Genomic DNA, 461373 nt, shown 5'->3' with positions numbered 1-461373 from the left:
TGAAGCCATAACCAGCATCGGCGATGGCCAGTACACGAACATTTCGGTAAGGATTTCGGGCTAAATCGAAACGTAGTCCGGCCCCAACGGGCATAACCAGCGCGGCTTTATACCAGTCAATACCCACCAGGCCACCAACAGCTAACCGTCGGCTTACCTGAACACCATTGAAGGTCTGCGCTGTAAAGCTCAGTTTGTTTTCGACAAGCTGGGCCGCCGATGACCCGGAAGCTACCCGACCGAACAGCCCGCCCACTTCCGTATAGTTGACGTACGTGAGCGGATGAGAACCGGATTGAGCCCGGACGTTCCCGAAAACGAACAGGCTTACAAGCAACAAATAAAGTGGCTTCATACTGATGCTTAGTAATAGGATGGACGACTGATCGGGATATGACTCAACGGGCGCAGCTGACGCGGGTTACTGGCGTCGAACTGATAGAAACCATCTTTACCAATTAGGAGTAACGATTTTTCCAGTGGAATGACGTCATACGCATTTAAATTCTCGATGTGCTGCAATTCGTTGACATTCATAGCATCGGCCACGTCGAGCGATTTAAGGCCGTAGACACCCTCGCAAATGAACAAGTTGGGGTATGAAACGCCCAGCCCGTGCGGGTTGCGCATTGGGTAACTCTTGAGCAGGCGTGGATTCGTCAGGTCGGAGACATCAACGACATCAAGTTGGTTAGTAAATCCACCGCACTGATTACCTGAACGTAGCGTTACGTAGGCCAGGTTCTCATGCACCACAACTGGGTCGCATACACGCGCATGCTGAAACACCGATAAACGCTGGGGTTTTTCCGGGTTGGCGTTGTCGTAAATGAACATACCCGTCTGCGAACCAATGAATAGCTTGTCTTTGTACGGAAAAATCGTCTCAATGCCCCAGCCCATTTGTATGGCGTTACCAACTTTTGGCTGAGCCGGGTTTTTAATGTCAAACAGTTGCATCGTCGACTGATTGACCGTGTAGAGGTAATCGCTGTAGAGCGCAAAGCGGGCCATTGACCCCGCCACTCCATTTGTCGTTGAGCTTCCGGATGCTTTGTCGGACCCCGCTGAACTTGCCTGCGCGTTGAAGAATGTATTCGTTACCCAGCCTCCCCTGTTTGGATTAACGCCTTCTTCACAATTGGTATCAGTTGTTTCGGTTACGTAGCTGACTTTCTGGTCGTAGACCATCTGATTTGCGTTGTCAAAACTCCACCAGCCGCCCTCAAATGAGCCGTTTGGAAATACGTTCTGCACCCGGTTGATGGCCTGTATAGAGGATGGATTACTGATGTCAAATGTCACCAGGTCCATGTAGCTATCGGCATATAAGATATTATTGCGGATAGCCATATCCCCATTGCCCGGAATGCGAACAAAAGCAACGGGTGTCGGGGCCGACGGATTACGATTATCAATAATGTGAATTCCTTCTTTCAACTCATTGATGAACAGGTACTGGTCTTTGGTGTAAATCTTACCTGGATTTACCAAGGCCTGGGGCGGCACAACTTGAATGCCCTGCCTGAGTTGACTGGCCGTAAAGGAAACCGGAGAGTATCGCCGGTAGGTTCGGATTTCCTGGCAGTTGTCGGTGCAACCCGCCAGCGATAAAAACGGGAGCGTGAAGAAAAGTAGTAGACGGTTCGATTTCATAGACACGATGTGATAGGGTTTGTGATTAAGAGTCTGTACACCGTGAAAGCGTTGTAAATCAGTACAAAAAATTGCCCGGCTGTCCTGATTACGGCCGGGCAATGTTGATCTTACACAAAAAGTTAGCAATTATTACCGTTGGTGCGAATCTCCGGAAGCGGTGAACCACCGTTCGGAATCCTACACATTCAATTTATTCGTTTGTATTCCATCACGTGCGGTTGCGCTCCGGCATGGTACACGCGCAGATGATCGTCTTTTGTCACGTCATACCGCACCGCTGCCTTCAGATTTGTCAGGTAAGCCTGTTCAAACGCCATGGCTTCTGGTGGTCCTGACACATACGTGCTGGCCAGGTTATCGGCGACCAGTACGCCATCCAGGGTGGCAAATAACCGCAACGTGTAGGTGTTTACCGCTGCCTTACCGTTCGCCAGAAAGGGCGTAATGTCGTGCGGTGGGTTTGCGGAATCATACGCAAACGTCAGGGTCACGGCATACGAGGAGTTCGCATCGATGAGTTGCCAGGTGCCAATCAGGGTTGCTATTTTCGGCGCTACTATGGCTTCTTTCTGGCTACACTGACTGGCCAGGAACAGAATCAGCAAGAAAACAATCGGTCTATTTTTCACGAACTGGTTTGAGTTGGATCCGCAATTTTACCGATAAATAACACGGTTCCTGTGCTCTTTTCATGAATCACAAAAACAAAGGGTCGATCGCAGAGCGTTGGCAGTGGTACCGATGTGGTTGAAATACCCCCCGTTGTGACCGCGGCCGCTTCGGTTCCTTGCTCATCTACAGCCACAAACGTGTTTTGTTTCACAAAGCTCAGCGTTAGGCCTCCTTTGCTATTGATCTTCGTAAAATCGGCTCGATCCGTAAAAGCCGTCGGCATTCCCATTGTTGTGAGTGCCTTGTTCAGGTTAATTTCGTAATTGAGCGTGAACTTGGGCAAACCAATATCGAACAGGCCCGGCGTCATTTCTTTTTGCAGCTGAGCCCACTCGGAACTGGTCATGTTATTAATAACGGCATCAGCCGTTGTGCTTTGGGCAGGAAGTAACACCGTCATCACGTAAGCGGGCCCATCGGTACGAGCAGCGCCATAGGGTAGCTCAAAGGCTGTATAAGTAGATCGAAAAGCGCGATTCAGCTGGCTATTAAGCCGCATCATGCGAACATTAGTCGTGGCATCAGACACCAGCTTAAAGGGAGAGTCAATGGTTTTGGTTGCGTCGAACCGGGTTTGCCAATCTCCTTTGACATATAAGGCATTCATCAAAAACATGACATTGTCGGGCTGTATCTGATCGATCACCTTCGAAATTTTTCCGTTCGTTTTCTGACTTGCCCAGTTGTTGATGGTGTTCACGGTGGCCGGGTTGGTAAAATCCTGCGCCGATAGTTCAGCGTAGAACGTCTGTTTTAGCAAATCCTGGAAGGCGTTCTCAACCGAAAATGTGTTTCGGTACCAAACTGAGTTTGCCAGTGTAAGCGTAACCTTGGGGTCAGCTTTAGGCAGATTTGTCATCAGGTTGTTATACGTCGCATTGGCTTCGGCCAGTGTTTGTGTATCCAGGTGCAGCGTTTTCTGAATTTCCTGCGCCGTTTGGCCATTGGCTCCATTAAGAATCATGCCCAGGGCAACATGAAGGCTCAGGGGCGATATGACTATATTTTTGGCCTGACCTTCTTCGGTATTTACCTGTTTTGCCAGATCAAAAGCGAACTGGTTTGTTTGATCGGCAAAGGGAGCCGATACCCGCAACTCACTGGGTGTATTTATTCCCGGCGTAAGATCGACCGGTGCCGTATTACAACTGATCGCCATTAGCATTGTGCCAAGGGCAGCCGCCGTCAATGTGGAAAAAAGAGTCCGTTTCATAGGGATAGTTCGTTGAGTTGTCTACGCCTTATGGGCATTCGTCAAAGGCTTTGCGTTGGCTACGCAGCGCACTGACCAGCGATTCGAAACCGGGAATCGTTTGACCATACTCAAACGTTACCCGATGTTTCTGGTCACCGCGTTGTAGCTCAATGTATTCAGCACCGCCGTCGGCGCAGTCGGGGCAACCCAGCCTTTCGGGTTGTTTACTGAATGCTTCCAGATCGGCCAGCGTATTCAATGAATCCCGGCTGGCCTGGTCAATTGTTCTCTGGCAGCTTTTGGGCGACGTCTGCGCTTTATCGCGGCTAAACATGGTCAGATCGACCGTTGCTCCGTTGATGACGTACTCTTTAACGCAGTAGCCAGCGCACATGCCAAACGAAGTGCCGGTACGAATAGTCAATGGATCGCCCGATGTATGCTCGCCCGACGAGACGCGGGTTGGATTGCAGCGGCCCATGATCATCAGGAACAGGAAGATAATACTCGTCAGTTTCATGGTTGTCAACGGCTAAAAATGATAATCGACCCCAACGCTCATTCCCGTAGCGGTAGGATGGCCCTGTACCTGAGCATCGGCTTTCGTGCTCGATTCCAGCGAAGGCTGATACATACCCGCCAGCGAAGCCGACCATTGGCGCGATGGCCGATACCGCAAGCGGGCCCCCATGGTGGCGGCTAAGGAAACCGGGCGATAAACACCATCGTTGTTCGTCACAACCAGCGCGTCACCAACGGTATTCTTAACGAAGATGTTGGTCAACAAGCCCCCAATTACGGCCATGCTCAATTTCTTGCGCGGCCGTAACTGATAACCCACCTGAACGGGCACCTGAACGTACTGGTAGTCATTATTGATCGTTTGCAGATTCTGATTCGATACGGGCGCGTACGAGGCTACACTGTTGTAGTTGACCTGAGGGGCGTTGCTGGCTGACTTACTGTTTTGCGAACTGTTGCGAAGGGCATCGACGTAGGCATTACCGCTCGTTGAGTTCCGATTGGCTACTATATCCATCTGACCCATTGCCAACGGTTGTCCCGGCGTCTCGACAGTGGCGTGTCCTGATAAATAACCGATACCCGACTCAACCGACCAGCGTTCTGTTAGCTGCACACCCGCCCCCGCCTGATAAGCTACCGAATAATTCGCCCGGCTATTGACCGCTGGCTGGGTAGCTACATTCGCCTGAGCCAGCGCTGTATTTGAAAAAGACGATTGTACGGACCGGACCGATACCATTGGGTTAAACGAGCCCGGCATCATGCTCACCGATGCCCACAATTCTCTTGGCTGCCGCTTCGATTTACTGATCTCGGGTTCGTTCATGGCGTCTACCGGTCTGACCCAGACAATCCGCTGAATGGAACCAGGCCTACGCATGCGTAATGGCTTACCATTCAGCTTATCGAAAAGGACAATAGCCGCGACGGCGTTCTGACTTACTGTGCTGTTAGTCGTGGATGAGCGACTAGCCGGTGCATAAGATGCCGTTGTCATTGATGAGAAACTCGCTTTCGGATTCTCTGCCTTGTGCATGGCTACTGAGGCATCTACCATCGCTTGTAAGGCGTCTGCCGAATTAAATCTACGATCAGATCTCGATTCTGCCTGAGCAACGAGTGCCTGTGCGTCGTTGGTCGTTGCCTGGCGATTGCTCAGACCACCAATCGGGTGAACATACTTCGTTAGCGACCGGGTTTTTACCGCAGCAACTGCTTCGTTCTGAACGCGGTGAACATTGTTTTTCGATAAGGCCGCACTTGCTGCTGACGGCTGGCGACGAGCATCCGCTACCTCATTGGTCCGGTTCAGGGAGTGCACCTGGGCCAGCGGTCGTGTCGCCGACGGGGTATTCAGGGCCCACCAGCCAACAAGAAGTAACGCTACTGCAGCCGCAATACCTGACCCCCATAGTAACGGCCGCGACGAGGCCAGTCCTGTTCCCCAGAGCGGCAAAACCTTCGGCCCGCCAGACTCATCCAGATGCTGCTCAATGCTGGACCAGACGCGTGGTGGCGGCATTTCGGACGCTTCTTCGAAGGTCTTCCGCCAAAATTCGTCGGGTAAGTTTTTCTCTAATTCATCCATTTCAGTATTGTCGTTCAACGTGGGCGGCCCTGGGCGGACTGCCCATCGGCCAACCGTTTGTCAGCTTGTATTTTTTGTTGTAAAAGACCCCTTGCTCTGGAATACTGCGATTTGGAGGTTCCCTCAGCTATATCGAGCATCTCGGCAATTTCTGGATGATTGTATCCCTCGATCGCGTACAGATTAAAAACGGCCCGACAACCGGGGGGCAGTTCCTGAATCAGTTGCAACAGGTATTGGTAGTTCAGGGCGGGCAAACTTTCGTCAGCTTGCGGTAACATAGGGGCCAGTTCCTGTACATCGGCGGTGTTTTCCCACGGCTTCTGTTTACGTATGGCTTTTAGAGCTGTATTTATAACGATCCGTTTTAACCAGGCTTCCAGGGGGCACTCGAACCGAAATGAGTCGATGTGCCGGTAAATCTTTACAAAGGCATCCTGCAAAATGTCTTCCGCTTCGTCGGGGTCACGGATGTATCGTTTGCAAACAACAAAGAGCTTCCCGGCAAACCGCTCATAGAGCTGTCGCTGCACAATTCGGTCCTGCCGTCGGCACCCTTCAACTAATTCGTATTCATCCTGCATAGCAACGTTGACTTCTCCATGACCTCATCTATCGTTAAACCGTTGCAAGTCTTCTGAAAAAAATTTCGTAACGCTCTATGGCTACCTCGTCAGCGACTGTATCGTTCACTCAGTATTAACGCATCTGCCACTTCCATCGACATGGAAAAGGGTAGCAGGAGTTTTTATGTCATTAATGTTGGATACTTTGCAGATATGTATCTTTGAGAGCCTAATAAGTTGTTCTTATAACCCGTTGGAAAACGGCTGTTACTCATTCACAGAGAGTTCGTCCAACAGATCGAGTCGTGGTCATGGGCTGTCTGCATTGGAAAGTTATATGAATAATAATAAGACCATCCGTCGTTTGTTTGGTTAGTTAGTCAGTGGACCCGCTCTGGATCATAGGGTACAAATGAATGTTTGATAAAAATCATGAAGTCAATTTTTTCGCTGAATCCTTTTCCAATTGCCTTAACAACACTTGGTTTTTTATACATAGCGGGTACCACGTTTGGGCCAGACGACCAGTTTGTGGGATCTTCTCCCAATTATGAACCGACCCGGCAGCAACGCATCGTTGTCGATACCGATTCGAACAAGCTTTATCTGCCCAACGACCTCGAAGCAACGCTCTGGGCAGAATCGCCCATGGTGTACAACCCGACCAGTATGGACGTAGATGCCAGAGGGCGGGTGTGGGTTACGGAGGCCGTTCATTACCGAAAATTTAACAATAAGGCCGCACTTAACTCGCCAGACCGGGATCAACCCGATGGAGAACGCATTGTTATTCTGGAAGACACCAACGGAGACGGGAAAGCGGATGAGAGCAAGGTGTTCGTGACCGATCCGGAGTTGGTGTCGCCCCTGGGTATTGCCGTAATTGGCAACAAAGTTATCGTATCCTGTTCGCCCAATCTGATCGTTTATACGGACGAAAACGGCGACGACAAGTCCGATAAGAAAGAGATTATGCTGGCCGGATTCGGGGGACTGGATCACGATCACTCGCTTCATGCGGCCGTTGCTGGTCCCGACGGTAAATACTACTTCAACGTTGGAAACGCCGGTCCACACACGGTAACGGACAAGGATGGCTGGACACTGCGCTCAGGGAGCCTGTTCGTGGGCGGAAGCCCTTACAATAAACGGAACCACGGCAACCAAGTAAGCGACGATGGGCGTGTCTGGACGGGTGGTCTGGCTTTGCGCATCGATGCCGACGGGTCAAACCTGAAAGTAATGGCCCATAACTTTCGTAACAGCTACGAAACCGCGCTCGATTCGTATGGTACTATGTGGCAGAACGACAACGACGACCAGGTAATGGCCTGCCGCACCAGCTTTCTGATGGAAGGAGCCAACGCCGGGTATTTCAGCAGCGACGGTACCCGCTACTGGCAGGGCGATCAACGGCCGGGTCAATCGGTTCCTGTGGCTCACTGGCATCAGGAAGATCCTGGTGTTATGCCTGCTGGCGATATTACGGGAGCCGGTTCGCCTACAGGACTAGTTATGTACGAAGGCGATGAACTGGGACCGCAATACCGGGGTATGCTGCTAAGCGCCGAAGCGGGGCGGAATGTTATTTTTAGCTACAAGCCCGAACCCGTGGGTGCAGGCTTTCGACTGGCCCGCACTGATTTCATCAGCACGTTGCCTGAAGTAGACGCCAATTATACATGGAATATGGTCGCGAACGATCCGCGCAAGTGGTTCCGCCCCAGCGATATAACCGTGGGTACCGATGGGGCTATCTACATAGCTGACTGGTATGATCCGGTGGTAGGCGGGCATCAAATGAAGGATACCAAAGGCTATGGTCGTATTTACTGCATCACGCCGAAAGGTAAAAAACTGAAAACACCCAAAATAGATCTACGAACAACGCAGGGGCAAATTGCCGCCCTCCTAAACCCCGCCGTAAACGTCCGGATGCTTGGCTTCGAGGCCCTTGCCGAACAGGGCGAAAAAGCGGTGGAGCCCGTTATGGCGTTGCTGGCCTCGCCAAATCCGTACCATCGCTCGCGGGCTATCTTTTTGCTGGCCCAACTGGGTGCCGAGGGGCAGTTCGAAGTCGAACGATTGCTGAAGGCTGTCGATGCATCCGTCCGGGTTACGGCTTTGCGGGCTCTACGGAGCATCACCCCCGAAAACGCCAAATCCATTCCGGCCCTGACCGCTTCCCAACGGGCGCTGTTACCGCTGATGGGAAACCTAAGTGTCGATCGGAGTGCCGCTGTTCGTCGTGAGGTAGCTATTGCCCTGCGTGATGTGCCGTTCGATGAGTGCAAATACATGCTCATAAATCTGGTGAAGGGCTATGATGGGCAGGATCGGTGGTATTTGGATGCGCTCGGTGAAGCGGCCGACGGAAAAGAAGAGGCCTTGTTCTCGGAACTTCGCCAGACCCTGCCCGAAGACCCAACGAAATGGGATCAGAAAACCGCCGACATTATCTGGGAACTGCATCCGCCATCGGCCGTAGCCTTGCTGAAAAAGCGTGCCGAAAGTCCGTCGCTTACGGCCAACGCCCGCAAACAGGCTATTGTGACACTTGGTTTCATTAAGAGTAAACCTGCTGCGCTGGCCATGATCGACTTATCCAAGTCGGCTGACAAAGACGTCGCCGATCAGGCAACCTACTGGATGGGTTTTCGGAGGAATAACGACTGGGCCAAGTTGCTGAACTGGGAAGAACTAATGCCGACAAAGATGTCTGCAAGCGAACAGAAAACGCTGGCTAACCGGCAGATTCTGCTGGATGAGTCCAAATCCGATGCTGAAAAGCGGAAGGTCGCCCTGGAAATGGCCCGCAGTTCAGAGGGTGGTCGGGTTCTGGTTGGCTTAGCTGCTGACAAAAAGCTGTCGGATAAACTGATAAAATCCATCGCGCCAGCCATGTTGAAAAACCCGGATCAGAACGTCCGGGTCATGGCGAAAGACTATTTTTCACCAAAACAGGATGTTCAACTGGTTGCCGAAACAACAGCCGTCGTTTCAAAACCGGTTCAGCTAGTTGCTGTTCAACCCGTTGCGGCTGACCCCGCTCCTACTAAACCCGTTGCAATTACTCCCAGCGCCACGACCAGTTCTGACCCACTCGTTACGCAGATTGCCATGCTATCGGGTAGTGAAAAAGCGGGCCGGACAGTGTTTAGCGCCAACTGCGCAACCTGTCACCGCTACGGTCAGCAGGGTAGCGATGTTGGTCCGGAGTTAACGAAAATTCACCAGAAGTTCGATAAAAATGGCTTGCTGGATGCGATTATTCACCCGAGTGCGGCTATCGCTTTTGGGTATGAACCCTGGCTGATTACAACCAAGAAAGGCCAGACATTTTACGGCTTTCTGGTTAGTGATGGTGAGCAGGCGGTCGTTGTAAAAGGAATAAAAGGCCAGAAGCACGCCATTCCAACCAACGATATTTCGTCTCGTCGCCAGTACAAGAGCAGCCTCATGCCCGACCCTGCTTCGATGGGGCTAAATAATCAGCAACTTGCTGATTTGGCGGCTTTTCTGTTGAAACAGTAAGGCCACTTAGTATTCTGGTGGGGGCAGACGGTCGCCCGCTGGCGTTCTCAAACCTGCCCCCACCAGCTCAAACTACTCCTTAACCGTGTACCCTTGTTTTTTGAGCTCGGCCGCTGTTAGGTTAATGATATTTACGTCGAGCTTAATCGGAGACAGGGGTGTATCGGTAGAGTCGGTTTTAACGGCAACGATGGCGTCGATTACATCCATGCCCTTGAAAACCTGACCAAACACCGTGTATTTGTCATCCAGACGGGCGAGTCCCTTCCGATTCTGAACGATGTAAAACTGACAACCTGCCGAGAGCATCTGCGGATTATCATCACGCCCGGCCCCAACGGCTCCATACACGTGTCTGATCGTTGGAACGAACTCGGGTTTCAGCAGGTAAGGTGAACCAGCAAATCCGGCTGGTGTATCAGGACAGCCACCCTGCGCCACGAAATTATTGATGACCCGGTTGAACGTCAGGGTGTCCCAGTATCCCTTGTCGGCCAGCTTCATAAAACTGGCTTTGTGATTGGGCGTTTCGTTGTATAGCCAGAAAAGAACCTCTCCCTTGTTTGTTTTGATCTGCCCGACTGGGTAGGTCTTCGGTGGTGTGGGTGGGGCCGAGAATGTAACAAGGTACATTAGAGCCAGTAGAATGTTCGCCATAGTGATAGAGATAAACGGGAATGATACGCTTAAATATAGGCAAGGAACCGTAACCCAGGGCAAAATGTCCGGCACGTCGATTAAACCCTTCCTCGTCATTCAGAGTCATAGTAACCAGTGTTGTGGAAAAATAGAAACATAGTCATCTACCACAACGAACCACCTGTGCTACACACAATGAACGCTTATTTTTCTCTTTTCCTGATGCTGATGGCCATGGCTGCATCGGCCCAGAACCAACCCCAGCCGACGTATACCTCCGATTGGAAACGGACCGACTCGCTGGCTTCCAAAGGGTTGCCTAAATCGTCGCTGCAGATCGCCAACCGGATTTATAAGGAAGCCAGAGCCGCCCATAACTACCCGCAGGTGGCGAAGGCAGCTATGGCACGCATGATTTTTCGGACTTACTCGGACGAAGATGCTTACGTAGAACTGATCAACTCGCTGCAACGGGATATTACAGAAACGCCCGAACCGGCTAAATCCGTTCTGCAATCGGTACAGGCAGATATTTATTGGCGCTATTTTCAGCAAAACCGCCAAAAATTTTACAACAGAACCACCGTAGGGCAGGCTGTAAAAGGTACCGGTGGAGGTGGAAAAGCTAAGCCTGGCGCTACCGCTACTGAGTCAAAGAAAGCAGCCGATACAACCGCCGATTTCAGAACCTGGGACGCTCCTCACCTTGTGGAAGCGATAACCCGCGCCTATCTGGAATCATTGAAAGCTCGCGAACTGTTGCAGAAAACGCCCATTGCCGCTTATGACGTTCTGCTCGAAAAAGGCGATGCCGATGCTCGCCCGCTTCGCCCCACCCTTTACGACTTACTGGCGCACCGAGCCATTGATTTCTTTCAAAATACAGAGCCTGATCTGCTGAAACCGGTTTTCAACTTTGATCTGGATCAGGCCAACTACCTGGCTGTCCCGGATGTGTTTGCCAAATTGACCATTCAGAGCCGGGATTCGCTATCGGGACGTTTTCAGGCGCTGAAGCTGTATCAGCAGTTACTGACATTTCATCTGTCGGATGCAGCACCCAACGCGCTGGCCGATGTCGATGTACTCCGGTTGCAGTTTGTGTACCGAAATAGTGTCGTTCCGACAAAGGATTCGCTCTATCGGCAAACGCTTGATAAACAAATTGGCCGGTATAAAAACCAACCTGCCGAAGCGGTCTACGGGTTTCAGCTAGCGTCGTTCCTGGCAAACGTGGGTAACGACGTTCGGCCACTCGATGACGATGCGCTTGACTCAGATCGGCCGAATCCGCTGCGTTGGAACAATAAGCAAGCCGCCGATATCTGTCAGGATTTGATTCGTCGCTTTCCCGCAACGCTGGCCGCTAAACAGGCTGATCAGTTGCTGAGCCGATTAATCAAACCGTCTTATTCGCTGGAGGCAGAGCACATAAATGCCCCTGACCAACCTTTCCGGGTACTGGTGAATTACCAGAATATTGGTAAAATACGGTATCGGATCATCAAGATTAACGTGTCCGAATTACAGACGTACTGGAACCGAGTTAATAATGGAAACCAGCCTAATCCGTTTTTTAAGACAATGGTCAAACGCTCTCCTGTACGAGAGGAATCGGTCGCACTACCCAACGATGGTGATCTGAACAGGCATTCTGTAGAAATACCCCTGTCGGGTTTATCCTCCGGGCAATATCTGTTGCTGGCTACCAACGAGGAAAAATTTCGGCTGGAATTGGAGTTGGTACAACACACCGTTTTTACGGTATCTGCTCTGGGTTACATTGCCTCGTCTGGCAACAACGCTGATGAATTGCTTTACGTAACCAATCGGCTTACCGGTGAGCCTGTGAATAAGGCGTCGGTGTCATTGGTGACTGCCCAAACGCTCAACGCCCTCAGCCGTCTTACCACCGCTCAGACGGACGCTAATGGACGACTGAAAATACCCGCCAGTGCTATGCCTGTACAGGCTACGTTTCAGTACCTGATTACGTCAGGACAGGATACGTTGCTTTCGGGAACACAGGGTTATTACCGGAACAACAATCAGGAAGAGAGCGAAAAACCACAGACGTACGTCAAGCTGTTCACTGATCGGTCCATCTATCGGCCCGGCCAACTGATCTACGCGAAAGGTCTGTTGTATGAGGGCAAAACGAACCAGTTCGACGTTGTCGCCAACGAAGCCGTTGATGTCGAACTGCTTGACCAAAACGGAGAACGTATCGCTAAACAGACGCTCAAGACCAACGAATTCGGTACGTTCGCGGCCACCTTTACCGCTCCCGCGGGTAGGCTTACAGGCATGATGACCATTCAAACCAGTCATGGCGGTACCAGCATTCGGGTGGAAGAGTACAAGCGACCTACATTCGAGGTAAAGACCAATCCAATAAAACAGTCGTTTAAGCTGGGCGATACGATAACTGTTGCCGCACTGGCCAAAACGTTTTCGGGGGCGGTTGTCGACGGAGCTGCTGTTCGTTATCGGGTAACGCGTAGGGTTCGGCAACGGTGGTATGAGTGGTCTACGGCTCGGATCGGAGGAGGCTTCCGGAATACCAGCCAGCGTGAGATTGCGAGCGGAACTACCGCGACGGATGCACAGGGGGCGCTCCGAATCACTTTTGCGGCCACGCCTGACCTTGAAAAATCACGTCAGGATAACCCCGTTTTTGAATTCGATATAGCCATCGACGTGACGGACAAGGCGGGCGAAACGCGCAGTACGACCCAGACGCTTGCCATTGGGTATTCGGCCTTGCAGGTCAGCCTGGCTATTCCGGAGCAGATAGAGAAAACCAAACCGGTTTCTTTTCCTATAAAAATCACCAATCAATCGGGCGAAAAAGTGGCGGCCAAAGGGCAGCTTACCGTGTATCGGTTGCAACCACCCAGCCGACCGTTACGAAACCGACTCTGGAATCGTCCTGACCGGCAATTGCTGAGTCGGGCGGAATTTGAGAAGCTATTTCCGAACGATGTGTATGCCAATGAACTGGACCCAAGAACCTGGCCCAAAGGAGACATCATTCAGCAGCAGGTCATCAACGCACCGGCTGATTCACTGATCAAGCCAGATATTAGCCGATACACGCCCGGAGAATATGTTGCCGAGGTAACGGTTGTCGATTCTTCGGGAAAGACGATCAAGGAGCGGGCTTTCTTCACCGTCGTAGACGATAACCAGCCAGTGGCTTCGGCTCGGGCCGATCGCTGGGTACAGGTTCGCAAAGCTACCATCGAACCCGGTGAAGAGGCCATCTTTTGGGTAGGTACTGGTCAACCGGGCTGGGTGTTGATGACCGTTGAGGAAAACCATAAGGTTGTGCGGCAGGAATGGGTAAAGACCGAGGGAAAGCCCCGGCGGGTAACTTTCCCCATTACCGAAAAACAACGGGGTGGCCTGGCTATTCATTTTGCCGTGATCCAGAACGGACGCCTGTATCAGGAATCGCAGGTCGTTGTGGTACCCTTCACCAACAAGCAACTAACCATCGAGACAAAAACCTTCCGGAATAAGCTCAAGCCCGGCGAACGTGAAGAGTGGACGTTAGCCATTCGTGGGCTGGACAAGAAACCTGCCGAACTGGTGGCTACGCTTTACGATGCGTCGCTGGATGCGTTTGCCCGACTCGACTGGCCCACCGCCTTCTACGAGCCGTATCAAACGAATTTCTACGGATGGCAAACCAACAGTTTCAATGCACAGGGAAGTAGTGCGCTTTTTTACCACTATCAGCCTGAGCCACCTGTTCCAGAGCGCCGATATGACAAATTAGGGTGGTTAGGCTATCGATTCTCCCCGTACGGAAATCGTCCATTTTCGCACATCCCCATCGGCTCATTTGGCGTGTCGGGTGATGCTATACAGATAACTGTCCGACGGATGGGTAATGTCATTAGCGGGACGGCGAAACTTAAAAACGGCTCAACCGTACCCGGTGTTAACGTGTCAATAAAAGGTTCCGCGACAGGCACATCATCAAACGAAAAAGGGCAGTTCTCCTTGACGAATCAATCAGGCGCTAAAGAGGTTACCTTGATCTTTTCGACAGTCGGTTACGTTAGCAGTGAAGGGGTTCTCAAGCAAAAAACGGCGTCATTTCAGCTAATGCCCGATGCGTTGGCCCTTAGCGAAGTAGCTGTGGTTGGATATGGTACAGAAATGCGCCGTAGTGTGAGCGGAGCCGTTGCAAAAATGGCTGCGCCCATGCAGAGTGATGCGAACGAATCGAACCGGTATGCCGTAGAGACGCACTCCCTTGCGTCTCAAACCCCATCCCCCATCATCAACCTTCGCCGTAATGTTAACGAAACCGCTTTTTTCATTCCACAGGCCCAAACGGACAAAGAGGGGCGGGTTGTCCTGAAATTTACCATGCCGGAAGCGCTTACCCGTTGGCGGTTGCTGACATTCGCGCATACGAAAGACCTGAAAACCGGTACGCTGGAACGGGAGATCATTACCCAGAAAGAACTGATGATCACGGCCAATTCACCCCGTTTCCTGCGCGAAGGCGACACCATCCGGCTAACGGCCCGCATGAATAACCTAAGCGAAAAACCCCTTTCTGCGCTGGCAAGCCTTTCTTTGCTGGATGCTCTGACCGGTGAGCCCATCAATCAGAAACTGACGAACGCCAGCCTGCAATCGACCGTCAGCATTGATCCCGGTGCGGGGCAGGTTGTTGGCTGGACGCTGGTTGTGCCAACGGGTCTCGATGCTGTTACCTGTCGCCTGACGGCGCAATCGGGATTATTTACCGATGGGGAAGAGTTTACGATTCCCGTATTGCCCAACCGAATGCTGGTGACCGATACTAAACCATTCTGGATTAATGGATCGGGGACCGGAGCAACGAAAACAAAAGAATTCACCTTAAAGGAACTGACTACTCTCTCGCCCGAACTACCGGTGCAGCACGAGCGATTGACCGTAGAGGTAACCAGCAACCCCAGCTGGTATGCGCTACAGTCGTTGCCCTATTTGATGGACTATCAGTATGAATGTGCCGAGCAGTTATTCAGCCGATTGTACGCCAATAGCCTTGCCGCACACATCGTCAACAGCAAACCTGCGTTCCGACAGGTGATTGCTGAATGGCAAAAAACGCCCCCAACGAGTCCTCTTCAGTCGAACGAAGCGTTGAAAGCCGTCATGCTGGAGAATTCGCCCTGGCTGGCCGATGCTCGTTCAGAAGCCGATCGGCAGGCGAAACTGGGCCAGTTGCTGGATGCCAGCCGGATGGAAAGCGAGCAGATTCGGGCGTTTGAAAAATTGAAGCAGTTGCAAATAGCCGGGGGCACTCCAGCCCAGGGTGGTTTCCGTTGGTTTGGGGGCATGGAGCCAAATCTGACCATGACCCTGCATATCCTGAGCGGGTTCGGCCATTTGCAGACATTAGGCGTTGCGTTTCCGGCGGAGATACGGGCCGATCTGGATGAGATGAAAACTCAGGCTATCCAGTTTGCCGATGCGGAAATCAGGCAGTGGGTCAACGAGCAGAAAAAAAATGATGAGCAGAAGAAAGGGAAAAAGGTGCCTTCCTGGTACTTCTCGGCTACCCAATACCTGTATGCCCGTAGCTTCTACCCGAACGTACCCGTCGACAAAACCGTACTGGCCTATCTGAAACAGCGGGTGGCCAGCGATTGGTTGAGCCAGAGTCTGCAAGGACAGGCGTTGTCAGCTATGGCACTCAATCGTTTCGGTGATACCAAAACGGCGGATGGTATTCTGCGTTCGCTGCGCGAGCGGGCGCGGGAGTCAGACGAGTTGGGTATGTATTGGCCGGAAAACCAAAGCGGGCTGTATTGGTACCAGACACCCATCGAAACCCAGGCCTATCTGATCGAAGCCTTCGGCGAAATAAGGCAGGACGGGCCCTCAGTCGATGCGATGAAACGCTGGTTACTGCGGCAGAAACAAACGCAATCGTGGTCATCGACCAAGGCTACGACGGAAGCTATTTATGCGCTTCTGCTACGGGGAAATGACTGGCTCAGTACGGGCGTAAACACACACGTAGGTCTGGGTGGGCAGTCGATAGACAGTCGCGTAACAAAATCGGATGTAATTACGGGATATCAGAACGTAACGTATGCCGCCAGTGAGATCAAACCGGAGATGGGTACGATTCAGATCACCAAAACCGGCGAAGGACCGGCCTGGGGCGCTTTATACTGGCAACATCTTGAACCCCTCGACCGGGTAATGCCGGGTAGCGCGGGTCTGTCCGTTCAGAAAACGCTTTATGTGCAGCACGACTCGCCGGGCGGTCCGGTCATTACGCCCGTAGCGTCAGAAACGACCATCAAACCAGGCGATCTGATCAAGGTACGGCTGGTGCTCAAAACCGACCGGGTTATGGAATATGTTCATCTCAAAGATGGTCGGGCGTCGGGCTTTGAGCCGGTAGCGGCTTTATCGGGCTACAAATACCAGAACGGCCTGGGTTATTACGAGGCTCCCCGCGATGCCAGCACGGATTTCTTTATGAGTTATTTACCCGTTGGTACGCACGTGTTCGAATACGATCTGCGGGTGGCCCAAACGGGCGATTTCTCGGCGGGAGTGGCTACCGTTCAGTGCTTTTATGCTCCCGAATTTTCGGCGCACTCCGCCGGAGAACGGGTGAAGGTGAAGTAGTATAAACGACTTATGTTACACGATCGCGATGGCTTCCAGTTCAATGCCGAAGCCATAGTGCAACGTGGAGCAGGGCACGACCGAACGGGCGGGCCGGTGGTCGCCAAAGAACCGGGCATAGATTTGATTAACCGTACTCCAGGCCGCTATGTCGGAGATGAAAACGGTTACTTTCAGGACGTTGGCACGTTGGCTACCGGCTGCCTGTAAAATAGCCTCCAGATTGGCTAGTATCTGTTCCGTCTGTTCGGCAATGGTGGCGTCACTCAGCTTTTCGCCGGCTGGCGTAATGGGCAAAATACCCGACAGATAAATCTGGCCATTGTGGACGACGGCCTGCGAGTAATGACCGCCCGGTACGGGGGCATTCGGCGTATTGATGAATGTCATAAACGTTGATGTAGAATAAGCTTAAAATGACAAACGCCATATCTCGACGATATGGCGTTTGATGATTTATATACCCGTGTCTTAACTAGACAATAGCATCAATCAGGGCCGTCACAACCGAAACGACAATACTAAAGAGCAAAGCCGCAATAAAGCCGGTGACGTGAAAGTTGGGAATCAGATAGGCCGTCAAGTAAACCATCAATACGTTCAGTACCAGCAAAAACAGACCCAGCGTAATAATAGTAATTGGAATGGTTAAGACCGTCAGGATCGGCTTGATGAAGGCGTTCAGAAAGCCCAGCACGATGGCGATGATCAGGTAAGTGCCGGCACCACCCGACACAGAAACACCCGGAACAAAGTATGCAGCTACCCAAACGGCTACTGCGCTAATAAGAATACGGATAATGAGTCCCATAAATGATAGGTTTAAATGGTCAATGATGAATGCTGCCTGTAACAGAATGGCCTGCATTTGACAGGGAGCACGGAATCTTGAACATGAAACCGGATTCTATTGTTTGACGTGACGCGTCTGCAACACAGCAACAATATCATCTAAATCCATATTTTTCTGTTCCAGCAGGACCAGAAAATGGAACAGCAAATCGGCCGCTTCCCCTTTGAACAGGTCGTCGTTATCGTCTTTGGCTTCAATGACCAGCTCGACGGCTTCTTCGCCAACTTTCTGCGCAATCTTGTTTACCCCCCGCCCGAACAGGCTCGTCGTATACGATTTGTCAGAGGGGTTTACCTTCCGATCGTGAATGATGTTTTGCAGATAGTTTAAAAACTGTCCCCGTCCCTGATTCACCTCATCGAAGCAGGTGTCGGCGCCAGTATGGCAGGTTGGCCCATCGGGAGTCGATTTAATTAACAGCGTGTCGCCGTCGCAGTCAACCAGGATTTCCCGAACGTGCAGAAAATTACTGGAGGTTTCGCCCTTGGTCCAGAGCCGTTGCTTGCTTCGGCTAAAAAACGTGACGATGTTTTCGGCAACGGTTTTGTCGTAAGCCTCGCGATTCATATATCCCAGCATCAGGACTTTACCGGTTTCGGCATCCTGAATGACGGCCGGAATGAGACCGTCGGGGGACTTGTCAAAGTTAATCTCGGAATTCATGCCGCAAAGGTAGTCGTTACGCCCGAATCGTTTCTACAAACGCCCGGATGCTCTCGGCCGATGTTCCATTTTCGCCCAGATGCCGGATAAAAGCACTGCCAACGATGGCCCCGTTCGCGTACTGGCTGGCCGTATTGAAGGTGTCGTGGTTGTTGATGCCGAAACCAATCAGGCGGGGGTTCCGCAGGTTCATGCTCTGAATCCGGTCAAAATAGGCCTTCATGGTATCACTGACGCCTTTCACCGAACCGGTGATACTGGCGGAGGAAACCATGTAAATAAATCCGTCTGATTCAGCATCGATAAGCCGAATACGCGCTTCGGTCGTTTGGGGCGTAATCAGATTGACATTAACAAGGCCATACTGCCGGAAAGTCGATGCGTATTCATCTAGAAATAAATCCAGTGGCAGGTCAGGTAAAATAACCCCGTCGACGCCTACTTCCTGGCATTTCCGGCAAAAGTTTTCGATACCGAACTGAAGTACCGGATTGATATAGCCCATCAGCAGAATAGGTACTGTAATAGGGTTGGTCGCATCGGTCCGGCACCCGGCTAACTGAGCAAAAAGCGTTTTAAGCGACATTCCGTTGTTGAGGGCCTGCTCATTGCTTTGCTGAATCGTTTCGCCATCGGCAACGGGGTCGGAGTAGGGCATACCAATTTCAACCAGATCGACGCCCGCTTCCTGTAAACCACGCAGAATGGTTGTCGTGTCAAGTAGATTCGGGTATCCGGCCGTAAAATAGACATTCAGCAATCGCTCGCTCTTCTGCGCGAACAGGCTGGCAATCCGGTTGGCCGCAGCGTCGACCGTTTCAGGGTAGGTTAGGTGTTCGTTCATCGTTCATGTAAAACGGAGTACCACCGCGCAGGTAGCCTTATCCGTTTTATAATTTACAAATGCTTTGAGTAAGTACTTAAATCTTTATCGCCACGGCCCGACAGGCACACGACGACGACGTCGTCGGGGTTGAGATTCATTTTCTCAAGGGCAGCCAGGGCGTGCGCTGTTTCCAGAGCCGGAATAATGCCTTCGAGTTTGCTCAGTTGAAAACCGGCCTGTAAAGCCTCATCATCCGTAACGGCGTAGAAATCGCCCCGTCCCGATTCGAACAGGTGGGCGTGTAACGGACCGATGCCCGGATAGTCCAGACCCGCCGAAATAGAGTACGGTTCCGTTACCTGACCATCTTCGGTCTGCATCAAAATGGTACGGCTTCCGTGCAGTACGCCTGGCTTGCCAAGTGCCGTTGTTGCGGCAGAATGCCCCGAGGTAATCCCCTGACCGGCGGCTTCGACCGCGACCAGCCGAACGGATGGTTCATTCAGGTAATGATAAAAAGCACCGGCGGCATTACTGCCTCCACCCACGCAGGCTACAACGTAATCGGGATTTTCGGTTCCGGTTTTGGCTGCCAATTGCTTCTTTATCTCCTGAGAAATAACGGATTGGAACCGCGCTACCATATCCGGATAAGGGTGTGGACCCACCACCGAGCCAATGATGTAATGCGTATCGACCGGGTTATTGATCCAGTGGCGCATGGCTTCGTTGGTGGCATCTTTGAGGGTTTGGCTTCCCGATGTGGCCGGAACAACCGTCGCGCCCAGCATCCGCATCCGGTCGACATTTGGCTTCTGACGTTCCATGTCGATGCTGCCCATGTAAACGATGCACTCCAGTCCCATCAGCGCGCAGACCGTTGCAGTAGCCACGCCATGCTGACCGGCACCCGTTTCGGCCACGATGCGCTTTTTGCCTAATCGTTGCGCCACCAGAATCTGACCAATGGTGTTATTGATTTTGTGCGCGCCAGTATGGCAAAGATCCTCACGTTTCAGGTAAATCGTAGCCCCGATGTGAGCCGACAGGCGTTTAGCCAGAAACAACGGCGTTGGCCGACCAACATACTCTTCGAGCAACTGCCAGAACTCAGCCTGAAAGGCCGGATCGGCAATGATGTTCAGGTAGTTCTGCCGTAACTCGTCAACATTTGGGTAAAGCATTTCAGGAATGAATGCTCCGCCGAAGTGGCCATAAAAGCCTTTATCTGATACCTCGAAAGAGGTCTGTGGTTCAAGAGTTGTTGTTTGCATGATACTAATGCTTTACTAATCGTAATTCTAACGCTGGGAGATGGTCAAAATCATTATCGTTGATGTGTAGTTCCATATCTAGATATAGTGCCGTGGCCGCAACCGCGACGGCGGACCGCCAAATATCATTTTTGCCCATATTCCGGGCGGAGGATTTGAGTGGAGCCGTTCTAAGTTTACCTTGACTGAATGCATCCAACTCCGCATAGTATCGTACTAAGGCCCGTGTGATATCGACACTAGGATAGCGGGCTATCATGTCAAGCATGAACTCCACTTTCTGAATACCCCAGTCGGATTTTAACGAAAAGAATTCCAGAACAGGATAACTCGCCAGATCATCACACGGCTTCCTCTTCTTCAACGGGCCGAAGCCGGGTAATGAGTTCTTTTACTTTGTTTACGTCTTTCACACCGGGTGACAGTTCAACCTGGCTGTTTACATCGACACCGTACAACTTCATGCCTTTCAAATCCGCCAACTGGTCGAGGTTGTCGAGTCCGATACCACCACTGATGAAAAATGGTTTTTCGTTATCGTACCGACTCAGAATGCTCCAGTCGAAGGTGTGGCCGTTACCGCCGGGTTGATCGCCCTTAGCATCGAACAGGAAAAAGTCGCACTGGGCTTTGAAGTTGTTCAGCATCGAAAAATTGAACGACTCGTCGACCCGAAACGCTTTGATGATATTGATGCCCCGATTGCGCAGGCTCCGGCAATAGTCCGGCGTTTCGTTGCCGTGCAACTGCACATACTGAAAATCGTATTTCTTAACCGATCGCAGAATCAAATCGGGGCTGGCGTTGACAAATACCCCCACTTTTCGAATGGAGCGGGGCAACCCTTTTACGACATCTGCATCCAACTCTTCGCCAACAAAGCGGGGTGACTGATCGTAGAAAATGAATCCAACAAAGTCAGGACCAAGGGCGGCAATCTCTTTCAGGTTGTCGGCATCACGCAGACCGCACACTTTGATTTTCATGGCTTACAAGTTAAATTGACAGGGTAGAATTGTATTGGTTTACCAAACTGGCTAGTGCCTTTGCTGGATCGGTTGTTTTCATAAAGGCTTCACCAATCAGGAAACCATCGAAGCCAGCCCGGAACAGCGCTAGCATGGTATCGGCATTGTCCAGGCCACTCTCGGTGATTTTGGCGAAGGAATCGGGTATCCGCTCCACCAATCGCAGTGACGTGTCGATTGAGGTGGTGAAGGTTTTAAGATCCCGGTTATTGACCCCCACCAGATCGATGTTGTATGTCAACGAGCGGTCAAGTTCCTCTTCGTCATGTACTTCGAGCAACACCTGCATGCTCAGGTCGTGGGCCTGTAGGCTGAGCTCGGCTATTTCCTCGGCGGTCAGGCAGGCCGCAATGAGCAGCACCAGATCGGCACCCCAGGCTTTGGCTTCGATCAATTGATACCGGTCAACCACAAAGTCTTTTCGGAGAATTGGTGTTCCGGGATTTGCTTGCCGAGCGGCCTGCAAATCGGCCGGCGTTCCGCCAAAAAAGGACTCATCGGTCAGAATCGACAGCACGGCAGCGCCAGCTTTCACGTAACCCTGGGTCGTCGTGACAAGGTCGGCCTGGTCGTTGATGATTCCTTTGGAGGGAGATTTGCGCTTGAACTCGGCAATGATGCCCGTCGAGTGTAGATCCTGTACGGCATCCCGTGAGGAGAGACAGATCCGTTTAAAGTCGGGGAGTTGTTCCAGTACCGACACGGGTGTTTCAGCTTTACGCTGTTCTACTTCAATGCGCTTTTGGGCGATTATTTTGTCGAGAATTGTCATGCTATCAACTTCTTAAAACACGCTAACGCCCGTTTGCTTTCCAACGACTCGCGCGCCATGGCAACGGCTTCTTCGCGGGTTTCGGCCTTGCCGGCCGCCAGCAGGGCCATTGCTGAATTGGCTAACACGGCCTGCTTCTGGGCCGACGTGGCTTCGTTATTCAACACGTTCAAAAATATCTGCGCCGATTCATCCAGCGTGTGGCCACCCGCCAGCGACTCGGGAGTCAGTACATCCAGCCCTAATTGCTCAGGCTCAAGGACTTGCTCACTGGTATTGCTGATAACCTTGAAAGCGCCCGTCAGTGAAATTTCATCGTACCCATCCAGGGCGTGCAGAATCATAAACCGCTTGTCGGTTTGCTGATAAAGGTACGCATATAATCGCGCCAATTCAAGATTAAACACGCCAACAAGCTGTTTGGCAGGCTTTGCCGGATTGATCATGGGGCCGAGTACGTTGAAAAAGGTTTTCACCCCCAGATCGCGCCGGATGGGAGCAACGTTTTTCATGGCCGGATGAAACAGGGGTGCGTGGAGGAAGCAGATGCCTGCGGTATCCATTTTGCGCTGTAACTCACTAACATCATTGGTGAACCGATACCCAAGTTTTTCCATCACAGTCGATGAACCCACCAGCGACGATACGCCATGATTACCGTGTTTAGCAACGCACTGACCGGCACCTGCCACCACAAAAGACGACAACGTTGAGATGTTAAAGGTATCTTTCCCGTCGCCCCCCGTGCCGCAAAGGTCCATGGGGTCATACGCGTCAAGATCAACGGGTAAACACAGTTCGAGCATCGCATCCCGGAAGCCTTCGAGCTCTTCCAGACGCAAACTCCGCATCATGTAAACCGTTAAAAATGAGGCAATCTGCGCCGGATTATATTCGCCCCGCCCAATACCCAGCAAGACTTCCCGCGACTGGTCTTTGGTGAGGTGTTTGTATTCGAAAAGGTGATTGAGAATGGCTTTCATGTGTGTTTATATGTGTAGGGACGCGACCCTTCGCGTCTCCTGTGCGTCAGCAATATCAGCCGGTGACTGAGAGACGCGAAGGGTCGCGTCTCTACACGTGATATCAAATGGTTAACCAGTTCTCCAGCATCTTGACGCCGTTCTCGGTCAAAACCGATTCAGGATGAAATTGAAGGCCTTTTACGTCGAAACGGGTGTGCGATAGGGCCATGATGCGACCTTGCTCGTCTAGGGCCGTTGCGCGTAAATCAGCGGGCATCGAATCGGGAACGACTGTCCAGGAATGGTACCGGCCAACGGTCAGTTCTTCGGGAATACTGGCGAAAATTGGCTCCGAACGATCCACAATGGCGGCCTTATGCGCGACGCCGTGGAGCACATCGCCCAGATTTTCGAGGGTGGCGCCGTACACTTCGCCAATGCCCTGATGACCCAGGCAAATACCCAGTATGCTTTTGGTTGGGCCGTACTCCCGGACCAGATCCTGCATGATGCCCGCTTCGGAAGGAATGCCCGGCCCCGGCGAAAGCAGGATTTTGTCGTATTGCTCGACTGAATCGAGAGTAATCTTGTCATTCCGGATCACGTCAGGCCGATGACCTAACTCCCGCAGAATGTAGACGAGGTTGTAGGTGAAAGAATCGTAGTTGTCTAAGACGAGTAGTTTCATGAGTAACGCGGACGGGAAGTCCGCCATTAGTAATGGATATCAATGCAGACAGGATCGGGGTTGCCCGTACGGTCCGCGTTACAGCGTTTTGGCTTGCTCAATCGCTGTCCGCAGCGCAGCCAGCTTGTTGTGAACTTCCTGCAATTCACTTTCAACGACCGATTTAGCGACGACACCGGCCCCCGCCTGGTAGTAGAGCGTGTTGTCTTTGCTCATAAACGTGCGGATCATAATGCAGTGGTTGAACTCACCGTCGAAACCCATGTAGCCGATACTGCCGGCGTAGAAACTACGGCTTATGTTCTCGTACCGGTCAATCAGCTGCATGGCGTTGTGTTTGGGCGCACCGGATAATGTTCCGGCCGGAAAAGTTTCGGCTACGATCTGAAGCGGATCAGCCGTTTCGGTCAGATCGCCGACAACTTTCGAAACGAGGTGAATGACGTGCGAATAGTACTGTACTTCTTTAAAGGTCTCGACCTTCACGACATCGCAGTTGCGGCTCAGGTCATTGCGGGCAAGATCAACCAGCATGACGTGTTCAGCCGATTCTTTAGGGTCGTCATAGAGTTTCTGCGCCAGTTCAGCGTCGCGGATATCGTCGCCCGTACGCCGGAAAGTGCCGGCAATCGGGTAGATGGTAGCCTGACGGTTCTTGACGACGATCTGCGATTCGGGCGAAGAGCCGAACAGCTTGTAGTTGCCGTAATCGAAGTAGAACAGGTAAGGAGAAGGGTTCAGCGAGCGCAACGACCGATACACGTTGAATTCATCGCCAACGAAAGGGGTGGAGAACCGGCGTGATAAAACGATCTGGAAAACATCGCCCCGCTGGCAGTGGTCCTTTCCTTTCTGAATGACCCCCCGAAACTCATCGTCCGTGAAATTCGATTGTTCCGGACCTGCCGGACTGAACGAATAAGTCGGGTAATTACGGCCCGTAATCAGATCGCTGATGTAGTCTAATGTGCTGTCGGGCTGAGTCTCGCCATCGCGCAGGTAGCTGTGCTCAAACAGGTACAGTTCATCTTTGAAATGGTTAATGGCCAGAACGTATCGATAAACGGTAAAGACTGCCGCCGGCATCTGGTTTTCGGGTGGTACGGGTGCGTGCAGCGAAATATCCTCGAAACTCTGCACAGCCTGATAGCCGAAGTAACCGAACAAGCCATTGGAGATGAATGGGAAGGGGGCTTTCTCGTGCTCAAAACTATCTTTAAACTGCTGAAGAGCACCCAGTACATCCTGTTCGGCCAATGCCCTTGTTTGCTCGTTGTCACCCGGCATTCGGACGGTCAGCAGCTTGGATTCGTAGGAGAAACTGGCAACGGGATCGAACGCGATATACGAAAAACTGTTGTCGTTGCCGTGGTAGTCAGAACTTTCCAGGAGAATGCTGTTCAGAAAACGATCGCGGATACGCAGGTAAATGCTAACCGGAGTAATGATGTCGGCCAGCATCCGTTTGTGACGGCTGACAACGCGGTAAGTGGTTGGGGCTGTTAGGGTTGGCATAGCTTTTTTTAGTACGATGATAGAAAAGGCAAAAAAATAAGGCCCACCGGGATGCGGTGAGCCTTTGTATATCTGTTGGTAAACAACAATAACGGCAACCTCATCCCTGTTGAGAAGAGTGCCACCACCAAATCATGTTGTTAACCGAATTATTCATGTCTTTTTGCAACCGTGACAAGGCCGTATTAAACACAGCCCCGCCTTACGGCTACAAAGATAAAGCGTTTGTTTTGTCTTGAACAAGCGTATCCAGTTTTTTCTGAATAAATGTTGTCAGCTTGCCCGGAACTTCCCATGGCAGCAAATGCCCTGCCTGGTCTACTACCTCAACGGTAGCGCTTGGCAGATAAGGCACGACCAGCCGCGCTTGCACATCGGGCGGTAAGGCGCGGTCTTCAGAACCGACCGCGATATGGACCGGAACCAGTATGGAAGTCATCTGATCCGAGATGTCCTCTTTACTGCCTTCCAGCAGCCAGGCCTCCCAGGCTGGTTTGGCCGTGCGTAGATCGTCGGCAATGATTTGCTCCCGAACCGCTTCCGAAACCGGCGCTTCCGTAATGTTTTTGAGCGTTTTTTCGGCGGCCGAGCGCTGGCCATGCCCCTCTAAAAGCTTCTGCCGTTCATCATCCGGAATGGGTTCCGGAACCGGGGGCGATGGCGATACAAGGATCAAGGATTGAAGACCAGCGGGCTGGCGTGCGGCCAGGGCCAGGGCTACTTTCCCACTCATCGAATGACCTACCAGCGCAAAATCCTGAACGCCCAGCGAGCTGATCAATCCGGCAATATCGTCGGCCATGGTCGCGACGGAATAACCGGTTGCCGGTGCCTCCGAATCGCCGTGACCGCGCAAATCAATGGCAATGCATCGGTAGTTGTCGGCCAGCGAGTCCATAACCGATTGCCACTCCAGAGCCGAGCCACCAAAATAGTGCAGGAAAATAAGTGCCGTAGTTCCTTGCCCTGTCTCCAGTACGTTCAGGTTAACACCATTGACTTCATGTTTCATTATACCTGGACTTTTAAGCGAGCTGGGCGATCCGTTAATTCGAGTACTTCGCCATGAGGAACAATGGTAATCTGGCCAAATTCCTTCAGCAGACTTTTGTAGGCTTCGGCAACAGGGCGTGGTTTACGATCCATGTCATACAGACCGCACTCATTCACATTGTTATTCAGTTCGCCCAGTTGCGTATCCCAGTCAACCTGATCAATCAGACTATACCAGGTAAATCCCAAAACGGGGACGCCATCCCGACGCATTTTCATGATGCCAACCCATTGTTTGTGCAGCCATATGGGTGCCTGATCGGCTTCAAAAACGTTGGTTTCTGTGTGCATGACCGGCATCCGATAGCGCTCATAATATTCCTTCGTGATTTCGTACCAGCCCAGCACATCCACCGAGGTTTGTATCGTACCATCGGCCAGTCGAATGCGCTCATTCCGGCCGTAGTAATCGTTACCCATAATCTGGTAGCCCGGTGGCTTTCCGTTCATGAACCAGTCGTACTCTTTCCGGGTCATGCCGTTATCCATCAGGTACATACCAACCGTAGCCGACGGCGGATTTGCATACAGAAGGTCCAGCGATAAGAAGCGTAGCTCGTTTTCCAGGGCTATGTCAGGCGAAGGTTTGGCATAGACCTCGTGCGTAAATTCGGCACTTTCGCTCTGGACAATGACGCAATCGGGTCGGCGCTTGGCAATCTGGTGGTTAGCCATGATGCTGGCGGCTGCGCAGTGCTTCATGGCGGTAACAAATCCTTTGTCGGTTTTGAGTTGCTCGTTCCAGACGCCGTCTTTAGCACTGATTCGGGCTGTCACATAAATCTCGTTGACGGGGGTGTAGAAGCGAACCCACGGATACCGCTCCGCAACGGCCGCAGCGTAATCGGCGAAGTGAATAGGCAACTCCGGATTCTGAAAGTTCTCGAGCCAGTCCGGAACGCCAAAGTGAAGCAGGTCAAGAATTGGCGTAATACCCAGCCGTTTGATTTCGCCCATAACGTCATCGGCAAAACTCCAGTCGTACTTGCCGGGTGCCTTATGAATGCTGTAGTAAGGAAGACCGTAACGCAGGAATTTCAGGCCCATTTCTTTCACCAAACCCAGGTCTTCTTTCCAGCGGTCGTAGTGGCCGCATTCGCGTAATAAATCTCGACGAATTTTACCTTTCTGGATAGTAGGGTACGAACACTCGATTCCGGTGGCGAACATAAAATTCGACTTTTCGTTCTCCGGAAGGCCGCTGCCGTCGTGGCCACCGGCTCCACCAAACTGATCGCCGTCGTAGTTACCGTCGCCGTATTTTTTTTTAATCTTATCTAAAAAACTCATACTAGTTAAAAAGCAATAAGGTGGAGTTGGGGTAAATCACTACGCGGCTGTAGACCGCATTTTTGCTCCTCTGTGCGCCAAGAACCGGTCGGCTGTTCGAAGCGCTACCGCCATGATTGTCAGGGCTGGATTAACGCTTAGTGCACTAGGAAATGTTGAATTGTCACTGATGTATAGATTCGGAATATCGAACGACTGCCCATCGGCGTTGACAACGGCCGTCTCAGAATTGTTGCCCATACGGCAGGTGCCGATAACGTGCGCATTACGCTGGAAAGCCCAGATGTTTTTAGCTCCGGCGGCTACCCAGATCTCGCGCATAAGTTTGTCGGCGTGAGCGGTCATGCGTTTTTCGTTTTCGCCGTTGGTGAAGTAGACGCGGGGTTTCAGAATACCCCGGGTATCTTTCTCGTCCGACAACTCCATATAGTTGTGCTCGTGGGGCAGGCAGTCACCTAGAATATTGATGCCCGCCATGTGGTTATAAGCCAGCGCAGCCTGTTTCAGCGCGTTTCCCCACAATCCACGGCCCCGTGCCAGTTGAGTCAGGTACGTAACTGGCATGGCCCCGATTGACTGAAGCAGGTACCCGCCTGCGAAATCGACGGGTCCGCCGTTGCGGTCTTTCGGACGGTGAGTTTCCTCAGAAATCAACGCACCGGGAATGCCTTTGTACGGGCGGACGTCTTCGTCAAACTCCCCCCAGATCTGTAGTCCCGGATGCGCCATGACATTCCGGCCAACCTGCCCGCTGCTGTTAGCGAGGCCGTTGAGGAGCAGAAGCCGGGCTGTTTCCACCGTGCCAGCGCAGAGAAATACGTATCGGCAACGCTGGCGTTCTTCCTGACCATTGCGGATGTACACCACCTCGCTCAAGTTGCCAGCCGCGTTTTTAGGTAACTGTGTCACAAAACATTCCGGGCGTACCTCGGCCCCATACTGGATAGCCAGCGGAATATAGGTTACATCCATACTGGCTTTGGCACCGATATTACAGCCCGCCTGGCAAAAACCACGGTTGGTGCAGGCCGGGCGCATGCCTACACCTTCCTGGTAATAAGGCGCGGACAGGGCCGCATTGGCTGCCGGAGATGTCTTGATGCCGAGTTCTTTACAGCCCCGTTCCATCAGTTGGCCAGCGCCGTTGATGGGGAGTGGTCCCAGTGCATAGGACTGTTTCCGGGACGGCCCCCACGGGTAAGAAGACGGTCCCGATACACCCAGAAACTGTTCTACCTCATCGTAATACGGTTCGATCTGGTCGAACCCAATCGGCCAGTCATGTCCTACCCCGAAATCAGTATGAATCTGAAAATCATCGGGTTGGGCACGGGGGGTATAAGCCGTATAATGGAGCGTGGAGCCGCCAACACCCGTACCGGAATTGTTACTTCCGAATGGTATGGGGTCATTGCCCGCGCTCAGTCGTTCATCGTTCCAGAAGAGTTTCTCCTGATCTTTTTCGTCGGTGGCGAAATCACGGGCCGGGTTCCAGTGGGTGCCTGCTTCAAGGGCAACAACGCGCAGGCCAGCTTTGGCCAGTCGGGCTAACAGGGGTGCACCACCCGCTCCTGTGCCGATAACGATCGCGTCAACGGTTTCTGTAGTTGAGTACGTTTGCATAATGGTTAGGTCAAAGGACACAGAGCGGGGTAGTGTCAATACATACAACGGTTTTTATGAACCGCCACCCCAGGCCCTTTACCCAATGCGTTTTGGTTCTCGGTCTTCCAGGTTGTTCAGACCAATGCGATTCCAGGCTGGCACATCGGCCATACCGACGTAACCAATTTCTTCCTGCGCTAGTGGATGGCTGTAGTAATTTTCGGTGGCTTCGGTCAGCAATTCTTCGAAGAATCGATCGGCAGGGAGCTTTTTCCAGGTGTCGCCCGGCGCTTCCATTTGCTGAACGGCTTTCAGGATAAAGTCCTGTTGTTCAGCAGAAATGTTTTGAAAATTCTGGTGAAATGTCAGTTGAGCGCTTTCGTCGATGCCCTGCAAGCCAAGGCGGTAAGCGTCCTGATCGGCTGGCATCGTATCATAGCGCCAGCCGTCGCCTTTTTGGTCGCTCAACCGCTTGTCGATGCTGCTCGCCATATCGATCCGGCCAGCAGGGTTATCCTGTGGAACCAGACGATCACACACAGCTTGCAGAAGCGAAAATTCACTTGCCGAAAAGAACACAGGCTGATGAGGAGACGATTGCAGGCGCTCCGTAAGTGCCCGTCGTGTGGCATCGGTTACGTGCTCGGTACGGAGCAACTCACGAACCGTGTTGGGTGGGTATTGGGGATGCATGAATACGTGTTAGGGGACTTAATGGGTAGTAGGTTATGTATGATGTATGCTGTAAGGTGTGTAGTGCATGTTTGTCGTACAGCCTATAGCATACGTCATGCGTAGTTCCTTATCCCAGTTTACCGCCGGTTACTTCAACGATGCTGCCGGTCATGAAACTACCTTCACTGGAAGCCAGGAGTACGTAAGCAGGGGCTAACTCTTCGGGCTGACCAGGTCGGGCGAGCGCAACCTCGTGACCAAAGTTCTTGACTTCGTCTTCGGGCATCGTCGCCGGAATGTTGGGTGTCCAGACGGGTCCCGGCGCAACGCAGTTTACCCGAATGTTTCGTTTGCCCAACTGAATGGCCAGCGATTTGGTGAATGAATGAATGGCACCCTTGGTCGCCGTGTAGTCAACCAGAATTGGGTTGCCCACGATACCAACTATACTGCCCGTATTCACAATCGCGTCGCCTTCGTGCAGATGTGGCAGAGCAGCCTGCGCCATAAAGAAATAGGCGAGAATATTGGTGTCAAAAGTACGGCGAAGCTGCTCTTCGGTGATGTCTTCCAGTTTTTCCTGCGCCATCTGAAAAGCCGCATTGTTAACCAGAATATTCAGTTTGCCATAATGATCGACCGTTTGCTGAACGACATCCTTACAGGCGGCCGAACTCCGAACATCGGCCTGAATGACCAGACAAGAGCGTCCTTTGCTTTCGACTAGTCGTTTTGTATATTTAGCATCGTCGGTATTTTCGTTGTAGACAATGGCTACATCGGCACCTTCCATGGCAAACGCAATGGCTACTGCCCGCCCGATTCCAGAATCGGCACCCGTAACGATGGCGATCTTGTCGGTTAGTTTACCGGCTGGTTTGTAATTGGATAAGTCGCTGTCGGGGGCCGGGTCCATGTCTGACTGCCGGGCTGGATAGGGGAGTTGCTGACCGGAGATCTCCTCCGATTTTGGGCGAAATTCAGTTGTTTCCATGTCGTCGTTAAGTAAATACCCATTCAGTCAGCTTACTAGCTTGGTTGGGTATGTAGACAAAAACAGCTGTTTACCCCTTTTGTTATAGCCTGGAAAAATAAGTCACTTCAGCCATGGGAGCGACGGGGATTCTTCCGGGGTTCGTGTCTTTACAAACCTTTTATCCAGATGGCGTTGCTTACGCGGGTACGGTCGGTGAGGACACGAACCCCGGAGAAAGAGACGCAGAGCGTAACTTATTTCAGCGTCAGGTTGCCGCTTTTGTTGTATTGGATTTCTTCTTCGGCTAGCATTTGCTTGAGGGTTTGGGCCAGCGTATCCGAGTCGGTTTGAGCGAAATGGTAGGAGAGTTGTTTGGGCGACACGCCGGGGCCGTTAGCCAGGGCAACATAGTCGCGTACCTGCTCCCGAACGACCGAGGAGGCCGCTTCGGCTTTCTTTTTCTTCTTAATACAGTTATCACAAATCCCGCAGGCGCGGTCTGTCGACAGACCGTCGACGCCCGGTTTTTCGCCGAAGTAGGCTTGCAAAAGTCGGGTGCGGCATTGGGTCGGGTGTTCGGTGTAAAGAATAGCTGCCTGCACTTTTCGCATGGCTAACTCTTTCCGGCGGTTCAACTCCTGCACGTTGACAGGAAGCGAGGGCGCATCGAGTCGGGGTGTCAGAAACGTAAGCTGGGGTTTGTCTTTCTGCTTTTCGTAGATAACCACATTGCGCTGATGCAGCTGTTCCAGCAGTTCCTCAATTTCAGGTTGATTCAGCAGAAAGGCGCGCGCCAGCGTCGATTCCGAAATGGTGATAAAGTCCGTGAACAACTCGCCCCCATACAGCCGCAAAAGCAATTTGAGAAATGAATCGAAACGCGGATTCAGCACCTGAAACTCGTACAACTGGCGATTGTCCAGCACAAAGGCCAGCCGGGAGGGATGGTAATAATTCTCGTTAAGCTGAATAAATCCTTCTAACTGAAGCTGCTTGAGCGCGTAATGCGTTTCCTGAGGGGGCAGGTTAAAGGTATTGGTAAAGGCGCTCAGGTCAAAATCGTAACTGGTAAATTCGCCACCGCCAACGGGCACTGCTGTGTAATTGGCAATGGCCTGGTACACCCGGCGAAGCATCTCGACCGGTTGGTAAAGCTGCTCCGTTCGAAACCGCAGATTCTCCAGATCATTGTTGGTGTAGAGCATAACGGCATACGCCTTCTGCCCGTCACGCCCGGCGCGACCTGCTTCCTGATAATACGCTTCGAGCGAATCGGGTACGTCCATATGCACCACTACCCGGACATCGGGTTTGTCGATGCCCATGCCAAACGCATTCGTCGCTACCATTACCCGCGTTCTGTTCTGGATCCAGGCATCCTGTTTTTCGGCCCGTTGCAGGGTTGGTAGCCCCGCATGATAAAAGTCGGCCGAGATGCCCTGCCGCCCGAGCCACTGCGCGATGTGCTGGGTCTGCTTCCGGCTCCGAACGTACACAATAGCGCAACCCGGCACATTCTGGAGAACACGAAGCAATCGGGCGTCTTTATTTTCCTCGAGAACCGCCGAGTAAGACAAATTTGCCCGCGCAAACGATTGCCGGAAGATCTGGGGTGCTCGAAGGGCTAGTTTTTCAACAATGTCCGCCTGCACATCGGGCGTTGCCGAAGCCGTCAGCGCAATAATGGGCGTGTCGGGAATAAGCTCGCGAAACTCGGCAATTTGCAGATAAGGTGGCCGGAAATCGTACCCCCAGGCCGAGATACAGTGCGCTTCGTCAACGGCCAGCAGGCAGACCACCATCTGTTTTACCCGTTCGATGACGATTTCAGTACGAAGCCGCTCGGGCGAGACATACAGAAATTTGGTGTTTCCGTAAATGCAGTTGTCGAGGGTGGTATCAATCTCGCGGTAGTGCATCCCCGAATAAATGGCTGCTGCCGGAATACCCCGCCGGCGCAACTGCTCCACCTGGTCTTTCATGAGGGCAATCAAGGGAGTAACGACAATACAAACTCCCTTCATGGCCAGCGTCGGTACTTGAAAACAAACGGACTTCCCGCCCCCGGTTGGCATCAAAACAAGGGCATCCTGCCGGTCCAGCACCGTATTGACCACGTCTTCCTGCATGGGCCGGAAGGTGGAGTAACCCCAAAATTGCTGTAAGATTTGCCGGGTGGTCAATGCGCTTGTGGTTTACGGTTTACGGATTTGGGCAATCCACGGTTACGGTGGCTGATGCCTGCTTCATTCATAAACCGAATTGAGTGCAAATTTACGGTCTTAGAAGACAAATTAGCAGACTCGTGTGTTTATGTTAATACGGTTCTACCGGAATTGATTAGCGAACCCGGCTATCTAGCAAAACAAAGTGACGCCAGTTGGTTCCCACAAACAACAAACGCTAAAACGACAAGCTATTTATGAGTCAGAAAGTAAGTAAAACAGACGAAGAGTGGCGGCAGCAACTGACGCCGGAACAATACCGGGTAGCGCGCGGTAAAGGCACTGAACGGGCATTTACCGGTGAGTACTGCGAAGCGCACGATCCCGGCCTGTATGCCTGTGTCTGCTGTGGTACCGAGTTGTTCGAATCGACAACAAAATTTGAGTCCGGTACGGGCTGGCCAAGTTTTACCGAACCCGTTGAGCCAGACCGGATTCGGCTGGAGAAAGATACTAGTTATGGCATGTCTCGGGTTGAGGTGTTGTGCAACGTTTGCGATGCACACCTTGGGCACGTCTTCAACGATGGCCCTCCTCCCGGCGGTCTCCGCTATTGTCTGAACTCGGTATCGCTGGTGTTAAAGCGGACTGCCGACTCCGTATAAAATTCAGTCTCGCTTCGCGAAAGTCGTCGTATAAGCCTTCATTAGATACTGTACAGGGCCGCTTAGAAATAAACGGCCTTTTGTATATTGTCTGTTATCGATTAGTATGGAGCTTTGTTGACGTAGCTTATATGAAAGCTACTTGGCCCAAACGCGACACGTTTATATGAATTATGGGTATGTGTTCCGATTAATCATTGTTATCGGACTACTGGGTACGACGAGTGTATTGGCGCAGAAAAACACGGAATCAACGTCAGATGGCTTGCTGCAAAAGCCCGTCAGCCTGTCGCTGGCAGGGACCAAATGTAATTACTACTCAACGGGTTACGATGCTGTGTCGCGCATACCGGCACCCACTGGTTTTCTGAACCGGGTGAGTCCCAACGGCCGCCCAATGGCCCCAACGGCTCAATTCATTGTTACTTATACCAACTTTACGGCGGATGCCAAACGAGCCTTTCAGTACGCCGTTGATATCTGGTCGACGCTGATTGTGTCGCCGGTACCGATCCGGATACAGGCGAACTGGGTATCGCAGGAGCCAAATCTGCTCGGGTCAGCGGGGCCCGCTTCGTACCGTTACAACTTCGACGGGGGGCAGAAAGCCAGCGCTTTTTACCCAATTGCCCTGGCCGAGAAAATTGCCCGTCGCGAGTTGAACAGCCCGGCCGAAGCCGACATTGTTGCTGACTTTAATCGGAACAATGACTGGTACTTCGGTACGGACGGAAAAACGCCCAGCGGTCAGACCGACCTGGTTACGGCAGTTTTACACGAACTGGCGCACGGACTGGGTTTCATTGGCTTCCTGAATGTCGAAAGCGGTAAGGGCGATCAGGGTAATGGGTATTATTTGGCTGGTTTGCCGTCTATTTATGATCACTTCATTGAAAACGGCCAACGGAAGCGGCTGGTAACGTCACAAGCCGAATACCCGAACAACTCGATCTTACTGAATCGTCAGCTGACCGGCAACGATCTATTTCTGAATGGCGCTATGCTGAAGCAGACATCCCTGCAAAAGCTGCGGTTGCAGGCCAAAGCAACATTTAACCGGTCGTCCAGTATTTACCATCTGGACGACGATGTTTATCCGAAAGGAGATCTCAATTCTTTGATGAGCGCCTATTTGGGCCAGGCCGAATCCATTCATTCACCGGGCTATATGGTGCTGGCGTTCTTTTCGGATATGGAGTGGAAAACGACGTCGGTTCTCCACGAGCCCGTGTTGAATTCGGAAGACATAAACGACGTTGCGTTCAGTGTTCGGGTTATCAGCGACACTAATCTGGTTACCAATTCGATTCGGTTGTTTTACCGGAAAACGGCCCCTACCGCTACCGATTCGGTGTCGACGGCTGTATCGCCTGCGCGGGTCGGTACAACAGATACGTATCAGTACACCTTGCCAGCCGCACAGGCTCAGGGCGACATCTGGTATTACTTTCAGGCACAGGATGCCACGGGGCGTCTATTTTCGAACCCCGGTAAGCTCTCGAACGGAGCACAAACCTGGCACCACATCCGCGTTGGCCCCGACAACACCCCTCCGATTATTCAATACAGTCCGGCAAAGAACACGATCTTCTCGACATCAGTCGCGGATAGTTTGCCTATTTACGCCCGCATCGCCGATGATCGGAGTCGTATCAGCGCGGCTTATGTCGAGTACCAGATCAATGGGGTTACTCAGCCTGCTCTTCCGTTGCGCTATACCCGTCAAACCATCGCCAACAGTACCTACGATAGCCTCTACACAAGCCGGATCAACTTTCCGGCCAACTCACTGAAGTCGGGTGACAGGATCACTTACCGCATCGTGGCCCGCGATTCGGCAAGAACGAAAAATCAGACCCTTAACCCCGCCACCGGGTTTTACGAACTTCGCGTGGTAGCTCCGCTGGCGGTCCGGGATCGGTACATCAATACCTTCGACGATGCCGCAACGGCGACCGACTTCGTGGGGAACGGGTTTAGCCTGACTACCCCGGCCGGGTTTGGGAGTCCGGCTATTCATTCCGAGCACCCGTATCGCAACGGCGCTGATTTTCAGGGCCAAAGCAGTTTTGACTATGTACTGCTGGCGCCTATTCGAATTAACCCGAACCCAGATAGCGCCGTTATTCGGTTTGATGAAGTGGTGCTTGTGGAGCCGGGGGGCGTAGGAAGCCGTTTGGGCGATAAGAATTTCTTTGATTACGTTGTCGTAGAGGGTTCCCGAGATAACGGATCGACCTGGAAGCCGCTGCTGGATGCCTATAGCTCGGCCGATAATCCCGATTGGCTGAAGGCTTATGCGAGTGGTTCGGTAATAACTACGGGAGGTGAACAAAATTCAACGACGGCAGGGGTTCCGGCCCTGTACCGACACCGCGACATACCCCTCCTGAACCAGCAAAGTCTGTTTGGGGCGGGCGATCAAATTCTGATTCGTTTCCGGCTGCTGGCCGATCAACTGTCGCACGGCTGGGGTTGGGCGATCGATAACCTTCGTATTCAGGCAGCCCCTGCGCCACTCGTTCTGGCCGACGAACCAACTACGATAGGCACCTTTCAGCTTTATCCAAACCCGGTCACTGGCGGGATAGTCCAATTGAAGGCTGATCTGGCCATGGCTGTTTCCAGCGTTCAACTGCGTATTGCCGGGTCCGGAGGGCAGTTACTGCGGCAGCAGACCGTGCCGGTAAAAAACAAGACAATAAGTCAGCAACTTGACCTCAGCCATCTCCCGTCCGGAGTCTACTTCCTTCATCTTTCTGTTGGCGACTCCATACTGACCAGAAAAATTATCGTTACGAAGTGAGCAAAGTACCACACTCTAACTTTGCTCATCCAGTCAAAATGTAAAAAATACGGGATAGGCATACGGGGAATGGAGTAAGAGTTTAGTACAATTATCTTTTGGTTTTGTTCTAAACGTACGCTCATGAAAAATAAGCTCTGGTTACCAGGCTTGCTTTCGTTCTCGATGCTGGTCGTTACCTGTAAGGTCGTGCAGCAAACCCCGCCGGGTAGCGCCACAAATACGGCGGCCGCAGATACCGTTCCGGCCTTCATTGCCAATCCATCACCCGCTCAGCTCACTCCGGAGCAAAGCCTCAAGGCGTTCCGGGTGCCCAAAGGCTATCATATGGAGCTGGTTGCCAGCGATCCGATGATTCGGGAGCCAGTGGCTATTGCCTGGGACGGCAACGCCAGAATGTACGTAGCCGAAATGGATACCTACATGCAGGACGCTGATGGCTCCGGTGAGCACGATCCGATTAGTCGGGTTATGCTTCTCGAAGACACGAATAACGACGGCAAAATGGACAAGAGCTCCGTTTTCATCGATAAGCTTCTGCTGCCCCGCATGCTTCTGTGCGTAGACCATGAACTGCTGGTCAACGAGACGGATACCTACGACATGTACAGTTATAAAGACACAAACGGCGATGGGGTAGCCGACCAGAAAAAGGCCGTTTACCAGATTGGTAAAAAAGCGCCCGGTAATCTGGAACACCAGCGCAGTGGCTTGGACTGGAACCTGGACAACTGGATTTACGTAACGGTTGATCCCGTCCGGTTTCGCTACACTAAAAATGGCCTTAAAGCAGACTCGCTTCCCAGCGGCTCGAATGGGCAGTGGGGCCTTACCCACGATAACTATGGCCGGTTGTTTTTCTCGCGGGCGGGTGGCGAAATTCCCGCATCGGGCTTTCAGATCAACCCCATTTATGGCGGTCTGGAATTTCCGGATCAGTACAGCGAAGAGTTTAACGCCGTTTGGCCCGTTATGTCCACGCCTGATATTCAGGGTGGGCTAAATCGACTTCGTCTGACAGACAGTACATTAAATCACTTCACTGCCAGCAACGGACAGTCTATTTTTCGGGGCGATAAGCTCCCCGCTGACCTAGTGGGTGATTACCTGATCGGCGAGCCCGTTGCCCGGATCATCCGCCGTGCCAAAGTGATCAACACAAATGGAAAGCTGAGTCTGGAAAATGCCTATAAGCAACGGGAGTTTATTGCATCGACCGATATGAATTTCCGGCCGGTAAACACCTATACCGGACCCGATGGCTGCCTGTACATTGTAGACATGAACCGGGGTATCATTCAGGAGTCGCAGTGGACACCGAAAGGCAGTTACCTACGGCCCCAGATCGAGCGGTTGGGGCTGGACAAAAACATACAGCATGGCCGTATTTTCCGGCTGGTACACGATGGTATGAAACCGGGGCCAAAACCGCATATGCTCGATGAGTCCAGCGCTACACTTGTTACTTACCTCGATCATTCGAATGGCTGGTGGCGCGATAATGCCCAGAAACAACTCGTTATTTTGGGCGATAAGTCGGTGGTACCTGCGCTGAAGCAAATGGCCGTGGGTCAGTCTGGTTCGTCGGTTAAACAGCCATCGGCGCTCGGTCGTTTGCATGCCTTGTGGACGCTGGAAGGTCTGGAAGCTATCGATAAAGACCTTGTATTCACGGCACTGAAAGACACGGATCCGCAGGTTCGTCGGGCGGCTGTCCTGATCAGCGAACGATACATCAAGCAGGATGATGATCAGGTTGTTGAAGCTTTACGGTCGCTTAAAACGGATCCCAGCTACGACGTCAGAACGCAGTTAGTCTTATCCCTGCACGCTGGTAAATCGGCAAAAGCCAACGAACTCGCGAGCGAAATTATTGAGCAGAGCGCCAACAATGAGATGCTGGTAAGTGCCCAAAAAAGCCTGCTGAAAAACGATGCGGTCAAAACTTACGGGTCGCGTCTGGGTCGGCTCGAACCCGAAGACCGGAAGATGGTTCTGGCGGGTGCCAATACCTTCAAAACCCTTTGTGCCAGTTGTCACGGACCCGATGGAAAGGGGCTGGCCGTTGGCGGTAGCAGCATGGTAGCGCCCCCGCTGTTTGCGTCGAAACGAGTAGTGGGCGATAAAGATGTGCTGATTAAAATCCTGCTCAATGGCTTATCCGGCCCGGTCGACGAGAAAACCTACCCTGACGTTATGCCCTCCATGGCGGCTAACGACGATGAGTGGATTGCTTCCGTACTAAGCTATATTCGCTATGAGTTTGGCTACACGGGCAATTTCCCGCCTTATACACCCCCGCCCGGTCCCCGACCCGCGGGTGGCGGTACACCCCCAGAAATTCAGAAGCGACGGAGTTTTAAGCCCCTTGTAAAAGCGGAGGATGTGAAGCGCATTCGCGAACAAACCACTGGCCGGAATAAAGCCTGGACACTGGCTGATCTGGAAAAAGTGGGAGACTAGACGGGGCAAAAGCACATCGAGTAACTTGATCCCTACGACTAAAGGCTTGACAAAGGAACCATGACTGTACGACTTGCCATTCTTTATTGTCTCCTGACCACCACAGGCGTTGTCGCGCAACCGAATCCGGCGCGGCCTGATTTATGCCAGGGGGCTTACTTCACGGAAGCAGAAGGAGCGGCCGCCTTGCAGACGTTTGCCCGGACGTATCATGACCGTGCCAGTTGGGAAACGCGGGCCAACCTGATTCGACAGGGGCTACGCGATGGCATGCAACTGCCCGATAAACCGAAATTTGCTCCTCTTCAACCCATCCGGCACAGTTTGAAGAAACTGAATGGCTATACGGTCGAGAATGTAGCGTTTGAAAGTATACCAGGCTTTTTTGTGACGGGAAATCTCTACAAACCCCTGAACGTAAGCGGGAAAGTGCCTGCGGTTCTTTGTCCGCACGGGCACACCGCCAATGCCGATGCCCGTTTCGTGGAGCAGACACAGCAGCGGTGCGCCACCATGGCCCGCCTGGGAGCCGTGGTGTTCGTTTATGACATGATTGGCTATGGCGATTCAAAACAAACGTCGCACAAGATTCCTGAAGCATTAAAGCTGCAAACCCTGAACGGTATACGATCCCTCGATTTTCTGCTGAGTTTACCCGAAGTAGACAAAAACCGGGTGGCCATGTCGGGGGAGTCGGGTGGGGGAACGCAAACGTTTCTGCTCACGGCGCTGGATCAACGGATCAAGGTGTCGGTGCCCGTCGTTATGGTGTCGGCTCACTTTTTTGGCGGGTGCGTGTGCGAGAGTGGTATGCCCATTCATAAGCGCCCCACGCACCAGACCAGTAATGTGGAGTTAGCCGCTTTGGCCGCTCCCCGACCCATGCTGCTGGTGTCCGATGGCAAAGACTGGACAAAGAATACGCCCGATGTTGAATTTCCGTATATCCAAACCGTTTATGGCTATTACGGCGCGAAAGATCGGGTGGAAAACGTGCATTTACCCGCCGAAGGCCATGATTACGGCCCTAGTAAACGAATAGCTGCCTATCGGTTTCTGGCTAAAGAACTAAAGCTTGATCTGAACCGGATTCTCAAAAATGGCGACATCGACGAAAGTCCCAACACATTGCTGGAACCAGCCGCTTTGATGGCTTTCGATGCGGCTCATCCGCGTCCTGCCCGTGCCGTTGTGGGCGATGCCGCTGTGCTTACGTTGTTAAAGTAAGTGTTGCTCAACAAGAATAGATCAAGAGGTAGTTGCCTGATCGAGTTTGTATCAGGTCAGTGCAAAGCATACAAGATCATACCCCTAAACCCGGCTTTTTCGGCCAAAATTGTCAACTCGAATGGATATGTTCAGTATTAACCGTCGTCGTTTCATTCAGGGCACTACTGCCTCACTCGCTCTTTCGGCCTTCGGGGCGAGGGGTATGGACCTTATTCATCCGCCCAAAGCCTACCGGGTTGGCCTGATCGGTACGGGCTGGTATGGCAAAAGTGATTTGTTTCGTCTCATTCAGGTGGCTCCTGTCGAAGTTGTTGCCCTGTGTGATGTCGATAAAAATATGCTGGCCGGAGCTGCAAAACTGGTGAGTCAGCGACAAAAGTCGGGTAAGACGCCCAAGCTCTACGGCGACTACAAAAAAATGCTGGCCGAGAACCAGATGGACATTGTGCTCATCGGCACCCCCGACCATTGGCACGCTCTGCAAATGATCGATTGCGTAAAAGCGGGTTCTCACGTGTACGTACAGAAGCCTATCAGCGTCGATGTGATGGAAGGCGAGGCCATGGTGGCGGCCGCGCGGAAATACAACAAAGTAGTTCAGGTTGGTACGCAGCGCAAAAGTACCCCCCACCTGATCGAAGCCAAGAAACGAATTGTTGATGCCGGGTTACTGGGCAAAATATCGCACGTAGAAATGTCCTGCGATCTGCACATGCGTAACAACGGGAATCCGCCGGTACAGGCTGTTCCCGACTTTCTGGATTATGAGATGTGGACCGGGCCCGCTCCACTCCGGCCCTACGACGGGTTGCCGCACGTGCGCTGGTGGCGGACATTTATGGAATACGGAAACGGCATCACGGGCGATATGTGCGTACACATGTTCGATACCGTTCGCTGGATGATGAACCTCGGCTGGCCCAAGCGGATTAGCTCGCACGGCGGAATCTACGTTCAGAAAGAGGGAAAATCGAATATATCGGATACGCAGTCGGCCCTGTTCGAATACGATGATCTGAACTGTGTCTGGCACCACAAAACGTGGGGAACGGCCAACAACCCGGATTATCCCTGGTCATTCACGCTCTACGGCGAAAAAGGAACGCTCTGGGGCAGTACCATGCAGTGCGACTTCATTCCGGACGGCAAAGGCGAAAAAATACACCTCGATGTTGTCTATGAAAAAGAGAAGTATCCCGAAGATGTTACGGAAGATACAAACCCGAAGATCGAACTGAATGCGGCACCGGCAACGCGCTTGCACATGCTCAATTTTCTGGACGCCATCGATAAAAACAGCCGTCCCATCGCCGACATCGAACAAGGCCATATCTCAACTGCGAGCTGTATTCTGGCCAATATGGCGATGAAAACCGGCCGGCCGATGGTTTATGACCCCGTGAAGCGCGAGGTGGTGGGCGATAAGGAAGCAACCAGAATGCTGGCTAGAGATTACCGGTCGCCGTACACACACCCAGACCCGAAAAAGGTGTAATAATCTATTTCTTGGGATTGTATGCGCTGTCGGTAGCGTGGTGTCGGTTACTTAATAACCGACACCACGCTACCCCAAACTTACCAGCTCTTTCAATTCATCGTCGTTCAGATCGCCGAGCCAGGTTTCGCCGGTTTTCACGCTGAGATCGGCCAGTTCACGTTTGGAGCGGATCATCGCGTCGATTTTCTCTTCCAGCGTTCCCTGATTCATGAGCCGGTACACCCACACGTTTTTGGTTTGCCCGATACGGAATGCCCGGTCGGTGGCTTGCGATTCGACGGCCGGGTTCCACCACAAATCATAATGAATGACGTGGTTCGCCTGGGTCAGGTTCAGTCCCGTCCCCCCCGCTTTGAGCGACAGAATAAACGTATGGTCGCTGCGGTTTCGTTGAAATTGCTCGACCATTTCGTCACGCTCAGACCGGGAAGTGCCGCCGTGTAAAAACAACGGTTGTTTGCCGAAAGCCTGCTCGATAAACTGGGCCAGTAATTCGCCCATTTCCTTGTACTGCGTGAAAATCAGGACTTTCTCGTGGTTGGCATAAATGGTTTCGAGCAGATTGAGCAGCAACACGGCCTTACCCGATAAAGCCGGAAGGTCCGACCCGCGCTTGAGGTACTGCCGGGGGTGATTGCCAATCTGCTTGAGAGCCGTCATGAGCTTCAGCACCAGACCCCGACGGGCAATACCGTCTTTCTCCTCGATCGCCCGCAGGCTCTCCTGCACCACGCTCTGATACAGGGCCGCCTGCTCGGGCGTGAGCGTACAAAACTGGTTGTTCTCGATTTTATCGGGCAGGTCGGTAATGATACTACGATCGGTTTTGATCCGACGAAGCAGAAAGGGGCTCGTTATGCGCCGGAATTGATCCAGTTTCTGGCGGTCGCGCTCCTGCTGAATCGGTTTGCCAAACTCTTCGTTGAACTTGGTCAATCCGCCCAAGTACCCCTTATTCACGAAATCCATAATGCTCCAGAACTCGGATAACCTGTTTTCGACGGGTGTGCCGCTCAGGGCAATCCGAATAGGGGACTTTAAGGATTTTACTGCTTTTGTCTGGTCGGTATCGGCGTTTTTGATGTTCTGCGCTTCGTCGATAACCACCACGGCCCAGGTCGTTTTCCTGAACTTTTCGAGGTCGCTCCGAATAACGCCATAGGTAGTCAGCAACAGGTCGTAATCGCCAGCGCGCTCGTCGGGTAGCTTCCGATTCGAACCGTGGTAGATACGGGCCTGTAGGTCGGGGGCAAAACGGGCTATCTCTTTCTGCCAGTTCGTTAGGAGCGTAGTGGGCAGAACAACCAGCCCTTTCTGTTTCTTGAAACGACCTTCCTGCCGGAATTTGAGGAGTAAGGCAATGACCTGCAGCGTTTTACCCAGTCCCATGTCATCCGCTAACAAACTTCCCATGCCGAGACTTGTATTTTTAATGAGCCAATCGTACCCCCGTTGCTGGTAGGGCCGAAGGGTAGCGTCCAGCGATTCAGGTAAGGGCTGAGCGGCACTTTCGGTAAACTGCCTGACCAACTCCCGCACTTCGGCCGATAAGCCCAGTCGGTTACCTCTGAACTCTTCGGCCAAGGCGGCTCGCAGTAATTCTGTACCGGTCAGTTCTGGCGGACTCTCGAGTTGTTTATACAGCTTGGTCAGATCGTTTGGATCAACCAGCACGTACTGGTCTTTAATTTTGACCAGGCCCGTGGTGCGGCCCACTAATTTCTGGAATTCCCGCACGCTCACCATTTCGTCGCCGAGCGCTACCTGCCAGTCGAAGGTCAGCATTTCATCCAGCCGCATAAAGGCGTTTCCGGCCGTCACTTTCGCTTTGAGCCGCCCACCCGCCTGCGGCCGTACCCAGTGCCGAAGCGATTTCGGCAACCAAAGCGCAATCCCAAGTAGTTGCATGCGGGGCAGCGTATCGAGCAGAATCTTCACAAACTGCTCGGGCGAATACGTGAGGTAAGCTGGTCCGCCGGTTTTTGTCAGTTTAGCCAGATCAGGAAAGTGCCGCGCCAGAATCAGCAGGTCCTGGAGAACATCCATCCGGATACGCTCGTACAGGTCGAAGCCGCGCGTTTTCTTATCTAGTAAATCGGGTAATGGAATGGGAGCGGTTGGTGTACCGTTCACCAGAGGACTTTCCCGGTCGCGAATCAGCAGACTTAATCGGAATTCGTCACCTAGCGAATCCACGCCGGACTCACTATCTTCCACGGCCAGAATAGGAACAAATCGCTTATGGGTCAAAAAGAAATCATTGACCCAGAGCTGCATGGCCAGCGGCATTTCCTTCCGGCCAAAGCCCTCGAACCGGATTGTTTCGACCCCAAAAAACAGCCGATCGGCGTCTTCGAGGGGCCATCGTTCCCAAAGTTCGATGGTAGCGGGCTTGATAACACGGCGCAGAAACAGCGAGCATAATGTTAAAACCTGTTGTTCGTCCGGCAGGGCCAGCCATTCCTTTTGCCAGCGAACCGTGAGCAACGTGGGCGGAAGCTGGGTGGCGAGCTGATCGGTCAGGCGTTTGACGCTCTCGTTGAGCGTGGCCGGAAGCCAGCGTACCCGGTATTGCTCTTCGGTAGGCCCAACGCGCAGCAGTTGCGGTACGACCGCGCCCCGGCGAAGCAGTGCCGCCGAGAATTGCTGGGTCAGGTAGAGCGCCCGCACGGAATCGCTCATTTCGGCCCAGTCGGCTTCCGTTAGCGTATCGAGCCAGTTGATCAGATCGCTCATGTCGAACCCGCTGATGGACCGGGGTTCGCCATGTTCGCTGAACATACTTATTTTCTTGACCGCCATCAGCTCATCGAGTTGCAACTCAATGCTGTCGCTGAAAGCAGGCGTATTGTTGGGCTGGGTTTTGTTAGTAACTAACTCCTTGTCAATGGGTTTGCTGAATAATTTGTACGCTCTGCTCAACGATTTATGAAAATCGCCTTTGGTAAACGTAACGTCGGTAGACAGCAGCCCTAAAAGCTGGTCGGCCAGCGAAGGAATGGTAGCGAAGTCCAGACTGGCCCGAACGGTTTCATCCGGCCGCCAGTTTTCGTCTTCGTCGGGCAGCTCATCCGTACCAATGTCTCTGAACGACAAGACGGTGTCCAGCGTACTGGCGATACCATCGGCCTGGCCTTTCTGGATTTCGGCCAGTATATCCAGCCCTTTCAGTTGAAAGACCAGAAACGGATTCCGGTCAATTTCATTCGAAATCGTGTAAATGACGGCCGCCAGATGCTTACAGGGAATCGCTTCGTCGGGGCAGGAGCAGCCCATTGTCAAATCCCGGAAAGACCGGGGAAAAAGCTGAATGCCGCTTTTTTCGGCAAACTCCATTAACTCAGGGGGTAACTGCCGGTTAAGGAGCTGGGCCAACGTTGCCGGATTTTCGTTTATTTCGGTGAGTAGCGCCGTCTTTTCGTTATCCGTCAATAAAGGCACCGATAACTTGGACTTGTAGGGGCGCGGAGCCGTTCCTTTAATCGAAGCACTAATCTGATTTTGGGCAATAGACAACCCCTGCACGGCTCCTTTATTCGCGTAGGTTTTCCCGCGCGGCAATCGATTGGCCATGTCAATGCTTGTTAACGCGTTGAGCCACTGTTGTCCCCACCATGTCTTGCCATAGGTGATTCGTTCCGCCATACTACCCAGTTGATATTTCCGCCGTAAAACTAAGTGATTAACCAGTCAGCCGGGGATATGGGTTCCGTTGGTAGACCTACTGGCATCCCGGCATCAGGCGCATTCTGTTACTAATTGAACGAACGTAAGCGGATTGTCCACAAAAAAAGAAAGTCGGCTAACCCGCTTTTGTCGCCCGTAAGAACCAGTCAGGCAAATCGGCTCAGTAAAGGTTAGCAAAACATTAGGCGCTATTAGCAGGGCGGCATTGAGTTGGCTGGACTGCCTGACGGGCTTTTCATGGATAAGCACAGCACTGGCCACCGCCGAACGGGGAATCACAGCCCGCCAGCGAACTCCCAAACGTAGGTGCAAATGACTATCGGTCAGATACGAAGGTCGTTTTACGGTTGCTACACCATCTGCAACGAAAAACAACAGACCGTAGGCGCTAACCAGCGTTACCCAGAAGGCTACTGATGGATTCCAGCGCACCAGGAGCAGGTGGAAGCCTATTCCTTCAACCAGCCCAACGATCAATACGCTAATGAGCAGGGCTACGTAGCCAGATTGCCGGTGAGTAGTTAGGGGGACTGTACCCGCCGGAACATCAGATTGACGTCTCCAGCCTAACAGTGCATAATACAGCGTGATACCTTCACTATGGATGATTTCGGCTACTGTTTCGCCAAATACAGTGGCCAGGCTACCTCTCCAGGCTGTTTCTGCGTCTGTCAGCGGGCGTATGTATCTGTAGGCCCGGATGAGGGAACGGATGCGCCAGCCAGCAATAAGCAGGCATGTTGCTTCAGCGGAAGCCAACAAGATCGGCAAAATCTGGTTCTGAAAAGGAAAGGATGTGGGTAGAATAAACAACGACACCCGTAGCATAAGTAATGCGCAAAACAAGGTTCGGCTGCGGGCCAACCCGAGCGGTTGAGCGATAAGCCAATAGAACAAGCCCGCTGTTATGAACACTAAATCGAACAGAATACCCACCGACACAACCGACGAATGCTGGCTAAACTGTGTGGTTTGCGTAATGGCCACTTCAACACAAATGAGAAGGGCCGTCAGAAAAATGAATGAAAGCGTTTTTGTGGTGAGAAAAAGTCGGAAAGAAGCCATAGGGTAGATTCGTCAAGAAAACGGGTACAACCATCGACTGGTTTGTCAAAAATAGGGTTTCCAGCCCTAATCAGCGTAGTGAGTTGTCTTTGTAGACGAGAAAAAAGAGTTGGTTCGTCGCGCGTGTAGGCACGATAGCTTTCTGGTTGAGCCTATTTCGGTGGTTCATGAGGGCACAAACCACCGAAATAGATACAGGCAGGAATTGGACAACAGCGTTACTGAAAGAGATTATACTTGCAAATGAGTCATCTGGCTGCATAGCCTATTGATTTCGGATGATTTAACGGTAAAAAAGTCGGTCTTTTTTACGTACTTTACCTACTCCCTATTTATCAGTTAAACCAGTTATACTTATGGTTCTGGACGTACCTGCTACCAGTACCGCGCTTGGCCGCGGTATCAAACACATTGGTATCGGTAAGTATGGCAGTAAGCCGCTTACCCCCGAACTGCTGGCTGAGTGCCGGACTGCCCTGGCCGATCCGAATGCTCATCCGCTGCAACGAGGGGCTTTTTTGGGGGCGCTGCTGGCCAAAGGCCCCACTCCCGAAGAGCGTACGCTGGAAGACGTGATTGGCAAAGAAGCTTTTTCGCACCCGGCCTTTCTGGTTAACAAAATCTGTCCTGATTTACCCGAAGGGTTACTGCATATTGGAATCAAGCTGGTGCGGGGCGCTAACTTACAGGTGGCCGAAGCGGAGCAACTGGGCGATTATCTCTTTAGCGATGGTACCTGCGAAACATTTCGGGGGATGGCGGCCAGCATTATGCGGGTTCGGCACGAAACGAACGAGGAATACCAAGGCTTGATGCGAGCCGCCGAACGGACATTCTCGCCTGGTTTTGGGCCGATGAGCTGCGCTGACCGGCCCTTGATACAAATCGCTGAACCGTTTGACGGTGTTGAGCACAGTTACCTGATTACGCCCCTGCTGGCGCAGTTTTTCCAGAAGCGAGGCTACGGCGCTATCTCTATGGTTGGGCGTTCGGGCGGGCCTAAATTTACGCTCAATGCCCTCGATCTGTACATGAATCTGGGCTGCCGTTTTCTTCAGAGTAACCACGAGTTCGACACCCCTTTGGACTCCTATGGCTGGGTGCTCGATCAGAAAGCGCTCTCCCCAGCCCTTAATCGGTGGATAGAACGGCGCCACGCGATGATAAAACGGCCGTTTCTGGCGACGCTCGAAAAGGTTCTTAACCCCTGCCACGCCCGGATTCTGGTCACCTCGGTATTTCACATTACCTATCAGATGAAAATGGCTGAGCTGGCGGTGCTGGCCGGATACGATGCCGTGATTGTACTGAAACGTGGTCTGGAAGGTACGCTGGCCCCATCGACAAGCCGGGCGACCGGTATTCTATGCGCCGTTCGTACCCCACAAGGGCATTTGTTTTTTCAGCACTTTGAGGGCGATGCGCCTGCTTTTGCCCCCTTCCGTACGGAAACGGAGCCGGAGTATGAGCAACCCCAGGCGCTCGATAATGCCCGTCTTGTTCGGCAGTTCATGACCGAAGGCCAGACTCCGAATGCTGACTTCGACAATCGTGTTCGCTTTGCCCACGCGCTCTACGGCAGGGGTTTAGACTGGATTGAAGCGCAACTGCGATAATGGCTGATTAGCGCGAAAGCCGTACCTTTGTGGTTCACCGATCCGACCGCAAACGGGCCACCGATTCGGGATTGTCGAAAGCAGTTTCTGCCATTGGCCCATTGGCAGTCGAATACATTTATGACAGACGTAGTAATCATTGGTGGAGGAATCGTAGGGTTAGCCACCGCGCTCCAGTTAAAACAGCAACGCCCCGCTCTGAAGGTTATTCTGATCGAAAAAGAGGCTACCGTAGCGCGTCATCAAACGGGTCACAATAGCGGGGTCATTCACTCGGGGCTGTATTATAAACCCGGTAGTCTGAAAGCGACAAACTGCATACGGGGCTATCACATGCTCATCGATTTCTGCAACGCGGAAGGCATTTCCTATGACCTTTGCGGAAAAATTGTTGTAGCGACCAAACCGGAAGAGCTTCCGCAACTGGATACACTTTACGAACGGGGTCAGCTCAATGGCCTTGGCGGATTGAAGAAACTTACGCTGGCGGAGATGCGCGAGATTGAGCCACACGTAACGGGCGTGGCGGGCATGTTTGTGCCGCAGACAGGAATCGTCGATTATAAAGAAGTCTCCGATAAATACGCTCAGAAGTTTCTGGCCATCGGGGGCGAAATACGGCTCAGTGAACGCGTTGAACAGGTTACGCCGGGAACGAGCCTGAGTATCGTCGTAACCAACAAAGACCGTTACGAAGCCAAGCTGGTTGTCAATTGCGCGGGTTTGTATTCCGATAAAATTGCCCAGCTAACCCAGCGCGAAGCGGTTGATGTTCGAATTGTGCCGTTCCGGGGTGAATATTTTAAAATTAAAGCGGAGAAGCAATACCTCGTCAAAAACCTGGTATACCCGGTACCCGATCCAAATTTTCCGTTTCTGGGGGTTCACTTTACCCGTATGATTCACGGGGGCGTAGAGGCCGGACCAAACGCCGTGCTGGCATTTCAGCGGGAGGGATATACGAAGTCGGATATCAATCTGAAGGAAATGTACGAAACACTCTCGTGGCCGGGGTTTCAGAAAGTGGCGGCCAAGTACTGGCAAACGGGTCTGGGCGAAATGTACCGGTCCTTCTCGAAAGCGGCTTTTACAAAAGCGCTGCAGGCACTCATTCCCGAGGTTCAGGAGTCTGATCTGGAGCCAGGGGGCGCAGGGGTGCGGGCGCAGGCGTGCGACCGAACGGGCGGTTTGCTGGATGACTTCGCTATTCTGGAGACGGATAAAGCGATTAATGTGGTCAACGCTCCATCGCCGGCGGCCACATCGTCGCTGTCAATCGGCCAAACAGTTTCCGAGAAAGTTCTTGCCCGATTTTAAGCTGTATTTAACAAACAATATAGCTGCAACAAGGGTTTTTTCAGTGTATAAGCTCTCTGGCTTACTAACTGATTACCCTTATGAAAGCTACGAATCAAATCGACGTATTGGATACTCCTTCCGATCTCAAGGAGAAAGGTATACAACAGGTTGCCGAGGCTGTTAATGGTCTGGTTGCTGATGCCTTTGCGCTGTATATCAAGACGAAAAATTATCACTGGCACATGTCGGGTCGCCATTTCCGCGACTACCATTTGCTGTTGGATGAACAAGCAGACCAGATTTTTGCTACCATTGATCCCCTTGCCGAACGGGTTCGTAAACTAGGCGAAAACACGATCCGGTCAGTCGCTCACATCGCCCAGTTACAACGCGTGAAGGATAATGATGAAGATTTCGTTGCGCCAAAAGATATGCTGGTCGATTTGATGAACGAAAACAAAAAGATGGCGAAAAACATGCGCGATGCGCACAAGATAGCCGATGATGCCGAAGACGTAGCGACGGCTAGCCTGATCGAAGTGTACATCGACGAAACCGAACGGCGTACCTGGTTCCTGTTCGAAACCACACGGGAGTTGAACTAAAACTCAGATAGACAATACTAAAAATGGGTGCCACGGTTTTTTCACTGTGGCACCCATTTTTAGTATTGTAAGATATAGATTAATCGATCATGTCAAAGCCGCAGTAAGGAACCAGTACTTTTGGAATTCTGATCCCTTCCGGCGTCTGGTTGTTTTCCAGAATCGAAGCCAGAATACGCGGCAGCGCCAGGGCCGATCCATTCAACGTATGGAGAAGCTGCATTTTTCCCTCAAGCTTCGATCGTAGTTTAAGTCGATTTGCCTGATACGTTTCGAAATTAGATACCGAGCTGACCTCCAACCAGCGCTCCTGAGCCGCTGACCAGACTTCCATATCGTAGGTAAGCGCCGACGTAAAGCCCATATCGCCCCCGCAAAGCCGCAGAACCCGGTAAGGAAGTTCCAGCTTTTGCAACAGCGACTGCACGTGCAGGCTCATTTCTTCCAGAGCTGCGTATGAGTTTTCTGGTTTCTCGATGCGAACCAGTTCCACCTTGTCGAACTGGTGTAATCGATTTAACCCCCGAACGTGCGCCCCCCACGACCCGGCTTCCCGCCGGAAACAGGGCGTATAGCCCGCATTCTTCACCGGTAGCTGATTCTCGGGCAGAATCACATCGCGGTACATATTCGTGATGGGTACTTCCGCCGTTGGGATCAGGTATAGCTTATCGTCGGTGGCAAAATACATCTGCCCTTCTTTATCAGGCAATTGTCCCGTAGCAAAACCCGAATCTTCGTTGACCACAATGGGCGGCTGTACTTCAAAATAGCCAGCATTGATCGCTTCGTCGAGGAAAAAGTTGATTAGTGCCCGCTGGATTCTGGCCCCTTTGCCTTTGTAGACTGGAAAGCCCGCTCCTGCAATTTTTACACCCAACTCGAAGTCAATGATGTCATACTTTTTGATCAACTCCCAATGGGGTTGAGCAGCCCCATGGAGTGTAGGTTTTTCACCATGCTCCAGCACTACTTCGTTTTCGTCGGCACTGCGGCCAGCTGGAACGCTGCTATGGGGGAGGTTGGGAATGGTAACCAGAACAGCCTGCAAATCAGCTTCTACCTGGCGAAGTGCGTCACCAAGGTCTTTCGAGCGAGCTTTTAAATCCGCTGTTTCTGTTTTGGCCGCTTCGGCCGCGGTTTTGTCTCCGGCTTTCATCAGCGCCCCGATCTGGCCTGCTTTCGCATTGGATTGCGCCAGCACATCGTCAAGCTCCCGTTGGGTATCGCGCCGTTTCTGGTCGAGCGTCAGCACATCATCGACCACCGTTTCGGCATTGGCAAAATTTCGTTTACGAAGGCCTGCCAGTGTGGTCTCTTTGTTTTCCCGGATAAAATTAAGTTGTAACATTACGCTATGTCGATTAGGCGTTTAATAACGCCAATGAATTCTTCAGTTTGCGGTAGTAAGGGGAGAACGTCTTCTGCCGTGAAAATGGCAAAGTCTTCATAATCACTATCATTGCGTTCATTAAACAGCTGGGCATAAAACCTCCCCATTCTACAGACAGCAAACTCGTTTTAACAAAATGCAACTCTAACATCGCTTTTGCACCAGAATACGCCTTTACTTTTATATCATTCTTGAATAACAGAGCAGATACCGCATGAAAAGCAGCGTAATACAAACGATTTATAGCAACTTCCCAATCCTGAGCTGAAATCAATGTTTTGGCAACTCAAAAGTCTTTATCAGCTTTCTCTAGTCGAAAAGCAACAATTTCATCTTTCGTTATGCTCATAATGCACGGCCATCCTGTCTGATATTTTTGTAGAGGGGCGTTACTTCCAAATTTTTCCAGTCTGCCTTATTCTGGATAACGGTTCCTATGACACGCTCACTATCCAATTCAAGATAAAACAGACTATCGCGCATCCGCCGTTTGAAGGCTCGATCAACGATGGCATCTGTCAAGACTAAAAAATCCTAGTCCGAGTTCTTACGAGCATCCTTACGAGCTTGCGAACCGAATAACCATACTTCCGCCTTCGGTTCTATGTCATGGACGTACCGTTTGACCTCCCGTAAAAATTGCTCGTCAGTCATGGTTATTTTTAATTAAAGGATTTTTAAAACCATTTAGGGCCCAGGCTATAATACTAGACAGCAAACAACCCCTCGTTTAGGGCATTCAGCGCTTCGGCTTTATAACGGCCGTGAACCAGCAGCGACAGATTGCTCTCCGTACCACCATACGAAATCATCCGAATCGGGATGTTTTTCATGGCATTAAACACCCGAACGGCAACCCCTTCGTTATCGGCGCTGAAGTTGCCAACAATGCAGATAATCGTTTGATCGTGGTCTGGTTCTTCGAGCGTACAGAACGTATTTAACTCGTCTGTAATCTCCTGAAGCCGCTCGGTATTATCAATCGTAACGGATACCGACACTTCAGACGTGGCCAGCATGTCGACCGGCGTTTTGTATTTCTCGAAGATCTCGAAAATACGGCGCAGGAACCCATACGCATTCAGCATACGGGTCGAGTGAATGTACAACGCCGTAATGCCGTCTTTGGCCGCAATTGCCTTGAATACCTCGCTGGATGTACGGTCGGCAATAAGCGTACCCGGCGCAACGGGGTCCATCGTGTTTTTCAGCCGTACCGGTACACCAAACATCCGAGCGGGTGTGATGGTCGACGGATGCAGAATTTTTGCCCCGAAATAAGCCAGTTCAGCGGCTTCATCGAACGTCAGCTCGCGAACGGGAAACGTATTTTTAACGATACGCGGGTCGTTGTTGTGCATCCCGTCGATGTCGGTCCATATTTGGATCTCCTCCGCCCGAATGGCACCGCCAATCAGAGACGCCGTGTAATCTGAACCACCCCGTTTGAGGTTATCGACCTCGCCCCGTGGATTCCGGCATATGAAACCCTGCGTAACGATAATTTGCTTGTCGTTGTGGGGGGGCAGCAGTTCACCCAGTTTTTGTTCCGTATACTGAATTTCAGGTTCGTTATCGGCATCAATCCGCATGAACTCCAGCGCCGGCAACAGCGCCGAACGAACACCTTCCTCGTCCAGATACGCCTGAAAAATCTGTGTACTCAGCAATTCACCTTCTGCCACCAGTTCCTTCTCCTGCTTGAGCGTAAATGGCTTGATACCCGTTAACGACCGGATAAACGAAAACTCGCTGTCAACCAGTTGCTGACCGGCGGATTTTCCTTCGTTCGTTTTATACAGTTCACCCAAAAACTCGTCGTAATGCGCTTTCAGGGCGTCGATTTTCGTGTTGGCTTCGGCGTCATTATTGGCCTTCAGTGATTCGCCAATAGCCAACAGGGCGTTGGTCGTACCAGACAAAGCCGACAGAACGACGATTTTACGGGTATCGTCACTGGTAATCAGAGTACGGATGGAGTGCATACGCTCGGGCTTCCCGACCGATGTGCCACCAAATTTCCAGACGTGCATGTTTAAGGAGTGAAAGAGTGAATGAGTGCCAGAGCGATGGAGTGTCTGGAAAGCTTTCGCTCCTTCACTCGTTCGCTCGTTCACTCATTAGAATTTACTATAAACTTGTTGTTGTAAGCCGAGCATTTTGATCGCAGTTATGGCCGCTTCGTCACCCTTGTTGCCGTGTTTCCCGCCTGCCCGATCGAGAGCCTGTTGTTGGTCGTTCGGGGTTAGTACACCAAAAATGACGGGCTTGCTTGTCTTCAGACTAACGTTGGTTAGTCCCTGCGCCACCGCATGGTTGATGTAGTCATTGTGTTTGGTTTCGCCCTGAATGACGCAGCCAAGGGCAATAATAGCGTCAATATCGTCACGCTGTGCAAACCACAGCGAGGCCAGACTCAATTCGTAACTACCCGGCACATTACCGCGAATAATGTTTTCGGGCTTTGCGCCATGCTCAAGCAGTGTTTTATAGGCTCCTTCAAAGAGGGCTTCGGTTACCTCCGTGTTCCATTCGGACACTAAGATGCCAAACCGCCGATCGGTTATATCGGGTAATTCGTCTGTCGAAAAGACGCTGAGGTTTTTTAAGTCTGATGCCATGTTGTTCTTTCCTAGTCTACTGAAACGCCAGCGGGACAAAAGTTAAAAAAAAAGGACAAAACCGGGTCGGCTTTGTCCTTTGCTGTACTGATTTAGTCAAATACGCTTATGACTCGCCAACCGTTGCTTCAAGTACGGATTTGTACTTCTTCGCGTTGCCCAATTCGGCGGATTGACTGTATTTCTCAATAATTTCGTTGTAAGCTTCGATGGCCTTATCGTTCTGTTTGGCCTGCTCATAGGCAACGGCTAGCTTCATGAGGTAGCCAGGCGTAAAAAATTTGTTTGGTTTGTAATCAGCCGCTTTCCGGTAATAATCAGCCGCTTCACCGAAGCTTTTCTTCTCCATGTAAGCATCGCCGATGAGTGCGTAGGCACGACCCTGAACTAGCAAATCCGATGAGCTGAAACCTTTCAGGTGATCAATGGCTTCATCGTACTTCCCCTCTTTTATCAAGCCGACACCGGCGTAAAACTCGGCCAAATTGCCACTTGGTGTGGAGCCATAATTGTCCGCAACAGCCAGTAAGCCAGGGTTTTTGCCATCGCCATTGAGGGCTTTTTTCAATGAATCAGCTTCCAGTTGATAAACCGACGGAAACAGTTCTACCTGTGCTGCTTCATCCTGGGTGCTTATGTAGTACCGATAGCCGAAGAAACCAACAACCAGCAGGACGATCCCGCCAAGAATGCCTAGAACAATATTTTTGTTCTGCTGGAAATAATCACCAACGTCTTCTAATTTTCCTTCTAATGCGTCCGGGTCTTCTAAAAAGTCCAGGCCTGGATTCTTCTTGCTCATGATTTTGCAATTTGGAGTGCAAAATTAGGAATATTTACAATCACGGAAAAGGGTATGCCTCAAAAGTTTACGATTCATTTTGCTCCTGCAAGGTCATGTCACGCACAGCCAGCACTTCCGACGACCGTACGGGCCTGATTTGATGGGCTAATAATGTTTCAATAGCTATGGCTTCGCCGGTCAGCGTGACAAATTCAACTTCAAATGCCTGGCCATCATTGTACACGGTTAAAATCGTACCAACGTCACCCATTTTCAAGCGTCCACCGGCTATATCTTCCTGTAATACAACTAAATCAAACTCATTCATACGTCAATAGACTAGTTCGAAAATAAAAACGACCAAGCGCAAAATCTTGTTTTGTTAAAATTGAGTTAACTTTGCGTCGCTAATCTTATTAAGGGGTGCCCAAACCTAACGGGCTGAGATTATACCCATTGAACCTGCGCGGGTAATGCTGCGAAGGGAAATGAATTCGCAGATCGTGTCTGTGAGTGTTTGCAAAAATCATACCTAATCAAAGGTAGGTTTGGCCCCTTGCCTACCGTCAGCAGTTTTTCGTAATGAAAAAAACGACGGTCTATATTCCCTTTTGTGTAACCCTGTTGTGGTTAGCGACCCTGCCTGCCTGGGCACAGCTTACCCTTTCCGGTAAAGTCAGTGATGCTGATGGCGGCCCGCTGCCGGGAGCCGCTGTTGTTGTTGAAGGCACCTATAAAGGTACGTTTACCGATGCTACCGGCGCTTTTCAACTGACCAATCTGAAGTCCACGGCTATAGCTCTGCAGATATCTATGCTGGGATACGAGACGCAGCGCCAGGCGATTGATCTTTCTCAAAACGACGTATTATCGATAAAATTATCGAAAACGGCCGTTGCCGTCGACGAAGTGGTGGTAAGTGCTACCCGGGCCAACCAGAAATCGGCCATCGCCTACACGGACGTAACGCGCCGGGAGTTGAACAAACTAAACCTGGGTCAGGATATTCCGCAACTGCTGAATTTCACCCCCTCAATCGTTACTACGTCCGATGCCGGAGCGGGTGTAGGTTATACTGGTATTCGGATTCGCGGGTCCGATGCAACGCGGGTCAACGTTACCCTCAATGGTATTCCGTACAATGATGCCGAATCGCAGGGAACGTTTTTTGTTAACATGCCTGATTTTGCTTCGTCTGTCAGTTCCATTCAGATTCAGCGGGGTGTGGGTACATCAACCAATGGAGCCGGGGCGTTTGGCGCATCGGTCAATATTCAAACCAACAAGCTGGAAGAAAAGCCTTATGCCGAGGTAAATCTGTCGGGTGGTTCGTTCGGAACGCGCAAGGTAAACGTCCTGGCCGGAACGGGTTTGCTCAACAATCATTTTGTGCTGGACGCGCGCTTATCCAAGATCTATTCTGATGGTTACATTGATCGGGCATTCTCCGATCTGAAGTCGCTTTACCTTTCCGGTGGCTACTACACGAAAAAGAGTTTTTTCCGGCTCAATGTGTTCTCGGGTCAGGAAAAAACCTACCAGGCCTGGAACGGTGTGCCGGAGGAGTTTTTGACAACCAACCGAACCTACAATTCTTTTACCTACGATAATCAGACGGATAACTACCAGCAGGACAATTACCAACTGATCAGCTCGCATGAACTCAGCAAAAACTGGCGGGCCAATCTGTCCTTCTTTTATACTAAAGGCAAAGGATATTACGAGGAATTTAAAACGGCAGCCAAATTCAGTAGTTATGGCCTGCCCAACGTTAGTATTGGCGATTCAACCATCCGTCAGACGGATCTGATTCGGCGACTTTGGCTCGATAATGACTTCTACGGGGGTGTTTTCTCTTTCGATTATAACAGCTTCGGCAAATTAACGGCCAATATTGGTGGTGGCTGGAATCAGTACAAGGGCATTCATTACGGCGAAATTATCTGGTCGCGGGTAGCTGGCAATACGAATATTCGTGACCGGTATTACCAGGACGACGCAACCAAACGTGATTTCAACGTATACGCGAAAGCCTTTTATCAGTTCACGCCAAAACTTAACGCTTTTGTCGATGCCCAGATTCGTACTATCAACTACTCATTTCTGGGGTTCAACAGTCAGTTACAAAATGTTCAGCAGGATGCCAAACTGACGTTCTTCAATCCGAAGGCAGGTTTTACCTACACTATCAACGATCGTAGTACCGTCTATGCGTCGGTAGGAGTGGGCCAGCGTGAGCCCAACCGAAACGACTATACACAGTCGACCCCCGAAAGCCGACCGAAGTCCGAGAAGTTGATCGACTACGAAGCGGGGTATAAAGTTCAGAACGAGAAGCTGGCCTTTACGGCCAATGCTTACTTTATGAACTACACCAATCAACTGGTTTTGTCGGGTCAGTTAAACGATGTGGGGGCTTACAACCGAGTGAATATTCCATCGAGTTACCGGGCTGGTATCGAACTGGAAGCCGGGGCTCGGTTGGCCCGACAGCTGCGCTGGAACGTTAACGCAACGTTCAGCCGGAACCGGGTGAAAAACTTTACGGAGTACCTGGATAATTTTGATAACGGACAGCAGGAAAGTCGTCAGTATGGCCAGACGGATATTTCGTTCTCACCAAACGTAATTGCCGGATCGCAGCTGCTGTTTACGCCGGCGAAAGGGCTGGAGCTGGGGCTTTTGTCGAAGTATGTCGGCAAGCAATACATGGACAATACCGCCAACGAAAACCGCAAGCTGAACTCGTATTTTACAAACGACATTCGCCTGATTTACACCGTAAGGCCCAAATTCGCACAAGAAATTGCGTTCACTGTGTTGTTCAACAACGTGCTGAACGAACTTTACGAATCGAACGGCTATACGTATGCCTACATTTCGGAAGGAAAAGTAGCCGCCGACAATGGATACTATCCGCAGGCTGGCCGGAATTTTCTGGCGGGCGTGCGCATTCGTTTCTAGGTTAGCTTATGGAATGCCCACGCGATGGCGCAAGGCTCTAGCCTTGCGCCATCAGAACTCTAAATCACATAAATCCCGGTTCTAACCAATAGCCTGTTCCAGGTCCTGAATTAGATCTTCTACATCCTCAATGCCGACGCTGAGCCGGATGAGGGTGTCTTTGAGGCCATTCCTGATCCGTTCCTCCTTCGGGATGCTGGCGTGCGTCATGCTGGCCGGGTGTGTACAAAGCGACTCAACGCCCCCCAACGATTCGCCAAGTGAAAACACCTCAAAACTCTCCATGACCCGAACCGCTTCGGGCATCGAATCGCCCTTCAATTCGAAGGAAAGCATACCCCCGAAGCCGCGCATCTGCTGTTTAGCCAGTTCATGACCGGCATGCGACTCCAGGCCGGGGTAATGCACCTGACTTACTTTGGGGTGCTGCTGCAGATACTCCGCCACTTTCTGGGCATTCTCGCAGTGTCGCTGCATTCGGATGTGCAGGGTCTTGATGCCGCGCAACACCAGAAAACAATCCTGTGGGCCGGGTACCGCTCCGCACGCATTCTGAATGAAAGCCAGGCGCTGGGCGGTTTCATCATCGTTCAGAACAATGGCACCCATAACCGTATCGGAGTGGCCACCGAGGTATTTGGTGACGGAATGCATGACCATATCGGCCCCTAAATCGAGCGGGTTTTGCAGGTAAGGCGAAGCAAACGTATTATCGACCACCAACTGAATCTGATGCTGCTTGGTGAGGGCAGCCACCGCCGAAATGTCGACCAGACGCAGCAACGGATTCGTGGGTGTTTCGATCCAGACCATTTTCGTGGCCGGGGTGATCAAGGCTTCCAGATTAGCCGCGTCTGACAGGTCGACGAACGTGAATTTAAGCCCGAACTCCTGGTAGACCCGTACCATGATCCGGTACGTGCCGCCGTAAAGATCGTTGCTGGCAATGATCTCATCACCGGGTTTGAATAGCTTCAAAATAGCATCTGTTGCGCCCAGACCCGACGAATAGCAGATGCCATGCTTGCCGTTTTCGAGAGCAGCGAGGTTGTTTTGCAGCACCGTTCGGGTGGGGTTCTGGGTGCGAGCGTATTCGTACCCTTTGTGCTTACCCGGCGACTCCTGAACGTAGGTCGATGTCTGGTAGATGGGCGTCATAATAGCGCCCGTTGTGGGGTCCGGTTCAATACCGGCATGGATGGCTTTGGTTCCGAATTTCATACTCAAATGTAACGAAGATTGTCGTGTGGAATGGTACGTTTTGCGACAACTCAAACCACAAGTGCCATTTGCCCGTTTGATAGAATGTGAAACTCGCCATTCCTAAATCGCTTACTGGTCCGGCCCTGGCGGGTCTGGCGTTATCGGTAACACCTATCGTTTTTACGTCCCTGCTGACCTACTATGCCGTAGTTCACGAGGCTACTATTGCCAGCTTTACGGCCTGGCAGTGGGCAACCATAACAGTTATTTGTGCTGTCACCTCCGCCGGACTTACCCCGCCCACAATGCTGGCGCTGATTTTTGGTTACTTTCTGGGCTGGAATGCGGTGCTACCCCTGTTTGTGATCAATTTCGGCGGTATTCTGTTCATTAACCTACTGGTACGCTGGCTCGACCACGATCGGTTTCTGGCTTTCCTGAACCGAAATCCCAAAGCGCAGTCAGTGCTGGACCGTATCCTGAATAACGAACTGGAGGTTATCTTCTTCGCCAAATTATCGCCCATTCTCCCGTTTGGCTTAACCAATCTGCTGTTTGCATTATCGGGCGCGAAGTTGAGAAACATTCTCCTGGGGGGCTTTCTGGGCATGACACCCCGCACCCTGATCGCGATCTGGTCTGGTCACGAAGCCCGCGAAATCAAAGCATTACTCGAAAATCCGAACCAGAGTTCCTGGACGCAAATCGTTATCATTGGCCTGATTGTCGTTTCCATTGCCGGACTATGGCAGGTCATTCAGCGGTCGCTCAAGTAGCATTTGTCGGTTCTGTCGGCTGCCACTCAGAGATGTTCGGCCACCAGGTCAATCAATCGGTTATGACCCGTTTTGAACACGGTTAACTCATAGTGATGGAGTTGCCGGGTAAAGGGCAGTATGTACGAACCGGGAATAATCCGGTCGAAGGCTCCGGTAAAAAAGCGAACCTGGGTCGATTGGTTATTCAGCCGTTCCGCGACTGTGCTCATGTCTGAATGAATTTGGCGGAATTGGGTCCAACTGTTGTAGACTTGTGTGCGCTGGTCAATCGTACCCAACGAAATTTCGGCGAAGCGCATCACTGTCCGGTTGAGTAAACCTAGCGTCGTGAGGGCATGCCCCAATGTAGTCAACATCGATAAATGCCGCAATGTGTACCGAAAGAGCCAGCGGCCCGGTTGGGAGGCTGTTGCCAGCCAATACCAGCGATTGAGGGTAATGCCATCGGGCGCAATCAGCAGGAGTTGGTCGAGCCGATCCGCGAAGGCTTCGGCGGTTGCCAGCGCAAACCGGCCCCCCAGGCTGAATCCCACTATGGAAAATCGGTCGATAGACTGAGTAGCTAAGAAGCAGTCGATCAGGTAGCTCCACCTGCTTTTGGTCAGCAGACTCGATCCTGTGTACTGGCTATTACCGTGAAAAAATAGATCAACGGCGTATAAGGTGAATCGGCCATCCAGGGCTTTTTCGAGTGGGCCAAACGCCTTGTGATCCTGCCCAAAGCCATGAAACGCCAGTAATACCGCCAACCCATTACCGTATTTCCGGTACGTGATGCGACTATCGTCGATTAAAAATTCTTGTGCACCATCGGCTGCGAGCATAGGGGAATACGTCGGTTCAGGCATTTATCTTTTCTTCGTCAAACCACCCGCGATCATAAGCATCATTAATTTAGCGTATGCTACGCGTAGTAAATAACGCAAATGGTATGCAAGCATACTAATTGCCTATTTTTTCTTATTTTTACCCTAGTCAATGAATATAGAGTTTAATGTTTACGAAAGTTCGTTCATTTCTCTGGTCTGACTCACTTCTCAAGAAACGATTAATGGTAATTAAACGCAATTCAGATGGCAACAGCAACGCTGGACTTACAGGGATTGAATTTTAATTTGTCGGAGGAGCATCTTGCTGTGCAGGAGGCCGCCCGCGACTTTGCCCAACATGAATTATTACCCGGCATTATTGAGCGCGATAACGAAGCCCGTTTTCCGGCTCAGCAAGTCAAACGCATGGGCGAACTTGGCTTTTTGGGCATGATGGTGTCACCCGACTACGGTGGGGGTGGTATGGACACTGTTTCGTACGTGCTGGCCATGGAAGAAATTTCCAAAATTGATGCTTCGGCTTCCGTTATTATGTCGGTCAACAATTCGCTGGTGTGCTTTGGGCTGGAAGCGTACGGCACCGAAGCGCAAAAACAACACTACCTAACCCGGCTGGCTTCCGGTGAAACGCTGGGAGCGTTTTGTTTGTCGGAACCCGAAGCCGGGTCCGATGCTACCTCGCAAGCGACTACTGCCGACGATAAAGGGGACTACTATTTAGTGAACGGGACAAAAAACTGGATTACAAACGGTGGGTCATCCGGTATTTGCTTGGTTATTGCGCAAACGGACCGGGAGAAGAAACACCGCGGAATCAATTGCCTGATCGTGGAGAAAGGAACGCCCGGCTTTGTTGTGGGCAAGAAAGAAGATAAAATGGGCATTCGGGCATCGGATACCCACTCGCTTCTGTTCACAGACGTTCACGTACCGAAGGAGAACCGCATCGGCGATGACGGATTTGGCTTCAAGTTCGCCATGTCGACCCTCAATGGTGGGCGTATTGGTATTGCGGCTCAGGCGCTGGGCATTGCAGCCGGCGCGTATGAGCTGGCCTTGAAGTACAGCCAGGAACGGAAAGCCTTTGGCAAACAAATATTTGATCATCAGGCTATTCAGTTCAAACTGGCCGAGATGGTAACCAAAATTGAAGCGGCTCGCCTGCTTGTGTACAAAGCTGCCCGCCTGAAAGATGAGCACAAAGATTACGTTCAGGCAGCGGCAATGGCCAAATTATTTGCGTCAGATGTAGCTATGTGGGCCACAACCGAAGCTGTACAGATTCACGGGGGCTATGGATACGTAAAAGAATTCCACGTAGAACGGTTAATGCGGGATGCAAAAATTACTCAGATTTATGAAGGTACATCTGAAATACAAAAATTAGTAATAGCCCGGGAGCTGATACGCTGAGTAATTTCTTGGTAAAATAGAATTTTTCTAAAGGTGTAGTGCGTGTTCAATGCGAATACGCACTATTTTTTTTATTATTTGGAAACTTTTATACTTGTATTAGTTTTGTACAAATTATTAGTTTTGTGCAACTTTGTGCACAAACACAATCTGGGGAGACACACCTTCGGCTATGGAAGACTATAATAAAATAATCGAATCGCTGGGCGTGAAGTTTATTAAGGCCCGCAACATTCGGATTTTACAACCGATCACCATCAAAAATTTCTATGATGTTGAAAACACACTACTCATTTTATTCAATGGCGACGTATCCATTGGCGATGAAAAGATAAAGGTAGATGTGGGTGATATGTTGTTTATTCCGGGTGGCAAACACGTTACGGTTACCTACGGCGACCCGACAAACCCTAAAATCGTCTCGAATGAAGAATTCATGACGCACCGGGAGTCGTATTGGGAAGGTAACCATGATCCAAAGCTGATCGGCCACCTGCCGAACTCGTTTGGGTATGTATCGTTTGAAGCCAAGGTCTTTGACTCAGTCAACTTCTTCAACTCACTCGATGTTCCTCCGTTTATCATCAAGCGGGAAGAGCATCTGGCAACGACTATTGATCAGATTCTGGCGGAAGAAATGACCGATCTGGCCGGTAAAGGACGAATTATCAAGATCAAGACGGAAGAGATCGTTATTGAGGTGGTTCGGTACATTCTGAAAAACCACCTGTTCGTCGAGCAGCTCGTTACCAACAGTACGTATTTCAAGGATCCACGTCTGATCGACATCTTTGCTTACATCAAAGAAAACCTCGGGGGCGATCTGTCGAACAAGGTGCTTGCCAACGTAGCCAACGTTTCGGAGGATTACGTGGGCCAGTATTTCAAGATGCTGACCGGAATCAACCCGCAGGACTACATCGAATACCAGCGCATGGAAGCAGCCGTTGGGTTATTACGCACAAGCAAAAAGAGCATTCGGGCCATCGGTGCCGAAGTTGGGTATAAAGACACGGCTTACTTCTGCCGTCGGTTCAAGATGATGTTTGGCATCCCCGCCGGGAAAATGCGCCGTCGGGAATCACTGATGAATGTATAAGTAAGGAGCATCGTAATAAACGAGAGAGCGTCACAAGCGGCCAGGAGGCAGGAGTAATCCAGCGTCGGCCGTTTGTGACGTTCTCTCGTTTGTGGTTTGATCGTAAATCAGCGCAGGCTTATTTCGATAGGAAGGGTGTAGAACACGGATACGTGTTTACCGCCAACTTCGCCGGGTACCCAGCGCGGCATCTTCTCGATTGACGAAATGATGTTTGTCATGAAGCCCTCCAGATTTTTCAGCGTTTTCTTATCGAGCGGCTTCATCGTGATTCGGATATCATGTACGTAGCCTAACTCATCGATGATAAAACGCGCTGATATCGGGCCTGTATCGTAACTTTTCTTGGCCACCGAGTTGGGAACACGAATGGTTTCGGCCAGATACGTACTTAATGCAGCTTTTCCGCCCGGAAATTCAGGCTGGCGCTCAGGAATGGTATACACTTTGCCATTTTGCGCCTGGGCAGCAACGTTGGTACCAAAAAAGATGGGTGAGAGGGCGATAGCTGCCAGCAGCAGCCAGGTTGAGACAGAACGCTTCATAGATTAAGCTCTTACAGCTGACTGATTAAACTCCCGAACGACTGTTGACAGTTGCGGTAACAAATCCGGATCCTGCTCGATACCGTTGCCAACAACGATTAAATCGGCGCCCGCTTTCATGGCCTGATACGCTTTTTCGCCCGAATTGATACCACCCCCAACAATGATGGGAACATCAACCACGCTACGAACGGCTGCGATCATCTCCGGTGATACCGGTTTACGAGCGCCACTGCCTGCATCCAAATACATGAGCTGTAAGCCAAGCATTTCGCCGGCCATGGCCGTACAGGCCGCTACGCCGGGCTTATCGTGAGGAAGCGGCATCGTACCGCTGATGTAGGAAACTGTCGTCTGCGTGCCACTATCGACCACCATATAGCCCGTTGGCAGGATTTCCAGCCTGCTCTTCTTGAGCAATGGGGCCGCAATGACGTGCTGACCGATCAAAAAATCCGGATTGCGGCCTGAAATGAGGGACAACAGAAAGATGGCATCCGCCGAAGATTCGATGTGCAGTGGATTGCCGGGAAACAAAATGATAGGCGTTGCTGACTGACGGCGAATGGCCGCAATGACTTCTTTATGCGAATAGTCCGTCACCAGACTACCCCCAACCAGAAAAAAATCAACGGGATAAACTGCCGTGCGGACAAGTAATTCGGAAAATGCGTTCTGCTCGATCTTATCAGGATCGAGCAGAACGGCAAATGCTTTGCGGCCAGATAATTTATATTCCCGTAGTGTAGTTAACAGGCTCTGTGGGGGCCTGTTTATGGTACTGGGTTGGCTCGGCGGTTGGATTGATGGCATTATTAGTACGTATGCGGGCTAAAAATCCGGTTAGCTGCTCGCGAGCGATATTGGTTAATACTGATGTAATCAGTCCACCAATCAGTCCGCTTGCGGCTGCTGACTTTTGCGCTTTATCTGCCTTCTGTTTTATTGACTTCTGACCATACAGGCGCGGATGGTGTTCGCCGTCTGCGTCGCTTTCGTCATAATCAAAATCCTCGTCGTCTGGTTCGCCGTACTTTTCGGCATAACGATACTCGTCAGACTTGGGCAGAATAGCATTAACAACCAAATATACGGCTAAAGCAGCACCCGCTACAAACGCTGTTGTTTTACCCACTTCCGTCGCGTCGCCTTTTATCGCTTCGACATTGTCAGAAATTGAACTTTTGAAGCGTTCGGTAGCGGCCATCAACTGGGCCCGGCGAGCCGTTGTATCGGCAAAAGGTACTTTAGGATCTTCCATTGTCGTTCGTCCTTGACTCGTAAAAAATGAATCGATTTGTTTGGGATTGGCTACTTGTTTGTCAGAAAAATTGAGTTTGGTTATCGCACCGAACCGGTGTTGTTTGTGGAGGAACGTGTTTGCGCCATCAATTCTTCAACCGCTTCTGATTTTTCTTCCACTTTTTTCTCTTGATTTTTCTTCAAAGCACTATAAGCAAGTACCCGGATTTTTGATTTGACAAAGTCTTTAGCGGTCAACCAAATAATTGTCAAAAGCAGAAAAAACCCGGCTACGATTAAAAAGCCGAGGTATTTACTATTCGTTACTTCGTTGAGGTAAGCAGCTAATAAACTAAATACGAAAATAAGGGTCATTGTTGATAGCAAGGCCAACACAACACTGTGAACCGCCACAACAACACCCTCTTCAATTTTTCCCCGGCTTTCCAGTGTAAATAGCTCGATGCGGGCTTCCAGATAACGGAATATGTTTTCCCGAATTTCTTCCAGGCGTTCGAACATGGTTTCAGATAATTAAATGTCTTTATGCCGTAATTACCAGAAAACGCTCATTTTGTTTTAAGAATGTGAGGAAAATAAAATGGCTCCGATGCATACTGCATCGGAGCCATTTTGAGAAGAGCCTATTATGAACACCAAATTAGCTATGCCTAACAGTCAGAATGTCAGGTTGTTATTTGGACTGTCGTAGCTTGGCTTCGATTGTTTGCTGGGTATGTGGAACAGCCCGGAGCCGCTCCTTAGGAATCAGCTTACCTGTATCCTTGCAGACACCGTATGTTCCGTTTTTGATGCGTACCATAGCCGCATCCAACTGCTGAATAAACTTTTGAAGACGGGCAGCCAATTGACTTAAATTTTCGCGTTCGCTGGTATCAGCACCGTCTTCCAATAATTTTGAATTGCCTGACGTGTTATCGGTGCCGCTATCGTTGCGTTTACTTAGCGATTCTTTTATGTAGTTCAACTCACTACGCGTATCATCGAGCTTCTGACCAATCAGCTTTTCGAATTCCTTCAGATCATCTTCTGAATAACGCTTTTTTTCTTCCTGAAGCATATCAAGTGCTACATTAGATGGTGTGTACCTTATTTGGGTACAAAATTAACGCTTTGTCATCATTAATTCAATGAACAATTGATCAGAAGTCTGTTTTTTTTGAAAATCTACTAAATTGATGTTTGCTAATTCCGCGAATTAATCTACGGTTTGAGTTACAGTAATGGGCAAAGTATATCGTAATAAAAACAAATTATGAATGATTATATGGTTTCTTAATATTACATTAATCTTAGAAAAAATAGGCATTTCACAACATCAGTTTTCATTTGTTAAGTTTGTAAGACACTTCACAATCAAATTCGTTTTAAGAAAGAAGTAAAAGTAAAGACATGGGATATATTGAACCAGCTCCGATAAAAGACAAAGAGAATCCACTCGAATCGATGATGTCGCGTTTCGATGCTGCGGCCAAACTGGTGGGAATTTCGGACGAAATGTACGACATTCTGAAAGTGCCGGCCCGGCAGGTTATCGTTGGGTTACCCGTTACAATGGACAGTGGAGCCATCAAAGTGTTTGAAGGCTACCGCGTGATTCATTCCAATATTCTGGGGCCTGCCAAAGGCGGTATCCGGCTCGATCCGGCGGTACATCTTGATGAAGTTCGGGCGCTAGCCGCCTGGATGACCTGGAAATGCGCCGTAGTCGATATTCCATACGGGGGGGCCAAAGGAGGCATCGCCTGTAACCCGCGGGAGATGTCGGCTGGCGAGATCGAACGACTTATCCGGCAGTATACCGTAGCCATGCTCGACGTTATTGGGCCCGATCGTGACATACCCGCGCCCGACATGGGGACCGGACCACGGGAAATGGCCTGGATCGTTGACGAATACTCAAAGGCCAAAGGCATGACGGTTAACAGTGTGGTAACGGGTAAGCCGCTGGTATTGGGGGGGTCGCTCGGCCGCACGGAAGCTACCGGACGGGGCGTTACAGTGGCCGCGCTGGCCGCAATGGATAAATTACGGATGAATCCCTACCGAACAACGGCGGCTATTCAGGGTTTTGGTAATGTCGGCTCGTTTGCGGCTGAGCTACTCCACGAGCGTGGCGTGACCGTAGTGGCCGTGAGCGATATTTCGGGAGGATACTACAACCAGCACGGTATTGATATTACGGCTGCGGTTGCTTACCGAAATGCAAACAAAGGCACATTGGAAGGATTTACGGGAGCCGAAAAAATCTCGAATGAAGAACTGCTCTCGTTGGCCGTTGATGTGCTGGTGCCTGCTGCGAAGGAAGATGTCATCACTGAAGACAACGCAGCCTCGATTCAGGCTAAAATGATCGTGGAGGGCGCTAACGGCCCAACCTCGGCCAGTGCCGATGAGATCATTAATAGTAAAGGGATTCTGGTCGTTCCAGATATTCTGGCCAATGCCGGTGGTGTTACGGTATCGTACTTCGAATGGGTACAGAACCGCATTGGCTACAAATGGACGCTTGATCGCGTAAACCGTCGGGCCGACCGGGTCATGAAGGACGCCTTCGATCGTGTGTTCGATACATCGCAGCGGTACAAAGTGCCTATGCGTTTGGCCGCCTATATTGTTGCCATTGATAAAGTAGCCAGCACGTATAAATACCGTGGCGGTTACTGATTTGCATAAAGTGTATGATGTGTACGGTATGATGGTTAATTTTGCTCATACTTGATGCATTAAAAACACATCGTTTACTGTATACCATATAACTTATTTATGCGCTTACACCGCGAAGGATTCACCATTATGCTAACAACAGGGCTGGTTTTGCTGGCTATAAATCTGTTAGCGTACTATTATTTATTTTCCGATAATTCGACCGCAATTATCTTATCGGCTATAATAAGTCTGATTCTTTTTGTGCTGATCGTACAGTTCTTTCGTATTCCGAACCGACTGCTCACTACCGGCGAAAAGCAGGTAATAGCCCCCGCCGATGGGAAAGTCGTCGTCATTGAAGAAACCATCGAAGGCGAGTACTTCAAGGACAACCGTCGGCAGGTGTCTATTTTCATGTCACCGCTCAACGTACACGTTAACCGGAACCCCATTTCGGGCACGGTGCGCTACTTTAAGTACTTTCCAGGTAAGTATCTGGTAGCTTGGCATCCTAAGTCGAGTACCGAAAACGAACGCACAACGGTAGTCGTTGAGGCCGCTAACGGAACGATGGTCCTGTTTCGGCAAATTGCCGGCGCTGTAGCCCGACGCATTATCTGGTACGTAAAAGAAGGTCAGCCCGTTAAGCAGGGAGAAGAGTTCGGATTTATAAAATTTGGCTCGCGGATAGACGTATTTCTGCCGCTGGACGCTGAAATTAAGGTCAGCATTGGCGACGTCACTAAAGGGGGCGTAACCGTTATTGCCGAGTTACCGAGTTAAAGAGGTTTCGTAAACGTACTGAACGCCGATGAGTTGATCGTAATGGATAGGTAGAGACCTATTTTCGTTACGATCAACTCATCGGCGTTTACAGCTTGCTGGAACGCCGTTAAAAGGTGGCCAGCTGATAAATATTACGCTCCACTACTTCAATAACAACGACAGTAGGCCGCTCTGCTTTCACGAGAGCAGGGTCCAGCTTGCTGCCGCGCATAAAATACGATTCGTGGAAGTAGCCGGGTAAGTAGTTCATCATGCCGTGACTGAATGAATCACCGATAAAGAGCAGTCGCCCTGGGCCCGGCCCACTGAACCGGGTCGACGGGTAGCCGATGGCTTCGTTGGGAATAAGCGCCAATTGGTGGGCGCTACGCTCAGGAGCTGGCTTGATATAATAATAAACGGGGTCCTTCTGCTCGTTTTGCAGGGTAAGCATGGTGGCCAGATCGCCCGCTCCTCCTTTTTGCTGCTCAATATGGTAATCGGCCAGACGAACCGGCGGTAGGGCGGGCTGGTCTTCCCGAATGCGGTTCAGCAGCGTGGCGCAACCAATGAGGGTGCCGTACTCATTCCAGTGCGTATCGGTCTGGTAATAAACGACATGGTCGCGTTTAGCAGCTCGAAGCGTATCCCGGCTATCGACGAAGCGCAGGTTCGTCTGAGCAATGGCCTGCTTAAGTACATCCAGCCGGGAGGAGTCCCTGCTTTGTTGCAGGTGGTCGGGCAGAAATTCGGGGTAGATCGAGTGCGAATCGGGTGCTATAAAAACATACAGCGCAGCCCCCTGTTCCGCCAGTTCCTGCTGCCGCTGAATCAGATGACTCGCGATACGCCGTGCCGAGTCGGCCGAGAGCGGCTGCAAACCCCGGTGCTGATCAACGACTTTATTGTAGCTGTTGCCCAGATACAGCCAGCCATTTTTGCCCACAACAACCTTTTCGGGTAAGGGGGATTCTTTCAGAACATTGAATTTCCAGCGGCTGTAGACATAAAACAGGGCGTTTCGCCAGCCGAAATTTTCTTTGTAGTATCGATCAAACTGTTTGACAAAACTGCGGACATGCGGGAAATTCAGCGGAGGCATGCCTTTCAACTGCCGGTTTTCGGTGCTGCTGAATCGCGACGAAAGCCCCAATACCTGATCCAGGGTTGGCAAGAGGAGGACAAGGGCAAAAACGACAGCAACTATACGAGTGCGGCTACTATTCATGTTGTTTTTAAGGCCTATAACTGGCCTAGAAAACCAATGTTTCGCTCAACAATCTCAAAAACGACAATGTCAGGATGCTCTTTTTTAACCAGCTTCATATCGCACGTATGATCGCGAACCAGATACGACTCCCGAAAATAACCCGGCAGCGACTGATTCATTGAGAAGCTAAAGGAGTCGCCAATGAGCAACAACTTCGGCAACTGGCTTGAGGAAGTAACAAATCGTTGAGATGGCAACCCATTCTTAAGGTTGTCAATTAGTTCAGTATTTTGAGCAAGCAGAAACCTGGCTGGTTTAATTTTATAAGCTATTGAGTCAACAAGTTCACGGTTCAGCGCCAGCATCGTCACCAGATCACCGCCAACTCCTTTTACCGGAGAAATAGTATAATCTGTTAGACGGGCTACGGGTAACTGAGGAAAATCATTCCGCAGTCGATTCACCGTTGTCAATGAGGCAATCAGCGAACCGTATTCATTCCAGTGGGTATCAGTCTGGCAGTAAGTGACCCGGTCTGCTTTAGCCGCGATCAATGCCTGGCGAACATCTATTATCGGAACGGTCGTATGTTGACTCATGTAGGTTTTGAACCGGTCAAAATTAGACACGCCTGCGTTGATCGGCAAGTAATTGGGTAAGTTCTCGGGATAAATCGAGTACGAGTCGGGGGCAACCAGTACATACAACCTGGCTCCCTGTGCGCTAAACTGGCGCTGGAAGTGAGTCAGGTGACGCGCCATGGACGCCAGCGTATCCGGATGTAACGCGTACAGATTCCGATGCTGGTCAGCCACATGGCCCATACTATTGCCCGGATAGAACCAGTTATTTTTCCCCATCACGACCTTATCGGGTAGGGGGGATGTTTTCAGAACTTTGTATTTCCACTGGCTGTACTGATAGAACAGGGCATTCCGCCAGCCAAAATTTTCTTTATAGTAAGTGTTGAACTGCGCAATGAAGGTGAGCACATGCGGAAACCGGGCCTCCGGAAAGGTAGACAGAATCCGTTTCTCCGGGCTCTTGAACGTTGCTGATAAACCCAGCCATTGATCTAGGGTTGGCAAAATTAGCAAGAACGCAAAGCCAATACTCAGCAAAGTAGATTTAAAGGGCAGTGGTTTGGTGGGGGGCGTCCAGAGATGGAACGGCTGACGTGTAGTCCGAACGGGCGATGACTGTACCATTAGGCTGTGGATGAATGGGCTTGTCTCTAGAACCGGAAGTAGATAAACGGATTGTAGGTATCGGCCGCCAGATACATGACCGCTAATACAAACAAACTAAACAGACCAACAACGTACACCGAATTGAGAACCGGGCGCATGAGTACCAGACGAGCCAGCCAGCGTTCCCAACCCCGCTGGAAAGAGGGGTAAACCGGGGTAGCCAGTATGAACCCCAGCAAGAGCGACACAACCAGTTCGCCGGTCAGAAAATAGGCGGGTGGATACGCCACAATGGACAACGGCTGCGCCCCCAGGCCAAGCATTTTCTGAAGAAAATGAATCGCTTCGGGAAGGGTTTCAATGCGGAAGAAGACCCAGCCAATCAGAACAACGAGTATCGTGTAGGCGTGCGCAACAGGTGGCCAGATCCGCTCCAGACGTCTGCCTAACCCAGCCCGTTCGATGAGCAGAAACACACCGTGATAAAGGCCCCAGATAATAAAATTCCAGCTGGCCCCGTGCCACAAGCCCGTGACGAAAAAGACGATCAGCAGGTTTCGGTACGTTCGTAATTTACTGCCTCTGTTTCCGCCCAGTGGTATATATACGTAATCGCGGAACCAGCTGGACAGCGAGATATGCCACCGGCGCCAGAAGTCCTGAATGGAGCGGGCTACGTAGGGATAGTTGAAGTTTTCTTTAAAGTCGAACCCAACCATTTTGCCCAGTCCGATGGCCATATCCGAATAGCCCGAAAAGTCGAAATAAATCTGTAAGGAATAAGCCACAATGCCCAGCCAGGCCGTTGCCGTTGGGTACGAATCGATCGGGGCGTTGAAGATGGTATCCGCTAAACTGGCGAAGGTATTGGCCAGAAGCACCTTCTTGGCTAACCCTAAAATGAACCGCTCGGCCCCAACGCCAAATTTTTCAATAGTCGTTGTGCGTTCCGCTAGTTCGGGAGCAATGTCGGCGTATCGGACAATAGGACCTGCTATCTGGTGCGGAAACATGGCCACGTAGGTGCCGTAATCCAGAAAACTGCGGTTGGCCCGAATGCGACCCCAGTAAATATCCAGTGTGTAGGAAATGCCCTGAAACGTATAAAAGCTGATGCCAATGGGTAACGCAATGTGGGATAATGCCAGACTATCCGGTACCGGAAGCGCAAAAGAACTGGCTAGGCTACGGACAGAGTCGACAAAAAAGTTGGCATATTTGTAATAGAAAAGCAGGGATAAACTACCCGCCAGCGAAAGCCACAGACCTGCCCGTCGCCGTCCCTGTTCGATTAGACGCCCAGCCATGTAGTTAATCAGCGCCGACAGGAGCAGGACGACTACGACCAGCCCTTCGCCCCACGCGTAGAAACACAGGCTGGCGGCAAACAGAAAAGCGTTATGCCAGCGTTTGGGCAGTACATAGTATACGAGTAGAAAAAAAGGTAAAAACAGGAATAGAAAAATTGCTGAACTGAACAGCATAATTATTCACTTTAGTGGGATGGATACAAAAGTAAGCGTTTCATTTTATATAAATCGACTCAAAACATCCATTAACGTAAACTTGGAAACCACATCATCAGTAGAGGAGTTAACAAAGTAATGTGCTGTTTTTGACTGCTTTAGTCAATTTTAGGTCACTTATGGGGCCAGATTAGCGCAAAAATATACTTTGTGGGGCGAAAGTAATTATTTTGCCTTGCCTCATAAATGGTATGAATATAATCAGATGATTCCATGTGTAGCCTGGACGAATTTTTGTACCAATGCCGATCCGGCATAACAGGGGCATTCGCTTTCGCGCTGGCTGCTTTGTTGACTTGTAGTCGTTGCACACAGGATTACCCGGCTGCAGTGGGTAATAAAGCTACTCCTGAACCAACAGGTACGGCATCGACCACCGCTTGTTCCTGTACCACATCGGCCGGGTCGAGTACAACGGTAACGTCGCCTGTTGCCTCAACAACCAGTACACCAGCACCCACTCCCCAGATTGATACCCTGAAAGTACCCGCCCCCCTTATTTCGCCAGATGGCGGTACGTTTCACATTCGTACACAGGTGAGCTTAACGGCTGATACGCTGCCCACGGGAGCGGTTATTGAATACTCGCTGGACAATGGCCTTAGTTGGACGGCGGGCAAGCAGTTCACTCTAGTCACGGGAGGTAACGTGCTGAGTCGAATTCGTTCGGGCAGTAAAGTCTCGCTTAGCCGGTCGTCGGCCCCGTTTACCCTTTACTTTAAGCGGATGCTGGTGATCGGGAACAGCATCATGAGCCACGCACCATCGCCCGATCTGGGCTGGTTTAACAACAATGGAATGGCGGCTTCGGCCCCCGAAAAAGATTTCGTTCATTTATTGACGGGTCGGCTGCGGGCGATTTATCCCGATATGACCATTACGCTTCAATCGGGGGGTAATTTTGAGCGACAGTTCGGAACGACAGGCTACAGCACTGACGAATTCAGCCAATCCCTGCAGCAGGTTCAACCCGATTTGATTGTTGTGCGGCTGGGCGAGAATATTGATGATTCGCAAGTACTGAAACGAGGGTTTGAGTTCCAGCTACGCCAGTTGCTGAATGGGTTGGCTACGTACGGCCAGCCGGTAAGGGTTGTCTGCACAACCGGCCTCTGGCAGCAGCCACTGGCCGACGCGGTCATTCGAAAGGTAACGATCGAGCAAGGGCACGCCCTGGTTGATCTTTCCTGCATGGTTGGGCAGAGTCAGTATTTTGCCACTCAGTATGCAAATCCTGGTGTGGCCGCTCACCCGAATGATGCGGGTATGCAGCGGATTGCGGATATGATCTGGGCTAAGGTTCAATGAGCCGGCCATCAAAACAAAAAAGGCGTTTCCCGTCGGGAAACGCCTTTTTTGTTTTGATTGATGATTAAAAGAACGATAACCGAAGGACAAATGGACTACCGTAAATGACGCGGGCCAGTCCCGAATTATCATTGTAGTTCAGGTTGTATAAAGCCGTTAGATTGACCCCAAAACGCCGGGAAATGGGCTGTGAATAAGTTACGCCTAACAGCGGAGACGTCAGGCTGGCGCTCGATGTCTGCCCTGTCTGGTCGTACTTGACAGCAATCGTACTGTTTTCAATCTCGCCGTGCAGGTACAGATTCGGCAAAATAGACGGAATGAATTCGTACATCACAAAGCCCCGGCCACCGTATTGATTGTACGTTTGAACGGGCACCGTGGATCCCGTATTGGTATAGCCCTTGTAGCGGGTATACGTGTAGGTACCGCCAATACCGATGAGCATACGTTCGGTAGCCTGGTAAGCAATAACTGGCGAAACACCCAGGCTAAAGGGATTACCAAACCGGAAGCCGTTGATGCCGCCACCAAACCGGAGCCGCTGGCCGAAAGGCAACGGTCGGCCTTCCGGCGTTTGCGTACGAAGGGGGTCCTTTCCCTGATCTTTCCGGTCGTCAGGGTCTTCGGTGAGTTGCCCGAAAGCGATGCTACTACTTAATAAAAGGGTGATAAACAGTAATTTCTGGAGATAATTCATGGTGTTCTATTCAGAGAAATAACGCTAATACAGTAACGAAATCAAAAGGTGAATTCTTTTACCTCGGGGTCCCTCAGCAGGCGCATAATGCATTTTTCGTGGTTTTCTTCGGCTCCGCTGACCCGCCAGTAACCGATAATTTCGGTGCCGATCCGTTGCTGCTGATTGCGGGTTGATTTCAGGTCAAATTCGTTGAAAAGCTCTTCGTACTGTTTCAACGTCTTGTTATGAAATGCTGTTACAATCTTATAGTCACGGGTTTGGTTCAGTTTATGGATTCGGCCTGCCAGATTGACCAGCAAAAGTAACGATCCCAGAATAAAGACGAACCCAACCAGGGCAATATCGTAATGACCGGCCCCAACGCACATGCCCAGCGCCGATACGGCCCATACGGTAGCCGCGGTTGTCAGGCCCTTTACCCGATTGTTCTCGCGAAAGATGATACCCGCCCCCAAGAAACCGATGCCGTTTACAATGTTAGCCGCAATCCGGTCGCCGGAACCACCAATTCGGCCCGATATCATGGTAAACAGAGCCGACCCGACACAGATCATAATCATGGTTCGCAGACCGGCCGACTTGCCATGATACTCGCGTTCGACCCCGATCAGTCCACCGATGACCAGCGAAATACTCAGTCGAATAAGGTCTTCCTCCGCAAAATTCATCTCGTGTAGTAGCTAGTACGGGTATTTGCCCGGTCCCGTTGCAAAACCTCGTCGGTTTCAAAAACCAATAAGGGTCAAGAGAAACCATATCCGGAAATAAACCGTTAAAATCTAGATAGAGTTTACCCTCATTAACTTAGAATGACTCAGACCACGGAGACCGAACGCCGGACCGCCGGACCACAGCGTTCCGTTGATCACCTCGACCCCAAACAGTTTATTATCATTAAAGGGGCGAAAGTACACAATCTAAAAGGAATTGACGTTGCCATACCCCGTAACAAGTTAGTGGTGCTGACCGGCCTGTCGGGTTCGGGCAAGTCGTCGCTGGCCTTTGATACCTTGTTTGCGGAGGGCCAGCGCATGTATGTCGAAAGCCTGAGCAGCTACGCCCGCCAGTTTTTAGGGCGTATGGAAAAGCCTGAGGTTGAGTACATTAAAGGTGTGTCGCCCGCTATTGCTATTGAGCAAAAAGTATCAACCCGCAACCCCCGCTCAACGGTTGGCACCTCCACCGAAATTTACGACTACCTGAAGCTGCTCTTTGGCCGGGCCGGTATCACGTATTCCCCGATTTCGGGCCGCGAAGTCCGGAAGGACACGGTAACGGATGTCGTTAATTTTATGTACGAGTTTGATGCCGGGCAGCGTGTGATGGTGATGGCACCCCTGCGCGTTCGCGACGACAGAACCCTGGCGTACGAACTGAATATTCTGCTTCAGAAAGGCTATACCCGTATCGTGACCGATGGCGGTCCGGCGGGTCAGCAGGTTCTGCAGATCGAAGACGTATTGATCGGCGAGGAAGCAAATGTACCTGAACCTTACACATCGCTGGAAATTCTGGTAGACCGGGGCACGGTGCTGTACGACGACAACGGCAACCCCGACGAAGATAACCAGTACCGTTTTTCTGACTCGGTGCAAACGGCCTTTAGCGAGGGCGACGGTACCTGCCGGGTCGATGTAGTCGGTAAAGAGTCCCGAATCTTTTCCGACAAGTTTGAGCTGGATGGTATCGTGTTCGAGGAGCCGAGCGTCAATCTGTTCACGTTCAATAACCCTTACGGAGCCTGCCGTCGCTGCGATGGATTTGGCAAAGTGCTGGGTATAGATCCTGATCTGGTTATTCCCGACAAAAACCTGTCGGTATTCGAGGGGGCCATTGCGCCCTGGCGCAGTGAGAAGATGAGCGAGGAGTTTCTGAAGCCACTACTCAAAAACGGTATCCGGTTCGACTTTCCGATTCATCGGCCCTACAAAGACCTGACCTCCGCCGAGCAGGAGTTGCTCTGGACGGGTAATAAATACTTTGAGGGTATACAGGCTTTCTTCAACTTCGTGGAAAGTCAGACCTTCAAGGTTCAGTACCGCGTCATGCTGTCCCGGTATCGGGGTAAAACGACCTGTCCCGAATGCCGGGGCTCCCGGCTGCGCAAGGATGCCGGTTATGTGAAGATTGCGGGCAAATCCATCACCGACCTCGTCTTGCTGCCCCTTACCCACGTGACAACGTTCTTCCGCGAAATAGACCTTCCCGAACACCAGCAGAAGGTCGCTAACCGAATTCTGATCGAAATCCGTAACCGTCTGGACTATATGGAGCGGGTGGGGCTAGGCTATCTGACGCTCAATCGCCTGACTAATACCTTATCGGGTGGAGAGTATCAGCGCATCAAACTGGCGACGTCGCTGGGGTCAGCTCTGGTGGGGTCGATGTACATTCTGGATGAGCCAAGCATTGGCCTGCATCCGCGCGACACCCAGCGTCTGGTGAGTGTTCTCGAATCGTTGCGCGATATGGGTAACACCGTCATTGTGGTTGAACACGAGGAAGAAGTGATGCGGGCCGCCGACCAACTTATTGACATTGGCCCCGATGCGGGTTCGCTGGGTGGGCATCTGGTGTTTCAGGGTACGTGGGATGATGTCATGTCAGGCGTACAAAACCACGATGGGGCCGGAGAACAGGTCGAAATGGAAAATGGCTCCGGTCAATTGCCAACCGTATCGCGTACATCCCACACCATCGACTTCCTGACGGGCCGCGAAACCGTTCCGGTGCCTTCATTCCGGCGAAAAGCAACTAATTTCATTGAGTTGAAAGGAGCCCGTGAAAACAACCTGAAAGGCGTGGATGCGCGGTTTCCGCTTAACACGCTCACGGTGGTAACAGGCGTATCGGGCTCGGGCAAAAGTACCCTGATCCGAAAAGTACTGTATCCGGCGCTCATGCGACAACGGGGCGAAGGCACGGAAGAAGCCGGTAAATTCGATGGGTTGAGTGGCTCCCTGGACCGGATCTCGTCGGTTGAGATGATCGACCAGAATCCAATCGGTAAATCGAGTCGTTCCAACCCGGTCACCTACATCAAAGCGTACGATTATCTCCGGCAGGTAATGGCCGACCAGGCCGTGTCCAAATCACGGGGGTACAAGCCGAGTCATTTTTCGTTCAACGTGGATGGCGGCCGTTGTGAGGTATGCCAGGGTGAAGGTGAAGTGAAGATCGAGATGCAGTTTATGGCCGACATCTACCTAAAATGCGAGGGTTGTGGTGGTAAACGCTTCAAACAGGAAGTGCTGGAGGTAACGCTGCACGACAAGAACGTATCCGATATTCTGGACATGACGGTCGATGAAGCTATTGGTTTCTTTCGGAAAGTAGACAACAAAATGGCCGATAAACTACAGCCCCTGCAGGATGTAGGACTGGGCTATATCGGTCTGGGGCAATCGGCGAATACGCTGTCGGGGGGAGAAGCTCAACGCGTGAAGCTGGCGTCGTTTCTGGGAAAGGGCAACCCAAACAAGGGAAGCACGTTGTTCATTTTTGATGAACCGACTACCGGCCTGCATTTTCACGACATCCGCAAGCTGCTCTCGGCCATCAACGCATTGGTCGATCAGGGGGATTCGGTCATTATTATCGAGCACAACATGGAAGTCATTAAAAACGCCGACCACATCATCGACCTGGGTCCCGAAGGGGGCGAAACGGGGGGGTATATCACCTTCACCGGCACACCCGAGGAGATGGTAAATCTGACGGATGGTAATTTTACCGCGCAGTATTTGAAAGGTAAAGTCTGATAAACTGGTTCATGCGTACGAAAAAGGTGGGTGGCAACATCCACCTTTTTTAGGTTTTGAGAAATCTCGCGCGGCAGATCCTTAGATCTGCCAGCACGAAGAGGTACGAAACGTAGCTGTTTTGTTGAAAAAGAATCGCTTTTAGTATATAAAAAAGCCTCTCTTGCCGCTTGCCAGACAAGGGTAACCAACTTTCCTGTATTTTCGCGGAGTTAATCTCTTCGCCGTTCATGTTCAGGGTTGTTACGTGGTTTTTTCTAGTTCTTTTCGGGCCGGTTTCTGCTTTTGCACAACTTCAGATTTCTCATCCGATGGCACGCCTGGTGGTACAGCGCGGGCTCGATGGAAATGGACGGCTTTATCTGTCAGGGCGCTTCACGGGCTCGGTCGATCGGGTAGAAGCTCAGTTAACGCCCGCTGTGGCTGGTCAGGGGGTGGCTACCGGCTGGCAAACAGTCCAGACAAATCCCGTTAATAATCTTTTTCTGGGATACGTTACGGGTGCCGGTGGCTGGTATGTCCTTACTGTACGCACCATGGTGGGCAGCGCCGTACAGGAGCAGGTGAGCGTTCAACCCGTTGGTATCGGCGAGGTATTCGTTACCGCGGGCCAATCGAACTCGCGCGGGCTTGGCATCGGCGACAACGATCTTGGTACCAATACAGACCGTGTCAACGCCATAGATTCCATCAACCACTATTATCCACAACCACCGGCGGCACCAGCGCTGCTATCTTCCGGTGATCCGTCGCCAGTTGCCCGATTCAAGGCGTTAACCGCAGCCCGACGCATATTCCCGATGGCTGAAAGCTCATGGGGGTGGGGTGAACTGGGCGACTATATCGTAAACCGGTACAACGTGCCGGTGGCTTTTTTCGTAGCGGGCTGGGATGGGTCAACCATCGATAACTGGCAGAAAACAGCAAACGGCACGCCAACCTGTAATGCCTACTACTGCACGGGGGGAAACTGGGAAAATCTGCAGCCCTACACAAACCTGAAGAACGTGCTGCGGTATTATGGTTCGGTGTCCGGTGTGCGGGCTATTCTGTGGCATCAGGGCGAAGCAGAAGCTGATGTGGCCAGCAGCGATATTCCAACATACGCCGACCGGCTTCGGGATGTTATCCAAAAGACGCGCCAGGATTTCGGGGGGCAGAATGTGCCCTGGATGGTCGCTCGGGCGTCATTTAACGGCACAAAGGCAACCCCCGCCGTAGTTGCCCAGCAGGAGAACGTGATTGCTACGTCTGGGTTCAATGTGTTTCAGGGGCCGTACAATGACACCATTCAGAACCGAAACGCCGGGAACGTCGATGTTCACTTTCGCAATATCTCGCGGCCATCGCCCCACCCTCAGTATTACCTGAATAATCAGCCTATTCCAACGAACATGGGCCTGTCCAGGTTTGCCCGTAACTGGAATAATAGCCTCAACAATGCGTTTTTTCAGAATGCTCAACCCATCACACCAACTCAGTTTGCCGTAACAGGTAACCTGGCCGCGTATGTATCACCGGGTGCCACGCTGTCCGTAACATTCAGTACGTTGGGTACGTTTAACGCTGGAAATCAATGGCAGGTACAACTGCTGGATTCACTGGGCCAGTATAAGGGCGTTTTGGGCAGCGGGTCGAGCAGTCCCATCCAGGTGACACTTCCCAGCGATCTCAAAAGCGGTCGTTTCCAGATTCGGGTCGTGTCTACCTCACCAGCCGGACCGGCTGTACCGTCCAATCTGTTTCAGATTTCCAATCAGGCCGACGTGAGTTTATCCATGAGCAGCAGCCAGCGAACGCCTGATGTCAATACGCCCGTCACGATCAGCCTATATGTTCAGAATGCCGGACCGGGACCGGCAAAGGGCATCGTTGTTCGGGATCGCTTACCCGATAATCTGGCCTTTGTGTCCTCCTCCGATTTAGCGATCTCGGGAACGGTACTGACCAGTGCCGCCCTCGACATCACTGCGGGTTCAACTCAAAAACTCACGTTTATCGCAACCCCAACCCAGTCGGGCACCTACCGTAACGCAGCCGAAGTTTCTCAGGCTGCCACGTCTGATCCCGACAGCCAGCCAAACTCCGGCACTGGCGACGGCCAGGATGATGCCGTTCAACTGGATTTTCGGACGCGCCAGAACAGTGCCGACGTGTTTACCTCGCCCAACCCGAACCAGGTACCGCTGCCAAGCGTCAGTAGTAGCCAGCCCACTCCCGATCCAGCCAAGGCCGACGTGAGCCTGGGTCTGTCCGTGAGCAACCGAGCCCCTGGTATCGGCGATGTGCTTACCTATACCTTAACGATGACCAATCTGGGTGGTTTGTCGGCAACGGGTTTGAGCGTGGCCGCTTATCTGCCCGCTGGTCAGGTTTTCGTGCCGGGCGATGATTTTAGTGCCTCCGGCGGATCGTTGGTAAGCGGAGTGAGCAGTTTAGCCGCCGGAAGCAGTATTTCTCTACGCTTCCGGGCCAGGACCACCGCCAGCGGTCAGGGTATTGCTACGGCTCAGGTTGTGTCCTCCAATGTAGCCGACCCTGATTCTACGCCCAATAATGGCGTAACAAATGGGGAAGACGATACCGCCCAGGTAGACATTCGGGTCAGGTAAACGGATCATTCGTAATAAATCCATCTGAATGAGGTAAATGTGATTCGGTAAACGCTCTTTCAGAAAGTTTGAACAGACTCAGTACAAAAACCAGCATATATGCTTTTGGTAGCAGTGAATCGCTGTGTGTCTGTGCTTTATGAAAATCAGATGGATTCTTTTGGGGTCAATGAGCTTGGGAATGGCCCTCGTGCTCTCGTCGTTTCTCGGCTTCTTCGAGAAACGGGTGGATTATAATACCCAGATCAAACCCCTGCTGAACAAAAACTGCATCGCCTGCCACGGTGGTGTCAAGAAAGCCGCTGGATTTTCCCTGCTTTTCAAACACGAAGCGCTCGCCCCCGCTAAATCGGGCAAGCTGGCGATCATTCCCGGAGATGCGGATAACAGCGAACTGATCCGGCGGTTAACGCTGACCGATCCTGATGAGCGAATGCCGCTCGATCATCCGCCCCTGAAACCCGACGAGATAGATCTCCTTCGCCAATGGATTGACCAGGGGGCCGAGTGGGGTGATCATTGGGCGTACCAAACCGTTCAGCGCCCCGATGTGCCCAAAATAGGTACGTTCTGGAGCCGGTTGGGGCTGGTCGACAACGACGAAACTACCTGGGCCCGAAATGAGATTGACCATTTCATTCTGGACAAACTCAGGCAGGAAGAACTCAAACCTTCGCCCGAGGCCGACCGGGCTACGCTGATCCGGCGGGTATCGCTCGATTTAACGGGTCTGCCACCAGCCGAGAAAGACGTTGCGGCTTTTGTCGCGGATCAATCGCCGGGAGCCTATGAAAAAGTGGTTGATCGACTACTTCAATCACCCGCATACGGCGAACGATGGACGGGTATGTGGCTCGATCTGGCCCGGTATGCCGATACTAAAGGGTATGAGCGCGACCCTGGTCGGAAAATCTGGCGCTACCGCGACTGGCTGATCAGGGCCTTCAATGCGGATAAACCATTCGATCAATTCGCAGTAGAGCAGCTGGCGGGTGACTTGTTGCCCGGTCCCACTGATGATCAACTTGTTGCGACGGGCTTTCATCGGAACACTATGACGAATGATGAAGGCGGCACCCAGGACGAAGAGTTTAGAACGGCGGCTGTGATCGACCGGGTCAATACTACCTGGGATGTGTTTCAGGGCACTACTTTTTCCTGTATCCAGTGCCATAGCCACCCGTACGACCCTTTCACCCACGATGAATATTATAAATATCTCGCTTTTTTCAACAACACACGCGATGAGGATGTAACGAGCGATACCCCGACCCTTCGCTTCTACAAACCCGCCGATTCGCTTAAGATGCTTGCCCTGCAGCAGTACATTGCCCACGCAGCCGCCAATCCGAAACTGGCGCAGAATACCATTCGCCAGGTTACGCACTTGCTTCGTACGGTTGAACCCAAAATAAACTCACACGATTTTGACCAACACGTCAATGCATCTCTGCTCGATGCTAAATATTTCGGGTTTCAGGACAAAGGGTCCTGCCGTATCAAAGACGTAACCCTGACGGGTCGGTCGCGTTTGTTGATCCGGTGGGGTACCCAGGCGACAAAGGCAACGGTCACGCTGCGCCAGGATAAACCTGATGGCGTCATTTTAGCGCAGATTCCAACCCCAGCGCCCGGAAAAGATACTATCCAGATAATTCCGTTGCCGTCCATTCAGGGACGACACAGCCTGTATTTATCGTTGAACAGCCCGGAGAAACCGAAAGAATGGGTACAGATAAAATGGGTGTCGTTTGTTCCAGTTCTGCCGGGCCAGCCGCTCGATTTTCCCGGTGAGCAGGACAAACAGCTGCTCGACCTGCTCAATGCCGACGTTGACCAGACGCCGATTATGCTTGATGGGTCCGGCGATCTAGCCAGAGAGACGCATATTTTTGAACGGGGTAACTGGATGGTGAAAGGAAAAAAGGTAAGCCCCGATGTGCCCAAATCATTTCCGGCCATGGACCCTGAACTGCCCAAGAACCGTCTGGGTCTGGCCAGGTGGATGGTTAACCGGAAGCACCCGTTAACGGCTCGTGTGGCCGTGAATCGTTTCTGGGAGCAATTGTTCGGCGCGGGGATTGTCGAAACCGTAGAGGATATGGGTACGCAGGGTATTCCGCCAACGCATCGGGAACTGCTGGATTATCTGGCCGTCGAGTTTATGGAAGGTGATCAGTGGCATATTAAGAAACTACTGAAACGAATGGTGATGTCGGCCACTTATCGGCAACAATCAAAGGCCACCCCGGCGCTTCTGGCCAGTGATCCGTTCAACAAATTATTGGCCAGAGGACCGCGCGTCCGGTTGTCGGCCGAAGCCGTTCATGATCAGGCACTGGCCGTGAGTGGGGTGCTGAGCCATAAGCTGTACGGGCCAAGTGTGATGCCGGTTCAGCCGGATGGCATCTGGCAGTCGCCCTACGATGGGGATTCGTGGCAGCAGAGCACGGGCGAAGATCTGCATCGGCGGGCTTTGTACACCTACTGGAAACGAACGGCTCCCTACCCGTCGATGGTCACGTTTGACAGTCCAAGCCGGGAGTTTTGCCAGCTACGACGACTTCGGACTAACACGCCGTTGCAGGCGCTGGTAACGCTGAACGATCCTGTCTATGTAGAAGCTGCTCAACACCTGGCCAGTTACATGCTGGCGCACGGAAAATCGCCCGATAACCAGATACAGGCCGGTTATCGGCAACTTATGCTGCGGGATCTGTCGCCGAAAAAGCTGCTTGTCCTGACCCAGCTTTACCGTAATACGGAGCAGTATTACCGCCAGAAACCAGACGAGGCCAGAAAGCTATTGGATTGTATGAATGTTACACCCCAACGGGCAGCCCTGACCGTAACGGCCAACACCATGCTGAATCTGGACGAGGTGATCACGAAAGAGTAGGCCTGAGCTTTAGGCATGGAACATGATGAAAAAACTCCTTAACGAACTCCAACAGGCAGCAGCCGAGCGCGAAACCCGGCGTCATTTTCTGCATACCTGCTCAACGGGCCTGGGGGCTATGGCCCTGAGTTCGGTGCTGGGAAGCTGTGGATTTTTCGGCAAACAAGATCCGCAGAATACCGTTGTTGGCTCTGCCCCGTCAATGGATGGATCCGCTACGGCACCCCATCCGGCGCACTACGTGCCAAAGGCCAAACGGATCATTTACATTCACATGGCCGGGTCACCAAGTCAGTTGGAACTGTTTGATTACAAGCCCGAACTGGCGAAATACAACGGAAAAGACTGCCCACAGGCGTTGCTCGAAGGAAAGAAGTTTGCCTTTATCCGGGGTGTTCCGAAAATGCTCGGTCCACAGGGGAAGTTTGCCCAATACGGCCAGTCAGGTGCATGGGTATCTGACTACTTACCCCACTTACAGGGCGTTGTCGATGATATTTCGTTTCTGAAAGCCATGCATACCGATCAGTTCAACCACGCGCCCGCGCAGTTGCTCATGCACACGGGCAGCGCCAGGCTGGGTCGGCCGAGTATGGGATCCTGGGTGACGTATGGTTTGGGAACGGAAAATGATAATCTGCCCGGCTATATCGTGCTGGCCTCGGGTGGAAAGCAACCCGACGCAGGCAAATCCGTTTGGGGGAGTGGGTTTCTGCCAACGGTGTACCAGGGCGTTCAGTGCCGTACGGATGGCGACCCGGTGTTGTATGCTTCTGACCCGGCCGGTATAAGCCGGGATGTGCGCAAACAAACGATCGACGCCATTAGCCAGATCAACCAGCAGCAGTACGACGATGTCAAGGATCCCGAAATTCTGACCCGTATCGCCCAGTACGAACTGGCCTTTCGAATGCAGATGTCGGTGCCCGATGCCATGGACATTAAAAGCGAACCGCAATACATTCTCGACAGCTATGGGGTAGACCTGAACAAGGGTTCTTTTTCGCGCAACTGCCTGCTCGCCCGTCGGCTGGTTGAGCGGGGTGTTCGATTCGTTCAACTGTTCGATTGGGGATGGGACACGCACGGTACCAGTGCCGATGGTGCCATTGAAATTGGCCTCAAAAACAAGTGTAAGGAGTCTGATCAGGCCGTAGCGGCCCTGCTGAAGGATTTGAAACAACGGGGTTTACTGGATGATACCCTCGTGGTCTGGGGTGGAGAGTTTGGTCGGACGCCGATGCAGGAAAACCGCGATGGGCAGGTACTTCCCTTCATGGGGCGCGACCATCACCTCGAAGCATTTACGGTCTGGATGGCGGGAGGTGGCGTTAAGCGAGGGTTTTCGTTCGGCGAAACCGACGATATTGGCTACTATGGCGTGAAAGACAAAGTGCATATTCACGACCTTCAGGCAACGATTCTTCACCTGCTCGGATTTGACCACACCCGGTTAACCTACCAGTTTCAGGGGCGTCCCTTCCGGCTGACGGATGTGGCCGGTAAGCTTATTAAACCCATACTGGCCTGAGAAATGGCAACAATTTCTTAATCGCGTTCCTGGTCATATACCTTGCCTGGCGCGGTTACGGCGCGTTCCTTTGCGGGTATGTTAATCACTGGTTGATGCCATGACAACTCAGACCGCGCTTTCCTGGATTTACCTGATTGGAGCAGCCGCCTGCGAGATGGCCTGGATGTATTCACTCAAATACCTGCGGTGGGATGCCCTGAAAGCCCTTCGCTGGGATACGTTTTACCGCGCCGATGTGGGTTGGCCAGTCCTGTTGCCCTGGATTGCCTATGTGCTCTTCGGTATTGTCAATACCATTCTGCTGGCCATCGCCATGCGTACCATACCAACCACAACGGCTTTTGCGGTCTGGATGGCGCTAACGCTGGTATTCCTGAAAGCCGCCGATGTTTTCTGGCTCAAGCTAAGCTGGTCGTGGAGCGAATTACTGTTCATTCTCCTGATTACGGTCGGTATTATCGGGCTGAAGTTCGTTAGCCCGACGGAGTGAGAACGAGAATGTAAGCTAGCTGTTGGAGTTCATGCTACTTCTCATGTCTGTCTGTGGAGTCTATTTTAAGAATCGCACCGGCGACCCGGCTGACACCACAATCACATTAATCAAATGAGCGCAACACCCTAGCTTTCAGTCTATTCCAGCACCTTGGGTACTTCGAAAAACTGGTCGTCGTGCTGGGGCGCGTTGGCGAGAGCCTGTTCACGGGCGAGGTGATTGGCTACGGCATCATTACGCAGCACGTTCGTTTCGGCCGACATGTGCGTGAGCGGTTCAACGCCGGTTGTATCGACCTCATTTAACTGCTCCATCCAGGTCAGTACGCCGTTTAGGCTCGTCAATAAGGCTGCCTCTTCATCTGGCTTCACCTCCAGCCGGGATAGATGGGCAATTTTATGCAGTGTTTCCTGATCTACTTTCATGCGCAATGAGTGAATGAACGAGTGAGTGAAAGAGTGAAGGGCCCGGTTAAGAATCAGGAGGCCAGTGCGTTCTTGCTGCTCAGTAGTTCCGTGTTTATGATTCGATACGTTTCTTCTTTTAAGCGAGGTACGTCTTCCTGCGTCATCCCCTTCGTTTCGATGGGTGGGTGAACGACCGCCCGCAGTGGATGCCAGTGAAATCGAACCGGGCTCTTATCCGGTAAGATCTGGTAGTTATTCAAAAGCGTAACCGGCACAACGGGCACCTGCTGTTGAATGGCCATCGTAAAGGCCCCATCTTTAAACGGAACCATCTGTGGAGGCTCTGGCGCCCGAATACCCCCTTCCGGAAAAATCATGATGCTTCGTCCAGAGGCCAGCGTTCTGATGGATTTAGCCAGTGAATACGCGCGGCTGTTCGGCTGATCCCGATCGACCTGTACGTGCAGTTTCGCGAACATATAGCCCAGCAATGGAATGGCTTTTACGTCGCTTTTTCCGACAAAGGCATAATAGTTTTTTACGATGACGCCCATGACCGCAATATCCAGATACGAGAAGTGATTCGCGCAGAAAACGTACACGACCTTCGGCTCCGGGGTGAATCGGTAATCAACCCGAACGGGAACACCGATGCCGGCAAAAAAAAGAGTACCCCAGAGGTAGTTGACCTTGTGAGCCAGTGGCTTCCAGGCGTCACGCTGCAAAAATACAAACTGGATCGGGAACAGAAATAGGTATAAAACTACCAGGTAAGTCGCGCACCAGATTGTATACAGTAATCGCATAGAACAGGTTTCGGGCTGGCTGGCCAGCCAGCCCGAAAATATTAGTGTTTAAAATGACGAACGCCCGTCGTAACCATAGCCAGACCGTGTTGATTGCAATAATCAATCGAGTCCTGATCACGAATGGAACCACCCGGTTGCACGACGGCCGTAATGCCTGCCTGACCCGCTATTTCAACGCAGTCGGGGAAGGGGAAAAACGCGTCCGAAGCCATTACCGACCCCGTCAGGTCGAAACCGAAGGAGCGAGCCTTCTCAATGGCCTGGCGCAGCGCATCAACACGCGATGTTTGCCCGACGCCACTGGCCAGTAACTGGCCGTACATGGGACCAGCTTCTTTCGCCAGTACAATCGTGTTCGACTTGGTGTGTTTACAAACCTTCAGGGCAAATTCCAGGGCGCGGTTTTCGCTCTCGGTAGGCGCTTTCTCCGTAACAACCTTAAACTGAGCCGTTACTTCAGTCTGGTTATCTTTATCCTGCTCCAGCACGCCGTTCAGAACCGTTTTGAACATAACGGTGGGCAGGCTGATGGCGTTACGCTTCAGCAGAATCCGGTTCTTCTTCGACTTCAGCAGAGTCAATGCGTCCGGCGCATAATCGGGCGCAATCAGAATCTCCATGAAGAGTTTATTCAACTCCTCCGCCGTTTCCAGATCGATGGATTTGTTGGTGATGACTACGCCACCGAAGGCCGATACCGGATCGCAGGCGAGTGCGTTCAGATACGCTTCTTTGGCCGAGGGAGCCGTGGCAATACCGCAGGCATTGGTGTGTTTAATGATGGCAAAAGCACTAACGTCGGCGTCCGCAAACTCATCGATCAGGCTTACACAAGCATCAACGTCGACCAGGTTATTGTACGACAATTCTTTGCCGTGCAGTTTGTCGAACATGGCTTCCAGGTCTCCATAGAACGTAGCCTGCTGGTGCGGGTTCTCCCCGTACCGAAGGTGGTTGGCGGGTAGGGCTTTGAAGTCGTAGATTGGTCCGGTTACTTCCGATGGTTGGGCACTCCCGGCAAAATAAGCCTGAATGGCGGTGTCGTATTGCGACGTCACGGAAAAGGCCTTACCGGCATATTGCCGACGGTCGTCCAGGTCGGTCGAACCATTTTTCTGGCTCAACAGCGTTACAACATCGGTGTACTGGCTCCGCGAGGAAACGATCAGAACATCGTTATAATTTTTGGCAGCCGCCCGGATCAGCGAAATACCGCCAATGTCAATCTTTTCGATAATGTCATCGTCCGACGCACCCGATGCAACCGTTTCTTCAAACGGGTATAAATCAACGATAACCAGGTCGATCGGTGGAATCTGGTGCCGCCCGGCCTGAGCCAGATCTTCGGGTACATCCCGACGGTACAAAATACCGCCCATAACGGCTGGGTGCAGGGTTTTTACCCGCCCGCCAAAAATAGAGGGATAGCCGGTAAGGTCTTCAACAGCCGTTACGGGAATGCCGAGTTGCTCGATAAAGGTTTGGGTGCCACCCGTCGAGTATAATTTGACGTTCTGTTCGTTCAACAGCCGGACTAAGGGTTCGAGACCGTCTTTGTAAAAAACGGAAATCAGCGCGGAGGAGATTTTGAGGGACATGAGGTCGATTGGAACAGCGTTGCGGCTGTTGACTATTGGGTTGTCCAATTATGCAAAACAGTAACGCAACTGCGTCGATTGGACGTGCAAAGATAACCAAAGGTCTTAACTTTGTCAGCCCGGCGCACAAAAGCCAAACCAGGCGGGTAAGTATTTCTTTTCTACATGAGTACGTTTAAAAAATTAGCGAGCGACACCGCCCTGTATGGCATCAGTACGATTCTGGCCCGCTTACTCAACTACGCGCTGGTTCCCATTCAGACGTACGCTTTTCAGAAACCGTCGGCTATGGCTTCGAATGTGGAGCTCTATGGCTGGATCGGCGTGCTGCTCGTTGTGTATACATTAGGGCTGGAAACGGCTTTTTTTCGATTTATGGCGCGTTCCAAAGATCAGCCCGTTGCCGAGAAAAACCGTATTTTCAACCAGTCGCTGAGCATTGTGGTTCTGATCAGCGTAACGTCCTCCATTGCCCTATACAGTCTAGCTACACCTATAACGAACTGGCTTAATTACCCCGGTCAGGAGCGGTTTGTGCAGTGGTCGGCCCTGTTAGTCGCCATCGACGCCATCGTGGCCATTCCGTTTGCCCGGCTGCGGGTTGAGAACCGGGTTCGCGAATTTGTGACGGCCAGAATGACGAATATTATCATCGTGGTAGCGTTGAATGTATTCTTTCTGATTATTGCGAAGGACGTTTACGAAGGCAAATACTTAACGGCTTTGCAGCCGGTCGCTGATTTTATCTACGACCCGAAAATTGGGCCAGGGTACACGTTTCTGGCCAATTTACTGGGAAATGCCCTGTACTTCATCATCATTCGGAGTGCTTTTGCCGGCTTCCGGTTTGAACTCGATGGGCCACAAAGTCGGGCGCTGATCGCCTATGCTTTCCCCATTATGCTGACCAACCTGGCCAGCGTGCTGAACCTGCTGACTGATCGGTTATTTTTGCGCCATTTGCTGCCGCCGGGCTTTTACCCAGGCCTATCGTCCGAAGCCGTACTGGGTATTTATGGCAATTGCCTGAAGCTGTCGGTGTTTATGGCGCTGGCTATTCAGTCGTTTAAGTTTGCCGCCGACCCGTTCTTTTTCTCCCAGGCCGAGGATAAAAATGCGCCAACCCTGCTGGCCAACGTGACCAAGTGGTTCATCATCGTTTGTGTGCTCATATGGGTAGCTGTTAGCCTGAACCTCGACGTGCTGGGCCAGGTATTTCTCCGGTCGAAAGCGTATCGGGTGGGGCTAGATGTCGTACCGCTGTTGTTGCTGGGAAACTTACTGCTGGGCGTTTATTACAACATTTCATTCTGGTTCAAATTAAGCGACAAAACGGCGTATGGCACCCTGATTACGGTTATTGGAACGGCAGTAACCATTGGACTCAACCTGCTGCTCATTCCTGTAATTGGCTACATGGGCTGTGCGGTTGCCTTTTCGGTATCCAGCCTGATTATGATGGTCATGTGCTATGTACTGGGCGAAAAATATTACCCCGTTCCGTACCATGTACGATCGGCGGTGGGCTACCTGCTTAGTGCGGGACTACTGATCTACGCATCCTGGCAGTTCCCGATTGCTAATTTATGGGTAGCCGTGCCCGTTCACCTGGCGCTGTTCGGGTTGTTCGCAGGCGTTATGTTGTTTGTTGAGCGCGATACGTTCCAGCCAGCCCTGGCCCGGCTGCGTAACAGAAATAACAAACCGGTCAACCTCGGCCAGTAATTTAGTAGCAGGCCTTTCGCTCAGACCCGTGCCACGGCTACTTCTCGCACCATTGTAAATTTGAATTGTAACACGGATCGGAGCGAAAGGTCTGAGTAGATGGATCTGTTGTTTCACGGGTAAACAGACAAAAAATGCACGGAGCTATCTTTACAGGTAGTTTTTGTGGGTAAATTGCAAGATAATCTGCTAATTCTGCCACCGTAAAAGGCATGTTTACTTTCATGAAACGATCTCATCGAAACGGCGCCTGGTTATTGCCCGTCGCGTTTTTGTTCTTACTCTCCTCCTGTCGCGAAAAGCCGCTCTTTGAACGGCTCAACTCGTCGGAAACGGGAATCACATTTGCCAATACCATTACCGATAGTGATACACTCAACATTCTCAACTACCAGTACATCTACAATGGCGGGGGTGTGGGCGTGGGCGATTTCAACGGGGATCAGAAACCCGACGTATTTTTTGCTGGAAACCAGGTAAGCAATCGGCTATACGTCAACGAAACGGAAACGGGTGGCGGCAGCCTGCATTTCAAAGATGTTACCCAAAAGGCGGGTGTCGAGGGCGGTGGCCGCTGGTGTTCGGGCGTATCGGTGGTCGACGTTAACGCGGACGGGAAACTGGACGTATATATATCCACAACACTCCATAAAAAAGCGGCTCAGCGGACCAACCTGCTGTATGTTAACCAGGGGAACGATACGGATGGCGCACCAAAATTTCGGGAGATGGCGGCCGATTATGGCATTGCCGATACCACCTTCTCGACCCACTCGGCCTTTTTCGATTATGATAACGATGGCGATTTAGACCTGTTTGTGCTGGTTGATCAGATCGCCGACCCACGAAGCCCGACCAACTTACGCGCTCGGGTCAACGATGGTACCTCGCCCAACACCGATCGACTCTATCGGAATGATTTCGATCCAAAACGGGGGCACGCCTTTTTTACGGACGTAACGAAGCAGGCCGGTACCATGGCAGAAGGCTTTGGCCTGGGCGTGAACATCTGCGACATCAACCGCGATGGCTGGAAAGATATTTACGTAACCAACGATTTTGCCACCAACGATGTGCTGTACATCAATAATCACGACGGCACATTTACGAACCGCGCGCACGAAGCCTTCAAGCATACCAGTTCATCGGCTATGGGGAATGATGTAGCCGACATTAACGGCGACGGTCTGGCTGACATCATTGTGATGGACATGCTGCCCGAAGACAACCTTCGCAAAAAGAGTCTGATGGGCCCAAGCAGCTATTTTGCCTACCAGGAGTGGGATCGTATGGGCTATGAACACCAGTACGCCCGCAACACGCTGCAACTCAACCAGGGGATACGGCCTACCGGGGTACGGCCTTCCGATACGTCGCAGGCTAACGTGCCTATTTTCAGCGAGATCAGTATGCTGGCCGGTGTCGCCGAAACCGAGTGGAGCTGGTCGCCTTTGCTGGCTGATTTCGACCATGATGGTTATCGGGACCTGCTGGTTACCAACGGGTTCCCGCGCGACGTTACCGACCGGGACTTCACAAACTATTACAGTTCGGTCAATACCTACCTGAGTGATGAACTTCGGAAAGGCCTGACGGAAAAAATGCCGCGGGTGAAGGTAAGCGATTACGCCTACCGCAATCGGGGGAGCGCCCAATCGGGTGGTCCGGCCTTCGAGAACGTAACGGACCTCTGGGGCATGAGTGAGCCAAACTTTGCGAACGGAGCCGCTTACGCCGACTTCGATGGTGACGGTGATCTCGATTACATCGTCAACAATATCGATGACGAAGCCTTTGTGTACCGCAATACCCTGGTCGATAAAAAACCGGACAAAGCCCATTACCTGCGAGTTCAGTTTCAGGGTGATGGAGCCAATCGGATGGGACTCGGTGCCACCATCGAGTATGAGTTACCCAATGGCCGTAAGGAGTTTTATGAACATACGCCTTACCGGGGTTTTCTGTCCAGCGTTGAGCCGGTGGCCCATTTCGGCCTGGGCGCGACAACAACGATCAAAAACCTGAAAGTGACCTGGCCGGGCGGGCGGGTCCAAGTCGTTCCGAGCGTAAACGCCGACCAGCTTCTTACGCTCAAAGCCGCCGATGCCCGGCAGGAATCGGTCGTACAAAGCGGCCCGGTTGTCCAATCGTTACTGAAGGATGTAACGGCTGAGCTGGGGGTTACCTATCGACACGAAGAAACCGACATTATTGATTTCAACGGCCAGAAAACGCTGTTGCACAAACTTACCGAATATGGCCCGGCGCTGGCCGTTGGAGATGTAAACGGCGATGGCCTGGCTGACCTGGTAGTGGGCGGAAGTTCCAAGTATTCGACGGAACTGCTTCTGCAGCAAAAAAACGGACAGTTCATCCTGAAGTCTTTACCAACGAAACTGGCCGAAGATACCGGATTGCTGCTTTTCGATGCCGATGCCGATGGAGACCTCGATCTGTATGCCGCCAGTGGCAGTCCCGAATTTTCGCCCGAGCAAATGGCCGAAGCCATGCGTCATCGCCTGTACGTAAACGATGGTGCCGGTAACTTCACCCTGGACCCCGACGCGCTGCCCGATTTCCGGGTGAATGGCTCCTGCGTGAAAGCCGCTGATTTCGACAACGATGGTGACCTCGATCTGTTCGTTGGGGGGCGGGTTGAACCGTATAAGTATCCGCTGGGCGTACCTAGTTATTTGCTTCGCAACGACCATGTTGTCAAAGCGGGTGAAAAAGGCAAGCCACACTTTACCGATGTAACGGCGCAAGTGGCCCCGGCCTTGACCAAGGTGGGGCTGACCTGCGATGCGCTCTGGACGGATTACGATAACGACGGCTCCGTTGATCTGATGCTGGCCAGTGAATGGGCTCCTATAACGCTGCTCAAAAACGTAAAAGGTCATTTACAACCGCTCGACAACAGTGGCTTGGCCGATAAAGTGGGTTTCTGGAACTCGCTGACTCCCGGCGATTTTGACAATGATGGCGACATCGATTATCTGGCGGGAAACCTGGGACAGAATACATTGCTCCGGGCCAGCACCGAACATCCCGTTCGCATGTACGCGGGCGACTTCGATAACAACGGTTTCTACGATGCGTTCCCGTCGGTCTATTTTAAGAACGCCAAAGGCCAGTACGAAGAATACCCGTATTTCGGCTGGGATGATATGGTGAAACAGATGATCGGTATCAAACGCCGATTCCTTAAATATGCCCCATTTGGCGAAGCAACCATGAACCAGATACTCACCGACGAAGAACGGGGTCAGGCGCTGAAACTGTCGGCTAACTATTTGGTAAGCAGCTACATCGAAAACAAAGGAAATGGGAAGTTCGACGTTCGTCCGCTGCCCCTCATGGCACAGACCGCTCCAGTGTTTGGTATGCTGGCGCAGGATGTAGATGGCGACGGAAACCTCGACGCGCTGCTGGTTGGCAATGATCACGGCAGCGACCTGGTAGCCGGGCGTATGGATGCCCTGAACGGACTGGTTATGAAGGGCGATGGGAAAGGTGGCTTTTTGCCCTTAACAATCGGCCAGTCGGGCTTCTTTGTACCCGGCAATGCCAAAGCCATGGTGAGCTTTCCCAATCCGCAGGGTCGTTGTGAGCTGGCTGTAACCGAAAACCGGGGCCCTCTGCGTCTGTTTGCCGTTCAGCAACCGCAAACGTTTAGTCCCGTGGATGTACGGACAACAGTTGTCACCGTGCGCCTGAAAAACGGACGGACACGACGGCAGGAAATTCCCTTCGGGACTAGTTTCTACGGGCAATCGGCACGGGGGGTGTGGCTGCTACCGGGCGAGCAACTGGTTAAAAATAAGTGATTGGGTTCCCGCTAGAACGGCTCTTCGTAACAGTTTGGCTTAAGCAAGTATGAAAGCAGTCGTCCCGTTTCTCTTTGCACTCCTTATTGTCGGCTGTTCGCCAGCGCGTCGCCTGGCGCGTGAACTAGGTACAAAAACTATTTACACCGATCACTTCACGGGCGTTGCGCTATATGATCCTGTACAACAGCGGGCACTAATTCAGCACAATGCCGATAAGCCGTTTACGCCCGCATCGAATACAAAATTGTTTAGCTTTTATGCCGGACTGCTGTCGCTGCGCGACTCGTTGCCGGTACTGCGTTACGCTGTTCGAAACGACTCCCTGATTTTCTGGGGAACGGGGAATCCCTTGCTGCTACATCCTGACTTGCCCGATACGACGGCACTGGCTTTCCTGCGAAACCGACCCGAACGGCTGTTTTATTCACCCGTTAATTATGAGGGACCCCGATTGGGGGCTGGCTGGGCCTGGGATGATTATAATGACGACTACTCGCCGGAGTTGGCTCCCCTGCCCATCTATGGCAATGTGGTTCGCTTTACGGAAGGAATAGCCCGGCCGCGCCGGTTTACTGATAGTATCCAGGTCTCATTGACCGGTGCGAACGGTGTACGACGGGCTGAATTTAATAACCGGTTTGTTCGCTCCGTAACGGGTAAACGTACCCGACAGGATGTGCCGTTCCGGTGGTCGGCAGCCCTGGCGGCTCAACTGCTGGCCGATACCCTTCATCGACCGGTGGGCGTTGTCACAGTACCCGTTACCGCCGATGCCCGGCTCATACGGGGTTCGTCTGCCGACTCGCTGTACAAGCGGATGCTTCACGTGAGTGACAACCAGTTTGCTGAACAGGTCTTGTTTATGGCTTCGGCCGAACAGCACACGGCGCAGCTCAACCCTACGGCTGAACGGCGCCGAATTGCCGATAGTCTCCACTATTCTACTGCAACAGGCGGTTCGGTCAGGTGGGTCGACGGGTCCGGTTTATCCAGATATAACCTGTTTACACCCAACGCATTGATCGACCTGCTTGGTCGTATTTATGCCAAAGTACCTCAGCGACGACTATTTGCGTTAGTGCCCGTTGTGGGGAAGCCCTACATTTTCGCTAAGTCCGGCTCCATGACAGGCGTCTACAACCTGAGTGGCTACCTGCTGACGAAGCGAAACAAGCTCCTTTATTTCAGCATTATGCACAATAATTTCACCCAGCCCGTCAGCGAAATGCGCCGACGGACGGCGGAGTTATTAACGAAGATTCACGAACGGATGTGATGTCTGTTTACTTGGTCTTTATCAGCAGATAAACCGGATAGCTCACCGCGATGAAACCCAGCGCGTACAAGCTGCTCGAAAAGTCGCCGATAACGACACCCAGCAGAAAAGCCAGTGAAGCGATGAGCAACGTCCAGGTTGAAAACGGGTAACCCCAGGCCCAAACGGGTCGCTCAAGATCGGGTTCCGTTTGCCGAAGCCGAATCAGGGCGGCAAAGCACGACGCGTAGCAGAGGACGAAAAAAAATGTAGCAATGTCGGACAGCTTTCCGTACGTATTGGTCAGAATCATCAGAATGGAGGCCAATGCGGTCAGAATCGTTGCATTGATTGGCGTACCTCCCGCATTGACGTGCGTGACAAATCGGAAAAATAAACCGTCGCGGCCCATGGCGAAGATGACGCGCGGGTTAAACATAATCTGGGCGTTGATAATCCCCATAATCGAGATCATCAATAGAAACGTAACGACCTTGGCGCTCCCCGGCCCGAACAAAAGCTGAACCGCGTCGGCAGCCGGTAATTTCGATCCGGCGAGGGTCGACATGGGCAGTACGTACAGCAAAGCCAGGTTCACCAACACGTAAATACCAATTATCAGCAGTACGCCCCGAATCATGGAGCGAGGCAGGTTCCGGCTGGGGTCAACGTCCTCTTCGGTGAAATAAGCGGCTGTGTGCCATCCATCGTACGTATAAAAAACAGCCTGAAGAGCCGCCAGAATACCCAGCCATAAACCACCTTCGGCCAGCGGGCGGACAGTGGTGGCGGCTATGGGTTCATCGGGGGTGATCACAAAGCAGATAACTACGAAGGCCAGTAAACCCACCGCTTTCAAAACGCTCATCACTTCCTGCGCCCGGCTGGCCAGTTGCACCCCCAGCGAGTGAAAGGCAACAAACGCAACCAGGATACCAATGGCCATGCTTTGCTGATAGGCCACCAATGGGGGCGACAGCAAGCCAATGTATTCACTCATAACAGCCGCGCCAAACGCCATTGCCGACACGCTGCCCAGCCAACTACTGATTCCGATAATGAAGCCGGCGTAATTACCGAAGGCCCGCCGGGCATACACGTACCAGCCCCCCGCTTTGGGGAGCATGGTGCCCAGTTCCATAACGGACAGCGACCCCGCCAGCGCGTAAAGGCCCACGGCCAGCCAGACGCCAATGATCAGGATCGGGTTTCCAATGTCCTGCGCAATGGGACCGGGCTTTCGAAGAATACCAGTGCCCACGGTGCCGCCAATCGTAACGGCCACGCCAAAGCCGACGCCTAGTAATTTTTTGAGTTGATTTTGGGCCATAACAGGCGGGAGAAAGGGAGATATCAGACCGGGCTATTTTACAATGATAGCGAAAAAATGGCCTATTGATGATTCTGATGAGGGGTCTGCCTGCCGGCATTCCGGTTTTTCGTAAGTTTGTTACCATGAGAGCCTTACTGATGCACCCCTACATGCTGGTTTTTTTGGGTGGTGGTCTGGGAAGTGTACTTCGTTACGCTCTGGGTCGGCTGATACCCGCCACGCTTATGAATGCACCGTTTCCGACGGCGATCCTGTGCGTGAACCTGGTGGCCAGTTTCGTGCTGGGCGTCATCGTTGGCTGGGCAACTGGCCGGTCGGCGGGCGAAGAAGCCCGACTGCTTATCGGTGTCGGCTTCTGCGGAGGGCTCAGTACCTTTTCCAGCTTTAGCAACGACACCATTGTGCTTATCCAGCATGGTCGTTTCGGGGCAGCCTTACTCAATATTGGCCTCAATGTGATCTTATGCCTGGTAGCTTCTGCCGGGGGACTCTGGCTTGGACAAAAACTATGAGGAAGTTGTTCGGCCTAACGCTTTATTTCTGATGATTTCGACCCATTTGCCCGCTCAGGAAACCGCCCGTCAACTACATGACGCTCACGAGACGTACCAACAAAACAGACTTACCCACCGGCGTTTCAAACATGCCGATATCGTGCCGTTATTACAGACGGTAGCCTGGCCCCTGTTGGTGAGTCAGGTAGGGGAGTCGTTGGAAAAACGGGCTATTTATCAGGTTAAAGCCGGAACAGGCCCTACCAGCGTATTGCTCTGGAGCCAGATGCACGGCGATGAAGCCACCGCTACCATGACCCTGTTCGATATTTTTAACTTTCTGAGCGCTCACGATGATGGCTTTGATGCGTTTCGGCAGACAATTCTGTCGAAGACGACGCTCTATTTTATCCCGATGCTCAATCCGGACGGCGCGGAGCGATGGCAACGCTGGACCGCAACGGATATCGACATGAACCGGGATGCCCTTCGTTTGCAAACGCCGGAGGGGGCTTTGCTCAAACACATGCAGCAAACGCTGCAACCGCTGGTTGGCTTTAACCTTCACGACCAGAATCCTCGTTACAGTGTTGGGAAAACGGGCAGGCAGGCTATTATGTCGTTTCTGGCAACAGCCTACGACGAGGATCGGAACATAAACGATGTCCGGCAGCGGTCCATGCAGCTCATTGCGGGCATGAACCGTGTGTTGCAGGCATTCATTCCTGGCCAGATTGGCCGGTTTGACGATGAGTTCGAACCGCGTGCATTTGGGGATAACATCCAAAAGTGGGGAACTACCCTGGTGCTGATCGAATCGGGAGGGTACAAAGGCGATCCCGAAAAGATGGCGATCCGGCGGCTGAATTTTGTTGCGATTCTATCAGCCCTGAAAGCAATTGCCGATGGCTCGTACAGGCAGGAAGCCAGCGCGGATTATCTGGCTATTCCGGAAAATGGCCGGCTTTTGTTCGACGTATTGATTCGCAACGCAACGGTTGAGTACGAAGGAAAGCCAGTCATGGTCGATGTAGGGATTAACCGCTACGAGATCAACGATAAAGCCAATACGCAGTTTCAGTACAGGAGCCGTATTGAAGACATTGGTGATTTATCTACCTTTCACGGCATCGACGAAATCGACGCCACGGGACTGACGCTGGTTGCTGCTCGTATGTACGCCGATACCCTGGAATCGCCCGCCGATCTGGACAAGCTTGACTTACCTGCTCTCCAACGCGATGGGGTCGTGGTCTTTAAGGTCCGGCAGGCCGACGAAGAGGTATTTCCCAATCAGGCTGCGCACCTGCTTCTTGGCGGAGATCTACCGGCCCACCCGCTTCAACTGGAGCAAATTCCGACTTTCCTGCTAATGAAAGGGGAACAGATCAAATACACGTTTGTCAATGGGTTTTGGCAAGACAGTGCGGGTCTCCTGCGTAATGGGATACTGGATTGAGTTGCCTGGTTAAAGGTAACCTGTCCGTAATACTGTCATAACGTTTGCATAATAGCTGGTCGGTACCTTTGTTATACAGTTTGTCCCAGCACACAAACTATCCGTTATAATCATATTGGTGTCGTTCGAAAGGCCAGCGCATTGCGCTGGCTTTTTTCTTTTGTGAAAAGATGGATAATCGGGTTATGGCTCAACCTGTTCGAGTAGACGGCTGAGTACTATCCACTCAACCAGCCGGAGCCCGTTGGGGCCTCATTAACGAAAAATGCCCGGCTACATTAGCCGGGCATTCGCGTAGAAAAGTAAGTGGAGGAATTAGAAGGTGTACCGGGCACCAATCTGCATCTGCCAGCGCGAACCCAGTGGATCAATTGAATACGGGGCGGATGGAGACGTCCAGGTAAACGTTGGATCACCGGATGTTGGGTTGGTTGCCCGTGCCAGACCGATCGATGCCGTCGAGTTGAAGGTATTGGCTGCGAAGTACGAATACCCGAGGTTTTTGTCCAGCAGGTTCAGGAAGTTGATGATGTCGTAGCTGATCTGAACCGACTGACGACCTTTCAATTTAAACTCGTGCAGAAAACGCAGGTCCATTGTGTTGTTCCAGGGGGTACGGCCCGCATTACGCTCCGTGAATGTGCCTTTCCGTGTTTTCAGGTACGAATCCGACTCAACGAAAGCCATGAAGTCAGACGCCTGGGTGCCGGTCGGCAACAGTTTCTGCGCTTCGGTCAGGTTACGTGGAATGTACGCCAGACTATTGGCCTGTCCCGTTCCGTCAATGGTCGAGTTAACATAACCCCAGGAGAACGGCGCACCCGACTGAAGCGAGTAGAACAGCGTAACCGTGGTTGCATTGCGTGGATTCCAGATCTGGCGATAGTTCACCGTACCGACAATCCGGTGGCGAATATCGAAATTCGAGTAGCCCAGCTGCGGGTTGTTTGGCGTTAACGACTGGTTAAGCTGCCAGTTCGATTCCATCGAGTTCCGAATACCGTTCGTGATGTCGAACGATTTCCCGTAGGTATAGGCCGTTGAGAACCCGAAGTTGAATGGGAAATTCCGTTGAATCTGTCCGGTCAGGCTGTAGCGATATCCCTGATTCGTGTTCGACAGCATGTAGGCGTTTGCGAAGTTATTGTCAATCCGTTGCGCTCCGGCAGAGCCATTGGCCGCTACATAAATAGGCTGTTGCTGCTGTGTATCGTAGCTGTAATACCGAACAACATCTTTCGTGTTGACCTGCTGGAATTTCAGGTCATGGATCACCTTTGTATACAACCCCTCAACCGTAAGCTTATAGCCGCCTATCGTATAATCGACAGCCAGGTTATTACGGAACATTTGCGGCATCTTAAAATTGTTGTCGATCAGGTCAACCTGCGTACGGGTTACGCCACCGTTTGCCGTGTTGTTGTTGATCAACAGGCCACCGTTCGGGATCAGCGGATCACCAACCAGTTTGTTTGTTGCAGTAGCGTTGTTGTTGAAGTCATACGCGCCGTAGCCTACGCCGTTGTTGTAGAAAGCATAACCCAGCCAGGCAAAGGGAACCCGACCCGTGAACAGACCCGTACCACCACGGATAACCAGGCTCTTGTCGCCATTGGCATCGAAGGTGAAGCCTAAGCGGGGCGAAATCTGAACGTTGTTCAGGAAGTTATTTGTAATCTGATTCAGGGGCGTAAAGCTGTAGGTGTTACCCATGTTGGTCGGGTCACCCGCCGAACCCGTTACCAACGGGCTAAGCGCTGGTTTCGTCGGCAGTCCTGAGTAGTCGAAGCGAACACCCGGAGAAATTTTCAACTTGTCGCTCAACTGAATATCATCCTGTAAGTAAGCACTGAGCAGGTTAACGTTGAAGTGTGCGTATGGATTGTTGAATTGATTATCCAAGTTATTGGTCGCATCAGAGAATGGATACGAGCCACGTACCCGGTTGGGCAGTTTCGCCAGAAATTCAGCCGGGTTACGGTACGAAATCCGCCCGTTCGGTGCATTAACAAATCCGTAATCGATGGTGTAGAACTCGTTGTGCGTACCCAGTGTAAACGTGTTTTTACCCAGGTAGAAGGTAAAGTTATCCGTCAGCTCAAACGTCTTCTGACGCATGTTGAACACCGAGGCTTCCCGGTCATTACCCAGGAAAATCGTTCCGCCGTTGTACCCGATCTCCACTTGTGGAAAGGTGCGGACATTAGACAGCGTACTGCGGTAATCGTGCACACTCGAATAACCAACGATCAGGCTGTTGGATGCCCGGCCGCCGAACTGGCTTTTTAACTCGGCTACCGTGCTGCTCTGGTTGTTGCTCTGTTTGTAGTCGATGCCGCCAAACCGGAAGTTCTGGGCGTCGCGCTCCAGGTTTGTCGCTTCGGAGAATACCGTGTTGTTCCGAATCGTGAACTGGTTCTTCGCATTGATGTTCCAGTCGATCCGGTTGAAGAATTTCGTGCTGTTGGAATAAATGGCGTAGTCGCCGGCTGAGCCTGCATCGAGGCCGTAGTTGGTTTTTACGAAATCGCTAAGTTGCTGCGCCAGGGCTGCATCCTTAATAAGCGAACTGGGCGAACCCGCCTGAAACTGCACTGGATCCTGCCGACGGGTAATTTCTTCGTTCGTGAAGAAGAACAGTTTATTCTTGATCAGCGGTAGGCCAACCCGAACACCCGTCTGGTATTCGTGAAACGTGCTTGGTAGTTTTTCTTTGGCATTCGACGCGCCGTTCCAGGCACCGGTCAGGGCAGCATTCCGACCAAATCCGTAGACCGAACCTGTTACTTCGTTCGTACCGCTGCGGGTTACGGCATTGACCGATCCACCCAGGAAGTTACCCAGCCGAACGTCGAACGGCGCTACGGCTACCTGAATGTCCTGAATGGCATCAAGGCTGACCGGGTTGGTGCGGGTACTCGAACCGGGTTGCCCCGATGTGCCGGTAGAGCCACCCAACGAAGGGCTGAATCCAATAGCGTCGTTGTTAATGGCTCCGTCGATGGTTACGTTGTTGTACCGGAAGTTTGTACCGGCAAACGAGTTCTGGTTGTTGACCTGTGGCGATAGCCGGGTCATGTCGGTCAGGCTGCGGGAGATGGTGGGCAAACGGCGAATGGTTTCGCTGTTCACGCTGATGCCCGCCCCTTGTTTTTCTCCCTCGCGGTTGCCTTTCACTACAACCTCGGACAATTGTGTACTGGCATCCTGAAGCGTAATGGTCAGGTTGGTCGTTTCGCCCAGTTGTAAGATAACGCCAGACTGGGTTTCTGTTTTGTAGCTTACGTACGTAACAACGATCTCGTAAGGACCGCCCGCATTCATGTTGTTAATCCGGAAGCGCCCTTCCACGTCGGTCACGGCAGCATACTTCGTGCCGGTTGGTGTATAGGTAGCCTGTACGGTTGCTCCCACTAACGCTTCTTTCTTCGTGTCGATGATCCGACCGCTAAGACCGCTGGTGGTGACCTGCGCCCAAGCCGCTGAAAAAGCGGTAACTAGAAATAGTACAAGTAATGAAGTAGAACGAAAAAATTTCATCTGTTAGAAGATTGGTGATTTCCGGTACAAAATTCACGCTAATCCAGATGAGGGCTGTTACGCCAATATTACGATATGCAATGCCGGGATTAAAATACCATTAAAACCTATATAATGAGATAAGTGTCTATATATTAATGAGTTAGTAAATTTGTGTATTTGCTGTATGTAGGTTGTAGAGTAAGCGTTTAATCGCCTATGATGATGAAATTACACTTTTTCAATTCAACAAATGAGCCAAATTTTATTTGGTAGCCGGACGTATTTTATGGGAAAATACGCCATCGAAAGGAATCGGGCTGCTTTAACGGATACAAATAAAGTATACAATACAAAATTGAGTGTCAGGGTTTTGCATTATTAAAACCGGATTAAAAGTTAACATTTGTGTAACATTGACGTAACATTGGACGGATAGTTTTGCAGCGCTACAAGCGATACCAAAACTAAAATAAATGAACCGTTACATTTTACTTGTCCTTTTTTCGCTACTGTCAACGGCCTTGTGGGCACAGACCGGCACCGTTCGGGGCACCGTCAAAGACGGCAAAACAAAAGAGTCATTAATTGGCTGCACTGTGCGTATAGAAGGTACGCAATTAGGCAGCACGACCGACATTGAGGGGAACTTTACGCTGGCCAATGTACCCGCCGGTACACAGAAGGTTGTCATCTCGTACGTCTCCTACAAAACGAAAGAAATCCCCAATGTTCGGGTCGAATCAGGCAACACAACAGCCATAGACACCGAACTGGACGAAGAAGGAACCGCTCTTCAGGAAGTGGTGGTGCGAGCCAACAAGGCAACCAACACCGAAATCGCCGTTATTACTGAAATCAAGCAAATGAAGCCAATCGCCGTTGGTATTTCGGCGATGCAGATTCAGAAATCGCAGGACCGCGACGCGGCTGCCGCCATTCGCCGGGTGCCGGGTGTTAGCCTTGTCGACAACCGGTTTGTGCTGATTCGGGGTTTGGGCACCCGGTACAATAACGTACTGATCAATGATGTCATCGCCCCCTCGACCGAAGTAGAATCCCGCTCCTTTTCATTCGACATCGTACCCAGCAACATCCTGGATCGGATGATTGTCTACAAATCCGGTTCAGCGGAGTTGCCCGGCGATTTTGCCGGAGGGGTCATTAAAATTTATACGAAGCGCCGTCCGGAGCAAAACTTTACCGATGTGGGTGTTACCGTAGGGTACCGGGCCAACACAACCTTTCAAAATGTACAGTCGCATAACCGGGGTGGCCTCAATTTACTGGGACTGTGGGATTCAAAACAGCAGATCCCAACGAGTTTTCCTCAGAAGGCGGGCGAATTCAATAGCCTAAGCTCCATTCGGCGGGCTACCTATGCCCGGCTGTTGCCCAACAACTGGGGGCTAACCAATGTGAATGTGGCACCCGACGTGCGGGTTGCGTTCAATACCGGACGCCGGTTTGACCTGGGAAACGTACGGGTGAGCAACCTGACCAGCATCAACTATGCCCTGACCAATCAATTTACGGACGTTAACCTCAAGCTGTACGAAAACACGACAGCCAATGACGTTCAGCAAGAGTATAATGATGCCACGTATGCCCGGTCTACCCGGCTAGGTGTTTTACATAACTGGACGTTTCGTTTTTCGCCCACATTTACGCTGGAATGGAAAACGCTCTTTAATCAGTTAGGATCGACCGAAACGGTTGTCCGGAACGGGAGTTTTGTGATCGATGGTGTTGACGTGCAAAGCTACTCGGAGCGTTTTGAGAACCGGAGTATCCTAAACTCGCAGGTATCGGGTGAGCATTCGCTGAGCCAGCTATCAAAAGTGAACTGGATTGCCAGTTACGGGTATTCCGGACGGTGGGAGCCCGACTGGAAACGCGCACAGTATACACGTCCGCAGGGAGCTTTGGGGGCTGATGGGCAGCCGGAGCCGTTCCGGCTCAACGTGCCGGTACAGCCCAATCCGCTCAACGTTGGTCGTTTTTACTCCAAGCTGAATGAGCAGGTCGTATCGCTGATTGGTAATTACGAACACACGTTCGGCAATCCAACCGACCGGGAGCCGAATCGGATTCGGGCCGGGGTGTATGGCGAAGGTCGTAACCGCGATTTTGCTGCCCGTTTCTATGGCTACGAGCGCGTTGGACTGATCAACAACATCAGCGGCCTGGGCGTTGGTCAGGCGTTTGCACCCGAAAACGTGACGGGTCGGGAAGGTAGCTTCAGCCTTCAGGATGGTACGGTCGATAACGATTCGTATAATGGAAAGACAAGCTATGCCGCGGGTTATGTATCGGGCGACATCAATTTTGGGTCGCGGGCCAATCTAACGCTTGGTTTCCGGGGCGAGTTCTACAACCAGACCCTCCGGCTGGCCAGTGCGCCTACCGGAAAACCGCTGGTAAACAATAACATCTTCAGCCCACTGCCTTCGGTCAATTTCACCTATAAACTTACCGAACAGCAAAATCTCCGACTGGCGTACTCATCAACGGTGAACCGGCCTGAGCTACGCGAACTGGCACCCTTCCGGTATTATGATTTTGCCCGGCAGATTGAAGTGCAGGGAAATACCGGGCTGAAAACGGCTACCATTCAGAACTTCGACTTGAAGTATGAGTTTTACCCGACGCCCAATGAATTGATTTCGATAACCGGGTTTTACAAAGGTTTTACCAATCCCATCGAATCGTTCCTGATCCCTATTCCGGGAGCCTTCACGTTTACGTTTACGAATGCCATCTCGGCTCGTAACTACGGTCTGGAACTGGAGTTCCGGAAAGGGTTCAGTAACTCCAGCAGTACCTTTCTGCAAAACCTCCAGGTTGTTGGTAACGCGTCCTACATAAACAGCCGGGTAACGACAGGCGATGTCATTGAAGCGCCGGGACCCAGCGGTATCATCGAGCGATTTGGTAACAGTACCGACCGGAACCGGGCTCTGGCCAACCAGTCACCCTACCTGATCAATCTGGGCCTGTACTACGCTAACCCTACTTCGGGCTGGCAGTACAATGCCTTGTATAATGTAGCGGGGCCGCGCATCTTTCTGGTGGGTAATATCGAAGATCCAACCACCTATGAAATGCCGCGCCATGTGGTGGATGTCAACATCAGTAAATCATTCAACAAGCAGTTTGAGCTGCGCCTGGGTATTCAGGACATCTTTAATGCGCCCTTCCGGTTCTCACAGGATTTTAATGGAGATCGCAAAATTGGTAAGGATGTTACCTCGCGCAGCGCCAATGCCGACCAGGATTATTTAAAATACCGCCGTGGTCAGTATGTAACGCTAACCGGCGTATACACGCTGGGTCGACGAATTGTCGTGCCTTAATAACCAGATAGATACTCAATTATTAGCTTACTAATTTAACCAAATCCGTTTTATGCAATTTATCAAGCGTTATCAGTCTCTGCTGCTGCTTGCCGTTGGTCTGACCGTAACTATGTCGGCCTGTAAAAACGACGATGAACCAACCATTGACCCGCTTTCCATTACGAGCATCAACCCAACGCAGGCTCCGGTAGGTTCGTCAATCGTTATTACCGGAACCAGTTTTAATGCTACACCCGCCAGTAACACGGTTGTATTCAGTGGCAACGCAGCGGCACAGGTTACAGCCGCCACCACAACATCGTTGACGGTAGTTGTACCCGCAACGGCGCAGAACGGACCGATTTCGATTACGTCAGGTGGTATAACGGTTCAAAGCCCTTCGACGGCCAGCTTTACACTGGCCAATCGGCCTGTCGAGACGCTGCCTAGTTCGATTACGGCCAGCCGGACACTCTCGGCCAATACCATTTACGCACTGAAGGGCTATGTGTATGTGACCAACAACGCGGTGCTTACCATAGAACCAGGCACCATCATCCGCGGGTACGGAGCCAGCCAGGACCCGGAAGCACAGAACCACTCGGGAACGCTGATCATCGACCGGGGTTCGCGGATAGAGGCTAAAGGAACGGCTACTCAGCCAATTATATTTACATCGTCTCAGCCTGCCGGTTCACGGAAATATGGCGATTGGGGTGGCGTTGTACTGATTGGTCGGGCACCGTCCAACCAGGGGACATCGCGGGCCTTCGAAGGGGGAATCCGGGGAACATTTGATGCAACGCTGAACGTGTCGAACGACAATTCAGGTACGATGCAATATGTTCGGATTGAGTTTCCGGGTGTTGCGCTGTCATCAACTCCCAATAGTGAAATCAATGGATTAACGCTGTATCAGGTGGGTTCGGGTACAACCCTCGATCATATTCAGGTTTCCTACAGTGGAGACGATGCGTTCGAATGGTTTGGTGGTACGGCTAACGCGAAATACCTGGTGGCGCTCCGCACATTCGACGATGACTTCGACACCGACTATGGCTATAGTGGCAAGGTTCAGTTTGGTGTTGCCCTGCGCGACCCTAACGTGGCCGATCAGTCGGGTTCCGAAGCCTTTGAATCGGACAATTTCGATCCGGGTGTACCCGTTACGGCTGGTCTGCCCATAACGTCTCCCATCTTCGCGAACATGAGTGCCTTTGCCTTTAACGGCGGTGTTCCCAGCAACGCCAACACGTCGGGCGGTTCAGGCGCTTACCGAGCGGCCATGCACCTACGCCGGAACACAAAAATCAGCATCTATAACTCGGTGCTAACCGGCTTTCCGGAAGGCTTGCGTCTGGAAGGAACAACCGCTGGTACACTGGCTAATATAAACGACGGTAGCCTGGAATTACAGGGAATCGTATTTGGCAACTCCGAAGTGCCTAATTCAACCACGGTTGTTCGTGGCGTTGGCGACATAACGACAGCCGCTGCTCAAACTTACTTTACACTGGCCGACCGCAAGAACCAGATTGTTGGAACAGACATTACCTCGTTACTGCTTAATGCGCAGAACTTCAATCTGACGGCTCCCAGCTTCCTGCCACAGGCGGGTTCCCCTCTGTTAGTTGCCGGCAACGCAGTAACGGGTGGTAAGCTGGCCGATTCGTTCTTCACGGCGGCCCCTTACCGGGGAGCTTTCAATACAGACAACTGGATAGCTGGCTGGACAAACTTCGATCCTCAGAACGCTAACTACGATAAATAAATTAATTTATAGGTTTTGTATTGGTGTCGCAAGAAAAGGCCGGGGCTTTGCTCCGGCTTTTTTTGTTGTCATCTGAACGGCTATGTATACTTTTAGGAAGTGTAATAAATTTAAATTAAACTTATCATAAAATACCAATACAGAGTTCAGCAGGCTAGCGTAGTGTGCCCGTTCCGGCTTGGTTGTTACCTAAAGCTTACTATAGAGTCTAGTACTCAACTAAGTCCATGAACTTTTAGGTGGGTTACAAGCGTTTGGCAGTATATTTGTTAAATAAGCAGAACGGGCATTGACTATACGTTGTCCATTTTTTCTGTAGAAGGCGGCAACTTTTTGGCTGGTACTTAGGCGCTTGTTAATTTGCCCGTCAATTACATGCCTATTATGTTCAGGAAATAGGCTGACATTTCACCATTTCACCTCTAGTTACCGTAACGAATGATCTCTAAGAAAGCTAAGTATGCCATCAAAGCCCTGAAGGTTTTGACTGAAGAGTACGGAAAAGGACCCGTATTGATCTCCTATATCTCAGCGAAAGAGAATATACCGAAGAAATTTCTGGAGGCAATTCTGCTGGAACTGCGTAATCATGGTATTCTGCAGAGCCAGAAAGGGAAGGGCGGGGGCTATCTGCTGCGCGTCGATCCGGCTCGGGTCAATCTGGCACAGGTACTGCGGGTGATTGATGGTCCTATCGCGCCAACGCCCTGCGTATCATTTAACTTCTACGTCAAATGCGACGATTGTAACGACGAAGTAACCTGCATGCTGCGGCCAATCATGGAACGCGTTCGGGATGCGAACTTAGGCGTTTACGAAAATACAACCCTGCTGACGTTCCAGAACCTGGGATCGCTTGAAACAAAAGAAGTAGCCATCGGTACGAATGGGTCAGATGTACACGATACGTCATCGACCCGGATGACTGCTTAATAAACGGAATAAGTGGCTGACGTACAGACTATCTGCGCGCCAGCCACTCATCATCTATTGGCGTTTTGCCAACTGGTTTATTCCGGCTGGTGCTCCTTCCGCAGTAGATCGTTTACCGTCTTCACCGGGTTGAACGTAATAAGCGGCACTTCAACAAAAATTGTGTTCCAATCGGCCATTGCGCCGTTCCACAGACCCGGCAGCTCCTGTGCCTTGAGGTCTTTTCCATCTTTCGATTTAGCGGTAATGAACCCGGTTAGCGGATCGCGGTAGGCAGGTAAATCATATTTGCGGCCACGGTGATCTTTCAGACCGCATACCAGGTCAACGGGATTAAAGTGCGTCGCTTCATCGAAAATGGCTTTCTGGGCTGGATCAGTCAGCTCAATTTGAGCGGATTCCACAACCTGCAAGGATACGGAGCCATCCTGATTTCTGGCCCAGAACGGTCCACCTCCCGGTTCACCAACGTTTTTAACCATGCCACACACACGTACGGGCCGGTCTAGTTTACGACGGAGATAGTCCAGTTTTTCGACTTTGGACAACTGATCGAAGCCCGCTGGCGGTAACGTATAGAGCGTCCGTCGGAGAAGATCATCTGCTTCGGCCAGGTAGCCGTCACTGACATCATTCGATTCACCGGATTGTCCTTCCAGAAGACCCTGCAACCGGGCAATCTGCTGCTGCGCGTCGAGTAGTACAGCTGCCAGAACCTTCTTGTACGTTATAGTAGGCTCCTTAATCTGGTCAGGAACGACGTTGTCGATGTTTTTGATGAAGACGATGTCGGCCTGAATGTCGTTGAGATTTTCGATCAGGGCACCGTGACCCGCCGGACGGAACAGTAACGCGCCTGATTCACCACTGCGGAAAGGCGAATTGTCCAGGTTCACCGAAATCGTATCGGTCGATTTTTTCTGTTCGGAGAACGTTATCTCGAACGTCACGCCAAGCCACGCTTCGTAGTCGGCCTGCTGCTCCTGAATCAGCTGCTCAAAACGGCTACGGTGTTCGGGTGAGACGGTAAAATGAATTTTGACCAACCCGTCGGAATTGGCGTACGCAGCGCCTTCTACCAGATGCTCCTCTACCGGTGTGCGAGGGCCATCCGGGTATTGGTGAAACTTCAGTAATCCTTTCGGCAGGCTACCATAATCAAGACCTGCTTCGGTCAATAAAAATGTCAGAACCGTTTTCCGGTCGTTTTCGGCAACGGCTTTATCCAGATCATGGCCGTCGGCTGCCATAGCAGCTTTCAGATCGTCGTAAAAAGCAAAGTCGGTCAGCCGGGCAAATACTTCATCCACTGATTTATCAAATTTGCCATCCAGCGCCGAAAACAACGACTTGAACATGCGGGTAGCCGCTCCCGATGCCGGAACGAATTTCACCAGGTCGCGTTCGTGAGCAGCCTCGTCGAACCGGTGAATGTAAGTAGGCAACTGATCTTCAGCGATTCGAATGATGCCATCGCCAATGGTAGCGGCTTTAATGACATTCAGGTACGGGAAGCCATCAACAAAGTGTTTTATCTGCTGGTCAATCTGGTCGAGTGAAACGCCCTGTAACAGAATCTGGTCCTGATCTTGTTCTGTGAATTGCATAGGGTTAACGGAAATAATGACAGTAGGAACGGGGGGCAAATTGCGGATTTCAGCAATGGTACGCAAATCAAATCAGGACAAAAAAGTGACAATAGAATAAGATTATGGTTACCTGTGTACCTTTATTGTTGTCAACCATCTTGTAATTCCGCTCATGAAATTGATTGCGTTTGATGCCGACGATACCTTGTGGGCGAACGAACCAAACTACATTAATGTAAAGCAGAAGCTCTGCGATTTGTTATCACGCTACGTCGATCAGGAAACACTCGCGCAGCAATTTTACGATTCCCAGATTCGAAACCTGGCCGTTTTTGGCTACGGAGCAAAGAGTTTTATGCTCTCTATGATCGAAACAGCTATCGAGCTAACCAACGGAGCCATTACCGGCAACGAGATTCAACAAATTATTGATGTAGGTCGGAAATTGCTGGACTTTCCTATCGAAGTGCTCGACGGGGTACATGATGTACTGGATACACTCTCGAAACGGTTCGAACTGATGGTACTGACCAAAGGTGACCTCTTCGACCAGGAGAGCAAAATTGCCCGGTCGGGGTTAGGGCACTATTTTGCCCACGTCGAAATTGTGAGCGAAAAGAACGAGCAAACGTATCAACGTATTCTGCAAAAATACCAGATTCAGCCCGCTGATTTTTTGATGATCGGTAACTCGCTGAAGTCTGACGTGTTGCCGGTAGTTCATATCGGCGGCCGGGCTATACATATACCGTACGAAACGACCTGGGCCCACGAAATGGTGACGGATGAGCAATTGACCGGAAAGCTATTCACGACGCTGGGCAGCATACGGGAACTGTCGGCCTTGCTCGAAAACGTTGGAGAACGGGTGTAAATGAGATGGGCTGTTCCCTGGGTGCGTGTCCTCACCAGGGAAGAGAAGTTACATTACAGCGTTAATGTAAACGAATCGGCGTCCAGATTGGCGGGGAATTTTGCGCGAAACGTTCTTAGTTCATCGAGCGACAACGTATGCTGATGCACCAGTTCAACATCGGATTGCCGGAACAGTATGTCGCCCTTGAAATCGATGACGGCCGAATCGCCGGAGTAGGGATGGTGGTTGCCGTCTTCGCCAACGCGGTTGACGCCCACCACGTAACTCAGATTTTCGATGGCGCGGGCCTGTAACAATACATTCCAGGCATTGCGTCGGGCGGAGGGCCAGTTAGCCACATAGAGCAGAAGATCGTAGTCAAACGCTGGCGAGTCGCCCGGCGACGCATTGCGGCTCCAGACCGGAAACCGGAGATCGTAGCAAACCAGCGGACAAATGCGCCAGCCCTTCCAGGCTTTCACCATCCGGCGGGTTCCGGCTGTATACGTGGCGTCTTCACCGGCCATACGGAACAAATGGCGTTTGTCGTACGTATCGAACTGCCCATCCGGCTGCATCCACACCAGCCGATTGAAGAATTGTCCATTTTCCTTCACCACGTAGCTGCCAGTAACTGCGGCTCCCGTTTGGGCCGCCATTTGTTTCATCCAGCGAAAGGTGGTCAGGTTCATGGGTTCCGCAACGGCCTGGGCCTCCATCGTGAAGCCCGTTGTGAACATCTCGGGCAATACGATCAGATCCGTTGGTTCGGCCAGGGTAAAAATCTGCTCCTCCAGCATGGCCATGTTAGCCACCGGATTGTGCCAGTAGAGGGCTGCCTGGAGGAGGGTTACGTTCATCTGTATCTACTTCGAAAACTTCATTTTGTACTCAGCATCCGTTTTTCCCTTCGAAATGTCGGATAGTTTTTTCTTGATCAGTGTTCGGCGGAGGGAGGGCAGGTAATCGGTAAAGAGCTTGCCATCGAGGTGGTCGTATTCGTGCTGGATAATTCGGGCAGCCATGCCTTCGTATTCCTCTTCGTGCTCATTCCAGTCCGTATCGAAATAGCGAATCACAATAATTTCGGGCCGGAACACTTCCCCCCGAATCCCCGGAATACTCAGGCAACCTTCTTCAAACCCCCAGTCGTCGCCTGCTTCTTCGATGATTTCAGGATTGACAAACACCTTTTTAAAGCCAATCAGACTCTGGTCAACGTCTTCTTCCGGCTCATCTTCGTTCAATGGTTCGCCATCGACCACAAACATACGGATGCTCTGCCCGATCTGTGGCGCAGCCAAACCAACGCCGGATGCCGCGTACATCGTCTCGAACATGTTTTCACTCAGCGTTTTAACATCGAGACTACCCGGTTCAATATCTTTAGCCCGCTTCCGTAAAACGGGATCACCGTAAGCAATAATTGGGAGAATCATTCTTTTCTGCTTTCCATGTATGACTGAAGAATAATAGCCGCACTGATTTTATCGATGTTACCCTTTACCCGACGGTCTTTTTTCGTACTGCCATTGGCGATCATGGCCTGAAGAGCCATAACAGACGTAAATCGTTCGTCATGCCAGTGAATGGGAATATCGGGTAATGCAGTCTGCAAATGCGTTACGAACGTCCTGACTCTGGGGGTGTTATCCGTATCTGCACCATCCAGCCCTTTCGGTAATCCGACCACAAAAGCGTCGACTGGCTCTCGTAGGGTGTAGGCTTTCAGGAATTTCAGCACTTCATGTGAGGGCACCGTTTCCAGCGCCGACGCAATAAGCTGTAAAGGGTCCGTTACGGCAATGCCGGTGCGTTTCATACCATAATCGATTGCCAGGAGTCGTGCCATTTCGGGGCAAAGGTACGAAGGGAGGGGGCAAGGAGTGTACGGAACGGCGCAAAATAACCGACTTATGCATGGGTTAAGCGCTTTATTTCTCAGCGTCTACGGTTTACGCCAGGCATCTACATCCTGCCAGGTGTCAAGATCGATGGCTGCCTGCGGGAATAAAACTTCACTACAGTCATTGGCGTACTGCTGAATGAGTTTACGGGCCCCTGTGTCGCCGGACAACTGCCTGAACTCCGACTGGTAACGAATATCGAACAGGGCCGGAACGCCCAGATGCCCCATTGGCCCATACCGGCAGGCAACAATGCCCCGACCCGTATGGTGCTGGGTCGTAATCAGTCGCTGTAGCAGTTGCGCCGTAACGTAAGGCTGGTCGGTCAGAACGACCAGAAACGATTCGACGGGTTCGTCGCTCAACTGGTTCAGGCCAGTCTGTATGGAAGAGGCCAGACCTTGTTGCCAGTTGGCATTAACGGGCGTGCTGATCGGCAAGTCAGTCAATTCAGCCCGGATTCGGTCCTCGTTTCCGCCCAGTACGACAATTACAGGGCCAGCTTCCAGTGATAGAGCAGCCTCCGTAATCTGCCGGACAAGCGTTTTGCCATGTTGGGTGAGCAACTGTTTAGGCTCACCGCCCAGCCGAGTTGAACCACCAGCCGCCAGGATAATTGTCGCAACCATCATACTCAAACGGCGCTTGCGCTAACCGCATCATAGCCTGCGCCTAAATCAACTGAGTCGGCTTGCCGACGGTGATCTGCCGAATTACCGGAGAGTCGCTCGTGAATGGGTCCTGGTTTATCTTTCAGAAACCCACCGGCCCCCTTCGTGAAAAACGCTTTGATCTCGGCCATGATCGACAAGGCAATTTCGTCCGGCGTTTCAGCGCCTACATCCAGGCCAATGGGCGCATGCACCCGTTCCAGTGAAGCTGTGCTGAAGAGCAGGCCGTCTTTTCGGAACTCATCCTGCATCTTATCGAACCGTTTGCGGGGCCCCAGCATACCAATGTAGGGAACATCTGTAGCGAGTAATTTTTCCAGTACGGCGCGGTCGTAATTAAAGTTGTGCGACATCAGTACAGCCGCTGTCCGGTTGGTAATGGTCAGTTTATCGATGACCGCTTCCCGGTCGGAATACAGCACGCAGGTGGCCACGGGAAACCGTTTGGGGGACAAATGCGCAATGCAATCGTCGGTGACGGTTACCTGCCAGCCAAGTTCACGAGCCATCTTCGCAACGGGGACAACGTCGTAGCCCGCCCCAAAAATAACCAGTTCGATACCGGGGTCGATCCGCTCAATAAATACCTCCGCACTTCCTGATGATACGGCATACGTACGAGTCAGCGGTTTACCCGTACTGAATACGTCATGAATGTCATCCGCCAGCCAGTCGGGTACCGATCCGTCGGGTTGTTCGGTCAGAAGAAACCGGTTGCCGGGCGTTAGTCCACTCAACTCGTCACTTTTCAGGACTGTTGCCAGGGCGCGTACATCCCGTTTACTCGTAAATTCTTTCAAGAGGGCAACCGGGTTCTGATCGCTGTCGGGTGCAATGGGCTCAATCAATACGTCGATGATGCCGTTACACCCCAGCCCTACCCCAAAGCTGTTGGCTCCGTCGTCCATTGTATCGTACGTAACCACAATCGGTTGACCGTCGAGCATGACCTGACGGGCTTTCCGAAGCGCATCGCCTTCCAGACAGCCACCACTAATGGCGCCTTCCCAGCGACCGTCGTCGGTGATGAGCATTCGCGCACCGGGCCGGCGGTACGAGGAGCCTTCAACCCACACCACGGTTGCCAGGGCCGCTTTGCGTTCCGAGAAATCGATTTGTTCGAAGACCTCAACAATGCGAGTAATTTCTTTCATACTACTATAAACCAAAAACCGGGCATTATATCTTTTCTAAATCGAAAGGTAACCGCCGGATGCGCTTGCCGGTGGCCGCAAAAACGGCATTTGCCAGCGCAGGGGCCAGTGGTGGCAGGCCCGGTTCGCCAACACCTTTAATGGTTGGACCACCTTCGGCCAGAATGTGAACTTCAATGGACGGCATCTCGTTGATCCGCAGCATCCGGTTAGCGTCGAAATTTGCCTGAACGGCCTGCCCATTTTCGAAGGTGATGCCGTCTTTGGTCGCGGCTGTCAGAGCCATCGCAATGGCGCCTTCAACCTGAGCCTTCACCGTATCGGGATTGACCACCGTGCCGAGGTCGATGACGCAGTAAACCTTATCGACTTTTACGCCCCCGTTGTTGTCTTTCGATACTTCGACCACCTGGCCAGCCAGCCCGGCAAAAAACTCCCACTGCGCAATGCCGCGTCCTTTGCCTGCCGGTAGCGGTTTATCCCAACCCGAAACATCCTTCAGCTTGAGCAACACCCGCTTAGCATCAGTCTCTTTGGTGAGCATCGCCAGCCGGAAAGCAAGCGGGTCCTGCCCGGCTTTATGAGCCATTTCGTCGATAAAACATTCGTGCGAGAACGCCAGCGTCGAACTGGTTACTGACCGCCAGTAGGTAAGGGGAATATGAATGTCGGCATGAACGTACCGCGTGTTGAGGTTCGGGATTTCGTACTTCTGCTCGTTGGTGGCTTCGAGCATAGTCCCGTCGGGTTTGGTTTTGTCATACGTTGCGTTCATCGTCGCGTCAATAGATGGCGAGATGACTTTATGCTGAAGCGCAATGGCTTTCCCATCGGCAGATAAGGCTCCCCGCATAGCCGAGAAGGTCATAGGCCGGAATGGGCCAAGTCGGGTATCATCTTCGCGCGTCCAGATGACCTTGACGGGTTTGCCAATTGCTTTGGACAGCGATACCGCTTCAGTCGCAAAATCCTGGGTCAATCGTCGGCCAAAACCGCCCCCGTTGAACAGTACATGAACCGTTACATTATCGGCAGGAATGCTGAAGACTTTAGCGACTTCGTCCCTGACCAGGTCGCCCCCCTGCGAAGAAACCCAAAGTTCAACTTTAGCGGATTCGCCGGGCTGGTAGTGCGCCAGGGCGTTCATAGGCTCCATGGTTGAATGGCTCACGATCGGCGTCTCGTAGAGTGCTTCCAGTTTGTTCGGCGCATCGGCAAAGGCGGTGGTAAAATCACCGGCATTATGACCCTCTACACCGTCCGTTTTTGCCAACTCGCGGAGTTGTTTCTCGAAGTCGACGGAGTTAAATGTGTCGTGCCCGTCGTGATCCCAGGTTACCTTGAGGGCTTTGCGACCCTGGAGGGCGGCCCAGTAGTTATCGGCAATAACGGCGACACCTTCGTAGTGGTTTTTGCCAACGATCCGCTCTACTTTTATCGCCTTCTGCACGCCTTTCACCTTCAGGGATTGGGTGGCATCGAAGCGGACCAACTTACTGCCGAAGACCGGGCACCGTTCAACCGAGGCATAAACCATACCCGGCACTTTCGCATCGATCCCAAATTGTGCTTTCCCGGCAACCTTGAGCGGAACATCGGGCCGGGGCATCGATTTGCCGAGCATCGTAAATTGCTTCGGATCTTTCAGGGTCGGCTCTTTCGGAACCGGAAGTTTAGCCGCTGCGTCGGCCAGTTGGCCGTAGGTCAGTTTTTTGCCGGTGGGTTTATGAACGATGGTCGCGTTTTCGGCCATACACTCCATTACAGGTACATTCCACTGCTGGCTGGCGGCCTGCCGAAGCATCTCGCGGGCTGATGCTCCCACTTTCCGCATCTGCGTATAGCCACCCCGAATGGAGCCGCTGCCGCCCACTGCCTGCGACCACATACCACCGTATTTGCTTTCGCCCCCGGTCTGCTGAATCGTGACGTTGTCCAGCGAGACACCCAGTTCCTCGGCAATGAGCGCCGGAACGGATTGGTACGTTCCCTGCCCAATTTCGGGGCGGGGGTTCATGATCGTAATACGCCCCGATTTGTCAATAAGCACATAGGGCGTTAACTCAACCGAATCAGGTAGGGCGCTGAGGTTCAGGATGGGGCTGGCCAGAACATTGGCCGAAGGTAAGCCCAAGGCAAAAGCGGCTCCGGTTAGCCCCGCGGCTTTCAGAAAATTCCGGCGGCTCGTGCCGTTGTCAGTTCCGGTGGGAGTATGGCTCATCGTTTACCAATTTTAGGCGTTGACTTGGGCATTTTAGGGTTAGCTGCCATATCGGCTGAGGCCGAATGAATGGCTTTGCGGATACGTTCGTACGTGCCGCAGCGACAGATATTTCCCTGCATAGCCGTGTCGATCTCCGCGTCGGTGGGTTTTGGGGTTTGCTTTAGTAAAGCTGCTGCCGACATGATCTGTCCCGACTGGCAGTAACCGCACTGCGGCACCTGGTGCTCGATCCAGGCTTTTTGAACCGGATGGTCCGCGTTTTTCGAGAGCCCTTCAATGGTGGTAATTTTATGCCCCGCAGCGGCCGAAGCCGGGTAGCTGCACGAACGAATGGGGGCACCATCGAGGTGAACGGTGCAGGCCCCACACTGGGCAATACCACAACCGAACTTTGTGCCGGTCAACCCAATCCTGTCGCGTATGGCCCACAACAAGGGCATATCCGGGTCTACATCGACCGTATGGAGTTGGTTGTTAATGGTTAATTTCACTAGAGCCATAGCTAAGGATGGGTAAGGGACAAGCAGGTGTACAGGTGAACTAAATGTTTCACTAAAATTAAGGTTTTTACGTAACAATCAGAAACCATTGGTTGGCGAATCATACCTAGATCAACCTGGCTGATAGCCGTTTCTGGGCGAAGTGCACAAAAAAAGGTGGCCCGTTTCCAGGCCACCCTTCTTCGTGGAATACTAATGTTACGATTACGCGATCAGGTCGAAGCGGCCAAGGTTCATCACCTTGGTCCAGGCGGCAACGAAATCCCGCACAAATTTTTCCTGCGAGTCGCCACAGCCGTATACTTCGGCAATAGCCCGTAGTTCGGAGTTTGAACCGAAGATGAGATCGACACGGGTGCCGGTCCATTTAACTTCGCCGGTTGCCCGGTTGCTGCCGGTAAATATGCTTTGCGCATCCGACGTGGCCCGCCAGGTCGTGCTCATATCAAGCAGGTTCACGAAATAATCGTTGGTGAGTGCTTCCGGACGATTCGTGAACACCCCGTGCTTCGAATGGTCGAAGTTTGTGTTCAGTACCCGCATACCGCCGACCAGCACCGTCAATTGGGGAACTGTCAGCGTCAGCAATTGTGCTTTGTCGATCAGCATGTCTTCCGCTGGTGACTTATGTCTGGCGTTCAGGTAGTTACGGAATCCGTCAGCACCTGGTTCCAGCGCATCGAATGACGGTATATCCGTTTGCTCCTGCGTTGCATCGCCACGGCCGGGCGTAAAGGGCACGGTAATCTCGTGACCGGCATTTTTTGCAGCCTGCTCGATACCGACAGAACCTCCCAATACGATCAGATCAGCGATTGAAACCCGGGTATCGCCCGATTGGATGCTGTTGAATTCTTCCTGAATACTGGTTAGCGTGCTCAGTACACTGGCCAATTGTGCCGGATCGTTCGCTTCCCAATCCTTCTGGGGAGCCAGACGAACCCGGCCACCGTTGGTTCCACCGCGCTTGTCGGAGTTACGGTAGGTAGATGCCGAGGCCCAGGCGGTTGATACCAATTGGGGAATCGTCAGGCCAGAAGCCAGGATGTTCGCTTTCAGGGCTGCAATGTCCTGGTCGTTGATCAATGAATGCGTAGCGGCCGGAATCGGATCCTGCCAGATCAGCTCTTCGGTTGGTACTTCCGGACCGAGATAGCGCTCGATCGGACCCATATCGCGGTGCGTTAGCTTGAACCACGCCCGGGCAAATGCGTCGGCAAATTCATCCGGATTTTCGTAGAAACGTCTCGAAATCTTTTCGTAGGCAGGATCGGCCCGCAACGCCAGATCGCTCGTCAGCATCATGGGAGCATGGCGCTTCGACGGATCGTGGGCATCGGGTACAGTGCCGGCTCCGGCTCCGTTTTTCGGTTGCCACTGGTGCGCTCCACCTGGGCTTTTGGTCAGCTCCCAGTCGTAATTGAACAGGTGGTCAAAATAATCGTTGCTCCACTGGGTCGGGGTCTTGGTCCACGTAACTTCCAGACCACTGGTGATGGTATCTGGACCATGACCGCTACCAAATGAGTTTTTCCAGCCAAGACTCTGCTCTTCGATGGTTGCACCAGCGGGTTCAGAACCAACGTATTTGCTTGGATCGGCTGCACCGTGGGTTTTACCGAACGTATGACCGCCTGCAATCAGTGCCACCGTTTCCTCGTCGTTCATGGCCATACGACCGAACGTTTCCCGAATGTCATGCGCAGAGGCAATCGGATCAGGATTACCCGCCGGGCCTTCCGGGTTCACGTAGATAAGGCCCAGGTTAGCGGCACCCAGGGGTTGTTCGAGCGTACGCTCATGTGGGTTAGCGTACCGCACATTGTCGCCCAGCCATTCGGTTTCGGAGCCCCAGTAAACCGCTTCTTCCGGTTCCCAGACATCTTCCCGTCCGCCACCAAAGCCGAACGTTTTGAAACCCATCGACTCCAGAGCACAGTTGCCGGTTAGCACCAGCAAATCGGCCCAGGAAAGTTTCCGGCCATATTTCTGTTTAACCGGCCATAGAAGCAGGCGGGCTTTATCGAGGTTGGCGTTATCGGGCCAGCTGTTGAGGGGAGCAAAGCGCTGATCGCCGGAGCTGGCGCCACCACGACCATCGCCAATGCGGTAGGTACCCGCGCTGTGCCACGCCATCCGGATAAAGAATGGTCCATAATGACCGTAATCGGCTGGCCACCAATCCTGAGAAGTGGTCATCAGGTCATAGATGTCCTGTTTTACAGCCGCCAGATCAAGCGATTTGAATTCTTCGGCATAATCAAATTTCTCGCCCATCGGATCGGATAGTGACGAGTGCTGACGAAGAATATTCAGTTTTAACTGATTCGGCCACCAGTCGCGGTTTGTCGTTCCACCACCGGCACTTTTGTTCAATTCCCCGTTCAAAAAGGGGCACTGGCCAACGGTGTTGACTTTGCTGTCATCGTTGACGTCCCATACGGATGGGTCTTGCGTATCTTGCTTTTCGATATTTTCCATCTCTGGTGGAGTTTCGTTAATTGACGATTCAAAAATACGTCAGGTTGAAGTATAATTTTTATTAATTGTTTTTATCTAATCATAGATAATATCTATAAGGTCAATAACGGTTTGCCAACTGGGTATCACTCTGGATAAGTATTCTTATCAGGCTCGGAGTCCACGATCAACCCAGTAACTTCAGCGGATTCATTATTGATTATTAAATCGTTGGCGCGTTATAGGGCTTTCGACAGAAGGTAGAATACCGGACAATCGAGTAAGTAGTTTATGCAGTTGATAAGAAACACGACGGCCTGCGATTGACAAAGCCGAAAAATACCAGTAATTATACACGATTTCCTTTATTATGTTATAGTAGTGTAAAGAATACTACGCTCCGCATGACACACACCGAACACCTGATTGCTTATTACCAAAGAATAGCGACCGAATGCCTGCCGGGCATATCGCTCGATTGCGTTATTTTCGGGTTTCACGATACAAAGCTTAACGTACTGTTGCTGCGCTGGAAAGACACCGACGAGTGGAGCTTACCGGGCGGGTTTGTTTATAGAGCAGAGTCAGTAGATACGGCCGCCGAACGGGTACTGCACGAGCGGACGGGCTTGAATCAATTGTTTTTGCAGCAATTCCATCTGTTCGGTGATGCTGTTCGGTACGACCAGCCGGATACCTTACAGCGGCAGAAAATGCCCGCCGTTTTGTTTGGCATCTGCCCCGACCGTACGCTTACCATGGGTTATTATGCGTTGGTCGATTATACGAAAGTGACACCTACCGCCGATTTCATGTCGGACGAATGTACCTGGTGTGATGTGTCGAACCTGCCGTCGCTGCTGTACGACCACCAGCAGATCGTTGCTGTCGCTTTGCAAACCCTTCGGCTGCAACTAAACTGGCAACCCATTGGCCTGAACCTGATGCCCGAAAAATTTACCATTCCTGAACTGCAACGGCTGTACGAAACCGTACTCGGGAGAGCCCTGGATGCCCGGAACTTTCATAAGAAAATAACGGGCCTGAGCATTCTGACCCGGTTAAACGAACGGCGGACGGGTGGCGCTCATAAATCGCCTTACCTGTACCAGTTCGACAAAGGGAATTATCAGAAGGCGCTCACCAACGGAAATCTGATTTTTGTCTAGACCCGATCGTCTGCTGAGCTCAGACGGCAGAGCGGCTGGCAAGTCTTTATGCCTTCTGCGCTTACTAATTCTGGCTGACCGGTTATCTTTGACCATCAATTTCTGACTAGAAAAGCCCATTTATGACTGCTTTCGACACTGTTTCAACGTATTACGCGGCCTTCAACCGCAAAGATTGGGCAACCATGCTCAGTTTGCTCCATCCCGATGTTCGCCACGATAGCAACCAGGGAGCTACGCGTACCGGCAAAGAGGTATTCAGCCAGTTTCTGCAACACATGGATGATTGCTACGACGAAACCCTAACCGACATCGTTGTGATGACCGAGTCGACGGGGAGCCGGGTGGCCTGCGAGTTTGTGGTGAATGGCGTGTACAAAAAAACGGATGGTGATCTGCCAGCCGCTACCGGACAAACGTATGTGTTGCCTGCGGGTTCGTTTCTGGACGTGGCGAACGGGTTAATTACCCGCGTCACCACGTATTACAATCTGCCATTGTGGGAGTCCTTGGTGCTGGGTAATCAATAGCACCTTGTCAGATACTTCATCCCTTACGTTCCTTCGGCTGACGGGGTCAGCGTTTCGAACGGTCTTCGATGATCTGGCTGCTTTGCGCATTGCCGTTTTTCACGACTTTCCGTATCTCTATGAGGGATCTGTCGCGTATGAAAAAGGCTATCTCGAAACCTACGCCCGCGCCGAGCGCTCACTATTGTTTGCCGTATACGATGGCGAACGACTAGTAGGCGCCACAACCGCTTTGCCCCTGCGCGACGAAACGGCCGAGGTGCAGGCTCCTTTCCTGGCGGCAGGCTACGAACTGGACACAATCGTTTACTTTGGCGAAAGTATTTTGTTGCCTGCCTACCGGGGTCTGGGATTGGGAAACCGGTTCTTCGATGAGCGTGAAGCCCACGCCCGCCAGTTCAGCCAGTACACGATGGCCTGTTTCTGTGCCGTACAGCGCCCGGTCGACCATCCACTTCGTCCGGATGACTACAAACCGCTTGACGGATTCTGGACGAAGCGGGGCTACCAACGTGATGATACCCTGCAAAGTACATTTAGCTGGCCCGATCGAAACGAGACCGTTGACACTGCCAAGCCTATGATTTACTGGACGAAACAGCTTGATTGACATTTCGCCCAATCGGACTCGGGGATGACTTTCTCCTAACATAAAGCCGCTCATACGGTTGTCTCTATCGGATACAACACGCAAGAGTATGGACACAAACGCGACAACCGAACGCGAAATCGGAATTGGAGTTATCGGTATGGGCGGCTTTGGCCTGTTCGCCGTACAGCAGTTTTTACAGGTCGGCTCGCCCGGTCAGCCTAAAGCCAGGCTCGTGGCCATTGCCGGATCGAAGCGGGAGGAAGCCATTCGAACCGCCAAACGGTTCGGCGCGGAGCAACTGGGAAGCCTCGAAGAACTGGTTAGCCATCCCGACGTGGATGTTATTTACATTGCTACCCCGCCCTTTTTGCATTACGAACAGGCGATGCTGGCGCTTCATGCGGGCAAGCACGTCATCTGCGAAAAGCCGCTGGCTATGGATCCCGAACAGGGCCGTGAAATGCTGGCGTTGGCCAAGGAAAAAGGACTTCTGATGGTGACGAACCTGATGCAGCGCTACAATCCTATGTTCGCCCGCGTTAAACACCTGATTGACAAGAAACTCCTCGGCGACTTTTTACATGGATATTTCGAGAATTACGCCGGAGATGAAGGTCTTGCGCCCGAACACTGGTTCTGGGATCGAACCAAAAGTGGCGGAATTTTTATCGAGCATGGCGTTCACTTTTTCGACATGTTTGCGGGCTGGCTGGGCGAAGGAACGGTGAAATCTGCCCAGATAGTCAAGCGTCCTGATAGTAACGATGTTGAAGATCAGGTTCAGGCCACCGTCGAATATGGCGATGACGAAACGGGTCGGAAGCTGGTCAATTTCTACCACGGATTTACCCAGACCGGGCGTATGGATCGGCAGGAAATGCGGCTGGTCTTTGAACGTGGAGACATTACCCTGTTCGAATGGGTGCCTACCCGAATGATCCTGCGCGGTGTCGTTGATGAAGAAACGACCCGGGCGCTTATGGGCTTGTTTCCCGGTGCACAGCTTAACGTAACGGCCAACATCGGCGGGAAAGACCTGCCCTTGCGCGGTCGGCATAAAGAATTCGACGCCTATCAGCAAATTGAGCTTCGTTTCGGTTTTGGTGATGAAAAGCAACACTTGTATGGTGAATTGCTTCGCCTGATGTTCCGGGATCAGGTTAATGGCATCCACTATCCGGGTACGCACCGGATCATTACGGAGCAGAATGGCCTGGATTCATTAGAGACAGCCATGATTGCGGATAAGATGGCCCGGCAAAAAAGTGAGTAATAAGTCTGTCTGCATTAATAAAAAATTTTATTAATATTGGCTTACTTGCGAAAATTAGCTGAAAACTACCTGAATTTTTTCGACCTTTGTGCTGTCTCATCTTTTCTCCGCATAGCGCATCATGATTACGGAGTCTCCATTACTCGATAACTCGGACGGTCAAACGCCGGGTGCAGCACTCACCGGTGGCCCCATCCAGTCGGCCATCACGTATGAAAAAATTCCCACCCACATATACGCTGATGCCAAGGACGCATCGCGGGCCGTGGCGCAGGAAATCGCTGATCTGATCCGTCAGAAACAAAGCGAGGGCAAGCCCTGCATACTGGGCCTGGCAACGGGCTCGTCGCCCAAAACGGTTTATGCCGAACTGATTCGGATGCACCGGGAAGAGGGCCTGAGCTTCCGCAACGTTGTTTCGTTCAATCTGGACGAATACTACCCAATGGAGCCTGATTCCCTGCAAAGCTACTGGCGTTTCATGCGGGAACAGTTATTTGACCATGTCGATATTCCGGCGGGGAACTACCACGTTCCCGATGGTACCCTGCGGACGGATAAAGTAGGCGAATTTGCCAAGCAGTACGAGGCTGCCATCGAAGCCGCTGGTGGTCTGGATTTTCAGCTATTGGGCATTGGTGGTAATGGGCACATTGGCTTCAACGAGCCCGGTTCGCTGATCAATTCGCACACACGCCTGATGATGCTCGACAACTCGACACGGGCTGCGGCATCGGTCGACTTTGGCGGTTTGCCCAAAACTCCCCGCAAAGCCATTACGATGGGTGTCTCCAGTATTCTGGGGGCTCGTCGCGTAGTGTTGCTGGCCTGGGGCGAGCGGAAGGCACCCGTTATTCGGGGTGCGGTTGAAGGGCTGGTGACTGAATTGAACCCGGCTTCGTACTTGCAGACGCATCCGAACGCCCTGTTCGTTATTGACGAAGCGGCTGCCTCGGAACTGACCCGCATGAAAACACCCTGGCTGGTGGATTCTGTGGAGTGGGATAACAAGATGAAGAAGAAAGCCGTCACGTACTTGTCATCGTCGCTGGGTAAGCCCATTCTTAAGCTAACCGACCGCGATTACAATGACAACGGGATGAGCGATTTACTGGCCCAATACGGTCAGGCCTACGATATCAATATCGACGTTTTCAATCAGCTTCAACATACGATTACGGGCTGGCCGGGTGGTAAACCCAATGCCGACGACACGAATCGTCCGGAACGGGCCTTGCCGGTTCAGAAGCGGTGTCTGATTTTCAGCCCCCACCCCGATGACGATATCATCTCGATGGGGGGTACTTTCCAGCGTCTGCGGGATCAGGGTCACGAGGTACACGTTGGTTATCAGACGTCGGGTAATATTGCCGTTGCCGATGATGAAGCGCTGCGATTTGCGGATTACGTGGTTGACTTTAATGCCAAATTCGGCATCAAAAGCCCGGAAGCTACCCGCATATTCCAGGATGCGGCTGACTCATTGCGGGAGAAGAAAGATTCCGAAATGGACACCGCCGAAGTGCGCTACGTGAAAGGGTTGATTCGGATGGGTGAGGCAAAGGCGACCTGCCGGTTCGTGGGTATTCCTGTCGAGAATGCGCACTTTATGAACATGCCGTTCTACGAAACCGGTACTGTCGCTAAAAAGCCCCTGAGCGAAGACGATATTAAAATTACGATGGCGCTGATCGAAGAAATCAAGCCTCATCAGATTTACGCGGCTGGTGATCTGGCCGATCCGCACGGAACGCACAAAGTATGTCTGGATGCCATTCTTGAGTCGGTTCGTCGGTTGAAACACAAAAACTTCATGAAAGACTGCTGGGTATGGCTCTATCGGGGCGCCTGGGCCGAGTGGGATATTCACGAAATTGAAATGGCCGTTCCGATGTCGCCTGATCAGCTGATGAAGAAGCGTCTGGGTATTTTCAAGCACCAGTCTCAGAAAGATGGTGTAGTGTACCAGGGTACCGATTCGCGCGAATTCTGGCAACGGGCCGAAGAGCGAAACCGGACTACGGCTGGTATGTATAACCGGCTTGGTCTGGCCGAATACGAAGCCATGGAAGCGTTTGTCCGCTGGCGGTTCTAGACTGCAACAGGACGTCAAACAAATGAAGAGCCGTGCCACGATTCGGAACGTGGCACGGCTCTTCATTTGTTTGACGAAAGGGCTACGCGATATTAATTACAAAAAATCCCTGCATGACACGAAAGTGTATGCAGGGATTTTTTGTGGAATTTGCTTCCTCCCCGATGCGTGTCCTCACGCATCGGGGAGGAAAACCTATCAATAATTTACGATGATCAATGCATCATCCGTAAAATGTTAAATACTTGTTTATTATACTATAGATTTTAGATATAATTGCATCGGTATATAATAGTTATATTATAATAAGTTGATTTCAACGGTATGACAAGACAGAACAAGCAACGAACGCTCCGGCTTTTTGCGCTGCACGAGTTTATTCAGGATCACTTCACCAAGTCGGACTGGATTAAAGTGGCGTACCTGACCGATAGCCTTGAATTGATCGAAGATCACCCCAGGTTACTCCGTAGCCTGGACTTTAGAGATGATGACTATGAGGGGAATAGCTTACAGGTTCTGTCGAAGTTGATCAGCGAAAGTAGCGCTAATTTATACGAGATCGAGCACTTTGTAGAAGCCAAAAAAGCAACGATAAATCGCCCCGTTCGAGAGGTGCCGGATTTTATTTCGACGGTGCAAACCGTTGTGCCGGAACGAGTCATCACGTTTGCTCCCGATGTGTTCCGGATTCCGGCAAAACCCGTCGAGACAAATAGTCTGTCGGTGATGATGCCGTTCGAGAGTAAGTTTTCGGGAACCTACACTGCCATTCGGAATGTGTGCGCCCGACTCGGTATTAATTGCAAGCGGGCCGATGATATCTGGGATAACAGCATTCTGATCCAGGACGTATTCGATCTTATTTTTTCATCAAGAGCCGTCATTACCGACTTCACCGATCGGAATCCGAATGTATTTTATGAAACCGGCGTCGCGCATACGCTGGGCAAGCTCGTTATTCCCATTACGCAATCCGTTGGGGATATTCCGTTCGATTTACGCCACCACCGGGCGCTGACCTATCTGGCGAATACGGAGGGATTGCAGGCACTGGAGAAAGATCTGGAAAAGAAACTGGCGAGGGTTTTCAGCTGAAGAATCCGTCTGGTTACTTAGTTTCTGTTCTTTTCTTCCAGAGCCATCCGAATCAGATCGACCGTGGTTTTGACGCCTGCTTTGCGGATGATACTTGCGCGCTGGTTGGCAACGGTATTTGGGCTGATGCCAAAACGTTCGGCGATGGCCGGGCTGCTCATGCCGTCGATCAGGCAGGTTAAAATCTGGGCTTCCCGCGATGTTATTCGGCTCCAGATCGAGGTGACTGTTTTTGAGCCGGGGGTGGGTGCTTCGGTTCGATTGATGGTGCCTGGTAAGACCAACGATCGAATAATGACCGAAGAGGCATTGGGCGGATAGTACAAGTCGCCCTTAACCACAGTACGAACAGCCCGCAGCATTTCTTCGAGACCCGTATCTTTCAGTAAATAACCCGCAGCTCCATGCTGTACGGCTTTGAGAATGTAATCCGGGTTGCTATGCATGCTGAACATCAGCGTCCGAACGGACGGGTATTGCTGTGAAATTACCTTCAGCGCATCCAGGCCCGACAGGCGGGGCATGGTAATGTCCAGTAGCAAAACGTCCGTGTCAATGCTGGCGAGCAGGTCGATGGCTTCGTCACCATCGGAGGCTTCACCGACGATTTGTATATCGGTTTCATCTTCCAGGAGCATTCGAATCCCTTTTCGCACCACAGAATGATCATCGGCAATCAGAATTCGTATCGACATGGCTAGTTGAGGTTACCGGATAGATCGACGCTTACGCGGACTTTCGTTCCTTTTTTGGGTTTCGACGTAATCGTCAGTACGCCATCCAGCAAACGGGTGCGCGTACGCATGTTGTTTAGACCGTTGACTACGCGTAACGAGTTTTCGTCGGTTGAGACCGTTTTCATCACGAACCCTTTGCCATCGTCGTCAATGGTCAGTACCAGCTTATTTACTTGCTGTTGTAAGATAATTTTAATTAGGTGCGGATCGGCATACTTCACGGCATTGTGCAACGCTTCCTGAGCAATCCTATATAAGCCGATCTCCGTGGCCGGATTTAACCGACTGGCATCCGTAGGGCCACTGAACACAACACTGATCCCCGTCGATCGGGTGGTTTGCTCGGCCAATAGCTGCAACGTCGATCCCAGCCCGAAATCACTGAGCGTCGATGGCATCAGGTTGTACGAAATCTGCCGCGTTGTTTGAATCGTGTCGGCAATGAGGTCGCATAATTCAGCAAATCGAAGCCGCTGTTTTTCGTCCGCAAACGCCATTGACTTCAGTTTTTCCGCGTGTAGTTTCAGCCCGGTCAGCATCTGGCCGATGCCATCATGAAGTTCGCGGGCAAAGCGCCGTCGTTCCTCTTCCTGGCCTTCCAGCAAAGCGGCCGACCGAACCGTGTCTTCAGCCAGTTGCAACTGGTATTTCTCCTGAGTGGTGCGAACCAGCTCCTGTTGCGTATCCATCAGCTTTTTGTTCGAGGCTATCAGGTTCTGATTGGTTGCTTCCAGCTCATGGTTGGTAATCTCCATGTGATTATTTGCCAGCTGAAGGGCTTTTTCAGACCGCGCCAACCGCCGAATAACATGCCGGGTGTGGTTTACTACGGGCCTGAAAATAAGCAAGCCTTCAATTAATAGCGTCAATAGGGTAGCAATCGTCAGCAGCCATTCGATTCGTTCAAGTTGACGGACCCGGTCGAAACTTTCTGTATCGAACTGAAAGACAATGTCGTTCATCTGTTGCAGAAAAGGGAACTCATGTTGCAGGATTACCTGAAGAGCGGCCTGTTTCTCCGCGGTTGCTGTTTTAGGGTCGTTAATGCGACGAAAGCTCTGGTAGATCGACTGGAACAGGGGCTCGATCCGGGTAAACATCCGATCGAGCCGGGGGCTTTTCCGAACGGTGTACTGCTTCTCCATCGACAGGATGCCGTTTCGTAACTGAATATGGCTCTGGCTCCAGGAGTGGAGTAAAGAGTCGGTCGAAACCGTATCGGCCGTAGAAAGCCCCTGTATCCGGAGAATAGCCAGTTTAGTTAACCGCTGGCTCAGCATCCGCTGGCGTCCCGCTACGTTTACGACCCGGCTATCATCATAATGTGTGCTGATCGTTCGCTTGATAAACAGCAGACCAGTCAATGACAGTACAGCAATGACAGCGAGCGCTATCATGTAAAACCGGGTCAATCGACTGGCTACCTGTTGATCGAGTTGAGTCATGAAACGTCGGTTTACAGTTTGCGGTATCTGGGAAGCGAACGGAACGCTATTTTTCTGTGAAGATTCCCGTGGGGTCAGGCCCCTGTGGAGTCAGATTCTCAAATTTGCTCCACAGGGGTTTCCGGAACGCCAGCCCGGTCAAAACCGAATGGTTCATATAGTTCGGTTTTGACCGGGCTGGCGTTCCGGAAACCTCCCTTCACTAAATAAACCGCAGACCAAATCTTACAGTCCAATATACACAATACCATCGACCGCCTTGATCGGGAACGTGTTTATTTCGTACCCTTCGTCGTTGAGGCAAGTGCCCGTTTTAAGCGAGAACGTCTTCTTGTGGAAGGGGCAGGCCACCTTGGGTTCCTCACCCTGACTACCGATCATGCCCCGCGACAGGGCCATTTGCTGGCGATGCGGGCATTCGTTATCGGTAGCATACCACTCCCCCCGGCGGGTGAAGTTAAACACGGCAATTTGTCGGCCATTAAGCAGCACACAGGCACCGCCATCTTCAGGAATGTGGTTCGTTTCGCAAGCCTCGTACCACGTAATTTTATTGGTATCTACTGTGAGAGTTTCCATGATTGTATAAGTGTTGGTTGCGTAGCTGCTTTCCGGCATGAGCAAGGCAGCTACGCAACATGATAAATTAAGCCCATTCTTTAGCCCGCTTCTGATCGCGTAATGACTCGAACACAACGGTTGGGTCTTTCTGCTCGGGTACATTAACGAAGTGCGTGAACCGCGCGCGCAGGGCCGGGTTGTCGATCACTTCCTTCCATTCGCATTTGAACGTATCGACCAGCAACTGCATTTCGCGCTCCAGATCATCGGCAATACCCAGTACATCATCGACGATAACGGCCCGCAGATACGTCATGCCGCCTTCCATCTTGTTCATCCAGGTGGCGGTGCGGGTGAGTGGGTCGGCGGTTTTGATGTAGAACATCAGAAACCGGTCGATGTAGCGAATGCAGGTTTCTTTATCGATGTCGGATGCGAGTAACTGGGCGTGCTGGGGTTTGGAACCTCCGTTACCACCGATGTACAGGTTCCACCCTTTTTCGGTAGCAATGATGCCGAAGTCCTTGCTCTGTGCTTCGGCGCACTCCCGGACACAACCCGAAACCCCCGATTTGATCTTGTGCGGAGACCGAATGCCTTTGTACCGCTCTTCGACCTCAATGGCAAACGAAACCGAGTCCTGTACGCCATACCGGCACCAGGTACTACCCACGCAGCTTTTTACGGTACGCAACGACTTGCCGTAAGCGTGGCCGCTTTCAAAACCGGCGGCTATGAGCTCTTCCCAGATAACGGGCAGATCGCCGACGTGAGCCCCGAACATGTCAATGCGCTGACCCCCGGTAATTTTGGTATACAGGCCATATTTCTTGGCAACCTGACCAATTACGATCAACTTGTCCGGGGTGATTTCGCCACCCGCAATGCGGGGCACGACCGAATAGGTGCCGCCTTTCTGGATGTTGGCCAGAAAACGGTCGTTCGAGTCCTGAATCGTGGCCCGGCCTTTCTCCAGAATATTCTCATTCCAGAGACCAGCCAGAATAGACGCAACGGCGGGTTTACATACCTCGCATCCATCGCCTTTTCCAATGTGATTCAGAACGGCGTCGAACGTTTTGAGGCTGTTTATTTTGACCAGATCCAGCAGTTCCTGGCGGGTGAAATCGAAGTGTTCGCAGAGAACATTCCGGATATATACGCCCTTCTGTTTCAGTACACCCTGAATAATGTCTTTCACCATCGGCGTACAGCCTCCGCAACCCGTACAGGCCTTGGTCGCTTTCTTGAGCGAATCGACGGTGTCATGGCCATTTTCGCCAATTTCGTGGCAAAGCATCGCTTTGGTTATCGCTTCGCAGGAGCAGATCAGGGCATCGTCGGGTAACCCCATAACTCCAGCCCCCCCGGCTTCTTCGCCCCCGCGAGAACCCAGAATCAGGTCTTCCGGATCGGGGGGGAGAATAGTTTTGTTCTTGCAGGTCTGGAGCAGCATATTATACTGTTCAGCATCGCCAACCAGAATACCACCCAGTAATTCCTTGCCATCCGACGATATATTGACCCGCTTGTAAACGCCCTTCGCCTTGTTTTCGTAAACGATTGTCCGACAGTTGGGCGTGCGGCTATCCGACTCTGTGGCAAATGGATCACCAAAAGAAGCCACGTCTGTGCCAATCAGCTTGAGCTTCGTTGACATATCGTAGGGCTTGAACTCTTTTTCGACCCCCGTCAGGCGGGAGGCTACTACCTCGGCCATTTCGTAGCCGGGGGCCACCAGCCCGTAAATCATGTGGTGCGCCACGGCACATTCGCCAATGGCAAAAATAGATGGGTCGGATGTTTGCAGGGCGTTATCGACCAGAATACCCCCGCGCGGGTGGGTTTCAATCCCCGACGCTTTGGCCAGTTCATCGCGGGGACGAATACCGGCGGATATCACCAGCATGTCGACATCAATGTGTGATCCATCGGCAAACTGCATACCGGTGATGGCCTCATCGCCGGTAATTTCCTGCGTGACTTTAGACAGGTGAATGTTTAACCCCAGCGATTCCAGTTGCCGCTGCAGGACACCCGATCCGGCGTCATCAATCTGGCGGGGCATCAGCCGGGGCGCAAACTCAACGACGTGGGCTTCGTCCAGGCCCAGATCGAGCAAGGCTTTGGCGGCTTCAAGGCCCAACAGACCGCCACCCAATACGGCCCCACGTCTAGCTTTGCGCGCGTAAGACTGAATAAGGTCGAGGTCTTCGATGGTACGATACACAAACACGCCATCTTTTTCGACACCGGTTACCGACGGCACAAACGCCCCCGATCCCGTGGCCAGTACCAGATAGTCATAAGGTACTACGAGACCGTGGTGCGAACGAATCTGTTTCCGCTCGCGGTCAATATCAACGACCGGATCGGTGAGGTAGAGCGTAATGTCATTTTCGGCATACCAACTTTGGGGCGCAAGGGTCAGGTCATCGGCGGTTTTGCCGTCGAAGTAAGCACTCAAATGAACCCGGTCGTACGCTACGCGCGGCTCTTCCCCAAAAACCGTTACCGTGAATTGTTGTCCATTTTTTTCTTTGGCTACCAGCTTCTCGCAGAACTTATAGCCTACCATGCCATTGCCGATGACGACGACACGCGTGTTTTTGTTTGTGTTCATAGTTAATTGTAACTATATCATTATGAAAACCCCGTTTTATTATTGCACTTTACTGGTAAATATGCCTTTTTCCTCCCAAAATAGGCAAGTCAAAAGTAAGAGGTGTTTTTTGTAAATCCTAGCTTATTATTCGGCTATAGGCTTGATATTAAACATATTTTTTTGAGAAAGAGTTGTTTTTAAGAATTTCATTTCTACTTTTGAACTGAAAATAGGGCATAGTTCAATTCGCCTGTCAATAGTATAATAGTACTATTCCGCTATAAACGATAACCTCAAATGATGCCAAAGCTAACACTCGTGGGGGCGGGTCCGGGCGACGGAGAACTGATCACACTAAAAGGAATCAGGGCGCTTCGGCAGGCAGATGTTGTTTTATACGACGATCTGGCTAACCACACATTACTGGAGTTTGCGCCTGAGCAGGCTCTGAAAATTTACGTGGGTAAACGGGCGGGTCAGGCGTCGTATACGCAGGAAGGCATTAACGAGTTGATTGTCCGGTGCGCGCAGGAGCACGGTCATGTGGTTCGGCTCAAAGGGGGCGATCCCTACGTATTCGGGCGGGGCTTTGAAGAGTATGAGTATGTACGGCAGTATGGCATTCAGTGCGAAGTCGTGCCGGGCGTATCGAGCAGTATTGCGGTGCCGGCTTCGCAGGGGATTCCTGTAACGAGCCGTGGGGTGAGCGAAAGTTTCTGGGTCATTACCGGCACCACCCGGAATGGTGAACTTTCGGAAGATCTGTATCTGGCCGCTCAATCGAAAGCAACCGTTGTTGTGCTGATGGGCATGCGTAAGGTAAACGAGATATGCGCTATTTTCTGCGCGGCCGGCCGTGGACACTTGCCTATGGCCATTGTGCAGAACGGAACGCGGGCCGAAGAACAGTGTGTAATTGGTCAGGTCTGGAATATGCCTCAGTTGGCGGCAGAGCAGGGCGTGGGGGCGCCCGCTGTGCTGGTCATCGGAGAAGTCGTTTCGTTGCATCCGTCGTATCTGGCGGAGTCGATGCGCAACTTTTCTATGGCTTACTAACCAGTTTGTGGTTCTCTGTCGGTAACGACAAACCACAAAAAAAGCCGATCCGGTGTGGGGGCACCTTTGGATCGGCCAAAACAGGGTTGTCTATGCGAAAAACACAAACACTTCAAAGAAAATGAAAAAAAGCAGCTAAAGCAAACGGCGTATTCCAATCACTGACCGCGCAGTAGCCCGTCAGTTCGCTCTGCATCGCCTTCAGAACCACCCGCCTGGTCTGTTACACACGTCCTTACCCAGTTTCGGGTAGGTCTACTCTCTAGCGTCTTCGCTGTTCATTTTCTTCTTAATCTGATTGCCTATTCTCATGAAGTATACAATCAACCGATTGGCCGTTGCCTGTATTATGCTGCTGGCGACCCGGTCGACTCTATTCGCGCAGTTCTCGTTACTCGGGCAGCTTCGTACGCGGACTGAACTCCGCAATGGGCTTGGTAACCTGGCGCCCAAGGACTCACCCGCTGCCTTTTTTACCTCCCAGCGTACCCGCCTGACATTCGGATACAAATGGGAGCGCATTCAGTTTCAGACGTCCATTCAGGACATTCGGGTGTGGGGTCAGGATGCCGCTACGATCAATAATGCCGATGGTAACCGCCTGATGGTTCACGAAGCCTGGGCCGAGGTGTCGCTCATTAACAGCGCTGACACGACCATCAAATTCAGACCCATTGACAATCTTTCGCTTAAAATTGGCCGTCAGGAGCTGGTATACGACGACGTACGGCTATTGGGCAACCTCGACTGGCTCCAGCAGGGACGTCGATTTGATGCGGCTTTGTTGAAAGCGCAGCACAAAGGCTGGGCACTCGACCTCGGGGTTGGGTTTAATCAGAACACCGATGCGTTTGGGGTCGTGGGCGATAATTATACACCGGGTAACGTCCCCGTATCGGCTCTGTCGAGCAAGAATGTAACGCTGACCATTCCGGTGGGTTTCATTCCGACGGCCGGTAAGGGCGGGGCTCCGGTTCTGGCGACGCCCCTGAGCACGAACGGCCAGAATCAGCAATTCAAGTCGTTTCAGATGGCGTACCTGACCCGCCGGTTTGGCGCGGCTGGCCAGACAAAATTCTCGGCACTGCTTTTTAAAGATGATTTTCAGAAATACCGCTCCGATTCGTTGGGTAACGCGACGACGGGTTACGTATATGGTAGACGTTATGACGTTGCGGGTGTCAATTCACGGGTAACGTACGGGGCCATGCTGGTCGGCCAGCTTGGTGATGGCTCCTCCAAACTGGGCAAAGTACTGTGGCAGGCGTTTGCGTATGGACAGAACGGTAAAGACCGCGATGGTCTCAGTCTCAAAAAAGCGTATCACTACGGGGGGAGCGTCATGTTCCAGAAAGGGCAGTTAAGTGTTGGCCCCGGTTATGAAGTGCTTTCGGGCAACGATGCCACGACTCTTCAATCGGGCGAAACCAGCCGTTTTGACCCACTTTACGGTACGCCACACCGCCACTGGGGATACATGGATTACTTCTACGTAGGAACGGGATCACCAGCGGGTGGTTTGCAGGACGCCTTTCTGAAAGTCAAGTACGCCGGTTCCCGCCTGACCACCACGTTCGACGTGCATTACTTCGCCCTGGCGGCACCGACCTACAACAGAATGCCCGATGCGCCCGTTGGCGCGCTGTTGTCCAGCAAATTGGGTATGGAATATGACTTCGTGGCAAACTACGCGCTCAGTAAGTTCACCAGCCTTGAATTTGGTTACTCGATTATGCAGGGTACCAATAGCCTCGAATACGCCAAGCAGGGCACCATGGATGAGAAAAATAAACTGGGTACCTGGTCTTACCTGATGATTAACATCCGTCCTGATTTTCTGGCTGCCAAACGGTAGCAACACATAACCAATCTATTCATCTCCTTTCGTACAAACGTATAAATAGTATCGTCATGAACCTATCGGCCAATAAACCACTGGAGTCTTTAAACATCTTTCGTTTTAGCGGTGTGCAGATGCGGACCTTCCACATTACGTGGCTTACTTTCTTTGTCTGTTTCTTCGGCTGGTTTGGACTGGCCCCGCTGATGCCCGCCATCCGGGCTGACTTGGGGCTGACAAAACCGCAGGTGGGTAACACCATCATCGCGGCTGTATCCGCTACAATCCTGGCCCGCCTGGTAATCGGTCGGTTGTGCGATACCTGGGGACCCCGGAAAACATATACGGCATTGCTCGTATTGGGTTCGTTGCCGGTTATGTTTGTCGGGTTGGCGCACGACTATACGACCTTCCTGTTATTTCGCTTGGCCATTGGCGTCATTGGAGCGTCGTTTGTGATCACGCAGTTTCACACGTCGATCATGTTTGCGCCAAAAATTAAGGGAACGGCCAATGCCGTGGCCGGTGGCTGGGGCAACCTGGGCGGTGGCATCACGCAGTTAGCCATGCCGCTGATCATGGCCGCCATTGTTGGATTTGGCTATACCAAACCCGAAGCGTGGCGCTTGGCGATGATCGTGCCGGGCGTGATGATGCTCCTTATGGCGTTCATTTATTACCGGTTTACCAAAGATACCCCCACGGGCAATTACGATGAGATCGAGCGCTCGGTTGCAACCGGTGAGAAAGTAAGCTTCTGGGCAGCCTGTGCCGATATTCGTGTGTGGGCGCTGGCGCTGGCCTACGCTTGCTGCTTCGGAATGGAAATCACGTTCGATGGAGTAGCGGCTCTTTATTTCTTTGATAACTTCAAGCTGGAAGAAACACAGGCTGGCTTCTGGGCCATGCTGTTCGGGGGCATGAACATTTTCGCCCGGGCGCTTGGCGGTATTGTTGCCGATAAAGTTGGGAACAAATACGGTATGCGTGGTAAGGGCATTCTACTGGCGGGCATGCTGGTGCTGGAAGGAGCCGGTATCATGTTGTTCGCGCAGGCGGGAAGCTTGCCAATGGCGATTCTGTCCATGATCACCTTTGCCCTGTTCCTTAAAATGTCGAACGGGAGTACCTACGCCATTGTCCCCTTCGTGAATCCCAAAGCCGTTGGTGTTATATCCGGAGTAGTGGGGGCTGGCGGTAACCTGGGCGGTATGCTAATGGCCTTCCTGTTTAAGTCGCAATCAATCAGTTACGGGCAGGCATTCATGTACATTGGCTGTGCCGTGGCGGCCGTAGGGTTGCTTTTGTTTCTGGTAAACTTCAGTAAATCAGTTGTTGTTGAACCGGCCGAAAGCGAATTGCAAACAGCTTGATCTCCATGGAACACTGATTTTTAAGATCAGGATGATTTTCACAGATCAATAAAATCTTCCTGATCTTAAAAATCAGTGTTTCAATCAATTGCAAAAACATGACTCATCAAACGACCTGTTGCTATTGTGGTGTTGGCTGTGGAATTGTAGTCAAACAGGAACCGAACGGACGACTGACCGTTGAGGGCGACAAACAGCACCCATCCAATCGGGGCATGCTGTGCTCGAAGGGCATGAATCTGCATTATACCGTTATGGATCAGTCAGATCGGCTGCTTTATCCGCAGATGCGTCTGAATCGCAACAGGCCTATGCAACGGGTAAGCTGGGACGAGGCTCTGGAGCGAACAGCCGCTGTATTCAGCACGTTTATTCAGAAATACGGCCCGGACTCGGTTGCGTTTTATGTGTCGGGACAATGCCTGACGGAAGAATATTACCTGGTCAATAAACTCATCAAAGGCTTTATTGGCTCCAACAACATCGACACGAATTCGCGGCTGTGCATGAGTTCGGCGGTGGTCGGCTACAAGTTGTCGCTGGGCGAAGATTCGGTGCCGGTTTGTTACGACGATATTGAGGAAGCCGACGTTTTTCTGGTGCAGGGTGCGAACCCTGCCTGGTGCCACCCCATTCTCTGGCGTCGGATCGAGGCTCACAAAGCCGCCAATCCGCACGTCAAAATCATTTGTGTTGATCCGCGCCGAACCGATACGGCTCGTTCGTCGGATCTTCATTTGCCCATTCGTCCGGGAACCGATATCGTACTGAACAACGCTATCGGACGGTTACTGATCGAGAATGGCGACATCGACGCTGACTTCATTGCCAACCACGCCGATGGATTTACCGCCTACCAGGAGCAGGTAATGCAGCGCTCGGTAGAGGAAGCCGCCGACATTTGTGGTATCTCACCCGAAGCCATTCAAACAGTCGCTGACTGGATTGGCCGGTCAAAAGGGTTTCTGTCCCTCTGGACAATGGGGCTGAATCAGTCGGTCGTTGGGGTGAACAAAAATCTGTCGCTCATTAATCTACACCTGATTACGGGTCGTATCGGTAAACCCGGCAATGGCCCATTTTCTCTGACGGGCCAGCCCAATGCCATGGGTGGTCGTGAAACGGGAGGTCTGGCCAACAGTTTACCCGCTCACCGCGATGTCGTGAATGCCGCACACCGCGCCGAGGTGGAAGCGTTCTGGAACAGCCCGGTTAATATTGCGGCCAAGCCCGGCCTGACGGCTACCGAAATGGTTGATGCGCTGGCCGACGACCGGTTGAAAGCCATCTGGATTATTAACACTAACCCTTTGGTTAGTATGCCCGATGTCAACGCTACGGAGACGGCGCTGAAAAACGCACGTTTCGTGGTCGTACAGGATATATCGAACCGGGCGGATACGGTGCAGTTTGCCGATGTGGTTCTACCCGCTGCGGCCTGGCTCGAAAAGGAAGGAACGATGACCAATGCCGAACGCCGGATTGCATACTTGCCTAAAGTGCTAGACGCGCCCGGCGAAGCCCTGCCCGATTCGGAAATTATCTGGCGATTTGCGCAGAAAATGGGCTACGGCGATGCTTTTGCCTACACCAATACCTCGGCCGTGTACGATGAGTACGCCCGGCTTACCGAAGGCACGAACGTCGATATTACGGGTGTAACGTATGAGTTGCTCAAGCAAAAACGTACCGTCCAGTGGCCTTATTCAAAAGCTGAAAAGGAAAGCCGGATACCGAAAATTCCGGCGGGGAGCCTTGACAATCAAGTTGGTACGAAACGGCTCTTTACCAATAACCGATTCTACACGCCCAATGGCCGGGCGCAAATCCATGCGGTGCCCGACGAAAATACCTCCGAGCCAATCGATAAGGATTTTCCGCTCGTCTTAACCACGGGTCGTATTCGCGACCAGTGGCACACCATGACCAAGACCGGACGCGTGGCCAAGCTGAACCAGCACATCCCGCAGCCTTTCCTGCAAATTCATCCCGGCGATGCAAAAGCGCGCGGTATTGAAGAGGGACAGCTGGTTGAGGTGCGGGGCCGCCGGGGTGAGGTTCGGGTGAAAGCGCAACTAACGGAAGATGTTCGTCCGGGTCTGTGCTTTCTGCCCATGCACTGGGGAAAAGTAATGGCCGGATCGTCGGTGGGGAGCAACCTGAACCGGGCCAATAATTTGACAAACGCGCTTGTTGATTCGCGCTCCAAAGAGCCTGATTTCAAGTTCTCCGCGGTGGAAGTCAGTCCGTATAGCAAGCCCGTCGAGAAAATCATCATTATTGGTGCTGGTTCGGCTGGTTTGGGCTTCATTAATGCGTACCGAGCCTTGAAATCAGGCCGGATCGAAAGCCCGGCGACACCAGTTAACGACGAACTTCATGTTTTCTCCAAAGAAATTTACCCGTTCTATAACCGTGTTTTGCTGCCCGATTACATCAGTGGTGCGCAATCGTGGGATCAGTTGGTCAAACTACGGGAAGATCAGTTTGCCGAAGCGCGGATCATTGTTCATAAAGGTGTAGGCATTGCGCATATCGACCGGAATGCGAAGGTTGTGGTTGATACCAACGGGGTGGAGCATACCTATGACAAGATCATACTGGGTACCGGTAGCCAGGCATTTATGCCCAAAGGGATTCCCCGTTTGCCGGGAATCTTCAACATGCGTTCGCGGCTCGATGCGGATTCGCTCATGCCATTCCTGAATCAGAGCGACCCTCATGCCGTTATTATAGGTGGTGGATTACTGGGGCTCGAACTGGCGGCTTCGTTGCGTCAGATACAGGTGCGGGTAACGGTTATTCAGCGGGCGGGCCGGTTTATGGAACGTCAGCTCGACTCGCTGGCCAGTGAACTACTCTACCTGGAACTCCTTGACCGGGGTATTGAGGTCTATTTCAACGAAGAAGTGCAGACATTTATGGGCACCGATACCGTTGAAGGCATTCAATTGAAGTCGGGCAAAAAGTTGAACTGTCAGGTGGTGGTCATGGCCATTGGCACGGTTGCCAACATCGAACTTGCCCGCGAAGCTGGCCTCACCTGCAACCGGGGCGTGGTGGTGAACGATTACCTGCAAACCTCTGATCCCGACATTTTTGCCGCTGGCGAGGTGGCGCAGTGGAACGGCCAGATGTGGGGCATTACCCTGGCCGCGGAGCAACAGGCAGAAACGGCGGCCCGCTTCATTGCCGGTGATATTTCGCAGCCTTACCGAGGAAGCCTCTCCATCAGTATTCTGAAAATGGAAGGCTTGCACCTGTGCAGCATGGGCCTGACCGAAGTACCCGTTAATGCCGGGCGCGATTACGAAGAGATCGTCTTTATCGATAAATCGAAGCGGTATTATAAGAAGTGCATCGTGCACGGCGACAAACTGGTTGGGGCTATTCTGGTGGGCGACAAAAACGAGTTTGCCGAATTTCGGGAGTTGATTGCCAATGGTACCGAACTATCCGAAAAACGACTCCAGCTCCTGCGGGCCAGCAAAAAAGTGGATCCGCTGGAGGGCAAGCTGGTTTGCTCCTGCAACACCGTTGGTCAGGGTAATCTGGAGCGGGCTATTCAGGCCGGATGTACTGATTTTCAGCAGTTATGCCGGAAAACGGGAGCTGGAACAGGTTGTGGCTCGTGTCGACCCGAAGTGCGTAGTATTTTAGAAACAATGAAAGAATGCGCGACTATTACAACGTAAAAATCAACCTGCCTGCCGGCATTGCTTCGCCGGGCACGTTACAAACGATTCTGTCGCTGGCCTATGACGCGAAGGTTCGGCGGGTGCGTTTTGGCTCCCGACAGCAGTTGCTGATGACGGTGCATTACGAAGACATGCGGTTTCTGGAAAAAGATCTGAAGCAGCACCAGATTGCGTATGAGCTAAATTCGGAGCAGTACCCGAATATAATCAGCTCCTATTGCGGGGAAAACGTATTTCGGACGGGGGCCTGGCTTCGGGAAAGCGAGTATCATACGGTACTGGATCAGTTTGACTACCAGCCCCAGCTTAAAGTAAACCTGTCTGATTCGAACCAGAGCTTTACGCCCTTCTTTACCGGAAATCTCAACTTCATTGCGTCGCCCGAGCCTCATTTCTGGTACCTCTACATTCGTCCGAAACAACACAACAGCTTGTTCCGATGGCCGGCGCTGGTATACACCAACGACATCGGTCGGCTGGCTAAAGCGGTCGAAGAGACCATGCTACAACAAGAGTACGCGGGCAACGAAGCGTTATACAAACTCGTTACGACCGGTCAGAATTTTATTACTCAACCCGCCAATGAGGAAGTCGAACTACCTGATTTTTCGCTGCCGTATTACGAAGGCTTTAACCGATACGGGGAGCGTTCGTGGTTAGGGCTTTACCGCCGGGATGAGCAGTTTTCGATTGCTTTTTTATTGGATGTCTGCGCATTGTGTCTCAAAACCCGCATCGGCGAGTTGTGCGTTACCCCCTGGAAGTCGCTCATCATAAAAGGAATAGAAGAAAAAGATCGGGCTACCTGGTCGTACATCCTCGGCAAGCACAACATCAACGTGCGCCACGCGGCCAACGAGTTAGCCTGGCAAACGGAAGACCACACGGATGCCGGTACGGAACTGAAAAATTACGTGATCCGGAACTTTGAGAAAAACGATACACGAACGTTCGGCCTGTGTTTCGGTATCCAGACGCGCGCCAAGTCAGAAGTGTTCGGCTCTGTCTTGATTCGGCAGCGCCCCTTACTTCAAATAGGCCAGCTGGCCCTGTTCAGCGTGTACGATTTGTACTACACGGAGAATTTTAACCCCAACAGCCGCGTCTATCACCTGGCCGAAAAAGGGTTGTTGAAGATGCACGTACCCAATCAGTTAAACCGGTTGTGCCGAAAGTTCAATGCGCGCCGGTCGCAGGAGCGGGTAGAAACAGTTCGAGTGGAGAAAGAACGATCTGAACCTACTGTGCCCGTTGATATTGTGGTTGTCCATCAATGTAGCCACTGCTTCACGGTGTATGACGAACAGTATGGCGATAGCCGGTGCGGTATTCCGGCTGGTACACCGTTTAGTCAGCTACCTCCCGACTACGTGTGTTCAACCTGCGATGCGCCGAAACAGGATATGCACGCCGTAGAGGTGGTGCCAGCTTCTCAACATTAAAGCGAGCGGACGGTTGCGCGCTCCGACGTACTTCTCCGTGGGTTGTGTTTTTACAGCCTAAATGAGCGTCAGCAACCAGGTCATCATCCGGATAAGTGGGCGGTGAGAACACAGCCCACTGCCACAGTTTCGTAAAACTGCACATACCAGCTTTACGGATCACCCCAGCTGACGTCACATTAATTTTTACGGGAGGCTAGCCTTAACGATGAATTCGGGACGATTCATGCGCTGATGCAGGTCATTTTGCTTTGCTGGTTGTCTCTGATTGCGTCAATTCTGGTCGCTGTATTTCTGGCATGGAAACACTAAACGATTCCCCGCTTCAGCGCGTTATTGTTCCATAGTTCCTAGTCAAGACCACAATCCAATTCAAGCGACCGAATGGTACGTTTCCCCTTATGCCTGAGCCTGCTGTTCAGTGCAACCCTGGTGCTGGCTCAATCCACACCCAACGCTAAGTCCGTAGCGAAAAAAAACATGTCCCGGTCAGTTGTCTCAACGACCACAACGCCCAATCTCAGTAGCCCGATTCCACTCGATCCCGACGTTAAGGTGGGGAAGCTGCCCAATGGCTTAACCTATTACATTCGCAAAAATGCAGAGCCGAAAAACCGGGCCGAACTGCGGCTGGTCATTCGGGCGGGATCGGTGCTGGAAAATGATAACCAGCAGGGGCTGGCCCACTTCATGGAGCATATGGAGTTCAATGGCACGAAAAACTTTCCTAAAAATGAGTTGGTTAACTTCCTGCAGTCGGCAGGGGTGCGTTTCGGAGCCGATCTGAATGCGTATACCGGCTTCGATGAAACGGTTTACCAACTGCCCGTTCCGACGGATTCCGCCCGTGTTTTCAACCAGGCATTTCAGATTCTCGAAGACTGGGCGCATAACGCGACCATAGACCCCGCCGAAGTTGATAAAGAGCGCGGTGTTATTCTGGAAGAACGGCGGCTTGGGCGCGGTGCGGGTCAGCGGATGCGTGATAACTATTTTCCGGTTCTTCTGAACAACTCGCAGTATGCCAAGCGCCTGCCTATCGGTACCGAGCAGGTGTTAACGACGTTCAAACCTGAAGTGCTGCGGCAATTTTACAAAGACTGGTATCGTCCTGACCTGATGGCCGTGATTGCCGTTGGGGACTTCGACATGAAGCAGGTTGAAGGAATTATCCGCGAAAAATTTGGTCGAATTCCCGCCGTTAAAACACCGAAGCCGCGCACCGAATACGACATTCCAGTGCATAAAGACACGAAAGTAGTCATCGTGACGGATCCCGAACAGCCCAATACGGTGGTGCAGGTCATTTACAAACGACCCGAAATCAAGGAAAAAACGCTGAATGATCTACGGGAGAGCATTAAGCGGGGGCTTTTCAACACCATGCTTGGCAACCGGATTCAGGAGCTGACGCAACGTGCCGACCCGCCATTTTTGGGCGGCTACAGCAACTATAGCGATTTTCTGGGCAATCTGGATGCGTTCACGTCCATTGCGGTGGCCAAGGAAGGAAACGTTGAGCGGGCCATCCGGGCAGTGCTCGATGAAAATGCCCGCGTAAAGCAGTTTGGCTTTACGCCAACGGAATTGGCTCGTGCCAAACAGGAGTTTATGACCAATGTGGAACAGGCCTACAGCGAACGCGACAAAACCCGTTCGGTTAATTACGTGAATGAGTATGTACAAAACTTCACGGATAAAGCACCTTATACCAGCATCGAGTTTTATTACGCCTTCCTGAAAAAAGAGCAGGACGGGATTAAACTCGCCGAGGTCAACGCGCTCGTCGATCAGTTTATTCACAACGATAACCGGGCCGTTATTGTCATGGCTCCTGAGCGAGAGAAAGCCAAACTCCCAACGGTCGAACAGATTATTAGCTATGTCGATGACGCGGGGAAAGGGCTAACGGCTTACGAAGACAAAACGCTGGATAGTCCACTACTGGCAACGCAACCCACTGCTTCGCCCATTGTGAGCGAAAAGCAGATCAAAGACATTGGCGTGACCGAATGGACATTGAAGAATGGAGTACGGGTGGTGGTGAAGCCCACCAATTTTAAGAATGACCAGATTCTGTTTTCAGCGAGTAGTTTCGGTGGCACGTCATTGTATAACCTGAATGATTTTCAATCGGCGCGGTTCTCGTCTACGCTGGCGGCCATGGGTGGCACGGGTGCGTATAATCAAATTCAGCTGGGTAAATTCCTGTCGGGCAAGCAGGTAAGCGTATTTCCTTACGTGGGCGAACTAAGCGAAGGCATCAATGGCAGCGCGGCCCCGAAAGATCTGGAAACTGCCTTACAACTGCTCTATAGCTATTTTACGCAACCCCGGAAAGATCCTGATGTAGTGAAAGGGTTCTTGTCGAATCAGCGGAGTGCTTTGCAAAACCGAATCAACACACCAACACCCCAAGGCGTATTTCAGGATACCGTAACCGTTACCTTGGGCAATAACAACCCACGGCGGCAACCGCTCAAACCCGAAGACCTTGATAAAATTGATCTCGACCGGGCGTTGACTATTTACCAGGAACGATTCGCCAATGCGGGTGATTTTACCTTCTACTTTGTCGGCAACGTTAAAGAAGATCAGCTGAAACCACTGGTTGAAAAATACCTGGGTGGACTTCCGTCAACGGACAAAGCAGAAAAATTTACAGACCTCGGCATTCGGGCACCCAAAGGGCAGATCAGCAAGACCGTGTACAGGGGCGTTGATCCGAAGGCTGCTGTGCAACTGATTTACACCGGCGACGTAGCCTGGTCGCCAGAGACCGCTACACAACTGGATGCGCTGGCCGAAGTGCTGGAAATCAAGCTGATCGAAAAACTTCGGGAAGAAGAAAGTGGCGTATACGGTGTAGGCGCTAATGCTGCGTATGCCAAGTATCCGGTGCCGCGCTACACCTTTCGTATTAACTTTGGCTGTGCCCCCGAAAACGTCGACAAACTCATTGCCAAAACGCAGGAGTTGATTAATGACCTCAAGCAAAAGGGAGCGTTACCTGCCGACATTGCCAAATTCAAGGCCGAAACCCGTCGTGAAACCGAAGTACAGCTGAAAGACAATCAGTTCTGGCTGGGGTATCTTCAGAATCAGTATTATAATGGCGATGCGCCAGACGAGGTTCTGCACGAGAGTGAGCAGTTGGATAAGGTGACCGTAGAGAGTACAAAAGCGGCCGCCAATCAGTATTTCGGCCCAAACCTGATCCGGTTGGTGCTCATGCCGGAGAAGAAGTAGTAAAATAGAATAGCCAGTTGCCGAAGGCGTTTATGACTGCTGGCAACTGGCTATTTATGGTTAATGGGGCAACCGATCCCGAATGGCTCCGTATACCCAGGTGCCGCCAATAGCACTTAGCAAGGTGGTAAGCACAACCGGGTAACCCGCCCCGATCTGGGCAAAAAGTGGCCCCGGACATGCGCCGGTAATAGCCCAGCCAAAGCCAAACAAAAGACCTCCGTATACCTGACCCTTGTTAAACTGCTTTGGCTGTATGGAAATAGGGTCGCCCTGTACCGTTTTGATGGCTAGTCGTTTGATGAGCTGGACGGACAACATGCCGACCGCGACCGCAGTGCCGATGACGCCGTACATATGGAAGGAGTCCAGGCGAAACATCTCCTGAATGCGAAACCAGGAAATCACTTCGGCCTTTACAAACACGATCCCGAAGAAGATACCTACCAGGCCCAATCGCCAATTAGCTGGTTGGGGAGGTTTTGGTGTAGTCTCTATATCCTCTTTTTGATTTATAGACATCATTGCTTTTCGGGGTATTGGTAGTTGGGTGATTCAAACAGGCTCTGGCTGGTTGGGCCATAATGGGATTCAAAACCCAACCCAATGCATCAGGTAAGGCAGAAACAGATGCGTCATGGCAAAACCACCAGCCATAAAACTAAGGGTTGCCACGAGCGATGGCCATTGTAGATTCGACAGGCCCATAATGGCGTGGCCCGACGTGCAACCGCCTGCGTAGCGTGTGCCAAAGCCAACCAGAAAACCCCCAACGACGAAGAACAGCAGCCCCTTAGCCGTAAACAGGTTCTGCCAGGTAAAGATGTCCGTCGGCATCAGGCCGCTGGTGAAATCGTGGATGCCCAGATCCCGCAAATCGTGTAGGGTGTTTGGCGAAATAGCCATAGCTGCCGGGTTTTTCAGCAGCGTACCGCCGATCAATCCACCGATCAGAATACCCCCGACAAACCAAAGGTTCCAGGCTTCTTTACGCCAGTCGTAGTTGAAAAAACTAATGTTGGCGGGTATGCAAGCCGCACAAATGTGCCGCAACGAGGAGGAAATGCCGAATGCTTTATTGCCCAGAATGAGCAGGGTCGGTACGGTCAGACCGATCAGCGTTCCGGCGACATACCAGGGCCAGGGTTGGGTAATAAAATCGAGCATGATGCGCAGAATCAGTGGTTAGCAGGTAGTTCCGTAACAACCGGTATATCGACTTGACGAATGGCTGCCAGGCCACCAGCTACATTAACGACATTATCGAACCCGCGGGCTTTCAGGATCGAATTGGCTACCATGGAGCGATAACCACCCGCGCAGTGAACGTAAACGGGTTCGGTACGGCTGATCTCGGTCATATGGTCGTTGAGGTCGTCGAGGGATAAGTTCTCGGCTCCTTTAATGTGTTCATTCGCAAACTCAGTTGGTTTACGCACATCAACAACCGGAATGTCCGGGTTCTGCTGCCAGCGCTTCGCAAACTCCTCCGCCGAAATAGACTCGATGGTATCGAACTCTTTACCCGCCTGCCGCCAGGCCGAAAAGCCGCCGTCTAAAAAACCAATACAATGATCGTATCCAACGCGGGCCAGTCGTAGAACCGTTTCGCTCTCCTGACCGGCGGGTGCAACCAGCGCAATAGGTTGGGTCAACTCCGGAATCAGGGCACCGACCCAGGGAGCGAACTGCCCGTTCAAACCAATATTGATCGCGTTGGGAATAAACCCGTTGGCGAAATCAGCCGCATCACGCACGTCCAGAATCAACGCGCTGACTTCATTAACGGCCGCTTCGAACGCATCGGGCGAAAGCGCCTGACTACCCCGTTTCATGACACGGTCAATGGGCTCGTACCCTTCTTTGTTGAGCCGGGCATTTTCCGCAAAATAGGCGGGTGCCGCTGTCAGGCCGTCAAGCACTTTCCCGATAAACTCTTCTCTGGAGGTAGCCCGGAGGGCGTAATTGAACCGCTTCTGGTTGCCAAGCGTATCGGTTGTTTCCTTGCTCATGTTTTTCCCACAGGCCGACCCGGCGCCGTGGGCCGGGTAAACAAGTACGTCGTCGGGCAACGGCATAATTTTGCTCTGGAGACTATCGTAGAGCATACCGGCCAGATCGCGTTCGGTCAGTTCCCCTTTGATTGCCAGGTCCGGCCGACCGACATCGCCAATGAAAAGCGTATCGCCCGTGAAGATTGCCCGTTCCCTGCCTGTCTCGTCGATGAGCAGGTACGTTGTCGATTCGGGTGTATGACCGGGCGTGTGTAAAACCTTTATCGTTACATCGCCCAAGGCAAACGTTTCGCCATCGGCCGCGTGGTAGGCCTCATAACTGGTTTTGGCATGGGGACCATACACAATGGTCGCGCCCGTTTTTTTCGCTAAGTCGATATGCCCTGACACAAAATCGGCGTGGAAATGCGTCTCAAAAACATACTTGATTTTCGCTCCGGCCTTCTCGGTTTTTCGGGTATAGGGCGATGTTTCGCGCAGTGGATCAATGATGGCGGCTTCGCCGTTGCTTTCGATATAATAAGCCCCCTGAGCCAGGCAACCTGTATACAGTTGTTCGATGATCATACATAATGCGGACATCTTATCCGCTCTTTTGGGTTATATTGGTGCGGACATCTTGTCCGTGTTACAGCAATTCCCGGCTAAGCATATAGGCGGCTACGACCAGCACAAACCAGCCGAACCCTTTTTTAAGCTTGTCGGGGGCAACAAATTGAGCCAAATACATGCCGGCAAAAATGCCGATGATGGATAAACCCGTAAAAGGCAACAGAAAATTCCAGTTCAGATCGGTGTGTTGAATATCACCCAAAAAGCCGACGATTGAATTGACCGCAATAATGAGTACAGATGTGGCCACCGCCCGCTGAACGGGTAAGCCGGCCAGCAGCACCAGCATGGGCACAATCAGAAAACCACCCCCCGCGCCAATGGTGCCCGTAAGCAAACCGACGGCCAGACCATCCAGTCCCAGACTGCTATACCGCGGACGCCCATCAGCCGCTTCGCCCTGTTCGGGTCGATCACTGCGAATCATAGCCCGGGCCGCAATGATCATCACTATGGCAAAGAAATAAAGAATGGCCTGGCTCTTCGACAACGTAAAGCGTTCGAACTGAAACAGCGGGTCGGGTAGGGCCGGAACCAGAAATCGGCGACTCAGATAGACCGAAATAAACGACGGAAGGGCAAACGCTGCCGTTACCCGCAAATCGACCCGCTTGTTCCATGTGTGGTTTATTGACCCGATGGTTGAGGTGGCTCCCACAACAAACAGCGAATAGGTAGTCGCCAGAACAGCCGGGATATGAAAGACGTAGACGAAAATGGGTACCGTCAAAATCGAGCCGCCCCCTCCGGCCAGGCCAATAACCAACCCCACAATGACCGCTGATGTATACCCAAATAGTTCTGTTGATGTCATGGAATAACGTAACCCGTTCGTTGGGTAGTTGTGCCGTCCGGCCAGGTTACTGCTTTGTCAAAATCGGATGAAGGCTCCTGCCAATCGGCAAATATAGCGGCCATGAGCCAGTCGGGGCACCAAGTGCAGAACGAGGTCCGTGCATTTTAAAGGAACACGGGGGTGTCATTCGCTTGTTTTAATACCTGACGCAACAAAGGTACCACGCCCGAACGACTCGTTGTGTGACTGTTATCACACAGTGGGCTGCTGAAGAGACGGGCTAGTCAAACTGATTTTATTGCGGGCTATACTCACCCATCCTCGCCGTTCCAGCTGTTTTAATAGCCGGGATATAACCTCGCGGGATGTGTGCAGATCGCGGGCAATGGTCTCGTGGGTAACGTAGAGATGGCGCCCGCTAACGAGGGCAGCTTTCTGATGGAGGTATGCCAGAAGACGCTCATCCAATTGCCGGAAGGCGACCCAATCGAGCGTTTGAAGAAGATTATCGAACCGTTTCTGGTAGGTTTGAAAAACAAACTTTCGCCAGCTTGCGTACTGGCCCATCCAACGCTCCGCTTGCTCAACGGGAATCATCAGAATCTGCGCTTTCTCCTCCACAACGGCCATAATGGGGCTTGCTTCTCCTGACAACAAACTACCCATCGACAACGCGCATGAATCCGCTGGATTCAGGTAGTACAGGAGCAATTCGCCCGAGTTTTCATCGGGACGAATGATTTTGATACGCCCTGCTAGAACAATCGGGACGTACCGCATGAGTTGACCCGGTTCGATAAGCACTGTTCCCGGATCGACGGTTCGGGCCTGAACCACCAGATCAAGTTCAGTCAGCAGATCCGGCTCAAACGGGTATACGGAGCGCATGATCAGTGAAGCGTCAGACATGGTGGAACGAGTAGGTTGTTTCGTAAACGTAAGATGGCCCCCAACAAGTTGCCGGGGGCCATCTCTAGACTTATATAAAGTAATTTCCTGGCGCGTCATGCCGAACCGCTCGGGCCGCCCCGTAGTTTCGGCATGGCGGGCTATCTGGTAAAATCACGCCTGAATAGAGCGTTTGAAAACAGCTTTTATAACTACAGCAGATCAAATCTATTCTTCAGGATTGTTCAAATGGCTGTGTTTCCGGCTGTACAGGAAGTAGACGACAAGGCCAAGCGAACACCAGATCAGGAACGAGATTTTGGTATCGGTACGCAGGTTGTACATCAGATACAGGTTCGCCAAGATGCCCAGCGTTGCCACGACAGGCAGGGCGGGTGTTTTGTAAGGGCGTTCCAGATTTGGCTCCCGAACGCGTAACAACCAAACGGCTCCGCAGATCATGGCAAACGCCAGCAGCGTTCCCGACGAACACAGTTCAGATACCTTATCGATGGGAGTCAGTGCCGCTACAACCGAGACAATACCACCAACCAGAATCGTGCTCTTCCAGGGTGTTTTAAACGTTGGGTGAATCGATGCGAACAGGTTTTTAGGGAGAAGACCATCCTTCGCCATACCCAGAAAAATACGGGTCTGGCCGAGCATCATCACCAGCATTACCGATGTCAGACCGGCAATGGCCGCAATCGTAATTAGGTATACCGCCCAGGTCAAGCCCTGATCGGCAAACGCCTGTGCTACCGGCGCTTTCAAATCCAGCGCGTCGTATTTTACCATACCCGTCAGCACCAGCGAAACCAGAATGTACAGAACGGTACAAATAATAAGTGAGGCAATGATAGCGAATGGAACGTCTTTCTTGGGGTTGATGGCTTCCCCGGCCTGGGTTGAAACAGCATCGAAACCGATGTAGGCGAAAAACACGATGCCAGCTGCGGTAACAATGCCGTTGAAACCGTAATGTTGCTGACCACCGGCATCAATCACTGGCTCTGGAATGAAAGGCGTCCAGTTAGACGCATCGACGTAAAAGGCTCCGGCAACAATGACAAAAATAACCGTTGCCACTTTCAGAATAACGATGGCATTGTTGGTGCTGGCAGCTTCTTTAATGCCTTTCACCAGAACGTACGTTACGCACCATACGATCAGAAACGCAGGCAGGTTTACGGCAAACGAAAAGTCAGGAATAGACTCGCCGGCAGCCCGCAATTTTTCTGCTTTTTCCTGCGCCGTAACGGGGTCATTCATCAGCCAGATAGGCGGGTGAATATTGAGCAGATGAAGTAGTTTTTCGAAATATCCCGACCAGCTAACGGCTACCGTTGTGGCCCCCATCATGTATTCAAGAATCAGGTTCCAGCCAATAAGCCAGGCGAAAATTTCACCGACCGTACCGTACGAATAGGCGTATGCGGACCCTTCTACGGGGAGAATTGAGGCAAACTCAGCGTAGCACAACGCGGCAAACGCACAGGCAACCCCCGCCATAACAAACGCCAGCGCCAACGCAGGACCGGCCCATTCGTTGGCGGCTATGCCCGTAAGCACGAATACGCCACCACCGATAACAGCTCCGATACCCAGCGAGGTCAACGACCAGCGGGTTAGTACACGTTTAAGTTCACTCTTTTTCATGTCGGCTTCGTAAGCCGCCAGGGGCTTCTTACGCCAGACACTTGTATCAACAGGTTTCAATTTGGTTTCCATGCAGGAGGAATTAGAGTTTGGTGAAAGTGCCGACTAGGGAAATATTCATGAGGATTTACCCGAAATATACGAAATTAAATGAGCGAAAGAATGAAAGAGCGAAAGAGCAAAAACCAGTCAACCGTTTTTCGCGTTCTTTCACTCTTTCATTCTTTCGCTCATTTAACCTACGATTGCGAAGGCCGGATCAGTGGTTTTTTGTCTTTCTTTTCCTTCTTCGTTGTAAATTCTTCGGGTGTAGTGGGTTCTGCCGTTGTAAAGTCGGCCGGAATGGCATCGAAGCCGGTTTTCTTATCCGCAGCAAGCACGGTTGGCGTGATGGTTTCGTTTTCCTGATCGCGGCTCAACGAGTCAACGACAATTGGCGTAGCCACGAACAACGACGAATACGTACCCACGATAACGCCGATCAGCATGGCGAATGAGAAGCCACGAATCGTTTCGCCACCGAAAATGAACAGAACCAGCAGAACCAGGATCGTTGAGAAACCCGTTACGGCCGTGCGGCTCAGCGTACTGTTCAGGGCATTGTTGATAATCGTTGCAATGGATTCTTTCTTGCCTTTGTTTTCAGCCAGGTATTCACGAACCCGGTCAAATACAACCACGGTATCATTCATGGAGTAACCCATGATGGTGAGCAAGGCACCCACAAATGCCTGGTCTACGTCCAGCGAGAACGGCAGGATGCCATTGAAGATCGAAAAGATAGCCAGAATGATCAGAACATCGTGGAACATGGCCACAACGGCTCCGTAACCAAACGCCAGCTTCTTGAAACGAATGAGGATATAGACAAACACAACCGCGACGGCCAGCAGAATAGACCACAAGGCCGATGTCAGTAAGTCGTTGGCAATGGTTGGCCCTACTTTCTGCGAGCTTTCAATTTTAGCCGGGTTGCCTTTAATGCTGCTCAAGCCCTGGTAAACAGTAGCTTCGGCTTTTTTGTCGGCTCCCTGCGAATTGTCATCGACCAGATAGGGCGTCGTTACCTTCACCTGGTTGGATCCGATACCCGTACCACCGTACGTTTTTACTTCAGGCGAGCCACCTAACACGGGCTCCAGAGCGTCCCGAACTTCATCGGTGCTAACCGCCTTTTCAAAACGAACGACGTATGAACGCCCTCCTTTGAAGTCGACACCCAGACCGAAGCCTCTGAAAATAGCGGAGATGATACCCAGACCAATGATAACCGACGAAACGGTGTAGTACAGTTTCCGGCGCGATACGAAATCGAAATCAGAATCCTTGAAGAGGTTCTTTGCCCACGAAGACGTAAAGGTCAGCGTTTTGCCATTCCGGATGTAATACTCCAGCATCAGGCGGGTAATGAAGATAGCCGCAAACAGCGATGTCAGAATACCGATGATCAGGGTTGTGGCAAAGCCCAGAATCAGGCCTGTTCCGAAAATAAACAACACAACACCCGTCAGGAAAGTCGTTACGTTCGAGTCGATAATCGACGAAAGGGCGTTCTTAAAACCATCCGCAACGGCCTGCTTAAAGCCTTTGCCCAAAGCCATCTCTTCTTTGATCCGTTCAAAAATCAAGACGTTCGCATCCACGGCCATACCGATCGACAACACGATACCAGCGATACCGGGCATGGTCAATACCGCGCCCAGCGAGGCCATAACACCCATCAGGAAGAACAGATTGACAATCAGAGCAATATCGGCAATAAAGCCCGCCCGGTTGTAGTAGAATACCACAAAGGCCAGCACCAGCAAAATACCGATGATCGACGACAGGACACCGGCGTTAACCGCTTCCGAACCCAGGGTGGCTCCGACAACGTTTTCTTCAACGATGTTCGTGGGGGCTGGTAGCTTACCCGCTTTCAGAACGTTGGCCATGTCTTTGGTTTCTTCTACTGTGAAGTTACCCGAAATGCTCGACCGACCGTTGGGAATCTCATTTTGTACGTTTGGTGCTGTGTAAACCAGGTTATCCAGCAGAATAGCTACCGGCCGACCAACGTTGGCGGCCGTCAGGTTTTTCCACTTACGAGCCCCTTCAGGGTTCATGTTCATGGTCACTTCAGGACGGCCCCGATCATCATAATCATTGGACGCTTCGGTAATGACATCGCCTTCGAGCGGAGCGCGGCCACCTGGCTTTTTCAGGAAATAGATCGACAGGATTTCGCGGCCGTCAGTTGCTTTGAACGTCTTACGATCCCAGGCAAAAAATGCATCGGCGGGGAACAGGCTTTTTACTTCCGGAGCGTTCAGTACGGCGTTTGCCCGGGCGGTATCTTTCAGGTAAACACCCAGTTGATCCTGGCCAACGGGCAGAAATAATTGCGTCAGCGCGGTGCCCTGTGCCGAAGCGGCACTCGTGTCATTTTTAGCCGTTGAATCTTTCTTGCTGCCCTGAGCCAGTTGAGATTCCAGGCTCGATGTTCCTTTGGCGGCTGTTCCGGCCGTAGGCGCGGTTGTTTTTAACGCGGCTTTTCGGGCGGCTTCCTGGCTGAGCAGATAAGCACCCATGCCTTCGAGCGCTGGAGCCAGTTCGTTCAACCGATAAACTTCCGTAAACTCAAGCTTGGCAGCCCCCGTCAGCAGGCGACGGATACGCTCCGGGTTATCAACGCCCGGTAATTCGATCTGGATACGGCCCGAACCCGGTAACCGCTGGATGTTTGGGTTAGCGACACCAAATTTGTCGACACGCGCCTGAATGATCTGAAACGCCCGCGTGGTCGCGCCATTTACTTCCTCGTTCAGTAACTTCCGAACCTCGGTATCCGTCGACTGGTAGTTAATTTTCCCCCGGTTTGCGCTGGTTGCGAAGACCGTAGCCAGCTTGGTGTCTGGCGCAATCTTGCTGAATGCGCTGGCGAATAGATCAACAAAGCTGGTTGTGCTTGTTTTCTGATCTTCGACGGCCTGCTTCAGTGCCTGGTTAAATTTCGGATCACGGTTGTTACCCGAGAGACTGCGCAGAATGTCAGCGGGCGATATTTCCAGCACCACGTGCATACCGCCTTGCAGGTCAAGACCAAGACCAAGTTCGCGCTCGGTAACTTCCTGGAGGGTACTGCCTAAATAGACGGGCTCTTTCCAGAGCGAATCGAGGTAATGCTGTTTCTTCGAGCGATCAACAACGCCCTGTTTGTTGGTAGCGTAAGCCTCGGCGTCGGATTTGATGCTGTTCGAGACGAAAGTAAATGACAGAAAGTAGATGCAGATGGCTGCAATAACGCCTGTCAGAATAAGAATTCCGGTTTTGTTTTGCATTGGGATACACAGGCAGTTGCCCGTGAGTTGGCGATAAAAATACTGAAGTGGTTACGTACGGAGTCAGCTCTGGGTGGGCAATGACTCGGGGAAAGAAATGATTGAGGCCCGCGTAGCGAACGCTGGTACTGGCCAAACAGGGATGTTAGGGCGCATTGGTGGCAATATGATGCCCGAATACGTGCCTGAAGTAAGAAAAATAGAAATGCGGTAATGTAAAGAAGCGCAACAGGGGAACGCTCAGCAGTAACAGAATTAGCAACGTCGGTGCTGGAAGCAGAAAGGCACTCTGTCCTGAATCGCCCAGCTGAACGGCCGGAGCAACAACAGCTTCGAATTGAGCCGTCGTTAACTTAGCGGATGCCGGGGCACTCGTTTCTTTACCTGACTTTGCCTGCTCGGTAACGGCTTTGTGCGTTATAGCTGATTTTACCTGTGTTACATTACCATACCCCCAGGCCGCCGTAAACAGCAGCAGGGTGGCCAGTGCAAGACTGGAAAGGCGATGTATGACACGGGTTTGCTTCATCTATTTCTTTAGCGGATGACAAATCTCGTTCCAATTCTGGAAGAATGCAAGAGGGTGCAACAGGTTTTCGATGCTGTTGTTCAGAAATTACTGACTTTTTGCCAACTCAGTCATAGGCCAAATAAAATTTGGCTCTTTTATTGCTTTTAACTTATCAACGTCCAGATTTTTGGTCTACTATGCTGGATGTTAAATATTTACGTAAACAATATAGTATATATATTTTGTATATATATTGCGCATAAAAATAACTTATATGATGAAAACGCTACTTACTTCCTTGTGTCTATTGGTCACCTTATTGAGTAAGGGGCAAAGCGGATCGACTCCCGTCCGGCTTCCAATTGCGTCCATCACCGCCAGCGAAAATACAGGCCAGGATTATTCTCCCTGGCTGAACGACGATCTTAGTAAACAGGTACAAAGTGCTTGGGGCGCTAACGCCAAATGGGTGCAGGTAACCCTTAAGCTGGAGAAGAAAAGCCTGCTCTCAAGCTTGTCTTTGTATGATGCAGAAGGGTCGTTTACCGATAAACCCGCTTTGCTTTATGCCCTGAGCGGTAACCAGCGTGTTCTGATTGGCTCCTTCGATGGCTCGTCCTATGCCAGTTGGGTCACGCTCACGCCTTTTCAACCGCTCGTTGCCGATGCCATCATGATTTACAAGTACGGCAATAACATACCGCAAAAAATCAAAGCCTTCGGGCAACCGCTTACCGCAACGACGACTGTACCGCGTCCGCTCGATTTGCTGACCCTGGCATCCGCGAAAGACAATCCGGTAACGGGCGAAAATTATTCGGCTTACCTGAATGACAACATCAACAGTCTTGTCGCATCGTATTGGGAGCCCGCCAATTTTCAGTGGACCGACGTCACCGTTAAGTTCAGCAAGAAAAGTCTGTTAACAAAATTGGACTTGTACGATTTCGAAGGCACGTTTGAATCGGCTCCGGCTCAGATCTACGCGCTAAACGGGAAAGAGAAAACGCTGATCGGTACGTTCAACGGCGACAGCTATATGGTATTCAAGCCGTACACGCTGACCGAGCCACTGGTTGCCGACGGTATCGTCATTCACAAGTACTGCAACAACATACCGGTTAAAATACGGGCCTACGGAAAGGTGTTGCCTACCGATCCACTCGACGCCATTATGGCCACTCAGGAACGGGTAAAGGTGACGAGTGTCGTATCGAGTGTGCCTACGGCGCAGAGCTATGCTCCCTATCTGAATGACGATATGAATAGCCTGGTGCAGACAAACTGGAACAGCGCCGATTGCGTGTGGATGGATCTTACCCTAAAGCTGGAAGCAAAAAGCACACTAACCAAACTGGAGCTGTACGATGGGGAGAATGAGTTCTCGGGCACACCAGCTACGATATATGCCCTCAACGGCACGCAAAAAACATTGCTTGGTACCTTTACCGGGCCTTCGTTCGCAGTTTGGCAGGAGTTATCATTTCCGTCGGTGGTGGCCGATGCCATTGTCATGCACAAATACTGCAATGCAGTACCACTAAAAATCAAGGTATATGGCCGTCCGCTGGATAGTGTCGTGACTACTACGCCGAGCAGCACTACCACCACGCCACCCACTACCACTACATCGCCAGCGACGTCAACGACGGTGGCCGTTTCGTTAGGGAGCAAGATTCCGATTGATGCCAGCCGGTGGTACCAGCTCAATAACGTGAGCAGTGGGCTGGGGCCTCTGTTCGACGGGAAAGTTACGGATGATATACAAACGGGATGGGGTAAAATTCTGAGCAACTACGATGCCTATTATCCATTGCAAACCGGCGAGTCGATGGCTATTAAAGCCATAAAGTTCTATGATGGCAACGGAAGCAATACTTCATCGCCCATGCGGTTGTCTATCATTACCCGTGACTGGAAACGTATTGAACTGGCTCAATTTAAGGGACTTGAGTACAATGCCTGGGTGGGGCCGTACCCAAGCCGGTCAACATCGGGTGATTCGAAGTTTCTGTTAGATAGCGTTGTGACCGGTGCGCGTTATCTGGTTATCAACACGACCGATTTCTGGCCCCGTGAGATTGAGCTTTACGGGACGTATCAGGCCGGTAGCACCACGGCCGGGGCCGCGCCCAAAAAGAGTCCGACGTTTAAGAATCTGCTCGGAATCAACGGGTTCGAGTGGGATTTTTACCAGGCGGGTGTGCCGGGTATTTCAGCGCCTAAAATGAAGGCTATCCAATCGTTCGGGGTTCTCCGGCACTATATGGACTGGGAGAAGCTGGAACTGACCGAAGGGAAGTACACATTTAATCCAACCCACTCCGGTGGCTGGAATTACGACCTGATGTACGAACGCTGCAAGGCAGATGGTATTGAAGTAATGGCTTGCCTCAAAGACCTGGCCCCCTGGATGAAAGCGACCTACCCCGCCGACCAGCAGGAAAATGATAACGTGCCTGTGCGTTATGGAAAAGATTTCTCCAGCCCGGCCTCTTATATTGAACAGGCAAAGGTGGCGTTTCAGTATGCTGCCCGCTATGGTAAAAACACCGCTGTTAATCCGGCCCTGGTTAAGGTAAATTCAGCTATTCGCTGGACGGCCGACCCCGCAAACGTCGTCAAAATTGGCCTTGGCCTGATCAATTACATTGAGTGCGACAACGAGCGTGATAAGTGGTGGCGCGGCCGGAAAGCGTACCAGACGGGCCGGGAGTATGCGGCCAATATGTCGGCGTTTTACGATGGGCACAAAAATACCATGGGGGCGGGCGTTGGTGTGAAAAATGCCGATCCGAGCATGGTTGTGGTCATGGGCGGCTTGTGTTCCATTGCCAACGGTACCGATTACATCCGGGGTATGATCGACTGGTGCAAGGAGTTTCGGGGGTACAAATCGGATGGGCGCGTTAATCTTTGCTGGGACGTCATTAATTATCACCTCTACCCCGACAATTCCGGCTCCATGCAGAACGGGAGCGGTGCGTCAGCACGGGGATCCGCGCCCGAACTATCGCTGGCTACCCAGGTGGTCAGGAATGTGTTGAAACTGGCACACGAAGCCTGTTATGACATGCCGGTCTACATCTCCGAAACGGGCTACGACCTGCACCAGGGCAGCCCGCTTCGCGCCATTCCCATTGGGTCAAAATCGGTCCTGCGTACCCAGGCCGACTGGAATCTGCGGACGGCCCTCCTGTATGGCCGGGAAGGGGTAGACCGGATCGACTTTTACCAGACGTACGATCTGAACCTGGATTGCGCCGTTCAGTTCTGTTCGATGGGCTTTATGAATGCCGATTTCACCCGTAAACCCACCGCCGACTATTTCTACCAGGCCAAAAAACTCATTGGCGATTATGTGTTCAAAGAGTCAATCAGCACGAACCCGAACGTGGATCGGTACGAACGCAATGGTCAGTCGGCTTACGCGCTCTGGATTCCCGACGAAGTTGGCCGGACGGGTCAATACTCACTGAACCTGGGTGCTGGTTCAGTGGCGCGAATCTACACGCCCCAGGCTGGTCGCGATACGATGGCGTTGCAGGTACGCCCAACGGTGAACAGCCAGATTGCATTAACCCTGACAGAAACACCCCAATTTGTTATCGCAGCTTCGGGTGCGGCCCGGTTACCGGCCGAATCGCCGGAGAGTAATGAGGAATCGATGCGCGTATACCCGAATCCGTCGGTCGAGCGCGTGGAACTTCAACTCAACAATGGGTATCTGGGCGCGGTTGATGTCAGTGTAATTGACGCGAATCTGGGCATTACACGGCATCAGACCACATGGCAGAAAAACACCCGCTCCTTTTCGGGTAGCATTGATCTGACAACGCTACCGTACGGCATTTACCTGCTCGATGTGAAGCAGGGCAACGAACGAACCATACGGCGAATCATGAAAGTGCGTTAATCACTTTCCGCCATTCCGCCAATCGATGACGGTCTGTTGAAAAGAATAATCTGCTACCTTGCGGCCATGAATTTACATGAGTTTATACAGCTGGCTCTGACCGAAGATGTCGGTGACGGCGATCATACATCCTTATCGACCATTCCGGCTGATGCCCAGAAGCGGGCCCGGCTATTGGTTAAAGAAACAGGTATTCTGGCTGGTGTGGAGGTCGCACAGGCAATCTTTGCCGAGGTCGATCCGACGTTTGTTGTCGATGTTCTGATTCCTGATGGAGCCTCGATCAAACCCGGAGATGTCGTATTGACCGTTAGCGGAAATGCCCGGAATATCCTGACCGCTGAACGACTGGTGTTGAACTGCATGCAACGGATGAGCGGTATTGCCACGCACACCCGAGAACTGGTTAATCTTCTGGAGGGAACACGGGCCAAATTGCTGGATACGCGCAAAACGACGCCAAACTTTCGTATCTGTGAGAAAATGGCCACTAAAATTGGGGGAGCTGTCAACCATCGGTTCGGGCTGTACGACATGATCCTGATCAAAGACAACCACGTCGATTATGCCGGGAGCATCGAAGCGGCCATTACCCAGGCGGTTGCTTACCTGAACGAAACCGGTCGCCAGTTGCGCATCGAAGTAGAAACCCGCAACCGGGCCGAGGTAGACGAAGTACTTCGGGTGGGGCAAGTGGACGTTATTCTGCTGGATAACTTCGCGCCCGAAGGTATCCGCGACATGGTGCGTTTGATTAATGGCCGGTTTGTAACCGAAGCATCGGGTGGTATCGACGAAACGAACCTGCGCGCTTATGCCGAAACGGGTGTCGATTACATCTCCTCCGGCGCGTTGACGCACCAGATAAAGAGCCTGGATCTGAGTTTGAAAGCGTATTGATTGGCGTTCTGCCTATTGCCCCTGAATAGGCATCAATTCGAATTAGACGTCTGTGTCAGCCCACCGCTTATTGATTTGACTTGATTAGTCGCCGGATTGAGCTGTCTGAACAAAACGCCCTAAATTCAGCCGTATCAACAGTTTGTTGGAAACGGAAACCGTTGATACGGCTGGAGGCTATGTACTGTAATACGCATCTATTCGCATTCACTTCTCCGGATTTTCATCTATGCCCAAACGGGGCAGCGCTGGGTTCAGCACACGTGGTACGACTTTAATTCGAAATACCCGTGCACCGGCTACATTGAAATCGCAGCTATAAAACGCCCGTTGCTTCACTCCCCGATATACCGCTGTATAGTTAACCCTGGGTGGCCAGTTGTTTAGTGCCAGCTCAGCCGTTATCGCATCCACTGCTTTGCGAAGATTCGAAAAGAAAATAACGGTTGGTTCGCGCTGACGCAGCGCTGTTAATCCGCCCACATACTGAATTGTGACTTCGTAAATGATACGGCCACTTGCCCTGAAAACAGGCTGTTTGGGCGGGTTAGTGGATAAATCGTTCATACATACCAATAATCCGAAAAATTATTTGACTATTTTTCATTACCTAAACTTTTTACAACCGATAAAGGTTTACCTTATAATTGAATCTAATAGACTCAAATACACCGCCCGGTTATTGAAAAATAATCGGGTTTTTTTTGTTCAGAAAAAAAGCGTCGACCGGTTGGATCGACGCTTTTTTGGTCATGGAATACCTTATTCTTGAGGTGAAACACCTGCTATTTCTTGTACATCACCGCTTCGACCGCTTGTAACGTGCGTTTCACGTTTGGCAAAATAACCTCGATGAGCGTAGGGGCGTAAGGCAAGGGTAAATCCATGCTGTTGACCCGAACAACGGGAGCATCCAGATAGTCGAATGCATTCCGTTGAATGTTGTACGTCAACTCCGACGAGATAGCAGCTAATGGCCAGGCTTCCTCAACGATAACACACCGGTTGGTTTTCTTGACCGAGTTAATAATCGTTGCATAGTCAATCGGGCGCACGGAACGCAAATCGATCACCTCCGCCGAAATACCGTTTTTCGCCAGTTCGTCGGCGGCAGCCAGCGCTACTTTCATGATCTTGCCAAACGACACAATCGTTACGTCATTTCCTTCCCGAACAACATTAGCGAGGCCAATTGGAATCAGGTATTCTTCTTCAGGAACCTGACCTTTGTCGCCATACATCAACTCCGACTCCATGAAAATAACGGGGTCATTGTCGCGGATACACGACTTCAGTAGTCCTTTCGCATCATAGGGGTTCGAGGGAACGACCACTTTCAGCCCCGAGGTATTGGCAAACCAGTTTTCGAAGTTCTGCGAGTGTTGCGAAGACAGCATGCCGGCATTGCCGGTTGGCCCGCGGAACACGATAGGGCAGGAGTACTGACCACCCGACATAGACATGATTTTGGCGGCCGAGTTGATAACCTGATCAATCGCAACAAGCGAGAAGTTAAAGGTCATGAACTCAATAATTGGCCGAAGTCCGTTAATGGCCGAACCCACACCGATACCGGCGAAACCAAGCTCGGCGATGGGGGTGTCAATGACCCGCTCCGGACCAAATTCGTCCAGCATTCCCTGACTAACTTTATAAGCGCCATTGTATTCGGCAACTTCTTCGCCCATCAGATAAACTTTCGGATCCCGGCGCATTTCTTCCGTCATGGCCTCCCGCAGGGCTTCACGGAATTGTATTTCTCTCATAATGAGTGCGTTGATTGCGTTTGGTTGCTCACTCGGTTCATGTTGGTATTCGAATGAGATGGCAGAAAACCTGTCAAAATTAGGCAAAATGCCCTGATTCGTCAAATAGCGGGTAAAGGCTTATTTTAATACAACCACCAGGAGGCTGTTTCGTCTGTTGATCGATTACCTATTTAGGGAAGATTGTGCCCGACGAGCGTTACCTAACGCACCACTGCCAGTTTGCCGACCAGCCCTTCTGAGCCATCGACGTTAACTACTACGATCAGGTAAATGCCCGTTTGAGCCATGCGGCCCAGATAATCCCGTAGAGGCCAGGTTGCCGTTCCGCCCTGCGACCGGGTTTCGTAAACCAGTTGTCCACCCGCGTTAAGAATTTTCACCGTCGCATTATCCGTCAGGCCGTTAATGCCAACCGTGCCGGTAAAATCCGGCCGGACGGGGTTCGGGAAAATGGTAAGCTGGCCAAGGGATAAGGCTGGCTCGGTTGCTGCACTCTGGTAAGAAACGATCCCGTTAGACTGATCGGCTGTGCTGGTTTCGACAAACACGTTACCGGAGGTCGGCTCGATAGCCAATGACTGCACGGTATTGCTTGGCAACGGGCTGTTGTCGGCCGTGAACGTCTCGAGCAATTGCGATCCATCGGGTGCAACATGGTACAGGCCGCTGCGGGTACCAAGCCATTTTCGGTTACCCCCATCAACCGCTATGGATGTAATAAGCTCATTGGCCAGCAACCGGCGGCCGTTAAGGACGGGCGATTGGGCCGTTACGACTGGGTCAAAAGCGCCGTAGGGGTTATCAAATACCATTGGACCAAGGTCTGTGCCGACCCAGATGACCCCGTTGCGATCTTTCACCAAAGCCCGGACGCTGTTGGTTAGCAACCCACCCTGATTGGTAATTGTACTTAGTGCCCGGCTGCGGTTCGTTTGGGGATCGAAAACCAGCAAGCCTCCGCTAACATCAGGCCGTAACCACAGAAACCCGTTGTCGTCGGGCACAACCTGTACAATGTTCGTCTGGCTGACGGCCGGGAACGATTGGTATTGCCCGTCGGCTCGGCGCACGTGTAAGGTAGCCTGTTGCGCGTTACCCCGGCCCGTTGTGATCCAAAGATTTCCGTCGAGGTCGGTAGACAGACTGGTTATAAAAGGACTGATCGTGGCGGGTAATGAGACCGGGGTGGCTGGCTGACCTTCTGTCTGGCTCCATAATCCTGCGCCAAAGTTGCCCAGATAAAGTTTTTGTTCTGCCGTTGCGTAAGCGGCTGCGTTGAAACCACGCGTTACCCCAGTTGGCAGACTACTGATCCAGCGCCCGGCGGGTACGGACAGTAGCTCAACGGATGGCTGGTTCTGCGCCAACGACGTGGTTTCCTGGGGGCCGACGGGCAGAGCGACCAGCGTTTGTGGATAGGCATATAATTGAGCGAACTGATCACGCGTTGGCCCTTCGGGAGCAATACGCTGGAATGTACTGGCCGTGGTGGTCAGCAGGCCGTTTCTGGCGTCGGCAATCCAGAGCGTACGTCCATCGGCCTGTACCTCGCGTGGATCGGCCAGCCATGAGCCTGTGAACGAACCTACCCCCGCCAAGGTTACGGCCTGATTAGTGGCCAGAATGAGGCCGGTTGTACTGGAAAATTGCCGGATAACAGCATTGGTGAGCGACTGTGTTAGCGTCCAGCGGCCGAGTTGGCGCTCAAACGTACCCTGTCCATTGACCGTGGCGGTTAATCGCCCTTGGTTGGTGTTGATCGACTCCGTTTGTTGTCCGGGAGAGTCTACCGCCCGCCAGTTTGCCGGGTCAACAATATTAACATTGGCCGAAAAGCGAATCGCCCGAATCTGTCGTTGGGTAGCCATTGTGGTTGCTGGAGCCGTCAGGACATACAGGCTATCGCTCGTAGCGGCTGACTGGAAAATGGGAAGGGCAGAACCATCGGCCCGCTGACTGAAGTACGTATCCCGAATCTCATTTCTAGCTAAATCCAGCACGACAAGACCAAAATCGGTGCTCAGATAAGCGTTGTTGCCAATGCGATTGAGGTGATTGATACCTCGGGCAGTAGGCAAAGACGATGCGGTAACGATGGTGTTAACGTTCGAAACAGTACCCGGTTCGCCCGTATCCGTTAAGGTCATAAAATCCAGATTACCGTCCCGATAGGCAATGAGTAACCGGTTTTGATCGGCCAGATAGAGCAATCGACTGATTCCTGCTGCGCTCAGGCCATCCTGCTTACTGATCGTTCGGGCTTCCTGTGTAGTCTTGTCGAAGTAAAAAAATCCGTTCCGGGTGGCAGCATAAACGACGTTGCCCACAACGGCTACGGATTGCCCCGACTGGTAACTGGCGTGCGTTTGCCAGGTACCAATCTGCGAAAAGGCTGAATGAGCCAGAAGGAAAAGAAGACTGAATGAGCCCCGGAATTTATGGGCTAAAGACCGGATACGCTTTTTCGATAAAAAATAGCTTAGCTCATCAGTCATCGTTCGCCACGTTCTCATAAGCCCACTCTTTACGGCCAGCGTCGCTGCCGAGGTTAAAGCAACGTCGGCAACGGGCTTCGTAGCTATCGGTCTCGCCCAGCAGTACACGGTCCTGCGAAGGGACGAGCCGATAAGAATAATGGGCGATATCGCCACAAACCACACAAATTGCGTGAACCTTCGTTACGTATTCGGCCGTGCTCATGAGCTGGGGCATGCAACCGAAAGGCTGCCCGGAAAAGTCCATATCCAGCCCGGCAATGATAACGCGTTTTCCCTGGTTAGCCAGCAACGTGCAGACATCCAGTATTTCTTTATCGAAAAACTGGGCCTCATCAATGCCCACGACGTCGCAGTTGCCGGCCAGAGGTGGAATTTGGCCCGCCGTTTGCACCGGATTCGAATGGATGGCCAGTGCTGAATGCGAAACAATGTTTTCGTCGTGGTAGCGGGTATCCAGCGCCGGTTTGAAAATCTCAACGTTCAGCTTGGCAATACGAGCCCGGGTGAGCCGTCGAATCAGCTCCTCCGTTTTTCCGGAGAACATCGATCCACAGATTACTTCGATCCAGCCAGTGCGGAGATGAGGTGGTTCACGACGTCGGGATGGTTCGATAAACATGGGGAATTGGTTGATGAAACGCGGGAAACAGGTCAGAAGGGCAGAAACGGCAAACGCAGGAATGACAAATTAGCCCGAAATTCGGTTCATCTACCCACCGGGTCAGTCCATTTTCGGGTTAAACTGCCGTGTGAAGCCCGTTGCATTTGATTTCTACATTGACAACAGATGGTTTGTATCCGAAAGTCATATATTTACAAAACAAAGGATTTTCCTAATGTCGAACAAGTTTAACGCCAACGTCCTCACAGAATATAGTAAGTCTTACGCTCGCCGAACCGCGTCCGATTTCTACCAGCACCACGCTACCATTAGTGGTCAGCAAATTCTGTCGCTAACGCCCATTAATCAGATTAATCTGTTCGTTATTAGCAGCTTATCTGACAAGTGGCAGGCCGATGCCGCTAAGTTTCGCAGCCCTTACTTCGATTTTACCGATGCTGACGTAGAGGAAGCCCTGCGCAACTTTATGAACGTAGTGTCGCAGCACATCTCGGTTCGGCGCGAACACCTGGAACCATTGCTGGCGGACGCTACCCGCCGAACGATAACCATGATTTTTGACCCTCGGGCTTACTTTGATGACGTGCTCCGCAGCCAGCCCGAGTTTACGGTAACGGCCGATACGCTGAAGCAAATGGTGCGCTACACGAAGATCAACCAGTTCATTCCGGCTTATATCCTGCAACGCATGAATGGCAAGCCGTTCGTGTATGTTAATCAGGCACTGGGTTTTCTGGATGAGGTTTTTAGCCAGCGGGCGCATGAACTCGAGCATCACGATAAGTTTGTTGCGCTTTTTTCGGAGAAATTGCCAATGGATGTGGCGGCTCTGCTGCGCAGTCATGTCCCCGATAGTATTCCGGGGGCTCCCATGCGGTCCTTCTTCGACACGGCTACTGAATCAACCGTGCCACCAGCTCCATTAGTCGCTGAAGCGCCTGTACCGATCCAAACGGAGGAGTTGGCCAATAGCCCAGGCAATGATACCCCGGCGATACCCCCGCAGGAACTACCGTCAACGCCAGTTACCGCTCCCGTGGCAGACGAGTCGACGGCGACGGGTGGCGCCCTGTTTCTGGATAGAACGAGTGGGCCAGATCCGGTTTCGCCCATCAGTCAGCCATCTCAGCTGACAGATACCGAAATCAGTCAATCGGTCGTGCTTGACCGTTCGCAGGCCGAAACGGCTGCCGACGCTAAGCCTACCCTGAACGATGCATTGCGGGAGAGCACTCCTGCCGAACCCATTGCGGTGGCCCCCACTACGGTGGCCGAAACGTTTAATCGGGCACCCATTGAGAGTGTTGCCCGCAGTATTTCATTGAATCAGAAGTTCCGGTTCATCAATCAATTGTTCAACGGAAATTCGAGTGCGTACAATCAGGCGGTAGAGGAAATAGACACCCTGAACAATTACGGTCAGGCACTCGATTTGATTTCGTACCGTTATGCCTCGCAGTACCTGTGGGACATGAGTAGTGACGAAGTGAGTGAGCTGGTTGAGATTCTGAAACGCCGGTTTGCCTAAGTAGACAACGATTGACCCAGCGATACGGAGATGCTTTTGCCCCTGGCTAATAGCGTCTCCGTACCGCTGGGTTTGTTGTAGCCACTCCATTCTATTTCGGAATTTCTCCCGACGGGTGTAACTTCTTTGCCGCGTTTCCGTCATAGGCCCTATCTACTTGGATATAACGGGCCTTGCGAACTATTTATCTGCTTATAATAGCCGGATGGCTGATCGTTCACTCGGCTTTCTGCCAGATTGGCGAATCAATCAATCGGGGCGCTGATCGGCGAGACAGTGTACTGACTCAGCGTCTGCAGGATCTATTTCCGGTTCAGATGGAGGGCGTCGATTACCAGTCGGTGTACGATGCGTTGACGCAACTCTATGCCAATCCGCTCGATTTAAATAACGCCACGCGGGATGAATTAGAGGCAACGTACCTGCTTACCCAACGTCAGTTAAGTAGTTTGGCTACTTACCGGGCTGCCTATGGTGATCTCCTGTCCGTTTATGAACTACAGGCTGTACCCGAGTTCGACCTACCTACTATTCGGCGGTTACGACCCTTCGTAATGGTAACGGGTAGTCAGGGCCTGTTCGGCGCGTATGCGACCCCAACCGATAATTACCTTATTGTTCGCTACGAACGGCTGCTCGAGCCACAAAAAGGATTTTCGGAAGCAATCCCCGATAAGAAAGGAAACCTCCCGACCCGCTATTTGGGTAGTCCCGGCCAATGGTACGCCCGCTATCGGTACAGCCGTCCCCGTGCGTTCAGTATGGGGCTGACTCTGGAGCAGGACCCCGGCGAACAAGTCGTCTGGCAACCTTCGGCCCGCCGGTACGGTATCGATTATGTGTCTTTTCACGCACAGGTACAGAACCGGGGTAACTGGCGGAATGTATTGATTGGCGACTATCAATTGCAAATCGGGCAGGGCCTGGTCTTGTCGGCGGGCTTTGTACTGGGCAAGAGCGCTGAAACCGTGCAAACCGTTCGTCGCCCAACGCTGGGTGCCCGGCCTTTCACGTCACTTACGGAGTATGGCTACTTTCGGGGGGGAACAGCTACCTACGCTTTGCGTCCTTTTCTGGATATAACCTTTATGGTGGCTCGAAACCGACGCGATGCCAATATCAGTACGGAAGGTGCGGACATGGTGGCCACCTCCCTGCAAACGTCTGGCTTACACCGTACATTGTCGGAGCGTGACGATCAGGGAAGTCTGCTGGAAACAAACGTTGGGGCTCATGTACTCTATCACAATCGACAGCAGGTTCAAGTTGGGCTCACGGTGCTGCGTACTACCTTCGACACGTTTTTTCGGAGACGTGATCTGCCCTATAACCAGTACGAATTTACGGGTAAGCAGAACGTAGTGGCTGGTCTTCACGGTGGGTATATCTGGCGAAACTGGAATCTGTTCGGCGAACTAGCGCGCAGCAGCGGTTCGGCCACGCATTCGGGTGGGATTGGGGCCGTTGCAGGAACGTTAGTTAGTCTGACGAAAAAGGTCGACATGGCCATTGTCGTTCGGCATTATGACCGCAACTTTCATAGTTTCTACAGCAATGGATTCAGCGAAGGAAGTCGAACAATCAATGAATCCGGGGCTTACGTAGGAGTGAAATACACCGTCTACCGCAGGCTGACGGTGGGCGGATTCGTGGATTATTTTAGTTTCCCGTGGCTGAGGTATCTGGTCGATAAGCCATCCCGTGGATTTGACTATCTGCTCCAGGCGCGCTACTCACCCAACCGACAAACGGCCTTTTACGCCCTCTACCACGAAGAGCATAAAGCGAAAAACCTGGTAACTGGTACTAGTAAAGCCGTTGATGAGACCATCCGCCGGAGTTACGTGCTCAACGCCGATTGTAAACTCCGGCGTGGGCTGTCGCTGCGTTCGCGGGTACAGTGGGGTGGGTTTCGGTATGCGGGACAGCCTCCCTCGAAGGGGTTTGTGGTGGTCCAGGATGCTACGCTGGAGTTACGCAGATTGAGTCTGAGCGCTCGGGTGGCCTTGTTTGGTACCGACGATTACGACAGCCGACAATACGTTTACGAGCGTGATGTCCTCTATTCGTTCTCGTTTCCGGCCTATTTCAATCAGGGTATCCGGCATTACTTGTTAGCCCAGTATAGCCTGAACCGCCATCTGGACGTTTGGGTGCGCTGGGCCAGAACAGACCTTACTAATCAGGATACCGTGGGCTCCGACCTCGACCAAGTCGATGCATCGCACAAGTCAGAAGTGAAAGTGCAGGCCCGCTGGCGATTTTGAGGGTGCTGATATTTACTTCTCCATTTCCCGAATGAGCTTGTTGGCATTTATAAACTCGTTCAATTCCTTCACGTTGGACTGAGTAAGTGTAGCGCTATTGCCCTGCCAAAGCTTGTGCCCCTCGTATAGAAACATGATCTGCTCGCCGATTTCCATCATTGAATTCATGTCGTGGGTGATCACAACCGTTGTAATCTGAAACTCATCTGTAATCTCAGAAATGAGCTGATCAATTTTGATGGATGTCAGCGGATCAAGGCCGGAATTCGGTTCATCGCAGAACAGGTACTTGGGGTTCAGAACAATCGCGCGGGCAATACCAACCCGTTTTTTCATCCCCCCACTAATTTCGGACGGCATCCGGTCGCCCGCCTTTTCCAGTCCAACGCGTTGCAGGCACTCCTGCGCCCGATCTACCTTTTCACTTTCCGACTGGTCGGTGAGCATATCGAGCGGGAAGCGAACATTTTCCAGAACGGTCTTGGAATCAAACAGGGCTGAGCCCTGAAACAGAACGCCCATTTCGCGTCGAATGGCCTTCTGCTCGTTCAGGTCGCTGGTCAGAAAGTCGCGTCCGTCGTAAAGAACCTGACCGGTGTCGGGCTTAACCAGACCAATCATGCACTTCAGCAATACGCTCTTGCCCGTACCACTACCGCCAATGATCAGACTGGTATCGCCTGGTTTAAAGCTACCATCGATACCCGCCAGCACTTGCCGATCACCAAAGGATTTTGTAATGTTTTTTATGTCGATCATTTTAACGAGCGAAATCGGACCGCCGAAGCGGAGTGAATGAGCGAACGAGCGAATGAGCGAGAATTGACGCGTCAGCCACTCTTTCGCTCGTTTACTAGGTGAGTAATAGCTGCGTTAGAACAAAGTCGGCAGCTACGATAGCAATACAACTGTTAGTAACCGCAGATGTTGACGCGGCCCCCACCTCGAGCGCACCCCCACTGACATTATATCCCTGGTAAGCCGAAATCGTCGAGATCAGGAAAGCAAATACGGTCGTTTTGATGAGGGCAAAGACAATCCCAAACGGCTTGTAATCGAACCGTAAACCGGTAATATATTCTTCCGCAGAGATGACGTTCGCCAGCGTACCGGCGATATAACCGCCCAGAATGGCCAGAAAACCAGCCATAATCACGAGGAGCGGAAACATCAGCACCGACGCAACCACCTTCGGCAGAATCAGATAGGAACTGGAGTTGATACCCATCACTTCCAGCGCATCGACCTGTTCGGTAATTCGCATCGTTCCTATTTCGCTGGCAATGTTCGACCCCACTTTACCGGCCAGAACAATACACGACAGGGTAGGTGCCAACTCCAGAATAGAACTATCGCGGACAATGAGGGCAATAATATACTTCGGAACGAACGGATTGGTGAGGTTATAGGCGGTTTGAACGCAGGTAACGGCACCGATGAATATGTTGACCAGGGCAACGATAAAGATGGAGCCAACACCAATGGACATGCATTCATTCAGAATAAGGCCCACGTAAACGCGGAGTTTCTCCCGATTGCGGAAAAGGGTACCCAAAAAGATAAAATAACTACCTAAGCGTGACATATAAGCATGTAGAAAACAGGTGAACCTCGTGGCGTTCTGAATTGGTATCCACTCGGGAGAACCCTCGTAAAGAGAGAATGGTTTCTGACGTAACTTGCGGCTCCGCTTATCTGGATGGATGGTGGTTTTGGGACGAAGCAGGTTTTGCTGCGTAAGTTGATCTAGATTATCATTTTTATGAACCCATTGATTGTGGTAACCGGGGGCTCTAAGGGCATTGGCCGCGCAATTGCCAATCGATTTGTCGCCGAAGGCTTCGATGCCCTCGTCTGTGCCCGCTCGGTTGAGAGCATCCAGGAGCCCGGTTTATTGCCGTTTGCCGCCGATCTGTCGACGCGGGATGGCGTGAATGCGCTGCTCGATTATATTCATTCGCTCAATCGGCCAGTCGACGTGCTTGTTAACAACGCTGGCATGTTTCTGCCGGGTCAGATTCAGAACGAAGCCGAAGGCACCTTTGAACAACTGATGCAAACCAACGTTGCCAGTGCGTACCACCTGACTCGCGGGGTGGTGAGTGATATGGTAACCCGTCGGAAAGGGCATATTTTTATGATGTGCTCAACGGCCAGCATCACGGCTTACACGAATGGCGGCTCTTACTGCATCTCTAAATTTGCGTTACTGGGCATGAGTCGGGTGCTGCGCGAGGAGTTAAAACCGCACGATGTGAAGGTAACGGCCATCTTGCCGGGCGCCACGCTTACCGACAGCTGGGCGGGAACAGATTTGCCCGAAGACCGTTTTTTAAAGCCAGACGATGTGGCTGATAGCGCCTGGGCTGCGTACTCGCTCTCGAAAAGCGCCGTCATTGAAGAAATGCTTATTCGTCCTCAATTAGGTGACATCTAAGCAGAATAAAGGCGTCGATTAGCCAGGACTTAAGCAATCGGTTACTACCGAATGCCCAAGGACTACCTACTTTTTGTATCTTGCGCCCGGTTTCTCTGTTCCTGACCAGCTAATTGTTCACCATAAACTGACCAATATTAAGAATGGCTTCCGTTGAGTATTTGGGTATCGACGTCGGCGGTACGAACGTCAAAATGGGTATTGTCGATGCCAATACCGGTAAAATTTCTAATTTCTATAGCCACGACACCATTAGCTGGCGGGAATCAGGACACTTTGTTGATCGCTTCGGTGACGCCGTTGCGTTGCAGTTATTTTCCAATAAAGAAGTAAAAAAAGTTGGTATCGGTTTGCCGGGGATGATTAACAGTGCGCGCACGATCCCCCTCGAAATTACGGCTATTCCAGAAATTGACGGCATTCCGATGGTGGATTTGCTGAGCAAACGTTTTCCGGGTGTTCAGTTTTTTCTGGCGAATGATGCCAATGCAGCCGCTTTGGGTGAGTATTATTTCGCCGAAGAGAAAATCACGGAAAATTACATTTTCATTACGCTTGGCACAGGTGTTGGCGGGGCGGCCATCATCAATAAGAAAATATTTACCGGTGGCGATGGGAATGCCATGGAACCAGGCCATATTCCTTCCCGGAATGGTCGGGTGCTGGAGCGGAATATCGGTAAAAAAGAATTGCTCGATCTAGCGAATGAGCGTCGGAAAGAATACAAAGGCGAAACTCACCTGGCCGACGACGGCTCGATTTCGACAACCGGTTTAGTAGCCGCTGCGGCTGAAGGCGATGAGCTGGCACTCCAGATCTGGACTGAAGTAGGCGAAATGCTGGGCGAAGGGCTAGCTTCGCTTATCAAAATACTGGACATCAAGCAGGTATTGATTGGGGGAGGGCTGTCGGCTTCTTTCGATTACATTCTGCCCGCGGTCAACAAAACGCTCGACCATTGGCTCAATCCGTATTACAAGAATGGCTTAAGCATCAAGCGGGCCACCCTTGGTAATGACGCGGGGTTACTCGGAGCGGCTTCCCTCTGTTTCGACTAAACGACTGAATGTATAAAACCAGACCAGACGGGCCAAAAGAGACGGTGTAAAAACTCTCTTTTGGCCCGTCTGGCTAGTGGTTAAATGACGTTTACTTCTGGCGAGATAGTAATGCCGAATTTTTCTAATACAGATTGCTGGACTTTTTTGGCGAGCGCCATGATTTCGTCGCCGGTAGCTTTGTCGTAGTTAACCAGTACCAGAGCCTGTTTGGCATGAACGCCCGCATCACCGGAGCGGTACCCTTTCCAGCCCGCCTGCTCGATCAGCCAGCCCGCCGGAACCTTAACTACATCGTCGCCAATCGGATAGCCCGGTAAAGTCGGGTAAACGGCTTTTAATTTATCGAACTGGTCCTTAGGAATTTCAGGATTTTTAAAGAAGCTTCCTGCATTGCCGATCTGGGCGGGATCAGGAAGTTTACTGCGCCGAATACGAATAACCGCGTCGCTGATTGCTTTAATGGACAGAGTTTCATCCGTCACCCCCATTTCGGTTAATGTTTCCTGAATGGCACCGTAGCGCGTATGAAAAATCGGGCGTTTAACTAACTGAAACGTAACGCTGGTGATGATGTACTGCCCCTTTAACGCCCGTTTGAAAACGCTCTCCCGATAACCGAAAGCGCAATCTGCGTGGGTAAAGGTCTTCCTCTCACTAGTGGTGATATGGACTGCGGTAAGGGATTCGAATACCTGTTCCAGCTCAACGCCGTACGCGCCAATGTTCTGCATGGGTGCTGCGCCTACCGTGCCGGGTATAAGCGCCAGATTCTCCATACCTGCGTAACCGCGCCCAACGCAAAAGAGAACCAGCGCATGCCAGTTCACGCCCGCGCCAGCCGTTACATAAACATGATCGTCGTCTTCACGGGTGACGTCGATACCCTGAATATTTATTTTTACAACCAGCCCGTCGAAGTCGTGGCACAGGAGCACATTGCTGCCACCCCCTAAAATTAATTTCGGCTGGTTACTATAATCACTCAGCTGGAGTACCGTCTGAAGGTCTTCCTCACTATTGACCTCAACCCAATACCGTGCGTTGGCATGAATCCCAAACGTATTGTATGGTTTGAGCGATACGTGGCTTTGTATGTTCAGCATGTACTAAGCGTAATAAAACGGTCAAAATTAACCAAATTATAGGTCGGGTTTATACAGATACTCGCTGGTTTGAGTTATTCAGGCCGCAAATGATTAGTTTTACTCATTAATTGGATAGATGATTATGCGCTGCCGGTTTGCGGAAAGTATGGTGTTGAGTTTATTGATCATGACGGGCTGCGCGACAAGTCGCTCGGTGACAACGGCTGTTGACTACAATAGTTACAACGAAGATTTATCGTCGGTACGTCCTGTCTACAACCCGGTAACTGCAGCTGTGCCGACCACCACACCACCGCCACCACCCGCTACTACGACGCCTGCCCCCCGCCGGGCCGATGTTCGTAAGCCTGCCGCACCAGTAGAGGCTCTGCACATTAACCGTCGACTCGATATGGTGCTCGATACCATTGCGGTGCAAAACCGGTCGATTCGCTATGCCCCCGGCTTTCGGATTCAGGTTTATGTGGGTACACAACGAAAAGAAGTTGATGCGGCCCGTCTGCTCATCTCGCAGGAATTCCCGGAATTAAGCCCGTATCTGAGTTACAATCAACCAACGTACAAACTTAAAGTAGGCGATTTTATGCGCCGGATGGATGCCGAACGATACTATGCCTCGATACGACGCCTTATCGAATCGGCTCAGCTACAAGCCGACAAAGTAGACATTCATCGGAGCCTGTTAATAAAATAAGTTGTAAAATATGGCTACCGGACGCTACCTTTGATTCATTTGGTACACCTAGTAGGCGTTGGTCTTGACCAGTTTATACTGATATGAAAAAAGCATTAGTTACCGGAATTACCGGACAAGATGGGGCCTATCTGGCCGAGTTACTGTTAGAAAAAGGATACGAAGTACATGGTATTAAACGCCGTAGCTCCCTATTCAATACACAACGGATTGACCATTTGTACGAAGATCCGCACGAAAGAAATATTCATTTTAAACTTCATTACGGCGATCTTTCCGATTCAACCAACATCATTCGGATTATTCAGGAGGTTCAGCCCGATGAAATTTATAACCTGGGCGCTATGTCGCACGTGCGGGTTAGCTTCGACGAGCCAGAATACACGGCTCAGGTAGATGGCATCGGTACGTTGCGTATACTGGAAGCAGTTCGTCTGCTTGGCCTGACCGAAAAGACCCGTATCTATCAGGCGTCTACGTCTGAACTCTACGGTGGCGTTCAGGGACATGCGCAGTCAGAAACAACTCCGTTTTACCCGCGCTCGCCCTATGCTGTTGCCAAACTGTACGGTTACTGGATTACGGTGAACTACCGCGAAGCGTATAACATGTACGCTTGTAACGGTATTCTGTTCAACCACGAATCACCGCTACGGGGCGAAACGTTCGTTACGCGTAAAATTACCCGGGCTGTAGCTCGTATCGGTCTTGGTTTACAGGATAAAGTATATCTGGGTAATCTTGATTCACTGCGCGATTGGGGTCATGCCAAGGATTATGTTGAGGCCATGTACCTGATTCTGCAACAGGAAAAACCCGAAGATTTCGTAATTGCCACGGGTGTAACAACCAGCGTACGGGACTTCGTCCGGATGTCGTTCTCGGAAATCGGCGTTGAACTGGAATTTAAAGGCGAAGGCGTCGATGAGGTTGGAACGGTTGTAAGCTCAACAAATCCTGATTTCCCGGTTGAAGTTGGCCAGGCCGTTGTTTGTGTCGATCCCCGCTATTTCCGCCCAACGGAAGTGGATCTGTTACTCGGTGATCCGGCAAAAGCCATGTCGAAACTGAACTGGAAACCAAAATACGATCTTCCTGCGCTTGTTAAAGACATGATGACGTCTGACATAAACCTGTTCCGTCGTGACCAACTACTGGCTAGCGGTGGCCATCAGGTCCTGAATTACTTCGAATAGTTGTTATCTCGGCTACGAACTGGCTTTTCTTCCTGTGCGGTCGGATTTTCAAATCCGACCGCTTTTTTTATGAAAAAAAAACGTCGGGTTCGAAAACCCGACGCCACGTATCGATTGAGAACGTACTGCTTACACAGGCACTGCGTAGTAATACATCCGAGAACTGTTAGGATACATGCCAATAAGCATCAATCCTTCACCTTCTTTTACCGAGGCCATAATAGCCTGAAGGTCTTTGGTGGTTTTGACGTTTTTACCATTCGCTTTCACGATGATAAAGCCTTCTTCCACGTCCGTTTCGGCTAATTTACCATCCACAATTTTCTTCACCCGAACACCACCGCTAACACCCAGCTGTTTGGCATCCTGTGCCGATAGATCTTCGAAACTGGCCCCCAACGTACTCAGTGAAGTACTGGAAGCTGCTACATCTGCTTTCTTGATCACATCACGGCCACCATTGCGGTTACGCAGTTCAACTTTGAAATCGCGTTCGGTACCATCACGGTTAACGGTCACATTAACAATATCACCTGGGCGACGACGGCCGATGATTTCACGCATCTGCGCATCCGAATCAAGCGGCTGACCTTCCATCTTCACGATAACGTCGCCTTTTTTCAAACCGGCAGCTTCCGCAGCGCCTTTTTCAACAACGTTTTCGACATAGATGCCACGACCAATTTTTGCGCCTTTCTCTTTAGCTACTGTGCTGTTTAATTCAATAGGCAGGATGCCAATGTAGCCACGTTGTACATTACCGTATTTAAGCAAGTCAGCCGATACTTTTTTAACCAGCGATACAGGAACCGCGAAACCATAGCCGCTATAATAACCCGTAGCCGAAGCGATGGCGGAGTTGATTCCTACCAGTTCACCGCGCAGGTTGACCAGCGCACCACCCGAATTGCCGGGGTTAATGGCCGCATCCGTCTGAATGAACGCTTCTACCGGAGAATCAGGCTTAGCATCTGTTTTGCTGATATTCTGATCCAAAATACCAATCCGACGGCCTTTTGCACTAACGATACCGGCTGTAACAGTCGATTCCAGATCTAATGGATAACCAACAGCCAGTACCCACTCGCCTAATTTCAGCGCATCCGAATCGCCCAGCGTAATGGCTGGCAGATTGTTTGCATCCACTTTAATAACGGCCAGGTCGGTTAGTGGGTCAGTACCAATAACTTTCGCTTTGAAGCTCCGTTTGTCAGTCATGATAACCTCTACTTCATCAGCATCCTGAACAACGTGGTTGTTAGTAACGATGTACCCGTCTTTGCTGATGATGACGCCAGAACCAGACGCCTGTCCCTGCTGACGACGTGGCTGCCGCTGGCCACCCCCGAACTCGTCGCCAAAAAACTCCCGGAAGATATCCGGAACCTGTTGCTGTTGACGTACGGTGCGCGTCATGGTAGTCCGAATGTGAACAACCATTGGCGTTACGGCTTCGGCCGCCGTCGAAAAATCGCCGGGAGTACCACTTGGGTTACTTCCTGGCATTGAGGCTAATCGCCCAGTAATCGCCTGTATCGGCGACGATTCGTTTAAAATTACATCCCGGTTGTTGAAGCCCAACAGGTTGTAAGCAGCCAACGTTATAACACTCGACAGGAGTGCCATCAACGCCAATAATTTCCAGTTGCTTTTCATGATAAATTGGGAAAATCTAATTGCTTTCTTTTTGTGTTAAAGGCAGTAATTGCCTGTCTGATACTATAACGGAAAGTAGCGGTTGAAAAATCCGGCTGCTATGCGTCCTTAACAAAATTTAACAGGGCTTTGTTACGGAAGAGTTGGGTGACGAAAAGCCTATGAGCATGACGCTAATCAGGCTTTTTTCTTGATGAAAACCGGTATGTTTAGCTACCGATTTCAAGTTGCCGCAATGGCTTCATCTTTGCTTCTTTGTATGCGCCAGCGTACTCATGATTGCGTGGTTTTAGATTTTAGAATAGCTTGACTAAGTCAAACAGCTAATCGTCAAACCTTGTACCAGTTCGTTCAGCAACTGAATCTCAGAAATTTTGACAGGTATAAAAGCAGAGTAAACACAGTAAATCTGTCAGGATGGCGCGTAAGTACGCTATTTGGCACCAATCGTCTGAACACTTGACATTGAATCAATGGAGACTATATACTGCGTGTGAGGAGACTACACGAGTTACTTGAGGTCCAGTAGCTCGAAGGCTTTTTCGGCAGCCGCCTGTTCAGCTTTTTTCTTGCTGTAACCGCTGCCCGTCGAGAAGGGCTCATCGTTGACCAACACCTGGGATATAAACTCGCGGAAATGGCTGTTTCCCTTCTCCGATACAATTTCGAAGCGGATCTCTTTCCCTTCCCGTTGCGCCCATTCAATCAGGCGGCTTTTGTAGTTACCGTTGTTCTGCACAACGGATTCAATGTCGTAATGAGCCAGTAAATCCTTTAGAATAAACCGGCGGGAAAACCGAAAACCTTTATCCAGATACACAGCACCAACCAGCGCTTCGAGTGCGTCGCCGTACATAGAAGTGCGGGCCGGTAGGCTGCGGGTCCGACTTCCGTCGTATTCGATAAGCTGATCGAGGCCAATTTTTCGGGCAATGCCGTTTAAGGTCTCCCGATTGACAATGCGTGAGCGGATCTCGGTCAGAAAACCTTCGTCCTTATAGGGGTACTTTTTGAAAAGGAACTCGGCAATCACCATGCCCAACACAGCATCACCCAAGTACTCTAACCGCTCGTTCGATTCCCGAAATCCTTCAATAGCCGTTGCTTTAGACGCCGATGTATGGCGTAGAGCAAGTTGGTAAAGTCCGAGGTTAGACGGACGTGCCCCAATGATATGGGCAATTGACCGGCGTAAGTTCTTACGAGGATCAGCGCTGCCAGACCGGAACCAGTCGAGAGGATTGAATAAACTGCGTGGCAGAGCGATTTGCACGACTCAGCTAAGTTTACGGAAAATAACGATAGCGTTGTGACCTCCAAATCCAAAAGCATTACTCATCACCGTGGTGATAGGACGTGCCTGGGCCGTGTTGACTGTCAAATTGAAACGAGGATCAATCTCCTCATCACTGGTAACGTGGTTGATCGTCGGTGGAACAAGCTGGTGTTCCAGTGCCTTAATACCGGCAATGGCTTCGACGGCACCCGCAGCGCCCAGCAAGTGACCCGTCATCGACTTCGTTGAACTGATATTCAACTTGAACGAATGCTCACCGAATAGCTTGTAAATGGCTTTCAGCTCCTGTGGATCGCCGATAGGCGTTGATGTACCGTGCGTATTGATGTAATCGATCTCGTCGGGGGCAATGTTGGCATCCCGGAGGGCATCTTCCATCGCCAGGAACGCACCCAATCCTTCCGGGTGAGGGGCCGTAATGTGGTAGGCATCCGACGACATACCACCACCAATCAGTTCAGCGTAGATTTTAGCCCCGCGCGATTGAGCATGTTCGTATTCTTCCAGAATAAGTGCGCCTGCTCCTTCGCCCAAGACAAAGCCATCCCGGTCCTTATCGTAAGGCCGCGAAGCTGTTTCGGGTGAGTCGTTGCGTTCAGAGAGTGCTCGGTTAGCGTTAAAACCACCGATACCTGCTCTGGTAACAGCGGCTTCGGATCCACCCACCACACACATATTCAGCCGACCTAGCCGAATGTAGTTAAACGCATCAATGATGGCGTTGTTTGTAGAGGCACAGGCGGAAACGGTGACGTAGTTCGTTCCCCGAAAGCCGTAACGCATCGAAATCTGACCCGATGCGCTATCGGCAATCATGCGGACAATAAAGAACGGGTTAATACGGGGAGTACCGTCGCCTTTGGCGTAATCGATCATCTCGTCCTCAAACGATTTGAGACCACCAATGCCGGACCCCCAGATGACACCAACCTTGTTTTTGTCGATAGCATCGAGATTCAGACCCGAATCTTTCACCGCTTCGTCGGTCGCGATCAGCGCATAGTGCGTAAACGCATCCATTTTGCGCGCTTCCTGACGAGGAATGTACTGCGTAACGTCTACACCTTTTAGTTCGCAAGCAAAGCGCGTGCGAAACTTGCTGGCGTCAAACTTCGTAATGGGACCGGCCCCGCTTACACCGGCGGCTAAGCTGTTCCAGTAAGAGGCTACATCATTGCCGATTGGTGTCAACGCACCGAGGCCGGTCACTACTACTCGCTTGATTGTCATACGGGTTTACTACGTAATGGAAAAAGGAAAACAACGCCGATACCGTATTTGTTGGCGTTGGCTTCGTGGCTCAGTACCCGTTCCAATCAGGAATTGGAGAGGTACCGAGTTAATTCGTTATGACGTCTGCTAAATCTCGTTGAGACTTATTTGCCGATGTTTTTCTCCAGGTATTCGATGGCCAAGCCAACCGTAGAGATTTTCTCAGCCTCGTCGTCGGGGATAGGCAGATTGAATTCTTTTTCAAATTCCATGATCAACTCAACAGTGTCGAGTGAATCGGCCCCTAAATCGTTGGTGAAACTTGCCTCAGGCGTTACTTCTGATTCTTCAACACCTAATTTTTCAACAATGATATTCTTTACTTTCTGTGCAATGTCCGACATTTTAGTAGTCTGTTCGAGTTAAAAAACTGCGCAAAGAAACGTATTTACCTTTGTATTATCAAACAATTTTTTAATCCTGAAATCGTTCGTTTATACCCTATCGAATGGCTTAACGTTCTTACTGCTAATGATTTATGCTGAAAATTGATCTTGAATCAGCGAATTACAACTGACTTGCAAACGTAGGTAGGAATGATGCCGGTACTCCGAATCAGAACTTCCGCGTCCTGCGGTTGCGTATTTCCTGTGAGCACAAGGGCTGTATCCAGCCCAAACTTGTTGCCACCCAGAATATCGGTTCGAAGGGTGTCACCTACCATCAGCACGTCACGTTTGCTTATGTGCGTTAGGTTTTCCAGCCGCTCGTAAGCGAACATAAAGAGTTGGGCATCGGGTTTACCAAACTGAATAAACTGCTTGCCCACGATGCTTTCGATCATTCGGGCCACCGCTCCAATGGCAATGGCGATCCGGGTTTTTGATACCGGATACGTTGAGTCGGTATTCGCCACAATAACCGGTATGTTCCGCTTACGGAGAAGATTGACCGTTTTAGTTATATCGGTATTCCAGTCGAACCCTTCGTCGTCCAGCAGAACCAGCGCATTAATATCCGATACGTCTTTCAGGTCCACCTGGCTAATGGGCAGCGTTTTCAGGCCGGTGGTTTCGAGATAATGGGCTGATTTTTCCGTTCCAAGGTAGGCGACTGTACCACTCGATACTTTAAGGTCGAGGTACTCCCTTGCCAGCATACCCGACGAAATGATACGCTCCGGCGTGATGGCGTAAAGGTTTTTGTTGTAATAGGACTCGGCTAATTCCTGCGGGCTGCGAGAGGCATCGTTGGTTAGTACGTAAAAATCTTTGCCATTTTCTTTGAGCCAGTCGAAGGTGTGTTCAATACCCGGCAAAAGGCCCTCCGAATTTTTCAGGACACCAAAAGCATCGAAGAAAATCACTTTGTAATTGGCCGCTACAGTTTTGAAATCAGTGAGTTGCATGGAACACGCGTAAAAGATGAATAGCCAACAGCAAACTTTATTCGACTTGAAAATGCCTGATAACGAGATTTTCAGAAGAATATTGGTAAAAATACGGTAAAGGCCAATTCGTTAATCAGCCTTTTTTCAATGAACACGGAATGATACCATCGGGCAGCCTTCTTATAGGCCCAACGCCTTCAATATTTTGTCGACATCGAATGACTCGATCGATGGAAAATAAATGTCATAGGCCTCACGCTGTAGTTTGATAGCGTATGTACGGTGGAAAAAATAACGGCCGTATTTTATTACGTAGTTGAGGATGAAGAAACGATACGCTTCCGGTAAAAAGCGTATTTCGCTCTCCGTTAATGGAAACACCCGATGATACTCCTGAAGGAACAGTAAAAACCGATCTTCCATCAATGGCCCAATAACATAACTGAACACTGTTCGGTCGCCAGCATTGGAAACGACCCGGCTGAAGAAGTAAAAGTCCATGACCCGGTAGCTGATCCTGAACCAGTCGTAATCCCAGCGGGAGTACAGCTCAAGATTGTCGGTAACAGAAAAATTGCCGATGTTCCAGTCCACAAAAACGGGCATAGTTTCTACAGACTTGGCCACCAGCTTCTGACGGTTTTCCAGAAACAGTTCACACTGTCGTTTCAATTCATCGGTGTGCATCCGGTGCTCGAACTGGCCGGTTTCGGTTTCGAGCAGGTCGAGTAAATCCCAGATGTCGGAGCGGAGCGTTTTACTGGACTTAGGCAAAACCGGACTAACTCGTGAGCAGGCTTTGTGAAATCGGGCTACCTCCCGCCCAAGCATTCGAATGTGGTGATCTTCCAGCCGACGGGGCAGTTTCAACTGAATCCTAATGGGGTTGTAAAATACAACCCAGGCATCCAGAAAGCCATCTTTATGTCGGTACGTATAAACCTGACCGTCCCGTACCAGCGATTTGGCCAGTACATTCTCGAACGGATAGAGCAGGTTGTTGGCTAGGGCGTGGATGATCCGGTGATCTTCCAGAAACTGTTCATAAGTACCAAAGTAGGAAAGCTTGGCAATGATGTGATCCCCGTCCTCAAACGTAACCCTAAACACGTGATTGGTCGAAACCTTGGCACTAATGTCTTCAATGGTCTGTACCTGAACCGATCCATCAAATTCTGCCCAGGCCTTCTTTATAATAGATGAGTAATCAACGAGACGCATTGTAAAAGTCGTATTGTAGAGACGCAATCCCTTGCATCTCCTATACCGGATGGTTTTGGCTGACGCATAGGAGACACAAGGGATTGCGTCTCTACTTAAATAATTTCAAAATATCGTTTCAATTCCCAGTCGCTCACCTGACGAATGTACTGTCGCCATTCCCAGTCGCGGGTACGGGTAAAGTGGTCAACAAACGCTGTACCAAACAGTTCAGCTGCTACGGACGAATCGGCCATCATGCGCGTCGCTTCAGCCAGATTTCTGGGTAAGGTACCGTTGCTGATGTCGGCGTATACGTTCCCAACTGATGCCGGAATGTCGAGCGAGAGTTTATGGCGAATACCGTATAAGCCGGATGCCAGAGATGCCGAAATCGCTAGATATGGATTTGTGTCCGCTCCCGATACCCGGTGTTCAACGCGCGTGTACGCTTCTTTATGATTGAGAATCCGGAGTGCCGCGGTGCGGTTATCGATTGACCAGGTAACCGTAGTGGGTGCCCAGGCTCCCTCTACCAGCCGCTTATAACTGTTAATCGTTGGGGCAAACATGGGCGTAATGTGCGGCAGGCAGTATAACTGTCCGGCTATGAACTGCCGCATTAATTCGCTCATATGGTCAGGAGCGGCTGGGTCATGAAACAGATTTTTCGTCTGTTCCGGATTCCACAGGCTCTGGTGAATATGGCCGCTGCAACCCGGTAAATCGGCATTCCATTTAGCCATAAATGTAGCAACAAGGCCATGCCGATACGCAATTTCTTTGACGGCTGTTTTAAAAAGAGCGGCTTTGTCGGCGGCTCGAACAACCTCATCGTGCATAATGGCCGCTTCGTACACGCCCGGTCCGGTTTCTGTATGCAAGCCTTCCAGTGGCACATCGAACTGCGCCAGCAAGTCAAACAGGTCGTGGTAGAAAGCACTTTCGAGTGAAGGCCGCAAAATGGAGTACCCAAACATACCGGGCGTGAGGGGCTCCAGTTGCTGAAAGTTTTTTTCCTGCAGGCTCCCGGGCGTTTCCCGGAAGTTGAACCACTCAAATTCCTGTGCATACTCCGCGTGAAAGCCCATTTCCTGACACTGACTGGCTATACGCTTCAGCAGACTACGCGGACAGGCAGCCAGCGCATAATGATTGGGTACGCCGGTTGGGCCAGGGCTGAAATCAGCGACGAAAAATGGAATATTGCCCTCCCACGGAATCTGGCGAAAGGTGGTCAGATCAAGGCGAACGGGAGCATCAGGATAGCCGGAGTGCCAGCCCGTAGTTTTCCCATTGTCGTAGGGTGCATCGGCCGAGTCCCATCCCCAGACCACATCACAAAAGCCAAAACCATCGGTTAGGCCATCCAGAAATTTCTGTCGGTGAATGATTTTGCCCCGCAGCACACCGTCGATATCAGTAAAGGCATACTTGATTTTCGGACTGTCGCTTTGATTGATGAAGTCGATGACGTCTTGCTGATTCATGAATTTACGGATTCGGGCCTTAACTTACATTATCCAGATTAAAGTGAAGTCCGCTGTTTTCGCGACGTGCCATAGCCATCTTAATGACCAGATAGGCAACTTCAATCATGTTTCGGAGTTCGCACACGGGTACCGATACTTTCGATTGCCGGTAAAGTTCTTCGTGTTCCAGGTAAATAAGTTCAAGCCGATCCATGGCCCGTTTCAGGCGCCGGTTGGTTCGCACAATGCCCACGTAGTTGGACATGATCGATTCCAGTTCCTTCTTCATTTCGGTAACCAGCACCAGTTCTTCGGGGTGAGTCGTACCGGCATCATTCCAGGCCGGAATATTATCGGGCAGAATGGCCTTGTCGAGTAATTCAACGGTTTTTTCGTAGGCCCGGTGTCCAAAAACAACCGCTTCGAGCAACGAGTTCGACGCCAGCCGATTGGCCCCGTGCAAGCCTGTACAGGAACATTCGCCCACCGCGTACAGAAACTGGATGTTCGTTTGCCCCCATTCATTGACGCGAATACCCCCACAGAGGTAATGCTGAGCGGGAACGACCGGGATAAAATCTTTCCGTAAGTCGAGCCCCAGGTGGTCGTGGCAGTAGGCCGTGATGTTCGGGAAATGCTCAATAAACTTCTCGTAGTCGCAGTGGGTTACGTCCAGATAAACGTGCGGGTCCCCGGCCTTTTTCATCTCTGAGTCGATGGCGCGAGCCACAATATCGCGCGGAGCCAGCGAAAGACGCGGGTCATAATTTTCCATGAAGGTTTCACCCTTACGCGTACGAAGGATGCCCCCAAATCCGCGTACAGCCTCAGAAATCAGGAAGTTGGGCTTTTTGCCCGGTTCATACAAGGCCGTCGGGTGAAACTGGATAAACTCCATATCCTTGCCAATGCCCTTGGCACGGTACGCCATCGCAATACCGTCGCCGGTCGCAATGCTGGGGTTGGTCGTATTCTGGTAGATATTGCCGATACCACCCGTTGCGAGGAGCGTTGTTTTAGCCAGAAACAGCTCTACGTTACCAGTCTGTGTATTGAGCACATAAGCGCCAAAACACTTGTTGTCGGTGTCGTACCGATGAACCGTCTCGCCAAGCTGGTGGCGGGTAATCAATTCGACGGCGTAGAAATGGGTAAATATCTCGATTGATTTCAGCGAGTTCGCCTTTTCGAGCAAAGCCCGCTCAATTTCAGCCCCGGTGATGTCTTTGAAGTGAAGAATCCGAAAGTCGGAGTGCCCGCCTTCCTTTGCCAGATCATACTCATCGCCGTCATGGTCTTTGTCGAAACGCGTACCGTAGCTGATCAACTCCTGAATCCGGCCGGGCCCTTCATTGACCACGATCTCAACAATATGCCGGTCGCTCAGAAAATCACCGGCCACCATGGTGTCTTCGATGTGCTTCTCGAATGAATCATCTTCCGACCAAACCGCAGCGATACCGCCCTGCGCGTATTTGGTGTTTGTTTCATCGGCCTGCACCTTGGTGATGACTCCGATGCGGATGTCCTGTTGCAGCTTCTCAAAATGCATCGCCAGTTTAGTGGCGTAAGTCAGGCCCGCAATACCGGAGCCAATAACCAGAAAATCGAATTGATGGGGCATTGGTGTTTTATTTGGCGGGTCTGATGCGCAATTGTTCGTTATTGAGGACAGAAAAGCTATTAACAAGCTCATTGCCCTGATTCATTAGTACGTCCATAACCCTTCTGGATTTTTCTGCACTATCCATTTTCAGGAGTCTGACAAGTAAACTATCACAATGATTCGTGCGAAGCCGGTGGACAAGTTCACCAAAATCTTTATCTTCGGTAAGCAGGATAGCTCGTCTGTCGAATGCTATTTGTAATACTTGTGTATCGGGTATGCTGGAGAAAGATTCTGCTATTGCAATGACTGGGAAGCCGTTGTCTCGCAATTGTCTGACTACTGCAAAGTCAAAATTCTCATCGGCTACGAACGAATGATCATCCTGCTTGAGCATAGACAACTTCGTTTTTTACGGTTTCTGAAGCAAACAGAAAACAGGCAAATACTGCCTCCTCTGTAACACGAGGGTATGAGTCTACCAACTGATGTACTGTTTCGCCGTTCCCCAATTTCTCCATAACTAAATCAGCGGGAATACGCGTCCCTTTAATGACAGGCTTACCAAACATAATTGTTGGATCTGATACAATGTAATCTCGCCAGTTCATAGTCCTGTTGGTTTATTAAATCTACACTGACTCCTTACTTGCTCAATTCCAGCATTCGCGCTACCGATTCATATGCCTTTAACCGCACCGCTTCCGGTACTATGATTTCGGGTTGTTCGTACAGCATGGCGTTATACACCTTCTCCATTGTGTTCATTTTCATATACGGACACTCCGAGCAGGCACAGGTATTGTTCTGACTGGCTGGTGCGGGAATGATCTTTTTGTGCGGTACAGCCTCTTTCATCTTGTGCAGGATTCCCGCTTCCGTGCCTACAATGAAGGTTTGCTCGGGACTATCGACAACGTATTTCAGCAAGGCAGTGGTCGAACCAACAAAATCGGCTTCACTCAGAATATGTTCCTGGCACTCAGGGTGGGCAATGAACTTTGCTTCCGGATAATCGGCCTGGAGTTTGTGCAGTTTCTCCAGTGAAATGTCGATGTGAACAATGCAGGCACCATCCCAAAGCACCATGTCTCGGCCCGTTTTCTTCGATACGAAACGGCCAAGATTAGCGTCAGGGGCAAAAATGATTTTTTGATCGTTGGGCAGACTCTCGACAATTTTCAGCGCGTTCGACGAGGTAACAATGATGTCGGATAACGCTTTTATTTCGGCCGAGCAGTTGATGTACGACAACACAATATGGTCGGGGTACTGCGCTTTAAACTCAGCAAACTTGTCGGCGGGGGCTGAATCGGCGAGTGAACAGCCCGCATTAAGATCGGGAATGACTACTTTCTTTTCCGGCGACAGGATTTTAGCCGTTTCACCCATGAAGTGCACGCCACAGAATACAATCATATCGGCGGGCGTCGCAGCCGCCTGCTGCGACAGACCAAGGCTGTCGCCGATGTAATCAGCTATATCCTGTATGGCTCCGTCTACGTAATAATGGGCCAGAATAACGGCATTTTTTTCTTTTTTCAGCCGATTGATTTCAGCCACTAAGTCTATGTCTTCAGCAACGGGCTTGTTAACGTAGCCGACGCGTTGAACTTCTTCGAGGAGTGCTTCCATTGCGGGAATATGCTTCAGTTAATTAGGTTGTAGCTTATTGTCTGCCGTTACCCAAAAGGGCCACACAGACAGGGCCAGTTAGTCTGCGATCATTCAGACACAAGCGCCTGACGCGAACAACAGCTGTTATCAGGATAAACAACGAATAACGGTAAAATGTCACGGTAGTTGCTATACTACTCAGTCGTCGAAGTAATTTATAGGATGAACGACAGGATAGTATACCGGGCGTATCCGTGTGGGGCCTATCCATACCAGACACATCAATGCCGGACAAATTACACGAAATCGGTTGGGCTTTCAAACAAAGGGGAATATTTGGCTAGTTTTGGCCCAAAGCCCCCCGCTTATGACCGACGATCTCCTTCAACTCCGGATTATTCGTATTCAAACGGAAACATCGGAGGCAAAAAGCTACTTTCTTGAGCCGGTAGATGGTCGGCTGGTTCGGCACCGGGCTGGCCAGTTCCTGACGATCCTTCTGAACCACAACGGTCATGAAGTACGCCGGTCTTACTCACTTAGTTCGACAGAAAACGAACCACTACGCCTGACGATCAAGCGGATTCAGAATGGGGAGATTTCGCGCTATTTGCTCGATACACTGCACGTAGGCGATGTGTTAACGAGTCTGTATCCGGCGGGACGGTTTGTGCTGGATGAGCAACTGCCCGGTGATCTGGTCATGTTGGGGGCCGGAAGCGGTATAACACCCTTATTCGCCATGATCAAGCAGGCTTTGCGAGCTGAATCGCACCGGCGGATAACGCTGCTGGACAGTAATTCCAGCGAACGAAGCATTATTTTTCGGGATGAACTGAATGAACTTCAACGGCAATATCCCAATCGGTTCCGGTTACTGTACCTACTGAGTACGCCTTCCGACGATTGGACGGGCCTCCGTGGGCGGCTAAACAACGTAATGCTGGAGCGGTTGCTACCCGATTTAGTCGCTACGTCAGACCGACAAACGCTCGGCTTCTACATATGCGGTCCGGCCGATTATATGCGGATGATTCAGTTTACCCTTGTCTTTGGCGGGTTTCACCCCGATCAGATTCGTCGGGAGCAGTTTATCGTTGAGCCAGTTGTCCGAATACCACCGCCCCTTATGGCCCAGGATCGAACAGTAAGGCTACGCATCCGTCGACGGGACTCCCAAATCCACGAGGTTGAGATTCAGGTGCCAGCCTATACCTCTATTTTACAGGCAGCCCTGGACGAAGGTATTGCTTTACCTTATAGTTGCCGGGGTGGCCGTTGCTCGACCTGCGTAGCCCGTTGCCAGTCGGGGAGCGTCCACATGACCATCAACGACGTACTGACAGCGCGTGATCTAGCTGACGGCTGGGTACTTACCTGCACCGGCTATCCGGAGAGCGATGGGGTTGTGATTGAGATTTGAAGAACGCGCTACACTTTCGTCTTCAAAAACTGAATAACCACGTCCAATCCTTTCTGGTAATGGTTATTATTGGGGATTACAATGTCGGCCTCGGCGCGGTAAGGTTTGATGAATTGCCGGTAGGTAGGTTTGACATGGTATTTCCAGCGGTACATGACGTCATCGAGGTCGTAGCCCCGTTCCTCGGCGTCTCGTTTTACGCGCCGTTCAAGTTTAATGCTGTTCTTGGCATCGATGAATATTTTCAAATCCATCTGATCCGCCAGTTCCCGAAAATGAAAGACGAAGATGCCTTCGACAATAATAATCGGTGCGGGCTGAAACGTTAGCATCCGCGGAACAATGTTCGGATTATTAAACGTGTACTCTTTCTGAATTACAGTTTCCCCCTGACGTAGTTGACTGATGTGCTGTGCATAAAGGTGATGGTTGATCGTTTCGGGCAGATCAAAATTGTGTATACCCTGATCGTCTACCGGAATGACATCGCGGCTGAGATAATAATTGTCCTGCGAAATGAGGCAGATCTGATCACTGTTGAAGGCATTGAGAACGCCTTTTAAAAAGGACGTTTTCCCTGAAGCACTGCCGCCGGTAATGCCGACAATAAACGGTTTAGTGGTCATTTTTTCGTCAAGACTGACTAACAAAAATAGCTGGAAGATGAAATGTCAATAAAAAAAGCGGTCCACCTGGATCAAGTGAATCGCTTTTAAGCTAACTAAGAAATTGATTAAAGTACAATCGCTTCGGCAAGCACAAGTACTTTGTTCTGAAGTACTTCGACAACACCTCCATCGATTGTGAAGGTTTGCTGGCCCGAAGCAGTTTGCACTACAATTTGTCCTTTATCAAGCGTACCAACCAGCGGTGCGTGGTTGTTCAGCACCTGAAACTGACCTTGGGTACCCGGAAATGTAACGGCGTTGGCCTCTCCGGAAAAGACTTTACGGTCGGGAGTAATAATGTCTACTGTCATACGGAAAAGATGTATGATGTATGGTATAGGACGTATGGTATATGATGTTGTCGAACAGGCCCGTCATATATCAAACATCCTATACCATATATCTTTTTATAAAGCTCCTTTTACAAGATTAAGTACGCTGCTGATTTGGCTTTTGGCAGCCGGTTCGGCGGCTTTGGCCATCATGCCACCCTGATCCAGTTTACCCACTGTTGCCAAGGCGGTTGATAGTAATGATTGACCGGCAGACGAACTACCGCCCAAACCTGACAGCGCGCTGCCAATACCGGACAGACCACTGGTTAACTGGCTACCTTTTCCTAGCAAAGAACCAGCCGCTAAAATACCTTCGAGTTTGTTACCACCCGAAGCAAGCTTAGCCAAACTGACGGCTTTGCCTAATACACCAGAACCCAATGCACCCGTTGGTATCAGAGGAAGCAGGGCTTTCAGCTTGCTGGCCTGCGCGAGTAACTTGTCTTTAAACGATGTAGGCTTGGCCTGTGCTTCGGCCTCCAGGCCACTGATTCCCGCCTGAAGCTCCTGCGTTGTGGTCGCCTTGTCTCCCTTGTCCAAAGCAGCAACGGCTTTGTCTAAATGAGCCGTCGAGCCATCCGCATCGGCCTGTACCGTCGTTGTGGCGGCTGAGCCGGGCGTAAAGGCTGTATCCTTAATAGCGCCACCTACCGTTGGTGATGTCGGGGCTGTTGGCATGGCTGGCGTGGTGACTTGAGCCATGGCCGCGGTTGTCAGGCTACCTGCCAAGAGGGCTGTCCCAACTCTCAATCGAATCGTTTTCATAAAACAGGTCTGTTTGACTACTAGACTAATTTGAGTTGAGAAAGTAACGGTGGGCATTTATCTGGTCGGCAAGCAAATCCTTACCGGCCAGATAGAGCGCAGTAACTTACTGACCGGACTCTTTCAGAAGCCGTTCGCCTTTGGCAACAGCATCTTCAATGGTACCAACCAGGTTGAACGCGGCTTCGGGCAAGTGGTCATACTTACCATCAATGATTTGGTTGAAGCCCTTGATCGTATCTTCGATGGGAACCAGAACACCTTTCAAGCCCGTGAACTGCTCCGCCACGAAGAACGGCTGCGACAGGAAGCGTTGTACCCGACGGGCGCGGCTTACGATCAGTTTGTCTTCTTCCGACAATTCTTCCAGACCCAGAATGGCAATAATATCCTGCAATTCTTTGTAACGCTGCAGAATTTCTTTTACGCGCTGGGCGGTGTTGTAATGTTCGTCGCCCAGAATTTCGGCCGACAAAATCCGCGATGTAGAATCAAGTGGGTCAACCGCAGGGTAGATGCCCAGCTCAGAGATTTTACGGCTCAATACAGTCGTAGCATCTAAGTGAGCAAAGGTCGTAGCCGGAGCCGGGTCAGTCAAGTCATCGGCAGGTACGTAAACGGCCTGTACCGATGTGATCGAACCCCGTTTGGTCGACGTGATACGCTCCTGCATGACCCCCATTTCGGTAGCCAGCGTAGGTTGGTACCCTACCGCCGATGGCATACGACCCAATAGCGCCGATACCTCAGAACCCGCCTGCGTAAAGCGGAAAATGTTGTCAACGAAGAACAGAATGTCACGGCCTTCGCCTTCACCGTCACCATCACGGAAGTGTTCGGCAATGGTCAGCCCTGACAGGGCTACCCGGGCACGGGCTCCTGGTGGCTCGTTCATTTGTCCGAATACAAACGTTGCCTGGCTGTTGGTCATCTCGGCCAGATCGACCTTCGACAGATCCCATCCGCCTTCTTCCATCGAATGTTTAAAGGCATCACCGTACCGGATAATACCCGCTTCGATCATTTCACGCAGCAGGTCATTTCCCTCACGGGTACGCTCGCCCACCCCCGCAAATACAGACAGACCTGCGTAGGCTTTAGCGATATTGTTGATCAATTCCTGAATCAATACTGTTTTACCAACACCGGCACCACCGAAGAGACCGATTTTACCACCTTTGGCATAAGGCTCCAGCAAGTCGATAACTTTAATACCCGTAAACAGAACTTCGGTCGAGGTAGCCAGGTCTTCAAACTTAGGGGCAGCCCGGTGAATGGGCAGACCAACGCCGGTTGTGGTTGGCTGCGGAATACCGTCAATGGCTTCACCAACGACGTTGAAAAGCCGACCCCGGATACCTGCACCGGTTGGCATTGTGATCTGGTGGCCCAAGTCAATAACATCTATACCACGGTATAGACCATCTGTCGAGTCCATCGCGATTGTCCGAACACGGTCTTCGCCTAGGTGTTGCTGAACTTCCAGAATGACCTGTTGTCCATTGGCTTTAGTTACTTTGAGGGCGTCCAGGATGGCGGGAATTCGCGAGCCTTCGCCCTCGAAACTCACGTCCACGACCGGCCCGATTATTTGCGTAATCTTACCCTTGTTGACTGCCGTTGCCGTAATCATTTGTATAGGATATTCTTTTAATTATATGTTGCCCATTGTTTGGGACTGCAAAAGTAGGAGAAAAACAGCGTAAGGTCAAGGATCAATGTAGTCATTTTCTAGCTGATTAGTGCCGGAATAGGTTTGACAATAAGGTTTTTACGATAAAAAGTAAACAAAAGAGGCTTCGGGCGGATTTGTACAAAAACAAGTCTGCGGTCAACCGATGTTCAGATATGACCAGTCGTTTACAACTATCGGTTGGCCAATTACGCAAATTAATGGACTGTATAACTGGGCTTTGGCCCGTGTATAAATTGGATAGAAATACGGGTTAAAGCCCGTCTGTACAGTTCATGGCTATCGACTCACAACTTTTCTTTTCATGCTGCAACAACGTTCGAGTGGTTTATTGCTCCACATTACATCTCTGCCTTCGGCTCATGGCGTAGGCGATCTAGGTCCTGAAGCCTACCGTTTCGCTGATTTTCTGGCCGAAGCCGGCCAAACCTACTGGCAGATTCTGCCCTTAACCCCCGTTGATCCGGGCGCTGGTTTTTCGCCCTACAGCAGCCCATCAGCTTTTGCCGGTAATACGTTGATGATCAGCCTCGAAAAATTGGCTGATGAGGGATTGCTGGACCCCGACGAACTGGCGGTCTTTAATGAACAGCCCGTTCGTGACGTAATTATAACAGAAGCGCCCGAAACGCTGGAGGATGAAACCACAGTTGTGCTGGCTAGCCCGCTTGCCACGGCTCCATCTGTATTACATGCGGCCTGGATCAAAAAGCGTCCATTGCTGGAACGGGCCGCCCAAACGTTTTTGCGGGAATCGACCCCTGCGCAACGCAGCGATTATGACCGGTTTTGTGGCTGGCAGGCCGATTGGCTCGACGATTATGCGCTGTTCTCCGCTTTGCAGGAGGCAACGGGTGAGCCATTCTGGATACGCTGGCCTGCGGCTATTGTGCGACGTGAACCCGCTGAACTGGCGAAGCAACGGGCGTTATTAAGCGACCGGATTGAGGTAATAAAGGTTCTTCAGTATTTTTTCATGCGGCAGTGGAATGAATTAATCGCCTACTGCTATGGCCTGAAAGTTCACCTCATGGGCGATATTCCCATCTATGTCCAGCTGAATAGTGCCGATGTTTGGGCCAACCCAACCCTGTTTAAGCTGGATGAAGATTTTCAGCCGCTGTTTGTTGCCGGTGCTCCTCCCGACTATTTCAGCGAAGACGGGCAGCGCTGGGGTAACCCCATTTACGATTGGGCCGAGCATGAGCGTACCGGGTTTGCCTGGTGGATGCGCCGGTTGCGGCACCAGATGTCCTTGTACAGCTTGACCCGCCTGGACCATTTTCTGGGGTTTGCGGTTTACTGGGAAATTCCAGCCAGCGAACCAACCGCAAAAGTCGGCGAATGGGTGAAAGCACCGATCGAGGCATTCATGCACGCCATGCACCGGCAGTTTGTGCAATTGCCCGTCATTGGTGAAGATCTGGGTGCCAAAGCCGCTGAAATTCAGGCGTACCTGCGCCATTACGGGATTCCGGGTATGCGGGTTGTTCAGTTTGGGTTTGGCGAGGACATGCCGACGTCTACTTATGCCGTACATAACCACTCCGAAAATTTTGTCGTCTATTCGGGCACGCACGATAATAATACGACCCTGGGCTGGTTCCGGGAATCCGATGACGAACTTCGCCAGCGCATGAATGAGTACATCGGTATCGAGATAACCGAAGCGAATGTAGTCGATCAGATCTGTCGCCTGACCATGCAATCGGTCGCTCGGTTGGCGATCATACCCATTCAGGACATTCTCAATCTCGATGAAACGAGCCGCATGAACACGCCCGGCGCGGGTGGCCGGAGCTGGCAGTGGCGTTTGCAGGCCGATCAACTGACCAGTGAGGTTGCCGAGAAGTTGCTAAAACTGACCAAGATGACGGGGAGAGGATAGCTTTCAAAAAACCTGTGTAGTATAACGACACTAACCGGGGGCCAATGGCGTTTCTTTTTCATGTCATCTTTCTTTTTCTGGAAAAACTGGAGCCGAGCGCATCAGCTTGCCTATCTGTTTAGTTTTATTGCCTTCATTATCAGCCTTGTTTTGCTGGCTGTCGGCTGGGCGAATGGGCTTGGCAATGTGGTTCATTGGGACGTCCTGAGCGAGCTCAATGAGTTGCCCATTACATTTCATCGCTTCTCCGATGGCTTGCTCGACTATGCTGTCGATGGAAAAGCCTATGCGGTTTCGGAGCAATTTGTCGCTTCGGGTATGCAGGTACGGCCGGGTGTCGCTACGGGTTTGTTAGCTGGCATTGGCCTGTCGTTTGTGCTTTTGATGAGCGCCATTACTCGTTTTAGCCGGATACGATACCTGATCAGCATGGCTGTGCTGATACTCGGGCTGGCTTTCTTCCGGTGGGAGATGCTCGACATACCAGGGTTGGGCAGTAACTATCTGTTTCTGCTACTAACGTTCGTTTTTGGATCGGTCAGCTACTATTTCCATGCATTCCGGCCAGATTTTACTGTTACCGTCCGGCTTGGTAGTTTCGCTCTGCTTACGGCTCTTATCGCCGGGAGCCTGGGCGTCCTATCACCCGTCAAGTTTCCGGCGCTGGTTATTGTAAGCTACGGAATGCCGGTGTTGCTGGTCTTTAGTATCGGGTTTATTTTCTTCATTGCCACCGAAATTATTGCCGGATTGGTTTGGCTGACATCGGCCGGACGTTCAGAAACACCTGACGGGCTTCCCGGTCAACGGCGGGTGTTGGGGATGAACAACTTTCTGTTTATCAGCTTTCTGTACCTGATCAACTTAGTCCTTATCTGGTTAAAAAATACCAAATCCATTGACTGGGATGTCCTGGCCATTAGCCCGTTTGTGCTCTACTTTATTTCGGTCACGCTGGGTGTATGGGGATTTCGGCGGATGATTGAGCAGCAGGAAGTGTTCTCATTTCGCGACGCTGGGGCGTATCTCTACATGGGTTTGGCGTTGCTCACAACACTCACCATTGGTTACGCCTTTGCCACTGCCAACGACCCACTGGTGGAGATGTTCGAAGATGTCATCGTGTACACGCACCTGGCCATGGGCGTAGTGTTTGTGGCGTATATTCTACTAAATTTCTGGCCGATCTTCCAGCAAAATCTGCCTGTTTACCGGATTCTTTATAAACCGAAACGACTCGAATTAAGTCTGTTTCGGGTGGTGGGCGTATTTGGTGTGGTTGTGTTAATCGCGTCGGGCGGAGCCATTGCGTTCCGGCAAAGCATGGCGGGGTATTTCAATGGTCTGGGTGACTTATACACGGCTACCAACGAGCCCAGATCAGCCAATGCTTTCTATCAACTAGCACTGGAACAGGAATTTCAGAACCATAAGTCAAACTATGCGATGGCGTCTCTGGCCTTGTCGCAGAACAACCAGACGGCGGCCGCTTTCTTTTTCCAGCAGGCACTCCTGAAGCAGCCTAACCCGCAGGATTATGCTGGGCTAAGTCAGACTTATCTGCAAACGAACCTGTTTTTTGAAGCCGTTAAAACGTTGCAGCGGGGTATTCGGGCATTTCCGAAAAGTGGTGAACTGCGGAATAATCTTGGTTTTCTGTACGCTCGCACGAGCGTGGCCGACTCGGCCTATTATTATCTGAAATCGGCCACGGCCCAGGCTGACCAAGACGAGGTTCCTGAGTCGAATCTGTTGGCTTTCTATGCCCGTAATCCCAACGTGTTGTCGGCCGATTCGAGTCTGCTTTCGACCAAAAAAGACCTGACTTATGAGTCGTATCAGGCGAATGCACTGGCGCTGGAGCTGATCGCGCCAACAGCAACCCGCCAATCGAACAAACCCACCTGGTTAATAACCGAACCAGCTAAACAGGGATTAAGCGTTGGGCGTTTCGCTAGTTTGTACAACTACACCCTCGCTGAGCAAAATCCTGACAGCTCAGTAGCGGGTTCGCTCCGCCGACTTTCCGAAGATCCTGTCAACCAGGATTTTACGGACGATTTGCTGTTGTCGCGGGCGGTTGCCGAATACAAGCGGCATAATCAGCCAGTTGCCTTTAGCTTATTGAGTCAGTTGGCGGAGAATGATCAGCGCAACGGACCGGCATACCGATCCATAACGGGTTTATGGTTACTGGAGCAGGGTCTATATCGTCAGGCTGCCGAAACGTTTGGGGCAAATTCAGATACTACGTCAATCTATTACAGGGCTATAGCCTACACCAAAGCCTATGAGCCCGCCCTGGCGCAGTCATCCTGGGAGGTGTCAGCCAAAAACGATTCGGCTGTTTCAGCGTTAAAACAAGTGCTCTATCAGGAACGTAAACCACAAACGGATCTGGAAAAAGCCTTTTATGCCATCTACCGGATAGATGATCTGAACCGGGGGGCCTATTGGGAAACGATGGCAGACCCCAGCCTGAAAACAGTAGCGGGTGTTGCCCTGATCAATGATTACCTCGATCAGATGCAGTGGCGAAATGCGCAGTTAGTCCTCTCGGGCCTGCCCAACACCAAACAGGTTGGCCCTGTGGCGACCTCCCTGCGCAATGTAGCAGCTATTCGTTTGTCGGCTTTTCGGCGCAGTGTCGGTTCGGCGGAGACGATGGCAAAGGAATTCATTCTGCCGCAGCATCGGGCCGAGCGGGATTACTGGATGGGCCAAACCTACGAACGAACCCGACGCATTGATCTGGCGCAAAAAATGTACCGGCAGGCTCTTCAGCTCGCGCCCCTGAATGCCCGGATCGCTACGGCTGCTGCCCAACTCGCCCAACAGAAAAACCAAACAAAATCGGCGTATGATATGGTGCTAACGGCTTTACCCTTTAATGAAGACAATCCCGATCTGCTCAAAACGTACGTTACATTATGTTTGTCGCTGAGCTTGCCCGATTATGCAGAAAGCGGGCTGGCTAAACTCCAGGCAGCCACAACCCCCGCCGATTATCAGGCATTTAAGACGACTTATCAGGAAAAATTAGCGTCAATCGAAAAGAGTAGAGAGAAGTTTCTACAATGAGGTAGATTTGTCTGTTCAGCCTTTCCGAATTATGAATATTATCGAAACCCGCAGTGTTGCCAAGCGTTACGTAATGGGTACCGAAGTTGTTGACGCGCTCAAATCCATCACCATTAGTATTCAGAAAGGCGAGTACGTTGCGTTCATGGGGCCATCGGGTTCAGGTAAGTCTACGCTGATGAATATAGTTGGCTGTCTGGATTCGCCGACCTCCGGTCAGTATATTCTGAACAACCAGGATGTGAGTAGCATGGGAGAGAACGAACTGGCTGAAGTGCGAAACAAAGAAATTGGCTTCGTTTTTCAGACGTTTAATCTGCTGCCCCGCCAGACCTCGCTGGAAAACGTAGCCTTGCCGCTTATCTATGCCGGCTATAGTAAAGCCGACCGAACCGAAAAGGCGATGATGGCCCTGAAAAACGTGGGCCTGGAGAACCGGGCTGGTCACCGGCCAAATGAACTGTCGGGTGGTCAGCGGCAGCGGGTAGCCGTTGCACGGGCTCTGGTCAATGATCCAAGTATTCTACTGGCCGATGAACCGACGGGTAACCTTGATACCAAGACGTCCTACGAAATCATGGACCTGTTCGATCAGATTCATAGCAAGGGCAACACGGTCATTATGGTTACCCACGAAGAAGATATTGCCGAGTACGCTCACCGCATCATTCGGCTCCGCGATGGCCTGATCGAAACCGATCGACAAAATACGAATATTCGTAAAGCACAGGTGCTGATGCAGTCGCTGCAATAATCGTTTTCGGGTTACTAAGCTTGCCCGTTTTTCATTCGACCTGGTCGTTACCTTTTGATTCGGAAATCGCGAGTTAACGACCAGGCCGAATCGGTTTATGCTTTCAAATTAATCTTTCTGCCTGTTTCGGCGGCCTGATAGATGGCCTGTAGCAACTTAACGTCGCGCAGACCTTCGGCACCCGTAACATGGTCGGGCAATTGTTTACCGGCCAGCAGGTCTTTACAAACGCCATCCATGTGAGCGGCCTGATGGTTAACAACAGGTTGCTCAATGGGCCCTTTGCTGGTCATGCCTTTCAGCGGACCGTAGCCGAAAGCGGGTGACAGCTCGAACCAGCCATTTTCGCAGGAAGCCCGTAGCCGCTCAATACCCGCTGTGTAGCTTGTGGTTGAGTTAGAAACGGCTCCGCTCGGAAACTGGAACTGCCAGAACATCGTCTCTTCAACATCTTTGAATTTGTCCGGCTCCGTTTTTGGCGAAAACTGGGCGGTTACCGAAATAGGCTCTTCACCTGTTACGTACCGGGCGCCCTGAACCGCGTAAATACCAACGTCCATGAGGGGCCCGCCACCCGCCATCGACTTTTTCATCCGCCACTGGGTTGGATCGCCGATGCGGAACCCATCGCTGCTCTCCACGAATTTAATCGCCCCGAACACTTTCTCCTGTCCCAAGCGCATAACTTCTCTGGTGAATGGTTCGTAGTGTAACCGGTACCCGACGGCCAGCTGTTTGTTTGCTTTTTTGCAGGCGTCGATCATATTCTGACACGCCTTTGGCATAATTGCCATTGGTTTTTCGCAGATAACGTGTTTCCCCGCCTGAGCCGCCCGGATAACAAACTCCTCGTGCATGGAATTGGGCAGCACCACGTATACAACGTCGATGTCCTTGTTATCGGCAATTCGGTCGAAGGTTTTGTAGTCGTAGACGTTTTCCTTCGGGATGTTGTATTTCTTCATCCACTCGTCGGCTTTGGCCGGTGTACCCGTCACGATGCCGGCCAGACGACAGTTCTGTGTTAGTTGCAGCGCCGGAGCCAACTGGTTTTTGCTGTAACTGCCGAGGCCCACCAGCGCGATACCCAATTTGCGGCCCGGCTGCGACAGACCTGCCGAATCGAGGTTATTGGTTAGTGAGTAAAGGCCACTGCGCTCATGCTGGAACGGTACGGGTTCGCCATAGCCGAGAAGCGGTAAGGATAACGCCGATGCGCCTGCGCCGAGGTTACGCAAAAAGGTGCGCCGGGAATTAAAGTCCTGATCTTTCATGAGTATCCGTTTTAGGAAGACTCCCTGATGCCCTGTTGGTTAAATAGGCTTCTGAGTCCGTAAAAAAAGCACCAGAACTGACTTTTCTACCAGCTCCGGTGCCAAGTTATTCCAGTTCCCTGGACGTTATGCCCGTTTAATTTGATTCTCAGTTACGCCTGGACCAAATAACAAAAACAAACGAGCCCATCCCAAAAGAACTGGCTCGCTGTTTGTTTAATGCATACGCTTTCTAGAAAATATATTTATTCTCGGCAATCATTGCGTCGGCTACCTGACGACGGGCCTCTTTAAGATTCATCGGTTCAATTTTCGTGAACCGTTTCAGCCCCATCAACATACCCCGTAGTTCATCACCTTCGGCAAATGACGTGATGGCTGCCCGGCCCGCGTTGTTAACTTTCTCTACGGCTTCGTGCAGGTAAATCAGCGCCATTTGCTTTTGCAGGGCAACGGCTCCTTCACCTTTAATGTCAATGAGTTTCTCGACCCGGAGTAGCACGGATTCGGCCACGTAGATTTCAATAGCCATATCGGCTACGTTCATCAAGATTTCCTGCTCGTTCGAGAGGGTCATCATGAATTTCTGCACGGCAGCACCCGCTACCATTAAGGCGGCTTTTTTCAGATTCCGGACAACCTTTTTCTCGGCGATAAATAAGCCTTCCTCTTCTTCCGAGTTGAAATCGGGGATAGACATGATCTCTTTAGAAACAGCCATAGCCGGACCCATTAAATCGAGTTCGCCCTTCATGGCCCGCTTCAGAAGCATATCCACCACCAGCATCCGATTAATCTCGTTTGTGCCTTCAAAAATCCGGTTGATACGCGCATCGCGGTAAGCCCGGTCCATCGGTGCATCGGCTGAGTAGCCCATACCGCCGTACACCTGAACGCCTTCGTCAACAACGTAATCCAGCGCTTCGGAGCCGTGCACTTTCATGATGGCGCACTCGATCGAGAACTGCTCCAGCGCCTTCAGCTTAGCCGAAGCGTCGTCCAGTCCCTGACTTTTGAGGTCTTCGATCAGGTCGTCGATGTTCTGCCCGGCTCTGTAAGAAGCCGTTTCGGAGGCATACACTTTCAGGGCCATCTCGGCCAGCTTGTGCTTGATTGCGCCGAACTGAGAAATCGCCGTTTTGAATTGTTTCCGCTCACTAGAATACCGAATGGCGTTGTTAATCACTTCTTTCGAGCCACCGACAGCGGCAATCCCCAACTTAATCCGCCCAATGTTGAGAATGTTGACGGCGATTTTAAAGCCATTACCACGCTCAGATAGCAAGTTTTCAACGGGTACTTTGCAGTCGTTAAAGAAAATCTGGCGCGTATCGGAGCCTTTGATTCCCATCTTATGCTCCGGCTCGTTCATGGTGATGCCTTCATAGCCACGCTCAACAATAAAGGCCGAGAGGTTTTTATCTGGTTGGCCGTTGCCATCGTCAATTTTGGCAAAAACAATGTAAACGTCGGCAAAACCACCGTTGGTAATCCACATTTTCTGCCCGTTCAGTATGTAGTGCGAGCCGTCTTGGGTCAGTTTTGCTTTGGTCTTACCTGAGTTGGCGTCTGACCCAGAATCGGGTTCGGTCAGGCAATAGGCAGCTTTCCACTCACCCGATGCTAGTTTGGGAAGGTATTTCGACTTCTGGTCTTCGTTACCGTAGTATACGATAGGCAACGTGCCAATGCCGGTATGGGCCGATAACGCTACCGAAAATGAGTGACCGGCACCGGTCACCTCGGCCACCAGCATGGAGGTGTTGAAATTTGTACCGAACCCACCGTATTGCTCAGGAACTGAGGTACCCAGAATACCCAACTCGCCCGCTTTATCCATTAAGGACGAAATCAGTTCCGGTGATTTAGCATTGTCAATCTCATTCAGACGTGGCCAGATCTCACGTTCCAGAAACTCGCGGCAGGTAGCCGCAATCATCTGCTGCTCTTCGGTAAATTCTTCAGGTATAAAAACCTGTGATGCCTGCGTTTCTTTGATCAGAAACTCGCCACCCTTCAGGGAGGCTTTTGGTTCTGCCGCGATCATATCAAAAAGAGTTTATTATGCTTGCATACTAATTCGTTAACAAATAAAATCATTTCAAAAGTAGTATGCAAGCATACTAATAATATTTTTGGCTCAAGGCAGGCTGAGAAAATGAATCAGATTTTAGGGACTGCTGCAACGTCAAAAGCTGACTACTGAAACTTATGAAGTAAGTTCAATAGTCAGCTTTTGATGTTGACAGTCAACGAGATTTATTAATCACGGAAGCAAAGATGGTACAGAGGTTTTCAAGTTGATTACGCTGTGCGCTGTGCGTCTCTGCGATTAGTATGCCAGTTTGTTGGTTAATTAAATCGCTCAAAAATTCCGGCAACGCCCTGCCCACCACCTACGCAGGCGGAGACCATCCCATATTTCTGATCCCGACGGCGCATTTCATTTAGTAATTGCACTGATAATCGCGCACCCGTTGAACCGAGCGCGTGGCCCAGCGCAATGGCACCGCCATTGGGATTTATCTTGCCAGGGTCAAGCCCAAGCTCCTGAATGACGGCTAAAGATTGGGCTGCGAACGCTTCGTTTAACTCGATAAGATCAATATCGTCTTGTTTTAGGCCACCTTTTTTGAGAGCAATGGGAATAGCCGCAACGGGACCGATCCCCATAATCTTAGGTTCAACACCAGCTGTTGCATACGATACCATACGAGCAATGGGCTGTAGATTCAATTCATTGACTAACCGCTCCGACATAACTACCACAAAAGCAGCTCCGTCAGAGGTTTGCGATGAATTGCCGGCCGTGACCGAGCCACCGGCCGCAAAAACGGGTTTTAACTTAGCTAAACCTTCGGCGCTGGTATCTTTACGGGGACCTTCATCCTGCGAGACCGTCCATTCACGGGTCTTCTTTTTATTAGTGTCCGCATCAAAATACGTTTCGCTTACCTTGATGGGGACAATCTCATCGGTAAATTTCCCATCTTTCTGAGCAGCTAATGCTTTCTGGTGTGAAGCGTAGGCGAACTCATCCTGTGCATCGCGGCTGATGTTGAATTGCTGGGCAACCTGTTCGGCGGTCAGGCCCATGCCAATGTAGTAATCGGGGTGAGACTTAGCGATCTCGTAGTTGAGCGCCGTCTTCCAGCCCATCACCGGTACCATCGACATCGACTCCGTTCCACCGGCAATGATGCAATCGGCCAGGCCCGCGTGAATTTTGGCGGAGGCAATGGCAATTGCTTCCAGCCCAGATCCGCAATACCGATTGATGGTCATACCCGGAACACTGTTGGGCAACGACAACAAGGCAATGTATCGGGCAATTTGCATACCCTGTTCAGCCTCGGGCACAGCGTTACCAACGATAAGGTCTTCGACACGGGCCGGATCGAGTGAAGGAATCTGACTTAGTAAATGCTTAATAACTTCAGCCGCCATATCATCAGGGCGGGTAAAACGGAGGCCTCCGCGTGGCGCTTTACCCACGGCGGTACGGTATCCGGCTACAATGTATGCGTCCATAAAAATGCGATGTTGTTTTACTGATTAAGCAGGCACCTCAAGGCAGTAACTTATTTTTTAAGCGAAAAATTACACTAGAGTCGCTGATTATTATGCAAGCATACTATTTTCTTTCGATAAGTGCAACTCATCGATAAAGGGCGTAAAAAACAAAAAGCCGCTCTCATGAGCGGCTTTTGCCTAAAGGTTATCAACGAAATTGAAGGGGTAAGATCAGAAGTGGCGATCACCCGCTTCGCGCTTACCAAGCATAACTGCGCCCACCATTGCTACCAGAAACAGCACCGAAGCTAGTTCGAACGGTAGGATATAATCGCTGTACAGGAGTTGACCAAGGTTTTCGACAAGCCCTGTTTTATTGCTAAACGTTGCGGGGCTAACGGTCGGTACCTGAGCACTTTTAGCCCGGAAGATGGTAATCAGCATAATCATCAATATACCACCCACAACAACCGATGCCATTTTGGTCAGATTTGTCTTCGATTCTTCGTCTTCTTTCCGCAGATTCAGAAACATGATCGTAAACAGAAATAAGACCATGATAGCGCCGGCATAAACAATGATGTTCACCGCTGCCAGAAACTGGGCGTTCAGCAAAATGTAGTGACCCGACAGACAGAAAAAGGTAGCGATAAGGGCCAGAACGCTGTAGATAGGGTTGCGCGCGGTTACAACACCAATAGCGCTAAACAATGTAAGCACCGTTAAACCCAGAAACAGATAGCCGGTTGGGGTTAACGTCTTGAAAAAAGTTATAAATTCAGTCATAGCTCAATCAAATAGAGAACAGAAGAAGAGACAACAGGCGGTTAGGTAGCCGCCCGTGTTAAGCTTGGTTCGGTTGGCGTGGTTTGCACTTCAGCGTTGGCAATCCGGATATACCGATCATCCATCTTCTCAACCAATTTATCTTTGCCGTAAATGACGTCTTCGCGTTCCATGAATACCGGAACCATGCGGTCGTGGCGCAGATAAACGGCCTGCTTTGGGCAAGCTTCTTCGCACAGGCCACAGAAGATACAACGCAGCATATTTATCTCGTAAACGGCCGCGTATTTTTCCTCCCGGTATAAGCCAGCTTCCTCTTTTGTACGTTCGGCCGCCACCATCGATATGGCTTCGGCCGGGCAGGCAACGGCGCATAGACCACAGGCTGTACAACGCTCCCGTCCCTGTTCGTCACGTTTCAGCACGTGGTGCCCACGGTAAATCGGGCCAAGGTATTTTTTTACCTCGGGATACTGAATAGTGGGCTTTTTGCGGAAAAAGTGGCTGATTGTAATGGCTAACCCGCCTACAATGGCAGGTAGGTACATCTTCTCTGCCAGCGTCATTTCCTTATTGCTGACTTGTTTTGAGCGATTCGTTAACTGCATGATAGTTTGTTTTTCGATACAGGTCGCTGGTTAAGCTCCCTGCGGTATAGCTTCCCGTTTCGGGGCCTTTGCTGACGATACCATTACCATGACCACCATCACCACGACGATCAACCAGGTCGCGTATTTGAAATTGAACAGCAGGCCCGCCCCGGTCAAGATAACATTCAGAATTGACAGCGGAATGAGTGTTTTCCATCCCAAGTTCATCAGCTGGTCGTAGCGGAAACGCGGTAGCGTCCAGCGAACCCACATGAAGAAGAAGATGAAAAAGAAGATTTTTCCGAAGAAGACCGCAAAGCCAATGGCCGTTGCGATGTTATGCCCGGTGATTGGGCCCATCGACGTTTCGAGTGCGTTCCCAACTTCGTTTATGAATGGATAATGGAATCCACCGAAATACAACGAGGAGATAAACGCCGACGAAACAAACATGTTGATGTATTCGGCGAACAGGTAAAAGCCCAGTTTCATGGAGCTATACTCTGTGTGATAACCGCCAACCAGTTCCGTTTCGCACTCGGGCAAATCGAAAGGAGTGCGGTTACACTCGGCAAATGAGCAGGTCAGGAAGATAATGAACCCCACTGGCTGCGTAAAGATGTTCCAGTCGAAGAAACCCGCCTGCTGATCGACGATGGCCCGCACCGATAACGAACCCGTCATCATCAGGATGGCGATCATGGATAGGCCCAGTGCAATCTCATAGCTAATGTTCTGGGAGGCAGCACGGATAGCACCCAGGAGCGAAAACTTGTTGTTCGACGCCCAGCCACCAACCATAACTCCATAGACACCAAGCGATACAACACCGAAGATGTATAGGACGCCGATATTGATTTCGATGCCCTGAACAGGAATCGAATAATTCCCGAACCGAATGCTATCACCAAAGGGAATAACCGCGCTCGACATCAGGGCGGTCAGCATGGCCAGACAGGGGCCTAAAATGAATAACCATTTACTGGCCTGCGACGGGATAAAATCTTCCTTAAAAAACATTTTACCGGCGTCGGCAATGGGTTGCAACAACCCCCACGGGCCCGCCCGGTTTGGGCCAAGGCGATCTTGCAGGAAGGCAGCCACTTTACGCTCGGCGTACGTTGAATAAGTCGCAATCAGGAGCGTTATCCCGAATATGACCAGGATAATGATGCCTTTTACGAGCAATATGGTTAAGTCCATTTTTAAACGTTTTTGGTTCTTCGTTTTTCCTTGGTTTCCAGACAATCGCTTGTTTGTCAACCAACTGGAAACTGTTAGCTAAAGGCCAATTAATATCAAGGTTCTGGTTCCAAGGCGGATGGCAGTACCTTCGCAAAACGTTCGGCGGGCAACTGCTGAATCGTTAATTGCGACGTATCGCGCTCATCGTGAATCGGCTTGTAATCGGCGGCTGCCAGACGTTCACCAAAGCTTGGTTTGATTGCGTCAGCGCGGTATTTGTTTGCCGAAATAACCGAACTCCGGGATACCTTGGTTGGGCCTTCGATGGTCCAGTCGCCTGTTTTCTTCGTTTCGAAACGGCAGGTATTGCAGATAAACTCGGTTACCTCATTCCACTCATTTTTGCGGGCCGTTACCCGAATCACGTCTTCGCCCCGGTACCACAAGGTTACTTTCCCCGAACAGGTTGGGCAATCGCGGTGGGCATCGGCGGGTTTCGTAAACCAAACCCGGTTTTTGAAGCGGTAGGTTTTATCGGTCAGCGCACCAACCGGACATACATCAATAACATTACCGGAGAAATCGTTGTCAACAGCCTTTTCAATATAGGTACTGATTTCTGACGCATCGCCCCGGTTCATGACGCCATGTACCCGTTTGTTCGTAATTTGGTCGGCTGTGTATACGCAACGGTAGCACAGAATACACCGTGTCATGTGCAACTGGATGTAAGGACCAATGTCCCGCTTCTCGAATGTCCGGCGATCTTCTTCGTAACGGGTCGTCGCTTTACCATGATCGAAAGCAAAGTTCTGCAAATCACACTCACCGGCCTGATCACAAACCGGGCAGTCGAGTGGGTGGTTGATCAGCAGAAACTCAACAATACCATTGCGGGCGTCGATGACCTGCGGACTGGTTTCATTTTCGACGATCATGCCATCCTGAACCGCCGTTAAGCACGACGCGACCAATTTTGGCATCGGCCGCGGATCTTTCGCCGATCCGGCGGCCACCCGAACCAAACAAGCCCGGCACTTGCCGCCACTGCCTTTCAGGGGCTGGTAATAACACATGGCCGGAGGAGCTACCGCCGGACCTATTTTGCGAGCGGCCTGTAAAATGGTCGTTCCCGGCTCCACTTCAACTTCAATTCCGTCAATAGTGACTTTTAACAGTTGCGGCTTTACGTCTTCCATATAGTATACTGCGGTCGTGAAGCCGCAAATCATTCAGTTCTAAAACGGCGTTTTAGCCGCAGTGTCATTAGACCAGAGCCATATCACCCCGATAAACCGCGCCCGGTTGGGTTGCTTCGGTCGGGTGGTCAATGTGCCATTGAAATTCATCCCGGAAATGCCGGATAGCGCTGGCAACCGGCCAGGCAGCTGCATCGCCCAATGGGCAAATGGTGTTTCCCTCAATCTTCTTCGCCACATCGACCAGCAAATCAATGTCCTGCTGATGGCCGTGTCCGTATTCGATTCGGTGAAGGACTTTTTCCATCCAGCCCGTTCCTTCGCGGCAGGGGCTACATTGCCCACAGGATTCGTGGTGGTAAAAACGTGAGAAATTCCAGGTGTTGCGAACAATGCAGGACGTTTCATCGAAAACGATAAACCCACCCGACCCCAACATGGTGCCGGTTGCAAAACCGCCATCGGAAAGGGATTCATAAGACATGAGTCGCTTTTCGCCATTCGCCAGTGTCAGGGCCAGATTGGCGGGTAAAATGGGAACGGATGATCCACCGGCAACGAGCGCCTTGAACTTATGACCTGGCCGAATACCACCACACCACTCGTCGGCGTAAATGAAATCTTCGACCGGAACGCCGAGATCAATCTCATACACACCGGGTTTGTTAATATGGCCCGATGCCGAAATCAGTTTAGTGCCGGTGCTGCGACCGATGCCAATAGCTGCGTAGGCATCACCACCATTATTGACGATCCATGACGTTGTGGCAATGGATTCAACGTTATTAACAACCGTCGGGCTCTGGTACAGTCCTTTTACCGCCGGGAAGGGGGGCTTGTTTCTGGGGTTGCCGCGTTTTCCTTCCAGCGATTCAAGCAGCGCTGTTTCTTCACCGCAGATATAGGCACCACCGCCGGGTTGAACAACTAACTCAAGATCGTAGCCGCTGCCCAGAATATTTTTACCTAAAAAACCTTTCGCTTTCGCTTCGGCAATGGCTTTTTCGAGGATGTTGATAACGTACATCAACTCACCCCGTACGTAAATGAACGACTTGTTGGCACCCAGCGCAAACGACGAGATAATCATCCCTTCGATAAGCAAGTGAGGCAGGTTCTTCATCAGGTAGTGATCCTTGAATGTACCCGGTTCCGATTCATCAGCATTACAGACCAGGTAACGGGGTACACCTTCGGGCTTGGCCAGGAAGCTCCACTTCATACCCATCGGAAATCCGGCGCCACCCCGGCCCCGCACCCCCGCTTTCTTTACCTCTTCAACAATGGCTTCGGGAGTCATTGTTTTGATCGCCTTTTCTACGGCCGTATAGCCGCCCTGTTTCCGGTACACATCGAAGGTCTCAATGCCGGGAACGTTGATGTGTTCGGTTAGTATCTTGGTAGCCATACTGGGTTATTTCGACAATTCGTCAATGATCTCATCCACCCGTTCGTTGGTGAGGTGCATATAATACTTCTCCCGAACCTGAAATACCGGACCCATGCCGCAAGCCGCCAGACACTCCACTTCTTTGAGTGTAAACTGACCGTCTACGGTTGTCTGACCGGTATCAATGCCAAGCCGTTGCTTTAGGTGAGCATATACTTCTTCTCCCCCCATCAGACAGCATGGACCAGTTCGGCAGTACTCGATAACGTGTTTACCAACCGGGTTAAGGTGGTACATGGTATAAAACGACGCCACCTCGTACACCTCAATCGGCTGAATATCGAGCATCCGGGCTACGTAATCCATCCCTTCAGGGCTGGTCCAGCCTTCCTGCTCCTGCAATAAGTGCAACAACGGCAGCAGAGCCGATTTTTGCTTGCCTTCCGGATATCGGGCAATAATTTCCTGCGCTTTAGCAACCCGCTCGGGCGTAAATGTTACAGCGGGATTATTTGTCTCAGTCGTCATTATTTACAGCAGGTATTCAGCATCAAAAACTTCACTCCAAGTTAAGTCAGCTGGTTCAAATGTATCTTTTCTGGAAAGATTCATTTCAGCTTTGGCATCAGCAATCGCATCCTCAAATGTTTCAGCCCAAATATTTTCTATGTATTCCCTTGTAAACGAAGGCATGTACTTTCGTAAATCACGGATTTCCCGACGAGCACTTATTATTGTTCGTACCCAACTGGTAGATCGCTTATCAACTTGATAACGCCATTTCAGTATGTGCGCCATTAACCGGATAAGTTGGCTATTTAAAACTCTTCGTTCTGAGTTAGCCATTGCATTTTGCAGCTCGTCTAATGCCTCCTGAGCTTCTTCGTACTCTTTTTGCTCAAGTAGCTTACGCACTGCAACTACAGTGTCTAAATGAGACGTAGCCACCATTTCTTGCCAGTCTATCGTCTTCATATTAGTTTTTATCTTAGTAACTACGCGTCCAGCTCACCGGCAATGACGTTCATGCTACTCATGATCACAATAGCGTCTGACAACGTCAGCCCTTTGCACATTTCAGGGTAGGCCTGGTAGTAGATAAAGCATGGCCGACGGAAGTGTAAACGATAAGGAGCCCGTCCGCCATCGCTGATCAGGTAGAAGCCCAACTCACCATTGCCACCCTCAACCGCGTGGTACACTTCGCCAACGGGTGCGTCGATCTCACCCATCACAATTTTGAAGTGATAAATGAGGGCTTCCATATTTTTGTAAACTTCCTGTTTTGGCGGGAGGTAGTACTGCGGAGCATCTGCAAAGTAAGAACCCTCGGGCAGGTTGTCAATTGCCTGCTGGATAATGCGCAGACTCTGCTTCATTTCCTCATTGCGAACCATGAAGCGGTCGTACGTATCGCCACTCTGACCAACCGGAATGTCAAACTCAAAGTCTTCGTACGACGAGTAGGGGTTCATAACCCGTACATCGTAATCGACCCCGGCAGCGCGGAGGTTTGGTCCCGTGAAGCCGTAACTCAGCGCCCGTTCTGCCGAAATAGCCCCTACGTTAACGACACGGTCCATGAAGATCCGGTTTCTGTTAAACAGGTTTTCGAATTCGGCCAGTACTTTTGGAAAGCGAACGAGCAGTTCTTTGATTTTGCGAATGGCCGTAGGAGAGAGGTCCCGCTCCATGCCGCCAATCCGGCCCATGTTGGTCGTCAGACGGGCTCCGCAAACTTCTTCGTAAATTTCGTAGATGTTTTCCCGCTCCTGATAAATGTACAGGAAGCCAGTGAACGCGCCCGTATCCACACCCAGAATACCGTTGCAAATAAGATGGTCGGCCAGACGAGCCAGTTCCATCATAATGACGCGAATGTATTGCGCCCGCTTAGGTACGTCAACGCCCAGCAGTTTTTCTACTGTCATGTGCCACCCCATGTTGTTAATGGGCGACGAACAGTAGTTCATGCGGTCGGTTAGGGTCGTGATCTGATAAAAAGGCCGACGCTCGGCAATCTTTTCAAAGGCCCGGTGGATGTAACCGATTGTCTGCTCTCCCGACACGATTTTTTCGCCATCCATTTGCAGAATGTTCTGAAAGATACCGTGTGTGGCGGGGTGCGTTGGGCCAAGGTTAAGCGTAGTCAGTTCATTGACATACTGAACTGGACCCTGCCCGGCAGGCAAGTTTTTATTCGCTATATCGAGTTCTTCGGAAACCATAGTTAAAAAGCGAAAGAGCGAAAGAGTGAAAGAGTGACAAGCAGCTGATTAGAATCGCTCTTTCCTTCTTTCGCTCTTTCACTGTTATTTATCGTCCAAACAGGGCATCAATTTTATCTTCCCGGGTTGCATCTTCGAGTGGGTACTCTTTGCGCATTGGGTGGTAATCCATTTCTTCCATGTTCAGGATTCGGCGTAAGTCAGGATGACCATCGAAAAGAATACCGAACAAGTCGAAGGTTTCACGTTCCATCCAGTTTGCGCTGGCATAGAGGGAAACCATCGTCGGAATATGAATATCGTCTTTTTCCAGATAAACTTTGATTCGTATCCGAAAGTTGTTTGGCAGACTGTGTAAGTGATAGACTACACAAAATTCCTTTCCTGTCGAATCTGGATAATGGATCGCTGTAATATCCGTCAGGAAGCCAATTTTCAGCGTCGAATGTTCTTTCAGGTACGTAACGAGCGGGATCAGCTGATCCCGGCTGGTCGAGCATGTCAGCAAGTTAAACGGATCATCAAAGTCCGTAACGCTTTCGCCAAACTGGTTTAGTAGTATCTGCGCAACTTCTTCGTTGGTCAGCATTATCAGGGAGTGAATGAGTGACTAAGCGGCTGGTCGATGCAACTGGTTAAACCAGTTGCATCGACCAGCTACCGTTTATTGAATGCTGTATGAATTCAGCAGCTTGGTATATTCTTCGGTATTGCGTCGGCGGAGTGACTCGTTTTTGGCCAGCTCCTGCAACTGCATTACCCCATCCAGAATCTGTTCGGGACGTGGTGGGCAGCCCGGTACATATACATCCACCGGAATAATACGGTCAATACCCTGCAAAACGCTGTACGTATCAAAAATGCCACCACTCGACGCGCAGGCGCCAATGGCAATTACCCAACGGGGTTCGGCCATCTGTAAATAGACCTGCTTGAGAATGGGTCCCATCTTTTTGGCAATCGTTCCCGCCACGAGCAGCATATCGGCCTGTCGGGGAGAAAAGCTGGGACGCTCTGACCCGAATCGGGCCAGGTCGTAATGAGAGGCCATGGTTGACATGAACTCAATACCGCAGCACGATGTCGCAAAGGGTAATGGCCAGAGCGAATTCGCCCGAGCCAGTCCAATAATTTTATCAAACGACGTAGCCGAGAATCCCGGGCCATCATAACTCGCGGGGGCCTCAGCCAGCTTTATATCAGTTGCCATAAAAAACACGGTCCGCCGTTGCGGTTATAGTTGCTTACTGTAACAACGAATAAATATGCTCTAAAATTCATTTAAATCTTTATTCCCAATTCAGAACTCCCTTGCGGATCACGTAGTAGAAACCTGCCAGAAGGAGTCCCATAAACAGCACCATTTCAATAAATCCGGTAACACCTAATCCTTTGAAATTAACCGCCCAGGGGTAAAGAAAGATAACTTCAACGTCGAACAGAACAAACAGAATGGCAATCAGGAAATACTTGATCGAAATAGGCGTACGGGCATCACCCTGCACCGGAACACCACACTCGAATGGGTCATCTTTTTTCTGACTGTTGCGCTTTGGTCCGATCGAGTGGGTCACAATCATCGTTGTTACGATGAAGCCAAGCGCCAGGCCCAGTTGAATAAGTACCGGTAAGTAATCGGCCGGAAGATAGGTTGCGTTCATACGTGTAGTTGACAGGAACGGCGCAAAGGTAGCGATAAAACCAATAAGGCCATTTAGGTACGCACTGGCGTTCGTTCCACTATCTTTCAAAGATAAGCCACAGGAATTAGTTTATCAACTCCGAACAAGCAGATGAAAGGAGCTAAAAAACAGAGGCCACTCGTTATGGAGTGGCCTCTGTTGGCAAAATTTGTAAATGACGCTATCGGTTAATGATAATGCGCCGGGATATGTCAAAATCAGCTGAATGGACGCGGATAAGATAAACTCCCTGAGCCAGTCCCGATACGTCGATGGCTTTGCGTTCATTAAGCGAAGGTACCTGCGTCGAAAAAAGCTCCTGGCCGCTTAAGGAGAAGATACTGACATCCGCGTTGTTAAGGTCTTCGATGGTTTCAATCGTGACCGAGCCACCGGTAGCCGGATTGGGGTATATGCTCAAACCACCATTCGACCGGTCGAATGCGAACGGCTTGGGCGTACTAAAGCTAGAGTAACAGGTCAGTGCCGAATTGTTCGACAGCGTGTAGGTTGTTTGCGTACGAGCTGAATAATTCGCCGAAACAACGACTTTCACAACGGCACTTCTCTGGGGAATCACCTCGCCCCCCCGGCGCCAATCGAACAGGTCTGGCTGACCACCCGTTGGGGTTGGCAGCACAGCCTGCAAACTATACGCTCCAATCTGTTCGATAGTGGGCACGGGTACTTTCGGACGGACGCTTAGGGTGATCGTGGTCGGTTGCGCCGATCTGCAGCCATACACGTTCACCGCCTGCAAGGAATACGTGCCCGACTGGCTCAAGTTAATGGTCTTGCTAACGGTTGTCGTTGTGCTTACACTCCACACACCTGTGCTGTTGGCCGATGTGTTAGCGATGAGTGACAGGCTGGAATCGGCACATACCTGTAGTTGATTAGCTACAACAGTACCTGGCTGGCTGCTGAGCGATACGGTTGGCGTTGTCGGTTGAATGGGGCTCTGTACGTCGAGCGCGGGCGACAGGTACGTGTTCCCTACTCTGTCTTTTAGAACGGCCCGGTAAACCCCCGGCTGATTGACCGAGATTGTTTGTGTTTTCTGCCCCGAACTCCAGGTATAAGAGTTATACAGGCTGGGTAAGGTAAGCGTAATGCTGTTGTTGGACGTTGCGCAGGCCACATTGACCATGGGCTGAGGCAGGGGTGGGAGCGGGCGTGAGCTGGAAAAGAAAACCGCATTCATGCTCGCAAACCAGGCTTGTCCCAAATCATTAAGGCCCTTATCGCCTGGGTTATTGGTTGTCCGGTTGCCGAAGTGAACGTCGTCGAAACGCGGAATCTGAATGTTATCTGTAAAGGGCCCGGCAAATACGTTGTTGTTATACGTATTGATTACGTCGTTTTGTGCCTGAATAATGTCCTGACTGACCTGCCCATTGTTGTAAGAGGAACGGGCAAGCACCCAGGCAGGATATCGGTCGGTATCGACGCGTGTCTTATTCACCAGATACTGCATGTTATCGGCATAATCTTTCCGGGTGGAGTGGAGCGGAAAGTTGTCGAACTCACCCTGTTGCCACAAAACAGCCCTTAATCCCTGAAGCGAGCAGTAGTAGCGTAACGCGATAACCAGGTTAGCATAAGGCATACCCGTCGGGAAGTTCTCATTCGGTGTACCTAAAGCAAATAGGTTCTTTGTGACCTTGCCATCGGCACTTTCTCGCCAGTTCTGGATGGTGGTCCCCTGCCAGGCAGTGTTGATAAACAGAACGGGAACATTGTACTGCTTTACCAGTAGGTCGCCCAGGTAACCCCAGCACCACGCACTTTGTCCACGAGGACCAATGAGGGAGGTAGCGGTTAGCTGCTGGAACGTTGGTGCCGGAGGGTCGCTTAGTGAGTTCGCTGTGCTGTTATCATAACTGACACAGTTGACTCGGTCGTCGCCAGCGCCCACGGCACCGTAATTCTGGAAACCCTGCGCATTCGACTGGCCCGTTATAATGAATACCTCGCCAATCCCTACTTTGCGAACTACGCTGGTACCGGTTACGACACCACCGGCAAAGGACTGTACTTCCAGACGATACCAGCCGCCTTTTGCCCGTAAAGAACCCTGAAAAATCCCGCCCTGCGAACCTCGCTGGATAGTGACCCAGTTTGTATTCGTACCCTGATTAGTTTCTTCGGCCTGAACGCGCGCCTGTACACTGTCAACTGGCTGGTACAAACTTCCTGATAGGTAAATAGTACTGGTGTTATCGTTTTCGCGCTGGAAAATAGCCCGGCTTTCAGGATATGTAATTTTTATCACCTGGCTGGCAGTCTGAGCGGATACCCGCCTATTAACGACGATCAAACTGACTGCCAGCAGAAGAATTAGACAATAACGGTTTCTCATTTGTGTTTTTCAATAACTTTTTATGATGAGCTTCTATCTACCCGGTAAGTAAATAAGGGTATAGGCCAAAACAAACCGCTGTTTAGTACAGAATAGGGTACTAGACAGGGGTTTGTTTTCCCAATAAAGTGCAAAATTAAAGTTAATTTCTATGAATAAACGGTTACCGTACAATTAATATTACAATCCGACCAGAATTCGTTTAGAAACGTCAAAACCAGACGCTTGTACCCGTAAAATATAAGAACCCGAGGGGAGACCGGTTAAAATAAGCTGCTTACGTTCGTCAAATACAGGAACGACTGCTGTCAGCGTTACCTGGCCGGTTAAGGTATAAACGGTAATGGTCGCATTGGTCAGGTTAGCCTGCGTTTCCAGAGTCAGAATTTTGTCTGGATTTGGGTTTGGATAAATACTCAGCCCCCTGTTATTGGCATCAATGGTAAAGGTGATTGGCGACGATAGAGCCGAAAAACAAGTCAGCGTCTGTGAATAAACAGTAGAAGCGCGCGCAGTGTAAAGGCCGGACTGATTTGCTTTAATGATGGCTGTCTGGGCAGCTAACGAGTCGTTACCCACGCGCCAGCGAAACTGCGTTCCGTTCGTGGAGCTTACTGCTTCCAGGGTATACGTACCAATGATATTGATGGTTGGAGCGGGAGGCAGTGGCCTCGTCTCGACCGTAATAGAGCCTGCCTGCAGGGATCGGCATCCATTTACATCGCGAACACTGGCCGAATACGTACCCGGCGTGCCCGTCGTGATGCGCTGTGTGGAGTCGCCAGTGCTCCAGAAGACGGTGTACGATCCATCGACCCGCAAAGTAGCGCGGTCTCCCTCGCATATAATTGGCGATGGGTTGGCTAAAATAACTGGCGTAGCTGGTAGTGGATTAACTTTTACGGCCAGTACAGATGAGTACGGAGACAGGCAACCGTTTTGGTCACGCGCCTGAGCCGCATAATTTCCTGATGTAGCAACCACAATGGTTTTGTCTGTTTGACCACTCGACCAAACGATGTCTATTGGACTGCTTGCGGTTAAGGTAACCCGGTTGCCTTCACAAAAGGTCGTTGCTCCCGCAGCCGAGACAGAAGGAGTAGACGGCAGCGGGTTTACCTTGATGGCTACAATGTCCGACTGTACGGAACTGCATCCGTACTCGTTGGTCGTACGTACCCCAAAATTGCCCGACTGACTAAGGGTAATGCTCTGGCTGGTCTGGCCGCTTGTCCACTGGTAAGCTACATTTTGCGGAGCCGTCAGCGTAATGGTACGATCGGCACAGAACGTTGTCGGACCGCTTGCCGCGATCACGGGCTTAACAGGAACCGGATTTGCTGTCACGACAATCGTGTTGGATTGTGCTGACGTACAGCCGTTTTGGTCGGTTACTGTCAGGAAATAATTGCCCGAGTTTCCAACACTAACGACTTTATTGGTCTGACCATCACTCCAATTGTATTTAACATTATCTGCACTGGCTCGTAGTGTTGTGTTGTCGCCCTGGCAGAACGTCGTCGATTTCTCATTGGAAATAGTAGGCGTCGCGGGTAGCGGATTTACGGTAACATTCAACGTATTTGACGTAAAATCGCAACCGCTTATGTCCCGATAACGAACGTAGTATACGCCTGCCGAAACGGTGCTAAAGGAGCGCGATGTGGCAACGGTCTGATTTGTCTGCTGATTGATCCAGCTTACGTTATCGTAGTTTGTTGTCAGGGCCAAGCTACTGCCAATGCATACTGAAGGTGGGCCATTGTTGCTGGTGGCGGCTACGGGGGCATCCGATACTCTGACGTATCCGGTCAAAAGAGTGTTGCCCTGGGCATCTTTCACCTTAGCCCGGTAAGTACCCGCGCCTTTCGTGATGGTATTGCCTGATTCACCCGATTCCCAGAGCACGCTTGCGTAACTTCCATTTACTGAAAGCGTCAGGTTATTATTGCTGGCGCAGGCAACCGAAAGTGCAGGAGCTAATTTTGGACTGATAGGGGTGGCACTCTGAAAAAATCCATCCGTTAAACTGCCGTTCCAGGCATTGGCTACTTCAATAAGGCCATTGTAGTCGAAATGAAAGCCCTCAGCATCATTGAGCGGTGGTCGATTCCGGGGTACCTGGATCGCATCAGTGGAGGGACCGGCGAAGACATTAGTGGTTGTGGCAATAACCTGATTTTGTCCTGCAATGACGTTTGCATCGACACCAAAATTATCGCCGTACGATGATCGCGCCACTACCCAGGGAACGGCCTGTCCGAAGTCAGTGCGGCTCCGGGCGATTACGGCCTGAAGCTGGTTAACATACTGACTGGTTGATACATTTAATAAATTATCGGTTTCGCCCTGCTCCCACAGAACAGCCCGAACTCCGAGCGAGTTGGCATAAAACTGGAGGGCAATTTTAAGATTGATGTAAGGCTGACGAGGTAAGTAAGCTCCACCCGGACCATAGGCCGTACCTCCTTCGGGAGCACTATCAATCCAGTTCTGTGATGATGTACCGGTATAAGCCGCATTAAAAAACATGACCGGTACGTTCAACCGTTTTACCAGAAGGTCGCCTAGCTGGCCCCAGCACCAGCTACCCATACCTCGGGGGGCAATGGTAAAACCGGCAGAATTATCGAGCATTGTATAAACTGGAGTCGGCGGGTCGCCGGGGAATCCATTATCGGGGTAGCGATAATTTACGCAGTTTACCCGGTCGTTTTGCGGATTTGGCGCATTTTGATGGATTCCCTGCGCATTTGACTGACCAGCTATGACAAATACCTCGCCAACGCCAACACGTTCAATGGTTGTTGTGCTGCCTACCTGCTGATCGCCGTTCATACCCCGTACGTCGAGGTTATACCAGCCACCCGATCCGGTTATGTTGCCCGCAAATACACCGCCCGCCGGATTGCCCTGTATGGTTTGCCAATCTACCGAACTTCCCTGCCCATCCCGCGCCTGCAATCTGGCCTCAACTCTGGTTATGGCTGTCGTATAATAACCTGTAATACGGATAGTGGCCTGGTTGGCATTGTTACGTTGAAGAACCGCGCGATTTGTAGGAAAAGAAACCTGAATCTGGGCTATTGCTAAAAATGGGAGCAATAAAATAAAGGCCGTACCTAACGTTACGGAAACATTTTTCATAGTAATTTAAGGCACAACCTGCCTGCCAGGCAGTTGTTGATAAACAGATACGGGTATAATCAGACTGGCTCGATACTTGTCAGATTTTGCCAGATAATATCCTTTAATTCGTCCAGGCCTCGTTGGCTCACGGCAGAGATATAAGCAACCGGTACTTTTTTAGGTAAATCACTCGCCAATTTCTGGCGGGCTTCCTCGTCAATGAGGTCTATTTTTGTAATAGCCAGTAAACGCGTTTTATCCATTAGTTCCGGATTGAACTCGCGCAACTCATTTAATAACGTATTATATTCCTGTCGAATATTTTCTGAGGTGGCTGAAATCAAAAAAAGTAGTATTGAGTTTCGTTCGATATGGCGCAGAAAGCGTAATCCCAAACCTTTCCCCTGCGAAGCGCCTTCGATAATTCCCGGAATATCAGCCATTACAAACGATTTGTAATCTCTGTACGCTACGACCCCTAAATTGGGAACAAGGGTTGTAAAAGGGTAGTCGGCAATTTCGGGTCGGGCAGCTGACAAGACAGATAGTAAGGTAGATTTTCCTGCGTTCGGAAAGCCAACCAAGCCAACATCAGCCAATAATTTCAGTTCCAGTACAACCCATTCTTCACGACCGGGCTCGCCGGGCTGTGCATAATCAGGCGCTTGCTGCGTAGGTGTTTTGAAATGGTCATTTCCCATGCCGCCCCTGCCACCGGGAAAAAGAATGATCTCCTGACCTTCTTCTGTGATCTCAGCCAGCTTTTCGCTTGTTTCCGGATCGCGGGCAATGGTGCCAAGCGGCACTTCCAGAATGACGTCCTCTCCCTGGGCACCGCTCCGCCGGCCGCCTTCACCGGCCACGCCATGACCCGCCTTTACGTGCTTACGGTATTTTAAGTGCAAAAGCGTCCAGAGTTGCGAATTTCCCCGCAGAATGATATGACCACCCCGACCACCATCTCCACCGTCGGGTCCACCTTTTGGAGTATGCTTTTCTCGGCGAAAGTGAACGGAACCTGCACCGCCCGCGCCCGAGCGACAATTTATTTTTACGTAATCAATGAAATTTGATGAAGCCATAATTGCTGTTTACTGTGCAACTGACCCATCGATTTGATGACATATTTCGTTGAAAATACCGTCGATCTCACCGATGCCGTCAATGGCCGCGAATTTCTCCTGCTGATTATAGTAATCAGCTACCGGAGCCGTCTTGTCATTATATTCTCTTATCCGACGACGAATCAGTTCTTCGTCCTGATCGTCTGGCCGGCCGGAGGTTTGTCCCCGGAGTAAAAGCCGCCGTGTCAGTTCTTCACTATCTACGACAAGCGCAATCATTTTGGTTATTCTGGTATTGTGCTGATCCAACAACTCATCAAGCGCTTTAGCCTGTGGTACCGTTCTGGGAAACCCATCAAAAATGAACCCCCCGGCAGATTGGTCCGTCGATGCGGATGTGGTCACTGATTTATTTTCCCGTAGCTTGCTCTCGATCATGCCGATGACCACTTCATCGGGCACCAATAAACCCTGATCCATCAATTGTTTGGCCTGTAATCCCAGCTCAGTACCAGCGGCAATTTGCGATCGTAACAAATCACCCGTCGATAGGTGAATTAAGTTATACTTTTTTATTAGATACTCGCTTTGGGTTCCTTTCCCGGCACCCGGGGGGCCAAACAGTACAAGATTAAGCATACGGTTCTTATGGTAGTGTCGATCTGTCAAAAAATGCGCTCGCAAAGTTACGATAGCCTTTGATAAAATCGCTGTATTCCCTGATAGCCACACGCTTTATTCCACTATAACAAAAAAAGCGCGGGTAGTATACCCACGCTTTTTTATGTATCGGTCAAAAAATTAGCCTACTTGGTAGCTGTTTTTTTCTTGACAGGTGCTTTTGGAGCCGTTCTGTTTGTTGGTGTCGGTGCTGCTTTCGGACCTTCCAATGCCCGCTTAACACTCTCATCATTCGGATCGATTGCCAGAACTTTTTCGAAATATTCTTTCGCTTTGGCATCATCTTTTTTCAGAAGGGCAAAACCAGCCAGTGCTTTATAAGATGTTATCAAATAGCGTTTGTAATCCGTTTTGTCCGTCGAATCGGGCGATAATGCCTGTTCAATGAATTTTTCATACAACGGACCTGCTGTGCTAGCCGCTTTCTCCTGATCTTTCGGATAGGCGTAGTAGTTAGCCCCCGCACGATAATAGTAGGCTAGGGGGTACTTCTTCCCATCAGATTCAATTTTCTGCGCCATTAAAGCAAAAGCTGAATCAGCCCGCAGGTAATACTGCTGTTTTACCTGGCGAATCTGTGCGGTATCCATTGGGGCCGCCAAGCTATCCCGACCAACTCGTGGAGCATACTGGTAATTGGCAAGACCCAACCACAGATAGTCGTTATTCTGCGGTTTTTTGTCGTTCTGAATCGTTTTTACGTAGTAACTGGCGGCCTTGTCGTAACGCTTGGTATCGTAGTATTTCTTACCAATTTCACGGTACAGATTCTCCGTCGTATCCATAGGAGCGGCTTTCTCCAGATTGACGATACTCATCGAATCGCCCTGCGGTGTGCCTAACTGCGCTTGCGCCCGGCCCAGGTATTTGTAATCGTCAGCCATCACTTTCTGTGGCGCTGTCGAGATAAACCGGTTGAGTGACTCAACTGATTCAGCGTTTTTACCCAAAGCACTGTAAGCCCAGCCATACATCCGGTCAATAATCGGGTTGTTGATTTTCCCTTTCAACTGATCCAAGTAAGCAATGGCTCCCTGATAATCCTGAGCCAGGAACTTATAACGAGCTACGTCGAGCAATTGCTCTGGATCGGTCGTACCACTCTTCTGTACATACAGTTCGTAGTTTTGGGCAGCTGCCTTGTACGCACGGGAGTTTGCCAGCGCATCGGCGTAGGCACGATAGGTAGGAGCAAACTCGGGATCATTTTGAATCGCCAGTTTAAAAAACTCCTGTGCTTTAGCGTAGTTTTTACCACGCAGATACAGACGACCAATCTTGTAATTGGCTTCGGCCAGGCTAGGGCTGATCGCCAAGGCGTTTTCGTATTTCGTGATGGCATTACCACCATCGTTTTTCAGGAAGTACGCATCGCCCATCAACATCTCGATTTCGGCGTTTTCGTTCTTCTTGTCTTTTTCGTCAGCAACGGTCAACAAGTTTAGAGCAGCAGCCGGATCATTTTGTTTTGGCTGGTCCGATAGTGTGTACATTTCAGCACCACGGATCAAAACATCCTGATTCTTGCTCTTCGTCTGGGCAACAGCGTTATCAATAAGCGATTTAGCGGTAGCGCCGTCGCCTTTAGCCAAAGCCACACCAGCCAGACCAATGTTGTTTAATTGGTTCTTCGCATCGGCAGCTGCTCCTTTTTCAAAGGTTGCTTTCGCCTTATCCAACTGACCGCTTCTCAGGTAATAATAACCCAGATAAAATTGATTGTCAGCCGTCGGCGCACTGGTGGCTAACTGCGTCAGCGTTTGCCCCGCCTTAGTATATCGCTCAGCCTCTACGTCTTTCAGGGCTGTCTGAACGTCCTGCGCCATTAAAGGGGCCGTCATAGTTGCCCCAACGAACAGGATGGTCATCAGCGATTGCTTCTGGTTGTTCATCATGTAATTCAAGTTGGAAATTAGGGGATTTTGTTAGTACCTATTAAACGAATTAGCAAATCTAAAAAATTGCAGGCAAACCTAAAAAACTTACTTATTTAGTAATGTTTATTACGCGATCGTAAGGGATTCTGGGCCATAAGCCCAATTTGCCAATGATTAGTGAACCAGCATCTCTAACGACGTAGTTGATCAGCCCCCCACCCAATCCAGGGTGTGTTTCTCTGCTTATGATGTAGACTGGTCTGCGTAACGGATAGCGTTGCATGCCCAGGTCTTCCTGAAACGGTTGAAAATAATCATCTCGTTTCGTTGGGTTCTCTTTGCCCGACACCCCCATGACCCGCAAGTCTTTGGCCAGTTCTACGGACAGTGGTTCATCGCTGTCGCTAATCCAATTCACGCCAATGAAACCCAGTGCCGATGGGTTCTTGCGTACGAAGTTTATGACTTCCCGATTCGAACGTGTCGTAAAGATTCGTATGTTATTAACATTTTTAATCTTAAACGTGTTCAAAACGAATTCCAAATTGCTGGAATTGTTGTTGTCGAACACCAGCGTAATCGGGCTGCTTTGGTTACCATTCTTCAACTGATTCCAGGTTTTCACCTGTCCCTCAAAAACGCGTTGTAACTCCGCCATTGTTATCAGGCTGTCTGTATTTGCCTTATTAACAAGGAGGGCTACGCCATCAGTCGCAATTTTCTCAGTCAAGCCTTTGATCTTGTTTTTATCAAATACGGCCCGTTCATTAGGTCTAAGCGGGCGAGTCGTGAACACAAGCCGGGCGCTATCGTGAAGCATCATATTGATGGCTTCCTGCTCAGGTTTGAAGACTACATCGAAATGAACGTTTGGATAAATCCCGGCATAAGCTGAAGTCAACTGGGTGACCAGCGGTTGAAAGGATTCGTCGGCTGCAATAACAATGTTTCCGCGCGAGGGATTGTCCAGCGGTGGTTTTCCGTCGCTACAGCTCATCAAACCAGCCAGTAGTGTGATACCCAGAAGTTGCTTAATCATCTTCCTGAAAACGTAGATAAGCCCGGTACGCTCGAAAAGCGCCGTACACAAACAGTAAAATTCCCATGCTGTACCGAAATAGGCCGGGTTCTGGGAGCACCCCAAAAGACTGAGAGGAGGCAATCAGTCCGATGCCTCCTCCCAAGTATGCCAGTGAGGCCAATACTGAAATATACAGCGTTAGCCGCGCTGGACCTCGATTTTGTCCGCGCATAGGGTTTATTCCAGCGTGAAGTTGATCGGTAAGTTGTATTTCACCCGAACCGGCCGACCTGACTGTTTGCCAGGACGCCATTTCGGCATGCCTTTTACTACGCGCTGTGCCTCTTCATCTGTGCCAAAGCCCAGACCTTTCAGCACCTGTACATCCTGAATACTACCATCCGTGTTCACCACGAAGCTTACAAATACCCGCCCGGCCACGTTAGCCCGTTGAGCCGCTGCTGGATAGCGCAGGTTTTTGCTTAGATACTGACCAAGAGCAGCCATACCACCGCTAAACTCAGGTTGCTGTTCAACCACCGTAAAGATTTCTTCTTCTTTCGGGGCGGCTTCTACGGCAACTTCCACTTTTGTTGGAGCCGCCGATGCTTCGGGTGCTGCAATAATGTTTTCGGCATTTGGGTCACCTTCCTGCGTTTTTTCAGCAGCAACGGCTTCTTTCAATTCCTCAACAGCCGGTGGTGGCGTTTCTTCGGGTACTTCCTCATCCGGTTTTACTTCCGGCGGGAGGAATTTCACCGTGTTTACTTTCGGTAATTCTACCGGCGGTGGTGGCGGTGGTGGTGGTTCGTTCGGGTCAATTGGTGGCGGTGGCAATTTCATCAAGTCCACCTCTACCATTGCCTGTTCTTCTTTCTCCGGAGTTAGAGCGGTAATGATCGTTGGAGTTAATACACCTAGCGTAAACAGAATACCGCCGATAATCAGCGCCCGTGTTACGGTTTTAGGGTACGTCTTCCGAAGATCATAAGCACCATATGCTTTGTTCCGGTTAGCAAACACGATATCATCGAGCGTTGCCTGGGATTCTAGTTCTGCCATGGTGTTATGCGTCTAATTGTACTTTGTCTTTGAGAAGTTTCTTCTCGTCCGGAGTGAGTACATCCACGAGGGCGTACCGCTTAAGTTTCGTAATCGCCATCTCGTCCAGAACATCAACCATGTTTTTGTAGGTTGATTGCTTTGTTGGCTTGATAACGACGACGAACTTCTCGCCACCTACTTTCTTTGCGTTCTCCTGAAGTGCCTGGCGGAATTCGTAGCCATACCCAACGGTTTTTACTTCAGGATCTTCGTTAGCGGCTTTCCCGAAAATGTAATGCGCCTTGTTGTCTTTCCCCAGAAAGATCGTCATTACGTTGGACGCCTTAATCGGCTCCGTTTCCTCTGTTTTTGTTTTATCCGGCACGTTGAGCGTCATCGAAGATGGTTTGCTCAGGGTGGTGGCCAAGATGAAGAAGGTAATCAGGAGAAATCCCAGGTCAACCATGGGTGTCATATCCACACGGGTTGACGCTTTCTTTGACCGTACCTTACCACCTTCATGTTTACCACCACCACCGCCGGTATTAATTTCTGCCATGTTTTCTTAACAGATTCGCGTGGTGAAAATCGACTATAGTTGCAGTCGCTAGGCACTTAATCAGCTTTCCAACCAGCCGGGGGCGCTTCTGTGCCCGTAATCAGGTTGAACTTGTTGATGTTCTGTGCTTGTAGCGTAGCTAATACGTTCTTGAACTCGGGGAATTTAGCGAGGTTGTCGCCTTTCAACGCAATTCGAAGATTGTTGTTAGCCTTACGGGCATTGTAAACCCATTCTTTTAATTCATTCGTTGGCGCTGCGCCGGTCGAATCTGTTGGAATACCAGGCTGTTTGATCTTACCCTGCTGTTCCTTGGGCAGGTTCAGGAAAGACTTCAACTGATTGATTGGTAATCCAAAGTTAGACATTAGAGAGAACTCCTTTTTCTCATTATCGGTGAAAGAAAGTCCTTTCGCGGCAGCAATGTTATCCAGCATGGCAATGCGGTTTTGCGCATTGTCGATACCGAAATAGACTTTGCCATCTCTACCAAGACCAATGGTCATGATATCGTTATCGGGGACTTTGATCCCGGAGATAGACGAAGGTGTTTCGATGGCGGCAGCATCCTGCGACCGGAACTGGGCCGTAAGGATGAAGAACGTCAGGAGGAGAAACGCCACGTCTGTCATCGCGGTCATGTCCACTGAAGAACTGGCGCGTTTTACTTTAACTGCTGGCATAAGTTATTCTGAAATTTTAGTAATGAGCGGCAAAGTTCTGCTGAATGCTCAGGCCGATTTCATCGATGTTGTAGGTTAACACGTCAATACGGCTGGTGAAGTAGCTATACATGATCGTGGCAATAGCAGCTGTACCGATGCCAAGAGCCGTGTTTACAAGAGCCTCAGAGATACCCGTCGAAAGCGCACCTGTGTCAGGCTGTCCCGTAGCACCCATGGCTGCGAAAGCGCGAATCATACCAAGTACGGTACCAAGCAGGGCGATCAGTGTCGAAACCGAAGCAAGCGTAGCGATGATAGTCAGGTTTTTTTCCAGCATCGGCAATTCCAGCGTCGTAGCTTCTTCTACTTCTTTCTGCAGGGCAGCCAGTTTCTGTTCTTTGTCCAACTGCGTGTCGGTAGCTAACTGCTGGTACTTAACAAGGGCAGATTTTACAACGTTACCGATCGAACCTTTCTGACGGTCGCACTCCTGGATAGCAGCGGCAACTTCGTTACGGTCGAGGAGGCTTTTGATTTTCCGAACAAAATCGTCGATCGAACCAGATCCGTTTGCGCGGCCAATGGTGATGAAACGCTCAATTGAGAATACCAGTACCGTTAGAAAACAGGTAAACAGAATTGGTACGATAAAGCCTCCCTTGTAAACTGTACCGAAATAGTCGCCGGGAAGTGGTTCTTTCGTATTGTCGCCCTCCTGGAAGTGGCTGCCATCACCGAAGACGAACATGTACGTCAGGATACCGATCAACAACAATACCGGAATTACTAACGCGGGGTTAAGACCACCTGACTTCTTTTTTGGTGCCGCTGCTTTGGCGGGTGCTGGAGAAGGAGTTTGTGTTTTCATTGGAACTGGACTGTAGGGTTAAATATTAAAAGTTGGTTTACCCGGTAAAAAAAGTGAAAAATTTAGACTCTTTCGGTTTGTGCATCTAAATTTTTAAAGGAAATGCCTTCAAACCTCCACAAAAATATGTGTTTTCTGCCAATAACAACACAATTCTTAAAGTCTATTGTTTCTACTTTATTGTAGTCCAGCAACATATAGTTGGATAGAAATCACTTCCTGGTCGAACAACTACCTCCTGTAAAGGTCGCATAACGCCTTGTTTCTCAACCGACACACCAGAAAAAACTCGTTTGGAGTCCTTATTCATAACGGGTTAGGGCGGAGCGTGACTCATAAAATAATTGTTAAGATTATTAAAAGGTGTCTTTTGTAATAGCTATTCGAACTCTTTCAGGATAGATGCCGTGACCTCCTGAATTCCATAAAAAGATTCAAAAATTATTTGTGAACAGGGGAAAGTGGCCTCGCAATGGCCGCTTAACAAGTCTGTCGCGGGGAGGAAAACCTTTTTAAAGGCATAAAAAAAGAGAGATGCCTTGATTGCATCTCTCTTGAACTGTTGTCGGGAAGGCGGGATTCGAACCCACGACCTCTTGCACCCCATGCAAGCACGCTACCGGACTGCGCTACATCCCGAATTGGTTGGCAAAGGTAATGAAGAGTGTAGAATGAACAATGAAGAATGACGAAAATTTGTCTACTCCCTTGTTCATTCTACACGCTCCCTTAGTTTTTGCCGCTACCCTGGGCGGCTGGTGGCTGGGCGGCTCGCTTTTGCTGCTGCATTGGGTTCTGGCCTTGCGCACCGCCCCGTTGCTGCTGCCTGAACAACTGAAAACGGGTGGGTTGGGCCATTCTCGGGAAGGCGTTGTTTTCCGTGTCTATATCAGCAATTTCCTGATAAGGGTCGAGAATCCATTGCGTTACCTTTTTGGGAGTGGCAATCACTTTTTTGATGGCCACGTCGTTGAAACGCCAGATTTCGGCCGGGAAGCGGGCTACCGAATCGGTGCCGTCTTCGAACTGCATGCGGATGATAACGGGCATCGGCAGGCCCCCTTTATTTTTCAGCGACAAGGTGTAAAAGTTGGTCGCTGCGTTTGCTTCTAGGGTCTTCCGGTCGTCGGCACTTAAGCTGGCGAGGTAGTCCTGGTATTTTTTCTTATCCGTGTCCGTTACCGTGTAGGGATCGTAGCTGTTGTAAAAATCATTCATGGTAGAATCTTTCGCCACAACCGATTCCCCTTGCGTAGCGGCATCCCGCTGCTTGCTGATGGTACCCGCCCGACGTCTGGCTTCGGCACGAGCTGCGGCTTTCGTCACTTCCGGATTACCCGAGTCGACCTGGAACCAGTCTACTTCGACCAGGTCCTGATCAACGGGCTCAACGCCGTAAAACCAGCCTTTCCAGAACCAATCCAGATCGACACCCGACGCATCTTCCAGCGTGCGGAAGAAATCAGCCGGTTCAGGCGATTTGAAGGCCCACCGACGCGCGTATTCTTTAAAGGCATAGTCGAATAGTTCGCGGCCCATAACCGTTTCACGCAGAATATTCAGCGCTGTGGCGGGTTTGGCGTAAGCGTTTGGTCCAAGACCAATGACGTTATCGGACGATGTCATAATTGGTGATAATACCGACTTATCCGACTTCATGTAATCGACAATGTACTGAGGCTCGCCCCGACGACTGGGGAAATTATAATCCCATTCTTTTTCGGCCAGATACTGGCAAAAGGTATTCAGGCCTTCGTCCATCCAGGTCCACTGCCGTTCATCGGAGTTCACGATCATGGGGAAGAAGTTGTGACCCACTTCGTGGATAATAACCCCGATCATACCTGCCTTGGTCTGCTCAGAATAGGTGCCATCAGCTTCCGGACGCCCGCCATTGAACGAAATCATCGGATATTCCATACCGCCCCCCGCCGTAGCATGGCAGGAAATAGCAACGGGATACGGATATTTGATGGTCCGGTTGCCGTACGATTTAAGCGTGTGCTCAACAACGCGGGTTGAATACTGCCCCCAAAGTGGGTTGCCTTCTTTAGCGTAGTAAGACATAGACCAGATCTTACGGCCATCACCGTAGACGTCGGTCTGCATAGCATCCCAGATAAACCGGCGGCTGCTCGTGAAGGCAAAATCACGCACATTTTTCGCGTCAAATAACCATGTCTTTTTACTTACTTTATCGCTGGGCTTGGTTTTCAACGCTGCTTCCGCTTCCTCCTGCGACACAATAATAACTGGCGTTTTCGAGGTAGCGGCCTGTGCCATCCGCTTTTGTTGAGCAGCAGAAAGCACCTGTTTATAGTTCTGGCATTCGCCGGTTGCACCAACGATGTGATCCGCAGGGGCTGTAATGGCTACTTTGTAGTTGCCAAAAATAAGGGTGAACTCACCCTGACCCAAAAATTGCTTGTTCTGCCAGCCATTTACGTCATTGTAAGCGCACAGGCGTGGAAACCAATGGGCAATGAAATAATTGTAGTTACCATCTTTGGCGAAGAATTCCATGCCGCTCCGACCGTAATAGTCCGTGACAAAATAATTCCAGTCAACCTTGAATGAGTAGCTACCGCCCGGCTTAATAGCTGCTGGCAGGTCAACCCGCATCATGGTCTGGTTAATGGTGTATTTCAGCGCAGCATTCGACTTGGCGTCTTTTACGGAAACAATTTTGTACCCGTACTTGTCGGAAGCCTGCTGACTACTGCGCTCCCGAACCGATGTCAGGTTCTGCAACTGCGCGAAACTCATGCCGCTTTCGGTGACACCCCCTGTCCGGGTTACGCTACCTATCGAGCCTTTCGCGAACAGATTCTGGTCGAGTTGGAGCCAGATAAAGGGTAACTCGTCCGTCGAATTGTTATGATAGGTGACGGTTTCCGAACCGATGATTTTCTGATTGGCGTCGTCAAGTTCGACTTTGATATCGTAGTCGGCTCGGTTCTGGAAATAATCTTTGCCGGGAGCACCGGAGGCTGTTCGATAGGTATTTGGCGTAGGCAAGATTGGGCCAAGCTGCTCAAAACGCGCGTTTGCGTTTTGAGTAGGAGCCGCCGGTGCCTGTGCCATCAGCGCGGCTGACCAAAGGGCCAGACCAGCCATCAACACTAGTTTTCTCATAGTTTATTGGAAGTTAAGATTAGTTAGTTTCGACCCGTGCCCTGTTTTGCCGGCGATTGCTGCCGTTGCTGCTGCATGGGGTTTGGCGCTGCCGTGTTGCCACCCCGCTGTTTAAATAACTGAAAACGAGTTGGCTGCGAAACGGGTGGGAACGTGTTATCCTCTGCGTTTATATCCGCAATCTCGTAGAATGGGTCGAGTGTCCACTGTTTCACTTTCTTGTTCGTCGCGATCACTTTCTTGATCGACACGTCATTAAACCGCCAGATCTCGGCCGGGAAGCGGGCTACAGAGTCGGTGCCATCCTCAAATTCCATGCGCACGATAACGGGCATTGGAATGCCGCCTTTATTCTTCAGCGACAGCGTATAAAAATTGGTGCCCGCTTCGGCCATCGCCCGTTCCTCTGCCGAAAGGCTAGCCAAATAGTCCTGGTATTTTTTGCGATCCTCATCGGTAACCGCATACGGATCATAGCGATTGTAAAAGTCCTTCATCGTGCTGTCCTGAGCCACAACGGTTTCATCTTTGCTCAGCGCATCCCGCTGTTTGCTGATCGTATTCGCTCGCTTCTGGGCGGCAGCGCGGGCTTCAGCTTTCGTAATTTCCGGGTTTTGTGAATTAGGCTGGAACCAGTCCACTTTCACCAGCGACTGATCCACGGGTTGTACGCCATAAAACCAGCCTTTCCAAAAGAAGTCCAGATCAACGCCTGACGCATCTTCCATGGTACGGAAGAAATCCGCTGGTTCAGGCGATTTAAAGGCCCACCGACGCGCGTATTCTTTAAAGGCATAATCGAACAGCTCGCGGCCCATCACCGTTTCACGCAGAATGTTCAGCGCTGTAGCGGGTTTGCTGTAGGCGTTTGGTCCGAACGTCCCCGGCAGAATGTTATCTGAGCTGCTCATGATGGGCATTTGCTTGGTCGAATCGAGCTGCATGTAGGGTACAATAGACTGAGGTTCGATACCCCGAGCCGGGAAATTTGCGTCCCATTCCAGGCAGGCCAGTCCTTCGAGAAAACTGTTCAACCCCTCATCCATCCACGACCATTGCCGCTCGTCGGAGTTGACAATCATTGGGAAGAAATTGTGCCCTACTTCGTGAATAACCACCAGAATCAGGAAGTTCTTCGTGCCCTGCGAATAGGTGCCGTCTTCTTCAGGACGGGCCCCGTTAAAGCACATCATCGGGTATTCCATACCGCCAACGGGACCATGAACCGAATAAGCCACGGGATAAGGATAACCGATTGTCCGGCGCGAATAAGAGCGAAGCGTGTGCGCAACCAGCCGGGTTGAGTATTGCCCCCAGAGTGGGTTGGCTTCTTTTGGGTAGAGCGACATGGCCCAGACCTTCTTGCCTTCAATTGTTGGATTCAGGGCATCCCAGATAAATTTGCGGCTGCTGGAGAACGCAAAGTCACGAACATTATCGGCCTTGTAAATCCAGGTTTTTGTGCCGGTTGGTTTACCCTTTTCGGCGGCTTCGGCTTCGGCCTGTGTCACAATGAGCGTTGGGTTTTCGCCTGCTTTGTCGCCTTTGCCTTTTGCTTCATTCCAGCGTTTCTGCTGGGTTGCGGTTAGTACCTGAGCTGGGTTTTGCAACTCGCCGGTTGCCCCGACCACGTGGTCATTGGGAACCGTTAGCGCTACCTTGTAATTCCCAAAAATAAGCGTGAACTCACCCTGACCCAGGAACTGCTTGTTTTGCCAGCCCGTCACATCGTTGTACGAGCAAAGGCGCGGAAACCACTGCGCAATCTCATACACGTAGTTGCCATCTTTCGGAAAAAACTCATAGCCAGACCGGCCACCAACATTTTTGGCGTCAATGATCTTAAAATTCCAGTCAACGGAAAACGTTACGGTCTTGCCCGGCGCTACGGCCTGGGGCAGATCGACCCGCATCATGGTCTGATTAATCGTGAATTTGAGCGCTTTGCCTGCCTGATCACGAACGGAGGTGATTTTATAGCCGTAATCTTTGCCTTCCAGAGCCGCGGCAGCGTCTATCTGCCGGAGCGAGGACCCTTGTTCGGGATTAATGCTGCTGGTTTTAGCGACGTTGCCGGTAGCGTCGGGCCGAAACAGGTTCTGATCCAGTTGCAGCCACAAAAAAGGAAGCGCATCGCCCGAATTATTGTGGTAGATTATGGTTTCTGAACCCGTAATTCGTTGCTTGGTGTCGTCGAGCGTAGCTTTAATGTCATAGTCGGCTCGGTTCTGAAAGTAATCTTTGCCGGGGGCACCGGAGGCTGTTCGGTAGGTATTTGGCGTAGGCAATAGAGGACCAAGTTGCTCGAAACGCGTATTAGCGCGGGGTGATGGGGCCTGCGCCTGCACCAGTCCCAGCGGAATGGCCAAACTTGCCACCAGCAAAACTATCTTTTGCATAAATCAGCTTGTAGTTGTTGATAAGAGAGGTAAAAGTACGAAAAAAAGAGATTATGCGGGTTTCAATGTGATGAACGGAGATGCGATCATACAGCGATTTTACTTCATCAATTCACTTAAATACTCATTATTGATAATCAGTGATAAGGCCATTCCGGCCACGATACCCGATACAACAAGGGTCCAGCGTAAGCGGCTGCGTTGCAGCAGGTCGATCATGACGAAGGCCAGCCCAAGAACGAGGCTGACGATAACCAGTTGACCAAGTTCGAGACCTATGTTGAACGCAAGCAGTGGTTTGACAATATCAGCCTCGCGGCCGAGCAGGCTACGCAGGTAATTCGAGAAGCCCATGCCGTGGATCAGACCGAACAGCAGAGCAAGAACGTAGCGCCCGGAACGGTAGGCCGACGAGGCAGAGAAGGTGCGTGAGGCCGGCTCCCGGAAGGAAAAGTTGACAACGGCGGTAATCAGAATGGTGATCGGGATAAGTAATTCAATGAAAGCCGTTTTATAATGAATGAGTTGTAGCGTTGCCAGAGCCAGCGTAACTGAATGGCCAATCGTGAAAGCGGTGACCAGAATAAGCACCTGGCGCCACTGGCGAATCGTATATACGGCGCAAAGCGCTATAACGAACAGGATATGGTCGTAACCACTGGGATCGGTAATGTGGTCGAAACCCAGGCGGAGATAAATGAGAAAATCGTCCATGCGCTATTCCTTGAACCAATCTGCATACATGACGTAGTTGTTGGCTGTCCGGCTGAAAATTTCGGCCTGTTCGGGCGATACGGCTTTCAGGAACCGGGCCGGATTACCCGCGTAAATGGAGCCGGGCGGAACAACGGTGTTTTGGGTAACAATGGCCCCCGCGGCAATAATGCTGCCCGTGCCGATAACGGCACCATCCATAACGATGGCCCCCATGCCCACCAGAACATTGTCTTCAAGCGTACAACCGTGAACGACGGCATTGTGGGCAATGGATACACTATTGCCGATAACGGTTTTGTGCCGCTGGTACGTGCAGTGAATGACTGCTCCATCTTGGATGTTGGTTCGGTCGCCAATGGTAATGCTGTTGACATCGCCCCGAATAACAGCGTTGAACCAGACCGTACAGTCACGACCCATCGTTACATCGCCAACAATGGTTACGTTGTCTGCGTACCAGCAGTTTTCGCCGAATTGGGGATGGTTTCCCCGAACAGATTTGATAAGTGCCATACCGCAAAGATAGGGTAGTGGTCTATACTTTGTCGTTTTGTTGGCTCACGAAAAAAGGGCTGATTCACAGAACCAGCCCTTTTGTACGACATTAATTAATCACTTATTTTTTCTCAAGTTTCTCGGCGGCTTTGTCAAGATCTTTGCCCATGTCGTCGATTACTTTAGACGTCTCTTTTTTCACTTTGTCAAAGTCATCTGAACTCGACCGTTGAACTTTATAGTACGAATCGGTTAGTTGACGACGCTTATCTTCGAGATCCTTCACGCGGTCTTCACGTTTCCGACGATCCCGTTTACTCTCGTTTTTCACTTCGGCTTTCGCATCGTCAAGTTGCTTATCAACTTTGTCCATCTGCTCCGAAATACGGTCGGTTAGATCACGCTTGTCCCGATCCGAATTTTGATTATTCGATTGATCGTTGTTTCTGTTGTTGTCCCGATCATTCATCCGGTTATCCCGGTTATCGCCATTGTTACGGTTGTCGCGGTTGTCGGAATTCCGGCGGCTGTCGCGGTCGTCGTTCGAATTGCGATCATCAGAGCGGTTGTTGTCCTGGCGGCTGTTCCGATTGTCGTTCTGGTAGTTCCGATCATCATTCTGGCGATCGTTCCGGTTGTCGTTCCGACGGTCGTCATTCATATTCCGGTTGTCCCGGTCATTGTCGCGATCGCGGTTGTCACTGTTCCGACGGTCGTCATTCCGATCACGGTCAGCATTCCGATCATCGTTCCGGCGGTTATCATACCGGTCGTTGTACGAGTTTCGGTCATCGTTTTGCCGGCCGTCGTTGCGGTCACTATCCGAACGGCTGTTGTATGAATCGCGTGAGTTCCGGCGGTCATCATACAGGTTGCGACTATTATTCGACCGGTCATCATACCGGTCATTATATGAACTGCGGCTGTTATACGACCGATCATCGTCGCGATCACTGTATGAATCGCGCCGGTTGTTCGACCGATCATCGTAATCGCGATCACGGTAAGAGTCCTGACGATCGTTTGAGCGGTTGCTGTAAGGGTTGTTGTATGAGTCTCCGCCCGACATCCGGTTTGGACGGTCGGAATTTTCGCTGCGATAGCCCATCCGATCATCCGACTGATATGGATTCCGATATGAACTATTCTCTGAACCACGCGAGTCGTTCCGGCTCATCCGATCGTCATCCCGATCTCTGTTCCGGCGGCTGAAAATACCACCTTCGTCATTGTCGTAACTTCGGCGTCCTCTCGAATTCTGGTTACTTCTCGAATCCCGCTGAACGATGTCCTCCCGACTATTTTCGTTGTTTCCGTAGATCAGCCGCTCTGTCGACGCACAGGAAGACAAACCTGCCATTGCCAGCAATAAAGCGCCTACTACCCATGTTTTGCGTTTCATAACGTTCGTATCATTGTGTTGAGTAAATTCCATCAAATTAGCCAAACGGTGTATTGAGGCTATTTTGATGGATATAACTACCGACACTGCGCAAATGTTAAGAATTAGGATCGCTTAATGCTTCAGCGGATAACGATCGTACCCGCTCCGTTATAACTACGATACTCCGCATTATACATTGCGTCGGCCGAAACGGGGCCCACTACGAAGCGCCCTTTCGATACGGCACGCGTCAGGTAATAGAACGTCCGTTCGGTGCCGGTAGCTGTTGTATAAAAATTGATTCGATCGTCGCGCAGATCGAAATGGTTGGGACGATTCAGGGTTGCTGGCTTGCCAATCCAGGCCATATCTCCCGCTTCACGGCCCGGTGAACCCGTTAAACGTGGGTTTTCCACCTCCAGCCCGGCGGGTAAAAGATCCGTCACGACCACATTCTCAATAGTCAGCCCGCTCTTACTGATCAGCGTGATCTTCACGACAACCAGGTCATTCTGGCGGATGGCACTTATGGGTTTGCCATCGCGGCTGAGGTATTGTCGGCGTACTTGTAGACCATTATCCTCTGCGCGAATCCTGCCGCTTGCCGGTACGCCTTCACTCTGCGCAAAATAATAGACACTACCTGTGCCCCTGACACTCAGGTTAAGGGGCACGCTGGTTGGAATCCGTTTCACGCTCAGTAATGCAGTAGTCATGGTGCCAAGGAGTTTTCCATCGGCTGTTAGCGTAGCGGTAGCCGTGCTGCCAGCCGTTTGTTTAGCCAGTTTGCCGAGTGCCAAGAATGAAAACGCGGCTTCCTGCGTATTGAGGTACGTACTCTGTTTCAGGGCCGCGGTTAACTGTCGGGCCAGAACTGGGATTTGACTATTGTCCCGATCCGTATCTACAAGCGCATCAAGGGTAAGGGCCAGATTCCGCAAAGGCGATGCGTAACTACCGCCCGTTTGCCGACCAGTGGTGTTGTCCGAGAATTGTTTGGGTAAAAGAGCTGCGTAGCTTCGGGTATCGCCAATACGGAAGAAAGAAGACGCCAGCAGGTAACGGCTATCCGTTGTCAATGAAGCCAGGTTTTGTTTATAGTAGTTCATGGCCGACCGATTGGGCTTGCCCGCAACGGCGAGTGCGTAAAGAGCGTAAATGCCCGTACGACTGGCGACTTGCTTCACCGTTCGGCTGTTGAATTGTCCTTCATTGACCGTAACCGAATTTTCGGTAGCGGGACTGTTGGTGATGGTAGTCAGATAATCGATGGCCGAACTCAGTACCGACGAGCGGACTTCATAACCGGCTTCCTGCGCTTCGGCCAGAAAATGAACGGCATAGGCCGTTGCCCAGGGGTCGACCGTTGAGGCACCTGTCTGGGAGCCGTCCGCAATCATGCCGGGCCACATACTGAACCCTCCGTTCTGGATTTGCAGGCTCTCAACTTGTTGAATGGCTTGCCGAACCGTGGAGGCTGGGTTCAAGTCGCTATCGCCCGCCCGAACGAAGTATGTACTGGCTGAAAGCTGTTTGGACAGGTCGGCGAAGTATAGCTGCGGAAAAGCTTTGGAAATCGTTTGCTCCAGACAACCGTGTGGGTAGCCCAGCAGGTATGATAACTCGCGGCCGTATTGCATGACCGGTGACCGGCTCAGGGTTACGCTGGCCTGTGCAGTTCCGGGCAGAAAGCCGCTGGCCAGTTGCAGAGACTGTGTCGATCCGGTCGCAACGACTCCCGACAACGTGGTCTTTTGCAACGAGGCCGCCGGACGAATGGTTATTTCGGTCTTCTCCGTGAAGGTTTTGTTTAGGCCGTTAACGGTTATGGTAATCGCTCCGGCACCAATCGCCTGTTTGGCGGCAACACGAAACAGGGCGCGGCTTTCCCGTCCGGGCTGAATCGTTAGTTTCTGCGTGCTTACACTGTCGGTAGCCAGTGGACCTGTCAGACTTAACCGGGCTGTAACGGTGGCTGACTGTTTGGTGGTGTTGCTGAGATTGACCGGCAGTTCCAGATTGTCGCCGGGTGCCAGGAAACGGGGAACGCCCGTGCTGATAACAATGGGATCTACCACCTTCATATTGGTGTTGGCCGACCCAAAGGCATTGTCTTTGTAGGCGACAGCCATCACGCGCAAATCGCCCGAGAACTGCGGGATGTCTACCGAAAAGTCAGCTTTCCCATCAGAGCCGGTTTCCAGAATACCGCTCCATAACGCCACCAGACGCACCCGGCCATTGCTAAGCGGATTGACCCGTCGTTCCAGATCATACCCATCACCGCCAACGCTCGACCTCGACGTTAGCGAAAGTTCAGGATAGAGCAGGGCATATAGATCATGGCTATCCACCTCCAGTGCCCGCTTCTGGTAAAAAAAGCCGTATGGATCCGGCGTTTTAAAGTTCTTCACCTGCAAAATCCCCTCATCAACAACGGCTACGGTCACCTGGGCATTGGCCGCCGTTTTAATTCGAATGGTCTGCTTCGTTTTCGAGCGGGACTGCCCAACGGCGGTGATGGTTACGGGTAGCTTTGTGCCCGGATCCTGAACGGAAACCGGTGCAAACCCGTGGGCTACCGTGAGCGGGAGATTTGTTCCGTCAATGGCCCGGATAAGCGTAGCCGTAATGTACACATTGGGCAAATGATCCGTGCCGACGGCAAAGCTCCACTCGGTCGATTTGTTGTTGGTGGTAAGCCAGCGTTGTTCAATTACGCGGTTACGCTCCACGGTCACCAGTAACTTACCATCGAAGGGTGCCTTGAACAGCACTTTTGCTTTGTCACCGGTTTTGTAGATGGGTTTGTCGAGCGTCATGAGCACCTGGCCTTCCTGACTTACATCAAACGAGGATGCCGACGTATTGCCGAAACCGTAGGCGTAAAAGCGGGTGGCGGTATGCGCCGATGCGCCGGGCCGACGAACGCGGATTTCGTATTCGCCGGAAAGTGTCGGTACGTAACGGAAAGCGGCTTTCCCGGATTTGAACAACAGCGTATTGCTGTACACCTGTTTCTCCCGTCGTTTGGTCGTGTATTTGATGCGGGCCTGACTACCATCCCCCTCTTTTTCGATTACGGTCTGGTAATCGTATCGAACAACCTCAACCAGGGCCGACACCGATGGACGTACCTGACCTACCGGATCAAGGGCAATCAGTTCGGCAGCCAGGGGTGTGTTGGTAGCTACATAGTTATTGGGTAACCGCAAGCCAAAAAATGTGTCCTGCGTCAAAACGTCCAAGCGACGGAGTCGATTAACCGGGCGTCCATTCTCATCGAAAACGGTTACGAAGAGTTTACCTTCCAGTAAGCCAATGTCCTGATAGAGCGCCGAAATAGGGAATTTCTCACTGGCCTGGCCATTGGCATTCGTCCGGCCCTGGCGTAACTCTTTCGGAAATACATCGGTTTTTACGGCATCGCCCGTTGGTGACTGGCCGTTGGCAATACGAAAGTCATAGTCGCCGAATCCTTTTGGCGCAAACGCTTTTCGCTTCAATTGCAGCTCTACTTCATAACTTCGATCGGATGCGGGTGGCCCGAATAGATTCATCGCCGTCAGCGAAAGCGTGACCGTTTGCCCCGCCTTGTAGATCGCGGGTAGGGTTGGGTCCGTTTGTTTATCCGTCACCACATCGACCTTGATTCGATCGGGAACAAACTCTTCAACGCTGATTGGTTCCGAAGTCAGCAGAACATTGTTGGCATTTAATACCTCAACGGTGTAGGTACCCGTTACGGCTGCCGGATCGAGCAGGACATCCGTTACTACAGCTCCCTGGACGTTGGTCGTTTTGCGAAATACCCGAACCTCCCGGCCATTGGGTGCCAGAAGGCGGACCAGCACGGGTATCTCGCCCACACTTTGCCAGCTCTGCGACCGGATAATCGTGTTGATGTGTATAGTTTCGCCGGGCCGGTAAATGTTGCGGTCGCCGTACACGAAAGCGTCAAACCCGGATTCGTTGTCCCGTTTCCCGTCTACCTCGAATCGGGAGGTTTCGATTTGTGTATCGGGCAGGAACAGAAAGTTAAAATCGTCCTGATCCGACAACCTGATGGCTGCCGTATTGGTGATGCTGGCCGTGATAAGCGCTATGGTAAAACCGGGAGCCTTCTCGCTTACTTTTTCGAATTTAACGAAGCCCGTACCATCTGTTTTCAGTGTGTAGACAGACTGGTTATTGCTGCTGATCAGGGTTATTTCGACACTTTGCAGGGGCTCGCCGGTTCGGATTGAGTTGGCCCAAACCAGAACTTCGTCGTTCGTATGACGAGCCATTAACCCAATGTCCGATACGGATACTAATTGGCTGGCCTGTAAAAAAGCTTCATCTTTAGAGGTCACCGACACCAGGTAGACGCCCTTCAATGGGCGATCCCGGAGTGGAGGCTCCCGGAAGGCCGTATTCTGATCGGGAAGGGCCAGGTTCAACGCCGATACACCCCTTACTTTAGGCAGATCGGCCGTTTCAACTGTTTTGCTGACCAGCACATCGCTCAAGTCGCCCGCTTCATCGTCGCTGTACGTAAACGAGCCGGACGGTCCCCATTCGCCGTTGGCCTTTTCTTTGTACTCTTCGTAGCGATTGGCGCGCAGGTAATGCAGGATGTTGTTTTCGTACACCTTCGCAATCTTCACCTGTATTTTGGGGACATTAACAATGTTGAGACCAATATTCTGAGCTCCTTTCGACGACAGGTAGAGTGCTTTTTTGGTTGCAAACTGAATACTGGCGGGCATTTTTCCGAAAAACAGATCGCGGGTTGTTGGTTCCTCCAGCTTTGTTCCCAGCACCCCCCGAATCTGATCGGTCATCGTCAGAACGTAGGTGTCCGTTTCGGTGAAGTTTCCGCGAATGATGAAGCCGTTCTCCGTCAGTTCAGCCGTTGTCTCGACTTTCGGCTGGATAGTGTAATATTGACTGAGTTCTCCGGCCTGCAATTCCTGCGTCGTGATGACCTTGACGACCCCCGTATTGTTGTCGAAACTTGTCTGTACATCGGCAATTTCGACCTTGTAGCGCGAGGGTAACGTACTCGTTTCTTCGATGGTCTCTTTCGTGACAAAGGCCGTGTTTGGCACGTTTATTCCTTTGCCCAGTTTTATGGACAGAGATTGCTCGTTTTTCAGGCCCGGTGCATTTGTAAGTGTCAACGCAATTGAATTCTGGGCATCATTGGGCGCGCTTACCACCGTGAGTGGCTTCTCCTCCGAAGAGAGGGCTATTTTTTCGACTACGTTTGCCGCTGAAACCGGATAGTTGAAATTAAGGCGGGTTTTGGCAACGGGCTGCCCCGTTTCTCCGGCGCGTGACCACCAGTTTTCGACGCCCGTCAGCTGTAGGTAGGGGGTGTGAAAGGCAATGGCTTCACCCGAAATTTTCAGGTCTTTTTTGTCCGCATGCTTCAGTAAGTCGCCGGTCAATTCGGCCCGGTAGTCTGTAGCCGGATCGAAAGCCAGGGATGGCGAGAAAACCAGTTCATTAGGGGCTGTCCATTTAAATTTTCCGCGAACGGCCGGTATAAAGCGCACATACTGGGTAGAGTCCCAATTGCCGAACTGGCTGGCTGGACCGACATTTTTGTTGAACGTAAAGATCAGGTTCTGGGTCTGTTGAACCTCATCGCCGAAGTTTCGCCCGATAACTGCTACATCGTTGAAGGGTAAGCGCGAACACTGGGCAAGAACGAGCGATAGTGCGCTAATTAAGAAGAGGTTACGGATACAGGAAAGTGCTTGCATGAGTGGTGGTGGTAAGGTGTCGACGATAGCGAGAAACGCTACTCAGCGCTGATGAGTGGATCGCCTGACAGAATGTCATTTGTTGTTTCTACCGTGTGGGCGTAAACTGCACATTAACGATCTTCCAGATGCCCGCCTGTTTAGCGCTCACGATCGAAAACGTAACGGTGTCGTCGTAGGCTTGCCCCTGGATAGTGCCCTTCGCCTGCCAGCTGCCCGTCATAACCGCTGAGTCGTCGTTGTACAGGCGCGTCACTTCATCCGAAACGAGACTTGTTGTAATGGAAAATGTCCCATTACCCAGTCCCTCCATTAGTGCCTCACCCTCAATGGACTGCCCGTCGAAACTGATCACATCCAGATCGCTGGAGATCAAGCGTTCCAGCGCTTTACCATCCTCATCGAGCAGGGCTTTGAAAAACGCATTTCCCAGGGCAGTAGGGTCCTGTGGTGGTGTCGTTGCCGGTTGAGCAAAACCGGTTGCTGTAAAGAAAAGGGTAATGAGCAAAGCGAAAGTGTGCCGCATGGGTTGGTTAATTTTTCTGGGGAAAAGTGAAAAGAAATCAGGGTAAAGCCAAATCAATACAGGACTTTCGAGAAATCAGCTACTAGCCGTACTCCGGTTTCTATGTGGCGCTCAACTAAACCATGAAACGGCTAGTAGCTGATTTCTCGAAAGTTTTGTCAACACATGATCACTCATTTCTGATAATTACGCGAATATCACGGCTTTGGCCCTTGTCGTCAGCGCAGGAAACCTTCAATAGTCCCGGTCGTGGTTTGAAAAATACGGCTTCCGTTGGCTTAGCCCGGCGGTAGAGTTTATCGTTCAGGTACCAAAATACGGTTTGCACATCGGCAGGCGTCTGACAGGCCAGTTCTAACTCCGTCTGTTGTTTCGACTTGATGAAGTACTCGCTTTTATCGTTCAAACTGGTAATAAGCGGCCCCGCCCGGTTAGTCTCCTGGCTGCCAAATACGCGCTCGCAGGCCGGATTGTGGGGCGGAATAGCATCAATGGGAATACTATGGCTTTGGTAAAACGCCCTGATCTCGGGCGATACGTTCGGGTAATCCCGACGAACCGCGCCGGAGTCGGGCCTGCAATGCGCGCAGTAGGAAATAGTCCTGGCTTCGTTGGTGAAAACGGCTTTCCGGTGCTGGCATCGCCGGTATCGGGAAATGCCCATGATGCAATAATCGATTACCGGATTAGCACAAAATTCACCCGGAACGTCGCCCGATTCGGGGCAGATAAGTCGGTTGCTGAGTTTCGTGGCCGTTTTAGGAACCTTGAACCAGCCCGTCGGTGAATTGTAATCCAGCACGTTGAACAGCTGAAACAACAGGGGCGTTGCTGTGTTGGCCCCGCTCAATTCGGCCACCCCCACGCCCGAAAAATTGCCAACCCAGACCCCAATGGTATACCGTTGATTGTACCCGATGCTCCACGCGTCACGCCGACCGTATGAGGTTCCGGTTTTCCAGGCAATACGTGGTAGGTGATAGCTATTATCAAAATTGTTGGGCAGATCCGGCCGGGTAATCTGGGTAAGCGTATGCGTGACAAGGTAGGCAGCCTCGGGCGTGAGCAGATGAGCCGGGTCGGTCGGGTGTTTCGATAAGGTGAGCGCCAGCGGACTCATGCGCCCTCCGTTGGCCAGGCCCGTGTACAATCGGGTCATCTCTTCCAGCGTAACCCCGCACCCACCCAGAATCATGGATAGACCCAGTGTCTTGGCCTGTTTCCGGATGGCCGAGAAACCCGCTTTTCGAAGCGTTGAAACGAGCGTCGGGGTACCTAGTTCGTTCAGTAACGCAACTGCCGGAATGTTGAGGGAATTGGCCAGCGCAAATTCTGCCGTGACGGGACCATTGAAATGCCGGTCGTAATTGTCCGGTTCGTAGCCGCCGAAGTTGGTGGGCACATCAGCTAGTTTAGTCTTTGGTGTGACAATCCCGGCATCGAACGCCAGTCCGTATAACAGGGGTTTAAGTGCACTTCCCGGCGACCGGACTGCCCGGACCCCATCGACCTGCCCACCGTCGACAGTGTTGCTGAAATCGGCCGAGCCAACGTAAGCAACAACCTCGCTGGACTGATTATCCACAACCAGCACGGCCGAATTGTAGATAGCATAAGCACGAATCCGGTTGGCATATTGCTGCACCAGCCGATCTGCCGTTGACTGTATCGCTGGTGCCAGGGACGACTGAATGATGGGAGCGTCGGGGTTAGCGAGCCGGAGCCGACGCGACAGGTGCGGGGCCAGTTGGGGCGCTTCCCGCCGGTAGGCCACGAGTGGTTCGTTCAGCGCATCGTTGATGGTAGTCTCGTTGAACAGGTGGCTCTTCCGGAATCGGGCAAGCCAGCGGTTGCGCTCCTGCACAACGAGCGCATTGTGTGTACCCAGCCGCAAACTCGAGGGCCGGTTTGGAATAATGGTCAGCGTTGTCAGTTCGGCCAGGCTTAATAAGGTCGGCGATTTACCAAAATACAGGAGCGAAGCGGACTTGAGCCCTTCGATATTACCGCCGTAGGGAATCAGATTCAGGTACAGCTGCAAAATCTCTTCTTTCGAGAAATGAAGTTCGAGTTGCAGGGCCCGAAACAGTTCGATGAGCTTGCTGGAATAGGTTCGTTCGCGTGGTTCGAGCAAGCGAACGGTTTGCATGGTGATGGTCGATGCGCCCGACGTTCGTCGTCCGGTTAACAGGTTCCGGGCAGCCGCGCGAACCATCGCGACGGGATTAAAACCTGGATGGTACCAGAAATATTTGTCTTCCTTGAACAGAATGGCGTCGCGGAGAGCGGTTGTAATCTCGTTTAGCTCGGCATACATCCGCCACTTGTCGTCTCGGCTCAGAAAGGCGTGCAGAATAGACCCATCCCGGGCGGTAACCAGGGTTGAATAAGGAACACGACTGCGAAGAGGAAAGAAAAAATCCAGGCCGAAAAAAATCAATAGAGCCACAAGAAGGGTTTTCACCAGACGGTATTGCCAAAACCGCTTGATGATACCGCCTATAGTTCTCAATATTGACCTGAACATCGTGATAAAGGGTATCGCTTCTCGTTATCCGTTGGTTTCAGAGAAGAATGCCTGCACTCCTTGACCAACGAAACCTTACGTAACATGACCATTCAATTTTTTGGTGCCGCCCGAACGGTAACGGGTAGCAAGCACCTGATTACCACCCCCAGCGGTATACAAATTCTGCTCGATTGCGGGCTGTTCCAGGGTATTGATACCGACGAGCTTAACCAGCAGTTCGGCTTTGATCCGGCGCAGGTCGACTACATGGTGCTTTCGCACGCGCACATCGACCATACCGGACTGATTCCCCGGCTGGTCCGGCAGGGGTTTCAGGGGCCAATTTACACGACTTCGTCCACAATTGATCTGTGCGAGGTAATGCTCATGGACAGTGCCCGGATTCAGGAGCGCGATCTGGAACGGGTCAACCAGCGACGTACCCGCCGGGGCCAGGCCGACATTGAGCCCCTCTATGATGAAAAAGATGTCCAGCAGGCCCTCGACCAAATGCAGGCCGTTGCCTATGGCCAGCCTTTTGTCATTTGCGATGGTGTGACGGCCTTATTGACCGATGCGGGCCACCTGCTCGGGAGTGCGTCGGTAAGTCTGACAATTCGGGAAGGGGAGGTCGAAAAAAAACTATTTTTTAGTGGCGATATTGGTCGTCCTGACGACAAAATTCTGAGATCACCCCAACCGTTTCCCCAGGCCGACTACATCATCTGCGAATCGACCTACGGCGACCGGCTCCACGAAGCTGAACCCGATATGAAAGCGCATTTATTGCGTATTGTCCAGCAAACCTGCGTTGACGGGCGGGGCAAACTCATTATTCCGGCTTTCGCCGTTGACCGGACTCAGGAGTTGATTTACGCACTCGATCAACTATCGAGCGAAGGGCGTTTGCCACGACTGCCTGTTTATATCGACAGCCCGATGTCGGTAAAGGCTACGGACGTCATGCGCGATCATGAGGAGGATTTCAACCCCGATATTCTGGCTTACATCAAGAAAGACGGTGATGCTTTTCAGTTTCCCAACCTGCACTACGTCACCGACGTGGAAGAATCGAAGGCCATCAATGACCTAAAGGAACCCTGCATCATCATTGCCCCGTCGGGTATGGCCGAAGCGGGCCGGATCAAGCACCATATCAAAAATAATATCAGCAAAGCCAACACAACTATTTTGCTCGTTGGGTATGCTTCTCCTAACAGCTTGGGCGGTGCCCTGAAACGGGGCGACAAAGAGGTAACTATATTCGGTGAGCGGTACGCGGTTGTAGCCCAGGTTGCCGTTATGGACTCTTTTTCGGCCCACGCTGACTACCGGGAGATGCTTCATTTCCTGAGTTGTCAGGATGCGGCCCACGTTAAGTCCCTATTTCTTGTGCATGGTGAGTATGAGAAGCAATTGATCTGGAAACAGCATTTGCAGGCGGCTGGATTTGAACACATCGAGATCCCGGAAATGGGCCACAAAGTGACACTATAGTCTGTAGCCGTGAGCGGCACGAAACGGATAAATCTTGCTAAAACACAAAACCCCCGGCTTATAAGCCGGGGGTTTTGTGTCAGCGAAAACGGCTACCACCGTCAGGTGAACCTTACCCGGGCGAAGCGACGATTTAAGACCGCGCGGTACATTTTACCAAACTGGACATAACACCAGCGTTTAAGTTGCTTTACCTCTTTAGGAATGAGCATTTTAATGGCTTTAGCCAGCTCTTTGTCGAAAAGATTTTTATCAAAACTTACCTTCTGAAGGATTGTCTTGATATACTCAAGCATGGAAAGCATAGGGCAACATATTTTCGGTTGAAGAAGCTAGGATATGTGAGAGAGGTTGGACAGTTCGTTCTTATCTTTGGTACCTTTATCCGTAACGGCTGATTTCATACATTGTTGCTTAAAATTAGTAATGTTTCTTGTAATATTCCGAAAAGTTGTTGTATTATTTTTTTGTTTCCTTTTCTCGGGATATGGGCAAACTATTGATAATCTGTCCTCTATCGAATTAGGGGCAACAACTTTTCCGATTGAACGGCCCTTCACCATTTCGCTCATCATTCCAAACAGCGAAACTCGTGCCACAGTTGCTTTTCCGGACATTAATGGTTTCGTTAAACGAGGTACCTCAACCAGTGTCACACCGATCGAAGTAGGTGGCAAAACGCTTACCAGTCAGATTATTACGCAGAATTACCAGGCTAAAGCACCCGGTCGCTTTCGGCTCGCGCCCTTTGTAATTGTGATAAACGGCGAAACCGTGCGTTCGGAAGGGGCGGCCCTTGTTGTTCAGCCGTCAGCAAGTTTGTCAGTACCGGGTAGCGCAACCCTCAGTACGGTTGAGTTGGTACCCGAAGGAGCGGCATTTTTGTCACTTCGGGCGTCCCGACAAACCATTTACACCGGCGAAGAAGTGGGGTTGACTTTATCGTTTTTTGTGGCCGATAATTATCCGTATGAACTTAGTTTTCAGTCGCTCGATAAACAGCTGCAGGCAATCGTTAAAAAAATTCGTCCAGCCAATTCCTGGGAGGAAAACGTTCCCATTAATGACCTGACACCGATCCCGGTCAGTATCCGCAAAAAGAAGTTCAGGGAGTATCGGATTTTTCAATCCGTTTTCTTTCCATTGTCCAATCAGTCGATACGCCTTCCAGCCGTATCGCTTCAGGTAAATCGCCGGCCAGTTATCGGACCACCGGCCTCCCAGCCCGAAACGGCCGTGTTCACCAGTCGACCGTTGGCAATTGGCGTCAAAGCGCTGCCCATTCACCCATTGCGGGGTCGCGTACCGGTCGGAACATTTCGACTGGAGGAAGCTCTGGAGCGCCAGTACGTTGTTGCCGGCAAGAGCGTGCGATACACGTTTTCTATTTCCGGGAAGGGTAATATTGCTACATTGCCAGCGCCCGGATTACTCGCCGGACAATCCGAAATAGATGTCTTTCCCCCCGAAGCCAGGCATACGATTACGCACGGTGGCAATGAGGTAACCGGTCGAAAAACGTTTACGTATTACATTGTTCCGCACCAAAATGGACTGGTTTCGTTGGCGAATTACGTGCAATGGGTTTACTTCGATCCGCAAAGGGCTCTCTACGACACGCTTCGGCCACAGCTCCAGCTTCAGGTTGGCGGAAACGGGGCGGGCGTTCTCACCAACACGAACATAGCCAGCAGTTCGGTTGTCACAAACGGTGAAACGGTACCTGGTGCACCGGTAGTCAATTCAATTTACGCCGGTGTCGAAGGCATGGACAGTACTCGCCAGCCGGTCAGTATTCCGGTGCTTATCCGGTCCATGGCCAATGTGCTGATTCTGGTTATGTTGCTGGGGATGGTTTTTGTCCTCGTTCGAAAATAGCATTAAGAAATAAATTCAGCGGAAAGGCGCATTGTCTTTTGGCGACTAATCGGGGATGATGCCCCAAAACAGGTAGCATGAGTAGTACATACGGAACGGTATTTAAGATTTCTACATTCGGCGAATCGCACGGGTCCGCCATTGGTGTTGTCATTGATGGGTGCCCGGCGGGGCTGGCGTTTGACACTGATTTTATTCAGCATGAATTAGACCGGCGGAAACCTGGTCAGTCGCGGATTACGACCCAACGGCGCGAAGCCGACGAGTTCGAAGTGCTATCCGGCGTTTTCGAGGGCCATACGCAGGGAACTCCCATTGCGCTAGTTATTCGGAATACCGATCAGCGGAGTAAAGATTATGGGCATATATCGGAGCAGTTCCGGCCTTCTCACGCTGATTATACCTATCAAACCAAATACGGATCACGGGATTATAGAGGGGGCGGCCGTTCGTCGGCGCGTGAAACCGCGGCCCGCGTGGCAGCGGGTGCAATTGCCAAATTATTGCTCGGCCAGGTAGGTATCCAGATTACTGCGTACGTTTCGCAGGTGGGCAAGCTGAAACTTGACAAGGCTTATTCGGAACTCAACCTGGCGCTGGCCGAAGAAAATGCCGTGCGCTGCCCCGATCCCGAAACGGCCGAGCAGATGTTTCAGTACATTGATGGTATCCGTAAACAGGGCGACTCCGTTGGCGGCATTGTCGATTGTGTCGTTACGGGCCTGCCCGCCGGGCTGGGCGAACCCGTGTTTGATAAACTCCATGCTGAACTCGGCAAAGCGATGCTTAGTATCAACGCGGTAAAAGGCTTCGAATATGGAAGCGGGTTCGCTGGCGTGGAGCAGCTTGGATCCGAACACAACGACGAGTTTTATACCGACGACAATGGTCGGGTTCGCACAAAAACAAATCAGTCGGGGGGTATTCAGGGGGGCATCAGTAACGGCGAGGATGTTTATTTTCGAACGGCTTTCAAACCCGTTGCCACGATTATGCAGGATCAGGACAGCGTCGATGTAAACGGACAGCCTGTCACGGTGTCGGGTAAAGGTCGGCATGATCCCTGCGTAGTTCCTCGTGCCGTTCCTATCGTCGAAGCGATGGCTGCTTTAGTGCTGATCGACATGTATTTGCGGAACAAAGCGGCTAAATTGTAAACGACCTTATCTAGTCAAAATTGGTATCTTTGATTAACCAGTGATGCTCGACATGGAAACAACAGCAACGCCTTCCCGTAGAAAACGTCCATTAGCTCCGCAAACAGTTGCCGAGTTTGAGAAGCGGCTTGCGCGAAAAAAAACCGACGCGAACTACGAGTTTGTCCGGGGGCGTATTATCAAAAAGTCCCCCACGAAACAGGAAGAGTTATTTATTGCTCGATTTTTGATGCGGGCATTTGCTAAAACGCAGTTGTACAAGAATGGAGCGGAAATGTTGTCGGAAGGCGATGCTTATGTAGATACATTTCGAAAACGTATTCCTGATCTGGCGATTTTTACAGACGAACAAATTCGGGAGGCTAAAACAGGTAAACGGTTTATGCCACCGTTCAACTGGTCTGGTATATAGCGCCGAAGCAACAGAAGATATACGCCTACACCTCGCCCGACGATATTAAGGTTTATAAGGGCCAGGATGTATGTTCGGCCTCACCCGTTGTGCCGGACTTTCAGTTTGTTATTCAGGATCTATTTCAATCCTAGCCATTTTATAGAACGCTGATTTTTATGATTAGTAAGAGTCGTTATGATCTCCAGGCCTTAAATCATAATTACTCTTACTAATCATAAAAATCAGCGTTCTATTTCTTCTTGAAAACAGCCTGCATGATAGCGAACCCCAGAAACGCGAAGCCGATAGCCTGAGCGGAAATGCCAACCGTCAATAGCGTACCGGTTGCCGCCCACTGATGGCTTTTGCCGTAAGCGCCCGCCAGTGTCAGGGCAAGGCCTGAAAGCCAGAAACCGGCGGCCAGCAGGATAAATTTATTTTTAATCGTAACCATTGGTTGGTCAATTCTGGATGGTTGCCCACTACCTTATGTTGAGTGCCCGTTTGCCTTTTTGCTATCTGATCGCCTTACTTTTTGCGGTCAGCCTACTGCCGGGACTAGTCACTGCACAACCCGATATGGCTCGTTTTTCGTTCCGCCGGGGGCTGATGGGTACGCAGTTCAATGTCATTTTTTACGCGTCCGATAGCCTGATCGCTCAGCGGGCCAATGCGGCTGTGAATGTTCGCATGGATTCGCTCAACCAGATTATGAGCGATTACCTGGACGGTTCCGAAATAAACGAGCTGTCCAAAACGGCGGGCTCGGGAAAGTGGGTGCCTGTGTCGGCCGATTTGTTTGCTGTTCTACAGAAAGCAAAAACGATTGCCAGTCGCTCAAACGGCCGTTTCGATCCAACCCTTGGCCCATTGACTCTACTGTGGCGTCGGGCCGTTCGGCGAAAGGAGTTTCCAACGGATCGTGAACGACAACGGGCCCGGCGAGCCGTTGGCTATCAATTCATGGACCTTGACCGTACCACTCGTTCCGTCCGGTTACGCCGAACGGGTATGCGGCTGGATGTGGGGGGCATCGGGCAGGGCTATGCGATAGACGAAGCCCGGAAGCGATTCGCTGAATTTGGGATCAACGCTGCTCTGATTGATATCGGGGGCGATATTCTAGTCAGCGATGCGCCCCCGGGCAAGCAGGGATGGCGGGTGAGTATTCATTTCGGTGGCGCAACCGATGCCGATACCACGACGATTCTCCTGAAAAATGCGGCTATTACAACCTCCGGCGATACCTATCGTTATCTGGAATACAAAGGTCGACGGTACTCGCATATCATGAACCCGCGCTCGGGGCTGGGACTTCGGCATTTTGTACAGGCCACGGTGCTGGCACCCGACGGTTACCGGGCGGATGCCCTGACGAAAGTATTCAGCGTAGCAGGCCTTCGCAAAAGCCGCCGACTGGTAAAGCGTTTTCCGGGTGTCCGGCTGTTGATTCTGGAAAATAGACGAGGCCGATTGCACAAATGGCAATCGGCCCCGTTTTACTGATTTTCATCATCTGATCTTTCGCGAAGGCGGATTATACCGTTACCGTTTTTCCTGGTACGGCAATCGGGTATAACCCATTGGCGTCGGGCAGGCTTTTGGGCATAGCGTCCCAGGCAAGCTTGTCGGGGAAGAGGTCAATCTGCGAATTCAAGGCTTCATCCCACTTGACAACTTTACCGGAATACGTAGCCATACGGCCCATAATGGCAGTCATTGTACTCTTGGCTACCCGCTCGGCGTCGGCAAACTTATACTGACCTTTTGCAATGGCGTCGAACAGCTCGTCGTGCTCAATTTGGTACGGGTTACCGTCGTTTTTGGCGTTGTGGCTGTAGATAGGCTGACCGTTGTAACCCAGCAGCGCACTGGTTCTTTTCTCCATGCCCTCTACTTTACCTTTAGTGCCCAGGAACATTTCATCTACCCGGCTATACGTGCCTTCGTAGTGGCGGCATTGGCTGTTTATGGTCGTACCATCGGCGTATACGAAGTCAACGATGTGATGATCGAAAATCTCGCCGTAATCTTTGCCCGTCCGTACCTGCCGCCCACCCGTTCCCTGACAGGAAACCGGATAGCTATTTTTTACCCAGTTGGCCACATCGATATTGTGAACGTGCTGCTCATTGATGTGGTCACCGCAGAGCCAGTTAAAGTAGTACCAGTTTCGCATCTGGTAATCCATCTCGCTTTGGTTGGGTTTGCGCGGTTTTTGCCAAACGCCACCGCTGATCCAGTACACCTGACCACCAACAATATCGCCCAGTGCACCGTCGTGAATACGCTTGATCATTTCGCGGTAGCTTGGCTGGTAGCGCCGTTGCAGCCCAACGACTACATTCAGTTTTTTCTTTTTGGCTTCTTCCGCAGCCGCCAAAACCCGCCGAACGCCCGGTGCATCGGTGGCTACGGGCTTCTCCATAAACACCTGTTTATTCTGGCGGACGGCCTCTTCGAAATGACTGGGGCGGAAGCCCGGCGGAGTCGCCAGAATAACAACGTCGGCCAGAGCAATTGCCTGCTTATAGGCATCGAACCCGACGAACTTATGATCTTCCGGTATATCCACTTTCGGCGAACCATCGGCTGCTTTCAGTCCCCGTTCCGTTAAGGCCTTGTACGCATCGTCCAGCCGATCACGAAAGGCATCTGCCAGCGCCACTATTTTAACATTCTGCTTCGTATTCAAGGCCTGTTGAGCGGCTCCCGTACCACGACCACCGCACCCGATCAGGGCTACTTTTATCGTGTCGTTTACCGAGAAATGATAACCCGGGTTACCAGCCGCTTTAGTCTGAAAAGGCAGGCCACCCAACAAGGCACTTCCCGTTAAGAGGCCAGATGCCTTGAGGAAGTCCCGGCGTGCCTGGTTCGATTCATGTGTCATATGCAGAATAAATTTCGGTTGAGAGAGTTGTTTACTACTAAAGCTAAGGCGGTTAGAAATTTACTAGCCATCGGGCTGTATGAAACACACAGGCTACGAAAGAAGATTTTGGAATTTATTAATTGCAAGAAAAGTTTGCACGAAATGGAGACTTATCCGTATGTTAGCGTCTACGACAAATTCGTAAACAACCTTCTATTTTTTACTTTACGCTTATGGGAAGAACTACTACTTATTTGCTATTGCTTCTTGGTTTGCTTGGCATATCCAGCATCAATGCCATGGCCCAAACCAGAATTGCCGGAAAAGTAACGGATGATGCGAAAAAAGAAGAACTAGCCGGTATTAGTATTGCGGTCAAAGGCAAAGTTATCGGCACCATCACGGATCAGAAAGGTAATTTTTCGCTGACGACAACGACCCCAACGCCTTTCACCATTGCCATTTCGGCCGTCGGTTTCCAGCCACAGGAGTTTGTTATTACCGGTAACCGAACCGATCTGAACGTAAGTTTAACAGAGCAGGTAACTATTGGGCAGGAGGTTGTCGTTTCGGCATCGCGGGTGGAAGAGAGCGTCCTAAAATCGCCGGTGTCCGTTGAGCGGTTGGATATCCGCACGTTTCAGTCTACGCCAGCCGCAACTTTTTACGACGCGTTGCAAAACATCAAAGGCGTGGACATGAGCACGCAAAGCCTTACGTTCAAGTCGGTCAACGTTCGCGGGTTTGGCTCGAACGGGAATACTCGGGTGGTGCAGTTGCTCGATGGCATGGATAACCAGGCTCCCGGGCTCAACTTTTCGGTGGGTAACATTGCCGGGGTGTCGGAGCTGGATCTGGAAAGTGTCGAACTTCTGCCGGGGGCGGCTTCCGCACTTTATGGCCCGAATGCCATTAACGGCCTGTTGTTGATGAACTCGAAAAGCCCGTTTCTGTATCAGGGGTTGAGTGCCTACGTGAAGGGGGGCGTTATGAATGCCAGCAATCGGTCGACGGCAACGACGCCCTTCTACGATGCCGCTTTCCGCTATGCCAAGGCTTTCAATAACAAACTGGCCATTAAAGTCGGCGTTTCATACCTGACGGCAAAAGACTGGCAGGCAACCGATTATCGGGATCAGAGTTTCTCGAACGGCTACAACCTTGACAGCGGTACACGCACCAACAACCCCGGCTATGATGGGGTAAATATTTACGGTGATGCCAGCGCTAACCTCTACTCTAATTTATTTGGTAACGGCCAGCCGGGTACCGGAGCCAGTGGAACGTCTGCTTTCCTGGGGGCTATTGCCACTACCCAGATTCCGCAGGCGGGTAACCGAACACTCCCCCAGTTAACGGGTCTGACACCGCAGCAAATTTTCAATGCCATCATTCCGAACCTGAACATCTCACGGACGGGTTATCAAGAGAGCGATCTGGTCAATTATAACGCCACGAACCTCAAACTGAACGGCGCCTTGCATTATCGGCTGAACGACAATGTGGAGGCCATTATTCAGGCTAACTGGGGCACGGGTACAACCGTGTATACGGGTGCCGATCGCTATTACATCAAGGGCTTTAAGCTGGGTCAGTACAAGCTCGAATTACGGGGGTCCAACTTCTTTGTTCGGGCGTATACCACGCAGGAGCGTTCGGGCGATGCCTACGCCACGGCCATTCTAGGGCAGGGTATTAATGAATACTGGAGCGGTAGTGCGGCTACCTGGTTTCCCGCCTATTTTAGAAACTATGCTCAATCGGCTCTGGGAAGTTACGCGGGTGCATACCTAACCGCGCTCGGGTCGGGCCAGTCTCAAACTGCTGCTTTGTCGGCTGCGCAGACCTATGTAAACAGTCAGCAAACGACACTGTTAAATCAGGCTCGTGGCGTTGCCGATCAGGGACGGTTATTACCGGGCACGGCTGGTTTTCAGGAGGCTTTTGATGCGGTAACGGGCAAGCCGATTCCCGGCGATGCAAGGGGCGTTGGGGCTCGATTCCTGGATAAAACCAATCTGTATCACGGCGAGGTGATGTATAACTTCACGAAGCTGATTGACCCCAAAACGGTTGAATTAATCGTGGGTGGAAATGTTCGTCGGTATGCGCTGAATTCGGAAGGGACTTTGTTCGCCCGTGACGAAAATGGGAAAGAGTTCACCATCGATGAATTTGGGGCCTATGCGCAGGCGTCCAAAACGCTGGCCGATGTACTGAAATTAACCGGTTCGATTCGTTACGACAAAAACCAAAACTTCAAAGCACAGATAAGTCCCCGTTTTTCGGCCGTTCTGACGCTTGCTAAAATCCATAATTTCCGGGCGTCGTTTCAGCGGGGTTTCCGGATTCCAACCACCCAGGACCAGTATATCGATCTGAATACGCCCACCGCCCGGTTAATTGGTGGGCTACCGTTCCTGAAGGATAAGTATAATCTCAATACCAATCCGACGTATACCCTTCAGTCCGTGCAGGCGTTTGGTGCGGCTTTGCAACAGGGCGGAACAGCGGCTTTACCACAAGCCGTTTCCCTATTACAAAGAACGCCTAACCTGGGTTACGATCCGGAGCGCGTCGAAACGTATGAAGTTGGTTATAAGGGGCTGATCGGTAAAAAACTGTTCATTGATGCCTATTACTACTACAACCGTTTCCTGAATTTCCTGGGTAGCCAGATTGTTGTACAGGGGGCAACACCTGTCTCTGTAACGGACCTTACTTCGACGCTGCAGTTGATCAGCGGATCGACCCGTTCAGTGTATTCGTACCCGACCAATTCGCCAACCCAGCTGAAAAACGCGGGCTGGGCCGTTGGTGCCGAGTATGTGCTGCCCGGCAATTACACGGTTGGGGCTAATGTATCGTCGAACTACCTGATCGATCAGGATAAGATTCCGACGGGCTTCGTTACGTTCTTCAACACACCGAAGTATCGGTATAATCTGTCGTTCGGCAACCGGAACGTACGCGGTACGGGGTTCGGTTTCAATGTCGTGTACCGGCAGCAGGATTCGTTTCTGTGGGAGGGGAGTTTTGGCAATACCGAAGCAACGGCTCGCCAGCAGACAATTATTCCGTCGTACAGCACACTCGATGCGCAGGTCAGCAAAAAACTCACCAGCTTCAAGTCTATCCTCAAAGTGGGTGGTACCAACCTGACGGGCAAGCTGTATACCCAGGCCTGGGGAAATCCGAGCGTTGGTTCGATGTACTACATAAGCCTGACATTCGATCAGTTAATGAACTAGGCCGCATGCCAATCATTTTTCAGTGCCCCGCCTTCGATGAGAGCGGGGCACTTTTTGTTTGAGTCAACCAATTGCTATTCGAACTTTTAGCCTGCTTCTGGCCTTTTCCAACCAAGTCAGACTCCTTCCACAATTCAGGCCAGTACGCTATTGAGTAACGCTACCTCTCCAGATCAACCGTCCGATACTGCATCGGCTGCTTTGCCCCGCAATTTGACGCTCCTGCAAGGCACCGCGTTGAACATGATCGACATGGTCGGCATCGGCCCCTTTGTGGTGTTGCCGCTGGTCATTAAAACCCTGGGCGGTCCGCTTTTTATGTGGGCCTGGGTGCTGGGTGCATTTGTTTCGATGATCGATGCGTTTGTCTGGGCGGAACTGGGAGCCGCGTTTCCCCAGGCTGGCGGCAGCTACAACTTTCTGAAAATTTCTTACGGCGAACGGCGCTGGGGACGACTGTTATCTTTCCTGTATGTCTGGCAAACGCTCATTCAGGCTCCTCTGGTGATGGCATCCGGAGCCATTGGCTTTGCGCAGTACGCGTCTTATCTAATGCCCCTGGATGAGTGGCAGCGCAAAGGCGTTTCGGGAGCGGCCGTGCTGATTATCATTGCTTTACTATATAGGAAGATCGACTCCATTGGCAAAATAGGTCTGGTTATGTGGGGTGCTGTCCTTCTGACGCTTGGCTGGATCATCATCGGTGGATTGAGTAATGCCCGGATACCCCTGGCCGACACGTTTCAGTCAATCGGATCGGTGAGCGGTGGCGTACTGGCGGTCGGACTGGGGCAGGCGTCTGTAAAAACGATCTATTGCTACCTAGGCTATTACAATGTTTGTCACCTGGGCAGCGAGATTCAAAAGCCCACCCGGAATATTCCGGCCAGTATGTTTATTTCGATTGCCGGTATTGCGGCCCTGTATCTGCTCATGAACCTGAGCGTCGTGAGCGTGGTACCCTGGCAGATCGCCCAGAATAGCAACTTCATTGTCAGCACTTTCGTCGAGACGCTTTACGGTCCCGACGCGGCCAAACTCGCCACCGTTCTGGTCCTGCTCGTGGCTTTTTCCTCGCTTTTTGCCGTTCTGCTCGGCTACTCGCGCGTACCGTATGCGGCTGCGGTCGATGGGCAGTTTTTTAAAGTATTCGCCAAACTTCACCCAACCCGGCAGTTCCCGTACGTGTCGCTGCTTTTCCTGGGCGGACTGGGCTTCGTGTTCAGTCTGTTGTTCCGGCTGGGCGATGTTATAACGGCTATTCTGGCTATGCGGATTGTTATTCAGTTCGTTGGTCAGGCAGTTGGTTTAATGTTGCTCCACCGCCGACGAGCCGCTTCTGAGTTTCCCTTCCGAATGCCGCTTTACCCGCTCCCTGTGCTGCTGGTTATTGGCATCTGGTTGTTTATTTTCTTCTCGACTGGTCCCAAGTTCATGCTGTCGGGGATAACCGTGATCGGTCTGGGCATTGTGGCTTTTCTTATCTCGGCGGGTGTTCGGAAGCAATGGCCGTTCGAGAAATAATGGTTGCTTTTCAGCGTTGCTGCAATAGATCCTGGTCAGGGTAACCCCACGCGCAGATCTATCCAGGACACATCGTCTTCGCCATTGAGGTTATTGGCCGCTGGCGTTAGGGAGCCCGGTCGCGAATCTGGGTCAGCAACGTCCGATGACCAGATCTGAGCCAGATTGGTCGTGTATCCGGCAGACGTTGCCATAGCTGTAAAGACGAGTTGCGTACTGGCATTGGCCGCCAGCGAGGCAATTTTTCCTTCAACAATAACGTAGTTTCCGCCTGTACCTACCACATCGAAGCCTGGCGATGATCCGGTGGGAGTCAGTCCGCGCAGCGTATCACGAACAACAATATTGGTCGCGGTTAAACCACCTGCATTACGAATTGTGATGGTAAAAACTATCGGCTGGCCTCGGGCAGGTGTACGCTGATTGACGGTCATGGTCAGGGATAAATCCGCTTTGGCCGGATCGGGCGCGGGCTGACTGGATGAAACGGTGGGCAGAGGCACCTGATTCGGATTTGGTGAACTGTACACACTGCTGGCACTGGCTGAAGTACGACTATCGATAGATGCTGCGTCGTCCTGACCGTCGCCCGTACCTGATCCTGGCTGGCTATTCGGATCGGGCAAATTGCTGGTCATAATCTGAGCCGCATTCACGAAGGTACCCTCCTGCGTTGGTTGAAGCTGGTAAGCGAACGTAGCGGACTGGCCGTTTGCCAATGACAAATTACTGCTGCTGATGGCCGTGCCGGAGTCTACCACACTGGCATCGCCCCCGGTAAATTTCATATAAGCTGGTAGCTGATTTTGCCAGCTAATGCCCGTCGCGTCGTCAGGCCCGGCATTGTGTATGGTTAGTGAGTAACTAACCGGCTGATTGTTGACCAGTATTCGACTGTTGCTTTGCAGCGATAGGCTCAAGTCGGCCGAAGGAGAGACCGGACTAACCACATTCAAGGTGTAATCTTCAGCTTCGCCATAATAATATGTTCCGCAGGAGTTATCGGGCACAGAATTGTAAACAGTTACAGCCCGGATGGATAACGCACCCGCCGATAAGCTGGCTGGCAAAGAGATATCACCCGTAAATTGTCCAACAACGGTGTTGTTCGCTGATTGAAACAGCCGCTCTCCCTGACTGTCGTTGAAAAAACCATCTCGGTTCAGATCAGCCCAAATGGCTACGCCCTGGTTATAATTGTCATATAGGAAGTTGCCCGATACGGAAACTGACGTTCCGGCCAGAACGGTGGTCGATGTTGTGAAAGTCCCGTAGCCATCGAGTGAGCATCCGGAGTCCTGGCTTAATGGAGCGTTGTTTACCGACACCCTGGAAAAGCCTACTGGATAATCACAGGCATAGACAAACACCGGACGGCATACTGGCGCTTTGATACTTATTGTTTTGCTTATTCCCGTTGTTGAGTTCGACGGTTTGACCCGGTAATAGTAAGTTGCTGCCGTGATCATTTTGGTGTCAGCGAACGCAGTCACGTCGGGCCCGACGCCCCCAATCGGTAAGAAACCCGACGTGGGAGAGCTGGAACGTTCAATAAAATAACCCATCTCATTCGTGCCGTTATCTTCCCAGGTCAATACAATGCTGTTGTTATGGACGGAAGCCGCCAGATTGGTTGGTGCCGGTACCGTAGTTGACGGACAGTTCAGCGAATAAGCCGTGTGGGTTTGGCGTAAGGCCAGCGCTGCCTGCATCCGGTCATGTTGCCCTGCGGTGAAGTCATGTACGCAGGGGAAATAATAGGACATGATGTTCGATATAGATGGGCTGTAAGCCTGCCCGTTGGCATCGCGGGCCGTACTGTTTGGGTCGTATTGTGGACAGCCGTTGGCATACGTGAGATTGGCTCCTGAAATATTGTAAGGGTCGGCGGGTGTATCGCATACATAATCGCCTTCTGTGGTGCAGTTAGCCCCGGCGTCACGGGTCACCAGTTCGAGCGTGGTTCCTGAACCCAGTGTACCCGTTTCGGTACGCTGCCCGAACGTGTGAACAAGGTTGAAATTATGACCCAACTCATGCGGTATGAGCCGATTGCCCATGTCCTCTTCATTTCCAACCTCGTTCATGATGAATGAACGTGTTGAGAAAAGGTCGTTAGCCGGATAATAGGCGTAACCACCCGCACCCGATGCAAACGAGTTCACATAATACTGGTTCATGGCATTGGTCGCGTCGTGCCCCTGGGTCACGAGCGTTTCGTTGCTGAAACTATCGTATTCGGTGTCGTTGTCGACATAATCAGGCGTGGTTCCGCAGAAATAAAACTGTATTCCAAACCCATTCAGCAGGTAATAGCTGTTGGTAACCGCCATAACCTGGTTAAGGGTTGTCAGCGACATACCACCCGTACCGTCGCTTCGCCGGAGAATGTGCGGGCGAATAGGTACGTAAGTAATACGGGTAAACGCGGCATTGGATGATCTTTTGGCAGCCAGTGCCTTTGCGGCTTGCGCATTGATTTCTTTTCGTTGCTTTTCGGTTAAGTCAGAAATGGCGCAGCGTGGAAGATCGGGGTGAGGAATGCTCTGTGCAGAAAGAACGGTTGATAAAAATAGCCATATAGTTAATAGGTGTAGATATTTTCCCATAGAAACCTTTTAGTGGGAAAATATCTACAAAAATTGTGCCTTAGTAAGCTCTTTTAGTGTGCCTGCACGCCTGCTCAGAAAACAGCTATTAGTCTGGTTATATGCACAGGTAACATTCACTGAAGGCAATGAAACACAGGGATAGTCTGTATGAGCTCCATGCCTCGAACAACCAGGTTATGACTTACAAAAGCGCATCGAATAAAATCTCAGCAGGGTGCTGTGATTTTCGACTCGTACCGTCTTTTATCTGGTGGCGGCAGGATGTGCCGGGAGCCGCAATAATCACCTCATTCGGTAGTTGACGAACGGCTGGAAACAAAACCAGTTCCCCAACTTTCATCGAGATGTCGTAATGCTCGGCTTCGTATCCGAATGAACCGGCCATGCCGCAGCAGCCCGACGGAATCAACTGAACAGTATAGTTTTTCGGCAGAGACAAGGCCTTCTTGCCCGGAACCAGCGAGGATACCGCTTTTTGCTGGCAGTGACCATGTAGTTTAATAAGCCTCGTTTCGGTAGTAAACTGTTCCGGTTTGATATGACCCGCATCCAGCTCACGGGCGATAAACTCTTCAAACGTCAGAGCATGCTCGGCGATGCGTTTGGCATCCGCCATTAACGACTCATCGACCAGGTCAGGATACTCATCGCGGAAGGTCAGAATCGCTGATGGCTCTAAGCCGACCAGCGGGGTCTCGGCCGATACGACATCTTTCAGCAAGCGGATGTTCTTCTCCGCCAGTGTTTTGGCGTACGTAAGCATACCCTTCGACAAGGCGGCCCGACCACTTTCGCCATGCTGGGGAATGGTGACGGTGTAGCCCAGACGCTCCATCAACTGAACGGCTTTTTGCCCGACTTCAACATCATTGAAGTTGGTGAATTCGTCGCAAAAGAGCAGGAAGGAACGTCCCGAGGGCTGTTTACTCCTGGATACTTGCTGGTTGTTCCGATCTGTAAACCATTTTTTCAGGGTTGTTTTGCCCATCATCGGCATCGTTCTGTCGGGGTGGAAACCGACCATTCGATTGGCCACGCGCCGGAGCGATGGCGTACCCAAAACACCGTTCCAGGCCCAGGGCGCCATAGATGCCAGACTGGACAAACGGGCAAAATTAGCGATCAGCCGCGACCGGATCGGAATGCCGTTTGCTTCGTAATAGTGTTGTAAAAACTCCGCTTTCAGCTTGGCCACATCTACGTTGGATGGGCATTCGCTCTTGCAGCCTTTGCACGACAGGCAGAGGTCATACGTGGCTTTAATTTCCTCGTGGTCAAAGCGATTTTCCTTGGTTGAGCGAGTCAGCATTTCCCGCAGGATGTTGGCCCGCGCCCGCGTTGTATCTTTTTCGTCGCGGGTGACCATGTAGCTTGGGCACATAGTGCCGCCCGACGCCTGGGTCTTACGACAGTCGCCCGAGCCGTTGCACTGCTCTGCATGTTGCAATACGTCCTGATCTTTATACCGGAAGTACGTTTTGAACGCAGGCGTTTGCTGGCCGGCTTCGTACCGTAGAAACGTGTCCATTGGGGGCGTTTCTACGATTTTGCCGGGATTGAAAATACCCGCCGGATCCCAGGTATGCTTGATTTGCCGCATCAACTCGTAGTTGTGTGGACCCACCATCTGCGGGATAAACTCGCCCCGAAGCCGTCCGTCGCCGTGCTCACCTGATAACGAACCATCGTATTTCTTAACCAGTGTGGCAATTTCTTCTGCGATCATCCGGTATTGCCGGTGCCCTTCTTCCGTTTTGAGGTTAATGATGGGCCGCAAATGTAACTCACCCGAACCCGCGTGGGCGTAATGCACGGCGTGCATGTGATGCCTAGCCAGAATCTCGTTAAAATCACGGATGTAATCGGGTAAATCGTTGACATCAACGGCCGTATCTTCAATAACCGCCACAGCTTTTTCATCGCCGGGCAGGTTGCCCAACAAGCCAAGTCCCGCCTTGCGGAGCGTCCATATTTTCTTACTATCCTCGCCGAACAGCAGCGGGTAATGATAGCCCATATTGGCAGCATGCATGTCGGCAATCATGGTTGCCGAAAGTGCCTCGATTTCAGCCCGTGTTTCGCGGGACAGGTCAACGACCAGAATAATCGGGAAGTGGTCGGTGGGCGTCTTCTGGACGAAGAAGCTGTTTTTGCGCTGCTCCGGGTTCGAATCGGCCCGCTCCAGAATAATATCGTCAATCAGTTCAACCGCGTACGGTTTGTATTTGAGCGCGGTTATGGTAGCTCGCAACGCTTCGTCGATGGAGTGACAGTGCACACACACCAGCCCGTTTTCTTTAGGCGGTAAAGGAACAATATTCAGCTTGATTTCGGTCAGGAAACACAGCGTGCCTTCCGAACCGGCAATCAATTTCGCCATGTTAAACGATTCACCTTCCGGCGTAAACGGCTGCATATCGAGCAGGACATCCAACGCATACCCTGTATTGCGTCGTTCAATGGTTTTTTTTGGGAAATTTCGTCGTATTTCTGCCTGGTTATCGGCATCCGACAAAATGGCATTTGCCTTTAACAGAATTTTGTCGGCCAGCGTTGCCGAGCCATTCTTACGACTGGCTTCACTGACCTGTTTGGTAAAATCCCAGCCGCTGACCGGACCGAATTCAGCCTCCGATCCATCGGCCAGCAACACGTTTACGGACCGCGTATGTTCCCGGGTATCCCGATACACGACCGAGTTCGAGCCGCACGAGTTATTACCGACCATACCACCAATCATGGCCCGGTTCGCCGTCGACGTTTCGGGACCAAAATACAGACCGTAAGGCTTAAGAAACTGGTTCAACTCATCACGAATAACGCCCGGTTGTACGCGTACCCACCGTTCTTCGGTATTGATTTCCAGTATTTTAGTAAAATGCTTCGACACATCGACAACAATGCCGCTGCCTACTACCTGACCCGCCAGCGATGTGCCTGCCGTACGAGGAATCAGGGCTGTTTTATGCTCATTCGCAAAAGCAATCAGTGTTTTAAGGTCATCGACTGTTTTAGGTATGGCCACCGCGGCTGGCATCTCCCGATAGGCCGAGGCATCGGTCGCGTAAAGGGTACGATACGTGGTATCATCGAAGAGATCGCCAGTTAACTGGCTGGCAAGATTTTTAAGGAGGTCAGCACTCATAGAAGCACACAAACAGCGTATTGACAGTCAGGCAACGAAATAGTTAGACAAAAGTAGGCGTAAATACTACATTTTTTTGAGTTCGTAGAGTAAAAAATAGGTGGGGGGTGTTTACAAATAAAATTATAGTTTAGCTTCTTTGGTTTATATCGTAACGTATTGACAGATAGGTTTTAATAAAATACAATGTACTATTATAAATTAGAATAATATAAAAATGCTGTTTTATTTTAACATTTATTTTGATACAATTTTGGCAAGAATTACTTAAATTTTAACCACATTTCATTTGTATTTTCGTCTTATCCTGGTGTAATTCGCCAAATGGTTCAGGTTTTATTCAATAATTTCTCGCCAAGTTGATAGAACACAGTGCCCGAATGCACCCTTTTGGGCCCGGTCGAATAAGCTGGAGACGAGGTAGAAGTAACTGGTAAAGCTTAACTAAACGAAGAATAAATATCTATTCATTTTTACTGTAAACCTATGATGGACAAATCCTACAAATTGAGTCACTTCGGTGGTAACGTAGGTCAGGTTGGCAAACGCCAGCCTCAGGTATCCAACCAAAAGGCTTTCTTTGGCTTTCTGGCGATGCTCGTAATGGTGCTGCTGTTAGGAAATACCGCAGCGTGGGCACAGGGACGTACTGTGACGGGGAAAGTAACGGACCCAACTGGTTTCGGCTTACCGGGAGTGAGCGTTCAGATTAAGGGAACGACACGGGGAACAAACACAAATGCAGATGGTGTGTATACCCTGACGGATGTGGCTGATAATGCCACGATCATCCTTAGCTTCATTGGCTACACAACGCAGGAAGTTAGTGTTGGTACCAAATCTACTGTGGATGTCAAACTCGTCGACGATACCAAAGCGCTGCAGGAAGTAGTTGTTGTTGGTTATGGTACGCAAAAAGCGAAAGACGTTACCGGTTCGGTAGCTACGTTAGGGCCGAAAGACTTCAACAAAGGGGTTATTGCGTCGCCCGAACAGTTGCTGCAGGGTCGTGTAGCGGGTGTACAAATCACGCCAGCCAGTGGTGAGCCAGGCGCTGCCAACAACATCCAGATTCGGGGTGCTGTATCGCTACGCGGTGGTAATACACCGTTGTACGTAATTGACGGAGTTCCTCTCGATGGGGGTGACTTCAGCAGCGGGACACCGGATTTTGGTACAGGCTCGACAACGGCTCGTAACCCCCTGTCTTTTCTTAACCCAAGCGATATCGAAAACATCTCGGTATTGAAAGATGCGTCGGCTGCCGCCATTTATGGAGCACGGGGTGCCAATGGCGTTGTTCTGATCACAACCCGGAAAGGAAAAGCGGGTGCACCGCAATTCAATTTCTCGGCTTCTGCCGCTGTATCGACATCGTTGAAGAAGTACAATCTGCTCTCAGCTACCGATTTCCTGGCTGGTGTAAAAGCAGCGGGTGGCGATCCAACATTATCGACCGTTAATGCTGGTGCGTCTACGAACTGGCAGGATCAGATACTTCGTACGGGTGTATCTCAGATTTACAATGCCAGTTTCGGTGGTGGTACCAACGATACACGCTACCTGTTCTCCCTAGGTTACCAGGATCAGCAGGGGCTTGTAAAAGGAACGGGTCAGCAACGGATTACGGGTCGTATCAACGCATCACAAGATCTGTTCAACAAGAAAGTAACGGTAGCCGTTAATGCAACCACCTCGTCGGTAGTAGACCAATATGCCCTGACCGGTAACCAGGCTGGTGCCTTAGGAAACCTGTTTGGAGCTATGATTAAGGCCAATCCTACTTATCCGGTCTTTTCAAACAGTAGTGACACGGCTTATTATCAATTAGCGGGTGGTGCATATCGTAACCCACGGGCGATGCTAGATTATTACCACGATAGAGGGGTTACGAACCGGACACTGGCTAATTTGAGTGCTACCTGGACTATTCTGGATGGCTTATCAGTTAAAGCAAACTTCGGTATCGACAACTCTACTTCAACCCGGACAACCACGATCGACTCGCGTTTGAATGGTCAGTTTACGGTTCCTCTGGGCTCTGTAACAAACCAGGTATATGCACCTGCTGGTTCGCCGGGTGGAGCGGCTTACATCAATAACCTGAGCCGCCTGTCTAAACTGGTCGAGTATACGGTTAACTACAACAAAAACGTTGGTCCTGGTGCGCTCGAAGCGGTAGCCGGTTTTGCTTACCAGACGTTCGGGACCAGGACGAGTTACATAGCGGCCAGTCGTTTCCCCTTCAATGAGTCGGTCATTGATTATGCCGATAATATCGGATCGGCTAATACCCTGACAGGAACAGCCATTGGTGGTGGTTCGAGCCGGAACCAGAACGACCTGCAGTCGTACTTTGGCCGGGCTAACTATAACCTCAAAGAGAAATACCTCTTAACGGCAACGGTTCGGGTAGATGGTTCGTCGCGTTTCGGTATCAACAACAAATACGGAACATTCCCGTCCGTGGCGGCTGCCTGGCGTCTGTCGCAGGAGGAGTTCATCCCAAAGAATATCTTTGACGATCTGAAACTCCGCGCTAACTACGGAATCGTGGGTAACCAGGACTTTACGGGTGGTGCATCGAAAATCATCTATACCTACAACAACACGGGTTCTCAAATTCAGCAGAATAACCCGAATCCGGATCTGAAGTGGGAACAGAATACGACGACGGGTGTCGGTGTTGACTTTAGTGTGCTGAAGGGCAGACTGGCTGGTTCGATTGACTACTACCACCGGGCTGGTTCGAACACACTGTTACAGGTGTTCTATGCACAACCTGCTCCGGTTAACTACAAATGGATCAACCTGCCAGGTGAAATTATCAGCAAAGGGATAGAGCTGAACTTAACCTACCAGGTTTTCCAGAAACAGCAGTTTGGCTGGGAGGCATTGTTTAACCTGACCACAGTTGATGTGAAGGCACAGAACATCGGTACGGATCAGGCCGTGGGGGGCATTAGTGGACAAGGGCTATCGGGTGCTTATGCCGAACGCATTACAAGCGGTTACCCACCATTTGCCTTCTTCATTCCAACCTTCACAGGCTATGATGCCAATGGATACGCAACCTACGCCGATAATGGCCGTGCTAACTACCAGGGAAGTCCGTTTGCTAAACTACGCCTTGGTCTGACCAACAACTTTACATTTGGTCAGTGGACGGCCAGTTTGTTCGTGAATGGTCAGTTTGGCGGGAAAATCTATAACAACACGGCTAACGCATTATTCGCTAAAGGTGCCCTCAAAAACGCTGGTAACGTAACGTATGATGTAGCCAACAGCTCAGAGAACGGATTGAATCCAGCCTCGGTATCGACCCGTTTCCTGGAGAAAAGCGACTACGTGCGGATTACGAACCTGACCATTTCGCGTCGGTTTGATTTACCCCAGGGTGGCTTTGCCAAGTCGCTTTCGTTATCGCTCACTGGCCAGAACCTGTTCATCTTTACTGGCTATACCGGGTTGAATCCAGATGTTAACACGGTTACGTTTAACAGCAATGGTAATGGTATTCCATCGCTGGGTATCGACTACACGCCGTACCCAACGCCCCGTACAGTAACACTGGGATTAAATCTTGGATTTTAAGCAAGCTTGAAGGCCTTCGGGCCGTACGTATTAACCATATTGGTTGACGCACGAATAGAAGGCCACAACACACTAATTTTTTATACAACATGAACGTATCTAAATACCAGACCATTGGAATCCTGACGACTACCCTGCTGGTTGGCTCGTTTGGTATCAATGGCTGTACCAACCTGGACGATAAAGTGTTTGGCTCGCTTTCATCGACTGATGCAACCCCCGGCGCTATTACGCTGGATCCGGCTGCTACATTACAGGGCGCTTATACGGCTTTGTACCCGATTGCCAACAGCCAGGGCCGGGCCTATGCACTGGAGGAGCACCCATCGGATGAAATGATGGGGCCAACACGCGGTACGGACTGGGACGACTTTGGTGTATGGCGCAAATTGCACCAACACACCTGGGACTCCCAGCACGTAGAGGTGTTGAACGCCTGGAACGATTTGAACACGGGCGCATTCCGGGCTACGCAGGCCGTTTATGCTGCCGGATCGAATCAGTCGTTAGTGGCTCAGGCTAAATTTCTGCGTGGTTTTTTCACGTCTTACATTGTTGATTTGTTTGGCCGAACACCGGTTCGTCAAGTAACGGATGCTGCCGATGCCAATCCAGCCGTACTAAGCCGTCAGGCTGCGTCTAACTTCGCTATTGCTGATTTGCGTGCGGCTTTCAATGCGCTGCCTACGTATACGACGGCAACAGCAAACACCGCAACCAAAGAAGCGGCCGCGACTATGCTGGCTAAAATGTACCTGAACCGGGCCGTTTACAACAACTCGCCATCCAGTCCGGCAGGTCCTTATACCTTCGCGAAGACAGACATGGATTCGGCGGTTTATTTCGCCAATCAGGTGATCTCGTCAGCTAAGTTTGCGTTGACATCGAAAGGCAAGTACTTCGATAGCTTCCACTGGGAAAATGACTCCCGCTCGCAGGAATTGATCTTAACGATTCAGAATACCTCAACGGCTCAGCCAGGTAGCGTACAGAACCGTTATTTCATGACGGAGCACTACAACCAGTACATTGGTGCCTGGAATGGTTTTACGACGCTGGCCGATTTCTACAACAGCTTCGAAGCTGCTGACGAACGCCGGGGGGCATCACCATCCGATCTGACGCCCCAGACAGGTATGACGGCTGGCTTTCAGGTTGGTCAGCAGTATGGCGCTCCTGCATCGGGAAGCACCGCGCTGGTTCCGCTGAAAGACCGCAGCGGTAATCCGCTGGTCTTTACGCCATCGGTCAATATTGCTCTGGCCAACGAAGTTGCCGGTATCCGGGTCATCAAATACCTGCCAAATCCGCTTAGCTACAACAACCCAACGAATGATTATGTCCTGCTGCGTTATGCCGACGTTCTGCTGATGAAAGCGGAAGCAATTGCGCGGGGCGGTACCGATCCGCAGGGGCAGACGGCTGCTACTATTGTGAACAACCTGCGTACAACGCGGGGTGCATCTTCCTTGACAACGGTTGATCTGACGGCTATTCTGGCCGAACGTGGTCGTGAGTTGTACTGGGAAGGCTGGCGCCGGAGCGACCAGATTCGCTTTGGTGTATTCACGAACCCAGTTGATCAGCGCCCAACCAAATCGCCTGATACGGCTGTGTTGTTCCCATTCCCACAACAGGCTATCGACAGTAACCCTAATCTGCAACCGCAGAATGCCGGGTACTAAGCTAGTCTGATTTGATTGACAGAACAGCAGCCCAGTATCGGGCTGCTGTTTTGTTTTCACCCCCATCGCAATACGCCTTATTCGATAGCGTTTATTGGCCAATGAAAGTTGTTATCTTCGTTCTTAGTCTTCTTGCCTGCGTCGCCTGTCGTGATAATAAACCCCGATTTGTCGTTACTGATCCGGCAGAAACAGGTGTTGGGTTTACAAATCAGTTGACTGAAACAGAACAGGAAAATGTACTGACATTTGAATATTTCTATAATGGAGCGGGAGTGGCTGCCGGCGATCTTAATAATGATGGCAAATTAGATCTGTATTATACGGGGAATCAGGTCGCCAATAAACTATTCATTAACAAAGGCGGATTTGCTTTCGATGACATAACCATAAAAGCGGGGGTAGCCGGCCGCGTGGGTGGCTGGAAAACGGGCGTTACGCTAGCCGATGTGAACGCGGATGGCTGGCTGGATATTTATGTTTGCTATGGAGGGTTACGACCCGATTCGCTCCGCAAAAATCAACTGTTCATCAACAACCATAACCTAACCTTTACCGACCGGGCCGCTGAGTACGGATTAGCTGATTCGGGCTACTCGGTGCAGGCTAATTTTTTCGACTATGACCTGGATGGCGATCTGGATTGCTTTCTTATCAATCATAATTTAAAGAATTTTCAACGTAAGGAAGCCGCGGTTGTGCGAGCCCAACGGGATTATAATGCGGGGGATAAACTATTCAGAAATGATAGTAAAGATGGGTTAGTCACGTCCGTTCACTTTACGGATGTATCCGAACAGGCGGGCATTAAAGGGAATCCGTTAGGCTTCGGACTCGGCGTTTCGGTGTCGGATATTAACCGCGATGGATACCCCGACGTGTACGTTACAAACGACTTTGTTGAGGATGACTATTGCTACATAAATCAGGGAGATGGTACGTTTCGGGACGAGTTGCGGAGCCGGATCGATCATACGTCTTATTCGGCTATGGGTGCCGATATTGCTGACCTGAACAACGATGCCCGTCCCGACATCATGACACTGGACATGCTGCCAGAGAGCAACGCTCGTCAGAAGTTATTGCCCTGGCCAGACAACTGGAATGTGTACCAGGCCCAGCTGAAAAATGGTTTCTGGCATCAGAACATGCGAAATATGCTCCAGATTCAGCAGCCTAATGGCGAGTTCGCTGAAATCGGTCAGTTAGCGGGTGTGTCGGGTACCGATTGGAGCTGGGGCGTTGTACTGGCCGATTTTGACCTCGATGGCTACAAAGATATTTTTGTCAGCAATGGTACGCTACGCGATTTTACCAATGCTGATTTTGTCAAATTTTCCGATGATAACGCGGCTCGTCAGGCGGGTGGATCTGTGCTCGACCAGATCAAGCAAATGCCATCGACCCAAACGAAAAACTATATTTTTCGAAATAACCATGACCTGACGTTCACGAATGAACAGGTTGCCTGGGGATTCGATGGCCCCACGATCTCCAATGGCTGCGCTTACGCCGATTTAGACGGCGATGGCGATCTGGACCTCATTACAAACAACCTGAACGAACCCGCCCGAATTTATCGGAACAATACCCAGGAAGCCGCCCCGACAAATTACCTGACTATCCGACTGAAAGGCCCGTCCCGAAATCCATTTGGTATTGGCACTACGGTAACTGTCGGGGTCGATAAACAGCAACAGGTGCAGGAGTACTTCCCGACGCGGGGATTTGAGTCCTGTAGTCATGGCGATCTGCTGTTTGGAACCGGTCCAGAGACTAAAGGAATGCAGATTACCGTGCGCTGGCCGGATGGCAAAGCGCAGGTACTCTCCAATGTAACTCCTAATCAAACGATGACGCTCGATTACCGCCAGGCACGAACCGGCGGACTGCCCGCGCCGACTCGCCCAGGCAATCAACTTTTTTCAGCGGTTAATGCTATTGAGTTTACGCACAAACTCGATTCGACAAACAACTTCGATCAGCAGATTCTATTGCCTATTCAGTATGCTGCTACTGGCGTCCGCATGGCCACCGGCGACGTGAACAACGATGGACTGATGGACTTATTTGTGGGGGGTAACAGGTTGCAACAAGGGCAACTGTTTTACCAGGATGCTACCGGTTCATTCAAAGCGACCCCCTTGCCGGATATGCTGGGCGGAACCAATACGGATGCGGTGCTGATTGATGTAAACGGTGATAAACAACTCGATCTGTACGTGGTCAACGGCGGTTACAGCGTTCGAGAGGCCGAAAAGCGGCAGGACCAACTCTGGCTCAATAACAAAGGTACCTTTGTGGCTAAAGACTTACCCGCCGAAACTGAAAACGGGAGTTGCGTCAACGTGATTGATATTGACCGCGATGGCGATTCGGATTTATTCGTGGGTGGGTCGGTTCGTCCGTTTAAATTTCCGGCAGCCGATGAGAGCTTTCTATTGATCAATGACGGGAAAGGAAACTTCAAAAAGCAGTCGCTTGGTCAGTTGGGCATTGTGTCGGATGCAGCCGTGCTGGATGTTGATAAAAACGGCTGGCCTGATCTGGTAATCGTTGGGGAGTGGATGCCCGTTACGGTTCTGTTGAACCAGCGGGGAAACTTGTCAACCAAAAACCAGAAGACTTACGATAATCTGGCTGGTTGGTGGAACCGAATTGAAAAGGCCGATCTGGATGGCGACGGGGACGATGATTTGATTGTTGGCAACCTGGGTCTGAACACGCAGATAAAGGCCAGTGAAGACCAACCGGCTATGTTGACCTACGACGATTTCGACCAGAATGGTACGCTCGATTTTTTTATGAGTTACACCGTTCAGGGGAAGGCGTACCCGGCCTACTCGCGCGATGAGATTTGTGAGCAGGTACCATCGTTACGGAAGCGTTTCACCACTTACCAGGCGTATGCCGATGCTACCCTTAGCGACTGCTTCGACGAAAATCAGCTCCGTCAGGCCAAAACCAGGCAGATAAATGAATTGAGAACGATCATTCTGGAAAACAACGATGGGGAGTTCATCGCTCATCCTCTTCCGGCAGTAGCTCAGTACGCTCCTGTTTACAGTATTCTGGTGGATGATATTGATCACGATAAAAAACCGGATTTGCTGCTGATGGGCAACAATTCCCGCATGCGATTGCGTATCGGCAAAGTAGATGCCAATCATGGACTGTTGTTGCACAACGATGGGAACTGGCAGTTTAGCGAACGCTCATCGCAGGAAACCGGCCTTTCGGTACGGGGCGACGTGCGCGACGCAAAAAAAGTAGACGACTATATTATTGTTGGTGTCAATGGAGAAAAGATCCTGACCTTCAGGCAGAAACCTCGGTAGAAGAGGAGTGCCTACCCAATGCGCTGGTCGTCTCGATTGAACACGTAGCTTGATAAATTAACCAAACAGATGAATAAGAAATTAGGCTTGCTGGCCATCTGCCTGGGTGGACTGCTGGCATGTCATACAGACCCCAAACCACTTTTCGAGAGTTTACCCGCTTCCGAAACGGGTGTGGATTTTGTGAACCGGAGTCTGGACAAAAAAAACTTCAATATCTTCAACTACCGTAATTTCTACAATGGGGGGGGCGTCGCGATTGGCGACGTGAACAACGATGGTCTGCCCGACCTGTTCCTGACGTCTAACTTCGAAGCTAATAAACTGTACGTCAACAAAGGCGGGATGAAGTTCGAGGATGTTACCGCGAAGGCAGGAATTATCGGGAAGAAATTTTGGTCGACGGGCGTTACGTTTGCGGATGTCAATGGTGATGGGCTACTGGATATTTATGTCTGCAATTCGGGTAGTCGGGATGAGCGGGGTAATCAACTATACATCAACCAGGGCATCAAAAACGGGGTACCCACCTTTGTCGAAAAAGCCAAAGAGTATGGATTGTTCGATGGGGGCTTCTCGACGCATGCCGCCTTCTTCGATTATGACCGCGATGGCGACCTGGACATGTACCTGCTCAATAACAGCTTTACCCCTATGGATCGGCTGGGGTTCGCCAACATGCGCGATACCCGCGACCGGCTGGGCGGGGACAAACTATTTCGCAATGACGGGCCGGGTAAGCCGTTCAAAGACGTAAGCGCCGAAGCGGGCATTTATGGCAGCCTGATCGGTTTTGGACTAGGCATTACGATCGGTGACGTGAATAACGACAACTGGCCGGATATTTATATCTCGAACGATTTCTACGAGCGCGATTACCTTTACATAAACCAGAAGAACGGTACCTTCAGGGAAGACATTGAGAATGAAATGGGGCATATCAGCCTGGCATCGATGGGTGCCGACATTGCCGATGTCAATAACGATGGTAATCTGGACATCTTCGTCACGGATATGCTGCCAGACGACGATTACCGGCTCAAAACAACGACGGCCTTTGATAGCTATGAGCTGAACGAGCTCAAGGAAACCCGCGATTTTCACCACCAGGATTCCCGAAATATGCTTCACCTCAACAATGGCGACGGCACCTTTTCGGAAATCGGTCGCATGGCAGGAACCAGCGCCACCGATTGGAGCTGGGGAGCTTTGCTGTTCGACATGGACATGGACGGCAAAAAAGATGTATTCGTGGCCAACGGTATTCTAAAGGATTTGACCGACCAGGATTACATCGCTTATCTGGCCGATAATCCTGACCTGCAATCCATGATTCAGGGCACCAGAAAGTTCGATTACAAAAACTACGTCGACAAGATGAGTTCCAGCCCCCTGCCGAACTACGCCTTTCGGAATACCGGCAACGGGATGCAATACGAAAACAAAGCCGCCGACTGGGGGCTGGGTGAGCCTAATTTCTCGAATGGCTCGGCTTATGGTGATCTGGATAACGACGGTGATTTGGATCTGGTGGTTAATAACAACAATTCGCCCGTGTCGATCTACAAAAACACCTCGGTAGAAAACGATAAGAAGGCGTTTCTGCGCGTACAGCTCAAGGGAGGTGGCCAAAACCTGAACGCCATTGGCGCCAGAGTGTACGTTTACCAGGGACAGGAAATGCAGTACCTTCAACAGATGCCCAATCGGGGGTTTCAATCGTCGGTAGACCTGACTATGGTGTTTGGTTTAGGCAGCAGTGTAGCAGGCAAGCCGCCGGTTATTGACTCACTCGTTGTCATCTGGCCTGATCGTTTCAACGGCGTCGATAAGAAACAGGTCATTCGCAAACCTGGGATCAATACAACGTTACAACTCGCCTACAAAAATGCGGATCAACTGGTGCTGCCGGCTGCTAAGCCAAACCCGGCTACACGCCTGTTTGCCGATGTAACGCAGGCCGTCAAGCTTGATTATGTGCACAAGGAAAATGACTTTGTGGACTATAACCGGGATGGCTTGCTGAAACAACTGCTCTCCCGCGAAGGCCCTGCTCTGGCGGTAGGGGATATTAATGGAGATGGCCTGGAGGATGTTTTTCTGGGTGGGGCGGCCAACATGCCCCGGTCTTTGTACGTCCAACAGCCGGGGGGCACATTTGCTCTTCAAAAACAGCCGTTTCTGCTGGATGCTATCTATTCCGAAGATGTAGCTGCTACCTTTTTTGACGCTGATGGTGACAAAGACCTGGATTTGTACGTGGCAACGGGCGGCAATGAATTTGACGATATTACCTACCTGGCTGACCGGTTTTACCGGAACGATGGCAAAGGAAATCTCACCTGGGACCGAACCATGCCCCGCAGTTTGAACAACAATTCCTGCGTTGCGGCTGCCGATTTCGATCTGGATGGCGATCTGGATCTGTTCGTGGGTAGCCGGATGGTTTCGGGGCAGTACGGCCAGAATCCTGATCAGTTGTTCATGGTGAATGACGGGAAAGGAAATTTCAGGAAAGCAACGCCGGAGTTCATGTCATTTGCCAAAGAGATTGGTATGGTGAAAGACGCCGTCTGGGCCGATATTGACCATGACAAATACCCTGATCTGATACTGGTAGGCGACTGGATGCCCATAACCATTCTGAAGAACAAACAGGGAAAAGGATTTGAACGTATTGAGAACAATGTGCTGGCCAGTACGGGCGGCTGGTGGAACACGGTTCATGCCGCCGATCTCGACGGCGACGGGGACACGGATTTTGTGCTCGGCAACCTGGGTCTCAACAGCCGATTAATGGCGTCGGATGCGCAGCCCGCTCATTTGTACGGTAATGATTTTGACCGGAACGGCTCTTACGAACAGATCATTACCTGCTACCGGCCCGGCCCGGACGGCAAAGCCCATGAGTGCGTGGTGGTTCAGAAACCTGATTTACAAAAGCGGATTCCATCCATCAAGACCAAGTACATCAAGCATACCGATTATGCGAAAGCCACGTTTGAGGATATCTTTTCGGCGCAGCAGCGTGAGGGAATGACCGTGCGGACCGCCCAGATGGGAGAAACATCCATTCTGATCAATGACGGCAAAGGAAATTTTACAATCGAAGCCCTGCCAATTCAGGCGCAGACGTCACCCATTCAGGCCATCCTGACCGGCGATTACAACCACGATGGAAAGACTGACATCCTCTTAACGGGTAACTTCTTCGATGTACTGACTGAAGTCGGCCGGTATGATGCCAATTACGGTTTATTGCTGCTCGGAAACGGTAAATCGGGTGATGGTAAACTGAGATTCACCGGCACAAAGCCCGAGCAAACCGGCTTCTTCGTCCGCGGGCAAATTCGGCGTATGCTACCCATCCGTAGCGCCAACGGAAGTCAGTTCATCGTATTGGCCAAAAACAATGATCGTGCCCAGGTATTCTCGATCTCGAAAGGCGGCAAACCATGATACGGTATCTAGGTAGTTTCGTCGCTTTCGCTCTGGCCCTTGCCGGTTGTTCGTCGAATCCAACGGCGCCTGAAAAGCCGCTTTTTCAGGCACTGGATTCGACGAAAACGGGGGTTGGCTTCCGCAATGCACTACACAACACCGACAGCCTATCTATTCTGGATTATCTGTATTTCTACAACGGTGGGGGGGTGGCTGCCGGTGATCTGAATAACGATGGCCTGAACGACCTCTACTTCGTTTCTAATCAGGGGTCCAACAAGCTTTACCTGAACAAGGGGAAGTTTGCCTTTACCGATGTAACGACCCAAAGCAGCACCGCAGGCCGGGCCGACTGGCAAACGGGCGTAACCATGGCCGATATTAATGGCGATGGGTGGCTCGATATATACGTGTGTGCCGTCAATCAGTTTAAAGGGTTGAAAGGGGTTAATGAACTCTACATCAACAATGGGCCGGGTAAGGATGGTATCCCAACATTCACAGAACGAGCTGCCGAATACGGGCTGGCGTTTGCCGGTTTCTCTACCCAGGCGGCTTTCTTTGATTACGATCATGATGGAGATCTGGACTGCTTTCTGCTGAATCATGCGGTCCACACATCCCGCAGTTTCGACAACGTGTCAACGCGTACTAACCGGAATCGCGAATCGGGCGATTACTTATTTCGTAACGACGGGATTAAAGCTGGTCAGGCACATTTTACGGACGTGAGTGATCAGGCGGGTATTTTTGGCGCTGCCATGGGCTATGGTCTGGGGATATCCGTTGCCGATCTCAACAACGATGGCTGGGAAGACCTGTATGTGTGCAACGACTTTCACGAGGATGATTACTACTACGTCAATAACCACAAAGGGGGCTTTGTGGAGTCCGTTCGTCAGGCGTTTGCGCATACAAGTCGGTTCTCGATGGGAAACGATATCGCCGATGTAAATAATGATGGTTTTCCGGATGTCATGACCCTCGATATGTATCCGGCTGACGAGGCTGTCGAGAAGTCATCGCAGGGCGAAGATCCTCTGGACACATATCGATACAAGCTTTCGTATGGCTACATGAACCAGTATAGCCGTAACTGCCTGCAACTTAGTTTATCCGGCAAGAAATTCGTGGATATTGGCGTGATGGCCGGGGTAGCCGCCACCGACTGGAGCTGGTCTCCCTTGCTGGCTGATTACGACAATGACGGCATTAAAGATCTGTTCGTTGCCAACGGCATTGCGCGCCGACCGAATAATCTCGACTACATCAAATACGTTTCCAGTGAATCATTACAAAAGGCGTTGAGTGTGTCGTCGAAACTGGACGAAAAAGCAATTCAACTGATGCCCGAGGGAAAAGTACATAATTACCTCTATCGCGGAACCTCCAGCCTTCAGTTCGATGATAAGTCGGTAGTCTGGGGTTTCGAAATGCCGACGCTTTCCTGCGGGGCTGCTTACGCTGATCTGGACAACGATGGCGATCTGGACCTCATTACAAATAACATAAACGATCCCGCCGGGCTATACCGAAACGAGGCAACGACATTGTTTCCGGCTAACACCCATCTGACGATCAAGCTTACCGGTAATTCCCTGAATACGTTCGGCATAGGGGCCAAAGTTATCCTGAAGTATGGTGATTCATTGCAGTTTCAGCAATTGATGCCCACCCGGGGGTTCGAATCGTCGGTGGCACCTGAATTGCTGTTTGGGCTGGGCAAGCGGTCGTCCATCGATTCGCTGATTGTGATCTGGCCAACCGGTCGAATGGAGGTTCAGACGAATGTCAGGACCAACCAGGTCATAACCCTTCGGCAAGAAAACGCGCAGTTGGACGGCACCCTGTACCGCTACACCGATGATACGGGCAAGCCTATGTTTGCAGAGGTGACAAAAGCGGATTCAATACCTTATCGCCATCGGGAAAATGGTGATTACCTGGACTTCGTTCGTGAGTCGCTGATGCCGTTCAAGGTATCTACCGAAGGGCCGCACCTTGCCGTGGGTGACGTAAATGGCGACGGTCTGGACGACATATATGCCGGTGGCGCTCGCTGGCAGGCGGGTAGCTTACTGATTCAGCAACCAAATGGCAAATTTGGCTTGTCGACACAACCCGACATCCAAAAAGACTCAGTATATGAAGACGTGGATGCTGTTTTCTTCGATGCCGATGGCGACAAGGATCTGGATTTATACGTCGTATCGGGTGGTAATGAGTTCTACAATAAAATGCCGGAGCAGTTCGATCGGCTTTACGTGAACGATGGTCGGGGTAAGTTTAGTCGGGTAATGGATGCGCTTCCGCCCATGTACGACAACAAAAGCTGCGTTCGGCCGGTAGACATTGACAACGATGGTGATCTTGACTTATTTGTGGGGGGGCGTGTGGTGGGTATGGCTTACGGAAAGTCGCCCAATTCCTATTTACTGATTAATGATGGCAAGAGGGGTAGTCAGCCACACTTTTCAGACCAGACTGATAAACGGGCTCCTGACCTGCGTAAAGCCGGTATGGTGACAGACGCCGTCTGGGCGGACTATGACGGCGATAAGGATGTCGACCTGATCGTGGCGGGGGACTGGATGCCGATTCAGGTTTTTGCCAACGATAACGGAACACTTTCTGCCGTAAAATCCATTGCTGATACGCCCCTGAGCGGCTTCTTCCAGCGAATTATTGCGGCTGATTTTGACCGCGATGGCGACATTGATCTGGTAGCGGGTAACCTGGGAACCAATACCAAACTTCGGAAGGCCCCCGATTCGCAACTGCGGATGTGGATAAAAGACGTTGATAACAACCAGAGTACGGAGCAGATTATTGCCTATAAGCGGGAAGACGCGTGGTTCCCGCTGGCGTTTAAGGATGAATTGGGTAAACAAATGCCCAGCATTATCAATAAACGATTTACGGACTATGTATCCTTCGCTGGCAAGCCGCTCGATGCTGTTCTTACGGATGATGATCTGAAAGGAGCCGGGGAGTTTACAGTTAATCAGTTTGCTTCCGTTTATCTGGAAAATGCAAACGGTAAATTTGTTGTTCATGAGCTCCCTATGCTGGCCCAGGTATCGAAACTATTTGCGCTACAGGCCATTGATATTGATCATGACGGTGATCTGGACGTATTGGGGGGCGGCAATTTCTACGGTGTAAGTACCTACCAGGGGCGTTACGACGCCAGTTGCGGGCTGGTTCTGCGCAATGACGGCAAGGGGAAATTCGTCACGCTCTCACCGGTCAACTCGGCTTTTCTGCTCAATGGAGAGATTCGCGATATCCGGCCGGTACGCACGGCGCAGGGCGTTTTGATTGTGGTGGCCCGCAATGATGCTGGTTTGCAACTGTTCAGGCTACTGAAATAGGTATTTCCCAAAACAGCATTGCGGTGTAGGTGAATGGCCTCAGACGTGTCTACTTTTCAGCAGATTCGTGACTTGTCAGCACAATTGATCTTCGTTTTGTCTGGTATTTTCCGTTAATTTTGTACGACTGAATCAAGCCTATGGGGATTGATTTTCACGTTAACTTGTTACGCTAATATGAACTATACGCTTCGCTTTGGCTATCTGCTGGCTATCTGCCTGATCGGATTGACCGGTTGCCAGAAGCCCGCATCTCCCGCCGAATACAATGCAAAGGCTGCTAATCCCGAATACTACAATTCAGCCCTGAACAAACTAACGGAAGTCGTTATCCACGATATTTTCTCGCCCCCCGTTGCCAGTCGGATTTATTCGTACGCAAATCTGGCCGGTTATGAGGCACTTGTGCCGTTTGACGCTCAATATGAATCGCTGGGCGGTAAGTTGAAACGTTTTCAGAGCGGTCCTAAGCCCGAGGCCGGGAAAGAGTACTGCTTTCCGTTAGCGAGTACCCGGGCATTCTTGACCGTTGCCAGAGCGCTGACGTTTTCAGTTGACTTTTATGACCAGTTCGAGAAGCCGTTCTACGAACAATACAAAAAAGATGGTGTTCCCGATGAGGTATACGACCGCTCAATGGCCTATGGCGAAGCCGTCGCGAAACATATTCTGGACTATGGCGCAAAAGATAACTACAAACAGACGCGGGGATTTAAACATACGGTTACGAACGAAGAGGGGTCCTGGGTGCCGACACCGCCCGCTTACATGGATGCCGCTGAACCTCAGTGGAATAAGCTTCGCTGCTGGGCCATGGATACCTGCAATCAGTTTATGCCACCACGGCCTTTTCCCTTTAGTCTGGCCAAAGGAAGCCCCTACGAAAAAGAACTGGATGAAGTATACCAGATCGGAAAAAACCTCGATAAACAAAAGCAGGATATCGCCTATTTCTGGGATGACAACGCGTTTGTGATGAACGTGGCAGGTCATGTTATGTATGCCAGCAAAAAAATGACGCCGGGTGGCCATTGGCTGGCCATCGCGCAGACAGTTAGCCGGAAACAAAAATTAACGATGATGCAAACGGTCGAAGCGTACGCACTTACGTCGTTTGCCTTAAGTGATGGATTCATTTCGTGCTGGGATGAGAAATACCGCAGCAAAACAGTCCGACCAGAGACGGTTATCAACAAAACGTTCGATCCCAGATGGACGCCTTTCTTACAAACGCCCCCTTTCCCCGAGTACCCCAGCGGACATAGTGTCATCTCAACAGCAGCCGCCACGGTGCTGACCAATCTGATGGGCGACAATATCGCCTTTACTGATTCTACCGAATTTCCGTACGGGCACGGTGTCCGGTCATTTACGTCCATTCGGAATGCGGCCGACGAAGCGTCAATTAGCCGGTTGTATGGGGGTATTCACTACCGGTCAGCCTTGGCGAACGGGCAGGTTGAAGGGGAAAAAGTTGGAAAATGGGTGATTGAGAAGATTCGCACTCGTAAATCCGGCGTGGCTCAACGCTAGCACGTGTTCTATTTCATTCCGTAAAGTCTCTACTGATCATATCTTTAGAGACTTTTTTTGTGACGATCTGACCACACAAACCTCTCAATAGGATTACTTCATTTTCCTGGAAATGGCATTATTTTTAGTCTTTTTTTAATCTAACTTCTATGAGCGTAAGATTTTTGTTAGCTAGTCTGTGGTTCGCTTTTAGCCTGACACCGGTAAGTGCACAGACGCCATCCAATAACGCCGACTGGCAAATTGTCGGTCAGAACATTAACCCGGCAAATTATTATGGAATTACCGTAGCCAATGGGATGATTGGACTGGTGTCGTCGCCGGAGCCCATGAAAGTGAAAGATGTGGTACTCAATGGCGCGTTTGACACCTACGGGCGGGGGCGGGTTTCGAACATTCTTAAAGTATTCAACTTTGCCAACATGAACCTTGAGGTGGATGGCCTACGGTTGGGGTCGAAAGACATAACCAATTACCGCCAGACGCTCGATATGCAGAAAGCAGCCCTGACCACCACGTTCGATCATACGGACAAAGTGAGTGTTCGGCAAACGATGATGGCCCTGCGTCATCTGCCCTTTTCGGAGTTGACCATGGTTGAGATTACCGCGAAGAAGGATTGCGAAATCAGCCCCATGAGCGTCATCGAAACACCGGAAAACCTGAAAGAAGTCAAGAATTTCTATTCCGAAATTGACCGCTCTCACGTAACGATCCGCCTGTTGACGTCTGTCGCCAAGAGCCCATCCGGCCGGCATACGGTAGCCGCTTCTACGAGCTTCATTTTCGAAGAGCCCCATGGTCAGGAGCCCGATGTTATTCACGAAGACTGGGATTACAACATGCACTTGGCTAAATTTAAAAAGCGGCTAAAGGCTGGTGAAACCTACAAATTCAGCGTCGTTGGCTCGGTATCCTCCACTGCGCACACCGCCGATCCGCACAACGAAGCGGAACGGCTGACGCTGTTTGCTGCGCTCGAACGCACAGAGCGGCTTTTGCTACGCCACAATGCCGAGTGGGTTAAACTCTGGCAAAGTGACATTGTGATTGACGGTGATCCAGATACGCAGAAAGCGGTCCGATCGGCTCTGTATCATCTGTACTCGTTTGTCCGGGAAGGAACGGGTTATAGCTTGTCGCCGATGGGTTTATCCGGATTAGGTTACAATGGGCACGTTTTCTGGGATACCGAACTTTGGATGTATCCGCCCATTTTAATGCTGAAGCCTGAAATTGCCCGATCTATGCTCGAATATCGCTTTGAGCGCATGAAAATGGCGAAGCAAAATGCCTTTAGTCACGGGTACGCGGGCGTCATGTTCCCCTGGGAGTCGGACGCCGATGGGCAGGAAGCTACGCCCGTCTGGGCATTGACCGGGCCGTTTCAGCACCACATAACGGGCTGCGTCGGCTGGTCATTCTGGAAATACTACCAAGTTACGAAAGACAAAGAGTGGCTCAAAACGCGCGGTTACCCTATGTTGAAAGAAGTAGCCGATTTCTGGGCTAGTCGCGTAGAACGTGAGGTCGGACCAGGGGGACAGCCCGGTAAATTTCACATCAACAACGTAATTGGCGCCAATGAATGGCAGGAAAATATAGATGACAACGCGTTTACGAATGGCATGGCCAAAACGTCGTTGCAATATGCCATACAGGCCGCTCAGGAAGTAGGCATAGCGCCTAATCCGGACTGGAAAGTAGTGGCTGACAATATCCCGATTCTCAAGTTTCCGGACGGAACAACGAAGGAGAACCGGACTTACGATGGTGTTATGATTAAACAGGCCGATGTGAATCTGCTGGCTTACCCGCTCACGATTGTCAACGGCGAATCGGCTATAAAAAAAGATTTGGCTTACTACGAACCACGTTATTCGCCGGAAGGGCCTGCCATGGGTTGGTCGGTATTGTCAACCCTCCACGCTCGCCTTGGCGATTCGGACAAAGCGTATGACTGGCTCTTAAAAAGTTACGCACCTAATCAGGTACCCCCCTTTGGCGTACTGGCCGAGACGGCTGGGGGAACAAACCCTTATTTTGCGACGGGAGCCGGTGGCATGTTGCAGGCGGTGCTCAGCGGGTTTGGTGGCCTGGACATTACCGATAATGGCATTGTTCAGCTCAGAACAAAGCTACCCAGAAAATGGAAGTCGCTGACAATTAAAGGGGTTGGTACGCAAATGAAAACGATTCAGGTAAAATAGAAACGGGCAGTTTACAGACAGGATGTACTACTAAGTGCAGCCTGCTGTAAACTGCTTCTTAATTTTTACCATTGTACAACGGGTAAACGAGTAGACTGAAGTTCGAGCTGGATATCGGTTGTACTAGTCGCCATTTTGTTGAGCGAGATGTAAACGGTTTTGATCGCATTTTCGATTCGTTGCCAGCCTTCCTCGCTGCGCAGGTCAATGCCGATCATCGTCCGGTCATTCTGGGCCATAATGGTCAGGTACGTCATAGCCCCCAGAACTACCGCCGAAATAGCCTGTACGTCAGCACCTTTTACGAAGGATAGTTGGCTAACGAGTCGTGTCATTTCTTCGTCCTGAGCCCTCGCTGTTGTTTCGGCAATCGAATCATTTTCGATGACAGTTGCTTTAAGTACCTCGCGCGCAGCTTTGAACGTACGGAAATACCGGTAGGTTTGAATAACTTGGCGATACCAGATTCTGGCAACATCGGAACCGTGCAGCGGACGGATCTGGTCGAGAATGGCAGGTGTAAAAACCGGAAACAGCTTCCCCATTTTCACGTAGTATTCAAGAAGCCCTTCCATGCCGCCAAAGTATCTATAAATTAACACTTTGCTGACATTGGCCTTCTCGGCAATGCGATTTACCCCAACTCCCTCTAATCCTCTCTCTGAAATAACTTCTTCCAGTGCTTCAACTATTCGTTGTGTCGTCTTGGCGCGGTTCCGTCTAGTCTTTTCGTCTGTCTCAACCATACTCGTATCCATAATAAGTAGAAAATGTCACCCCTTTGACTTGAGCAAGTAGTGAAAGTCACTTTAATGAGCTTTTATTTACCCGTTAATTGCCAATTGATGTTTTTTCGATGGAACAACTAACTTTACATTGAATTTTATTGTCTATGCAACAGGCCTGGTCGTATACATACGGTCTATTTAGGTATACTGATAGGCCCACCAGATTAAGAGGCCCTGCAAGGGTAACCGCCCCCACCGAATCCAGGCGGGAAGCTTCCTGAACCGGCTCGCCGTAGCCATGTAAATATTAGCCGGAAACACCGCAATCAGCAGGAGAACAAGGCCCCAGGCTGATATTGACCGGGTAGCTGGGAATAGAAGCCCGATGCCCAGAACGATTTCGGCAATACCACTCAACGTAACCATCAGGTTGTGCGCCGGAATATAAGGCGGCATAATTGCCAGATAAGTTTTGGGGCTAATGAAGTGGTTAACGCCGGCAGCTACGTAAACGAATGCTTGAATATATAGACCTAGATTCGCCATAAGTACAGTACGTGTGGTTGTGTATGAACAGGTTCTTTATTGGCAGTGAACGTACGAAAATAACAAATGAACGGGCTATCGAAGCCCGTTCATAAGGTGTTCGCAATCTGTAGTATAGCTATTCAACAACGTGCCCAACGAAGCCAGCTGTATTATCCAGAATCAGACCGCCTTTCCGAAAGCCCAGTCCGCAGGCCTCGCCCGCAAAAAAGACCCCTGCTTGGTAAGCGTTACCCGCCGAATCGTTCGGAAACTCGACATACGCCTGGTAAATTTTGGCATAGTCACCGTATTCACCGTCGGTAGTTTGGCGTTCGCTGCCATCGGGGTTGAGAATGCGTGTGTTGGCTCCTTCCCGCCCGAACAGGACTTTCTCCACGCAGGGCTTTCCGGCCAATGGCTGGGTATCCGTTTCCAGCAGGAGCGGATGATTTGGATAAAGCTCCCACAGAATTTTTAGCATATATTTTGATTGAAAAAGCAACGTATAAGCCGGATTCAAGACAACGGCCAGGCGCTTACGGACAATTTCAGTCAGGATCTTGAGTAATTCGGGTTCTTCTTCCGCGATGGATTCCCAGGGTACCAACTTGAACCAGAAATCCAGCTTTTCGAACTCGCCGTTTTTTGGGTTTTGCCAGAAAATCCCTTCTTCCGCCGAAAAATCGATGTTATCGACAAAATCGAGTTCAATATCAAACCCGGCTTCACGAGCGGCTTCGCCAAGCAGCGCCACATTCGCATCATCTTCCGGAACATCCCGGATTGCTGAGAGCAAGAGGGTGGGTTGTAAGTCCGGATTCAGGGCCAGCAACTCTTCGAACTGGCTCGTTAATGTCTCGAACAGGGTATTGAATTGGTGGCTCTCATCGAGGCCATTGGCCAATAGGTGAGCATGTTGCACAACGGCCGTTTCGGGCAGGCACGTAGCCGTGTCGGCGTTGAACTCGATAAGCTTTATACCAGCATCGTGCCCAACACCCCCTGCCAGGTCGAATCGGCCATACAAATGAAGGTGCCGATCATCATTCCAGGTCAGGGTAATTAGCTCAACCAGATTTGCCGGAATACCCAGTTCTGCAAACCGGTTTTCATCGATCACATGCTGCCCGGCCGCTACAAACATATCGAACAGTTCATTGGCGGCTTCGTAATAGGCATCGGCTTCGGCAGCGGTTACAAGAACAACTTCGTTGGATAGATAGGGTAACGTATCCTGACCGAGCATCCAGTCCCAGCCGAGGTTGCGTAATTGGGCATCGGGCTGTGTCGTTAGTTTTTTGAGAGAAACCATGGTCGTCAATAATTTAGAGAAATCGGATTACGATTACTGAAAAAACAAACCGTAATTCGTGTTGGAGCGGTCGGTTTCACTTAATTATATCCCGGTCGCTTACAACTAGTCCGTAAATCTCGCTTAACCAAATGATTCGAACGTATTTATTTTCAGTTGATGTGCTGCTCAGCCTGATTGCTGGTCTGGTACACGGACAACCGGTCCAAACGGCTGTTCTGGTTGGGGTAAATGGTTATGAGCCCTACTCCACCGCTAAATCGGGTCGGTTAACAATGAACCCGGATGGGTCAAACGGCTGGGATGGGTTGGGGAAAGGTCACCAGTATCTGGTCGTAAAAATGCTTGTTTCGCAAGTTGAAGCGCTGGTTAACCGTCTCATGTAGCATCAACCCGTGAAATAAGCTGTACGCAGAATGTCTATGGCCGTTCGGGTTGGACTGAGTGATTTTGGGCTTATTTGTGTTATTAATTGGTATGACAGATTCAATAAAGGACGCGCTTCGCAAGGCGGCCATGTTTTGCGCTTATCAGGAACGAACCCAGCAGGAGGTTCGGGATCGGTTAAAGGAATGGGGCGTTTCAGGCGATGATGCGGAGGAGGTGATCGCCGAGTTGATTCAGCAGAATTACCTGAACGAGGAGCGGTTCGCTAAATCATTTGCCGGGGGGAAGTTTCGGGTAAAAGGCTGGGGACGGCGCAAAATCAGGCAGCATTTGCAACAGCGGGGCATTTCGGGCTATAATCTCGATCAGGCCATGAACGAAATTGCGCCAGATGACTATCGCGAAACGCTTGCTGATTTGCTAGCCAAAAAACGCCAGAGTCTTCGAGACGACAGTCCATTGGTCGTGAAACAGAAACTTGTACGTTACGCGCTTAGCAAAGGATACGAATCGGAGTTAATATTTAGTGTACTGACCGATGAATAGGGGGGCTGAACAGTGACCGTCTCGGGCAGACAATCCACAGGGTGTTGTGCTGCGATTAACAATCCATATCCGTTGCGGGCAGAGACCCGTGTTACCCCATGAATCTTCATAAAATTTCGATCATACTCCTCAATTACAACTCCCATCAGTTTACTTACGACTGTGTTGATTCGATTGTTGATAAGACGGCAACAGTTGCAAATGGAGGTGCTGCGTACGAAATTATTATCGTTGACAATAATTCCACCGCCAGCGATTACGAAGCGTTAGTACCTATTATGGAACCGGATCGTTACCCCAACCTGTCTATAAAGTTAATGCGTAGCCGAATTAATCTAGGCTTTTCAGGTGGGAATATGCTTGGTGTTCAACTGGCTGACCCTCAAACAACATACTACTATTTTTTGAATAACGATTGTGTGCTCAGAACAGATGTGTGCAATCAGCTGGCCAGCTTTATGGAGTCTAAGCCTGATGCGGGCCTGTGTGGGGCACAAATGTTTGCTGGTGATGGATCCCGTCAGATTACATTTGGCTATCTGCCCACCTTAGGTAGCAAAATACTCGGTCATAGCTTCGTTCGGATGCTTAACCCAACATTCTACCCAAGTGTCAGCAAAGTGTATTCTGAGCCTGTTCGGGTGCCATTCGTAATGGGTAGTACGTTGTTTGTACGGGCATCGGTGTTCAACCAGATTGGCGGTTTCGACGTGGCACATTTTCTGTATGTGGAAGAAGAGGATCTGGCAAAACGATTGCTAATGAACGGGTTCAACTCTTACCTGGTGCCGCATGCGGAGTATGTGCATTTTACGGGACAAAGCACGATTCGCAACTATGACATTGAAAAAGAGTACTATATCTCATTGTTTCACTATTTTAGAAAGTACCACACATGGCCTGAGCGAGTATTACTGCGGGCCTACTACTTCATTAAGAACGGTCGAAAATTTGGTAAGAACAAGATTTATGCACGTCTCGCCTGGTTTATTGGGCGGGGTAGCCCTATGCGCGAGAGCTTACGATACCGGCAGACCGTTGCCGTGAGGTAGATGAGTTGCATAGGCGGCCCATGCCTGATTTCTTTATAAAAAAACAGGTTTATAGAAAAGTCCCGCTTCAGGTTGTGCCAAAGCGGGACTTTTCTATAAACCTGTTTTTCGGGTGCCTAAAAATCAGCGTCGAACGTAATGCCTTTTGGCTCTTCGATCACAGCAACAGGTACGGGGTTTTCGGCACCCTGTGGTTGCGAAGCAGCCGCTTTCATCGCTTTGAACTTGGACATAACCTCACCCCGCTGGTATTCGCCAACGCGCTTCTCGAAGAAGTTGGTTTTACCCTGTAGTGAAATCATGTCCATGAAATCGAATGGATTCGATACGTTATACATTTTCCGCAGGCCAAGCGTGGTTAACAGGTGATCGGCCACAAAAGCGATGTACTGTTTCATCAGTTCGGCATTCATACCGATCAGCGATACCGGAAGGGCGTCCGACACAAATTCCTGCTCAATCTCGACCGCATTACGGATAATGTCATATATCTCCGATTCGGGCAGTTTGTTCTGAATGTGGTCCGTATAAAGCATACACGCGAAGTCGCGGTGCAAGCCTTCATCACGAGAGATAAGCTCGTTCGAGAACGTCAGGCCGGGCATCATACCTCGTTTCTTGAGCCAGTATATGGAGCAGAACGAGCCCGAGAAAAATATACCTTCAACTACGGCAAAAGCAATGAGCCGCTCCGCAAACGAGCCATTGTCGATCCAGCGCAATGCCCATTCGGCCTTTTTCTGCACACACGGAATCGTGTCAATTGCGTTCAGGAGACGGTCTTTTTCAGTGGCGTCTTTAATGTACGTGTCAATGAGCAGCGAGTAGGTCTCCGAATGGATATTCTCCATCATGATCTGGAAACCATAAAAACATTTGGCCTCGGCGTACTGCACTTCCGACAGGAAATTGACCGCGAGATTTTCGTTCACGATCCCGTCTGAAGCCGCAAAAAAGGCCAGTACGTGCGAGATAAAATGGCGTTCGCCATCATTCAAGCTGTTCCAGTCTTTCATGTCCTGACCAAGGTCAATTTCTTCGGCTGTCCAGAATGAGGCTTCGTGGGTCTTGTAATACTCCCAGATGTCCCAATGTTTGATCGGAAACAGCACAAAACGGCCTTTGTCTTCTTCTAGGATCGGTTCGATCACATCATTCTGTACCATAGTAGTTGGAATACGATTAATATGGAGGTTGCCCTTTAACGAATGGGCTAATGAGCTAACTAGCTAGTAAAATAGGATTAACAAAATTAAGCGTTTTGCCCGCTTCTGCAAGCTAATCTAAGAGGATAAGTGGTATATATATATAATGATTATAGACAAGCGTCAGTTTATCCGCGCATTGTAGAGATGCAATCCTTTGCGTCTCTACAATGCGCCAGCTTTTGTTTCCGCGTCTGCTGATGCGCCAGCTTTTTGTCTAATTAAAACCATTCAGTGTTTAAGTTTGGGAGACGCGAAGGGTCGCGTCTCTACATATATAAACCCTCCTTGTTCGCTGAATGCTGTGCCCACTTGGCGGGGTTGTCGACTATATACTGGCGGATTCGGTTCAGTTCATTTTCGTTACGAATAACCCGGTCGTAATAGCGGGCTTGCCAACAAAAGGGAATTTGATTGATCGTGGCATACGCCTTTACGCCTGATTTGAAACCTCGCAGAACAGAGGCCAGGTTTTGACTCTGTGGGCCGAAGACATTCGGTTGCCAACCATCATAGGCAGGCTTATTGATAAAGAGAATACCATGAAAGTGGTTCGGCATAAGCTGGAATGCATCCAACTGAACGAATGGCGAGAAACCAGGTATGAATAACCAACCGTCAAGGGTGCGTTGCCCAATAGCAGTAGGCTGAATTACAGGTGTGTCATCGACAATCACGATATCGCCAAAGAAATGCTCCTTATCCTTCGTGCAGATAGTGATAAAGTAAGCTCCATTTGATCCGTAATCATAGCTTGTTAACCGAGCTGCATCGATTCGATATTTAGTTTGAAATTTAGGTTCGTCCATAGTTTTCCGTAGAGACGCGATTCCTCGCGTCTGCTGTGCGTCAGCAATTTTTAGCATTAGCCAATAAGACGAGGAAAATCAATTTGGTCATGAGACGCAAAGGGTTGCGTCTCTCCATTTCCCGGAAACTACCCCCGACCGTTTTACGTTGTTCTTTAGAATAAGCCACCGCAACGGCGGACCGTACCAACGTGACAGAAGAAAAAGCAATTGGGCATGGGCCCGGACTTACTGATATTGAGCTGACGGGTTACGACCAGATTGAAGTGCTGGGCGCCCGTGAACATAACCTCAAAAACATCGACGTCACCATTCCCCGCAACAAGCTGGTCGTCGTAACGGGCATCAGCGGAAGCGGTAAGTCGTCTCTCGCTTTCGATACAATCTACGCCGAAGGCCAACGGCGCTACATGGAAAGCTTTTCCGCTTACGCCCGTTCGTTTATCGGTGATATGGAACGGCCCGACGTCGATAAGATTAACGGACTCAGCCCGGTAATCTCCATTGAACAGAAAACAACGTCCAAGAACCCCCGCTCAACGGTTGGAACAACAACCGAGATTTATGACTTTCTGCGTTTGCTCTATGCTCGGGCGGGTGAAGCGTTCTCGTATGTAACAGGGCGAAAAATGGAGCGCCAGTCGCAGGATCAAATCATTGATACGATTCTGGAGCAGTATGCCGGGCAAAAACTGACGCTGCTGGCCCCAATTATCAAAAGTCGTAAGGGGCACTACCGCGAGTTATTTGTGCAGGTGGCCAAAACGGGATACACAAAGGTTCGGGTAGACGGTGTGGTGCAGGACATTGTGCCGAAGATGCAACTGGATCGCTACAAGATTCACGACATCGAAATCGTCATTGACCGGCTCGTTCCCAAAGCGGAAGACCGGTATCGGCTCAGTCAGTCGATACAAACGTCGCTCAAGCAGGGTAAAGGCGCGATGCAGATGCTGGACGGGAATGGTCAACTGGTCTACTTCTCACAAAACCTGATGGACCCGGAGTCGGGTATCAGCTACGACGAGCCATCGCCTAATTCTTTCTCGTTCAACTCGCCGTATGGGGCCTGTCCGGTCTGTAACGGATTGGGTATTGTCGAAGAAATTACGGAGGAGTCTGTTATTCCCGATAAGTCCCTAAGCATCAGCCGAGGAGCCATCGCTCCACTGGGCGAGTACCGGGAGTTGTGGATCTTTAAGGAGATTGAAACGATCCTGAAAAAATACAAGCTCAACCTGACAACACCAGTCGCCAAGTTTCCGGAACCGCTGTTACATGCCTTGATGCACGGCACGGAAGAGGAAGCCACGGAGCCTGCGAAGAAGGCTGCCAGCCGTGCCGAAGGATCGGAAGAGTATACGTTCAAGTTTGAAGGGATTGTAAACTTCCTGAAACGGCAACAGGAAAACAGTACTGACAAAATTCAGGAATGGCTCAGAGATTTCATGGTCATTAAATCCTGTCCTGAATGCGCGGGCGCCCGACTCAAAAAAGAATCTTTGTACTTCAAGATCGACCAGAAGAACATTTCCGAACTGGCCCGCATGGACGTTTCCGAACTGACGGAATGGTTTAACGGGCTGGAAGATCGATTAACGGATCGACAGAATATTATTGGCAAAGAGATTCTGAAAGAAATCCGGAAACGCATTGGTTTTCTACTCGACATTGGTCTCGATTACCTGACCCTCGATCGGCCGTTACGCACCTTATCGGGTGGCGAAGCGCAGCGTATTCGGCTGGCTACGCAGATCGGCACGCAGTTGGTCGGCGTGCTCTACATCATGGATGAACCGAGTATTGGGCTGCACCAGCGCGATAACGTGAAACTGATTGACTCGCTGAAAAACCTGCGCGATTTAGGCAATACAGTTCTGGTTGTTGAACACGACAAAGACATGATGCTTGAATCGGACTTCATTCTCGACATTGGCCCCGGTGCCGGCCGTCACGGCGGGCAAGTGGTTAACCAGGGAACGCCCGCTGAATTTCTGAAAAATCAGTACGTTGGCGTAGCGGGTAGCAGCACAACCGCTGATTACCTGAGCGGCCGACGAGCCATTAAGGTGCCCACCGAACGCCGGAAAGGCAACGGCAAGTTTCTGATCATTAAAAACGCAAGCGGCAACAATCTTAAAAACGTAACTCTGAAGCTGCCCCTTGGCCGAATGGTGACCATTACGGGAGTGTCGGGTAGCGGTAAATCATCGCTTATTCACGAGACGCTGTTTCCGGTGCTGAATCGCCATTTCTACCGCTCAAAACGGGAACCGCTGCCGTTCAAGTCGGTAGACGGACTGGAGCATCTGGACAAAGTAATCGAAGTCGATCAGTCTCCTATTGGCCGGACTCCCCGCTCGAATCCGGCGACCTATACCGGTATGTTCTCGGAAATCAGGACCCTGTTCGCGGAGTTGCCCGAAGCCAAAATTCGGGGCTACAAACCGGGGCGATTCTCGTTCAACGTGAAGGGTGGTCGCTGTGAAGATTGCGAAGGCGCAGGCATGAAAAAAATTGAGATGGAGTTTTTGCCCGATGTGCATGTCATGTGCGAAACCTGCAAAGGCAAACGCTTCAACCGGGAAACCCTCGAAGTACGCTTTAAAGGAAAATCCATCGCTGATGTGCTCGATATGACGGTTGAACAGGCCCTGGATTTCTTCGCCAGTCAGCCTAAAATACTTCGTAAAGTATCCACTCTAAACGACGTTGGTCTGGGCTATATCACGCTCGGCCAACACGCTACGACCCTATCGGGTGGGGAGGCTCAGCGGGTAAAACTCGCCGAAGAATTGTCCAAGAAAGATACCGGTAAAACCTTGTACATTCTTGACGAACCGACCACTGGCCTGCACTTTCAGGACATCGCGCACCTGCTCGACGTGCTGAACAAACTCGCCGACAAAGGAAACACGGTCCTGATCATTGAGCACAATCTAGATGTCATTAAAGTATCCGACCACCTGATTGACCTCGGTCCGGAAGGGGGTAATAAAGGAGGGCTCATCATTGCCGAAGGCACACCCGAAAAGGTGGCTGAGGTGAAAGGAAGCTATACCGGCAAGTTTCTGAAGATGGAATTAGAGGGGTAAGGAGCCGCAAAATCCAGTATCTTAGCGGGTATAAAAACAACCTGCGGAAACTGATTTATGCGTAATTCCTCTTTTTACATTGTGCTATTGGTACTGGTCGTTCTGGACGCCTGGTTACTGGCGCACCCCAACCTGATCGGTCAGGCTGGGGTGTTCTTTTTTGATTATTCGTACCTCGAAACATTTCCCAAGGCATTGGGTACCGTGGCGGGGGTTACAGGACTATCATTATTAATTGTCTGGGCTATCGGGAGATTAAGTAAACCTGTGTCCATTGGCATCACTGTTGCATTACTAGCCGCATCGGCCTACTATTTATTTCAGAGTTTTACGCAGTATAACTCAGGTATCTATAAACTTACGGGTGCTGGTTTCCGGGCTGGTGCCATTCTGTTGCCCGGCCTGATCGTTCTCATCTTTGGCGAAGGCTTGCTCAGGCGGTTGCGGTGAGTATCCGGGCCAAGCCAGAACGGTGCGCCGTTGCAACCTGGCCCAGACAACACATGCCTACCGATCTGTACCGGTCTATAAAACCTGATTGCAATGACTTTATTTAATGGTTGGGTCAAGCTCTGGCTCGGCCTGTGCTTAACCGTATTGCTTTTCCACAGGCCAGGCCAGAGCTTGGCCCAGACCTACCTACTCCGCCCCGACCACGTTTTCGATGGTGAAACCAGCCACGAAGGCTGGGCCGTACGCGTGAAAGGGGATAAAATTGACGCCGTCGGGCCCGCGAATACAATGACCGTATCAGGTGCTGAAATCATAGACCTGAAAGGCCAGACACTGATGCCCGGCTTAATTGAAGGGCACTCGCATTTATTGCTGCACCCTTATAACGAAACGCCCTGGGACGATCAGGTACTGAAAGAAGCCCGGTCGTTGCGGGTTGCCCGCGCCACAGTTCATGCCCAAAAAACACTGTTGGCGGGTTTTACGACCGTGCGAGATTTAGGCACCGAAGGCGCGGAATACGACGATGTTGGACTGAAACAGGCCATTAATCAGGGTATTATCGTTGGTCCACGGATGATTGTTGTTACCAAAGCACTGATTGCTACAGGGAGTTATGGCCCCAAGGGGTTTGGCCCCGACGTTACCGTACCGCAGGGAGCCGAAGAGGCCGACGGGCACGATGCGTTGATCCAGGCAGTCCGGCGTCAGATCGGGAAAGGAGCGGATGCCATAAAAATCTACGCCGATTACCGCTGGGGGCTGATGGCCGAAGCACGTCCGACCTTCACGCTCGATGAACTGAAGCTGATTGTAGAGGTAGCCCGGAGCAGTGGTCGGGGAGTCGTAGCCCATGCCGGAACGGCTGAGGGTATGCGCCGGGCCATCTTGGCGGGTTGCGAAACCGTTGAGCATGGCGACGCCGGAACGCCCGAAATTTTCGCCCTGATGAAGCAGCATGGCACGGCCCTCTGCCCTACACTGGCCGCTGGAGACGCCATTAGCCAATACCGCGGCTGGAAAAAAGGGCAGGAGCCGGAACCCGAGCGCATGAAACAAAAACGGGCGACGTTTAAACAAGCGCTGGATGCGGGTGTAACCATCTGTGCCGGGGGCGACGTCGGTGTATTCAGCCACGGCGATAACGCCCGCGAACTCGTGTTAATGGTCGATTATGGCATGAAACCGCTGGATGTAATGCGCTCCGTTACATCCATTAATGCCGATGTATTCCATCTGGCCGACCGGGGCCGGGTGCGGGCTGGTCTGCTGGCTGATCTGGTGGCTGTAGAGGGCGATCCAACCAAAACGATTACCGATGTACAGCGAATCCGGATGGTTATGAAAGGGGGAAATTTCTTTAAACGGTGATGAGAAAACTTATTGTAAAAACTTAGGGTTACACGTTAATGCAAACGTAATACGGCTTTTTTTGTACAATTTCATCTGTCGTTTATGTTTTTGGACTAATTTCGCCCGACCAGTTCGCTGGCTTTACCATAGTGTTCTGGCGACCATAAATGCCCTTACCATGAGGTTCTTTCCTGTATATATACCCTGATCGTTACGAACTACCCAATTTAATATTTCTGATTACTCTACCCTGATTTTTTATATGGCAAACTCCGCTGAATTAACCGTCGATGGTAAAACGTATTCTTTTCCAACATTAGAGGGAACCGAACACGAAAAAGCCTTCGACATCTCGAACCTTCGTGATCAGACTGGCTATGTTACGTTAGACCGCGGCTATAAAAACACCGGTGCCACCAAAAGTGCCATTACCTTTCTGGATGGCGAATTGGGCATTCTGCAATATCGGGGGTATTCTATTGAAGATCTGGCTGCCAAAGCATCGTTTCTGGAAGTTGCCTATCTGCTGATTTACGGTGAACTGCCTACTCAGGAAGAGTTCACCAAATTTGAAACGGCCATTCGTCGGCATACGCTGGTGAATGAAGACATGCGGAAAATCTTTGATGGTTTTCCGGTTAAAGCCCACCCAATGGGTGTGCTGGCCTCGTTGGTAAGTGCCATGAGTGCGTTCTATCCCGACCTGGAAAGTGGCAAAGACGACGATGTTGACCGGCATATCATCCGATTGCTGGCCAAACTGCCAACCATCGCAACCTGGTCGTACAAACGGGCGCTGGGCCATCCGGCCAACTACCCCAAAAATACGCTCGACTATATTCCGAATTTCCTGAACATGATGTTCTCGCTGCCCGTAGAGGACTATAAGGTCGATCCGGTTGTGGCCGAAGCGCTGAATGTGCTGCTTATTCTTCACGCCGATCACGAGCAAAACTGCTCGACATCGACGGTGCGTTTGGTAGGATCGTCCCAGGCGAATCTCTATTCGTCGATTTCGGCGGGTATCAGCGCATTATGGGGTCCATTACACGGTGGTGCCAACCAGGAAGTGATCGAAATGCTCGAAGACATTAAAGCCGACGGCGGAGACGTTTCCAAGTACATAGACATGGCCAAAAATGCAAAAACAACGGGCTTCCGGCTGTTTGGGTTTGGTCACCGGGTATACAAAAACTTTGATCCACGGGCCAAAATCATCAAGAAAGCGGCCGACGATGTACTGGCCAAACTTGGCGTGAACGACCCGATTCTGGAGATCGCAAAAGGTCTGGAAGAAGCCGCTCTCAACGATGAGTATTTCGTATCCCGCAAACTCTACCCGAACGTCGATTTCTATTCGGGTATCATTTATCGGGCCTTAGGCATCCCAACCAATATGTTCACGGTGATGTTTGCCATCGGTCGTTTACCGGGCTGGATTGCTCAGTGGAAAGAAATGCGCGAAACAAAAGAACCAATTGGTCGTCCACGTCAGATTTACACGGGTTCGACGTTGCGTGAGTTTGTACCGATCGAAAATCGATAAATAATCGGGTAACTCATTTGATACAATGAAAAGCGTCGGCTAAATGGTCGGCGCTTTTTGTGTTTGTGAATAGCCACTTTATAGTTGATAGGTCTGGATCAGTACCGGGTAATGCTTGTGTGCAATGTTGGTTGAGCGACCCTGTTTCTTTGTACTCTACTAATTTGGTCCACTTACTTGGTTTATCTAAACCAACCTTGTCATTACGTGTTACAACAGTTAATCAAGACTCAACTCTGTTACCCCTTAACTATGAAAGCTGCAGTATTCCATAAACCCGGCGATATTCGGTACGAACAATTCGACGATCCAACAATTGAAGACAGTCGTGATGCCATTATCCGCGTCACCTCTACTGCCATCTGCGGTTCTGACCTTCACATCTACGACGGCTTTTTGCCCCAGCTTCGGCCGGAAGTACTCGGGCATGAGTTTATGGGTATTGTCGAGGAAGTTGGTGCCGGAGTGACCCATCTTAAAAAAGGCGACCGTGTCGTGGTGCCGTTCACGATTGCGTGTGGCAAATGCTTCTTCTGCCAGCACCATCAGGAGATGCATTGCGAAAATTCTAATAAAGAAGACTACGGTCCGGACGGTGGTTTGCTGACAGAAAAGGGGGGAGGTTTGTTCGGTTATTCCGATCTCTACGGCGGCTATAATGGCGGACAGGCCGAAGCGGTACGCGTACCCTACGCCGATTACAGCCTGCGCCACGTGCCGGAAGGATTGAAAGACGAAGAGGTCCTTTTTCTCACGGATATTTTCCCTACTGGCTGGAGTTCCATTGAGTGGGGTGAACTTAAAGGTGGCGAAACGGTCGCCATTTTTGGATCAGGTCCGGTTGGATTAATGGCGCAGAAATCGGCCTGGTTGCAGGGCGCTGGTCGTGTAATTGCTATTGATCCGGTCGATTATCGACTAGAGCGGGCCAGACGCGTCAATAACGTCGAGACGCTCAATCCTAAAAATGTGGATGTAGTCGAAGCGCTGCGTAGCATGACAGAAGGTCGTGGTCCAGACCTGTGTGTGGACGCTGTGGGTATGGAAGCCAGCCGGTCTGTGCTGGACAAGGCCAAAGCCGTTTTCAATCTGGAAAAAGGCACCGACAGCGTACTGGAAACATGCTTTCGGGCCGTGCGCCGGGGTGGTATCGTGACTATCGTCGGTGTTTACGGCACCCCATTCGATAATTTTCCGCTAGGCCGAATGTTCGATAAAGGTGTAACCATCAGACAGGGACAGTCGCAGGTTCACAAAAATATTGATCACCTGCTCGATCTCGTTGTACAGGGTAAAGTTGTGCTGGACGATATCGTTTCGCACGTGTTACCGCTCACCGAAATTTCACGGGGGTACGACATCTTCAAGAACAAAGAAGATGATTGTACGAAAGTAATCTTGAAACCTTAATTCAACGGGAGCGTCGGCTCTCACTCATTACTCAACGATGGAAACACAGAACAATGGTAAAACAGCCCTGATCACGGGCGCATCGAGCGGCATTGGCCGCGAACTAACGCGGTTATTTGCCAAAGATGGCTACAAGCTGGTGCTGGTTGACATCAATCAGGAAGGTATGGAGCAACTGGCCAGTAGCTTCTACAACCAGTACGGAACACAAACAACACTAATCAACAAAGACCTGGCAAGCCCTACGGCACCCGACGAGATTTACGCTGAAACAGCCGGAAAAGGAGTCGTTATTGATGTACTGGTAAACAACGCCGGCTTCGGTGAATATGGCAAGTTTGCCACGGAAACGGATTTGCAACGGGAACTATCCATTGTACAGGTCAATGCTGTGGCGCTTATGCACCTGACCAAGTTATACGTGAAAGATATGGTTAGCCGTAATGATGGCAAGATTTTGATGCTGGGATCAGAGGTGTCCGTGGCGCCAAATCCGCTGATGGCCGTTTATGGGGCTACCAAAGCATTTATCAAGTCGTTTTCGGAAGCCATTCGCAACGAATTGAAAGACACCAATATTACCGTGACGGTATTGATGCCGGGCGCGACAAATACCAATTTCTTTAAAACGGCCGGAGCTGTTGACGTAAAAGGGGCTGATCCCAATAAGACGGCCGATCCGGCTGCCGTGGCTAAAGAAGGCTACGAAGCTCTCATGAGCGGTAAGGACCATGTTGTGGCTGGCTGGATGAACAAAGCAAAAGTAGCTATGTCCCATATTCTGCCCGATCCGATCGTTGCCGCCAGCGTACGCAGCGAAATGACACCGAAAGAACAAGCTGAACAGGAACAAAAGATGACGGTATTAGCCCTGACGGTAGGAGCGGTTGTGCTGGGAGCCGTTTGGTTCTTGACGCGCAACAACGCATCGGTTGTGCCGGTTAGCTCATACGATAAAATCAAATACCGGTACAAAGCGCGTAAGGCAGAACACAAAGCCAATGATGCGCTGGCCTCTGTTAGCGACACCGTTAAGGGAGCTTACCATCATGCCAAAGCAGCCGTAGAGGAAGCCGTGGCTTAGCTAATTTGTTGTTCGCGGCTGTCCTGAACTAGGTACGAACAACAAATCACAAACATTAAACCCCGATACACAAACTCAATTTTATGGAATCAATTAAAACAAAAGCTTACGGAGCAAAAGCATCGCTTATTGATAGTTTAAGTACGTTGTCCCGCATGGATATTGAGCGGAACGCGCCCGAATCGGATCAAGTGTTGATCGATGTACTGTACTGTGGCGTTTGTCACTCCGATTTGCACCAGGTCAAAAACGACTGGGCAAACACTGTCTATCCCTGTATTCCTGGCCACGAGGTTGTTGGGCGCATTACGCAGGTAGGTAGCGATGTTACCAAATTCAGTGTGGGCGACGTGGTAGGCGTCGGTTGTATGATCGACTCCTGTGGCCATTGTCATTCCTGCAACGGGGGTGAAGAACAATACTGCGAAGGACCCGTTAGCTGGACCGCAACGTACAATGGCTACATGAAGCCCGATGGTAGTGGATTCAACACGTTTGGCGGTTACTCGACTTCCCTGGTCGTAAAAGAGTCGTTCGTATTAAAAATTCCGGATGCGCTTGATGTTAAAGCAGTGGCTCCGATTCTTTGCGCAGGCGTAACAACTTACTCACCGCTTCGGCACTGGAACGTTCAGGCAGGCAGCAAGGTTGGCATTGTTGGTTTAGGTGGACTCGGCCATATGGCTGTTCAACTGGCCAAAGCAATGGGCGCTGAGGTCGCTGTAATCACACATACGGAAGAGAAACGGGCTGCTGCTCAAGCACTCGGTGCCCATGAGGTCATTGTTTCGACGGATAAAAAAGCGATGAAGGCTCACGAACTGTCGTTTGATCTGATTCTGATCACCATTCCTGATCCATTCGATGTTAATGCTTACGTTACTGTTGTTAAGCGTGATGGCGCCCTCGTAACGGTGGGTCTGTTGGGTCCATACAAAAGTCCGATCAACAACATGGAAGTAGCTATGCATCGGCGTACCGTGTCGGGTTCGTTGATTGGCAGTATCAAAGAAACACAGGACGTACTGGACTTCTGTGCCGAACACTCGATTCTTCCCGAAGTAGAGATGATTGAGATACAGGATATTAACAAGGCATTTGATCGGATGCAGGATGAAGACGTTCGTTTCCGCTTTGTCATCGATATGCAATCACTCAAAAACGAAGATTAACCGGACTTTTCCTTACTTGACGAACTCATGATTCAATCTTATTTGCGCGCCTTCCAGATCGGCGTTATTGCCGGAATGCGGGCTGCCCTAGCACCGGCCTTACTTAGTCACAAGCTGGTTCGAACGATTCCGACCAAGCAACCTCAGAAACCAATTCATTATTTAGCGCAACCACCCGTATCGATTGGATTGAACGTACTGGCCGCCGGCGAGCTGTTGGGCGATAAATTGCCCAGCGCACCAGAACGTACTGTTCCTGCCCAATTCATTACGCGGATAGCTTCGGGGGCAACCTGTGGGGCATTTCTGAGCGAGGTAGAAGGTAATGAAGCTCCTTACGGGGCCATAGCGGGCGGTTTGGGCGCCGTTGCCGGAACGTTGCTCTTCTTCAACCTGCGCCGGTGGCTCGATCACGAAGCAGGCGTGCCGGATGCCGCTATTGGGCTTGCTGAAGATGCCTTGGCTATTGGTTTAGGCTGGCAGGTTGTCAATAGCATCGAGCCAGTGGCAAAATCTGTTTAGAAAAGAAAATAAACTCAATTTGCCGCTACTGCGATACAAAAAAGCGTCCCGGTCAATGGTGAACTAGGTTCACACTGACCGGGACGCTTGCTATCAAACAAATCAATTCATTAATCGTCGATTTCGCCTTCGTCGTCTTCTGCCGTGGCAGCAAGAACAGGATCCACAAGCGCTTCGTCATCCGTAGCAATTTTTGCCCGGATTTTGCCTTCAATCTCACCCATTAGTTCAGGGTTATCAAGAAGCAGCTCTTTAACGGCATCGCGACCCTGAGCCAACCGGCTGGTGCCGTACGAGAACCAGGAACCGGCTTTCTTAACGATTTCCATTTCTACCGCCAGGTCCAGGATCTCACCAACTTTGGAAATGCCCTGACCGTACATGATATCGAACTCAACAACTTTGAAGGGAGCGGCCAGTTTATTCTTAACGACTTTAACCTTGGTACGGTTACCCACTACGTTATCGGCACCTTCTTTGATCTGACCAATACGCCGGATGTCCAAGCGAACCGAAGCATAGAATTTCAGGGCGTTACCACCGGTTGTTGTTTCGGGGTTACCAAACATAACACCAATCTTCTCGCGAAGCTGGTTGATAAAAATACAGCAGCAACCCGTTTTGTTGATCGTACCCGTTAGTTTCCGCAGCGCCTGCGACATCAGACGAGCTTGCAGACCCATCTTGCTTTCGCCCATTTCGCCTTCAATCTCGGCCTTCGGTACAAGAGCAGCAACGGAGTCAATAACAATAATGTCAATAGCACCTGAACTGATGAGGTGTTCGGCGATTTCGAGCGCCTGTTCGCCGTTATCAGGCTGTGAGATGAGCAGGTTTTTTGTATCGATACCCAGCTTTTCTGCGTATACCCGGTCAAACGCGTGTTCAGCATCGATAAAAGCAGCAAGGCCACCCGCTTTCTGGGCTTCGGCGATGCAGTGCATGGTCAGCGTAGTTTTACCCGATGATTCGGGACCATAGATTTCGACAACACGACCGCGTGGCATACCACCGATACCGAGGGCTAGATCTAATCCCAGCGAACCCGTTGAGATAACTGGAATGTCCACGACTTTGCTTTCGCTCAGGCGCATTACGGTGCCTTTACCGAAAGCTTTATCCAGCTTTTCGATGGTTGTTTGAAGGGCTTTTAATTTACTGTCATTAGCAGATGCTGTGGCTTGCGCCGTATCTGATTTTGCCATGTTAGGATGGTTGTTTAAACAGATAAAATTACCCAAAAAGGGGCAGATTACCAAATGGATTCAGGAAATAGTTAAGGCCTTCTGACTGTCGTTCGACGAAATGGTAGGGCACAAAAAAATAGCCCATCAACTAACTGATTTTCAGTAAATTTACTAGACTGTTTTAACTCAATTTATTTACAGTGTCGAGTCAGCTGTAACGGGCTGCTGGGCAGGTGTTGGTTGCTGAATCTGGGGTTGTCCTTGTTGCGGCTGAACCTGTTGTGACTGCCCCTGCTGATTACCCGGATAAGCCGATCCATCGCCGTATGGGCGAGCCGGTGAACCAATTATTTCTACGGCCGTGATGTAGTACTTCGTTTCGCCACTCCAGGGGAATTTGATGATTTTTTCTTCGTAGTGGAGCGTCACGCGCTGACCGGTTTTGACGGCCTGAGTAACCTGGGCGGCTATCGCGTCATCTTTAACGGAGAAGTCGAAATACTGGGGAGTCAACGAACCCGTTTCGCCCGAGAAGCCACCCACATTCAGCACACCTTCGTATGTTTTGAAGAGGAAACCCCGCCGACTGAATTTGGAAACGGTTCCGGCACGTTCACCGTCGCTGTAGCTCCAGCCTGTGAGCGCATAGAGTACGCCGAAAACAACTAACAGGAATAGTAGAAAATACAAAAGTCCTCGCATAGATACAGATTGTTTAGTGGCCGTTCTTAAGCACACAAATAGACAACATTTTCTGGCAAATTCTGTTTCGAGACCCTATTGACCATGAATTATTCGTTAAGTCACGAACCAATGCTGTTCCTTTTCTAAAGTTTTGCCCCGTATTTCGTTACTTTGCGGTTGGTTAGCTGATGAGCCTAACGGCTTGGTAGTCAAACCCGATAAACCGGTACGCCGGAACGATAGATTTTTTCGTTGTTAACCTCTCTTATTTTTTTGCAATGAGTACCATCCAAAGCATTCATGCCCGGCAGATTCTGGATTCACGCGGTAACCCAACGGTTGAAGTAGATGTCCGCACCGAAAATGGCTATCTGGGGCGGGCCGCTGTGCCATCGGGCGCATCAACCGGCACCCACGAAGCCGTCGAACTTCGGGATAATGACCCTAAAGTATATGTTGGTAAAGGCGTTCTGAAAGCCGTTTCGAACGTAAACGAGTTGATCTTTCCAGAACTGGTTGGCATTTCGGTCTTTGAGCAAAGCGTGATTGATAAGGTCATGCTTGAACTGGACGGTACGCCAAACAAAGGCCGTTTGGGTGCCAACGCCATCCTTGGCGTATCGCTGGCAGCCGCTAAAGCAGCCGCCCAGGAAGCTGGCTTACCACTCTACCGGTACATTGGTGGTGTTAATGCGAATACGCTGCCTGTTCCGATGATGAACATCCTGAACGGTGGTTCGCATGCCGATAACTCGATTGATTTCCAGGAGTTCATGGTTATGCCTGCTAATGCCGCGAATTTCTCGGAAGCATTGCGCATGGGTACCGAAATCTTCCACACGCTCAAGGGTGTATTGAAAAAGATGGGTCTGGCTACCAACGTGGGTGACGAAGGCGGTTTTGCGCCGAACATCAAATCGAACGAGGAAGCAATTCAAACAATCATTCAGGCTATCGAAAAAGCAGGCTATCGCCCAGGCGAAGATGTCTGGATTGCTATGGATGCGGCTTCATCTGAATTCTATGATGCAGAAGCAGGCGTTTACCACTTCAAAAAATCGACCGGCGACAAGCTGACCTCTTCGGAGATGGCGGGCTTCTGGAAAGACTGGGCGACCAAATACCCAATTCTGTCGATTGAAGATGGTATGGCCGAAGACGATTGGGCTGGCTGGAAAGCGCACACCGACGAACTGAAAGGTACAAACGTACAATTAGTGGGTGATGACCTGTTCGTTACCAACGTTACGCGCCTTCAGGAAGGTATCGATCAGGGTATTGCCAACGCCATCCTGGTTAAGGTAAACCAGATTGGTTCGTTGACTGAAACGATTGACACGGTTAATCTGGCCAAGCGCAATTCGTACAAAAACATTATGTCGCACCGTTCGGGTGAAACCGAAGATGCTACTATTGCTGACCTTGCTGTAGCGCTTAACACGGGCCAGATCAAAACAGGTTCGGCGTCGCGTTCCGACCGGATGGCGAAATACAACCAGTTGCTCCGTATCGAAGAAGAACTGGGCGAAACGGCGTATTTCCCCGGCCTTAAGTTTTAACTATAGTTGATTCGTTGGTTATGATTTGTGGTTGGCTGACGCAAGTAATACAGGCGTCAGCCAACCACAAATCATAACCAACGAACTGTATACCCAATTTCCCATGTTGAATCGTCTTCTTCGCTACGGCCGCAATTTCTACGTGGCTACCGGCTTAGTGCTGGTGGGGTGGATGACGTTTTTCGATGCCAACGACCTGCCGACCCAGATTCGAAACTGGTGGGAACTGCGCAGATTGGATGGGGAAGCTAAATTCTACCAGGCAAAAATTAAAGAGGTACAGACCGAACGTCAGGAAGTACTCGGCAATGATCGCCTGCGGGAGAAGTTTGCCCGCGAAAAATACCTGATGAAAAAGCCCGGCGAGGACGTGTTTGTCATTGTCGATGAACATAACGAACCGCTGGAAAAGTGATGATAAACGTTCTTTTCGTTTGTTATGGCAACATTTGTCGGTCGCCCGTTGCGGAGGGAGTGTTTCAAATGCTGGTTAACGAGGCCGGACTTACTGACCAGATTCAGGCCGACTCGGCCGGAACGGCATCCTTTCACATTGGTCAGCTGGCTGATCGTCGCACCCGCGAAAACGCCCTTGAACATGGTCTGACACTTACGCACCGGGCCCGTCGTCTGATTGGTGAAGACCTGGCTCAGTTTAGCTATTTCGTGGCGATGGATGAAACCAATCTCGAAGCCATCGAAAAACTGAATTACCGGAGTACGGGGCTTTACACAAACGATACTATCTTTCTGCTTCGCGAATTTGATCCGGACGTAAGCGACCAGCCTAACGTGCCAGACCCCTACTACGAAGGGCCAGAAGTGTTCGAAGAAGTTTATCAGATTTGCTTACGATGCTGTCGGCAACTGCTCACGTATCTAGTTCAACAACACAATCTTAAAGAGCGAAAGAATGAAAGAGTGAAAGAGTGAACGCCATTCGGCCAGCTCTCTCGCCCTTCCACTCTTTCGCTCTTTCATTCTTTCGCTCTTTAATTATGGACAAAAAAGTCATTCTCATCATTCTCGATGGCTGGGGCATTCCGCTCAAGCCTGACGTATCGGCGATTGAAGCGGCTCACACGCCGTTCATGAACTCGCTGTATTCTCAGTATCCCCATAGTAAACTGGAAGCGTCCGGTCTGGCCGTTGGTTTGCCCGCGGGCCAGATGGGTAATTCCGAAGTAGGCCACATGAACCTGGGTGCCGGGCGGGTGGTTTACCAGGACCTGGTGAAAGTGAACAAAGCCGTTGATGAACACACGCTCGATAAGGAGCCGGTGCTGGTCGATGCGCTGACCTATGCCAAGGCAAACGGGAAAAAGGTGCATTTTATCGGTTTGGTATCCGATGGTGGTGTTCACGCGCACATCGACCATGTCAAGGGTCTATTGTCCATCGCCCACGCTCACCAGTTGACTGATGTATTCGTGCATGCATTTACGGATGGTCGGGATACTGATCCCAAAGGCGGAGTTGGTTACCTGACCGATTTGCAGGAACACATGGCGGCCACTACGGGGCAGATTGCCACCGTTATCGGACGCTATTACGCCATGGACCGCGATAATCGCTGGGAACGGGTCAAAATAGCCTACGACGCGATGGTAAAAGGTGAAGGAGAAAAGATCACCGCTGCCAGTGTAACGAGCGCTTTACAGGCATCGTACGACGCCGGTGTTACGGATGAATTCATCAAGCCATTGATCGTGACAGACACGAATGGTTCACCCGTGGCGGTCATTGAAGATGGTGATGTCGTGCTATGTTTCAACTTCCGTACTGATCGAGGACGCGAAATCACGCAGGCGCTGACGCAGAAAGAATTTCCGGAGCAGGAAATGAAGCCGTTGTCGTTGAATTACATCACCATGACCAATTACGACAGCGAGTTTGCTAACGTAAAGGTCATTTTCGATAAAGACAATCTGCAAAATACAATCGGCGAGGTAATTGCCGGCGCAGAACGCAAGCAAATCCGCATTGCCGAAACGGAAAAATACCCGCACGTTACATTCTTCTTCTCGGGTGGCCGCGAAGAACCTTTCACAGGCGAACAACGCCTATTATGCCCGTCGCCGAAAGAAATGGTCATTCTTGATGAGCAGGGCGTCGAGGTAACGATACCTGTGAAGACATACGATCAAATTCCTGAGATGGCAGCTTACGGTATTCGCGACTCGATCATTCCTGAATTGGAAAAAGAGGAAGTCGACTTCGTTTGCCTGAACTTCGCCAACACGGATATGGTAGGTCATACCGGGGTTTTCGACGCTGTTGTCAAAGCGGCCGAAACCGCAGATGCCTGCGCCAAAGCCGTTACGGAAACGGCCCTGGCGCACGGCTACACAACGATCATCATTGCTGACCATGGCAACGCTGAGTTCATGGAGAATGAAGATGGTTCACCCAATACGGCCCATACAACGAACCTGGTACCTTGCATCCTGATTGACAAGGACTACCATCCGACCATGAAAGATGGCAAACTGGCCGATATTGCTCCAACGATTCTGCAACTGATGGGTATTCCGCAACCCGCCGAAATGGGTGGTGTGAGCCTGATTGTTGCGTAAACGTTTTTTCATGCGGACCAGCTGTCTGCGCTATAATAAAAAGGCCGCTCTAATACGTCAGAGCGGCCTTTTTAATGATCGTTTTGTCAACTACATGTCGAAAAGAATCCGGGTAGGATCTTCCAGAATCTGTTTGACACGAACCAGGAAGCTAACCGATTCCTTGCCGTCAATGATCCGGTGATCGTACGACAGGGCTACGTACATAATGGGCCGAATGACAATCTCACCGTTCACTACTACGGCGCGCTCAACAATGTTGTGCATGCCCAAAATAGCGGATTGCGGTGCATTGATGATCGGTGTCGACAGCATCGATCCAAACGTACCGCCATTGGTAATGGTGAACGTACCGCCGGTCATTTGCTCGATCGTCAGCTTATTTTCGCGGGCGAGACCAGCCAACCGAACAACTTCTTTTTCGATTTGGGCAAAACTCAATTGTTCGGCGTTCCGAATAACGGGCACAACAAGTCCCCGATCTGACGAAACAGCAATGGAAATATCGCAGAAATCGTTGAAAACCATCTGATCGCCATCAATCTGGGCGTTTACCGCCGGGAAATCTTTCAGGGCGATACAAACCGCTTTCGTGAAGAAAGACATAAAGCCGAGCCCTACGCCGTTCTTTTCCTTAAACTTATCTTTAAACTTATTCCGCAGATCCATGATCGGCTTCATATCGACCTCGTTGAAGGTAGTCAACATGGCCGTTTCATTTTTAACCGCCACCAGTCGACGGGCAATAGTCCGGCGGAGAGACGTCATTTTTTCGCGACGCTGATTCCGACTACCGGGTGCTGCCGGGGTCGCTGCTGCGGGAGCCGGAGCCGAAGGTTTAGCTGGAGCCTGGGGGGCTGGTGCCGGCGCAGGAGACGCTTTCATGGCATCTTCCTTTGTCACGCGTCCGCCAACGCCAGTGCCCTGAACCTGTTGGGCCTTAACGCCTTTTTCGTCAAGAATTTTAGCGGCAGCCGGTGATGGATAATGAGCAGCGTACCCGTTTGCATTCTGACCATTGGCCGGGGTCTCGGGTGCTGGTGCACTCGTTGCTGGCTGAGCAGCGGGAGCTGGCGCATTGGCTGGTGTAGCGGTAGATGCGCCGACTTCGATCTTGGCAATCAGGGCACCGATTGGCAGTGTTTCACCTTCCTGGGCAACGATGCGGAGTGTTCCGGCCGCTTCGGCGGGCAGCTCGAACGTCGCTTTATCCGATTCAAGCTCACACAGCACTTCATCGAGAGCAACTTGATCACCGTCTTTCTTGCTCCAAGTGGCAATCGTTACTTCCGTTACCGACTCGCCAACGGCGGGGACTTTCATTTCAATAACACTCGACGCTGATTTAGCAACCGGAGCGGGCGCTGGTGTTTCTTCAGCCTGGGGGGCAGGAGCCGCCGGTGGAGCCGGTGCTTCGGCTTTGGCGGGCTCGGCCTGGGGAGCAGGGCTTGGGGCACTACCTCCACCGTCAATCGTACAGATACTGGCTCCGATCGGTAAAACGTCACCTTCCTGAGCCAGAATATGCAGCGTACCATCGGCTTCGGCCGTTAATTCGAACGTAGCCTTATCGGAGTCGAGTCCGCAAAGTACATCGTCCATTTTTACGTGGTCACCTTCTTTTTTGTACCAGGTGCCAACGGTTACTTCGGTGATGGATTCCCCCACGGGAGGGATTTTCATGTCAACGGCCATTTTTTTGTAGTTTGTGGTTCGTCATTTGTCGCTCGTGGTATGCTTTTGGCAGAACTACGAACCACAAACGACGAACTTCTTTTTATTCAAATGCTCTCCGAACGATGTCGGCTTGTTCCTGAGTATGGATTTTGGGGTAGCCCGTGGCCGGTGAAGCCGCAGCCTTTCGCGAAATGATGGGCAAATTTAAGCCAAGACGCAGCAGGTAAGTCCAGTACCCCATATTTTCAGGCTCTTCCTGTACCCATATCCGTTCTGCTTTCTCGTACTGGGCCAGCACGGCATCCAACTGATTTTTAGACAGTGGAGCAAGCTGTTCCAGCCGGACAATGGCTACGTCGTCGCGTTGGTCAGCCTGTTGTTTTTCGAGCAGGTCGTAATACACTTTACCCGTACAAAGCAACACCCGTTTTACCTTCTTCACGTCGGCATAGCTATCGCCGATGATCTCTTGGAATGAACCTTGTGTCAGGTCTTCCAGCGGAGAGATGCACTTCGGATGGCGTAGCAACGACTTTGGCGACATGATAACCAGCGGCTTGCGGAAGTCCCAGGCTAACTGACGGCGCATGATATGGAACAGGTTGGCTGGCGTAGTCACGTTGGCCACCACCATATTATAGTCCGCGTACAACTGCAAGTATCGTTCCGGACGCGCGTTGGAGTGTTCTGGCCCCTGGCCTTCGTAGCCGTGAGGAAGCAGCATCGTGACACCGTTCTGGATGCCCCATTTTGACTCACCAGCTGCAATGAACTGGTCGATAATTAATTGGGCACCATTGGAGAAGTCGCCAAACTGGGCTTCCCAGATAACCAGTGCGTGTGGATTGGCCATGGCATAACCATACTCAAAACCCAGTACACCGTATTCCGAAAGCAACGAGTTATATATCTGGAACTTCTGCTGGCCGTCCTCAATGAAGTCGAGTGACGAGTAAGACAAGTTTGTTTCGGCATCGTGCAGAACGGCATGGCGGTGCGAGAACGTACCCCGCTGAACATCCTGACCACTCAGCCGAACTGGTTTGCCGTCAAGCAGCAACGACCCGTAAGCCAGCAGCTCGGCCGTACCCCAGTTCACCAGTTTGGTGTCGGTGAGCATGGTTTGCCGGTCTTTCAGCAGCTTGTCGATCTGCTTCAATGGCTTGAACCCTTCAGGCGTTTTTACCAGGGCTTTCCCAATGGTTTGCAGCACCTCGGCGGGCACGCCTGTTTCGGGAGACTTTTCAAAGTCTTGAGGCTCGCTAAACCGAAGCTCAGCCCAGTCGAGATCCAGCCGAAGCGGTTTGTATGGAATTTCGGCTTTCTGCTTAACGCGGTCGAGCCGATCCTGCAATTGCTTCTTGAACTCGGTATCCATCCGCGTTGCCAGTTCGGCATCGACATCGCCCCGCTCAATGAGCAGTTCTTTGTAGATCTCGCGTGGATTCTGATGCTTTTCGATGATGTTGTACATCGTTGGCTGCGTAAACTTGGGCTCATCGGCCTCGTTATGGCCGTAGCGACGGTAGCAAACCATATCGATAAACACATCCCGATTAAATTTCTCGCGAAATTCAACAGCCAGTTTGGCGCAGAAGATAACGGCTTCCGGATCGTCGCCGTTCACGTGGAAAATGGGAGCGTCAATGATTTTCGCGACGTCTGAACAGTAAATAGACGAGCGGGCATCTTCGAAATCGGTTGTGAAACCGATCTGGTTATTAATGACAAAATGGACCGTACCGCCGGTTGTATAACCCGCTAGTTTGGCCATCTGCGTTACTTCATAAACAATACCCTGTCCGGCCACGGCGGCATCACCGTGAATCAGGATAGGCATTATCTTTTTGAAGTCGCCGTTGTATTCTTCGTCAGCCTGCGCCCGGACAAAGCCTTCAACCACGGGGTTTACCGCTTCGAGGTGTGATGGGTTTGGAGCCAGTTTTACGCTGATCTGCTTACCTGACTTTGTTTCGGTCAAGCTGGAATAACCGAGGTGGTATTTTACGTCGCCGTCGCCATGTACCTGTTCTGGTACGTTCCCCTCAAAACCATCGAAGATCGACTCATAGGACTTACCCAGAATATTGGCCAGTACATTGAGCCGTCCGCGGTGCGCCATCCCGATCATCACTTCTTCCACGCCCATGTCGGCGGCCTGACTGATGATTGTGTCCAGCGCCGGAATCGTCACTTCGCCACCTTCCAGCGAGAAACGTTTCTGGCCGAGGTATTTGGTGGCAAGGAAGTTTTCGAAGACGGTCGCTTCGTTCAACTTTTCGAGAATGCGCTTTTTCTCATCCAGTGTCGGCATGAAAACGAGCGCTTCTTTTTCAATTTTGTTCCGCAGCCAGTTTTTTACATCCAGCTCGCGGATATACATGTATTCGAATCCAATATCACCCGCGTAAATTTTACGCAGCGAGTCCATGATGACACGGAGCGTAGCGGGCCCGATACCAAGTAATTTACCTGATTCAAAAACGGTATCCAGATCGGATTCTGACAACGCGTAATCTGGCAGGTCGACACGAGGCTGACGATCTTTCCGTTCTTTGAGCGGATTTGTTTTCGCCAGCAAGTGACCCCGCGACCGGTATGCCTTAATTAAACTGGCAACCGATACTTCTTTCTCGGCGTGGCTGGCGTCAGTTGGTTTGGCTGATGTCGTTTGGCCGTTTGCCGAAACACCATTCGATTTTGTCGATTCAACTGGTTCACCATTGTGGGTTCCGTTGGCCTTTTCGCCGTAGGTGAGTGAAAACTCAAACCCTTTGAAAAATTGTTGCCAGCTTTCGTCAACTGTCTGAGGGTCTTGTTTGTAAGACTGATAGAGTTGATCTACGTAAGCCGCGTCGGAATTAGCGATATATGAGTACTGGTCCATGACGGGGGCGCGTCGTTGTTATGAGCCGCAAAGGTAGTATTTCGGCCAAACACTTGATCGCAAAAATTTTGTTTTTATTCTCCTGATTGTTAGCAACAACCCATTCGTAAATACAACAACTGAAAATCGAAATTTATTGCTAAAATAGATTTCGACCGGGATATTCTAGCCAGGTCATTAAATTAATACCCATACCATAGTCCATTTTTAACGTGGTAATAGTCTATTGGTTTGAAAAAAGTACAACCGGCGGAGTTACTTATTCCTAACGGGTCTGACCGCTTCTCAGGCGCTGTTGCGTATATTTGACCGTAAAATCGTGTTGTAAATCCTGCTTATGCTTGTTGGTGTAGACGCTACTTCTCAACCTACTTCCTCGCCACGATGGCAGCGACTGCTGGGTATTCGGCCGGAGGAAAGCCGAACGGTAGGGTTATTTTTTATCCATAATTTTTTGCTTGGCATTGGCACTATTCTCATTTACGTAGCAGCTAATGCCATTTTACTGGAAAATAATCCCGAAACCAGCCTGCCCATTGCCTACATCGCGTCGGCTGTAGCGATGATTGGCGTTGGCCGGGTGTACGCTTATTTCGAACACCATCTGGCGTTACGCAACCTCGCCGTTCGTGTGTTGCTGGCCGCCGTTGTTATGACGGTAGTCGTCGGTGTTCTGGTTGTCGTTGGCCACTCCGTGGCGGCTGCCGTGGCCATTATGGCCGGTTATCGACTTATTTACTTGCTCACCAACCTTGAATTTTGGGGCGTTTCGGCTGTGGTGTTCGATACGCGACAGAGCAAACGGTTGTTTGGGGTAATCAGCTCGGGCGATATGCCAGCCAAAGCGCTGGGGGCCATTCTGGCCGCGCTGGTCCATGCCCATGCCGATGTGCTTCGGTTGCTGCTGGTGGCATTCGGTGCTTTTCTGGCGGCCCTGTATGTACTCCAGTTAACCATTCAGTCGCATGACGTACACGCACCCCACGGGGCCGACCGATCTACCCGTCGGGAGCCATCAAGGCTGATTGGCAAGCGGTTTGGGGGGAGCGAACTGATTTTCTACATGTGCCTGAGCCTGGCCGTTCTGGCCGCCGTAGCCACCGAAATAGAGTACAATTTCTTTATCAACGTGAAGCATCGGTTTCACGACCAGACCGATGTGATTCGGTACGTGAGCTATGTTCTGGCGCTGACATACGGCGTGGCCATGCTGGCTAAACTGCTCCTGTCCAGACAGGTGCTGGATCAGTTTGGGGTACAGCGTTCGTTACTGACATTGCCCTGGGTCGCGCTGGCCGGTCTGGCTGGCTTGGTTGTGTTGCGCTATTTTGTCGCCAGTGAAACCGTAATGCTCATTTATTTCTGCGGTATTTACTTGGTTTTCGAGGTCGTTCGGCGGGCCTTGTTCGATCCGGTCTTCCTGGTATTATTTCAGCCGCTATTGCCTCCGCAACGCCTGAAAGGCCATACGTTGGCGAAGGGGTTGTATGAACCGATTGGTCTGGGACTGGCCGGATCGCTGATTTATGTGCTGCATGCAACACTGGAGGCTGGGGGAGCGCTCGTCTGGATTGCCCTTCTTGCCGGAGCCGTGTGGCTCCTGCATCATACCTACCAACGGTATCTCCACGAACTCAACGATGCTATTGGGCGCCGGTTTCTGGAACGAGACCAGCTGGCCATGCCCACGGTGGCGAAAACCAGTTTGGTAAGCCAATTGCAAAGTAACCGGCCCGACGACGTATTAACGGCCATTAGCTGGCTCGATGCCCATAATCCTGCCGAACTGACCCAACAGGTACCAACCCTGCTTGAGCATGCCAACGCTGGTGTTCGTCGGCGTACGCTGAGCGCTGTCGGGCATATGAATCAAAAAGTGCCGGTTCGCCAGTTGATGCACATTGCTCTAACCGACAATGAACCTTCGTTGCGCCAGGAGGCCGCTTATTTGCTGGGCAGGCGCATCAGCGCAGAAGCCGCCGAACTGGCTCCGCTTATTCACCATACCGATCTCTCCATTCGGCAGGGCGCTGTAAAGGGTATACTCGAATTGAATCCGCATGATGCTGCCGCGCAGGCAGTATTGGTTCAGCTAGCGCAGGATGCCGATCCCTCACACCAGCAAATAGCCCTGCATTTGATTACTGCACTACGCCTGAACGATCAGGCATCTCTGGTACGTGAGCGGCTTTCTAGTTCGAACCCGGATGTCAAAAAAGCGGCCGTTGCGGCTGCGGGTCAACTGGCTGATGCGAAACTGACGGCGTATCTGATCCAGCACCTGACCGATAGTGGTATTGGCCGGGCGGTTACGCAGGCTTTGAAAGGACGGGGAAACGAAACGATTGTGGCCTTATGTACTGTACAGAAGGCCGCCACAGACCGCTTGACACTGGAGCGGATAGCTGCCGTTTGCGGAGCTATTTACACGCCGGAGAGCCGACAGTTGTTGAATGGGTTAGCTCAGCAGCCCGACCTGGTTGTCAGGCGGGCGGCTTTACGGGTGCTGCGTCGCTTCCCAAACGAACCGGCCGACGATGCCCTGTTCCGCACGCTCATGCACGAAGAAATACAATTGGCTCAGCGGCTGTTGCACGGCAGTCTGACGGACGCTGATCTGACTGATACGCTTGACTACGAGCTCTCGGTATTGATGCAACGGCTATTCGATATACTGGCTCAACTGTACGACACAGAAACCATTACCGGAGCGCGTTTGGGCGTTGGGCACCCCGCCCGCGAGCGTCGGGCCAATGCACTGGAGATGCTCGATAATCTGATACCGAGGGCTACGTACCAAACATTACAGGTGCTGGTCGATGATCTGCCCCGGTACGAAAAAAACCGTATTCTCGACATTGAGCTTGGGCCATTTACGGACACGGAGCCCATCCGGGCGTTTATCCTGCGAAAGGGCGAACGGATTTTTTCGGCGTGGACCGTTCATGTTGTGTTGCGTAGCCTGCCACCAGCCGATGCGTTAGTGGCTCAGCAGGCGCTGGCATCCCGATCTGTTTCTTTATCCCCTCTTCTTATGGCGCACGCTGCCCACTCAACCGATCAGATTTCAGCTTATGACCGGGTTTTGCTGCTGGCTCAAACCAGTTTGTTCTCTCAAACGCCCGAAAACGTACTGGCTAGCATTACGCCTATCATGAAGGAGGAAGCGTACTCGGTGGGCGAACCGATTTTCCATAAAGGCGATCTGGGTACAGGCATGTATGTGATTTACACGGGCGAGGTGGCTATTGTTGATGGAGAAACGGAACTGGCTCGCTTCGGGCGGGGCGATTTTTTTGGTGAACTGGCCCTGCTGGATACCGAATCCCGATCGGCAACGGCCGAGGCTATTACCGATGTACGGCTGTTGCGCATTGATCAGGACGATTTCTACGACTTGATGGAAGAACGAAGCGAGGTTCTTCGCAGCATTGTCCGGGGTTTATCCGGGCGTATTCGTCGGCAGAACGAATTGCTGGCCAATCGCCCCCCCTCTCCGCAGTCATGAGGCAGGTTCGCCGGCGACCGTAGTGCGGATAGCTAACAAGGCATCGGGCGATTGATGTTTTTACGATCAGTTTTGGTAAACTTGCTGTTTGCACGATTCCTTTTCCTTCACTCGTACTATGAATGTCTCGTCACCCGAGGGTATTGGCACCGTTTTGCTGTCGGTTGGTGCATTTCAATTTACCCGCCGTTTTCTGGACATACCAACCCGTTTGCCCGCCTGGGAGCCCTTTTTTCAGAAAATATGGGTTATTTTCGGCGTACTGGTTGGCTTATCTGCTGTTTTTTCCGTCGACCTGTCCAGTGGCTGGGTCGCACTTGGGGTGAGCCTGTTGTTTGTGTACATGCTGATGCAACTGTATTACTACCAACCCGCCCGCATGGTGCTGCTGGCGGTAGCTCCCTTTTTGCTGTTTTGGGTGATCGGTAGTTTCATTGAACATTACGCGCCTGCCTATTATAAGCATAACGACGATTTCATTGATAACTCGATTGGCTTTTCGACCATCTGGCTGGGTACATTTCTGGTTATTGCCAGTCGGCAGAAGAAAACCTTGCTCAAAGCTGATCAGGAGCGAGCCCGCGAAGCCGAAGAACGCCGGATTATTGAAGCGAAAAAGCAGGAACTGGAATACCTGGTGGCCGAACGAACCGCTGAAATTACGCAGCAAAAAGAAGAGCTTGAGCACGCCCTTATTGAACTGAAGTCGACTCAGAACCAACTGATTCAGAGCGAGAAAATGGCCAGCCTGGGCGAGCTGACCGCCGGAATCGCGCATGAAATTCAGAACCCGCTCAACTTCGTCAATAATTTCTCCGAAGTCAGTATTGAGCTAATTGACGAGTTGGCCGAGGAACAGGCCAAACCCAACCGCGATCTCGAACTGGAAGCCGAACTACTGACTGATTTAAAACAGAATCTTCAGAAAATTACCCACCACGGCGGGCGGGCATCTTCCATCGTAAAAGGCATGCTTCAACATTCCCGGGCCAACACGGGGCAACGTGAAGCGATTGATCTTAATGCGTTATGCGATGAATACCTGCGTCTGGCCTATCACGGCCTACGGGCAAAAGACAAGTCGTTCAATGCCCTGTTCAACACGGATCTCGATGCCTCACTGGGCGCGGTCAGCGTTATTCCGCAGGACATAAGCCGGGTGTTGCTCAATCTGTTCACCAATGCCTTTTATGCGGTTCAGCAACGGCAGAAGAAAGGTGAAACACCGGGCTATCAGCCAACCGTAACGGTCAGTACCCGCTGCGCTAGCGACGAAGCCGTCATTACCGTAAGCGATAATGGTACGGGCATTGCCGAAGACCTTAAACAAAAGATTTTTCAGCCCTTTTTTACGACGAAACCCACCGGAGAAGGCACCGGACTGGGCCTGTCACTCGCTTATGACATTGTTACGAAGGGGCACAAGGGCACACTGGATGTAGCGAGTAGGGAAGGTGAAGGAACGACGTTCACCATAAAGTTGCCTGCCTGAAAATTTCCCTGCCGTTACCCGTTCGAAAAACCACTGCCACACGCACCGTTATGCTCGTTCGCTTCGTATTTATTCTGTTATTACTTCCGGGCCAGCCGGGCCTTCGGGCGCAGGATTCGGCGCGAACGGCGCTGCAGACCCGGCTGGCCCGGCATCCACAGCCAGACACACTGCGGGTAAACCAACTCAATGAGCTGGCCTTTGCGGTGCAGGGCGATCAGCCGGAACGAACCAGACAACTAGCGCAGGAAGCCCTGACGTTATCAAGAAAACTACACTATCCGCGGGGTGAAGCAATGGCCCTGTATGGTATGGCAGTTGGGTACGGATACGATACCTATGCAGCTCACGCACAGGTCCTGTCTTATCTGGAACAAGCTCGGAAGTTATTCTCGCAGTTGAACGACCGGATTGGTTTAGCCAAAGTGACCAGTCAGATTGGCTGGTACTATACCCAACGTGGCGACTATGTTCCGGCTCTTACCTATAGTCTGCAGGCGCAGCAACTGGCCGACAAAACGGGTAATCTGGAGTTGCAGGCCCGTACAAAAGCGCGGCTGGGTGGTTTGTACACGATGCTGGGTGATTTTCAGCAGGGGCTGGCGGCCCAATCGGCAACCATTCAATTGTATGAGCGCATCAACAACCAGGAGGGCATTTGCCGGGTGCTGAACGGGCTTGGCGAACTTCACCGTCTGGAAGGAGATTTCGAGCGTGCCAGCCGGTACTACACCAAGTCGATTCGGCTGGCGCAGGAGCTGAACAACCCCCGGCTGGCGGCTCGGGCAGAAAGTAACCTGGCCGCGGTGTACGTTGCTCAAGGCGATTACGATGAGGCTCTTAACATGGCATACAAAGCCCTGACGGTGTTGGTCAATACGCATGATACTGAAGTGGTAGCCTGGACGCAGACGGTGCTGGCCCGTGCTTATCTGAAGCAAAATCGAATTGATGACGCACTGACCTATGGAATGCGCGCCCGGATGCTCAGTCGTAAAATTGGTTATCGGGAGGTGGCCCGGGATGCAAACAGAATTCTGGCCGAAGCCTACGTGGCGCAACGGAATTTTGCCAATGCGTATGCCTATCAGCAGCAGTACCTAACCTATATGGATACCCTGACGGGCCGAAATACGCAGCGGCAACTGGCGCTTCTCCAATACAACTACGGCCTGGCCGAAAAGCAGACGCAAATCGCTTTGCTTAAAAAAGACAAGGCGTTGCAAACGGAAGCCACTCAGCGGCAGCGCCAATTATTGGTGGGCGCGCTGATTGTCATGGTCCTGATAATAGGATTGCTCTTTTTGCTGTATCGGAATAACCGTCAGAAGCAGAAGGCCAACACGATACTCCAACAACAAAAAGCCGAGCTACAGGCCCAGCGTGACCAGACAAATCAGGCGTTGTCGGAATTGAAACTAACGCAGAACCAGTTGGTTCAAAGCGAAAAAATGGCCAGCCTGGGCGAACTGACCGCCGGGATCGCGCACGAAATTCAGAACCCGCTCAACTTTGTCAACAACTTCTCCGATGTCTCGGTTGAACTGGTGCAGGAACTGAACGAAGAACGGGAAAAAGGCCCTGATAGAGATGACGCGCTGGAGGCCGAGCTAATGGCTGATCTATCCCAGAATCTGCACAAAATTATTCATCATGGCAATCGGGCGTCGAGCATCGTTCGGGGTATGCTGGAACATTCCCGCACCAGCAACGGTCAGAAACAACCGACCAATCTGAACGCCCTGAGCAACGAATACCTGGGGCTGGCCTACCACGGCTTGCGCGCTAAAGACAAGTCATTCAACGCTGAACTGGAAAAAGAGTTAGACCCGGATGTGGGGCTGGTCAGTGTTAATCCGCAGGATATTGGCCGGGTACTGCTGAACTTGTTTACCAATGCCTTTTACGCGGTTCAGCAGCGCCAGAAAGAGGCCGGGGCAGGCTACCAACCTCGCGTTACCCTGCGTACTGAGCGCAGCCGTGCGGAGGTAATTATTAAGGTGATGGATAATGGTCAGGGTATCCCGGAAGAGCTTCAGCAGAAGATTTTCCAGCCCTTTTTTACCACAAAACCGTCGGGGCAGGGTACTGGTCTGGGTTTATCCCTGGCTTACGACATTGTTACTAAGGGCCACGGTGGTACCTTAAGCGTTGAAAGCAGGCCGGGAGAGGGTACAACCTTTGTTATTCGCCTGCCCTTCTCGCCTTAACGAATACAACCACTCATCAAACAATGCGTAATCTGTACATCATTCTGCTCATTCTAGTCCGCTGGGCAGCCTCTGGCCAGAACACATCGCCGGGCCAGGCAACGGTGGCCGGTTCCCCCCCCGATCTCAACGAACGGGTTCGTCTGCTCGAAGAAAACCTTCGGTTTGCTAACCAGGCACTGGCCAAAACGGTAGATGATCTGCTCTGGTATCAGAAACTGGGCGATGTGGCTACGATTGACAAAGTCCGCTATGGGAGCAAACCGCCCCACGTCGTCAAAAATCCAACGGGGCAGGGGGCCACCAATCCCGTCGTTATTCCGGCCTATACTTTTCTGCCGAAGAAGTTTGCATCGGCCAAAAAGTTGCCTCTCCTCATATTTGTTCATGACGGCATTCACGGCGATTTCAGCACGCTCTATGCCCATGTAGTCCGTGAGTTATTGGACCAGGGTTATCTGATCATGGCACCCGAATACCGTGGCACAGCGGGTTACGGAGGGGAGTTTTACCGGCAGATCGACTACGGCGACTACGAGAATGACGACGTATTGGCTGGCAAACGCTGGGCTGTTGAAAACATGCCGCAGGTTGATCCGGATCGGGTGGGTATCATTGGCTGGAGTCACGGCGGTATGATTTCGCTGATGAATGTTTTTGATCATCCCGAAGACTATAAGGTGGCTTATGCCGGTGTGCCCGTTACCGACATCATTGCCCGCCTGGGGTACAAGCCCCAGAGTTACCGGGCTATATTTTCGGAAGCGACCCACATTGGCAAAGATCCATCCGATAACGTAGCTGAGTACCGCCGTCGGTCGCCGGTCTGGAATGCACAGAAGCTGAAAACGCCGTTGCTGATTCATACCAACACGAATGATGAAGATGTGAACGTACTGGAAGTTGAATCGCTGATTAATGCCCTGAAAGCGCACGACAAAAAGTTTGAGTACAAGATTTATCAGGATGCGCCGGGTGGGCATAGCTTTAACCGGCTCGATACCAAACTGGCCCGCGATTCGCGTGAGGAGGTTTACAAGTTTCTGGCCCGGTATCTGACTCCGCCGGGTGCCGCCCGCTAGGCCAGAAGCACACCCATTCTGTGCCGCTATAGGGTAAATGTTTTATCTTTGATGTAGATCCTTCCTGTTTATGATGAAAGTTTTGGTGGTTGACGACGAAACAGACGTAAAAGACTTGTTTCTCCAGCGGTTCCGTCGGGAAATCCGTAACGCTGAATTTCAGTTGGCTTTCGCCAATTCGGGCGAAGAAGCCCTTACTTACTTAGCCAGTCATAACTCAGAGGTTATCTTGATTCTGTCCGACATTAACATGCCGGGTATGAGCGGGTTCGAACTTCTGCGTCATATTCGTCAGGACTTCAAAGCGCCCCCGGCTCCGGTTGTGATGATGATTACCGCCTACGGAGACCCCGAATCGCAGGCGCAGGCGGTTACGCTGGGAGCCAACGATTTCCTGACGAAGCCCCTCGATTTTACACTTCTCAAACAAAAACTTCACGATTTAGCATGAAGGCCAAAATATTGGTGGTTGACGACGAGACGGACCTTGAGTTACTCATCAAGCAGAAATTTCGACGGCAGATACGGGAAAAGCAATACGAATTCGTTTTTGCGCATGATGGGGTCGATGCCCTGAATATGCTGTCCCAGCAGCCCGACGTCGATATGGTACTGACCGACATCAATATGCCCGGCATGGATGGGCTGACGTTACTGGTTAAGCTGCACGAAAGCAATCCCATGCTGAAAGCCGTTATTGTATCAGCGTATGGCGACATGGATAACATTCGCACGGCGATGAACCGGGGTGCTTTTGATTTCGTGACGAAGCCCGTCAATTTTGAAGATCTGGAGTTGACTATGAAGAAAACGATGGAGTATGTTCTGCAACTCCGCCAGACGCTCCAGGCCGTAAAAGAGAACAACATTCTGCGGATGTACGTGGACGAATCGGTGCTGACGTTCATGAATCAGTCGGAGTTCGAAAAGTCCTTATCGGCCAGTGAAACGGTCATGGCAACCGTTCTCTTTATTGACATTTGCGGGTTTACTGCCATTGCCGAGCGCGAATCGGCGGATACGGTTGTTCGGCTGCTGAACCGGTATTTCGATGTCATCGTCAAGGAAATTATTGCGCAGGAGGGCAACGTCGATAAGTTCATGGGTGATGCCGTAATGGCCGTTTTTCGGGGAGATTACCATTTTGATCGGGCCGTCGAAGCGGCTCTGGCTGCCCGGGCGCAGGTCGCTAAGCTCGAAGATAATTTGCCAAACCACGCCAATTACCACCCCCAGATTTCAATCGGCATCAATACCGGCGAAATGGTGTCAGGAAACATCGGGTCGGCTACGCTTCGCCGGCTGGACTATACGGTTATTGGAGACGCCGTTAATATGGCCCAACGGTTACAGTCGGTCGCGCAACCAGGTCAGATCGTTATTGTAGAATCGGCTCAGCAGAAAATCGCGGAGTCGTTTACCTGTGAGCGCATTGGCGAAGTAACGCTCAAAAATAAATCGGCTCCCGTCGTGATCTACAATGTGGTAGGGTGAGGGAGGGATATATCATACACCATACATCTTTTTTACTCTTCCGCCAGCGTTCGCGAGATGTTCATTCGATACACGCCTATGGCGGGGAGGGCGGCAGCCAGCAAACCAATGAGGATAGCAACGCCCAGCAAAATCCACTCTTCAGGCAGAATGGTAAAAGCCGCCAGATTATAGTGGTATTCGGACGAGACACTGTTTGAAAACAGCCATAAGCCAACCCGGCTAAACACAACGCCCAGCACAAAACCGATGAGCGCCAGCACCAGACCTTCGAGCAGCAGCATGCCGAACAGTTGGGCCCGGGTAGCGCCCATGGATAGCATCAGGGCCATTTCGTAGCGTCGCTCTTTCAGTGAGTTATAGAGCGACACAAATACGCTGATACCCGAAATCAGCATGATGACGGCCGCCAGTCCCCGGAGCGTTTCAACGCCAACGCCGAGCAGGGAGAACAACCGGTTGATCTCGATATTGGGCAGGGCGGCCTGAAGCTTGGAGTTACTGTTAATGCCCCGCGCCAGCATCATGCCCATCGGATTCCGAAACTTGATGAGCATGCTGGTTATTTCGCGCGGAGCTTCCTCGTGCGCTTCTTCCTCATGCGCTTCACCCGCTTCACGGTGCTCCTCATGGTGTTCGTGAATAGCCCAAACGCTCGATAAAGGGGTTAAAATAAGCTGGTCGGCTACGGTGTTCGTAGGACTTAAAATGCCCACCACCTTGTACTTCGTATCGGCATGCACATCGCCATCCTTGTCCAGCCCGTGCGATCCTGCGAACGTATCGCCAATTTTTAAACCCGTTACAGCCGCTACCCGTGGGCCAATGACCGTTTCCAGATCCTGCTGAAACAGTTTCCCCTGGGCAATGGTAGCCCCGAAGTGATCAATGTATTTTTTGTTGGTTCCCACAATCCGAAACGACTGGTAATTGTCGCCCATGGAGAGGGGGATAGCCGTTTTGATCATCGGGTTGCGCGTCAGGCGCTCGGCTTCTTCGAGCGGGATGTTTCCCGTTGGCGAATCGATCTGGTAAATACTGGACAGAATTAACTGAAGTGGACTTCCCTTGGCGCCCAGTACCATGTCTATGCCTTTGATATTCTTCCGAAACTGGTCATCCAGCTGTTTGTTGAGCAGGAGCAACAGCGAGATAATGGTGATCCCAAACGTCATGAGAAGCCCACTCAGAAAGCTGCTCAGGGGTTTGTCTTCAAGGTTACTCCAGCTAATTCGGAACAGGTTCATAAGTGTAGGTTGAAACAGGAATGTAGAAACGGCTAAAGCAAACTACAGCAGGTCCAGTTTAAAATGGTGACTGGTTATGTTAAATCCTTTGTTCAGATACAAGCGATGGGCGTCGTAGCGAGCCGGGTTCTGCCCCGAATCGAGCGACACGCACTGGCAACCGGTCTGGCGGGCCTGTTCCACCACAAAATCGACCAGAGCGCTGGCGTACCCTTTTCCCCGCGCATCGGGCAGCGTCGATAAATCGTCAATGTAGATCGTTTTGCCGCTATACAGAAAGTTCAGCGTTCGGTAGCCCATTACAGCGGGCGCTGGTGCCGATGGTTCATCTCCGGCAATGAAGGCCAGTACGAAACCTTCCTGGGCCTGCTGATAGCGAATCTGTTCGAAAGCTTGCTCAGGCGTCAGGTGCGGACGCAAGGCCAGCATGGCAGGCAAACAGCGACGAATGTCTTCGTCGGATCGGGCAATTACTGGTGTCATAGCTGTGCACGAATGGTTTGTAACAACAGGTCGCCACCACGGGCAAGAATGGCTTCGGCCAGTGCGTGTCCAATCAATGGCGATTCGTCCGGCGCGCCCGTAAACGTTTCCCGCATCAGTTCACTACCGTCCAGGCTCACCAATCCACCCGTCAGGCTAATGGTTTTTCCATCCATCCATTGCGCCAGGGCGAATGACGGGATACTACAGCCCCCTTCAAGCCGGGCCAAAAAGGCTCGTTCGGCGCGCAGGCAGGCTTCTGTTGAATCGTGGTTAACAAGCCGGGTTATGGCTTCACGGACGGCATCGCTCAACGACGTCGCCACTTCAATGGCGATGCTTCCTTGGGCAACGGCGGGCGTAAATTCATCAAGCGGTAATCGTTCGACAATCAGGTCGTCGTACCCCATCCGGTGAACTCCCGCATAGGCCAGCAGAAGAGCGTCGCACTGCCCTTCGTCGAGTTTACGAATCCGCGTTTGCAGGTTACCCCGCATATCGACTGTGGTTATGTGCGGGCAAAAGTGCTTGAGCATGGCTACCCGCCGGGTAGAGGACGTGCCAATTCGAAACGATTCTCCGTTGGTGAGCGAAAGTGTTTTGTTGCGACTAACCAGTACATCGTTGGCGGGTTCGCGTTCAGTAAACGCGATGATATGTAAGTCGGATGGTAAGCTTGAGGGTAAGTCTTTCGCGCTGTGAACCGCAATATCGATGGTGCCCATCCGAAGCTGGTCTTCCAGCTCCTGGGTGAAAACACCTTTACTACCAATCTTCGCCAGCGACCGATCCAGTACCAGATCGCCTTTTGTTTCGATAAGAACCAACTCGGAGGTTAGTCCTCCGGCCTGCAGCAATGACTGTATATGTTCTGCTTGCCAAACCGCCAGGCGGCTACTTCGAGTCCCAATTCTAATGTGCATGATTTTGCAAAGGTACGGCACGAAAACCGGCTTTTCGTCATTCAAACGCATTGTGGTAATGTGTAGAAAGACAACCACATACAGACCACAAATGGCAACACTATTCGTCGGCTATGAACGGTTCGCAAAAAATGGCAAAATAGAGGGTAACTGTGTCAAAACGGCATTAACGAATCAAAATAAGCGCTGATTTGCTGCCAAGCTGGCCGGAAATTACAGGACCAATCGGTTAGGCACGAGGTTTGCCTACTTAACAGTATTAGAACAGTAAACAACATCCACTATGAAAGCGATAGAAAATGTGTTTCAGGGAACAGGCGGTCAGATTGACTTGCTGAATACGCTCTACGGTGGTTCGACACAAACGACCATGAATGTTGAGCGGGAGGATGACCGTCTGGTGATTACCCTGTCTGCTCCCGGCGTAAAAGCCAATTCCTTTAATGTACTGGTCGAGGGCAACAAACTCGTTCTCTATACCTTGCTGGTCAGCACATCTAACCAGTCCGTGAAAGACAGTGTCAACCAGCGTTTGGCGGTACCTATGTTTCTGCGGGTTCTGGACATTCCCTCTTTTGTGGACATTGATCAAATCGACGCTGTTCACGAACATGGCCGGGTAATGGTGATGTTACCTTTTAGTGACAAAGAATACATGCACCGTCAGATCGACATAAAGAACCTTTTCTAGTTCTGTCCTCTGTATTATCTCCCGGGGCCTCAATCTTGGTCCTGTTGCCTATAGATGAGTCCGAAGCCGCTTTTACGAAAGCGGCTTTCTATTTTTCCCTGTACACAAAAAGCCCGCTGGTTTGAACCAGCGGGCTTTTTGTGTACAGGATTTTCGTCGAGAGAACCCTACCGCAGTTTATTTAAGTCGTTTTTATTGACTATGACCTCGATGAAGAATTTGACGGGATACTAACGACGTGTTTACTGAGTCGTACCGATGTTGTACCTTGCTGTTATGAAAAATCTCATGAATCGCCCGCTTCTGTTGCTTTTTGTCTGTGCAACATTTGGTTGCGGTACGAAGCCGTTAGACAAAAAATACCACAGCCAAACCATGTGGTACGACGTAAAGGTAGGGTCGAACGCTAAAAATGACTCGATCAACCATGAACTCTGCCGTCTGGCTGTGGCGGATAACACCAAGCAAGGCGTGAAAAATGAGGAGCTGACCTATCAGGAATTAATTGATCATGGGTATGAACTATTGAGTAAAACCCATTCGGAGGCCTATGCCGACAGCTTACGGGAAGTTTACAGTAAGCGGTAGCAAGACTTGGCCTGTCTTACGAATCAGCCTTCAGAATACGTTCAATTTCCAGCGCTCTTTCCTGCAATCGGCTTAGATTCGAACTCCGCTCCTCAAGCGAGCCTGATTCATCCCACTCAGTAGGGGCGAAATAAATCAGTTCCGCGTCGCTTTCGCCGTGGGCCAGATTGTACGCGTTTACTTCGGCCTGGGTCTGTGCCTTTGGGTAAACCGGTAGTTCATCGGCAAAAACTTTGATGGACGTAAATAAGGTCGATATTGTTTCGTTGTCAGCGGCTGGTGTCAATTCGAGAAATTCTTTGACTGCCTGATACAGGTCCTGCTTAACTGTTTCGTTGTCCATGCGTTTGGTCGGGCTTTAACGATAGCCGTTTACAGATAACATGAAATACGGATTGATGGTTGGGTAATCTTGCTGGCAGACGCTATTTGGTTTTAGAAAAACAATACCTTCCTTCACGGATAATCCTAGTAAGCAACGGCTTCATAAAGTTGCCGAACCTTATCCCGCGACCGTTTCAGGCGCATCTTTACCGCACTCTCCTTAATGTTGAGGTGAAGGGCAATCTGCTGAATATTCATCCCCTGCTGGTACTTCAGACGAAGCAAGTCGGCATCTTGTGGAGACAGAATATCCATAGCCTTGGCCAGATGGCGTATCTGTTCTTCCTGCGGTTCGTACTCGTCCGTGTCGATGTATTGACCTGTCAAGGTATCGTCCAGGGAAGTTGTATTTAACCGATTTGACAATTTGATTTGATCTAGGCAGTAGTTAAACGAAATGGAGTACAACCAGGTCGAGAACGTTGACCGTTCCTGAAAACGATCTAGGCGAGCAAATGTGCGAATGAAAATATCATGGGTAAAATCCTCTGCCTTTTCAGCGTCTTTTGTCATCGACAAACACCGGTTATAGACCTTGTTAACATAACGGTTGTACAGGGTCTCGAAACAAGCAGTGGGGTTGGTTGGCAAATACTGTCTGATCAGTTCTTCGTCATTAATTTGATTTTTCATTTTTCTCGTGTTTTATGGGGGATCTGGTTGACTAACTTGGTTAGTAGTCTGTTTCGTGATACAAATTTGTCTGTTCGCCATCTCTTTATAAACTTAATTCGATGAAGTGCATGTTTTGCCCGTTTTTTGGTAACGGAATACAGATTTGAATAACTAAGTGACTTATTTATAGCGACAGTAGCCGGAGTCGGTGGCGGTGAGAAGGCCAGTTCTTAGAGTAAAATTGGTAGGGGCCTTACCAAAAACAGGCCACCCTAAACCAGGGTGGCCCACGAAAACAAACCCCAGATTGGGCAGCTTCAGTACATAGCTAATAGGGGAGCACAGCAGTTGGTTTTACCGTCAGCGAAGCGTTTTTATCGATTGTAATTGCTGCCAGGATTAAACGACCGCCCGCCAATCGATGAGCCAATTTTTTGTTTTCCTAATTATTAGATAATACGGTAAAGCTGCTTTCATGGTGTACACCAGAGCTCAAACTAATGCAACACCTTTCCCCCCTCCTGCATACGAGTAAAGGGACTGCTCTACTCAGATGGGCAGTATGCCTGTTTGTACTAGTTACCTTTCACTCCTGTAAAGATGGCCAAACGCCTGCCGTGACGCCTGATCCGGCCGTGCCGCCGGCTGCCGCGCAGTACCGCCTGAAAAAAGCCATCAGGACTAGTTCAACGAATACAACTACCTACACGTATGTGTACGATCAGGCGGGGAAACTGGCGAGTTACACAATTCGGGCTGGTGCTGCCGATGGTGATCCGGCTCAGACTACTGTGTTCAGCTATGGTCAGCAAGGGCGGCTAATCAGCGCTGAACGGAGGCCAGCCTCTTCGTTTACAACGGCCCGCCTTACCTATGGGTACGATGACAACGGCAATCTCTCCCTGATCACGGTACATGAAGATGTCAACAAGGATGGGCAGTTCAAGTTAACCCAAACGATAACGCTGGAATACGGAGCAGATAAGTTGCCCGTGAAGACAACTGTTGCTTCGGGGAGTCGAACGGAAACGACACGTTACACCTATGATCATGGTAATGCTATTAAAACGGAGCATACGATAAACGCCGGGTCCAGCCAGGTTCAAACCGTTCAGTATCGGCATGATGACAAACCCAACCCAACGGCTGGCCTATTGATTGGAACGCCCAATGCAGAGATGTTCAACAAAAACAACATTGTGTACGAGGGAAGTGAACTAACGTACAGCAACGGTTTGCTCACGCTTATTCACACCAATGTGAAAGAATCGGCTAACGTTCAGTCGTATATCCGATATGAATATGAAGCTTATTGACCTCGATTACAGTGGTTTGTTAACGCGAGCGCAACGTTTGTAACGGCTCCGTTTCGTCAAGCCGATGCATCGAACAAACGGGGTATACACCCAACAACAAAAAGCGCTTAACTATAGGCTAGTTAAGCGCTTTATTGTAGTCCGAGAAGGATTCGAACCTCCACAAACAGAACCAAAATCTGTCGTACTACCCTTATACTATCGGACTGTTTTGTAATTGCGAGTGCAAAGATAACCAACGTGTGCAATCAAAAACAAATACTGAGGCAAAAAAAAACATCATTTTTACGTCAAAATCTGCGTTCATATTGATTATCAGCTACTATCAATTTACTGAATACCCACGATAGGCGTGGCCGGACTGATCTTTTTGACCAAGCCCTGCAACACTTTGCCCGGGCCACACTCATAGAATTCAGTAGCACCATCGGCTACCATGCGCTCAACGGACTGAGTCCAGCGAACGGGCGATGTTAGTTGAGCAATCAGGTTGGCTTTAATTTGTTGTGGGTCGGTTACCGCGCTGGCATTCACATTCTGGTAAACGGGGCAATGGGGGGCGCTGAATGGCATATTTCGAACGGCTTCGGCAAATTCAGTCTGCGCAGGCTCCATAAATGGGGAGTGAAAAGCACCACTCACGGCCAGAGGAACGACCCGCTTCGCACCCGCTGCTTTCAGGCGCTCTTCGGCTAGCTGTATACCGGCTACACTTCCCGAAATAACCACCTGGCCGGGGCAGTTATAATTAGCGGGAACGACGATTTCCTCGGTGATTTCCCCACATACCCGCTCAATTACATCATCGGCCAGCCCCAGTACAGCGGCCATCGTCGATGGCGTTAGATCGCAGGCCCGCTGCATGGCTGTTGCGCGAACAGATGCCAGCCGTAGACCATCGTCAAACGAAAGAACACCGGCTGCAGTGAGGGCTGAGAGTTCACCCAACGAATGACCCGCCACCATCGAAACGTTGAACCGATCGGACGAGAATGATTCGTTGGTCAACGCCAATACGACGCCATGCAGGAAAACCGCGGGTTGGGTATAAATCGTTTGTTTCAGATCGTCATCGGTGCCATCAAACATGATGTTGGTCAGGTTATAGCCTAACACCTCATTGGCTTGCTCGAATAACAGACGGGCCGTATCAGATTGCTGATAGAGATCATGTCCCATACCTCGAAACTGAGACCCCTGACCCGGAAATACGTATGCTTTCATATAAAGAGATAAATCGGTCGAAGGATGCAAAATAGATGGATAATTATGGTTGTTCAAAAAATAGCTGCTAGATTGTCTGTCATTGGGTTGATAGTGAATGAGTTAATGCTTTTTCATTTGTCGGTCAAGCAACTTGTACAGATTACACATAGGGTGCTGAATTAAAAACAGGACGAAACGAACAATCAACTGAAACAGTCTGTTCTCAAAATAGGCCTTTTCCGTAATTTATATAGGCTGTAAATAAGTTGTAAAATGGCTTATAATAGTCCTTAAAGTTGTTTCCATCGGGTTTGTGCTTTAGCTTTGAAGCGCCGTTTGAACCGGCTTTTTTTCAATCGTTTACACTATAATTTCGTGTCGTTCACCGTATGGCTTGGGTAACACAAACTCTGTCCAGCTCCCTCGGCCGCAAGGTCATAATGTCGCTGACGGGACTATTTTTAAGTTCTTTTCTGATTATACACATGGCTGGTAATCTCCAGCTGTTCAAGGGCGACGGCGGTAGGGCCTTCAATGAGTATACGTACTTCATGACGCACAACCCGGTCATCATGACTGTTTCGTACCTGCTTTACACCTCCATTCTGGTGCACGCACTGATGGCGTTCATTCTGACACGCCACAACCAGTCGTCGCGGCCCGTAAAGTATGCCTACAGCAAGCCGGAAGCCAACAGCGACTGGTCTTCGCGTAACATGGGTATTTTGGGCACCGTTCTGTTGCTGTTCATCATCATTCACATGCGTACCTTCTGGTACGAAATGCACTTTGGCTCAGTGCCAATGGCCGAGTATGACGGCAAACAGTACAAAGATCTGTACGCCGTTGTGAAGGTAGCTTTTGGCGAGTTATGGTACGTGGTTCTGTATGTTATCTGCATGGTGGCTGTTGGCTATCACTTGGCCCATGGTTTCCAGAGCGGGTTCCAAACGCTTGGTGTGCGGCACAAAAAATACACGCCACTCATCGAAATGCTAGGCAAATACTTCTTTGCGATTATTATTCCGGCGGCTTTTGCGGCTATGCCGATTTACGTGTATTTACAGGTTCACCATATTATTTAAAGGCGAAAGAGCGGAAGAGTGAAAACGCGGAAATGAACACAATTCATCGCTCTGGCGGCCTGGTCTTTCGCTCCTTCACTCTTTCGTTCTTTCGCTCTTTCGCTCTTTAAATATGCCACTGGAATCCAAACTCCCTGCAGGTCCTTTAGCCGAAAAATGGGCCCGGCAAAAATTTTCCCTGAAACTGGTCAATCCAGCAAACAAGCGGAAATACGATATAATTGTGGTCGGTACAGGTCTTGCCGGTGCATCGGCAGCCGCGTCGCTGGCCGAATTGGGCTATAACGTAAAAGCATTTTGCTTTCAGGACAGTCCCCGCCGGGCGCACTCCATTGCGGCCCAGGGCGGAATCAACGCAGCTAAAAACTACCAGAATGATGGCGACAGCGTGTTCCGGTTGTTTTATGATACAATCAAAGGGGGCGACTATCGGGCCCGCGAAGCCAACGTTCACCGGCTTGCCGAAGTAAGTGTTAACATCATTGATCAATGCGTAGCGCAGGGTGTTCCCTTTGCGCGTGAGTACGGTGGTACGCTGGCTAACCGCTCATTTGGGGGTGCCCAGGTATCGCGTACGTTCTATGCACGGGGTCAGACGGGGCAGCAGCTGTTGTTAGGTGCCTACTCGGCGTTGAGCCGTCAGGTAGCCAACGGTAAAGTGAAGCTGTACCCACGGACCGAAATGCTCGATCTGGTGATGGAAGGTGGAAAAGCACGTGGTATTGTGACCAGGAACCTGATTACGGGTAAGATCGAGTCGCATTCGGGCCATGCGGTATTACTTTGTACGGGTGGTTATGGTAACGTGTTCTACTTATCGACAAACGCGATGGGTAGCAACGTTACGGCCGCCTGGCGTGCCCACAAGAAAGGTGCCTACTTTGCTAACCCTTGCTTTACCCAAATTCACCCTACTTGTATCCCCGTATCAGGCCATTATCAGTCGAAACTGACGCTTATGTCGGAATCGTTACGGAATGATGGTCGTGTGTGGGCACCAAAATCGAAAGAAGACGCCCAGCGGATTCAAAAAGGTGAGTTGAAACCAACTGATCTGGCTGAAGACGCTCGCGACTACTTCCTGGAGCGTCGTTACCCGGCTTTTGGTAACCTTGTCCCTCGTGACGTAGCGTCCAGGAATGCGAAAAACATGTGCGACGAAGGTCGTGGTGTGAGTAAGACAGGGCTGGCTGTGTATCTGGATTTTGCCGATGCGATCAAGCGCGACGGTCAGAAAACGATCGAAGCCAAATATGGTAACCTCTTTGAGATGTATGAAAAAATCACCGGTGAAAATCCATACGAAACACCGATGATGATTTACCCTGCTGTCCACTATACAATGGGCGGTTTATGGGTAGATTACAACTTGATGACATCTATTCCGGGTCTGTACGCACTTGGCGAAGCAAACTTCTCCGATCACGGAGCTAACCGCCTGGGTGCTTCAGCGCTGATGCAGGGGCTGGCCGATGGTTATTTCGTGATTCCGTACACCGTTGGTGATTACCTGGCGACGATTGGCCCCGCCGATAAAATTCCCGTTGATGCCCCGGCGTTCAAAGAGGCCGAAAAGAAAATTCATGACCAGGTCAACAAATTGCTGTCCATCAAAGGCGAACGGCCTGTTGATGATTTGCACAAAGAACTGGGTCATATCATGTGGGAGTACTGCGGTATGTCGCGGAATGCAGAAGGGCTGAAAATTGCCAAGCAGAAAATTCAGGCACTGAAAAAAGAGTTCTGGACGAATGTGAAAGTACTGGGCGATTCAGAAGAGATGAACCAGGCGCTGGAGCAAGCCGGACGTGTTGCTGATTTCATTGAACTTGGCGAACTGATGGTAGACGACGCCCTGAATCGCAATGAATCCTGCGGTGGTCACTTCCGGGAAGAATTCCAAACGCCCGACGGGGAAGCACTTCGCGATGATGAGAACTACACCTACGTAGCGGCCTGGGAATACCAGGGTGAGGGACAACCTGAATTGCTCAACAAGGAACCTCTTGAGTTTGAGAATGTGAAACTGACACAGCGTAGCTATAAATAAAGTGATGGGTTTATGGTATTTGGTTTATGGCGATCCGTCGTATACCCAGTACCGTAAACCGTAAACCCGTCAAAAATGAAAATTAATCTAAAAGTCTGGAGACAGAAAAATAGTAATACAACTGGTAAGTTAGTGGAATACCACCTGGACGAAGTATCAGAAGATATGTCGTTCCTGGAAATGTTCGACGTACTGAACGATTCGCTGACCCGTAAAGGCGAGGATCCTGTAACCTTCGACCACGATTGCCGCGAGGGTATTTGTGGCATGTGTTCCATGTACATAAACGGTCGTGCGCACGGTCCCCAGACGGGTGCTACAACCTGCCAGTTGCATATGCGTTCGTTCAGCGACGGCGACACCATCGTGGTTGAACCCTGGCGTGCACGGGCTTTTCCGGTCGTTAAAGACCTAATGGTCGATCGGGCGGCTTTTGACCGGGTCATTCAGGCTGGTGGCTATGTTTCGGTGAACACGGGTTCGGCACCGGACGCGAATGAAATTCTTATTCCCCGTACCATTGCCGATGAGGCTATGGATGCCGCTGCCTGTATTGGTTGTGGTGCCTGCGTGGCTGCCTGCAAAAATGCGTCGGCTATGCTTTTTGTTTCGGCAAAAGTATCCCAGCTGGCCATTCTGCCACAGGGCCATTCGGAGCATAAAGAGCGGGCCGAACGGATGGTCGCTCAAATGGATGCCGAAGGCTTCGGTGCCTGCTCGTTTACGGGTGCCTGCTCGGTTGAATGTCCTAAATCAATTTCGCTCGATCACATTGCCCGGTTGAATCGCGAGTACCTCGGCGCAAAATTGTCGTCAGAGAACGTACAGGGATAAGTAATAAAGAAGCATTTATATCAAGTAAGTCCAGCCTCCTTGCAGAGGCTGGACTTTTGTTTTTTGATGTACGTACTAAATTCCTGTAGAGTTACATACCGATTAATGGGAAATGCCCTTTAGCTTTGCCCCCTTATTAGTGAATCATGGAAGGTGGGCTTTTTAATCGCAGGGATATCCTTGCGTACTTTATTGTTGCTGCGATCGGGGCTACGGTGCAGCTTTTAGCGGGTAGCTTGTTTCAGGACTGGTTTCAGTTAAGCTATCAACAGGCATTATTGGCCGGTTATGTAATTGCGTTTGTTGCGGGTTTTTTCCTGACAAAACTCTTTGCGTTCAACGCGAAAAATTCGGCAAAAACGCAGCGAGAAGCGATCAAATTCACGCTTGTGTCCATCATTTCCTGCTTGATCACTGTGTATGGCGCTTCCTTTCTCTACGATTTCTCTGTGCAGGAGTTTCAGATTGCCACTGTCATCATTCCGTTTTCTGTGAAAGCGGTGAACCTGAATAAGCTCGTAGCGCACACAACGGGTATGGGGTTAAGCTTTATCAGCAATTACATACTGCATAAATCATTTACCTTCCGTAACACCGGATTCTATGAACGCCTGAAAAAGTTGTTGAATTTGTAAGGTTATTCATCTTCCAGGGTTCGTGAGGACACGGACCACGGGCATGCAAGCCATGAAAGTAGAAAAACGGCGGTTCTTATATCCTTCTAAATATAAGAACCGCCGTTTTTATGTTGACGCGTAATACAAATTAAGCCGTCGCCCCTTCTTTCAACCGTTCAGCGTTTTCGGCGATGCGAAGCTGTTCGATAAATTCGCCAATGCCACCATCCATGACGGCGGGAAGGTTATAGACCGTCAGGCCGATGCGGTGATCGGTAACGCGGCTCTGTGGGTAATTGTACGTTCTGATTTTGTCAGATCGGTCGCCACTACCAACCATTGTTTTGCGCTGCGATGCAATAGCGTCGTTGTGCTTCTGCAATTCAATCTCATAAAGCCGTGACCGAAGTACCGTAAGGGCTTTATCGAAGTTCTTTAACTGTGAGCGTTCGTCCTGGCATTGCACCACCAGACCCGTAGGGATGTGCGTTAGACGCACCGCCGAATATGTGGTGTTTACCGACTGACCACCCGCCCCCGACGAACAAAAGGTATCTTTACGAATGTCGTTCATATTGATCTCAACGTCTACTTCTTCGGCTTCGGGTAGTACTGCCACGCTGGCTGCCGAAGTATGAATCCGGCCTTGTGTTTCCGTGGCTGGTACCCGTTGTACCCGGTGAACACCCGATTCGAACTTCAGCTTGCCGTATACATCTTCGCCTTCTATCTCGGTAACAATTTCTTTGTATCCACCGGATGTTCCCTCTGTAAAGTCGACAAGCGACATTTTCCAGCCCATTTTCTCGCAGAATCGCTGGTACATCCGGAAAATATCGCCGGCAAAAATAGCCGCTTCATCGCCACCAGTGCCTCCACGAATCTCCAGAATGACGTTTTTACTGTCGTTGGGATCCTTCGGCATTAACATCTCTTTAAGTGTTTCCTCCAGATCTTCACGGCGTGGCAACAGTTCATCTAATTCACCCTTTGCCATCTCCCGAAAATCTTCATCTTTTTCAGTGGCGATCACCTTTCGGGCATTCTCAATTTCTTCGAGCAGTTGCTGATACGCCTGGTACTGCACAACAATTTTTTCTAAATCTTTGTATTCTTTACTCAACTTCATAAATCGCTTCTGGTCCGAAACGGCTTCGGGCTGCACAATTTGTTGAGCTACTTCGTTGAAGCGTTCACGAATGGCTTCTAACTGATCAAGCATACGTTTATATTTTTTTTGCCGCTCTTCTGGAGGAGCAAGAGAGATTACTGATATAAAAAGCAAATTTACGAAAATCCTGTAGTCCGGCATCCCGGCAGGTATACTTTGTCTTTGCTAATTGCAACCAAGCGGCTGGTGGAATCGTTTTTCTGGTAAGTTACGAAACCCAATCTTATTAAGTTCCTGTTTATGACACGCTTCCTGATCCTGTATTGTCTATTAATCAGCTTGCTAACGGCTTGCAATCCTGAGCGGGTACGCTACACAAGCGAGCTGAAGCAGGAAATGGCCGATTCGAAGCTCAAGCGTATTACCAACGCCGATCTGGTAGAAACGGTAGACAATCTGGGAGGAAAGGTGAGTGCCGTGCTTGAAAAAGAATTGACGGAACAGCTTCAAAAAACGAAGAATCCGGCCGAACGCGCTAAACTGTGCCAGCTGAAAAACCTGCCCAGAGCCAAAGCCATTGCCGAGCGCTACGCGCTGGACATCCGGTTGTTGGGGGAGGTCGATATACAAAATCAAGCCTTGAATGCGAAGGAACGGGAAATTCTGGATGCGTATCTCTACAGCGCTAAACAGAACGCGTCGGCCATTTCGAACATTCAGAAGATTAACGACACACTCTTCGTTTATAATTCACCGGTTCCGGCCAAAAGCCTCATTTGTGAAGCTTGTTTCGGAAAACAGGAAACACGGTTCGCCGTCTGGCATCTGGGGTTTAACAAGCGGGAGGTTATTCGCCGAATGAGCGAGACAAAGAAAAAGAAGCGTTAGTTAGCGCTGTACCGATTTCGCCCACTCGACTAGTTGCTGAGCCGTTCGTGAAGGATTATCTTCCGTTGTGCCAATCAGAGAAATGGTGGTTGCGTCCCGTTGCGAAAGGCCGTGTAAATAGGCTTTGTCGTAATAGTCGAGGGTTAGGTCAGCGACGGTTGCGTAGTCGTGTCGATCCAGTGCGTCGAGGGCATCTTTGGTTACTTTACCGCCCAGTCGTTTTCTAATTCGTTCGGTTGCTTCAACAAGCAGGCCGTGGTCAATATCGGCGTACTCCGAAACCAGCCGATGCACACGTTTGTCTTTCGGTATATCGACGAGGGCTACCGGTGCAACTCGCATTTGTAACCATAGCGCCATTGGGATGAAACAGGAACCAATGCTCCGGCTTTCGTCTTCAATCCATATCCGGCGAGTCGTGTCTATTGTTAGTAGGGTATGAAATAGCTTGTTTTCGAACTGTTCCGTAGCTGGTTGAGCCAGTTGACCAATGGCACCATACGACGACCCTTTGTGGTGCGCCAATCCTTCGAGATCAATAATCTGCTCACCCTGCCGGGCTAGTTCTTTCAGGATGTCGGTTTTGCCACTGCCTGTTTTACCCCCAATAATGACGAGATTCAGCGGTTCGGCAAAACGGGCCAGTACGGCATTTCGGTACGCTTTGTAACCGCCAATTAAGGTGGAGGCCGTAAGGCCGGCTGTATCCAGTAACCACGCGAAAGAGCCGCTGCGCATACCGCCCCGCCAGCAATGGACCAGTACTTCCTTTTCTTTTGCGTTGAGTTTCTTCGATTGTTTGACAAAATCTGCCAGTTTGGGGCCTACAATGTTCAGGCCCAGCAGAACGGCCGCATCTTTACCCGCATTTTTGTATTTGGTGCCGACCAGCGCCCGTTCGTCGTTGTCGAAAAGGGGAATGCTCACCGCCCCTGGTATGTGGGCATGGCCATACTCGCCCGGCGATCGAACATCAATGATGGGCAGCGTGCGGGCTTTCGTTAAAAACTCGTCAACGGATAGTTGATGAACCATTCTCTGGGTCGGTACTAATTGAGTTGTAATCTATTGAAGACAGAATAAGGCTATCCTACTGCTCTTTCGGAGTTATCCAGGCAGCGCAAGTACATCTGAATGGTATTCTCCAGACCGTAGTAAAGGGCATCGGAGATAAGCGCGTGACCAATCGAAACTTCTTCTAATCCGGGTACCTGCTCGTTAAAAAAACGCAGGTTTTCCAGACTCAGATCGTGCCCCGCGTTCAAGCCCAATCCTAGCTTGATGGCGCGTTTGGCAGCCCGAACAAACGGTTCAACGGCCGCTTCCGGATTGGCTTCGTAGTGAGCGGCATACGGTTCGGTATACAATTCGATGCGGTCCGTACCAACGGCTTTTGCGCCTTCGACCATGCGCTCATCGGCATCAACGAAAATGGATACACGAATCCCATCCGCCTGAAACGTTTCGACCAGATACCGAAGATGATCGGCATGGCGAATGGTATCCCAGCCCGCATTGGACGTAATGGCATCGACTGCATCCGGAACAAGGGTTACCTGCGCCGGTTTTACCCGCTTAACCAATTCGATAAAGTGTTCGTCCGGGTTGCCTTCAATATTGAATTCGGTTGTTACGACATCGCGTAAATCCAGCACATCCTGGTACCGGATATGCCGTTCATCGGGGCGTGGATGAACCGTGATCCCTTGGGCACCGAAGCGTTCGCAGTCGAGAGCGACGTTGACAAGGTTGGGATTATTACCGCCCCGCGCATTACGAATGGTGGCGATCTTGTTGATGTTAACGCTTAAACGGGTCATGCTTCTTAATGAGCGAAAGAGTGAATGAGCGAAAGTGTGAAGCTATACGCCTGGGTAAAGTGAATAACGTTGTCTGACTTCGTAACTTTGCCTAAACAGTGAAGGTTCATTGATTTTTTGTCGCTCATTCACTCTTTTACTCTTTTACTCATTAAACCATGTCGCTAAAACAACAAATAGACGCCGATATTAAGCAGGCCATGCTGGCAAAAAATCAGGATAAACTGCGTGCGTTACGGGCTGTAAAGTCCATGATTCTGCTCGAAGAAACTAAAGAAGGCCAGTCCGGCGAGTTGAAGCCCGAAGAAGAGACCAAGATTCTAACCAAAGCGGTGAAGCAGCGCAAAGACTCCGCTGATATTTATCGGCAGCAAAACCGGTCTGACCTGCTGGCCGTAGAGGAAGCTGAAATTGCGATCATCGAACAATATCTGCCCAAGCAGTTGTCAGAAGACGAACTGAAGACGAAACTACAGGCTATCATGACCCGCCTTGGTGCTTCGGTTCCCTCCGATTTAGGAAAAGTGATGGGCGTAGCGTCCAAAGAATTGGCGGGCCAGGCCGATGGAAAAGCCATTTCGGCTATGGTGAAACAGCTTTTACAATAAGTGAAAGAGTGAAAGAGCAAAAGAGCGATTAAGCTTTTCACTCTTTTGCTCTTTCACTCTTTCGCTCTTTACTCGTTGAACACCCTCGATTTATTAATGCTCGTTCCCCTTGCCTGGGGCGCTTACAACGGCTACCGAAAAGGTCTGCTGGTAGAGATCGTGGCGGTCATTGCCTTTGTGGTAGCCATGATTGTGGGGTTTAAATTTCTGGCGTTTGGAATCGACTTGCTTAGTCCATACATCAGCCGGGAGATTGCCCGTAAAATTCTGCCCTGGATGGGCTTCTCTGTCATATTTTTTCCGACAGTGGTCATGATAAACCAGATGGGTTTTGCCATTCGTCGATCGCTTAAGTACTCTGTATTAGGTACATTCGACAGCGTGGCGGGTGCCGCAGTTGGTCTTTTTACATGGGTTTTTGGAATTAGTGTTATCCTTTGGTTGTTCAGCTATATGGGCGTCAAAATGCCTGCCCGCCAAACCGAAACCGCCCTTATTTATCCCTATATCAGGCCAATAGCGCCGAAAGTAATGGACAAAGCTGCGATCTGGGTGCCAAAGGGACTGGATGCAGGAAAGAAGTGGCGAGCTGACATTAATGAGTGAATGATAGAATGATTGATTTATAGAATATCATCCGGTACTATTCAGTCATTCTATCACTCACTCATTCACTCATTGAACAAATGAAACAAGATATTCGTAAACTGACCGCTGTTCAGTTAAAAGATTGGTTTACCGCTAATAACCAGCAGGGATTTCGAGCCAAACAGGTGCACGAATGGCTCTGGAAAAAATCGGCAACTTCGTTTGAGCAGATGACTAATTTATCGCTGCCCACGAGAGAGTTGTTAAACGAGCATTTTGACATTCGGCCGCTAACCGTCGATCAACAGCAGCGGAGCAACGACGGAACGATTAAGTCGTCGTTTCGTCTGTTCGATGGTAACCTGGTTGAAGGCGTTTTGATACCGGCCCTGCGTACCGATGACCTAGACCGAATGACTGCCTGCGTATCGAGCCAAGTAGGTTGCTCGCTTACCTGTAAGTTCTGCGCAACGGGTTATATGGATCGGAAGCGCAACCTCGATGCTGCCGAAATTTATGACCAGGTTGTGGCCATTGACCGGCAGGCCAAAGAAAACTACGATGCACCCCTGACAAATATCGTGTACATGGGCATGGGCGAACCGTTGCTCAACTATAAAAATGTGCTGGAGTCGGTTGATCGCATTACGTCACCCGACGGCCTGGGAATGTCACCCCGGCGAATTACCGTGTCAACGGCGGGGATTGCCAAGATGATCCGGCAACTCGGCGATGATGAGGTGAAATTCAACCTGGCCTTGTCGCTCCACGCAGCAAACGACCTGAAGCGCGATCAGATCATGCCTATTAACGAAAGCAATACGCTGGAAGTTTTAGGCGATGCACTCACCTATTTCTACAAAAAGACAGGTACCCGGATTACGTTTGAGTACATACTCTTCTACAATTTCAATGATACGCTGCAGGACGCTCAGGAACTTTGGAAGTTTACGAAGCGGGTGCCAGCCAAGATAAATATCATCGAATATAACCCCATTGCGGAGGCCAGTTTCAAGAATACTGACCCACAAACGCTGGATAAATTTGCCGGTTTTCTGGAAAATAAAGGCGTAACGGTGAATGTCCGCCGGAGCCGTGGCAAAGATATTGATGCTGCCTGTGGACAACTGGCTGGTAAAAAGTAGAGACGCAGGCTTGCGTCTTATTTCTTTTGAATGACGGTCTTTCCGGTCAAATTAGGACCTATTCGAATTTGGCTTGAGTGGCGTCGTGTTACCGCGTTGCTTAACAATTTGGTAATACGGCTCTGGGCAGTTTCATGTACTTTTGTAGCATTCATCAGCTTACGGACCCACCGTTTGCTTTCTTACAGAAGATACTCCGCTTATGTTTGGATTAGAAACGGATGTTTTTATCCTCCTTTTTATCAGCCTCTTCGCTGCCTGTGCCTTCGAGTTTGTTAATGGTTTCCACGATACGGCCAATGCCGTTGCCACCGTCATCTACACCAATTCGCTAAAGCCGACCTATGCTGTTGTATGGTCGGGAATTTGCAACTTCACGGGTGTTCTATTGGGTGGAATTGGGGTTGCCATGGGTATTGTAAACCTGCTTCCAGTGGAACTGCTGGTCGATCAGAACGTGTACCATAGTGTGGCTATGGTGCTGGCTCTTCTGCTAAGTGCTATCATCTGGAATCTCGGAACCTGGTATTTTGGCTTGCCTAGCTCAAGTTCACATACCTTAATCGGATCTATTCTTGGCGTCGGGCTGGCATTTGCTACTATGCCCGAAAACAAAACGGGGGCTGCCGTAAACTGGGAGAAAGCCATTGAAACGGGCTATGCCCTGCTGCTGTCGCCTTTGCTTGGGTTTAGCCTGGCCATTGTGCTGATGTTTATCCTGCGTCGGTCCGTGCCGGAAGAAGCGAAAGATCAGCTTTTTAAAGAACCGAAGAAAAACACGGAGCCACCTACCTGGATTCGGTCAGTACTGATTGCCACCTGTTCACTGGTGAGCTTTTTCCATGGCAGTAATGACGGGCAGAAAGGAGTTGGCCTGATTATGTTAATTCTGATCGGTATTGTGCCTTACCATTTCGCCGTCAAATCAGACCTGGATCCGCGTTTGATGCAGACAAACATCGCAACCATTCAACGAACGATGGGTGCTGTTGACTCAACGCATCTGTCGTCGGCTAACCGTGTTCGTCTGGGGCAGACAAATGCTGAACTGGCTGAGTTAAGCAGCTTGGTGAATGGGCCACTCGTTGATAACAAAATTCCAAAAGAGAAGCGGCTGGAAGTACGCAGTGACCTGTTGCTAATCAACAGCAACGTAAAAAAGATTATCGAAGACGAAGGGTCGAACCTAAGTGCTGCCCAGTTAACGCAACTGAAGGCAAACCTGGGTGAAGAAACGGGTTTGCGCCGGTTTACAGATTACGCACCACTTTGGGTAATTTTGATGATTGCCCTCTCGCTGGGTCTTGGTACCATGATTGGCTGGCGCCGGATTGTGGTAACGGTAGGGGAGAAGATTGGTAAACAACACCTGACCTATGCACAGGGAGCCTCGGCTGAGCTGGTTGCTGCCCTGATGATCGGTCTGGCTTCCGGCCTGAAATTGCCTGTTAGCACTACGCACGTTCTTTCGTCCGGTATTGCTGGTAGTATGGTGGCCAACAAAGGAGTTAAAAACCTGCAAGCCGGCACCATCAGAAACATTGCACTGGCCTGGGTACTCACGCTACCTGTGTCGGTACTGCTGTCGTTCACCCTCTATATTTTCTTTCGCTGGATTCTGTAAGCAATACACGGTTTATGCTACTAAGTTTGTGGCTGGCTGACGCGCCCATGTACCTGCGAAAGCAGCACTCGTGCGTCCGCCAGCCTCAAACCGTAAATCATTGCACCCACTCTGGCGCGTCCTGCTCAATGGCATGGCGAACTTTAGCGACGATATCGTCTACTGTATCATCGGGTCCAAACTGGAGGGGAGCTTTAAACTGAACCGTAAGAAGCGTATTGCGCTTTTTAAATCGTAATCCTTTCTTATCGAAGGCCCGCCGGAACCCGTTAATGACGACTGGTACCACAATAGGTTCGTTATTCTTGATCAGGTGACCGGTTCCTTTCCGGACGGGGGCAAAGGGTGTTGTCGTTCCCTGCGGAAAGCTGACCACCCACCCATGCGCCAGCGCCCGGGCAATCTTCTCATTCGCCGTGTTATCGACGGCCCGCTGTACCTCACGTCCTTCTGCCCGCCAGGAGCGTTCAATGGTGAGGGCTCCTCCGGCCGCAAAAACCCGCGGCACAATACCTTTGTTCATCGTTTCCGAAGCGGCTACATAATACTGCCGTGCTCTGGGGCCAAGCAAATAGACCGGCGGCAGCATCGTGTTCTGAAACCCCCATTTCACCGCACAGAAAATGTGAAAGAAGGCGATAACATCGGCAAAATAAGTCTGGTGATTCGACAGGAACAAGACGTTGTTGATGGGCAGGTTCTCCAGATTTTCCGTTCCCTGTATTTGAATCCGGTTTACCACCGTGTACCGGGCGTAGGTTAGCCAGCCTACCAGCGCAATGATCAGTCGCCTAATTACCAGTGAGTTGCCAAACGGATCGCATTCGAATAAGCCGAAGATATCCAGAGGCATCAGGAACGTTGGTAAGTAGCTAAATTTAGTAGGCTTTATGTACTTCATTAGTAAGGTAGGAGTCGCGCGTACATGGGTAAAGTTACAAGCCATCTACAATGTTTTCAACTAAAAATACAATTGGCTCAGTCACAGCGAAAAAGAACGGGTTAAGCTGGTCTGCCACCCTCCTTCCCAAAAATTATTTGAAAAAAAGCAGAACGGCATTAATCCTTTGAATAGCTACCCCCTCTAACCATCAAATTCGTCGTTAAAACCAACTGCCTATAGCCGACAGTATACACAATCAAGTTCAGGTTTACCTTTTTCCAATCAGCTTTTCTATACAACCATGAAACGAATTGTGCTTGCCGGTATCATCGCCCTGCTTGGCGTATTTGCAACTCAAACTTCTTTTGCTCAGGTTCAGATCGGTATCCGGGGTGGTGCCAACTGGGGCTTTGCTTCTAAACCCGACTACCTGGGTAGCCTGGCCCCCGCTTTTCATTCATCCGTAGGCCCGACTGGTGCGCTGTTTCTGGACATTCCCTTGAGTGACCGGGTGTCGTTTCGTCCTGAAGTGGCTTATGTGCAAAAAGGCATAGCCATAAAAGAAGGATTTGATCTCAATCTGGGTGGTTTTTCCCTGCCACTTGGGGCAACCATCGCCTACCAGTCACAGCATATTGAAGTCCCCTTGCTGTTTAAAGTTAATTTGACCGACGGCGCTGTGCAGCCCTATCTAATCGCTGGGCCAGCCGTAAGTTATGCGGTTGATGGCCGCATCCGTACCCGAGCGTCGGCGCTCTTCACAACCCGCCCTTACGATGTAGACGTCAATTACGGCGGTATGATGAATCGTTGGGATGTTGGTGCCGTTGGGGGGCTGGGTTTGTCGATGGATGCCGGTACTGGCAAGTTCTTCATCGAAGGGCGATACACCCAAGGCTTCACCCGGCAGGTGCAGGTACCCGTTATTAACGTCAACGTTCGTAACCGGGGTGTGGCTTTGTCGCTGGGTTACTCGTTCCCAATCGGTTATTAATAAGTTACCCCTACCATTCACAACGTATTATTCATTGAATCAACCTGAATCAGTAAAGGCGGAGTCTGTTGACTTCGCCTTTCTTGTTTGGCATGAGAATGCCGTTAAAATAAGGGAATTTTGGCCGCATGAGTAGGTATTCGATAGGGAATTGTGTTAATTTTACTTCTCGTTATTTACCGAATCTGTATTGGCGACACTCAATTTATGACAATGCAAACTGATTTTGTTCGTTCGACCGCTTCCGAGCCGCACCGCATTCGTACCCGACAAATCCTGAAATCACATCCCGAAATCAAAAAACTGATTGGGCAAAAGAACCCGACTACGTTTTGGGTTACCTTGGGCTGTGTTGTTCTGATGACGGGTCTGGCTTATCTGGTGCGTGATCAATCGTGGTGGATTGTCGTCGCAACGGCCTGGTTTATTGGGGCTTTCCCGGCGCATACCCTATTTGTGTGCATTCACGAAGCAGCCCATAACCTGATTTTCCGCAAGCCGGAAGCCAACATGTGGACGGGAATTTTTGCTAACCTGCCGACTGTATTTCCTACGGCGCTGACGTTCAAAAACTTTCACATCAAGCACCATGCTTTTCAGGGTGTTCACGAACTGGATGCCGACTTGCCCGATTGGTATGAAGCTAAATTGATCAAGAACTACGCCATTGGTAAAGCTATCTGGTTGCTGCTGTTTCCCATTTTTCAGGGTATTCGCACCCTCCGCATGAAAGAACTGGCTACGTTCGATAAGTGGGTCATGATCAACTTTGCCGTTCAGCTTACCTTCGACGTTTTAATCGTGGTCTTATTTGGCTGGAAGGCGCTGGCCTTTATGGTTCTTTGCCTGTTCTTCTCGGTTGGTTTCCACCCGCTGGGTGCCCGTTGGATTCAGGAACACTTTCTGACACTTGATCCTGAACAGGAAACGTACAGTTACTACGGCCCGCTTAATGGCCCTAACCTGAATGTAGGTTTTCACAATGAGCACCACGATTTCCCATCCATCCCCTGGAATAAACTGCCCGAAATCAAGAAAAGCGCGCCAGAATATTATGATACTCTAAAGTATCACACATCGTTCGTAAAGCTGTTCTTTCGTTTTCTGTTCGATCAGGAGATTTCGCTTTTCTCGCGCATCGTTCGTAAGGAGCGTGGTCGCGTAGCTGTAACGGATCAATCGAAGCCAGATATGGAATTGGTACAGGCTCAGGCAGTGCGCGTTGAGACGGCTGCTTAACACCCTATTACTTTATTGATTACCAAAAGACCCGCTAGTATCTGGCGGGTCTTTTCGTTGCGGAATGTTTTTCGTCCGTCTGTTTTCCCTATTAACGTTTGAATAGAGAATTATCGTTGATCGAGTGATGTCAATTCCTTAAAACTGACACGAACGGTTTATAAGAATCGCGTCAGCCAATAGGTTTAGAGAATCACCTTTCTCTGTATCTTCAGGGCCCATATACCCGTCAGGCAAATCCGGCTGACGCACAAACGGCCCGTGAAGACACGGGCCGTGGGAAATAGTGGTAGAAAATAGACTGAGTTGTTTTTTGTCATGCAACCGTTTTCTGCGTCGACACGACAAAAAGCCAATTCAGAGTACGTCAGGCTATTCACATTTACCTACTTGACGTACTTAAAATTTTGCCTTTCCGGAGTCCAGAAACGTTACGAAATGGGCTACATCCCGATCATAGTTTTTGGGAGACACCAGTAGTTTTCCATCCGTATTGACCAAGCAATAATGCGGTTGAGCATTGTTGTTGAATTTCGTGATCTGTAAATCGGCGTTTTGAGCGCCAATGGTTTTCTTAACTTTTTGGTCATACGTGGACGTGTACCACTCGGCTTGGGGCAATTCGGTTTTATCGTCAACATAAAGGGCTAGAATAACAAAGTCATTCTGTAGGCGTGACTTTACTGCCGGGTCTGACCAGACACGGGCTTCCATTTCGCGGCAGTTCACGCAACCGTGCCCCGTAAAATCAATAAAAACGGGCTTGTTTACTTTTTTGGCATAGGCCAGCGCCTGCTTGTAGTCGAAAAAGCCCTGTAAACCGCGTGGCAGGCGAAATAGATCGCCATACTTTGGTGTTTCGGTCAAGCTGTTTGCCGATGGCGCTGCCAGCTGCCGGTCGTTCAGGTTGAAATCCTGCGACGTTTCGGGAGGCAGGTAGCCCGATAGCGCTTTTAACGGAGCGCCCCAAAGACCGGGAATCATGTAGACGACGAAAGAGAGCGTCGCGATGGCAAGGAGTAACTTCTGAACGCTGATGTATTTGGTTTCGCTGTCGTGCGGCAACCGAATTTTGCCCAGAAAGTAAAAGCCGATCAGTGCAAAGATAACGATCCAGAGCGATAGAAATACCTCACGGTCGAGGAGACCCCAGTGGTACACCTGATCGGCGATACTCAGAAATTTTAACGCCAGCGCCAGTTCCAGAAAGCCCAACACGACTTTAACCGAGTTGAGCCATCCGCCCGAACGGGGCAAGCTTTTCAGCCATTGCGGGAAAGCCGCAAACAGCGTAAACGGAATAGCGAAAGCCGACGAAAAGGCAGCCATACCCAGAATGGGCTTGATTACTTCGCCCCCGGCCGATGCAACCAGCAGACTACCGACAATGGGCCCTGTGCAGGAAAATGACACCAGCACCAGGGTAAAAGCCATGAAAAAAATTCCGGCAATACCGCCCTGCTCCGATTTGGCATCGGCCTGGTTGATGAGCGAATTGGGGAGCACAATCTCAAAAAGGCCCAGAAAAGAGAGACCAAAAATAAAGAAGATGGCGAAAAACAAAAGGTTCGGAAGCCAGTGCGTACTAACGAAATTGGCGAATGCGGGACCGTTAAACCGGGATACCACCGTGCCGATGAGTACGTAAATGGCAATGATAAAGAAGCCATATAACAAAGCTTTCCATTGCCCCCCCTGCTGGTTTGTGAAGAAACTGACCGTAGCGGGAATAATTGGGAATACGCAGGGCGTAAGCAGCGCCACCAAGCCCGACAGGAAAGCGGCCAGCATGAAACTCCATAGCGACCCATCTGTGGTTGTAGCCGATTCATTGGCAATTACGTCTGGTTCATTAGCCGCGGTAGTGCTGGCTGAGGCCACTGGCTCCGTTGCATCGGATAACGCTGCGGCTGTTGCCGTGTCTGATGCAACCGTTTCTGCTGTTGGTGGAGTAATAGCCGAGGTAGTATTTGGCGAAGCAGCCGCGACGGTTTGGTCACCCGCTGAGCCTTCTACGGACAAGCCTGTTATGGCAAAATCGTCGTCGCCTGGAATACACTGCCCATCACTATCGGTGCAGACTTGATAATCAATATTTCCTTCAATGACGGGCTTATCCGCTAAAATTTTAACGCGCTGAACGAATTGGGCAGGCCCGTGCATCAGGTAGGTATCGCCTTCAAATACTTCTTCGAACTTGGTTTCGACCTTACTGACGGGCTTCACTTTTCCAACCAGTTCGTACGTCTTGTTAGGCGTAAACTTGATGACGGTAGGCAACGGGCCGTCAATTTTAGGGTTCACATCGGACGAATAAATGTGGTATCCGTCTTTGATTGCAGCGGTAAAACGTACGTCAACAACATCCCCAATCTTTACCGACGATTTAACGGGCTTGTACGTCCAGGAAACTGGTTTAATAATTTGAGCAAACGTAGCGAGGGGAAGTAACAGCCACACAACGAGCGTACTAATTGATTTCATACCGCTTTGGGTAAGTGATGGTTTGGTAGGTGAACAGCAATTGAACGAAAATATTTCCATTTCCGGACCAACTACAAAAGAAAACCCCAGTCTGCACTGGGGTTTCTCAGTAAAAATACGAAAGCTGTTTATTAATAACTGAATAAAATAGGATTCAGGTCATCCTGTGGGTGACTGCCAACAGGCACATTAGCGAGCCATTTGGCATGATCGGCCACCTGAAATTTGTTGCGGGGCTGCGCAACAACCTGATCCATATCCATATAAATCATCGTCATGACCTTGCGCGGCTGGTCGGAAACATTTGGGCCCGCCCGGTGAAATGTCCATCCGGCATGGTAGCTTACTTCACCCAAATCGAATGGGGTGTCGTTCATCGGGAAATTTCGCTTGTGTAACTCATCGGCAAGGATTTTCTCGCTAGTGTCACTGATCTCCATATCGCGTCCGATCTCAACCTGCTGACTTCCTTCGGCAAAGGCCAGCGGACCCATGGTCATGGGCGTTGGCTGAAGCGGAATCCAAACCGTAACCGTATTGGGCGATGCCAGAGGCCAGTAGAACTGATCGGTGTGCCAGGGTGTAATACCGCCCGATGGTTCCTTATACAAGGCCTGGTCGTGGTAAATTCGAACGCCCCTGACTCCCATTAGATCGGTTGCAATTTTGGCAAGCCGTCTGGAGAACACAAATTCCCTGGCCCGGTCGTCTTCACGCCACAAGTTCATGATCTGAAGAAATGCCCGTTCGTACGTGGTGCGTTCGTCCATGGGTTTGATCAGGGTGTTGAGCTTGAAAACCAAGTCGGTGATGATGGTGCCGTAGTATTCCAGTACGGCCGGGCTAAGTACATCTTTCAACTTTACGTAGCCTTTCTTGCGGTAGGCAGCAATTGTTTTAGGTCCAATCGTGTAAGAGGCAGTTAGTTCTTTAACCATCGTTTTTCGACCAACGGTAGCTTCCATCAGGGAATTGTTTAGGTGAATGACCTGAAACAAAAGTAAGTTGTGAATCACGGCTCTGTTAGCATAGATTTTGCCAATTCATGTCTAATTTTGATTTACATATGGTATTTGCCTCATCAGATGTGTTAAAATAAGATTTTTTATGAAGGCCCTCTTCGAGAAGGTAATGTTCAATGAGCAGAGTTCGCTGCTGGTCCGCCGGTTCGAGCTACTCTATTTTGATGCTCCCTGGCATTATCATCCGGAATATGAACTGACGTACATTGTCAGAAGTCATGGACGACGCTTTGTTGGCGATCATGTTGAGCCATTCGGGGCGGGCGATCTGGTATTGCTGGGTCCTGACCTGCCCCATTTCTGGCGAAACGATAATGAATTTTACCAGCCCGGTTCAACCCTTAGGGCCGAAGCTGTCGTGGTACAGTTTCCCATCACTTTTATCGAACGGGGCCTGGCGTCGATTCCCGAAGCCGCTGTTGTGCGGGAGTTATTTGAGCGCGCCCGGTATGGATTACGCTTCAGCCCAGCGCTGAGCGCATCCGTTGCCGGTAAACTGGAGCAGTTGCCAAACCAGACCGGGTTAGCTCAGTTATTGAGTCTGTTAGCCATTCTGGACTTACTGGCGGCCGATCAGGATGCGCAACTACTGGCGAGCGATGGGTATCAACTGGCGCCGGGGGCAGCTGATACTGAGCGGATGAAGCGCGTTCTGGAGTTTGTGCTACGTCAGTTTCGGGAAGAAATCAGGATTGAACAGATCGCGTCTGTTGCCGGCATGGCTCCAGCTGCTTTCTGCCGCTATTTTAAGAATCGCACCCGAAAAACATTTGTTGAATACCTGAATGAATTGCGGATTGGGCACGCCCGTAAACTGTTGACCAATGCGGACATGAGTATTGGCCAGGTAGGGTTGGAGTGCGGGTACAAAAACAATTCGCATTTTCACCGGCAGTTTAAGTTAAGCACGGGCATAACTCCCTTTCAATACCAGGCCCTGGCACGAGGAAGGGGTGAATGAGGGTTTGTACTACGGACTGGATGCGCCAATCTGTTTTAGCCCAGGTAACATTTATGGTTATCCCAGGCAAGTAATGCGACTGGACTTTAGTGAACCTGGCAAAGAGCCAGCCTACGTCACGCCTGAATAAACGGTGCTATGGCTTTCTACGGCTTCAGTGAAAATTATATCGTTTTTGTGCCGTTCATCTTGCGGGATAGAACCCGGACTCTGCCAAATCCTACCATTTTCTGCCGTACCTTTGTTACGTAATAAGTTGGTTGTTTGCCGGTTTGAAACGGCAACGCCCGAGATTGACATAATCGAAGATAAAAACGCTCGTAGCATGACGACCGCCACCACCACCCGCGATACGCAGGTATTTGACCTGATTGCCAAAGAACAGCACCGGCAGGAGTCGGGTATTGAATTAATCGCTTCCGAAAATTTTGTGTCGCCTGCCGTTATGGAAGCAGCTGGCAGCGTTTTGACGAACAAATATGCTGAAGGACTGCCCGGCAAACGGTATTACGGTGGTTGCGAAGTAGTTGATCAGGTTGAGCAAATCGCTATTGATCGGGCCAAAGAACTTTTTGGGGCTGGTTGGGTAAACGTGCAGCCGCACTCAGGAGCCAACGCAAACACCGCCGTCTTTCTGGCGTGTTTACACCCCGGCGATACTATTCTGGGCTTTGATCTGTCGCACGGCGGTCACCTGACCCACGGGTCGTCCGTGAACATCTCGGGTAAATATTTCCGTCCGACTTTCTACGGCGTAGAACGCGAAACGGGTGTTATCAACTACGACGTTGTGGAAGAAACCGCCAAGCGCGAACGCCCCAAGCTGCTGATTTGTGGCGCATCGGCCTACAGCCGCGATTGGGACTACGCCCGCCTTCGGGCCATTGCCGACGAGATTGGCGCGCTTCTGCTCGCCGATGTATCGCACCCGGCAGGTCTGATTGCCAAAGGGTTACTGAACGATCCGTTGGCTCATGCCCATATCGTAACGACAACTACGCACAAAACGCTGCGGGGTACACGGGGGGGGATTATCATGATGCGAAATGATTTTGAGAACCCGTTCGGGATCAAAACCGTAAAAGGCGAAACGCGTATGATGTCGTCGCTGCTGGATTCAGGCGTATTTCCGGGTACACAGGGTGGCCCGCTGGAACACATCATTGCGGCCAAAGCGGTTGCTTTCGGGGAAGCGCTGAGTGATGATTTCTATGACTATGCAGTTCAGGTGAAGGCCAACGCTCAAGCCATGGCCAATGCGTTATTAAGCCGGGGCTATGAGATTATTTCGGGTGGTACAGACAATCACCTGATGCTGATTGATCTGCGTTCGAAAGGGCTGACGGGTAAATTAGCCGAAAATACGCTTATTAAGGCCGATATCACGATCAATAAGAACATGGTTCCTTTCGACGATAAATCGCCGATGGTCACCTCGGGGATACGGGTCGGAACGGCAGCCATGACAACCCGCGGTCTGAAAGAATCGGACATGGAGCAAATTGTCGTATATATCGACAAGGTGCTGATGAACCATGATGATGCCGCTGTGCTGGCAACCGTTAAGGAAGAAATCAACGAGTGGATGAAAGCCTTTCCGCTCTATAAAAGTTAACCCATTAAAGATAAAAGAGCGAAATAGTGAAAGAGCGAAAGAGTAGCTATAAACTCGCGTTACTTATCTGATTTCACTCTTTTGCTCTTTCACTCTTTCGCTCTTTACATCAATGCCACTCGATCAACTGACTGACGAAGAAATCGATTCTGAAGGTAAGGAAATGTCCTTTCTGGACCATCTGGAAGAACTAAGATGGCACATTATCCGGGCTGTAGGATCTGTTTTTCTGTTTGCGATCATTGCCTTCGTCTTCATCGACGATATCTTCAGAGTCGTTATTCTGGGGCCTAAAAACCCTGATTTCTGGACATATCGCATGATGTGTAAGCTGGCCAACGCAACGGGCTACATGGATCTGTGCGTGACAAAACTCAATTTTGAGTTACAGTCGCTTGGCGTCTCCGATCAGTTCACCATGGCCATGACCTCGTCGGCCATTATTGGTTTGTGTTTTGCCTTTCCCTATACATTCTGGGAAATATGGCGGTTTATCAAGCCTGGTCTACGGAACGTAGAAAAAGAAGCTGCTCGTGGCGCGGTATTCTTTGTTTCTCTTCTGTTTCTGATGGGGCTGCTGTTTGGCTACTTCATTGTATCGCCCCTGGCCATCAACTTTCTGGCCAACTTTCAGATCACGCCTGAAATTAAAAACCAGTTTGATATCACGTCTTACATTGGCATCCTCGTGACCCTCTCATTGGGCTGCGCGTTGATATTTCAAATGCCAATGATCGCCTATGTATTGTCTAAAGTAGGTGTTCTGACGCCAAAATACATGCGCGAGTACCGTAAACACGCCTGGATCGTGATTCTGGTCGTGGCGGGTATCATTACGCCGTCTCCTGATATTTACAGCCAGGTGCTGGTGGCGCTGCCGCTTACGTTACTGTATGAAGTGAGTATCCTTGTTTCGGCCCGGATTGAAAAGGCCCGAATAAAAGCACGAGCCGAGCTGGAGAAATTGTAGTGTTATACGACTTAGTGAAGAGGCCCTTTCAACCAAAAGGGCCTTTTTCTTTTTTATAGGGTTGGTGTATCTTTACTTATGGATTGAAAAAAGGGAAGCCGATTGCTTGTACCTGACTCGGTAGATTCTCTAAAACTTACGCAAATCTGTCTGGGTAATCCGTTTTGACAATGACACAGTACGATTTTAAAAAATACCATTACCGCTCGATCAACGCGGCTACAGATGCTGAGCGGGCCGCCATCAATCAGGAATTGAAAGACTTGTACGAGTCTCTGCCCGATTTGGAGAAAGACGAATTCAACCGTCAGTTACAGACGTTTTTAGCGAAGGAAATGGGGCGGTTGAAATCGAACTATGACTCCGTGAAAGGCAACCTGGGCGCTAATTAAACGGCCTTAAATCATTGCCCGCGCTTTTAACTCCAGGTATTTGTTAACGGTATTAGCGGTTAAATTCTGCGGTGCCGTTAAAATGGTTTGAATACCATACTGGGCCAGTTCTTTCACAATCTGCTTCTTCTCGAACGCGAATTTCTCACCAATGGTCTTGAGATAGATCTGTTCGGTATCCGTAGCGGATTGGTTAAGGAGGTTCCGAAGCTCGGTGTTTTCGAAGAAGATGACGAGTAGCAAATGGTCTTTGGCCAACCGGCGCAGATAGGGCAGCTGCCGATGCATGGCGGTCACTGTCTCAAAATTGGTGAATAGCAACAGCAGGCTGCGCTGGCGAATGTGCGTTCTGACACTAGTATACAGGCTTTCGTAATCCGTTTCCAGAAACTGTGTTTTCTGACGGTATAGCAACTCCAGAATTCGGAGCATATGCCCGGTACGGCGGTCGGCGGTGAGAAGTTGACCGACCTGATTCGAAAAAGTCAGGATACCCGCCCGATCCTGCTTGAGGAGCGCAATGTTGCTTAACACCAGGCTGGCATTGATGGCATAATCCAGTAAAGTCAGCCCATCGAAAGGTGACTGCATCACGCGGCCCTTGTCAATCAGGCAATAAACCGGTTGCGAACGTTCGTCCTGGTACGCGTTGATCATCAGTGATGTTCCCTGTGCATCACTCCGGCGGGCAGTTGCTTTCCAGTTTATCGTTCTGACGTCGTCACCAGTGGCGTAGGGGCGGACCTGCTCGAATTCCATGCTATGCCCAAGGCGTCGGATTCGCTTTACGCCTACCTCACTCAGTCGATTGGTGGCCGCCAGGAGCTCATATTGCCGCATTTGTAAATAAGATGGGTAAACGGCTACCAGTTTGCCCTGCTCGAACTGAAAGCGCCGTTTCAATAAACCTAAGGGCGATAAGGCGAAGACATTGACGGCACCGAAGCTGTACTCGCCCCGTCGGGTTGGCCAGAGTTCATAGCGAATAGCCCGTGTTTCGCGCGGGTTCAGGCGGGCTTTGAACAGGATATCACGCCGTTGAAACTGAAACGGTATTTCGTCGATGACTTCCACATCTGTCTGGAATGTATACTGGTTTTCAAGATAAATCGTAATGGCATTCTCATCGCCGTTTGATAAGCGATCGGGCACTTCACGGCGAGCAAATACGCCCTGCCTAGCCTGCTTCCGAAACAAAAGCCAGGCGTCGAGACCGACGAGAATCACAAATACGGCAAACGCGATCTGTACCAGTGGGAAAAGGATCGGTACTGCGTACGCTGCGACAAACAGAAGCACCAGGGCTACAAGGCTGAACCACAGGCGGGTGGCGACGAAAAGGGGGCGAAACAAGGTCAATGAGTTGGGGTTTTTAACTGGTTAATGGCTTCGTCAATTTCTTCTTCGTAAACCGGATTAGCGTCGTCTTCCTGGTAGTCGCCCGCCCGCTGGGCCCGCAACGCTTTAACGAAAAATGAAGCATCCTGAAAAGCAGTTCGCGCTTCGGCGGTACGGCCTAGTTGCAGAAGCGCCCGCCCTCGATGATAGGCAACCAACGCGCTCCGGCTGAAGTTTTTGGTGGCTTGAGCCAGATCCGCCAGGGCTTTGTCGGGTTGCCCGGTGGCTATGTAACTCACCGCCCGGCTAACGAAATGTTTGTAGTTTACCCATTCGGCTCCATGCTTCCGGCTGAGTGAGTCGATGGCTATGCAAAACTGATCAATGGCTTTCTGATGATTGCCGAGACCACGATAGGCCAATCCACGCAGGTAACTGACAGGGCTGTGGCTGATCATATCGTCGAAATGGGGTGTCAGGGCATCGTAGGCGTCGAGATGCTGAATCGCACGGGGGTAATCCTTGAGGTACTTCAAATACACTTCCCCGATCATGCCCTGTTCGTTGGGGTAGGTATTGCTCATTTTTTCCAGCCACGAAGTAGCTTCTTCGTAGTTATACTGCCAGAGGTGGTAGAAGGATTGATCGCGGTAGTGCCGGGCAGAAGCCGACAGCGTATCAAAATAGCTCTTCTGCCGCTTCGTTGCGCCAGAGAACGCTGGCTCATTAAGACGATTGTCTGCCAGCATGAATGCCGATGCCCGCAAAAGTTGATCAGCGGGCTGACCGCTGGCTGCCACAGGAAAAAGAAGACAGAGGAACAAAATAAGCTTCATGGCAGAATGTCGGTTATACGTCCATCGGTTAGTCGAAACGTAATGACAATGGATACATCGTGCGAAGGGTCCGTCGGTTTTGGTTGGCGAAAAGTAGGGTCCGTTCCGATGTGGTTCTGGCAAATGGCTCGCAGTTGATTCGTTATTCGGCTATCGAATAATTTAGGGCAGTAGTCCTCGCCAAATCCCCTTATAGCCAATTGCCCCTGTTCCCCTTCGCAATTAACGACAAACTGAACCTTAACCAGGCCCGACTGTCCGGGCTGATAAACAGGTTGATAGTACTTCGTGACCAGTTGCGTAAGATCATATCGTTTTGAAGGGCTACTGATGGACCTCGCATACCATGCCTGAGAAAAACAATTATCGCAAGGCTGAAACTCGGTGGGGCGGCATACCTCACCCGGTGGTATATCCCGAGCCAACCGAAACGTTTCCGTTGTTACGGCACAGCCATTCCAGCCGATAGCCTGCATTTGGTTTGAACTCAGCTTTGTGATCTGCCACAGTGGTTTAAACCCTCCATTTTCATTGTACTGATTTCCCCGGATAACCAAAAAAGTTGACGAACAGAACTGAACCAGATGCCAGAAATGAGCCGTTTTCGTTTTGGTCGCTGTATTTTCTACACTAACCTGCCCATTAGCGTATAAGCTGACTGTCAGGTTGTTTGATTGCCAACTATGGCCTGCTAAACGCTGGTAGGCCAAGGCTGAATCGATGGGAAAACAGGTAAGTCGACGAAAGACCAGCGGAGTGTTTGTTTCAATGCGAAGTAAGTCGTTCTGTATCGTCAGACGGCCCGGTGCATACTGGACCGTGTCTAACCGAACCCGATTGCCGGTAACAGCCCAAGAGGAAGTTAAGGCCGTACTCGTGTCATGAACCAGGCCAAGGCGGTAGGTACTATCAGCATTCAACTGGATGTAAGTCGGTAAAGGGCAAAAGTAATCGACATCCCGCTCGGCATGTACGCCAATCCAGATACCCATCAACTGCTCACGGCTGGGTGACTGCGCGTGAAGTAGTGGCGCGAACAGAGCAAAAATCAGTAAGGCTGCCATTCGCTTCATCGGGATACGGCTGTTTTCTGTATAAGTTACGCTCCAGCGGTGCATCCGGGTCACCGGGGCACTTCGATTTTCTGCACCAACTGACCAATAACGTCATCGGCAGTTCCCCCCTCCATTTCCCGTTCGGGTGTGAGCAGCACGCGATGGCGTAGTACTGAGGGAGCCAGCTCCTGCACGTCTTCGGGCGTAATAAAGTCGCGTCCCCTGAGTGTAGCAAGAGCTTTTGCGCTGTTGAGCAACGCGACCGACGCCCGGGGCGACGCACCCAGATAGAGCGATTTGCTAGCCCGGGTGGTCTGCACAATCTGGGCGATGTAATCGAACAACTTGTCTTCAACATGAACCTGGTGTACTAAACTGCGCAGGTTTGCCAGCTGCTCGGCTGTCAGAACGGCATGTACGGCATCGAGTGCATCCGATAGGTTTCGCCGTTGATGGTTTCCCCGCAAAATGTCGACTTCTTCGGTTGCGGTAGGGTAACCGACCAGGATTTTAAACAAAAATCGGTCCAATTGCGCTTCGGGTAGTCGGTACGTGCCCTCCTGTTCAATGGGGTTTTGGGTGGCCAGTACCATAAAAGGCGCATCGAGCGGATAAGTTGTTCCGTCGTTGGTTACCTGCCGTTCTTCCATGACTTCAAACAAAGCCGCCTGCGTTTTGGCCGGCGCGCGGTTTATTTCGTCGATCAGAACCAAGTTGGAGAAAATGGGGCCTTGTCTAAAAACAAAGTCACCGGTTTTGGGCGCGAAAACAGAGTTTCCCAGTACGTCAGATGGCATCAGGTCAGGTGTGAACTGAATCCGGCTAAACCCTACCGACATTGTTTTGGCGAGTAACTTGGCGGTGAGCGTTTTAGCAACACCCGGCACCCCCTCAATGAGTACGTGGCCATCGGCGAGCAATGCCGTCAATAACAAATCAATCGTTTGGTGTTGCCCAACGATGACTTTACTTACTTCGGCACGGATAGCATCAACGGCCGTTGTGAGTGACGTAAGGTCTAAGCGAGTTTGTAACGAGTCCATAGGAATTGTCTAAACCTGGATGTATTTGATTTTCTGGCTGTCAGGAAAATCAAATACATCCAGGTTCAGGTGGTTTGTTTAAAGTTTTCTATTGCTCCATTCAGTGTAATTAAATCAAATTCTGATAGGGAGATACTTTTCTGGGCATCGCGCAGGATCCGTACCAAATCGGTCGTTTCGTTTAATGGGGTGCCGCTTTTTCGGGCCAGCGTCTCGGTAAACTCCTTATCCAGAATAGTTGTATTCAGGCCATATCGTTCGCGGAGGTCGGCCAGAAAATACTGGATTTTCTTACGAGCCAGGTTTTCGTGATCGCCCTGCTGAAAGTACAGGCGGCCAATGGTTTGCACGAAATCGAGCGACGTATTTTTGGGGGACTCTATAACCGGAATAATGCGTTGTGTCCGTTTACCCGCAAAAATTGCGTAGAAAATCAGACCAAACGCGACCAGATAATAAGCCCAGTTGAGGGCTGGCTGTGAGCGAATATACCGGAAAATCGACTGCTCGTCTTCACTGAACCGTCCTTGTTTCTGATACTCATCCCAGTACGTTGGCCGGGCGGGCAGGTAAGCGAGCGCCTTGAACGCATAATCGGTCGTTTTTTGGTTCAGAACGTAGTAGTTGGTGAAGGCCAGTGGCAGATTGTGAATAAAAAACTGCCCTCTCCCGTATTGAACACGAATAAAAACTGGCTCTTTTCGCGCGTTGCGGCCTAGGACAGTAATCGATGTGGGATGCTTGATAGCCAGAAAGTTGCGGCCATCGTCGTGGAAGAAGTTATAGCCCGATGCTTTATGCAACGAGGGATTGACAAAATTCTGCCGTAAGGTCGAATCCGCTTTCGATTCGTCTTTTACGGTCGCTTTAAAGCCGAGGGCTATCCCCAGCGAATCGGGTAGTTCATAGGCTGAAATAAAAGCATTGTTGCCCCGGCGGACATAGGCCAGTAGTTGGTCCCGATCGTTCTTGTCCACGTCGAACGTCTGACAGATGGCTATGTAGTTGCTTGGCGTAGGCAGTTTCCCTTCCGTAAATAGCGTGTAGACTGGCAATCGTGTCGTTTTGATCGCCGAGGGCCGTATCACATCCGGCAGTAACTCGAACAGGGCCTGCGTGCCAAATGGAATTTTATCGTCATTCTCGTAAGTCGCCCGCCAGTCGATCGGTTTCGGGCGATAGTACTCGAAGAGTACGTAGGCTGCTACCGTGACAAGCAGGATGAGTAAGTATTTGGTTGGTTTTCGCAAAATCGGTGGTGCCGGATTACCGGTCAATGCTTAGGTGATGGGTTGCTGCTTCCCCGATTTGTTGAAGGCGACAAAGGCCGTTCGCAAGGCCGTAAACTGCATTTCATCGATGGGGAAATCACCGTACCAGACGAGTTCGAACTGGCTCGTCAAGTGTTCAAAGTCAGCCTGAAGCGATGAGTTTGCCAGCTCATACACGTAGTGGCGGTTTGTTTTTTCGGGTTTGTAGGTGATCCGTCCGGCATCAGTTAACTGCTTGATCGTTTTGAGGTAGAGAAGCCGCACGGCCAGCCGAAAGTTTCGCTGGTCAACGGCTTCTCCAATAGCGGTGTCGAAATCAATCTCGTGAATGTCCTCGGCCAGATTTTCATAGGCCAACCCCACGGACTGCGCTCGTTTTGAAAAGAGAAATCCCAGCATTTCGGCTTTCAGCAGCAAATAGATGGCAACCCCGGCAATGGCGACCAACAGCACATACTGCCAAACGTTTTCGTATGCTTTGCTCGACAGGAAAGCGCCGATTTTTCGGAGAAACCAGGCCCAGAGCCGCGCCAATGGATTTTCGGGCGGAGGGGCGTCGTTTCCGTACTGGTAGTCATGATCGGTTTGCAGGTCGCGCAGGTGATCGTTGCCGGGATAACGTATGCGCAGTGGTGTTCGGTCGTCGCGCACACTAACGGCCTTTGTCGTGTCGGTTGACTGTGCCCATGTCATCGGCGAACCAACGAGTAGCAGGCATAGCCAACCGAAAGCCAGGTAATACCGGCCAACGCCCACGATTCGTAGGCTGCACAGCGTAAATCGACAATCAATACGTTCCTTCATCCGTTGCGCGGGGCTGAGCCGGTGATGTGCCAATAGAGTCAATGGCCGAAATCAGGCCTCGTCCTTCCTGCCGTTCAACCAGGTTGGTGTATTGAAAGCCGATGGCCGTGTATAGAACAACATTCAGCAAAGTACGGCCCACCAGATTGATGATGTTGCCCAGAATAAGCCACGCCACCGAGATATCAGGAAGCATTTTGGCGCCCGTCAGAAAAGCGATGACGGTGGCGGGTACGGCAAATAGAAGCCCGATAAGCGACACAATGATGCCCATAACCACGATCAACCCAAACGTGGACCACCACTTGTCGCGGATAAGCTGGAAGCAACGGGACCAGGTAACCCCAAAATCGGTATCCTCGAAGGCCGTTACTGCCAGGGAAAGTGAGAGAACGACTGCCACGTACAGACCGGGAATGAAAAAAAACAGGAACCCAATGACGATAATAATCGAGTTGAGGATCGTAACGAGGAGGGTTCGCCCGATCATGGGCTGCACTTCCGTCCAAACGTCCGCCACAGAAATGGCGTTGCTTTTGGTTCTCTCGTAAATTTTCATGTGGGCATAGGTCGTCACGATAACCGCCACATTTGCCAGCACGCCAAAGAGCATAGCCAGCCAGAAGGTAGGTGAGATGAACTTGGTCATCATTTGAAAAACCGCCATCGGATTCTGGTTATTCATGTCTCCCGAATCCCGGGCAAACTGGAGCATATCGGATTGCATCACGCCGGTGGCAATGCCCGCCACCAACGCTACCGGCCCCACAATGTAAATCAGGGCCATACCCAGACTGCGTATGTGCTGGATCAGATACTGGAATGTTGCGTTGATCTTGTTGCCAAAATCGCGTTGCTCGAAGAGTTGAATCATGGTTGTCGATTACGGTTTAGGGAGATAGGATACAGAATAAAATACCAAATAATGAAAGCGGCCGACGTCAGGATTATTGCCCCGCTGGCCAGGGGCGGCAAGGTTAATCGGGTGACAAAACTTTCCAGAAAACCCGCCATAACAAAGACCGGAACAAGGCCGATGGCGATTTTAAGCCCCTGCTTGATCCCCCGTTTGAACGAGGTCAACCGCGAGTAAGTACCTGGAAACAACAAGCTGTTGCCAACGGTCAGGCCCGCGCATCCGGCAATGATAATGGCGGAGATTTCGAGCGTGCCATGAATCCAGATTTTGAGGATAGAGTCGAGGAGGAGACCGCGTTCGTAGAAGAAATGTTGAAAGGCACCCAGCATGACGCCATTGTAAAACAGCATCGCCATGGTGCCAAAGGACGCGAACAGCCCGAATATGAACGTTCGGAATGCCACATAGATGTTGTTCAGCGTAATCTGGACAAACATGGTCGATTGGCCGCTGCTGTTATAAACCCCCAGTGGATCGCCTTTTTTGATGTTTTCGAGCGTCATGTTCACGTATCGATCGCCTAAAATGAGCTGTACGAACGTGTTGTCGTGGGCCGCCGATACCCAGCCCAGAATACCCGCCACCAGAAAAATACCGGCCGAGATAGCCAGCAATCGGTGCGACTGCCGGAAAAGCAGCGGTAACTCATACACCCAGAAGGTTATAAACCGGTTTCGGTCATCGCGTCGATTCTGCATAAGGCCCCGGTGCATCTGAGCCGCCAACCCGTTGAGGTAACGTGTTACGTTCGAGTCAGGGTAAAAGGTTTGGGAGTAGGCCAGATCATCGGTCAGCTCGACAAACCGGGCCGTCAGTTCATCCGGATCACGCGTTGGATTCTGCTCCATCTCGCGCCATTTGTCGGTGTTTCGTTTAACAAAAAGAGCTTCGCGCATAAGCCAGGCCGGTGAGCATTGAAAAATCGTGGTAAAGTATGTTAAGTTGAGGTAAAATTCTGTTTTAAGAAAGACTTAAGCCTCTTTTGCCTAAATATTTTGACCTCAAAGTCGTACTGACGACTTTTGATTTTTAGCCGCCTGACGGTCTGGTTTTTATTTATACGATGTCTGTTACAATCCGCACTTCCCAAAACGTTTCGTTAGCGTATGATCCTGCCAGTGTGGGCGACCGGATTCTGGGTGCCATGCTCGATTATCTGGTTATTTTCGGCTGGGTACTGCTGGTATTCGGCCTCCCGGCCCGGCTGAACCTGACTCCGGGTACCTTTTATAGCTTCGTTGGGCTATTTCCCGTTGCGCTCTACGATCTGCTGTCCGAATGGTTCCTGAATGGTCGCAGCATCGGAAAAATAGCCATGGGTATCCGGGTTGTTATGCTGGATGGCTCGCAGCCCGGTCTGGGTGCTTATTTACTCCGCTGGCTGTTACGAATTGTCGAATCGGTCGCTTTCCTGGGTGGCGTAGTGCCCATCATTACCGTAGCCGTGAATGGCAAAGGCCAGCGACTGGGCGACATTGCGGCTGGTACTACGGTTGTAAAACTGAAGCCGGCGGTTTCACTGGAGGATGTCCTGATTCGACCGTTGCCGGCCAATTACGTCCTGCAGTTTCCGGATGTGCGTATGCTGTCGGACCGGGACATAAGCATCGTTCGCCAGTCACTTCACCAGGGAGATGACTGGGTTATCAAACGCACTACCGATAAAATTAAGCAGGTAACCGGCCTTCAAAGTGATTTACCCGATCGGGTCTTTCTGGAAACGGTTATCAGCGATTATCAGTTTATGACAGTACAGTAGCCCGGCTTTTTAGTCCTGGTAACCGGCTTTTAAACGTGGCTTTCCAGCCGCATTATCTATGCTCGATTCCATAAAATCTCTTGCTCACCAATACGCGTCCGATATTGTCCAGACACGTCGACACTTACACGCGCATCCCGAACTGTCTTTTCAGGAACGAAACACGGCTCGTTTTGTGGCCGATCAGCTCAAAGCGATTGGTATAACTCCGCAGGAAGGGGTGGCCGACACGGGCCTGGTTGCGCTTATTGAAGGCCGTAGAAGCGCCGGGTCGAAAGTGGTTGCGTTGCGGGCCGATATGGATGCGTTGCCCATTCACGAAGCCAACGACGTACCCTACAAATCTACCGTTGACGGGGTCATGCACGCCTGTGGGCACGATGCGCATACGGCCAGTTTGTTGGGGGTTGCCCGCATTTTGCACGTATTGCGTGATCAGTTCGATGGAACAGTGAAGCTGGTCTTTCAGCCGGGCGAAGAAAAAGCTCCCGGTGGGGCCTCTCTCATGATCAAAGAAGGCGTTCTGGAAAACCCGGCTCCAGTCAGCATGATCGGTCAGCACGTAGCGCCTAATATTCCAGTGGGGAAAATCGGTTTTCGCGAGGGAATGTACATGGCCAGTACAGATGAGATTTACATGACTGTACGGGGTAAAGGCGGCCACGCGGCCATGCCCGACAACCTGGTTGACCCGGTTCTGATTGCCTCGCACATTATTGTGGCTCTGCAGCAGATCATCAGCCGCAATCGTCCCCCCGCCAGCCCGTCGGTGTTGTCGTTTGGTCGATTCATTGCCGATGGTGTTACGAATGTGATTCCCAACGAGGTTACCATTCAGGGTACATTTCGGTGCATGAACGAAGAGTGGCGCGAAGAAGGAAAAAAGCGCATGGTCAAGCTGGCCGAAGGCATTGCCGAAGCCATGGGCGGCTCCTGCGAATTTACCGTCGTTCACGGTTATCCGTTCCTGAAAAATCACCCTGAGTTAACCCGGCGGGTTCGTTCGCAGGCCGTCGAGTACATGGGTGCCGACAATGTCGTTGACCTTGATTTATGGATGGCGGGCGAGGACTTCGCCTTTTATTCGCAGGTAGTCGATTCGTGTTTTTACCGGCTTGGCACCCGGAACGAGGCTCGTGGTATTGTATCGGGCGTTCATACCCCAACGTTTGATATTGACGAAGCGGCTCTGGAAACGGGCGCTGGCTTGATGAGCTGGCTGGCGGTTCAGGAACTGGGCGTGCTGTAGCCTTCAAAATAAGGTATTCGTCCGTAGAAGGCTTGCACAACGGGGCTGATCCGACCGAAAATCAGGCTGGTCAGTGGCTCTATTCCCGGTTACCGACCAGCCTGATCGCTCAGTAGTCTGTAGCCTTATTCTAAATAGGGTCATTCGCCAAAACTGCGTCCCCAAATCGCACAATACAATCCTTGATTTTTATACATTTGTACTTCCTTACATCGTTCTATTTGAAAGTCTAATTTCGCTTTACGCACATGAACAGAAGAGACGCCCTCATGCGGGTGGCCATGCTGGCTGGCACAACAATGTCGTTGCCCGCTCTGGCCGAAACGCTCGAAGCTTCGGCTGCCCGGCGCGCCCTGACGGGCAAGCCACTTTTCTTGACGGCCGATCAGGATGCGACCGTTGCTGAACTGGCTGAAACCATAATTCCGACAACGAAGACACCCGGTGCCAAAGCCGCCAAGGTGAATGAATTTATTGATCTGATGCTGAAAGACTGTTACAAAGCTGATGATCAGAAGCGATTCGTGGAAGGCCTGACCCAGACCAACAAACTGAGCCAGGATACGTATAGCAAAGCGTTCGTGCAACTTGATCCAACCCAACGGATCGAGATTGTGAAAAAGTTGCAGGCCTCTGCCAAGCAGGAACTGGCGCAAATGAATACCGCGAAAGCAGCTGCCAAAGTAGAAAACGCCCAGGCCGACCTGCAAATGCCGGAATCCAAAAAACGATACACACCGTTCTTCATGATCCTGAAAGACCTCACCATGACGGGCTATTTCACATCGGAGGTCGGTGCTACGCAGGCGCTCGAATATGTAGCGGTTCCTGGCCGGTATGATGGTTGTGTTACGCTAAAACCAGGTCAGAAGGCGTGGGCTATATAATATTGTAATCAGGAGCGAGGAGCGGGAAGAGCGGAGTTGCTGGCGCATACAACATGCCTCTGGATAGCTCCTATCTTCTCACTCCTTACTCTTCACTCCTTAAAAAGACATGAATCTCAATATAGACGCAAAAAAAGATATGACTTACGACGCTATCGTCGTAGGATCGGGTATTTCTGGCGGCTGGGCTGCTAAAGAACTTACCGAGAAAGGATTACGCGTATTAATGCTGGAACGGGGCCGGGATGTGAAGCACATCGAAGGATACCCGACTGCTACCAACAACCCATGGGATTTTCCGCACCGGGGTCGTGTCACGACGATGGCTGCCGAAGAATACTGGGCCAACATGCGGACCGGTTATACGGCCAATGAAGAGTGGCGTCATTTCTTCGAGAACGATAAAGAGAATCCCTACCTCGAAAAACGGAAAGTAGACTGGATTCGAGGGTACCACGTAGGCGGACGGTCGCTGATGTGGGGTCGGCAAAGTTACCGCTGGAACAAAGAAGATTTCATGGCGAATGGCAAAGAGGGCATCGGTGTCGACTGGCCAATTCGGTATGAAGACATAGCTCCCTGGTACGATCGCGTAGAAACCTTCGTTGGCGTATCGGGTAGTAAGGATGGTCTGGATGTGTTGCCCGACGGCAATTACCAGCCAGCTATGCAGATGAATTGCCTGGAAAAGGAAGCGAAAAAGCGCATTGAAAAAGCGTTTCCCGCGCGTATGGTTACAATGGGTCGTACAGCCCACTTAACGGCACCCAAACAAATTCATTACGATCTTGGTCGGGCGGCTTGTCAATTCCGTAACCAGTGTATGCGGGGATGTCCTTACGGTGCCTACTTCAGCACGCAGTCGGGAACGTTGCCAGCGGCCATGAAAACAGGCAAGCTGACCTTACGTCCTGATTCGATCGTTTCGGAAGTGATCTTCGATGAGAAGAAAAATAAAGCAACCGGGGTGCGGGTCATTGATCAGAATACGAAAGAAGTTCGGGAGTATTTTGCCCGGATTATCTTCCTGAACGCATCGGCTTTCGCCAGTACATCCATTTTGATGAACTCGAAGTCGCACCGCTTCCCGAATGGCATGGGTAACGATTCCGATCAACTCGGACGTAACATCATGGACCACCACTTGGCTGCTGGTGCTGCCGGCACATTTGAGGGCATGGAAGATCAGTACTACTACGGTCGTCGGGCCAATGGTGTTTACATTCCCCGCTACCGGAACTGGCATAACGACAAGCGCGATTACGTTCGTGGGTTTGGTTACCAGGGCGGTGCCGGTCGTGGTGGCTGGAACCGGGGTAATGGCATCGATGGGTTCGGCGCTGATTTCAAAGATAGCCTGTCTGAACCCGGCGGATGGACAATGAGCCTGGGTGGCTTCGGGGAGATGATCGCCAATCCGGATAACCGCATGACTCTTTCGCCCGATCAGAAAGACAAATGGGGACTTCCGCTGATCGTGTTCGACGCAGCCTACGGCGAGAACGAAAAGAAGATGCGTATCGATATGATGAACGATGCGGCAGAAATGCTCGAAGCGGCTGGCCTGAAAAACGTGACAGCCTACAACGACGAATCGAAAAACCCCGGTATCGGTATTCACGAGATGGGAACCGCCCGAATGGGTCGGGATCCGAAAACGTCGGTGCTGAATGCGCATAACCAGCTGCATACAGTAAAGAACGTATTCAACACCGATGGTGCTTGTATGACATCGGCATCGTGCGTTAACCCTTCGCTAACTTACATGGCGTTAACGGCCCGTGCTGCCGATTTCGCCGTAAAAGAGATGAAGAAGGGTACCTTGTAAGTCTTGATTAATTGATAAAGCGGGTGATGAACAGTACTCAGTTACTGATTATCACCCGCTTCTCATTTAACGGCGTAGATAAACAGTAGAAAAAAAAGATAAAAAAAATAAACACTTGACAATTAGTTGAGTTATACCATAGACTATACGGTAAACTAGTCGAAAAAACATAACTCAACGATGAAAAAAGTAATGATTATGGGCTGGATGCTAGTAGCTGGCATGGCCCTGAACGCAGCAGCACAAACAACGAACTCAGGTTCGATGGGTACGACTGGTACAACAACAGGAACGACGGGTACAGGTACCATGGGTACCACCGGAACCGGTACGACAGGGACTACGGGCACAGGTACCATGGGTACAAACGGCACGACAGGAACAACTGGTACCATGGGAACAACCGGGAACGGTACGATGGGTACTACGGGTACAACATCAGGTTCATACCAGACGCAACCAACCAATTCGAACCAGACGCAAACAACAGGAACGACAACCAACGGTACCACAATGGGTACAAGCGGAACTGGTTCTACCACGGGTAGCGGTACAAGCACATATGGTACAGGTACAGGAACTATGGGCTCGGGTACCAGCACTGGTACAATGAACTCAGGCACGACTGGTACAACCGATCGCACCAACTCAGGTTCGACAGGTAACAACAGCCGTCGTACGAGAAGCGGCAGAAATTCGACAACGACGACGCCTGCAACCACAACACCAACAACAACATCGACACCTCCCGAAAAATAGGGCTGTGATCGCATCAAGAAGTAATCAGGGTCATACCTTTGCAAAGGTGTGGCCCTGATTTTTTATGCTTGAACAAACTCCCTTACTTAGCCTGAATGCATTAACCGTCCGTCGTGGTGGTATTTCTATAGTACGTGATCTTACGTTTCAACTCCAATCGGGTGAATGCTGGTGCGTTACAGGGCCAACAGGAAGCGGTAAAACGACATTTCTGCAAGCACTGGCCGGTCAGTTTCCAGCTCCTCCAGGAACCCTGACCCGTCGGGTAACTACCGAATTTGTTTCGTTCAAGGAACAGTCCAGCCGATTTTCATACGGCAGCTATTTTTACCAGCAACGGTATCAGGCAACCATGAGCGACAACGCCGAAGGGAGCGATGCCGGGTACACGGCGATCCCGCTGCTGCGTGACTTTCTACAATTCTCCCCATCTCCGGAAGCAACGGCACTCCTTGACCGTTTAGGGCTGTTACCGTTGTTAGACCGATCCTTCATCAAACTTTCCAATGGACAAACCCGGAAAGCGCGCATTGGTAAAGCCTTATTGCAACAGCCAACGGTCTTGTTACTGGACAATCCCTTTGTGGGTCTGGACGCTACCTTTCGGATGGAGCTGACCAGTTGGCTGGGCGAACTGGTGCATCACGGCCTGTCGATTGTACTGGTGACTGAATCGGACGATATTCCGCCGTTTGCCACGCACCTCGCCCTGATGGGTGAGGGGCAACTTCAGTGGGCGGGACCGGTAAAAGACTACCAGCCAGTATACCAGCCCGAAACAGAGTTGGCTGATGTACCCGTTCTACAAACAAAACCACAACGGACGGATTTTGCCGAGGCATTTCGGCTACACGATATCACGGTTCGCTACGGCGATACGGTAATACTGGATAATGTCAACTGGGTTGTTCAGGCGGGCGAGCGATGGGCTTTGTTTGGGCAAAATGGTGCCGGAAAGTCAGTGCTCCTGGGTTTGCTCTATGGTGATCATCCGCAGGCGTACGCCAACCAGGTCAGCGTATTTGGGCATCGGCGGGGTAAATCCGGTGAAAGTATCTGGGATGTTAAGCGACGAATTGGGTTTGTATCACCCGAGTTGCACCTCTATTTTCCCCAGCATTTATCGGTACGGCAGGTGGCTCTCACCGGCATGACAGATACCCTTACCCCGCCCGCTCGGGTGCTGGCTGAAACCGAAGCTGATCTGCTTAGTCTGCTCTCTTACTTTGGTCTGGCTCATACCATTACCCGGCCTTTCGGGACTTTATCGGCGGGTGAGCAGCGGCTGGTATTGCTGACCCGGGCTTTCCTGAAAAACGCACCCGTGTTATTGCTGGATGAGCCATTTCAGGCAATTGATGCCCGTCATGTGGAACGGGCAAGAAAATTAATCGACAGCTTCATCGACAAAACAATCCTGTTTGTGACCCATAACCGCAACGAGCTCCCCCAATCCATCGATCAGATCTTCACACTTTCTGACCCTAATAACCGATCTTCCCAATGATCAGGTAAAGGCAAACAATAGTCGTTTTATTTACATTTTACTTATAAAAATAACTTGTTGTATATGATAAAGCATATGAGTTATTAAAGAGTATTAAAACATTGGCATGATTTATGACGAAACCGCGGTTTTCTTCTGGCCGAACCTGGCAAGCATATATTGGGGAAATCTGGCATAAGTAGTAGTATGATTATACAAAAAAGTATCGCTAGTACCAATCTGCATCAAAAAAGTATAGGCTTGGCATGATATTCGACTTACGATGACGTAATCATCATTTCCGTACGACGATACATTTATTAAATAAAAACTTTGGTAACTAGTTGTATGTGAAAATAGTCAATGTGGTAATAATTTATTAGGCACTTTTTGTGTATGAACAGGTCAAAAGCCAGACGATTGTACGTACTGTCAATGAATTTATCGTACGATAGATGGTTGTTTGAACACAACGAGTCAAACCGGAGGTTACGGCGATAGAGGTAAAACGATAGACACGTCGGAAGGGGAAACGTATTATAGCATTTACTGGGCAGATAGCTGCCGATGCACCACCGACGTAATCAACAATAAATACGTTATTCGACACTTAGTTGATGACCTAACGACGTGATTAGTAGTCTATAGTAAGGGAAGTCGTTTCGTACACAGAATGATCCGTTGCGGAAACGAGCGGAATAGCATAGCCGACTGAAACATTTGTCTAAAAGCGATTAACGAAGATTGGCTCGATGGATACCGTTGCCCCAGCTTCGGTTAAGTAATAATCTTGGGTAAAGGGGTTTATGGTTCTGATCTGACAGCGTACAGCAATGATTTTCAGATAAAATCGTTTGGTCGATTAACTATGAGCATAGCGCCTTAACGGCATGGCACAACGTTACTAATGAATAAGAACTGGAAGATAGTGATTTTAGGAGGGTTGCAGTGGCTAAGCTCAATAACAGCCTGGGCTCAGACAGACTCTCTATTGCAACAGGCCGACCGATTGCTTAGCTATAAAGCGTATGGTCGTGCCATTGAAGCTTACTCAGAACTCCTGAACGAGCATGATGCTAAACTTACCAATACACAGCGGTTCGCGATACAAAGTGGCCTGGCATCGGCTTACCAGCGAGTGGGTGATACGCAGAAGGCAGAGCGATTCTATCGGAAAGCGGCAGAGAACAGTGCTGAAGAGACGCCACAGCAAATACTGGAGTTTGCCCAGACATTGGTCAAAAACGGTAAGCTTCAGGAAGGACAAAAGCAGTACGAGCGCTACCTTCAGATAAAAGCGAAACAACCTCAGCGGGCCATGCCAACGGGGCCGGTGGCTGGCGCAAGAAAAGAGCCCGTACGCTACCGGCTTGAGTACCTGGCCCTGAATTCACCGGGTGAAGAGTTTAGTCCGGCATTTTACCAGGATGGCCTTGTGTACGTAGCGGGAAAAAAGGGGGGGGCAACCATTGAAACGACGGGTGGTGGAGGTGGCTCCGGTTATCTGGATTTGTTTTATGCGCCGAACCGAAATAACCTTCAGGTAAGCAGCATCATTAATGCGGACGGCAGCATCAGTAAAGCGCCGGATACCCGCTCCAGAACTCAATATGTGGTGGGACAGGATAACTACTCCCGCCCTACGGCTAACGACTCGCGTACGGTACCAAATTTCTATGAGGGTATCAATATTTCGGAAGGGCTGGGCTACGAAGAACGGACTGTGGATCCGGCAAAACGGTTTAGCAAAACGCTTAATACGAAATACCACGAGGGCCCGGCTACTTTCTCGCGAGACGGATCGCGCATCATTTTCACGCGTAACAATTACAATAATGGTCGGGCTAGTCAAAGCAGTACCGGTGTAAACAAACTTAAACTGTACACGGCAACCCAGCAGAATGGCTCCTGGACGAACATCGACGAATTGCCCTTCAACAGCGATGAGTATTCGGTTGGCCACCCTACGTGGAGCCGTGATGAGCAGTTCCTCTACTTTGCTTCCGATATGCCGGGTGGTTTTGGTGGCACGGATATTTATGTGAGCCGGTACCAAAATGGTCGCTGGAGCCGCCCGGTCAATCTCGGTGAAACCATCAACACAAGAGGCAACGAGTTATTTCCCTTCGTTGATGATGCCGGAAATATCTATTTTTCGTCGGATGGCCGCAAAGGCCTTGGTGCATTAGATATATTTTTTTCCAGGCTGACCAACGGAGTAACGGCCCAAACGGTGGAGCATCTCGATGCGCCCATCAATTCAGCGCAGGATGATTTTGGTTTCATTACCGATGCCAATCGGCTAGGCGGGTATTTCAGTAGCAACCGACGCGAAGGCAACGATGATATTTATCGTTTTGTGCGGGAAAGTTCGCTGTTTGGGTGCCGCGACCTGACCATCCGCCTGTATGATACCAATTCAGAACAGCCGCTGGATAGTGTAACGGTATTAATAAAATCGCGGGGTGAAGGTCGGCCTGATCGTACGTTGGTCAGCGACGCCAATGGATTCATGCGAATCTGTCTGGAAGGAAACAATGCCTTTACGTTTCAGGCCAGCCGGGATGGCTACATCAACAGTACCGTTGGTTTTACCACGACTTCCCTGACCGACGATCAGCCCAGCCGACTGGAAATTGGGCTCATCAAGCCAACCGTCATCATGGATACCATTGCGACGGAAAATACTAACCCCGGGCCATTGACCCAGTCTCGGATAAGCGGTGTGGTGATGAGTGCCCGGGATCGTAAACCGATAGACGGAGTAACGGTTCGTCTTCGCAACGAATGCAATCGGTCCCTGCGCGAGTACGTGACCGGCCCCGATGGCCGTTATACGTTCAATGTTGTAGAGGGGTGCGATTACACACTGATTGCCTCCAAGCCCGCATTCGGAACAAACACAAACCGGATCAGACGATTGCCCAAGAAGACGAAGCCAAAAGAACTCTCGGCCGATCTGCGCATGCTGAGCGTTGGCGACGTTGTAACGATTGATAATATTTACTACGATCTCGACCGATTTAGTCTGCGTAACGATGCCGCCCGCGAACTGGATAAAGTTGTGGTCACGATGCGGAAATATCCATCACTGGTAATCGAAATCCGTTCGCATACCGACAGCCGGGGCGATGCTGAACACAATCGAGTTTTGTCATTGCAGCGAGCCAAGGCAGTTGCCAACTATTTGGTATCCAAGGGTATAAGTCGTAGGCGTATGTCTACACTGGGAATGGGCGAATCGCAGTTGGTGAATAACTGTACCGACGGCGTCATTTGCACCGATGCCGAGCACCAGCGTAACCGCCGTACGGAATTTCGGGTGGTTGAGATAAAGTAAGTGGTGTTGTGAGTGATGAATGATACTTTTGCTCGAAGCGTTGAGCACCTGTCAGCAATGCGCTGGTCTGCTATTAGTCATCATTCACTACTTGTCACCCTTGCTAACTTTTCCTACCTGTAAAATCAACATTGGTCTGCGGATCACCGGAAAACGGTCTGATGGTTTTCATAACCTGGAATCGTGCTTTTATCCGGTCAAATGGGGCGATATTCTGGAAATAATCCCCGCTGCTGACTTTCGTTTTACGGACAGTGGCCTGTCAATACCCGGCAGTCTGGATCAGAACCTGTGCGTGAAAGCGTATAATCTGCTGAAAGCCGACTTCGATTTACCGCCTGTCCAGATGCATCTCCATAAAATTGTGCCGATCGGGGCTGGTCTGGGTGGTGGATCGGCCGATGCCGCCTTTACGTTGACCCTCCTGAACAGCCGGTTTAACGTACAACTCAGTACGGAGCAATTGGAAAATTACGCTCGGCTGCTCGGGAGTGATTGCGCGTTTTTCATCCAGAATCGACCTCTGTACTGTACCGGAAAAGGTGATGTCTTCTCGGAAACAGGCGTTGACCTGAGTGGTTACCATATCTTGCTCGTTTATCCCAACCTGGCCATTTCTACGGCAGAAGCGTACGCTGGCATAAAACCCTACACAACCAACGTTTCGTTAAACGAGCAACTGGCGGCTTCTATTGAAGAGTGGCCTGAAATCATTCGCAATGATTTTGAAGACAGTCTGTTTCCGAAGTATCCGCTTCTTGGACAGATCAAACAGCAACTTTATGAAGCGGGTGCTGTTTACGCCAGTATGAGCGGGTCAGGCTCAACCGTGTACGGTATTTTCAATGCGCCAATAACCAGAACAAACCAATTTTCATCTTACCGCGTTTGGGAAGGGAGGCTATGAAATAGATTGGTGTTTGTCGTTTGGCCCTGCTAAAAAATTGCTGATTCCGGATGACAAACTACGAACCTACCCTATGAGTAATATGATAACGAAACGGCGGGAGCCGTTCCGCTTTATGGTTTGGTTAGGCATCGCAAGTAGTGTGTTTCTATTCACCATATTGCTGGTGGCTTACGTAGTTCGCCAAACGGGGCCGGACTGGATGGCCACGAAGCTACCCAATGTATTTCTGGTTAGCACCGGGGTTATTTTGCTAAGTAGCCTGACTCTGAAAAACGCTATCCAGTCATTCCGCCACGAGCGTTTCAGTAATTACCGCGTCAACATTGCCACTACCTTCGGGCTTGGCGTTCTGTTTGTTATCCTCCAGGCCTGGGGATGGCGCCAGATGACCCGGATGGGCGTTCAACTGGAGGGCAACCCTGCCGGTGGGTTTGTCTACATCATCTCTGGTATTCACCTGCTGCACATTCTGATCGGCCTTATTTTTCTGGCCATTCTCCTCGTAGAAGCGATGCGCCGTCGACTCTACGTCGACTCGTTTGTCTACAGCGTCAATCCCCCCAACTGGTTAAAAATCAGATTAATTTCGCTCTACTGGCACTTTGTCGATATACTCTGGCTTGGTTTGTTTGCCTTTTTAGTGCTTCACCACGGCCTCGATTTGCACCTGTCTCTCTAAGAGTTATCTGATTTCGGGTCTTTATGCCGTTATTTGTTTATCATAAAGTCCGTATTTTACTATTCATGAAAAAAATCGCTCTCTGGGCAGGATTGTGGGCATTAAGTCTGGTATCCTTCGCTCAAACTGCACCTTCGTCAACATCAGTTCCTGGGTCGAAATATGATCCGCTCGCGTTGTTTCATCCACTTTTTAATATGCAGCCGGGCAACGACTATCGCACAGGTAGTGGTGCCCCTGGCCCCCGATACTGGCAGAACCGCTCCGATTACCAGATCAACGTAACACTGGATGATCAGCAGAATACCATTACTGGTGACGTGACCATCTCGTATAAAAACAACTCACCAGAGTCGCTGGCGTACTTGTGGCTTCAACTGGATCAGAATGCCTTTAGTGATACCTCGCGGGCGTCAAAAACGACACCTGTTTCGGGCGGGCGCTTCGGGAATTTAGGCTTTGCCGGTGGGTTAACCATTTCGAGCGTGACGGTTGAAGAAGGAAAAGGCAAGTTTACGTCAATGCCGTATACCATCACGGATACCCGGATGCAGGTCCGTCTGGCAGAACCGGTAAAACCAAATGGGGAGGTGGTCAAGATCAAGATCGCCTATTCGTTCAAGATTCCGGAATATGGCTCCGACCGCATGGGTATGCTGAAACGAAAAGACGGTATCATCTACGAAATCGCGCAGTGGTACCCCCGCATGTGCGTGTACGACGACATAGAGGGCTGGAACGTATTACCTTATCTGGGCGCGGGCGAGTTTTACCTCGACTATGGCGACTATGAGTATACGGTCACGGCTCCCTGGGATCATATTGTGGCCGGATCGGGAGAGTTGCTGAACCCGAACGAAGTCTTGACTGCCGAACAGCTGAAGCGGCTGGATCAGGCCCGTAGAAGCGATCAGACGGTTATTATCCGGGGAAAAGATGAAGTAAACAACCCGAACAGCCGCCCGAAAAAATCGGGTACCCTGACCTGGAAATTCCGTTGCCAGAATAGCCGCGATGTCGCCTGGGCTTCGTCGAAAGCGTTTATCTGGGATGCGGCAAAGATGAACCTGCCGAGTGGCAAGCCTGCGCTGGCTCAATCGGTTTACCCGGTTGAAAGCGCGACCAACGATTCATGGGGGCGTTCGACGGAATATGTGAAAGGCTGCCTGGAGTTTTATTCCAAATACCTGTATGAATACAGCTACCCGGTAGCTACCAATGTAGCCGGTATTGTGGGGGGAATGGAATATCCCGGCATCGTTTTCTGCGATCACAAAGACAAGAAAGATGCGCTTTGGGGCGTAACCGATCACGAGTTTGGTCACAACTGGTTTCCGATGATCGTGGGTAATAACGAGCGGAAATTCCCGTGGATGGACGAAGGCTTTAATACCTTTATCAACACGCTTTCGACGGCCAATTTCAACAAAGGTGAATACAACCGGGAACGGGGAACCATGCACGACATCGCACCGGCTCTTTTTTACCCCACCGAGCCGATCATGACCATTCCGGATGTTCAGCAACCACGGGCGCTTGGTATCCTGGCGTACTACAAGCCGGGTATGGGTTTGAAGTTGCTCCGTGAGGTTATTCTGGGAGCAGACCGTTTTGACTTTGCTTTCAAAAACTACGTAAGCCGCTGGGCGTTCAAACACCCAACTCCTTACGACTTCTTTCGAAGCATTGAAGACGGTGCTGGTGAGGATTTAGGCTGGTTCTGGCGCGGCTACTTCTACGAAACCTGGAAACTGGACCAGGGCGTACGGGACGTGAAGTACGTAGATGGCACAGCTGATAAAGGGTCGCTGATTTCAATCGAAAACCTGGATAAGCTGGCCATGCCCGTTACGATTGAAGTAACAGAAAGCAATGGTAAGAAAGGACGCGTAAATTTGCCCATCGAAGTCTGGCAACGTGGGGCCACCTGGACATTCAAATACAACTCGACATCCTCGCTGAAGACCGTAGTTATTGATCCTGACCAAAAACTACCCGATGTCAATAGCAAGAACAACACCTGGCGGGCAGAAGCCCAGTAGAGAATAAATCCGTAAGGTCCACAAACAGAAAGTCGAACGCGGCTGACGCTGGAGTAATTCAGGCGTCAGCCACGTTCGACTTTCTAATTGTAAACTATACCTTTCTAAGCTTCTACCAGCATGGCTCCGAAAGAGTACCCCCCTCCGAAAACGGTAATAACGATATGCTCTCCTTTCTTAAATGTATCCCATCGCTCCGAAAGAGCAATGGCGCAACCGGCGCAGCCTGTGTTACCGTAGCGCTGAATGTTCGAAATCAGCTTCTCTTCGGGTAATCCCAGTGTTTTCATTACGTTGCGGGAAATGCGCAGGTTAGCCTGATGAGGCAGGATGTAATCAATATCGGCAAGTTCCAGACCGCACTTTTCGATTACCTGCAAACTGGCTTTAGGCATGTATAAGCAAGCGTTGATAAACACATCACGGCCGTGGGGCATCGTAACACCCCCATCGGCGGGTTTCATCATCACTCCCGTTGTTGCTTTCGGCGTATGAGCTGCTCCACCGGTCTGTAACGCTTTGATCGTAAAATCACCCTCGCTCTGCCGTTCTTTCGTGATCAGCAAGGCCGCGGCTCCATCACCCCACAAATGGCCCGAGATGGTATCTGTCTCGTTGTAGTACAGCGTGTTGTGTTCCGATACGATGACCAGAGCACGACTTGCTTTGTTGAGCGCGAAATAGCCTTCGACCACTTCAATTGCGTTCAGTAATGACGAGCAGGCTGTCGAAATGGAAATAACCGGAATGTCAGGAATGCCGATGCGGTGCTGCGCTTCGTGGGCAATCGAGACGATGGTATCATAGGGTGTATACGTACCTCCGACAATTAAATCAACGGTGGTCAGATCTGTTTTATCCATGAGCCGTTGAACGACTTCAACCGTCATGGTATTCGTATTCTCGCCAGGAGCTGCTTTGCGTCGCTCTTCAATTCCTGTTCGCTCGATAATCCACTCGCTGGACAAGCCATTGAGCTGCGTAAAATGATCATTGCCGACTACCTGCTCGGGCAGGTAGTGGCTTACTGCATGTATATACATCAGGCCAAGTAAATAGGGCTAATCCAGGAATAACCTGAATTAAGCCTCAAAGTTAAATCCTTCCGGGAAAACGTGGTATTGATCATTAGAACAATACCAAAATGTATTTAATTAGTTATGAAATTAAAGTCTTTGGACCGTTTTCTTGTTTACACCAAGCACCTGTTCATAAAAATGAATTAGTTTCCGGGCTTCACTGGTCCAGTTATAAAACTGTTCAACGGCCTGCTGGCCCCGCTGCCCCATTAAGCGGGCCTCGTCGGGATTGTCAATCAGGTAAGCCAGTGCATCGGCTACCTGCACCGGGTCATAAGGTGAAACGCAGACGCCACACCGGTGCCGATCGACAATAGCCCGGTAGAGCGGAAAGTCAGACGTTATGACGGGAAGACCCAGAGCCATGTATTCGAACAATTTTGTTGTATAGGATTCTGGATAATCACCAACGGGTTTCAGCAGAGCCAGACCCGCTGTGGCACCAGCCGCATAAGGAAAAGCCGAACGCTGGTCAGTGTATCCGTAGAAACGAAGCTGATCTCGTACCAGATTGTAATTAGGCAGTTTTTCCAGTTTATCGGTTGTAAAGGTACACCGACCAAACAGATGCACAATAAACCGGGGGTGAGTTATTTGCAGGCAGGCCAAACTGTCGATGAGCGTGTCGATGGCCCGATCGAAACTAAGTAAGCCAATATGAAACAACAATGGCACCTGCCGATTCGGACTGTAGGGAGTTACAAATGGGACCAGAAAGGGAAGGTGCGGGTAGTTGTAAATAACACTGTGAGCCCTGGTCAATTGAGAGTAAGTACTCAAATAGCCGTGTTCGGTAAAGATGAAATAGAAATGCTTACGGGCGAGTTGGTCAAACCAGCGAAACGCGCTTCGCAGAAAATAACCGTTGTTGACGTCTTTCAGATGAATTTTCTTGTGTAGGTTTTCCTGAACCTCGTAAATCACTTTCGCACCAGCGAGTTTAAACACGTAGGCGAACGGAATAAACTCAGGCATATATACATGCACAAGCTGAGGGCGCAACCACAGGCATCGGATCAGAACAAAGGGGCAGGTAATGAGTACCCGCCAAAGTACCCGTCTGTAACAGGGTAGCCAGATAAAATGAATAGCTGGCGCAACGGAAGGGTCTGCGTGAGGTAATGCACAAAAGACATCGTACGTTTCGGCCAGGGTCTGACATTGCTTGAACACCACCCGTGGATCGTGAGCAGGGTGGGCCGTACTGATGTGCAATACGCGAATCTTCTTCATTTAATCAGGCCCAGGCTACGCAGTTCGGCATCAATTTTCTGATTCCAGCGTTCCTGCGCTACCTGATTCTGGCTATGGTTCGTCTCATTATCATACTGGGTCTGCAGTTTTCCCATATCCCGAAACGATTCAATGAATTGGTACTGCGTAATGCTGTTGTAATCATCCAGCGTAAGACTGTCGGGGTGAATTTTCCGCTTGAATCGCTCAACAATGATTTTTGTAATATCGAAATGCCGCTGTTCGTGATTGAGCGCGTAGGCGTTACGGGCATCAGCGCGCGCCCAGGATGACGGTTTAAGCATATATGTCTTGGCACGAAGAGTCAATATAATGACGCCATCTTTCACCGTACTCTTGCCTTCGTACGAAAAACTGGTAAATACTTCGGCCGCATAATGGCTCCCTTTTCGTGGAGTTGCCTGAAAGTCATCCCAGGTTAGTTTCCGGTCAGGATTGTAATGAACCGTATCGTCGTCGGTAGTCCGGCTATCGTCGATAAAGTTAATTTTTAGACTGCGGGCCAGTTTTTCATTTCGTCCGCTCTCGCGTTTCATGTATTCATTCAGGCTACGCAGAGAGGCTACCACCGCCTGCCGAATCGTTGATTCAATAACATCCAGATTGCTGAGCAGTCGGGTGTATGTCGCACTTCCCTGGTAGTCGGTCAGGCGGGTGCTGGTCGTGACCCCGGTGTCATCTTTGCCCAGCAGGTCAAACGTAACCGCATACGAAAATTGTCCCGATACACGATTGCCAACGGCTGTCTCGCTTACCCGACATTGCCGAACGCGCATGGCAATGGGCCGGAGCGTTTTATTCTGCTTCGATCCCTGATCAATAAAGCGCTGAAAGCTGGTTTCAAGGCCTTTATCGAGATCAACGGGTTGCGCAGACTGGTTGAGTGTTAAGGCTAACCGGGCAATGGCCCCACGTTCGGGGCGCTGGTCAGTAACGGCGGCAATGTAAAATTCTTTGGGCGTAAATGGGAGTTGCTCAGAACGGAGCCGGATAGGGTCAGGGGCTATCGAAAAAACGAACGATCCGACCACTGCCACTATAAATAAAAACACCTTGTTCATACTACCCTATTAACGACACGGTTTGGCAAAAAGTACAGTGCTATTCTAACGGAGTATTCCGTCAAATGCTGTGCCATGCTGTCTAGTCGTCAAGTAGTTGTCAGAAAATAGTTCTGGCTGGCTTATAAAAAGAACGCCCACTGAACAGCTGTTCAGTGGGCGTTCGGACAGGTAGTGCAATGGGTTAGTCAATCAACATAGCCTTGCCGCTAACAACGTCATTTTCAACGGTTTTGAACTTGACATCCCGCTTAACGGAGCCATCGGCGTATTGAACATTGACGCGGGCATTGCGGTCCAGCTTGGCAACGCGCATCGGTGCCTGACGGGGAGCCATTGGTGGTGCCCCGGTGCCCATCGCATCGTTTTCGGCCATCCGGCGAGCGTACTCTTCCGGACCCGTCGCCAGATGATCGTCGTCAAAATCCTCCATGTTCGTATGGAGCTGTGGTTGCGGCTGAGGGCGTTGCTGCGCCGGAGCCTGACGAATTTCCTGCTGAACATCTTCAGGCTCCTGAGCCGGAATGTCGGCTTTGGTCAGGAAGTTGATGGTGTCGAAATTGACTTTATTCAGGAAGCGTTTGAACAACTCAACCGATTCGAACTTATAAACCAGCAACGGGTCTTTCTGCTCGAAAACAGCGTTTTGTACCGACTGCTTCAGATCGTCCATTTCGCGAAGGTGTTCCTTCCACTCCTGATCGATCACCGATAAGGTAACGGCTTTCTCCATCTCGGTCACGATGTCGCGAGCGCCCGATTCGACCGCTTTTCGCAGATCAGAAACAACCGTCAACTCATGCATACCATCGGAGAAGGGCACTACAATATTCTTGATCTGATGTCCCTGGTCGGTCAATACCTGCGTCAGAACAGGTAACGCTTTTTCCGCAATCGCCTGGTTTTTGGCCTGGTAGTTTGCTTCGGCCTCATTATACAGACGACGAGTTTGATCTGGTTTTTTCAGGCGATTAAACTCGTCGACACTCAAATCGGGTGATAGACCAAGCGTGGTAAGTAACTGGAGTTTTATCTCCTCATAATTACCCTCGGCGTTGTTTACCGTTTCTTCCACCACATCGTACATCGTGTTGGCAATGTCGAGGGGCAAACGATCTCCGAACAGAGCATTCCGGCGACGTTTGTAGATGGCCTCACGCTGGTAGTTCATCACGTCATCGTATTCCAGTAGCCGCTTCCGAATGCCGAAGTTGTTTTCTTCGACTTTCTTCTGGGCCCGCTCAATCGACTTGGTGATCATGGAGTGCTGAATAACCTCCCCTTCTTCCAGACCCATCCGGTCCATTACTTTAGCAATCCGCTCCGAACCGAACAGGCGCATGAGACTGTCTTCGAGCGAAACGAAAAACTGCGACGTTCCCGGATCGCCCTGACGACCAGCCCGTCCGCGCAACTGCCGGTCGACCCGGCGCGACTCGTGGCGCTCTGTACCAATAATGGCCAGACCACCGGCGGCACGCGATTCGGGGGTTAGTTTAATGTCGGTACCACGACCGGCCATGTTGGTCGCAATCGTAACTGTACCGGGGAAACCGGCAGAAGCGACAATTTCAGCTTCACGCTGGTGGTATTTTGCGTTCAGAACCTGGTGCTGTATTTTGCGCATCGTCAGGAACCGACTTAGTAATTCGGAGTTCTCGACCGATGTTGTACCAACCAGTACCGGGCGGCCTTTCTCAACCAGACTGGCGATTTCATCCACCACAGCATTGTATTTTTCGCGCACCGAGCGATACACTTTATCTTCTTCATCGGCCCGGCTGATGGCCCGGTTCGTTGGAATAACGACCACGTCCATTTTATAGATCTGCCAGAATTCGGATGCTTCCGTTTCGGCCGTACCAGTCATACCCGCCCGTTTGTGGTACATCCGGAAATAGTTCTGGAGCGTAACAGTTGCGTACGTCTGCGTAGCATCTTCAACCTTCACATTCTCCTTCGCTTCAACCGCCTGGTGCAACCCATCCGACCACCGGCGACCTTCCATGATCCGACCCGTTTGCTCATCCACGATTTTCACCTTGCCATCCATAATGACATACTCGGTATCTTTCTCGAAGAGGCAATACGCCTTCAGTAACTGATTGACCGTGTTGATGCGTTGCGTTTTGACCGCGTAGTCACGAACAACGGATTCCTTGTGCAGAATTTTCTCCGGTTCCGACAAGTCACTGTCTTTATCAATTACATTCAGATCAATAGACAGATCGGGCAGAATAAAGAAGTTAGGATCTTCGCTCGAACCGGTAATGTAATCAATCCCTTTCTCAGTCAGGTCGATCCCGTTGTGCCGCTCGTCGATGGTAAAATACAGCGGGGCATCAGCCTCGGGCATCAACTTCTGATTTTCGGCGAGGTAGATCGACTCTGTCTTTTGCAAAAGGGCTTTGTTACCCGTTTCGCTCAAAAACTTGATCAGCGGTTTGTGCTTTGGCAAGCCACGGTGGGCTCGGAACAACGACAGTCCGCCTTCTTTTTCGTCTCCGGCCGCAATTTTCTTTTTGGCATCGTTCAGGTAGTCGTAGACTAGCTTTCGTTGCGCTTCCACCAGCCGGGATACACGGGGTTTCAACTCAATATAGTCCTGCTCATCGCCCCGGGGTACAGGACCACTGATGATGAGCGGTGTCCGGGCATCATCGATCAGAACCGAGTCAACCTCATCGACCATGGCGTAATGGTGTTTACGCTGCACCAATTCGCCCGTTTCGCGGGCCATGTTGTCACGTAGGTAGTCGAAGCCGAATTCGTTATTGGTTCCGTAGGTGATATCGGCCAGGTAAGCGTGCTTCCGTTGCTCGGAGTTGGGCTGGTGTTTATCGATACAATCCACCCGCATACCATGAAACTCAAACAGAGGAGCCATCCATTCGGAGTCGCGTTTGGCCAGGTAATCATTCACCGTTACGATATGCACCCCCCGACCGGCCAGGCCGTTCAGAAAGGCCGGAAACGTAGCGACAAGGGTTTTCCCCTCACCGGTGGCCATCTCCGCAATTTTGCCCTGATGAAGTACAACCCCCCCAATAATCTGAACATTGTAATGCACCATGTCCCATTTAATGGGCGATCCGGCGGCATCCCACGTATTAGCCCAGTGAGCCTGGTCGCCGTCAATGACGACATTTTTCTTGCGAGATGCTATCTCACGATCGAAATCGGTCGTTGTTACGGTCAACTGTTCGTTTTCCGTGAACCGGCGAGCCGTTTCTTTCACAACGGCAAAAGCGCGGGGTAAAATATCCAGTAAAACCCGTTCCAGTTCGGTATTCCGGTCGGTTTCGAGTTTATCGATTTGGTTAAAAATCCGCTCTTTTTCGTCAACGTCTACATCGGGCTGGCTACCGAGCACGTTAAGTTCAGTGAGCTGCGCATCAATATCGCCCAATTCCTGAGCGATGTGTGCTTTAAGTTCGGCCGAAATGCGACGTAGTTCATCGTTGGAAAGTTCTTTTAACTGAACAAATTCAGCATTTACCTTCTCAACGTAGGGGAGCAATTCCTTAATATCCCGTTGCGATTTGGTTCCGAAAAATTTAGCTATGAGATTAATCATCGTATCATTAATAGTTAGTCGTCAATGGTCTACTACAGAAATCAATTTGGCGTGTTCCTGCTGACCGACCAACCGACTTTTTTCTACAAATTTAGTGCATTACAGCGGGACTACAACCTAAGAGGCTCATGCATAGCCACTCCTTATTATATGGAAGTGGTGTTTTGACGAGAATCCATTACTTTTGCAGTTCAAATTTTGGCCCAATCGCCATTGTTTATGTTTCTTAAGGACAAATTGTCACGCTTTACCCATCGAATTCGCCCCTGTCACGTCGTTTTCCTGTTATTCATACTGACAGGGTCATACCAGGCAATTGCGCAACAACCCCGCTCACGGGTTGATCAACTAAGCGATGAGGACGTGCAAAACTTCTACCGTAAAGCTCAGGCTAGTGGTTTAAGTGAAGTTCAGATCGAGCAGGCTGCCATGTCGCAGGGGTACACACTCGATGATATTGCTAAAATGCGGAAACGCATTGCGCAGATTCGTACGCTGACGTCGTTGCCGCAAAATAATCTCCCACCCGAAAGCTTCAAGGGACGATCGGTTCCTTCGGATATTTCGGTACGCCGGGATTCATTATATCCTGATACAATGCGCCGGGATACCAGCCGTCGATTGAAGGTTTTTGGCGCTTCGCTGTTCGAGAACGCCAAAATGTCATTTGAGCCCAATCTCCGGATTGCCACACCCCGCAACTACGTAGTTGGCCCGGATGACGAGATCAAGATCGATATTTCGGGTGCCTCCACGGGAGACTTCAATCTGAAGGTCAGCCCGGAAGGAACAGTAAAAGTGCCCGATCTGGCTCCTATTTTCGTGAGCGGACTAACCATTGAGCAGGCCGAACAGCGAATCATTGCCCGATTGCGGCAGGGCGGATACCAGGGCCTGGGTAAACCAGGAAGTGGTACCAGCGCTAACGTAACTTTAACCAACATTCGTAGTATCCGGGTTATTCTGGTTGGCGAGGTTGTTCGGCCGGGAACCTATACGATCTCATCGCTGGGATCTGTTCTAAACGCCCTTTACCTCGCCGGTGGACCTAATCCTGAAACAGGATCGTTCCGGAAAATTCAGGTTATCCGGGGAAATCGTGTCGTTAGAACACTGGATTTATATGATTTTATTCTGCGCGCCGACCAGCGTGATAATATACCCTTACGGGATCAGGACGTAATTCGTGTCGCTGATTACGAGGCACACGTTGAATTAAATGGGCAGGTACGTCGACCCGCTATCTTTGAAGTGTTACCTGGTGAAACGCTCAAAACAGTGTTGGGCTTCGCCGGCGGTTTCGCAGATGATGCCTACCGGGCTTCCATCACGTTACGGCGAAACACAGCTCGTGAACGCCGGATTGTTACCGTCACCGAAGAGCAAATCGCCAGTTTTGTGCCCCAACGGGGAGACAAATACACCGTTGGTAAAATTCTGGAACGGTACGAAAATAGGGTACAAGTAGTAGGAGCCGTCATGCGCCCCGGCGACTATGCACTCGAACCGGGTCTTGAAACGGTTAAGCAATTAATTGCCAGAGCTGAGGGACTTCGTAAAGACGCCTTCACCAACCGGGCTACCATCGTTCGCGAACGAGCTGACATGGATCGGGAAAACCTATCCTTTGACCTCAATAAACTGATGCGGGGCGAGGTTGCTGATATTCCTTTACAGAGTCAGGATAGCCTGACCATTCTATCCATACGCGATCTTCGTGAACCCTACTACGTCACCATTGAAGGGGCTGTCAATAAACCTGATACAGTTGAATTTATTGCGAACATGAGTGTGGCTGACCTGATAGCCCGGGCAGGCGGTTTTCAGGAGGGAGCTAAGCCTAACCTTATCGAAGTAGCCCGTCGCATCCGGCAGGATTCGGCAGGTGTACGCTCGACTATGGTGGAAACATACCGCTTTACGATTGACCGCAACCTGCAAATGACGGCGTCGGAAAGTAATCCCAACAGTTCATCAGCCTTTAGGCTTCAGCCGTTTGACATCATCTACGTACGGACATCCGCCAATTATGAGCCTCAACGGCAGGTAATGGTGTATGGAGAGGTTATGCAACCGGGAAATTACGCCATTGCCAACCGGCAGGAACGTATTGGTGATGTCATTCAACGGGCGGGTGGATTAAAACCAGAAGCATACCTGGCTGGTGCCCAATTCCGACGAAACGGCCAAATAATTGGTAACGACTTACGCAACCTGGTTGCCGACCCGGGTGGTGAAGAGAACTTACTGCTTCAGAACAGAGATACGTTGTACATACCCAGACGGTCGGAAGTTGTTACCGTACAGGGGGCTGTCTTGAATCCGTCATCAATTAGTTACAAGGCAGATTACTCATTCGACGATTACATCAGCGAAGCGGGAGGGTTTACAGATAACGCCAGAAAGAGCAAGGCATATGTAAACTATCCAAACGGGCGTAAAGACCGCACGCATCGGTTTCTGTTCTTTACGTCACGACCTCATGTGGAGCCCGGTTCAACAATTGTTATCCCATTCAAGCCGATTGATTCAGCCCGCATAAGTCCAGCGGAGCGAATCGGTATTTTATCCTTGTTGGCAACGGTGTCTATTGCGCTCATTAACGTTATGCTTCGCTAACTATATATTTTGATATAATTATGGCAGTTAGGGAGAATGATATGGATAACGATAGAATAGAGATTCGACTAAGCGATATAGTTCTGTTTTTTAAAGATAGTCGCAAGCAAATAACAATAGGTGCCTTTATAGGAATCATTATTGGAGCAGTGTACGCGTTCTCGAAACATAATGTATATACAGCGCAGGTAACCGTCTTGCCTGAGATACAAACAAAAGGGCCAGGTAGTTTGGGTAGCTTGGGATCATTGGCAGGTTTGGCCGGTATCAACCTTGATAATTTAGGGGGACAAGATGCCATCCGGCCAGATTTATATCCAAATGTATTGCACAGCGTACCCTTCGCATTGGAACTATTAAAAAGACCTGTTTATTCCCAAAAGTTTGAGGCAAAGATGACACTGCAGGAATTTATGGAACGGGTCTCTTCAATGGGTTTTGCTAGTAAGCTAGTTAACTTTCTTCCCGGTGGCAACGATAGTCAACGTTCAGACCCAAAGAATTTTAGTCAAACTATCCAATTAACAAAAAAGCAAGAAGAATTGATAAAATTGTTACAAGAAGGTACATCTGCATCCTATGATAAAAAAACGGGTGTCATAACAATTACCGTTGTGGAACATGATCCGGTAGTTGCAGCCACAGTAGCCCGCTTGTCGCTAGAATATCTGACAAAGTACATAACCACCTATCGCACCGAGAAAGCTCGAAAGCAGGTTACTTTTTTGCAAACCCAAGTAAATGAAGCGAAGAATAGATATCAAGCATCAGAGTATGCTCTGTCAAACTACAGAGATAGAAACAGGAGTTTATTTCTAAACACAGCTAAGATTAGTGAGCAACGGCTTCAGGCCGATTATCTGCTGGCTCAATCAGTTTATTCTGAATTATCAAAACAGTGTGAACAAGCAAAAATCAAAGTCCAGGAAGAAACACCAGTATTTAAAACGCTTGAACCACCGACTGTTCCTCTTAGAAAAAGCGGTCCTAAGCGAACATTTATCATTATAGGTTTTGCTGTTGTGGGTGCAGTATTAATGACTTTGCTATCATTTATCAAATATGGGTCAAGTAAACATCTTAATTCAGTGGCATGAGAAAAGCCCTAATCTGTGGAGTTTCTGGTCAGGATGGGGCTTACCTGGCCAAGCTATTGCTTTGTAAAAATTACCAAGTTTACGGAGGGTCGCGTGATGCCCAAATGGCCTCTTTCGCTAACCTGAAACGCTTAGGCATACACAAAAGCATCAATTTAGTCTCCATTAATATTAATGATTTTCGAAGTGTTTTACAGACAGTATTAAAAGTAAGACCTGATGAAATTTACAATTTAGCTGGGCAAAGTTCTGTTAGTCTGTCTTTCGAGCAACCTGTAGAAACGCTTGAAAGTATTAGTATTGGTACACTAAATCTGCTTGAAGCCATCCGATTTAGCGGTTTGCCAGTGAAATTTTACAGTGCTGGTTCAAGTGAGTGTTTTGGGGATACGGGGAGTTTACCGGCTGACGAATTGACGCCTTTTCGCCCTAGAAGTCCATATGGAGTGGCTAAAGCAGCCGCGTTTTGGCAGGTAGCCAATTATCGAGAAGCCTATCAGTTACAAGCCAGTACGGGAATTCTTTTTAATCATGAATCTCCCTTACGTCCAGAAAGATTCGTAACGCAGAAAATTGTTGCTGCAGCCTGCCGGATTGCCAATGGAAGTAAAGAAATATTAACATTAGGCAATATTAATATTGCGCGTGATTGGGGATGGGCTCCCGACTATGTAGAAGCAATGTGGTTGATGCTCCAACAAGAAAAAGCCGATGATTACATCATTGCTACAGGAAATACACACAAATTGAGTGACTTTATTGATATCGTGTTCGATACCGTTGGTCTAGACTGGCATGAGCATATACACATAGATTCATCGCTTTTTCGATTAACAGATATTGTTGAAGGATATGCTAATCCCACAAAAGCCGAAATGAAATTAGCTTGGAAAGCAAATCATACAATGAAGGAGGTCGCTCAATTGATGGTTGCAGATCGCGGAAAATAAGAACAAACGAAGTATACCGATTAGTTATTGATAATGGATTGGCAAATTTTATATATCCTTATAATCTAACGGTAACTAATTTTAATGGTACTAAAGTTGTTGTCAAATACTTATGTTTAAAAACGGTATCTACAATCTTGCGGGTACGGTAGCCCGTCTTGGACTAAGTATTTTGTCTGTGCCCTTATTACTTCAGTTTCTTGGTTCGTCTTCTTATGGACTATATGCCATACTTCAAGCTATTATCAATCTTGCAGTCTTATCAGAATGGAGTATCTGTATGGTTTTAACTGTATTTGTTTCTCAAACTGATGATGAAGAAACAAATACTAACGATACATTAAGACAAGCACTGGTTTTAGTAGTAGGCTTGGCTTCAATTACATCATTAATTCTCTGGATAGCCTCACCTTTATTTACGTTAGCTTTCCCGAATCTAAACAACACTGATCGCGAACTGCTTCAACGAGGTTGCCAATCTGCTTCAATCGTTGTCTTCTTCAGATTACTCCAGCAGTACTTTGTTGGAATAGAACAAGCCTACGGGCAGTACAAATTACTCAATTCGATTAATACCTTCTTTAATATAAGTCAAACTGCTCTCATACTAATTGTTGCTCGCTGGTATGAAGGTATAATACCACTCGTCATTGTTCAAGCGGGTACCTCTATTTTCTTTCTGATTATACATTGGTCTCTTTGCTATAAAAAAAAACTGTTAATTACATTCAAGTGGGACGGTAATTTGCAATGGAACCAGTTTAAACGAATGTTACTATTTGGAGGAAGAACTTTTATTGGAGGGGTCGGCTCTGCCTTTTTTAATCAAGGGGATCGTATAATAGTTGGCCGTTTGTTAGGTTTAGAAGCATCTGGGGTATATTCTGCGTTAACTGGCATTGCTACCCAAATTCACACATTATCAACTATGTCAGTACAACCTCTTATACCTGTCTTAAGTAGATTGTTATCTGAAGAAAATGCAGGAACTCAATTAGTATTGGCGGTAAGAAACAAATTAAAAACTACCATTTGTCGAGCCACAATGCTTAACGCTGTATTAGCTGTAGGAATGGGCTGTTTTATGATTACGTTTGCACCAGAGATAAGCTTTTTTCTATTCAAGCATCAGATGCCTAATTCATTTAATACTATTAAAGCTTTGAGAATTATAGCTTCCATATACACATTATATTCATTAAATGGTGTAGGGTATTATATTCTCTTTGCTATTAAACGTGAAGGTATAAATACTATTGTCTCCCTTATTTGCGGGCCTTTTAGTTTGCTTATGATAGGCCTATTAGCTCATTTCTATGGCTTAACAGGCGCTCTGATTGGCAATATGGGTTATTTATTTACGTTATACTTATTAATAGTAGGATTCAAGCTAGTTCATTTAAAGTGGATTACTTGGTTAAGCGTTGTGTGGAAACCTCTGAGTATTTTTATTCTTGTTATTCTTGTTACACCGTTCATTGATTCTTTAATAAGCCGTATTATTATATTTGTAAGTCTATCCGGCATTCTATGTTTGCCAATTTTCAAGGAAGGGTACAATTATATATTACTTAAAGATGCTAAAGTGTAGTTAAGTAAAATAAAAATATTGTTATTATCTCCGTTTTATGCTCGTTAGTTCACCAATTATTTCAGTAATTATTCCGACTTACAATTCAGCTAAAACACTCCAAGCTGCAATAGATTCAGTTCGTAGTCAAAAATACAAGAATATTGAGTTAATTGTAATAGATGGAAATAGTACTGATAACACCAAGAATATTATAGATGAAAATGCTGAATATATAACAAAATGGGTTAGTGAATCAGATAGTGGAATATACGAAGCAATGAATAAAGGTATTGAAAAGTCAACGGGTGATTGGCTTTATTTTTTAGGTTCAGATGATCAGTTATGTGATAAAATTATAGAAAAGATACTTGTATTTCTTAATAGTGAAGTGGACGTCGTGTACGGGGATGTGGTATATGATACTGGATACGCAATGCGATCATGTGTTGGTATAAGATGTCTTCTGGAAAATAGATTACACCATCAAAGTGCTTTTTATCACCGAAGCCTATTTAATGATTTTCGGTATGATACTCTATGCCGAGTTAACTCAGATTATGAGTTAACATTACGAATTTATCTACAAAAGCGGCCTACGGTATATGTTCCCTTTACGATAGCTGTTTGTGGATCTACCGGAGTAAGTAGTACTTTGTCCAGTAAAGAAACAAATTATTTACGAGGTCTTTATGTAAAGAATCTAATTTTAAATAATACCTTAAGTGCTATATTGGATTTATATTATTTTTATTTTCGAACGAAGATATTGGCAAAAAGTGCGCTACATGATTTAAAAGGTTTTAAGTGAATCATGAAAAGAAATTTTTTTAACATCGTTTTGTATGCCAACAAATTTTAAGAAAAAGGACGTTGCTGGTGCGGTAATTCTTTACAATAGCGAAAATGATACAGTTGATACAATACAGACTTATCTTGAGCAGGTTGAGAAATTGTATGTAGTTGACAATTCCAGTTTGCCAAATCATGCATTAATTTCTGCTCTGAAAGCTTACCCGCATGTTCATTATCATTCGTTAGTAGGTAATAAAGGCATCGCAGCTGCATTAAATTGGGCTGCGCAGAAAGCAATTTTGGACGAGTTTTCATTGCTTCTTACTATGGACGATGATACCCGAACTCCTCCTGAAATGGTTAATCAAATGATTGATTTTTGGAATTCATATCCTTCAGAAATTGGTATATTATCTGGTGTGCATCATAATAAAAAAGACGATGAGATTTTTCGACCTTTGATGTTTACTTTAACATCGGGTAATCTTTTAAGTTTGACGGCATATCAGGAAATTGGTGGATTCAATAACGATTTGTTTATAGACCATGTTGATCATGAATTTGGCCTCCGCCTAAATGCTAGTGGATATCAAGTCATCGAACTACCCTTCATACGTCTTGATCACAAACTTGGTTATAGTAGGCATATAAAGATTGGTTCATTCGTATTAGGTAAATATGGTACTCATTCGCCCATACGACTCTATTATTTTACAAGAAACGGTATATACCTTTCTTATAAATATTTTAAGACAAATCCTGAATTTGTTTGGACAGTTTTTAAGGAAATTTTAAAGAAAGGATTTAAATCTATAATTTTGGATAACAATCGATTGAAAGGAATTCATATGCTTCAAAAAGGGATAAAAGATGGACTGACAGGGCGCTTAGGACAATTCAATGAGTGAATGAATAGAGATAGTTGAGACAGATATTATTAAGCCATTGCTACTGATGTTTTTTCAATTTAATATTAAAAAATAGTATTGTCGTATGCAAGTAGACTTAGATAATCTCTTTCAAGTACTTTTATATGCATTGGGTTTTTTTGCACTATATTACGGTTGTTACCGGAAGTTTATTTACTCTATTTTTGATCCTCTGTTCATTTACGTATTCACAATATCATTTGCCAGCGTGTTAGTTGTCCTAGTGCTGGAAGATCGTCCTGCAGATCTCATTAACTTTTTTTTGTGTCAATTGTTTTTATTTGTTGGTTTTGTTTTAACTCATCAGTGGTCAAAAAGATGGAAAATTAAATCCGTTAAGTTACTTTCAGTCACAGAGCTATATGATTATTCTACTCTTAGATTAACAATTCAGATTTTATTTGTTGTCTATCTATTAGCTAATATAGTATTATTTTTTACAACAGGCTTTGCCTTCTTATCAGATGATCCAACTACGGCTAAAGTTGATAATTTTGCTAAAGGCTTCGGCATAATTTTGAAAATAAACTGGGGAATAGGCGGATTTTTAGGAGCGGGTCTACTTTTTCTTATTCTTTCTAAGCGTACTTGGACAGATGTAGCTATGTTACTCGTCTTAGTTTTCTTTACTTCTCTGGAAGGGTCAAAATCTTCATTACTTCGTGTTCTTATCGCTTTTGCTTTACTTATAAATCATCAGTTTTTCAGTGGTAGGAAAAGGGCAGTACGTCAGTTCAATATGATTGCGCCGATAGGATTGGTCATTTTACTGACTGTTTTTTTTGGTGTTTTTATAAAAGAAAACTCAGATACTGAGCAAGCATTTTTTTCTTTTGTAAGAAGATTGTTATACGGTGCAGATTCAATTTTGTTCTACTATAATCCTGTAAATGAACAGTATTTCTCCCGGTATCACTCCTGGGAGTTTCCCGGACATTTGTTCAATCAGATCTTAGGATTTTTGCGTTTGGTTACGGTTCAAGAAGCACTGGGCAATATAATGGTAGAGAATGCGCTACTTAACAGCAATCTTGCTGTCATAGTGGGTCCGAATACTCCCTTTTACATTGAAGGGCAGGTGTACTTTGGATACTATGGTGCGTTATTTTATAGTTTAGCTGTGGGCGGAGTTTACTGCTTCATAAGGGAATACTACTTTAAAGCTCAGTATTACTCCGCTTTCTGGTTTGTGCTGGTATGCTGTATATGTCAGCAGGCATACTCTCTTAGTATAGAAGTAACCCTTTTTCTAACTCAAGCGTTTGATACATGCTTTTTTGTTTTACCTGTCTATGTGCTAACGTCTTTGTTTCTACATGGTCGTTTGTTAGTGAGAAAGCTGCATTTTTAGTATCAATTAATACATTTAGTTGTTGCTTGAATAATTGAAAGGTTTTTTGAAGAAAATATGACTCGTATTAGCGTCTGTATGGCAACATACAATGGGCAGAAATATATAAAGAGACAGTTAGAATCTATCTTGTTTCAGTTGTCCGATCAGGATGAAGTTGTAGTATCTGATGATAAGTCAACAGATAAAACGCTTTATATCATTAGCCAAATCAATGATAAACGCATCCGAGTGAGTACAAACATTGGGAAGCAGGGGCCTTTGAGTAACTTTGAACAAGCCTTGAAAAAAGCTACAGGTGCATTTATCTTTTTAGCTGATCAAGATGACATATGGTTACCTAATAAAGTAGAGAAAACATTAAAACTTTTAATGTTTAATGACCTTGTTTTATCAGACTGTACAGTGGTCGACGGGCATGAAACAATATTGTATGATTCTTTCTTCCGAAAACGAGGTAGTAAAAAGGGTTTTTGGTATAATCTTTATAAAAACTCATATATAGGTTGCTGTATGGCTTTTAAAAGAGAGGTGCTTTCCTATGCATTACCATTTCCAGCACATGTGCATATGCATGACTGGTGGATAGGTTTGATGGTTGAAGCCAAAGGACGAGTCTACTTCAATACTGAACCATTAATATCTTATGTACGTCATGGTAATAATGCATCACCTACCGGCGAACTCGGGTATAGTATAACACAAAAGATAAAGAATAGAGCCGTACTATCATATTATGTAGCCAAACGACTTCTCTTGTAATATTATGAAAAATATCAGATAGGAAGTATATACGTTTTTTTGCTGATATAAATTACGTTTACTTGAAAAATATATACTGTAATTGTTTTTCTAAAAGAGATTGACTGTATTTAACCAAACGTACCACTTACAAATGATTTCAGTTGTCATTCCTCTTTACAATGCCGCTTCTTTTTTGCCAGCCTTGCTCAAGCGATTGCAGGAGCAATCGCTTGAGCACGAACTGATACTGATAGACTCCGAATCGACAGACGATACTCGTAACATTTTAAATAGTTGGAAGATACCCTTTGTTTCTATAGCTAAGAATGAGTTCAATCATGGCACAACTCGTAATCTTGGCGCACAACTAGCTAAGTATGATATTGTTATGTTTATGACACAAGACGCGCTCCCTTCATCAATGAATACATTTGATTATATCGTGGGTATGCTGACTAGCCAAGACAACATAGCGATGGCTTATGGTCGCCAGCTTCCTTATCCACAGACAGGTGTTTTTGGTCATTTTGCTCGTTTAACCAATTATCCAGCTCATAGTATACTCAAGGATAAAACATTAATCCCAAGAATGGGGATTAAGACATGTTCTTGCTCTAACTCATTTGCCGTTTACAGAAAAAGTGATCTTGAAGCAGTAGGATACTTTCCTAGCGATACTATTTTAGGAGAGGATGTATCTGTTGCTGCCCGCTTGATATTACAAGGCAAAATAGTTGCTTACTGCGCGGAGGCTGAAGTATTTCACTCACATGATTACAGTGTTGTGGAAGAATTCAAACGCTACTTCGACATTGGCGTGTTTCACAGAGAACAACGAGTGGTATTAAAAGAATTTACGCAGGCTGAATCTGAAGGATTTAAGTATGTTTTACAAGAATGGAAATACTTAAGTCAGAATGGCCATATACACCTTATTCCAGCTCAGCTGGTTCGAACGATAGCCAAGTATATTGGCTATCGTTTAGGCAGCGGAGAACAATATTTGCCAGCTAGCTTTAAGCGCATGCTGAGTATGCATCGCTCTTTTTGGAACTAGAGACTTAAGTAATAAGAATTGGATCATTAGCTAAAAAATCGCTTTGAACTTCAGCTTGCCCATCGTAAGTGATTGGTTCATTAGTCCCACTGCCCATAGCCCTGGGGGTCACAGATACAATACCTAGGCCGTTTGCAAACGTAATATCTACTGTTACCCCGATAAGATCTAAATAAGAAGGATTCGATACACACTTATCTAACGTAATTACTGTTATTGAAGGGAGATCGAAAACACCATTGTATAGTTGATTAATAACAATTTGAGCCTGAAAACAAAGCGTAGCTGACCATCCTGAATTAGAATTTCCTCCGCGTACAACACCATCAAGCCAAACACGATAATAACCCCCGTTTGTATTGTTAAACGGTAATTGATTGGCCTGACGAAACTGCAAAGCTGTAGCCGGTGTAATAGCGCCTAAAGTACCAGCTGAGACCGTATTATTATTTAATTGCTTAATACGGCCACCTCTTTTTTCGAATGGTCGTTCAGTTTGAAGTGAAATATTTACGGCTTTTTTTAATAAGTTGGCAGATATAATATATTGATTATCAGGAATATCTAGGCAGTATATTTCGCTGTTCTTTATGAAACCGGTCGCAGCTTGGTAACCACCGCCAACTGGTGCATGGTATATTATATATCGATTACTTCGTTCAGATGAATTTGGAATAGAGACTGATAGTCGTAAGCCTTTTGTAAAAGATCCCGTCAAATCAATCAATTCTGTAGTAGGTGTTGTAGAGTTCGCAATAACAAAGTTCAGATCATTCCCTTCAAAACCAGTATTATTTATTTTTAGTAATCTTGAAAAGGATTCGACTGTCGCTTGTATGCGTAAGTTAGTGGTATATTGACTACATAAAATAGCTGTTTCATTAGTCCCGTTGGTAGAAGAAGCTCTACTTATATACCCTTGAAACGCTAAGCTATTTGTTCCGTTGAGAATGAGCGCAGGTTGCCGTTTCTCATACGCTTGCAAAGAAGTGCCACTTATATGGGTTACTCCCATTGAGCCAATTCCACTTGCCAGATTCTGGTATCTGCTAGTTACTGTGTAATTTATACCTGTTGCTCCCAAGGATACGCTATTGCTCATAACAATAGGCGTATTAGCACGAACAAGGCAATCTCGAACAGTAAATTCTTCTGCACGTGCGTTCAAAATACCGATTGTGCCAAATCCGCTGTTAGCCGCTGGATAGTCTTCCATGTTAAAAGAGCAGTTCTTTACATCGCAATTCAATCCACCGGCATCTGTCAAAGCAAATTGAACCCCAACAGTTGAACGCACAGAGCCAGATTGTGCTGTTGACAAAAACTCAAAATTTTCGCATCCGGATTGATTAGATCCACTGAAGTCAAACATACAGCTGCCAGTCTGACCAAAAATGATTGTGTTCAGCCATCTACCACCATCACCTACCAGCCAGATGCCACTTGTGTTGGTTATATTAATAGGGGATAAAATCACATAGTACCCTGCCGGGAAGTAGATAGTTGGTCTGTACACTCCCCCACCTGCTGTGGTAACTGTTTTGGCATAGTCCACAGCTCGTTGTATAGCCGCTGCATCATCGACCTGCCCATTGCCCATGGCACCGTAATCTTTTACATTAATTGACATCGCAGAGTGTTGAATAATTGAAAACAATATTTGTCAAAATGATCTTTCTTAACTTTCAAACGAGTAGCCTTGATAGAGTAGCTAATGGTTTAGTAAGTTTTATACAAGTTTGAAGAAAACTTTCTTCAAATAAGCCTCACAATATTGGTCAGCTTAAAGTCTTCTTTGGTGTACTTGCAAAAAATCTTTTCGTATTTAGCGTACAAATCTCTCTGTTTATAGCAGTATTGCCGTACCGCAGACTTCCAGCTAGTAAGCCAAATAAAATTGGGAGATTTTATAAGGCGGTGGCATTATGAAGGTTGCCTATACTCACGTATCAATCCAATAATGGTTAAAAGGCATCGTTATTTAGAATAAAAGCAAAAGTGTTTATATTTGGCTCATTAGGATATAAATTTTAGCCAAAATTTTCAAAATATAAATCTTTAGTTAAATTTTACGTGTATGGGATAATAAAGTGTTGTTGTTTGCGAATGTATCCAATATCTGGTATTTTGTATACATAAAAAGATAAAGTGTTGATAAAGGTTGTTGTAAAAATTTTAATATCATGACCAAAATGATCACATCTAACCTTTTGGTCGCTCGGTCAACAAAGCATTCTTGTAGTAATACGTTGCTGCATTTTATTAGTTGGTGACTTGATTTTCAGCAATTTGTAAGATTTGGGTCTTGCTCCAGATTTGCAGGGTCAAATTACATCGATAATTGGATCATAGCATGTCATTTGTAAACAATATATTGCAATATATATAGTTTATAGTTACTGTACTTATGAGAAGCCTTATTTTACTTTTAATCATCTTGGTGACAAATGCGATGGCTCAGTCTCCATTGATAAATTATAGTGCAAATCTACCGGCTACGGACGCAATTGGGCGTAAACTACCCATGACGGGTGTGATACGCAAGAACCGATATGTTGGTATTTTTTACTGGCCATGGCACTATTATTACCAAGCAAAAAACCAGCCACCTATCAACCTTTCTAAGTTGGTGAAAGATAAACCCGAATTGAAGTTCAATGACAATTACAACGATGTGTTATGGCCTAAAGAGGGGGTTTACTTCTGGAATGAGCCATTGTTTGGGTTCTACACTAGCACTGACAAATGGGTGTTATGGAAGCACGCTGAAATGTTAGCTGACGCTAACATAGACGTGATTTTTTTCGACTGTACAAATGGTAGTCTAGTCTGGAAACCAGCATATACCGCACTTTGTGAAGTGTTTATTGAAGCCCGTAAAAACGGAATAAAGACACCCGAAATTGCCTTTATGACTGCTTTTGGTCCTGTAGATGGAGGCCAGAACGCAATCAATCAGTTGTATAAAGAGTTGTACGAGCCAGGTTTATACAAAGAATTATGGTTTCACTGGAAAGGAAAGCCTCTACTTTTAAGCTATCCTGATTTTATGAAAGATATTCCTGGAAATCCGGCAGGTTCGCAGTTTCACAAAGACGTTAGAAACTTTTTTACATTCAGGCCTGTACAACCTGATTATGCAAAACTGCCTGAGCGTCAGAATCAATGGGGGTGGCTGCAAATATATCCTCAGCATGGGTTTGTTAAGAAAAAGGGTGGAGGCTTTGAAGAAATGCCGGTGAGCGTTTCACAAAATTGGTCAAAAACTCGGGGATTAACGGCTATGAATTCCCCTGATGTTTTTGGGCGAAGCTACACAAAAGCTAAAGGGCAGGATAAAAGGAATAATGCCTTTCTCTATGGTCTCAATTTTCAAGAACAGTGGAACTTTGCATTAAAACAAGATGTGGAATTTATTTTTATAACTGGCTGGAATGAATGGATTGTAGAACGGCAGCGTGAATGGGGTCAACAACGAAATGCTTTTCCCGACGAATATAATACGGAAAATAGTCGAGATATAGAACCGATGAAAGGCGGATTTGGAGACAATTATTACTACCAGATGGTAGCAAATATTCGACGATTTAAAGGCGTTCCGGTTGAAGAAAAAGCATCAGTAACTAAAAAGATTATTATTGATGCAAACTTCGAGGAGTGGAGTAAGGTAAGGCCTGAGTTTAAAGCTCACAGAGGCAGCACGTTACATAGAGATTCGCCAGGGTTTCTGCCACATCATTATAAGAACAACTCAGGAAGAAATGATATTATCGGTGCAAGAGTTGCTCGTGATGAGAAATATGTATACTTCTACGTTGAAACAGCGGATAAGCTTACTCCTTTTACGGACAAAAACTGGATGACATTGTTTATTGACTTAGATCGTTCAAAAAGTACAGGATGGCAAGGATATGATATCGTACTAAATAGAAGACGTACAAGTAATTCGGCAACGCTGGAAAAACATACAAAAGGTTTCGACTGGACCACAATTGCTTCAGTTCAATACGCATCTAAAGGCAACAAGTTAGAAATGAAAATACCGCGAAAGCTTCTTCAGAATACAGGGAAAAGTTTAAATTTTGAGTTTAAATGGTCGGACAATTGCCAAGAAGAAGGAGATATTATGGATTTTTGGCTGAATGGAGATGTAGCTCCTGCTGGACGTTATAATTACCATTATAAAGCCAATTGAAACTATACAAACAGTATAAGTCAAGAGCGTAGCAAGTAAAGTTGAGAGAGAAATGGCTTGTTTCACTTGCCACAAAGTGCAGATGTATTCGCATCGAATCAGTTCTTTCAGAATCTTCGAACGTTCTATACGATGGTAAGTTAGCTAGCTGGTATGTGTTTGATCAAACCGCTGCAAATAATACTGCTTTGCTGGTTTTTCTTTCTGGTGTTATGGGTTCACCCTTAATACGCCATTGGCGTAAGGGTAAGCTGATTTTATAAGAACGACGTTCGGTGCGATTCTCTTGATAAATGTGACTGATGACATTGATGTCATAGGTATGCGAATAAATGTGTGAAAGAGGCAGCTTCTTCTTTTCGAAAACAGGAACGCATAGGTTTGTGGTCTGCCTGTAAGTAATCTATTTCTTCCAGCATGATGGCTTAGAGCAACTCCAAGTTCGTAGAGTTCCATTCTTATAAGAACTGTTTAAACTGGCTTCACACTACATCCAAAGAATTAAGCACAAGACTATAAGTTGATAAGCCCTCCAGATGAACTCGAACAAATCGACGATGAAGCCAGCTTCTGACCGTTTGCGAATAGTAAATGGGCGCTCTGTCCATACAAGTGACTACGTTGGATCAACAGGAATTCTGCTTTGGGTAGCGGCTGCACAAATTGTCGATTAATTCTACAATATACTGACTAGTCAAGGCTGAGTCTCGACCTGTCAGATGTGGTTGGTCATCGGGAGCAGCACCCAAGTAGATTCAGCTGAAATTGACCAGACTGCTCAACCATTACAGATATGTGTTTACAGTGTGTCCGCGTATAGGCTAACAGTGGTAGTAGATATCAAGCTGGTTCGCTTTAGTTTATATAGTGTATCTGTCTTCCAACAGGAGACAGCAAGTGGGTTTTGTTAACGAGTCTTTGGCTGTAGCTTCTGTTAACGCCAAACCACTTTCTTCGGTAGTCTTCTTGTCGGGAAAAAATCATATAAAAGAGCAAATAGCTGCGCGATGGCTTCGTTTGTGTGGGGTTGAGGCCAAACGGCTTTGGCAGACATGCACAGACAATCGCTTCTCCAGAACGTTAAAATGTCAATCAAGTGTTAATTGGCAAAAATGAACTAGTTTCCTAATATCTGGAATCATTAATTAACGATATTTGTCTGATGGACCTTTGTACCTCAAAATAAAAAGGCTATGTTTGGTTCGTTTCGTTACGGCCTTTGGCATGCTTATCGCTCCAGTTCATGTAATTATTTCTATCAATAACGCTTAATAAGTTCGCACATGAAACATATTATACTGGCTTCATTTATTCTATTGACGCCAACTATTCTATTCGGTCAAACAAACTATGTTGCTACTACACCCGGTTCTTCTACGCCAGGCAGTGATAACACACTGGTTGGTGTCGGTGCTGGGAATCTCAACATGAGTGGAGCCAGTAATTTATTTATTGGTCGAGGTACGGGGATTCAAAATATGGCGGGTACACAAAATGCTTTTTTGGGAGCCTCTGCTGGTAATCAAAATACGGCTGGCCAAAACAATTCGTTTATGGGCTATGCTTCTGGCTCTAGCAACACAACGGGAAATAACAATACATTTCTTGGATCAGGTGCTGGCTATACTAATGGCGTTGGTTATAATAACGTATTTTCTGGATATAGGGCTGGCTATTTTAATACACAGGGTAACAACAATGCATTCTTTGGAACAGGAGCAGGTTATGCGAGTACGCAAGGTAGCGACAATACATTCGTTGGCTCTGATGCAGGGAGTGGCAATCTTACTGGTGGCGGTAATACATTTATAGGGTCGTTATCCGGTGCTTCAAATGGGTCAGCCACACAAAATACATTTGTTGGTGCGAGTACAGGAACAAACAATACTGGATTAGCTAATACATTTCTAGGCTACCAGTCAGGCATGGCAAACTCAACAGGTGGTAGCAATGTATTCATAGGACAACAAGCAGGAGTCGCTAATACAAGCGGTGGCAGCAACGTGTTTTCTGGAGCACTGGCTGGTTACCGAAATACGTCAGGAGCAAGTAACGTATTTATTGGAGCGCAAGCTGGAATAAATAATTCGACGGGGGGGTACAATATGTTTTTGGGTAATAGTGCTGGAGGTAGCAATATTTCTGGTAGCTATAATATGGCTATTGGCGATGGAGCAGGATATAAAAACAATGCTGGTCAAAATACATATATTGGTACACATGCGGGCTTTAATAATCAGTCGGGCGGTAATAATGTATTCATCGGCCAAGATGTGGCTCAATCAATTGTAAGTGGTAGCAATAACACGTTCATCGGTTGGCAGGCTAATAGTGCTGGTTCGAATGCCGCAAGTCTTACCAACGCTGGTGCCATTGGAGCAAACGCTCAGGTATCAATCTCTAATGCTCTTGTCTTAGGGAATGGTGCAAACATTGGTATTGGAACATCTGCGCCAGCTAACAAACTGGAGATCACTCAGGGAACAGCTGGTAATAGCGGTTTGCGACTTACAAATTTGACGTCATCCGCAACGGCTACAGCCTTAAATCAAACGAAATTCTTAACAGTTAATGCACAAGGCGATGTTATACTAGGCAGCCTTAATGGCTCCGGACGTTTAGCCGCAGACGAAAATAGTTTGTGGAAAGTCGATGGAGAAAATGTTCAGAATACGAACACGGGTGGCGTTATCATTGGACCTGGAGTAGCGCAGACTCCAACTGGCTATCGTTTGTATGTTGCAGATGGGATACTGACTGAGAAGGTGAAGGTAGCGGTCAAGAGCTCTAACGATTGGTCAGACCGCGTATTCGAAGAAGGTTATAACTTGAGAGGTTTAAAGGAAGTTGAGACGTATATCAATCGCGAAAAGCATCTTCCAGGTGTTCCTTCAGCCGAAGAAGTAGTTAAAGAGGGGGTCGATGTCGGTAAAATGCAAGCCAAGCTTCTTGAGAAAGTAGAAGAACTCACCTTATACGTTATTGATCTGAAGAAACAGAACGACGTTTTGAAACAGAAAAGCGCCCGGTTAGAGCAACGCGTAAACAGACTCCAAACTAAAACACGTAAGTAATATGAGATTCTTACTTATACTAATAGGATGTAGTCTGTCGTCGCTCTCGTTTGCTCAGACGACACCACGGTCGATACGAATTCAGATCAGCTACGAGAAAGCGGGACAGCATCTGGAGCAGGCGGTAGAAACGATAGATGCAGTCAATACAATAGGAACAAGAAGCACGGTGGCCTATCAGGCGGGTCATTCTGTAAGCTTGCTTCCTGGTTTTCAGGCGAAAAGTGGTAGTGTCTTTACGGCTTATATCAGACCAATCGTTAATGCGTCCGCTGAAGTATCCTTACAACTGAAAGCCTATCCTAATCCTTTCGAAGAATCGACTACTATTGAGTATTATCTTCCTGCGGATGGCAAGGTTAATCTGTGGATAACCGACGCACAGGGTAAACTAGTAGGACAGTTAGTGAAGGATGAAAAGCAAATGGCAGGAATGCATAAAGCTGAATGGCAACCTGTTGGCCTAAACACCGGAGTTTACATTCCTACTATTGAAGTGAATGAGCAAAAGGCAGTTAGCCGACTCATCAAAAAGTAATGAACGGACTACAAAACGGGGCCTGGTAAACTTATCAGGCCCCGTTTTGTATCCGTAGTCTCAGAAAACAAGTGCATATATAATAAAGATAAGCAGATGGCATTAATATTGTGACTCTGAATTTTTACCAGATAACCGACATTCAATGCACATTGGCCTAAAGTCAGGTTTACTATTATTATCGCTCTCTTTTATACTTGCCTCTTCTGATCTATTTGCTCAACGTGCTGGTAGGCCTATTCAGTACTCTGCTGAAGCTGGTGCCTATCTGTCCTCATCAACAGAAACGCCATTTTGGTTGAGGACAAATCAATACGGGATAGTTCCAAATCGGTCGCCTGCGTTTACGTTTCGTGTTGGGTTGTATAGTGATTATGCTAGCTCTCAGACTACTAAGCAGCGTACCTCGAAATATGATTTCGGCTACGGGCTCAATGTAGTTGCCAATGCAACACTGAACCAATTACCCTATGAGCGGAAACTACTGTTGCCGGAAGCGTACATAAAAGTAAAGCGAGGTATTTTTGAAGCATACATTGGTAGGCAGCGGGAAAAGTTTGGCTTGGCAGACTCGAGTTTATCAACAGGCTCGTACGCCTGGTCGGGCAATGCCATGCCTGTACCCAAAATTCAACTCTCCATACCGAACTTTACCCCAATTGGTTTTACAAAAGAGTGGGTAGCCGTTCAGGGCACCTTTGCGCATGGTTACCTGGATGCAAACGGATACATTAAGAATCCGATGTTACATCAGAAGTCATTGTATCTTCGTTTTGGCCGACCTCAAGATGTATTGAGGGTATATGGAGGTATAAACCACCAGGTTGTATGGGGAGGGAGGATTGCAGACCCTAACAATATACCGCCATCCATCCAGGCAGACGGCAAGTTGCCTTCCGGCCTGATCAACTATTTTTATGTTGTAACAGCGCTTTACCCCAAACAAACGGACACGAGTCAGTATAACTACTTCGATTTAACAAATCGAGTCGGGAATCACCTTGGAACCATTGATTTAGCCGCAGAGATTGACTTAGTTCGCCACACGCTGTATTTCTATCGGCAGAATATATACGAAGATGGATCACTCTTTTATTTGATCAATATAGCTGATGGCCTAAACGGTGTTCGTATTCGCCGAAATGACCCTAACGCCATTGTTCGCGATATTCTGTTTGAGTTTCTGAACACGACAAGCCAGGGCGGTCCTGAGTTCATCATTGATGACCCAGGCAAGCGAGGGAAAGATGACTACTTCAATCACCAGCAGTTTAGGGATGGCTGGGCTTATCGACAACATACGATCGGTACGCCCTTTATCCCTCCTGCCCTAGGCCCACAAGATCAGTATCCGCAGGGAACATTCACGACGAACAATCGAGTGTACGCATTTCATGTTGGGTTGGCTGGCAGCCTTCCTGTAAATGGACGCTTTTTAACGGGGCCTATAGCCTACCAAACCAAACTGTCGTTCAGCCGAAATCTAGGTACCTACAATATACCGTATATCTCTCCTCGCGGTCAGTTTTCTTCTTATCTAAGCATAGCTGCTCCCCTGAATCTTATGGGTGGCCTTTTATTAACTGGTACGTTGGCGGCCGATGCTGGATCACTTTATCAAAACAGTGTTGGTTCGTTTCTCAGCGTAAAGAAGATGTGGTCAAGTAACTGACACGATAACCTTTGTTTATTACCTAATACCCGACTAACTTTGGTTACCGGCTTTTTGTCACTAATTTGCGATCTGTTTGATTGAGCCGCAAGATAATATTGTCGTCAGATCATCAAGCGAATACGTTAATTTTAGGGCATACAGTTCGGTAATCACATGCCAAACTCAGCGTGTAACCCTGATATGTATGAGGCATCGTTATTCTATACTATTCTTCCCGCTCCATGTTATCATTGATTTCCTGGGCCTGAATGCGGCTTTTGTCGGCGCTTACTGGATAGAGTTCCGCTCACTTGCAGCCATTACCGATTCCCCATACGCGTCCCTTTGGTGGCTCTTTAATGCAATTTGGCTCTTAGATATTTTAGTATTCAAACCTTATGTATATCCGCGACAGTTGTTTAAATCAGCTAACCTGATAAGGCAACTTTTATTGCTCACGTTCACTCATGCTGCCATTATTGCGTTATGTTGGGTAGCGATTCAAGGGTACTACTATTCGCGCGAACATCTCCTCATTACTTACGCACTGTTTATTTGCTTTGGTATAATTTTTCGGGTTGGTGGAGTCGTGTTCCTGAACGAGTATCGAGCGAGAGGCTACAACAACCGACGATATATCATTGTTGGATACGGAAAACTAGCCAACACAATTCGGGGGTTTTACGATGCGCATCCGGAAATGGGGTTTCATTTCTGTGGCTTCTTCGACGAGAAAAATATAGAAACTACTCAACTGTTAAATGGAGATTACGAAAGTTTGTTAGAATACATACAGGTAAATCATATCGACTGTGTGTATTGTTGCATGCCGTACATGGACAGTCAGCGAATTCGCATGGTTGTTGATCACGGAGTTGAATTTAATTACCAGACCAAACTTTTAATGGATTTTAGAGGCTTTTTAGCTCGTGGAGCTTCGGTTGAATACCATGATTTTTTGCCAATTCTAAACCTGTCATCGCAGTCGCTGGCAGATCTTCAGGTTAATACCTTAAAACGATCATTTGATTTATTGTTTTCTGTAGCAGCTCTGAGTTTGGGAATGCCTTTTTTTCTTATTCTGGCTACTATCACAAAATTTTCATCAGCAGGTCCGATCTTCTATGCGCAGGAACGGATTGGGCGAGGAGGTAAGCCATTTAAGATATACAAGTTTCGGAGTATGTACGTCGACTCTGAAAAGTCGGGACCCGTATTGTCTGGCGGTCTGCTCGATAATCGAATTACGCCCTGGGGGCGGTTTATGCGTAGTACACGGCTGGATGAAGTGCCTCAGTTCTACAATGTATTGATTGGCGATATGTCTGTTGTCGGACCTCGTCCGGAAAGGCAGCATTTTATTGATCAGATTGTTGAAATTGCTCCAGAATATCGCTCTTTATTAAAAGTAAAGCCAGGTATCACCTCTATTGGTCAGATTAAATATGGGTATGCCTCGAATATTGATGAGATGGTTCAGCGATTACGGTACGATTTGCTGTATCCAAAACGTCGATCATTCTTGTTTGATATGTGGATTATTGTCCAGACACTACGGGTGATGGCTCAGGGCCGTGGCAAGTAATTGCGCTTGTCTGATCAACTGTAAATCGGCCTGTCTTGTATGAAATTTTCGTTTTTGAGTAGTTGGTGTGGCGTACTTGTTGCTACGGGTTGTACAATTGGGTACGGGCAACGTGTCAATCAGTACCAGATAGAAGCCGGGGCCTTAGGTTCATCAGATCAAACGCCTTTCTGGCTACGAGCTAACCAATATGGTGTTGTGCCGCTCAAAAGCCCGGCGTTCCGATTAAATGCCAGTCTCCACTCAGATTATCGACTCGCCGATAGTCTGGGGCATAGACCTAAGGTAGATTGGGGCTATGGCCTTAACGTCGTTGGTAACCTGGGAGCGACAAATCAATTCTTACTTCCCGAAGCTTATATCAAAGGTCGCGTTGGCGCATTCGAACTTTACGCTGGTCGCCGGAAAGAAATCATTGGCCTGGTTGATACCCTGCTGACAAGTGGTTCGTACATCTGGTCAGGCAACACCTTGCCCTTCCCTAAAATTCAGTTGTCCGTACCCACCTTTACCCCCTTCCCTCTTACGCAAGGTGTTTTATCGGTCATGGGTACTTTTTCACATGGCTGGTTCGAGAATGATGGTCGCCTGGTGAAAGACTCCTACCTGCACCAGTCATCGTTATATGGACGAATAGGCAAGCCATCCTGGCGGGTACGCTTCTACGGTGGTTTCAATCACCAGGTTATGTGGGGAGGGTATTCTGACTATCTGGATAATACAGTTTCTGCCAATGGTAAATTGCCTTCGAGTATCAAATATTTTCCGGCCGTTGTACTGGGTACTCGTAACCCTTATCCAGATGATCAAAGTATACAGACAATTTCTCGTTTTGAGGAAAATCGTGTTGGTAATCATCTTGGTTCAATTGACTTAGCCATAGAGGTTAATCTGAACCATTGGAATCTATTTGCGTACCGTCAGTTTTTATATGATGATGGGTCACTATTTTACGGAACAAATCTGGCCGATGGCTTGAATGGCTTGAGGATAAGAAATCGGGATCAACCCAACGGGGCAGCATTTTTTCTGAAGCAGATTACACTGGAGTATTTATTTACGGGAAGCCAGGGTGGAGATTTATTTATTCTCGAAGATCCAGCGAAACGAGGCCGTGATGATTATTTTAACAACAGCCAATTCATCGACGGCTGGACGTATTTTGGTCGTACAATAGGAACCCCTTTTTTGACCCCTCAGCAGGAAGTAAGTTCGGCGTTGCCGCCCCGCTATGGAATTGCCAATAACCGAGTGAGTGCTTTTCATTTTGGCTTAAGCGCGCTTGTGGCTGATAGGGTGGATGTAACAGCCCGATTATCCTATAGCCTGAATGCCGGTACATACCCTATCCCTTATTTAAACATTCCCAGGCAATTTTCTGGCCTGTTAACGGCTGCCGTACCTATCGGCCTATTTGGGGGCACGACGCTGAATGGCTCATTAGCCGTTGATGTGGGTAAACTTTTACCAAATAGTGTGGGCGGCTATATTAGCCTACGAAAAACAGGCGTTTTAGGAGGGAGCCGTCGGGCGATGGTTTCGCCACGTAAAGGTTTCTGATAACCCTCATCAGAACCAATTAAGCAGGCCGTTCACGAATTTTCATGCGTTTTTAAGGACTAGGGTAATCTGGTATGCCGGGCAACTACTATTTTTACCCAGGCTTCTTCAATAATATATTACTCATCGAATACGTGGGTTTGACTGGTGCGAATGAATAATTTCCTGAGTTGGTTTTGCTATTTGGTATTAATAGGCGCTGGTGTATCCTGTGGACAGGATCAAAAAAATTTAAATAAATCGGCACGCGCATTACGTAGCTGTGCTGATGAACAGGCTCTCTCCGCGACTGAACAGACGACCATTCGGCAGCAGATTAATGCCGAGGGAAAAACGAAAAGGATTGAAGAAATCTTTAGACAGAAAGTTCGGGGAGGTTTAAACGGTAATGTGCTGGTTGCGCAGAAAGGCATAGTTCTCTACAAAAACTGCTTCGGTTTGGGTCATTTCGAACGTAACCAACGGGATACGCTGGTAGAAGACTCAAAATTCCAGCTAGCATCATTATCGAAAACATTTACGGCCGTTGGTACGCTGAAATTGATTGAAGCTGGTAAGCTTAAATTCGAGGATACTATTCAGCACTTCTATCCCGATTTTCCTTATCACGGTATCACCGTTCGCGAGTTGTTGAGTCACCGTAGCGGTTTGCCAAATTACCAGTATGCTTTTGACGACAGCATGAAGGTGAATTTCTACAAAAAAGAGAAGCCTTACCCATCCAATGCCACCATTATGCATTGGTTTGCTACGGTTAAACCAACGCCGAAAGCCTACAATATCCCCGGACGGGGGTTTAGCTACAGCAACACCAACTATATGGTGCTGGCCTCCATTATCGAGAAAGTGACGGGCCAGAGTTACGAAGCCTTTATTCAAAAGAATATATTCGAGCCGTTGGGAATGCACCAAACGTTTGTAGCCACCACCAAGAACGACTCAATTAATCACCACCGAACGGCGGGTTACCAGTGGAACCGACGCATTCCAAAGGATTATTACGACGATGTCGTTGGCGACAAGGGGATTTATTCAACCACCGGCGATCTGTTCAGGTGGTACCGTGCGTTGAACGGCGATTGCCTATTGCCGAAGAAAATGCTCGCTGAAGCGTTCGTGCCGCGCAGCTTTGAAAAGAAAGGAGCTAAAAACTACGGCTATGGCTTCCGGATGATGCTGAACGATAACAAACAACCCGAATACATCTACCATTCTGGCTGGTGGAAAGGATACAATACCATGTTCTGGTTCAGCCCCAAAGATGAGTACGTAATCATTATTCTCGGTAACCGGTATAATACGACCGTTTATCAGGTCAAGGAACTCATCGAGGTGCTGCATGGCAGCTCGACTGATAAGGTATCGACGGAAGAAAGTGATGTGGAAATATGAGTAGAGCCGACCTCAAGGTCGGCTTTTTCCGTTTTCACTACCTAACGCTGCTCCCAGAGTAGACCATTTTCCATGCGTTCCCTATTACTTAGTATGCTATTGGCCAGTAGTGCTTTACCCCATCTTGCGTCAGCGCAGGAAATTGTGAATTTATGGCCTGATGGAGCCATCCCCAACGCGATTAAGGGAGCACAGATTACCGAAAAGTCCGAAACAGATGCAAACGGTATTCTCCGGATTAGCAATGTATCGGTGCCAGCGTTGACGATTTACCTGCCTCCAAAAAATAAAGCCACTGGAGCCGCTGTCATGATTTGTCCCGGTGGTGGTTACGGAATTTTGGCAGCTAGTCATGAAGGGTCGGATGTGGCCCGCTGGTTCAACGAAATGGGAGTAGCGGCTTTTGTTTTGAAATATCGATTGCCCAATCCAACAATCATGACGAATCAGCACGAGATTCCCCTAATGGATGCCATGCAGGGCATGACCCTCATCCGGAGAGATGCGGCCCGTTATGGAGTTGACCCGGACAAGATTGGCGTAATGGGTTTTTCGGCAGGGGGGCACCTGGCCTCCACGCTGGCTACGCATTACAATAAGGGACCAAAGCCCGGTGAACAGGCTAAACCAAATTTTGCTATTTTGATGTACCCGGTGATCACCTTCGGGGAGAAAGCGCATGCTGGTTCGCGAAACAATTTGCTGGGAAAACTGGCGTCCTCACCGGATATGATCACGTATTATTCCAATGAACTACAGGTTACGGCTCAAACTCCACCTACCTTCCTAGTCCATGCCGAGGACGACAAAGCCGTTCCGGTTGAAAACAGTATTGAATTTTATCTGGCTTGTTTGAAAAGCGGTGTCCCTGCCGAAATGCACCTGTATCCAAACGGTGGTCACGGCTTTGGTCTTCGAACAGCCAAGTTTGGATCGCTCAACGGCTGGCCTGACGCCTGCAAAGCCTGGCTAACGAGTTTGTATTCAAAGAAATAAACCCTGTCCATCACCTGACAATACGAAGGCTATCTCTATAGGTTGTATCTTCACCATAGCCGTCAAATCAAGGATGTTTCTGTGGCTCGTGTCCTCACGAACCACAGAAACATCGGGCAAATCTGGCTGGCCGCAACGGCGTACGGGTACAAGTAGTCCGTGTAGATACCGACTGCGAACAGAGAAATAAATTGTGGAATTATTCTTAAGATACTTATTAGCTACCAGGGCCGTGAAAACACGGCTCTCACACATGAAAGTAGCGTCAGACCCGAAGAAACGTTTTCTTCTTGTAGAGAAAATACAGAAAGCCCCATTTGACTGCTAAAAAGGCCAACACGCTCCCCACGGCCTGAACGGGCTCGCTGAAGAAATGCAGCAGCCCGGCAAACAGAAAATGGGTTGTATAATCGAAGTCAATGACCCGGCCCGCCAGGTAGATAAGAATAGAGTTCATACCGATCACGACAAAGAAAAACGTCCATCCACGATTGTCTTTTACATCGATAATCCAGTAAAACAAGCTTAAAATCAACAGGCTCCACCCTCCGGCTACCAGCACGAACGAACTCGTCCAGAGATTTTTGTTAACGGGAAATACAAGATCCCAAGCCCAGCCTAGCGCAACGCAACTGACACCCGCCAAAACAAGCCGCTGGGTTTTTTGATTGTGGGTCAGGTCATGCCGACGTAGAACAGTTCCGGCAAATATGCCTAGCAGGCCGGTGCAGATAGCGGGTAAGGTAGACAGGAGCCCTTCTGGATCATGAATAACTCTGTGGAGCCGTCCTGGCATAAAGAGTCGGTCTATATATCCCACCAGGCTACCTTCCATCGTTAGATTGCCCGCGCCAAAGCCCGGTACGGGCACCAGCATTAGTAAGGCCCAGTACAGCAAAAGGATACCCACAAAAATGCCGTAACGAGCCCGTTCATTACGAACGTATAGAAAGATGAGCTGGGCGAACATACCTGCCAGCCCGATTCTGGCCAGAACGCTGCCGAAACGCATGTCGGCGAAGGGCTTCGTGAATAGACCGTTGTTATAAATGATGCCCAGCACGACCAGAATTAATCCCCGGATAATGACTTTTCGAGCTAGCATAGCTCGGTCATCACCCTTTGCTAATCGGCTGCCCAGCGAGTAAGGGGTTGAGACGCCCGCCAGAAACAGGAATAACGGGAAGATGCAGTCGTAAGGACGGAATCCATTCCAGGTGACATGGGTAAATTGATCCGCCAGAAAAACCGCCCAGGCCCAGCCAGTTGTTTTAGCGAGCACATGAAAGACTTCTTCCCCACCCATGATCCAGAACATATCGAAGCCTCGCAAGGCGTCGAGGGAGACAAGACGACGAATGGGAACTGGTTGGGCAAGGGCAGGCTCTTGAGTAGCGGTTGTAGTTTGCATGGACGGGCGCTTGGGAGGAAAGCAATGATAGCCAAAAAAGAGGCCTTATCAAACCTGCGGGGTTCAATAAGGCCGTCTGATGTCCTTAAAATGCGTCTTCTCAGCGCTAACTTCTATTATTTGTCGGTTAACATCAGCGGGACGTTTCCGCGGCTACCCATAATGACAATTTTAGCGTTTGGCGATGCCGCCAGTTCGCGCTGGGCTTTTATCTGCTCGTACTGTAATTGCTTGTCACTAAGGCCAGTTGACAGAATCTTCTGATAATCGGCAATACCCTGGGCTTCGACCCGTTTCCGTTCCGCTTCCTGCCTTTCCTTTTGCAGGACAAACTGCATTTTCTGCGCATCCTGTTCCGCATTAATCTTAGATTCAATTGTTTTCTTGACGGATGCAGGTAAGTCAATATTCCGGATCAGTAGCTGCTCAAGCAGAAGCCCGCGTTTCCGGAAGTCAGCTTCTATCGTCTTATAGATTCGAGTCTGAAATTCATCGCGCCGGGTAGAGTACAAGGCAATAGCATCATAATAAACGGCATTATCGCGAATACGAGTACGGGTAATGGGGCGTACAATCTTATCCATGTAATCGGCACCGATTTCGCTGTAAATCGTTGGCGCATCGGCCGAAACAACCCGATAAAGTACGGTCAAGTCAATGACAACTTCCAGCCCATCGGCGGTAAGTACGCGTATGGCATCGTCACCTGCCTTTTGTCCTTCGTCGTGGCTGGCCGACATGGTGTAGTTCTGCGTTTTTATGTCGAACTCGGTCACGTTCGACAAGGGATTGACAAAATTAAGACCGGAGTTCAGGGGTCGATCGCTAACGTTCCCAAACAGGGAGGTGACGCCAACCTGTCCGGCATCTATCTGGCGAATGCTGGCGGTGACTAATCCCAGAACAAGGAGAAGAAGGCCCACTACTTTGGCCGGCCGGGAGTAGCGCGAAAAGGCAATAGCCGGGGTATTGATGGCAAATCCGGCAACAAGTACCAAAAAGCCAAGAATAAGAAAAAACATAGCTTACGCGTGTGATAGCTGCCAGCCTGCGTACAAACGCAACTGGTCAACTGGTGTGAAATTGATAAGGGAAAGTGATGTGCTGAAAGGTGGCCGATCTATCGGCGATGGGGCGGAGCCATAAAGAGCTTGAGTCAGAAGACAACCTAAAAATAACGAATGATCAACTCACAAAAAGCAGGTATCGGAAGAGCGGATGCCAGGTTTGTCAATCGGATGCAGGGCGGGATGAAAAAATCAGGGCACAAAAAAAGGCATCCGGTAAACAACCAGATGCCTTTCTTGACCACACTATTAACCCTTCAGTGAATTAGCGTGAAGTTTTGGTGTTTTTCTTCTTGTCTTTAGCAGCAGGTGTTGCGGCAGCGGGAGCAGCCGCGGTTTCGGCAGCCGCGGCCGAAACAACTTCACCTTTCAGGTACAGAACGGCCTGACCTGCTTCAGCATTGCTGGTTACAGTCACCGATTTGTTGAACGGACCCGCAGCCGCTGCGTTGTAGGTAGCCGAGATGGAACCGGATTTGCCCGGCATGATTGGCTCACGCGAGAAACTTGGTTTTGTGCAACCACAGGAGGCCTGTGCATCGTTGATAACAATAGGATCTGTACCGGTATTTTTGAATTCGAATACGTGAGTTACGGGCTTGCCTTGCTCAACTTTACCGAAATCGTGCGTTTCTTTCGTGAACTTCAATACTCCCTTTTGGGCATAGCTAACCGCCACCAGCATGAACAGAGCTACGAAAAGTGAAAAAATCTTTTTCATTGGACTATACAGAATTATGGTTTGATTTTAAAAAATACTAAGTCTTGTGTACTAGTGCCTATAGCAAACTGCCTGCCAGAAACGTTTACCGTTTTCATTGGGTCAACAAATAAACTCAAAAAATCGTTTTTTTGAAAGCTTACTTGTTTTACCTTACTTTTACTTTCGCTAGGGAATCGACGACTCGGTACCAGCTACTTCATCGATAAATTGATTGTTAGACGATTCCAACCCGTGGCTCTGCTGTGATAGCAAACGAACAACTCCGCTCGACTGATATTTTAAGTCGTGAAAAAATCTTAGCAGATTACCGATTGGCTTATGAAAGTCGACAGGTAAGCTTGTTAGGTCGGCGTGACGTGATGGGAGGAAGGGCTAAGTTCGGCATCTTCGGTGATGGTAAAGAGCTGGCGCAGCTAGCAGCCGCCAGCGCATTTTGCCGGGGCGATTTCCGTTCGGGCTACTACCGCGATCAAACCTTTGTTGCGGCTCTGGGCGAACTTCGCTGGACTGAGTTCTTCGCCCAGCTTTACGCCCATACCGATCTGGAAGCCGAACCCAACACCGCCGGTCGATCCATGAATGGCCACTTTGCTACCCGCTGGCTCGATGAACAGGGGCTGTGGCGTAACCAGACTGAACTCTATAATTCTGTTTGTGATATTGCCCCCACCGCGGGCCAGATTCCGCGCGCGCTTGGGCTGGCCTATGCCTCCAAACTTTTCCGCAATAACCATGCCTTGAGCGATCTGACCAACTTTTCGCACAATGGTAATGAGATTGTTTTCGCTACCATTGGCGATGCGTCAACGTCGCAGGGAATGTTTTGGGAAGCCATGAATGCGGCTGGTGTATTGCAGGTTCCTTTGCTGATGTCAGTCTGGGACGATGGCTACGGTATATCGGTTCCCGTTGAATACCAAACCGTAAAGGGAAGTATCTCAAAGGCTTTAGCCGGTTTTCAGCGCGACGGCGATGATAAAGGTATGGAAATCTTTACCGTAAAAGGGTGGGATTATGCCGCCTTGCTGGAAACGTATCAGCAGGCTGCCCATATCTGTCGGACGCAGCATGTACCCGTTCTAGTGCATGTACAGGAACTGACCCAGCCTCAGGGCCATTCAACATCGGGTTCGCATGAGCGGTACAAGTCTAAACAACGACTGGCTTGGGAAGTCGAGCATGACTGTAACCGGGTATTCCGCCAATGGATTCTCGCGAATGGGTATGCCGACAATGAGGAGCTGGAAGCCATCGAAGCTGAAGCCAAACAAGTAGCCAAACAGTCTCGTATCAGTGCGTGGAACGCGTATCAGGCATCCCTGAAAGGCGACTTTGATGAGGCTCTTGATTTGTTACAGCAGACCGCTCGTCATAACGCTAAATCAGCCGAATTAATGGCGATCCGGGAAGAACTTCGCAAGACGTTTTCACCGGTACGCCGGGATGCCGTTTCGGCCATACGAAAGGCATTACGGGCGTTGCGTAACGACACCGGTGCCAGCCGCCAGCGTCTGAAAGCCTGGCTCGAACGCACAAATGCCGAAAACGCCGACCGGTTTAGTTCACATTTATACAGTCAGTCGCCAGAGTCGCCGATGCTGGTTGAAGCCGTTCCGGCCCAGTATACGGACGACAGCCCCGTGCTCGACGGCTACCTACTGCTTCAGCGGTATTTCGAACGTTTGTTTACCCGTGATGAGCGTATCGTCGCTTTGGGCGAAGATGTCGGTCAGATCGGCGACGTAAACCAGGGCTTTGCGGGGTTGCAGGAAAAATTTGGCGAAATACGCATTACCGATACCGGCATCCGCGAAACCACGATTATAGGGCAGGGCATTGGCATGGCGATGCGCGGACTCCGCCCCATTGTTGAGATTCAGTATTTCGATTACGTCTATTACACGCTGGCAACCCTAACCGACGATCTGGCTACGCTGCATTATCGGACGAAAGGCGGTCAAAAAGCCCCACTGATTATTCGAACGCGCGGGCATCGGCTGGAAGGAATCTGGCATTCCGGCTCCCCAATGGGTACCATGCTGAGCAGTTTGCGGGGGCTTCACGTCCTGGTGCCACGTAACATGACCCAGGCGGCCGGTTTTTATAATACGTTGCTGAAAGGAGATGATCCGGCTTTACTGATCGAATCGTTGAACGGATATCGGCTAAAGGAAACATTGCCTGCCAACCTGGATGAATTCTGTGTGCCGCTCGGCGTACCGGAAATCCTTCGCTCCGGCTCCGATCTGACCGTGGTGACCTATGGGTCCATGTGCCGGATTGTACTGGAAGCTGCTGGACAGTTGGCAGAATTAGGTATCAGCGTAGAGGTGATTGATGTGCAGACGCTTCTGCCGTTTGATGTACATCAGGTAATCATTGAATCGATCAAAAAAACAAACCGAGTGGTGTTTGCCGACGAAGATGTACCGGGTGGAGCCTCTGCCTACATGATGCAACAGGTTGTGGAAGGCCAGAACGCCTATCGCTACCTGGACTCGGCTCCGACTACCTTATCGGCCAAAGCGCACAGACCTCCTTATGGTTCAGACGGCGACTATTTCTCGAAGCCAAATGTTGATGATGTCATTGAAATCGCCTATTCTATTATGAGTGAGGCCGACCCCTTGCGGTTCCCACAACTTTAATCTTGAATGATAGAATGACTGAATGATAGAATAAGTGCGACTGCCTTTGCCATTCTATCATTCAGTCATTCAGTCATTCTACCATTCAAAATGTCATACTTCAAGGACATACAATCGGGTATCCGAACAACGATAAAAGGGCTAAGCCTTACGCTGCGGCATCTCCGGCAGGCAACAAAGCGCCGTACGCCCGAAGGAATCGCCAGTGCGAATTATTTCGATTTACAGAATGGCTTGGTCACGCTTCAGTATCCGCACGAACAGCTTCCCATACCCGATAATGGTCGTTACCAACTTCGTAATGAGATTGATGATTGCATCGTTTGCGACAAATGTGCCAAAGTGTGCCCGGTCGATTGCATCACGATCGACGCCATCAAAGCCACCGAAGAAGTAGGAAAAGCGTCGGATGGGTCGCCGATTCGGTTATACGCGGCTACGTTTGATATCGACATGGCCAAGTGCTGCTATTGCGGCCTGTGTACCGTGGTTTGCCCGACCGAGTGCCTGACCATGGACAAGAAGTTTGACTACAGTGAGTTTGAACTGGGTAAGCTGACGTACAGTTTCGCTGAGTTAACCGCAGAGCAAGCCGATGAAAAGCGGGCACTGTATGAACAATACGTTCGTGAGAAAGACGAAGCAAAAGCGGCTCTGCAAGCGGCCAAAGCGCCCGTTTCAGAAGCCGCTGCGCCTGCTCCTAAACGACCCGTATTTCGGCCAACGGCTAAGCCGAGCGTACCCGTGCCGCCTGCTGAACCAGCCAACTCGGAAGGTTCGTCCATTGAACACCCGCTAACGGACGCGACGCCGGACGAAATGCAGCAGATTGCGCAGGGTGGTCTCGAAGCAGCCAAGCACCCGGTGTTTGAGCCAGCGGAAAAGCCCGTAGCCCCCGCCCCCGTAGCTGCCGTTCCCGAAGATGCCGCGTTACCGGCACCTGAACGCCTGGTAAAAGCAGAGGCACCCGCCCCGGTCGCGAAACCGGCTGGCTTCCGGCCCACCATGAAACCACCGGCTGCCAAAGCTAGTGAGCCTGCAGCACCCGTATCGGTCGAACCTGAGACGTCAAAACCGGCTTTCCGGCCTACCATGAAGCCACCTAAAGCCGCAGAACCAAAGCCGGAAGCTACACAAGATACTGCCGAACGACCGGAGGAGACGCCAAAACCGAAACCAGCTGCTTTCCGGCCCACCATGAAACCGGCAAAGCCCGTTGACGCCGAACCCGTGCCGAGTGAACAGAGCGAGACTCCGAAACCGAAGCCAGCCGCTTTTCGCCCTACGATGAAGCCAGCGGCAACGCCACCCAAGCCAATTGAAGAAGCTCCGTCGGCTGAACCGAAAAGCGCTGATTCGACTTTCCCGGCCGACACACCATCGGAATCCGCGGCCGAGCCAGTAAAGCCCAAGCCGGCTTTTCGGCCCACCATGAAGCCCAAACCGAAACCCGACGACGAGACGTCAGCATAATTAATCCTATTCCTGAAATCAGTGGTTCAAATCGCCTTTTATGCCTTTGCCATACTGACGCTCGGTAGCGCGTTGGCCGTCCTGCTGACCCGCAATGTACTGTATGCGGCTTTTTTTCTCCTGCTGACCCTGTTTGGGGTGGCTGGCTTGTTTGTGTTGGCGAGCGCTGACTTCCTGGCCATTGCCCAGATCATGATTTATGTTGGTGGGGTGCTGGTTCTGGTAATCTTTGGCATCATGCTTACGCACAAAACAGCCCAGCCGACAGATATGGGTAACCAGCAACCAAACCAGATTGCCTCACAAAATCGGTCCGGTCTGGTATCGGGTTGGGTCGTGGCCCTAGTGGTATCAGGCGCCTTATTTATTGCTTTGTATACATTGCTGGCCCGCGCTAATTTTACCATACTCAACCGACCTGTTGGCTGGCAAAGTACCATGCATACGATTGGTAAGCAACTGATGACGGAGTATGTGGTGCCGTTCGAAATTACGGCGATTTTGTTGTTAGCAGCTCTCGTAGGGGCCACCTATCTGGCCGCTCCACAGCGTAAACCCTCCCGAAATGCAACCCGTTGATAGCCATCTGTTTCTGTTAGTGGGGGCGGCCCTCTTCAGCATCGGTTTAGCCGTAGTAATACTGAAGCGTCACGCCATTGTGGTATTAATGGGTATCGAGCTGATGCTCAACGCCGTTAATATTAACCTCGTTGCGTTTAGCCAGTATGATCCGGATCGTTTACAGGGTCAGATGCTGACGTTGTTCGTCATGGTTGTTGCGGCAGCCGAATCGGCGGTTGCGCTGGCTATTGTATTGCAGGTGTATCGTCATTTCCGTACGGCGCAACTGGATGAGTTAAACGAACTTAATCAGTAAACGAGGGCGTCGGGCTATTTTCGACGGGCCCAGGCGGCTAGGCGTACCGACTTGCTCGAAAACGAGACAAAGACGTTTGCTTCCCCAAGGTATTATCGGGATATTTGCGGCCAATTCTGACTGACGACGAATGCCCGCCGATCCTTCCTACCTGTTTTCAACGTTGATGGCCATATTGCTGGGGCTTCCCTTTGCGGGGTTCCTGGTACTGACGGTTGCCAATCGGCGGACAGCGGGTTTGATCGCCGTCCTTTTTACCGGTGTGGGTCTGGCTTTATCCATTCTGCTGACGACTACCGTACCCAATCAGCCGCTACTACTACGAACTGACTGGGCAACGATCCTGAACGTGTCCTTTGGTTTCAGCTTACAACTCGATGCCCTTGCCGCACTGATGCTTGTGCTGGTGCATTTTGTCGCCCTGCTCGTGCAGCTCTATTCGCTTTCCTATCTGCACGACGAACCGAAACTACGACGTTACTTCTCGTATCTGCAACTGTTCGTGGGTGCTATGCTGGGAATCGTTCTGGCGGGAAACCTGCTGGTTATGTACGCCTTTTGGGAGCTGGTTGGGCTAGCGTCGTATCTGCTGATTGGTTTTTACGCCGAGCGGGCAGCCTCATCGAAAGCGGCTCAAAAAGCGTTTCTGATGAACCGGGTCGGTGATATAGGGTTTCTCGTTGGTATTTTCTGGACGTATTATCAGTTCGATACGCTGGACTTTACTACTCTGTCAACCGTTGGTGGGCAATCGATATTGCCCACGGCACTTGGCTTGTGTTTGTTTATGGGTTGCGCTGGCAAATCGGCGCAATTCCCGTTACTAAGCTGGCTTCCCGATGCGATGGAGGGCCCCACACCCGTGTCGGCGTTGCTCCATGCGGCTACAATGGTGGCTGCAGGTATCTTCCTGTTGGCGCGGATCCATCCGCTTCTCTCACCCGATGCCCTGGTTGTCATCACTATCGTTGGCACGATCACAACCCTTTGGGGCGGCTATTCAGCGCTTTTTCAAACGGATATCAAGAAGGTACTGGCTTTCTCAACCGTTTCGCAATTAGGGTTGATGGTAGCGGGTATGGGAACGGATAATGTGAGTGGGGCGATGTTTCACTTATTTACGCATGCCTTTTTCAAAGCCGGTTTATTTCTTAGCGCTGGGGCTATCATTCACGCTGTTCATACGCAGGATATGCGGCAGATGGGGGGGCTACGGAAAGCATTACCCAGCATATTTATCGCCTATACGGTCTGTGCGGCTGCCTTGTCGGGCTTACCCTTCTTTTCCGGCTTCCTGTCGAAAGAGGCCATTTTGGGCGGGGCATTCAGCTGGGCGGCTGGCCAGGGTACTGGCTTTGCGCTGGTCCTACCAATTTTGCTGTTGTTGTCATCTGGCTTAACGGCACTCTACATGGCCCGGCAGTGGCGGCTTATTTTCTTTGGTGATTACCAGAACAAAGAAGTACCCCTAGGCCAGGCGCACGAACCCGACTGGCTTATGCGTGGACCTGTATTGCTACTGGCCATCCTGTCTGTATGGGTCTGGTTTTCAGTGAATCCCCTGTCGGGGCACGGTAGTTGGTTTAGCCGTTTGTTTCCCGCTCATGAAGCGGAACCATTCTGGTGGCTGGCTCCAGTATCCATCGGCCTGGTGTTACTAGGTGGCTGGCTCGGTTTCCGGCTGAAGGAGCCCAAAGCAGCTACGGGCTACGTTCGGCTTTCGGTTGAATACGGCTTTCTGGATTTCTTTATCAGGGTACTAACCATCAGGCCAGCGTTACGTTTTGCCGCATTTTTGAATCGGATGGACCAGCGGGTAGTTGATGGGGTTGTGAACGGTGCAGGTGTTACTACCGTAGTCATCGCGCACATAACAACTGGTTTTGACCGGCTGGGTGTCGATGGTGTCGTAAATGGTGTTGCCTGGCTGGCCAGTCGGTTAGGCCAGCTGACGCGCTCGATTCAGAATGGTCGGGTGCAGTCGTACATTACGGCGGCTGTGGTTGGTTTGCTGGTAGTACTCTGGTGGTTGCTTTAAAACGAGTTCGGGCAGAGGCTTGACGTTTGGTAAATACGGTTAGACAGTAGTCTGGCTCAAGACATATATGATTCTTTCATTACTCATCTTTCTTCCTTTACTGGGCGCGTTGATCGTAGCGCTCCTGCCCGATAGCCAGGTTGGTCAATACCGACGAATTGCGCTGGTCGTAACACTGGCCGAGGTTGTGCTGGCTGGTCTGGCTTATGCCAGATTCGATAAAACCATTGGCGGCTATCAGTTACTCGAACAGGCCAATTGGATTACGCTGCCTTTGGGCAATTTGGGCGTTGTATCCATTGACTACCTGCTCGGTGTCGATGGTATTAGTCTTCCGCTGGTTCTTTTGTCGGCCGTTGTGATGCTTGTCGGGGTACTGTCATCCTGGTCGATAACTCACCGGCAGCGGGCTTATTATTCGCTCTATCTGCTGCTGACGGGCACCATCATGGGGTGCTTTGTTGCCCTCGACTTCTTCCTGTTTTTTCTGTTTTTCGAATTTATGCTCCTGCCGATGTATTTCCTGATCGGTTTGTGGGGCGGTCCGCGCAGGGAGTACGCATCAATTAAATTCTTCTTGTATACCTTGCTGGGATCGCTGTTGATTTTGCTGGTAATGATCGGGTTGTACCTGTCCGTTATGGACCCGGTAAGTACGGCGGTTATGGCTGGGCTGGTGAATGATTCCTCGGAGGTGACAGCAGACGTTATTCGCGCTATTCAGAGTTACCTTCAAAACGGACAGTTAAATGCGGCCCAGATAACGCATACGTTCGATATGCGTTATCTGGCCGATGGCGGCAACTACTTACCCAACGCTTTTCTGAACCCGTCTGCCGAACCCATCGTTGCGGGGATTCCGGCGCGGATGCTGGCCTTCTGGGCTATCTTTATTGGCTTTGCGATAAAGCTCCCCATTGTGCCGCTACATACCTGGCTGCCCGATGCCCACGTCGAAGCCCCTACGCCGGTATCAGTTATTCTGGCGGGGGTGTTGCTGAAGATAGGTGGGTATGGCTTCCTGCGGATCGCCTGGAATTTCTTTCCCGATGGCGCTGCTGAATACGCTTTTGTGCTGGCCGTACTGGGGGTACTGTCCATCGTGTACGGCGGTTTGAACGCGCTGGCCCAGGCCGATCTCAAGAAAATGATTGCCTACTCGTCGGTGTCTCACATGGGATTTGTTTTGCTGGGAGTAGCCTCACTTACCGCCGAAGGAATCAATGGGGCGGTGTACCAGATGGTAAGTCACGGCGTACTGTCGGCGATGCTGTTCCTGCTCGTCGGCGTCGTCTATGACCGTACCCACGATCGGCGAATCGACTCATATCGGGGTCTGATGCAAGTCATGCCTAACTACACGACCATAACGGCCATCGCTTTCTTTGGCTCGTTGGGGCTTCCCGGCTTTTCGGGCTTTGTCGGGGAGTTGTTTACGCTGATGGGTAGCTTTCAGTCGGCGTGGCTACCGGGCTGGCTCACGGCGGTTGCAACAACCGGGATCTTGCTGGCCGCGGCTTATTTCCTCTGGACACTTCAGCGTATGTTTTTTGGCCCGTTATGGGTGCGCCCTTTCGAATCAAAAGCCGGGACGAGCCACACGCTTACTGATCTGACCAACCGCGAAAAACTTATGCTGATTCCCCTGGGTGTTATGGCCCTCGTTCTGGGCTTATTTCCCAACCTTATCTTCGACCTGACGAACGCGACAGTGGCGCAATGGCTGGTGAAGTTTGCCATAGAGTAGACTCAGAGCTGCTTACCGGCCTTAAAGTCAGCCATTAAATCAAGAAAGGCTAAACCAACTTCACGTAAATAGGGGTTGTGATTTTTGGCAATGAGGGCGCAACGGTAAAGTACCTCCTCCTTAGTATCTCGAAACGAATCATCTAATCGAATGTAGTCGGACTCGGCGAAGTAGTCGTACCACCGATTAAATTTTCGCCAGCGTGCTTCGTGTTTTCGGTCAGCCGTATCACAAATAAAGATGGTAATCGTCAGGCTGCTTTTTTTATAAAAATCTCCAATAATTGTGGCCACAGTCGGTGCAATTAGTGCGTCGAGGGGTGGTCGCCGGTCTGTTGGGTTTTCAGCTACTTTGATGACTAATTCAACGATTTCGTTCGACAGGACAAAGTCTTCGCCAAATAAGTAAGGAGTTGGCTTAAACTGGATTTCATAAATAATACGATGTATGGTAACGAAGAGATAGCTATTATGGCTACCACCAGCAAAATCGAAATTATAACTTGATAATTGGGGTTCCTCTTCGTTCATTACTCTCTTTAAGTCTGGCTACGGCCGCCTGAATGAGCGGATCGGTGTGGAAATTATCGACAATATCCTGTTCAGCCTGCCGCTTGTCGGCCAGCAGGCGCTTCATAATGGACACGGCCCGTTCATGCGCTGTGAGCGTTGGTACTGGCTGGGTTGCCGCTGATGGTTGATTTGTTTCCATTGCACAATTCGTTTGTTTTTAGCTAAAGATACCGAACAAACGCCTGGTTGTCCAGACTGGTTCACTGGCCGTATTTCCGGCGCCGGACCACTTGCCAGACCAGCCCCACAAGGCCTACCAAGGCCAGCGGACCCAAAACATTCAGGAGCTGCCAGCGGGTGCGGCTCGCATCTACTTTTATCTTATCTAGCGGACGGAGGGCTATGGTTCGGGTACGAGCCGCGATAACGCCGTTTGGATCGACTAAATAGTCGAGCGCATTCAGCGCAAAATCCTTGTTGGCAAAGGTTGTACGGGTGAAACGGTCAAAGCCCAGCGGATAGGGTGTGTTACGCTTATAATCCACGTCGTTCACGATCAGGTCACCGTCAGAGCAGACGAGTACCCGTGAAGCTACACCCTCCGCCCGGAAACCGGCTGCCCGAGGGTCGCCCGGCAGGATCCGGTTGGCAAACAGCGATTTAAACTGACCTTCGAGCAGGCATCCAATGAGTTTGGGCCCTTCGTTGTATGTTTGAGGGTCGGGTTGCTGACGGGCTTCGTTGTACGAAATCAGCACCGGCGCTTTCAGCACTTTGGTGTAAGGGGAAGTAAGCAGCAACGGCGTTTTACGAATACCCGCTGCCTGTACCGTATCGAGGGTACTGATGAAGCGCCCCAGAACCGCATCCAGATTACGGACAATGGGGTTACCCGATGTCCCAAAATCGTTCAGGAGTGGATAAAACCGCCAGGGCAGTAACTGAATGTTCGGCTTGTCGCCCAGGTTGCCCACGTTGAGCGGGATGGGCGCACAACGCAGGTCTTTCACCACATCACGGTTGAGCCGGACACCCCATCGGAAAAACAAATCGTCGAGATTCAGGCTAACGGGTTGCGCATACGTGCCTTCGTTATTAACGCTATCTACCCGTTGCCCATCCACAAAGAACAACGCCCGGCCACCATTCACAACAAACTGGTCGAGTTTGAAAATATCATCCTCCGAAAAAGGCTTATCGGGTTTGGGCACCAGAATGGCGTCAAGATCGGCAATGGGACCGGGTTTGGTCATGTCAATGAAATACAGGTCGTAAGTCTGCTGCACGGACGCCAGCAAATCGGCAAAGCGGGAGGGCGGTACCTGCGTATGGCCATACAGCAACCCAACGCGCCGACGGTTTCCTTCTGTTTGGGTCAGCTTACGAATCGCCGATGCCAACTGAAATTCAACGCCTTCGTATGATTGATTCAACTGTTCTTCGGGCGAGGCCGCTTTGTTGCCCTTCAGCAAGGGAACGGCTGTTTCCTGCCCTTTGTACGAAACAATGGCACCGGGGAAAACCAGTTTCTCCGTACGTTTCCCGCCTTCACTAGCAAACAGATTGGTTGGCTGCAAACCCCGCTGCTGTAGTTTATCGATAAGCTTATTCTTCTCTTCGGGGTTGGTGATCAGAGCCGGGTCGATGAAGCGGTAGGTAATCGTCTTTCCGGCCCGTGCTTCAAATTCATCCAGCGTTTCCCGAACGGCGCTTTCGAGCCGTTTGAACCCCGGCGGGAGGTCGCCGGTCAGATACACATCCACGTGAATATCATCCGGTAAATTGACCAGCAGGTTCTCGGTCGCTTCGGAAAGAGTATATCGTTTTTCCTGGGTTAAATCGAGCCGAAAAAACACAAAGGCCGACAGGACATTGACAACGATTAATGCGCCAATAATAAAAAGGGTACGCAGGGCAGCAGGTTTCATATGGGAGTTTAACGAACAACTACGCCGAAATGGTTTATGAACGGGCAGGCAACCCGGCGGTCCAGCTTTGGGCGCTTAATTCAGCCTCGCTTCAGAAATAACCGTCAGATTGATCGCTTTGGCATCTTCCCGGGCAGTCTGGAGGGTATCTACTTTAGTGGGATCAATGCCCAATTCCTTCATGAGCCGATGCTGCCGGGCTTCGATGTAAGCCAATCGGGCAAGGATCTGATTCATCCGGAAATCCTGCTCATTCTGCCGCAGAAGCAGGTAAGCCGTCTTTTCTTCCAGTTCGTCAAGGCGTTGTTTATCGCGGTCAGTCATAGTTGTTTCCGGTGAGATTAGCGGAAGCAAGTTAACGGTTTTGGTCGGCTTTCAACACGCTAGAAACCACCCCGGTCGTAGAAACTCCGGCGACGGCTGAGCTTAAGCTCCTGAAGAATTGATGACCGCGCCCGTAGATCGAACGAGTAGTTGCCCGACCGGAAATTATTCCCCGAATAAGGTGTCCAGTTGAAGGCCATTTCCCAGCAGTGCAGATCACGGTTGATCCCAATGGTTGTCAGTGTCGGGCTTTTGAAGACAAAGTCATAACCTGTATTAACTGTAATCTTCCACTTGGGCGTCAGACTCAGGTCTCCGGTCAGTGTAAGAGCCTGAATCACCTGTGACTGTATAGGCGTCAGTTTGGTCAGCCCAAACGTGTAACTCACATTCATGGACCAGGGGACATTGAAATCGACGTACAACTCAGGGTTCTTGTTGATCGAATTCATCGTCGCGTCGGAGGCATTCTGGCTTGTTTTCTTCTTATCGGCCTGCTTGGGCGCAAAACGGGCGCTTACGTAGGCCTGCAAGTTCGTCATGCGAAGCAATCCCTGCCCCGCCTGAAAAGCATACAGGTTCGGCACCCGAATGTATTCCTGATTGATGTAAGCCTCCTGAGCGTTCAGGGCCAGAATCGACGGCGAATAAGACAAGGGCGTTACGGGCGTAGTCGAGGTTGGAAACAGGTACTGAGCGGTACCGCCGTAGGCCCGGTAAGCGTATGGATCGAAGGTAGACGAGAAGTTGAAGCTGATATTTTTGAAAATCTGCGTATTGGCGCTAACCGCAATGGGTGATAGCTTGTAGTCGGGTGCCAGCAGGTTGTAACTGCCATTGATGCTCAGGTTATCGAAGATCGGAATCTTCTTGAAATCTTGCCCCGACGAGTCGCTGCGGGTACGAACCTTCATTTCCAGCTGGTTGACGATACCAAACGAAATAAAGGCCGATTGTGTACTCGACGCACTTCCTGCCGTGCCGCCCAGCCCCCGGAATACCGACAATGTTCGGCGATAAAGCGGCAGGTTGGCCAGCGAGCCTGTGGCTGATAATACCTGAAACTGACCGAACGACGGGTTGGTAAAATCAGGGACGTAACTAAACGAAATGGAAGGGGCTATCGTGTGCCGAATCGCTTCAACGCGCTTGCCGCGGATAAAGTACGTGCCATACAAACGGGTATTCATGCTGGCGTTGACCGAAAAGTTATAGGATGGGAAGAAGCCGCGTGCCGTGTCGATCTGTACTGCATCCTTATCTGGCAGGTAGGTATAGTTCAGCTTCTTGCTGTAAATATCGCCCTGTAAGGAGAACCCCGGCGTAACGTTGATGTACCGCAGCAGCTTTATGTTGGGCAGCGAAATGGGGATGCTATACCGGGCCTGTACTACCCGGTTTTCCCAGATACGATTCGAATTGGCCAGACTGAACGGAATCAGGTTCGGATCGGCTTCGACAATGCCGAAGCGCAGGTTATTGACTCGTCGCAAACTGTCCTGAATCCGCTGAACAGTATTGACTGTAGCGATGGTAGTATAAATCGGAAAGCCTAATCCCGTTGTATCCACCTGACGGCGAATGGTATTGCTCACGGCAATGGACCCACTTACGTCCAGACCTACCCGGAAGCTTTCGTACCAACGGCCCGTACCTCCTTTGAGCGCAAAAGGGGCAATCTGGTTGACGCCAAAGTTGAAGTCTGACGATACATCCGTTTTGCCGTTTTCGCGAACGCCCGTTTGCTGGTTCAGCTGGCCAAATTGCTGGTTAACCCGCACGTTGGCCCCCGCCCGCACGTATTGCCCGAACGTGCGGCTGTACTGCACCGATGAACCCGCTACGTTGGATATATAGGATTGTGTATTGTAGGAATTGAACTGGTTGTAGCTGTTGCTGGTAACGTTCACGTTGGCCGAAAAACTACCCCGGCCCCGTGGCACCGGTGAGTGAGACCAGTTAACCGCAAAATCGTTACGCGGGCTTTGGGTTTTGTCGACGAAGTCGCCGGAGCGGTTTCGGTTAAATTGCAGGTTCACGCTTCCGCTGTAGCGATACCGCTTGTTGTAGGCCGATGATACACCCAGTCCCCAGCTGCCACGCGAATAAATCTGTCCTTTGAACTGTAAGCCCAGGTTCTCGTTTACGGCCCAGTAGTAGCCGCCATCGCGCAGGTAAAACCCGCGCCCGTTGGGCTCTTCGCCGTACTGGGGCACGATAATGCCCGACACGCCAATTTCCTTTCTTTTCGGAAAAGGAAAGAATCCGAAGGGAAGGCCAATAGGCAGCGGAATCTGATTGATAACCAGGTTGAACGGCCCGGCCACCACCTGGGTGTTGTGAATAACCTTTAACTTACTGGCATTGATGTGAAAGTGAGGAGTGGCCAGATTACAGGTCGTGTAAATGGCCCTGCCAATGTATAGGTTGTCTTCATCGTCTTTCTTGACGGTTTGCCCCCGAATGTTACCCTCACCCTGCTGGGTGATAACCCCCTGAATCCGGCCCTTGCGCGATTTGAAATTGTAACGAATCTCTTTCGCGTCGTACTTGCCTTCGCCATCCTGAAAAACAGGTCGGCCAATCAGTTTTTGTGCCGTTGAATCATACCGGCCTTTTGCATACACCTCATTTGTGAGGTAGTTCAGACGAATATAGTCGGCCTTGAGCGAAATATCGCCATACACAACGCTGGCCTCGCCAAACAGTTCGACGGTGCGTCCATCGGCCGAGTAGAACGTAGAATCTCTGGCCTGGTATTTAACGGTTGTCTTGAAAGAATCCGCCGTTTGCAGGGAATCCTTCTGTACCGAATCCCTACTGGCAACCTGTGATGAATCAGTTCCGGTAAGCGGCTTATCTAGGCTAGGCTGTCCGGCTTTGATCGTACTCTCCGGCCGAACGACATTCGGCGAGACCAGACCAGGCTTTAGTTGAGTTGGTTTGGCGGGCGTTAATTTAGCCAGACTGGTTTGCGAACGAGGGGCGGTCGTGGTTACTGACTTTACAGCCGTTACCTTTGCTTTGGCCGGGATGGAATCGCTTCGGATGAGCTTTTTTGCCGCAATGCTGAGTGAATCGGATTGGTTCGCTGGTTTGGGCTGTGTACGAGCAAGCCGGGCTGTTGAATCCAGACGTGCGGGTCTTGGTCTGGCAAGCGTACTGGCAACGCCCGACAAACGCTGTTCGGCTGCTGGCAGGTCTGTTATCAGCTTGTTGGACAAACGCTGTGTCAGCGTAACCGGTTTTGGTTGTAGTCGGATCAAAGTAAGCTGAACAGGGCTGACACTGGTAGCATCCGGCACAGTAACAACCCGTTCGGCGGGTACCGACTGACTGGAATCCTGCCTGGCTGGTTGGGTTACCGGCGATGGAATAGGGGAAATCTGGCGTTTGGTACCTGTGCCAAGTCGGTTCGGTACAGATTGACGTTGATTCAGCTCCCGCTCCAGATCACTTTCCTGGTTTGCGCTGGCGGAGCCTGTTTGTGAATTTGGCAGCGTGATCGAACCCGATGATGGACCAACCACCACTCGACCCGCCGGTTTTTTTTGCGCTGGTTGGGGCGGGGTAGTATCATTGGCCAGCACAGATTTCGAATCAGGCACCCGTTGGGCTGGCACGGTAGCAGGCGGCAGACCGCCTTTTGCGGGCTGTATGGGGGTTGTTCCACCCTGTCCTAACGCGTTGAACGCCCAGGTTAGCCAGATAAGAAGGCTCAGGGCCTTTATCCATATTGGTCGTATCCGCGAGGGCCGCAAAATAAAGTATGCTTTTTTCAGGTTTATCAAAAAAATTATATTTGCCATAAGACCGTTAAGTCTATGGCTTACAAAGGTATTCACGAACAGTCATCTCACTACCGCTTTGAAACGTTTTTGGTCGTTAAAAATTATTAAATCAACTGACAGCTCTATTTCGGCCACTTCTCCCGGAATAATGACAACAGTAGCGCTTTTGATTTTTCCATTACTGGCACTGACCAGTCCAGATGCTTTGTCGCCTGAATTAACGCAGGATACCGTTCGTCGGGCTGGATCGCAGGATACCGAAACAAGCACAAACGACGCACCAAACCAGTTGCGAACCGTTGTTCTTGACGCTGGTCACGGGGGTAAGGATCCGGGCTGTCTGGGACGCAAAACGCGGGAGTCGCGGATTGTGCTTAAGCTCGTCTTGCAACTGGGTCGTAAAATTAAGGAAGAGATGCCAAATGTGCGGGTTATTTATACCCGCTCATCCGACCATTTTGTCGAGCTGGCCGAACGGTCGGGTATTGCGAATCGCAACAGAGCGGATTTATTTATCTCGCTTCACTGTAATGCCAGTCCATCGTCGAGCCGGGTCTACGGCACCGAGACGTATACGATGGGGCTACACAAAACGAACGGTAATCTGGACGTTGCCAAACGCGAGAACGCCGTTATTCTGAAAGAAGAAAACTATCAGCAGACGTATAAAGGCTTCAATCCTAATTCGCCCCTGGCGCACATCATGCTGGCTAACTACCAACACGCATTCATGGGAAGCAGTATCAACTTCGCCGAAAAAGTAGAGCGGAGCTTCCGGCGGAATGCCGAACGGAAAAGCAACGGTGTGAAGCAGGCTGGCTTTCTAGTACTTTGGCGGACAACAATGCCCAGCGTGCTGATCGAGACCGGTTTTTTGACCAATCCCGAAGAAGAAGATTACCTGATTTCAGCCGAAGGGCAGGATGAAATTTCGACCGCCATTTACAAGGCGTTTGCGATGTACAAACAGGAAATTGAAGCGGGGGGCTAAGCGGTTTTATCCTATTTCCACTATTTTCGGGACAAACTAAGTGCAAAGTTGGTTATACGATCAATTAAACGAATTGGTCTGTCTGCCAAGGTCATTCACCTTCACAAACGCATGAAAGTTTCTCAGGAAGTAAAAGTAGGGTTATTGGCTGTCGTCTCGCTCATGATGCTCTATTTTGGATTTAGATTTTTGAAAGGTTCAGATTTCTTCTCCTCCACAAATAAGTATAAAGTCGTTTACGATAATATTGATGGATTAGTAGCCTCAAATCCGGTCCGAATAAACGGGTTAACGGTAGGTCAGGTGAAAAGCGTCGAAATCTTACAGGACCAGCAAAATAAACTGCTGGTTACGGTAGAGCTTAAAAAAGATATTGTCGTTACGCAGGGGTCACGGGCGGTACTGGCCGATGATGGTTTGCTGGGTGGTAAACTGATTCGTCTGGGTATCAACTATGGCAAACCGGCGCTCGAGGATGGTGGCACGCTTGTTGCCGCCAAAGAGTCAGGCCTATCCGCGTTGATTCGGGAGAAAACCTTGCCCGTACTTAACAACGTCGACTCGCTGACGTACCAGCTTAACCGCGTAGTGTCGCAATTCGACCAGACCGGTGTTTTGCTGAATCAGACACTTCGCAGCGCCAATGCAACCGTTGGTACGCTTGGCTTAACGGTTACCGAGAATCGGACAGCTTTGCAGGCAACGTTGGCCAATGTTAACAAGCTCTCGACATCGCTCATTGAAACGGAGAAGCAACTGAAACCTATTCTGGCCAAAGCCGATACGTTCGCCGATTCGCTTCAGGGGCTGCAACTGAAACAAACGCTGGGCAGTGTAAACAAAACAGTCGACAATCTGCAACGTATTCTGGCTGATGTCAACAAAGGTCGTGGTTCGCTGGGCAAGCTCACGACCGACGAAGCGCTGTACACGAATGTCAACAAGACGACGGCTAGTCTCGAAAAACTCCTGACCGATCTGCGCGAAAATCCCAAGCGATACGTGCATTTTTCGCTCTTTGGCCGCAAGGAGAAGCCCGCCACCACGCAACCCGGCAGTACAACTAGCTTGTCTACTCCGGCCGATTCTACGAAGTAAATGAGTTTGAATTTATGTACGTTACAGTTTAAGCGTTATCCTATTGGGTATCGCCAGACTGACGCGCATATATGGTATTCAGTTCATCCTGGAAAACACGTTTGTAAGCACTTATCCGGGCGGGTGTATCGGCAGGAATGTTGTAGTTGGCATCTTTCCCATGACTACTGATAATATACGCTACCCCATTCTGATTGGCGGATTGGAAAAACGCCAGCAGCGATATTTTTTTGTTCGCTCGCTCAGACAAATAATAGTAGGTCAGCCCCTGTATTTTGTAATTATCCATTTGACCAAAGAAAAAATCGATCGGTGCAATGACTTTGGTATTTTTATTGGGCATGTAGCTGGCCAGTAATGCGTTACGGGTTTCTGTGTCAGGTGACGTCTGATTCTCGACTATAACGTCACGGATTTGTATGATAGCCACCAGCGCATAAAAGACAAGCAATATTTTTGCCGTAGTTTTTTGCCATGCCGGTTGTCCCGGAAGATAGGCTACCAGCCAGTGCGCTACTAAAATGGCCAGCCAGGGGACGAATAACAGAAAGTATATATCCGTATCGCTTTTGGTCAATAGCCAGAACGAAGTAATTAACAGCACGGTGTAAAAGAAGAGGGGTTGCGCCAGCCGGATTTTTTTCCGGAAAGCAATCGCGCCTAGTAGCACTAGTGTAGTGAGTGCCGCTTCATTCTGGCTGTGAAAAAACACCTGATGATAGTCAAGCAGAACCGCCAGCTTATCGGACAGATGTAAATTTTCCTGTGTGGCGGGATCATGGAAAAACTGGCTCATCAGTACCGTCATATTACCATCGAGCAGCGCGTCCAGTCCGTAAAGACTAAGGGTTAAGGCTCCGGTTAGCACAAAAAGAAAGGTTGGTCGCCAGCCAGCGTTTCTGACAAGCCAAATGGCGCCAGCAATCAGGTAAATCAGGCCGTTGAGATGCGTCAACGCGGCCAGGCCGCCCAGCATGCCCGCTAAAAGTGCTTTCGGCTGACTGTTTTTTGCTGGTTCCAGCGCAAAATAAGAGGCAAATCCCAGTGCCATACACATCGTTTCCGGACGGTTCACGGACATGAATCGGATCAGCGTTCCACAGCCGAAATACAGCAGTACAGATAACCACTGTTGTTCCCGGGATTCATGTTTACCGTATAGCCACACCAGATAGCCGCCCAGCAAGCCAAAGAATATACTCACCGATTTGCTGGCAGCGACCGAAACGCCGGTAACCGACATAACCAATGCACCGGCATAAATAAATAGCTTATGAAATACGTAAATCCCGTTTTCCCAGCCATTGTACCCACGAAATAGTTCGGAGCGCACTTTCCCCTCTCGTATCAGCCAGAACGATTGTTCCGCAAACCAGGCTTCATCAAAATAGGCTGCCCGATGACAAAAAGTAATCAACAGGGCAACCAACAGTAACAGTAAAGCACTGAGATAACTGTATTTTGGGAAAAGAACGAGCCGCATAGTTGCTGGAATAGTTGAACAAACTTACGAACAGGGCCTATGTTTTAGGTTGAAGACCGTTAAACTTGGGCGAATCGTTACGTTTACTCATGCCAATAACTCAGTTAGTTCAACCGTTTACTAGCTACTATAAATGCCCCAGTCACAACTCCTTTATGCAAACCCTTCTCAACGAACTCGCCACGCGTACCCAACAAACGCAACTCGGTGGTGGACAGAAAAAGATTGACGATCAACACCGAAAAGGCAAATTGACGGCTCGCGAGCGCATCGACTATCTGACCGATGAAGACAAGCCATTCGTCGAGATCGGTTTATTTACGGGCGAGGGGCTATACGCCGAACACGGTGGCTGTCCGTCGGGGGGTGTCGTTGTCGGCATCGGGTACGTATCGGGGCGGCAGTGCGTCATTGTCGCTAACGACGCCACGGTGAAAGCCGGCGCCTGGTTTCCGATTACGGCGAAGAAGAACCTTCGGGCGCAGGAAATCGCGATGGAAAATCGCCTACCCATCATTTACCTGGTCGATAGCGCGGGTGTTTATCTGCCCTTGCAGGACGAGGTTTTTGCCGACAAGGAACATTTCGGGCGCACGTTCCGGAATAACGCCCAACTGTCGGCGATGGGTATTTTACAGGTTGCAGCCATCATGGGGAGCTGCGTAGCGGGTGGTGCCTACTTGCCTATTATGTCCGATGAAGCCCTGATTGTAGAAGGGACAGGCTCCATATTTCTGGCAGGCCCTTACCTGGTCAAAGCGTCCATCGGCGAAGATGTCGATGCCGAAACGCTTGGCGGAGCGACTACGCATACGGACATCTCGGGTGTGGTTGACAATAAGTATCCTGACGACAGGAGCTGTCTGGAGGCCATCAAGCGTATTTTCGATAAAGTTGGTCATCAGGAAACGGCTGGCTTTGATCGCATTGCCCCGGTCGCACCCGCTAAACAGCCGGCTGATATCTACGAAATCCTCCCTGCTGACCGCGTAAAACCGTACGACATGCAGGAAATTGTGGATAGACTTGTGGATAACTCCGAATTCGATGTGTACAAACCCGGTTACGGCCAGTCGCTTCTCTGCGGTTATGCACGGATCGATGGCTGGGCCGTTGGTATTGTGGCTAATCAGCGGAAAGTTGTGAAGGCGAAAGGCCGAACCGGACAACCCACGGAAATGCAGATGGGCGGGGTTATTTACGGTGATGCTGCTGACAAAGCCGCCCGGTTTATTATGAATTGCAATCAGAAACGGATTCCGCTGGTTTTTTTGCAGGATGTATCCGGCTTTATGGTTGGGAGTCGGGCGGAGCAGGGCGGTATTATTAAAGACGGCGCCAAGATGGTCAGCGCAATGGCTAACTCAATAGTCCCTAAGTTCACGGTCGTTATCGGCAACAGTTACGGAGCGGGTAACTACGCCATGTGCGGCAAAGCATACGACCCTCGTTTGATGCTCTCGTGGCCAACAGCGCAGATGGCCGTTATGAGTGGCGCTTCTGCCGCGAAAACGTTGCTTCAGATTCAGGTAGCCTCCCAGAAGGCGAAAGGAAGTCCGATGACGCCCGAAGAAGAACAGGCTCAGCTGAAAAAGATTACGGATCAATACAACGCGCAACTGTCGCCGTATTACGCGGCCGCCCGGCTCTGGATCGATGCCATTATTGATCCTATTGACACCCGAAAAATTCTGTCTGAAGGGATTTCGGCCGCCAACCACGCGCCCATTACGAAGCCGTTCTCCGTGGGCGTAATTCAGACGTAGTGTTGTAAATAAAAAACTGCAGAGGCCACGGTCCACGGGGAAACTGGATTAATTTATCCTCTGTGATTCGATTCTTGACAGATTACTTCCCCCGCACCATTTTCACTTCATCAGTGGTGACGGCTTCGGCTTTGTTGCCAAAATTGCTGCGGATGTAGGTGAGCACATCGGCAAGTTGCGTATCGTTCAGAAAGTCGTGGGCGGGCATGGCATTGTCGTACATATCGCCTTCGATTTCCTGGCCTTGCAGACCTTTCAACAGCACATTAATCAGTCGGGTCTTGTCGCCCAGCACCCAGTCTGTTCCGCGTAAAGGCGGGTTCAGGTTAGGAACGCCTGAGCCGTTGGCCTGATGGCAGGTCAGGCAGTTCTGCTCGTACACAAGCTGCCCCGGCGATTTAGTCGCTGCTACGGACTTAGTAGCCGGTTTGGCTGCGGGCTTCTTGGTTTGGGCAACAGCCGCGGAGAAAGACAAACAAAGCAGTAAGGCAATAATTGATTTCATAACTTGAGTAGAGAATACTTGATAAGGAAAGAGGACTTATTTGCGCCATTTCAGCGTATTCAGCATATGCATAATATCGTTGCGAATATACTGAATGGCTGGCTGGAGCGAATCGTTTTCCGTAGCGGTGTTGAAGTACAAAGCGCCCCGCAGAAAATGGGCCGTTGAATCGGTCGTGATAAACTGCACCTGACTGGGAACCTCGCCACCCAGGTCGATCACACTGGCTTCCAGTCCTGACTTCAACTGAACACGTCGCTCCTCAAATACCGCAGCTTTGATTTTGTGTCGGGCCGCCAGTTTGTACGAATCGTCGAGCATAGCCCGGAGCCGGTTCATATCGTTCCGAACAGGCTTGTAGGTCAGTTGAACGCTGGCCTTGAACATCGGGTAATTGATGAAAATCCAGTCCGGTTCCGAGTGGGCAAACGAGTCAGGCAGAATACGGGCAATGGCGTTATACTCAAACTGATAAGGATGCGTCGGGGCCAGTAACGTATAACGGGGTGTTGGCAGGTCGAAACGAGGAAATCCTTTTGGTTTCGGCACATAATTATCGGACGACTTATCACCGCAGGCCGCCAGGAGAAGCCCGGTTAACAGAATGAACGAGTGCTTTATCACAACTTTGTGTAGCCTGAACGGCGGTATCTGGGTATCGAATTAGACAGGTCATAGAGCCGGACATAGCCGCCCGGGCTACATCAAAACGCAGAAGCCCGGCGATTTCGTGCCGGGCTGCGTGTAAAGTCTAGCGAATGTCAGTTAAGCATTTACATCTTCCAGTTCTTCCTTCATAACGGGCTGTCCCATCAACGTCGCAAACCGATTGACGTTGAACGTCGGCTCGAACCACACTTCGCCCATTACAGGGTGTTTTACAGGCACATCGGGATTTTTGATTTCGTTGAGCAACACGCCCGTATCGCCGGTTGTATGGCGTTTTACCTGCCGGATTGTGTACATCTGGTCGCGTTTGGGTGTCTGGATACCAAACTCAGCGTAAAAGGCTAGTACGGGTGCGGGAAAATTGTCGTTTGTGCAAATAACTTCCATCTGTCGGAACGGTCTGAACCTGAATTTGTCAAATTTTTATGGGTAACATGATTTAGACAGAAAATGTCCTTGAACTCAGCTGAAAATTAATTTTCCTGCCTTACTGACCAGCTACAGGAGTGGCTTTGGCATGCCTAGCTCTCAAACAAGTTTCCCAATTGACCAAGTACGGAGCCGCTTTCCTTATTGGCCTGCCCACCGCCCGGCGATAGCCGTTGTACCAGTTTGGAAATCGGCATCGATTGGATCCAGACTTTCCCCGAGCCTCGCAATGTAGCCAGAAAAAGCCCTTCCCCGCCAAATACCATGCTGCGCAGGCCACCCGCCCGCTGGATGTCGAAGTTGATACTCGGTTCGAAGCCAACGACACAACCCGTATCGACACGCAGCGTTTCATTGTTCAGCGTTCGTTCAACCACAACGCCACCAGCATGGATGAATACCATACCGTCACCCTGTACTTTTTCGAGGATGAATCCTTCGCCACCGAAGAAGCCAGCGCCTAATTTCTGGTTAAACTGAATGCTCAGTTTGGTACCCAAAGCCGCACACAGGAAAGCGTCTTTCTGAACAATGAGCGTATTTCCGTACACGTTAGCCATGTTGACGGGCATAATCGTGCCCGGATAAGGAGCCGAAAAAGCCACCTTTCTTTTGCCTATACCCCGGTTGGTAAAGTGCGTCATGAAAAGCGACTCACCCATTACCATCCGTGATCCCGCCTGCAACAGCTTACCCAGAAATCCCTGATCGGGCTGGGAGCCATCACCCATTTTGGTTTCAAAAGTGATACCATCTTCCATAAACAGCATCGAGCCTGCTTCGGCAATAACGGTCTCGTTGGGGTCCAGCTCTATCTCAACGATCTGAATATCTTCACCAATAATCTTGTAGTCGATTTCGTGCGCGTACATGGTCGGGTTTGGTTGGTTTATCTACTAAATAATGGACGAAAACTAATAAATGAAAGGCAGTTTATGCATAGGTTATCTGACGAACGGCACAAAAAAAGCCCGACCGGGCGTTTTAGCAGGTCGGGCTTCTACCGTTGATTAATGTCATCGGGTAAATCATTGTCGGTCTCGTCGAACAAATGGTCGTCGTCAGGTTTATCGTCCTGATCGTCCGCCTTGGCATCACCTTTCAAATTCAGGTCAGTGCGATGGCGAAGCTTTTTATCATCAACAGTTTTGTTCAGAAACTGATTGATCTTGTCAATGTCGAAGCTCGTCGTTATTTCGCCGAACGAGTTTATCTGAATATCGAAACCTTCGAGTTCTTTATGAACGCGAGGCTTGTCGTTCTCATCGGGGTTTGTCTTTTTCTTGGCCATGCGTTTTGTCGTTTGCTGTAAACCTATAAGACCGAAACGTTGGTCTGGCTTATAGGTTTAAAAAATTAACTGACATCTACATTAATTCACCGTGGTACATCTGTTCCGGCACTTTTGTCAGTCCGACGACAGGAGAAAGCTTATTGGTTGCTAATGTTCAGGTAAAGATAATTTAACTGATCTGCCGTGCAGATTCCTCCCATCGTTGGAATAACAAAAACGTACATCATACCTCTATTTCAACGTGTTTAGCGCTTTTTCCAGCCGGTCAATTGTTTCGGCCTTGCCAATGATTTCCATCGTCAGCATCAGGTCAGGACCCGCCCCGGAACCCGTTAAGGCAACGCGCATGGCCTGCATGATTTTACCCTGTTTGATGCCCGCCTGCTGCATCGCATCGCCGAGCGTATGCTTGATGTCTTCGGCCACAAATGCCCCGTCAAAGGATTGTAAGGCATCCCGGAAAACAGTCACGGCCCGTTTCGCGTCCTCATTCCATTTGGCGGCCACAATGGCTTCGTCGTAGGTTGTTGGGGCGTTGAAAATGGTACCCGCTTCGGTGAACAGTTCGTGAGCGAAATTGACGCGTCCTTTAAGCAGGGCCGCAATTTTTTCTGCCTTCTCCAGGGAGCAGGTCAGTCCGGCGGCTTCGGCCTGTTGCTGAACGGCAGGAGCCAGGGCGGCATCGGGTTGCTGCCGAATGTACTGGTGGTTGAACCATTGCGCCTTCTGAATATCGAACCGCGCGCCGGCTTTGTGCACCTGCGAAATGTCAAAACTCGCAATCAGCTCGTCCATTGTGAACAATTCCTGCTCTGTTCCGGGGTTCCAGCCCAGCAACGCCAGAAAGTTGATGGTCGCTTCGGGCAGGTAGCCATCTTCACGGAAGCCCCGGGCCACCACACCCGTAAAGGGGTCGGTCCATTGCAGGGGAAATACCGGAAAACCACCCAGATCGGCATCGCGTTTGCTGAGCTTGCCGTTGCCTTCGGGTTTGAGCAGCAGCGGCAGGTGGGCAAACTGCGGCATGGTGTCTTCCCAGCCCAGGTACCGGTACAGCAATACGTGCAACGGCGCCGATGGAAGCCATTCTTCACCCCGGATAACGTGGGTAATTTCCATCAGATGGTCATCCACAATGTTGGCCAGGTGATAGGTTGGCAAGCCGTCCGATTTGAGAAGAACCTTATCGTCGATGGCCGACGAATGGACGTTCACCCAGCCCCGGATAAGGTCGTTGAGCCGTACTTCTTCCTTACGGGGTGTTTTCAGGCGGATAACGAACGGCTCTCCGGCATCCATCCGCGCTTTAACCTCCTCCGGCTTCATGGTCAGGGAGTTGCGCATCTGCATCCGGGTAATGGCGTTGTACTGGGCTGCCGGTGCATTGGCTTCTTCGAGCCGTTTCCGCATGGCATCCAGTTCTTCGGCCGTATCGAATGCGTAATAAGCTTTGCCCTCATCAATTAAACGCTGGGCTTCTTTCTGGTAAATTTCCCGGCGCTCCGACTGACGGTAAGGCGCGTGTGGACCAGAGGGTGCCCCCTGCCCTTCATCAATTTCGATACCAACCCAGCGCAGGGCTTCCAGAATGTAGTCTTCTGCACCGGGTACGAAACGATTCTGGTCGGTATCTTCGATCCGCAGAAGCATTTTTCCACCCATTTTCCGGGCGAACAGGTAATTATAAAGCGCAGTACGCACTCCGCCGATGTGGAGCGGGCCGGTTGGGCTGGGCGCGAAACGAACGCGAACGGGTCTTGACATGGGAAAATATAAAGAGCGAAAGAGCGAAAGAGTGAGAAGGCGATTGGCTTAGCACCGCTCTTTCGCTCTTTCACTATTGAACAGCTATTACGGAAATTTCGACATTGACATCTTTGGGCAGGCGGGCTACCTCAACGGTTTCACGAGCGGGCGGGTCGACGGTGAAGAACTGGCCATATATTTCATTGATAGCGGCAAAGTTGTTCATGTCTTTGACGAAAATACTGCTCTTCACCACGTTGGTGTAATCCATATCGGCGGCTTTCAAGATGGCACCAATATTTTCCATCACCTTCTTTGTCTCAGCCTGAATATCGCCGTTGGGGGCTAACTCAATGGCGACCTGACCCGAAACGAACAGGGTGCCATTAATCTTAACTGCCTGACTATAAGGTCCAATCGGAGCCGGAGCCTGGTCGGTATAAACAATTTGTTTGCTCATGGTTTTTAATGATGATCGTTGGCAATGGCAGAACGCGGGTGTCAGTTACTGACAGACTACGATCAACTGTCTGCCGACAAGTAAATTGTCTGCAAGTTATCACTAAACCCCCGGATGGCCGAAAATCAGGGAATCATCTTCACGAAAAACGATTTTTGGTCTCACCATACCCACTGATTTATACTACTTATGTCTTTTCTGAACGAGTTTTTGACAAATGCATCGGCTGATGCCGAAAACCAGTTTGATCGGCTCAAAAGCCGTCTCTTCGGCCGTCTCGACGCCAGTAAACCTTACCGTATCGTCTATTACCGGGGTTTTGGTAGCCCAACGACGGTCTGGCTATCAGGCCGGGTATTGCGTCAGCGGGATTTGAGTACGCCCAGCGATCAGGATACCTTCTGGCAAAATCTGCTGGCAACGTACCAGCGGTTTGGCAGTCGGGAAGTGCCCGGCGTAACGGTGCGGGTGGAGGCTTTCGGGCAAACGCATACCGTTGTCACGAACGAAGATGGGTTTTTCGAAGCAACGATCAATCCACCCAACGATTTGCCGCCGGGCCGGGCATGGTTTCCGGTGCGTTATTCGCTGGATGGTGTTGAGCAACCCGCCACGGAACTGAACGAAGGAAAGGGCAATCAGTCCGTTGAAAAAGAAGGGTACGTCATGATTTCGCCCCCGTATAGCCAGTTCGGGGTTATTTCCGATATTGACGACACGGTGTTGGTAACCGATGCGACCAATCTACTCCAGACCGCTAAACTCACGTTTCTGGGCAATGCCTACACTCGTTTGCCCTTTGCGGGCATTGCGGCCTTTTACCGGGCGCTGCAGAGTGGCCCCCAGACAACCCTCTTCAATCCGATTTACTTCGTGTCGAGCAGCCCCTGGAATCTGTATGACCTGCTGGTCGATTTCTTCCGAATTCAGGGCATTCCCAAAGGGCCTATTTTACTCCGCAATCTCGATTTAAGCGCCAAATTACTTTCGTCCGGCGGGCATCATACCCATAAGCTGTCGATGATCCGTAAAGTGCTGGATGTAAATCCGAAACTGCCATTTGTGCTGATCGGCGATAGCGGGCAGCAGGATCCTGAAATCTATTCGCAGGTGGTGCGCGATAATCCGGGACGAATTCTGGCCGTGTACATCCGCGACGTATCGACCGATCAGCGCGACGAAGCCGTTCGCGAACTCATCCGGACGACGGAAGCGTATAACGTGCCTATGATGCTCGTATCCGATACCGTTGCCGCTGCTGAACACGCGGCTTCGCTGGGCCTGATCGACCCCGATACCATCCCCGAGATTCGGGCGGACCGGCGTGCCGATGAAGAAAACTAATCTTTTTTTTGCTGCCTACGCAACCCGTTTCAGAAACCGCCCGTATTGACGAACGAACCGGTTCAACTGTTCTTGTTTACCATTTAACACAGTTGATAAAATGAAACGAATCGTACACGTCAATCGCTCCCTTGTGGCAACGCTCATGCTGGTTGTAGCCTTGTTTGGGTGCAGTAAAGAAAATCCGGTCACCGTCTCATCCGATGTTGCTGTCAATAGTTCATCGGTCGGCAACGTAATGACGGGTGAAGGAGGGAAAACACTTTATTTTTTTGCTGGCGATGTGGCTGGTGATGCTACCTGTTCGGGAACCTGCCGGGACAACTGGCCTATTTTTTATAAAGAAACGCCAACACTTGGCTCCGGTCTGAAGAGTAGTGATTTTGGTACCATAACCCGGACCGACGGGAGTAAACAGACGACCTTCCGGGGATGGCCGCTGTACTACTTCAAGAATGATGCGAAAGCCGGCGACGTACTCGGCGATAAGGTTGGGAACGTCTGGATGGCGGCCAAAACGAATTACACAGTTATGGTTGCTTCCCGCCAGCTTGTTGGCAATGACAGTAAAAATTATACCTTCGACACCAAAGAAGGAACGGGAAATTCCCTGTTTCTGGTCGATAGCGTGGGCCGTACGCTCTATGCCTACGCATTCGACAAGAACAATGTGAATAAATATACCAAGGCCGATCTGAGTAATGAGGCTACCTGGCCCATATTTGTGACATCGACCACCATTGGTGAGATTCCGTCGGTACTGGACAAAAACGATTTCAAAACGATTACGTCCGTCGGTAAAACGCAGCTAACGTATAAAGGCTGGCCGCTTTACTATTTCGGCCCCGATCAGGCTACTCGCGGAAACACAAAAGGCGTTAGCGTGCCCCGGCCGGGTGTCTGGCCCGTGGTAAACACGACCTCGCCCGTTGCTCCGAATTGAGTGGACAGCGATCGGCTGATGGCTCTGCCTGCTTGTTCACGAATGTGTCCGGTTAACGAGCAGGCAGACGGGCCAACGAGCTGTAAACCGGAAATGGTATTTTATAAAACAGGTTACTTTGTCCAACACGCCTAACATACCTGCTTTAACCGACCTGCTGGCTGGCTGCCTGCGCAACCAGCGGAAAAGTCAGGAACTGCTTTATCGGCAGTTCTATGGGTATGCCATGAGCATTTGTTTACGCTATGCGCCCACGCGGGAGGGAGCGGTGGAAGTACTGAACGATGGTTTTCTGAAAGTATTTACCCGGTTGGACCAGTACGATTCAGCGCAGCCGTTTAAAGGCTGGCTCCGGCGTATTTTAATCAATGCGGCCATCGATCATTACCGGCAGGAGGTGCGTCATCATCACCATGAGACTGTTGAACCACTTGAACCGATCGTCGCTTCCGAATCGGCCGATGCGTTTAGCCAATTGGCCCACGAAGAACTGATGGGCCTGATCCAGCGGTTGTCGCCCGCTTATCGGCTAGTGTTTAATTTATATGTTATGGATGGATTCACGCACGAGGAAATTGCCGGGCAACTCGGCATTTCAGTGGGCGCGTCGAAGTCGAATCTGGCCCGGGCACGGGAGAACCTACGCTTATTTCTAAAGCGCTTAAATAACGATGAGTATGTCAGAGCTAACCGATGACCAATTGGACGGGCTCTTCAGAAAGTCGGCTGAAGAGTTTGATCCTCCATTCGATCCGGCAGCCTGGCAGGACATGAAAACCCGGCTGGATTCGCACGATCGACCGACGCCCGGCGGTACACCGCCGTGGAAAAATTTACTTCGCTGGGGATTGCCTGTTGGTTTGCTTCTGCTGACCATGGCTGGTTTGTATATGTATCTTCGTGAGGCTGGCCGTCGTGATTCTTCGCTGGCTAAAGGCGTTGCGACGCAATCCACCAATGCCCATACAGGTACTCAGCCTGAAGTAGCCAAAGCAGCTCCACAACGGCCAGTTGCTGACAAACAGCCGTTAACCAATACAGCCGCTGCACCATTAACAGCGGCTGTACCGCCAGCCGCTGGACCGTCAGCCATATCAGTTGACCCAACTCAACAATCAACTCGGCTGACGAAGCCCGTAGGGGAGCCACCCAGTGTGGCCGCCAAACCCGCTGAATCCGTCAATAAACCGGATGGGTTTACGAGTCGGAATGGGGAAATGACTCCGTCAACAACTACCGATGAAACGAACAAGCCTTCCGTTGCGTACAGGCAAAAAAGAAGCTCAACGAAGAGGGAATCCATACCAACCGATCAGGCATCAACTATCTCCGTGGAGCGATCCGTGGCCGAGACGAATGGTGCAAAAAGGACCAGGCAACGAACGGGTACAGTAATAGCAAAATCATCAAGAAGAAATAAGGTGACGCGGAATAGCCAAACGCATCTGATGACGAATGGTGCGTTTGGCTCCACAGGACTTGAAAAGCGATTGTTAAAAACGGCCTTTGATAATGATCAACCGGCTACAACGAAACGTGGAGAACACGCTGACCAGCCTATAATTGAGCAGCCGGAGCGGGCCGGATTGCCGGACGTTCGCGCATTGACAATCCGGCCCGCCAACTGGCCAATGGCGTTGGCATTTACGAATCGCGTGGTCGATGCACCGCCGGTTGAAACGGAGCCAATGGCCGTTGTCCCAACCCCACCGATGGAGAAAGGGCTAAGCGTTCGGCTGGCCATCGCTCCCGATTTGAGTTCGATCGGGCTGCGGAATTTTGCCCGGCCGGGTACCAATGTGGGGGTACTACTGGAGTACCGGCTGGCTCCGCGCTGGAGTGTGCAAACGGGTATTATTCAGAGCACAAAAATTTACAGAGCCTCGGCAACGGACTATGAGTTGAGCGATTATTACAAAAAGGGCGCGTATACGATTCCGCAGGGCGCTGATGGTCAGTGTAAGATGTTGGATATTCCACTCAATATACGGTATGACATTCTGTTGAGGCCAAGAGCCGATGGGCGGTTACCAAACCGATGGTTTATTACCGGGGGAGTAACGAGTTATATCATTGAAAGAGAGAAATACGTTTACCAATACACCGGATATGTACACAAGGCAATTCCGGACTGGAGCGGCAAGAGCGATAGCTACGGATTCAGCCAGTTAAACCTGTCTGTTGGTTACGAACGGGCTTTAACAAAGCGGCTGTCCTGGCAAGTAGAGCCATTTATCAAAATGCCGCTTAAGGAAGTAGGCTATCTCAAACTCAATCTGTTAAGCACAGGTACTTTTTTCTCAATCCGGTACAAATTATAGTCTCCTTTGAATGTCCTTGTTACCTAATACTGAAAATAAATTATTGTTACTACACGAAATAAACTGATCAAACAACCGATGAAAAGCAATCCGACGACCGACCAAATGAACCGTGGCGACTTTCTGCGCAGCCTGGGTATGAGCAGTGCCGCCCTGATGGCCTTTTATTGTATGGGAACCACGCTTACCTCCTGCTCAAAAGGTAGTACCGAAGATCCTACCCCCACACCAACCACCGGAACGGGAATAACGGGCAACGCAGATTCGGCCGCTGGAACGGTTAATTACACCCTCAATCTGACGGATGCGAACTACAGCAAACTGAAAACGGTGGGGCAATACGTGATCGTCGGCAGTACACTGGTAGCGAAGGTGCAGAATGGTAGCCTGATTGCGCTGTCTAAAGCCTGTACGCACCAGGGCACTACAGTAGAGTACCGGGCTGGCTCCGATGATGTTTACTGTAGTAATCATGGTTCCGCATTTACAACGGCGGGTGCCGTGAAAGTAGGGCCGGCTACCAAAGCACTGACCCAGTACACAACCACATTGAGCACAGACGGGAACAGTTTGACCGTCAAGGCGTAACCGCTAATCACCACCCGATGAAATACCTCTTTTTTGCCGCATTGATGTTCCTTGGTGCGGATGCGCTACAGGCGCAGGATTCGACCGCCGTGCGCCGGGATACCACCATTGCGCCACCGACAACGGATGCATCCGCCACGGATCTACTGGCGGGACTGACCGATTCGACGGAAGCCAAGCCGGATTTGCTGCCGCATAAAATGATCTTTACGCAGCGGGCGTTCTGGGGACCAAAAGGGTTACTTCGGGCCACGAATATCGCTCCCCTGACGCCCGAAGGACGCGCTCGTGAACTGAAAGTCCGGCGCACGATGCTCGTTGCCCACCAGATTGGGGGCTTCGTTACATTGGCCGGTTTTATCGCGCAGGGCATTATTGGCGCGAAACTGTATAACGCGAAAGGCCAGGACTATGTCGATACGAAAAAGTGGCACGAACGGTCGGCTACGTTTATTAACATTACGTATGGCACAACGCTGTTGCTCTCGTTAACGGCACCACCGCCGGTGGTGGGTGCCCGGAAAGGATTCACGACGATCAAGCTCCACAAGTACCTCGCCATTGTTCACCTGACGGGTATGGTCGCCACGAATGTACTGGCGCACATGATCCAGACTAACGAAAGCCTGAAACCCTACCACCGGGCGGCTGCCTACACTACATTTGGCGCGTACGCGGCTTCGATTCTGGCCATAACCTTTTAAGAACATGAACACATTCATTAGATACAGCTGCTGGGCAGCTATCGGTATTCTGTGTGCTTTTGTTAGTCCGTTGGCCAAACGGAAACTAGTGGCCGACAAAGCCCTGTCGACCGTAACGTATTCCGCCAAGCACCCGCTGCACAAGTGGGATGGCGTAAGTCATGACGTCAACTGCGCGCTCATTTACAACGACGAGACGAAGCAGCCCGAAATGGTCGCCGTATCGCTTAAAGTTGCTTCGTTCGACAGCGATAACAACAACCGCGACTCGCACGCGATTGAGGTGCTTGAAGGGTTGAAATACCCCAACGTAACCTTCGTCAGCTCGGACGTGAAAGCCGGTGAAAATGGCGCGATAACAGCCAAAGGTACGCTTACGTTTCATGGCGTAGCCAGGCCCGCAACCTTGCAGGCGACCCGCAAAGAGGCCGGCGGGAAAATGACCCTAGCAGGTGAATTTCCGGTAAGCCTGACGGAGCATAACATTGAACGCCCGTCGCTCATGGGCCTGAAAACGGAGGATGCTATGGTTCTTCGGTTCAACGTCGTCTTTGCTTTATGAATATATTGCGTAGTCAGCGGTGTACCAACTGCCTGGCTACGCACTCTATTCATTTTCCTTCATGCGAAACGTACTTCTACTCCTACTGGTAAGTACTACGTTTACGGCGTTGGCGCAAAAGCAGCTTTCCGCCAGACAGATTCAGGAATTCGATGCCTACGTAGAGGCCGCCCGGAAACAATGGGACGTGCCGGGTCTCTCGATTGCTGTTGTAAAGAATAATCAGGTCGTCTTTAAGAAAGGGTATGGCGTACGCGAACTGGGCAAGCCCGAACGCGTGGATACACAGACGCTGTTTGCCTGCGCATCGACTACAAAGGCGATGACCGTTGCCCTCATTGGAATACTTGTCGATGAGGGAAAACTCGCCTGGAACGATCCGGTTTCCAGATACCTGCCCGAACTTCAGTTGTACGATCCGTACGTAACCCGTGCGCTGACCATTCGTGATCTGCTCATTCACGATACGGGGGTTGGCAGTACGGATTTCATGACGGGTGCCATGACTATTCCCGCCAATGAGATGTTCCGGCGGATGGCCCTGGTGAAACCGAGTTACCCGTTCCGGGCCGGGTTCGTTTACCAGAATACGTTTTATTCAGCCGCGGGCCGGATCATTGAGCGGATTGTGGGCAAAACGTGGGCTGAAGCAGTGAAGGAGCGGATTTTTATACCATTGGGTATGCTCCGTACCGCACCCAAACGCGGCTACATCACCGATGCCAATCTGACAAAACCTCATTATCGAATCAACGATACCATCAGGGTAATTGAGTACGGTGCCGACAGTGAAGTTGGCTCGGCGGGGGCGGTCTGGTCATCGGCCGATGACATAAGCAAATGGGTTATCTGCATGCTCGACAGCAGCAAATACAGTGGTGGGCGTCTGCTAAAACCCGAAACCTGGACCGAGATTTTTACGCCCCAAACCTTTTTTCCGGAAGACGAATATCCGACCATGCAACTACTGAAACCCAACTGGCGTACGTATGGCTTGGGTTGGTATCAGCACGATTACAGAGGCAAAAAAGTGAACTTCCACACGGGTAGTCTGGCTGGTCTGACCGCCATAACCGGGCAGTTGCCCGAGGAGAAACTGGGCGTTTACATATTCGGAAACTACGACCACGCCGAAGTGCGACACGCGCTGATGTACAAAACCTTCGACTGGTTTGCGCTGGGCGGCAACCGCGATTGGAGCGCCGAGTTTAAAACGCTCTATTCGAAGCTTAGGGAAGATGGTAAAAAGTCTCAGGAAAGTTTCTATCGTAAGCGAGTCCCCAATACGTCGCCGTCCCTGCCGCTCAGTCAATACGCCGGAACGTACACGAGCGCACTGTATGGCAACGTCGAAGTGAGTGTTGCAGGCAACCAGTTGGCGTTCAATGTAAATGACAATGCGCTGCGAGCAACCCTGCCACATTGGCATTACGATACCTTTTATGGCTCCTTCCAAAAAGCCTGGTATGGTAAGGTCAGCGCGCAGTTTACGCTAAGTACCCTGGGTAAAGTCGATGCGCTGGTTTTTGATGGGATGGACTTCCGTAAGGTCAACTAGCGGCCAGGCTACGATTCAGGCCACGCCGGGACAGGAAAGCGCTGATTACCACCAGCACAGATGCCAGGTAGAAGGGAGCTCCGGGCAAGTAGATCGGGGCAGCTGGCGACGTAAAATAGGAAAACAGATTCGTCATGATAAGGGGCCCAAAAATGGATGTTGTACTGGTTAAACTAGTCAATGCCCCCTGCAATTCGCCCTGTTCGTTGGCTGGTACCTGGTTGGAGATAATGCCCTGAATGGACGGACCGGCAATACCGCCCATCGCATAGACCATCATGAACGCAAACATCATCCAGCTTTGCGTGGCGATGGCAAATAGCAGAAAACCAACCGCGCTGAACATAAGACCAATATAAACCGACCGTTGCTGACCCAGTTTCGGAATAATGATCCGGCTCAGGCCACCCTGCACAATGGCAAACGATAAGCCAATGGCGGCCAGCGACAGGCCAACAGTTTTCTCATCCCACTTGAATTTCTCCATTGAGTAGAACGTCCACGTGCCCTGCACGGCAAAGCCAGCTACATAAACTAGCACCAGCGACGCCACCAGCCCCAGAATAACCGGGTATTTGCCCAGTCGCATCAGTGAGCCGATCGGATTTGCCCGGCGCCAGTTGAAGGGGCGTCTGTTTTCGGGGGCAAGCGACTCCGGCAGAATGAAAAAGCCGTATAGAAAATTAACCATGGTGAGTCCGGCCGCTACAAAAAACGGCACCCGCGGGCCATATTGCCCTAAAAAACCACCAGCCGCCGGACCCAGAATAAAGCCCACGCCAAAAGCCGCCCCGATCAGACCGAAGTTCTGCGCCCGCTTTTCGGGGGTGCTGATGTCGGCAATGTAGGCGGTGGCGGTGGTGAAACTGGCTCCAGTGACACCAGCCAGCAAACGACCAACAAAAAGCCATTCGATGGTGGACGCAAAGCCCTGAAGTATATAGTCGAGGCCAAAGCCGAACAGGGAGAAGAGCAACACGGGCCGACGCCCGAAACGGTCGCTCAGACCGCCCAGAATAGGCGAGAAAAGAAACTGCATACCAGCATAGGCAAACGACAGCCAGCCGCCCCAGCTGGCTGCCTGGCTAATGTTGCCGTGGATGAGCTGTTCGATTAACTTCGGAAAAACCGGGATGATAATGCCAAGCCCCGTTACGTCAATGAGGAGGGTGATGAAAATGAAAACAAGGGCGGGAGCCGTACGGTTTTTCATAAAGAGGAAAGAAGTTGGGAGTGAGGAGCGAGGAGTGAGAAGTTGATGACGCATTTAAACAGACGCACCAGAAACTTCTCACTCTTCGCTCCTCACTCCCAACTCCTTAAAAAAACTAAGCGTATGTATTCAACATCACGGGCATAACCAGCATCAGGATGTCTTCATTTTCTTCTTTATCCGCCGGAATGAGCAGACCCGCGCGGTTTGGAGCCGACATTTCAAGCGAGATCATTTTGGCGCTCAGGTTGCTTAATACTTCAGCCATCAGTTTGGCGTTGAAGCCAATTTCCATCGCGTCGCCGTCGTAATCGCAGAGGAGCTTCTCGTTGGCCTCGTTGGAATAATCGAGATCTTCGGCCGAAATCGTTAACGAGTTCGTTTTGAGCGATAAACGGATCTGGTGCGTAGTCCGGTTGGCATAAATCATGATCCGCTTTAGTGAGTTAAGCAGATCGGTTCGGCCAATGGTCATTACATTTGGGTTGTTGGTCGGAATTGCGTTTTCGTAGTCCGGGAACCGCTCATCGATTAACCGGCAGATCAACTGGGTCGGGCCGAAACTAAAGGAGGCATTGGCCTGGCTGAACTCTGCCGTAACAGGTACATTTTCGGGCAGCGACGCCTTTAATAACTGAAGCGCTTTCCGCGGAATGATGATCGATGTGCTGGCCGACGAGTTGAGGTCGGTCCGGCGGTACCGGATAAGCCGGTGTCCGTCCGTAGCGACAAACGTGGCATTGTCTTCATTCAGTTGCAGCAACACCCCCGTCATGGCTGGGCGCAGGTCGTCGGTGCTGGTGGCGAAAACGGTGTTGTTGATGGCACCAAGCAGTACGTCGGACGTCATATCGACCGACATATTTTTGTTAACCGTCGGCAGCTTAGGAAAATCAATCGGGTTTTCGCCGGAGAGTTTGTACCGACCATTATCCGTCAGAATTTCAGTACCAAACGTTTCGGTATCGATATTGATCGTAACGGGTTGCTCGGGCAAGCTACGGAGCGTATCCAGCAGGAGTTTCGCCGGGATGGCAATGGCACCGCCTTCGCTGGCTTCTACCGGAATCTGCGTTGTCATGGTTGTTTGCAGGTCCGAAGCGGTTACGGTAAGTGTCCCGCCAGCTGCGTCATCGCCTATATCAATGCGAAACAGGAAGTTTTCGAGGATAGGTACGATCGGGTTCGTCGCCACGACGCCGTTGATGTGCTGCAGGTTTTTCAGCAGCACAGAGGAGGAAACTATAAATTTCATGGGAGAAATGTCTAAGGCTTTGTGCAATCGTATATGAGAACAAAAGTAGCGAAAAAAAGTGGGTAATTTCGAGACGGGGCTTCGTATTTGGGGAGGAAGGAACGGGCTACCGCCGGTCGCTGTTTACAGAATACTATCTAGAAAATTATGGAAGCCGAAATCGTGAATCGTGTCGCCGGTAGTGGCCTTGTTACGCTTGATCTGGAAGACTATTACCACCCTGGCGAACGTGTCGTTTATGACCTGAAAGACAACCTGTACATGGGGTTGATACTGAAAGAGAAAGACTTTCGGGCTTTTTTGAAAGAACACGACTGGCGTCAGTACGCTGGTAAGAACGTGGCCATTACCTGTACCGAAGATGCTATTGTGCCAACCTGGGCGTATATGCTCCTGACGTTGCAGCTGCAACCGGTTGCGCACACCGTCGTGTTCGGTACGCTGGCTGATCTGGAAGAAAAGCTCTACTACGACGCCATTGCCGCCATTCAGCCCGAAGACTATCGGGATGCCCGTGTGGTGGTGAAAGGCTGCTCTAAAGTACCCGTGCCAACGGCCGCATACGTCGAGGTTACCCGGGTATTGCGTCCTGTGGTGCAAAGCCTGCTTTTTGGGGAACCCTGCAGTACGGTGCCTCTTTACAAACGCCCGAAACATGCGTAGATACCAGTATGATCCGGCTAGTTGCCAGCGCAGGATTTTATAATCAATACCGACCAGCCACAACGTATTTCTGTATTTCCAGTAAGCGGGGCCCCAACGATTTAGTTTGTTGGGGCCCCGCTTTATATATAAATTTCTCGGGTGCTGCAGTAGTGCCAAGCCTTCCAGCGCAGATAATGACCGCCTGCGAAAGTTTAACTGGGTTTTAGGCAGCTTTTACCTTATTTGCCTATTATCCCTACAAACCAAACCCTCACCTGTCTCCTGTATGCAACTCGAAATTAAAGACCTCACAAAAACGTATTCCAACGGTGTCCGGGCGCTGAAAGGTGTTAGCCTGACTATTTCGCAGGGGATGTTCGGCTTGCTTGGCCCCAACGGCGCGGGCAAATCGAGCCTGATGCGCACCATTTCCACTTTGCAGGAAGCCGATAGCGGCAGCGTTCGCCTGACAGGGCTGGACATGGACCTGGATGTGCTGACGCAGAAAGATGCCGTGCGTCGGGTGTTGGGGTATTTGCCGCAGGAGTTCGGGGTGTACCCGCGCGTAACAGCGGAGACCATGCTCGATCATATTGCCACGCTCAAGGGTATTGCCAACAGCCGCGAGCGAAAAGATATTGTGGAGGGCCTGTTGCAGAAGGTCAATCTATACCAGGTTCGCAAGAAAAATCTGGGTACTTATTCGGGCGGAATGAAACAGCGTTTCGGCATTGCGCAGGCGCTCATCGGTAACCCGCGACTCATTATTGTTGACGAACCAACGGCTGGCCTGGACCCTGCCGAACGCAACCGGTTCCATAATCTGCTCTCCGAAATTGGGGAGAACACCATCGTTATTCTGTCGACGCACATTGTGGAAGACGTAACGAACCTCTGTTCCGATATGGCGATCATCTGCCTTGGTGAAGTGGTCGCTGCGGGCAATCCGAATGACCTGGTAACCGACCTCAACGGAAAAATCTGGCAAACATTTGTTGAGAAGTCGGAGATCGATACGTATCGGAAAACCCACCGGGTTATATCGACCCAGCTTAAAGGTGGCAAAACCCGCCTGCACGCTTATAGCGATGTGCCACTGGCCAACTTTGAGCCGGTTTCTCCCGATCTGGAGGATGTATACTTCGCCAAGATTACCGAGAAAATGGATGTGGTTACCGTATGATTCGCTTTCCGAGGTCCGTGAAGACACGAACCACGGAAATGAATTTTCTCCTCCTCGCTCCTAATACTACCTAATATCCATGTTTCTCGAAATAGTCAAATTTGAACTAGCGTATCGGCTGAAAAGGCCCGCTACGTATCTCTACGCCCTCATTTTGTTTCTGTTTACGTTTCTCTTTGTCATTTACGGAAACGGGCCTGCGTCGGAGAAAACAAATATTAATTCCCCTTATGCTATCAGCCAGTTTGTGATTGTGCTGACCATTTTTGGGATGCTGGTGGCCTCGGCCGTGATGGGCGTGCCCGTTTACCGGGACATCGAACACAATACCAAAAATTACTTCTTCACCTTCCCCATCACCGAACGGGGCTACATTCTGGGCCGGTATCTGGGTTCTTTTGTGGTGCTGCTGGGCATTATGGCCGTCGGCATGCTGGGTATCGCCGTTGGTTCGCTGTTGGGGCCTGTCTTTAATCTAGCCGATAATACCGAGCGCTTTGGGCTCATTCGGTTTCGCGACTACGCCTATCCGTTCGCGTTGTTCGTCGTGCCAAACATGTTTTTGGTGGGCAGCATTTTCTTTAGTCTGGTCGCCTTTTCTCGTCAGGTGTTTGCCACCTATGCCGGCAGTATTCTGCTGTTCATTGCTTACCTGCTTGGCTCGACATTATCGCAGGACCTGGAAAATAAGCAGCTTGTCAACCTGCTTGATCCCTTCGGTTCGTATGCCTACGATGCGGCTACCAAATACTGGTCGCCGGTGGAGCAGAATACACTGCTGGCTCCGCTGGAAGGGGATTTGCTGACGAATCGGCTTATCTGGTTCGGGGTAGCGCTGCTCGTCTTTTTCGGAACGCTGGTGCGGTTCAGCTTTTCGCGTTTTCTGGCGGTTAAGCTGGGCAAGCGGCAGAAAGATGAGGTGGTGGGTCAGGGTGTTCCATCTCTGGCGAGTTTACCCGTACCAACGCCTGTTTTTCAGACCAGTACGTATGTCCAGCAGATGTTTCGGCAGGCCCGCATCGAGTTCGGAAACATTATTCGCGATCCGTACTTCATTGCTATTCTGCTGGGTGCGGTGTTATTCCTGTTTCTGGATGGCTGGTTCGGGATAGAAACCTACGGGACACCGTCGTTGCCGACCACGTACACCATGCTCGAAGCCCGCAACGGTACGTTTTTCTTTTTTGTCCTCATTGTGCTGATCTTTTACACGGGCGAGGTTGTTCACCGCGACAAGGTTGTCCATTACGATACCATTGCCGATGCGTTGCCCGTACCCGACTGGATGAATTACGGAGCCAAACTGCTGTCGATGATTTACATCTGTCTGCTGCTTTGTGCCCTCATTCTGGTGTCGGGTGTGCTGAACCAGACGGTGAAAGGGTATTTCAACTACGAGTTCTCGCTCTACTTCCGCGATCTGCTGGGTATCGCCTTTACGCAGTATTTTCAGCTGGTAATGCTGGCCTTTTTCGTGCACACAATGGTCAATCAGAAATTTGTGGGGCACATCGTTACGCTGGCGGTTTATATCGTTATCTGGGCGGTGCCGCAATTCGCCGATTTCAATTACAAGCTGGCTATCCCGTTTTCGGGTGGGGGTGTTCAGATTTCGGACATGAACGGTTTCGGGCATTACCTGGCCAGCCTGGCTTCCTTCCGGCTCTACTGGTATGCCTTTGGCGGCTTGCTACTGGTGCTGGCGCTCTGGTTCTGGAACCGTGGTGCCGATACCGGTTTCAGCGCCCGCTGGCAGCTGGCCCGCCAGCGAATGGGTAGGGGTTCGGTGGCCTTGTTTGCAGTATTTCTGCTCGCCTTCGTGAGTATGGGCGCCTGGATTTACACGAACGTAAGCGTAAAAAATCGGTACTATTCCATTGATGAACAGCGCTACCAACAGTCAACGACAGAGAAGCTGTACGATCGGTATGCTGCCGTTCTACAGCCTAAAATTACCAGCGCTAATGTAAACATCGATGTCTACCCGGATGAGTTTAAAGCCGTGGCTACGGGTAAATTCAGCATGGTTAACAAAGGCAGTGCCCCCATCGATTCGCTGCATTTAAGCATCCCGAACGATAACTTCCATCGACAGCTGACGAAACTGCTGATAGACGGAAAAGCCCCCAAACGTGTTCTGAACGATACATGGCTCGGGTATTATATTTATCGACTACCCAAACGACTTAATCCGGGTGATACCGCTCGGCTGGAAATGGACGTGATGGGGCAATATGTCGGCTTTGCCAACAGTGGCGATAGCCGGGATGTGGTTGCCAACGGAACCTTCTTTAACGTCAATATTTTCCCTGGTTTCGGATATAACGAGGCAGGTGAGTTGACCAGCGACAAATACCGGAAAAAATATGGACTGCCGATAAAACAGTGGACGGCTCCTGCGCAGAACGACCCGCGCGGGTTACGCGATTTTCTGTTTACCGACGATGCTGACTGGGTCACCTTCGAAGGGACCATTTCGACCACACCGGACCAGACCGCTATTATGCCCGGCCAACTCCTGAAAACCTGGACGAAGAACGATGCCAGCGGTAAACCCCGCACGTATTTTCAGTACAAGCTACCCGGCTTCTCCGATTATTTCTTCAGCATGTGCTCCGCCAACTATGCGGTCAAACGCGATACCTGGACGGGTGCTGATGGGAAGTCGGTGGCGTTGGAAGTCTATCATCATCCCGGCCACGACAAAAACATCGACCGGTTTGTGGCCAGCATGAAAGCGTCACTGTCGTATTATACCAAAAACTTTGCGCCCTATCCGTACCCGGTCTTGCGTGTGCTGGAGTTTCCGCGCTATGCCTCTTTTGCCCAGTCGTTTCCAACAACGGTTCCGTACTCGGAGGAGTTTGGCTGGGTCGGTGACTTCCACGACCCCAATAAAACGGACTATGCGTATTACGTAACGGCCCACGAGGTGGCGCACCAGTGGTGGGGCCATCAGATTATGCCCAGCCGAACGCGCGGGGCCAACCAGATCTCGGAAACGATGGCCGAATATTCTGCCTTAATGGTGCTTAAGCAGCGTTACGGAGCCAATGCCATGCCTAAGTTTTTGAAGTACAGTCTGGACAGGTATCTGCGCGGTCGGGCCAATGAAGATAAATTCGAGGCCAATATGCTCGACAACGATACCCGTTCGTATGTCTGGTACCAGAAAGGGTCGATGCTGATGTATGCCCTTCAGGATTACATTGGCGAAGATCGGGTCAACAAAGCCATGAACGACTACATGAAAGCGGCCCGATTCCGTCAGAAAGCGCCCTTTACCACCTCGCTGGAATGGTACAGCTTCCTGAAATCCGCTACCCCCGACTCCCTGAAGCCCTGGCTAACGGATAACTTCGAGAAACTGACGCTCTACGACAACCGCATCACCAAAGCCGAAGCAAAATCACTCGGCAACGGTCAGTATCGGGTCACGATGCACGTTCGCACGATGACAGAATACTACGACAAAGCAGGCAAGGAAATAAGTAAGGGCAAGGGACCCGTTATTGCCGATATTGCGGTGCTGACCGATGATGGCAAAAACAAAGATGGTCTGACGACCAAGGTGCCTCTCCTGATTCAGAAACGCAGCCTGCTGCCGGGCGAGCATGTCATTGAGGTAACCGTAAAAGGCAAACCCGTAAAAGCCGGAATCGACCCCTACAACAAACTGATCGATCGCGTTTCGGATGACAACCTCGTGAAGGTCGATCTGCTTTAGGTGTATGATTTCCTGACTACGTTGAACGGCCCGCTAGACAAAATAGAACAGCGGGCCGTTTGGGTATTAATCCGATTCCCCCGTATTTTGGCTTCGTAAGCTGGCTTAACCGGTTATTCAACGTTTCATAGTGCCATGCTCGACTTTCGCCTGAATGTCTTTTACACTGTTGCCAAACGGCTCAGTTTTACCAAAGCTGCTGCTGAATTGTATGTGACGCAGCCCGCCGTGACGAAGCACATTCAGGAACTGGAACACCAGTTTGGTACGGCACTTTTCGACCGACGAGGGAATCAGATTAGTTTGACGACTGCCGGGAATGTGCTACTCGGTCATGCCGAGACTATCATGGGCGTTTATCGCCAGCTGGAGTTCGACATGAACGCGCTCAAAGGCGAGTCGGGCGGGACGCTGCGCGTAGGGGCTAGTACCACGGTGGCACAATATGTGATTCCGCCGGTACTGGCCCGGTTTCGTGAGCAGTCGGCTGATGTCGCGATTTCCCTGGCGTCGGGAAATACCGAGCAGGTTGAACAGCAGTTGCTCCATAATGACATTGATCTGGGCCTGGTGGAGGGCCGAACCCACCACAGCGATATTCGGTACACCTCTTTCGTGAAAGACGAACTGGTGCTCATTTGCCGGGCCGATCACCCCCTGGCCAATCGGGACGAGATTACGCTGGCCGAACTCCAAAAAGTGCCCATCGTGCTTCGCGAACGGGGTTCCGGTTCACTCGAAGTCGTTGAACATGCGCTTCGTGGCGTGGGGCTAAGACTGACCGACCTAACCATCGATATGCATCTGGGGAGCACCGAGAGCATTAAATCGTATCTCGGCAGCTCGCGCTGCATGGCGTTTATCTCCGTTTTTGCTGTGCAGCATGAACTCCAGGCGGGTAGTCTTAAAGTGCTCGATGTCGCGGGGCTTTCGATCCAGCGGGATTTTTACTCTATTCAATTACAGGGGGTTAGTGAAGGCCTGGCGGACACATTCATGCGCTTTGCCCGGCAACATTACAAACGGGGGTAGCCTGATTTATCATGAAACATCCGGCCCGACTTTACGCTAGTTTACTTTATAGAGCCAGACTTTCCAATAGCTTTCCGAATTGGTGAAGACACTTTCCAGATGGAGTCGGTTTTGGGCGGCATTGCCAATCGGGACCGCCGAGATGACGTACTGACCACCCAGCGATACCAACGCGTCGGTGTTCAACTGGAGATGATTCAGCGTCGGGTGCTGCGTCTTTCCGAACAGGTAATTCATCCCCAGCTCGGCAGTGTAGAGATACACTCGGCAGGCATACGCATCGTAATACACACGCATTTGCCGGGTACCTTTCGCTAATTCAGTCGCGATGACTTTCCGGAAGGCGTGTTTGTAGGGAAGGGGGTAGTTATTCTGGTAACTGTCCAGCGTGTAGAATCCGTTGAATTGCGCTACCGACGGATGCATGCCCAGGCAAATGACCCGATAATCGGATTGGGGTTTCGCAATATACTTGCGAATTTGAGCGAACTGCTTTTCGGCAAAAAACGCCCGGAACGATGGATGCTGAGCTTCGGTTACGTAGCCGGTCATTTTGCCCACGTTGATGCGCCACTCCTTGTTCGCGATGATCATCAGGACAAACTGCCCCGCCAGAAAGAGAGATACCCAGCGACTGTTAGCCCTAAACTGCCGCAGGGCCAGCGCTAACAGGAAAAACCAGAGCGTCGGCAGAAGGAAATAGAATCGGTCGAACTGAAATACCCGAAACTTGATGCCCAGCGAGCTATCGCCCAACCAAACGACCCAGTAATGGTAAAGCCCGTGAATCAGGCAGATAAGACCCGCCAGGATCGGTAAGCCGACGAGCCAGTTCACCGCCCTCAGATCCTGTTTCCGGTAGGCTCGCCACGCGCCCAGCCCGGCGACCGCCAGAATGCCCGGCGTGAAAAAGGCACCCGTATTGAACATGGGCCAGACAAACAAGTCGGCGCTTCGGCGGAGGCTGTCGGCGAGCCGCATAGAGCGCAATTGGCTATAGTCGAACTCGACCCGTTGCGAGATGTAGGTCTGGTTAAGGAACCCGTAAATCAATTCCCATTCGCTGCCAATGTACAGCACCGAAAGCAGAAACAAACCCACCACGTAACGCCAGTTGATTTGCCGCGACGGGCGCATCGCTACTACGCCAAGAAGACCCAGCGCAAGGCAAATGAAGAGGCCCGCCCAGACGAAGAAAGAATAAAACGGGAAAAGGACGATAATGAGCCAATCGCTGGGGCGATCCTGTTTTTTTAGCAGGTTCAGGAAGGCTAACAACAGCAACGGCTGACCCGTAACCGAAGCCCCATGAACAATATAGCAGGGTACCAGCGCAAACAGAAACGCGATGGCTACGCGGGTGAGCGCCCAGTGCGTTTCGGGCAAAACGTGCTTTTTCAGCAGCAGATACATACCCAGAAAGCCGATGCCATGAACTGCCGTGAAGTTGACAACCTGCGCTGAATAGGGAGGGAGCAGGTAAAAGGAAAGCACTTCGACATTGAGCCCCGTTCGGAAAGCCGAGCGCGGAATGCCGCTGAACGAGGTAGCCGCATCGGGGCTGCTACTCATCATGTTCGGGATAAGGGTACTCAGATCGAAGTTGAACGCGGTATTGGTAATCTTGAGCAGATACAGGTAAAGGAAATCACTGTCCAGGTTATCGTGGATCGTCAGGTGGGCACCCTCACCGAGCCAGATATACGGAAAAATGTAGAGCACCAACAACCCAATGGCAATCGGAAGATACGTTTTTTCGGTCGATGAGGTCGCGAAACGGGCTGGCATAGGTTCGTAAAAAGAGCAGCGAAAATACAGAAATTCGCTGACATCCCCGGAAGACCGGTAAGCCACACCGGAATTTCGTACGTTTACATTATCAACTCAATCATTATGCGATCATCGTTCATCGTTTCTTTTACTGCGGGCTTGCTGGTTGTTACCAGTTCTTTGCAGGCACAAAATCGCCCCATCAAGGGCACACCGCTCAGGGCTAGGACAACCACATCTGCCGCTCAATTGCCGGAATTTACGCTGTCGCGTGCCGAGGTAGAAGCTCATATTCGGTTTCTGGCGTCCGATGAGTTGCAGGGCCGCAAAGTAGGGGAGCCGGGCAACTGGATTGCCGCCCGTTACATTGCCGAACAGTTCCGGCAACTGGGCTTAAAGCCCGCCGGTATGGTTAACAACAAGCCTGATTACCTGCAACCTCTTGATCTGGAACGCATCAAAGCGGCCAGTTCGGCGACGATGCGGGTTGGCAAAGATACGCTTCAATTGGGCAAGGAGCTGGTTGTGATGGCCGGTGGTCCGACCAGCCTGTCGGGTGAAGTCGTTTACGTCGGTTATGGTCTGACGGATGGCGACGATGGGTACAAAGGGCGCGATGTGAAAGGGCGGATTCTGGTGGCGCAGGGCGGCTCGCCCGATGCCAAAAGCCCCCGTGAAATCTTCGGGGCATCGGCCGCCAAACGCAAACTGGCGAGTGACAAAGGGGCGGCTGCCCTCATCGAACTGTACAGCGAATCCATTCCCTGGGGGTTTGTCAACCAGTACTTTAATCGGGAACAATTGGCTATTCCGGTAACCGCTGAGACGAGTACGCCCGTCACGCATTTGTGGGTCAACAACGCCAATAATAAGTACAAACAACTCAAGGAAGCCGGTCAAACCATTACGCTTCAAACATCGGGACGCCAGCGTATGTCGGCCTTGTCGGCTAACGTAGCGGGCCTTATTGAAGGCACCGACCCCAAACTTAAAGATGAATATGTGGTGCTGTCGGCTCACTTCGACCACATCGGGGTAGGCAAAGCAAGCGGAACGCCCTACTCCCCCGGCGACAGTATTTTTAACGGGACACGGGATAATGCCATGGGTACGGCGGCTATCCTGGAAGCGGCTAAAACCCTGTCGCTGCAACGCCCCAAACGGTCGGTGCTGGTGTTGGCTCTGACGGGCGAAGAAGCCGGTACACTCGGCAGTCGCTTCTATGCCGAACATCCATTGGTACCGCTCAAACAAACAATCTTCGACCTCAATACCGATGGTGCAGGCTACAATGACACGACCATTGTATCCGTTATTGGTCTGGAACGAACGGGGGCAAAAACCGAAATTGAAACAGCCGCTAAAGCCTTCGGACTGGGTGTCTTTGCCGAACCGGCTCCTGAACAGGGGTTGTTTGACCGATCAGACAATGTTCACTTTGCCGCCAAAGGTATACCTGCTCCTACGTTTTCGGCGGGTTTCAAAGCGTTCGACGAAGCCATTGGTAAATACTACCACCAGGCCATCGACAACCCCGAAAGTCTGGATTACGGCTATACCCTGCGCTACTGCCAGGCGTATGCCTACGCGGCCCGGCTCATTGCCAATCGCGCAACGCGCCCGAAATGGTCAGTAGGCGACAAATATGAAGCGGCCGGAAAAACGCTGTACGGACAGTAGTCCCCTCTGCCGATCTGCTTTTGTGAGGAAGGAATCGGGTACTATTCATCCGGTACAAATGCCGATCGTCACACCAGAAAACTAAACCGGTCATCCCAACGTTTATTCAGTACTAACAAGACTCCGATATGCTGTTCAAATATCTGTTCATCATCACGATGGTTATTCTTTTCGTACCGCCGGTACGTCGATTTGTGTTTTATCTGCTGGTTGGCCGTCAACTGGTGAAAGAGCAGAAAAGGCAGGGCGATGTGCGTGGAGGTCGTCGGGAAGGCGAAATCCGAGTTGATAATACCCAGAAAAAAGACGGCAGCTACCCCTACAAAGGTGGCGAATACGTCGACTACGAGGAAGTCAAGTAGATCTTTACCCATAGACAATGCCCGGCAACGTACTGTACGTTGCCGGGCATTGTCGTGTAACGGGGTACTGATGAAAGGCATGGAAGAATCTGCTGTGAGCAATACATAGAGATGCCAGCTTTAAGTATCGAATCGATGTCGGGTAAGAGGAAAACTATCCGCCGGGTCTGCTCCGGCACACCGGCCTGATCCGTGGAGTCTATCATCAGACTTGGCTTCCGTTAAAAAAATGTAAAAGACGACGCCCGGTCAGACCGATTCAGATGTAAGCTATTTCTTTGAGGATAAATACGTTAGATCACATCTGTTGTATGCATCTGAAAACAATCCTGTCCCTCCTCTGCGTGGCATTATACGGCTGTCAGCCGAAGAGTAGTACCATTAGCCAGTCATCAAATGACACGTTCTCGCGGGCAATCTATGCAAAAGCTGTAAACGATTCGCTCTATGTGCAGACCCAGCTCCCGTTGGAATACGCTGATAGCACAACCAAACACTATCCGGTTGTTGTCATTCTGGATGGCAATTTTCATTTCCCCATGCTGGCCGCGAGTGTACGCCAGTATGAAAAAGCCGGATTACTGCCGCCCCTTATTTTGGTAGGGGTTGGCTACAAATCGTTCAGTGAAATGGATTCCCTCCGTGTACGGGACTATTTATATCCGGCTGCATTACCTGCCGACGAGTTGAAAGCCCCCGGTGGTGGCGAGCGGTTCAGACAGTTTCTGAGTCGCGAACTACTACCTTCTATTGACGCAACCTATCGAACAACCGCCCAAAGCAGAACGCTCCTTGGCCATTCGTTCGGGGGTTACTTTGCCTTATATACGTTATTGAGCCAGGCCAGGAACAAGACCCATGAGTTCCAAAACTTCGTGGCTGCCAGCCCATCCATATGGTATCACAACTTTTATTTGAATCAACTGCCAGCCCAACTGGGCGTGTTAAACAAGGCTGATTCGGTACGACTGTTTTTATCCGTTGGGGGCCAGGAAAATCCACAATGGGATAGGAAGCCCGTTCAGGCTCTAACTGCGTCTATTAAGCGAACCGGCCAGATCGGTCTGGAGGGCGGAGTTTATAATCAGCTAGGGCACATGGATACGGGTCAGCTGAGCTTTCTGAAAGGCTTACAGTATTTCTATCAGTCACGCTGACAAGTACAAATTATTCGTTCATTAGCTTCCCAATTTACGATTACTGACTACCAGACTCGTATGCCCAACGATTTCCTGATCTCATTATGAAAATGCTCATGGTTGGTAGCATTGGTATTACTCAAGCTCACAATTGTAAGATCTTCTTCTTGCAGATGAGATAATAGAGCGTTTGCCCCGGCGATGCGTCCGGGTCGTTCAACCACGGTATAGGTCTTCCCATCGACGGTATACGTTCTAATCCACAATCCATACCCATAATTATCTAGTTTCGGTGAGGCAGTTAAAAGCAAGGCTAAAGTGGCTGGTTTTAGCAGCTTATTAGTAAATAAGGCATTGGCAAAGGTCAATACATCATCCACCGTAGAGTACATCGCTCCGGCGGTGAAAAAATTTTCAATATAATAAGGTATATCATTGTAGAGCTGGCCGGTTTCAGGGTTCAGCGAGTAGGTGCTGGCTAACTGTTTAATGACTCGTTGATCAATCAAAATCCCGGTTTCTTTCAGATGCAGCGGTATTAAAATTCGCTCGGCTAACACGTCAGGATAAGGTCGATGACAAACTTGCTCGATAATTTTCCCCAGCATCAGGAAGTCTCCATTGTTATACTCAAAGTGGGTACCTGGGCTATATTTTAAGGGATTGTTGTAATACTTCAAAAGCAACTCGTCAGTAGTGTAGGGATTTTGTATGTTCTCAATCCCCCGATTCTCAATATTATCAATGCCGTATGTATGATTCAGCAGATGGTGGACCTTAATCTGGAATGACTTTTCATCCGTTAGGCTAGGCAGATAGGTATGAATCGACTGGTTTACGTCCAGTTTGCCCTCTTGATAGAGTTGCATGACGATAACGGAAGTAAACAACTTCGTAATGGAAGCGATCCTGAAGGCAGTATGTTGATGAATAGGAATATCAAATGAGCGATTGGCTAGCCCAAACGAGTTTTGATAGATAAGCTTCCCTTTCAGTTGAACCAGTAAGGTGCCACTGAACTGATGTTCTTTTACATACGCCTGTACTAAGCTATCTACGGAGTTGGCTTGGGCAAACAGGTTGACACGTCCTGTCAAAGAGAAAAGGATTATAACTAAATACACTCGAAAGACATACATGGACATAAAAAATTAACGTTCAGTCGAATATGGTGTATAGCACAGTAGTATGTTATACATGTTAGTAAGGATGGTGTTTTTTAGTGTTGAAGGGTAACCGAGTTGCGATGAACACACTGTTGCGCTTGAACAAGCCCACTCAAGTGTGGTTTAACTAAAACACTTCTGCTCCCGGTTCCTTTTCAATCACAACGAAGCCACCCAATGTTCGATTCCGTTTCGCTTCTGGTCTTGGGCCTGATTTTCGTAGCAGCGGCAATCGTTGTCTGGCGGGCGGGCATAGCGTTGTCGAACACCACAGATGCGCTCGACAAACACTTCGGCCTGGGCGACGCGCTGGGTGGAATCATCGTGCTGGCGATCGTGACCAATCTGCCCGAAATTGCCATTACCGTGAGTGCGGCCATGAGTCATAAAATCGAATTGGCGGTGGGAAACATCCTAGGGGGCATCGCCCTGCAAACGCTGGTACTAGTGCTCCTCGATGCTGTTGGCGTCGGTAAGCAGGATACACTGACGGCCAAGCAGTCGTCATTGACGCCAGTGCTGGAAGGGTCGCTGGTGATTGCCATGCTGACGCTCGTGGTCATGGGTCATCAGTTGCCTGGTGACCTTGTCTTCGCGCGCCTAACGCCCGATAGTGTATTACTCGTGGGCACCTGGGTAGTTGGCGTATGGCTTATTGGCCGAGCTCACAAGGGCCTGCCCTGGCAAATCAACCCGCCGGTGCAGGCTGCTCAAAAAGAGCCCACCGCGGCTGATAAGCGCAGTATAGGTCAAACGCTATGGCTGTTTGGTCTGGCCGCACTGGCGACGCTGGCGGGCGGAGTGGTGCTGGAAGAAAGCGGGGATGCCATGGCCAAACAACTCGGGATGGATGGGGTACTCTTTGGGGCAACGGTACTGGCAGCCGCCACCTCCCTGCCCGAAGTATCGACGGGGCTGGCTTCCATCAGAAATAAGAATTATACGCTGGCCGTCAGCGATATATTTGGTGGAAACGCCTTTTTGCCCGTTTTGCTGGTGATAGCAACGGTTATTTCGGGCAAGCCTGTACTACCAACTGCTCAAAAAAGCGATCTGTATCTTACGGGCCTAGGTATTCTAGTCACCCTTCCCTACATCTTTGGGGCCTTGTTTCGCCCCAAACGCCAGATTCTCCGCATGGGATTAGACTCCTTCGTTGTACTGCTCATCTACCTTTTTGGCGCAGTCGGCCTATTCGTCATTGCCAGTAAATAGCTCGCTGTAGCCTAGAGCGATGGTTGAGGCACAGGCGAGAAGAACCAGGCAGTTCAGGACGTGCTGACCGACTTTCAGGCCAGAATCGTATTCCTGCTGGGACGAGTTATCTATTGTGGCATTCTCATCAGTTCAGTTGCGTGCGATGACCTGCGGGCGGTAACCACCGATCAGCGTCTGGAATGCCCCTCGTCTTAGGCAGAAGGGGATTAGGAGAACGTATAATCTCAGTTATGGAATAGCTAATCTGTCTTCCTCCATATAAAGTCTCGAATACAGTTGTACAAAACAGTACGAAAAGGCGGAATAAATACGTCTATGAAAATAAAATCGGGTTTAATTTGCTTGAAAAATAAACCTTTTGGTATTTTTGCATCGACAAGAGCCAGTACTATGCTTACGAAAGCTGAAAAAACTAAACAGTTCATCCTGGAGACGGCAATACCCCTTTACAACACGAAAGGGATTGCCGGGGTAAGCATAGATGACGTACTGAGCGCCACCAAACTCACGAAAGGATGCCTGTATGGACATTTCCAGAGTAAGGAGGACCTCTCAGAGCAGGTTATCGAACTGGCTCTGAGAAAGATCACGGACAAAATACGGTTGGCCGTTGCCAGTGGTAAGACGGCCAAAGCGAAACTCTTTGCTTTCCTGGATTTTTATAAAGATCCTATCCACACCTATATTCCGGGTGGTTGCCCCATTTTCAATACAGCCGTGGAAACCGATGATAACTATCCGGTTATCAAAGAAAAAGTGGCTACGGTGATAAGAACCGGACAACAAGAGATCACCGATCTGCTCGAAGAAGGCATTCGCAACGGAGAATTTTTAGCCAAACTGGATCCACCGGCTATGGCGTTTAAGCTAGTCGCTGCCATAGAAGGCGGGCTGATGATGTGCCGAATCATGAATACTATAAAACCCATGCATACGCTGATCAAAAGCCTGAAATCAGAATTGGAACTCTATAAACCGTAACTTTTTTGCTGAAAAATAGACCAAAAGGTATATTTTGGGCGTATTGGTAAATTGTTCATTACTTGATCACAACACAATTTTTTAAACGTCACAGGACATGAAAACAACAGGAAATACCGTATTTATCAGCGGAGGAAGTGCAGGCATTGGGTTGGCTATTGCCAAGAAACTAAGCGCCGAAGGAAACCGAGTTATCATCAACGGGCGTAGTGCTGAACGATTGCAAAAAGCCCTGAGCGAACTTAAAGATGCCGTAGGGATTCAGGGAGATCTTTCTCTCGAAGCAGATCGGGTTCGGATTGCGCATGCGCTAGCCGACCAACACCCGGACATCAATATTGTTGTCAACAACGCGGGCGCTGCTTTCCTGAACAATCTGGGCGACAGTGCCAACAATGCCGTGGAAAAGGCATATCAGGAGATTAATACAAACTACCTGAGCATTATTCACTTCACCTCACTGGTGCTCCCCCAGTTACTGAAACAGGACGATGCGGCCATTGTCAATGTGACCTCTATCGCGGTTTTCCGGGGAAACCAATACCTACCAACCTATTCCGCCAGTAAAGCAGCCCTGCACAGCTACACCCAAGGCCTGCGGGACACGTTTGCGGACAATGAGCGATTGAACGTCTACGAAGTATACCCGCCACTGGTCAATACCGAATTCTCGGCTGAAGTCGGCGGTGCCAACGGTATTCCGGCTTCGGAGGTAGCCGACGAACTAATCTGGGCGCTGGCGAAAAACCAGTTTGAGGTTCCGGTGGGGGAAACCAAGCGGATTCATCAATTGGTCGAACAGATTTCAGCCAGCAGCCATTGACCACGGCCAATAACGCAGGCTAGTCACACCACTTTCAGAAGCAGATAAAAAAGCAATGAATGACTTTTTTGTCGGTAATATGGTAAAACAACTAGCGGTCTTTACAGCAGCTATTCATACCTACGAGATAGCTGAAACCCTGACCTACGCGAAAAGGGTAAAATACTGGACTCGTATCAAAAATAAACAGCGATCATGAAAGCATTTCAACTAACGAAATACAGCAAAAGCGAGGCATTAAAGCTAGTCGATGTGCCAATCCCTACCGTGAATGAGCATGATGTGCTGGTTGAGGTGCATGCTACCGGCCTGAACCTGTTGGATTCGAAAATTAAAGCCGGTGAATTCAAACTGTTTTTGCCCTACAAATTTCCGCTAACGTTAGGCCATGACGTAGCGGGTGTCGTAACACAGGTAGGGAAAAGCGTCAGGAAATTCAAGGTGGGCGATAACGTGTATGCCCGCCCGGCTGATGGTCGCATTGGTACGTTTGCCGAGTACATCGCCATGAATGAAAACGACGTCGCCTTGAAGCCCCAAAACCTGTCGATGGAAGAAGCGGCTTCCCTGCCGCTGGTGGCCCTGACGGCCTGGCAGGCCCTGGTGGAGCACCTTAACGTAAAGAAAGGCCAGAAAATATTCATACAAGCCGGTTCGGGCGGGGTAGGCACCATTGCGATCCAGTTGGCCAAACAGTTGGGAGCAACCGTAGCGACCACCGCCGGAGCCAACAGTTTTGCGTTGCTGAACCAGTTGGGCGCTGATGTGACCATTGATTATAAAACGCAGGATTTTGAAACCGTACTGCACGATTACGACGGCGTATTGAACAGCCAGGATAAACCGACCCTGGAGAAATCACTGAATATTTTAAAGCCCGGTGGTCGAGCCGTTTCCATCTCCGGCCCACCTACTCCCGCTCTGGCGAAACAGACGGGTGCTCCCTGGTTCGTCAAGATTATCCTGACGCTTCTCAGCAGCGGAATCCGTAAAAAGGCCAAAAAACTAGGCGTTGAGTATTCCTTCCTGTTTATGCGAGCCGAAGGCCGTCAGCTAGCCGAAATAAGTAAGTTGGTTGAAGCTGGAACGATCAAACCCGTGCTGGACAAAGTTTATTCATTTGATCAACTCAACGATGCCCTGGCCTACGTAGAGAGCGGTCGCGCTAAGGGTAAAGTCGTGGTGAAGGTAAAATAAACCGGTGAGTAGCGGTCTGGAGTTGCAGCTTGTTAGGTCATGAAATAAGCCTTTATTGAGGCTAAGTCTCTTGAAATACCAGGATTACATTTTAATATCTGTCCAGTGGTCAGCCACCGTGGCTCAATCCGTAACATACGGTCCACGATATGACAGTCGGTTTGTTTATTGATCAGTTTTTCTTCGCCCGTAAACGCAGTTGAGTCACTAGTCAATTTTCCAGCATCCAGAAATATATTAATTCGGTAGCTGTAAATAGCCTGACTTACCATAGTAGTCTAGTAACGAATTTGTGCGCTGGTATAACTCGTTCATCTGGCCTTGGACTCGGCTTACACAACGCTGACCATTCCATATCGATTCTTCGAATCGAACCTCTATTTGCCCATGATCTCGCAATACCACGTCAGCAAATATGATATCAGAATTAAGTTTTTCCGCTAAATGAAAAACATTAGGTGAATAAGGGCCACCAATGTGATTGTCAATCATCACACTAATGGTACCACCCTGCTGTAAAATATTTTTTGCTTTCAGCAACACCGTGGGACCCGTGCGAATAGCAGGTAATTTCTTTGTGGTGCCCCATATCGCGATCGAATTGATAATGCCAGGGTCCGCAGCCAAAGCGATCGGTGAGGTAAAGCCTAATTCTACCAAATAATTCAACGCCAATTTGGTCAGTGGCATATGAGTTGAGCACAGAATTAAGCCCCCCGGCCGAGGTTTCGTGAACAAATCCAGCGTCTTAGAACAATGAATTGGAATTGGAAAAGCCCTCCCTTGTCGAGAAAGCAGAGCCAGTAATGTATTCAATTTGATCGCACGACTGATCGCCAACGTGCTTTTGCAATGATATTTTTTGGGCTGGCGAATAAAAGCCATCAGACTAGCGGTCCTGTAGGCTGCTGTATACCATTTATGAGGTGGTAGCGTGGTCGTAATAAGCTGGGCGACATGCCCTTTTAAGCTATCAAATAATCCTGCGGGTTGCATGCCTACAAGTGGGTAATCGTAAAACGTATACAACTAGTTTAGGCAAATTTATTAGTATTTCGTATTTCTAGTATAAAAAATGTTACTGATTATCTTGATTGTACAAGATATTGTCACGCCACGTACACCCGTAGGCTGACCTTATATTAATAACTTCCTGAGCCAGCTGACGATTCAGGGAGCTTAGATTTCAGATCTACCCAAGTGTGAACTCCTACGTAATGGGTATGTTGAGCCTTGGTAAAGTACCCGCTGTCCTTATAAATTCAGCCTGGCTCGTCCATGCATTTGCCACTCGATGAGTTTGCCCCTGACCACTCCGGCAGACCGGTTGCCCCTGGGCTTAACCATGCCCCGGTGGCCATCGTTTTATTCTGTAAATAGGGATGCACACCCAGCATCATAGTCTTGCCGCTTCGGCGTTCCGATGAAGTCGTAATCCAGGCTGTCTTGTCCTGAATGGAAACCGAGCGTTTTTATGAGAATGAATGATAAGGAGTTTTTGACAGAGCCTTTTACTTACTTATCTGTTGTATTTTTCCAAGTCAAGTTGCATAAGCAACGTTATGTTAAGAAACTTTTCCAAGAATCAGCCCTAAAAATTAGCCAGTAAAAGTTAGTTTAGACGGGCCTTTTTAGGTTGTAGTAGATTAGCTGAATCAGCAAAGTTATAATCATGTATTTCGTATCGATACTATGAAAAGCACAAGCCTCTTGATTTTAGTTTGGCTCTTGGTTGGCAGCCATGTCAGTTGGGGACAAAGTCGGTTTTCGGTTTCCATTAATATCGCTCCTATCTTTTCCCATTCCAATAGTAAATCGGTAGTCCCCCCTATTAATAATCCGGCGGTTCCTATCGCCACGGCTACGGAAGTGCTCATTCAATCCCATAGCCTAGGGTACTCCCTAGGCCTAATGGGGCACTATGCCCTCACTAACAAATGGTCTCTTTCAACCGGCGTTTGGGCCACTCAGACGCAGTCGAGCAAAGGTAATATTGTGTTTAATGGAGATGCTACTGCATTGAGTTACGTAAACAAGCATCCCTTCCGTTATGCTTATCGCGTTCCCCTTTTTATCAACTATCAGTCGTCAATCAACCGCATATCTCCCTATTTTTCTCTGGGAGCTGCAGCGAATTTCCGCTCGACTAGTTACGCGTACATTAATGGTCAGGAAGTACCCATAAAATTAGGCAAACCTGTTACCATCAGTCCTCTATTGATAGGAGCAGGCGTGATTGGTCAGTTAAAAAGGCAGCTGACGTTGGTAGTGCAACCCATGCTCGAATACGATCTGCGAACTCATCCTACCTATGCCTATTCTCACACCTATCAACTAAGTTTGCAGACCCAATTAAGATATCGTTTTTAAGGCCTAGTTACCATAAGATCACTTATACAACAGAAATTAGTTGATTGATCGGCTGCTAAAACACTGAGTAACACATTTAGGCGTTTCCAAGAAAATAAAACTTTTCATATGAAAACTAGCCTACACTTTTACCTCTTAGCTCTTTTGGTGAGTCTTCAGCTTCAACAAGCTTATGCTCAAAAATTAACCTCCGGTCAATCTCAAACTACATTTCACTCAGGCAGTTGGCAAGTAGGTGCAAAAGCGGGATATGGTCGAGGAAATTTGTTACGTAATAGAAACAGCTTTCAAATTCACGCAGGCTATTTTCCAATTAAACAACTGGCTGTGGGCTTAAATGCAACATTGTCTAATGAATGGGTCGATGACATTGGTTTTAAAGATCTCTCAGTAGGCCCTTACATACGTTACCAATTTACAGCTACTTGGCTCTCTCCATTTGTTGAAGCTTCTTACCAGATGGGTAGACGAAGTTCCAATGCTGCTGGGGTAAGCTATCCGAGCACACCTATGCAAACAATCCAACTTGGTCCTGGCTTGAGTATAGAGACAATAAAGTTCTTAAGATTTGACCTTAGTTATCGATTTGACTGGGTTTATTTAACGAACAACACTCAGACAATTGGTTTACCTCAGATAGGACTTACCTATTTGTTCAGATAGTGATCAGCCTTACGATTCGCCGAGAAATTAGACTATTTTCAGGGTGTTGGCCCATGCAGCTAAGCTACGCTCTGAGAATAATTTCATAACATAAATCTAGTTATGCAACAGGGCTAAAATTAGTGCAATTTCTGGCCGTTAGGCATTTTGTATTTTTCTGAGTGAGTTGTAAGGGAATTAAAAGTTGAATTACAGCAATTTTATAAGTGTAACTTATCTATCTGGTATGAGAAGTGGGATTTTTATAACCCTGACTATTCTAAAGGTTATAACGGTTTTTGTAGGAATTGTGATTATCGTAGTCAACTTGTATAGGGCTGCATCGAGGCAGAATCCAAACGGCTATTCTAAAGCGTTCAAGGCATTTCTATCAGTATTCGGAGTTGTTCTATTATTAACAGTTCTAGATTTTCTAGTTGCCTATTTTGTAAAAGACAATTCATAATAGTTGTCTCGAAATCAGAGTTTTGCACTTAATAGAGAGTAGTTATATAACTATTTTTATGTTAATAAAATAAAGCAATAAGTCTTAATTAATCTTTATATCTGGCAACATAAAAAAATTATAATGAAACTTCTCGCTAATTAAGCTTTGATTATTGACTTTTCTAGTCAATAATCAAAGCTTAATTAGCTCTACTATGAATAGCTTTTTTATCAAGGGAACTAACGAGGGAGTAACTGTTGAAATCACGTTTAGCTCGATGTACTCAAGTCAGGTTAGTAAGCTAATGCTGGTATTTGAGAATGCGTATGCTACTGATTAGATTGGACAGTTATTAAAATCACCGTAAGAGACCCTCGTATTGCACATTTCCGTACCGCACTTTCTTGTACGGGTACCAGCGTAACTTGACTTTACGTTTTCGCTGGTGCA

Annotated in this window: 352 protein-coding genes and 2 tRNA genes (1 of these 354 only partly in view); 167 read left to right on the top strand and 187 right to left on the bottom strand. The window is 50.4% G+C overall.

The annotated features are described in order from the left end of the window. The 7 genes from ACYU87_RS17300 to ACYU87_RS17270 form a co-directional block, all read right to left on the bottom strand. Positions 1–355 carry the 5' portion of a hypothetical protein gene (locus ACYU87_RS17300; protein ID WP_461135333.1) on the bottom strand. The gene continues 227 nt to the left of window position 1, outside the view, so 355 of the gene's 582 nt are visible here — the first part of the coding sequence; its start codon is at positions 353–355; the stop codon falls past the left edge of the window. Positions 356–363: 8 nt separating this feature from the next. Beyond that, positions 364–1656 (bottom strand): LVIVD repeat-containing protein, encoded by a 1293-nt coding sequence (locus ACYU87_RS17295; protein ID WP_461135332.1) that lies wholly within the window; start codon positions 1654–1656, stop codon positions 364–366. A 188-nt stretch (positions 1657–1844) separates the two neighbouring features. Next, entirely contained in the window at positions 1845–2288 is a 444-nt protein-coding gene (locus tag ACYU87_RS17290) for an META domain-containing protein (protein WP_461135331.1), read from the bottom strand. Then, a complete protein-coding gene (locus ACYU87_RS17285) occupies positions 2285–3544 on the bottom strand; it encodes a serpin family protein (protein WP_461135330.1) in 1260 nt (419 codons plus the stop codon). The genes ACYU87_RS17290 and ACYU87_RS17285 overlap by 4 nt, the downstream gene beginning before the upstream one ends. A 28-nt stretch (positions 3545–3572) precedes the next feature. Further along, positions 3573–4046, bottom strand: a complete 474-nt coding sequence (locus ACYU87_RS17280; protein WP_461135329.1) for a hypothetical protein — start codon at positions 4044–4046, stop codon at positions 3573–3575. A gap of 12 nt (positions 4047–4058) precedes the next feature. Next, a complete protein-coding gene (locus ACYU87_RS17275; RefSeq protein ID WP_461135328.1) occupies positions 4059–5639 on the bottom strand; it encodes a hypothetical protein in 1581 nt (526 codons plus the stop codon). Between the two features lie 14 nt (positions 5640–5653). Next, positions 5654–6223, bottom strand: a complete 570-nt coding sequence (locus tag ACYU87_RS17270) for an RNA polymerase sigma factor (RefSeq protein ID WP_461135327.1) — start codon at positions 6221–6223, stop codon at positions 5654–5656. Between the two features lie 414 nt (positions 6224–6637). On the opposite strand from ACYU87_RS17270, the gene ACYU87_RS17265 reads away from it, so the two are divergent. Beyond that, on the top strand, positions 6638–9739 hold the full coding sequence (locus ACYU87_RS17265) for a PVC-type heme-binding CxxCH protein (RefSeq protein WP_461135326.1): 3102 nt from the start codon (positions 6638–6640) through the stop codon (positions 9737–9739). 72 nt (positions 9740–9811) lie between these two features. Here ACYU87_RS17265 and ACYU87_RS17260 read toward each other — a convergent pair whose 3' ends face one another. Then, entirely contained in the window at positions 9812–10396 is a 585-nt protein-coding gene (locus ACYU87_RS17260) for a peptidylprolyl isomerase (protein ID WP_461135325.1), read from the bottom strand. A gap of 177 nt (positions 10397–10573) precedes the next feature. On the opposite strand from ACYU87_RS17260, the gene ACYU87_RS17255 reads away from it, so the two are divergent. Then, complete coding sequence (locus ACYU87_RS17255) at positions 10574–17032, top strand: alpha-2-macroglobulin family protein (protein WP_461135324.1); 6459 nt, start codon at positions 10574–10576, stop codon at positions 17030–17032. A 15-nt stretch (positions 17033–17047) separates the two neighbouring features. Here the strand turns inward: ACYU87_RS17255 and ACYU87_RS17250 are convergent, their stop codons facing one another. From ACYU87_RS17250 to ACYU87_RS17175, 16 genes are all read right to left on the bottom strand, one after another. After that, positions 17048–17422, bottom strand: a complete 375-nt coding sequence (locus tag ACYU87_RS17250) for a RidA family protein (protein WP_461135323.1) — start codon at positions 17420–17422, stop codon at positions 17048–17050. Between the two features lie 85 nt (positions 17423–17507). Then, positions 17508–17843: a phage holin family protein gene (locus ACYU87_RS17245; protein ID WP_461135322.1), complete on the bottom strand. Its 336-nt coding sequence runs from the start codon at positions 17841–17843 to the stop codon at positions 17508–17510. Positions 17844–17939: 96 nt separating this feature from the next. Beyond that, on the bottom strand, positions 17940–18548 hold the full coding sequence (gene hisIE, locus ACYU87_RS17240; RefSeq protein WP_461135321.1) for a bifunctional phosphoribosyl-AMP cyclohydrolase/phosphoribosyl-ATP diphosphatase HisIE: 609 nt from the start codon (positions 18546–18548) through the stop codon (positions 17940–17942). Positions 18549–18564: 16 nt separating this feature from the next. Continuing rightward, complete coding sequence (gene trpA / locus ACYU87_RS17235; protein WP_461135320.1) at positions 18565–19392, bottom strand: tryptophan synthase subunit alpha; 828 nt, start codon at positions 19390–19392, stop codon at positions 18565–18567. 53 nt (positions 19393–19445) lie between these two features. Further along, positions 19446–20648, bottom strand: coding sequence for a tryptophan synthase subunit beta (gene trpB / locus ACYU87_RS17230; RefSeq protein ID WP_461135319.1), 1203 nt, complete (start codon positions 20646–20648; stop codon positions 19446–19448). A 341-nt stretch (positions 20649–20989) separates the two neighbouring features. Next, positions 20990–21634 (bottom strand): phosphoribosylanthranilate isomerase, encoded by a 645-nt coding sequence (locus ACYU87_RS17225; RefSeq protein WP_461135318.1) that lies wholly within the window; start codon positions 21632–21634, stop codon positions 20990–20992. Positions 21635–21644: 10 nt separating this feature from the next. Beyond that, positions 21645–22448, bottom strand: coding sequence for an indole-3-glycerol phosphate synthase TrpC (gene trpC, locus ACYU87_RS17220; RefSeq protein WP_461135317.1), 804 nt, complete (start codon positions 22446–22448; stop codon positions 21645–21647). After that, the gene (gene trpD, locus ACYU87_RS17215; RefSeq protein WP_461135316.1) at positions 22445–23431 is read right to left on the bottom strand and encodes an anthranilate phosphoribosyltransferase; all 987 of its coding nucleotides are present in this window, start codon (positions 23429–23431) and stop codon (positions 22445–22447) included. The genes trpC and trpD overlap by 4 nt, the downstream gene beginning before the upstream one ends. A gap of 103 nt (positions 23432–23534) precedes the next feature. Next, positions 23535–24101, bottom strand: coding sequence for an anthranilate synthase component II (locus tag ACYU87_RS17210; RefSeq protein WP_461135315.1), 567 nt, complete (start codon positions 24099–24101; stop codon positions 23535–23537). Between the two features lie 78 nt (positions 24102–24179). After that, positions 24180–25616 (bottom strand): anthranilate synthase component I family protein, encoded by a 1437-nt coding sequence (locus ACYU87_RS17205; protein WP_461135314.1) that lies wholly within the window; start codon positions 25614–25616, stop codon positions 24180–24182. A 208-nt stretch (positions 25617–25824) separates the two neighbouring features. Further along, the gene (locus tag ACYU87_RS17200) at positions 25825–26628 is read right to left on the bottom strand and encodes an alpha/beta fold hydrolase (protein ID WP_461135313.1); all 804 of its coding nucleotides are present in this window, start codon (positions 26626–26628) and stop codon (positions 25825–25827) included. Then, a complete protein-coding gene (locus tag ACYU87_RS17195) occupies positions 26628–27959 on the bottom strand; it encodes a family 1 glycosylhydrolase (protein ID WP_461135312.1) in 1332 nt (443 codons plus the stop codon). The genes ACYU87_RS17200 and ACYU87_RS17195 overlap by 1 nt, the downstream gene beginning before the upstream one ends. A 39-nt stretch (positions 27960–27998) precedes the next feature. Then, the gene (locus ACYU87_RS17190) at positions 27999–29582 is read right to left on the bottom strand and encodes a GMC family oxidoreductase (protein ID WP_461135311.1); all 1584 of its coding nucleotides are present in this window, start codon (positions 29580–29582) and stop codon (positions 27999–28001) included. Between the two features lie 78 nt (positions 29583–29660). Next, complete coding sequence (locus tag ACYU87_RS17185; RefSeq protein WP_461135310.1) at positions 29661–30257, bottom strand: gluconate 2-dehydrogenase subunit 3 family protein; 597 nt, start codon at positions 30255–30257, stop codon at positions 29661–29663. Positions 30258–30366: 109 nt separating this feature from the next. Then, positions 30367–31233, bottom strand: coding sequence for a glucose 1-dehydrogenase (locus tag ACYU87_RS17180; RefSeq protein WP_461135309.1), 867 nt, complete (start codon positions 31231–31233; stop codon positions 30367–30369). A 236-nt stretch (positions 31234–31469) separates the two neighbouring features. Beyond that, positions 31470–33398 (bottom strand): RecQ family ATP-dependent DNA helicase, encoded by a 1929-nt coding sequence (locus ACYU87_RS17175; RefSeq protein WP_461135308.1) that lies wholly within the window; start codon positions 33396–33398, stop codon positions 31470–31472. A 239-nt stretch (positions 33399–33637) separates the two neighbouring features. Here ACYU87_RS17175 and msrB point away from each other — a divergent pair, with 239 nt between their 5' ends. The 5 genes from msrB to ACYU87_RS17150 all read left to right on the top strand — a co-directional run bounded on the left by msrB (position 33638) and on the right by ACYU87_RS17150 (position 42039). Next, complete coding sequence (gene msrB / locus ACYU87_RS17170) at positions 33638–34045, top strand: peptide-methionine (R)-S-oxide reductase MsrB (protein WP_461135307.1); 408 nt, start codon at positions 33638–33640, stop codon at positions 34043–34045. Between the two features lie 166 nt (positions 34046–34211). Beyond that, complete coding sequence (locus ACYU87_RS17165; protein WP_461135306.1) at positions 34212–36851, top strand: T9SS type A sorting domain-containing protein; 2640 nt, start codon at positions 34212–34214, stop codon at positions 36849–36851. A 123-nt stretch (positions 36852–36974) separates the two neighbouring features. Further along, entirely contained in the window at positions 36975–39314 is a 2340-nt protein-coding gene (locus ACYU87_RS17160) for a DUF7133 domain-containing protein (protein ID WP_461135305.1), read from the top strand. A gap of 60 nt (positions 39315–39374) precedes the next feature. Then, positions 39375–40541 carry an alpha/beta hydrolase family protein gene (locus ACYU87_RS17155; protein WP_461135304.1) on the top strand — a complete coding sequence of 389 codons (1167 nt, stop codon included), beginning with the start codon at positions 39375–39377 and terminating at the stop codon, positions 40539–40541. 121 nt (positions 40542–40662) lie between these two features. After that, entirely contained in the window at positions 40663–42039 is a 1377-nt protein-coding gene (locus ACYU87_RS17150; protein WP_461135303.1) for a Gfo/Idh/MocA family protein, read from the top strand. A 69-nt stretch (positions 42040–42108) separates the two neighbouring features. On the opposite strand, the gene ACYU87_RS17145 is transcribed toward ACYU87_RS17150, so the two are convergent. Continuing rightward, entirely contained in the window at positions 42109–45687 is a 3579-nt protein-coding gene (locus tag ACYU87_RS17145; RefSeq protein ID WP_461135302.1) for an SNF2-related protein, read from the bottom strand. A gap of 93 nt (positions 45688–45780) precedes the next feature. Further along, on the bottom strand, positions 45781–46794 hold the full coding sequence (locus ACYU87_RS17140) for a hypothetical protein (RefSeq protein ID WP_461135301.1): 1014 nt from the start codon (positions 46792–46794) through the stop codon (positions 45781–45783). A gap of 356 nt (positions 46795–47150) precedes the next feature. Here ACYU87_RS17140 and ACYU87_RS17135 point away from each other — a divergent pair, with 356 nt between their 5' ends. The 3 genes from ACYU87_RS17135 to ACYU87_RS17125 all read left to right on the top strand — a co-directional run bounded on the left by ACYU87_RS17135 (position 47151) and on the right by ACYU87_RS17125 (position 50314). Then, on the top strand, positions 47151–48410 hold the full coding sequence (locus tag ACYU87_RS17135) for an anthranilate phosphoribosyltransferase (protein WP_461135300.1): 1260 nt from the start codon (positions 47151–47153) through the stop codon (positions 48408–48410). A 120-nt stretch (positions 48411–48530) separates the two neighbouring features. Next, complete coding sequence (lhgO, locus tag ACYU87_RS17130) at positions 48531–49727, top strand: L-2-hydroxyglutarate oxidase (RefSeq protein ID WP_461135299.1); 1197 nt, start codon at positions 48531–48533, stop codon at positions 49725–49727. An 80-nt stretch (positions 49728–49807) separates the two neighbouring features. Then, entirely contained in the window at positions 49808–50314 is a 507-nt protein-coding gene (locus tag ACYU87_RS17125) for a Dps family protein (RefSeq protein WP_461135298.1), read from the top strand. 79 nt (positions 50315–50393) lie between these two features. On the opposite strand, the gene serS is transcribed toward ACYU87_RS17125, so the two are convergent. The 7 genes from serS to ACYU87_RS17090 all read right to left on the bottom strand — a co-directional run bounded on the left by serS (position 50394) and on the right by ACYU87_RS17090 (position 55440). Beyond that, positions 50394–51665, bottom strand: coding sequence for a serine--tRNA ligase (gene serS / locus ACYU87_RS17120; RefSeq protein ID WP_461135297.1), 1272 nt, complete (start codon positions 51663–51665; stop codon positions 50394–50396). Between the two features lie 13 nt (positions 51666–51678). Then, positions 51679–51981 (bottom strand): HEPN domain-containing protein, encoded by a 303-nt coding sequence (locus tag ACYU87_RS17115; RefSeq protein ID WP_461135296.1) that lies wholly within the window; start codon positions 51979–51981, stop codon positions 51679–51681. 260 nt (positions 51982–52241) lie between these two features. Then, complete coding sequence (locus ACYU87_RS17110; RefSeq protein WP_461135295.1) at positions 52242–52361, bottom strand: nucleotidyltransferase domain-containing protein; 120 nt, start codon at positions 52359–52361, stop codon at positions 52242–52244. 53 nt (positions 52362–52414) lie between these two features. Next, on the bottom strand, positions 52415–53740 hold the full coding sequence (locus tag ACYU87_RS17105) for an aspartate kinase (protein ID WP_461135294.1): 1326 nt from the start codon (positions 53738–53740) through the stop codon (positions 52415–52417). An 87-nt stretch (positions 53741–53827) separates the two neighbouring features. After that, positions 53828–54328, bottom strand: a complete 501-nt coding sequence (ribH, locus tag ACYU87_RS17100) for a 6,7-dimethyl-8-ribityllumazine synthase (protein WP_461135293.1) — start codon at positions 54326–54328, stop codon at positions 53828–53830. A 106-nt stretch (positions 54329–54434) separates the two neighbouring features. Next, positions 54435–55130 carry a tetratricopeptide repeat protein gene (locus tag ACYU87_RS17095; protein WP_461135292.1) on the bottom strand — a complete coding sequence of 232 codons (696 nt, stop codon included), beginning with the start codon at positions 55128–55130 and terminating at the stop codon, positions 54435–54437. Positions 55131–55197: 67 nt separating this feature from the next. Further along, on the bottom strand, positions 55198–55440 hold the full coding sequence (locus tag ACYU87_RS17090; protein WP_461135291.1) for a DUF4926 domain-containing protein: 243 nt from the start codon (positions 55438–55440) through the stop codon (positions 55198–55200). Positions 55441–55694: 254 nt separating this feature from the next. On the opposite strand from ACYU87_RS17090, the gene ACYU87_RS17085 reads away from it, so the two are divergent. Continuing rightward, the gene (locus tag ACYU87_RS17085; RefSeq protein WP_461135290.1) at positions 55695–58076 is read left to right on the top strand and encodes a TonB-dependent receptor; all 2382 of its coding nucleotides are present in this window, start codon (positions 55695–55697) and stop codon (positions 58074–58076) included. An 81-nt stretch (positions 58077–58157) separates the two neighbouring features. On the opposite strand, the gene ACYU87_RS17080 is transcribed toward ACYU87_RS17085, so the two are convergent. Next, a complete protein-coding gene (locus tag ACYU87_RS17080; RefSeq protein WP_461135289.1) occupies positions 58158–59297 on the bottom strand; it encodes a cystathionine gamma-synthase in 1140 nt (379 codons plus the stop codon). Positions 59298–59383: 86 nt separating this feature from the next. Between ACYU87_RS17080 and ACYU87_RS17075 the strand changes: the two genes are divergently transcribed. Further along, positions 59384–60055 carry a TVP38/TMEM64 family protein gene (locus tag ACYU87_RS17075; protein WP_461135288.1) on the top strand — a complete coding sequence of 224 codons (672 nt, stop codon included), beginning with the start codon at positions 59384–59386 and terminating at the stop codon, positions 60053–60055. Positions 60056–60081: 26 nt separating this feature from the next. On the opposite strand, the gene ACYU87_RS17070 is transcribed toward ACYU87_RS17075, so the two are convergent. Beyond that, the gene (locus tag ACYU87_RS17070; RefSeq protein WP_461135287.1) at positions 60082–60882 is read right to left on the bottom strand and encodes an alpha/beta hydrolase; all 801 of its coding nucleotides are present in this window, start codon (positions 60880–60882) and stop codon (positions 60082–60084) included. 249 nt (positions 60883–61131) lie between these two features. On the opposite strand from ACYU87_RS17070, the gene ACYU87_RS17065 reads away from it, so the two are divergent. Together ACYU87_RS17065 and ACYU87_RS17060 are read left to right on the top strand one after the other, a co-directional pair. Beyond that, positions 61132–62301 (top strand): acyl-CoA dehydrogenase, encoded by a 1170-nt coding sequence (locus ACYU87_RS17065; protein ID WP_461135286.1) that lies wholly within the window; start codon positions 61132–61134, stop codon positions 62299–62301. 172 nt (positions 62302–62473) lie between these two features. Beyond that, positions 62474–63400 (top strand): AraC family transcriptional regulator, encoded by a 927-nt coding sequence (locus tag ACYU87_RS17060; RefSeq protein WP_046578520.1) that lies wholly within the window; start codon positions 62474–62476, stop codon positions 63398–63400. Positions 63401–63507: 107 nt separating this feature from the next. Here ACYU87_RS17060 and ACYU87_RS17055 read toward each other — a convergent pair whose 3' ends face one another. The 5 genes from ACYU87_RS17055 to ACYU87_RS17035 all read right to left on the bottom strand — a co-directional run bounded on the left by ACYU87_RS17055 (position 63508) and on the right by ACYU87_RS17035 (position 66268). After that, positions 63508–63945 carry an energy transducer TonB gene (locus ACYU87_RS17055; RefSeq protein ID WP_461135285.1) on the bottom strand — a complete coding sequence of 146 codons (438 nt, stop codon included), beginning with the start codon at positions 63943–63945 and terminating at the stop codon, positions 63508–63510. A 3-nt stretch (positions 63946–63948) separates the two neighbouring features. Further along, entirely contained in the window at positions 63949–64758 is an 810-nt protein-coding gene (locus ACYU87_RS17050) for a phosphoglycerol geranylgeranyltransferase (RefSeq protein WP_461135284.1), read from the bottom strand. Continuing rightward, a complete protein-coding gene (locus tag ACYU87_RS17045; RefSeq protein ID WP_461135283.1) occupies positions 64676–65206 on the bottom strand; it encodes a hypothetical protein in 531 nt (176 codons plus the stop codon). Before ACYU87_RS17045 ends, ACYU87_RS17050 begins: the two co-directional genes overlap by 83 nt. 80 nt (positions 65207–65286) lie before the next feature. Then, positions 65287–65709: a phage holin family protein gene (locus ACYU87_RS17040; protein WP_461135282.1), complete on the bottom strand. Its 423-nt coding sequence runs from the start codon at positions 65707–65709 to the stop codon at positions 65287–65289. A 172-nt stretch (positions 65710–65881) separates the two neighbouring features. Then, complete coding sequence (locus ACYU87_RS17035; protein ID WP_461135281.1) at positions 65882–66268, bottom strand: TraR/DksA family transcriptional regulator; 387 nt, start codon at positions 66266–66268, stop codon at positions 65882–65884. Between the two features lie 332 nt (positions 66269–66600). Between ACYU87_RS17035 and ACYU87_RS17030 the strand changes: the two genes are divergently transcribed. After that, positions 66601–67875, top strand: a complete 1275-nt coding sequence (locus ACYU87_RS17030) for a Glu/Leu/Phe/Val family dehydrogenase (protein WP_461135280.1) — start codon at positions 66601–66603, stop codon at positions 67873–67875. A gap of 99 nt (positions 67876–67974) precedes the next feature. Further along, positions 67975–68640, top strand: coding sequence for a phosphatidylserine decarboxylase family protein (locus tag ACYU87_RS17025; protein ID WP_461135279.1), 666 nt, complete (start codon positions 67975–67977; stop codon positions 68638–68640). Between the two features lie 109 nt (positions 68641–68749). On the opposite strand, the gene ACYU87_RS17020 is transcribed toward ACYU87_RS17025, so the two are convergent. Genes ACYU87_RS17020 through ACYU87_RS17010 form a run of 3 tightly spaced genes read right to left on the bottom strand, consistent with a single transcriptional unit; the run spans position 68750 to position 72506 of the window. Beyond that, complete coding sequence (locus tag ACYU87_RS17020) at positions 68750–69850, bottom strand: alginate O-acetyltransferase AlgX-related protein (RefSeq protein WP_461135278.1); 1101 nt, start codon at positions 69848–69850, stop codon at positions 68750–68752. Between the two features lie 14 nt (positions 69851–69864). After that, positions 69865–71040, bottom strand: coding sequence for an alginate O-acetyltransferase AlgX-related protein (locus tag ACYU87_RS17015; protein ID WP_461135277.1), 1176 nt, complete (start codon positions 71038–71040; stop codon positions 69865–69867). A 26-nt stretch (positions 71041–71066) separates the two neighbouring features. Continuing rightward, entirely contained in the window at positions 71067–72506 is a 1440-nt protein-coding gene (locus tag ACYU87_RS17010; protein WP_461135276.1) for an MBOAT family O-acyltransferase, read from the bottom strand. 255 nt (positions 72507–72761) lie between these two features. Between ACYU87_RS17010 and ACYU87_RS17005 the strand changes: the two genes are divergently transcribed. Beyond that, on the top strand, positions 72762–73856 hold the full coding sequence (locus ACYU87_RS17005; protein WP_461135275.1) for an SGNH/GDSL hydrolase family protein: 1095 nt from the start codon (positions 72762–72764) through the stop codon (positions 73854–73856). 64 nt (positions 73857–73920) lie between these two features. Here the strand turns inward: ACYU87_RS17005 and ACYU87_RS17000 are convergent, their stop codons facing one another. Beyond that, a complete protein-coding gene (locus ACYU87_RS17000) occupies positions 73921–74556 on the bottom strand; it encodes a hypothetical protein (protein WP_461135274.1) in 636 nt (211 codons plus the stop codon). Between the two features lie 41 nt (positions 74557–74597). Further along, on the bottom strand, positions 74598–75227 hold the full coding sequence (locus ACYU87_RS16995) for an MgtC/SapB family protein (protein WP_461135273.1): 630 nt from the start codon (positions 75225–75227) through the stop codon (positions 74598–74600). Positions 75228–75368: 141 nt separating this feature from the next. On the opposite strand from ACYU87_RS16995, the gene uvrA (ACYU87_RS16990) reads away from it, so the two are divergent. The 5 genes from uvrA (ACYU87_RS16990) (at position 75369) to ACYU87_RS16970 (ending at position 85855) form a co-directional block, all read left to right on the top strand. Further along, positions 75369–78320, top strand: coding sequence for an excinuclease ABC subunit UvrA (uvrA, locus tag ACYU87_RS16990; RefSeq protein ID WP_461135272.1), 2952 nt, complete (start codon positions 75369–75371; stop codon positions 78318–78320). Positions 78321–78631: 311 nt separating this feature from the next. Then, the gene (locus ACYU87_RS16985) at positions 78632–80932 is read left to right on the top strand and encodes a DUF11 domain-containing protein (RefSeq protein ID WP_461135271.1); all 2301 of its coding nucleotides are present in this window, start codon (positions 78632–78634) and stop codon (positions 80930–80932) included. A 139-nt stretch (positions 80933–81071) separates the two neighbouring features. After that, entirely contained in the window at positions 81072–83831 is a 2760-nt protein-coding gene (locus tag ACYU87_RS16980) for a DUF1553 domain-containing protein (protein WP_461135270.1), read from the top strand. 25 nt (positions 83832–83856) lie between these two features. After that, complete coding sequence (locus tag ACYU87_RS16975; RefSeq protein ID WP_461135364.1) at positions 83857–85362, top strand: DUF1501 domain-containing protein; 1506 nt, start codon at positions 83857–83859, stop codon at positions 85360–85362. Between the two features lie 100 nt (positions 85363–85462). Beyond that, entirely contained in the window at positions 85463–85855 is a 393-nt protein-coding gene (locus ACYU87_RS16970; RefSeq protein ID WP_461135269.1) for a DMT family transporter, read from the top strand. 140 nt (positions 85856–85995) lie between these two features. On the opposite strand, the gene gatC is transcribed toward ACYU87_RS16970, so the two are convergent. The 3 genes from gatC to purH are packed head-to-tail and all read right to left on the bottom strand — an operon-like array spanning position 85996 to position 88672. Beyond that, positions 85996–86283 carry an Asp-tRNA(Asn)/Glu-tRNA(Gln) amidotransferase subunit GatC gene (gatC, locus tag ACYU87_RS16965; RefSeq protein WP_461135268.1) on the bottom strand — a complete coding sequence of 96 codons (288 nt, stop codon included), beginning with the start codon at positions 86281–86283 and terminating at the stop codon, positions 85996–85998. Positions 86284–86336: 53 nt separating this feature from the next. Then, positions 86337–87071: a lysophospholipid acyltransferase family protein gene (locus ACYU87_RS16960; RefSeq protein ID WP_461135267.1), complete on the bottom strand. Its 735-nt coding sequence runs from the start codon at positions 87069–87071 to the stop codon at positions 86337–86339. A gap of 41 nt (positions 87072–87112) precedes the next feature. After that, positions 87113–88672, bottom strand: a complete 1560-nt coding sequence (purH, locus tag ACYU87_RS16955; protein ID WP_461135266.1) for a bifunctional phosphoribosylaminoimidazolecarboxamide formyltransferase/IMP cyclohydrolase — start codon at positions 88670–88672, stop codon at positions 87113–87115. Between the two features lie 165 nt (positions 88673–88837). On the opposite strand from purH, the gene ACYU87_RS16950 reads away from it, so the two are divergent. The 3 genes from ACYU87_RS16950 to ACYU87_RS16940 all read left to right on the top strand — a co-directional run bounded on the left by ACYU87_RS16950 (position 88838) and on the right by ACYU87_RS16940 (position 95503). Further along, complete coding sequence (locus tag ACYU87_RS16950; protein ID WP_461135265.1) at positions 88838–90397, top strand: polysaccharide biosynthesis protein; 1560 nt, start codon at positions 88838–88840, stop codon at positions 90395–90397. 224 nt (positions 90398–90621) lie between these two features. Continuing rightward, complete coding sequence (locus tag ACYU87_RS16945) at positions 90622–94224, top strand: CRTAC1 family protein (protein WP_461135264.1); 3603 nt, start codon at positions 90622–90624, stop codon at positions 94222–94224. A gap of 49 nt (positions 94225–94273) precedes the next feature. Next, positions 94274–95503 (top strand): D-alanyl-D-alanine carboxypeptidase, encoded by a 1230-nt coding sequence (locus ACYU87_RS16940; protein WP_461135263.1) that lies wholly within the window; start codon positions 94274–94276, stop codon positions 95501–95503. A 7-nt stretch (positions 95504–95510) separates the two neighbouring features. Here ACYU87_RS16940 and ACYU87_RS16935 read toward each other — a convergent pair whose 3' ends face one another. Further along, on the bottom strand, positions 95511–96812 hold the full coding sequence (locus tag ACYU87_RS16935; RefSeq protein WP_461135262.1) for an APC family permease: 1302 nt from the start codon (positions 96810–96812) through the stop codon (positions 95511–95513). Between the two features lie 125 nt (positions 96813–96937). Here ACYU87_RS16935 and crcB point away from each other — a divergent pair, with 125 nt between their 5' ends. Both crcB and ACYU87_RS16925 read left to right on the top strand, forming a co-directional pair. Continuing rightward, complete coding sequence (gene crcB, locus ACYU87_RS16930) at positions 96938–97327, top strand: fluoride efflux transporter CrcB (RefSeq protein ID WP_461135261.1); 390 nt, start codon at positions 96938–96940, stop codon at positions 97325–97327. A gap of 31 nt (positions 97328–97358) precedes the next feature. After that, the gene (locus ACYU87_RS16925; RefSeq protein ID WP_461135260.1) at positions 97359–98768 is read left to right on the top strand and encodes a M14 family zinc carboxypeptidase; all 1410 of its coding nucleotides are present in this window, start codon (positions 97359–97361) and stop codon (positions 98766–98768) included. Positions 98769–99083: 315 nt separating this feature from the next. Here the strand turns inward: ACYU87_RS16925 and ACYU87_RS16920 are convergent, their stop codons facing one another. Then, positions 99084–102308: a TonB-dependent receptor gene (locus ACYU87_RS16920; protein ID WP_461135259.1), complete on the bottom strand. Its 3225-nt coding sequence runs from the start codon at positions 102306–102308 to the stop codon at positions 99084–99086. A 455-nt stretch (positions 102309–102763) separates the two neighbouring features. Here ACYU87_RS16920 and ACYU87_RS16915 point away from each other — a divergent pair, with 455 nt between their 5' ends. The 3 genes from ACYU87_RS16915 to ACYU87_RS16905 all read left to right on the top strand — a co-directional run bounded on the left by ACYU87_RS16915 (position 102764) and on the right by ACYU87_RS16905 (position 108329). Then, positions 102764–105643 (top strand): TonB-dependent receptor, encoded by a 2880-nt coding sequence (locus ACYU87_RS16915; RefSeq protein ID WP_461135258.1) that lies wholly within the window; start codon positions 102764–102766, stop codon positions 105641–105643. A 52-nt stretch (positions 105644–105695) separates the two neighbouring features. Further along, complete coding sequence (locus ACYU87_RS16910) at positions 105696–107396, top strand: IPT/TIG domain-containing protein (protein ID WP_461135257.1); 1701 nt, start codon at positions 105696–105698, stop codon at positions 107394–107396. A 438-nt stretch (positions 107397–107834) separates the two neighbouring features. Beyond that, positions 107835–108329 carry an RrF2 family transcriptional regulator gene (locus ACYU87_RS16905; RefSeq protein ID WP_461135256.1) on the top strand — a complete coding sequence of 165 codons (495 nt, stop codon included), beginning with the start codon at positions 107835–107837 and terminating at the stop codon, positions 108327–108329. Positions 108330–108406: 77 nt separating this feature from the next. Here the strand turns inward: ACYU87_RS16905 and ACYU87_RS16900 are convergent, their stop codons facing one another. Next, positions 108407–109936: a DUF4301 family protein gene (locus ACYU87_RS16900; protein WP_461135255.1), complete on the bottom strand. Its 1530-nt coding sequence runs from the start codon at positions 109934–109936 to the stop codon at positions 108407–108409. A gap of 154 nt (positions 109937–110090) precedes the next feature. Between ACYU87_RS16900 and ACYU87_RS16895 the strand changes: the two genes are divergently transcribed. Beyond that, positions 110091–110792: an HAD family hydrolase gene (locus ACYU87_RS16895; RefSeq protein ID WP_461135254.1), complete on the top strand. Its 702-nt coding sequence runs from the start codon at positions 110091–110093 to the stop codon at positions 110790–110792. A gap of 53 nt (positions 110793–110845) precedes the next feature. On the opposite strand, the gene ACYU87_RS16890 is transcribed toward ACYU87_RS16895, so the two are convergent. The 8 genes from ACYU87_RS16890 to katG form a co-directional block, all read right to left on the bottom strand. After that, on the bottom strand, positions 110846–111634 hold the full coding sequence (locus tag ACYU87_RS16890) for an amidohydrolase (protein ID WP_461135253.1): 789 nt from the start codon (positions 111632–111634) through the stop codon (positions 110846–110848). A gap of 6 nt (positions 111635–111640) precedes the next feature. Continuing rightward, a complete protein-coding gene (gene def, locus ACYU87_RS16885) occupies positions 111641–112213 on the bottom strand; it encodes a peptide deformylase (protein ID WP_461135252.1) in 573 nt (190 codons plus the stop codon). Further along, positions 112210–112626, bottom strand: a complete 417-nt coding sequence (gene ruvX, locus ACYU87_RS16880) for a Holliday junction resolvase RuvX (RefSeq protein ID WP_461135251.1) — start codon at positions 112624–112626, stop codon at positions 112210–112212. Before ruvX ends, def begins: the two co-directional genes overlap by 4 nt. A 96-nt stretch (positions 112627–112722) precedes the next feature. Further along, complete coding sequence (locus ACYU87_RS16875) at positions 112723–113313, bottom strand: nucleotidyltransferase family protein (RefSeq protein ID WP_461135250.1); 591 nt, start codon at positions 113311–113313, stop codon at positions 112723–112725. 2 nt (positions 113314–113315) lie between these two features. After that, the gene (locus tag ACYU87_RS16870; RefSeq protein WP_461135249.1) at positions 113316–114506 is read right to left on the bottom strand and encodes an XdhC family protein; all 1191 of its coding nucleotides are present in this window, start codon (positions 114504–114506) and stop codon (positions 113316–113318) included. Positions 114507–114531: 25 nt separating this feature from the next. Next, positions 114532–116727 carry a molybdopterin cofactor-binding domain-containing protein gene (locus ACYU87_RS16865; RefSeq protein WP_461135248.1) on the bottom strand — a complete coding sequence of 732 codons (2196 nt, stop codon included), beginning with the start codon at positions 116725–116727 and terminating at the stop codon, positions 114532–114534. Next, positions 116724–117230, bottom strand: a complete 507-nt coding sequence (locus tag ACYU87_RS16860; RefSeq protein ID WP_461135247.1) for a (2Fe-2S)-binding protein — start codon at positions 117228–117230, stop codon at positions 116724–116726. The genes ACYU87_RS16865 and ACYU87_RS16860 overlap by 4 nt, the downstream gene beginning before the upstream one ends. A gap of 204 nt (positions 117231–117434) precedes the next feature. Further along, the gene (gene katG, locus ACYU87_RS16855; protein WP_461135246.1) at positions 117435–119711 is read right to left on the bottom strand and encodes a catalase/peroxidase HPI; all 2277 of its coding nucleotides are present in this window, start codon (positions 119709–119711) and stop codon (positions 117435–117437) included. Between the two features lie 383 nt (positions 119712–120094). Between katG and ACYU87_RS16850 the strand changes: the two genes are divergently transcribed. The 6 genes from ACYU87_RS16850 (at position 120095) to ACYU87_RS16825 (ending at position 126447) form a co-directional block, all read left to right on the top strand. Continuing rightward, the gene (locus tag ACYU87_RS16850; protein WP_461135245.1) at positions 120095–120859 is read left to right on the top strand and encodes an NUDIX hydrolase; all 765 of its coding nucleotides are present in this window, start codon (positions 120095–120097) and stop codon (positions 120857–120859) included. A 122-nt stretch (positions 120860–120981) separates the two neighbouring features. Continuing rightward, positions 120982–121389 carry a ketosteroid isomerase-related protein gene (locus ACYU87_RS16845; protein ID WP_461135244.1) on the top strand — a complete coding sequence of 136 codons (408 nt, stop codon included), beginning with the start codon at positions 120982–120984 and terminating at the stop codon, positions 121387–121389. A 4-nt stretch (positions 121390–121393) separates the two neighbouring features. Further along, positions 121394–121999: a GNAT family N-acetyltransferase gene (locus ACYU87_RS16840; RefSeq protein ID WP_461135243.1), complete on the top strand. Its 606-nt coding sequence runs from the start codon at positions 121394–121396 to the stop codon at positions 121997–121999. 88 nt (positions 122000–122087) lie between these two features. Continuing rightward, positions 122088–123254, top strand: coding sequence for a Gfo/Idh/MocA family protein (locus ACYU87_RS16835; RefSeq protein ID WP_461135242.1), 1167 nt, complete (start codon positions 122088–122090; stop codon positions 123252–123254). A gap of 121 nt (positions 123255–123375) precedes the next feature. Then, complete coding sequence (nagB, locus tag ACYU87_RS16830) at positions 123376–125349, top strand: glucosamine-6-phosphate deaminase (RefSeq protein WP_461135241.1); 1974 nt, start codon at positions 123376–123378, stop codon at positions 125347–125349. Between the two features lie 324 nt (positions 125350–125673). Next, on the top strand, positions 125674–126447 hold the full coding sequence (locus ACYU87_RS16825; protein ID WP_461135240.1) for a hypothetical protein: 774 nt from the start codon (positions 125674–125676) through the stop codon (positions 126445–126447). A 17-nt stretch (positions 126448–126464) separates the two neighbouring features. Here ACYU87_RS16825 and ACYU87_RS16820 read toward each other — a convergent pair whose 3' ends face one another. From ACYU87_RS16820 to nirB, 4 genes are all read right to left on the bottom strand, one after another. Further along, positions 126465–127142, bottom strand: coding sequence for a response regulator transcription factor (locus tag ACYU87_RS16820; protein WP_461135239.1), 678 nt, complete (start codon positions 127140–127142; stop codon positions 126465–126467). Between the two features lie 2 nt (positions 127143–127144). Continuing rightward, a complete protein-coding gene (locus ACYU87_RS16815) occupies positions 127145–128629 on the bottom strand; it encodes an ATP-binding protein (RefSeq protein ID WP_461135238.1) in 1485 nt (494 codons plus the stop codon). A 225-nt stretch (positions 128630–128854) separates the two neighbouring features. Further along, positions 128855–129208: a nitrite reductase small subunit NirD gene (nirD, locus tag ACYU87_RS16810; RefSeq protein WP_461135237.1), complete on the bottom strand. Its 354-nt coding sequence runs from the start codon at positions 129206–129208 to the stop codon at positions 128855–128857. Positions 129209–129275: 67 nt separating this feature from the next. Beyond that, the gene (gene nirB / locus ACYU87_RS16805) at positions 129276–131813 is read right to left on the bottom strand and encodes a nitrite reductase large subunit NirB (protein ID WP_461135236.1); all 2538 of its coding nucleotides are present in this window, start codon (positions 131811–131813) and stop codon (positions 129276–129278) included. 279 nt (positions 131814–132092) lie between these two features. Here nirB and cobA point away from each other — a divergent pair, with 279 nt between their 5' ends. From cobA to ACYU87_RS16775, 6 genes are all read left to right on the top strand, one after another. Beyond that, entirely contained in the window at positions 132093–132851 is a 759-nt protein-coding gene (cobA, locus tag ACYU87_RS16800) for a uroporphyrinogen-III C-methyltransferase (protein ID WP_461135235.1), read from the top strand. 349 nt (positions 132852–133200) lie between these two features. Further along, positions 133201–134706, top strand: a complete 1506-nt coding sequence (locus tag ACYU87_RS16795) for an alginate export family protein (RefSeq protein WP_461135363.1) — start codon at positions 133201–133203, stop codon at positions 134704–134706. Positions 134707–134762: 56 nt separating this feature from the next. Beyond that, on the top strand, positions 134763–136064 hold the full coding sequence (locus ACYU87_RS16790) for a NarK family nitrate/nitrite MFS transporter (protein ID WP_461135234.1): 1302 nt from the start codon (positions 134763–134765) through the stop codon (positions 136062–136064). Positions 136065–136162: 98 nt separating this feature from the next. Further along, on the top strand, positions 136163–139759 hold the full coding sequence (locus ACYU87_RS16785; RefSeq protein WP_461135233.1) for a molybdopterin-dependent oxidoreductase: 3597 nt from the start codon (positions 136163–136165) through the stop codon (positions 139757–139759). Next, complete coding sequence (locus ACYU87_RS16780) at positions 139738–141204, top strand: rubredoxin (RefSeq protein ID WP_461135232.1); 1467 nt, start codon at positions 139738–139740, stop codon at positions 141202–141204. Before ACYU87_RS16785 ends, ACYU87_RS16780 begins: the two co-directional genes overlap by 22 nt. Positions 141205–141588: 384 nt before the next feature. Continuing rightward, positions 141589–144453: a M16 family metallopeptidase gene (locus ACYU87_RS16775; RefSeq protein ID WP_461135231.1), complete on the top strand. Its 2865-nt coding sequence runs from the start codon at positions 141589–141591 to the stop codon at positions 144451–144453. A 60-nt stretch (positions 144454–144513) separates the two neighbouring features. Here the strand turns inward: ACYU87_RS16775 and ACYU87_RS16770 are convergent, their stop codons facing one another. The 8 genes from ACYU87_RS16770 to ACYU87_RS16735 form a co-directional block, all read right to left on the bottom strand. Then, the gene (locus ACYU87_RS16770; RefSeq protein WP_461135230.1) at positions 144514–144978 is read right to left on the bottom strand and encodes a DUF6691 family protein; all 465 of its coding nucleotides are present in this window, start codon (positions 144976–144978) and stop codon (positions 144514–144516) included. A gap of 66 nt (positions 144979–145044) precedes the next feature. Next, entirely contained in the window at positions 145045–145620 is a 576-nt protein-coding gene (locus ACYU87_RS16765; RefSeq protein WP_461135229.1) for a YeeE/YedE family protein, read from the bottom strand. 11 nt (positions 145621–145631) lie between these two features. Beyond that, entirely contained in the window at positions 145632–147035 is a 1404-nt protein-coding gene (locus ACYU87_RS16760) for an MBL fold metallo-hydrolase (RefSeq protein ID WP_461135228.1), read from the bottom strand. 61 nt (positions 147036–147096) lie between these two features. Then, positions 147097–147894, bottom strand: coding sequence for a sulfite exporter TauE/SafE family protein (locus tag ACYU87_RS16755; RefSeq protein ID WP_461135227.1), 798 nt, complete (start codon positions 147892–147894; stop codon positions 147097–147099). Positions 147895–148128: 234 nt separating this feature from the next. Beyond that, a complete protein-coding gene (locus ACYU87_RS16750; protein WP_461135226.1) occupies positions 148129–148785 on the bottom strand; it encodes a Crp/Fnr family transcriptional regulator in 657 nt (218 codons plus the stop codon). A 207-nt stretch (positions 148786–148992) separates the two neighbouring features. Beyond that, complete coding sequence (locus ACYU87_RS16745) at positions 148993–150495, bottom strand: APC family permease (RefSeq protein ID WP_461135225.1); 1503 nt, start codon at positions 150493–150495, stop codon at positions 148993–148995. Between the two features lie 167 nt (positions 150496–150662). Then, entirely contained in the window at positions 150663–153743 is a 3081-nt protein-coding gene (gene secDF / locus ACYU87_RS16740) for a protein translocase subunit SecDF (RefSeq protein ID WP_461135224.1), read from the bottom strand. A gap of 145 nt (positions 153744–153888) precedes the next feature. Next, complete coding sequence (locus ACYU87_RS16735; RefSeq protein ID WP_461135223.1) at positions 153889–154272, bottom strand: hypothetical protein; 384 nt, start codon at positions 154270–154272, stop codon at positions 153889–153891. A gap of 256 nt (positions 154273–154528) precedes the next feature. Between ACYU87_RS16735 and ACYU87_RS16730 the strand changes: the two genes are divergently transcribed. Together ACYU87_RS16730 and nadC are read left to right on the top strand one after the other, a co-directional pair. After that, positions 154529–158170: a T9SS type A sorting domain-containing protein gene (locus ACYU87_RS16730; RefSeq protein ID WP_461135222.1), complete on the top strand. Its 3642-nt coding sequence runs from the start codon at positions 154529–154531 to the stop codon at positions 158168–158170. A 66-nt stretch (positions 158171–158236) separates the two neighbouring features. After that, positions 158237–159070, top strand: coding sequence for a carboxylating nicotinate-nucleotide diphosphorylase (gene nadC / locus ACYU87_RS16725; RefSeq protein WP_461135221.1), 834 nt, complete (start codon positions 158237–158239; stop codon positions 159068–159070). 207 nt (positions 159071–159277) lie between these two features. Here nadC and ACYU87_RS16720 read toward each other — a convergent pair whose 3' ends face one another. From ACYU87_RS16720 to ACYU87_RS16705, 4 genes are all read right to left on the bottom strand, one after another. Further along, positions 159278–159637, bottom strand: a complete 360-nt coding sequence (locus ACYU87_RS16720; RefSeq protein ID WP_461135220.1) for a hypothetical protein — start codon at positions 159635–159637, stop codon at positions 159278–159280. Positions 159638–159855: 218 nt separating this feature from the next. Next, positions 159856–160896 carry a pyruvate dehydrogenase complex E1 component subunit beta gene (locus ACYU87_RS16715; RefSeq protein ID WP_461135362.1) on the bottom strand — a complete coding sequence of 347 codons (1041 nt, stop codon included), beginning with the start codon at positions 160894–160896 and terminating at the stop codon, positions 159856–159858. Between the two features lie 143 nt (positions 160897–161039). Then, positions 161040–163352 carry a type IX secretion system anionic LPS delivery protein PorZ gene (porZ, locus tag ACYU87_RS16710; RefSeq protein WP_461135219.1) on the bottom strand — a complete coding sequence of 771 codons (2313 nt, stop codon included), beginning with the start codon at positions 163350–163352 and terminating at the stop codon, positions 161040–161042. After that, a complete protein-coding gene (locus ACYU87_RS16705) occupies positions 163327–163956 on the bottom strand; it encodes a thymidine kinase (RefSeq protein ID WP_461135218.1) in 630 nt (209 codons plus the stop codon). The genes porZ and ACYU87_RS16705 overlap by 26 nt, the downstream gene beginning before the upstream one ends. Before the next feature lie 217 nt (positions 163957–164173). Here ACYU87_RS16705 and ACYU87_RS16700 point away from each other — a divergent pair, with 217 nt between their 5' ends. Further along, positions 164174–165487 carry a hypothetical protein gene (locus tag ACYU87_RS16700; RefSeq protein ID WP_461135217.1) on the top strand — a complete coding sequence of 438 codons (1314 nt, stop codon included), beginning with the start codon at positions 164174–164176 and terminating at the stop codon, positions 165485–165487. Between the two features lie 317 nt (positions 165488–165804). Next, positions 165805–167754, top strand: a complete 1950-nt coding sequence (locus ACYU87_RS16695) for a ComEA family DNA-binding protein (protein WP_461135361.1) — start codon at positions 165805–165807, stop codon at positions 167752–167754. A 12-nt stretch (positions 167755–167766) separates the two neighbouring features. Here the strand turns inward: ACYU87_RS16695 and ACYU87_RS16690 are convergent, their stop codons facing one another. Together ACYU87_RS16690 and ACYU87_RS16685 are read right to left on the bottom strand one after the other, a co-directional pair. Next, positions 167767–168513, bottom strand: a complete 747-nt coding sequence (locus ACYU87_RS16690; protein WP_461135216.1) for an ABC transporter ATP-binding protein — start codon at positions 168511–168513, stop codon at positions 167767–167769. Positions 168514–168607: 94 nt separating this feature from the next. Continuing rightward, positions 168608–169339: an MlaE family ABC transporter permease gene (locus tag ACYU87_RS16685; RefSeq protein WP_461135215.1), complete on the bottom strand. Its 732-nt coding sequence runs from the start codon at positions 169337–169339 to the stop codon at positions 168608–168610. 177 nt (positions 169340–169516) lie between these two features. Between ACYU87_RS16685 and ACYU87_RS16680 the strand changes: the two genes are divergently transcribed. Next, positions 169517–170191 carry an SDR family oxidoreductase gene (locus ACYU87_RS16680; protein WP_461135214.1) on the top strand — a complete coding sequence of 225 codons (675 nt, stop codon included), beginning with the start codon at positions 169517–169519 and terminating at the stop codon, positions 170189–170191. Between the two features lie 143 nt (positions 170192–170334). Then, on the top strand, positions 170335–171249 hold the full coding sequence (locus ACYU87_RS16675; RefSeq protein ID WP_461135213.1) for an ROK family protein: 915 nt from the start codon (positions 170335–170337) through the stop codon (positions 171247–171249). An 80-nt stretch (positions 171250–171329) separates the two neighbouring features. On the opposite strand, the gene murB is transcribed toward ACYU87_RS16675, so the two are convergent. Further along, positions 171330–172355 (bottom strand): UDP-N-acetylmuramate dehydrogenase, encoded by a 1026-nt coding sequence (gene murB, locus ACYU87_RS16670; protein WP_461135212.1) that lies wholly within the window; start codon positions 172353–172355, stop codon positions 171330–171332. A 118-nt stretch (positions 172356–172473) separates the two neighbouring features. On the opposite strand from murB, the gene ACYU87_RS16665 reads away from it, so the two are divergent. Together ACYU87_RS16665 and gmd are read left to right on the top strand one after the other, a co-directional pair. Then, positions 172474–173052: an SPOR domain-containing protein gene (locus tag ACYU87_RS16665; RefSeq protein ID WP_461135211.1), complete on the top strand. Its 579-nt coding sequence runs from the start codon at positions 172474–172476 to the stop codon at positions 173050–173052. Positions 173053–173135: 83 nt separating this feature from the next. Beyond that, positions 173136–174248, top strand: a complete 1113-nt coding sequence (gene gmd, locus ACYU87_RS16660; protein WP_461135210.1) for a GDP-mannose 4,6-dehydratase — start codon at positions 173136–173138, stop codon at positions 174246–174248. A 129-nt stretch (positions 174249–174377) separates the two neighbouring features. Here gmd and ACYU87_RS16655 read toward each other — a convergent pair whose 3' ends face one another. The 11 genes from ACYU87_RS16655 to nadA all read right to left on the bottom strand — a co-directional run bounded on the left by ACYU87_RS16655 (position 174378) and on the right by nadA (position 185716). Continuing rightward, positions 174378–175904: a Do family serine endopeptidase gene (locus tag ACYU87_RS16655; protein ID WP_461135209.1), complete on the bottom strand. Its 1527-nt coding sequence runs from the start codon at positions 175902–175904 to the stop codon at positions 174378–174380. A 511-nt stretch (positions 175905–176415) separates the two neighbouring features. Next, the gene (rnc, locus tag ACYU87_RS16650) at positions 176416–177177 is read right to left on the bottom strand and encodes a ribonuclease III (protein WP_461135208.1); all 762 of its coding nucleotides are present in this window, start codon (positions 177175–177177) and stop codon (positions 176416–176418) included. A gap of 3 nt (positions 177178–177180) precedes the next feature. Beyond that, positions 177181–178431: a beta-ketoacyl-ACP synthase II gene (gene fabF / locus ACYU87_RS16645; protein ID WP_461135207.1), complete on the bottom strand. Its 1251-nt coding sequence runs from the start codon at positions 178429–178431 to the stop codon at positions 177181–177183. 146 nt (positions 178432–178577) lie between these two features. Continuing rightward, positions 178578–178817 carry an acyl carrier protein gene (locus ACYU87_RS16640; RefSeq protein WP_012929621.1) on the bottom strand — a complete coding sequence of 80 codons (240 nt, stop codon included), beginning with the start codon at positions 178815–178817 and terminating at the stop codon, positions 178578–178580. Positions 178818–178972: 155 nt separating this feature from the next. Next, positions 178973–179821: an HAD-IIA family hydrolase gene (locus ACYU87_RS16635; protein WP_461135206.1), complete on the bottom strand. Its 849-nt coding sequence runs from the start codon at positions 179819–179821 to the stop codon at positions 178973–178975. Positions 179822–179983: 162 nt separating this feature from the next. Beyond that, positions 179984–181024: an aminoglycoside phosphotransferase/kinase family protein gene (locus ACYU87_RS16630; protein ID WP_461135205.1), complete on the bottom strand. Its 1041-nt coding sequence runs from the start codon at positions 181022–181024 to the stop codon at positions 179984–179986. 95 nt (positions 181025–181119) lie between these two features. Beyond that, positions 181120–182493, bottom strand: coding sequence for a glutamine synthetase family protein (locus ACYU87_RS16625; RefSeq protein WP_461135204.1), 1374 nt, complete (start codon positions 182491–182493; stop codon positions 181120–181122). A gap of 19 nt (positions 182494–182512) precedes the next feature. Continuing rightward, on the bottom strand, positions 182513–184099 hold the full coding sequence (nadB, locus tag ACYU87_RS16620; RefSeq protein ID WP_461135203.1) for an L-aspartate oxidase: 1587 nt from the start codon (positions 184097–184099) through the stop codon (positions 182513–182515). A 7-nt stretch (positions 184100–184106) separates the two neighbouring features. Next, positions 184107–184478: a DUF5615 family PIN-like protein gene (locus tag ACYU87_RS16615; RefSeq protein ID WP_461135202.1), complete on the bottom strand. Its 372-nt coding sequence runs from the start codon at positions 184476–184478 to the stop codon at positions 184107–184109. Further along, positions 184462–184692 (bottom strand): DUF433 domain-containing protein, encoded by a 231-nt coding sequence (locus ACYU87_RS16610; protein ID WP_461135201.1) that lies wholly within the window; start codon positions 184690–184692, stop codon positions 184462–184464. Before ACYU87_RS16610 ends, ACYU87_RS16615 begins: the two co-directional genes overlap by 17 nt. 34 nt (positions 184693–184726) lie before the next feature. After that, entirely contained in the window at positions 184727–185716 is a 990-nt protein-coding gene (gene nadA / locus ACYU87_RS16605; RefSeq protein ID WP_461135200.1) for a quinolinate synthase NadA, read from the bottom strand. 349 nt (positions 185717–186065) lie between these two features. On the opposite strand from nadA, the gene ACYU87_RS16600 reads away from it, so the two are divergent. Continuing rightward, positions 186066–187121 (top strand): 2Fe-2S iron-sulfur cluster-binding protein, encoded by a 1056-nt coding sequence (locus tag ACYU87_RS16600; RefSeq protein ID WP_461135199.1) that lies wholly within the window; start codon positions 186066–186068, stop codon positions 187119–187121. Between the two features lie 8 nt (positions 187122–187129). Here the strand turns inward: ACYU87_RS16600 and udk are convergent, their stop codons facing one another. The 4 genes from udk to atpD form a co-directional block, all read right to left on the bottom strand. Continuing rightward, positions 187130–187747, bottom strand: coding sequence for a uridine kinase (udk, locus tag ACYU87_RS16595; protein WP_461135198.1), 618 nt, complete (start codon positions 187745–187747; stop codon positions 187130–187132). Positions 187748–187854: 107 nt separating this feature from the next. Continuing rightward, on the bottom strand, positions 187855–188100 hold the full coding sequence (gene atpC, locus ACYU87_RS16590) for an ATP synthase F1 subunit epsilon (RefSeq protein ID WP_461135197.1): 246 nt from the start codon (positions 188098–188100) through the stop codon (positions 187855–187857). Positions 188101–188196: 96 nt separating this feature from the next. Next, positions 188197–188889 carry a hypothetical protein gene (locus ACYU87_RS16585; protein WP_461135196.1) on the bottom strand — a complete coding sequence of 231 codons (693 nt, stop codon included), beginning with the start codon at positions 188887–188889 and terminating at the stop codon, positions 188197–188199. A 106-nt stretch (positions 188890–188995) separates the two neighbouring features. Continuing rightward, entirely contained in the window at positions 188996–190522 is a 1527-nt protein-coding gene (atpD, locus tag ACYU87_RS16580; protein WP_461135195.1) for a F0F1 ATP synthase subunit beta, read from the bottom strand. Between the two features lie 364 nt (positions 190523–190886). Here atpD and malQ point away from each other — a divergent pair, with 364 nt between their 5' ends. Genes malQ through ACYU87_RS16565 form a run of 3 tightly spaced genes read left to right on the top strand, consistent with a single transcriptional unit; the run spans position 190887 to position 196305 of the window. Continuing rightward, on the top strand, positions 190887–192470 hold the full coding sequence (malQ, locus tag ACYU87_RS16575; RefSeq protein ID WP_461135194.1) for a 4-alpha-glucanotransferase: 1584 nt from the start codon (positions 190887–190889) through the stop codon (positions 192468–192470). 60 nt (positions 192471–192530) lie between these two features. Then, positions 192531–195551 (top strand): tetratricopeptide repeat protein, encoded by a 3021-nt coding sequence (locus ACYU87_RS16570; RefSeq protein WP_461135193.1) that lies wholly within the window; start codon positions 192531–192533, stop codon positions 195549–195551. Between the two features lie 31 nt (positions 195552–195582). Then, a complete protein-coding gene (locus tag ACYU87_RS16565; RefSeq protein WP_461135192.1) occupies positions 195583–196305 on the top strand; it encodes an ABC transporter ATP-binding protein in 723 nt (240 codons plus the stop codon). A gap of 95 nt (positions 196306–196400) precedes the next feature. Here the strand turns inward: ACYU87_RS16565 and ACYU87_RS16560 are convergent, their stop codons facing one another. The 33 genes from ACYU87_RS16560 to pbpC all read right to left on the bottom strand — a co-directional run bounded on the left by ACYU87_RS16560 (position 196401) and on the right by pbpC (position 240358). Beyond that, a complete protein-coding gene (locus ACYU87_RS16560) occupies positions 196401–197579 on the bottom strand; it encodes a Gfo/Idh/MocA family protein (protein WP_461135191.1) in 1179 nt (392 codons plus the stop codon). A gap of 232 nt (positions 197580–197811) precedes the next feature. Then, positions 197812–199626, bottom strand: a complete 1815-nt coding sequence (locus tag ACYU87_RS16555) for an acyl-CoA dehydrogenase family protein (protein ID WP_461135190.1) — start codon at positions 199624–199626, stop codon at positions 197812–197814. Between the two features lie 305 nt (positions 199627–199931). Next, positions 199932–201110: an acetyl-CoA C-acyltransferase gene (locus tag ACYU87_RS16550; RefSeq protein ID WP_461135189.1), complete on the bottom strand. Its 1179-nt coding sequence runs from the start codon at positions 201108–201110 to the stop codon at positions 199932–199934. Positions 201111–201323: 213 nt separating this feature from the next. After that, positions 201324–201878 (bottom strand): NADH-quinone oxidoreductase subunit J family protein, encoded by a 555-nt coding sequence (locus ACYU87_RS16545; RefSeq protein ID WP_460933651.1) that lies wholly within the window; start codon positions 201876–201878, stop codon positions 201324–201326. Positions 201879–201919: 41 nt separating this feature from the next. Then, the gene (locus ACYU87_RS16540) at positions 201920–202486 is read right to left on the bottom strand and encodes a NuoI/complex I 23 kDa subunit family protein (protein WP_461135188.1); all 567 of its coding nucleotides are present in this window, start codon (positions 202484–202486) and stop codon (positions 201920–201922) included. A gap of 30 nt (positions 202487–202516) precedes the next feature. Further along, positions 202517–203671 (bottom strand): NADH-quinone oxidoreductase subunit NuoH, encoded by a 1155-nt coding sequence (gene nuoH, locus ACYU87_RS16535; protein ID WP_461135187.1) that lies wholly within the window; start codon positions 203669–203671, stop codon positions 202517–202519. Positions 203672–203766: 95 nt separating this feature from the next. Next, positions 203767–204852 carry an NADH-quinone oxidoreductase subunit G gene (locus ACYU87_RS16530; protein WP_461135186.1) on the bottom strand — a complete coding sequence of 362 codons (1086 nt, stop codon included), beginning with the start codon at positions 204850–204852 and terminating at the stop codon, positions 203767–203769. A gap of 67 nt (positions 204853–204919) precedes the next feature. Then, positions 204920–206260, bottom strand: coding sequence for an NADH-quinone oxidoreductase subunit NuoF (gene nuoF / locus ACYU87_RS16525; protein ID WP_461135185.1), 1341 nt, complete (start codon positions 206258–206260; stop codon positions 204920–204922). 6 nt (positions 206261–206266) lie between these two features. After that, entirely contained in the window at positions 206267–206770 is a 504-nt protein-coding gene (locus ACYU87_RS16520; RefSeq protein WP_461135184.1) for an NADH-quinone oxidoreductase subunit NuoE family protein, read from the bottom strand. A 3-nt stretch (positions 206771–206773) separates the two neighbouring features. Next, on the bottom strand, positions 206774–207217 hold the full coding sequence (locus ACYU87_RS16515; protein WP_461135183.1) for a DUF29 domain-containing protein: 444 nt from the start codon (positions 207215–207217) through the stop codon (positions 206774–206776). 20 nt (positions 207218–207237) lie between these two features. Beyond that, complete coding sequence (locus ACYU87_RS16510) at positions 207238–208470, bottom strand: NADH-quinone oxidoreductase subunit D (protein ID WP_461135182.1); 1233 nt, start codon at positions 208468–208470, stop codon at positions 207238–207240. A gap of 88 nt (positions 208471–208558) precedes the next feature. Beyond that, the gene (locus ACYU87_RS16505; protein WP_461135181.1) at positions 208559–209059 is read right to left on the bottom strand and encodes an NADH-quinone oxidoreductase subunit C; all 501 of its coding nucleotides are present in this window, start codon (positions 209057–209059) and stop codon (positions 208559–208561) included. 75 nt (positions 209060–209134) lie between these two features. Then, on the bottom strand, positions 209135–209680 hold the full coding sequence (locus ACYU87_RS16500) for an NADH-quinone oxidoreductase subunit B (RefSeq protein ID WP_461135180.1): 546 nt from the start codon (positions 209678–209680) through the stop codon (positions 209135–209137). 79 nt (positions 209681–209759) lie between these two features. Beyond that, positions 209760–210131, bottom strand: a complete 372-nt coding sequence (locus ACYU87_RS16495) for an NADH-quinone oxidoreductase subunit A (protein WP_461135179.1) — start codon at positions 210129–210131, stop codon at positions 209760–209762. 202 nt (positions 210132–210333) lie between these two features. Further along, positions 210334–212514 carry a T9SS type A sorting domain-containing protein gene (locus ACYU87_RS16490; protein WP_461135178.1) on the bottom strand — a complete coding sequence of 727 codons (2181 nt, stop codon included), beginning with the start codon at positions 212512–212514 and terminating at the stop codon, positions 210334–210336. Between the two features lie 180 nt (positions 212515–212694). Further along, on the bottom strand, positions 212695–215661 hold the full coding sequence (locus ACYU87_RS16485) for a T9SS type A sorting domain-containing protein (protein WP_461135177.1): 2967 nt from the start codon (positions 215659–215661) through the stop codon (positions 212695–212697). 59 nt (positions 215662–215720) lie between these two features. Then, a complete protein-coding gene (gene obgE, locus ACYU87_RS16480) occupies positions 215721–216725 on the bottom strand; it encodes a GTPase ObgE (protein WP_461135176.1) in 1005 nt (334 codons plus the stop codon). Positions 216726–216734: 9 nt separating this feature from the next. Beyond that, positions 216735–217346 carry an adenylate kinase gene (locus tag ACYU87_RS16475; protein WP_461135175.1) on the bottom strand — a complete coding sequence of 204 codons (612 nt, stop codon included), beginning with the start codon at positions 217344–217346 and terminating at the stop codon, positions 216735–216737. 167 nt (positions 217347–217513) lie between these two features. Continuing rightward, the gene (locus tag ACYU87_RS16470) at positions 217514–219283 is read right to left on the bottom strand and encodes a tetratricopeptide repeat protein (protein WP_461135174.1); all 1770 of its coding nucleotides are present in this window, start codon (positions 219281–219283) and stop codon (positions 217514–217516) included. A gap of 91 nt (positions 219284–219374) precedes the next feature. After that, positions 219375–220304: a PstS family phosphate ABC transporter substrate-binding protein gene (locus tag ACYU87_RS16465; RefSeq protein ID WP_461135173.1), complete on the bottom strand. Its 930-nt coding sequence runs from the start codon at positions 220302–220304 to the stop codon at positions 219375–219377. 219 nt (positions 220305–220523) lie between these two features. Further along, on the bottom strand, positions 220524–221348 hold the full coding sequence (locus ACYU87_RS16460) for an energy transducer TonB (RefSeq protein ID WP_461135172.1): 825 nt from the start codon (positions 221346–221348) through the stop codon (positions 220524–220526). A 4-nt stretch (positions 221349–221352) separates the two neighbouring features. Continuing rightward, on the bottom strand, positions 221353–221889 hold the full coding sequence (locus ACYU87_RS16455; RefSeq protein WP_461135171.1) for an ExbD/TolR family protein: 537 nt from the start codon (positions 221887–221889) through the stop codon (positions 221353–221355). 56 nt (positions 221890–221945) lie between these two features. Continuing rightward, a complete protein-coding gene (locus ACYU87_RS16450) occupies positions 221946–222572 on the bottom strand; it encodes an ExbD/TolR family protein (protein WP_461135170.1) in 627 nt (208 codons plus the stop codon). Between the two features lie 16 nt (positions 222573–222588). Then, a complete protein-coding gene (locus tag ACYU87_RS16445) occupies positions 222589–223422 on the bottom strand; it encodes a MotA/TolQ/ExbB proton channel family protein (protein ID WP_461135169.1) in 834 nt (277 codons plus the stop codon). A 565-nt stretch (positions 223423–223987) separates the two neighbouring features. Continuing rightward, positions 223988–224061 (bottom strand) — tRNA-Pro (locus ACYU87_RS16440). Between the two features lie 90 nt (positions 224062–224151). Further along, positions 224152–226557: a M1 family metallopeptidase gene (locus tag ACYU87_RS16435; RefSeq protein WP_461135168.1), complete on the bottom strand. Its 2406-nt coding sequence runs from the start codon at positions 226555–226557 to the stop codon at positions 224152–224154. A gap of 23 nt (positions 226558–226580) precedes the next feature. After that, complete coding sequence (locus ACYU87_RS16430) at positions 226581–228956, bottom strand: M1 family metallopeptidase (protein WP_461135167.1); 2376 nt, start codon at positions 228954–228956, stop codon at positions 226581–226583. Positions 228957–229055: 99 nt separating this feature from the next. Further along, positions 229056–229670, bottom strand: coding sequence for a HupE/UreJ family protein (locus ACYU87_RS16425; protein ID WP_461135166.1), 615 nt, complete (start codon positions 229668–229670; stop codon positions 229056–229058). 3 nt (positions 229671–229673) lie between these two features. Further along, positions 229674–230186, bottom strand: coding sequence for a gamma carbonic anhydrase family protein (locus ACYU87_RS16420; protein WP_461135165.1), 513 nt, complete (start codon positions 230184–230186; stop codon positions 229674–229676). A gap of 103 nt (positions 230187–230289) precedes the next feature. Continuing rightward, complete coding sequence (locus tag ACYU87_RS16415; protein ID WP_461135164.1) at positions 230290–231570, bottom strand: hypothetical protein; 1281 nt, start codon at positions 231568–231570, stop codon at positions 230290–230292. 122 nt (positions 231571–231692) lie between these two features. Next, positions 231693–237305 carry an alpha-2-macroglobulin family protein gene (locus tag ACYU87_RS16410; protein WP_461135163.1) on the bottom strand — a complete coding sequence of 1871 codons (5613 nt, stop codon included), beginning with the start codon at positions 237303–237305 and terminating at the stop codon, positions 231693–231695. A gap of 88 nt (positions 237306–237393) precedes the next feature. Then, entirely contained in the window at positions 237394–237831 is a 438-nt protein-coding gene (locus tag ACYU87_RS16405) for a nuclear transport factor 2 family protein (RefSeq protein ID WP_461135162.1), read from the bottom strand. Between the two features lie 169 nt (positions 237832–238000). Next, positions 238001–240358 (bottom strand): penicillin-binding protein 1C, encoded by a 2358-nt coding sequence (gene pbpC / locus ACYU87_RS16400; protein WP_461135161.1) that lies wholly within the window; start codon positions 240356–240358, stop codon positions 238001–238003. Positions 240359–240442: 84 nt separating this feature from the next. Between pbpC and ACYU87_RS16395 the strand changes: the two genes are divergently transcribed. Then, positions 240443–241837, top strand: coding sequence for an MBL fold metallo-hydrolase RNA specificity domain-containing protein (locus ACYU87_RS16395; RefSeq protein WP_461135160.1), 1395 nt, complete (start codon positions 240443–240445; stop codon positions 241835–241837). A gap of 101 nt (positions 241838–241938) precedes the next feature. Here the strand turns inward: ACYU87_RS16395 and ACYU87_RS16390 are convergent, their stop codons facing one another. Beyond that, positions 241939–242142 (bottom strand): hypothetical protein, encoded by a 204-nt coding sequence (locus ACYU87_RS16390; protein WP_046578814.1) that lies wholly within the window; start codon positions 242140–242142, stop codon positions 241939–241941. A 121-nt stretch (positions 242143–242263) separates the two neighbouring features. On the opposite strand from ACYU87_RS16390, the gene ACYU87_RS16385 reads away from it, so the two are divergent. From ACYU87_RS16385 to ACYU87_RS16375, 3 genes are all read left to right on the top strand, one after another. Beyond that, complete coding sequence (locus ACYU87_RS16385) at positions 242264–243715, top strand: BatD family protein (RefSeq protein ID WP_461135159.1); 1452 nt, start codon at positions 242264–242266, stop codon at positions 243713–243715. 77 nt (positions 243716–243792) lie between these two features. After that, positions 243793–244872: a chorismate synthase gene (gene aroC, locus ACYU87_RS16380; protein WP_461135158.1), complete on the top strand. Its 1080-nt coding sequence runs from the start codon at positions 243793–243795 to the stop codon at positions 244870–244872. Between the two features lie 52 nt (positions 244873–244924). Continuing rightward, entirely contained in the window at positions 244925–245284 is a 360-nt protein-coding gene (locus ACYU87_RS16375; protein ID WP_461135157.1) for a hypothetical protein, read from the top strand. A 232-nt stretch (positions 245285–245516) separates the two neighbouring features. On the opposite strand, the gene ACYU87_RS16370 is transcribed toward ACYU87_RS16375, so the two are convergent. Then, complete coding sequence (locus ACYU87_RS16370) at positions 245517–245720, bottom strand: hypothetical protein (protein ID WP_461135156.1); 204 nt, start codon at positions 245718–245720, stop codon at positions 245517–245519. Between the two features lie 17 nt (positions 245721–245737). On the opposite strand from ACYU87_RS16370, the gene ACYU87_RS16365 reads away from it, so the two are divergent. Further along, positions 245738–246772, top strand: coding sequence for an FAD:protein FMN transferase (locus tag ACYU87_RS16365; RefSeq protein WP_461135155.1), 1035 nt, complete (start codon positions 245738–245740; stop codon positions 246770–246772). 31 nt (positions 246773–246803) lie between these two features. Here the strand turns inward: ACYU87_RS16365 and ACYU87_RS16360 are convergent, their stop codons facing one another. Next, positions 246804–248159, bottom strand: coding sequence for a Gfo/Idh/MocA family oxidoreductase (locus ACYU87_RS16360; RefSeq protein ID WP_461135154.1), 1356 nt, complete (start codon positions 248157–248159; stop codon positions 246804–246806). 215 nt (positions 248160–248374) lie between these two features. Here ACYU87_RS16360 and ACYU87_RS16355 point away from each other — a divergent pair, with 215 nt between their 5' ends. Then, the gene (locus tag ACYU87_RS16355; RefSeq protein ID WP_461135153.1) at positions 248375–251392 is read left to right on the top strand and encodes a TonB-dependent receptor; all 3018 of its coding nucleotides are present in this window, start codon (positions 248375–248377) and stop codon (positions 251390–251392) included. Positions 251393–251542: 150 nt separating this feature from the next. Further along, entirely contained in the window at positions 251543–252916 is a 1374-nt protein-coding gene (locus ACYU87_RS16350) for an APC family permease (protein WP_461135152.1), read from the top strand. A gap of 35 nt (positions 252917–252951) precedes the next feature. On the opposite strand, the gene ACYU87_RS16345 is transcribed toward ACYU87_RS16350, so the two are convergent. After that, positions 252952–255525: a GEVED domain-containing protein gene (locus tag ACYU87_RS16345; RefSeq protein ID WP_461135151.1), complete on the bottom strand. Its 2574-nt coding sequence runs from the start codon at positions 255523–255525 to the stop codon at positions 252952–252954. A gap of 184 nt (positions 255526–255709) precedes the next feature. Beyond that, positions 255710–258673 (bottom strand): FAD-binding and (Fe-S)-binding domain-containing protein, encoded by a 2964-nt coding sequence (locus ACYU87_RS16340; RefSeq protein WP_461135150.1) that lies wholly within the window; start codon positions 258671–258673, stop codon positions 255710–255712. 486 nt (positions 258674–259159) lie between these two features. Here ACYU87_RS16340 and ACYU87_RS16335 point away from each other — a divergent pair, with 486 nt between their 5' ends. From ACYU87_RS16335 to ACYU87_RS16305, 7 genes are all read left to right on the top strand, one after another. After that, on the top strand, positions 259160–262267 hold the full coding sequence (locus tag ACYU87_RS16335; protein WP_461135149.1) for a SusC/RagA family TonB-linked outer membrane protein: 3108 nt from the start codon (positions 259160–259162) through the stop codon (positions 262265–262267). Positions 262268–262356: 89 nt separating this feature from the next. After that, on the top strand, positions 262357–263952 hold the full coding sequence (locus ACYU87_RS16330) for a RagB/SusD family nutrient uptake outer membrane protein (RefSeq protein ID WP_461135148.1): 1596 nt from the start codon (positions 262357–262359) through the stop codon (positions 263950–263952). A gap of 101 nt (positions 263953–264053) precedes the next feature. Next, positions 264054–267290: a VCBS repeat-containing protein gene (locus ACYU87_RS16325; RefSeq protein ID WP_461135147.1), complete on the top strand. Its 3237-nt coding sequence runs from the start codon at positions 264054–264056 to the stop codon at positions 267288–267290. A 69-nt stretch (positions 267291–267359) separates the two neighbouring features. After that, positions 267360–270749 (top strand): VCBS repeat-containing protein, encoded by a 3390-nt coding sequence (locus ACYU87_RS16320; RefSeq protein ID WP_461135146.1) that lies wholly within the window; start codon positions 267360–267362, stop codon positions 270747–270749. Continuing rightward, a complete protein-coding gene (locus ACYU87_RS16315; protein ID WP_461135145.1) occupies positions 270746–274105 on the top strand; it encodes a VCBS repeat-containing protein in 3360 nt (1119 codons plus the stop codon). Before ACYU87_RS16320 ends, ACYU87_RS16315 begins: the two co-directional genes overlap by 4 nt. A gap of 177 nt (positions 274106–274282) precedes the next feature. After that, a complete protein-coding gene (locus tag ACYU87_RS16310; RefSeq protein WP_461135144.1) occupies positions 274283–275638 on the top strand; it encodes a vanadium-dependent haloperoxidase in 1356 nt (451 codons plus the stop codon). A gap of 149 nt (positions 275639–275787) precedes the next feature. Further along, positions 275788–277848 carry a glycoside hydrolase family 65 protein gene (locus tag ACYU87_RS16305; RefSeq protein WP_461135143.1) on the top strand — a complete coding sequence of 687 codons (2061 nt, stop codon included), beginning with the start codon at positions 275788–275790 and terminating at the stop codon, positions 277846–277848. A 65-nt stretch (positions 277849–277913) separates the two neighbouring features. Here the strand turns inward: ACYU87_RS16305 and ACYU87_RS16300 are convergent, their stop codons facing one another. From ACYU87_RS16300 to ACYU87_RS16290, 3 genes are all read right to left on the bottom strand, one after another. Next, on the bottom strand, positions 277914–278606 hold the full coding sequence (locus ACYU87_RS16300; RefSeq protein WP_461135142.1) for a TetR/AcrR family transcriptional regulator: 693 nt from the start codon (positions 278604–278606) through the stop codon (positions 277914–277916). A 168-nt stretch (positions 278607–278774) separates the two neighbouring features. Then, on the bottom strand, positions 278775–279122 hold the full coding sequence (locus tag ACYU87_RS16295) for a DoxX family protein (RefSeq protein ID WP_461135141.1): 348 nt from the start codon (positions 279120–279122) through the stop codon (positions 278775–278777). 118 nt (positions 279123–279240) lie between these two features. Next, a complete protein-coding gene (locus ACYU87_RS16290) occupies positions 279241–280416 on the bottom strand; it encodes a glutathionylspermidine synthase family protein (RefSeq protein WP_461135140.1) in 1176 nt (391 codons plus the stop codon). A gap of 131 nt (positions 280417–280547) precedes the next feature. Here ACYU87_RS16290 and ACYU87_RS16285 point away from each other — a divergent pair, with 131 nt between their 5' ends. The 3 genes from ACYU87_RS16285 to ACYU87_RS16275 all read left to right on the top strand — a co-directional run bounded on the left by ACYU87_RS16285 (position 280548) and on the right by ACYU87_RS16275 (position 282401). Further along, complete coding sequence (locus ACYU87_RS16285; protein ID WP_461135139.1) at positions 280548–280802, top strand: hypothetical protein; 255 nt, start codon at positions 280548–280550, stop codon at positions 280800–280802. 91 nt (positions 280803–280893) lie between these two features. After that, the gene (locus ACYU87_RS16280) at positions 280894–281349 is read left to right on the top strand and encodes a regulatory protein RecX (RefSeq protein ID WP_461135138.1); all 456 of its coding nucleotides are present in this window, start codon (positions 280894–280896) and stop codon (positions 281347–281349) included. Positions 281350–281447: 98 nt separating this feature from the next. After that, entirely contained in the window at positions 281448–282401 is a 954-nt protein-coding gene (locus ACYU87_RS16275; protein ID WP_461135137.1) for a glycosyltransferase, read from the top strand. A gap of 116 nt (positions 282402–282517) precedes the next feature. Here ACYU87_RS16275 and ACYU87_RS16270 read toward each other — a convergent pair whose 3' ends face one another. Both ACYU87_RS16270 and ACYU87_RS16265 read right to left on the bottom strand, forming a co-directional pair. Next, positions 282518–283567 carry a ribonucleotide-diphosphate reductase subunit beta gene (locus ACYU87_RS16270; protein WP_461135136.1) on the bottom strand — a complete coding sequence of 350 codons (1050 nt, stop codon included), beginning with the start codon at positions 283565–283567 and terminating at the stop codon, positions 282518–282520. Positions 283568–283875: 308 nt separating this feature from the next. After that, on the bottom strand, positions 283876–284415 hold the full coding sequence (locus ACYU87_RS16265; RefSeq protein WP_461135135.1) for a transposase: 540 nt from the start codon (positions 284413–284415) through the stop codon (positions 283876–283878). A gap of 191 nt (positions 284416–284606) precedes the next feature. On the opposite strand from ACYU87_RS16265, the gene uvrA (ACYU87_RS16260) reads away from it, so the two are divergent. The 8 genes from uvrA (ACYU87_RS16260) (at position 284607) to ACYU87_RS16225 (ending at position 295050) form a co-directional block, all read left to right on the top strand. Continuing rightward, positions 284607–287510: an excinuclease ABC subunit UvrA gene (gene uvrA, locus ACYU87_RS16260; protein ID WP_461135134.1), complete on the top strand. Its 2904-nt coding sequence runs from the start codon at positions 284607–284609 to the stop codon at positions 287508–287510. Positions 287511–287567: 57 nt separating this feature from the next. Then, positions 287568–287960, top strand: coding sequence for a hypothetical protein (locus ACYU87_RS16255; RefSeq protein ID WP_461135133.1), 393 nt, complete (start codon positions 287568–287570; stop codon positions 287958–287960). A gap of 93 nt (positions 287961–288053) precedes the next feature. Next, complete coding sequence (locus ACYU87_RS16250) at positions 288054–289334, top strand: metal-dependent hydrolase family protein (protein ID WP_461135132.1); 1281 nt, start codon at positions 288054–288056, stop codon at positions 289332–289334. Between the two features lie 244 nt (positions 289335–289578). Beyond that, positions 289579–290862 carry a citrate synthase gene (locus ACYU87_RS16245; RefSeq protein WP_461135131.1) on the top strand — a complete coding sequence of 428 codons (1284 nt, stop codon included), beginning with the start codon at positions 289579–289581 and terminating at the stop codon, positions 290860–290862. 252 nt (positions 290863–291114) lie between these two features. After that, positions 291115–292272: a zinc-dependent alcohol dehydrogenase gene (locus ACYU87_RS16240; protein ID WP_461135130.1), complete on the top strand. Its 1158-nt coding sequence runs from the start codon at positions 291115–291117 to the stop codon at positions 292270–292272. Between the two features lie 37 nt (positions 292273–292309). Then, positions 292310–293356 (top strand): SDR family NAD(P)-dependent oxidoreductase, encoded by a 1047-nt coding sequence (locus ACYU87_RS16235; protein WP_461135129.1) that lies wholly within the window; start codon positions 292310–292312, stop codon positions 293354–293356. Between the two features lie 83 nt (positions 293357–293439). Then, the gene (locus ACYU87_RS16230) at positions 293440–294528 is read left to right on the top strand and encodes an NAD(P)-dependent alcohol dehydrogenase (RefSeq protein ID WP_461135128.1); all 1089 of its coding nucleotides are present in this window, start codon (positions 293440–293442) and stop codon (positions 294526–294528) included. Between the two features lie 27 nt (positions 294529–294555). Continuing rightward, the gene (locus ACYU87_RS16225; protein WP_461135127.1) at positions 294556–295050 is read left to right on the top strand and encodes a DUF4126 family protein; all 495 of its coding nucleotides are present in this window, start codon (positions 294556–294558) and stop codon (positions 295048–295050) included. A gap of 110 nt (positions 295051–295160) precedes the next feature. On the opposite strand, the gene recA is transcribed toward ACYU87_RS16225, so the two are convergent. After that, entirely contained in the window at positions 295161–296255 is a 1095-nt protein-coding gene (gene recA, locus ACYU87_RS16220; RefSeq protein WP_461135126.1) for a recombinase RecA, read from the bottom strand. 177 nt (positions 296256–296432) lie between these two features. Next, complete coding sequence (locus ACYU87_RS16215) at positions 296433–296939, bottom strand: hypothetical protein (protein WP_461135125.1); 507 nt, start codon at positions 296937–296939, stop codon at positions 296433–296435. Positions 296940–297199: 260 nt separating this feature from the next. Here ACYU87_RS16215 and eno point away from each other — a divergent pair, with 260 nt between their 5' ends. From eno to gpmI, 4 genes are all read left to right on the top strand, one after another. After that, positions 297200–298480 carry a phosphopyruvate hydratase gene (eno, locus tag ACYU87_RS16210; protein ID WP_461135124.1) on the top strand — a complete coding sequence of 427 codons (1281 nt, stop codon included), beginning with the start codon at positions 297200–297202 and terminating at the stop codon, positions 298478–298480. Positions 298481–298583: 103 nt separating this feature from the next. After that, positions 298584–298895, top strand: coding sequence for an FtsB family cell division protein (locus tag ACYU87_RS16205; protein WP_461135123.1), 312 nt, complete (start codon positions 298584–298586; stop codon positions 298893–298895). Then, positions 298895–299413, top strand: a complete 519-nt coding sequence (locus tag ACYU87_RS16200) for a low molecular weight protein-tyrosine-phosphatase (protein WP_461135122.1) — start codon at positions 298895–298897, stop codon at positions 299411–299413. The genes ACYU87_RS16205 and ACYU87_RS16200 overlap by 1 nt, the downstream gene beginning before the upstream one ends. A gap of 65 nt (positions 299414–299478) precedes the next feature. Then, entirely contained in the window at positions 299479–301056 is a 1578-nt protein-coding gene (gene gpmI, locus ACYU87_RS16195; protein WP_461135121.1) for a 2,3-bisphosphoglycerate-independent phosphoglycerate mutase, read from the top strand. 90 nt (positions 301057–301146) lie between these two features. Here gpmI and odhB read toward each other — a convergent pair whose 3' ends face one another. Then, positions 301147–302751, bottom strand: a complete 1605-nt coding sequence (gene odhB, locus ACYU87_RS16190) for a 2-oxoglutarate dehydrogenase complex dihydrolipoyllysine-residue succinyltransferase (RefSeq protein WP_461135120.1) — start codon at positions 302749–302751, stop codon at positions 301147–301149. An 82-nt stretch (positions 302752–302833) separates the two neighbouring features. Then, positions 302834–305620: a 2-oxoglutarate dehydrogenase E1 component gene (locus ACYU87_RS16185; protein ID WP_461135119.1), complete on the bottom strand. Its 2787-nt coding sequence runs from the start codon at positions 305618–305620 to the stop codon at positions 302834–302836. 337 nt (positions 305621–305957) lie between these two features. Between ACYU87_RS16185 and ACYU87_RS16180 the strand changes: the two genes are divergently transcribed. From ACYU87_RS16180 to ACYU87_RS16155, 6 genes are all read left to right on the top strand, one after another. Continuing rightward, a complete protein-coding gene (locus ACYU87_RS16180) occupies positions 305958–309128 on the top strand; it encodes a cyclic nucleotide-binding domain-containing protein (protein WP_461135118.1) in 3171 nt (1056 codons plus the stop codon). 118 nt (positions 309129–309246) lie between these two features. Beyond that, positions 309247–310620 (top strand): ATP-binding protein, encoded by a 1374-nt coding sequence (locus tag ACYU87_RS16175; RefSeq protein ID WP_461135117.1) that lies wholly within the window; start codon positions 309247–309249, stop codon positions 310618–310620. Positions 310621–310670: 50 nt separating this feature from the next. After that, positions 310671–312830 carry a tetratricopeptide repeat protein gene (locus ACYU87_RS16170; protein ID WP_461135116.1) on the top strand — a complete coding sequence of 720 codons (2160 nt, stop codon included), beginning with the start codon at positions 310671–310673 and terminating at the stop codon, positions 312828–312830. 23 nt (positions 312831–312853) lie between these two features. Beyond that, positions 312854–313912 carry an alpha/beta hydrolase family protein gene (locus ACYU87_RS16165; protein ID WP_461135115.1) on the top strand — a complete coding sequence of 353 codons (1059 nt, stop codon included), beginning with the start codon at positions 312854–312856 and terminating at the stop codon, positions 313910–313912. 70 nt (positions 313913–313982) lie between these two features. Beyond that, positions 313983–314363 carry a response regulator gene (locus ACYU87_RS16160; RefSeq protein WP_461135114.1) on the top strand — a complete coding sequence of 127 codons (381 nt, stop codon included), beginning with the start codon at positions 313983–313985 and terminating at the stop codon, positions 314361–314363. Beyond that, entirely contained in the window at positions 314360–315406 is a 1047-nt protein-coding gene (locus ACYU87_RS16155) for an adenylate/guanylate cyclase domain-containing protein (RefSeq protein WP_461135113.1), read from the top strand. Before ACYU87_RS16160 ends, ACYU87_RS16155 begins: the two co-directional genes overlap by 4 nt. A 32-nt stretch (positions 315407–315438) precedes the next feature. Here ACYU87_RS16155 and ACYU87_RS16150 read toward each other — a convergent pair whose 3' ends face one another. From ACYU87_RS16150 to hemC, 3 genes are read right to left on the bottom strand one after another with little or no spacing between them, the layout of a single operon-like run. Then, positions 315439–316653 (bottom strand): ABC transporter permease, encoded by a 1215-nt coding sequence (locus ACYU87_RS16150; RefSeq protein WP_461135112.1) that lies wholly within the window; start codon positions 316651–316653, stop codon positions 315439–315441. A 42-nt stretch (positions 316654–316695) separates the two neighbouring features. Then, a complete protein-coding gene (locus tag ACYU87_RS16145) occupies positions 316696–317136 on the bottom strand; it encodes a GNAT family N-acetyltransferase (protein ID WP_461135111.1) in 441 nt (146 codons plus the stop codon). Beyond that, positions 317133–318059, bottom strand: a complete 927-nt coding sequence (gene hemC / locus ACYU87_RS16140) for a hydroxymethylbilane synthase (RefSeq protein ID WP_461135110.1) — start codon at positions 318057–318059, stop codon at positions 317133–317135. Before hemC ends, ACYU87_RS16145 begins: the two co-directional genes overlap by 4 nt. 283 nt (positions 318060–318342) lie before the next feature. Between hemC and ACYU87_RS16135 the strand changes: the two genes are divergently transcribed. Further along, positions 318343–318750 carry an Hsp20/alpha crystallin family protein gene (locus ACYU87_RS16135; protein WP_461135109.1) on the top strand — a complete coding sequence of 136 codons (408 nt, stop codon included), beginning with the start codon at positions 318343–318345 and terminating at the stop codon, positions 318748–318750. A gap of 276 nt (positions 318751–319026) precedes the next feature. Then, positions 319027–319338 carry a hypothetical protein gene (locus tag ACYU87_RS16130; protein ID WP_461135108.1) on the top strand — a complete coding sequence of 104 codons (312 nt, stop codon included), beginning with the start codon at positions 319027–319029 and terminating at the stop codon, positions 319336–319338. Between the two features lie 16 nt (positions 319339–319354). Here ACYU87_RS16130 and ACYU87_RS16125 read toward each other — a convergent pair whose 3' ends face one another. Continuing rightward, positions 319355–319681 (bottom strand): hypothetical protein, encoded by a 327-nt coding sequence (locus ACYU87_RS16125; protein WP_461135107.1) that lies wholly within the window; start codon positions 319679–319681, stop codon positions 319355–319357. A gap of 125 nt (positions 319682–319806) precedes the next feature. After that, positions 319807–320355, bottom strand: coding sequence for an RNA polymerase sigma factor (locus ACYU87_RS16120; protein ID WP_461135106.1), 549 nt, complete (start codon positions 320353–320355; stop codon positions 319807–319809). 482 nt (positions 320356–320837) lie between these two features. Here ACYU87_RS16120 and ACYU87_RS16115 point away from each other — a divergent pair, with 482 nt between their 5' ends. Next, positions 320838–321653: a hypothetical protein gene (locus ACYU87_RS16115; RefSeq protein WP_461135105.1), complete on the top strand. Its 816-nt coding sequence runs from the start codon at positions 320838–320840 to the stop codon at positions 321651–321653. 137 nt (positions 321654–321790) lie between these two features. Here ACYU87_RS16115 and ACYU87_RS16110 read toward each other — a convergent pair. Then, positions 321791–321861 (bottom strand) — tRNA-Gln (locus tag ACYU87_RS16110). A 122-nt stretch (positions 321862–321983) separates the two neighbouring features. Beyond that, positions 321984–322877, bottom strand: a complete 894-nt coding sequence (gene fabD / locus ACYU87_RS16105) for an ACP S-malonyltransferase (RefSeq protein ID WP_461135104.1) — start codon at positions 322875–322877, stop codon at positions 321984–321986. Positions 322878–323248: 371 nt separating this feature from the next. Between fabD and ACYU87_RS16100 the strand changes: the two genes are divergently transcribed. The 4 genes from ACYU87_RS16100 (at position 323249) to ACYU87_RS16085 (ending at position 327463) form a co-directional block, all read left to right on the top strand. Beyond that, positions 323249–323944 carry a succinate dehydrogenase cytochrome b subunit gene (locus ACYU87_RS16100; protein WP_461135103.1) on the top strand — a complete coding sequence of 232 codons (696 nt, stop codon included), beginning with the start codon at positions 323249–323251 and terminating at the stop codon, positions 323942–323944. A 112-nt stretch (positions 323945–324056) separates the two neighbouring features. Continuing rightward, positions 324057–325994 (top strand): fumarate reductase/succinate dehydrogenase flavoprotein subunit, encoded by a 1938-nt coding sequence (locus ACYU87_RS16095; RefSeq protein ID WP_461135102.1) that lies wholly within the window; start codon positions 324057–324059, stop codon positions 325992–325994. A gap of 75 nt (positions 325995–326069) precedes the next feature. Beyond that, on the top strand, positions 326070–326828 hold the full coding sequence (locus ACYU87_RS16090) for a succinate dehydrogenase/fumarate reductase iron-sulfur subunit (protein WP_461135101.1): 759 nt from the start codon (positions 326070–326072) through the stop codon (positions 326826–326828). Positions 326829–326974: 146 nt separating this feature from the next. Then, positions 326975–327463 (top strand): GtrA family protein, encoded by a 489-nt coding sequence (locus ACYU87_RS16085; RefSeq protein WP_461135100.1) that lies wholly within the window; start codon positions 326975–326977, stop codon positions 327461–327463. Positions 327464–327593: 130 nt separating this feature from the next. Here ACYU87_RS16085 and prfA read toward each other — a convergent pair whose 3' ends face one another. Beyond that, positions 327594–328667, bottom strand: coding sequence for a peptide chain release factor 1 (gene prfA / locus ACYU87_RS16080; protein WP_461135099.1), 1074 nt, complete (start codon positions 328665–328667; stop codon positions 327594–327596). A gap of 189 nt (positions 328668–328856) precedes the next feature. Between prfA and ACYU87_RS16075 the strand changes: the two genes are divergently transcribed. After that, positions 328857–329444: a hypothetical protein gene (locus tag ACYU87_RS16075; protein WP_461135098.1), complete on the top strand. Its 588-nt coding sequence runs from the start codon at positions 328857–328859 to the stop codon at positions 329442–329444. On the opposite strand, the gene mnmH is transcribed toward ACYU87_RS16075, so the two are convergent. Beyond that, on the bottom strand, positions 329445–330479 hold the full coding sequence (gene mnmH, locus ACYU87_RS16070; RefSeq protein WP_461135097.1) for a tRNA 2-selenouridine(34) synthase MnmH: 1035 nt from the start codon (positions 330477–330479) through the stop codon (positions 329445–329447). A 50-nt stretch (positions 330480–330529) separates the two neighbouring features. Continuing rightward, the gene (locus ACYU87_RS16065) at positions 330530–331264 is read right to left on the bottom strand and encodes a pyridoxine 5'-phosphate synthase (protein ID WP_461135096.1); all 735 of its coding nucleotides are present in this window, start codon (positions 331262–331264) and stop codon (positions 330530–330532) included. Positions 331265–331422: 158 nt separating this feature from the next. Between ACYU87_RS16065 and ACYU87_RS16060 the strand changes: the two genes are divergently transcribed. The 4 genes from ACYU87_RS16060 to ACYU87_RS16045 all read left to right on the top strand — a co-directional run bounded on the left by ACYU87_RS16060 (position 331423) and on the right by ACYU87_RS16045 (position 335229). Next, complete coding sequence (locus ACYU87_RS16060) at positions 331423–331872, top strand: GatB/YqeY domain-containing protein (RefSeq protein WP_461135095.1); 450 nt, start codon at positions 331423–331425, stop codon at positions 331870–331872. Positions 331873–331968: 96 nt separating this feature from the next. Then, positions 331969–332478, top strand: a complete 510-nt coding sequence (locus tag ACYU87_RS16055) for a CvpA family protein (RefSeq protein WP_461135094.1) — start codon at positions 331969–331971, stop codon at positions 332476–332478. A gap of 80 nt (positions 332479–332558) precedes the next feature. Then, positions 332559–333605 carry a dual-specificity RNA methyltransferase RlmN gene (gene rlmN / locus ACYU87_RS16050; protein WP_461135093.1) on the top strand — a complete coding sequence of 349 codons (1047 nt, stop codon included), beginning with the start codon at positions 332559–332561 and terminating at the stop codon, positions 333603–333605. 202 nt (positions 333606–333807) lie between these two features. After that, the gene (locus ACYU87_RS16045) at positions 333808–335229 is read left to right on the top strand and encodes an inorganic phosphate transporter (RefSeq protein WP_461135092.1); all 1422 of its coding nucleotides are present in this window, start codon (positions 333808–333810) and stop codon (positions 335227–335229) included. A 97-nt stretch (positions 335230–335326) separates the two neighbouring features. Here the strand turns inward: ACYU87_RS16045 and ACYU87_RS16040 are convergent, their stop codons facing one another. Then, entirely contained in the window at positions 335327–336130 is an 804-nt protein-coding gene (locus ACYU87_RS16040; protein ID WP_461135091.1) for a lysophospholipid acyltransferase family protein, read from the bottom strand. Between the two features lie 283 nt (positions 336131–336413). Between ACYU87_RS16040 and ACYU87_RS16035 the strand changes: the two genes are divergently transcribed. Beyond that, complete coding sequence (locus ACYU87_RS16035; protein WP_461135090.1) at positions 336414–337106, top strand: porin family protein; 693 nt, start codon at positions 336414–336416, stop codon at positions 337104–337106. Positions 337107–337313: 207 nt separating this feature from the next. Then, a complete protein-coding gene (locus tag ACYU87_RS16030; protein ID WP_461135089.1) occupies positions 337314–338345 on the top strand; it encodes a fatty acid desaturase in 1032 nt (343 codons plus the stop codon). A 399-nt stretch (positions 338346–338744) separates the two neighbouring features. On the opposite strand, the gene ACYU87_RS16025 is transcribed toward ACYU87_RS16030, so the two are convergent. Further along, complete coding sequence (locus ACYU87_RS16025) at positions 338745–340829, bottom strand: protein-disulfide reductase DsbD family protein (protein ID WP_461135088.1); 2085 nt, start codon at positions 340827–340829, stop codon at positions 338745–338747. Between the two features lie 131 nt (positions 340830–340960). Beyond that, positions 340961–341767, bottom strand: coding sequence for a phytanoyl-CoA dioxygenase family protein (locus tag ACYU87_RS16020; protein WP_461135360.1), 807 nt, complete (start codon positions 341765–341767; stop codon positions 340961–340963). A gap of 169 nt (positions 341768–341936) precedes the next feature. Between ACYU87_RS16020 and ACYU87_RS16015 the strand changes: the two genes are divergently transcribed. The 4 genes from ACYU87_RS16015 (at position 341937) to ACYU87_RS16000 (ending at position 345789) form a co-directional block, all read left to right on the top strand. Then, positions 341937–342812: an AraC family transcriptional regulator gene (locus ACYU87_RS16015; RefSeq protein ID WP_461135087.1), complete on the top strand. Its 876-nt coding sequence runs from the start codon at positions 341937–341939 to the stop codon at positions 342810–342812. A gap of 325 nt (positions 342813–343137) precedes the next feature. Then, a complete protein-coding gene (locus ACYU87_RS16010) occupies positions 343138–344427 on the top strand; it encodes a serine hydroxymethyltransferase (RefSeq protein WP_461135086.1) in 1290 nt (429 codons plus the stop codon). Between the two features lie 112 nt (positions 344428–344539). Then, the gene (gene tatC, locus ACYU87_RS16005) at positions 344540–345397 is read left to right on the top strand and encodes a twin-arginine translocase subunit TatC (RefSeq protein WP_461135085.1); all 858 of its coding nucleotides are present in this window, start codon (positions 344540–344542) and stop codon (positions 345395–345397) included. Between the two features lie 170 nt (positions 345398–345567). Next, positions 345568–345789, top strand: coding sequence for a hypothetical protein (locus ACYU87_RS16000; protein ID WP_461135084.1), 222 nt, complete (start codon positions 345568–345570; stop codon positions 345787–345789). Between the two features lie 6 nt (positions 345790–345795). Here ACYU87_RS16000 and ACYU87_RS15995 read toward each other — a convergent pair whose 3' ends face one another. From ACYU87_RS15995 to ACYU87_RS15960, 8 genes are all read right to left on the bottom strand, one after another. Further along, positions 345796–347148 carry a DUF58 domain-containing protein gene (locus ACYU87_RS15995; RefSeq protein WP_461135083.1) on the bottom strand — a complete coding sequence of 451 codons (1353 nt, stop codon included), beginning with the start codon at positions 347146–347148 and terminating at the stop codon, positions 345796–345798. Further along, on the bottom strand, positions 347145–347963 hold the full coding sequence (locus tag ACYU87_RS15990; RefSeq protein ID WP_461135082.1) for a tetratricopeptide repeat protein: 819 nt from the start codon (positions 347961–347963) through the stop codon (positions 347145–347147). Before ACYU87_RS15990 ends, ACYU87_RS15995 begins: the two co-directional genes overlap by 4 nt. After that, positions 347960–349027, bottom strand: coding sequence for a hypothetical protein (locus tag ACYU87_RS15985; protein WP_461135081.1), 1068 nt, complete (start codon positions 349025–349027; stop codon positions 347960–347962). Before ACYU87_RS15985 ends, ACYU87_RS15990 begins: the two co-directional genes overlap by 4 nt. Before the next feature lie 59 nt (positions 349028–349086). Beyond that, entirely contained in the window at positions 349087–350061 is a 975-nt protein-coding gene (locus ACYU87_RS15980) for an AAA family ATPase (RefSeq protein ID WP_461135080.1), read from the bottom strand. A 65-nt stretch (positions 350062–350126) separates the two neighbouring features. Further along, positions 350127–351311, bottom strand: coding sequence for a DUF4350 domain-containing protein (locus ACYU87_RS15975; RefSeq protein WP_461135079.1), 1185 nt, complete (start codon positions 351309–351311; stop codon positions 350127–350129). A gap of 30 nt (positions 351312–351341) precedes the next feature. Then, on the bottom strand, positions 351342–352136 hold the full coding sequence (locus ACYU87_RS15970) for a DUF4129 domain-containing protein (RefSeq protein ID WP_461135078.1): 795 nt from the start codon (positions 352134–352136) through the stop codon (positions 351342–351344). Beyond that, positions 352120–353010, bottom strand: a complete 891-nt coding sequence (locus ACYU87_RS15965) for a hypothetical protein (RefSeq protein WP_461135077.1) — start codon at positions 353008–353010, stop codon at positions 352120–352122. The genes ACYU87_RS15970 and ACYU87_RS15965 overlap by 17 nt, the downstream gene beginning before the upstream one ends. Next, positions 353007–353951 (bottom strand): stage II sporulation protein M, encoded by a 945-nt coding sequence (locus ACYU87_RS15960; protein ID WP_461135076.1) that lies wholly within the window; start codon positions 353949–353951, stop codon positions 353007–353009. The genes ACYU87_RS15965 and ACYU87_RS15960 overlap by 4 nt, the downstream gene beginning before the upstream one ends. Positions 353952–354118: 167 nt before the next feature. Between ACYU87_RS15960 and ACYU87_RS15955 the strand changes: the two genes are divergently transcribed. The 10 genes from ACYU87_RS15955 to ACYU87_RS15910 all read left to right on the top strand — a co-directional run bounded on the left by ACYU87_RS15955 (position 354119) and on the right by ACYU87_RS15910 (position 367994). Beyond that, positions 354119–354814 carry an RDD family protein gene (locus ACYU87_RS15955; RefSeq protein ID WP_461135075.1) on the top strand — a complete coding sequence of 232 codons (696 nt, stop codon included), beginning with the start codon at positions 354119–354121 and terminating at the stop codon, positions 354812–354814. A 58-nt stretch (positions 354815–354872) separates the two neighbouring features. Continuing rightward, positions 354873–356063: a M20 metallopeptidase family protein gene (locus ACYU87_RS15950; RefSeq protein ID WP_461135074.1), complete on the top strand. Its 1191-nt coding sequence runs from the start codon at positions 354873–354875 to the stop codon at positions 356061–356063. A 248-nt stretch (positions 356064–356311) separates the two neighbouring features. After that, a complete protein-coding gene (locus ACYU87_RS15945) occupies positions 356312–356950 on the top strand; it encodes a gluconate 2-dehydrogenase subunit 3 family protein (RefSeq protein ID WP_461135073.1) in 639 nt (212 codons plus the stop codon). Between the two features lie 109 nt (positions 356951–357059). After that, positions 357060–358778, top strand: a complete 1719-nt coding sequence (locus ACYU87_RS15940; RefSeq protein ID WP_461135072.1) for a GMC oxidoreductase — start codon at positions 357060–357062, stop codon at positions 358776–358778. Positions 358779–358958: 180 nt separating this feature from the next. Further along, a complete protein-coding gene (locus ACYU87_RS15935; protein ID WP_461135071.1) occupies positions 358959–359537 on the top strand; it encodes a hypothetical protein in 579 nt (192 codons plus the stop codon). Between the two features lie 64 nt (positions 359538–359601). Continuing rightward, entirely contained in the window at positions 359602–361044 is a 1443-nt protein-coding gene (locus ACYU87_RS15930) for an ATP-binding cassette domain-containing protein (RefSeq protein ID WP_461135070.1), read from the top strand. An 886-nt stretch (positions 361045–361930) separates the two neighbouring features. Next, a complete protein-coding gene (locus ACYU87_RS15925; RefSeq protein WP_461135069.1) occupies positions 361931–364363 on the top strand; it encodes an OmpA family protein in 2433 nt (810 codons plus the stop codon). Positions 364364–364463: 100 nt separating this feature from the next. Continuing rightward, entirely contained in the window at positions 364464–365270 is an 807-nt protein-coding gene (gene ispE, locus ACYU87_RS15920; protein ID WP_461135068.1) for a 4-(cytidine 5'-diphospho)-2-C-methyl-D-erythritol kinase, read from the top strand. Between the two features lie 73 nt (positions 365271–365343). After that, complete coding sequence (locus tag ACYU87_RS15915; RefSeq protein ID WP_461135067.1) at positions 365344–365952, top strand: cytochrome c oxidase subunit 3; 609 nt, start codon at positions 365344–365346, stop codon at positions 365950–365952. Between the two features lie 65 nt (positions 365953–366017). Beyond that, positions 366018–367994, top strand: coding sequence for a M1 family metallopeptidase (locus tag ACYU87_RS15910; RefSeq protein WP_461135066.1), 1977 nt, complete (start codon positions 366018–366020; stop codon positions 367992–367994). Positions 367995–368098: 104 nt separating this feature from the next. Here the strand turns inward: ACYU87_RS15910 and ACYU87_RS15905 are convergent, their stop codons facing one another. The 4 genes from ACYU87_RS15905 to secA form a co-directional block, all read right to left on the bottom strand. Then, positions 368099–369037 (bottom strand): 3-oxoacyl-ACP synthase III family protein, encoded by a 939-nt coding sequence (locus tag ACYU87_RS15905; protein ID WP_461135065.1) that lies wholly within the window; start codon positions 369035–369037, stop codon positions 368099–368101. Between the two features lie 123 nt (positions 369038–369160). Beyond that, on the bottom strand, positions 369161–370306 hold the full coding sequence (locus ACYU87_RS15900; protein WP_461135064.1) for a glycosyltransferase: 1146 nt from the start codon (positions 370304–370306) through the stop codon (positions 369161–369163). Beyond that, positions 370303–371388, bottom strand: a complete 1086-nt coding sequence (locus ACYU87_RS15895) for a hypothetical protein (protein ID WP_461135063.1) — start codon at positions 371386–371388, stop codon at positions 370303–370305. The genes ACYU87_RS15900 and ACYU87_RS15895 overlap by 4 nt, the downstream gene beginning before the upstream one ends. A 184-nt stretch (positions 371389–371572) precedes the next feature. Further along, a complete protein-coding gene (gene secA / locus ACYU87_RS15890) occupies positions 371573–374965 on the bottom strand; it encodes a preprotein translocase subunit SecA (RefSeq protein WP_461135062.1) in 3393 nt (1130 codons plus the stop codon). 219 nt (positions 374966–375184) lie between these two features. On the opposite strand from secA, the gene ACYU87_RS15885 reads away from it, so the two are divergent. The 9 genes from ACYU87_RS15885 (at position 375185) to ACYU87_RS15845 (ending at position 386077) form a co-directional block, all read left to right on the top strand. After that, a complete protein-coding gene (locus ACYU87_RS15885; RefSeq protein ID WP_461135061.1) occupies positions 375185–377584 on the top strand; it encodes an SLBB domain-containing protein in 2400 nt (799 codons plus the stop codon). 41 nt (positions 377585–377625) lie between these two features. Further along, positions 377626–378681, top strand: a complete 1056-nt coding sequence (locus tag ACYU87_RS15880) for a lipopolysaccharide biosynthesis protein (protein ID WP_461135060.1) — start codon at positions 377626–377628, stop codon at positions 378679–378681. Beyond that, on the top strand, positions 378678–379631 hold the full coding sequence (locus ACYU87_RS15875; RefSeq protein ID WP_461135059.1) for a GDP-mannose 4,6-dehydratase: 954 nt from the start codon (positions 378678–378680) through the stop codon (positions 379629–379631). The genes ACYU87_RS15880 and ACYU87_RS15875 overlap by 4 nt, the downstream gene beginning before the upstream one ends. Before the next feature lie 112 nt (positions 379632–379743). After that, entirely contained in the window at positions 379744–381222 is a 1479-nt protein-coding gene (locus ACYU87_RS15870) for an oligosaccharide flippase family protein (RefSeq protein ID WP_461135058.1), read from the top strand. Positions 381223–381259: 37 nt separating this feature from the next. Continuing rightward, positions 381260–382012: a glycosyltransferase family 2 protein gene (locus tag ACYU87_RS15865; RefSeq protein WP_461135057.1), complete on the top strand. Its 753-nt coding sequence runs from the start codon at positions 381260–381262 to the stop codon at positions 382010–382012. 34 nt (positions 382013–382046) lie between these two features. Further along, entirely contained in the window at positions 382047–382904 is an 858-nt protein-coding gene (locus tag ACYU87_RS15860) for a glycosyltransferase (protein WP_461135056.1), read from the top strand. A gap of 85 nt (positions 382905–382989) precedes the next feature. Further along, positions 382990–384276 (top strand): oligosaccharide repeat unit polymerase, encoded by a 1287-nt coding sequence (locus ACYU87_RS15855; protein ID WP_461135055.1) that lies wholly within the window; start codon positions 382990–382992, stop codon positions 384274–384276. 57 nt (positions 384277–384333) lie between these two features. Beyond that, entirely contained in the window at positions 384334–385038 is a 705-nt protein-coding gene (locus tag ACYU87_RS15850) for a glycosyltransferase family 2 protein (protein ID WP_461135054.1), read from the top strand. A 133-nt stretch (positions 385039–385171) separates the two neighbouring features. Beyond that, positions 385172–386077, top strand: coding sequence for a glycosyltransferase family 2 protein (locus ACYU87_RS15845; RefSeq protein WP_461135053.1), 906 nt, complete (start codon positions 385172–385174; stop codon positions 386075–386077). A gap of 4 nt (positions 386078–386081) precedes the next feature. On the opposite strand, the gene ACYU87_RS15840 is transcribed toward ACYU87_RS15845, so the two are convergent. Continuing rightward, positions 386082–387734 (bottom strand): glycosyl hydrolase family 28-related protein, encoded by a 1653-nt coding sequence (locus ACYU87_RS15840; RefSeq protein WP_461135052.1) that lies wholly within the window; start codon positions 387732–387734, stop codon positions 386082–386084. 750 nt (positions 387735–388484) lie between these two features. On the opposite strand from ACYU87_RS15840, the gene ACYU87_RS15835 reads away from it, so the two are divergent. The 8 genes from ACYU87_RS15835 to ACYU87_RS15800 all read left to right on the top strand — a co-directional run bounded on the left by ACYU87_RS15835 (position 388485) and on the right by ACYU87_RS15800 (position 401071). Further along, positions 388485–390272: a glycoside hydrolase family 71/99 protein gene (locus tag ACYU87_RS15835; RefSeq protein WP_461135051.1), complete on the top strand. Its 1788-nt coding sequence runs from the start codon at positions 388485–388487 to the stop codon at positions 390270–390272. Positions 390273–391555: 1283 nt separating this feature from the next. Beyond that, positions 391556–393346 carry a beta strand repeat-containing protein gene (locus tag ACYU87_RS15830; protein WP_461135050.1) on the top strand — a complete coding sequence of 597 codons (1791 nt, stop codon included), beginning with the start codon at positions 391556–391558 and terminating at the stop codon, positions 393344–393346. A 1-nt stretch (position 393347) separates the two neighbouring features. Next, complete coding sequence (locus ACYU87_RS15825) at positions 393348–393884, top strand: T9SS type A sorting domain-containing protein (RefSeq protein ID WP_461135049.1); 537 nt, start codon at positions 393348–393350, stop codon at positions 393882–393884. A gap of 145 nt (positions 393885–394029) precedes the next feature. Then, positions 394030–395556 carry a capsule assembly Wzi family protein gene (locus tag ACYU87_RS15820; RefSeq protein WP_461135048.1) on the top strand — a complete coding sequence of 509 codons (1527 nt, stop codon included), beginning with the start codon at positions 394030–394032 and terminating at the stop codon, positions 395554–395556. A 187-nt stretch (positions 395557–395743) separates the two neighbouring features. Further along, positions 395744–397123, top strand: coding sequence for a sugar transferase (locus ACYU87_RS15815; RefSeq protein WP_461135047.1), 1380 nt, complete (start codon positions 395744–395746; stop codon positions 397121–397123). Positions 397124–397162: 39 nt separating this feature from the next. Then, positions 397163–398683 (top strand): capsule assembly Wzi family protein, encoded by a 1521-nt coding sequence (locus ACYU87_RS15810; RefSeq protein WP_461135046.1) that lies wholly within the window; start codon positions 397163–397165, stop codon positions 398681–398683. 153 nt (positions 398684–398836) lie between these two features. Then, the gene (locus ACYU87_RS15805) at positions 398837–400075 is read left to right on the top strand and encodes a serine hydrolase domain-containing protein (RefSeq protein WP_461135045.1); all 1239 of its coding nucleotides are present in this window, start codon (positions 398837–398839) and stop codon (positions 400073–400075) included. Between the two features lie 72 nt (positions 400076–400147). Continuing rightward, the gene (locus ACYU87_RS15800; protein WP_461135044.1) at positions 400148–401071 is read left to right on the top strand and encodes an alpha/beta hydrolase; all 924 of its coding nucleotides are present in this window, start codon (positions 400148–400150) and stop codon (positions 401069–401071) included. A gap of 265 nt (positions 401072–401336) precedes the next feature. On the opposite strand, the gene ACYU87_RS15795 is transcribed toward ACYU87_RS15800, so the two are convergent. Both ACYU87_RS15795 and ACYU87_RS15790 read right to left on the bottom strand, forming a co-directional pair. Then, complete coding sequence (locus ACYU87_RS15795; protein ID WP_461135043.1) at positions 401337–402482, bottom strand: acyltransferase family protein; 1146 nt, start codon at positions 402480–402482, stop codon at positions 401337–401339. Between the two features lie 116 nt (positions 402483–402598). After that, positions 402599–403504: a prohibitin family protein gene (locus ACYU87_RS15790; RefSeq protein WP_461135042.1), complete on the bottom strand. Its 906-nt coding sequence runs from the start codon at positions 403502–403504 to the stop codon at positions 402599–402601. A gap of 159 nt (positions 403505–403663) precedes the next feature. Here ACYU87_RS15790 and ACYU87_RS15785 point away from each other — a divergent pair, with 159 nt between their 5' ends. Continuing rightward, a complete protein-coding gene (locus ACYU87_RS15785; protein ID WP_461135041.1) occupies positions 403664–403813 on the top strand; it encodes a hypothetical protein in 150 nt (49 codons plus the stop codon). Between the two features lies 1 nt (position 403814). On the opposite strand, the gene ACYU87_RS15780 is transcribed toward ACYU87_RS15785, so the two are convergent. After that, positions 403815–404270, bottom strand: a complete 456-nt coding sequence (locus ACYU87_RS15780) for a DUF1573 domain-containing protein (protein WP_461135040.1) — start codon at positions 404268–404270, stop codon at positions 403815–403817. A 245-nt stretch (positions 404271–404515) separates the two neighbouring features. Between ACYU87_RS15780 and ACYU87_RS15775 the strand changes: the two genes are divergently transcribed. The 6 genes from ACYU87_RS15775 to ACYU87_RS15750 all read left to right on the top strand — a co-directional run bounded on the left by ACYU87_RS15775 (position 404516) and on the right by ACYU87_RS15750 (position 413056). After that, entirely contained in the window at positions 404516–406921 is a 2406-nt protein-coding gene (locus ACYU87_RS15775) for an alpha-ketoacid dehydrogenase subunit alpha/beta (RefSeq protein ID WP_461135039.1), read from the top strand. Positions 406922–407011: 90 nt separating this feature from the next. Continuing rightward, complete coding sequence (locus ACYU87_RS15770; protein WP_461135038.1) at positions 407012–408394, top strand: 4Fe-4S dicluster domain-containing protein; 1383 nt, start codon at positions 407012–407014, stop codon at positions 408392–408394. 21 nt (positions 408395–408415) lie between these two features. Continuing rightward, positions 408416–408973: an NADH-quinone oxidoreductase subunit J family protein gene (locus ACYU87_RS15765; protein WP_461135037.1), complete on the top strand. Its 558-nt coding sequence runs from the start codon at positions 408416–408418 to the stop codon at positions 408971–408973. Beyond that, positions 408960–409271 carry an NADH-quinone oxidoreductase subunit NuoK gene (gene nuoK, locus ACYU87_RS15760; protein ID WP_461135036.1) on the top strand — a complete coding sequence of 104 codons (312 nt, stop codon included), beginning with the start codon at positions 408960–408962 and terminating at the stop codon, positions 409269–409271. Before ACYU87_RS15765 ends, nuoK begins: the two co-directional genes overlap by 14 nt. Before the next feature lie 130 nt (positions 409272–409401). Further along, the gene (locus ACYU87_RS15755) at positions 409402–411309 is read left to right on the top strand and encodes an NADH-quinone oxidoreductase subunit 5 family protein (RefSeq protein WP_461135035.1); all 1908 of its coding nucleotides are present in this window, start codon (positions 409402–409404) and stop codon (positions 411307–411309) included. A gap of 67 nt (positions 411310–411376) precedes the next feature. Continuing rightward, positions 411377–413056, top strand: a complete 1680-nt coding sequence (locus ACYU87_RS15750) for a complex I subunit 4 family protein (RefSeq protein WP_461135034.1) — start codon at positions 411377–411379, stop codon at positions 413054–413056. A 2-nt stretch (positions 413057–413058) separates the two neighbouring features. Here ACYU87_RS15750 and ACYU87_RS15745 read toward each other — a convergent pair whose 3' ends face one another. The 5 genes from ACYU87_RS15745 to ACYU87_RS15725 form a co-directional block, all read right to left on the bottom strand. After that, positions 413059–413586, bottom strand: coding sequence for a DUF6169 family protein (locus ACYU87_RS15745; protein ID WP_461135033.1), 528 nt, complete (start codon positions 413584–413586; stop codon positions 413059–413061). After that, a complete protein-coding gene (locus ACYU87_RS15740) occupies positions 413552–413767 on the bottom strand; it encodes a hypothetical protein (protein ID WP_461135032.1) in 216 nt (71 codons plus the stop codon). Before ACYU87_RS15740 ends, ACYU87_RS15745 begins: the two co-directional genes overlap by 35 nt. 61 nt (positions 413768–413828) lie before the next feature. Further along, positions 413829–415496: a gliding motility-associated ABC transporter substrate-binding protein GldG gene (gldG, locus tag ACYU87_RS15735; protein ID WP_461135031.1), complete on the bottom strand. Its 1668-nt coding sequence runs from the start codon at positions 415494–415496 to the stop codon at positions 413829–413831. 75 nt (positions 415497–415571) lie between these two features. Next, positions 415572–415820: a hypothetical protein gene (locus ACYU87_RS15730; RefSeq protein ID WP_461135030.1), complete on the bottom strand. Its 249-nt coding sequence runs from the start codon at positions 415818–415820 to the stop codon at positions 415572–415574. 59 nt (positions 415821–415879) lie between these two features. After that, positions 415880–419629, bottom strand: coding sequence for a putative LPS assembly protein LptD (locus ACYU87_RS15725; protein ID WP_461135029.1), 3750 nt, complete (start codon positions 419627–419629; stop codon positions 415880–415882). Positions 419630–419759: 130 nt separating this feature from the next. Between ACYU87_RS15725 and ACYU87_RS15720 the strand changes: the two genes are divergently transcribed. After that, positions 419760–420602: an N-acetylmuramoyl-L-alanine amidase family protein gene (locus ACYU87_RS15720; RefSeq protein WP_461135028.1), complete on the top strand. Its 843-nt coding sequence runs from the start codon at positions 419760–419762 to the stop codon at positions 420600–420602. Between the two features lie 111 nt (positions 420603–420713). Further along, positions 420714–421700: an MlaD family protein gene (locus tag ACYU87_RS15715; protein ID WP_461135027.1), complete on the top strand. Its 987-nt coding sequence runs from the start codon at positions 420714–420716 to the stop codon at positions 421698–421700. A gap of 40 nt (positions 421701–421740) precedes the next feature. Here the strand turns inward: ACYU87_RS15715 and ACYU87_RS15710 are convergent, their stop codons facing one another. Then, positions 421741–423183 (bottom strand): ArnT family glycosyltransferase, encoded by a 1443-nt coding sequence (locus ACYU87_RS15710; RefSeq protein ID WP_461135026.1) that lies wholly within the window; start codon positions 423181–423183, stop codon positions 421741–421743. A 155-nt stretch (positions 423184–423338) separates the two neighbouring features. On the opposite strand from ACYU87_RS15710, the gene ACYU87_RS15705 reads away from it, so the two are divergent. After that, positions 423339–424949, top strand: a complete 1611-nt coding sequence (locus tag ACYU87_RS15705) for an acyl-CoA carboxylase subunit beta (RefSeq protein ID WP_461135025.1) — start codon at positions 423339–423341, stop codon at positions 424947–424949. A gap of 82 nt (positions 424950–425031) precedes the next feature. Here ACYU87_RS15705 and ACYU87_RS15700 read toward each other — a convergent pair whose 3' ends face one another. The 7 genes from ACYU87_RS15700 to ACYU87_RS15670 all read right to left on the bottom strand — a co-directional run bounded on the left by ACYU87_RS15700 (position 425032) and on the right by ACYU87_RS15670 (position 430052). After that, positions 425032–425454 carry a c-type cytochrome gene (locus ACYU87_RS15700; protein WP_461135024.1) on the bottom strand — a complete coding sequence of 141 codons (423 nt, stop codon included), beginning with the start codon at positions 425452–425454 and terminating at the stop codon, positions 425032–425034. A gap of 36 nt (positions 425455–425490) precedes the next feature. Beyond that, positions 425491–426078: a gliding motility lipoprotein GldD gene (gldD, locus tag ACYU87_RS15695; RefSeq protein WP_461135023.1), complete on the bottom strand. Its 588-nt coding sequence runs from the start codon at positions 426076–426078 to the stop codon at positions 425491–425493. 141 nt (positions 426079–426219) lie between these two features. Next, positions 426220–426510, bottom strand: a complete 291-nt coding sequence (locus tag ACYU87_RS15690; RefSeq protein WP_461135022.1) for a hypothetical protein — start codon at positions 426508–426510, stop codon at positions 426220–426222. A 134-nt stretch (positions 426511–426644) separates the two neighbouring features. Next, positions 426645–427424, bottom strand: coding sequence for a TIGR00266 family protein (locus ACYU87_RS15685; protein WP_461135021.1), 780 nt, complete (start codon positions 427422–427424; stop codon positions 426645–426647). Between the two features lie 128 nt (positions 427425–427552). Continuing rightward, positions 427553–427843, bottom strand: a complete 291-nt coding sequence (locus ACYU87_RS15680) for a hypothetical protein (RefSeq protein ID WP_461135020.1) — start codon at positions 427841–427843, stop codon at positions 427553–427555. Positions 427844–428077: 234 nt separating this feature from the next. Beyond that, entirely contained in the window at positions 428078–429610 is a 1533-nt protein-coding gene (gene gltX, locus ACYU87_RS15675; protein WP_461135019.1) for a glutamate--tRNA ligase, read from the bottom strand. Between the two features lie 73 nt (positions 429611–429683). Next, complete coding sequence (locus tag ACYU87_RS15670; protein ID WP_461135018.1) at positions 429684–430052, bottom strand: Rid family detoxifying hydrolase; 369 nt, start codon at positions 430050–430052, stop codon at positions 429684–429686. 189 nt (positions 430053–430241) lie between these two features. On the opposite strand from ACYU87_RS15670, the gene ACYU87_RS15665 reads away from it, so the two are divergent. From ACYU87_RS15665 to ACYU87_RS15630, 8 genes are all read left to right on the top strand, one after another. Next, on the top strand, positions 430242–431396 hold the full coding sequence (locus ACYU87_RS15665) for an App1 family protein (RefSeq protein WP_461135017.1): 1155 nt from the start codon (positions 430242–430244) through the stop codon (positions 431394–431396). Positions 431397–431496: 100 nt separating this feature from the next. Then, positions 431497–432339, top strand: a complete 843-nt coding sequence (locus tag ACYU87_RS15660) for a hypothetical protein (RefSeq protein ID WP_461135016.1) — start codon at positions 431497–431499, stop codon at positions 432337–432339. A gap of 118 nt (positions 432340–432457) precedes the next feature. Further along, positions 432458–433036: an RNA polymerase sigma factor gene (locus ACYU87_RS15655; protein ID WP_461135015.1), complete on the top strand. Its 579-nt coding sequence runs from the start codon at positions 432458–432460 to the stop codon at positions 433034–433036. After that, the gene (locus tag ACYU87_RS15650; protein WP_461135014.1) at positions 433017–434660 is read left to right on the top strand and encodes a hypothetical protein; all 1644 of its coding nucleotides are present in this window, start codon (positions 433017–433019) and stop codon (positions 434658–434660) included. The genes ACYU87_RS15655 and ACYU87_RS15650 overlap by 20 nt, the downstream gene beginning before the upstream one ends. A 78-nt stretch (positions 434661–434738) precedes the next feature. Continuing rightward, positions 434739–435248 carry a QcrA and Rieske domain-containing protein gene (locus ACYU87_RS15645; RefSeq protein WP_461135013.1) on the top strand — a complete coding sequence of 170 codons (510 nt, stop codon included), beginning with the start codon at positions 434739–434741 and terminating at the stop codon, positions 435246–435248. Between the two features lie 17 nt (positions 435249–435265). After that, positions 435266–435952, top strand: coding sequence for a hypothetical protein (locus ACYU87_RS15640; RefSeq protein WP_461135012.1), 687 nt, complete (start codon positions 435266–435268; stop codon positions 435950–435952). Positions 435953–435956: 4 nt separating this feature from the next. Further along, positions 435957–436514, top strand: a complete 558-nt coding sequence (locus tag ACYU87_RS15635; protein ID WP_461135011.1) for a YceI family protein — start codon at positions 435957–435959, stop codon at positions 436512–436514. A gap of 61 nt (positions 436515–436575) precedes the next feature. Beyond that, complete coding sequence (locus ACYU87_RS15630) at positions 436576–438072, top strand: serine hydrolase (protein WP_461135010.1); 1497 nt, start codon at positions 436576–436578, stop codon at positions 438070–438072. Here the strand turns inward: ACYU87_RS15630 and ACYU87_RS15625 are convergent. Further along, entirely contained in the window at positions 438065–439285 is a 1221-nt protein-coding gene (locus ACYU87_RS15625) for a TCR/Tet family MFS transporter (RefSeq protein ID WP_461135009.1), read from the bottom strand. The two genes, ACYU87_RS15630 and ACYU87_RS15625, sit on opposite strands and share 8 nt — an antisense overlap. A 115-nt stretch (positions 439286–439400) precedes the next feature. Then, the gene (gene dnaN / locus ACYU87_RS15620; protein ID WP_461135008.1) at positions 439401–440540 is read right to left on the bottom strand and encodes a DNA polymerase III subunit beta; all 1140 of its coding nucleotides are present in this window, start codon (positions 440538–440540) and stop codon (positions 439401–439403) included. 147 nt (positions 440541–440687) lie between these two features. On the opposite strand from dnaN, the gene ACYU87_RS15615 reads away from it, so the two are divergent. The 4 genes from ACYU87_RS15615 to ACYU87_RS15600 all read left to right on the top strand — a co-directional run bounded on the left by ACYU87_RS15615 (position 440688) and on the right by ACYU87_RS15600 (position 447127). Beyond that, positions 440688–441203, top strand: a complete 516-nt coding sequence (locus ACYU87_RS15615) for a DUF2480 family protein (protein WP_461135007.1) — start codon at positions 440688–440690, stop codon at positions 441201–441203. 268 nt (positions 441204–441471) lie between these two features. Further along, complete coding sequence (locus ACYU87_RS15610; RefSeq protein ID WP_461135006.1) at positions 441472–442368, top strand: ABC transporter ATP-binding protein; 897 nt, start codon at positions 441472–441474, stop codon at positions 442366–442368. Between the two features lie 79 nt (positions 442369–442447). Beyond that, positions 442448–446095 (top strand): ABC transporter permease/M1 family aminopeptidase, encoded by a 3648-nt coding sequence (locus ACYU87_RS15605; protein ID WP_461135005.1) that lies wholly within the window; start codon positions 442448–442450, stop codon positions 446093–446095. 135 nt (positions 446096–446230) lie between these two features. After that, the gene (locus ACYU87_RS15600) at positions 446231–447127 is read left to right on the top strand and encodes a LysR family transcriptional regulator (RefSeq protein ID WP_461135004.1); all 897 of its coding nucleotides are present in this window, start codon (positions 446231–446233) and stop codon (positions 447125–447127) included. Between the two features lie 36 nt (positions 447128–447163). Here the strand turns inward: ACYU87_RS15600 and ACYU87_RS15595 are convergent, their stop codons facing one another. After that, positions 447164–448915 (bottom strand): DUF6044 family protein, encoded by a 1752-nt coding sequence (locus ACYU87_RS15595; protein WP_461135003.1) that lies wholly within the window; start codon positions 448913–448915, stop codon positions 447164–447166. A gap of 105 nt (positions 448916–449020) precedes the next feature. Between ACYU87_RS15595 and ACYU87_RS15590 the strand changes: the two genes are divergently transcribed. The 3 genes from ACYU87_RS15590 to ACYU87_RS15580 all read left to right on the top strand — a co-directional run bounded on the left by ACYU87_RS15590 (position 449021) and on the right by ACYU87_RS15580 (position 452096). Beyond that, complete coding sequence (locus ACYU87_RS15590; protein ID WP_461135002.1) at positions 449021–450577, top strand: M28 family peptidase; 1557 nt, start codon at positions 449021–449023, stop codon at positions 450575–450577. A 128-nt stretch (positions 450578–450705) separates the two neighbouring features. Further along, the gene (locus ACYU87_RS15585; protein ID WP_461135001.1) at positions 450706–450939 is read left to right on the top strand and encodes a DUF4834 domain-containing protein; all 234 of its coding nucleotides are present in this window, start codon (positions 450706–450708) and stop codon (positions 450937–450939) included. Positions 450940–451250: 311 nt separating this feature from the next. Further along, a complete protein-coding gene (locus ACYU87_RS15580) occupies positions 451251–452096 on the top strand; it encodes an alpha/beta hydrolase (RefSeq protein ID WP_461135000.1) in 846 nt (281 codons plus the stop codon). 47 nt (positions 452097–452143) lie between these two features. Here ACYU87_RS15580 and ACYU87_RS15575 read toward each other — a convergent pair whose 3' ends face one another. Continuing rightward, a complete protein-coding gene (locus tag ACYU87_RS15575; RefSeq protein WP_461134999.1) occupies positions 452144–453175 on the bottom strand; it encodes a serine hydrolase domain-containing protein in 1032 nt (343 codons plus the stop codon). Positions 453176–453421: 246 nt separating this feature from the next. Here ACYU87_RS15575 and ACYU87_RS15570 point away from each other — a divergent pair, with 246 nt between their 5' ends. The 5 genes from ACYU87_RS15570 (at position 453422) to ACYU87_RS15550 (ending at position 457463) form a co-directional block, all read left to right on the top strand. Continuing rightward, the gene (locus ACYU87_RS15570) at positions 453422–454459 is read left to right on the top strand and encodes a sodium:calcium antiporter (RefSeq protein ID WP_461134998.1); all 1038 of its coding nucleotides are present in this window, start codon (positions 453422–453424) and stop codon (positions 454457–454459) included. Between the two features lie 60 nt (positions 454460–454519). After that, a complete protein-coding gene (locus ACYU87_RS15565; RefSeq protein ID WP_461134997.1) occupies positions 454520–454657 on the top strand; it encodes a hypothetical protein in 138 nt (45 codons plus the stop codon). 195 nt (positions 454658–454852) lie between these two features. Beyond that, the gene (locus ACYU87_RS15560; protein WP_461134996.1) at positions 454853–455443 is read left to right on the top strand and encodes a TetR/AcrR family transcriptional regulator; all 591 of its coding nucleotides are present in this window, start codon (positions 454853–454855) and stop codon (positions 455441–455443) included. 97 nt (positions 455444–455540) lie between these two features. Further along, positions 455541–456266 (top strand): SDR family oxidoreductase, encoded by a 726-nt coding sequence (locus ACYU87_RS15555; protein ID WP_461134995.1) that lies wholly within the window; start codon positions 455541–455543, stop codon positions 456264–456266. 195 nt (positions 456267–456461) lie between these two features. Beyond that, positions 456462–457463 carry an NADP-dependent oxidoreductase gene (locus tag ACYU87_RS15550; protein WP_461134994.1) on the top strand — a complete coding sequence of 334 codons (1002 nt, stop codon included), beginning with the start codon at positions 456462–456464 and terminating at the stop codon, positions 457461–457463. Positions 457464–457700: 237 nt separating this feature from the next. On the opposite strand, the gene ACYU87_RS15545 is transcribed toward ACYU87_RS15550, so the two are convergent. Then, the gene (locus ACYU87_RS15545) at positions 457701–458459 is read right to left on the bottom strand and encodes a hypothetical protein (RefSeq protein WP_461134993.1); all 759 of its coding nucleotides are present in this window, start codon (positions 458457–458459) and stop codon (positions 457701–457703) included. 696 nt (positions 458460–459155) lie between these two features. On the opposite strand from ACYU87_RS15545, the gene ACYU87_RS15540 reads away from it, so the two are divergent. After that, a complete protein-coding gene (locus ACYU87_RS15540) occupies positions 459156–459833 on the top strand; it encodes a hypothetical protein (RefSeq protein WP_461134992.1) in 678 nt (225 codons plus the stop codon). Between the two features lie 108 nt (positions 459834–459941). After that, positions 459942–460496: a hypothetical protein gene (locus ACYU87_RS15535; RefSeq protein WP_461134991.1), complete on the top strand. Its 555-nt coding sequence runs from the start codon at positions 459942–459944 to the stop codon at positions 460494–460496. The last annotated feature ends 877 nt before the right edge of the window (positions 460497–461373 follow it).

It is taken from the genome of Spirosoma lituiforme (genome assembly GCF_054776635.1).
Note: the sequence above shows the minus strand (reverse complement) of the source record. Positions and strands in the feature narration are given on the sequence as shown.

What these genes read in the sequence shown, in the direction of transcription:
- ACYU87_RS17295 (WP_461135332.1), bottom strand. Translation starts at nt 1,656, where the DNA reads ATGAAATCGAACCGTCTACTACTTTTCTTCACGCTCCCGTTTTTATCG.
- ACYU87_RS17285 (WP_461135330.1), bottom strand. Translation starts at nt 3,544, where the DNA reads ATGAAACGGACTCTTTTTTCCACATTGACGGCGGCTGCCCTTGGCACA.
- ACYU87_RS17280 (WP_461135329.1), bottom strand. Translation starts at nt 4,046, where the DNA reads ATGAAACTGACGAGTATTATCTTCCTGTTCCTGATGATCATGGGCCGC.
- ACYU87_RS17275 (WP_461135328.1), bottom strand. Translation starts at nt 5,639, where the DNA reads ATGGATGAATTAGAGAAAAACTTACCCGACGAATTTTGGCGGAAGACC.
- ACYU87_RS17270 (WP_461135327.1), bottom strand. Translation starts at nt 6,223, where the DNA reads ATGCAGGATGAATACGAATTAGTTGAAGGGTGCCGACGGCAGGACCGA.
- ACYU87_RS17265 (WP_461135326.1), top strand. Translation starts at nt 6,638, where the DNA reads ATGAAGTCAATTTTTTCGCTGAATCCTTTTCCAATTGCCTTAACAACA.
- ACYU87_RS17260 (WP_461135325.1), bottom strand. Translation starts at nt 10,396, where the DNA reads ATGGCGAACATTCTACTGGCTCTAATGTACCTTGTTACATTCTCGGCC.
- ACYU87_RS17255 (WP_461135324.1), top strand. Translation starts at nt 10,574, where the DNA reads ATGAACGCTTATTTTTCTCTTTTCCTGATGCTGATGGCCATGGCTGCA.
- ACYU87_RS17250 (WP_461135323.1), bottom strand. Translation starts at nt 17,422, where the DNA reads ATGACATTCATCAATACGCCGAATGCCCCCGTACCGGGCGGTCATTAC.
- ACYU87_RS17245 (WP_461135322.1), bottom strand. Translation starts at nt 17,843, where the DNA reads ATGGGACTCATTATCCGTATTCTTATTAGCGCAGTAGCCGTTTGGGTA.
- hisIE (WP_461135321.1), bottom strand. Translation starts at nt 18,548, where the DNA reads ATGAATTCCGAGATTAACTTTGACAAGTCCCCCGACGGTCTCATTCCG.
- trpA (WP_461135320.1), bottom strand. Translation starts at nt 19,392, where the DNA reads ATGAACGAACACCTAACCTACCCTGAAACGGTCGACGCTGCGGCCAAC.
- trpB (WP_461135319.1), bottom strand. Translation starts at nt 20,648, where the DNA reads ATGCAAACAACAACTCTTGAACCACAGACCTCTTTCGAGGTATCAGAT.
- ACYU87_RS17225 (WP_461135318.1), bottom strand. Translation starts at nt 21,634, where the DNA reads ATGAAAATCAAAGTGTGCGGTCTGCGTGATGCCGACAACCTGAAAGAG.
- trpC (WP_461135317.1), bottom strand. Translation starts at nt 22,448, where the DNA reads ATGACAATTCTCGACAAAATAATCGCCCAAAAGCGCATTGAAGTAGAA.
- trpD (WP_461135316.1), bottom strand. Translation starts at nt 23,431, where the DNA reads ATGAAAGCCATTCTCAATCACCTTTTCGAATACAAACACCTCACCAAA.
- ACYU87_RS17210 (WP_461135315.1), bottom strand. Translation starts at nt 24,101, where the DNA reads ATGAAACTACTCGTCTTAGACAACTACGATTCTTTCACCTACAACCTC.
- ACYU87_RS17205 (WP_461135314.1), bottom strand. Translation starts at nt 25,616, where the DNA reads ATGCCAACCCTAACAGCCCCAACCACTTACCGCGTTGTCAGCCGTCAC.
- ACYU87_RS17200 (WP_461135313.1), bottom strand. Translation starts at nt 26,628, where the DNA reads ATGAAACATGAAGTCAATGGTGTTAACCTGAACGTACTGGAGACAGGG.
- ACYU87_RS17195 (WP_461135312.1), bottom strand. Translation starts at nt 27,959, where the DNA reads ATGAGTTTTTTAGATAAGATTAAAAAAAAATACGGCGACGGTAACTAC.
- ACYU87_RS17190 (WP_461135311.1), bottom strand. Translation starts at nt 29,582, where the DNA reads ATGCAAACGTACTCAACTACAGAAACCGTTGACGCGATCGTTATCGGC.
- ACYU87_RS17185 (WP_461135310.1), bottom strand. Translation starts at nt 30,257, where the DNA reads ATGCATCCCCAATACCCACCCAACACGGTTCGTGAGTTGCTCCGTACC.
- ACYU87_RS17180 (WP_461135309.1), bottom strand. Translation starts at nt 31,233, where the DNA reads ATGGAAACAACTGAATTTCGCCCAAAATCGGAGGAGATCTCCGGTCAG.
- msrB (WP_461135307.1), top strand. Translation starts at nt 33,638, where the DNA reads ATGAGTCAGAAAGTAAGTAAAACAGACGAAGAGTGGCGGCAGCAACTG.
- ACYU87_RS17165 (WP_461135306.1), top strand. Translation starts at nt 34,212, where the DNA reads ATGAATTATGGGTATGTGTTCCGATTAATCATTGTTATCGGACTACTG.
- ACYU87_RS17160 (WP_461135305.1), top strand. Translation starts at nt 36,975, where the DNA reads ATGAAAAATAAGCTCTGGTTACCAGGCTTGCTTTCGTTCTCGATGCTG.
- ACYU87_RS17155 (WP_461135304.1), top strand. Translation starts at nt 39,375, where the DNA reads ATGACTGTACGACTTGCCATTCTTTATTGTCTCCTGACCACCACAGGC.
- ACYU87_RS17150 (WP_461135303.1), top strand. Translation starts at nt 40,663, where the DNA reads ATGGATATGTTCAGTATTAACCGTCGTCGTTTCATTCAGGGCACTACT.
- ACYU87_RS17145 (WP_461135302.1), bottom strand. Translation starts at nt 45,687, where the DNA reads ATGGCGGAACGAATCACCTATGGCAAGACATGGTGGGGACAACAGTGG.
- ACYU87_RS17140 (WP_461135301.1), bottom strand. Translation starts at nt 46,794, where the DNA reads ATGGCTTCTTTCCGACTTTTTCTCACCACAAAAACGCTTTCATTCATT.
- ACYU87_RS17135 (WP_461135300.1), top strand. Translation starts at nt 47,151, where the DNA reads ATGGTTCTGGACGTACCTGCTACCAGTACCGCGCTTGGCCGCGGTATC.
- lhgO (WP_461135299.1), top strand. Translation starts at nt 48,531, where the DNA reads ATGACAGACGTAGTAATCATTGGTGGAGGAATCGTAGGGTTAGCCACC.
- ACYU87_RS17125 (WP_461135298.1), top strand. Translation starts at nt 49,808, where the DNA reads ATGAAAGCTACGAATCAAATCGACGTATTGGATACTCCTTCCGATCTC.
- serS (WP_461135297.1), bottom strand. Translation starts at nt 51,665, where the DNA reads ATGTTACAACTTAATTTTATCCGGGAAAACAAAGAGACCACACTGGCA.
- ACYU87_RS17110 (WP_461135295.1), bottom strand. Translation starts at nt 52,361, where the DNA reads ATGACTGACGAGCAATTTTTACGGGAGGTCAAACGGTACGTCCATGAC.
- ACYU87_RS17105 (WP_461135294.1), bottom strand. Translation starts at nt 53,740, where the DNA reads ATGCACGTCTGGAAATTTGGTGGCACATCGGTCGGGAAGCCCGAGCGT.
- ribH (WP_461135293.1), bottom strand. Translation starts at nt 54,328, where the DNA reads ATGGCATCAGACTTAAAAAACCTCAGCGTCTTTTCGACAGACGAATTA.
- ACYU87_RS17095 (WP_461135292.1), bottom strand. Translation starts at nt 55,130, where the DNA reads ATGAGCAAGAAGAATCCAGGCCTGGACTTTTTAGAAGACCCGGACGCA.
- ACYU87_RS17090 (WP_461135291.1), bottom strand. Translation starts at nt 55,440, where the DNA reads ATGAATGAGTTTGATTTAGTTGTATTACAGGAAGATATAGCCGGTGGA.
- ACYU87_RS17085 (WP_461135290.1), top strand. Translation starts at nt 55,695, where the DNA reads ATGAAAAAAACGACGGTCTATATTCCCTTTTGTGTAACCCTGTTGTGG.
- ACYU87_RS17080 (WP_461135289.1), bottom strand. Translation starts at nt 59,297, where the DNA reads ATGAAATTCGGAACCAAAGCCATCCATGCCGGTATTGAACCGGACCCC.
- ACYU87_RS17070 (WP_461135287.1), bottom strand. Translation starts at nt 60,882, where the DNA reads ATGCTCGCAGCCGATGGTGCACAAGAATTTTTAATCGACGATAGTCGC.
- ACYU87_RS17065 (WP_461135286.1), top strand. Translation starts at nt 61,132, where the DNA reads ATGGCAACAGCAACGCTGGACTTACAGGGATTGAATTTTAATTTGTCG.
- ACYU87_RS17060 (WP_046578520.1), top strand. Translation starts at nt 62,474, where the DNA reads ATGGAAGACTATAATAAAATAATCGAATCGCTGGGCGTGAAGTTTATT.
- ACYU87_RS17055 (WP_461135285.1), bottom strand. Translation starts at nt 63,945, where the DNA reads ATGAAGCGTTCTGTCTCAACCTGGCTGCTGCTGGCAGCTATCGCCCTC.
- ACYU87_RS17050 (WP_461135284.1), bottom strand. Translation starts at nt 64,758, where the DNA reads ATGCCATCAATCCAACCGCCGAGCCAACCCAGTACCATAAACAGGCCC.
- ACYU87_RS17045 (WP_461135283.1), bottom strand. Translation starts at nt 65,206, where the DNA reads ATGGAAGATCCTAAAGTACCTTTTGCCGATACAACGGCTCGCCGGGCC.
- ACYU87_RS17040 (WP_461135282.1), bottom strand. Translation starts at nt 65,709, where the DNA reads ATGTTCGAACGCCTGGAAGAAATTCGGGAAAACATATTCCGTTATCTG.
- ACYU87_RS17035 (WP_461135281.1), bottom strand. Translation starts at nt 66,268, where the DNA reads ATGCTTCAGGAAGAAAAAAAGCGTTATTCAGAAGATGATCTGAAGGAA.
- ACYU87_RS17030 (WP_461135280.1), top strand. Translation starts at nt 66,601, where the DNA reads ATGGGATATATTGAACCAGCTCCGATAAAAGACAAAGAGAATCCACTC.
- ACYU87_RS17025 (WP_461135279.1), top strand. Translation starts at nt 67,975, where the DNA reads ATGCGCTTACACCGCGAAGGATTCACCATTATGCTAACAACAGGGCTG.
- ACYU87_RS17020 (WP_461135278.1), bottom strand. Translation starts at nt 69,850, where the DNA reads ATGAATAGTAGCCGCACTCGTATAGTTGCTGTCGTTTTTGCCCTTGTC.
- ACYU87_RS17015 (WP_461135277.1), bottom strand. Translation starts at nt 71,040, where the DNA reads ATGGTACAGTCATCGCCCGTTCGGACTACACGTCAGCCGTTCCATCTC.
- ACYU87_RS17010 (WP_461135276.1), bottom strand. Translation starts at nt 72,506, where the DNA reads ATGCTGTTCAGTTCAGCAATTTTTCTATTCCTGTTTTTACCTTTTTTT.
- ACYU87_RS17005 (WP_461135275.1), top strand. Translation starts at nt 72,762, where the DNA reads ATGTGTAGCCTGGACGAATTTTTGTACCAATGCCGATCCGGCATAACA.
- ACYU87_RS17000 (WP_461135274.1), bottom strand. Translation starts at nt 74,556, where the DNA reads ATGAATTATCTCCAGAAATTACTGTTTATCACCCTTTTATTAAGTAGT.
- ACYU87_RS16995 (WP_461135273.1), bottom strand. Translation starts at nt 75,227, where the DNA reads ATGAATTTTGCGGAGGAAGACCTTATTCGACTGAGTATTTCGCTGGTC.
- uvrA (WP_461135272.1), top strand. Translation starts at nt 75,369, where the DNA reads ATGACTCAGACCACGGAGACCGAACGCCGGACCGCCGGACCACAGCGT.
- ACYU87_RS16985 (WP_461135271.1), top strand. Translation starts at nt 78,632, where the DNA reads ATGGCACGCCTGGTGGTACAGCGCGGGCTCGATGGAAATGGACGGCTT.
- ACYU87_RS16980 (WP_461135270.1), top strand. Translation starts at nt 81,072, where the DNA reads ATGAAAATCAGATGGATTCTTTTGGGGTCAATGAGCTTGGGAATGGCC.
- ACYU87_RS16975 (WP_461135364.1), top strand. Translation starts at nt 83,857, where the DNA reads ATGAAAAAACTCCTTAACGAACTCCAACAGGCAGCAGCCGAGCGCGAA.
- ACYU87_RS16970 (WP_461135269.1), top strand. Translation starts at nt 85,463, where the DNA reads ATGACAACTCAGACCGCGCTTTCCTGGATTTACCTGATTGGAGCAGCC.
- gatC (WP_461135268.1), bottom strand. Translation starts at nt 86,283, where the DNA reads ATGAAAGTAGATCAGGAAACACTGCATAAAATTGCCCATCTATCCCGG.
- ACYU87_RS16960 (WP_461135267.1), bottom strand. Translation starts at nt 87,071, where the DNA reads ATGCGATTACTGTATACAATCTGGTGCGCGACTTACCTGGTAGTTTTA.
- purH (WP_461135266.1), bottom strand. Translation starts at nt 88,672, where the DNA reads ATGTCCCTCAAAATCTCCTCCGCGCTGATTTCCGTTTTTTACAAAGAC.
- ACYU87_RS16950 (WP_461135265.1), top strand. Translation starts at nt 88,838, where the DNA reads ATGAGTACGTTTAAAAAATTAGCGAGCGACACCGCCCTGTATGGCATC.
- ACYU87_RS16945 (WP_461135264.1), top strand. Translation starts at nt 90,622, where the DNA reads ATGAAACGATCTCATCGAAACGGCGCCTGGTTATTGCCCGTCGCGTTT.
- ACYU87_RS16940 (WP_461135263.1), top strand. Translation starts at nt 94,274, where the DNA reads ATGAAAGCAGTCGTCCCGTTTCTCTTTGCACTCCTTATTGTCGGCTGT.
- ACYU87_RS16935 (WP_461135262.1), bottom strand. Translation starts at nt 96,812, where the DNA reads ATGGCCCAAAATCAACTCAAAAAATTACTAGGCGTCGGCTTTGGCGTG.
- crcB (WP_461135261.1), top strand. Translation starts at nt 96,938, where the DNA reads ATGAGAGCCTTACTGATGCACCCCTACATGCTGGTTTTTTTGGGTGGT.
- ACYU87_RS16925 (WP_461135260.1), top strand. Translation starts at nt 97,359, where the DNA reads ATGATTTCGACCCATTTGCCCGCTCAGGAAACCGCCCGTCAACTACAT.
- ACYU87_RS16920 (WP_461135259.1), bottom strand. Translation starts at nt 102,308, where the DNA reads ATGAAATTTTTTCGTTCTACTTCATTACTTGTACTATTTCTAGTTACC.
- ACYU87_RS16915 (WP_461135258.1), top strand. Translation starts at nt 102,764, where the DNA reads ATGAACCGTTACATTTTACTTGTCCTTTTTTCGCTACTGTCAACGGCC.
- ACYU87_RS16910 (WP_461135257.1), top strand. Translation starts at nt 105,696, where the DNA reads ATGCAATTTATCAAGCGTTATCAGTCTCTGCTGCTGCTTGCCGTTGGT.
- ACYU87_RS16905 (WP_461135256.1), top strand. Translation starts at nt 107,835, where the DNA reads ATGATCTCTAAGAAAGCTAAGTATGCCATCAAAGCCCTGAAGGTTTTG.
- ACYU87_RS16900 (WP_461135255.1), bottom strand. Translation starts at nt 109,936, where the DNA reads ATGCAATTCACAGAACAAGATCAGGACCAGATTCTGTTACAGGGCGTT.
- ACYU87_RS16895 (WP_461135254.1), top strand. Translation starts at nt 110,091, where the DNA reads ATGAAATTGATTGCGTTTGATGCCGACGATACCTTGTGGGCGAACGAA.
- ACYU87_RS16890 (WP_461135253.1), bottom strand. Translation starts at nt 111,634, where the DNA reads ATGAACGTAACCCTCCTCCAGGCAGCCCTCTACTGGCACAATCCGGTG.
- def (WP_461135252.1), bottom strand. Translation starts at nt 112,213, where the DNA reads ATGATTCTCCCAATTATTGCTTACGGTGATCCCGTTTTACGGAAGCGG.
- ruvX (WP_461135251.1), bottom strand. Translation starts at nt 112,626, where the DNA reads ATGGCACGACTCCTGGCAATCGATTATGGTATGAAACGCACCGGCATT.
- ACYU87_RS16875 (WP_461135250.1), bottom strand. Translation starts at nt 113,313, where the DNA reads ATGATGGTTGCGACAATTATCCTGGCGGCTGGTGGTTCAACTCGGCTG.
- ACYU87_RS16870 (WP_461135249.1), bottom strand. Translation starts at nt 114,506, where the DNA reads ATGAAAGAAATTACTCGCATTGTTGAGGTCTTCGAACAAATCGATTTC.
- ACYU87_RS16865 (WP_461135248.1), bottom strand. Translation starts at nt 116,727, where the DNA reads ATGAGCCATACTCCCACCGGAACTGACAACGGCACGAGCCGCCGGAAT.
- ACYU87_RS16860 (WP_461135247.1), bottom strand. Translation starts at nt 117,230, where the DNA reads ATGGCTCTAGTGAAATTAACCATTAACAACCAACTCCATACGGTCGAT.
- katG (WP_461135246.1), bottom strand. Translation starts at nt 119,711, where the DNA reads ATGGAAAATATCGAAAAGCAAGATACGCAAGACCCATCCGTATGGGAC.
- ACYU87_RS16850 (WP_461135245.1), top strand. Translation starts at nt 120,095, where the DNA reads ATGACACACACCGAACACCTGATTGCTTATTACCAAAGAATAGCGACC.
- ACYU87_RS16845 (WP_461135244.1), top strand. Translation starts at nt 120,982, where the DNA reads ATGACTGCTTTCGACACTGTTTCAACGTATTACGCGGCCTTCAACCGC.
- ACYU87_RS16835 (WP_461135242.1), top strand. Translation starts at nt 122,088, where the DNA reads ATGGACACAAACGCGACAACCGAACGCGAAATCGGAATTGGAGTTATC.
- nagB (WP_461135241.1), top strand. Translation starts at nt 123,376, where the DNA reads ATGATTACGGAGTCTCCATTACTCGATAACTCGGACGGTCAAACGCCG.
- ACYU87_RS16825 (WP_461135240.1), top strand. Translation starts at nt 125,674, where the DNA reads ATGACAAGACAGAACAAGCAACGAACGCTCCGGCTTTTTGCGCTGCAC.
- ACYU87_RS16820 (WP_461135239.1), bottom strand. Translation starts at nt 127,142, where the DNA reads ATGTCGATACGAATTCTGATTGCCGATGATCATTCTGTGGTGCGAAAA.
- ACYU87_RS16815 (WP_461135238.1), bottom strand. Translation starts at nt 128,629, where the DNA reads ATGACTCAACTCGATCAACAGGTAGCCAGTCGATTGACCCGGTTTTAC.
- nirD (WP_461135237.1), bottom strand. Translation starts at nt 129,208, where the DNA reads ATGGAAACTCTCACAGTAGATACCAATAAAATTACGTGGTACGAGGCT.
- nirB (WP_461135236.1), bottom strand. Translation starts at nt 131,813, where the DNA reads ATGAACACAAACAAAAACACGCGTGTCGTCGTCATCGGCAATGGCATG.
- cobA (WP_461135235.1), top strand. Translation starts at nt 132,093, where the DNA reads ATGATGCCAAAGCTAACACTCGTGGGGGCGGGTCCGGGCGACGGAGAA.
- ACYU87_RS16795 (WP_461135363.1), top strand. Translation starts at nt 133,201, where the DNA reads ATGCTGCTGGCGACCCGGTCGACTCTATTCGCGCAGTTCTCGTTACTC.
- ACYU87_RS16790 (WP_461135234.1), top strand. Translation starts at nt 134,763, where the DNA reads ATGAACCTATCGGCCAATAAACCACTGGAGTCTTTAAACATCTTTCGT.
- ACYU87_RS16785 (WP_461135233.1), top strand. Translation starts at nt 136,163, where the DNA reads ATGACTCATCAAACGACCTGTTGCTATTGTGGTGTTGGCTGTGGAATT.
- ACYU87_RS16780 (WP_461135232.1), top strand. Translation starts at nt 139,738, where the DNA reads ATGCGCGACTATTACAACGTAAAAATCAACCTGCCTGCCGGCATTGCT.
- ACYU87_RS16775 (WP_461135231.1), top strand. Translation starts at nt 141,589, where the DNA reads ATGGTACGTTTCCCCTTATGCCTGAGCCTGCTGTTCAGTGCAACCCTG.
- ACYU87_RS16770 (WP_461135230.1), bottom strand. Translation starts at nt 144,978, where the DNA reads ATGATGTCTATAAATCAAAAAGAGGATATAGAGACTACACCAAAACCT.
- ACYU87_RS16765 (WP_461135229.1), bottom strand. Translation starts at nt 145,620, where the DNA reads ATGCTCGATTTTATTACCCAACCCTGGCCCTGGTATGTCGCCGGAACG.
- ACYU87_RS16760 (WP_461135228.1), bottom strand. Translation starts at nt 147,035, where the DNA reads ATGATCATCGAACAACTGTATACAGGTTGCCTGGCTCAGGGGGCTTAT.
- ACYU87_RS16755 (WP_461135227.1), bottom strand. Translation starts at nt 147,894, where the DNA reads ATGACATCAACAGAACTATTTGGGTATACATCAGCGGTCATTGTGGGG.
- ACYU87_RS16750 (WP_461135226.1), bottom strand. Translation starts at nt 148,785, where the DNA reads ATGTCTGACGCTTCACTGATCATGCGCTCCGTATACCCGTTTGAGCCG.
- ACYU87_RS16745 (WP_461135225.1), bottom strand. Translation starts at nt 150,495, where the DNA reads ATGGAAACCAAATTGAAACCTGTTGATACAAGTGTCTGGCGTAAGAAG.
- secDF (WP_461135224.1), bottom strand. Translation starts at nt 153,743, where the DNA reads ATGCAAAACAAAACCGGAATTCTTATTCTGACAGGCGTTATTGCAGCC.
- ACYU87_RS16735 (WP_461135223.1), bottom strand. Translation starts at nt 154,272, where the DNA reads ATGAAGCAAACCCGTGTCATACATCGCCTTTCCAGTCTTGCACTGGCC.
- ACYU87_RS16730 (WP_461135222.1), top strand. Translation starts at nt 154,529, where the DNA reads ATGATGAAAACGCTACTTACTTCCTTGTGTCTATTGGTCACCTTATTG.
- nadC (WP_461135221.1), top strand. Translation starts at nt 158,237, where the DNA reads ATGAATTTACATGAGTTTATACAGCTGGCTCTGACCGAAGATGTCGGT.
- ACYU87_RS16720 (WP_461135220.1), bottom strand. Translation starts at nt 159,637, where the DNA reads ATGAACGATTTATCCACTAACCCGCCCAAACAGCCTGTTTTCAGGGCA.
- porZ (WP_461135219.1), bottom strand. Translation starts at nt 163,352, where the DNA reads ATGAGAACGTGGCGAACGATGACTGATGAGCTAAGCTATTTTTTATCG.
- ACYU87_RS16705 (WP_461135218.1), bottom strand. Translation starts at nt 163,956, where the DNA reads ATGTTTATCGAACCATCCCGACGTCGTGAACCACCTCATCTCCGCACT.
- ACYU87_RS16700 (WP_461135217.1), top strand. Translation starts at nt 164,174, where the DNA reads ATGTCGAACAAGTTTAACGCCAACGTCCTCACAGAATATAGTAAGTCT.
- ACYU87_RS16695 (WP_461135361.1), top strand. Translation starts at nt 165,805, where the DNA reads ATGGAGGGCGTCGATTACCAGTCGGTGTACGATGCGTTGACGCAACTC.
- ACYU87_RS16690 (WP_461135216.1), bottom strand. Translation starts at nt 168,513, where the DNA reads ATGATCGACATAAAAAACATTACAAAATCCTTTGGTGATCGGCAAGTG.
- ACYU87_RS16685 (WP_461135215.1), bottom strand. Translation starts at nt 169,339, where the DNA reads ATGTCACGCTTAGGTAGTTATTTTATCTTTTTGGGTACCCTTTTCCGC.
- ACYU87_RS16680 (WP_461135214.1), top strand. Translation starts at nt 169,517, where the DNA reads ATGAACCCATTGATTGTGGTAACCGGGGGCTCTAAGGGCATTGGCCGC.
- ACYU87_RS16675 (WP_461135213.1), top strand. Translation starts at nt 170,335, where the DNA reads ATGGCTTCCGTTGAGTATTTGGGTATCGACGTCGGCGGTACGAACGTC.
- murB (WP_461135212.1), bottom strand. Translation starts at nt 172,355, where the DNA reads ATGCTGAACATACAAAGCCACGTATCGCTCAAACCATACAATACGTTT.
- ACYU87_RS16665 (WP_461135211.1), top strand. Translation starts at nt 172,474, where the DNA reads ATGATTATGCGCTGCCGGTTTGCGGAAAGTATGGTGTTGAGTTTATTG.
- gmd (WP_461135210.1), top strand. Translation starts at nt 173,136, where the DNA reads ATGAAAAAAGCATTAGTTACCGGAATTACCGGACAAGATGGGGCCTAT.
- ACYU87_RS16655 (WP_461135209.1), bottom strand. Translation starts at nt 175,904, where the DNA reads ATGAAAAGCAACTGGAAATTATTGGCGTTGATGGCACTCCTGTCGAGT.
- fabF (WP_461135207.1), bottom strand. Translation starts at nt 178,431, where the DNA reads ATGACAATCAAGCGAGTAGTAGTGACCGGCCTCGGTGCGTTGACACCA.
- ACYU87_RS16640 (WP_012929621.1), bottom strand. Translation starts at nt 178,817, where the DNA reads ATGTCGGACATTGCACAGAAAGTAAAGAATATCATTGTTGAAAAATTA.
- ACYU87_RS16635 (WP_461135206.1), bottom strand. Translation starts at nt 179,821, where the DNA reads ATGCAACTCACTGATTTCAAAACTGTAGCGGCCAATTACAAAGTGATT.
- ACYU87_RS16630 (WP_461135205.1), bottom strand. Translation starts at nt 181,024, where the DNA reads ATGCGTCTCGTTGATTACTCATCTATTATAAAGAAGGCCTGGGCAGAA.
- ACYU87_RS16625 (WP_461135204.1), bottom strand. Translation starts at nt 182,493, where the DNA reads ATGAATCAGCAAGACGTCATCGACTTCATCAATCAAAGCGACAGTCCG.
- nadB (WP_461135203.1), bottom strand. Translation starts at nt 184,099, where the DNA reads ATGCCCCATCAATTCGATTTTCTGGTTATTGGCTCCGGTATTGCGGGC.
- ACYU87_RS16615 (WP_461135202.1), bottom strand. Translation starts at nt 184,478, where the DNA reads ATGCTCAAGCAGGATGATCATTCGTTCGTAGCCGATGAGAATTTTGAC.
- ACYU87_RS16610 (WP_461135201.1), bottom strand. Translation starts at nt 184,692, where the DNA reads ATGAACTGGCGAGATTACATTGTATCAGATCCAACAATTATGTTTGGT.
- nadA (WP_461135200.1), bottom strand. Translation starts at nt 185,716, where the DNA reads ATGGAAGCACTCCTCGAAGAAGTTCAACGCGTCGGCTACGTTAACAAG.
- ACYU87_RS16600 (WP_461135199.1), top strand. Translation starts at nt 186,066, where the DNA reads ATGACCGACGATCTCCTTCAACTCCGGATTATTCGTATTCAAACGGAA.
- udk (WP_461135198.1), bottom strand. Translation starts at nt 187,747, where the DNA reads ATGACCACTAAACCGTTTATTGTCGGCATTACCGGCGGCAGTGCTTCA.
- atpC (WP_461135197.1), bottom strand. Translation starts at nt 188,100, where the DNA reads ATGACAGTAGACATTATTACTCCCGACCGTAAAGTCTTTTCCGGAGAG.
- ACYU87_RS16585 (WP_461135196.1), bottom strand. Translation starts at nt 188,889, where the DNA reads ATGAAAACGATTCGATTGAGAGTTGGGACAGCCCTCTTGGCAGGTAGC.
- atpD (WP_461135195.1), bottom strand. Translation starts at nt 190,522, where the DNA reads ATGATTACGGCAACGGCAGTCAACAAGGGTAAGATTACGCAAATAATC.
- malQ (WP_461135194.1), top strand. Translation starts at nt 190,887, where the DNA reads ATGCTGCAACAACGTTCGAGTGGTTTATTGCTCCACATTACATCTCTG.
- ACYU87_RS16570 (WP_461135193.1), top strand. Translation starts at nt 192,531, where the DNA reads ATGTCATCTTTCTTTTTCTGGAAAAACTGGAGCCGAGCGCATCAGCTT.
- ACYU87_RS16565 (WP_461135192.1), top strand. Translation starts at nt 195,583, where the DNA reads ATGAATATTATCGAAACCCGCAGTGTTGCCAAGCGTTACGTAATGGGT.
- ACYU87_RS16560 (WP_461135191.1), bottom strand. Translation starts at nt 197,579, where the DNA reads ATGAAAGATCAGGACTTTAATTCCCGGCGCACCTTTTTGCGTAACCTC.
- ACYU87_RS16555 (WP_461135190.1), bottom strand. Translation starts at nt 199,626, where the DNA reads ATGATCGCGGCAGAACCAAAAGCCTCCCTGAAGGGTGGCGAGTTTCTG.
- ACYU87_RS16550 (WP_461135189.1), bottom strand. Translation starts at nt 201,110, where the DNA reads ATGGACGCATACATTGTAGCCGGATACCGTACCGCCGTGGGTAAAGCG.
- ACYU87_RS16545 (WP_460933651.1), bottom strand. Translation starts at nt 201,878, where the DNA reads ATGACTGAATTTATAACTTTTTTCAAGACGTTAACCCCAACCGGCTAT.
- ACYU87_RS16540 (WP_461135188.1), bottom strand. Translation starts at nt 202,486, where the DNA reads ATGCAGTTAACGAATCGCTCAAAACAAGTCAGCAATAAGGAAATGACG.
- nuoH (WP_461135187.1), bottom strand. Translation starts at nt 203,671, where the DNA reads ATGGACTTAACCATATTGCTCGTAAAAGGCATCATTATCCTGGTCATA.
- ACYU87_RS16530 (WP_461135186.1), bottom strand. Translation starts at nt 204,852, where the DNA reads ATGGAAGACGTAAAGCCGCAACTGTTAAAAGTCACTATTGACGGAATT.
- nuoF (WP_461135185.1), bottom strand. Translation starts at nt 206,260, where the DNA reads ATGGCTACCAAGATACTAACCGAACACATCAACGTTCCCGGCATTGAG.
- ACYU87_RS16520 (WP_461135184.1), bottom strand. Translation starts at nt 206,770, where the DNA reads ATGACGACTGAGACAAATAATCCCGCTGTAACATTTACGCCCGAGCGG.
- ACYU87_RS16515 (WP_461135183.1), bottom strand. Translation starts at nt 207,217, where the DNA reads ATGAAGACGATAGACTGGCAAGAAATGGTGGCTACGTCTCATTTAGAC.
- ACYU87_RS16510 (WP_461135182.1), bottom strand. Translation starts at nt 208,470, where the DNA reads ATGGTTTCCGAAGAACTCGATATAGCGAATAAAAACTTGCCTGCCGGG.
- ACYU87_RS16505 (WP_461135181.1), bottom strand. Translation starts at nt 209,059, where the DNA reads ATGCTGACCAACGAAGAAGTTGCGCAGATACTACTAAACCAGTTTGGC.
- ACYU87_RS16500 (WP_461135180.1), bottom strand. Translation starts at nt 209,680, where the DNA reads ATGGCAACTGATATAAAGCTGGCTGAGGCCCCCGCGAGTTATGATGGC.
- ACYU87_RS16495 (WP_461135179.1), bottom strand. Translation starts at nt 210,131, where the DNA reads ATGAACGCAACCTATCTTCCGGCCGATTACTTACCGGTACTTATTCAA.
- ACYU87_RS16490 (WP_461135178.1), bottom strand. Translation starts at nt 212,514, where the DNA reads ATGAGAAACCGTTATTGTCTAATTCTTCTGCTGGCAGTCAGTTTGATC.
- ACYU87_RS16485 (WP_461135177.1), bottom strand. Translation starts at nt 215,661, where the DNA reads ATGAAAAATGTTTCCGTAACGTTAGGTACGGCCTTTATTTTATTGCTC.
- obgE (WP_461135176.1), bottom strand. Translation starts at nt 216,725, where the DNA reads ATGGCTTCATCAAATTTCATTGATTACGTAAAAATAAATTGTCGCTCG.
- ACYU87_RS16475 (WP_461135175.1), bottom strand. Translation starts at nt 217,346, where the DNA reads ATGCTTAATCTTGTACTGTTTGGCCCCCCGGGTGCCGGGAAAGGAACC.
- ACYU87_RS16470 (WP_461135174.1), bottom strand. Translation starts at nt 219,283, where the DNA reads ATGATGAACAACCAGAAGCAATCGCTGATGACCATCCTGTTCGTTGGG.
- ACYU87_RS16465 (WP_461135173.1), bottom strand. Translation starts at nt 220,304, where the DNA reads ATGATTAAGCAACTTCTGGGTATCACACTACTGGCTGGTTTGATGAGC.
- ACYU87_RS16460 (WP_461135172.1), bottom strand. Translation starts at nt 221,348, where the DNA reads ATGGCAGAACTAGAATCCCAGGCAACGCTCGATGATATCGTGTTTGCT.
- ACYU87_RS16455 (WP_461135171.1), bottom strand. Translation starts at nt 221,889, where the DNA reads ATGGCAGAAATTAATACCGGCGGTGGTGGTGGTAAACATGAAGGTGGT.
- ACYU87_RS16450 (WP_461135170.1), bottom strand. Translation starts at nt 222,572, where the DNA reads ATGCCAGCAGTTAAAGTAAAACGCGCCAGTTCTTCAGTGGACATGACC.
- ACYU87_RS16445 (WP_461135169.1), bottom strand. Translation starts at nt 223,422, where the DNA reads ATGAAAACACAAACTCCTTCTCCAGCACCCGCCAAAGCAGCGGCACCA.
- ACYU87_RS16435 (WP_461135168.1), bottom strand. Translation starts at nt 226,557, where the DNA reads ATGAGAAAACTAGTGTTGATGGCTGGTCTGGCCCTTTGGTCAGCCGCG.
- ACYU87_RS16430 (WP_461135167.1), bottom strand. Translation starts at nt 228,956, where the DNA reads ATGCAAAAGATAGTTTTGCTGGTGGCAAGTTTGGCCATTCCGCTGGGA.
- ACYU87_RS16425 (WP_461135166.1), bottom strand. Translation starts at nt 229,670, where the DNA reads ATGGACGATTTTCTCATTTATCTCCGCCTGGGTTTCGACCACATTACC.
- ACYU87_RS16420 (WP_461135165.1), bottom strand. Translation starts at nt 230,186, where the DNA reads ATGGCACTTATCAAATCTGTTCGGGGAAACCATCCCCAATTCGGCGAA.
- ACYU87_RS16415 (WP_461135164.1), bottom strand. Translation starts at nt 231,570, where the DNA reads ATGAAACGCAAAACATGGGTAGTAGGCGCTTTATTGCTGGCAATGGCA.
- ACYU87_RS16410 (WP_461135163.1), bottom strand. Translation starts at nt 237,305, where the DNA reads ATGCAAGCACTTTCCTGTATCCGTAACCTCTTCTTAATTAGCGCACTA.
- ACYU87_RS16405 (WP_461135162.1), bottom strand. Translation starts at nt 237,831, where the DNA reads ATGCGGCACACTTTCGCTTTGCTCATTACCCTTTTCTTTACAGCAACC.
- pbpC (WP_461135161.1), bottom strand. Translation starts at nt 240,358, where the DNA reads ATGTTCAGGTCAATATTGAGAACTATAGGCGGTATCATCAAGCGGTTT.
- ACYU87_RS16395 (WP_461135160.1), top strand. Translation starts at nt 240,443, where the DNA reads ATGACCATTCAATTTTTTGGTGCCGCCCGAACGGTAACGGGTAGCAAG.
- ACYU87_RS16390 (WP_046578814.1), bottom strand. Translation starts at nt 242,142, where the DNA reads ATGCTTTCCATGCTTGAGTATATCAAGACAATCCTTCAGAAGGTAAGT.
- ACYU87_RS16385 (WP_461135159.1), top strand. Translation starts at nt 242,264, where the DNA reads ATGTTTCTTGTAATATTCCGAAAAGTTGTTGTATTATTTTTTTGTTTC.
- aroC (WP_461135158.1), top strand. Translation starts at nt 243,793, where the DNA reads ATGAGTAGTACATACGGAACGGTATTTAAGATTTCTACATTCGGCGAA.
- ACYU87_RS16375 (WP_461135157.1), top strand. Translation starts at nt 244,925, where the DNA reads ATGGAAACAACAGCAACGCCTTCCCGTAGAAAACGTCCATTAGCTCCG.
- ACYU87_RS16370 (WP_461135156.1), bottom strand. Translation starts at nt 245,720, where the DNA reads ATGGTTACGATTAAAAATAAATTTATCCTGCTGGCCGCCGGTTTCTGG.
- ACYU87_RS16365 (WP_461135155.1), top strand. Translation starts at nt 245,738, where the DNA reads ATGGTTGCCCACTACCTTATGTTGAGTGCCCGTTTGCCTTTTTGCTAT.
- ACYU87_RS16360 (WP_461135154.1), bottom strand. Translation starts at nt 248,159, where the DNA reads ATGACACATGAATCGAACCAGGCACGCCGGGACTTCCTCAAGGCATCT.
- ACYU87_RS16355 (WP_461135153.1), top strand. Translation starts at nt 248,375, where the DNA reads ATGGGAAGAACTACTACTTATTTGCTATTGCTTCTTGGTTTGCTTGGC.
- ACYU87_RS16345 (WP_461135151.1), bottom strand. Translation starts at nt 255,525, where the DNA reads ATGGGAAAATATCTACACCTATTAACTATATGGCTATTTTTATCAACC.
- ACYU87_RS16340 (WP_461135150.1), bottom strand. Translation starts at nt 258,673, where the DNA reads ATGAGTGCTGACCTCCTTAAAAATCTTGCCAGCCAGTTAACTGGCGAT.
- ACYU87_RS16335 (WP_461135149.1), top strand. Translation starts at nt 259,160, where the DNA reads ATGATGGACAAATCCTACAAATTGAGTCACTTCGGTGGTAACGTAGGT.
- ACYU87_RS16330 (WP_461135148.1), top strand. Translation starts at nt 262,357, where the DNA reads ATGAACGTATCTAAATACCAGACCATTGGAATCCTGACGACTACCCTG.
- ACYU87_RS16325 (WP_461135147.1), top strand. Translation starts at nt 264,054, where the DNA reads ATGAAAGTTGTTATCTTCGTTCTTAGTCTTCTTGCCTGCGTCGCCTGT.
- ACYU87_RS16320 (WP_461135146.1), top strand. Translation starts at nt 267,360, where the DNA reads ATGAATAAGAAATTAGGCTTGCTGGCCATCTGCCTGGGTGGACTGCTG.
- ACYU87_RS16315 (WP_461135145.1), top strand. Translation starts at nt 270,746, where the DNA reads ATGATACGGTATCTAGGTAGTTTCGTCGCTTTCGCTCTGGCCCTTGCC.
- ACYU87_RS16310 (WP_461135144.1), top strand. Translation starts at nt 274,283, where the DNA reads ATGAACTATACGCTTCGCTTTGGCTATCTGCTGGCTATCTGCCTGATC.
- ACYU87_RS16305 (WP_461135143.1), top strand. Translation starts at nt 275,788, where the DNA reads ATGAGCGTAAGATTTTTGTTAGCTAGTCTGTGGTTCGCTTTTAGCCTG.
- ACYU87_RS16300 (WP_461135142.1), bottom strand. Translation starts at nt 278,606, where the DNA reads ATGGATACGAGTATGGTTGAGACAGACGAAAAGACTAGACGGAACCGC.
- ACYU87_RS16295 (WP_461135141.1), bottom strand. Translation starts at nt 279,122, where the DNA reads ATGGCGAATCTAGGTCTATATATTCAAGCATTCGTTTACGTAGCTGCC.
- ACYU87_RS16290 (WP_461135140.1), bottom strand. Translation starts at nt 280,416, where the DNA reads ATGGTTTCTCTCAAAAAACTAACGACACAGCCCGATGCCCAATTACGC.
- ACYU87_RS16285 (WP_461135139.1), top strand. Translation starts at nt 280,548, where the DNA reads ATGATTCGAACGTATTTATTTTCAGTTGATGTGCTGCTCAGCCTGATT.
- ACYU87_RS16280 (WP_461135138.1), top strand. Translation starts at nt 280,894, where the DNA reads ATGACAGATTCAATAAAGGACGCGCTTCGCAAGGCGGCCATGTTTTGC.
- ACYU87_RS16275 (WP_461135137.1), top strand. Translation starts at nt 281,448, where the DNA reads ATGAATCTTCATAAAATTTCGATCATACTCCTCAATTACAACTCCCAT.
- ACYU87_RS16270 (WP_461135136.1), bottom strand. Translation starts at nt 283,567, where the DNA reads ATGGTACAGAATGATGTGATCGAACCGATCCTAGAAGAAGACAAAGGC.
- ACYU87_RS16265 (WP_461135135.1), bottom strand. Translation starts at nt 284,415, where the DNA reads ATGGACGAACCTAAATTTCAAACTAAATATCGAATCGATGCAGCTCGG.
- ACYU87_RS16255 (WP_461135133.1), top strand. Translation starts at nt 287,568, where the DNA reads ATGCGTAATTCCTCTTTTTACATTGTGCTATTGGTACTGGTCGTTCTG.
- ACYU87_RS16250 (WP_461135132.1), top strand. Translation starts at nt 288,054, where the DNA reads ATGACTTTATTTAATGGTTGGGTCAAGCTCTGGCTCGGCCTGTGCTTA.
- ACYU87_RS16245 (WP_461135131.1), top strand. Translation starts at nt 289,579, where the DNA reads ATGGCAAACTCCGCTGAATTAACCGTCGATGGTAAAACGTATTCTTTT.
- ACYU87_RS16240 (WP_461135130.1), top strand. Translation starts at nt 291,115, where the DNA reads ATGAAAGCTGCAGTATTCCATAAACCCGGCGATATTCGGTACGAACAA.
- ACYU87_RS16235 (WP_461135129.1), top strand. Translation starts at nt 292,310, where the DNA reads ATGGAAACACAGAACAATGGTAAAACAGCCCTGATCACGGGCGCATCG.
- ACYU87_RS16230 (WP_461135128.1), top strand. Translation starts at nt 293,440, where the DNA reads ATGGAATCAATTAAAACAAAAGCTTACGGAGCAAAAGCATCGCTTATT.
- ACYU87_RS16225 (WP_461135127.1), top strand. Translation starts at nt 294,556, where the DNA reads ATGATTCAATCTTATTTGCGCGCCTTCCAGATCGGCGTTATTGCCGGA.
- recA (WP_461135126.1), bottom strand. Translation starts at nt 296,255, where the DNA reads ATGGCAAAATCAGATACGGCGCAAGCCACAGCATCTGCTAATGACAGT.
- ACYU87_RS16215 (WP_461135125.1), bottom strand. Translation starts at nt 296,939, where the DNA reads ATGCGAGGACTTTTGTATTTTCTACTATTCCTGTTAGTTGTTTTCGGC.
- eno (WP_461135124.1), top strand. Translation starts at nt 297,200, where the DNA reads ATGAGTACCATCCAAAGCATTCATGCCCGGCAGATTCTGGATTCACGC.
- ACYU87_RS16205 (WP_461135123.1), top strand. Translation starts at nt 298,584, where the DNA reads ATGTTGAATCGTCTTCTTCGCTACGGCCGCAATTTCTACGTGGCTACC.
- ACYU87_RS16200 (WP_461135122.1), top strand. Translation starts at nt 298,895, where the DNA reads ATGATAAACGTTCTTTTCGTTTGTTATGGCAACATTTGTCGGTCGCCC.
- gpmI (WP_461135121.1), top strand. Translation starts at nt 299,479, where the DNA reads ATGGACAAAAAAGTCATTCTCATCATTCTCGATGGCTGGGGCATTCCG.
- odhB (WP_461135120.1), bottom strand. Translation starts at nt 302,751, where the DNA reads ATGGCCGTTGACATGAAAATCCCTCCCGTGGGGGAATCCATCACCGAA.
- ACYU87_RS16185 (WP_461135119.1), bottom strand. Translation starts at nt 305,620, where the DNA reads ATGGACCAGTACTCATATATCGCTAATTCCGACGCGGCTTACGTAGAT.
- ACYU87_RS16180 (WP_461135118.1), top strand. Translation starts at nt 305,958, where the DNA reads ATGCTTGTTGGTGTAGACGCTACTTCTCAACCTACTTCCTCGCCACGA.
- ACYU87_RS16175 (WP_461135117.1), top strand. Translation starts at nt 309,247, where the DNA reads ATGAATGTCTCGTCACCCGAGGGTATTGGCACCGTTTTGCTGTCGGTT.
- ACYU87_RS16170 (WP_461135116.1), top strand. Translation starts at nt 310,671, where the DNA reads ATGCTCGTTCGCTTCGTATTTATTCTGTTATTACTTCCGGGCCAGCCG.
- ACYU87_RS16165 (WP_461135115.1), top strand. Translation starts at nt 312,854, where the DNA reads ATGCGTAATCTGTACATCATTCTGCTCATTCTAGTCCGCTGGGCAGCC.
- ACYU87_RS16160 (WP_461135114.1), top strand. Translation starts at nt 313,983, where the DNA reads ATGATGAAAGTTTTGGTGGTTGACGACGAAACAGACGTAAAAGACTTG.
- ACYU87_RS16155 (WP_461135113.1), top strand. Translation starts at nt 314,360, where the DNA reads ATGAAGGCCAAAATATTGGTGGTTGACGACGAGACGGACCTTGAGTTA.
- ACYU87_RS16150 (WP_461135112.1), bottom strand. Translation starts at nt 316,653, where the DNA reads ATGAACCTGTTCCGAATTAGCTGGAGTAACCTTGAAGACAAACCCCTG.
- ACYU87_RS16145 (WP_461135111.1), bottom strand. Translation starts at nt 317,136, where the DNA reads ATGACACCAGTAATTGCCCGATCCGACGAAGACATTCGTCGCTGTTTG.
- hemC (WP_461135110.1), bottom strand. Translation starts at nt 318,059, where the DNA reads ATGCACATTAGAATTGGGACTCGAAGTAGCCGCCTGGCGGTTTGGCAA.
- ACYU87_RS16135 (WP_461135109.1), top strand. Translation starts at nt 318,343, where the DNA reads ATGAAAGCGATAGAAAATGTGTTTCAGGGAACAGGCGGTCAGATTGAC.
- ACYU87_RS16130 (WP_461135108.1), top strand. Translation starts at nt 319,027, where the DNA reads ATGAAAAATCTCATGAATCGCCCGCTTCTGTTGCTTTTTGTCTGTGCA.
- ACYU87_RS16125 (WP_461135107.1), bottom strand. Translation starts at nt 319,681, where the DNA reads ATGGACAACGAAACAGTTAAGCAGGACCTGTATCAGGCAGTCAAAGAA.
- ACYU87_RS16120 (WP_461135106.1), bottom strand. Translation starts at nt 320,355, where the DNA reads ATGAAAAATCAAATTAATGACGAAGAACTGATCAGACAGTATTTGCCA.
- ACYU87_RS16115 (WP_461135105.1), top strand. Translation starts at nt 320,838, where the DNA reads ATGCAACACCTTTCCCCCCTCCTGCATACGAGTAAAGGGACTGCTCTA.
- fabD (WP_461135104.1), bottom strand. Translation starts at nt 322,877, where the DNA reads ATGAAAGCATACGTATTTCCGGGTCAGGGGTCTCAGTTTCGAGGTATG.
- ACYU87_RS16100 (WP_461135103.1), top strand. Translation starts at nt 323,249, where the DNA reads ATGGCTTGGGTAACACAAACTCTGTCCAGCTCCCTCGGCCGCAAGGTC.
- ACYU87_RS16095 (WP_461135102.1), top strand. Translation starts at nt 324,057, where the DNA reads ATGCCACTGGAATCCAAACTCCCTGCAGGTCCTTTAGCCGAAAAATGG.
- ACYU87_RS16090 (WP_461135101.1), top strand. Translation starts at nt 326,070, where the DNA reads ATGAAAATTAATCTAAAAGTCTGGAGACAGAAAAATAGTAATACAACT.
- ACYU87_RS16085 (WP_461135100.1), top strand. Translation starts at nt 326,975, where the DNA reads ATGGAAGGTGGGCTTTTTAATCGCAGGGATATCCTTGCGTACTTTATT.
- prfA (WP_461135099.1), bottom strand. Translation starts at nt 328,667, where the DNA reads ATGCTTGATCAGTTAGAAGCCATTCGTGAACGCTTCAACGAAGTAGCT.
- ACYU87_RS16075 (WP_461135098.1), top strand. Translation starts at nt 328,857, where the DNA reads ATGACACGCTTCCTGATCCTGTATTGTCTATTAATCAGCTTGCTAACG.
- mnmH (WP_461135097.1), bottom strand. Translation starts at nt 330,479, where the DNA reads ATGGTTCATCAACTATCCGTTGACGAGTTTTTAACGAAAGCCCGCACG.
- ACYU87_RS16065 (WP_461135096.1), bottom strand. Translation starts at nt 331,264, where the DNA reads ATGACCCGTTTAAGCGTTAACATCAACAAGATCGCCACCATTCGTAAT.
- ACYU87_RS16060 (WP_461135095.1), top strand. Translation starts at nt 331,423, where the DNA reads ATGTCGCTAAAACAACAAATAGACGCCGATATTAAGCAGGCCATGCTG.
- ACYU87_RS16055 (WP_461135094.1), top strand. Translation starts at nt 331,969, where the DNA reads ATGCTCGTTCCCCTTGCCTGGGGCGCTTACAACGGCTACCGAAAAGGT.
- rlmN (WP_461135093.1), top strand. Translation starts at nt 332,559, where the DNA reads ATGAAACAAGATATTCGTAAACTGACCGCTGTTCAGTTAAAAGATTGG.
- ACYU87_RS16045 (WP_461135092.1), top strand. Translation starts at nt 333,808, where the DNA reads ATGTTTGGATTAGAAACGGATGTTTTTATCCTCCTTTTTATCAGCCTC.
- ACYU87_RS16040 (WP_461135091.1), bottom strand. Translation starts at nt 336,130, where the DNA reads ATGAAGTACATAAAGCCTACTAAATTTAGCTACTTACCAACGTTCCTG.
- ACYU87_RS16035 (WP_461135090.1), top strand. Translation starts at nt 336,414, where the DNA reads ATGAAACGAATTGTGCTTGCCGGTATCATCGCCCTGCTTGGCGTATTT.
- ACYU87_RS16030 (WP_461135089.1), top strand. Translation starts at nt 337,314, where the DNA reads ATGACAATGCAAACTGATTTTGTTCGTTCGACCGCTTCCGAGCCGCAC.
- ACYU87_RS16025 (WP_461135088.1), bottom strand. Translation starts at nt 340,829, where the DNA reads ATGAAATCAATTAGTACGCTCGTTGTGTGGCTGTTACTTCCCCTCGCT.
- ACYU87_RS16020 (WP_461135360.1), bottom strand. Translation starts at nt 341,767, where the DNA reads ATGGTTAAAGAACTAACTGCCTCTTACACGATTGGACCTAAAACAATT.
- ACYU87_RS16015 (WP_461135087.1), top strand. Translation starts at nt 341,937, where the DNA reads ATGAAGGCCCTCTTCGAGAAGGTAATGTTCAATGAGCAGAGTTCGCTG.
- ACYU87_RS16010 (WP_461135086.1), top strand. Translation starts at nt 343,138, where the DNA reads ATGACGACCGCCACCACCACCCGCGATACGCAGGTATTTGACCTGATT.
- tatC (WP_461135085.1), top strand. Translation starts at nt 344,540, where the DNA reads ATGCCACTCGATCAACTGACTGACGAAGAAATCGATTCTGAAGGTAAG.
- ACYU87_RS16000 (WP_461135084.1), top strand. Translation starts at nt 345,568, where the DNA reads ATGACACAGTACGATTTTAAAAAATACCATTACCGCTCGATCAACGCG.
- ACYU87_RS15990 (WP_461135082.1), bottom strand. Translation starts at nt 347,963, where the DNA reads ATGAAGCTTATTTTGTTCCTCTGTCTTCTTTTTCCTGTGGCAGCCAGC.
- ACYU87_RS15985 (WP_461135081.1), bottom strand. Translation starts at nt 349,027, where the DNA reads ATGGCAGCCTTACTGATTTTTGCTCTGTTCGCGCCACTACTTCACGCG.
- ACYU87_RS15980 (WP_461135080.1), bottom strand. Translation starts at nt 350,061, where the DNA reads ATGGACTCGTTACAAACTCGCTTAGACCTTACGTCACTCACAACGGCC.
- ACYU87_RS15970 (WP_461135078.1), bottom strand. Translation starts at nt 352,136, where the DNA reads ATGAAGGAACGTATTGATTGTCGATTTACGCTGTGCAGCCTACGAATC.
- ACYU87_RS15965 (WP_461135077.1), bottom strand. Translation starts at nt 353,010, where the DNA reads ATGATTCAACTCTTCGAGCAACGCGATTTTGGCAACAAGATCAACGCA.
- ACYU87_RS15960 (WP_461135076.1), bottom strand. Translation starts at nt 353,951, where the DNA reads ATGCGCGAAGCTCTTTTTGTTAAACGAAACACCGACAAATGGCGCGAG.
- ACYU87_RS15955 (WP_461135075.1), top strand. Translation starts at nt 354,119, where the DNA reads ATGTCTGTTACAATCCGCACTTCCCAAAACGTTTCGTTAGCGTATGAT.
- ACYU87_RS15950 (WP_461135074.1), top strand. Translation starts at nt 354,873, where the DNA reads ATGCTCGATTCCATAAAATCTCTTGCTCACCAATACGCGTCCGATATT.
- ACYU87_RS15945 (WP_461135073.1), top strand. Translation starts at nt 356,312, where the DNA reads ATGAACAGAAGAGACGCCCTCATGCGGGTGGCCATGCTGGCTGGCACA.
- ACYU87_RS15940 (WP_461135072.1), top strand. Translation starts at nt 357,060, where the DNA reads ATGAATCTCAATATAGACGCAAAAAAAGATATGACTTACGACGCTATC.
- ACYU87_RS15935 (WP_461135071.1), top strand. Translation starts at nt 358,959, where the DNA reads ATGAAAAAAGTAATGATTATGGGCTGGATGCTAGTAGCTGGCATGGCC.
- ACYU87_RS15930 (WP_461135070.1), top strand. Translation starts at nt 359,602, where the DNA reads ATGCTTGAACAAACTCCCTTACTTAGCCTGAATGCATTAACCGTCCGT.
- ACYU87_RS15925 (WP_461135069.1), top strand. Translation starts at nt 361,931, where the DNA reads ATGAATAAGAACTGGAAGATAGTGATTTTAGGAGGGTTGCAGTGGCTA.
- ACYU87_RS15915 (WP_461135067.1), top strand. Translation starts at nt 365,344, where the DNA reads ATGAGTAATATGATAACGAAACGGCGGGAGCCGTTCCGCTTTATGGTT.
- ACYU87_RS15910 (WP_461135066.1), top strand. Translation starts at nt 366,018, where the DNA reads ATGAAAAAAATCGCTCTCTGGGCAGGATTGTGGGCATTAAGTCTGGTA.
- ACYU87_RS15905 (WP_461135065.1), bottom strand. Translation starts at nt 369,037, where the DNA reads ATGTATATACATGCAGTAAGCCACTACCTGCCCGAGCAGGTAGTCGGC.
- ACYU87_RS15900 (WP_461135064.1), bottom strand. Translation starts at nt 370,306, where the DNA reads ATGAAGAAGATTCGCGTATTGCACATCAGTACGGCCCACCCTGCTCAC.
- ACYU87_RS15895 (WP_461135063.1), bottom strand. Translation starts at nt 371,388, where the DNA reads ATGAACAAGGTGTTTTTATTTATAGTGGCAGTGGTCGGATCGTTCGTT.
- secA (WP_461135062.1), bottom strand. Translation starts at nt 374,965, where the DNA reads ATGATTAATCTCATAGCTAAATTTTTCGGAACCAAATCGCAACGGGAT.
- ACYU87_RS15885 (WP_461135061.1), top strand. Translation starts at nt 375,185, where the DNA reads ATGTTTCTTAAGGACAAATTGTCACGCTTTACCCATCGAATTCGCCCC.
- ACYU87_RS15880 (WP_461135060.1), top strand. Translation starts at nt 377,626, where the DNA reads ATGGATAACGATAGAATAGAGATTCGACTAAGCGATATAGTTCTGTTT.
- ACYU87_RS15875 (WP_461135059.1), top strand. Translation starts at nt 378,678, where the DNA reads ATGAGAAAAGCCCTAATCTGTGGAGTTTCTGGTCAGGATGGGGCTTAC.
- ACYU87_RS15870 (WP_461135058.1), top strand. Translation starts at nt 379,744, where the DNA reads ATGTTTAAAAACGGTATCTACAATCTTGCGGGTACGGTAGCCCGTCTT.
- ACYU87_RS15865 (WP_461135057.1), top strand. Translation starts at nt 381,260, where the DNA reads ATGCTCGTTAGTTCACCAATTATTTCAGTAATTATTCCGACTTACAAT.
- ACYU87_RS15860 (WP_461135056.1), top strand. Translation starts at nt 382,047, where the DNA reads ATGCCAACAAATTTTAAGAAAAAGGACGTTGCTGGTGCGGTAATTCTT.
- ACYU87_RS15855 (WP_461135055.1), top strand. Translation starts at nt 382,990, where the DNA reads ATGCAAGTAGACTTAGATAATCTCTTTCAAGTACTTTTATATGCATTG.
- ACYU87_RS15850 (WP_461135054.1), top strand. Translation starts at nt 384,334, where the DNA reads ATGACTCGTATTAGCGTCTGTATGGCAACATACAATGGGCAGAAATAT.
- ACYU87_RS15845 (WP_461135053.1), top strand. Translation starts at nt 385,172, where the DNA reads ATGATTTCAGTTGTCATTCCTCTTTACAATGCCGCTTCTTTTTTGCCA.
- ACYU87_RS15835 (WP_461135051.1), top strand. Translation starts at nt 388,485, where the DNA reads ATGAGAAGCCTTATTTTACTTTTAATCATCTTGGTGACAAATGCGATG.
- ACYU87_RS15830 (WP_461135050.1), top strand. Translation starts at nt 391,556, where the DNA reads ATGAAACATATTATACTGGCTTCATTTATTCTATTGACGCCAACTATT.
- ACYU87_RS15825 (WP_461135049.1), top strand. Translation starts at nt 393,348, where the DNA reads ATGAGATTCTTACTTATACTAATAGGATGTAGTCTGTCGTCGCTCTCG.
- ACYU87_RS15820 (WP_461135048.1), top strand. Translation starts at nt 394,030, where the DNA reads ATGCACATTGGCCTAAAGTCAGGTTTACTATTATTATCGCTCTCTTTT.
- ACYU87_RS15815 (WP_461135047.1), top strand. Translation starts at nt 395,744, where the DNA reads ATGAGGCATCGTTATTCTATACTATTCTTCCCGCTCCATGTTATCATT.
- ACYU87_RS15810 (WP_461135046.1), top strand. Translation starts at nt 397,163, where the DNA reads ATGAAATTTTCGTTTTTGAGTAGTTGGTGTGGCGTACTTGTTGCTACG.
- ACYU87_RS15805 (WP_461135045.1), top strand. Translation starts at nt 398,837, where the DNA reads ATGAATAATTTCCTGAGTTGGTTTTGCTATTTGGTATTAATAGGCGCT.
- ACYU87_RS15800 (WP_461135044.1), top strand. Translation starts at nt 400,148, where the DNA reads ATGCGTTCCCTATTACTTAGTATGCTATTGGCCAGTAGTGCTTTACCC.
- ACYU87_RS15795 (WP_461135043.1), bottom strand. Translation starts at nt 402,482, where the DNA reads ATGCAAACTACAACCGCTACTCAAGAGCCTGCCCTTGCCCAACCAGTT.
- ACYU87_RS15790 (WP_461135042.1), bottom strand. Translation starts at nt 403,504, where the DNA reads ATGTTTTTTCTTATTCTTGGCTTTTTGGTACTTGTTGCCGGATTTGCC.
- ACYU87_RS15785 (WP_461135041.1), top strand. Translation starts at nt 403,664, where the DNA reads ATGATCAACTCACAAAAAGCAGGTATCGGAAGAGCGGATGCCAGGTTT.
- ACYU87_RS15780 (WP_461135040.1), bottom strand. Translation starts at nt 404,270, where the DNA reads ATGAAAAAGATTTTTTCACTTTTCGTAGCTCTGTTCATGCTGGTGGCG.
- ACYU87_RS15770 (WP_461135038.1), top strand. Translation starts at nt 407,012, where the DNA reads ATGTCATACTTCAAGGACATACAATCGGGTATCCGAACAACGATAAAA.
- nuoK (WP_461135036.1), top strand. Translation starts at nt 408,960, where the DNA reads ATGCAACCCGTTGATAGCCATCTGTTTCTGTTAGTGGGGGCGGCCCTC.
- ACYU87_RS15755 (WP_461135035.1), top strand. Translation starts at nt 409,402, where the DNA reads ATGCCCGCCGATCCTTCCTACCTGTTTTCAACGTTGATGGCCATATTG.
- ACYU87_RS15750 (WP_461135034.1), top strand. Translation starts at nt 411,377, where the DNA reads ATGATTCTTTCATTACTCATCTTTCTTCCTTTACTGGGCGCGTTGATC.
- ACYU87_RS15745 (WP_461135033.1), bottom strand. Translation starts at nt 413,586, where the DNA reads ATGAACGAAGAGGAACCCCAATTATCAAGTTATAATTTCGATTTTGCT.
- ACYU87_RS15740 (WP_461135032.1), bottom strand. Translation starts at nt 413,767, where the DNA reads ATGGAAACAAATCAACCATCAGCGGCAACCCAGCCAGTACCAACGCTC.
- gldG (WP_461135031.1), bottom strand. Translation starts at nt 415,496, where the DNA reads ATGAAACCTGCTGCCCTGCGTACCCTTTTTATTATTGGCGCATTAATC.
- ACYU87_RS15730 (WP_461135030.1), bottom strand. Translation starts at nt 415,820, where the DNA reads ATGACTGACCGCGATAAACAACGCCTTGACGAACTGGAAGAAAAGACG.
- ACYU87_RS15725 (WP_461135029.1), bottom strand. Translation starts at nt 419,629, where the DNA reads ATGGCAAATATAATTTTTTTGATAAACCTGAAAAAAGCATACTTTATT.
- ACYU87_RS15720 (WP_461135028.1), top strand. Translation starts at nt 419,760, where the DNA reads ATGACAACAGTAGCGCTTTTGATTTTTCCATTACTGGCACTGACCAGT.
- ACYU87_RS15715 (WP_461135027.1), top strand. Translation starts at nt 420,714, where the DNA reads ATGAAAGTTTCTCAGGAAGTAAAAGTAGGGTTATTGGCTGTCGTCTCG.
- ACYU87_RS15710 (WP_461135026.1), bottom strand. Translation starts at nt 423,183, where the DNA reads ATGCGGCTCGTTCTTTTCCCAAAATACAGTTATCTCAGTGCTTTACTG.
- ACYU87_RS15705 (WP_461135025.1), top strand. Translation starts at nt 423,339, where the DNA reads ATGCAAACCCTTCTCAACGAACTCGCCACGCGTACCCAACAAACGCAA.
- ACYU87_RS15700 (WP_461135024.1), bottom strand. Translation starts at nt 425,454, where the DNA reads ATGAAATCAATTATTGCCTTACTGCTTTGTTTGTCTTTCTCCGCGGCT.
- ACYU87_RS15690 (WP_461135022.1), bottom strand. Translation starts at nt 426,510, where the DNA reads ATGGAAGTTATTTGCACAAACGACAATTTTCCCGCACCCGTACTAGCC.
- ACYU87_RS15685 (WP_461135021.1), bottom strand. Translation starts at nt 427,424, where the DNA reads ATGTACGCGCACGAAATCGACTACAAGATTATTGGTGAAGATATTCAG.
- ACYU87_RS15680 (WP_461135020.1), bottom strand. Translation starts at nt 427,843, where the DNA reads ATGGCCAAGAAAAAGACAAACCCCGATGAGAACGACAAGCCTCGCGTT.
- gltX (WP_461135019.1), bottom strand. Translation starts at nt 429,610, where the DNA reads ATGTCAAGACCCGTTCGCGTTCGTTTCGCGCCCAGCCCAACCGGCCCG.
- ACYU87_RS15670 (WP_461135018.1), bottom strand. Translation starts at nt 430,052, where the DNA reads ATGAGCAAACAAATTGTTTATACCGACCAGGCTCCGGCTCCGATTGGA.
- ACYU87_RS15665 (WP_461135017.1), top strand. Translation starts at nt 430,242, where the DNA reads ATGTCTTTTCTGAACGAGTTTTTGACAAATGCATCGGCTGATGCCGAA.
- ACYU87_RS15660 (WP_461135016.1), top strand. Translation starts at nt 431,497, where the DNA reads ATGAAACGAATCGTACACGTCAATCGCTCCCTTGTGGCAACGCTCATG.
- ACYU87_RS15650 (WP_461135014.1), top strand. Translation starts at nt 433,017, where the DNA reads ATGTCAGAGCTAACCGATGACCAATTGGACGGGCTCTTCAGAAAGTCG.
- ACYU87_RS15645 (WP_461135013.1), top strand. Translation starts at nt 434,739, where the DNA reads ATGAAAAGCAATCCGACGACCGACCAAATGAACCGTGGCGACTTTCTG.
- ACYU87_RS15640 (WP_461135012.1), top strand. Translation starts at nt 435,266, where the DNA reads ATGAAATACCTCTTTTTTGCCGCATTGATGTTCCTTGGTGCGGATGCG.
- ACYU87_RS15635 (WP_461135011.1), top strand. Translation starts at nt 435,957, where the DNA reads ATGAACACATTCATTAGATACAGCTGCTGGGCAGCTATCGGTATTCTG.
- ACYU87_RS15630 (WP_461135010.1), top strand. Translation starts at nt 436,576, where the DNA reads ATGCGAAACGTACTTCTACTCCTACTGGTAAGTACTACGTTTACGGCG.
- ACYU87_RS15625 (WP_461135009.1), bottom strand. Translation starts at nt 439,285, where the DNA reads ATGAAAAACCGTACGGCTCCCGCCCTTGTTTTCATTTTCATCACCCTC.
- dnaN (WP_461135008.1), bottom strand. Translation starts at nt 440,540, where the DNA reads ATGAAATTTATAGTTTCCTCCTCTGTGCTGCTGAAAAACCTGCAGCAC.
- ACYU87_RS15615 (WP_461135007.1), top strand. Translation starts at nt 440,688, where the DNA reads ATGGAAGCCGAAATCGTGAATCGTGTCGCCGGTAGTGGCCTTGTTACG.
- ACYU87_RS15610 (WP_461135006.1), top strand. Translation starts at nt 441,472, where the DNA reads ATGCAACTCGAAATTAAAGACCTCACAAAAACGTATTCCAACGGTGTC.
- ACYU87_RS15605 (WP_461135005.1), top strand. Translation starts at nt 442,448, where the DNA reads ATGTTTCTCGAAATAGTCAAATTTGAACTAGCGTATCGGCTGAAAAGG.
- ACYU87_RS15600 (WP_461135004.1), top strand. Translation starts at nt 446,231, where the DNA reads ATGCTCGACTTTCGCCTGAATGTCTTTTACACTGTTGCCAAACGGCTC.
- ACYU87_RS15595 (WP_461135003.1), bottom strand. Translation starts at nt 448,915, where the DNA reads ATGCCAGCCCGTTTCGCGACCTCATCGACCGAAAAAACGTATCTTCCG.
- ACYU87_RS15590 (WP_461135002.1), top strand. Translation starts at nt 449,021, where the DNA reads ATGCGATCATCGTTCATCGTTTCTTTTACTGCGGGCTTGCTGGTTGTT.
- ACYU87_RS15585 (WP_461135001.1), top strand. Translation starts at nt 450,706, where the DNA reads ATGCTGTTCAAATATCTGTTCATCATCACGATGGTTATTCTTTTCGTA.
- ACYU87_RS15580 (WP_461135000.1), top strand. Translation starts at nt 451,251, where the DNA reads ATGCATCTGAAAACAATCCTGTCCCTCCTCTGCGTGGCATTATACGGC.
- ACYU87_RS15570 (WP_461134998.1), top strand. Translation starts at nt 453,422, where the DNA reads ATGTTCGATTCCGTTTCGCTTCTGGTCTTGGGCCTGATTTTCGTAGCA.
- ACYU87_RS15560 (WP_461134996.1), top strand. Translation starts at nt 454,853, where the DNA reads ATGCTTACGAAAGCTGAAAAAACTAAACAGTTCATCCTGGAGACGGCA.
- ACYU87_RS15555 (WP_461134995.1), top strand. Translation starts at nt 455,541, where the DNA reads ATGAAAACAACAGGAAATACCGTATTTATCAGCGGAGGAAGTGCAGGC.
- ACYU87_RS15550 (WP_461134994.1), top strand. Translation starts at nt 456,462, where the DNA reads ATGAAAGCATTTCAACTAACGAAATACAGCAAAAGCGAGGCATTAAAG.
- ACYU87_RS15545 (WP_461134993.1), bottom strand. Translation starts at nt 458,459, where the DNA reads ATGCAACCCGCAGGATTATTTGATAGCTTAAAAGGGCATGTCGCCCAG.
- ACYU87_RS15540 (WP_461134992.1), top strand. Translation starts at nt 459,156, where the DNA reads ATGAAAAGCACAAGCCTCTTGATTTTAGTTTGGCTCTTGGTTGGCAGC.
- ACYU87_RS15535 (WP_461134991.1), top strand. Translation starts at nt 459,942, where the DNA reads ATGAAAACTAGCCTACACTTTTACCTCTTAGCTCTTTTGGTGAGTCTT.